This window comes from Ruegeria sp. HKCCD7628, assembly GCF_057221005.1.
Genome location: NZ_JBWVBA010000002.1, coordinates 1 through 436,340, shown reverse-complemented (window position 1 = coordinate 436,340; position 436,340 = coordinate 1). Strand labels below are relative to the sequence as shown.

Below are 436,340 nucleotides of genomic sequence, written 5' to 3'. Positions count from 1 at the left end.
GTGGTGCCCGGGGGCGGCAGTTCTGCTCCCATTACAGGCATCGTGACTTATGATTGTCTCAGTAAAAGAAGGGGTATCATTGAGGACGAATCCCGGTCAACAGGCACGTTCTGTCCTACGGTTTGTCCTACGCCTCAGGACACCCTCAATATGGCCACCCATGACACGTTGAGCTCCATCCTCTCGCCCGAAATGCTGCACTAAGACCGCTACTGAATTCGCCCCCCCACGGGGGAGTATCAGAACTGGGGTGAGTGGTATTGGCTGCGTAGATCCCCAGCCATTTTTTTGAATGGACACTACCAGACACTGAAGTCCACTTATGACCGGGCCAGGCGGACGCCCCTGTTTTTTGTTTGTCCCTAAGGGCCTCTTCGGCCCCTAGGATGTTCTTAGAGCACTATGAGCTATTGGCGCAGTCAAAAGCCAAGACCTATAACTGTTAATAGGTTTAGGCTGCTAAACTAGACGGCCTTTCGGTCCTGACAAAGCGGGCCTTAGTTCCTCCGCGACCTTTGGTGCCGTGCACAAAGGACCAACCAAGCATTGTCCAAGCTGCATTGCTCTTTGCCAGCCTAGTTCCCCTGGTCTTCAGATTTGAATCGCCAATAAGCTCCCCCAGCTGCTCTACCTCAATTTCGTGCGTGGTAAGCGGAAGGGACTTAAGGCCATTCAAGACCTTCGTTTTGAAAGTCTCCTGACCTTTTCGAACCCCACGCCGACTGTTGTAGGCCGAGGGATCAATGTCGATGTTCGCACCCGGAAAGAGACTTTGGATCTCGTCTGGTAACACCCTGTCCTGATAAACCCATAGGCGCATTGGACCGCAACTTCCGTCCTTATTTGCGACTCGAACGCGACCACGGGCACCAAGCTGCTTGATCTGGGCCTTGTATTCGCCAGCCCTGACTTCTGCAAAGATGTCTTGGAGCGACCCCATCTGCTGATCTAGCAAAGGTTGTGTCACACGGACCGGTCAAATCGGGCCAACCATTGTAGCACCGGGCGAATCCGCCCAACACGCAAAAAGCGCCTCTTGTGGCGCTAAGTGTTTGATATCATTTTGAGAGTTTTGGTTGCGGGAGTAGGATTTGGCTTTTGCCGAACATCCGAAAAATTGACGTCCTAACGATACTACTTTGCGCAGTTCTTAATTTCATGATGATAAGTTGAAAAGTTTGGTTCAATAAAAGTAGACGGACGAGTTGACCTGTAAAGGGCCACCCAAACCTCAACCAGCGCGTAGGTTTGCACTTTTGGGATGTTAAAACAACGTGCAAAATCAATAGGCGTGACAAATACTTCGATCTGATGTTGTGCACATGTTTTGACCTAGCCAAAGGTGCGACAGTATGAGAGGAGCGAAGTGTCGTACGGCATTCAGCATCAGATTCCCTAACCTTAAAGCACTTCGGCGTCGTCACCCGAAGCAAACTAAACCCTGAGTAGCCTGTAAAACAGAGCGCTCAAGTTCCATTTGCTAACGCTACTAAAGTTTCGAACTACTCTGTTATAGCACCTCGGCTCAACTGTGACAGTGATGACAGTCAAAGCTACCCGATAAACACCGGCACAGCGCACAATAGAACCAAAAACCAACGGTGAAGTTCTTAGCACCTGCATCAAAGTCAGGTCGACGGCTTCCAACATTCATTCGATATGAACGGTCACCCGAAAAAGCATCTGAGCAATTAATTAAGGAGAGGAAACACATGAGGTTGCGTAACTTGGCTGTAGCGCAAGGTGTAATATTTGCGAGCTTGCTGTCTTTGGGTGCAACGCCATCTATGTCGCAGGATGGCTGGGACCGCTCGGTTTTGCCGATCCCTTTAACTAAATTCAACGGCCATATCGGCCTAAGAACTGGCGATTCCAGTCTGGACTTTCCGAGGCAAGTCGTCGCCCCAGAAGGTGCGCCCAACATTCTTCTAATTATGCCCGACGACGTTGGGTTCGGGGCACCCACAGCATTTGGCGGACCTGTCCCAACAGAAGCGTATGATCGACTAGCGAAAGACGGACTCCGTTTCATCCAGATGCATACAACCGCACTATGCTCGCCAACCCGGGCTGCGTTGATATCGGGGCGCAATCACCATTCGAACGCGACCGGTGTGATAATGGAAATCGGCACCGGCTTCCCTGGCTACAACTCCCTCATGCCCAAGGAAAACGGAACTATTGCCGAAATTCTCAAGGGAAACGGCTACAATACCGCGTGGTACGGTAAGAACCACAATGTTCCTGATTGGCAGTCGAGCCAAGTCGGGCCGTTTGATTTGTGGCCAACCGGCTTGGGCTTTGAACAATTCTTCGGTTTCATCGGTGGCGATACTAGCCAATTCACCCCTGCTATTTTCGATGGAACCAAACCGATCGAACCGCCCAACACCCAAGACTATCACCTAGACGTAGACATGGCGGATCGGGCTATTAACTATATTCGCGAACAACATGCACTTGCGCCGGACAAACCGTTTTTCGTTTACTACGCGCCCGGCACCTCGCACGCCCCTCACCACGCGCCAAAGGAATGGATCGAAAAATTCAAAGGACAATTCGATCAAGGTTGGGACAAGGTCCGTGAAGAGTCGTTCGCCAGGCAGAAAGAACTAGGAATAATCCCTAAAGATACCCTTCTAACTCCGAGACCTGAGCAACTGCGTGCTTGGGATTCACTGAACGACCAACAAAAAGAACTCTACGCACGAATGATGGAGGTCTACGCTGGCGCTCTTGCCCATATGGACCATCAAATCAACCGCATCATCGACGCCGTTGAGGAGACGGGTGAATTGGATAACACCCTCATTATCTACTTGATGGGCGACAACGGAGCGAGCGCCGAAGGCAGCCCGGATGGGCTCTTGAATGAAATGACTTTCTTCAACAACATCGCCGTACCCTTTGAAGATACATACGCGAGAATGGATGAGCTGGGCGGGCCAAATACCTTTGGTCACTTCCCTTCAGCTTGGGCGCACGCCATGAACACGCCATTCCAATGGACCAAACAAGTTGCCAGTCATTTCGGAGGCACACGTAACGGAATGATCATTCGCTGGCCAGCGGGGATAGAAGCCAGAGGTGAAGTGCGAAGTCAGTTCCACCATGTAATCGACATCATGCCAACAATTCTCGAAGCAGTAGGGATCCCGGCGCCGACATCAATAAACGGCGTCGCGCAATCTGAAATAGAAGGCACCAGTATGGTTTACGCTTTCGATAATGCCGATGCCTCTTCAACTCGTCGCACCCAGTACTTTGAGATGATGGGGAACCGAGCGATTTACAGCGACGGGTGGGTTGCGACGACTACGCCGCCGGAGGCACCCTGGATCAGCGTTACCCAGAAAAGCGACGTGATTAATGATTGGGCATGGGAACTTTATTATGTCCAAGAGGACTTTTCGCAGGCCAACAACTTGGCTGACGAAAACCCCGAGAAATTGGCCGAGTTGCAGATCTTATTCTATGGTGAAGCCGCCAAATACAATGTCCTTCCAATCGACAACGACAAGGTCGACAGGCTGGACGTAGCGCTCCGACCAAGCCTGACACAAGGTCGTTCTAAGTTCACATACTTCGACAACATGCGACGTATCCCCGAAGGCACAGCACCCGACTTCAAGAACAAGTCACATACGATCACTGCGCATGTCGAAATTGGCGAGGGTGAGACTGACGGAATGCTTGTCACCCAAGGTGGGCGATTTGGAGGATGGGCGCTCTATGTTTTGGAAGGAAAGCCAATCTACACCTACAATGTCGCCAACCTTGAGCGGTACAATATCGTGGGAGATGTCCTTACACCAGGCGAGCATACAATTCGCTACGAGTTCGAATACGACGGTGGAGGTGTCGGCCTTGGCGGAACAGGAAAACTCTTCGTAGATGACACACTTGTCGGAGAGGGCCGGGTCGAACGGACAATGGGCTACCGGATATCCCTCGACGAGACCTTCGATATTGGCTCCGACGCAGGAGAACCAGTGAGCGAAGACTACCATGTGCCATTCGACTTCCCAGGTGTTCTGAAGAAAGTCGAAGTTGAATTGGACCCGTAAGAAGAAAGCATAACTTGCGAGCGGTCAGCGTCCCTAAGGCCCTTACGAAACCTTCGCTCGAAAACGTGGAAATGGAGGCCCTAAATGAAGCTCAATTTTGCCACCGCAGTTTCAGTCACAACGCTGGTCGCAGCGACGGCTACGGCCCATGCGCAGGACCTCTTGCCACCCGCCGATTTAGTCGACGAGCCAAAGGCCGAATACTCTCCTTATGTCGACGACCATTTCCCAAACCGTGTTCTTTTCGGTGATACGCACTTGCACTCCTCGTGGTCTGCAGACTCAGGTATGGCAGGCGGGGTGCTGGATCAGGATGCTGGGTATCGCGTGTCACGTGGCGAAGAGGTGACAAGCGCGCTCGGTTGGCGGGTAAAACTGATCCGCCCTCTCGACTTTGTAGTAATGGCCGATCATGCTGAGAATCTCGGCCTTGCAGATTTTATCCGTCGCTCGGACCCGCTAATTTTGGCCAATGAGACCGGTAAACGCTGGCATGATATGGTTAAATCTGGGAACGGATATGAAGCGTTTCTTGAGTGGCTGCGCGCTAATGATACCGACTTGATCAACGAGCCAAAACTGCTCGCAACGGCATGGGATAGTGCAACAACCAACGCTGACGAATACTATCAGCCTGGAACTTTCACCACATTTCATGGCTTCGAATGGACGTCTCACCCCGGCGGCAACAACATGCATCGCGTTGTGATCTTCCGTGATGGCAAAGATCGCACTTCCCAAGTGTTCCCATTTTCGCAATACGACTCCACCGATCCCGAAGATTTATGGGACTACATGGCGGCTTATGAAGAGAAAACCGGTGGTCAGGTCCTTGCGATCCCGCACAACGGTAATTTGTCGAATGGGCTTATGTTCGCATTAGAGACCATTGACGGGTCCAACCTCTCAGGAGAACCGATCGACGCGAACTACGCGGCCAAGCGCATACGTTGGGAACCTTTGGCAGAAGTTACTCAACAAAAGGGTGATGGTGAGGCCCACCCGCTTTTGTCCCCTGACGATGCATTCGCCGACTTTGAGACAATCGACGCTGGCAATCTAAACGGTCAGGGTGCAAAAACGCCTGAGATGCTCCCCGCAGAATACGCCCGTGAGGCATTGAAGACCGGCCTGTTGGCAGAGGCAAGTCTTGGTGTTAACCCTTTCAAATTCGGCATGATCGGTTCGACAGACAATCATACTGCCCTGCCCACTTCACGAGAAGAGAACAACTTTTCAAAGGCTTCATTCGTAGAACCCGCTCCTGACCGCGCTTTCCACCCGCTTGTTGCTGCCGACGACCCCGCACTGTCTATCATGGAAGGCGACGTAGGTGCTTCTGGTCTTGCAGCTGTTTGGGCACGAGAAAATACCCGCGAGTCAATCTGGGACGCTATGGCTCGGAAGGAAACCTACGCAACTTCCGGTACGCGCCTGACCGTTCGAGTTTTCGCGGGTTGGGATTTCAAAGCTGAAGAGGTTTCGCGTCCAGACTTTGCCCGTACCGGCTATGCCCGCGGGGTACCAATGGGCGGCGACTTGACCGACGCACCAGATGGGGGCGCTCCAACATTGATGATCCGCGCTCTGCGTGATCCTGACGGTGCCAATCTCGATCGCATTCAAATCGTGAAAGGCTGGTTGAACGCCGACGGCACAACCTCAGAGAAGATCTTTGACGTGGCCTGTGGCGATCGGACTATCGTCGATCACGCCTGTGATGGAGATGTTGGCAACACTGTCAATGTAGCGGATGCCTCCTACACCAATACGATAGGCGAGCCGTTTTTAGCTGGTCACTGGATTGACCCGGAATTTGATGCGGAAAAGAGCGCATTTTACTACGTTCGCGTGATAGAAATTCCGACGCCTCGGTGGACCGCTTACGACGCAAAGTTCTTCGATGTTCAAATGCCGGAAGGCACTCGGATGCAATTGCAGGACCGAGCTTACACTTCACCTATTTGGTATACGCCAAATTAGTTGTTTAGCTGAAACTCACAAAGCAACGCGGCTCACGCACGTTTATCCTGTGGTTTATTTCGCACGGGATAGCGGCAGATAGTCGAACAAAACTGTTTTGGCATCACAAAAGCTCGCTGCAATTAGCGCGGTGACACCAAAATCTTTCCAACGATATAGTACGCAGGACTAACCGCGTCTCAATGACTGGACCAAAAATTTGAACGAAATGTCTATGCAGCATAATTCTTACTTGTTGTTAGCCTCGTTGCTACTCATGATCGTGATGTCTCCACTGCTGGAGAGTTTTGTCCTTGGGCAAAGAGTTCTGGACGTGATTTTTTGTCTGGTGCTAGTGAGCGCGGTTCTTTCTTTGACGGTTCGTCCCACTGTGCAACTGGCAGCAATAGCGGCAGCTTTAGCAATTCTACTAGTCCGCTTAACCGGCGCGTTAGATTTCGGCGACGTTTGGTATTTAGCAGGTTACGTTTTGTCTCTATTCTTGTTGGTACTTGCGTTCATCAGTTTGATGAAGGCCATTATTGTAGCCCATTATATCGACCTGAAAATCATTACCGATGCTGTGTCCTGCTATCTATTGATCGGAATTGCTTGGGCACTGATTTTTTCAATAATACATACGGTTTTGCCACATGCTCTTGACTTTGGCAAACCTGGAGAATCCGAAAAGTGGAGTAGTTACATATATTTAAGCTTTATGACACTCACTACCCTCGGTTATGGTGATATAACTTCCAGCAAAGCGGTGGTTCAAATCTGGTCAATCTTAGAAGCAATTGTAGGAGTTCTTTTCCAAGCAATCCTAATTGCAAGGCTTGTCAGCCTTTATGGGACCCGCACTAAGTAACCCACATAATAGTCAAAGCAGCATAATTAGTGTTCCAAGCGCCGTTAAAAGTACATTGGCAAGCGCGTAAGTTCCTGCATAGCCAAGGGAAGGAACGGAACTCTTCGCCGCTTGTTGAACAATCCCGAGAGCTGGCGTGCTAGTCATTGCACCAGTAAGAGCCCCTAAAAGTAAGGCCGGATTCATGTTTAGAACGATCCGCCCAAACGCATAGCCAGCCAATAGAGGAAGGCAAGTCACGACAACACCACAAAGAAACAGTTTCGGCCCGACCGCACCAAGAGCTTCGACTATGCCACCGCCGGCATTTAGGCCAACGCCAACCATAAAAAATAACAACCCTAACTCCATAAGAATAAAACGCGCGGCAGCTGGCATACGACCAAATGTTGGGCGGTTGGCCCTAAGAAAGCCAACGGCTATCCCAGAAACAAGTAGACCACCGGCGTTACCTATTCCAACGTCAATTCCACCAATTCTTACTGTAATCTGACCAATAAACAGCCCTACGACTATTCCCGCTGCAAATGTCAACAAGTCGGTTTCCACTGCGGCTCGCTCTTCTACTCCCAATATCGAAACTAACTGCTGCAAAGCAGCACGCTCGCCGGTCAAGTACATCACGTCGCCACGTTGGACCCTTGTCGAAGGTGACAGCGGCATTTCTATTTGCGAACGTGTCAATCGCGTCAGGCGGCACCCATGCTCTTGTTGGATTGCAAGCTGCCCAATCGTTTGGCCGACTGCAAAGCTGGAATTGACAACCACTTCAGCAACGTCGACCACAGCGTCTACCAAGTCATCGTCTAATACTTCGCGGCCAAGTTTCATTTCCTCCCGAATTTTCTCATGTAGTTTCGGCGAGCAAAAAAATGCGAGCTTGTCGCCAGGCTCAAGAGTTGTGTCTGGCGACACGTCGATTATGTCGTTGCCGCGCTTTAACTTATAGATCGCGCCATAGTCTTGATATTGAGACAAAAAATCGGATGATGCTTGAGCTACGGTTTTCTTTTCGTAATCGACAGATGGAACTTCGTAAGCCCGTAAAATTGGGCGCTCGGCCTCCTTTGCTGAATCCTCAGCAACAAAGCCGCGTTCCTTCGCAAAGTCTTGCGCCTTTTCAACCAGATCAATTTTAAGAAGGCTTGGTAATAGCTTAACAAGCAGCAAAAGACCCACGGTACCAAAGATATATGTAATCGCGTATCCAACACTGATGCTTTCGATTATCGCCTCAGAAGTTGAACCGGCCGGTATTGGAACCAATCCGGCTTCTACAGCATTCTGCGCACCTACAAGCGTAGGAGTACTCGTCAATGCCCCTGCCATCAAACCAGCCGCAAGCGCGTTTTCCAAGTCGACCACAAGAGCCAGTCCAACCACCAACGCAAAAGAGCCCAGAGCCATAAATAGTGCGATGGTCAAATAGCTGAGGCCATCTTGGCGTAACACGTTGATAATTTGAGGACCCGCTTGCCATCCAACTGAGTAGATGAACAAAGTAAATCCGATTGATTGGACGATCGGGTCAATTTGAAAACCAAAGTGGCCGAAAACCAGAGCGCACAACAATACGCCGCCGGTGATCCCTATCTCGAATTGGCCAATTTTGACGTTGCCTATCACGTAACCGATGGCAATGATCGTAAAAACGACCAACACCGAGTTGGCTGAGAAAAGCTGAAAGAAATCGATAGTCATCTTCTGCCCCGCTGTAGAGGGTATTGTTGTTCTCGCCTTTGGTCGCTTTACCGGCTGAAAAGATAACCCCAATTAGTTACGTTGCTGGCTCCTTCACACGATAGTAAATCGAGTAGAAGACCGGAATCATTATCATCGTGAACACCGTCCCAAAGGCCAGCCCGACGGCCATCGTCGTTGCCATGGCGACCCAGAAGATATCCTGCATCAATGGAAGAACACCAAGAATCGTTGTACCTGCGCCAAGCAAAACGGGACTTAGTCGAGAAACAGCAGCATTCATTACCGAGTCATACTGTTTCATACCCTGCGATTGATTCAGATTGATTTCGTCCAATAACACAATCGCATTTTTTATCATCAACCCGATGAGGCTCATGGCCCCAAGCAACGCCATGAAAGAAAAGGGTTGCAGGAATGTTAGCAAACCAACGGTAATACCGATTATCGCCAGCGGGACGACCGAGAAGATCACAAAAACTGGTCGAATAGCGTTGAAGAGCACCACAATCAAAAACACGATAATTATGATAGCGGGCGCCGCACCGGGCTGAAGCGAAGTTTGACTGTCCACTGTCCCGAAGTATTCTCCTCGCCATTCCAACTGATAACCGGGAGGCATGGGTATAGCCTCGAACTCCTCACGGACACTTTCGAACAACGTTGGAAATGTAACTTCGTCAGGGCTGGCCTGAATAGTTACAGCGCGCTTGCGATTCCAGCGCACAATAATTGGGTCTTCCAGCTCAACTTTGATGTCTTCTGTTACCGCAGAGAGAGGCAAGTTCTTTACAGACAGGGCTGGAACGACCTGCAAAAGCTCAAAGTCTTCGGCAGTTCGTTGCCTTTCATCGTCGACACGTCGAACAATAATTGGCAAGAGATCTTCGTTTTGGCGATAGAGTCCGACGGGCAAACCGTCAAATGCCGCGCGAGACGCATTCGCGATATCAGCGCGAGAAGTTGCGGTCCAAACACCCGTAACCTGATCAAACTCAGGAACAATCTTTGGAACTCGATTGCGCATGTCGGTCCGGATGTCCTTTGCGTAGGGCGACTTTTGAAGTATCTCCACCCCCTGCCGCGCAAGATCCCTCAACACTTCCGGGTCTGCATTTGCCGGGCCCGAGAACCTTGCCTCGAACGGCCAGGTAAAACCGGGACCTGCTGTGAACTTTCGAACTCGGACCATTGCCTCAGGCAGGTTATCCACAACCCAAGGCTCTAGTTCTTCGACAAGGCTATAAACACTGTCTAGATCGGTCGTGTTAATAATGACTTGTGCGTAGCTTTCGTAAGGAAATTCTGGATCAACGGGAAGATAGAATCTGGGGCCTCCGGAACCTACAAACGTGGAAACTCCGGAAACACGCTCATCTCCTTCCAGGTGATCTTCCACCCTTTTTGCCAGAGCCGAAGTCTGTTGAATGCGCGTACCTTCGGGTGCCCAGATATCGACCATAAACTGCTGCCGTGTCGCATCAGTGAAGAAAAGTCGATCTACGAACTGGAACCCGTAAAGCGCGGATCCGAACACTGCCAGCATAACAAGTACGGTAAGCCAGCGCACTCTGATGCACGTAGACAAGACCGCGCGGAACGTCGTGAAAACAACGCCCGCATATGGATCTCGTGATGAGTCTCGGTCGGCTTCCGAGATCTTGATAAGATCAACGCACATCAATGGCGTGATTGTCATGGCAATAAGCCAACTTAGCAGCAGCGAAACCCCTACCACCACAAATAGTGAACCGGCATACTCGCCTGCATCTGCGGTTGCTGCGAAGATTGGGTAGAAAGCCATCATTGCGATAACTGTCGCTCCCAGAAGAGCCCAACTCGGTTGGGCAGCGGCTTCAATGGCAGCCGCCTTGCGATCCATTCCTTTCTTCAAACGGACAGCCATACCATCTGCGACTACAATGGCGTTATCGACCATCATTCCCAGAGCAATAACCAGCGCACCTAGAGAAACCCTTTGAAGATCAATTTGCAGTATAGACATTACAATGAAGGTGCCGAGGATCGTCAGGATAAGCGCACCGCCTATTACCAGCCCCATACGCCAACCCATGGCCAGAGCAACAACGACCAGGACGATAAGAACCGCTTCTCCCAAGTTTATCATGAAGGCGTTTATGGCTTCCGTCACGAGATCGCTCTGCCAAGCGATTTTGTGCATTTCAATTCCCAAGGGAAGGTTGGCTTCGACAACGGCCAAAGCCGCATCCAAATTTTGTCCCGTGTCTACAATATTGCCGCCAGTCACATTGGCTATTGATATCCCAATTGCGGGTTGGCCATTGAAACGCATGACATTGATGGGTGGTTCCAGGTAACCTTGTCTGACATCTACAACGTCCTTGATTGCGATTGTTTCAGCACTGCGGTCTCTGGGGCGAGTTGCGTCATCAGCAAAATCCGCGGGAATATCCAGAGCTTTGTCCAGCAAGCTTGTACGGACTCGTAAATTCCCGATATCTTCCGGGCTTTCAAATTCTCCAGTCGGCGCAATTCGAAGGCGCATATCGCCAAGCTCTAGTTGCCCCGCATTAACGACCTGGTTCTGCAGTGCCAGCGTTGCAACAAAGTCTTCCGTCGTTACCCCGAGACCCAGAAGCTTTTGTTCCGAAGCATCAAGGTAAATAACCTTTGGCTGCACTCCCCAAGTTTCGACACGTGCAACTCCTTGAACAAGCGCCAGCTCTTTGCGGATCGCCTTTACGTATTCTTCCAATTGAGCGTAGGTGAAACCGTCGCCCGTTATCGCAAGAACGAACCCATACACAAAACTGAAGTCGTCGATAACGTTTGGGGTCATGGCTCCTGGCGGAAGCTGACCATGGACATCCCGGACCTTGCTACGCATCTTGTCCCAAACTTGGGGCAAGCGGTCCGCCCAATACTCCTGTTTGATTTCGACCTTTACAATTGAAAGTCCAGCTTTTGAGTAAGACGTAAGAAAACGAAGTTCCGGGAGTTCTTGAATTGCAGATTCTATAAGGTCAGTAACCTCTAGCTCTACTTCTTCAGGGCTTGCACCCGGGTATTGAGTAATCACGATCGCGGTTTTGACTGTAAAGTCAGGATCTTCGAGTTGGCCAAGACGGAAATAACTAAAGGTTCCGATAACCAAGATAAGGAACAGCGTAAAATACGTTACAACTCGGTTCTCAATAGATATCTGCGGAAGTGACATGGCTGCCTCCTGAATTTAAGGCGCTTCGACCCGGACCTTTTGGCCCTCGGTTATGACGTTGACACCTGCAGTGACAATACGATCCCCCGCATCAAGCCCTTGAACAACTAATCCCCTCCCCCCGATAGAAATTACTTCAACAGATTTTGGAGAAACTGTGTTTGACGCTTCATCAATAAGCCAAACGAAAGTGTTTCCCGCGTTTTCCCCGTCAGGCGAAAACACAGCTGCGCTGGGAATCTCAACACCGGTCTTCGCCCAGTTCTCGGGCAGTCGAACACGAGCAGTCGCTTTACCGGCCATCCCGGGTTGGATTTTGGCTTCGTCAGGTTGATCCATTACAATTGTAACTGGATATGTACGAGTGCTGAGCGACGCCTCAGAACCTATCCTGGAAATTTCCGCAGGAACTTCTAAATTCGGTATGCTTGAAAAAGTAACGCTGATTTCTTCCACGAAAGGAGCCAGCCCTATAAGAGCTTCTGGAACGCCGATTTCCATTTCGATCTGGGAAGTATCCAGGATGCGCATTACCGGTTGTTTCGCGACAACGTTCTGAAAGTTGTCCGCAAAAACTTCCGACACGATCCCATCGAAAGGTGCTTTCAGTTCCGTATAGTTTAGGTTGAGACGAGCAGCGTCCAGCAAACCTTCAGTCGCTTCAATTTTTGCCTTGGCTGCATCGACAACCATAATTTGGTCGTCGACGTTGGCCTGAGAAACAAAATCATTTTCGAGCAGTTTTTCTCTGCGCTCCAATTCTGTGGTTGCGTTGGACAATGCCGCTTGAAGAGAAGCTTGTTCCCCTTCAATTGTGCGAATCCGAGCTATATAAGGCTCCGGGTCCAAAGAACCGAGAATTTCCCCTGATCCGACAGTCGATCCAACATCGACTGGTCTGGTAATCATTCGCCCCGATACTTCGAAAGACAGGTTCACTTCCCGTACAGCTTCGGCTCGACCAGGATAGCTGTCAGTCCGAAGTCTTTCTGTGTCACCCACGATCATCGACAAAACCGGTCGTGCTGGTTTTTCTGTTGCTTCGGCACTCTCTTCTTCAAAGCACCCTGCAAGTGCACCTACTAAACAAATCGTTATCCAAAACTTGGCGTGATGTTTGAAGCAAGTTTTTTCCATTTGTTTTACTCTCACTGAAATGAACAGGTTGGATAACTGCGCAGTCTAGCTTTCCGTTCTTTACTCTGACTTCATCGTAAGCGCCTCACTTTACAAAACAAAACACCTATTCAAACCCTTGAATAAATAGGGTGTTTTGCTATCGCTCGACCGAATCGGTCGGCGAGCGGGCAGTTGCAAGGCTGGAGTCGGCAATTTCATCTTTAATTCGGCGCGGAAGAACATTCCTGGACGCGCGACGGAACAGGGCGGCGGATTACAAGGTTTTTCAATTGGGTCCTCTCTTTTTTGCGTTGTAGTAAGTCCTTTTTTCAGACGCTCGTTTCAATCATTGAAACTGCATATTTAGTGCAAAAAACACTTGTCGTTTTGGTTGTCCCGGCCCGCTATCGGCAACTGACCATTGAGGTTCAACGAACACGTTGAATACAGTTTTTCCGTTTACCCAGACCTTTCCGACGCGGAGGCCCAACGGTACAGAATAATCACCGTTTTCCAGATTTGCTGTCCAAATTGGAGCCCCGCCTGTGTACCAACCGTCGCCGAGTTGTCGGAAAAGAATAGGTTGCAATGCGGCGGTGTTTACGCGATCCCGGTCGTTCGTGCTACCCACGCCGCTTCGCCAAATTAGCAAGTACCCATACTGCCAAAGTGTCGATTTCGCGTTGAAGTAGACATTCGCCAAACCTAACTGCCATTGGTCGCTGCCCAAGCGGTCATCGGAGGCGGTTGGAGCCACAATAGAAGGGCCAATTGCAAAGCTTACTCCCGGTTTTTGTAAGTCGATCTGATAGGCGGCGAAGATGTCAAAATCCCCCACCCCATCCACCGTTGACCCACCATCGCCGACAGGAAAGCTGTTAAACGGCAAAGACGCGCGGATCAGCCAGTTTGTTTCCCCTAGCTGAACCGGTTGGGCGTAGCGGAGAATGAACGAATTTGCATCATTGTCGCCAGGGCCAGTCAACTCATCGACATAATAGTTCTGCAGGTTGAAAGCCGTGAAATTTGCCAGAGGGTTATTGGCCTGCGCCGCAGCGTCTGCGCTGTCTTGTGCATAAACTTGGCTACTGAAAAGAGTAACCTTAGCCGCCAATATTGCTAAGACACTGAGCACACGCCGTAACCTTCCCTCGCCAATTTGCATTCGGTCCGCCTACCAAGCCCCGTGTTTAGGAAAACATGCTTGCATTGAAAGGCGATCATTGGGGGGAATTTCGACATCCCAAAAGTGCAAAATACGTGTCACAGACCAAAGAATTTACCTCAATAACTGACTGTTACGTGTCAAAGAAATATGCTATGTTAGATTTTTTGAATGTGATAATCGGAATAGATGGGGGACAAAGAACTATACAAAAACTTGTCGGTTGAACGGACATTCACAACCACGTCTGACGTCGGGCAGTTGCAGGACGCCTCCGTCGGTTGGGATCAAGAGTACTACCAAATGACTGCTGGTCCTTTGGAGAGCAGTCTTGACTTACTTCAAGTTGGTCAAAAACAGATTGCTCGGGAGAAATGGAATCGAAAAATAGTGTACCGCGGCACAGGTATGCCCGATTGTTTTTCGGCGGCGCTCGTTTTGAAACAAGCTGAACCCGCAGTTCTTTTTGGTGAAAAAATCAAAACAGGTTCGATTGTTGTTCAACCTTCCAGTCGAGAAGCCGAGCTAATTGGCAGTACAAACTGGGATGGGGTAAATCTGGCCGTTCCCTTTTCGGAAGCGCGGTCTCTGGCGCTTAATCTCACTGGGGATGAGCTCGACTTTAATGACATACCTCCAGTCAGTAGTCTAACTCAGCAGGCGAGTAAAAGACTGGGACTCGCGGCTCAAGATTTGTTGCACCGTTCGAAGCAAGCAAATGAATTTGAGACCAAACACCTGCTTGACCAATTTACAAAGTTATTCTTGTGGGAATTGATTAGCTCGCGGGCTTCGAAATTTGCTTCCCCACAATCGTGCCGCTCCGCAGCAATCGTTAGTCGCGCGTGCGATATCGCCTATTCGGACGATGTCGGCTCTGTGGGTCTGGTCGAGTTATGCAGCGAAATCGGAGTAAGCCTTCGGACTTTACACTACGCGTTTCGAGATTGCATCGGTATATCCCCCGCAACCTGGTTGCGACGCATACGCCTTAACAAAGTCCACAAAACACTTAGCGCTTCCAGTGTTGGGGAAGTCCAAATCAAAGGTGTTGCGATTGAAAACGGTTTTTTTCATCAAGGTCATTTTGCTCAACAATACAAACGGGTGTTCGGATGTTTGCCAGAAGAAACTCTTGGCCGACACTAGCATTTTTCGTGGCATAAGTTCGCAGCCCAAGATTAGAGATCGATGGCTCTAGCCGGCCGAAAGCGCGTCGTGTTCCCAATGTCAGTTGGATATCGCCTCGTCCACGACAGCAATGGTACCACTGGCCGTAATAACCACTGCTTCGGCACGACCTGAAACCTTAGCGCCTTTATCGCCTGCTAGTATTCTGTCCCCAATCAGCCGCACAACCTCGGGAGCGTCAGCAAACTTTGAATGGTGAACAGTGGTCGTGTCTTGTACTTGGGACAGGTCGATCACGTTTAAACCAAGCTCGGAAATCAGTGTAGCATCTAGCTGTCCCACTCGTGGGTTTCTTGCAATCAAGCTTGAAACCGCAAGAGCTTGGTCATTTTCAGATGTCAGCACATAGAACCTCCGTTTGTCCTTGGGGATCGCTGATAGCTGAGCAATGAACAGGTCTATGTCGATGTCGGGCGACGCAAGAATTACACTTCTGAGTTTACCGCTGACATTGAAAAGCCCGCGATTTGCGATACCGCGAGCGGCTTCCATAGCGACAAGATTTCCCATCGAGTGGGCTACGATATCTATTGTTTCAACCGGACTGTCTTTGAGTATCCCAGGAACCTCCTCAAGCTGGTCCCTTGCGATAAGCGCACTGTTGATGTCGTAGACGTAGGCACCCAATCGAGCCTGAGAAGCCCATGAATATAGAATGGGCACCCCGCTATACCCAGTGTCTTCCAGAAACTGAGCGAACCGCAATACTGCATCAGTCAGATTTGTGTTATAACCATGTATCCATAGCAGAGATGAACGTTCTCCCTTTGGCAAAGCTAAAACACTGTTCTCTACCGTGCCTACAAACGCGCTATCGTTGTCAAATATCTGCGGGTTCGTAATAACGAAATGCTTATCGGGATCTGGCGAGCTGCCTCTCGGCCTTTCGATCTTGCCCGTTATGTGGTTTGGCGGGATTACAACATCTACAGCCGCAAAGCTGAGACGATTAGCGCGACGACCCGAAAAAAACTCAGTCGCCACCGTTGAGGGTTCCCGAACAGTTGCGATAAAGATTCTATGACCTCTTTCATCGATTTCTGCTTTGGATAAAGCTCTTGTTGGTTCAAGGCCGACTAAGTTCCTTTTAGAACTGCACCCAGTCACGACTAAAGCGCTCCCTGATAATACAAAGTGCCGTCGCGACTGATCTATGGTCTTTTTGAAGCTCAACTTCACAAACCCTTTTTCCACGAAAATCGCCGTCAAGGGCATCGTAGCCAGAGCACATTACTACATAAGTGGAATATAAATATCGGACAAATAGGCGGGCCGCAATTTTCGTTATATCTCAGGGCTTCCACCGCAAAAGCCAAAAAGTCATTTCTGCTCTAGCAGCACCATCCACTCACTATCACTAAGATAAAATGACTTCTCCAAGACAAAGAGCTAAGGAACCGGAACATCTTTGCGGATTGCTGCCGAGTAACCCTCGTCCAGTCCGTTTGCTAGTGCGTTAGCTGTTATATCTCCAAGACTATACAACTGCTGAATATCAATCTCCGTATTGGTCAGTCCTTGCTCATACAGGTAGTTAGGAAAATAGCCATTAATTACAACGCGGTAATCGACAGGAATCTTAATACCAACGTACCGTGCGATTAAAATTGCTGATCGGGAACAATTGGTAAAAACTGAGTTAAACCAGCGGGGTCGCACGGCGATTTCATTTGCAGCTTCTACATAGGCGCTGATCAGTTTGATACGCTCTTCCAGTTCACCACGCAGCCTGAACAGATGTACTTTCTCTTTTCGAACATTAGAGCGAAGCCCGACGACATCACGCTCCTCCGCCGCTATCATTACAATCGGATGTGCCTTGAAAAAGTCGGCCACGGGAGAAAAAGACTCTCCGATCTGTCGACGTACTTCGATCGACCACGTCAAATACCTGCCATCAGAAAAGCCGAAGCTTAGCATAAGGTGCGCCATTTCTGGTCCGCCCCAATACGACATGAAGAGGTCCACACTTTCAATTTGAGACAAATTGTATTCTCTAGTAACCCAGTTCTCTTCGAAACTATCAGCCGACTGCCATTCAAATGCACGAACGTCTTTCAGTGTTAGTGTGTTGCCGCTTATTTCACCTGTGACTGTCCGCACAACATCTGGCGACCAATTTCCGTCCGAAGGTGGGGTTAGTGAGTTCCACCATATTAGTATCGCTGCGAAATATAAGGCGAATCCAGAAAACCATCTCCATCTACTTCTTCGAAAAATTGAAACTAGCGTTCCGAGGCCGACGACGACAAAGGAAACGATCGCAGTTAATCGGATCAATTCCGGGCCTGGGAATTTGAACCATAGGGCCAAAGTGCCCCATACTGTTGAGTAAGCGACGACTAGCAACAATAAAAGAAAGCAAAGAGTATTCAGCACTGTGCGCATGGTTGGCCCGATTTGACTGGTCAGGATTGATTGTTAGTGCACGACTGGTCTCTGGTCCATCGGGACAATGGTTTTTGGTGACGGCGGGCGATAACCCAATGCGCTGTGTGACTCAAGGCTCCCGGACGTGAAGCCGATTAAAGGGACGTTATAGAGAACAGAACCGGATAAGACTTAACTGTTTTCTAGCCAACCTGTTCCCCACATCGCGCATTCATTGTCTCTGCACATGCAATGCACTTCCCCCACAATTGTCCAACCGGCCAGTAAGGCAAACTGCCTTCCCGGGGACCCATCCGAGGTAAGATTCTTCGTGATCAATTCTGAACGTCCAATCCCGTCACTAGATTCCTTTTCTCCAGTAGTTCGGGCGACAGTAAAGCAATTTGGCGAACTTCTTGAGGAAGTTGTAGACTTTTCAAACCCAGACGATCGTGGCAATTGGTTCTTCGCCAGTGATACCGGCACTGGGAAGACAACTGCCATGATGTGGCACTTGTCTAGATGCGCCACGATCAGAGTAGTTGTCGCAGTCCCAACAAGATTGGCCGCTGAACAAGTCTTTGCTCGGCTAAGCAGTTGGACAGCAGACGTGGCGGTTTGGACTGGAGCACACGACAAATACAAACGAGACATGGTCGACTTTGAACCGAGCGATTACTTCGAGCGTAGCGAACTAAAGAACTTCAGAATCGTTATCGCTACCCACCAGTTTGTATTGAGTGGACGTTCAGAGATTAAAGAATGGCTGGGACCAAGGGATCTGCTGATTATCGACGAAGTGCCGCTTGTCTTCGAAGGAGCATCACAACTTGGCCTGACAGATATTTGCACGGCTTGGGAGGAGGCAAACGCGATAGACTCGAAACTCAGCGAACCTCTGCGTCGTTTACGCGACTGGGCAGAGGATGTGGCAGAAAGGGCCGAGTTCGGAAAGCAGCACCTTTCAGTGGAACTTGCTGAAGCAAAGGTGGACTGGGCGAAAATGCTGCAAAAGATAGAAGTGATGGAAATTTCGTCAGAGGCAAAACACATAATCCGCGAGGTGGTCGGCTTCGTTCTTGCTTCTTTCGAAGGCCGCGCTTTCGTGCAGCTGAGAGATGGGGCTGGGCAAGTGAGGACGGTCTTCTGCACGACGGAAATGAAACTTTCGTATGTGCCTCGCACTATCCACTTGTCAGCTACCGTCCACCTCGAAGGATGGCAGGTGTCTCCGTATAAGGAAAACTTGCGCATGTATCGAGGGAACACGCTTGACTATTGCAATCTTGAGATCTTCGTCGCTGGTTGGCCAAAAACTCTGCCGACCAACTACAATGATCTAACACGTTCTCCAGAGTCCATTAGCCGCTACAAAAGTTTTGTCGCGGAAGCTCTGGATAAAACACCGCGAGATGCAAGTGTCCTAATCGTAGTACCTAAGGCACTGATCGGCCATACTAAGTCCGCTCTTAGGGCCTTCGAAATTACCCACTTGTGATCAATCGAAAACGTGAGAGTTACACACTTCAAGGTTGACGTTGGCTCAAATGAGTATGCGGACTGTTCTGATGTTATTCTAGTTGGCCTTCACCATGCTCCAAAGACCGCATACATGCAGAAAGCGTTTCAGTTCAGTCAGATCCGTGTGACACAACCTTTGCTAGATCAGCAGATGGGGTCGCTCCAAGACATCTTTGCAGAAGTCAGGGCTGGCGAATACAAGGCCCAGATCAAGCAGCTTGGTGCCCGTGGTCGCGTTCGAGTCGCAAATAAGGACGGAAGTTGCGGTCCAATGCGCCTATGGGTTTATCAGGACAGGGTGTTACCAGACGAGATCCAAAGTCTCTTTCCGGGTGCGAACATCGACATTGATCCCTCGGCCTACAACAGTCGGCGTGGGGTTCGAAAAGGTCAGGAGACTTTCAAAACGAAGGTCTTGAATGGCCTTAAGTCCCTTCCGCTTACCACGCACGAAATTGAGGTAGAGCAGCTGGGGGAGCTTATTGGCGATTCAAATCTGAAGACCAGGGGAACTAGGCTGGCAAAGAGCAATGCAGCTTGGACAATGCTTGGTTGGTCCTTTGTGCACGGCACCAAAGGTCGCGGAGGAACTAAGGCCCGCTTTGTCAGGACCGAAAGGCCGTCTAGTTTAGCAGCCTAAACCTATTAACAGTTATAGGTCTTGGCTTTTGACTGCGCCAATAGCTCATAGTGCTCTAAGAACATCCTAGGGGCCGAAGAGGCCCTTAGGGACAAACAAAAAACAGGGGCGTCCGCCTGGCCCGGTCATAAGTGGACTTCAGTGTCTGGTAGTGTCCATTCAAAAAAATGGCTGGGGATCTACGCAGCCAATACCACTCACCCCAGTTCTGATACTCCCCCGTGGGGGGGCGAATTCAGTAGCGGTCTTAGTGCAGCATTTCGGGCGAGAGGATGGAGCTCAACGTGTCATGGGTGGCCATATTGAGGGTGTCCTGAGGCGTAGGACAAACCGTAGGACAGAACGTGCCTGTTGACCGGGATTCGTCCTCAATGATACCCCTTCTTTTACTGAGACAATCATAAGTCACGATGCCTGTAATGGGAGCAGAACTGCCGCCCCCGGGCACCACGTTCTCATACGAACCTATTGATTACCCTCAGTTTCTTGTGGAAGCAGGGCGAGTGTAGGACATGGCGTCACAGGGATGACGCTACCTTCACTTGCTGGAATCGGCGTGGGAATTGAGATGGTGCAAACTTGGCGGTCTGAAGAGGCTGAGAACGAAAGCTGTTCGAAATGTGGTGCAGTATACAGGGTTACTCTAAAGCGGCTTCCTACACGCGACACTGACTACTTTGATTGCGATGTTTGTGGCCATCGAATGAGTACATGGAACAGTACATTTTCGCGAAGTTATCAGCGCATTTCTGACGACTAGGATATCCCCGACTCCCGGGGAAAAATATTCTACGTGCACCGCAGTAGCCACTTCTGCAGAACATGCAGCGGGTATCCATGCCCATATCCATGACCTATCCCATCCGTTTGCCACCCGCCAATTTGATCCACGATGTCCGAGGGGCATTCCACCGCTCTCAACCTGTCGCGCATCGAATGTCGAAAGCTGTGCATGGTACATTCTCTGGAAACGTGATTTTTGAGCCACTTGTTTAGTGTGGCACTGGCTGAGTTGGCGTTGGTTTGAGGCCCAGAATTGTATCTCGGAAATAGAAATGTACTGGATCGCACCTCCGCAGCGATGGTCTCCGCGGCCCACAGAGCGGCACCAACGAGAGGAACGGTTCGAGTGCTTCCCGCTGTCTTGAGACGGCGCCAAGGGTGATCACGGATTTCAACGTGCGGAACATCATCTTCCAGCTTCAAGTCCTCAATGTGCAGCCCAGCCGCCTCAGCCAAACGCATTCCGGTATCAGAGACTAGCGCGACCAACCAGCGCAGGTCGTCATTGGTTTTCCTGCACTCTCTTTGGACCACTCTAATTTCATCAATTGAAAGTGGTTGGCGATCTTTCACGCCCAAGGATCTATCGTAGTAGACACCCGAAAATGGGTTTGGCATCGTTAGCCCTAGCTCACTTGATGTGAAGTTAAATACAGCTCTGACCGTTCCGAAAACCCGTGTAATACTACTCCCAGCCATTCCACGATTAATGAGCATGTCCCGGAATGCGTTTGCGTCGGTTCTGGTGTATTCGGAGAGGTGCTTGTCGCCGCAAGTGTCGATAACATAACCACATGATCGCTCTGCAGCACGGTGAAATGTAATCGGCCGCCCACTTCCTTTCAGCCTAAGATAAACTTCGACAGCTTCGGAGAGTGTCACGTCTGGTACATTCGTGTCCGGTGAGACAGACGCTGGTGCGCCTTGCCGGATACGGAGTCGGTGTTTTCCAGGTAATTCTGAATTCAAGATTCGTAGATGGTACCAATACTGGTCTAATTGCTCTGCGGCCTGTCTCGCCCTTGATGCCGCCACTGCAGCAGACTTGGTTCTCAATGAATAAGATATTTTCGAAGTGTCATAATGTTTCTTTAGGTCCCGCGGCACTCTTCTTTCGAAGTAGTAGATTCCGCGCTTGATAAATGAATAGGGTACCGAATTGTCATACGCCATGTCCTACACTCGCCCTGCTTCCACAAGAAACTGAGGGTAATCAATAGGTTCGTATGAGAACGTGGTGCCCGGGGGCGGAATCGAACCACCGACACGAGGATTTTCAATCCACTGCTCTACCCCTGAGCTACCCGGGCATCGGAACGATGTTCATCGTTGGGTGGAGGCGTTCTATGACTTGCCACTGGCAGTGTCCAGAGCCTTTTTCAACATTTTTTCAATGCGGACGAGAATGATCAGTTTCTTCCGTCTCGACATCGGCCTCAACGTCCTCCTCCCTCTGAGAAGGGACCGAATATGAACCGTTCAACCACTTGGCAAGGTCCAGATCAGCACAACGTTTTGAGCAAAACGGGCGGTACGCCTGAACAGTGTCTTCAGCACAAATCGGACAGGTCATTTAAGCACCTCAAGCAAGGGCAGCCGCGCTCGCTTACGCTGCAACTCGAAATGTCCCAATGGCGTCCACCCAGCCAGGGTGGTTTCGATCGGGTCAGACTTGAAGGCGGCGCGCAGAGCGGACTCGAACCCTCGACGGTCCTTCTTGGGCATTGGCGCCAGGTCGAGCGTGATTTGCCCGCCCAACCCGCGTACCCGCAAGGCGCGGGCCAGCGTTTTGACACAGGCGAAATTGGCTTTGGTGCCAGCGGCCAAGGACGTGTCAACACCGGTATTGATGTCAACGGCGACCAGCGCGCGGGTGGGCTGGATGAACAGGTGCCCTCCGCCGGGTAAAGGCTCAGAAATGCCGCGGGCCGTGTCCAATGCCTCCAGCACGCCATGGGTGTCAAAACTGCCTGCGCGGGTTTCGACCTCGGCCGGGTCGGTCCAGTCGCGCCAGGCCAGAACATGAGGCCCGTCGCCTTCAAGCAGCAGTTCCGGCTCGGTTCCGGGGTCATTCACTACAGCGTCCGCGTGGGCCAGCATGGTGCTGATATCTTCAGCAACCTCACCCGCATCCTCACCCGCGCAGCACGAGCGCAGGATCAGGCCGTAATCACTGCCTTCCATCACCTCGTGCGCGATCTCAAGCAGGCGGTCACGCTCATCCTCATCGCGGATCGAGCGCGAGATGTTCAGGCCCGGCGCGTCGGGGGTGACAATCGCATAGCGGCTTTTGAACAGGACACGATCGGTCACGGGCAGGGCTTTGCCCGGCTCGGCATAGCCAGTCACCTGCACCAGCAGCAGCGCACCGGGGGCAAGCCCCTTGACCTGCCGCAGAAACGCGGGGCCGTCGGGCGTGGACAGGAACATGCCGCCCTGCCCTTTTACGGGCCGATCTGCGCGAGCACGGTAGATTGTGCCCGGTGCAGGCGCATCGGCGGCGATCAGGAAATCATCCAACTTGCCGTCGACCATCAACGCGGCCGCCTCGCGATCGTTGATGTGATCCAGAACGATAGTGCGACCCTTCATGAGACCTCACGATATAGGGGATAGCCGATGCCTTGCAAAAGGGCGGCGGTTTCAGACAGGGGCAGACCCACGATACCGGTGAACGAGCCCGAAATCCACGGGATGAACGCGCCAGCGGGGCCTTGGATAGCGTATGCGCCCGCCTTTCCTTGCCAGTCTCCTGTCGCCAGATAGGCGTTGATCTCAACATCCGACAGGCGCTTGACCTTAACCTGTGAGACCACGTCGCGTTGCAGCACCCGATCCCCGCGCCGCACCGCGACCGAGGTGATTACCCGGTGGCGACGCCCGGACAGGGCGTGCAGAAACTCGGCCGCTTGGCCTGCATTTTCGGGCTTGCCCAGAATGCGGCGACCCAGCGCCACGGTGGTATCCGCGCACAGGGTAACGTCATCGCTATCCGCCTGCACCGCCTGCACTTTTTCGCGCGTGATGCGGCTGCAATAGGGAACCGGAAGTTCGCCCTTCAGGGGCGTTTCGTCGATGTCAGGGGGGCGGATCGCATCGGGCTGCACGCCAAGCTGAGCCAACAGGTCCAGCCGCCTTGGGCTGCCCGATCCGAGGATAAACGCCATGAGAAAAAGCGTTACTTGAAACGGTAGTTGATCCGACCCTTGGTCAGATCATAGGGGGTCATCTCGACCTGAACTTTGTCGCCAGCCAGAACACGGATGCGGTTCTTGCGCATCTTGCCTGCCGTATGTGCGATGATCTCATGGCCGTTTTCCAGCTCGACCCGAAACGTCGCATTAGGCAGGAGTTCCTTCACGACACCGGGAAATTCGAGCGTATCTTCCTTGGCCATGTTGTCTCCACATTTACGTTGCACTCGCAGAATCTGCGAGGATGTGCGCTTAAATGAGCCTATTTCGGGCTTATTTCAAGGCCGGAATCACGAAAGAGCAGAGATTGTGACCGATTCGACTCGGGGCGTTTGCTCATCCCAATGGGTTCGGTTCAGCACATGGCCATCGGCGCGGACCTCTGCAATGGCCGACAGATCGATATCGGCGTAAGTCCAGCCGGGCTGGTTCAACTGTCCTTCAGCCAATACGCCGGTGCCGGGGAACCCTTTGTCCGGCGGGCCGAAGATGCCACCGGTGCCTGTGTTCATATCCACGGCCTCGGACCACTCATTCTTACCAACCAGCGACGCCATGACCGTCACACACTGGTTTTCCAGCGCACGTGCCATCGCACCGATCCGCACCCGCCAATAGCCCGAGAGTGCCTCGGTGCATGAAGGTACAAGGATCAGATCCGCGTCATTGAGCGCGTGACCCAGTAGGGGAAATTCGCTGTCATAGCAGATAAGAACGCCGATCTTGCCCAGCTTGGTGTCGAACAGTTTCAACGGGCCGCCGGGGGCGATATCCCAAGCCTCACGCTCGAACCGGGTCATGATTTGCTTGTCTTGGTGATCCTGCTGGCCATCAGGCGCATAAAGCGCCGCTCGGTTCACCGGGCGGCCCGGCCCATCCACAACCGGCGCAGACGCACCCAGAATATAGGTGCCATATTCGCGCGCCAGCCGTTGATGCAGGGCCTGCGCATCTGCCATCCGGTCCGACACCGCGCGGATCGAACGTTCCAGATCACCTGCCACATCGGCCCCGTCCAATGTCGACAGCTCCATCGCGCCATATTCCGGAAAGACCAGCAACTCGGCCCCCTGCCCGGCGGCCTCGCTGACCCAGCGGTTCAGCTTGTCCTCATACTGCGCCCAACTGTCGAGCCAGTCGAGGTCATAGGCGGCGGTTGCGACTTTCATGGGCTGCGTCCTTCAGCATTGGATTGGAGCGACCCTAGGACAGGATCGCGCGATATGTATAGACCCGGCCGAGATCCGACGGGAAAGTGAATTGGCTTACCGATCCATACTTGGTTCAATAGGGTCAGGAGGATCACCATGCAAAACCCCGAAAGCTTCGAAAAGTTCTATTTCGCCAAGGTCGGTATGGGCGAGGCCTGCGGCTGCGCCGAGCGTGTCATTGACGTGTTCGAATTCAATCGCAAAGGCGGGGCACAGACAAAATCCGAGGTTAGACTGGAAAAACCCAAACGCCGGTCCTTTCGCGGATGGGCGGTGAAGTACGGCCTTCTCAGCCGCAAACAGACACACTGACACCGAAAGGCGCAGCTACGCGTTCAGATCCCTGATCCAGAACTGCAACGGTTTCTGCGTCTCACCGTCTTCTCCGATATCCTTCCACGAAAACTGCGCCACGACACCGGGTAAGGGTTCATACCCGCGTGCCCGCCAGAACGCATCCAAAGGCCTATAGCTTTCTGGTCGCATCGGATGGTCGACAGGGCGCTGCACACTGCAAAAGGCGCATTTCGTAAAGCCCAAAGCGCGCGCATGGGCTTCGCGTTGATCGAAGAATTTATGACCAACACCCTGCCCCCGGTAGTCCGGCAGCAGAACAGATTCGGCGCAATAGAAAACATCCGACAAACCCACACCTGACCCGTCAAAGGCCGCAGCAAAATCTTCGGCATGATCGGCCAGCGGCGCGCCGGTCGAGGCCCCGATCAGACGGTCGCCGTCAAAGGCCCCTACCACGATGGATCGGGCACTGTCGCGGTAGGCTTGCAGGTATTTCCGCTCATAGCCCAGATCCCCATCATAGAGATAGGGCCAAGCGTGAAACACCTTGATGCGCAACCGGGCCACATCGTCCAGCGCGGCCTCAAGCGCCGCTCCGGTCAGGGGGTGGACCGCTGAGACCTTAGCCATTCGAGACCTGCTTGGTCCAGTCAGCCAGATTGTAGAAGGTAGTGACCCGGGTGATTTTCCCGTCCTTCAGGTCAAAGAACGACCCGGCGGGCAGACGGTAGGTTTGACCATGCGCCTCGGGCAGGCCTTCGTCTGTTTCAAGATAGGTGCCGTTCACGATGAACTCGGCCGCAGCACGGGTTCCACCTTCGGCGTCGAACACCACGATATCGGTCAGGTTCTCGCGGTAGCAGCGGTTCATATGGGCGCAGAAGGCGGAAAATTTCTCTTTGCCCACACGAATCTGCCCTTCATTCACGTGATGGGCAATGTCATCGGACAGGCAGGCCAACATGCCATCGACATCGCCTGCATTGAAGGCATCGAAATAGGTTTTCACGGTCTGGTTCATGGTCACTCCGTCGGTTCGCCCCAGCGGTCCTTCAGATGTTTGATGATCTGATCGCGGGTCTGTCGGTAGTGAGTTAGCTTGTCTTCGCGACTTTCGCCCAGCCCAGTAGGGTCCATTATTGGCCAATAATCGACATCCAGATGAAAAATACGGGTCAAATCCAACGCTCGCCTTTGGCTGGCGGGTGACAACGCGACGATCAGGTCGAACGAGCTGAGGTCATCGCCCCATTCCTGCATCTCGTCGAAGGAACGCGACCTGTGTCGCGAAAGCTCAACGCCGATTTCCTGGCAGACGGCGACGCAGAAACCGTCGATCTCCAGATCGTTATGGACACCGGCAGATTGCACATAGGTACCGGTGCCGTAGAACTTTTTCATGATGCCTTCGGCCATCGGGGACCGAACCGAGTTGTGGTCGCAACAGAACAGAATGGACTGCGGCAGAGACGTCACCCGTCAGCCCCCAAAGTGCAATACGCAAATCAGCGTGAACAGGCGGCGGGCTGTATCGGTGTCCACTTCGGCCTTGCCATCAAGCCTTTCCTGCAGGACCCGGCTGCCTTCGTTATGTATGCCGCGCCGCGCCATGTCGATGGTTTCGATCTGACTGGGCGGCAACGACTTCACCGCATCAAAATAGCTTTCGCAAATCTGGAAATAGTCTTTGACCACTTGCTTGAAGGGCCCCAGCGAAAGGTGAAACTCGGCCGCCTTTTCTTCGGCCTCAGTGGCAACGTCAAAAACCAACCGTTTGTCGCGGATCGACAACTGCAGGTGGTAGGGGCCATCAGGCACGACACGGTCACCGCGTTTGGGCAGCGCGAAGCTGTTGTCCTCAAGCAGATCATAGATCGCGACCTTGCGCTCCTGTTCGATCTCAGGCGTCGGCGGAGGCAGGTTTCGGTCGTCCAGTTCGATATGCGAAATACGGGTCATGGGTGTCTGGTCCATAAGGGTTGAGACAGCCATATCGTAAGAAAAGTGAATGGGCAACGCGCAGAAAATCGGTCTATGCCAATTCGTCACAAAGGATGTTTGGCGGGGTCAATCCCGTGCTTTGACAGGAGGGTATCGACCAAAGACCCCCGGTTGATCTCCATTTCACGAAACATCTTTCGGAACCACGAACCAAAGAAATGGATCGACATTTTGTTTTGCCACTCCAAAAAATCGAGCTTTGACATATCCGGTTCATTCCACAACCTGCGATGCCTTAAAGGCACGGCGTACAGCTCGGTTCGGGCCGAATTCATCTCGTGTTCTGGCGAGCCATAAAGGCAATGGAAAAAAAGTGGTGGTCCCAGAGTCGACAATGGGAGGCTCCAATATGAGGAACGGCCGTAGAGTTCGCGATACACCCTCTGATGATCCTCCGACCACCAGAATGGAACAAGATCGCTTTCAAAGGCAAACCGACACATCTTTTGCAGCGCAGAACTGTCGCGTGGCAACGCGACAACGCCGTTCATCATGCGCTGCCGCGCCAAATTCGCTTTTGGAAAAAGATATCCTGCGTTGGTTTCGAATGGCCGAAGGGCATAGGCATCCGCATCGACCCAGATATAGTCGGTCTGTTGCATGAGCTTTAGACGAAAAAGATCGGCATGAACGGCAACTGATCGCGTGATCGGGTCACGGTAGATTTCAGAAACATCAAAGATTTCCCGCGCATCACGCGCTTCGACGTAGTCCGGAATGTCTTCAAGCTCGCCATAGTGGTAAACAATGGGCGTCTGGTCGACATCCGCAAAGGATTTCAGGCAAAGGTGCTCCAGATAGCTGAACCGCCTGCCTATCCACAATGTTGCTACACGTTCCAAACTTACTTCTTCCGACGTTGTCACGTCAGCAAGACGCCTCCGTTCCGTGAGTAAGATCAAGACATATTGTTTAATGAATGAGAATGGCGCAGGGCGTTGTGACCCTCAAACCATAGCCAATTAGTCGTTCAAGCGTTTCAATCTTGCAGCGACCGACAAGCCATGTGCCTCAAGGCTTTCCGACTTAGCTAACTGTTCGGCCGCAGGGCCGATGGCCCGTAGCGCAGCAGGTGTCATCTGGCTGAGTGTCGTGCGTTTGAGAAAGTCCATCACGCTCAGCCCCGAGGAAAACCGCGCCGAGCGCGCCGTGGGCAGAACATGGTTAGGACCACCCACATAATCGCCGATGGCCTCAGGAGTATATTGACCCAGAAAAATTGCGCCCGCGTGAACAGTTTTCTTGCTGAGCGCCACAGGGTCGCCCACGCAAAGCTCAAGATGTTCCGGGGCGATCCGGTTGGACAGGCCTGCTGCCTCGTCCAGATCACACACAGTGATAACCGCACCAAAATCACGCCAGCTGGGGCCAGCTATTGCGCGGCGTTGTAATGTCTCAAGCCGCTTGTCCACGGCCTCGGCCACCGCCTGCCCGAACGCCACATCATCGGTGATCAGGATCGACTGTGCACTTTCGTCATGTTCGGCTTGGCTTAGCAAATCCAGCGCGATCCAGTCTGGGTCGTTGTCCTTGTCGGCGATGACCAGAATCTCGGACGGGCCCGCAATCATGTCGATTCCCACCTTGCCGAACACACGACGTTTTGCAGCAGCGACAAAGGCGTTGCCGGGGCCGGTAATCTTGTCCACCGGCGCGACGGAATCAGTACCGTAAGCCAGCGCTGCAATCGCCTGAGCACCACCGATACGATAGATCGTATCCACACCTGAAAGCTGCGCCGCCAGCAGGACAAGCGGGTTCACCACCCCGTCGGGCGTCGGCACCGTGATGGCTAGGCTTTCGACCCCTGCCACCTTGGCCGGAATCGCATTCATCAAAACCGAGGACGGGTAAGACGCCAGCCCGCCGGGCACATAAAGCCCCGCAACAGACACCGCCGACCAGCGCCAGCCCAAAGTCGCCCCGGCTTCATCCGTCCATTCGTGATCCTCGGGCAACTGCTTTTCGTGATAGGCGCGGATACGCGCGGCGGCCAGCTCCAGCGCGGCGCGATCCTCATCCGAGACCTTCGCCACCGCAGCTGCGACTTCTTCGGCAGAAAAGGCCAGAGTGTCAGGCGTCAACTCAAGCCGGTCGAATTTCGCGGTCAGCTCGATCACCGCAGCATCACCCCGATTGCGAACATCTTCGATGATCTCAGCCACAATCACGTCTACATCCGGGCTGTCCTCGCGTTTTGCTGACAACAACGCCTGAAAGGCGAGCTCGAACTCGGGCGAGGTCGTATCAAGGAAAACGGGCATGAGCAGGCACTCCGAACGGGATTTTACCGGGACATATCGCCCGCAGCAGATGGTCTCAACCCTTCGTCGGGTGGGTGCAACGATTTGCGCATAGGATAATGTCGCATTCCGCACCAATGTTCGGGCGCAGCCGCATCCTGCCAACCATATCGGCGATAGAATGCACGCGCTGTTGCGGTGGCGTTCAGATGCGCAATTGTGCAGCCTTGCTGCGCAAGCTCGTGCTCCATTCGAACCAGCAGGGCCAACCCGACACCGCGCCGAACATAGGCCGGATCGACATACAACGACGCGATTTCCGACCCGAAGCGCAGAGCCCCGACGCCCGAGACTTGGCCGTCCATTTCGGCCAACCAAAGTTCGGTTCCCGATTGCAACCAGCGTCGGATCGTCTGGGGGTCTTTGTTTGCACTCCACGCCGCCAGCAGATCGGGATCTTTCCGATGATCTGCTGCACCAAGGTACGTAATCGACCGGATCAAAACCTGACTGATCTGAAAAACGTCGAACACGGTCGCCGGACGCAAAACCAGACTCGTTGAGGGTCCGGCAAAGGCTTGTGCTATGCCCCGTTTATTCCGGATGATGTGGAGCCTGACCAGAAGGCGCCTGATAGGGCCGGGTCACATCCTTGAGGGTGACGTCCAGAGCCTCGACCGTCAAACGGATCGCTCCGTCCCCGGCCAGCGTCAAAACAATATGACCGGCGCCATCTTCGCCGGGCTCGAAATCAACCGACAGCAGGGACATAACCGTGTCCTTGTCGCTGCGGTCCACCCCCTGGCTGGCAACCGACAGGACGGAATCGAAAACAAGCAGCGCTTGGACCCGTTCAAACGGACGGTCGCGTTGGCTTGCAGCATCTTTGTCTTCCCAGCGGAACCGGTTCAGCAAAAGACCAAATCGACGCTCCGACGGACGCCATGTCATCTCGGTGATGGGGAACACCGCGTCCTGCGTCAGGGTCGAAATCACCTGAAGGTCGTCCGCATCCTCTGCCCCCAGGTTCAGCGGGGCCTCACGACCGTCGTGGAAACTTGCATCTGTCATTACTGGCCCTTGATCCGTTCAATCTTTGCACCCACGCCTTCCAGCTTGCGCACCACATGTTCATATCCCCGGTCCAAATGATAGACCCGGCTTACAGTCGTCTCACCTTCGGCCGCCAAACCGGCCAGAATCAACGAGACCGAGGCGCGAAGATCCGTCGCCATCACCGGTGCACCTTTCAGACGCTCGACGCCCGTAACCGTAGCGGTACCGCCATGGACCTCGATATTGGCCCCCATACGTACCAGTTCAGGAGCGTGCATAAACCGATTCTCGAAAATCCGCTCTTCAAGAACGGACACGCCTTCGGCAGTGCACATCAGCGCCATCATCTGCGCCTGCAAATCGGTCGGAAATCCGGGGAAGGGTTCGGTGACAACATCGACAGACCGTACGCGTCCGTTCTTGCGCGTAACTTTCAGCCCGTTTGCGGTTTCCGTGACCTCAATGCCTGCGGCATTCAGCTTAGCGGCGAAAGAGTCGACAAGAGACATCCGTCCGCCTAGTAGTTCAACCTCGCCGCCACAGATCGCCGGTGCCAACATATAAGTGCCCAGTTCGATCCGATCCGTTACAACCTGATGGGTCGCACCGTGCAACCGGTCGACGCCTTGAATTTCGATTGTCGAAGTCCCTTCGCCCGAGATCTGCGCACCCATCTTCCGCAGACACTCTACCAGATCGACGATTTCGGGCTCACGCGCGGCGTTTTTCAGCACGGTGGCGCCTTTGGCCAGCGTGGCAGCCATGACGATGTTCTCGGTCGCGCCGACAGAGGCAAACCGCATCTCATGCACGGCCCCTTTCAACCCACCCGACGTTTTGGCGTGCAGATACCCGTCTTTCAACTCGATCTCAGCGCCCAGCGCCTCAAGTCCCTCGACATGCAGATCCATAGGTCGCGCACCAATCGCGCAGCCGCCGGGCAACGAGACCACGGCCTCACCAAAGCGCGCCAGTAGCGGACCAAGCACCAGATTCGAGGCGCGCATCTTGCGCACTATCTCGTAATCAGCGGTATGGCTGGTCAGGTTGTGGCTGGACATGGCCAGCACTTGTCCGTCCTGCAAGGCCGACACTTCGGCCCCCAGCGATTGCAGCAAGGCAGTCATCGTCTTGATGTCGCTCAGCCGGGGTGCGTTTGTCAGCGTCAGCGGCTCTTCGCTTAGCAGCGTCGCTGGCATAAGCGTCAGACATGCGTTCTTGGCCCCCGCAATCGGTATCTGACCGTTCAACGGACCATTGCCCGTAACCAGAATCGAATCCATGTGCTCTTATCCCTCGTCCTTGTCGGTCTTCTCTCCGGATATCGCCCGCGCCTTGGCTTGCGCCTTACGTCGCGCCATATTCGCTTTAAGCGCAGCCTTCAGTCGCTCCTCGCGCGGATCGCCGGATTTGCCGTGTTTTTTTGGTGTATCTTTGTCTGCCATGATCTTTCTCTACAGGAGGCGAAAAAAACCGTCCAGACACCCTTGCGCCGCGTTTCGTTTGAGTCTAATCACCCGCCCACAGCGCTGCTGTAGCTCAGAGGTAGAGCACTCCCTTGGTAAGGGAGAGGTCGAGAGTTCAATTCTCTCCAGCAGCACCATAAAATCCTCAAAACCATAGAGAAAAACCTTTTTAAAACAAGGGTTTTGTAATTTTCCCTGACCCCGGTTTTCCCCAAGATTCGCGTTCACCGTATTTTGTGAAGTGCGGCAAAGTGCGGTGAAACGCGGGAAACTTGGCCGCAGAAAGTGTGCAAAATGCGTGCAGATTTAGTTGATTGAATCCGCAATGGAATCAATTTCGTGCGGCCATCAACTCTGAACAGGCGACAGTTAGTTTTGCTAATAAAAGTTCTTGTGAGTGAGTTTTGTGCAATTAGCCAAAGGCCAATTTTTGCCTAGAGCTTGCGACTTCGAGCTCAGGAATCCGGCTGGGGATAGTACGCTGAACACACTCCCAGAAAGTGGTATTCATAGGAATTTCGAAGCTTATACACTCGGGCTCTGCACCCGGTGTTGCTACGTGGTTTTGGTGTTATTCTACGTTCAAGCCAATTAGTTGGAGAAGATCGAGCAGACCCGGAGTGACACCCGCCGCCCTCCGCACGTCATCTATTCTTATACGACCAGCCAAATCAGCGGCGGCCATATTTTTTCTATAGCCGGGCCAAACTACTTGAATTGCAGCCAAAGACCTGCCTCGAGGAGGATCGTTGTGTTCTCGGCCGGGGAAGTGTCGTAACAACAAACCTTCATGATCAGGTCTCTGCCATATTGTTATGAATTGTTCTCTTTGCAACAATTCCAGTGCCTGCCGACCTCTTTCTGCTGGTTCGGTGAGTCGATCTGTATCCAACAAGATAGCTTTTCCAATGAATGGCGCTTTTCGATTATCCTTGTCGAACTGCCGAATGGCTTTTTCGGCTAGAGCGAGCGGATCACCGGCCGGTTGAAGGTTTTTGATCACAAGGTGAACACTTAGCCCCGCGTCTTCCGCAAGCTTACTTAAAAGCGCCCCATAGCCCTGTTCACTTTCACCCTCGCATCCAAGAAAGATACGCTTTCTTCGTTGTATCTTGCGCCTAGTCATTAACCGATACTCGGAATCCCGCCATAAACACCGCCTAAGTAGTTTTGTAAGAAATTCTCTCCGCGTCGGATGCCTTTTATATCGCCAAGGCCGTAAACCTGTGTTGCTCCGCTATTATCTTTTTCGCAGATAAGCACTTCCTCCTTCAAAAGATCGTCAAGCAATGAGACTGCATGACAACTCATCCAGAGCTGCGCTCCATATCGATTGCGCTCAGGATCTGAGAACCAACGCATGATCTCAGGAAGAACGGCTGGATGTATCGCAACATCAAGCTCATCTATTACCGCAATTCCACCTATTTCTAGCGCTCGATATAGCTTTGGGTAAATCCTTACAAATTGCTGGGTACCGTGACTTTCAAAAAGCATCTTGATTGGCCGGTCCAAACCATTGTGAGCGAAACTTGCAACTGGCGCGCCGTTTTCAGCTATTATCTCTACTTGGTCGATACCAAGATCTATGCGACGGATGTCGCGATTAAGAGCATCCAGCATTTTGTCGTTAGACGCATACACTCTTAACAAGTCCTGCTCATTATGTTCGAATCTCGTCAGTAGAATATTTGTGTCAATTGAACTTGCAGCAGTGATGAAGTTCAGTGCTAGCTTGTTGTTCAGTTGCCCCAAAGTCGAGATGACACTTGAGTCAGGACGAAGAATAGTTTGCAATACTGAATGCTGGTGGCTGAGACCGACCCATTTTGCCACTTTTACTTCGCCGACCTCATTCCTTTCAAAGATCCGAACCATCCGCGATGCATCTGTGGGCCTGTAGTACAAACTTTCACTGATAACCCGGTCTTCTAAATCACCGCGAGACGAGAGTTCGAGAGTGTAAACGTATGGGCATGTTTTGGAACTGTCAGCCACCAATGGCTCCTCCTTACCAGAGAACGTCAATGACAATCTGGTCGGAGCATCGTAGGACGCATCAGTGAGAAACTTTTGGTACGGCAGCAAAGACCTTACTTGATGCTGAAAGCTGTATTGGACGAACCAAGACAGGAAAGCGATGGCGCGAAGGACATTAGACTTCCCTGAAGCGTTTGCACCATATATCGCAACGATTCTTGGAGCGCGGTCCTCAGAACCATCAAAAATTTGAACCAAACGCCCCGGTTCATCGGGAACTTTCTTGCCTACGGTCAGATCGACGACCTGCCGCTCACGCACAGAATAGAAATTCTCAATTTCCAACCGGTAAATCATCATCAAGCCTCCAGCCAACAGATTTATGGCATTGTAAGTGCTGAATCAACAAAATTTGGTCAATAATGCGGCCAAGATACAGTAAAAACAGATGTAGTTCTGCTGAATCGTATCCAATCGGAGATTGAAAATTCAAACTCAACTGTCGCTCGCTAGTGTTCAATGCTTAGTTGCTAGCCAATCAACTCATCGTACTGAAGTCACGACCGTCTGCCTCGGAGGTTTCAACCTGTGAGCGAATTCCGTCGGGGTTAAAAAATAGGTTTCCCGCGGAGCGTTTGGTTCCGGAAAGCGCTAGGTGAAATTCACCAGATATTTATCCATTTAACCTCAATGGGTTAGAGAAATGTGTGCAAAAATGGTGCAGACTCCCAGTAAGTCCGCTTCAACCAATTGATATAAATAAATAAATCCTGATCTGAAACTTCCATTGGTAAGGGAGAGGTCGAGAGTTCAATTCTCTCCAGCAGCACCACCTTACAGTACAATATGTAGATGTGCGGATACTAAGCCTAATGTCCCTGCGCCGACAATGCGTTATTGCGCAGCATCACCGCCATTTGCCGCGCAATTGAACACCTCAGAGCTATGTATTAGTTCAGACGGCGGGACGCAGCCAACGCTCCTGCCAGAGCATTTTCAATCTCGCCCGGAAAGCTCCGGCCTTTTTCGTGCAGCCCAGCGGCGACCCATCCCACAGTATGTCCGCGCGCACCGATGTCGTTGGCCCTGACCACCATCGGAGAAGTCTTTTCAACCCGAACCAGCGCCATCGACTCTTCCACATCGCTTTCGGACAGGATCATTTTGACCGCGCTGCATATATCCATAGATACCTGCAGGGTCTGATGCTCAAGCCGATGGACGGATTCGGACAACAACCGGGTGCAGAAGGCAGACAAGAAATACCACCGAAAGATTTTGAAAACCCGCTTCTGGAAATCACCACTCGCTTCCATGTTGCAGGATGCGCTTTGGGAAATCTGTTCGAATGCCGTTTGGGCCGAGTGTGCCGCTTCACAAATCTGCGCCTCGCGCTGTTCGACAGGCAAGCCGTGCAAACCCGAGAAAATTGCAGTTTCTTGAGTTTCTAAATTCATTTCGGTCCTCCAGCTTTAACTCCTGAGAAGGACATGGGAAACTTCAAGGCCATTCGAATGTGATTTTCTGCCATAAATTAACATGTCAGTCTGATTTCTGACTTTACAAAAGTGCCACAAACTCGTGCTTAAGGCAAACATGCCTAAGATTAACTTATCTTTAAGGGCCAAACTGTGGCCCAGAAGAGGCATTTGAAATGAGGCAGGATGATCGTTTCCGCGCCAAAAAACAGCGCGGAGTTGACATGTTCTGGCAATAGTTACGCCCATATTACGGTTTAAACACAGTCAATCTCGCGGAATTGTTGACCAGTTGGATTTTAACGAGGGGGTACAAGCGGGAACACGGGGGTGAGCGCATGTCCAGCCCACCTCGCCAATTGACAGAGCGGCTCCCCCCGTCACCACAAATCAATCGATCTTGCTTTTCTGCGCATGAGGCGTGACCCCGAAACTTGAGCGATACACCCGCGAAAAATGACCGGGGCTTTCGAAACCACATGCCATGGCAACTTCTGTGACCGAGGCTTCGGTCTGCAGCAACAGCCTTTGCGCCTTTTCCAGCCGCAGTTCCATGAAATACTTCTTAGGTGAGGTGTTTAGGTATTTGCCGAACAAACGCTCCAACTGTCGGGTTGAAATGCCAAGCCCATCGGCGATCTGCGATGGAGAAATCGGAGACTCGATACAATCGCGCATTATGTGGATCGCCTTGGCCAGATGGGCATTGCGCATCCCGTTGCGCGATTGCAGCGATACGCGTTGTTTAGCGGTCGCATTTCGCACGGCGTTGTAAACCATCTGGTCGGCCACAGCGACAGCCAGCTCTTCGCCGTGATCCCGCTCAATCAGGTGCAGCATCAGGTCCGCAGTCGCTGTGCCACCGGATGCGGTTATGTGCTTTTCATCCGCCACAAAGACACTGCGAACAAGATTCACCTCGGGGAATGCTTCCATGAAGGCGTCATGGTACTCCCAATGGATCGCGGCCTGCATTCCGTCTAGAAACCCCGCCTCGGCCAGCAGCCACGCGCCGGAACACAAGGCACCAATGGCGGTTCCCCTCGCCCGTTCCCGGCGAAGAGTAGCCAAAAGCGAACGGGTGACGTGGTTGCGCATATGAATGCCGGACAAAACGAACAACTGATCCGTCTTTGGCAGATCGCCCAAACCACCATGCACCAGCGTCACAAGTTCGTTCGAGCAAACAGCCCTCTCTCCATCTTCTGAAATTAACGTCCAATCATAAAGCGTCTGCTCACTCACCAGGTTGGCGATCCGCAAGGGTTCGACCGCGCAGGAGAATGCGAGGTGCGAGAATTCCTCGATCAAGATGAAGGTGATGTGCCGCGTTTTGCGCATGAACAGATCCGGTTTCTATGGGGCGCTATGCTGCACGATTCTTTTCTGTATACAACTTGTATTTTTATAGAATACAGAATGAAAGACCAGACACGAATCGATCAAGAATGGGGCGGACCAGGTGAAAGACGACAGCAAATCCCGCAAAGCGGACCTGACCGAACATCTGAAGGTCGGTATTTTGACCCTGCGCCTGCAGCCTGGAACCGATTTGGATGAGGCACATCTGTCTGATGCGTTCGGCCTGTCCCGCACGCCCCTGCGCGAGGTGTTCCGGCAACTGGCCGGTGAGGGTTATCTGGACCTGCGCACCAACCGATCCGCGCGCGTGTCCGAGATGTCATATACCACCCTACGCGATTTCTTTCTGGCCGCACCGATGGTTTACGGCGCCATCCTGCGGCTGGCTGCGCAGAACGCCACAGGAACGCAGATCGACGCCCTGAAGGATGCGCAGCAGGCGTTCAAGGCGGCTTTGCGTGCTGGGTCCGCCGAAGATCGCGCGCTGGCCAACAACCGGTTCCATGACGTGACCGGCGAGATGTCGGGCAATGTCTACTTGTTGCCCTCGTTCAATCGGCTTTTGATTGACCACGCCCGTATCGGGATGACGTTTTACCGGCCTCAAACCGCCAAAATGACCGAGAACCTGTCCCAGGCCAGCAACCAGCACGACGCCATCATCGCCGCCATCGAGGCGGGCGATGAGGCGGCTGCTGCGCAGCTGGCCGAGGACCACTGGAACCTGTCACGCGATCAGATTGAGCTGTTCGTGATGCCTGACGCGCTGGATGTGCCCATGGGCGCGCCCCTGTCGAAACCTGCATGAGGACGCAATGAACCCGATTTTCAAGTTTGAGGGGATCTATACCCCCGTAGTCACGCCCTACCACGCCGATGGGTCCGTGAATTGGGATGCTCTGGCGCAGGTGATCGAGTTTCTGATCAACCATGGCGTGCATGGGCTGATCTCGGGCGGATCAACGGGTGAGAACTATGCCCAAACGGTCGAAGAACGGCTGGAACTGGCACGTTTCACGCATCAGCAGTTGAAGGGCCGTCTGCCCTTGGTGGTCGGCACCGGTGCGATGTTGACGGCGGATTCGATTGCGTTGGCCTCGGGCGCGCGAGAGATCGGCGCGGACGCGATCCTGCTGGCCAGCCCGCCCTATGCGGTGCCCACCGACCGGGAAAACGCGCTGAACGCGCTGGCCATAGACAAAGCCGCCGACCTGCCCGTCATGCTGTATAACTATCCACACCGCACCGGTACGATGATGGGAGAGGAGTTCCTTGACCGCGTGGGCCGTAGCCGCAATTTCTGCGGCATCAAGGAAAGCTCGGGCGATATCAACCGGGTTCATCTGCTGGCGCGCGACTACCCTCATATCCAGCTGGGCTGCGGCATGGATGACCAGGCACTGGAATTCTTCGCCTGGGGTGCGCCCTTCTGGGTCTGCGGCGGATCGAATTTTCTGCCTGCCGAGCATGTGGCTCTGTATCAAGCCTGCGTGGTCGAAGGCGATTTCGCCAAAGGTCGCCGGATAATGTCAGCGATGATGCCCCTGATGCGGGTGCTGGAACAGGGCGGCAAGTTCATCCAGACAATCAAGCACGGCGTCACAATGAACGGGATTGATGCGGGGGGGATGCGGCCTCCGCTGAAAGGTTTGAACAAGGATGACAAGCGCGCGCTGGAACAGGTGACGCGCGTTTTGAAAAAGACAATCGCTGACATCGTGGCGGAGGAATAAAGCATGGAACTGCTGACACAGGACGAATACACATCCATCGCCGCAGGGCTGGACCTGCCCACCGGGGCGTTCATCGACGGTGGTTATCGCCCCGCGATCTCGGGCCAGACGTTTTCGACGGTGAACCCCGCAACAGGCGCGAAACTGACAGATATCGCCGCCTGTGGTGCGGCCGATGTGGATTTTGCCGTCGAAAAGGCGCGCGAGGCGTTTGATGATGGCCGTTGGTCGAAACTCCACCCGTCCGAACGCAAGGACGTGCTGATCCGTCTTTGCAAGCTCATGACGCGAAATGCCCGCGAGCTGGCGGTGATGGAGAGCATCGACAGCGGCAAGACCATCTATGACTGCGAAACCGTGGACGTGCCCGAGACCATTCACTGCCTGAAATGGCACGCCGAGGCGATCGACAAAATTTACGATCAGGTCTCGCCCGCCAGCGACGATCACATCGCCATGGTGGTGCGTGAGCCGATTGGCGTCGTGGGTCTGGTGCTGCCCTGGAACTTCCCTTTGCTGATGCTGGCGTGGAAGATCGGGCCTGCTCTGGCGGCAGGCTGTTCGGTAGTGGTAAAACCAGCGGCCGAGACGACGCTGACCGCCCTGCGGCTGGCCGAACTGGCGATGGAAGCCGGGGTGCCGCGCGGTGTGCTGAACATCGTGCCCGGTGGCGGGACCGAGGTGGGCGAGCCCATCGGCCGGCACATGGATATCGACATGGTGTCCTTCACCGGCTCCACCGTCACCGGCAAGCGGTTCCTGACCTATTCGGCGGAAAGCAACGCAAAAGAGGTGGTGCTTGAGATGGGTGGCAAGAACCCCGCCATCGTGATGGAGGATGCCGAGAATCTCGACCGTGTAGCCGCGCATATCGTCAATGGCGCGTTCTGGAATATGGGCGAGAACTGCTCGGCCGCGTCCCGCCTGATCGTGCATAAGGACGTGAAGGCTGAACTGCTGGAACGCATCGCCCATCACGCGAAACAGTGGAATATCGGCGACCCTCTGAACCCGGAAACCCGTATGGGCGCGCTGGTGAGCGCGGGGCATTTCGCCAAGGTCTGCGGCTATCTTGAACAGGCCGAGAATGTCGTAATCGGTGGCACCGCGAAGGATGGGTTTGTCGAGGCCACGGTGGTCGAAGTGCCCGGAAACGATGCGGTGTTGGCGCAAGAGGAGATCTTTGGCCCGGTGCTGTCGGTTATCGAGGTCTCAGGCTTTGATAAAGCCATCAGGATCGCCAATGACACCGAGTATGGCCTGTGCGCCTCGATCTTCACGGCCAATGTCAAACGCGCCATTCGCGGTGCGCGGGCGATCTGGGCGGGCACGGTCACGGTGAACAGCTTTGGTGAGGGCGACATCACCACGCCCTTCGGCGGCTACAAGCAATCGGGCTTTGGCGGGCGCGACAATTCCGTTCACGCGCATGATCAATACACCCAGCTGAAGACCATCTGGATTGATCTGGCCGATGACGAAGATGAGGCGGTGGATTGAGAAGCTACACCGCTCGCTCCCTGCCCCTCCACCGCGGGCCAGCGGCGTGGAGCGTCCTTCTGGGCGATCCTCCGCCAGCGCTGGAACTCAGCGACAACATCACCGCCGATTTCACCATCATCGGTGCCGGGTTTGCCGGGTTGTCTGCGGCGCGGCGACTGACCCAATTGCAGCCCGACGCCAAGATCGTGGTGCTAGAGGCCGGACGTGTCGCCGAGGGGGCTGCGGGGCGGAACTCGGGCTTTATGATCGATCTGCCGCATGATCTGGCCTCGGATGATTATGCGGGCGCGGGCGATGACCGGGCGATGATCGCGCTGAACCGGCAGGCCATCGGTTTTGCGCGTGAGGCCGTCGCGCAATATCAGATCGACCCGAACTATTTCGACCCGGCGGGCAAGGTAAACGGCGCAGCCAGCGCAGCCGGTCACGCTCACAACGAAAGCTACGCGCAGCATCTGGCCAGTCTCGGCGAGACCAGTGAAATGCTGGACCCACAGCAGATGCATGAGTTGACCGGGTCTCGCCACTATCGCTCGGGGCTTTACACGCCGGGGACGGTGATGCTGCAACCGGCGGGCTATGTGCGCGGCTTGGCAGAGGGGCTGGTCGAACATGGGGTCGCGGTGTTTGAAAACTCGTCGGTCACGGGGTTTCAGAAACAAGACAACGCGTGGCAAGTTCAAACGGCGCACGGGTCGGTCAGCACGGGCACGGTGATCCTAACGGTGAACGGGCATCTGGAAAGCTTCGGGATCGAGACCGACCGGCTGATGCAACTGTTCCTGTTTGCCGCCATGACAACCGAGTTGGACGCCGAGCAGATGGCCCATATCGGCGGGCAGTCACGCTGGGGTGTAACACCGTCCGACCCGATGGGAACGACGATGCGTAGGATTGATAGCGGTCAGGGCGGCAACCGGATCGTTACCCGCACCTGCGCCGCGCTGCGCCCCGGTATGGCGGTGAAAGCGCGCGATCTGAACCGGGCCGCCCGCGTCATGCAACGCAAGTTCGATCAGCGCTTTCCGCAGTTGGCGGGTCTGCAAATGCAATACCAATGGGCGGGCCATCTGTGCTTGAGCCTGAACGGCGTCTCGGTCGCGCGGCAGATCGAACCCGGTGTCTTCTCGGGCTGCGTTCAGAACGGGCTGGGCACCGCGCGCGGCACGTTGACGGGTATCGCTGCGGCGGAACGTGCTTGCGGACATCAATCCGACATCACCCGCCATTTTGAGGAGGAACAACCGCCAAAACGCCTGCCTCCACAGCCTTTTCGCGAGCTTGGAGCGAATGTGGTACTGCGCTGGAAGGAGTGGCGGGCGCGGGATGAATAATCAGGGCAAGCTGAGCTTGGCCATACGCCCGCCGTCAACCGTATAGACCTGCCCGGTGATGAAACTGGCCTCGTCCGACGCCAGAAACGCGACCAAAGCCGCCACCTCGGCGGGTTGGCCGTTACGGGCGACGGGATGGATGCGTTTGATATCCTCGGAAAACCCCTCGGGGTCCGGCATCGAGGCGATGAATTCCACGTTCAGTTCTGTGTCGATCCAACCGGGTGCAACTGCATTACAGCGAATGCCCTCGGCCCCGTGATCCACGGCAACGGCGCGGGTCAAACCATGCAGCCCGGCCTTAGAGGCGCCATAGGCGGCGTGGCCAGGATTGCTGCCCAAACCCTCGATCGAGCCGATATTGACGATGCTGCCCCCTTCCTTTCGCAAATGCGGCAGCGCGGCTTTGATCAGCAGAAACGGCGCGGTCAGATTGACGGTCAGAGTGCGCTGCCAATCCTCAAGGCTCATTTCGTCAACGCGGGCCTCCTGCATCATGCCTGCATTGTTGATCAGGATATCCAGCCGCCCCGCCCTGTCGACGACCTGATTGACCACGGCTTTCGGGCCGTTGGGATCGCTGAAATCGACCTCGATCCCATTGGCATCCGCACCGCGCTGCGCGGTGAACACCTGCGCGCCCTCATCCCGCAAACGCTGAGCAATGGCACGCCCGATCCCGCTGCGCCCGCCTGTCACCAAGGCGGTTTTTCCTTCAAATCGGGTCATGCGACGGGTTTGCCTCCGTTCACTTCCAACAAGGCCCCGCAGATATACCGCGCCGCGTCCGAGACCAGAAACATCACCACATCCGCAATGTCCTCGGGTTCGGCAATTCGACCGAGCGGGACGGTCTGGCCCAACTCGGCAACTGCGCTGTCGGGATCGAATCCGCGTTTTTCAAAGCCCGAGCGCAACATAGGCGTGTTCACCTCATTCGGACAAACTGCGTTGATACGTATACCCTGATGGGCGTGATCCATCCCCATACATTGCGTCAGCGAGGCAATGGCGGCCTTGGTCATGCAATAAACGGCATGTTTCGGGCCGGGGCGCAGGCCCCAGCAAGACGCAGTGTTTACGATGGCCCCGCCCCCCGCTGCAGCCATGATCGGAATGGCAGCACGGCAGATGCGGAACGGGGCCTCGACATTCACGCCCAGCGACAGCACCCAGTCCGGGTCCGTCGTCTCGGTCACGGCCCCGCGCGTGATGACACCTGCGTTATTGATCACGATGTCCAACCCGCCCAGCGCATCCGAGGCGGCGTGCGGCAGCGAGTCGGCATAAGATGCGTCAAGCAGGTCTCCGGGCAAGTGGGCGTCGGCAGCGATCCCGGCCACGTCGCGGTCAGTCACGGCAACCTTTGCCCCGGCGGCGCGCAAGCGTTGCACGATGGCGGCTCCGATCCCACCTGCGGCGCCGGTCACAAGGGAGGTTTTTCCTGTCAGGTCCATAGTACCTCTGGTTTGAAAAAGCCCACCCGAGGGGACGGGCGGGCAAGTTTCGGGGGAGATGATTTCAGTAGCTTTGATTCAACTCGTCGGCGGCCGGGATTTCGCGCTCGCGCCGGGCGATATAGTCCAACAGGGCCTCATCCTTCGCCTCGTCCAGTTTCGGTTCCTGATATTCGTCCAGCAGTGTTTTGGCGCGATTCAGGGCGCGTTCCGTAATCTCGATGCTGCCTTCGGCCTGCCACTGCTCGATCGAGTTGTTGTCGAACAGTTCGGGCATGAAAAAGGCGCTTTGGAAATTGTCCTGCGTGTGCGGATGGCCGAGGTAGTGCCCGCCGGGGCCAACATCCGGCACAGCCGCCAAAGCCTGATCGAAATCACCCCACTTCGGCCCCTCGGCCATACGATAGGCCATGGCGCATTGTTCGGCATCGACGATGAATTTGGCCACGGAACAGTGCATCCCGGCCTCATTCCAGCCCGCCGAATGCCAGATATAGTTGGCTCCCGCATGGATCACCGCCTGCAAGGTAGTGGCGGATTCGTATCCGGCCTGCGCGTCAAAGGTCTTGGCCCCGCCCAATGTGTTCGAGGTCCGCCACGGCACCCCGTAATGCCGCGCCATCTGGCCGATCATGAAATTCATCAGGCTGATCTCGGGTGTGCCCGCCATCGGCGCGCCGGATTTCATCGAAACGGTTGACAGGTAATGCCCGTAGATCGCGGGTGCGCCCTTGCGAATGACCTGCGTATAGGCCAGCGCGCTCAGCGCCTCGGCGTTCAGCTGCGCCACGGTGGCCGGAACCGAGGCCGGCGTATTTGCCCCACCCAACACGAAAGGAGAGCACAGCACCGGCTGATTGCGACGGCAGAATGCCCGCATCGCGCCCAACATCGTCTCATCCCAGACCAGTGGCGAGTTGCCGTTGCAATTACCGGTCGTGACGGGGTGATCCTCAAGGTAGTCTTCGCCGAACAGAATGGCGCACATCTCCATCACGTCCTCGGCGTTTTTGGGGCTAGTGGTCATGCCCATGAAAGTCTTGTCGGAATGTTTCATCGACGAATAGGTGATCCGCAGATGGCGCTGGCTGATCGGGTGGTCATAGGGTTCGACGATGTGGTGCGCGCTGGAATGCAACGCAGGCAGCATATGCGACAACTTGTGAAACATCGCCAGATCATCCAGCGTCGGATTGCGGCGCACATCATCGAGATCGCGCAAAAACGGCGCCCCGGTCATTGGCACAAAGATCGAATGCGGTCCGCCCAAGCGCACATTCTTTTGCGGATCGCGCGCGTGATAGGTGAAATCGCTTGGGATCGAGGAAATCAGCTGACGCACCAACCCGCGGTCCAGATAGACCAGCTCCCCTTCGACCTTGGCCCCAACCCGTTTCCAATCCTCTAACGCGATAGGGTCTCGAAACTGAACACCCACATTTTCCAGAATGTCCATCGAGGCCGCATCGATACGGTCTACTTGCGCACCATCCATAACTTCGCACAAAGGAATGCCTCGGGTCAGGCCAGGCAGCATGTCAAAGTTCGGCGCGGTGCGCAGGGCGCGGCGGGCCTGACGGCCTCCGGCGCGGGTTGCGGTGCGAATGTTCATTGGGCAGTCCTCCGATCTTGTGGTCCAGATTGAGGGATTCGGAGGCGTCCTACGTCACTGATTGCGAAACCTGTTTGCAGGAAACGACACAGATGCCTGCTTTGAATACCGTCACCCCGGGCGTCCGTGCGGGGCCGCAAGCCGGTTGATCGTTTTGTCCAATCGCTTTCAAAAAACCTGAGAACACTGGTTTTCTTGCACTGATGTCTTGATATTGACATGAACCAAACTCATGCGAATGCATCACCCAAGGTCCCTGCGATTATGTCCAGACGTCACTACAACCTACCCCCGCTGACAACGCTTGCCGCATTCGAAGCCGCCGCGCGGCATCTGAGTTTCAAGAATGCGGCCGAAGAGTTATCGGTGACGCCCGGTGCTGTCAGTCACCAGATCAAGGCGTTGGAAAGCGATTTGGAAACGGCCCTTTTCCAACGCAAGCATCGCGGGGTTGAACTGACAGAAGACGGAAAAGCCTTGTTCGAGGCACTGTCATCTTCATTTTCCAACATCTCAAAGACTCTGGCCACAATTCGTGGTCGCGTGTCGGTGGGTAAGGTCACTGTCGGATCCACGACCGCCGTAGCAGCCCTGTGGCTGTCGCCGGCTGTGATCCGATTCTGGCGCGAGATGCCCGAGGTCAACGTAGATCAAATTGCGCAGGACAGACCATTCCGTGACCGGCCGGATATCGACTTTTTTATACGCTATGGTCGCGATAGTGACCCTAGCCTATCGCATACACCACTGTTTCGCGACCACTTGACCCCTGTGGCAAGCCCGGAACTGGCCCGGCAACTGACCGGCGCCGATCTGGAACAGCTTGCCGCACAGCGCCTGATTCATCTTGAATCAGATGACCGCAGTTGGACCACGTGGCCCGAATGGTTCCAGCAGCTTGGCTACCCCGGTAAAATCCCGATCATATCCCGCGTGAACAGCTATTCGGTCGCGTTGCAGCTGGCGCGCAAAGGGGCAGGCCTGGTGCTTGGTTGGCAGCGCCTTATTCAACCCATGCTGCAATCGGGAAAACTGGTGACCCTTGGGCCGCATCACCTGACCGCGCCTAACCAATTCTACCTTGTAGGGCGGCCGGATGACGAACTGTCTGAAAGCGCACGCGCGTTGAAAAACTGGATTCTTCAAGAGGTACGGGATGGTTCGGTTTAGGTGAAGTCACCCACTGATGAGGTTTTCTGGTATTGAGAAAAGGCAGGCCCTTCCGCCAAAACGGATGAAACGCATCCAGCAATACCCTCAGGAGAGCCCGATGAACAAATATAGCCCGCTGTCCTCGGTTCTGGCCGATGTGAATGTGGCCAACGGTCTGCCGAACGAGCATTACATCGACCCGGTCGTCTTTGCCGAGGAACGCAAGTCCGTCTTATATGCGAACTGGTCAGGGATCGGGTTCGGCAAGGACGTTCCCGAGGAAGGCGATGCCAAACCGGTCGATTTTCTGGGCATGCCCCTGTTGATCGTGCGCGACCGGGATGGTGAAATCGGTGTATTCCAGAACACATGCCGCCACAGGGGCATGATACTGGTCGACACCCCCCGCAAGATCGGCGGCGCGATCCGCTGCCCCTACCACAGCTGGTGCTACAGCCTGAAAGGCGAGCTACGCGCGACCCCTCATGTGGGCGGCCCCGGCCACAACACACACAAGGATGTCGACCGCAAGGATCTGGGTCTTGTCCGAGTCCGTTCGTATGTTTGGCGTGACGTGATTTTTGTTAACGTGGACGGCAACGCCCCCGCATTCGAGGACGCCAACGCCGCGCTAATGGACCGTTGGAAAGAGTTCGACAAACCGGTGCATCACGGTGGCGAGACCTCTTCGTTCAAGCTTGAGGTCAAGACCAACTGGAAGCTGGCAGTCGAAAACTATTGCGAAAGCTATCACCTGCCTTGGGTCCACCCCGGCCTGAACAGCTATTCCCGGTTGGAAGACCATTACAATATCGAAGAGCGCGGGCATTACTCGGGCCAGGGTACATTGGTCTATCGACAGCTGACCGATCAAGACGGCGCTACCTTTGATGATTTTGACGGCCTGAGCGACAAATGGAATGAGGGCGCGGAATATGTGGCGCTGTACCCGAATGTCCTGCTGGGCGTGCAGCGAGACCACGCCTTCGCAATTGTGCTGGAGCCGGTTGACCACGAAAACACGGTCGAACACATCGAGCTTTACTATGCGAAAAGCATCGACGAGACACCGCAGCACGACGGCTTGCGCGCCTCGAATGCGCAGCTGTGGAAGACCGTATTCGAAGAAGACGTCTTTGTAGTCGAAGGGATGCAGAAAGGCCGCCACGGAGTGTTGTTCGACGGAGGTCGTTTTTCGCCCGCGATGGACGGTCCGACCCATAACTTCCACCATTGGGTTGCCTCGCAGATCGAAAATGGTCGCGCAGAGTAAGATAGCGGGCTGGTCGGCTTTTTGCTGATCGGCCCTGACGGAGACCCGATGGACAAGACCGATCTGGATCGCCTGCTGCTTGAGGCCCATGATCACAACGATCATGGCGCCCTCATTCGCTATTACACGATGGCCGCAGACGAACGCGAAGCGGTGCAGGATATCGACGCGGCCTGTTTCTATCTGACCCATGCCTTTGTGTTCGCTCTGGAATCCGGCGCGCCTGAGGCAGAGCCCCTGAACGCACGACTGGCCGCCTACGGGCGCGCTCATCGGTTGGAATTCTGAGATTAGCGTCAGGTTAAACTCGCTCAACTCAACTTGAAATTTATGTCCGTTGTCCGCGCAACACCCTTGGTGACACAAAGCGCGAAGAACCCAACTTGGATATGGCAGGCTCATGAAAACGAATGCACAGGCGGTGGTAATTGGCGGCGGGGTGATCGGGTGTTCTATCCTGTATCATCTGACCAAATTGGGGTGGTCAGATGTGGTGCTGCTGGAACGGGACGAGTTGACCTCGGGCTCAACCTGGCACGCGGCGGCGAATATCCACGGGCTGCATGACAGCACCAATATCAGCCGCATTCAGCACTATACCATGACCCTGTACAAAGAGCTTGAGGCCGAAACAGGCCAGAGCTGCGGCGTGTTCCAGCCCGGCTCGCTCTATCTGGCGCAGACCCAAGAGCGCGAGCATCAGCTTCGCCTGCAGGCGGCCAAGGCCAAGCTCTATGGCATGAATTTCTATGAGATAAGCATTGAAGAGGCCCAACGCCTGAACCCTCTGGTCAACTATGACGGCATCCGCTGCGTGATGTTCGAACCCGATGGCGGCAATGTGGACCCGTCGGGCGTGACCAATGCCTATGCGGTGGGCGCGCGCCAGCGCGGGGCCGAGATTCATCGTTTCACTCCGGTTACGGCAACCGATCAGCAAGAGGATGGCAGCTGGATCGTGCGCACCCCCAAGGGTGACATCAAAACGCCCTGGGTGGTGAATGCCGCCGGTCTGTGGGGCCGCGAAGTGGCGCGGCTGGCGGGAATCGAGCTGCCTCTGCAGCCCACCGAACACCAGTATTTTGTGACCGAGGCAATGGCAGATGTGCAGGCGCATGGCACCCGCCTGCCCTCGGTCAGTGATCGGGACGGAGAATATTATCTGCGGCAAGAGGGCAACGGCCTGTTGGTCGGGGCCTATGAGAAAGACATGAAATTCTGGGCCGAGGACGGCACGCCGCTGGACTTCGCCCATGACCTGTTCCCCGACGATCTGGAGCGGATCGAAGAGAACATGATGAACGCTATCGAACGCCTTCCTGCTGTAGGTGAGGCCGGAATCAAGCGTGTCATCAACGGCCCGATGATCTGGTCTCCGGATTCGAATGTCTTAATGGGGCCGGTACCCGAGGTTGATGGCTATTTCTGCTGCAACGGCATCATCCCCGGATTTTCGCAATCCGGTGGCATGGGCCTTATGGCCGCGCAGTGGATCATCGAAGGCGAAACCCAATACGACATGTTCGCCTGGGATATGGCCCGCTTTGACACCTGGGCCACAAAGGAATTCACCAAAGCCAAGGTGCAGGACCAATACGCCCACCGCTTTGCAATCCACTTCCCGAATGAGGAGCGCAGCGCAGGCCGCCCTACCCGCGTGCGCCCGATCTACGAAACCCAAAAAGCCATGGGTGCGGTATTCGGCCTGAATGTCGGCTGGGAACATTCGCTATGGTTCGCGGATGAGCCGTGCACGGTGGATACCAACGGCTTTACCCGCCAGAACTGGTGGGCCCCTGTGGGCGAAGAATGCAAGATGTTGCGCGACCGAGCAGGCATCATCGACATCTCGAACTTTGCCAAATACGTCTGCAAAGGGCCGGGTGCCGAGGACTGGTTGAATGCAGTCTTCGCCAACACCATGCCCAAGGCGGTTGGCCGGTCTTGCTTGACGCCGCTGATCTCGAAACGCGGCGGCATTGCCGGGGACTTTACTGTCACCCGCGTGGCCGAGGATGAATTCTGGATCATCGGCTCGGGTATGGCCGAGCGATATCACAAACGCTTCTTCAAGCAGGTTCCGCTGCCCAAAGGCACCACATTCGACAGCCACACCGAAGCCATGTGCGGCTTCAACGTCGCCGGTCCGAAATCGCGCCAGATCCTGCAACGCCTGACCAACACGTCGCTGGCAACCGAGGACTTCCCGTTCATGCGGTCCGCGATGATCGAGCTTGCAGGCGTCGAAGTTCTGGCCCTCCGCGTGTCCTTCACCGGCGATCTGGGGTGGGAGTTGCATTGCAAGACCGAAGATCAGGCGCAGCTATATGAGGCACTGCTGGAAGCTGGCAAAGAATTCGGTGCAGGCCCCGTGGGCAGTCGCGCACTGATGTCGCTGCGGGTCGAAAAAGGCTATGGGTCATGGAGCCGCGAATACAGCCCCGAATACTGGCCGCACGAAGTTGGGCTGGATCGTTTGTGCAAGTTCGACAAAGACTTCCTGAACAAGGAGGCCGCGCAAAAGGTTCTTGAAAACCCTGCCCGAGAGCAGCTGGTCCTGCTGCATCTGGATGAGGCCGACGTGACGGCATCCAATGCCGACGCAACCGGTGGTGAGCCGATCTTCAAGGACGGAAAAGGGATCGGCCGTGTGACCTCGGGCACTTATGGCTACACGGTCGGTATGTCCCTGGCGCTGGGTTATGTCAAAAACGCTCAACCCGGGGATGAGGTCGAAGTGATGGTGCTGGGCCGCCCGCACAAGGCCACCATCCTGCAAGAGCCTCCGTTCGATGCAAAAGGTGAAAAACTGCGCGCCTAATCGAACCGTGATCTACCCCTGACCCTACGAGACCCTATCCACGCGCCCTGCCCTGCCTATATCCTTCACATACCATCTGGATCGTTTTGGGAGGGGCGGGGCGCGTGGAACACAAGACCGACATGCTGATTATTGGTGCCGGGTTCTCGGGGCTGATCATGGCGATTGAGGCCCGTAAGCGCGGGATTACCGATATCGCGATCCTTGAAAAAGCGGGCGATATCGGCGGCACATGGCGTGAAAACACCTATCCCGGCGTTGCCTGCGATGTGCCTTCGCATCTTTATTCAATGGCCACTCATCTGAACCCTGACTGGAGCCGCGCATACGCAGGCGGGGCGGAAATACAGGCTTATCTGCGTAAAGTCGCACAAGACGAAAGCTTGTACGATCTGTGCCATTTTCATCAACAGCTTAAGTCCGCGCGGTGGGACGGAGCCCGATGGCAGGTTGAAACCGAAGACGGGCAGCATTGGTCGTCGCGGATACTGGTTTCCGCCATAGGCGCACTGCACGTGCCCAGCATTCCAGACATCCCCGGCGCGGACAGTTTTACCGGGCCAAGTTTCCACTCTGCCCAGTGGAATCACGACGTCTCTTTGTCGGGTAAACGTATCGCGGTGATCGGCACCGGAGCCTCCGCAGTCCAATTCGTCCCCGAGATCGCGAAAATGGCGGGGCATGTCACAATCTACCAACGCAGCGCCCCATATGTTCTGCCGCGCCCGGATGGCCCAATCGCGCCGTGGGTCCGCAGGCTGTACCAGCGTGTTCCCATGTTACCGAAATTGCGCCGAAAGCTGATCTACATGGTATTCGAATACCGCCACCGGGTTTTTCGCGGAGAAAAAGGCGCTGTGAATTTTGCCATGAAGATGTGGCGCTCTGCCATGGAAAAGGCGATCAGTGACCCGGACGAGCGCGCCAAGCTTACGCCCAACTACCAAATTGGCTGCAAGCGTATCCTCAGCTCGAACGACTGGTATCCAACTCTTGCGCGTTCCAACGTGTCTGTTGTGCCGCAGGGCGTGACCTCAATCGAGGGCGATCAGATCACAGCTGCGGATGGGTCCCAATCACAGGCCGATATACTGATCTGGGGCACCGGATTTCACGTCACCGATATGATCGAGTACCTGAATATCTCGGGCGACGACGGTGTAAGCCTACGCGACGCATGGGCTGACGGAATGAAAGCCAATCTGGGTACTGCGATTGCAGGCTTCCCGAACTTCTTCATTCTGCTTGGGCCCCATACGGGATTGGGGCACAATTCTGTGGTGCTGATGATAGAAGCGCAGGTTCGCCATATCGGCCGTGTTTCGGACGAAATGCAGCGCGACGGTCTGCAGGTTGTAACGCCCGACCCCAAAAAACAGGCGGCCTTCACCCAAGAAATGCATGACCGGCACACGGACAGCGTTTGGCAGGCTGGCGGATGTACGTCATGGTATCAGGACGCCCAAGGCCGCAACACCACGCTATGGCCCGGCACTGTATCCGAATTTGAAAAGCGTATGGCGCGCTCGGGGTTAGAACATTACCAACCCCTTCCTTCCCAACACGCGGAGAATTGAGATGAACGTAATTCTGATCCTTGTCCTTCTGATCGCCGTATTTTTCGTGGTCATGAATGTCTGGACCCGAAAACTGACCCGCGACGGGCTTGTCCGTGTTCCTCAACTGGGTCAGATCACGCCTGTGCGTGGGGGCAATATCCACTATGTCGAAAAAGGCGACCCCTCCAAACAGACGCTTGTGCTGATTCATGGCCTCGGTGGGCAGCTGCAACACTATACCTATGCGATGGTCGACCTGCTGGCCGATGATTACCACGTCCTCGCTGTGGACCGCCCCGGCTGCGGCTACTCGACCCGCGATACTGCTGAACTGGGCCGGCTACCAGAACAGGGCCGCATGATACAGGAGTTTCTGGACACCAAAGGCGTGTCTGATGCAATCCTTGTCGGGCATTCGCTCGGGGGGGCGGTCTCATTGGCCATGGCATTGGACTATCCTGAAAAAACAAAAGCATTGGCCCTGCTGGCCCCGCTGACACAGGTGATGCCCGGGCCGCCCGCCGTGTTTAAACCGCTAGAGATCCGCACCCAATGGCTGCGCACCTTTATCGGCAACACCATTGCCGTTCCAATTGCCGCAAAAACTGCCCCACATACACTTAGCGCGGTGTTTGATCCCGAACCGGCGCCCAGTGATTTTCTCGACCGCGCTGGTGGGGCTTTGGGCCTGCGCGCTTCGGCATTCATAACCGCCTCGCAGGACATTGTCGGCATTGACGTAAGCCTTGAGGGACAAGTGGCCCGCTACGGTGACCTTAAAACCCCCGGAGGCATCCTGTATGGCGCACAGGACGCGATCCTTTCACCCGAGGCACATGGCGCTCCGATGGCTCAATTCGGCCTGGCCGAAGAGCGGCTTGAGGGGCTGGGTCACATGATCCCGATAACCGCACCCGACGCCTGCGCCGACTTCATACGTCGCATCGCCAAAAGCACAGTAGAGGTGAATAACTCCGATACCGGAACGACGTGAGACTGGGTCAAAAAAGAATCTGGCACCGGGGCCATTTCCCTCTTGACCCTCTTGGGCCCCTCGCTTAAATCGCCTCTCACCCATGGCGGAGTAGCTCAGTTGGTTAGAGCAGCGGAATCATAATCCGCGTGTCGGGGGTTCAAGTCCCTCCTCCGCTACCACCAAACCCCCCAGCTTTTTGGAACGATTTGATACCAAGGCGCTAAGGCGGCCCTTCACCTCGACTGGCACGCCGTCTTTCTCGGTTGGAGACACAACGATCTCCGAAATCAAGCCGCGCACCGCGTCACGCGCTTTTGGGTTCGGATTGCCGTCATGTGCCTGCATGGAAGAGATCATTTCATCCAGTGCAGTCACATACCTGGATGCTGTCGCTGGATTGAATTCGAGCGCCTTCTCCTTCTCGTCAAAGCTGGCCAATACGTCCGTGACAACCGAAACGCGTTGTTTGGCCTCAGTCAACTTTGCCTCTCCTTCAACTCCTTCAAGAATTCCCATCTCGAAAAGTTCAATACGGCGCGATAGCAGCTTGTTAGCTTCTGCTACCGCGCGTTCGAGCTTCTTCCTGTCCGGTTTGTCCGCTGCGTTGAGTTTGCGACGTTCTTCATTGTAGGTGCGGATGAACTCATCGATGTAGGTTGGCTCAGACAACTCCTTTCGCAGTTCGGTCAGCAGAGCGCTCTCGATCTTGTCGAGGCGAACCTTCCCGCTATTGTTGCAGGAGCCACTCTCTTTGGCCGTTGAGCAACGGATGCGGATGGTATTGCCGTTTCTGTCATGAATCGACATGCCGCCACCGCAGCACCCGCATTTGATCAGCCCCGAGAACGGGCGCACAGGGTTTCGGGTCGATTTTCCCGATCGCTTGGCCGCAGACTGCGTGGCCAAACGCCGCTGAACTGCGTCCCAAAGTTCCTCTTCGACAATACGAAGGTGCGGAACTTCCGCAATTTTCCAGTCTTTGACCGGCTTTTCACGGCTGACCCTTTTGCCTGTTGTCGGGTTTCGTACCATTTTGACGCGATCCCAAACGAGTATGCCAGCATAAAGGGAATTTCTGAGAATACCGTAGCCGCGCTTGCCGTTTCCACTCAGCGTTGACGCGTTCCACTTCGTCCCACGAGGCGGCAACTCACCGCGAGCGTTGAGATCATGAGCAATATCTCGCGGGGAAGCTCCTTCTGCGTAGGCCTTATAGATTTGGCAAATAACTTCCGCTTCGTGTGCCTTGACCTGGAGCTCCCCGGGTTTTCCCGCAATAGGTGAGTAACCATAAGCCTTACCGCCGGCACTCAAACCTTTGGCTATGTTGCCTGACATTCCGCGATGCACTTTTTCACGCAGATCTTTGAGGAAAACCGTACCGACGAAGCCGCGAAGGCCAATCTGGAGTTCTGACTGTACCCCCTCGCTGGCTGAAATGATTTCGACGCCAGCGTAGCTAAGCAGTTTATGCACCGTATGAAGATCACCTGCGTCCCGGCTGATCCGATCAACACACTCCACGACCAGTGCATCAATTTCCCCCGCACTCGCCGCTTCGAGAAGATTAGCAAAACCAACTCGCCCAATCAGAGTCTCAGAGGTTTTGGCCCTGTCTTCGAATGTCCGGACCTCCCTATAGCCTTCACTTGTCAGGTAGCGTCGGCAGAGCTCCACCTGATCTTCAATGGAGCGCTCCGACTGGAGCGTGGTCGAATAGCGGGCGTAGATCGCAGCGCGGCGTTGCATTCTCTCGAGTTCCTCGCGTCTTGTTGTGCTGCCGCCCGGGCCAATTCCCGGACGAGCTCAAGCAAACCAACATCTGGCGTCGGGTTTTGCTTTGCTGCTGGGGACTTGGTGATCTCTTCACAAATCGAAAAATCGGTTTGGATCGGTTTTTGAACTGTCATGGTGCTCGCTTTATGTTTCAACGAGCGTGAGATCGGTCTCCTCTGGAAAATTTAGAAACGCAGTTTAATCCGAACGGTTCGGAGAGCGAGAAACGCTCTCCGAAGGCTGCAGGCTAAGTCTGCGTTTCAGCGATCACTCGACGTGTTATTCGGTCGGCTCGACGCAGGTTCTGGATGAGTTGAAGACATCTTTGAAGCGCCACCAAAGGTTCAACGGTCCGGTTCAATTCGGCTGCTCGATTTGTCAGCCGCTTGTTGATCCAAGCACCGCCCGGGCAATGCTCGTCTGCAATCACCTCGCTCACCCATCCGGCTTCTATCTCAGCCAAGACAGGTTGGAGCAGGGATTCGAGATCATTGAGATCGCGATCACCGAACATTTCACCCGCACGGAGGCGTGAGCCAAAACGATAAGCAATGCGCGCGCCAGTGGGCTCCAGATTGTCGATTAGCGTGTCGAGTGCCTTCGACGCTGAGGGCACCATGTTGAGCGCATCGAGGATCGCTGCCTCGATGGGCAATAGCTGCTGTGCGATGCTATCATACATAGCGCACCTCCCGCGTATCCGGCCGTCCCTTGCGCCGCGTTTCAACCGTGACGGCGCGTATCTTTCGACCCGAGCCTCTGCTGCCGAACCTACGGGAGCGCCGGATATCGCGTTCTGCATGTATTCGTGCGCGAACGCGATGAAGTCGATCCAGCGCTGCGTCGGCGAGTTCACCCAATACGGGCGTTCCATCGGAGTTTCTGTCGAAGCCGCTGTTGTTGACAGATACGGAAACACGTCGAGCCGCATTGAAGCGTGTTGGCGCCCTCAAAGAAGCCTGTTCCCGCTCCTCTCCCGAACGCACATCGACGCAATAGGCCTGCTTGCGTGGACAGGGGTTCGTTGTGCCGTAAGCCAGAACCGCAAAGCGCTCACCGGCCATTTCCTCGACATCAATAACCAGCGACGGCCGAACTTTGGGATCATCCTCTCCCATCGTTTCATGGGGGAAGCGAAACGCGACGACATCGCCAACTTTCAAACGGGATTTCCAGTTCTCGGAGGGCAGCGCGATTTCAGTTTGAAGTGTCATGAGACATCCTTCATCGAAGTTGAAAAGAGCCGCGTCTTCCACCGTGTTTGGGCTGGTTCCCACTTTCGGCTGCGCGACATCCGGACTGCGCAGTCGAAGGTGGGCGACCTGCCTTTTCCGCTGTTTCGGTTCTCGTCCGTGCGCTGTTGTCTGGTCTGTTGCAGCTTTCCGATCTTCCGCCAGAGTGTTCGAAGTGTTTCCAATGGGTCGGTTGACGGGTGTTTCCGAATGCTGTGCCTCTGTTGGAGGGCCACAGAGTTCTCTGTGTCCAGTATGGTTCCCCTGTAGTGGACATGGACCTGTCCGGTCCGGAGCGACGGGCAGTTCTGGGAGTGTTCCTGCCTTCTTGCGCGCGTAATACTGGGACCTACCAAGACCATAGTTCAGCCAGGGCTTGTTTCTCGATGCGCTGTTTTCGAGCAGGTATTGATCTCGCGAGGTACTCCCCTGAACAGCACGCCGTGCTCGTTCCCGTTCAGCTTTTCTGCGGTGGCGCTCTTCCGCTGGCATCACCTGACGCATGCTCAACTGACGCGCCATATCCGCTGATACGTCGAGACGCTCCGCAACAGTCGAGCCGCGGTAACAAAATCTCTCGCTCTCGCGTGCATTGTCGCAAGCTTGCAGCTTTGACTTCGCAAGAGCCTGCTTGATAATGGCGTTCGTTTCGTTCTGGCATAGCCCGGGCGTTGCCATGTCTGCCGCTCGTTGAATGTGACCTTCGATACTCTGGGTGTCCGACTGATGGGTCAGGCAGGTGGCATAAAAATGCAGCCATGTGTTTCGGTACCCCACCGGGATCACCCCACCGTGGTAAATCCGGTAAGCCTCGAGATCTTTCAGGATCTGTTCAAATCGCTCAGCTTGGGTCAATCCCCGCGGCATTGTCTGACTACCCGGCTCCCGATCCTGACGCTGCTTGCGGCGCTCTGCGAGTTCGGAACGGGTGGGCCGCCCGACGGCGGCAAAAATCTGATCGGCAAGGACATCAAAATCCTGGCGTTGGCAATTCCCACCAGACACCTGAACGACCCGGCCCGATTTCTCGTTTCGAGTGCCGGGAATGCGAAAGACGCGAGCTGGGTCATTGCAAGAACGATCCGAACCAAAGTGAGCAAGCAGATCCATCAATGCCCGGATTGCCGCCTGCCAGCGGGATAGTGCAGCAGGTGGCATCGAATGGATCAACCAGATTGCGGCCAGTCCTCGTCCCGTTCGCAAATAGAATGATGGCTCAGAGACACCGCGCATCAGAAGATGGCCCGCGACGGCTGCCTGAACGTCTTCTTCACCCTCAGCGCGCCAGCCGGGATCATTGTGATAGTCCAGATCGACATAAAGCGAATTCAGGCTGACCAATCCTGAATTGCAGCGTGTGCCCTTAAACCGGTTCAGCGAGATAAACGATGTCCGATCCAGCAGCGCATGAAGACACGCTACAATCCCATCCGGACAACGTGTAAATTGTTGGCTTGGCTTCTCGGAATTCTTGATCAGAACGGCAGGATTCCCAATCACTCCTTGCGGATGGAGGAGTTGAACGTATTCCTCTGGCGAAACGGTGTGGATATCATCTGAATGCGGGGCAAAGTCGCGCGGATCGGTGTGCTTCATCCGCGGGAATTGGCTCTGCGGTTGTTGGCACAGAAAAATCCAAGCAAAGAAAGGCAAGGCCCGGGTGACGCCCCATGCCCGTCAACCGATCAACGGCTCGAGTCCAAACATTGTAGATCGCATCAAGTGTTGCGCCCTGCAAAAACTGGCATCGGTGTCATCGCGTACGCTGACGCGGCTTGCGTGTTCTTACACGCGGTATGTTGGAAACCCGATCATTCCGCTGGAGCTGAGGTGGGTGATACGCCTCAAGGTCGACATCAGAGGAGAATTCCTCATCGAGGATATCTGATGGATCGGCGTCTATGCCTTCTGTCGCCCATCGCACCGCTTGCTGGTATGTTGTCTCAGTTATGAGACATTCTATTTGCGACGAAGCTTCCAGCGCTGCTTTCACTTCGCGCTCGGATCTCGCCTCCAGCATTCGACGTTTCTCATCGCTGGCCGTTTTCTTGCGGGCAGCCTCTCTCACCCGCGCGATACGCTCCGCTTCGAGGTCGTCTCTCTGACGCTCCAGGGCGCGCAGCTGCAACCACGAGTGCCAGAGTGTTGAATTGTGTTCTTGGACAGCCTGGCGCCGCACTCCGGCAACTGTGTCGTCGTTTCCGCTTTCTTGCAGTCTGCGGCGCGACCTGGCGGATCTGCGTGGCCCGACATGATCTTGTCTTGCCAGGCCTTGCGGTGCATCGCCTGTCTCGACCATCTCGGCATACGAACGAAGATCAACCCGCGCGTGGGAGCCAATCTTGCGCAGGGCCGCGTTGGTCCGCTTTTCCCATTCTCCGCGGATACGCTTGATTTCTCCGGGGCCTGAGGTTCTGTCGTCAAGAACACGCGTTTTCTCACCAAAATCGCCAGTGATCCTATCAACCTTCCGCGTCGTCATCAGGATGTGGGCGTGGAAATTCAGGTTGGTCTTCGATGGATTGAAGAGCCTCTGCACGTAGTCTTCTCGCGTCAGTTCGAGTTTGCCCGCGCTGTGCCGTTTCTCTTCCACAGGGCACAAGAAACGCGGCGCGTGAATGTCGGCTTGAACGGCAACGCCGTATTTATCGCGAAGCCAGAGGCAGAGGCTGCGGACAAGCCGGACCTGCTCGGGAAGCGGTAGCTCGCGCGGCAGGGATGGGCGCAGTTCGCGGATGACTCTTGCATTCGTTCGGCGTTCCGAACGCTCGGCAGCGTTCCAGAGCTCCTCGGCGTTTCCTGTCCAGTTGATCAATTCATGAGACAGGAGGCCACCCTTTCTGCCCGGCGAAAACCGTCGTCCAACCCGCGCATCCCGGAAGGTGGTGCGCGCGGTGTAAGCGGCGGATTTGACGGCGGAGCGACCGTCGGCGCGAGAATGCAGGATGACTTCGAGTCTGCTGGCGGGGTGTATCATGTAAAGGACATCGGGCCCCAACCCGATCTCCGCACAAAAAAGCCCGCGGCAGGCGCGCAGGCAAACCCCGAGTTTGCGTAACTGCGCGCATTGCCCAGCGGGCATGCGGACGGCCGCTCACGAGGAGGCCTGGCGAAGCCACATTTTCCCGCCCGGGTAGCGAAGCCGGGATCCAGGCCGCATTTCCTGTTCGACCACCTCAATCAAGGGAGAACGAAATGGCGGACCTGGATCAACAAATCGAGCAGGCGCGCGTGAGGCTCAGAGACCTTCAGGCCCGGGCGAGCAAACAACGGCGTCGCGATGAAACGCGCAAAAAGATTATCTATGGCGCTGCTGTTTTGAAGCTTCTCGAGGAAATTGAGAGAGACAAAGCTGATCGGTTGCTCAAGCTTCTGCACGAACGTATCTCACGCGACTCAGATCGAGAGCTGTTAAGGCTGTAAACCCAGTTAGATCTTCTTGAGGCACTGCACGCTCTCAGAAGGTTTGGCTGACTTGGGCCTATTGAAAGAAAAAAACTGGCGCGGCTTACCGCGCTCAGTATCGTCAGGTCGCGACGTGAGAAACATCCTTGTCCGGCGAATAAATGTCCAGGATGTTCCAATGACCGGTCGTTGGTGTCGGGTTGTTGATCATTGGCACATCCAGCACGGTTGGTTTGCCGCTGGCGATTGCCGCTTCCAATGCAGGCAACAACTCGTCAGCAGCGCTGAGTCTGTGCCCTTCCGCGCCGTAGGCTCGCGCTATGTCGGCATAGCCCGGTCCGTTTGCGGGTGCGGCGGCTGATCCGGGGAACGTCGTTCCATAGGTCAGACCGTAGTGCGCTTTTTGAAGGCCGGCGATAGTTCCGAAGGCGTTGTTGTTCATAACCAGCCAGATGATGCCCAGATCGAGTTCGACGGCAGTCGCGAGCATCGACGGGTTTTGACCGAAGCCACCATCGCCCACCAGACTGAGGACAATGCGATCAGGTGCCGCCAGTTTCGCGCCGATCGCGCCCGGAGGACCGAAACCCATCGTCGCGAACCCGCCGGGGGTCAGGATTGAACCCGGCGTCAAAATGTCGAACTGTTGCCCGACACCGTTCTTGTTCCACCCAACGTCCGTTGTGATGATGGCATCCTCGGGCAGTGCCTTGCGGGTATCTGCCAGAATACGCTCGGGCATCATTGGAAAGGCCGATGAAGTCGCCATTTCCTCGTTGCGCGCTTTGAAGTCCGTCCGGAAGCCAGCGATTTTCTGCTCCAGCGTGGGGCGCTTGAAGCCGTCCGGATACATCTCGCGGGCGACCCGGTTGAGGACGCACAAAGCGGCCTTGGCGTCAGCAAAGACTCCGATCTCGGTGGGATAGTTCCGACCGATCTCCTGCGGCTCAATGTCGATATGAATGACCTTCGATCCGGGAATGTTGAACGTGTAGCCAGGGTACCAACTTGAACAATCAGCCTCTTTGAACCGAGTGCCCACGGCAAAGATGTAGTCCGCATTCAAGCAGGACTGGTTGACCAATTCGGTGCCCCAAAACCCGGTCATTCCCAGCACAAGCGGATGGTCGTCTCGCAACGCGCCTTTACCCATCAGGGAATGCGCGACTGGAAGGCCCATATGTTCAACAAATTCTCGCAACTCCTCGCTGGCCTGTGCCAGAAGAATACCACCTCCGACATAAGCTACTGGGTTTTCGGCCTTAGCAAGTGCCTCGACAATCTCACGCGCGGTTTTGTCGTCGATCGATGGTTTCTTGAGCGCGTTCGTGTTACCGAGAATACGATCAAAGCTGTCCGACGGGATGACTTCCGAGAAGATGTCCATCGGCACATTGACCAACACGGGGCCAGGCTGACCGCTTTCCGCGAGGTGAAACGCCTTCTCCAGAATCTCGGCCATCAGGTCGGCGCGATCCACGCGCCACGCGCGCTTCACGAAGGGTCGGTAAATCTCCCATTGGGCTGCGTCTGCATGCAGGTTCACTTCCTGATGCGGATGTTTACCGTAGTAATGCGTGGGAATGTCACCCGCGATCACGACCATCGGGATACAGTCCAGTGCGGCGTTGGCGACCCCGGTGGCGCAATTGGTCAGCCCCGGGGAGAGATGGGACAGCACCACCGAGGCCTTGCCCGTCACGCGGGCATATGCATCCGCCGCGTGGCTGGCGATTTGTTCGTGTCTTACTGTGACGAAATCGATGGGACTTTCCGCCAGCGCAGCCAGAACCGCAATGTTCGTGTGCCCGCACAGGCCGAAAACGTGCTTGACCTCACGGCGTTCGAGAAAGTCAACGATATGTTCGGCAACGGTTTTGCCGTCCAGTTTCGCTCCGTCCATCACGCGACCTCCTGTCCGTAGAACTCACCGAACAGGTCCGGCTCCGAGGGGCGATCCTCAGGGATCGGACGACTGACCCAGGTGTAGTTCATCATGTGTTTCATGGTGACGTTTTCGTTGGTGATGTTGCCGCCCCAGATGCCGCAGCCCAGGCTGCTGGTCATAGGCATGCCATTTGTCCAGGCACCCGCATTGGCCTTGGATTGAGGCTGTCGCACCATCATACGGCTGACCGGAGCCAGACGCGCCAACCGGTCGATGTGATCGTCATTGTGGCTGTAGATGCCGCAGGAATGGCCCTTGCCCCCGGTGTTGTAGATCTGGCTGACCGTTTCCAGCGCATCATCGAACGTTTCGAAGTGATAAAGCGCCATCAGCGTGGTCAGTTTTTCCTTGGAGAACTTGTGCTGCGGCCCGATTTGCCCCTGATTTTCAACCATCAGAAACTTGCGATCTTCGGGGATGCTAAAACCGGCGACCTTGGCCGTTTGCTGCGGCGGACAGGCAATGGTCGGAAACGTACGGTTTCCCTTTTCATCCCACATGGCCGCTTCGAGCATGGCCTTCTCTTCATCCGAACACAGGTAGCCTCCCTCGGCTTGAAGCGCCTTGACCATATCGTCGTAAACTGAGCGCTGGATGATGATGTTGCCGTCGGCCGAGCAGCCCGACCCAAAGTCGGAGGTCTTTGAAATACGGGTATTCTGCGCGGCGATATCCAGATCGGCAGTCTCATCAATGACAATGGATGAATTGCCTGCGCCGACACCATAGGCTGGACGCCCTGAACTGTACGCCGCTTTGACCATGGGTTTGCCGCCCGTCGCCAAAGTCAAGTCGCAGATCTCCATCAGATGTTGCGTCAATGGGATCGAGGGTTTGCGAATGGATTGAAACAAGTCCTCGGGGGCACCGGCAGCACGACAAGCTGCACGCATAACCTCGACCATTTCGAAGGTCGTATGAGCGGTTCGCGGGTGCGGGCTGAAAATGACGGCATTCCGGGCGTTGGCGGCGGAAACGCCGGTCACCGGTGGTGTCATCGCTGGGTTAGTCATTGGGATCAGGGATGCGATGACGCCAGCAGGTTTGGCATATTTCACCAGACCTTTTTCCTCATCAACCTCGACGATGCCGGTCGAGGGTGTGCGCAAGACATCTCGCAGCACCATGTGAATCTTGAAGCGCTTCGCTGGGCGGCCTTCGCGATCTCCGATACCGCTCTCATCCACGCCTTGTTGAGCCAGACGCGTGAAGGTTTTCTCATTACCTGCATACCACGCGATGGCCTGAGACAGGCGGTCCAGCCTGTCCTGATCCCAATCCTCGATCTCGGCCATGGCAGCGCGGGCGCGTGCCAGCATATCTGCCGCCATGTCGCGGTCGTTTTCAGTGAGCTCTTTGCCCATGATGATCCTCTTGGTGTTTTGGAATTGTAGCATCGGGCATACGACGCTGTGACCGCGCCTCGCCAAATGTTCGCTTGGCGTGGCTGAGACAGCGACGCGCGTGTTCTTCATATCCCAACTCGGCAACGCGGCTTTGGTTGGGCAGTTCGATGGAATAGTCGACGGGCGGCATCCGTTCGATGATGCCGGTGAAATCGATCCATCCCTCACCGGGATATAGCCGCGCATCGCGGGCCAGTTGGATCATGCCCTCACGCGTATCGGCGATGCCGGGTAGGCAATCAGAGATATGCAGGAAGTGAAACAGGTCCGAGGGGACGTGTAGCAACTCTCCCAAATCCACGCGGCTGAGATGCAGATAAAGCGTATCAACCAGAATACCGCCATTCGGCTGATCGGAGGCGCGGACAATGTCAAGCGTCTCATCCAGAGTACGAAGGCGGGAAAAGCTTGGGAACTCCAGGTCCACTGTTAGCCCGTAGGGTGCCGCCAGTTCGCAGGTTTCCGAATAGACGTCGATCAGGAAGTCACGATCATCGCGGGTATTGGTCCACGCGCTCATGATCATGCGCTTGGCACCCAATTCCCCACCGATCTCAAGAGAAGGCTCAAAACTGCGCGGATCGACATCTTCTGTGATGCGCGCAAGTTCGACATCGAGGACTTTCAAGCCAGTGGTAGAGAGAGCAGTTTTGGTGGCATGCACCTGTGCCTTGTCGATTGGAGATTGAGTGAATTCACCGGGCACATGCATCGGAATGAAGCGGGGGCTGACGGCATCGTAACCGGCCCGCGCTGCGATATAGACCAACTCGGGCGGCGTACAGCCAATCAGCGTCAGGTGCGCCAAGGAATAGAGAGAGGGGCTTGCGCCAGCCTCTTCGGGTTTCACCATGAACGGCAGCTCCACGTGTCTGCGAATCTCAAATTCATCACACGTAGTAAAAAATATCTGATATTTTTTAAAATATCAACTTTTAATACTGAGCAGGAAATGAAAGCGCCCGGGCAACTGCCCGGGCGTGTTTTTCATTCTTGTTGGCAGCGCCTTAGAGAGTAACCCAGTCGCCTCCGGACTGGTGAGAGCGCACAGTGGCATCTATGAATCGGACGCCGTCTGCGCCTTGATTGACGCTGGGATATGTCAGCCAATCGGTCGGAACGGAAACGCCATCCCGGCGCGCGGCTACGGCCATGGCAAATTCCGTATAGAGGTTGGCCCAAGCTTCGATAATCCCTTCGGGGAAGCCGCGCGCGGTACGGATCAGACGTTCTGCGCCGGGGCCGATACCATGCCCGTGACCTCGGCTGATGATACGATCCGGCTCGCCGAACCGATTGAACTTCAGCTGCTCCGAATTCTCCAAATCCCACTCGAGGCCTCCTTCGCTCCCGAATATGCGCAACCGCAACCCACCCCGATTTCCGGGGGCAAGGCGTGTTGCCATCAAGGTTCCTGGGACTTCATTTTGGTAACGGGTGAACATGAACACCGTGTCTTCCAAAGGCTTTGGCGCGCCGCAGACATGAAACTCGGCCCGTAGGTCGGTTAAGGGCAGGCCCGAGACAAAACTGGCCAGATGCGCGGCATGGGTGCCGATATCGCCGACGCAACTGGTCGGGCCAGAAATCTTTGGGTCCAGCCGCCATTTGACATGGGGCGCATCAGCCACATCATCGGGCGTCATCCAGTCTTGCATGAACTCGACGTGGATTTGGTTGATTTTACCGATGCCGCCTTCCGCTACGATTTGTTTGGCCTGACGGATGACCGGAAAGCACGACATCGCATATCCGACGGCAAAGACCTGTCCCGTGCGCGTGGCGATCCCCTTAAGCCCCTCGGCCTCGGCAACTTCGTTGGTCAGGGGCTTGTCGCACAGCACGTCAATGCCCGCCTCAAGAAAGGCTTTGGCCGCTTCGAAATGAACGTGGTTCGGGGTCGTGATCATGACGGCATCTACGCCATCCGGGTGCGCCGCCTCGGCCTGCGCCATCTCATTGAATGACGCATAGCACCGGTCGGCCGGCAGGAACCACTCGGCCCCGCGCGCCTTGCTTCGCATGGCGTCAGAACTGAGCGCTCCTGCGACGACCTCCCACCGGTCGGTCATCCGCGCGGCCGTTGCCTGCGTGACAGAGATACGTCCGCCGCCAACAACACCCAGCCGCAAACGGCGAGACAATCGGGGGAAAGGTCCGTCAAAGTTCAGGTCTTCGGAAAACAGTCTCTCAGCCATTCTGAATCTCCATTTCCGGGACCCGTACGCCTTCCGGCAGCATTTCCACCGCCATGAAAATGCTGGGGGTAATCGTCTCGTACTGATGCCAGGGATAGTTGCCTTCGGCGTCATACATCGGTTTGTGCGTCGTGCCGGGGGCCATGAATTCTTCGAGGTAAAGGGATTCAACATCCCGCTCACGGCATTGCTGCATTTTCCCAAGGCCTACGATTTGTGTATGCACTTCGCGAAACCCCGGCACCGGGCAGAACGGATGATCCTTGTGCAATCCGACATTCAGCGGCACCGAGCCGGAATGGTACATGGTCAGCCCAACGTTACCCACAAAGACCTTTGGCGACATGTAGTGGCTGACACCGCGTAAACGCTCCTCTTGGCGAACATCAAAAGCAGATGGCCATGTATCTTTCACCCATGCGAACAACTCGTTGTCATCGGCATGGGCGTCGAAATCGTGGACAATGACTGCACGTTCCACGCCGCCAAGCGTGCTGTCTTGCACGATCACAGAGGAAAGCGGTGCAATGGTCTGATCCTCGACAGAGAGATTTCGCCCCCCAAGGTTAAGGACGATGGCGCGACCCTCGATAGAAATTCTGCGCTCGTCAGTTATGTGCTGGACGCGAAAGAATGGCTGAGCAAAGTCGAGTGTCTCAATCGGCATGAACCAATTCCTTCCTCTCATCGTTAAGGAAATCGACCGGCAAAGGCTCCGGAGCCGCGCAACGGCTTTCTATCGTCTGATAGGCGCCAAATTTTGGTGCCCGTTCGATCGCGTCCATGACCTCGAAAACGTGGTAGGCGAGCGCTCCACTTGCACGGGGTTGGCGTCCTTCTTGCGCCGCCAGAGCCAGATCCAAAAGGCCGAGACCACGGCTGTCCTCATTGAACCCGTGTTTGTTGACGACCACCTGCCAGCCTTCGCGACCGGATGGGCGCGGCTGATGAGACCAGCGCGAGGTCTCCCGCGTTTTCAGCCAGACATCCCCCTGAAAGATGTTGGCACCATGTACCGGGTCAGGGTCTGGGATGCTGATGGTGCCTTTTTCACCGTAGATCTCGAACCGCGGCGTTTCGCTATCCCAGACGTCAAAGCTCATGGTCATCGACCCTATAGCCCCGGAAGAGAACTGCAGTAGGCTTAGGGAATGCGTGTCGACCTCGACATCCATCCATTCACCGTTGCGAGGGCCGTTTTCGATCATCCTTTTGTCGAACGTGCGCCGAGCCATTCCGGCGACCCGGTCAACCGGACCAAGGCAGCAAACCATGGCGGTCAGGTAATATGGCCCAAGGTCCATCAAGGGCCCGCCACCGGCCTGGTAGTAGAAATCCGGGTTGGGATGGTGGCGTTCCGTCCCGTGGGTACCGACATGGGCAAAAACCCCTGTCGGTTTGCCAATGGCACCCTCATCGATCAAGCGCCGAACGGTTTGCCAACGACCGCCCAGAAATGTGTCGGGTGCGCAACCGACCAGTAGCCCCTTTTCAGAGGCCATGTGCAGAATCGTCTTACCATCCGTTCGATCCATAACCAGCGGCTTCTCGGAATAGACGTGCTTGCCCGCCTCCAACGCACGCAGGCTGATTTCGGCATGCGCCGCCGGAATTGTCAGATTCAGAACGCAGTCAATCGTCGGATCGTCAAACACCCCAACTGGCGCACAGGCCTTGGCGATACCGTATTGATCTGCCTTGGTGCGGCTTTCCGAGGGGTCAAGGCTTGCGCAAGCCACGACCTCAACGTTTGAGAATTTGGATAGTGTTTTTAGATAAATATCGCTGATACGACCACAGCCGATAAGGCCGACCCGGAAGGATTTCGATGTCTCACGTTTCATCATTCCTGTCTTCGTAGAGGGGTAAGTAATTAGGGGGAATCGGCCCTTTGTTGCGGCCACCCTGGTTCATCTGTTCCCAAGCGTGGGCGAGTATTCCGACCGAGCGGGACAGGCAGAACAGCCCTCGCGACAAGGGCGCAGGAAAGCCAAGTTCGCAGAAGATCACAGCTGTCGCGCCGTCAATATTCATGGCAATTGGCCGACCGCCTCGTTGACGACCGAGTTCGGCTTGAACCTCTTCTCCGATATCGGCAAACCGGCCAGGAACTGTGCCTTCTGCCGCCGCATCTCGAACAAGTTGCATCAATCGGGGTGCGCGTGGATCGACAGGTTTGTGAAACCTGTGACCAAAGCCCGAGACGATCTTGCCATAGGTCTCGCGCCAGCTGTCCAGACCGTCCTTCACTGCGTCATTCAACGATGCTCCGCAATCCATGCGAGCTGCGATATCATAGTACAGCTCTGCACACTGCTCTCCTGCCCCGCCGTGCACGTCGCCCAGCATGTTCACCGCAGTCGCCATCGCGTTATTGAGACCTACCCCGCAGGTGGCGGCCATACGCGCAGCCGCGATTGAGGGAGCCTGTGGGCCGTGATCCACGCCTGCGACCAAAGCGGCTTCGAACAGGCGCGCTTGCGCGTCGCTGGGTAGATCGCCCCGCACCATAAGCCAGATCATCTGCGGGAAAGATACGTTTCCGATCAGGTCCTCTATGGCGTTGCCACGAAAAGAGATCTGTCCAGGTTTCATGTCGATGATGGAGGTACGCCACCATTGGCGAACGGCGCGCTCATCGTCTGTCGTCTGCGCGGTCATTGCGTCTGCACCTCTTTCACCGGCTGGGTTTTGCTTTGCGCGGCAAGGCGAATGGGTGCATTGCGCGCGCCATAACCGGCATAGCCCATACGGCGTTCAACAATTTCGAAGAAGAAGCCGTTAAAGATGGGGCGGCTGTATATCTGAAAATACTCAGCTCCCGCCGCCCGATCGTAGAGAATACTCCCCCTGCGCAATTGGGCGACCAAATCGTCATCCAATCCGAATGTCGCTTGCAGATCAGCGTAGTAGTTCTCCGGGATGGACAGGCTGGGAAAGCCAGACTTGAGCAACTGGGCTGAAGTTTCAAAAATATCATCCGACTGGAAGGCAATGTGCTGAACACCAGCCCCAAAGCCATCTTCAAGGAATGACGCCGCCAGTGTTCGACGCCCAACTGCCCCATTCAGGTTTAAGCGCACTTCGCCTTCGGGACTTTCGATAGCCTGGCTTTGCACGACACCAGACGGGTCGGCGACGTTCACGATAGGGGATTTTGCCATCTCGAAAGTCGAAATGTAGTAGAGTAGCCAGCTTTGCATCTCATCGTGACGCATCGTCTGGGCCAGATGGTCGATACGACGCAGACCGGCAGGTTGGGTGGCTTTGGTTTTCGCAACCGGCTCGAACTCAATGTCCCATACCCGATGGAGATCGGATTTCTCATCGATGAAATGAACGACGTTGCCACCAACGCCCCGAATGGCCGGGATATCCAGTTCCCCTGTTCCCACCGGTTGTGAGAAATTCGGCGCGCCCAACGCGGTCGCCCGCTGAACCGTCTGATCCGCATCTTTGACACGCAACCCCATGTCACAAACGGAGGGGCCGTGACCCAGGAACGCCGAATGGGCAAATCCTTCCTTTTCGGTATTCACAACGATGTTTATCGCGCCCTGCCGCCACAGCTCGACGGACTTGGATACGTGTTTTCGCTCCATTCGAAAACACATTGCTGACAACATATCTGCCAGCTGCGCGCCGCTTGTTTCGTCGGCTGTAAATTCGACAAATTCGAAGCCTGACGCATAGACGCGTTCCGGCAGGTCCGGGATGCCGAAATCGGTTCCCGGCTCGGTCCGGGATACCTCATCCAGGAGGTTCACCAGCGACCTGTAGCTGTCTCGGGCCAGTGTTCGGCCACCGGGTTGAGGAGCTGCTTCGTTGACGCGTGCAACCGACCAAGGCCCTTTGTATCCGGCGCGAGACAACACGCGAACGAAGCCCGCAAGGTTCAGCGACCCAAGCCCCGGCAGAAGCCCAAAGTGCCGCTTGAGCCGACGTATATCCATCTCAAGCCGGGGTGCATCGGACAGTTGCACATGGAACAGCCGCTCTCCGGGAATGTCCCGAAGGCGGGCTGGTTTGGATCCGTCGGCAAGCGAGAAGAAGGAATTCAAAGCCAACCCCAGATTAGGGCTGTCGACAGCATCAACGACGCCTAACGCCTGTTCATCCGAGTGAATAAGATCCGACCATGGCAAGCCCATATAGGCCAGACGCATCCCCATTTCTTTAGCGATTTGGGCCGCCTCGCCAAGATCTGCGATTACCTGTTCTTCGGTCGCAGCGACATCGACCTCGAAGGCAGACCCGATAAGCAGCAATTCCGTTCCCAGCTCGCTCATCAGGTCGAGTTTGCGCTTCAGTCGATCAAAGGCGCGCTCACGTCCGGCTTCGGGCTGGCCTTCAAGATTATGGAAGGGTTGTAACAGGCATATCTTCAGGCCGAGGTCCGATGCAATCTTGCGGACTTGCGATGGCGGTCCGTCAAAAGCGGTCAAATCCGGTTCGTGTAATTCGACACCCCCGAATCCCGCGTCAGCGATAGCACTCAGCTTTTCAGCCAGATCACCGGGGATCGACGTTGTCGAAACCGACAGGCACATTATCCCTGATATCCAAACATACGCGGCAACCACAGGACCAGATCCGGCATCAGCATCATTATCACCAAGGCGAAGATGAGAACCGCGAGGAAGGCCCAGATTTCGGAGATGATTTCGCGCAGCGGAATGTCCGTCACGGCGTTGATCACAAAGAGTAGAATGCCATAGGGCGGCGTGATCAAACCGATCATTGAGTTCACGACGACCAGCACTCCGAAATGCACCAGATCAATCCCGAGCGCTTCGCAGGTTGGAATGAACAGGGGCACGATCACCAGGATGATCGTTGTTGCGTCTAACACGCATCCCAGCGCGAGGATCAGCAGGTTTACGAGGATCAGGAATACAATCGGGCTAACATCCGAACCCTCCAGCAGTGCCGAGATCGACTGTGGAATCTGTTCCTGAATGACGATGAAGTTCAGAATGAACGCGCCACCAATGACCACCCCGACGGCGGCGGAGGAGCGCGCGCTGTCGACGAACACTTGATAAAGGCCACGGAAGGTCAGCGCGCGGTAGAACAACGCTGCCAGTAGCAGAGCGTAGAATGCAGCAACTGCGGCGGCTTCGGTCGGAGTGGTGACGCCGCCATATATACCGTACAGCAGGATTGCGGGCATCAGCAGTGCCGGAAACGCGTTGGCGGTTTTAGCCGGCAATTCGCGCAGAGGAACAGGTTCTTCCAATGCAAAGTTCCGCTTTCCGGCCAGGTAATAGTTCATTGCCATGAGGACGACGCCCATGATCAGGCCCGGCAGAATACCGGCTAAGAACAGAGATCCGATGGAGGCCTTGGAAACGAGCGCGTACAAAACCATTGGGATCGAGGGCGGAATGATCGGGCCAATCGTCGCCGACGCCGCGGTAATAGCAGCAGCATAACCTCGGCTGTAGCGGCCATCCTTGGTCATCATCTCAATGATGATCTTGCCGATCCCCGCGGCATCCGCGACAGCCGAGCCGGACATACCGGAAAAGATCAGGGACGCTACCACGTTGACGTGCCCGAGGCCGCCCTTGAAACGACCGACAGCGGCTACGCAGAAGTTCAGCAAGCGGTCGGTGATCGACCCCGCGTTCATGATATTGGCGGCGACGATGAACAAAGGCACGGCAAGCAGGATCGTGCTTTTGTAGAAGCCTTGCAGGATTTTCTCGCCCGCGAGTGCGACGTCCAATCCGGCCGTGCCCAGATAAACCAATGAGGCCAAAAGGATGGAATAGCCGATAGGTGTCCCGATGCCTGCCAGAAGAAAGAGCGCGAGCAGGCAGGAAAGAAGTTCAAAGCTCATTTGCCTGCTTCCTCGTCGTCTTCACCGTCGACACGGGGATGATCGTCAACCACGTTGTACCCAACGACCAGTTCCAGCTCGGTTTTTGGTGGGCCATTTCGCAGGATGTCAAAGAACAACCACCCATACCGCGCAGCTACGACCAGCATGAACACCGCATAGATTGAGAACACGGTGCGCAGTGGTATCTTCTCACCCGAGAACGGATTGCGCACAGTCGAGGTTTTGCGGATTTTCATCCAGTCGATGTAGTCCCACGTCGGCAGGAAACTGTAGAGCATCCCGACTACAATCGCCGCGGCCGCCAGCATCGCAAAGACCTGACGAACGCGCATCGGCACCGAAAGGTAGATGATGTCGAACTTCACGTGATCTCTCTCGCGCACGATGAACGCGCAGCTAAAAAAGATCACCCAGACCCAGAGGATGCCGATCAGTTCAAGCGTCCAACCGGCGGGGGTAAAGAAATACCGCAAGAGAATTTGCAGAAGGAAGATTAGGAAGATTGCCGCCAGCATCCCGCCGGCAATCGCTTCGGTCAGTCGGGAGAACCCCCTTGTGAAGCCTTTCATTGTGGTTCTCCCTCCCTTGTGTAGATGGGCTTAGTTGCCCAGAGCGTTGATCTGCTCGAGAACACCGTCCGGCCATGATCCGGCGAATTCGCTTTCGAGATACATCGACTGCACCTGATCACGGAACGCCGCGAGGTCGGGCTCGTAGACCTCCATGCCCTGCTCCTTGAGGAAGCTGACAAGGTCCTCTTCTTTCTGAAGCTGCTTCTGGCGACCGGATTCAGCCGCTGCATCCGCAGCTTCCTGAACCTTGGCTTGCTGTTCCGGTGTCAGCCCGTCCCAAACCTCTTTGCCGATGGCGATATAGTTCAGGTCGACCAGATGCGATGTCAGGATGATCTGATTGGTCACTTCGTAGAATTTGGCATCAACCACAGTCGGCAATGGGTTATCCTGACCGTCAACGGCACCGGTCGACAGCGCGGTATAGACTTCGGAGAAGGCCATTGGTGTCGGGGCGGCACCCAGCGCTTTGCCAAGGAACTGCCACGCATCCGTGCCCGGCATCCGCAGGTTCACACCTTCCAAATCTGCTGGCGTCGTGACCGTCAATTCATCCTTGGGCTGGCGCAGGTTCACCTGGCGACGGCCCAGATACATGACCGACAGCAGTTTGACGCCCAGCTCCTCTTCGGCCTTTTGTTTGAACGCGTCCATCAAGGGATCGTTGAAGACGGCAACCTGATGCGCGGCGTCCTGATGGACATAGCCGGCGGTAAAGATCGAAAACTCGGGGAAGAACTGTGCCAGTTCCTGCGCCGAGGTGATCGACATTTCCAGGTTGCCCCGGCTGATGGCGTCCAGCTCGGTGCCTTGGGCGAAGATCGTGCCATTATAGCTGGGCTCATAGCTTGCGAAATCAGCGACCATAGGCGCGAAAACCTCGGCCATAGCGACCGAGCGCTGGTCGGTCTCCGATCCTGATGTTGCGAGGCGAAGTTGCACTTTGTCTTCCGCCAGCACACCACTTGTTGCGCTAAACAGAACACCAGTTGCAACCAGGGCTGATACAGCAGCCCGGCGGGTAAGTTTGGTAATCACTTTGCTCCTCCCTGAGACATCATGATGCTTCTTTTTTGCGATTCAGAGTTTTGACCTATTTTTGTCGTTTTGCAAGATTTTTTATAAAATATCTGATATTTTTATGCAGCCGTCATATCTACCTTTGGTGTTTTTTGTAGGTTTTTGATCCTGACCGTCTCACCTGTTCTGCAGGAATTCTGAATAGCTTCAATAACTTGAAGCGTTCTGAAACCTTCCCATCCAGACACAATCGGCTCTGCTTTGTGCAAAGCTACTTCAACAAAATGCCTAAGCTGATTGACCAGAGGATCAGACGCACCCTTCTTCAGCGCGGTTGATGAGATAGGCGTCCACCAGTCCCTTTGCTCACTCTGGTAACTCCACAATCGAAGATCAGGAACGGACAACGAACCATGAGATCCACCTATCATGTAGCTACTCTCAGTGGTTGAAGGATAGATTGGATATTCCTGAGACGTCATCTCCCAGCTCCATGGAGCTACGATGCTGTCGGACACACTTATCGTCCCTATCGCCCCGCTTTCGAACGTCAACAGAGCACCGGCAACATCTTCGTTGTCGTATCCCCGCTGCGATGCAGCCGACTGAGCCTGTACGGTCATGACTTCTCCGGCCAGGTACCGCAGCAGATCCACATCGTGGACAAGATTGACCGAGATGGGCCCTGCACCGGGTTTCTTTCTCCAGGGCGCAGCATCAAAATACTCGTCAGGCTTATAGAACCAGCAATTCGCATGGACAGCGCGCACATCTCCAATCTTCCCATCGACAATGGCTTCCTTAGCCGACCGGATCAGAGGATTGTGCCGACGATGATGTCCGACCATCAGAGGCACATTGGCCTTCTCCGCTGCTTGAACAAGCTCAAGTGCAGCGGTGGCTTCTACGGCGATCGGTTTTTCGACAAGAACGGGACAGCCATGTCGAACACAGGTTAGGCCTTGATCAACATGAAGCGTAGTGGGCGTCGCAAGCACAGCTCCGTCCGGCGTCTGGTTTGCAAACATTTCCTCCAACGTCTCGTAACACGCGACCCCGTGCTCAACGGCGTAGGCACGACCTCCGTCACTGGGGTCGACCACCGCTACAAGATCAACATGGCGCAACGCTCGGATAGCGTCCGCATGGCGGCGCCCAACAAGACCAATGCCGACAATGGCAATGCGAAAGTTCTTAGACACTTTGCTTCCTTCCGGAGGGTCCGGAAAATCCCGAAACCGATGATAGCGATCGAGCTGCTTTGCCCAACTTGGCCACGACCGTATTGGGGTTTTCGCGATTCCGCAATAATGTATGATATTTTTATTTTTACCATATATCAGTTTGGATTGTTGATGTCTCCGAAAAATGCTAAGTGAACGAGGAAACTGATAATATCGGGTGAAACGCATGGCGAAACAGCCGTCTACGATAGGTGCAAGCACCTATCAGCGCATCAAGCGGGATATCATCTTCGGGGAGCTGCAACCCGGCTCCAAACTGAAGCTGGACGCCTTGAAGGAACGCTACTCGGCAAGCCTTTCGACACTTCGTGAAACGCTGAACAGGCTCGCCAGCGACGGATTTGTCGAAGCTCCCGAGCAACGGGGTTTCCTGGTCACACCAGTTTCACGAGAAGACCTGACCGAGATTTCAGAGCTACGGGTCCTGTTGGAATGCCACGCGTTGGAATTGTCCATTGCGAATGGCGACACGGATTGGGAAGGCAACCTCGTTGCCGCACACCACAAACTGCACCTGATGGAACAGCAGCTTCTCAAGGGCGACGAGTCGGAGAAAGAAACCTGGAAACGATATGATTGGGAGTTTCACCAAGCGATGATCGCGGCCTGCAACTCCAAAAACCTTCTGTCTCTGCACTCCATCATCTACGACAAGTACTTGCGGTATCAGATGCTTGTACTGACTTATCGCGGCGAAGAGGCGGTCAAGGAGCACAAGGGCATGTTCGATGCCGCGCTGGCCAGAGACGCCGACACGGCGAAGAGGCTGTTGGAAGATCACATTCGAAATGGCCTCCAGCATACCTTGGAGGCTATGTAAGACGTTCCTCTTGCCGCAATAGCGACAGCCTTCAACGCTGAGCACCCCGGTGAAGGCCAATTTCTTTTGATCGCATTCGCCAGTCAGGGCACCGCTACGACAATTGACCTTTCGGCTTACCCCTTGAAGGTCACGGCACCCATATTTTACAGAGTGTTAATGTGTGGGGTTTGTGTCCAAGACGGACCTCCGCTACCATTTCTTCCCACACGTTTCAGTGTGTCCCGCGCGGAACGAAGAAGGGGTCAATCAACACTGTCTCACTTTCTTTTGCCGGGTCGGCGAGACGTCGCTCTAGCAGCCAGATGACCTGCTCGACAGCCTCGTCAATTGGATTGTTTACTGTGCTGAGGTTAAACATAGGCCAGCCCGCCATTTCAATGTCATCGAAGCCTACAATCGATAAAGATCCCGGGACATCCAAGCCAAGTTCTCGCGCCGCTGTCAGGGCACCGATGGCGCTTGCGTCATTGGCACAAATCAACGTGTCCAGCTGGTGGGCTTCAAGCATCCTCATCGCTGCACGGTATCCTGCTTCAACTGTGAACTCTCCGACCTCTTCTGCCACCAAAGAAAGACCGGCATCCCTCAGCGCTTGCGTCACGCCAGCTTTGCGGTCAGCGGAGGACCCAAACCCTGTTGCGCCCGCGATATAGCCAAATCGTTGACGACCGCGATCAACCAAAACCCGAGTCGCTATCTGCATACCTCGCGCGTTTCTGCAGCATACATTGTCTACGCCCAATGCATCTACGATGCGCCCTGATGAGATCATTGGGACGCCGAATTTACTGCATTGCGTCACTACCGACTCAGGCATACTGCCGCCGCGCAGAATCAAAGCGTCCAGCGGGTAGCGGAGCACCTGGTCGATGGCGGAGCCGGCCCGATCATCTTCGCCATCAATCAGGACCGGCCACTTGTTCAAAGCATTCAATCGACCGACCAAGCGATGCACGAATTCCGAGTCATACGCGCTGCGCATATTGCCAATAAACACCGCCACAAGATGCGAGCGTCCGCCCTTCAACCCTGCGGCCAACGCATTTGGTTGATACCCCATATGTGTCGCAATGTCTTGAATTTTCCGGCGCTTACCCGCATCAAGATACGCGCCCGGAGTAAACGCGCGCGACACGGCAGACCGCGAAACCCCGGCGGCGTCAGCGACGGTTTGCGCCGTTACACGGCGGGGCCTTTCGGCAGGTTTACTGTTGTCGTCAGCCACCCCCAAGCTGTCCTCCGTTTCCATATAATTTGTCAATATTGCAATAAATCTTTCACCGAACTGTCACAGGAACTGCGTATGTGACCACGTGTGCACACACTGTGCATTCGCAAGCGGACCGTGTCCGTTTGCTCTGCTTTTTTATGCTGCAAGGGGCACCAGCCCCGCGAACTGGTGTGTTGGCCGCAAGCGCGGGAACCACCAAACCGGAGAGAGACATGACCAACCTGACATTCTGCGCAACCGCTGCGGCTGTCGCGTTTTCCGCGACCGCGGCCTTTGCCGAAACTGAGATCACATGGTGGCACGCCATGGGCGGCCAGCTGGGCGAAACCGTCAATAAACTGGCCGAGGATTTCAACGCCTCGCAAGACGAATACAAGATCACTCCGGTCTATAAAGGCAGCTACGAAGAAACCCTGACTGCAGGTATCGCCGCCTTCCGCGCGGGCGAACAGCCCAACGTCATGCAGGTGTTCGACGCCGGTGCCGCGACCGTAATCGGAGCCAAGGGCGCAACCATCCCGGTTCAGGACCTTCTGGCCAATAATGGCGTCGACTTCGACATCAACGACTATATCGCCGGTGTGCGTTATTTCTATGCCGACAGCGACGGCAAGATGATCGGGATGCCCTTCAACTCTTCCACGCCGATCCTGTACTACAACGTGGACGCGCTGGAAGCGGCGGGCGTTACCCCGCCGAAAACCTGGGAAGAGTTCCAGGCGACAACCGCCCCCGCGCTGAAAGACGCAGGCTACATCGCGCTGAGCCAGTCGCACCTGCCCTGGATCTTCACCGAAAACTTCATGTCGCGCCACAACCTGCCGTTTGCCACCAACAACAACGGCTATGACGGCACCGACACGCAGATCCTGGTGAACAACGACGCCATCAAAGCGCATTTCACCGCTGTGTCCGAGTGGAAAGACGACGGTCTGTTCGAATGGTACGGCACCGGCTGGGGCGACAACGCCAAGCCGTTCGAGGAAGGCAAAGTTGCCATGTGGCTGGGTTCTTCGGGCTCGTTCGGCGGCCTGCTGCAGAAAGATCTGCCGTTCGAATTCAGCGCGACCGAGTTGCCCTATTGGGAAGCAGTGACCGCCGAGCCCACACAGACCTTCATCGGTGGTGCCGCTCTGTTTGCCATGTCCGGCCAATCGGACGAGGAGAACAAAGCCACGGCCGAATTCTTCCGCTTCCTGACCGCGCCTGAAACCCAGTATTTCTGGCATCAGGAAACCGGCTATGTGCCGATCACCGAGGCCGCTTATGAAGTTGCCAAGAAAGACGGCCACTATGACCGTTACCCGGCTGCCGAAGTTGGCGTCAACCAGCTGCAAGACAAGGCTGGCGACAACACCAAGGGTTACCGCATGGGCTTTTACGTTCAGATCCGCGACATCATGAACCGCGAATATGGCCGTATCCTGACAGGTGAGACTAACGTGGAAACCGCGTTCAAAACCATCGAAGAGGAAGCCAACGAACTGCTGGCCCGCTGCGCCAAGACCCAGGGCTAAGCACCCGTATCACCCCCAGGGATGGTCGCGCTGTCACGGCGCGGCCATCGCTCTTTTTCTTACTGGACCACTCAATGAAACGTGCGGGCTTCGACAATATCTGGCTGCCTGTGGCGCTACTGCTGCCACAGCTGATGATCATCGCCATCTTTTTTTACTGGCCTGCGGGCTGGGCACTGCAATCCTCATTCTATCTGCAGGACCCTTTCGGGTTTGGCTCGACCTTTGTGGGTGGCGAGAACTACACGTCGCTTGTGGGCAACGACCAGTACAAGCGTGTCGCCGGATTTACGATCATCTACTCGGTTCTGGTGACGTTCTTCTCTCTGGCCATCGCGCTGTTGCTGGCCGTGAAGGCAGACAAGGTAATCCGAGGCGCCAAAACATATCGCACGCTGCTGATGTGGGTTTATGCCATCGCGCCGCCGGTCGCCGGCTTCATGGGTATCCTGTTCTTTGATCAAAGCACCGGACCGCTGACCAAGTTCTTTCAGATGTTCGGGTGGGATTTCAAACTGGGCGTGGACTACAACGCAACTGCAACCGCCATGGTCATCGTGGCCGTATGGAAGCAGATCCCGGTGAACTTCATCTTCTTCCTCTCGGGCCTGCAATCCATCCCCCGATCGGTGCGCGAGGCCGCGATGATCGACAACCGATCCGCCACCGGACGGTTCTGGCAGGTGACCTTCCCGCTGCTGGCCCCCACCGCATTTTTCTTGCTGATCATCAACATCACCTACGCCCTGTTCGACACGTTCGGCATCATCGATGCATTGATGAAGGGCGAGCCGGGCAACAACCCGATGACGCTGGTCTACAAGGTTTATCTGGACGGCTTTCGAGGCAACGACCTGGGCGGATCATCGGCGCAATCGGTCATCCTGATGGTGCTGGTTCTTTTGCTGACCGTGTTTCAGTTCCGGCTGGTGGAACGCCGGATTCACTATACGTAAGGGCTTTGGACATGGCTGAGACAACACTCGAAACTCCCGTTGAAACCCATCGTCCCCGCCGCATCAAATGGGGCGCGATCGGCGATCACATCGTCCTGATCCTAGGCGCTTTGCTGATGATGATACCACCGCTGCTGGCGCTGACCACAGCCAGCCATGATGCGGTGACGATCCACCGCGAGGGGTTGCAGCTGACGCTGGGCGACGATCTGGGCAAGAACTTCCATGCCGCCATGTTCGAAAAGGGTGGGTTCACCCAGACGGTGGATGGCACGCTGATGCTGATGAACTCGTTCATCCTTGGCATCGGCTTTGCGGTGGGCAAAATCGTGATTTCGATGATGGCGGCCTATGCCATCGTCTATTTCCGTCTGCGGTTCGCGACGCTGGCTTTCTGGGTCATCTTCACCACGCTTCTGCTGCCGCTTGAAGTCCGCATCTTGCCCTCATACGAGGCGATCCAGAAACTGGGCCTGACAAACACCTATACCGGTCTGATCGTACCGCTGATCGCATCCGCAACCGGCACGTTCTTTTTCCGTCAGTTCTTCATGTCCGTCCCTGAGGAGTTGGCCGAGGCCGCCCGGATTGACGGCGCAGGCCCATGGAAGTTCTTTGTCGATATCCTTGTACCGCTTAGCCGGACCATGATCGCTGCGATCTTCATCATCATGTTTGTCTTTGGCTGGAACCAATATCTGTGGCCGACACTGATCACGACGGATGAGAGCTTTTTCACCCTGGTCCGGGGCATCAAACAGATCGTGCTGTCCTACACTGATAGTCAGATCCCAGAACACGGGCAGGCATTGGCACTAGCCATTGTCGCGATGATCCCACCCGTGGCGATCGTCGTCTTTTTCCAAAACTGGTTCGTTAAGGGCCTCACAGAATCCGACAAATAAGGAATACGCGCATGGCTCAGGTTTCATTAGAGGGCATCCGCAAGGTCTATCCCAACGGCTTTCAGGCGGTTCAGACCACAAGCTTCACCATTCAGGACGGCGAGTTTGTCGTGCTGGTCGGCCCCTCGGGTTGTGGCAAATCCACCCTGCTGCGGATGATTGCGGGGTTGGAGGAGATCACCGAAAGTGAACTGAAGATCGGCGACCGGGTGGTCAATGACGTGGATCCGGCGGACCGGGACATCGCGATGGTGTTCCAGAACTATGCGCTATATCCGCATATGACGGTGCGCAAGAATATCGGCTATGGCCTCAAGAATCGCGGCACCCCGGCCTCCGAGATCGCGGCCAAGGTCGAAGACGCAGCCCGGATGCTGAACCTGACCGAGTATCTGGACCGCAAACCAGCGCAGCTGTCGGGCGGTCAGCGTCAGCGCGTCGCCATGGGCCGTGCCGTAGTGCGTGACCCGGCGCTGTTCTTATTTGATGAACCGTTGTCGAACCTCGACGCTAAGCTGCGCAACCAGATGCGGATCGAGATTAAGGCCCTGCAACGCCGCCTTGGCACCACAGCCGTCTACGTGACCCACGATCAGGTCGAGGCGATGACGATGGCCGACCGGATCATCGTCCTGAACGCGGGCCGGATCGAACAGATCGGTACGCCGTCGGAAATCTACCACAACCCCGCCTCGACCTTCGTGGCCTCGTTCATGGGGGCACCACCGATGAACCTGATCCGGGCGGAAATCGATCAGAAACAGGTCAAAATAAATGGGTATGACGCGTTAATGGTCGCCCCTGAGGCGCTTAGCGGCCCGATCACAATGGGCATACGCCCCGAAGATGTAGAGCTAGACGCCCAAGGCCAGGTGAAGTTTCACATTGATATCCTTGAGGAATTGGGCGCTCATCGCCTGCTGCATGGGCGGATCGATGACCAGCCGTTCTCGGTCATGATTGGTAAAGAAGATACAGCCCATACAGGTGAAACACGGATCAAGTTGAAGCCCGAAGCACTGCGCCTGTTCGACAAGGATACGGGGCTGCGACTGTGATTACTCAAACCCTTGCGACGCTACCTGCGGTTTCACCGAACCAGCGGGCCGCAATCCTGTCGGCAGATCGCACGGCGCAAACACACCGTCATTTGCTTGGTGATCTTCCGGCATTGAATGCTGTCCAGGTGGGTGGAACACCTAAGGCAGACCAGTTGCCGTCAGAATTCACGGCCGCCGCCTGGAACGTTGAGCGCTGTTTGTTTCCGGAAGAGACGGCCGCGCATCTGCAAAGTGTCTCTCCTGATGTCGTTCTGTTGTCCGAAGTAGACCACGGCATGGCCCGCACGGCGCAACGGCACACGACCGAGGCAATGGCGAGCGCACTTGGCATGACCTATGCTTTCGGGGTCGAGTTTCACGAGCTTGGTTTGGGCGGAGCAACCGAACGCGCCTATTGCACGGACGCTACCAATTCTCTCGGTTGGCATGGCAACGCGATCTTGTCCTCGGTTCCGTTCGAACGTACGGCGCTTATCCGGCTGGACGATCACGGACATTGGTTCTGCACCGATTCCGGTGCCGCTGACCCAGAGCAGCCAAGAATCGGAGGTCGCATGGCGATCGCTGCGGTGGTTCCATACGGCCGCGGGCTTGTATGCCTGGTGTCCACACATCTGGAAAGCAATGCTGATGCTGCGCATCGTTTCGGTCAATTCCAGAAGCTGTTGCGAGCTATAGACGAATTCGCGCCCGGTCTGCCCGTTCTGATCGGAGGAGACCTGAACACCGGCAATCATATACCCCCCGCCTTTGATTGGAGGGACGAAACCCTGTTCGGATTGGCCGAATCTCAGGGCTATGATTGGGGTTTCACCGCGCCGGGTTTCACCACACGCCCCAGCCTTATCACGCCGCATCCCGAACGTCAGATGAAACTGGACTGGCTGGCTGGTCGGAAACTGACCCCGTTAGAGACAGGTATCGTGACGTCCATATCAAAAGATGGAAAGCCACTCTCGGATCATGACTGCGTCTGGAGTCGCATTACCTTTAAAGACTGAGCCGGGCGAAGTAATTCCTGACGCCCAGCTTGGCCCCGCACTTCAGGAGCTTTGCAAGGATAGACCCGCATCTGCCATATGGATGCTGAAACCTTTAGCGTTGGCAAAAGGGGTAAGAGTTTCCCCAAGGCGCTTCAACACAGCTGCATCCTGACACGCAACTTCATATTTCGCTTCGAACTTCAAATCCAAAACATCACCGGCCACCAAGGTCCCGCGACCTAGCCCGTGACCCGAAAGAACCACACGCGCAGACGTTACTGAACACTCGGCCTCGACCGGAAGGCCCAAAAATCCATGAGGGTCTGACAAATCCGAGATCGCCCGAGCGATCAGCGCGTTGTCGTCTGCAACCCCACTGGCGGAGACGTCCCCTAGCACATCAAAAGTGGCGACTGTCATGGATATCAGAAGGCGGGAACCAGAGTGAACTGCTTCACCACTCGGCTCTCTATCGCGCCACGCTGTTGCCGGACCAGCCTGGCTGAAAAATAAAAACGACAGTGCCGCTAAAACAGTCGAAAAACAAATCCTACGCACAAAAAAACCAATCAACTAACTTTAACTTAAACTGGTAGTACCTCCTACAGGTGCGGCCTTGAAGATGGAAGCCCACTATATTTGGGGAAGTCTCCACACCCAAATACCTGACAGTAAAACTCAGGTTGACATAGTCGACTAATTCACTCAGTTATCAGGCAGCCGACGCTTTCGTGGCGCCGGACCTGAATTTCTGAGATGAAAGACCTGCCCCCAATGACCAGATTGATTGCAACCACAAGCGCCCTGACACTTTGCGCCGTTTCTGCGGTCGCTGCCCCGGCGAAAACTGATGTTCTGACCACTTACGCCAATATTGCCGAAGCCAAGTATCAAGACAGCCTGATTGCAGCCCAGACGTTGCAATCTGCAGTGAACGCGCTGATTGCCAACCCGTCAGATGCAACCCTGAACACTGCCCGCGCGGTATGGATCGCCGCCCGTGTTCCCTATCAACAGACCGAGGTCTACCGCTTTGGCAACGCGATTGTTGATGACTGGGAAGGCAAGGTGAACGCGTGGCCTCTGGACGAAGGTCTGATCGACTATGTCGATGCCGCCCACGGCGGGCCGTCGGATGAAAACGAGCTTGCAGCACTGAACGTCATCGCCAATCCAAGCTTTACGCTGTCGGGCGAAACAATCGACGCATCGGAAATCACACCTGAATTGCTGGCAGAAACCCTGCACGAAGCAGACGGGATCGAGGCAAACGTGGCCACTGGCTACCACGCGATCGAGTTTCTTTTGTGGGGTCAGGACCTGAACGGCCATGATGCTGGCGCAGGTGACCGTCCGTGGACCGATTATGCCCAAGGTGACGACTGCACCGGCGGACATTGCGACCGACGCGGTCAATACCTAAGCGCAGCCACCGACCTGTTGGTCAGCGATCTGGAGTGGATGGCAACCCAGTGGGCCGAAGGTGGTGATGCGCGCGTTGCTTTGACCGAAAACGAAGCTGCAGGTGTCAGCGCAATTCTAACTGGTATGGGTTCGCTGTCTTATGGCGAACAGGCGGGCGAGCGGATGCGTCTTGGCCTGATGCTGAATGACCCGGAAGAAGAGCATGATTGTTTTTCTGACAACACCCATAACAGCCACTATTACGACGGCTTGGGCATCCAGAACGTTTATCTGGGCAGCTACACCCGGATCGATGGAACTCCGATTTCAGGGGCATCACTGTCCGATCTGGTCACCGCGACCGACCCGGCGCTGGACGCTGAGATGAAGGTTAAGCTGGCCAACACCATGCAGGCATTGGGCCTGATCAAATCGACTGCTGAAGCCGGTTTTGCATATGACCAGATGCTGGAACGCGGCAACGAAGGTGGCGAAGCCTTGATCATGGGCGGCGTGAACGGTCTGGTCGACCAGACCAAAACGATCGAACGGATCGTTACGACGCTGGAGCTGGATCAGATCAGCATCGAAGGTTCGGACAGTCTGGATAACCCGAACGCAGTATTTCAGTGACCTTGGCCGAGAGGCGGCTCACCGCCGCCTCTCGGGCTTTTGAGAGCTGAATGACAGTATGACGCAGGACTTCCGTCAATTAACCTACTATTATAGTCAGATTAGCAGCCTAAGGCATCTTGCCATGATCGTTTGCCATTGCACGAACATCTCGGACACCGAAATCCATGCCGCGATCGACTGGATGCGCGCGTCGGACCCCCATGCAGTGATCACCCCGGGCAAAATCTATCATGCCCTTGGAAAATCAGCGGATTTTGGCGGATGCATGCCACTTTTCCTAGACACGATGCGTTCCAGCGATAAGCTGGAAGTCCCCATGCAACTTCGCGCGTTGCGCAGCGAAGTATCACAGGAGAGTGCAGATGAAAGGCGACCCCAAAGTAATCGAATACCTCAACAAATCCCTGCGGCATGAGCTGACAGCGGTCAGCCAGTATTGGTTGCACTACCGTTTGCAGGAAGATTGGGGTCTTGGCCATATGGCCAAGAAAAGCCGCGAGGAAAGCATCGAAGAGATGGGCCACGCAGACAAGCTGATCGAACGGATCATCTTTCTGGAAGGCCACCCCAACCTACAAAAGCTGGACCCTCTCCGGATCGGACAAACGCCCAAAGAAACGCTGGAATGCGATCTGGCCGCCGAACACGACGCGCGCGCTTTGTATGTTGAGGCCCGCGAATACTGCCGCGAAGCCGGGGACTACGTAACCATGTCCCTGTTTGAAGAATTGATCAGCGACGAAGAGGGTCATATCGACTTCCTCGAAACGCAGCTTGATCTGTATGAAAGGATTGGCGAAGCCAATTATGCGCATCTCAACGCATCGAAAATGGACGAAGGCGAGTAAACTTTCGATCTTGGCGGTGGCGGCTTTGGCGGCCACCCCCTCACTGTCCGGCGAATTGCAGGACCTTCACCTCAACTTTCTGCCGAGAACCGAAGACGAGGCCGCGCGGATCGCCAAAGTGACCGCCCCGCCTGAAGATTTCAGCGCACCGCAACAGTTCGAAGAGTTGCCCGCAGGGGCGGCGACTGTTCGTTTGCGCACGGATGCGGACGCGTTTTCGCAACCGTCAGGCAATCTGGAATTCGAACAGGAGCTGGACTTCAAGGTCGGCAATGGGCTTTTTAAAAAGCTCTGGGTCTCCTCTCCGTCATCGACATTGGCGTCAGATGGGCTGGGCCCGCTCTATAATGCGCGGTCGTGCCAGCGATGCCACATCAAAGACGGGCGCGGTCATACGCCAAATGGGCTGAATGACAGTGCCGTGTCGATGTTCCTGCGCATATCGATCCCCGGCGGGGCCAACCCTACCGAGATCGAAGATTACATCGCCACGCAACCTGAACCAAACTATGGCGGGCAGATGCAGGATCTGGCACTGCCCGGCCATCCGGCAGAATACCGGCTGGACATCACATATGAGGACGTCCTCGTTACGCTTGCAGATGGCGAAACTGTCACGCTGCGCAAGCCGACATATGTCGCCGTAGATCTGGGTTACGGGCCGTTACACCCTCAGGCCATGCTTAGCCCGCGGGTCGCGCCACAAATGATCGGCTTGGGATTGCTGGAAGCGATTCCGGTCGAAGACCTACTGGCCAAGGCCGATCCCGACGACGCAGACGGAGACGGCATTTCCGGGCGACCCAATATCGTTTGGGCCACAGAATATGCGCAGCCCATGATGGGCCGCTTTGGCCATAAGGCCGGAATGCCCACGATCATGGAGCAATCGGCAGCGGCCTTTGCCGGAGATATCGGAATTTCAAGCCCGCTTTATCCTGCTGGCCACGGCGATTGCACTGAATTGCAGGTGAATTGCGTGAAGGCGTCGCATGGCGATGGCGACGACCGCACTTTCGAGATCGACCAGCAAGGCATGGACCTGATCACCTTTTACAGCAGGAATCTGGGGGTGCCCGAGCGTCACAACTTGGACGATCCACAAGTTCTCCGTGGAAAACAGGTGTTCCACGAAACGGGATGCACGTCGTGCCACACCCCGTCATATGTGACTCACCGCTTGGAAGACCGCCCCGAGCACAGTTTCCAATTGATCTGGCCCTACACCGATCTGTTGCTGCACGATATGGGCGAAGGTTTGGCCGACAACCGCCCCGAAGCGCGGGCCACAGGCCGGGAATGGCGCACTGCTCCTCTGTGGGGAGTGGGCCTGACACAACAGGTTTCGGGTCATACCCAGTTTCTGCATGACGGGCGCGCACGCTCGCTGCTCGAAGCGATCTTGTGGCACGGAGGGGAAGCACAGACCGCTCGTGACACAGTTGTTGCCATGCCAAAACCCAATCGCGACGCCCTGATCCGCTTTCTAGAGAGTCTATGATGCGTAAATTCGCTTTGGCCCTATCAATATGTCTGCCTGCAGTGGTGTCGGCACAGGATCGTGGGCAAGTTCTTGCGGATGTGACTGAAGAACACATACTGCCCAGATTTTCTGAATTGTCAGAGGGGACCTTTGTGCTGTCCGCAACAGCGCAGGCCGATTGTACATCTGAATCGTCTGAACTGCGCGCCGCTTATCACGCTGCTTTCGACAAATGGATTTCCGCCAGCCACCTTAGGTTTGGTCCATCCGAAGTGGACGATCGTGCGTTTGCTTTGGCTTTCTGGCCCGACACCAAGGGGTTCACAGCCAAAGCGTTGTCCGGGCTGATTGCTTCGGAGGACACTGCTGTCGAAACCCCTGAACTCTTCGCTGAAACCTCGATCGCCGGTCGCGGATTTTTTGCTTTGGAACAGATGATTTTCGAACCTCAGTTTTCGGACCAGGGTACCGAGGTTTATCGTTGCGCGCTCATTCGTGCCATCACGATTGACATCAACAGCAATGCCAACGCCATGTCGGAAGAATGGAAAGTTTACGCGCCATCATTGTCCCAGCCAGGTGCCGACAGCCCTTACCGCTCGGATGACGAAGCCCTGCAAGAGTTATTTAAATCGCTGGTCACAGGGCTGGAATTCACCGCCCAAACACGTTTGGGGCGTCCGATGGGGACTTTCGATCGACCCCGTCCCAAGCGCGCCGAGGCACGTCGCTCTGGCCGCTCGCTGAGGCACGTAGAGCTATCTTTGATCGCACTGAAAGACCTGGCGAAACATCTATCCGCAAACCACCCCGAAATTTCGGCCGATCTCAATCGTGCATTCGAAAAAGCAATCCTCCGCGCACAATCCTTGGATGATCCGACACTTGACAGAGTGTCGTCACCGCAAGGACGGCTTCGTATCGAGGCTCTGCAGCAGTCAATCGAAGATTCCCGTCAGATTGCCGCAACTCGGCTAGGCCCGACTTTGGGTATCAGCGCCGGGTTCAACTCATTGGACGGGGATTGACAGATGACCAACCGACGTCATTTTCTGGCCGGCCTGGTGGCTACAGGTCTCGTCCCGATGCGCGGTTGGGCAGCTGTCGGCGCGCCTGATTTTCTAGCCGCTGCGCTCTTTCCAGACGACTCCTACCGGCTTGTCGGGCTAGCAGTAGACGGTGACATTCAGTTTTCCCTTCCGCTGCCAGCTCGTGGCCATGCTGCAGCTGCCCACCCATCCCGCGCGCAGGCCGTCGCGTTTGCCCGACGACCAGGTACTTTCGCTGTGGTCATCGACTGCGCGGCAGGTGCTGAGATGGCTCGGCTGAAAGCACCCGAAGGTCGCCATTTCTATGGCCACGGCGTGTTTTCAGCGGATGGCTCGCAACTCTTCACTACCGAAAACGACTATGAGGCGGGCACGGGTCTGATCGGCGTCTGGGACACGGCGACATATTCCCGACAAGGCGAGTTTCCCTCGGGCGGGGTTGGTCCGCACGACGTGCGCCTGATGCCTGATGGCAAGACGCTGGTCGTGGCAAATGGCGGGATAGAAACCCACCCCGAGACGGGGCGCACCAAGCTGAACCTACCCGTGATGCAGCCAAGCCTGGCCTATCTGGACTTGGCGGGCACGGTGCTAGAGCAGGTCACGCTGCCAAGAGCGCTGCACAAGAATTCGATCCGCCATGTGGCGGTGCGGTCTGATGGGGTGGTGGCGTTTGCGATGCAATGGCAGGGGGACAGGACGCAGCATCCTCCGCTACTGGGTCTACACCAGCGCGGCGAGGACCCCCTCTTGTTGGCCGCCTCAGCAGCCGACCAGAACACGCTTCAGGGCTACGCCGGCAGCATCGCCTTTACTAGAGACGGCCAAAGCGTCGCCATCACATGCCCGCGCGGCGATGCGTTGCATCAATTCGACGTCACTACCGGCGCGCTGACCGCCGCTCTCACTCTTGAGGATGTCTGCGGCATCGGCCCCGGCCCCACGGGATTTGTCTTTACCACCGGAACCGGGCAGATCGGAGCCTTCACCTCCTCAGTCCGCATCTCAGCCCACCCAGACTGCCATTGGGACAATCACTTGATCCCGGTCGGCACTTGCGCGTAACTTCGTTACTTCCCGTCACATAGATTACACTTGGACGAATCAAACTGCTGCCGTATGGGCAGGCGCAAAACCGCACCCCCACGGATCAAAGGACTGACTTGATTGAAACAGACGCCCGACGCACCGCATTCCATCTATGGAGTTGAGAAATGGGGCAAGGGCCTTGTCGAGGTTACAGAGCAGGGCGAGATCGGCCTGCGAAACCCACTGGTCCCCGACGCGGCTGCGATCAGCCTGCCGGGTATTCTGGCCGATCTGGATGACCGGGGGATCAAGGCGCCGATGGTGCTGCGGGTCAGTTCCTATCTGGAACATGAGATCGCGCATCTGAACGAAAGTTTTGCCGACGCCATCGCACGCGTGGGCTACAAAGGCCCCTATCGCGGCGTGTTTCCGATCAAGGTCAACCAGCAGGCACAGGTGGTCGACCGCATCGTCGAGTTCGGCAAGAAATACAACTATGGGCTTGAAGCCGGATCGAAGCCCGAACTGGTCGTGGCGCTAGCCCATCGTTTGGCCCCCGAGGCGCTGATCGTCTGCAACGGCGTCAAGGATGCCGAATTCATCCAACTGGCCATCCTCTCCCGCAAGATCGGTTTCAACACCGTCATCGTTCTGGAAAGCCCGAAAGAGGCGGACACGGTGATCGAGGTCTATAACGAGCTGGGCATCGAACCCCTGATCGGCGTGCGGGTGAAACTGACCAACCAGATCAGCGGCAAATGGGAAGAAAGCTCCGGCGATCGCTCGGCCTTTGGCATGAACACCGACCAACTGGTCGCCACCGTGGACAAGCTGAAGGCGGCAGGGCTGCTGCACTGCCTGAAGCTACAGCACTCGCATCTGGGATCGCAGGTGCAGGACGTCAACGACGTGCGCCGCGCCGTGGGCGAGGCGTGCCGGTATTACACCGAACTCACGCGCGAGGGCGTACCGCTGACCCACCTGGACCTCGGCGGTGGTATGGGCGTGGACTATACCGGTGAGAAAAAGGCCGCCGAAAATTCGATCAACTACACGGTTGAGGAATACTGCGCCAACGTGGTCGAAACCGTTGCCTATGCCATGGATGAGGCCGAAATTGCGCACCCTACGCTGGTCACCGAAAGCGGGCGCGCCGTGGTGGCGACCTCGTCTATGCTGGTCTTCAACGTGCTTGAGAGCACCCTCTACGATGCACCGACCGGCCCCGAAGTTGAACCCGACGATCACCATTTGGTCGCCGACCTTGCCGCCGTTCACGGATATCTCAGTAGCGATCGCCTGCAGGAATGCTGGAACGACGCCACTTTCTACCGAAACGAGCTGCGCGCCCTGTTCCGCCGCGGCTATGTCGACCTGCGCCAGATGGCCCGCGCCGAGCGTATCTACCTGTCGCTGATGGCCCGCCTCAAGGCGCTGGCGGCCAGTGAGGAACTGGACACGGATGTGGACGACCAGCTTGAGAAAGTGGCTGATATCTACCACTGCAACTTCTCGCTGTTCCAATCCCTGCCCGATGTCTGGGCCATCGACCAGCTTCACCCAATCGTCCCGCTGCAAGGGCTGAACGAAACGCCGGACCGCCGCGCGGCGCTGAGCGACATCACCTGCGACAGTGACGGCAAGATCGACCGGTTCATTCTGGCCGACGGCGTCTCGCCCAGCCTGCCGGTGCATTCCTTGCCCGAGGACGGTGAGTACTTCATGGGCGTCTTCTTCGTCGGTGCCTATCAGGAAACGCTGGGCGATCTGCACAACCTGTTTGGCGACACCAACGTCGTCACAATCGACTTGCGCGCCGATGGTGGCTTCGACCTGCTGCATGAACAAGAGGGCGATACGATCAGTCAGGTCCTGTCCTATGTCGAGTTCGACCCCCAAGACTGTGTCGCCGCCTTCCGCAAAATGGTGGACGAGGCGATCTCGACCGGTACTCTGATGGCCAAAGACCGCAAAACCCTGATGAGCGCGTATCGCGACTCCATCAACGGCTACACCTATTACGAATAACCCCCTGAGAGGAGACGACCCCCATGGGAACTTTGAGTGGCAAAACACTGGTTGTCGGCGCAGGCGGCGTATCCCACGCCGCCGTGCACAAGATGGCGATGAACTCGGACATCTTCACCGAGATCACTCTCGCCAGCCGCACGAAATCGAAATGCGATGCCATCGCCGCAGCCGTGAAAGAACGCGTTGGGGTCGAGATCAAGACCGCCGAACTGGACGCCTACAAGGTCGAAGACACGGTCAAACTGATCAAGGAAACCGGGGCCGAGATCCTCGTAAACCTCGCCCTGCCCTATCAGGATCTGGTGCTGATGGATGCCTGCCTTGAGGCCGGTAGCCACTACATCGACACCGCGAACTATGAGCCCGAGGACGAGGCCAAGTTCGAATACCACTGGCAATGGGCCTATCAGGAGCGCTTCAAAGCGGCCGGCCTGACCGCCATTCTCGGGTCTGGCTTCGATCCGGGTGTGACCAGCGTATTCGCCAAATGGCTGAAGAAACACAAGCTCGACACGATCCGCCAGATCGACGTTCTGGACGCCAATGGCGGCAGCAACGATCAGGAATTCGCCACCAACTTCAACCCGGAAATCAACCTGCGCGAAGTGCTGGCCGAAGTCCGCCACTGGGAAGGTGGTGAGTGGAAACACTCCCCCGCCATGACCCATAAGGTCGAGTTCGACTTCCCCGCCATCGGCCCAAAGAACATGTACCTGATGTATCACGAGGAACTGGAGAGCCTCAGCACCCACTTCCCCGAGATCGAGCGCGCCCGATTCTGGATGACGTTCGGCGACGCCTACATCATGCACGCCAAAGTGCTGGAAAACGTCGGCATGACTCGCATCGATCCGGTGATGCATGACGGCAAGGAAATCATCCCGATCCAGTTCCTGAAAACCTTGCTGCCCGATCCCGGCGATCTGGGCGCGGAAACCAAGGGCAAAGCCTGCATCGGCGACATCGCCACAGGTCAGGCCAAGGATGGCTCAGGCGAAAAGACCTTCTACATCTACAACATCTGCGACCACGAGGAGTGCTACGCCGAGGTCGGCAGCCAGGCCGTTAGCTACACCACCGGCGTTCCAGCAATGATCGGCGCGGCCCAGGTGCTGAAAGGCAACTGGACCGAGCCCGGCGTCTGGAACATGGAACAGCTCGATCCTGATGACTTCATGGACATGCTGAACACCCACGGCTTGCCGTGGCAGGTCCACGAACTCGACGGCCCGGTCACCTTCTGATCCGCGCGGGCGGCCCCCACGGCCGCCCTGCTTCATCTGGCTAAAAATACCTCGGGGGGGACCGGGGGGCTGGCCCCCCGGCCTCTCCACAATCGGAGACGCCTGACATGTCCGACATGATGACCACCCAAGCCGGCGACGCCGGTGCCTTTCGCAATTTCGACCTCAGCCGCCTCCCCACTCCCTGCTTCGTGGTCGACGAAAAGGCGATCGAGCGAAACCTGCGCATCCTCTCCGATATCGGCACACAATCTGGCGCGCATGTCCTGAGCGCGCTCAAGGCCTTCTCCATGTTCTCGCTCGCCCCGCTGGTGCGCCAGCACCTCGGCGGCACCTGCGCCAGTGGCATCTACGAGGCCCGCCTCGGCCGCGAGGAATATGGCGGTGAAGTCGCTACCTTCTGCGCTGGTTACAAAGACGCAGATATAGAAGAAATCCTGTCGCTGTCGGACCACATCATCTTCAATTCGCCCGCGCAAAAGGACCGGTTTCTCACGAAAGCCCAAGCCGCAAACGTTCAGGTCGGACTGCGCATCAACCCGGAGCATTCCGAAGGCGAGATCCCCAAATACGACCCCTGCGCGCCCTGCTCGCGCCTAGGAACGCCCGTCAGCCAGCTGACCGAAGATACGTTGACCGGTGTAGACGGGCTGCACATGCACACGCTCTGCGAACAGGGATTCGAGCCGCTTCAACGCACATGGAAAGCCGTAGAACCGAAACTCAAACCCTTCCTCGGCCAACTCAAATGGCTAAATTTCGGCGGCGGACATCACATCACCCGCGATGACTACGACCGCCAAGGGCTGATCGCATTCATCAAGACCATCCGCGAAACGTACAACGTCGATATCTACCTCGAACCCGGCGAAGCCGTCGCTTTGGACGCGGGCATTCTGATCGGTGAAATCCTCGACCTGCCCATCAATGGCATGAATCTCGCCATCACCGATATCTCGGCCACCTGCCACATGCCCGACGTGATCGAGGCCCCCTATCGCCCTGCCCTGATGGACGAGGCAGATGCAGGCCATACCTACCGCCTCGGCGGCCCCTCCTGTCTGGCAGGCGACGTTATCGGCGACTACACATGGGACAAACCGCTGGAGATAGGTCAGCGCTTTGCCTTCCTAGATCAGGCGCATTATTCGATGGTCAAGACCAACACGTTCAATGGGGTGCCCCTGCCGACCATCGCCCTGTGGAACAGCGAAACGGACACGCTTAAGATCATCAAAGAGTTCGGCTATGACGACTTTAAGGACCGCCTCTCATGAGCATTTTCCTCGACAGTGAACTGACCACGTCCGAGCGCACCGAAGACGCGCGGTTCCGCGTGATCCCGGTGCCGCTGGAGCGCACCGTATCCTACGGTTCGGGCACCGCCAAAGGCCCCGAAGCCATCATCGAAGCCAGCAACGAACTGGAGCGTATCACCGGCCATACCGAGCCCTGCGTCGAGGGCATTTTCACCGAAAACCCGCTGGATTGCGAAGGCGCCCTCCCTGAAGTCATGGAACGCCTTGCCCAACGCACCGAGGCTGCCATTCGTGCAGGCAAAGTGCCAGTAACGCTGGGCGGAGAGCATTCCCTCAGCTACGGCGCAGTGATGGGCGTGGCACGTGCGCTGAACCAACCCGTCGGCATCGTCCAGATCGACGCCCATGCGGATCTGCGCAATGCCTATCAGGGCGAGAAGCATTCGCACGCGTCAGTTATGCATCTGCTGGCTGAAGAAGGCATCAAACTGGCCCAATTCGGCGTCCGCGCGTTTTCCACCGAAGAGGCGCAAAGCCGTCTGAAAAACCACGTCTTCCATGTGGATGCCGAGGAGCTGGTCACAGGCAATATCCACGCCGTCGACCTGCCCGAGGATTTCCCCGAGCTGGTCTATGTCAGCTTTGACGTGGACGGTCTGGACCCTTCGTTGATGCCTGCCACCGGCACCCCGGTTCCGGGCGGGCTCGGTTACTACCAAGCCCTGCGGTTGGTCGAACATGCCCTTAAAGGCCGCAAATGCGTGGGGTTCGACGTGGTCGAATTGGCCCCCGATGGCAACGCGGCGTGGGATTTCACCGTCGCGCAGATCGTCTATCGGCTGATGGCGTCCTCTTAACCTTCGGAAGTCTCGTTCAATTCCATATGCCCCTCGCCCTTGTTCAATACGCGACGCAGCATGGGCTCGAAAAACTCCAGCGGCTTGGTCGGGTAGTTCGGGTCGAACGCCTTCTGATCGTATTCATGGCAGAAATAGCGGCAGTCTTCCCAGTACGGGCTGTCGCGGTACTTGTCGCGGGCGTTTCGATCGCCGCCAAGGTGGTGGTTGTAGTAGTAACCCTGAAACACGCAGTGATGTTTCAATATCCAATAGGCCTTCTCGCTGACATAGGGCTTCATCATCGCCGCTGACAGCTCACCGTGATTGTATGGTGACAGGATATCGCCGGTGTCATGGATCAGGGCAGCGACCACCAGCTCCTCATCAGCCCCATCCTCATAGGCGCGGGTCGCGGCCTGCAAACTATGCTGATAGCGGTTGACAGGGTATGGCGTCCACTCCTCGTCCAGCGACCGGATCGCGTCCAGAATACGGTCGGGCAAAGCGGCATTGTACGCCTCTTCATACTCCATGACCGCATCCCAATCGGCTTTCGTCGCCTCTTCGAAACTAGTCCAGGTGGGTTTGTGGCTTTTGTCCAGCATGACACGGTCCTTATGCACATCGTTCACCACAGAGTAGCGCGGAACCATGACTCCAAAAAAATAATTTGATTTTATCAATTTGATGAAAAAATACTTTCAACATGCAAATCACAGCGCTCGAGACTTTCCTATGCGTGGCCGAAACCGGAGGGTTCCACGCCGCCGCCCGCAAGCTGAACGTGACACAGACCGCAGTCAGTGCCCGTATCCGGTCGATCGAGGAAGCGACCGGAAAATCACTGTTTAACCGCGGTGCAGGTGGCACCACCCTGACTGATTTTGGTCGACAATTCCGCCCCTATGCCGAGCAGATGCTGTCTCTGTGGTCTTTTGCTTCGCGGGACTTGCCTGCTCAATCGACAAACCGGATAGCTCTGCGTCTTGGAGCGCAACTCAGCATCTGGGATCCATTGCTTGTCGATCTTGCTGTTCGATTTGAGCAGAAACTGGGCCAGTTGCTACTGACCCTTAACTACGACCACGATCTGGACATGATCGACGCGGTCGCCACACATGTATTGGACGCGGCCCTTACCTACGAAAAACCGTCAGACACACGGATCATTTCTGACGAACTAGCCCCAGAGCGCTTGCGGCTCGTCAAATCCGCAGGCTCGGGCGGCGACCCGGTGTTCGTCAACCTGGAACTAGGTGAGGTCTATCAGGACCATGTTCGCTCAACCGCGCGCAGTGCATCGGGACAAACAGTGTTTCTGGGCAATTGCATGATGGCGCTTCGCTATATCCTGCGGCGGGGCGGGATCGGCTATTTTCCAGACTACGTTATCGCCGACCATCTGGCATCTGGCGAATTGACGGCTGTGCCCGACGCGCGCGATCTGATGTTGCCACTCTATCTGGTCACGCGCCGTTCCAGCCCCGCGTTTGACAACATTCGGGATTGCCTGACTGATCTGAGAAAACCTGTCTAAGCCGCAGACGCCTGCCGCAGTCTGGACCGTCCTCTTACCAACGGCCTCCCTGCGATTAGCAGGAACAGACATGATATCAGGATACCGATAATTGCTGGCAAATACAGCACGATCCACAACCCCGGATCGGCAACGACAATGGGCGAAACAAAACCGCGCACACCCTCTAAAAGCACCAAAATCGTAAAGGCACCGAAAATCTGCGGCCATAGGCCAAATCGCGAAAAACTACCCAGCATCAGGGTTGCGTATCCGGCCATTGAAACGGCGACGCAAATGGCAATCCACGAGAACCTCTGATGCAGCTCCTCGATCAATTCACCCTCAGTGAACCCTTCCGCCGCTGCTATTTCCGCCCGGTTTTGAAAAAGCTCATTGGTCGGGATCGCCTCGAGGCTTCGTTCTGTCATCCGATTGGTGTTCGTTAACCCTGAGATGTCGTACGAGGCGTCCTCGAACAGTGTCGAAGAAAGCGTTTTGCCCTCTTGATCCAGGCGCAAAGCAACACCGTCCACCATAACCAGATGGATACCCGAACCGCCATTGACCAGATAGGCCGTTTTACTGGAGTAGCTCACGGGAGTTGCCTCATCCCTGCGGTCGGACACAAAGACCTCGTGCAAAGTCCCATCCAGGTCAATCCGACCGATATATACCGTGACGCCAGTGGTCGGGTGCAGAAACTCACCTTCGTTCAACAGTTGAGCGGTCACGTCGCCTGCGACTTCGGCCTGACGCAGTTCCAGCTGTTCGACCGAGGCAGGGCGCAGGAAAATACTGATCGACGCCATCATGGCGCCAGACACAAGACCAAACAGGAAAACCGCGCGCGCAAGGCGCCACGGGCTGGACCCGGTCGCCAGCATTACGGTCAATTCACTTTCACGACTCAGCCGGTTGGTTGCGTAGACGGCCGCAGCAAATACAGCCATTGGCATCACGGTTCGGATTAGCGTAGGCAGAGTCAGAGCGGTAAATTCCAGAAACACAAGCGCCGACTGCCCGCCACTGATTACCCGGTCAAACAGGCTGACCGAGCGAGTGATCCAGAAGACCCCCACCAGAATTAGAGTGAAAAAGCCGAACAGAATCAGCAATTGTCGCAGGAAATATCCATCGAAACGCGACATGTATCCTCATCCGGCCCTTGGGTGTTTCACCGGACAATATGCCAATCGCTGGGCCGAGGAAACCAGAATGCGAAGGAATAGCCCAAATTGACCGTCCGTCGTCAGGGATTTTGGAGCAAATTACATTATCTTCGCGTACGGTCAGGCCGTCGGTCGCCCTGGTGCGTCACCCAATGCAAGCAACAACAGGATCGCCAATAAGGGTGATGCGACAAGACCTATCAGAAACCAGATGAGACCGGATCGGTTGCGGCGCCCCGCCATCGTGATTGGCAGAATGTAGAGCCAGATCACGAAAATCAATAACAAGAGCAAAAGAACAAGTTGGATAATAGGTGCGTCCATATCTGAGCCTCGTAATTTTATTACGAACCTGCCCGTTCTACGCGCAGTGTCAACACCGGCCGTTAGTTGTGTATTGACACAAAAAGCCCCGGATCCCGTGATCCGATCTCTCGACATACTGATACAAAGTGTAATTTGGCAGGGGCAGCAGGGTTCGAACCCGCGACCTACGGTTTTGGAGACCGTCGCTCTACCAACTGAGCTATACCCCTAAGGTGCGCATCAGATATGCCAGCCGCGCGGCGGACTCAAGAGGCTTTTTCAGATTCTGTTGCTCTAAACCTATGCGACAAACAAGTTGCGCATGGCGTTGAGTTCTATAAGACACAATTTGCTTGGCAGAAGGACCCCGCCCGTGAGTATCCGCAAGAAGATCGCTGATAGTGAAGCCCTGTTGAACTGGGCCGCGCGGCGCATTGCGTGGTATATCCGGCTGGTCCATCGCAACACCGAATGGCAGCGTATTGGCTATGAGGAACTGGACCAGTTGGCCGAACAGGGCGAACCGGTCATCGTTGTGCTGTGGCACCAAAGGCTGGCGCAATCGCCCTATTTCTATCCGCTGGACAAGGGGCCCATCTGCTCCATCACCTCGTCTGCGCGCGCGGGCAGCATGGTTGGTCGAGTGCAGAAATTGTTCGGCATGGACACGATCGCCATGACCAGCAAGAAATCGAACAACATTGCTGTGTCGCGCGAAGTGATCGGCAAAATGAAGCAAGGCATTTCCATCGGCATCGCCGCCGACGGTCCACGTGGGCCGGAAAGGGTGTTGTCCACGGTGCCTTTAGTCTGGGCAAGGACCTCGGGCAAGCGGGTGTTCGGGATTACTTTTTCCGCGGAACATGGTCGCAAGGCAGGCACATGGGACCGGTTGCTGATGCCGCGCCCCTGGCGCAACAAGGGCGTGTTTATTTGCCGGGAATGGACGGAAACCGTGCCGCGCAAAGCCTCGGACGAGCAGATCGAGGGCCTGCGCCTCAGCCTTGAACAACATATGAATGACATCACGGCCGAGGCCGACCGCATGGTCGGGCGCGAGCCTTGGTCGCCGTCCTAACCGCCGCGCAAACGCTGCATTAGGTAAACTTCACTGCCTTCCGGGATCGGTTCGGTCAGACCGGTTGCGATGACGCGTCCGTCGATGGCGATGGACACGCCCGCCTCAATTGGGCCTTCCAGTTGCGGATGCGTCCTGACCAGTTCCCGTAGCAGATCGCCGGTGGTTTTGGCCTCGACCTCCACCACCTGCTGACCCCCGGTCAAAGACCGGAGGCCGGACCAGAGGTGGACCTCAACCATTGTCCTTGAGCGCCGCCAGAATGCGCGGCGGGGACATTGGCAGTTGCTTCATCCGCACGCCAGCTGCGTTGGACACAGCATTGGCGATGGCGGCCAAGGGCGGCACGATGCCCGTCTCACCCACACCGCGCACACCGAACGGATGGCCGGGGTTGGGCACTTCGACGATCACCGTGTCGATCATGGGCAGGTCGCTGGCAACGGGGATGCGATAGTCAAGGAAGATCGAGTTCTGCAACCGACCATCCTCGCCATAGATATATTCCTCGTTCAACGCCCAGCCGATACCTTGCGCGGCACCGCCCTGGAACTGGCCCTCGACATAGGTCGGGTGGATCGCCTTACCGGCGTCCTGAATGACCGTATAGCGGGTGATCGTGGTCTTGCCGGTTTCCGGATCGACCTCGGCGTCAACAATGTGGGTGCCAAAGGACACGCCTGCGCCTTCGGGCGTCGCCTCGAAATGGCCCGAGATCGGACCTCCGGTGCGTCCCATTTTGGCAGTGATATCTGCCAGCGGCATCGGGTCAAAGTCGCCCGCGTTCGGGCCCGAAGGCACGGCGCAACCGTTTTCCCACTTCACGGCTTCAACCGGGATATCCCATTTGGCCGCTGCACGTTCGCACAGTTTTTCGACAGCATGGCGCGCCGCCTTGATCGTCGCCAGACCCGAAGCATAGGTCACCCGGCTACCGTGGCTGACGTCGTTATACCCCAGCGTTGCGGTGTCTGCGACGGTGACACGGATGTTCTCATATGGAATGCCCAACACCTCGGCCGCCATCAGCGCCATCGACGCGCGCGAGCCGCCGATGTCGGGCGTGCCCACCATCAACTGGGCTGAACCGTCTTCGGACAATGCCAGGGTTACCGAGGTTTCGCCCCCGTGGTTGAACCAGAAGCCGCAGGAGACGCCGCGTCCCTGCCCCGGTTTCAACGGCGCCGAATAATGCGGATGCGCCTTGGCGGCCTCGAGCGTTTCCACCAGACCGATGCGTTCATAGCGCGGGCCATAGCTGGCCTTGGTACCCTCATGCGCGGCGTTCTTCAGACGCACCTCGATCGGGTCGAGACCCAGCTTGTTGCACATCTCATCAATGACCGACTCGACCGCAAAAGCCCCCATCGGCGCGCCGGGCGCGCGATAAGCGGCTTGCTTGGGACGGTTGGCCATCACGTCATAACCGATCTGTTTGACGTTGGTCAGGTTATACGCCGCGAATGCACACATGGCGGTCATGTCACCCGGCGCACCAGGGAACGCACCGCCCTGCAGACGGAATTCTCCACGAGCCGCAGTAATAGTGCCGTCCTTCTTCATGCCGATCTTGATATCCATCGAGGCCGAGGCGGTTGGCCCTGTCGCCCGGAACACTTCGGATCGGGTCATGACCAGCTTGACCGGGCGGTTCGCCTTGCGGCTCAGCGCAAGCGCGACCGGTTCGATGAACACAGTCGTTTTGCCGCCAAAGCCGCCGCCAATCTCGGACGCAGTTACGCGCAGCTGCGAGGTCTCAATTCCCAGCAACGCCGCGCAGGTCTTTTGCGCGATCCAGTGGCCTTGCGTGGTGCACCACAGCTCACCTTTGCCGTCATTGCCCAGCAGGCCAAGACAGGCGTGCGGCTCGATATAGCCCTGATGGGTCGCCTCGGTGACAAAGCTATCTTCAAGGACCAGATCTGCCTCGGCAAAGCCAGCGTCGACATCGCCATGACCGCTTTCGTGATACCGCACAACGTTGGGGTGCATCCCTTCGGGCACGGAATAATCCGCCGCACCTTCGCGGATGACCGGTGCATCCGGGGCCATCGCTTTGTCTACGTCGGTCACATGAGGCAGCACCTCATACTCGACCTCGATCAGCTTCAGCGCATCCCGCGCGGCCAGCGCCGAAGTCGCCGCCACCGCAGCCACCGCATGACCATCATAGAGAGCTTTCTCGCCCGCCATGACGTTTTCCAGCACGTTCCAGAATTCGCCCGCCAAACCGGGTTTGAACGGCACGTCGGCGAAATCAGCGCGTGTGACCACGGCTTTGACGTCTTTCAGCGCCTCGGCCTTCGATGTGTCGATTTTCACGATCCGCGCATGGGCGTGGGGTGAGCGCAGGATCGCGCCATGCAGCATGCCGGGCGCAGACATATCCGCGCCGAACTTGGCGCGGCCCGTCACCTTGTCCAACCCGTCAGGGCGGTTCGGACGGGTGCCGACAAAAGTGAAATCCGTTTTACGATCGTCCAGAGCCATTACGAAGCCTCCCGCAATTCTTCTGCCGTTTCCATGACGGCGCGAATGATCTTGTCATAGCCGGTGCAGCGGCACAGGTTACCCGCCAGCCAGTACCGGGTTTCTTCCTCGGTCGGGTTGGGGTTTTTCTCCAGCAGCGATTTGGCCGCCACCAGAATGCCCGGCGTGCAGATGCCACATTGCAGGGCGGCATGTTCGATGAACTTCTGTTGCAGCGGGTGCAGCACGTCACCATCCGCGATACCTTCGACGGTTTCGATGGTCTTACCCTCGGCCTCAGCGCCCAGCATCAGGCAGGAACAGACCAGACGGCCATCAACCGTGACCGAGCACGCGCCGCAATCGCCAGTACCGCAACCCTCTTTCGCGCCGGTCAGGTTCAGCTTGTCGCGCAGACAATCCAGCAGGGTTTCGCGCGGGTCGCACAGAAAATCGACCTCATCGCCATTCACGGTGGTCGTTACGTGGAGCTTGCTCATGCTTTCTCTCCCTTCGCGCGGGCATAGGCGATTTTCGCGGCGCGCTTGGCCAGAACGCCAGCGACCTCGGTGCGGAATGCGATCGTGCCGCGTTTGTCGTCGATTGGGTTACAGGCAGCCGAAGCGGCAGTGGCCAGTGCCTCCAGCGCTGCGTCGTCCAGCGTGCTGCCGATGATGGCCTTGGCACAGTCTTCAACCAGCAGGACGGTCGGCGCGACCGCGCCCAGCGAGACGCGGGCCTCGGTCACGGTATCACCGTCCAGACGCAGGCTGACACCCACGCCAACAACGGCGATGTCCATCTCGGTGCGCGGGATGAACCGCAGATACGCGTCACCCGCATTGTCCCCGCGCGCAGGGATGTTTACGGCCGAGATCACCTCACCCTTGGACAGCGAGGTCTTACCGGGTCCGGTTGGGATATCCTCGACAGCAACCTCACGGGTTCCATCTGGGCCGGTGACAGACACGGTCACACCAGCGGCAACCATCGCAGGCACCGAATCCGCCGCCGGAGAGCCATTACACAGGTTTCCGGTCAGCGTTGCCCGCCCCTGCACCTGCGTCGAACCGATCAGGTCCATCGCCTCAACCACGCCGGGCCAGTCGCGGCTCAGTTCAGCATGTTCGCTCATCTCGGCACCGGTTGCGGCAACGCCAAGGGTCCAACTGCCGTCTGCATTACGGGTGATGTCGCTGACACCGTCGATCTTCTTGATGTCGATCAGCGTATCGGGCGTGACCAGTTCCGAGCGCAACTGCACCAGAACATCCGTTCCACCCGCCAGAAAGCGGGTGACGCCCGTTGCGTTTGCAGCCAGAGCCGACGCCTCGGCAAAACTGGCGGGGCTGTGATAATCCATGAAAATACCTCGCACCTGTTAATCAGGGTTCACTAGGGTTCGGCAGGGACGTTAGTGCAGCGGCGCCCCAACGTCCATGGTTGGAGCGACCAATTTTTGAGATAAAAAAGTCGTTTCCTGACCTTGGCTCAGAGGTCAATCTCGATCACACCATCCGGCTGTGTCGCCCGGCTTTGGCACAGGATGATAGCGCTCTCACGTTGTTTCTTGGACAAAACGAAATCGCGGTGTTCGACCTCACCCGAAATCACGCCACATTTGCAGACCCCACAGATGCCATCGGCGCATTTCACATCCACGTGAATGCCTGCCTCGTTCAGCACCTGCGCTGCATCTTTGTCGGCGGGTACAGTCAGATCTCGACCCGATTTTGCCAGCCGCAAAGTGAAGGCGTGATTCTCATAGTCCGGCTGCTCGGGGACCGAGAAATACTCCAGATGCCGCGCTTCTTCGGGAAAGCCCTGACGCTCAGCCGCTTGCATAACTCCGTCCATGAAGCGATCGGGGCCGCAGGTATAGACGTGCCAACCGTCTTGATAACCCGACAGGACGGCTTCCAGATCGGCCCGCGTGCCTTCGTCCGAGAAATGATAGTGCACGCGATCCGCCCAAGGCATCGCTGCCAGATCCTTCAGATACCCCGCCCCGGCACGGGTACTGGCCGAATAGTGCAGCTGGAACGGTTTGCCCATGGCATACAGACGGTGAGCAAAGGCGATCATCGGAGTGATGCCGATCCCGCCGCCCATCAGGAAGGTCTTGGTTGCGCCCTCGTCCAGTTCGAAATGGTTGATGGGTTTCGAGATGAAGACCTTGCGCCCCTCGTTGAAAATGCGGTGCAGCAGAGCTGAGCCACCGCGTCCCTCATCCTCACGCAGCACGCCGATCTGATAGGTGGCGCGGTCTGCTGGATCGCCGGACATAGAGTACTGCCGCAGGAATTCCGGCGCGACCAGCACGTCCAGATGCGCGCCCGCCGTCCATTCGGGCAGTGGTGAGCCGTCCAGCGTCGAGAATTCATACTTGGTCACATCAGCAGTCATCTTGTCGACCTTGGTCAGCGCCACCCGCATCACCGGCGCGTCGCCCGCGATGGTATAGCGGTGGATCACCGACAGATCGCCCGCCGCCTTGCGCGCTTTGTATTCCTCGGCCGTGACCATGGCCTCATAGGCTGCGATCCCAGCCTCGCGGTCCATGGCGAACGGATAGGGCCAGGGGTGCGGTGCCAGATAGGCAGGGTAAACGGCCAGAGTCTGATCCTCGTATTTCAGGTCCAGGTCGGTTTGCAGATCGCGCCGGTTCAGCGGGTGCTCGGTCGGGCGATAGGCACCGTCCGGTTGCAGCTCCAGATCCCACCACCATTTCTTGACATCGTTCAGCCCGCCATTGCCCACCACATCATCCAACCGCGCCAGCGCGGGCGCGGCTTTGGGAATATTCATCGCGGCCCAGCGGAAGGGACGTTCCTTGAAGATGCCCTCAAGGTTCCAAGGGCAGGTCTTCATACACCGCCCGCACATCGCGCCGCCCGGCGTGGTCACGCGATAGGTGGCGCATTTCTGGCTGTCGGATTTCCAGATTTCATAGCCGTTGAACATCAGCTTCGGACCAGCAGTGATCGCACCCGAGGGGCATTCGCGGGCGCATTTGTTGCAGCTTTCGCAGAAGGTCTGCAGACCGAAATCGATCGGCTTGTCATGCGCCATCGGCATATCCGTCGTCACCGCGCCTGATTTCAGGCGGGGCCCCAAATAGGGGTTCAGGATCACCTCTCCGATCCGGCTAACCTCGCCCAGCCCAGACAACAACAGCAGTGGCGGCTGTAACACCTCGCCATCCATTACGGTATGCGCGCGGGCCTTATAGCCCAGATTGCGGATCTGTTGCGCGATCACTCCACCCAGTAACGAAAACCGCAGATAAGCGCGCATCGACTGCGCGACACTGATCCAGTCATCGCCGCTGGCGCCCTCCATAGTCTCATAACCCTGGTCGATGATCATGCTGATGGCCTGGTCATGGGGCGGCGTGATCTCCTCGCCCGTTGCATCATGCGAGTACCACGCCCAGTCCGGGCACCGGCTGAGGCCCACCGCATCGACCCCCAGAAAATAGGTAGCCGCCTTGATATTCGCGGCATTGCGCGCGGCGTCGGTTGGTGGCGCGGTATCGGCGCTTTCCCCATCCTGCAGCAACACGAACGCGCCCAGCGCGCGGCGTTGCGCGGTACTGGGCGCGGCCTTGCGCACGTAATACCCGCCCTTGGCCCCGTCTTGCAGATGCTTGCCCATATCCCCGAACTGCGCGCGAGCGAACATGTCGGCGCGCTTGGGGACGCGGGCGACGTTTTCCTCGTCGACATAAGTTGTAGGTTTTTTCACCCGCTTGAGGGTCTCAAACGGATGCGCCCCGTCCACATAGCGCCGTTTGGCATAAGGGTCGCGGTTCAGCGCGTTCTTGGCAAAGCCCGCGCCCAGCCACCACGCCGGGCCTTGGGTTCGAAACCACGGCTGTTGCGCCATGGGGAGCAGGGGCTGATCGTGGGCGATCTCCATCTCGGTCGTGACCGCAGCCAGTCCGAACCGTTTACCCAGCCACGGCGCGACCAGCTCTCCGTCTTCGACCGAACACAGCCCCGCCGCGACGGCCAGCTTACCCAGATCAACCTCGGAAGACATGACCGTATGCGCCCGGGCGTCAAAGCCCAGAATGCGGATGTAGTTGGCGATGACCACGGCGTTTTCGGTCGCCAGAAGACAAGCGCGGTGGTCTTGCGCATCCATGATCCAATCTGCGCCGGGCTCGTTGGGATCCGGGTCGCGGTTGTGTTCGTACAGAAAGACAATCGCATGGCGATGGGTGTCCATGGGGCGCGGTTTGGCCTCCATGCTTTCTTTCAGATCGGCCATGATCAAGTCGATCCCCGAAGCCAATGTCTTGGTCTGCCGTGTCTTCAGCGCATGGGCCAGACGGTCGATATCGGGGTTGCGGCGGGGTTCGGTCAGCAATGCCTCGGGCGGCAGAGGACCACACCCCATCATTGAGGCATCATTGAAATAGCCGAACGCTTTTAGATGGTTGGCACGACCGGTCAGATCGGCAGACACCTCGGACTCCACCGGATTCACGAACTCATCCCGGATCGTATCCAGCATAGCTTGAAACTCACCCATCGCATTGACAATGCTCTCAGGGCGCTCAGGGCGATGAAAGCTAAGCGTTGGCATGGGCATCACCTCGGAAAGATCAGGCAAATCCGACTGCCGTGCCAACCGTTCTAGCGGGTATTGCCCCATATGAACCGGGCGGTTCTTGTCCGAGAAAAAGCGGATTCCCATCGCGCACCTCCTGATGATGACAGTCACCTATTGCGCACTGGACTGCAAATCCATTCATGAATAATCATACACGTCATGAGGAAAACTGATTTTACTGATCTGGACGGTAAGGTCTTGCGCGTGTTTCTGACCATTCTCGAAGAAAGTTCGGTATCGAAAGCGGCCGACCGGTTGGGCGTGACGCAATCAGCGATCAGCCATACGCTGGCCAAATTGCGACAGGTTCTAGGCGATCCGCTGTTTGTCCGCTCGGGTCAGGGGCTGACCCCGACCGAACGAGCTTTGTCGCTGAAAGACCCAGCGCAAAACGTGCTGGATGCAATGCGGGCGCTGACCGAAGACCGCCCGTTTGATCCGATGCTCGAGGAAATGCAATTTCAGATCGCCACCAACGACATGCCGCGCGAACTGATCTTTCCCGAACTGCTGCGTGCCACACGGGCCGAAGGCGTCCGGTTGCGGCTCGGGTTCATACCCTCGGGCGTTCCCGATCCGGACTTGTTGCGCAGCGACCGGTGCCAGCTGATGCTGACGCCCCTGCCGCCTGATGGGCCGGACATCTTTCAGAAACGTATTCTCAGCAGCCCATTGATGATCTTTTACGATGCAGAACGACGCTGTCCGCCGGACAGTTGGCACGCCTACTGTGCGACTGAACATGTTGACGTTCGGTTTCCCGATGGCCGCAGTTCGCGAGCCGTGATGCGGGGCGTAGACCAAAGCCAGATCAGACCACCCACCGTCACCTTGCCTCATTTCAACGCCATCCCGTCCTTTGTGAAAGGCAGCGACCTGATCTCGACCGACACCGCGTTGATGAAACGCGGGCCACTGGCTGCGCTGGACTGCGCGCCCTTGCCGTTTAAATGCGAGCCGGTCTCAATCTACATGGTCTGGCATCAAAGGTCGGCAAATGATCCCGCTCATCGCTGGGTACGTAACAGGATCGAGTCCACCGCGCGCGCCCTTCAGACCTGAGATAAAAGCCATTTTTGCACCACCTTGACCAGTTCCGGTTGTCGGGGGCGTTTTGGCACGACGATGTGAAAACCGAGATCCTCGACCAATACGTCAGGCAGAGGTTGAACAAGGCGTCCTGACGCCAGTTCGGCCGCGACCAATGTCGCATTAGCAAGCGCTATCCCTTGCCCGGACACAGCCGCGTCAATGGCAAGGCTCGTCTGGCTAAAGTTCATCATTCGTGGCTTGCCGACGACTCCGGCCCGATCAAGGAACAGAGGCCAAAGACCGTGGGTGTCGTTCAAAAGGATTGCGCCTGACAGGTCCTGCGGCGCTTTGACTTTGTTGGCCATCGAAGGGCTACAGACCACAATGAATTCAGTGGAAAACAGAGGCACCGATGATAAGTCGCTGCCAAATGGGGCTCGACCCTGTCGCACGGCGATATCGACCCCGTCGCTTTTGAAATCTGCCAACCGCTCGCGCGCGTCGATCTGAACGGCGATATCCGGATAACGCGAGGAAAAGTCCTTTAGCCGTGGCACCAACCATTTCGACGCGAAACTGGGTGTGACCGAAATCGTAACATGTCTGTCGCCGGACAGATCAGTGACCGCCTCTTCGATCAAACGAAAAGCGCGGCGCAGAGGGGCATGAAACCTGCGTCCGGCTTCGGTCAGCGCAAGGCCACGCGGCAGGCGATCAAACAGCTTCTCGGCCAATCGCGCTTCTAGTCCGCGCACCTGTTGGGCAACCGCCCCTTGCGTCACGCCCAGCTCTTCTGCTGCCAGTCGAAAGTTGAGATGTCGCGCCGAGGCTTCAAACGCGCGCAGGGCATTGAGCGGGGGTAATGCGGTCATATAACTATCCTGTAGATTTTCTACAGCATAGAAACAGAAGAACTGATTAGTCAAATGCGCCGACGAGGCGCATTTTCGGGTCATCAACAAACGGAGAGATCAAATGACCAAAGTGGCGCTTATCACAGCCGGTGGCAGCGGAATGGGTGCGGATTCCGCCCGGCGGCTGGCTGCAGACGGTTTCAAGGTCGGTATCCTGTCCTCTTCGGGGAAAGGCGAGGCACTGGCGCATGAATTGGGCGGTGTTGGCGTGACCGGTTCAAACCAATCTACAGAGGATCTGCAAAAGCTGGTCGACGCCGCGATGTTCCATTGGGGGCGTGTCGACGTTCTGGTCAACTCGGCCGGGCATGGACCCCGCGCGTCGGTACTGGAGCTGACGGACGAGGATTGGCACACAGGCATGGACGTCTATTTCATGAACGCCGTTCGCCCCACCCGTCTGGTTACACCGATCATGCAAGCGCAAGGGGGCGGGTCGATCATCAACATCTCGACTTTCGCCGCCTTCGAACCGGACCCGGTCTTCCCAACGTCTGGTGTATTCCGAGCCGGACTGGCAGCCTTTACCAAGCTGTACTCGGACCAATACGCCGCCGACAATATCCGCATGAACAATGTCCTGCCCGGCTTTATCGACAGCCTGCCCGAGAAAGAAGAGTTCCGCGCCCGTATCCCGCTGGGCCGCTATGGGCGCAGCTATGATGAGATCGCCTCGGTCGTGGCAATGCTGGCATCCGAAGGCGGAGGCTACATCACGGGGCAAAACATACGCGTAGACGGTGGCATCACGCGATCCGTCTAGGATTAGAACCGCGCCTTAATCAGATGCGTAAGCGCCGCGCCTGTCTCGAAATAGGCGCGCCGCAGGCCGGTCCAACTTTCCGAGTACTCAGCAACTGCCGGGACAGGCAGCAGACCCGGATCGTTGCGCAACAGGCTTTTGGCCATTTGACGGCCAAAAACGGTACCCGGGCCGATACCACGGCCCGAGAACCCATGCGCTGCCAAGGCATTCGGGCCAATCTGCGTGATTTTGGGAATATGGTCCGACGTCATCGCAATGCGACCATGCCAACCTTGGGTCAGGGGCTGGTCGGACAGCTGCGGATAAAGCTCGGCCATCTTGCGTCTGATCCACGCCCTGTGGGCCCCGCTACCTGCATGCCCCAGATCGCCCATCGCCCCGATGATAAAGCGTCCCTCGTGATCCAACCGGAACGAGGTCATGATCAGGCCAGTATCCCAGGCACCCTCGCCTTGGTGCAGAATACTGGCGCGCAGGTTGTCCGAAAGCGGGGCTGTCGCGAACTGAAAATAGTAAACCGGTACATATGCAGGCGCCGTTCCGGGCAAACCCCGGTGATAAGCGTTTGTCGCCTGGATCAATGCTTTGGCCCGAACAGTACCTTCTGCTGTGGTCAACACCCACACATCGCCGTCACGCGACAGCGATTGAACCGGGCTTTGCGTAAAGACCTGCGCCCCCGCCTCAACTGCCGCACGCGCAAGCCCGCGGACATAGTCCAACGGCTGGATCGTCCCCGCACGCGGATCAAAAACCGCACCGTGAAAAGCCGCGCTACCGGTGCGCTGGCGGGTTTCGTCGGCTGACAAAAGCTCAATCGGGGCACCGGTCGCGCTGAGTTGTGCATGACGGTTTTTCAGGTCCTTAAGCCCGGCAGGCGAATGCGCACAATGCAGGGTACCGTTGCGCACGGGCGCGCAGTCGATCCCATGTTGCTGGATCAGGTCAAACACATCGCCCGGCGCAGCCCCCAAAAGGTCGATAAGGCGGTCGCCTGCCGCCTCTCCCAAAAACGCACGAATTTCGTCCGGTGGCAGCCACAGACCTGCATTGGCAAAGCCGACATTTCGGCCCGATCCACCATGCCCGATTTCCTGCGCCTCAAGCAGAGCAACCGATGCGCCGGACTGCGCCGCGGTCAAAGCCGCTGAGCAGCCAGTGTACCCACCACCGATCACAGCCAGATCAACCGTCAGATCACTGGTCAAAAGGCTACTGGCAACGTGCTCCTTACTGGTATTCAGCCAGAGGGACTGGTCATGGTCGCTCACGTCGGGCTCCTTGCGAATAAGCAGATCATCAAGACTGTGTCAGCCGGTTGCAAGTGCGCGCTGATCATCGCGGCCCATGGCAATCAGGAAGGGTTGCGCGTCCTGCCGCGCCTGAAACGCGGGTTTGTCCGCCAAGCCGCGCCAATCCGCCAATACCAGAGACTGTGCCACTGCGCCCCCAAGGGTTGCCCCAGGTCCAGCAACGATAAACAGGTCCGGTGCAAATTCGCGCGCTGCGGTTTGGATGGCGCGGGTGAAGTCATAAGGTTCGGTGACTTGGTGACCTAAAGTGTAGTTCCACAACGCTTGCGTATCCGTCGCTGCAGGCCACCAGATTTTGCCGCGTCCGTCGATCAGAGGGCGCTCGGGCTGGCCAAACAGGTCGGCCCCCAACCGCGCGCGGCCCTCGGCGGCGACCGGGGCTTGCAGCGCCGTGTGAAACGCTGCGTGATTGGCCAGACGCATCGGGAACCGGTCCTGCAGGGCGGGCTGAGACGCCTCGAACGCAGTCAGCCCCGCCTCATCCCCGGCCAGAACCAGCATCCCGCCCAGATCAATCGACAGGCCAACCGTGTGGCCGTCCTGCGCATTGATCCGCGCGACCTTGGCCAGCAACTCCTCCTTCCGAGCAGGGTCGTTTACCCAGTCGTCACCGATGAACGGATAGACCAACTGCCCGCCGATCAGGTGATCCTGCATAAGCGTACCCATGGTGTTCACCACCCGAAACCCGTCCTGCGGCGACAACGCCCCGCCCGCAGCAAGCGCGCTGTACCAGCCCATCGAGTTCCCCGTGACCGCAACAACCTCGATATCATCAGCCACGGCCTGCGCATCCGCCAAAGACGCCGCATAGATCAGAGCCGAAGCCACATCCCCGCGCGAATAGGTACTGACCGTGAACCGGTCGGCCCCATCTAACGCAGTCACAGCCTGCTGCCCCGCCTCGGCACGCAGGGCGTCGAAGCTGTGAAACAGGTCCATCCGCTGCGCGTGGTGACGGTGCAGATAGCCCAGCTCGGGCTTGTTATAAGTGCCTCGACCGGGGCAGATCAGAACAGCGGTACGGGTCATGCGCGGCCTCCGGTTAGGTTTAATGCGGCGGCCACAATCCCGTCTTTTGACGGCAAAGGGGCTGCATAGGCGGGGCCGGTTGCTATGAAACTATCCTCGGCGACAACACGGGCGATTGGGGTGGCGGGACTTTCTTCGACGAAGAAAGTCATCAACGCCTCAGACTGGCTGCCGGTGCGACGACATTCATCGACGACCAAAACATGCGCGCATGTTTTGGTGGCCGCGCGCAGGGCATCCATCGGCAACGGGGCCAGCCAGCGCAGGTCGATGATCCGCACGTTCAACCCCGCCGCTTCCAACTCAGGCAGCGCCTGTTTCGACAGGTAATGCCCGTTGCCATAGGTCACGATGGCCAGATCAGTGCCGTCGCCATGCACCCCCACCTCACCCAGCGCGATCCGTCGATCCGGCGCGGGATAAGTCGTCATCCAGCCCCCATCCTGCGCCTCATGCAGATCACGCATGGGATAAAGCGCAATGGGTTCCAAAAACACAACCACCCGTTGTTCCTCGCGCGCCAATCGCACGCATTCGCGCAGCATCTGCGCCGCATCCTCTCCTGTCGAGGGGCAGGCTATGATCACCCCCGGAATATCGCGCAGCACGGCCAGCGAGTTGTCATTGTGGAAATGCCCGCCAAACCCTTTCTGATAGCCCAAGCCAGCAATCCGAACGACCATAGGGTTGGTGAATTGGCCGTTGGAAAAAAACGGCAGCGTCGCGGCCTCACCCCTGATTTGGTCCTCGGCATTGTGCAGATAAGCGAGGAACTGGATTTCGGGGATCGGCACAAACCCGTTATGACCCATGCCAATCGCCAACCCTAAAATCGACTGCTCGTCCAGCAGCGTGTCGATTACCCGGTCCGGCCCGAACCTCTGTTGCAGCTTTTGCGTGACGCCGTAGACGCCCCCCTTGCGGCCCACATCCTCGCCCACGCAGACGATTTCGCCATGTTCCAGCATCAGATCAGTCAGCGCCCAATTGATCAGGCGACTCATGGGCTGAGGGTCATTCATTGCTCGCATATCCCCGCCAAACGCATCTGCGCGCGCCTCGGCGCCGGGTCCGTTGGTGGGTTTGCAATCGCGTTTGGGCGGGATCAGGCTGGCCATCACCTCGGCAGCGCCGCCCAGATGAGGGCGCGTGGCAGCCTCGGCAGCGATGCGATCGGTACGGGCGCAAGTGTCCTGGTATATCTTCAGCGCCTGATCAGGTGACAGTGCCCCGGCCTGATCCAGCAGGCGCACGGAATGCAGCAAGGGATCGTTGGCCTCATCTGCCTCGACCTCGGATTTGGGCATATAGGTGGTGGGCACGTCAGCCCCCGCATGACCGTAAAGGCGCACGGTTTTCAGATGCAGGAAGGCAGGTTTCCGGCGGGCACGCACATAATCGGCGGCCTCTTGCGCGACGGCATAGGTCTCGTAGATATCCAGCCCGTTAGCCTGAAAATACGTGATGCCCGGGCGATGCTCCATCGAAGCCTGTATCCAGCCTTTGGGTGTTTTGACCGAGATGCCAATCCCGTTATCCTCACACACAAACAACAAAGGCAGGGGCGTTGATTGCACGCTGGTCCAGCCCGCCGTATTGATCGCCCCCTGCGCGGTCGAGTGGTTGACCGAGGCATCTCCGAAAGAACACATCGCAATGCCATCCTCGGGCAGTTCACGATGCTCGGGGTCATGCCGCCGCGCCGCGCCTAGGGAATAGGCCGCGCCGACCGCCTTGGGCAGATGGCTGGCAATGGTCGAGGTCTGCGGCGGGATCATCAACGCCTTGGACCCCAGCACCTTGTGCCGCCCACCCGAGGTTGGATCTTCGCTGGAACACGCGAAGCTCAGCAACATATCCCAAGCGATCTGCTGGCCCGGCACCTGCTCCGCGCGGGCGATCTGAAAGGCGGCGTCGCGATAGTGCAGAAACGCAATATCCGTTGGGCGCAGCGCGTGGGCCACAGCCGCCATCCCCTCATGCCCGGATGAGCCGATGGTATAGAACCCCTGCCCCGCCTTCTGCATTGCGCGGCTGGTGCGATCCAGCGCCCGGCTTAGCACCTGCGAGCGAAACAGAGATACCGCTTCGGGCGCAGTCAGTCCCGACTGAGGAGACGTACCATGGGGGAAATCGCGTTGCGCAACACGGGTCAGGAAATTCTCATGAACGATCTGAGCGCGATCCATTTGCGGGTCCTTTTGGTTCAACCTGGCGGCAACATCAGAAATACAGCGCCCCCTTCTTGCAGGCATTCAGCAGCTTAAGCAAAGGAAATGCCTGTGATGTGTATCGGACTGGCGCAGCGCAAATGCCAGTGATATTCCGTCCCAAAGGTATGAGGATTTGTCATATGATCGCGCCCCGTCGTTTCCTACCCTCAATCCCGTCGCTTCTGGCTTTGGAAGCGGTAGACCGGCTAGGCAGCGCCTCGGCTGCAGCCGAAGAGCTGTCGTTGACCCAAAGCGCGATCAGTCGACAACTCAAGGCAATGGAAGAGCAACTGGGCGTCGATCTGATTCAACGCAACCAGATGCGACTGAACCTGACGCCCGCGGCAAAAGAATATGTTCAGGTCGCCCGGTCCAGCCTGAGTCAGCTTGCTCAGGCGTCTCTGAAGCTGAAGGCCAACCCGACCGGCGGCTCACTCAATCTGTCGATTCTGCCAGCGTTCGGGATGCACTGGCTGGCCCCCCGCCTTCAGGATTTCGCCCGCAAACACCCCGAAGTCACCGTAAACCTGAACACGCGTCTTAGACCGTTTGAGTTTGAAAACGAACACTTCGACGCCGCGATTCACTTTGGCGGACGGACATGGGCCGGTGTGAACTACTTGCCGATCATGCGGGAAGATGTTCTGCCGGTCTGCGCGCCAGATCTGCTTCCGACACAGAACGATGACCCCGACTGGCTTTTGAGTGCACCCTTGTTGCACTTGGAAACACGGCCAGATGCTTGGGAAAGGTGGTTCGCTGTACAAGGTCGATCCGTTAGCGGTATTTCTGGCATGCTATTTGACCAGTTTTCGACGATGGGTCAGGCGACAATCCACGGGCTGGGGGTCGCGTTGCTGCCGACTTATTTGATTGAACACGACTTAAAAACGGGCAAACTGGTGCTTGCATGGAACGGCCCGAGTGTCAGCCTTGGCGACTTTTTTCTTGTCTGGCCCCAATCCCGAGCGGAATCTGAACCGCTCCGATCGTTTCGAACATGGCTACAGGATCAAATCTCTTTAGCCTGAACCAATACACAAGACTTACCGAGCAAAACCGCGCGGCCTTAGGCCTTGCGTCCTGCGGACAGCAGGGGCCGGGCAGGCGCGGGCTGCGCCCGCGCCTGCCCGGCCCAACGAAAGGAGATGTTTCTTCAGAAACGTCGACGACGGGCGGGAGTATCCCGTCGGGCTTTATGTGTCCAAGGAACGTGCGATGAGTTCCTTCATGATCTCATTGGTGCCACCATAGATCATTTGAACGCGCGCATCGGCGTAGAGGCGCGCGATAGGGTACTCCATCATAAACCCATAGCCTCCGAACAACTGCAGGCATTCATGCATGACTTCGTTCTGCACCTCGGAACCCCAATACTTGGCCATCGATGCCGTCGCTGCGTCCAGCGTTCCAGCTTCAAGCCGAGCGATACAGTCATTCACAAAGCTACGCAGAACCTCGGCTTTGGTTTTGCACTCGGCCAGTTTGAATCGTGTGTTCTGGAAATCCATAACCCGCTGACCGAAGGCTTTGCGCTCTTGCGTGTAACGCACCGTCTCGGCAATCGCGAAGTCGATCGCGCCAAGTGCGATGATCGCAATCGTCATACGCTCCCACGGCAACTGCTTCATCATTTGATAAAAGCCCTGCCCTTCTTCCGGGCCGATCAGGTTGGTCATCGGCACCTTTACGTCCTCGAAGAACAGTTCGGCCGTGTCGTTGCCCTTCATCCCCAACTTCTTGAGGTTGCGCCCCTTCCGGAACCCGTCCGCGCCTCCGGTCTCGACCGCCACCAACGAAACACCTTTCGAGCCCAGCGATTTGTCCGTTTTTGCTGCGACAAGGATAAGATCAGCCGACTGACCGTTAGTAATAAAGATTTTCGAGCCGTTTATGCGGTATGAATTGCCATCTTTATCGGCAGTTGTCCGAATACCTTGAACATCGGAACCAGTGCCGGGCTCAGTCATCGCCAACGCGCCGACCATTTCACCCGAAGCCAGCTTGGGAAGCCATTTTTGCTTTTGCTCTTCGCTGCCATAAGCGGTGATGTAATGGGTCACAATCGATTGGATCGGGTAACCCCATCCACAATCTCCGTGCGACGCCTGCGCGTACATCGTAACCGCGTCGAAACCAGGACCGCCCCCGACACCGCCATGTTCCTCGGAAATCGACCCGGCCATAAGACCCATTTCCCCAGCCTTGTGCCAGAACGCTCGATCAACTTGCCCCTGATCGCTCCAGCGTTCGGCGTTGGGGACCAATTCATCCTGCATGAAACGGTCCGCCATCTCTGCGAACATCCGATGCTCTTCGGTTACCCAATTGGCGGCATTCGTAAACAAAGACATTTCGTGTCCCCTCAAGTCAGTTTCCTTGAAGGTAACCCCCGCGATCCGGCAATCCAATGCGCCAGGAGCTTTGCTACGCAACGTCTTTTAAACGTAACGCCTCAGACCGGCAGCGCATTCGCCAATAACACCCGCGCTGCTTCCTTGGCGTCGCGCGCAGGATCACAGCTTTTCAGCAGAACAGCAGTGACAATCGCGCCTTCTTTCAACAGCAGAATCTGACATCCCAGCTTTTCAGGCTCGCGGGCGCCTGCGTCGCGGGCCAAATCAGTGAAATATTCGAGCAGCAGACGTTTGTGCTCGGCTGCTTCCAGATGGATGGGGTGGTCTTTGTCCTGATATTCGGCTCCGGCTTTGATGAACATGCAACCGCGATAGCCGTCCTCTTCAAACCACTCTCCCAAGGCATCGAAACTGGCCAGCAGTTTTTGCGCGGGCGTTTCGGCAAGCGCATCGATCCTGCCATAGAACCAGTTGCGGAAATTCTCATCCCGCAAGCGCAAGGCGGCAACGATCAATTCCTCTTTGGTTCGGAAATGCTTGTACATCGAGGTCTTCGACACACCCGTCTCTGCCACCAGTTTGTCCATACCGGTGGCGTGAAAGCCATCCCGGTAAAAAACCTGCAGAGCATTGCGGACCAGCTCGTCGCGTTTGTTCGGGCGCATGATTCGGCTCCTGAGTGTACTGATCAGTACATAACCATGGTTTCATTTCGCGACAAGATTGCCGGGAACTCAACCCCTGAAGCCTTTAAATTATAGCTCTTTAAAGGTCATTCAAAAATTTTCTCAAATTGAGACTTGCAAAAGTTTACCGATCAGTACACATTGACTTCAAGATGTACCGATCAGTAAACCTTGGAGCTAGACGATGAAACGCCGCAACAGCCCATTTTCCCCTCAGTATGTCCCCTTCCTGTTGACCCTTGCGCTGCTTGCCGCCGCACTGACCTGAAAGACCAAGATATGAGCCGACCCCCTCTGCCACCCTTCACCCTTGAGACCGCCACACAAAAAGTCCGTATGGCGGAAAACGGCTGGAACAGCCGCGACCCCGATCTTGTGACACCCGCCTATACCGAGGACAGCCAATGGCGGAACCGCGCCGAATTCTTGTCGGGCCACGAAGACATCCACGCCTTCCTGACCCGCAAATGGAACAAAGAGCTCGACTACCGGCTGATAAAGGAACTGTGGGCATTTACGGAAAACCGAATTGCCGTACGCTATGCCTATGAATGGCATGACGATAGCGGTCAGTGGTTCCGGTCCTATGGCAACGAGAACTGGGAATTTGCCGAAGATGGCCGGATGGCCAAACGCCACGCCTCGCTGAATGACCTGCCGATTGACGAAGAAGATCGTCTGTTTCACTGGCCCCAAGGCCCCAGACCCGAAGACCACCCCGGCCTGTCTGATCTGGGTCTCTAGAAAGGATCACCCATGCCCCGCGCCTTTTCTGAACTGACCTTTACTCCCGCCGTCCGCGCCCATCAGGAAAGAATGGGATCGGCCAAGACCTATGCCAAATTCATAGAAAGCGGGCCACAACAGGGGCATCAGATCGGCCCTGCGGAAAAAGCGTTTATCGAGGCGCGGGACGGGTTTTACCAATCTACTGTGTCCGAGACCGGTTGGCCCTATGTGCAATATCGCGGCGGGCCAATCGGGTTTCTAAGGGTGCTTGGGCCGACAACCATCGGATACGCCGATTTCTCGGGCAACAAACAGTATATCTCTCGCGGGAATTTGGACGGAAACGACCGGATTGCCATGATCCTGATGGATTACGCCAACCAACGGCGGTTGAAAATACTGGGTCGGGTCGATTTTACCGAAGGCGAAGCCGCCGCCAGCCTCTATCCCAACGGAGCGGAAACGCCCGCGGAACGCGCCGCGATCATCCGGGTCGAGGGGCTGGACTGGAACTGCCCCCGCCATATCACACCTCGCTTTACCGAGGCCGAACTGCGCCCCCATCTGAACACGCTTGGTCAGCAATTGGCGCAACTTCAGGCCGAGAACGAAAAATTAAAACAGGAACTGGCAAAACGGGGCTGAACCGAATTGCGATCCGCCCTCACATTGGAAACAGGGATTACCATCATGCTGCGTTCGACACTGAACCTCGCCAGTTTCTGCCTTTTTGGCATGTTTATGTGTGTGGCCATTCTGATGCTGGGGTTTTTCGCGTCTCCAGAAGCTGTCCGCAGCGCGCCGCCCGCCCAATACAACTCGCTTTTGCTCGAGGTTTTTTCAGATCGCTGACCCCAAACGCATGGCAGCTATGCGTTGAAAACCCACGCAACCCCTTGACCTTCCCGTGACTGGAACCCCCATTTAAAGGAACGAAGATCTACACGGGATGAGTCGGATGACAGCCGTACACGAAACCAGGCTGAACATAACCGGAATGGGATGCGCATCATGCGTGGGACGTGTCGAAACGGCCCTGCGCGCCGTGGATAGCGTGACCGATGCTTCGGTGAATTTCGCAACCAAAGTGGCGCAGGTTACCCACGACGGCCCGATCACCCGGCTAACCGATGCGCTGGACGCCGCCGGATATCCCGCCGCAACAGCCACAGCATCGCTGAAGATCGAGGGGATGAGCTGCGCCTCGTGCGTGGACCGGATCGAGCGTGTCTTGCAGGCCGACCCGGCCGTGATCAGCGCCCAAGTCAACCTCGCTACCGAAGGCGCAACAATTCAGTACGTTGAGGGGGCCAGCGATCCCTTAGCCTTGGCCAGGCTATGCACTGACGCGGGTTATCCAGCGCATGTCGCGCCGGTGGATGAGGGAGCGACGGATAAGGCGCAAGAAGCCACAGCACTGACGCGCACGACCCTCATAGCTGCGGTACTCGCTCTGCCCGTCTTTGTCCTTGAAATGGGTGGGCACATGGTCCCGGCCTTTCATCACTGGGTGCATCAGACCATAGGGATGCAGACCAGCTATTTGATTCAGTTCGCGCTGACCACGGCTTTGCTGGCTGGGCCGGGAAGAGTGTTTTACGCAAAGGGTGTTCCATCCCTGTTACGCCGCGCACCGGATATGAATGCGCTGGTCGCGATGGGCACGGGTGCGGCTTACTTGTATTCGATTGTCGCCACATTCGCACCGGGTCTCCTGCCGCAAGGCAGCGCGAATGTGTATTTTGAGGCCGCCTCGGTCATCGTTGTCCTTATTCTTCTGGGGCGCGCGATGGAGGCGCGGGCCAAGGGCCGCACCGGCGCTGCGATCCGCAAATTGGTGGGCCTGCAACCAAAGACGGCTCGGGTTGAACAAGGTGGTGCCACTGTAGATCGTCCCATTGCCCAGATCGTGGTGGGTGACATTCTGCAAATCCGCCCCGGTGAACGCGTCCCAGTGGATGCCGTGGTGCTGGAGGGTACGTCATACATTGACGAAAGCATGATCAGTGGCGAACCCATTCCGGTCGGCAAAGCACCAGACGACCCGGTTGTGGGTGGCACGGTGAATGGCACCGGCGCGTTGCGCGTCCGTGCAACGCGGGTTGGGGCCGACACGGTCCTGGCGCAAGTCATTCGCTTGGTCGAACAGGCGCAGGGGGCTAAGCTGCCAATTCAAGGGTTGGTCGATAAGATCACTGCTTGGTTCGTTCCAACCGTGCTGGTCATTGCGCTGCTGACCATTGCGGTCTGGCTGATCTTTGCGCCCGCGCCGGCGCTGCCAATGGCGCTGGTCACCGGTGTTTCGGTCCTTATCATTGCATGCCCTTGCGCGATGGGTCTGGCGACGCCGACCTCGATCATGGTTGGCACCGGGCGCGCGGCTGAGTTGGGTGTTTTGTTCCGCAAGGGCGACGCGCTGCAACAGTTGCAGCAGGCAAAGGTGGTCGCGTTGGACAAGACTGGCACTCTGACACTGGGTCGGCCCGAATTGGAAAGCATCACCACCGTCAACGGATTCGACCGCGATGATGTTCTGCGTCTGGCCGCTTCGATTGAGGCGCGGTCCGAGCACCCGATTGCCACCGCGATCACGCGCGCCGGACCTGCGGATCTGCTGCAGCCAGTCGAGTTTGAGTCTCTGACCGGATTGGGCGTGCGGGCCGTGGTCGAAGGGCGCGAGGTGTTGATCGGGTCGCCTCGGTTTATGGATCAGGGTAGCGTGAACCTGTCTGAGCTGACGCCCGAGGCAGATCAACGCGCCGCCGCAGGGGCCACGCCTTTGTTCGTTGCCGTGGACGGTCGGGCTGCTGCTTTGCTGACGGTTTCCGATCCGATCAAGCCGGGGACGGCCGAGGCTTTAGACCGGTTGCACGCGATGGGCCTGACTCTGGCCATGGTCACAGGAGACAACGCACGTACAGCGCAAGCCTTGGCCGACAAGCTGGGTATAGATCATGTCACCGCCGAGGTTCTGCCCGACGGCAAACTAAAGGCGATCAACGCACTGCGCGACCGGTTCGGTGCGCTGGCCTTTGTGGGTGACGGTATCAATGATGCGCCTGCGCTTGCCTCTGCTGATACTGGAATTGCCATCGGCACGGGCACGGATGTGGCGATCGAAACGGCCGATGTTGTGCTGATGTCCGGAGATCTGCGCGGCGTCGCCAATGCGGTCGAGATCAGCCGCCGGACAATGCGCAACATCCGCCAGAATCTGGGTTGGGCATTCGGGTATAACGCAGTGTTGATTCCCGTCGCGGCGGGTGTTTTGTTCCCCTTCGGCGGACCGTTGCTGTCCCCGGCCTTGGCGGCAGGGGCGATGGCCTTGTCCAGCGTCTTTGTCGTGACCAACGCCCTGCGCCTGCGACGGGTGCGGGCCACGCTGCCCGAGCGGCAGACAGAACACCAACCTCAGACGGTGACCTCATGAATATCGGAGATGTTTCGGCCCGGACGGGCCTGCCCGCCAAGACGATCCGCTACTACGAAGACATCGGGCTGGTCAAACCACTGAGGGATAACAACGGATACCGTGTGTTTCGCAGCCAGGACGTGCACAAGCTGAACTTTCTGGGCCGCGCCCGCGCCTTGGGATTCACCATCGAAGATTGCCGGACCCTGATGGCTTTGTACGAAGACGAGACCCGCGCCAGCGCTGATGTGAAAAAAGTCGCGCGCGCGCATCTGGCGCAGATCGAGGCCAAAATCGCCGACTTGAATGCGATGCGGGATACGCTTGGTCATCTGGTGGACGCCTGCGCAGGCGATGACCGTCCAGACTGTCCAATCCTTCAAGATTTGGGTGGGAACCCTTAGCACAGGGTTGCCCTTTCCTCGCAGCTTTGATTTGTCTCTGCTGAACATTCCGGACTGCTGCGCTACGTGGTTGTCGGACAGCAGAGAGGATCTCCACATGGCAAAAGTCGCGTTTCTGGGTTTGGGTGTAATGGGCTATCCGATGGCCGGTCACCTACAGGCTGCAGGCCACGATGTCACCGTCTACAACCGCACCACAGCCAAGGCCGAGGCTTGGGTGGCCCAACATGGTGGATCAATGGGGACGACGCCGCGCGAAGCCGCTGAGGGCGCGGAATTTGTCATGGCTTGCGTGGGCAATGACGATGACCTGCGCATGGTCTGCACCGGAGCGAACGGCGCGTTTCACGGCATGTCCGAGGGGGCGATTTTTGTCGATCACACAACCGTATCCGCCAAGGTGACGCGTGAGCTCTACGACGCAGGCAAAGCCGCAGGTATCGCGTTTGTGGACGCTCCGATCTCGGGCGGTCAGGCTGGGGCCGAGAATGGGGTCTTGTCGATCATGTGTGGTGCGGATCAAGCGGCCTATGATGCAGCAGAACCGGTGATGCAGGTCTATTCCAAAATCTGTCGCCGCATCGGCGAAAGTGGCGCAGGGCAGATGACCAAGATGTGCAACCAAATCGCCATCGCCGGTTTGGTGCAGGGTTTGAGCGAAGCGCTGCATTTCGCTGAAAAGGCAGGACTGGACGGTCGCTCGGTCGTTGAAGTGATAAGCCAGGGGGCGGCCGGCAGCTGGCAGATGGCCAATCGTTACGAGACCATGCTGGACGACCATTTCGACCATGGTTTTGCTGTCGACTGGATGCGCAAGGATCTGGGGATTTGTCTGGATACGGCGGATGAGACCGGGGCATCTCTGCCTGTGACGGCTTTGGTCGATCAGTTCTACAAGGATGTGCAGAAGCTGGGCGGGGGGCGCTGGGATACGTCCTCGCTGATCAAGCGGCTGCGCGCTTTGGGGTAACGGGTCAGGGGGGCTGTCTGCCCCCCATCGCGCCGGGGCGCGATTCCCCCCGAAGGTATTTTTAGCCAGATGAAGAGGATCCCGTTTGCAAACGGGGCAGGTTTGGGAATGGAAAACATGACGGAGTTCTGGGCCGGTGCCTTGCGCCAGCATTGGGGTCTGGAGGCCAAGCTGACGCGGCTGGATGGCGAGTATGACCTGAATTTCATGGTCCATGCCACCAATGGTCAGGATTACGTTCTAAAGGTCATGCGCGCGGGCTGCGAGGCCGACTTCGTCGACTTGCAGGTCAAGGCGCTGGAGCATATCGCGGCTGAGGCGCCGGGTCTGCCGTTTCCCAAGGTTTTCCCTGATCTGAAAGGCCGTCTGCTGCCCGAGATTGCGGATCAGGACGGACAGCCCCGGTTGGTCTGGTTGCTGGAGCGTCTACCTGGCGAGTGCTACGCCAAGGCCGCGCCGAAGTCCGAGGCATTGATCCTGAAGCTGGGCCGTGCGTTGGGGGCGACTGACCGTGCGCTGGAAGGGTTTACCCATGACGGCTTGCAGCGCGCGGATTTCAAGTGGGACATGATGCAGGCGGGTTGGATCGCGGATCAGCTTGAGGCGATCTCTGATCCCGCGCGGCGCGCTTTGCTGGCCGGGATTTGTGCCGGGTTTGACGCGATATCGCCGGTTCTGTCCCGGCTTCCCAAACAAGCCATCCACAATGACGCCAATGACTATAACATTCTGGTCGAGGGTGAGATGGGCCAGCGGCAGAGCGTCTCGGGCCTGATTGATCTGGGGGATATGTGCGCGGCACCCCGCATCTGCGACCTGGCGATTGCCGGGGCATATATCGTGTTGGATCATCCTAAGCCCGAACGCGTGCTGACCGCTTTGGTGCAGGGCTATCACGCCGCGAACCGCTTGCGCACGGATGAGGTTGATCTGATCTGGCCGCTGTTGCGGATGCGGCTGGCGGTGTCGGTGGTGAACTCGACCCTAATGGCCATCGACAATCCCGATGATCCGTATGTGACCATCAGCCAGGCCCCCGCCTGGCGGTTTCTGGAGAACGCTTCGGTCAATGGCGGGTTGATGGCGGCGCGGCTGCGCGTGGCCTGCGGGCTGCCTGTGACGGATGGGGCCGAGCGCGTCCACGCCTATCTGACCGCTCATCGCGGTCAGTTCGCACCGATGTTTGGACAAGATCTGGTTGATCTTCCGATGGGGTCGCTGTCGGTGGAAAACTGCGTCTGGCCGCAGAACCCGTTTCATATGCCACTGGCCGAGGCCGCCCGCGTGGGCGAGGAATATGGCGAGGGCTTGTGGCTGGGATATTACAATGAGCCGCGCCTGATCTATGCCGAGCCGGGGTTCCGTAAGGGGCCGTGGAAAGCCTCGGACCGTCGCACGGTGCACTTGGCGGTGGATGTGTTCGCCCAGGCGGGCACCGTGTTGCACGCGCCGATGAGTGGACGGGTTGAGGCGGTGGAAAACCGCGACGCCCATCTGGACTATGGCGGCGTGGTGATCCTGCATCACGAAACGCCTGAGGGGGACGCGTTCTATACGCTCTATGGTCATCTGGACCCTGAGGTGTGCGATCGGCTGAAACCCGGTGATCCGGTGGCGCAGGGCGCTGCGTTCGCGCGATTGGGGGACGCCACACAGAACGGCGGCTGGGCCCCGCATGTGCATTTCCAGCTGGCGATGACCACGGACGGGATGCAGAACGACTGGCCCGGTGTTGGTGACCCCGATGAGATGGAGCTGTGGCACGCGGTTTGCCCCAACCCGGCGGCCTTGCTGAACCTGCCTGATGACAAGGTGTTCTATCAACCGACCGACAAGCAGGCGATCCTGCAGGGGCGGCACGACCATTTTGGCGGCAATCTCAGCCTGACCTATGACGATCCGGTCATGCTGGTACGCGGGTGGAAACACCACCTATTCGACGAATGGGGCCGCCCGTATCTGGACGCCTATAACAACGTCCCCCATGTGGGCCACGCCCATCCGCGTATTCAGGCCGTGGCGGCGGATCAGCTGAAACGCATGAACTCGAACACGCGCTATCTGCACCCGGCGCAGACCGCTTTTGCCGATAAGGTGCTGTCGAAACTGCCTGACCACCTTGAGGTCTGTTTTTTCGTCAATTCCGGCACCGAGGCGAACGAGCTGGCCCTGCGGCTGGCCCGCGCCCATGCCGGGGCCAAGGGGATCGTGACGCCCGATCACGGCTATCACGGCAATACGAATGCGGCGGTCGCGATCTCGGCCTATAAGTTCAATAAACCCGGCGGCGTGGGTCAGGCGGATTGGGTCGAACTGGTTGAAGTGGCTGACGACTATCGCGGATCATTCAAGCGCGACGATCCCGACCGCGCCACAAAATTCGCGGATCTTGTGGACCCTGCGATTGCCGCTTTGCAGGACAAGGGCCACGGTATCGCCGGTTTCATCGCCGAGACCTTCCCCTCGGTCGGGGGCCAGATCATCCCGCCCAAAGGCTATCTGCCCGCAGTATACGAAAAAATCCGCGCCGCCGGAGGGGTGTGTATCGCCGATGAGGTGCAGACCGGGCTGGGGCGTCTGGGTGAGTATTACTTTGGCTTTGAACACCAGGACGCGCTGCCCGATATCGTGGTGATGGGCAAACCGATCGGCAACGGACACCCCTTGGGCGTGTTGGTCACGACCAGGGAAATCGCCCAAAACTTTGACAACGGGATCGAGTTCTTCTCGACCTTTGGTGGATCAACCTTGTCCTGCCGGATCGGGAAAGAGGTGCTGGACATCGTCGATGACGAGGAGCTGCAGGACAATGCCCGCGTAATGGGCGCGCAGCTGATGGACGGGTTGCGCGGGATCGAGGCCGACTTCGGCTGTGTTGGCGACGTTCGGGGCATGGGTCTGTTTCTGGGGGTCGAGTTGATCGACCCGGGCGGCTCTGAGGGCACCGAGATTTGCAAATACGTCAAGAACCGGATGCGCGATCATCGCATTCTGATCGGCAGCGAAGGGCCAAAGGACAACATCCTGAAAATCCGCCCGCCCCTGACGATCGAGGCGGATGATGTCGACATGATCCTGTGGGCGCTGCGCGATGTGCTGACCGAGGTCGGTGACTATGCCCCTGCCCCCGCCTGCGATCACCACCATGCCGGTTGCGGGTGTTGCTGAATGAACAAACCCCCGGCCTAACTGGAACGGGGGTCTGAGCCTGACCAAGCTGTTAATGCAACACGGCAGAGGGGGTTACGTGGCCGGTCGAAGGAAGCGGGGCCGCGACTGACATGCGACGCAATGCCAGCGCCAATTCCTCGGACAAGGCAGCAAGGGCGGGCGCGAAATCCGGACGGACGATAAGCGCCGCCAACATCATTGTGTCTTCCCGCGCACCTTCCGAGGCTGCGGCGATCATCTGCGCGAAACAGTTCTCATCCGCGCCCAGACAGGAACACCCCAGTCCGTGGCGGATCAACGGTCGTCTGCCATGATGAGCACAGAGTGAACACAAGCGATCCATAACACTCATCGCAACGCTGTCCTGATCGGATTCTTGCGCCAAACCATCTGCGCGCGCCAACGCTGCATCGCTCCACTGCCGCAAGTACAGAACCGCGCTGGCTTCAATAGGGCTAAGGTCTGTCAGTCGACCAACGGTAGCCCCGCCGCGGGCAAAACGCGCGCTCATTTCGTCAGGATCAGTTTACCAGCGCGGGTGATGCGCAGGGTGTAAAGCTGATCACCCAGCTCAATATGAGCCAGATTTCCGCCTTTCGTCAGTTCTTCGGCTTTATGTGCCGGCAGCATGGATACGGGGTAGGATTGCGTGGGGTTCGGGTTCTGCACATTCATCAGGTCAACTCCAGAGGGTCACGGGCGAAAGGCCGATTTCTGTTCGCGTTTTCAGTGGCTGGCTGACCCGAGTCCGGGTTGGCTTGGTGTCTTGATCCTTAATCTGATAATTTTACTCAGGTATGTCAAGCGTCAAAATCATACCTCATTCATCCGCGTGGAATTGCGCTGCTTTGGCGATCGGGCTAAGTCTGATGCGACAATTCAAACGCCCGAGGTTTTCCATGACTGCAACGCTCATGTTCGATCTGGACGGAACGCTGATCGACAGTTTGCCTGATATCGCGGCCGCCGCGAACCGCATGCTGCAGGACGAGGGGCGCCCCTATCTTCCACAAGATACAATCCAGCAATTCGTTGGGAATGGCCTTCCCAAATTGGTCGAACGTGTCATCAGGCATTGCGACATGCCACTTGATCGCCATGCAGAACTGACTGAGCGTACACTTGCACATTATTCCGCCGCATCCAGTGCGCTGACCGTGCCCTATCCCGGTGTTTCCGAGGCGCTACAGCAGCTGCGCGATATGGGATGCGTATTAGGCATTTGCACCAACAAGCCCGAGGCCCCCGCCCGCGATATTCTGCGGGATTTGGGCCTCGCCCATCATTTCGAAACCGTCTTTGGCGGTGATACTCTGAACACACGCAAGCCCGACCCCGCGCATCTTCACGCCAGTTTCGACGCAGTCACCCCGACCGGTCCGCGTCTGTTTATTGGCGACAGCGAAGTCGACGCCGAAACCGCGCGACGTGCGCAGGTTCCGTTTCTGCTGTTCACCGAAGGGTATCGGAAGTCACCCGTATCCGAAATCCCGCATGCACTTAACTACGACCACAACGAAAAGCTGCCCTCGTTGGTCCAGCAAGCGATATCGAAGCTGGAAGAAACGGCCTGATCCAAGGAACTGAGGGGCCGGCCGAGGGGGTAAGAAGCCAGCCCCTCAAAGGGGGAAATGTCCTTGGTAAAACCTTGGATGCTTTACAGTTAAGGTATTTCGTATTTGCAAGATATTGGGGGTTTCCCGTAGAGGCCGGAAAACCTCCAACCGTCGTTCGAATTCAATCGCTCTTTTTGCAGTCCTGAAACAACTAAGGCGAAGTGGTTCCCCACCCCGCCTTAACGCTTTGCAACGGATTGTCTGGATCAGATCGCCAAATATTCCTCACGCAGTTGCGTATTCTCCAGCACTTCGCTGGCAGTGCCGTCAAACACGATACTACCTGTATCCAGGATGATTGCGCGGTCGGCTAGTTCCAATGCACGCACGGCGTTTTGTTCAACGATGATCGTGGTCATGCCCTGTTGCTTTACGTGGATCAGAGTCTTTTCGATCTCATCCACGATCACCGGGGCCAATCCTTCGTAGGGCTCGTCCAACAGCAAAACCTTGATGTCGCGTGCCAATGCACGCGCTATGGCCAGCATTTGCTGCTCACCACCTGACAGGGTCACACCCTCTTGCTTGCGTCGCTCGCCAAGACGGGGGAACAACTCGTAGATACGTTCAAGCGACCAGCCAATTGGTGGCGCAATCTGAGCAAGTTGCAGGTTTTCCTCGACCGTCAAGCCAGGGATGATCCGGCGATCCTCGGGGACAAGACCAAGACCTGCCGCTGCGGCCTCGTAGCTTGTTTTGTTGTGCAGAGGCTGGTGGTCAAGCCAGATCTCGCCATGGCGCACTTCGGGGTCACCAAGACGCGCGATCGAGCGTAGGGTCGAGGTCTTACCAGCCCCGTTCCGGCCGAGCAGAGCCAGAATCTCGCCCTCGTGCACGTTGAAGCTGACACCTTGAACGATGTAGCTTTCGCCGTAGTACGAATGCATATCCCACACCGAAAGAAAGGCGGGCGCAGTTGTGGCCATATTGGCGTTTTTCGAAAAGTCCGGTTTCTGATTCATAGCTTTTCCTTACGCTGCCTCGCCCAGATAGGCTTCGCGAACCTTGGGGTTACCGCGAATGTTCTCTGGCACGTCTTCCACTAAGGGTGTGCCCTGTGCCAGCACGGTAATCCGTTCGGCAAGGCTGAAGACCACATGCATATCGTGCTCAATGATCGCGATGGTGATGTCGCGTTCATCCTTGATTTGTTTCAGCAGGTCGATCGTGTTGTTGGTATCGGCCCGCGCCATTCCGGCTGTCGGTTCATCCAGCAGCAACAGACGCGGGTTCTGGCTAAGGCACATGCCGATCTCAAGCCGACGCTTGTCACCACGCGACAAGGAAGCGGCGTGCATTTCGCGCTTGTCGGCCATGTTCATCTCGACCAGCATCGCTTCGGCCTGTTCGACGATGTCCTTTTCATTGGCAATCGTCTCATAGGCGTGCATCCGAAACGCCCCGTCTCGCATGGCGAAAATCGGGATCAGCATGTTCTCCATCACAGTCAGCTCACCGAATATCTCGGGGGTCTGGAACACACGGCTGATGCCCATCTGGTTGATCTGAAACGGCTCGAGCCCTAGCACCGAATTGTTGTCAAACAGGACCGACCCGGTATCCGGCATCAGTTTACCCACAAGACAGTTCAGCAGGGTCGACTTGCCGGCGCCATTGGGGCCGATGATGGCATGAACCGAATTTTCCTCGACGTTCAGGTTCACGTCCGTCAGCGCCTTTAGGCCACCGAAGCGTTTACTGACGTCTTTTACACGTAGAATTGCCATAGTCGCCTCCTTTATTCCGCTGGCTCGGTTTTGCCCGAAGGCGCATCATCCGCACCGGATTTCCGACGTTTGAACCAGTTCGATACCCGCTGTCCGCCTTCGACAAGGCCGCCAGGCAGATAAATCACCACCAACATGAACAGGATACCCAATGTCAGGTGCCAGCCTTTGCCGATGAACGGGTGGATGATGAACACCACCGCGTCCTCCAACCCGTCGGGCAGGAAGGCAAACCAGCTGTGCAGGACGTTATCGTTGATTTTCGAGAATATGTTCTCGAAATACTTGATGAAGCCCGCGCCCAGAACCGGACCGATCAGCGTTCCGGTACCGCCAAGGATGGTCATCAGAACCACCTCGCCCGAGGCCGTCCACTGCATCCGCTCGGCCCCGGCCAGCGGATCCATCGCGGCCATCAGGCCACCAGCCAGACCGGCATACATGCCAGAGATCACAAAGGCCGCCAGCGTATAGGGTTTCGAGTTCAGCCCGGTGTAGTTCATCCGCTGCTGGTTCGACTTCACCGCCCGCAGCATCATCCCGAAAGGCGACCGGAAAATACGGATCGCCAGATAAAACACGACCATCATAACCACCGCACACAGGTAGTAGCCTGCGTTGAAGTCAAAGCTCCACGCGCCTATGTCCAGCGTATAAGTCGCGCGCATGGGTAATCCGAACAGGTGCGGCAGGTCGGGCGCATTGGCCCCCTGCAGGATCTGCGGGTCATCTGCATAGACCTGAAGGCCAGTCTCCCCGTTGGTCAGGTTGAATTTGGGGTTCGACAGCACCGAATAGGCCAGCGCAAAGCTCATCTGTGCGAAGGCCAGCGTCAGGATCGAGAAATAAATCCCTGACCGCCGCAGGCTGACATAACCGATCAGCAAAGAGAACAACCCAGCGATCACCACGCTCAGCGCGATGGCGGGGATGACGTTATAGCTGAGCAGCTTGAACATCCAAACGGCCGAATACGATCCCACGCCCAGAAAGGCCGCATGGCCGAAGGACAGGTATCCGGTCAGGCCAAACAGGATGTTGAACCCGATGGCGAAGATGCCAAAGATCACGAACCGCTGCATCAGGTCGGGGTAGCCCGCGTTGAACTGCGCCATGGCGCTGTCCGCCGGGAACGGGTTCAGGATGAAGGGGGCCAGCAGCGTCAGAATCCCAACGATGATCAGCAGCCCGGTGTCTTTCTTGTTCAGTCCAAACATGGATTAGTCCTCCATCACGCCTTTGCGCCCCATCAGCCCGCGTGGCCGCAGCAGCAGCACGATGATGGCGACAAGGTAGATGATGATCTGGTTGATGCCCGGAATCGTGGTCGTGGCCCAAGTGGTCGAGGCAAAGCTCTCGAGGACCCCCAGCAAGAACCCCGCCAACACGGCACCAGGCAGCGATCCCATGCCACCTACAACAACCACAACAAAGCTAAGTACCAAGAAGTCCATCCCCATGTGGTAGTTCGGCGGATTGAGCGGCCCGTACATCACCCCGGCCAGTCCTGCCACCGCAGCAGCGATCCCGAACATGATGGTAAATCGGCGGTCGATGTTAATGCCCAACAAACCTACGGTTTCCCGGTCGGCCATACCTGCGCGAACAACCATGCCGAAGGTGGTGAATTGCAGGAACGAGAAGACTGCACCGATAATGGCAACCGCAAAGCCGAAATAGACCAGACGCCAGATCGGATAAATGATTGCGTTCGGATCGAACCCGATCATGGTGCCCAAATCGATAGAGCCATTGAGCGCTTCGGGCGGCGGGGTCTGGATCGGGTTGGCCCCGAAGAAATACTTGACGACCTCTTGCAGTACGATAGCCAGACCAAATGTCACAAGGATCTGATCCGCATGGGGGCGTTTGTAGAAATGCTTGATCAGCCCGCGCTCCATCACGTAGCCGACCAACAGCATGATCGGGATCGCGAACAAGATCGCCAGAGGCACCGACCAGTCGATGATTGACGCACCGACCTCAGGGCCGAACCATGCCTCGACATAAGGTGTCTCGACCTTCAGCGGATTACCCAGAAAGTCCGTCTGGGTTTCGTCGATGGTCTGAAAGCTGAGGCTAAACAGCTTTTGAAGGGTAACAGCACAAAAAGCGCCGATCATGAACAGCGCCCCGTGGGCAAAGTTCACAACACCCAGCGTGCCAAAGATCAATGTCAGCCCTAGCGCGATAAGCGCATATGCCGATCCCTTATCGAGCCCGTTTAGGATTTGAAGAAGTATGGCGTCCATTGTCCCCCCCCTTTTATTGCCTTCAAGGCAGGCTCCCCTGCGTCAGCAGGAGAGCCCAGTTTCAGGTACAAGAATTTTCGTCGAAAATTCTGAGGCGCGGATTATGCGCCCGAGTTACAAGAACCCAGGTCACCGCCGGCGAACATCGGATGATCAGGTGCATAGGTCACCTGTTCGACCGGGGTCACTTCGACGATTTCCAGCGTGTCATAGGCGTTTGTCGGGTTTTCGTTGCCACGCACGACCAGCACATCTTTGAAGCACTGGTGATCTTCGGCGCGGTACAGTGTCTTACCGTTGCCCAGACCGTCGAACTCGAACCCTTCCAGCGCTTCAACAACGCCACAGGGGTTGAACGTACCCGCACGCTCGACCGCATCGGCATATAGCAGAACCTGCGCATAGCAGGTCTGGGCCGAGTTGGATGGCGGCTTGCCGTACTTTTCACCGAAGGATTTCACGAAGGCCTTGGTGCCCTCATCCTGCAGCTGCCAGTTCCAGTTCATCGAACCCAGCACGCCCTTGATGTTCTCGCCCGCACCAGCGGCCATCAGTTCGGAATACAGCGGCACGACAATCTTGAAGTCCTTGCCGTTGGCCACCTTGTCCAGCAAGCCGAACTGAATCGCGTTGGTCAGCGAGTTCACCATGTTGCCGCCATAGTGGTTTAGAACCAGAACATCCGCGCCCGAGTTCAGAACCGGAGCGATGTAGGACGAAAAGTCCGTTGACGCGAGTGGTGTTTTGACTGTGTTGACCGTTTCCCATCCCAAGGCTTCGGTCGAAGCAACAATCGACTCTTCCTGGGTCCAGCCCCAGTTGTAGTCAGCTGTCAGGTGATAAGCGCGGCGTTCCTTGCCCATCTCAGCCGCCAGAACCGGCGCCAGCGCGGCACCCGACATATAGGCGTTGAAGAAGTGGCGGAAACCGTTGGCTTTCTTGTCTTTACCGGTGGTGTCATTGGCATGGGTAAGACCCGCCATAAAGATCACGCCCGCCTCTTGGCACAGACCCTGAACCGCAACGGCCACGCCCGAGGACGATCCGCCGTTGATCATCACGGCCCCGTCTTTTTCGATCATCGACTTGGCCGAAGCGCGGGCTGCATCCGATTTGGTTTGTGTATCACCGGTTACGAACTCGACCTTTTTGCCAAGGATACCGTTCCCCTTGAGCGCCTTGGACGTAAAGGTGTTCAGGCAACCGCCATCGCCTTCGCCATTCAGATGCTCGACCGCCAGCTGTTGCGCCAGAAGTTCATCATTTCCTTCTTCGGCATATGGCCCGGTCTGCGGGACGTTGAAACCAAGGGTAACCGAAGACCCTGTGGGCTCGTTAGTGTAGGCTGCTGCTGACGAAGCGGTGAAGATCGTAGGCAGGGCCAGACCGGTTCCCGCAACGGCACCGGACTTCAGCACGCCGCGGCGTGTGACAGATTTGTTAGTCATTCATTCCTCCCATTTCCCAATTTTCACTCTCTGGCTCCTCTTCCAGCGAGTGAAGGCGCATTTCTGCGTTCTATGAGTATGGAGGCCCATCCGAAAATTTCTCAACAACCTATTAAACTTGCACCGATGTTAGGTAAACAAATACACAAGAGATGAGAAAATCAGTTAATGTTTAGTCATTTTGGAATTTTTTACTTTTTAATTACAGATGTTTAATTGTGAATCCATTATTCTTGTCAAAAACCTAAAACCGTCGCCAAGCTCGCTGATTCAAGATGCACCCTTAGGGCCAAATGCGAAGAGTTCTCACAATGACACTTATCCGCGCCGCATTCAAACACCTGAGAGCACATTCTGAAGAGCTTAAACTTGCTGATCTTTGATGAACTTTTTTATCGTCATAAATCACATTATGAACACTCATAATGACCCAAGCCAAAGCGCTTAACACGCCATGAAAGAAACAGTCTAATGGAGCTCGCTCGTTTGTCCCCAGAAAGGAGGCCATAAAGTCACAACTTTCGTTCGTTGCTCTAAATTTATGTTCCATTAATTTTCAGTTAATTTTTTAGGTGGTACGTTAGACTTTCAAAAGAATCGTTAAAGAATCGAGTGGGCATTTGTCCGCTTTTGGCGTAAGCCGCATTTTTGTTGTAATTAGTATGGAATGGTGACGTATGAATGGGGGGAAGGCTCAAACTGGAGCGTGGCTGCCAAATGCGCTTCATGCACGAGCAATCATAAATTTCATTCATTGGAGTCAGGGCGGTCTTGTTCTGGACGCAGCTCTCAATGGTATCGTGGAAGCCTTCGGCGCAGACTGCGCCGTCATAAGCCGTTTGTGGCTGAACAAAGGTGCCCACAGGGTGGCCGCGCGTTCGGACACGCGCGATCCATCAATCAGCCGCCCTCTGTTCTTGTCCTATGCCAATGACGCGCTTGGACCTTTTCGCAACGTGCCGAAAAGGGCATCTGTTTTCAGTTTGCGTGAAGATGGCGAGGACCCTGCGAAACTGTCACCGGTCCTGACGGATTGGATTGCGCATCGCAAAATCTCGGACATCCTGTTCCTGTGTCTGGACCATCAGGCTGGCGAAATAGACTTTCTTGAGCTGCACTTTGGTCAAAATCCCGAACCCGGCTATAAGGAGGCAATCGAACAGATTGCTCCACAGTTATCCGAGACGTTTCAGAGCCGGCGCGCTGGCCTTGTGACCGAGGCATTGTCCCGGCAGACCGTCGCAACCATCCGCAAGACAAGTATTGAAGTGCCTATCCTGAGCACCGAAAACCCTGCGGGGCTTACCCGTGCCGAATGGCGTGTGTGCGTATTGGTGTCTCGTGGCATATCATCCCAAGGTATCGGCGCTGAGTTGGGAATTGGACCTGCAACTGTCAGGACACACCTCAAACATATCTATTCGAAAACCGGTCTGGATAATTTCCATATGCTGGCACGCAGACTAGTGTCGGTCGAAGAGCGCGAGGCGCTGTACGGGAAACTGCATCAAGCAAGGGCTTAATGCCTGAATTAGACTGGCAAAATTGGATTGCCCTATGGCTGTTCGCGCCGCTGTTTGCGGCTACAGCGTGGACTGATTTCACTCAGTTGCGAATTCCTAACACCTATTGCATCATCGGCCTGGTCATTTTCGTGGCCACCGCCCCGTTTCTGGAATGGCACGAGTTGTTCATGCGCCTCATGATTGGCGGAGCGTGCTTTCTGCTCTGCTTTGGCCTGTTCGCAGTCAGATGGCTGGGCGGCGGGGACGCCAAGATGCTTCCTGTCGTGTTTCTCATTGTTCCAAGCCCAGCAGTTCCCGACTATTTACTGCTCTTGGCCGCAGGTATGGGTCTAGGGCTTGTTGGGATGGCCTTGGTACGACGTTATGCCAAAACCCTGTCTCCGCGCTTCAAATCAACTGCCCAATCGCGAGAGTTTCCAATGGGGATCGCGATCGGGTCTTCGGGACTGGTTTTGACCCTGCATTCTGTCTTTCAGTATGCGTAGTCAGCCTTAGCTTCCAAAGGTCTCCATGTACCGAATCACGATAGGAGCCAGGATCAAACCAGCAATAGCTGGCAACATCAGGCTGGCCATGACTGCCGACATCTGGACGGGCAGTTTGTTGGCCTTTTCCTGCGCGCGTACTTCACGCAGTTCCCGCATCTCTTCCGCATAAGTGTTCAAGGCAGAAGCAAGTGGAACACCAAACCGGGTCGACTGAAGAACAACACTTACAAAAGCACTCATTTCCTCGATCCCGGTTCGACGCGCCATACGCATAAGAGCCGTGTCACGATCCCGGCCTGCCTGAATCTCGCTTAGCGCGATCAGTATTTCTTCGGACAGTTCTGGAGCAACCAATTGCATTTCGACGGCCACTTTCAGCAGAGCCTGATCGAATCCCATACCAGCTTCGATCCCAATCTGCAGAAGATCCAGCATGTTCGGGAAGGCGCTCTCCATCTGCCATTTGCGCTCTTTGATGCGGGCTTTCATCCACAGATGAGGAACGTAGAACCCGATCGCACCCAAAATGACCACGTTTCTTAGGGTCGCCAGCAAGTCCAGGCCGCCCATATATTCTGCAATCCGCGCGCCAAAGTTGTTCGGCGGCTGCCAGTTGAGCAAAAAGATAAAGGTCATCGGCAAAAAGGTCGCCAGGCCCAACCGGATAAAGTAGTAACCCGCAATCGCGTTCTTCCCGCGAAAGCCAGACTTGGCCAGCACCTGCCCGACTTCGAGACGCTCGCTTGCATCGGCAGGGATAAGCGCTGCGCTCAGGCCAGTCGGCGTTTCGCCTTCCAGTTTATCCGGCGTTCCCCGAGCCAGATTTTGGCGCGGCCGACTTGGCGCCATGCGATCAGCAGCGGTTGAGCGTTCTTTGAAAGTGGACGAAATTCCGAAAAAGGCGAGCACTGCGCCAAGGATCACAATTGCAAGTAAAAGGATTTGTGACCCAATTTCGTCAGCAAGAATAGAATTGATATATTCCATCGGAGAAACTCCTTATATCCGGAAATTCACCAGCTTGAACAATATGATGGCATTCAAAACCACCGCTACTGCGATCACCCCCATTACCGGCCAGAACGACGGAGCATCCGCAACATCGCCGTAATAGGTCGGTGTCATGATCGTCATAAAGACAGCAATTAGGACGGGAATACTGGATAGGATAAATGCGGTCATTCGACCTTCAGCCGAGATCGCCTTGACTTTACGGCGCAGCGACATTCGCGCGCGAATAACCCGCGCGAGGGTTCTGAGGATTCCGGCAAGATCACCCCCCGTACCATGCTGCATCATCAACGCAACAGCCAGGTACTGAATGTCTTCTTCGTCAATACGCTCAGCAAGGGTCTTCAAGGCATCCGGCAGTTCTTCGCCGTAGGCAACCTGGTCGACAATCAGCCCGAACTCGGTGCCGATAGGATCAGGCATCTCTTCGGCAACGCTCTGCAACGTCGTGTTCAGCGGATGCCCAACTTTCAATCCCCGGGCCATAAGGTCCAGCGCATCAGGCAGTTGCTTGATCAGCATGGCCTTACGCTTTCTCAACGTGCTTCCGAGGACAACAAGCGGGCCAAACAAGAAAACCACGGCCGAGATTGGCACAACCTGCACCGGGTTGGACACGAGCGAACCGCCAATTGCGCAGACAAGAAAAGCCGCAGCACAAGCTATCAGGAACACCTCGGGGGCCATGTTCAACCCGGACGCTTTCAACGCTGCCGGAAGATCCCCCACGAACGGGAAATTCCGGATCAGAGGTTTGGCTTCCTGCGGTTTAAGCAGGTTCAGAACATCTTCGCCGCTCTTACCTTCGTTTAGCAACTGAACGCGACGATTGATCGCTTCTTCGCGGTTTTCACCCCGCTTCAGGAATTGCCGCAGCCCTTCCCATGCGATCAGAGCCCCCAGGAAAACAGCCAACGCGAGAACAAAGCGCGCATCAAAACCGAAGATTTCCATCTCGGGCCCAACAATGCCGTTGATATCGAGATTGGAAAAGAATGATCGAATTTGCTCGAACATGACCCGCCTCCTTAGGTGAACTGGACGGTGGACAGGTCTACCCCAGCAGCAGCCAATGCCTCGCTCGACTTCGGCCGGATACCGGTTGCCTTGAACCGTCCCAAAACTTTGCCGTTCTCATCTTTACCTTCGCGCTTGAAGACAAAGATGTCTTGCATGGTCACAATGTCCCCTTCCATGCCGGTCACTTCAGCGATGGAAGTCACGCGGCGGGTACCGTCTGACATACGGTTCAACTGCAGAACAAAGTGCACTGCCGAGGCAATGGTGGCGCGAATGGCCGAATGCGGCAGTTCCATTCCACCCATCTGGACCATCTGTTCGACACGCGACAGGGCATCTCTTGGGCTGTTCGCGTGGACCGTAGTCATCGATCCGTCATGGCCTGTGTTCATGGCCTGCAACATGTCAAAGGCTTCCGAGCCGCGTACCTCGCCTACGACGATACGGTCCGGGCGCATCCGCAGCGCGTTTCGAACAAGGTCACGCTGCGCCACAGCTCCTGTTCCGTCTAGACCAGCCGGACGCGTCTCCATGCGCAGCACATGTTCCTGCTGCAGCTGGAGTTCCGCGGCATCTTCGATGGTCACGATCCGTTCGTTCTCGCCAATGTAAGAAGAAAGCGCGTTCAGCATCGTTGTCTTACCAGAGCCTGTACCGCCCGAGATCAGAACATTCATCTTGGCGTCAACCAGCCCTCTCAGCAGGTTTGCGGCACTGTCGTTCAGGGCGCCGTTGTTCACCAAACGCTGCATCGTCAAAGGAACGCGTGCAAATTTACGGATCGACAGGGCAGGACCATCCAAAGCGCAAGGCCGAATAATAGCGTTCACACGGCTACCATCCTCTAGACGCGCGTCCACCCAAGGCTGACGTTCATCAATACGGCGACCAACCCGGCTAACGATTTTGTCGATGATACGCAGCAGGTGGCGTTCATCACGGAACCGGGCTTCAGTTTTTTCAAGGATACCAGCGCGTTCGACAAAGATCTGCTCATGTCCGTTGACCAGGATATCGTTGATCGTCGGGTCGGCCAGCAACGGCTCGAGCGGGCCAAGGCCCAGGACTTCATGCATCAGCTCTTCGACAAGGTCTTTGATCTCTTCGCTGCGCATCGCACGGCCTTCATGGCGCAACAGATCCGTAGCGTGCTTGCCAATCTCGCCCCGCAGAGTGTCCTCTTCAACCTTGTCGATGACAGCGAGGTTCAGCTTGTCCAGCAGCGAGTTGTGCATCCGCGCCTTCAGGTCAATACGATCCTGCTGCCTTTCGCGATCAACGACCTTTTTCTCGGCTTCAAAGGCTGCGATGTCTGATACGTTAGAGTCCAGCTTCTTGGTATCCAAGGGAACGACCTTGGGTGCGCTGGGTGCTGTACGGCTCGTTCTGTCAAATTCACGAAACATTCTTTCAACCTTTTACTTTATCTTACATCACGGCTTGGGGAACGGGCGTCAGCTGTTCACGCGCGGCGGCAGAGAAGCCCGCGTGTCATCCGCCAGCTTCTTGATCGCCCGTGTCGCTGGTGCCCGGTTGGACACGTCCTGCAAGGGAACGCCTCGATCAACGGACTCGCGCACTGTACGCTCGTCCTTTGGCACCCAATACGAGAAGTCTTTTTCAAGTAGCTTGGTCGCCGCGCGGTGATGGGCCGCGGGGAACAAGGGCTTTTTCTCAAGGCTTGCAATCAGTTGAATGTCCAAAGCTGGGTTTTCGCTGTGATAAAAATCAATCAGCTTGCGGGCAGAGCGCACCGACGGCACGGCCACATCCGTAACCAGATACAGCCTGTCCGCCTGGGCGAGAACCGGAGTGATCCACTCGACCAAAGCACGCGGCAGATCAACCACGACGTAGTCGTGAGACCGGCGCAAACTGTCCAGAATAGCGTCAATCTGTTCGTCTTTGATGGCAGATAGCGGGCCATAACGTGATGGAGCTGCCAGAACATCTACACCGCATGGTGCTTTGGTCATCGCCTGATCCAGAAACGCAGTGTCAGGAATGCTTTCTTCCATTGCCATGCGCCACATGGCATCGCTTTCTTCCACGTCCATCAGGGCCGCGATGGAACCAAACTGGAAGTCCAGATCAACCACTGCAACCTCGTTGGCCGCTTTCTTCTTGAAGAAACCTTCTTTCTGCTGCAACTCGTTGGCCATATTTGCGGCCACAAGTGAAGAACCAACACCACCACGAGATTTTGCCACGGCAATCACTTTGCCCAGCGTTGCATGACCGCCCCAAACCGCAGGCAACTGAGCTTGGCGGCGAGTCCGGATCGCATCAACCTGCGGCACGATCTCCTCGTTGATCGCGGTCCGGGGTAAAACGTCATCGACGCCCAATTTCTTAAGCTGTCGAGCTTTTTCAAGCGGCAGATCTTCCGGGGCCAGCGCAATGATAATTGCGTTGGGCATCCGCGCATCGCAGATGCTCTGTGCTGTTTCCAGCATTTTGTCACTGTCTTCCTCGACGTCGAACAGAACCACATCATTCAGCGCCGTAAGCGAGATGGCCGAACCGTTCACACCCGAGACCGTGTCTTTTCGGCCAGTGAACTGACAGTTCTCCTGTTCAGCAAGAGACCCTTCAATCGCCGAGTAGATCTCTTCGTCGGGCGAAATCAACAATACTGAAATCTGTTTTCCACTCATTATCTTTCTCCTTACTCTGCTGCCCCGATGCCCAAGTCTTCGGCAGGAACCGAAGTGCTCATCGCGGGAAGGGAAATACTATTTGGGGTGTTTGAAGTTACCGCCGGGCTATTGGAAGCCAGCGCTGCCAGTCCGGCCAGCGGCATTACGAAATCGAAGTCCACATCAATCAATTCGGCCGTAACAACTGGCGTATAAGGGCCACCCAGAAAACCCAAGCGTGGATCGTGAGTATAGGCGAACTGCACATTCGTCGGGGTTGTACCCGGTGGCAGAAGCGGCTGGATTTCATCCCAGATACGCTCACCGTAGGCAGTGCTTGTGTCCAGGCGGCACGGGGCAGGCAAGTTCGGCACTTCACAGATGCCACCTACGCGGCACAAGGTTCCGAACCGAGGAGTGCCTGTTGGATTGTTTACCAACTCATGTGACGCAGGCAACGCTCCGCACTGCGCAGGACCGACAGTTGCCAGCCGTGCTGCTTTTTGCATCGCCTTCTGAGCCGTTGTTGTCGACCAGTACAGGCGACCATAATCCACGATGCCAAACATCAGTAGAAGGAAAAGCGGAACGACCAGCGCCATTTCAACAAGGGCTGCACCGCGTTCTTGCGTACGGAAATTGCGAAAGATGTTAACCAGACGTGTCATATGCCAAACACCCTGCTTTGATCCGAGATTTCCATGTTCAACGGGCCCAGAGCGCCACCGAACAAGCTGAAAACGTTGCCAAACAAGAACTCGACGCGAACCTGAGCGGTCACTTCCACCACCGAGGCCGGGTTGACCCTATAGGCGCCATCGCGACGCAGGCAGGTGGGGATCACGTCCACGACGGATGTGCCAATCGGCATGATCGATGTGCCGCCAAGCTGGTTTGTGACGATTGTCGTCGCTGTCGTTTCGTAGTCACCGCCCAATGTGACCGGCCCCGTGGCCGTCGCGCACAAGTCAATCGGAGCCGTCCTTGCGATCATCCGGGAGGCGTCGCGGACACCGGCAGCAGCCGCCTGATGCGCCCAGGTGATCCGGCTACCTTCGATAATCACTGCAATGAACAGCAGCAGCAGCGGAAGAACCATCGCGAATTCGACCATCGGTGCGCCAGATTCACAGCGCTTGAGGCGTTGGATATGCGAGATCAAACGTTTCACCGGTACAACCTCACGACATCGCGGAAAATACCGTCATCTTCACTGCCGCCCAGACCGGCGCCACCGACTTGCTCAACCACTTCAAGGTAAATGTCGAAATCGGTACCCGACGAATTCGCCAGAGGCTGGATCATGAAGCCTTTGACATATTCCTCAACCGGGACATCCACGGCCCGGCCTTGAACGTTGTTCGCGGCGCAGTCGATCGCAGCCAGAATAAAGGTGCGGCGGTCGGGATCAGTTGACGCAGGCGTGGAGCACTGCGCGCGCCCAGTTTCCGAGCGATTAGACAGGATCGGACCGCCTGAGAATTGATTGATCTCTTCAAGATACATTTGGTAGCGCGTTGTTCCGCCTGCAGATGGCAGTCCAGTCGGCATGTTGCGGATCACATTGGCTCCGTCGGAATTGTTTACCGGCAGCGGATTGTTCAAAGGATCAAGGCCCGCGCCATAGTTCACATCAAGATAATCCTGACGACCATTGGACCAATCGCCATTTCCAAACCGACCACCGCTGTTGGGGACTAGCGAACCGCAAGTATCAGTTGCAAAACAGTCATCCGGCGGGAAAGGCATGGTATCTGTGGACAGCGTGGGCTGACCGCTGATGCAGCTGTTGCCATTTCCATTGCCATTTCCATTGCTAGTGGGTTGAACCCATCCTGAAATAACCTGCGGCCCCGGCGCGTAATCGGGATCATTTCTTTCGTTGGTCAAGGTCGACGTAAAATAGTCAAAGCGCGAGTTATAGATTGCTCCGCCGATGCCCTGGCGCTGACCGGGTTCGGTATCAACACCCCGCTGCACGACGCAACGACCTTTGTTACCTTGGGCAGCGATCAGGCAAATGTATAGGTTCGAGCCGTTCAGCCCCGCACATGGCCCCTCCGGATTGATGCCAAAATCAATCGGATCAAGAAACCCAAAGTTACCCGGACCCCATTCAGCATTGGCCTGACCAGTACGCAGTTTGATCGTGGATCCGATATTCGCGTTCGCAGTCCAACCCGGAGGGATGCAGAACATAAGCGGAGTCACGTCACACGCGTAGGCTGTGAAACCTGCAATCGCCTGTGCGCTGACCTCGGCATCTTGCGGGGTCGCACCAAGCAAAGTTGCCAAAGCGCGCGAGAATGGAAGGAAAACTGTCCGAGGCGTTGCAGTAACCTCAGCCATGACGGCCAAAGTCGGGTCGGTTGTCACAAAACTGGCGACAGAGGCTTCGTCGCGCGCGTCATTTGGCAAACCGGTCAAAAACCGAATATCGAAGTCTGCGGCCGAGGCCAATGCACGATCGCCTTCGGCAAAAAACTGTTCGTCCGCAATCATCGCAGCGGCAGCGGCCTCAGCCCGGTCAATCGCATCTCCGGAGCCGTCCAGTTCACCGGCGGCAGCCAGCGCAACGTGATCAGCGTAGGATTGGAGGTCGGTTTGGGTGGAAACGACACGGCCAAGGTCAAAAGTCAGCGCGACAAAGCCGAAGATGAAAACCAGGCTCATTCCAACAAATACCAGAATTGCGCCGTCTTCTTCTTTTTTGAACTCTTTAACCGAAAACATTGTCAAACCCTCCCAAACACTCCGTGATTTAGTTCACTGTCCCGGACGTGTCCGTGACGGGGACGTCCTGTTCGGCAGAGGCCGCAGTGGGATTTTCCACCCTGAACTCCTCGACCTCGGAGATACCGCGACGTACTTTGACAATCGGCTGCGGCTCACCATCTTCTGCTGGTGACTTTTCCAGAAGAATATCGCTCAGGCGCACTGCTTCGAGCGGCTCATCGTCTTCTGTGTTCAGCGAACGCAGTGAGAGGCTCAACTGGCCTGCCTTTTGCGCCAAGGCCAAACGCTGACCTTGCTGCGGGGTGACTTCAACCGTCACGGTCCGTGCGATACCGGGTTGATCCAGTTCCTCGTCCGCAGTTTGGTCGACGCCGATAATGCGAATGTTTTGAAGAATGGTAATGGCGCGCAGCTCATCGTTGGACCCGCGGGTCAACACGATATCTACAAAATCGCCAGGTGTTACGAAACCGCCAACACCGGTTTGCGCATCAACACTGATGGCAACCGCACGGTTGTTTTCCCCGATCGTCTGTACAATCGTGACTTTCTCACCAAAGTCCGAGACCTTTGAGGCCAACAAAATCTCACCCTGTGCCAATGCGCGCTTTGCGCGGCGCGGGTCTGCTCCGGGTTCAGGTAGAACATCATCAAAGTTGGTAAACACGCCAGCCGGGACCGACTCTGCCGGCCATTCGATCGTGGTCAACTTGTACCTTTCGATCGGCGTTCCAAATGGAATGTCTTCAGCAACTGCAACAACGCGGACGATCGATGCGTCTGCAGCGGCTTCCTGATTTCGTTGAATTTGGTCCTGGGCAATAAGAACGGCACCGCCTGCCAAACCGACACCCAAGAATGTCATCAAAAAAGACTTAACGCGCATAGTGCCCTCCAATTTCCGAAGTCGGTTCAGGCCGTCAGATTGGGGCGATTTGCTGTCTTCGTTTACAAGCCGACTGATGAACTGACGAAAAACCGTTGAATTCTGATGTGACACCCCGACTTTTAGCCGGGGAATCAACGTTTTAACCTATCATCGAAGATTGATTAGCGGGTCGCCGCACCAACCGCGTCTGAGAAGTTCGAGCTAGTCGCGTTAGCCAAACCGGTCAGAACCACGCCGCCAACAACAATCGCAACAAACAGGGCAATGCCATATTCAACCAATGTTGCTCCGCGCTCATCTTCACGCAGTCTCAAGAATACCTTGCGGATAGAATTTTTCATAAGGTCATACTCCATAGTGTTTAACCGAGTACGAGATTTAAGCGCAAACCCGTGGTAGGTGCTTCTACTTAAACTGATACCTCAATGAGGTTTTTCTTCACCAACGTATGAGGTATCAACTGTTCAATCTCGTGTCGTAGCACAGGATTGGTTAGCGGGTCGCCGCACCAACCGCGTCCGAGAAGTTCGAGCTGGTGGCGTTGGACAGCTGAGTGAGCACTGTACCGCCAACAACGATCGCAACAAACAGGGCAATACCATATTCAACCAGGGTCGCGCCGCGCTCGTCTTCACGCAGTTTCAGGAAAATCTTGCGAATTGAATTCTTCATAATTTGTACTCCAGACTGTTTTACCAAGTGCGAAATGACCGCACACACACGAGGTTCACATCCCCGTTAACAAAATTGATACCAAGCGAGTCGCGATGGAACCTCCCCCCAAACGAAAAGGTTTTCCCGCATAACGGGAATTTTTTTTCAACTTGGGCGGATTTGTGGCCAGAGTTAGACTGAACATGACCGCCAAACACAAAAATTCACAGATTCGCCACCCACACGAATCGTGCTTTGACAGCTCGCGTAAGCCCAAAAGCCCGACAAAACACCGAAAACTAGTGCACTTTTCCGAAGTTGACCGGAAAACCTAAGCCACAAAATGCAAAACGACCCCTCGCTCGCTCGGGGGTCGTACAGCGTATTTCGTCTTAAGTTACTAGATGTTAGACCGTCACGCCCTGTAAAACCTGCTCTCGCGACAAGTCCTGCCTTGCCCCTTCCATCAGGATGGAACCACGTCTGAGCACGACAAAACGGTCGGCAAGATCGTAGGCAAAGTCGAAATACTGTTCGACAAGAACGATGGCCATCTCACCCTTGCTTCTGAGATGCCGAATGACATCGCCAATCTGTTGGATGATATTGGGCTGGATACCCTCGGTCGGCTCGTCCAGCAAAAGCAGTTTGGGTTTGGTGATCAAGGCACGCGCAATTGCCAGTTGTTGCTGTTGGCCGCCTGACAGGTCGCCTCCCCGGCGATTTTGCATTTGCTTCAGGACGGGAAACAGATCGAAAATCTCGTCCGGGACGAAATGCTTGTCCTTCGGCAAGCACGCAAACCCGGATTCAAGGTTTTCGCGAACAGTCATCAATGGGAAGATTTCGCGACCCTGCGGAACATACGCCACTCCTTTCCATGCCATCTTATGTGCGGGCAACGGCGGCAACACTTCGCCATTCAGCTCCAACCCACCGCCCGAACGCGGGTGGGTGCCGGAAATCGCCTTGATCAGGCTGGTCTTGCCGACACCATTGGTGCCCATTACGCAGGTCACCTCGCCCAGCGCGGCCTGCATAGAGATGCCGTTCAGGATTTGCGAATGCCCGTAGTGCAGAGTCAAGTCAGTCAGTGTCAGCATCGTCTAACGCCCCAGATAGACGTCAATGACGTCCTGATTTGAAGTCACATGGTCCAGAGACCCCTCGGCCAGAACCGAGCCCTCGTGCAACACCGTAACCTTGCAGTTCAGGCGGCGGACGAATTCCATATCGTGTTCCACGACTACCACGGCGCGGGTCTTGGCGGCCTGCACCAGCAGGTCGGTGGTGTGTTCGCGTTCCTGCGGGGTCATCCCGGCAGCGGGTTCGTCTACCAAAAGCAAGCGCGGCTCCTGTGCCAGAAGCATCCCAATCTCAAGCCATTGCTTCTGCCCGTGGCTGAGTTCGCCCGATTTGCGGGTCAACTCGTCCTTCAAGCCGATCTCGGCGGCCAGTTCCTCGACTTTCTCCAGATCACCCTTTGAAGGGCGATAGAACAGCACGCCCAGCCATCCGCGTTTGTTCTTCAGCGCCATCAGCAGGTTCTCCTGCACGCTCTGGTCTTCGAACACGGTAGGTTTCTGGAACTTCCGCCCGATCCCGGCCTGCGCGATCTTGGCCTCACTCATGCGCAGCAGGGATACGGATTTCTCGCCCCATATAACGCGGCCTTCGTCGGGTCGGGTTTTGCCGGTGACAATATCCATGAAAGTGGTCTTGCCCGCGCCGTTCGGCCCGATCACTGCGCGCAGTTCCGCGTTGCCGATCTGAAACGACAGGTTGTTGATGGCTCGGAACCCATCGAAGGTGACCGAAACGCCGCTGACTTCTAGCAGAGTACTCATTCCGTGGCCTCCTTCTCACGCAGTGCGCTTTCATCAGGCCCGAGGGCCGCGCCGTGGCGCTGCGGCGTGCGGCGGTTGGTCCAGAGGTCGAACAGCCCCCCGATCCCCTGCGGGGCGAACAGTGTGACCAACACGAAGGATACGCCCAGCAGCACCTGCCACCAGTCAACCCATTTGATCGTGTAGAACCCCAGCGGAATGTCCGGGGCCTGCCCGCCCGTAAACCACGTGCTGAGTAGGCTGACGAACGCCGCACCAATGACGGCACCGTACAGGCGACCGCGCCCGCCGATGGCGACCCAGACAGCCAGATAGATCGAAGCGATGGGGGCCATCTCTTCGGGGTTGATGATGCCCGCCTGCGGGTAATAAAGCGCGCCCGCGATGGCCGCGATGCAGGCGGTCAGAGTGAAGACGGCCAGCTTGTAGACCTCGACTGAATAGCCAAGGAACCGCACCCGCGCCTCGTTATCGCGGATGCCGCGAATGACCGAGCCGAACTTGCCCGACACCACCCATGCCGCCAGCATGTATCCCAGCCCAAGGGCCAGCGCCGAGGCCCAGAGGAACCAGATCGACACTACGTCCTGCGAGGCTGTGACACCCGGCAGGTTTTGCAAGCCCGACAGGCCATTGTTGCCGCGCAAGCCGCTGTCGTTCTGGAACAGATACAGCGCCAAAGCCAAGGTCATGGCTTGGGTCAGGATCGACAGGTAGACACCCGTGACACGGCTGCGGAAAGCGAGCCAACCGAAGATCAGCGCCAGAAGGCCCGGCACCAGCACCACCAGCGCCAGTTGCAGGAACAGGCTGTCCGAAAAGGCCCAGATCAACGGGAATTCCGACGAACCAACCACGCCGAAGATTTGCGTACCAATGGCGTCCACGACCTCGGATGACGTCGGAGGGATTTCGGCTTGCGACAGCGACTCTACCACGATCAGCCGCGTGCGTTCATACATCAGCCACATGCCGATCATGTAACCGCCCAGCCCGAAAAAGGCGAAATGGCCAAGGGACAGGATGCCGGTGAAACCCCAGACCAGATCCATCGCCACGGCAATCAGGCACAGGCACAGGGTTTTGCCCAGCGTCTTGACGAAACTGGTCGAGATCACGCCGATCCCGAACCCTTCGGACAGGACGGTGACGCCCAAGGTGAACAAGGACAGGATGGCCAGAAAGACCAGCACCGATGGGTTTTTGGCGACAAAGCTGCGTTCCATGGCTCAATCCCCCGCCGCGCGGCCTTTGAGAGCGATGATGCCCCTTGGCCGGAACTGAATGAAGATGATGATGAAGATGATCATGTAGGTCTGCGCCGCGAGGGTGTTCGAGGGGTTCATCCACTCGATCCCCTTTTGGAGGAAGCCGATCATGCCCGCGCCTGCCAGCGCGCCCCAGATGTTGCCGACACCGCCGACAACCACGGTCATGAAGCTTTGTACGATATAGTCGCTGCCCAGATCAGAAGTCACCTTAGCGAACAACCCAATCGCGACGCCCGCGATCCCGGCGATGCCCGAGCCCAGCCCGAAGGTCAGCATGTTCACCCGCCCCGGATTGATACCCATCGACCCGGCCATGCGCGGGTTTTGCGTCACGGCGCGCATCTCTAGCCCCAGTCGGGTACGCTTCATAATGTAGAGGAACAGCCCCAGAAAGATCATTGCCAGCACGAAGATCGCAATGCGGATATAGCTGATCGAGACAACATCGTTCAGCACCCAGGCCCCGTCCAGCCAGCCGGGCGCAGTCAGCGGCCGGGCCTGCGTGCCAAAGATGTTCTTGGCCAGCTGTTGCAGCGCAATAGAGATACCAAAGGTCGCCAGCAGCGTTTCCAGCGGACGCGAATACAGCCAACGGATAACCAGCCGCTCCATCGCGACGCCCATGGCGAAGGTAACGGCAAAGGCCATCGGGATTGCGACAATGATCGACAGCGTATGATCGGGGATGAACTGCTGCACCACGTATCCGGTGTAAGCGCCCATCATGATGAACTCGCCATGGGCCATGTTGATGACGCCCATCACACCAAAGGTGATGGCCAAACCGATGGCCGCAAGGAAATAGATCGAGGCCAGAGAAATCGCGTCCAGCGTCAGGTCGAGGGTCTGGTTCAGGCCGACCTTCAGTTCGATTTGGTCCAGCGCCTTTTCGGCGGCGGCTGTGACTTCGCCCGACGGCTCTGCATAGGTTTCAAAGAACACATGCGCGCCCAGCGCTGCATCGATGTCAGTCTGCGTTATCAACGCGGGAACAGTTCCGGCTTCGGCCAGCGCCGCATAAGCCTGCGCGCGGGCGGCGTCGGAACTCAGTTGCGCGGCCGGAACACCGCCCACGCGGCCTCCGTCGATATTGGCAGCCAACGCCGCACGGATGTCATCCGCCGAAACACGCGGCGCAGCCAAATCGCTGGCAACCAACAGGTCATAGGCCGCATCACGCGACAGGTCATCCGAGCCGGGTTGCAGAACACCAGCGATATTCACATCAGAAGGTAAATCTGTCGCCGTCTGCAGCTTGGTCACGACCAGAGGGTTCAAAGCCGCGCGCACGTCCACACCCAGATCGTCGGACATCTCCTCGATCGCGGCCACACGGGCTGCAGTATCTTCGTCGTAGCCGATGGTCAGCAACCGCTCGAGGCGTTGCTTCTGCGCTTTCAGATCGGCGTCGGGTTCTTCATCAATCGACGCGCGCAGCGGCTCAAGCAGAGCGCCCTCGGGATCGCGTTGGATAGACGTCAAAGCGGCCAGTCGTTTTGCACGATCCGGGTCGGTCAGCTGGAATTGCACCAGCGCCGTGCCGATCATCGCGCGGATGCCACTATTGGGTTTCAACTGTTTCAGGTCGGATTTCTCAAACGTCCCGACGACCTCGCCAGTGTCGAAATCGGTCAGCTCATACGACCGCCCCTCACCCTTTTTGCCGGCAAAGAACAGGCCATCGGACTTGCGCATCCACACGTTTTTGGCGGCCCACGTCTCAAGCATGACCTGCGCTTGCGGCAACCCGCTGCTGGCAATCGCTTCAATCGCCGGTCCGATCGTTTTGCGCGAGCTTTTGGCGATGATCTCCTGATGCTCTTGCAGGATCGGTTGCAAACCGCCCTCTTGCGCGTTGGCAGTCAGGCAGGCGCACAGGATTGCGAGGCCCGCAAGGAATAGTCGTAACATGTGGTGAAACCCGAGGTGTCTTAGGGGCAAGGCGGGCGATCACACCCGCCTTGCGTGTCGTTTAGTAGTTCGACAGCGTCTGAACGCAGGTCTTGGTCTCGGTGTTGTACATACCGCAGCCCAGCTCTTTCCAATCCGAGATCAGAACCGCCGATTCCGGCAGGAAGTCGGTCCAGGCATCGCCGGGCACAACATCGGTCTCGCTGATGATGTCGAACTGACCGTCTTCCTGAATCTCACCGATCAGAACCGGTTTTGCCAGGTGGTGGTTCGGCAGCATGACCGCCGTACCGCCGGTCAGGTTCGGGAATTCCTGGCCATACATCGCAGCGCGTACATCGTCGACTTCGGTCGAGCCGGCTTCAGTCGCGGCGTTCACCCACATGTTGAAGCCGATATAGTGTGCTTCCATCGGGTCATTGGTCACGCGCTCGTCGCCCATGGTGGCTTTCCATGTTTCGACAAATTCGGCGTTCGCGTCGGTGTCCGCCGACTGGAAATAGTTCCACGCGGCCAGATGGCCCACAAGGTTGGTGGTGTCCAGGCCGGACAGTTCTTCCTCACCGACCGAGAAGGCCACGACCGGAATGTCATCGGCTGAGACGCCTGCAGCGGCCAGTTCTTTATAGAAGCCGATGTTTGCGTCACCGTTGATGGTCGAGATCACTCCAACTTTTTTGCCATCCGCGCCCAGCGCGACAACGTCCGCCACGATCTTGGACCAGTCGGAGTGACCGAACGGTGTGTAGTTGACGAAGATATCCTCGTCCGCGATGCCTTTACCCTTCAGGTAGCTTTCCAGAATGTTGTTCGTGGTCCGCGGGTACACATAGTCAGTGCCCAGCAGCGCGAATTTCTCGACACCCAGCTCGTCCAGGAAGTAGTCAGTCGCAGGGATCGCCTGCTGGTTCGGCGCGGCGCCGGTGTAGAAGACGTTTTTCGACGATTCTTCGCCCTCGTACTGAACCGGATAGAACAGCAGGCCGTTCAGCTCTTCGATCACGGGCAGAACCGATTTCCGGCTGACCGAAGTCCAGTTGCCAAAGATCACATCCACCTCATGCACAGTCAGCAGCTCGCGTGCTTTTTCAGCGAACAGCGGCCAGTCCGATGCGGGGTCGACGACAACCGCCTCAAGCTGCTTGCCCAGCAGGCCACCCTTGGCGTTTTGCTGGTCGATCAGCATCAGCATAGTGTCTTTCAGCGTGGTTTCCGAGATCGCCATTGTGCCCGACAGCGAGTGCAGCACGCCCACCTTGATGGTGTCTTCTTCGGCCAGCGCGGCGGTTGCCATGGCAGCAAAGACAAGCGAACCGGCAAGTGTGGATTTGAGAGATGTCATAAAGATCCTCCTGGCAGGGCGCAGGTGAGGGCTTGCGCAGCAGCGCGCCTTTCTTCTACCTGATCCCCGCAACTGTTGTTGCGTTCCGTGTGGCGGTTGTGTCCGAGGTCCAATTCGCGCAGCCGTCACACACCCCCAGGGATCGTCCCCGTGGCGGGCACCCATACGGTTTCTGCATCGCAGAGAATTTAGCAAATGGTTGACAGATCATTTCCCTCGATCCGTCGTGTTTGTTTAATTTTAAGGCAGTCTTTAACGTGATCGCCTAAAAATTAATCCGCCACACCGAAACACCACCCAAATCCGACACGGAAGAATAGAGTTCCGACGCCCAAACGGTGAAACAGGCGGCAGAACAACGTGATCCGCAGGTGCCCCATTACACATCATGCCTCGATATTGCCCACGCAGGCCGCGCAACCGCCGCGCGCACAGGGTGCGATTCGGCTGAGTGCCAAACGATTGGGCAAAACCTCGGTTCTGGATGGGTTCCGGCAGTCAGGCTCTTTCAAATGCCTGTTCCCGCGCACCGATGGTGACGCGCTGGACGCGGTGCTGCTGAACACCGCTGGCGGGATCACCGGAGGCGACACGTTCCGCTTTACCGGCCACGCGGGCAAAGACACGACCCTGACGCTAACCACTCAAGCCTGCGAACGCGCGTACAAAGCCAAACCCGGCCCCTCGGGTCAGATCGTGAACCACCTGAACGTCGCTTCGGGCGCGCGGCTGAATTGGCTGCCTCAGGAAACCATCCTGTTCGACGGCAGCGCGCTGGATCGTCGGCTGCAGATAGACCTCGCCCCGGATGCCACTGCACTGATGGTAGAACCGCTGGTCTTTGGCCGCGTGGCCATGGGTGAGACCCTGACTGATATCCGCCTGCGCGACCGGATCGAGATCCTGCGCAATGGCACCCCCCTGTTTCTCGACGCGATGCAATTCACAGGTGATCTGCACGCCCATCTCGCCAAACCGCATATCGCAGGCGGTGCCGGTGCGATGGCACTGGTCGCTTTTGTATCACGCACCGCCGAGGGCCAACTGGGCCCCATCCGCGACATGCTGCCCGACACCGCCGGAGCCTCGCTGATCCAGGACGATCTGCTGGTGATCCGGGTGCTGGCCGAGAACAGCTTTGCCCTCCGCCGCACGCTGATGCCGATGCTACGGCGGCTGAACAATGACACGCTTCCCCGATGCTGGATGATCTGACATGAACCTGACCCCCCGAGAAAAAGACAAACTGCTGGTCGCCATGGCCGCCGAGGTCGCCCGCAAACGGCTGGCCCGCGGCGTCAAGCTGAACCACCCCGAGGCGATCGCCCTGATCACCGACGCGGTGGTCGAAGGTGCGCGTGACGGCCGATCGGTGGCTGACATGATGCAAGCCGGGGCCGAAGTGATCACCCGCGCGCAATGCATGGAAGGCGTACCCGAGATGATCCACGAAGTTCAGGTCGAAGCCACCTTCCCTGATGGCACCAAACTGGTGACCGTCCACAACCCTATTCGCTAACAAAGGAAAACTGATATGACCCGTATGCTCTTCCCCGCCCTGATCCTTGCTGGCCCCGCTGCGGCCCACAACGGCACACATGTCCACGCGCATGGAACAGACTATGCCACTTTGGGCGTCGGTCTGGCGGTTGTCGCGCTGGCCGCCGTCGCATTGATGGTAAAGCTAAACAAATGATCCCCGGAGAGCTGTTCCCAGCCGAGGGTGAGATCACCCTGAACGCGAATGCCGAGGCGATCACCCTCATGGTCGCCAATACCGGCGACCGCCCGGTTCAGGTCGGCTCGCACTATCATTTCGCCGAAACCAACCCGTCACTGGATTTCGACCGCGCCGCCGCACATGGCCTGCGTCTGGACATCGCGCCGGGCACCGCCGTTCGGTTCGAACCCGGTCAGGCGCGCGAGGTCTCGCTGATCCCCATCGGAGGGGCACGCAAGGTTTACGGGTTCAACCAGAAGGTCATGGGGTCACTCTGATGCCAGCAACAATCAAACGCTCTGACTACGCCGCAATGTTCGGCCCGACCACCGGCGACAAGCTGCGGCTGGCCGATACCGATCTGGTGATCGAGGTGGAACGCGACCTGACCGCAGAACGTGCGGGCGCGGCTGCAACCGGGGGGACCGGAGACAACGCGTTGCTTTACGGCGAAGAGGTCAAATTCGGCGGCGGCAAGGTGATCCGCGACGGGATGGGGCAATCTCAGGCCACGCGGGCCGAGGGGGCCGTGGACACGGTCATCACCAACGCGCTGATCGTGGATCACTCGGGCATCTACAAGGCGGATGTGGGTCTGAAAGACGGACGCATCGCCAAGATCGGCAAGGCCGGCAATCCCGACACGCAGCCCGGTGTTGACATCATCATCGGTCCCGGCACCGAGGCCATCGCGGGAGAAGGGCGTATCCTGACCGCCGGCGGGTTCGACAGCCATATCCATTTCATATGCCCGCAACAGATCGAAGATGCGCTGCATTCCGGCCTGACCACCATGCTGGGCGGCGGCACTGGCCCGGCCCATGGGACGTTGGCCACCACCTGCACACCTGGCCCCTGGCATATCGGGCGGATGCTGCAGGCCGCCGACGCGTTTCCGATGAATCTGGCTTTTGCGGGTAAGGGCAACGCCTCGCTGCCCGCCGCGCTGGAAGAACAAGTCAACGCGGGGGCCTGTGCTCTGAAACTGCACGAGGATTGGGGCACAACCCCTGCCGCCATCGACTGCTGCCTGACGGTGGCCGATGCGATGGACGTGCAGGTGATGATCCACACTGACACGCTGAACGAATCCGGCTTTGTCGAGAACACCGTGGGCGCCATGAAGGGCCGTACGATCCATGCCTTCCACACCGAGGGCGCAGGCGGCGGCCATGCCCCGGACATCATCAAGATCTGTGGCGAGAACCACGTTCTGCCGTCCTCGACCAACCCGACGCGCCCCTTCACCGTGAACACGGTTGAGGAGCATCTGGATATGCTGATGGTGTGCCACCACCTCGACAAATCCATCCCTGAGGACGTGGCCTTTGCCGAAAGCCGCATCCGGCGTGAGACGATTGCCGCCGAGGATATCCTGCACGATATGGGTGCCTTCAGCATCATCGCGTCCGACAGTCAGGCCATGGGTCGGGTCGGAGAGGTTCTGATCCGCACATGGCAAACCGCCGATAAGATGAAGAAACAGCGCGGTCGCCTGCCCGAGGAGAACGGCGAGAACGACAATATGCGCGTGCGCCGCTATATCGCCAAATACACGATCAACCCGGCAATTGCCCACGGGCTGAGCCATCAGATTGGCAGTATCGAAGAAGGCAAACGCGCCGATCTGGTGCTGTGGAACCCCGCCTTTTTTGGGGTCAAACCCGAGATGGTTCTGCTGGGCGGCACCATTGCCTGCGCGCAGATGGGTGACCCGAATGCCTCGATCCCGACACCGCAGCCGGTCTATAGTCGGCCTATGTTCGGGGCCTATGGGCGCTCGGTCGAGCATTCGGCGATCACATTCGTCTCGGGCGCGGCGCAGGCTGCGGGGATTGGTGATACACTGGGACTGGCCAAGCAAACCGTTGCCGTCGAAAACACCCGCAACATCGGCAAGCGCGACCTACTGCTGAACAACGCAACGCCGCAGGTGGAGGTTAACCCCGAAACCTATGAGGTCCGCGCCGATGGCGAATTGCTGACCTGCCAACCGGCCGAAGTTCTGCCGATGGCCCAGCGTTACTTTATGTTTTGACCAAAAATTGTGCTGCGTTGCTGCATTTGCAACGCGGCCATGACCAAAAACCCACTACTCAATGAGGCTGACATGACACATTTTCAAGCTCATGGGAGGACCAACGGAAACGAGGGTCCAAATGGCACATTCAGCAACTCATACCCCGACGCGGTTCTCGCTATTCGGGCTGATCGCAAACTTCGCAACACGCGTCAATTCCATGCTGTTCCGCATGGCCGAAGCTCAGACACGGGTTCGGCAAGTCGAGTTCCTACAATCGCTCAGCGACGAGGAACTGCACAAACGCGGCCTGACCCGCGACCGGATCGTTCACAGGGTGTTTGCGGACTCGATCTGGCTCTGACCGCACGCGCTGCAGAGGGGGCCAAACTATGACCGCCCTGCTCTGCACTGCTCGTCGATACAGTGACCATACGCACGGTGATCCCGCGGATCACCTGTCGCTTACCTACGAGGACCGTTTTCTGCGTCGTAAAGTTCTGACCTGCGACAGCGGCGAACAAATCCTTATTGATTTGTCCCAGACCACATCACTGGACCATGGCGGCGCATTGGTTCTGGAAGACGGGCGCGAGGTTCTCATTCAGGCAGCGCCTGAAGCGCTGCTTGAGGTCACATCCGACGATCTCACCCGCATCGCGTGGCATATCGGCAACCGCCACACACCGTGTCAGGTCGAGCCGGATCGCATTCTGATACAGGTCGATCACGTCATCCGCGACATGCTGTTGAAACTGGGGGCAACTGTGCGCGAAATCCGCGAGCCTTTCACCCCCGAAGGTGGCGCCTATGGCCACGGCAGGACCCATGGCCACGCCCACTGACGCCGATATCCTGACGCTGACGCAATGGCTGTCGCCCGCATACCCTGTGGGCGGCTTCGCCTATTCCCACGGTCTGGAATGGGCCATTGAAAGTAGCAGCGTTTCCTCGGCCGCCGAAACAGGGGAGTGGATAGCCGATGTGATCCAGCACGGCTCAGGGCGCGCCGATTGCATCTTTCTGGCCGCTGCCCACGCTGGGTCGGCGGATGCGACTGCTGAAATCAACAGGATGGCGCGCGCTTTTTGCCCCTCGTCCGAGCGTTTGATGGAAACGCGCCTTTTGGGGGAAGCGTTCAGCACTGTCACGGCAGAAGTATGGTCAGTTGACCTGCGATCCCTGACCTATCCCGTGGCTCTGGGCTATGCCGCAAAACTGAACGGCCTGCCTCTGCCGCTGACGGCACAGATGTATCTGCAAGCCTTCATGTCCAATCTGGTCGCATGCGCAATGCGTCTGGTGCCCTTGGGCCAAACCGAAGGCCAACGCCTGATCCGAGATCTGACCCCGTTATGTCAGCACGTGGCAACGGACGCTCTGGATGCGACACTGGACGATCTGACGTCCACAGCTTTCCTGTCGGACATTGCGTCGATGAAACATGAAACCCAATATTCAAGGATGTTCCGAACATGACCAACATGAACGGCCCTCTGCGCGTGGGCATTGGCGGCCCTGTCGGCGCTGGCAAAACCACGCTGACCGCAGCACTGTCTGAGGCACTGCGCGACCGTCTTTCGATCGGTGTAATTACCAACGATATCTACACCCGTGAAGACGCCGAGGCCCTGATGCGGATGCAGATTCTGCCCCAAGACAGGATCATCGGTGTCGAAACCGGTGGCTGCCCGCATACGGCGATCCGCGAGGACGCCTCGATCAACCTTGCGGCCGTGGCTGAAATGCAGGCCCGGCACCCCGATGTCGACGTTGTTCTGATCGAAAGCGGCGGCGACAACCTATCTGCCACCTTCAGTCCGGAATTGGCGGATGTGACGCTCTATGTGATTGACGTGGCTGCTGGCGAAGAAATCCCCAGAAAGGGTGGCCCCGCGATCACCAAATCCGACATCCTGATCATCAACAAAACCGACCTTGCGCCCCATGTCGGTGCATCGCTGGACGTCATGGACCGCGACGCGACGAGGATGCGCAACGGGCGGCCGTTTGTCTTTGCATCTCTGAAACATAGACAGAGCGTCGACAGGATTGTGGACCTGCTGGCGCAGATAGGTGGATTGAACCTGTCATCAAGCTCAGATGCCCAACAACCCGTGGTTCAGAATGCGTAACCTCTGATACTGCAAAACGCACGACAGGTGCGCGGTTTCAAAACCTATTGTTCTACCAGTCTTGCGGCGTCTGCCCCAAAAACGTCGGGCCGAAACGAATTCAGCCCGACGTTGGAGCATCAGCTGCCCTGATTGCGAAAGCTCTCTTCGAACTCTTGCGTTTGATTTTCTGCGCTGCCGCCGCTTGGACCTTCGCAGGCGGCCACAAAGAGTATGCTGGCAGTGATGAGGACGGCTCGGATCATTTTGGTGGCCTTTGCGTTGAGGACGTGGACATAAAAAGTGTGAGTGCTTTTGCCTAACACAGCGCGGTACGACAGCGGGTCAAACCTGTGTGACCGCTCTGTGAGCACACACGATCCGGCAGAGCCTGCGGAGCTTAAGCTTTGAGTACTAATCCGCAAAGATGTGTGTGCACGGCTCATCAGCTAAGAAAAAACAAAAGTGTTCTGGGAAACAGAGGCCAATATAAAAGTGAACAGGCTTTCGCCATCACGGCTTTGTTGACGCTTATTAGCAAAATCGTGATTGCTGCTGGAACAAAGACTCGGAACTCCCAATCTAGGTTGCATCATTATTCTTCGACTTAGAAGTCCGCTTGATCCTTGCGAATTTTGGTCGATCACAACAGACGAGCCAAGCCATGTCGCAATTATCAACGTCCCTCTTCAGCGTTTTGGAAATCCTGTCCTTGGTTTTTGTCTTTGCTGTCGGACTTGCGATTTTATGGGTTGTCGTCGCCTACTTTCGGGACAAGACACAAACGGAAAGTACACTGCGAAGGAACTATCCGGTTGTGGCCCGGTTCAGGTATTTCTTTGAACATATGGGGGAATTCTTCCGTCAGTATTTCTTTGCCCAGGACCGCGAGGAAATGCCATTCAACCGGGCGGAACGATCCTGGGTTTACCGGGCTGCGAAGAACGTGGATTCTACCGTCGCATTTGGCTCGACACGGGATCTACGCCCCACGGGTACCGTATATTTCGCCAACTGCCCCTTCCCGACACTGGAACAGGATGCGCAAGGACCATCGGATGTTACAGTTGGCCCCTTTGCACGCCACCCCTATACGACGGATTCAATGTTCAACATTTCCGGCATGAGCTATGGCGCGATCTCGATCCCAGCCGTGCGGGCGCTGTCCCAAGGGGCGAAGAAAGCGGGCATGTGGATCAATACCGGCGAGGGCGGTCTATCGCCTTATCATCTGGAAAGCGGTGCGGATGTCGTGTTCCAGATCGGCACGGGCAAGTTCGGGGTGCGCAAACCCGAAGGCGGGTTTGACGAGGACAAGTTGCGCACTGTCGCGGCCCATGATGCGGTGAAGATGTTTGAAATCAAGCTGAGCCAAGGCGCCAAACCCGGCAAAGGTGGCATCCTTCCCGGCGCCAAAGTGACCGAGGACATCGCCGAAATCCGAGGACTGAAAGTTGGTGAAGACGCCATCAGCCCCAACCGTCACCCCGAGATCGACAGCGTCGGCGATTTGCTCGATATGATCGCCTATGTGCGTGATATCACCGGCAAGCCGGTCGGCTTCAAAGCGGTGATCGGTTCATATGGGTTCTTTGACGATCTGTGCGCAGAGATTTTGAAACGTGGGCCAGAAAGCGCGCCGGATTTTGTGACCATCGACAGCTCGGATGGCGGTACCGGTGCGGCCCCGATGAGCCTGATTGACAACATGGGGATGCCACTGCGCGAAAGCCTGCCTCTGACTGTAGATATGCTAAAGAAATACGGGCTTCGCGACAGGGTCAAGGTTTGCGCAAGCGGCAAGATGATCAACCCGTCCGAGGTGGCGTGGGCCTTTTGCGCGGGTGCGGATTTTGTGAATTCAGCGCGTGGGTTCATGTTTGCACTGGGCTGCATTCAAGCGTTGCAGTGCAACAAGAATACCTGCCCGACCGGAATCACCACGCATAATACCAAGCTGCAGTTCGGCCTTGATCCAATCAGTAAATCGGAACGTGTGGCAAGCTATGCCCGGAACATGAAGAAAGAGGTTGGCATAATCGCCCACAGCTGCGGTGTGGCCGAACCGCGCCAGCTGAAGCGTCACCACGCGCGTATCGTGTTGGACAATGGCCGATCCGTTTCGATGCACGAGCTGTATCCCGAACCTGCGCAATTGCAAGCAGCGGAATAACATCGCACCATTCATCTCAGTTCAATTGTGACCTTTGCCACCGCCGGATTCGTGCGCGGATCCGGTGCGCTATCAGGAGACATCATGTCCGATCATTCGCAAAACGCACCGTCTGTCACAAAAGCCTCTGATCTGCTCGTCGCAGCGCTTGAGGCCGAAGGGGTCGAGTATATCTTTGCCGTACCGGGTGAGGAAAACCTGGATGTGCTGGAATCCTTGCGGACCTCAAGGATCGAGCTGGTCCTGACCCGCCATGAACAGGGCGCGGCATTCATGGCGGCGACCTACGGGCGCTTGACCGGCAAGGCGGGAGTTTGCATGGCAACACTGGGGCCAGGGGCCACCAACTTTGCGACTCCTGCCGCTTATGCGCATCTGGGCGGCATGCCTCTGATCATGATCACAGGCCAAAAGCCCATCAAGAAGTCGAAACAGGGCCAATTTCAGATCATTGATGTGGTCGGTCTGTTCGACCCGATCTGCAAGATGTCCAAGCAGATCGTTCACGGCAACACCATCCCGTCCCTGATCCGCGAGGCGTTCCGCGTCGCACAAGAGGAACGCCCTGGCGCGGTCCTGCTTGAATTGCCGGAAGATATCGCTGCTGAAGACACAACGGAACATGTGCTCGAGCCGCATCCGCGCCACTACGCTGTCGCGGGCGACACGGTCCTGAACGAAGCCGCTGAAATGATCCGGTCGGCGAAAATGCCTCTGTTGTTGCTGGGCGCCGGAGCCAACCGCAAGCACGCTCGCAGCGCGCTAAGCAAATTTGTCGAAGACACGCAGATCCCCTTCTTCAACACGCAGATGGGCAAGGGCGTGGTGGATGAACGATCCGACCTGTTTCTTGGGACGGCTGCGCTGTCAGATGGCGATTACCTGCATTGCGCCATCGAACGGGCCGATCTGATCATCAATGTAGGCCATGACGTGGTCGAAAAACCGCCCTTCTTCATGGAGGAAGGCGGCACCAAGGTGATCCATGTGAATTACAAGGCCGCGCAGGTCGATCAGGTCTATTTCCCGCAGGTCGAAGTCGTCGGTGATTTGGCACAATCCATCGCACGGCTGGGTGATAAACTGGGCGGCCCGCTAGATTTCGACCGAAGCTATTTCCAGCGCGTCAAGCAAGAGACCGACCAGCATACATCTGAAGGTGCCGATGACCCACGTTTCCCCGTAATCCCACAGCGTTTTGTAGCCGATACCCGCAAAGTGATGGACGATTGCGATATCATTGCGCTGGACAACGGCATCTATAAAATCTGGTACGCGCGAAACTATCTTGCCTATCAGCCCAATACCGTCCTGCTGGATAATGCTCTGGCCACCATGGGGGCCGGGTTGCCTTCGGCCATGATGGCGGCCAAGCTTCACCCCGACCGCAGGGTCATGGCGATCTGTGGCGATGGCGGGTTCATGATGAACAGTCAAGAAATTGAGACCGCGGTTCGACTTGGCCTCAATCTGGTTGTGACCGTTTTAAATGACAGCTCATACGGGATGATCCGGTGGAAGCAGTCACATGCGGGGTTCGACGACTGGGGGCTGGAATTCAACAACCCCGATTTCGTGCAATACGCGAACAGTTACGGCGCGACCGGCCATCGAGTCGCACGTACCGAGGATCTGGTCCCAACCTTCGAAAAGGCGTTCCAGGCGGGCGGCGTTCACCTGATTGACCTGCCGGTGGACTACAGCGAAAACCAGCGTGTGCTGATTGATGAACTGGCTGCAAAGGTGTGCCTGATATGAGCGACACTCTGGACGTTCTCAACCCTTTTGATCTTGAGAAGATCGGTAGTGTTGCGATTAACACGTGGGATGATGTGGATTCCATGTTGGACGTGGCCCATGGTTTGCACCGGTCGCGCGACGCGTGGTTGCCAGCCTTTCAGCGGATCGAGATCCTGAAAAACACAGCCCGTATCATGTCCGAAAGGGCCGACGAACTGGCGATGCTGATCGCCAGTGAAGGTGGCAAGCCTTTGGTCGACGCGCGCATTGAAGTGACCCGCGCAATCGACGGGGTCGAGCTGTGCGTCCACGAGATTGGCCATATGGCTGGCAAAGAAATCCCGATGGACCTGACAGCGGCGGGCTCGGGTCGGGTCGCCTTTACACAGCGCGAACCGACAGGCGTGGTTGTCGCGGCCAGCGCGTTCAACCATCCGCTCAACCTGATCGTTCACCAAGTCGCCCCCGCAGTGGCTACAGGTTGCCCGGTGATCGTCAAACCCGCTTTGGATACGCCACTGTCCTGCAAGGCATTTGTCGAAATTCTGCATGAGGCCGGTTTACCTGAGAATTGGTGCCACCTCGCGATTTGCCACAACGACGTGGCCGAGCAGATGATCACCGATACGCGCGTTGGGTTCTTTTCTTTCATCGGCTCGGCCAAGGTGGGTTGGATGCTGAGGTCCAAGCTGGCCCCCGGAGTGCGATGTGCGCTGGAACATGGCGGGGCCGCACCCGTGATCGTGGATGAAAGCGCCGATATTGAGGGAATGATCCCACTCGTGACCAAAGGCGGGTTCTATCATTCCGGGCAGGTCTGCGTCTCGGTCCAGCGCGTTTTCGCGCCCACGGGCATCGCAAAGGACATTGCACAAAAGCTGGCCAAGGCGGCGTCCGCACTTAAGGTTGGCGATGCGCGTCAGGAAGATACCGAATGCGGTCCCCTGATCCGCCCAGGTGAAGTTGATCGCGTTGCCGAATGGGTGGACGAGGCCGTTGAGGGTGGCGCAACCTTGCTGACTGGCGGACGAAAGCTGGGCCCGACTACATATGCGCCCACCGTCCTGCTGAACCCACCCGCCGACGCTCGGGTTTCAACATCCGAAGTCTTTGGACCCGTGGTCTGCGTCTATAGCTACGACAGGGTCGAGGATGCGTTCTCCGCCGCCAACAGCCTGCCTTTCGCGTTTCAGGCGGCTGTCTTCACCAAAGCTCTGGACTCGGCCATGCAAGCCATCAGACATCTGGATGCAACCGCCGTTATGGTGAACGATCACTCGGCATTCCGGGTCGATTGGATGCCCTTCGCGGGACGGAGGCAATCGGGATACAACACAGGCGGCATCGGCTATACGATGCATGACATGACTCAGGACAAGATGGCTGTAATCAAGCTTTGAGGACATTGACTAGCGTGAGCAGCTGCCCGTTGTTTTGCCTGATGCGTCAGGAAAGATCAGGCCGCAACTTTTCTGTCTGATGCAGCCGAAAGTGCCTTTTGTGTCGATGATACCTGTTTCTGCTAACCTTGGGGTCGACCAAGTTTTCGCATACAGACCCAGTTTTCTTTGCTCTTGCCGCAACGATGCCGTTGCAACCGATTGCAACCACGGTGCAATTTTGCGTAGTATTTCCTTATGACCGCACCAATTTCTTCCCTAAAACCGATTAGGCCCACATCATGAGTGTCACACTGAAAGATGTCGCGGCGCTGGCCGGAGTTTCGCGGTCTGCTGTGTCGCGCACCTTTACCGAAGGCGCCTCGGTTTCAGCCAAAACCCGCAGCAAAGTCGAAAAGGCCGCTGCCGAACTAGGCTACAGCCCAAATGCTTTGGCGTCGTCACTGACAACGGGGCGAACCAAACTGATCGGCCTGATCTCGAACAACTTTCACAACCCCATATTCCTTGAGGTGTTTGATCTGTTCACCCGCACCCTTCAGGAACGCGGCCTGCGGCCCCTGATCGTCAACCTGACGGACGAAGTTCAGCCCGCAAACTCTATCAGGATGTTGCGGCAATACTCGGTCGATGCGGCCATCGTGGCTTCTTCGACGTTGCCGCCAAGTTTTGCCAAGGCGTTCCACGATGCAGGCGTTCCCGTGGTGCATACATTCGGGCGTTCTGCCACGTCGCCCGAGGTTCACGTGGTGGGGATCGACAACGTGGAATGCGGGCGCATGGCTGCACGAGAATTGCTTGCAAGAGGGTACAGACGCATCGGTTATCTGGGCGGTCCCAAAGATGCGACCTCTGCCATGGACCGCTATCGCGGCTTCATGGAAGAGGTCGAAAAACACCCCGGCCTGAACGTTTCGCATTCCTTCGCGGGGGCCTATTCGTTCGAGGCAGGTCGCGCCGAAATGCTGCGTCTGTTGGCGGATACCCCTGCCGAAGGGTATTTTTGTGGCGACGATATTTTGTCAATCGGCGCATTGTCAGCCTTGAGCGATCACGGGATAAAGCCGGGTCATGATATCGGAATCATCGGCCTGAACGACATGGAGATGTCGCGTTGGGAAAGCGTTGACCTCACGACAATTCACCAGCCGATCAAGCAGATCATCACGGCGTCGGTCGATCTTGTGGAAGAGATGTTGAAAGACCCCGACCGCTACCCCGAGGCCCGCATCTTTCCCTGTCGGGTGATTGAGCGGGGCACATTGCGCCCCTACCCCTAATCAGCGAAACATCGGTGGGCGCGCGTCGGTCCAGGCACCATCTTTTTTGGATGACGCCACCGCTGCGTGAACGGCTGCGATGGATCGGACGCCGTCGGCAGGGGTCGGCAGACCATCTCGAACCTCTCCCTGAATGGCATCGGCCAGATCGCAATAGATATTCGCCACGGCCAGAGGGAAGCCTTCGGGGTGGGCAATCGCCACGCGTGACAGGCGCTGCGCGTCGTCGTGCAAACCACCTTCCCCTTTTTCGATGATCTGAGTGCGCCCTCCCACCGGGGTATAGACAAGCTGGTTGGGCTGCTCGGATGCCCAGCGCAAACCACCGGTTTCGCCAAAGACCTGAATGTCGAATCCGTGCTGCCGACCAATCGCCACCGAGGATGTCCATAACCGCCCCACTGCGCCACCTTCGGTACGGAAGTTGATCATGGCGTCATCCTCAAGCTCGCGACTGGGGATGGTCGAGGCCATATCCGCCGACAGGGTCTTGACCTCGTCATCGCTGATGAAGCTCGCCATATGCAGCGCATGGATACCGCAATCGGCGAATTGACCAGAGACGCCCGCCATTGCTGGGTCATAGCGCCAACGCACGCGGGGATTGTCGGCGTCAGTTGCATCGCCGTGGTGGCCGTGGCTGAAATTCGTCACCACCAGACGCACCTTGCCGATATCGCCCGCCCGCACCATCGCACGGGCCTGCCGCACCATCGGATAGGCGGAATAGCAATAGTTCACCGCGCAGATCTTGCCCGATGCTTCGGCCACACGCACGATCTCTTCGCCCTCTTCCACGGTCATGGTCATCGGCTTCTCGCATAGCACGTGGAAACCGGCCTCGAGAAAGGCTTTGGCGATCTCGAAATGGGTCGCGTTCGGGGTGGCAATCGTCACTAGATCAATGCGGTCGGGGCGGTCTTTTTCACCAGCCAACATTTCTTGCCAGTCGCCATAGGCACGGTCCTGCGCCACGCCCAGACGCTGCGCATATTCTCGCCCGACTTCTGGGCGATGGTCCAACGCGCCCGCGGTGAATTCAAACATCCCATCGGCCAGCGCGCCCAACCGGTGCGCGGGCCCGATCTGACTGCCCTCACCCCCACCAATCATGCCCCATTTCAGCTTTGCCATGATCTTAGTCTCTCTGTTGTCTTGTCGTTTGTTCGATCAGAAATCACTGACGTCCTGCCATTGCCGCTGGTCCGAGGACGCAAGCACCGCCGCCAGAACGCGGTTCACCTCATGCCCGTCGCGGAAGGTCGGCCAGATGTTTTGGCCTGTATGGATGGCCTGCAGGAAATCCTTCACTTCGATGATGATTTGGTCCTGATACCCGGTGCCATGGCCCGGTCCCTGACAGAAGGGCTCATAGTCCGGGTGCGCCGGACCGGTCAGGATCTTGGTGAAGCCCCGCGACGCCTCAGGCCCTTCTCGGCGGTACAGCCACAGGGCATTCTGATCCTCCTGATCAAAGCGGATCGCGCCTTTGGTGCCAGAGATCTCATAGGCGTACCCCATCTTCCGTCCCGTCGCGACGCGGCTGAAATAGAGGTTCCCCATGACGCCATTTTCGAACCGGCACATCATCTGGGCGTGGTCGTCATTCGTGACCTCTCCGCCCGGTCGATGGCGGTGGACGGTCTCCACATCTGCCATCACCTGGGTGATAGGCCCGATCAGTGCCATCGCACCATTGACCATGTGTGGGGCCAGATCACCGATAGTGCCGTTTGCCATGCCCGTCGTGCGCCAGGTCGCTGGGGCCTGAGGGTCGGCATAGAAATCCTCGGTATGTTCCCCTCGAAACCAGGTGACGTCGCCAATCTCGCCGCTGGCAATCAACTGTCGTGCGTATTGACTGGCGGGGGTTCGAATATAGTTGAACCCAACCATATTAATTGCGCCGGCCGCTTCAGCGGCTGCCACCATGGCGCGGCTGTCCTCCAGTGAAGCGCCCAGAGGCTTTTCGCATAACACCGGCTTGCCCAGCGCAATGGCAGCCTCGGCTATTTGGCGATGCGTAGACTGCGGAGAGGCGATCACGATTGCCTCGACCTTTGGGTCGGCGACCAAGGCGCGCCAGTCGCTGGTCGCCCGCGCGAACCCATACGCTGCGCGATACCGCTCTGCGCTCTGCGACGTCGACGCGCAGATCACCTCAAGTCGGGGTCGCAATGCTGTGTTGAACACCGCCCCCACCGCGGCCATTGCAACCGAATGAGCCTTGCCCATATAGCCGCCGCCGACGATTCCAATTCCGATTTCTGGCACTTGCAACCGCTCCGAACATTGTATTTGCAACCGGTTGCAAAATGAGTATCGTGTGAATCGATTCAACGCAAGGACCAACCATCCCTGCCCGCCCTATTTCGCCGGAGGACACGACGTGAGCACCCTGATGGATGGGATCAAAGGAAACCGATTTGCTGTTTTCGGGCGCGCGGGCATTGACCTGTTTGCAGATCCTGTCGGTGTCAAAAGCGAAGATGCCGGCGCCTTTGGAGCCGACTTGGGGGGATCTTCAGCCAATATCTGCGCCGGGCTGGTAAAACTTGGCAGTCAGGCATCTTTGGTCACGTCGATTTCGGATGACGCGGTAGGGCGGTTCTGCATGAACAGGCTGGCCCATTACGGAGTGGACACATCTTACGTCCGCGTTCTGGGGGGTGAATATCGCACCTCTCTGGCGCTGTATGAAAGCCGGACCGAGGATTTCCAGAACGTCATTTACCGGAACGGAGCGGTCGACTTTCAGGTCACCGAAGAAGACGTCGACCGAGTAGACTACACTTCATTCACAGCCGTACTGTCCGCCGGAACTGTCTTTGCGGCTGAACCCTCGCGCAGCGCCACATTCCGCGCCCTTCAAAACGCCCGCTCGGCCGGATTGCTGGTGATTTTCGACATCGACTACCGTCCTTACAGCTGGCCGTCTGCGGAAGTGGCGGCAGATGTTTTGTCGCGCGCGGGCGCGGCCAGCGATCTGATTGTCGGAAACGATGAAGAATTCGGCTTCATGGCTGGCGGTATAGAAAAGGGCTTTGCCAAAGCGCAAGAACTGGCTGGGAAACCGGGGCGCGTCGTAATCTATAAAATGGGTGAAAAAGGCGCAGTAACACTGGCCAACGGACAAGAAATCGAAACCGGCATCTACCCTGTCGACGCGATCAAGCCTGTGGGCGCTGGCGACAGCTTTATGGCAGGTCTGCTGGCCTCGATCGCGGCAGGGTATCCGCTGAAAGACGCGGTGATGCGCGGGTCGGCCTGTGCGTCCATTGTCGTGTCTAAACCCGGATGCTCTCCAGCCATGCCAACGACGTCTGAGCTGGATGCGTTTTTGGCGTCCCATCCCGGTCCAACGACCTAGGAGGTCTCATGCATATTGCCCCATTCGACAACCAGAACAAACCCATTGTGGATACTGGTGACCCGACAGTGCCGTTGAACTATTTCAACATCGTCAAATTGAAAAAGGGCGAGGCGTTCGAATATCAGGTACCCGGATATGAAACCTGCATTGTTCCGGCAACCGGCAGCGTCGATGTCGACGTGGAAGGCGTCCCCTTCCCCGCTTTGGGAAACCGGGGCGAAGACGTCTGGGATGGCGAACCCGAAGGGGCCTATGTTCCCGTGGGTGCCAAAGCGCAAATGGTCTGCGTATCTGAATCCGCCGAGGTCTTTGTAGCTGGTGCGAAATACGACAAGGTGCTGGATCCATTCCACGTGCGTGAACATGACCTTGTGCAATATGGCAGCGATGACACCAAGACCCATCGCAAGATCAAACATATTCTAGGTCAAAAGCAGCACGACAAAGTGGGCCGGCTGCTGGTGAGTGAGTTGTTCACCGTTGGTCAAGGTGGCTGGTCAGGGTTCCCCAGCCACAAGCACGACACCAACCGCCTACCCGATGAGACGCGGCATGATGAGACCTATAATTTCCGCTTCAAACCCAACTGGGGCTCGGGTCTGCAGATGTTACAGCGCGAAGATAACGCCCCTGGCGATGCTTATCACATCGTCGATGGCTCGACTGTTTGTATAGACACCGGGTATCACCCCTGCTGCGTCTTGCCAGGGTACGAGATGTATTACTTCACCATCCTCGGTGGCCTGACCCAACGGTCTCTGGTGCAGTACTTCCAACCCACCCATGCCTATCAGATCGAAACGATTCCGGGCATCAAAGACATGATCGCCAAGTTCAAATGACCCTTGTTACGCTGAAAGATGTGCTGCAACCAGCCTACGCGCAGGGCTATGCTGTTGGCGGGCTGGTAGCGCTGGGCTGGGAGGACATGCGCGCCTATGTGGCCGCAGCCGAAGCCGAAAATGCGCCCGTCATCCTGCAAGCCGGACCAAGCTGTCGCGAGCACACGCCCTTACCCATTCTGGGAAAAATGTTCCGGCACCTGGCTGAAAACGCCTCGGTCCCTGTCGTGGCGCATCTGGATCACGGCTATACGTATGAGGAGTGCAAGATCGCGCTGGACAGCGGCTTTACCTCGTTGATGTTCGACGGGTCGCGCAAGCCTCTGCAGCAGAATATTGACGAGACCGCCGCCATCGCCGAAATGGCCCATAAGGCAGGAATTTCCTGCGAGGGTGAGATCGGGTTTGTCGGCTATTCCGGCGGGGAAGGATCGAACGGCACAGAACCCGCCGAGGCGGCGCAATTTGCCCGGCAAAGCGGTGTCGATGCGATGGCGATCTCGGTCGGCAATGTACATTTGCAACAAGACAAAGAAGGCGGATTGGACGAGGCCCGCATTGCCGAGATCGACGCATTGACCGAGGTCCCCTTGGTGATCCATGGCGGCTCGGGCGTGCCGGTGGAACAGCGCGCGCGGCTGTCGCGCGACACGTCGATCTGCAAGTTCAACATCGGCACCGAACTGCGGATGGCCTTTGGGAATGCCCTACGCGCAGCAGTCAACAGCGACCCAAACCGATTTGATCGCGTGACTATCCTGAAAGAAACGCAAGACCCGGTCGAGGCCGCCGCCCGCGCCGTGATCCGCGCTTTTGGGGCACCACCGCAGAAGTAAGACACACTCGGTCAACCGGTCGCGGCCCCGACAAGCCTGATGCCGCGAAAGAGCAGGGTCAGATCGAGCCACCCTCGACCATGAAATTCCCCGCGCTGCACATGGCGGCGTCGTCTGAGGCCAGAAAAACCGCCATCCGCGCCACATAGACCGGGTCAATCGGGTCCGGCAAACACTGGCGGTCGACCTGTTTGGCCAGCGCCTCGGGCGTGACCCACAGGTCCTTTTGGCGCTCGGTCATGATCCAGCCGGGAACGACGGTATTGACGCGTATGCGGTGATCGCCCAATTCGCGCGCCATTGTGCGGGTCAGGCCATGCACGGCGGATTTCGCCGTGGCATAGGCCGGGAACCCTGCGCCACATTCCCACCAGGAATTCGAACCCAGATTGATGATCGAGCCGCCGCCCGCCGCAATCATACCGGGCGCAACAGCCTGAATGGCAAAGAACATGTGGCGGATATTCGTCGCCATACGTTCATCCCAATAGTCCGGTGTGACTTCGCGCCAGTCGTGGCGATCATCATGGGCCGCATTGTTGACCAGAACATGCGCCGGGCCCAGTTCCTCGGACAGTTGCTCCAGTGCGTCGCGCAGCGCGTCGATGTCGCGCAGATCGCACTGCGCGAATGCGTGCTCGCCTTCCAGCTCGGCCAGCAGTGCGTGCCCGGCATCAGCGTTGATATCCAGAAACCCGACTTTCGCGCCTTGCTGGGCAAACGCTCGGACGGTCCGCGCTCCGATACCACCGGCGCCGCCGGTAATTACGGCGGTTTTGCCTTTCAAACTGGGGTAATTCGCAAAATCTTGGGTCAACTATCTCGCTCCATGATCCATTCGACCTCGGGGGCCGGGACAAACCGCCATTTGCGCAAGGGGCCTGCCATGACGTTCAGATAGTACATCTCAAACCCACAGGGCGCGCCGCAAGGGTGATGGCCCCGCGGCACGGTCACAACATCGCCATCGGATACGGCCATCGTCTCGTCCAACTGACCGTCATCGGTATAGACGCGCTGAATGCCAAACCCGTTGGCGGGGTTCAGGCGGTGATAATAGGTCTCTTCCAAATAGGTGATCCGGGGATAATCATCCTCGTCATGGCGATGGCTTGGATAGGATGACCAGTTGCCGTCGGGCGTAAAGACCTCGGTCACCAGAAGGCTGTCGGCGTAGTCTTCGCCCTCCATCGCGATGTTGTTGATGTAGCGTGTGTTGGTCCCCTTGCCCCGTTCGGTCAAAGTAATGCCGTCCGGCCCGATACGACGCGCTTGATGTCCGCCTTTGCCAGGGGCCGTGCATACCGCGATGATGCAGTCAGTTTCCGCAACCGCCTGCCAGTCGGTCCCGTTGGGCAAATAGAGGCAATGCGGAGCGGTCTTTTCAAACACATCCATCCGGTCGCCCAGCACGCCCCAGTCCTGTCCGGCTCCGGTGATCTGCGCCTTGCCTTCTACCATGACCAAAATAACCTCGCGGTCGCCAGTCACCTCGGCAGCTGTGTCGCCCGCGCGCAGATGGTACAGGCCAAACCCGACATAGCGCCAACTGGCATCGGCCGGGGTGATATCGTGCACCTTGCCACGCGTACCGAAGGGTTTTTTCAGAAGGTCTGCCATCTCGTGTTCTCCGTGTTGGGCGGGCATGTTCGCCCGCCCGATATTGCCTTATGCTGCCTGTCGGGTTTCCAGCGCTGCAAGCGTCTGTGCCAGCTGTTCTTCTGTCCACCCTTCGGATACCGCGCTGCGCAGGATATCGGCTTGACTGGCGGGGGCGTTCCCGCCAACCGGTGGGTCTGTATCCAGATTGGTTGGAAACGGATACCCCTCGGCAGTGGCCGCGATGGCCGCGTCCAGCTCTGGCCCCGACAGATCGCCACGCTGCTTCAGCGCCACCAGCGCCGGGAACGCCCTCAGCGACATGGCGCGCCGGTCGATGGCCTCCATCGCGCGCCCGAAGGCTGATGAGACCTGAAGCAGGTTTGCCATCCTGTTGATATCCGCGCTGCGGTTCTCGCCCGCCGCATGAAACAGCGCCGGGTTGAAGAAAACGGCATCGCCCTTGTCCAGCGACAGCTGGATGTAGTTTGCTTCGAAATGGTCGCGGTGGGCCGTGTCGTGAAACGCCAGATAGCCCGGCGCATAGAGCTGCGAAAACGGCAACAGCTTGGTCGGTCCGCTTTCGACCGGCATATCGCAATGAGCGACCGCGCCCTGCAAGGTCAGAGTCGCCGTCACCAAATGCGCATGGGCCGGATACCGCGCGGCGCTTTCGGCGCTTTGAAACCCCAGATGATAGTCCCGATGCGCTTGCTGTGCCTTGCCGCCGGGGCGGACCTGATTGACCTGTGCAGTCATCTGATAGTTCGGACCCAGCCAGGCCTCACACGCGGCCGCAATCGAGGTGTTGCCGAAGTAAAGCGCAAAACCTTCGGGATCCTTCATGCATTGCTTTTGCAGCGCATTCCACACCCGGTCATTGGCACCCGAGGCCGCAAAGTGATCGCCTTCGCCTGCCCCATCTTCGCGCTCTTCGTCGATGATCTGTTGAAACACCTCCGTCGCCCGGTCGATCACGGTGGTATCCGCATAAGCGCCTTTCAGCGCGATCACTCCGGCCGAGCTGTTCAACACCTGCCCCCATTCCGCAAGCAGAGCTTGACGCTGTGCGCCTTCCTCTAGCGCAGGCCGCAGGGCATTCATGTCATAAACGGGTACGTTCTTTTCAATGTCCGCCGCATGGGGCACCGCTGACGCCTGTAGGGCCTGAGAGGTCAACACCTTGAATTCATCCAGATCACAGGATTCCCGGTCAAAATATCCGACATATCCAAGTTCTTGGCTTACCATGATTTTCTCCTTTCTCATGGCTTCGGTGTTGCCCATCGGGCGGTGAGTTATGCAGTGATCGTCAGCCCAGCCTCCCCACAGACTTCGACAATGTGCTCGTAACCCTTCTTCGAATATTCGTAAGGTGGCGCTTTGGCTGGATCCTGTTCGGCCTCAACCACGATCCAGCCGCTGTAATCCATCGTCTTCAGCGCGTTTGCGACGGCTTGGAAGTCGATGCAGCCATCTCCCGGCACGGTGAAGGCGCCAGCAATGACGGCATCCAGAAAGCTGCGATTGTTCTCGCGCGTATCCTGAACGACCTGCGGGCGGACATCCTTGAAATGCACGTGATGCACCCGGTCACCCCAGCGGTTCAGAGTGGCCATCACATCGCCGCCCCCAAACAACAGGTGGCCCGTGTCAAAGCACAGCTTAACCTCGGGGCCCGACCCCTCCATCAGCCAGTTCACGTCGTCTTCGCTTTCGATGATCGTGCCCATGTGATGATGGTAGGCCATGGGCATGCCCTGATCGGCCATCCACTTGGCCAATTCGGTGATCTTGGCGGCGTAGGCCAGAACTTCATCCTTCGACAGTTTCGGGCGGCCGTTCACCGGCGTTCCGATCTGGCCCTGAACGGTGTTCGAGCATTCGGCGTAGACGATACAGGGACTGTTCAGCGCCACGAATTGTTCGACCTGTTCGCGCACAGCCTCGCGCTCGGTGGCAAAATCATTCACCAGCGACGCGCCCGAACACCAACCACCGCAAAGCGCAGTGTCATTCGCCTCAAGATAGGCGCGCAAACCTTCTGTATCGCCGGGCATCCGCTGGCCGCGCTCAACGCCTGTATAGCCGATCTCACGCGACTCCTTCAGCGCCTGCTCCATGGTGTAGGCAGCGGTCAGATCCGGCAGATCATCATTCTGCCACGCGATCGGAGAGATTCCGATTTTCACGCTCATTTGGTATTTCTTTCCTTGATCGCCAGCTCGTAAGCCGCGCGTTTTTCGTTCACCTCGGGGCGGATGCTGACCTCGGGCACGGCGACTTCCCACCACGTGCCACCATATTCGGTCGAGGGGTAGGGATCGGTGTCGATGACAACCACATACGGCCCTTTGATATCGGCGCGCTTGGCAAGCGCGTCCTCGAGCTCGGCAATCGAGCCGACCTTGACCGAGGTCGCCCCCATCGCCGCCGCATGAGCGGCAAAGTCGATATTGGACGGGTTTTCATGCACCGCATGGTCCAACAGGTTGTTAAACTCGGCCCCGCCGGTGCCCATCTGCAGGCGGTTGATGCAACCAAAGCCCCGGTTGTCGGTGATCACCACGGTGAACGAGACGCCCATCATCGCGGCCGAGGCCATCTCGGAATTGGCCATCATATAGGTGCCGTCGCCGGTAAAGCAGATCACGTCGCGCTCGGGCTCGGCCATCTTGATGCCCATGGCGCCCGCGATCTCGTACCCCATGCAGCTGAAGCCGTATTCCATGTGATATGCACCAGGGCGCGGGGCTTTCCACAGTTTGTGCAGTTCACCCGGCATGGTCCCAGCCGCACACATCACCACCGTATCGTTATGCGAAGCGCGCTGGACTGCGCCCACCACCTGCATATCCGTCGGCAGCGCGTTTCCGTCGCCGGGCGCATCCGTCAGCTTATCGACCTTTCCATACCAATCCGCCTTGAGCGTGTCCGAGACCGGATCGGCGCGATAGCCTTGCAGAGCCGCGCCCAACTCCTCCAAACCCACGCGCGCGTCCGATTGCAGCGGCATCGCGCCGTGTTTTTCAGCGTCATAAGCGTTGGTGTTCAGGCACACCATCTCGCGATCCGGGTTCGAGAACAGGCCCCATGACCCAGTTGTGAAATCCTGCAACCGCGTCCCTACTGACAAAACCAGATCAGCTTCGGCGCAGACATCATTGGCCGGTTCACCCCCGGTCACGCCAACGGGGCCCAGGTTCAACGGATGGTCCCAGGCCAACGCGGACTTGCCCGCCTGCGTTTCGGTGACGGGAATGTTGTGCATTTCAGCAAAGCTTTGCAACGCTTCCGTCGCATCCGAATAGTGCACGCCGCCCCCCGCGATGATCACCGGACGTTTGGCCGCCTTGAGCGCTGCCACTGCGCGGGCCAGCTCACCTTCATCCGGGCGGATGCGGCGCTGATACCAGACGCGGGGCTCAAAGAAGCTTTCGGGATAGTCATAAGCTTCGGCCTGCACGTCCTGACAGAAGGACAACGTGACCGGCCCGCAATCGGCGGGGTCCGTCATGGTGCGGAACGCCCGCGGCAGAGCGGTCAGCAGGTGTTCAGGCCGAGTGATCCGGTCGAAATAACGGCTGACCGGGCGGAAGCAGTCATTGGCGCTGACCGTACCGTCGCTGAAATTCTCGGGCTGTTGCAGAACCGGATCAGGCCCGCGTGTCGCAAACACGTCGCCGGGCAACAGCAAGACCGGTAGGCGGTTCACATAGGCCAGCGCGGCCGCCGTCACCATATTTGTGGCTCCCGGCCCAATCGAGGACGTCACCGCCATCGTCTGCGTCCGCCGCTTTTGCTTGGCATAGGCAATCGCGCAATGGGCCATGGTCTGCTCGTTATGGCCGCGATAGGTGGGCAAGCTGTCCTTCACTGCATGCAGCGCCTCGCCCAGCCCAGCCACATTCCCATGGCCAAAGATGGCCCAGACGCCAGCGATAAACGGCTCTCCAGCCTCGTTCAATTGCGCGCCCAGATAGCGCACCAAAGCTTGCGCTGTGGTCAGTCGGACTGTTTTGCCCATTGTGATCCCTTTCAACACAAGGCCAATTTGGCCATTCCAGAATTTTCGTTAAATGCTGGACGCTTGAGCCCAGGGTTGGGGGAACGGCGTTAAACCGTTCCGCCAAGTGAGCCTTCCAGCTGAGCCAGTTCCTGACCACCTGCCATCAGGTCCTGTAATTCTTCTGGCGTGATCTCACCACGTTTTGCAGTGCCCAGAGTCTGACCCCGATTGAGAACGGTAAAGCGGTCCCCCACGGCCAGAGCATGACGCACGTTGTGGCTGATGAAGACAACGCCCACACCTTGACTGCGCACCTTGTCGATGGTCGCCAGAACATTCGAGGTCTGACGCACGCCAAGGGCCGAGGTCGGTTCGTCCAGGATCAGAATCTTCGCGCCGAAATGCACAGCCCGCGCAATTGCCACCGTCTGACGCTCACCCCCAGACAATGTGCCAACGGCCTGATCCGGACCACGCAGGTTGATGCCCATTTTGCGCATCTCTTCCATGGTGATCTCATCGGCCAGCTTCTTATCGAAGAAGTTGATCCCGGCCACTTTGCGCGTCGGCTCGTTGCCCATGAAGAAATTGCGGCTGACGCTCATCAGCGGAATCATGGCCAGATGCTGGTGCACCGTTGCGATCCCAGCGGAGATCGCATCGCGCGGGTCTTCGAAGTGCATAGGCTTGTCTTCGAAGAATATCTCGCCTGCGGTTGGCTTGTGCACACCGGACATGGTCTTGATGAAGGTCGACTTGCCCGCACCGTTGTCGCCCAGAAGGCAGTGACACTCCCCTGGTTTTAGGTCAAAGCTGACTCCAGCCAGCGCAATGACCGAGCCGAAGTGTTTCTGGATGTCGACCATCCGAATGATCGGCTTTTGATCCTGCGCGTCGCCATGATGGAACTTGGTATCTTCGGTCATCTCAGCGTTCTCCTGTGATGATGCGACGGATATAGGTGTTCAGGATCACCGCACCCAGCAGGATCACGCCCAGGAACACCCGGAACAGAGAGCTTTCCACGCCGGCAAAGAACAGTCCCTGTTGAACCACACCAAAGATCAGCGCGCCGAGCGCCGCGCCAAGGACCGAGCCATAGCCGCCGGTCAGCAATGCGCCACCGATAACCACAGCAATGATCGCTTCGAACTCCTTCAGCAGACCACGATCCGCACCGGCTGATCCGAACTCCATCACCTGACAGGTGGCGAAAACCGTGGCGCAGAAGGCCGTGAACATAAACATCAGGATTTTGACTTTGTTGACTGGAACACCCGAGTTCCGGGCTGCCTCGGCATCGCCACCAGCTGCGAAAATCCAGTTGCCGAATTTGGTCTTGGTCAAAAGCACATGGCCAAAGATGATGATTACGATAGCCCAGATGATCAGCATTGGAATGCCGTCCACCACCGGCTGACCCTGACGCGTACCCCGTTCGAAAACCTCGATAATACCGTTGTCACCCAGCCAAACGAACAGGCCCTGCCCGACCTTACCGCCAAAGATAGATGCCAGCCAATCGCCTTCGGCTGCGTCCTTGATCCCGCCGATGATGGTTTTACGTTCAATCGTCTGTGGCAGGTAAATCGTGAATCCGCGCAGAATGAACAAAAACGCCAGCGTAACAATAAAACTGGGCAGGCCTGTTCGGACAACGATGTAGCCGTTTAGCGCTCCGATGGCGACGCATAGGACAAACGTGATTATGATAGCCATCCAGACCGGCCAGCTCATCGTGACCGAGAAAATAGCAATCATCATGCCCGCAAACCCGATCATCGACCCAACGGACAGGTCAAATTCACCGGCGATCATCAGCAGGCAGGCCCCAACAGCGATGATCATGAACTGAGCCGAAACGACCGACCAGTTCATGACCCCCTGAGCGGTGAACATGCCGCTGTCAAAGGCGAACAGCAGGAAAAAGGTGAATACGGCGACAGTGCCGACCATCCCACCCAATTCGGGGCGGATCAGAGCGCGGCGCAGTGGTGAGATCTCTTTGATCCGTTCGTCGCCGCCTGCCGTGGATTGAACTGACTCAGACATCGTGGTCCTCCCTCGCGCGGGGTTCTGAGTTTTGGGGGTACAGCGGGCACGCCCAATTGGTGCCCGCTGTGATTGAGAAGATCAGCGGTATTCGCCCGCGAACTCTTCGATCTTGGTCAGACCGTCTGCTGTTACGAAACCGGGGCCCGAGTTGATGTTGTTGCCCGGCAGAACGCCATAACGGTGGTAGTTGGTCATAACTACAACCGGCAGATAGGCTTGCAGGAAGGGCTGTTGGTCGATGCCCCACTGGATGGTGCCGTCCTTGATACCTTTGACGATTTCACCGCCCAGATCGAATGTGCCGAAGTAGATGTCACCGGCCATGCCGTTTTCCTGTAGCGCCAGAATGGTCGGATCAGCCGAGGTCGGGCCAAGTGTCAGAACAGCGTCGGTGTCCGGGTTAGCCGACAGATAGGCCAGCACCCGGTTCTTGATTTCGGCTGGGTCCTGCCCCGCGTCGATCATCTGCTCGCCCAGTTCGACGCCCAGACCATCGGCGAAGCCCTGACAACGCTCCTGGCTGGATGGCTGTACGATGTAGTGGTTCACGCAGAGGAACGACCCGATGCCGTCAGCCTTGGCGCGCTGACCGGCAGCGAGGCCCGCGTCATATTCTGGCTGGCCAACATACATCAGAGCGCCCACTTCGCGCGCTTTCTCAGGCGTGCCGGTGTTCATGATGATAACGTCGATACCGGAATCCACCGCAGCTCGGATTGGACCTTCCAGGATGTCTGGATCGGCCAGCGTGGTGATGATCCCGTTCGGGCCAGAGGCAGCCGCCTGATCAATGATCCGCGCCATGTCCGCCAGATCGCCGGTCGGAGGGTTACGGTATTCCACCTCGACCCCCATCTGCTCGCCCGCCAAGGCGATGCCGTTTTTGATCGTATTCCACCAGCTGTCGCTGTCAGGGGCGTGGCTGACCAGAATGTACTTCTCGCCCTCCGCAGCCGCGCCGGTCACGGTCGCCAGCGCCATCGCACTGGCCGCCAGAGCGCTTTTTACGAACTTATTCATTTGGTTTCCTCCCATAAGAACAGTTTGTCTTTTTTGCCGGGGTCTCAGCCCCAATCATTCGGACGGACCGAATCTCCTCCACTCCGGAAGCTGACGGAGCTGTTCCCAGTTTCCGTATATCGACTCATTTTGCAACCGGTTTCAAAACATCAGATAGGTTAACTGCCCGGCCAGATCGCAGCGAAAGGGTCGCGGCCTCGGCCATGGCTAGGGCGGCCACTCCGTCTGCAAGAGTGACCGGTATAGGTGATGAGTGTTGCGCTGCCCTCACAAACGCATCCCATTCGGCGCGGTACGCTGGCATATAACGCTCAAGGAAAAAATACGTTGGCTTGGCACCTGTGACGCCTTGAGCCGTGGATTTCACCACAGCGTTTTCCAATATGTTGTTGGCTTGCAGCAATCCGCCGGACCCCAACAACTCGATCCGCTGATCATAACCGTAGACCGCACGCCGTGAATTCTTGATGACGGCGATCTGACCGCTGCTGTAAGTCATTGTTACAACAGCCGTATCCACGTCACCTGCTTGTCCGATTTCGGGATCGACGATCGCGCTGCCAATGGCAGAAATCTGTTCCGGCAACTGACCCATCAAATAGTTCGCCATATCAAAATCGTGTATCATCATGTCGCGGAACAGGCCGCCAGACACTTTGACATAGCTGATCGGAGGAGGCGCCGGATCGAAGCTAGTGATAGATAGCATCTCGGGCTTTCCGATCTCCCCCTGATCAGCCGCAGCTTTAAGGGCCGAAAAGCTAGGATCGAACCGACGATTAAACCCGATCATCACAGGTTGAGCTGTCTCAGCAACCGCCATTTGACAGGCTTGAGCACGCTCCAGATCCAAATCCACTGGCTTTTCGCACAGAACAGCCTTTCCCGCGCTGGTTGCGGCTTGGATCAAATCGGAATGCGTGTCGGTTGGCGTAGCAATGAGGACCGCATCTATCGAAGAATCAGCGATAATTTCTTCAGAACTGGCCGCCTTGGCGCCGTATTGGGCCGCCAGTGTATCCGCCGCCTCGGTCACTGCGTCAGAAATTGCCACCAACTCGGACTGGGGATGCCCGGCGATTGCATCTGCATGCACGCGTCCGATACGTCCTGCTCCCAGTAATCCAATCTTTAGCATGGGGGCCTCCCGAATCCTCTTCTCAGCGCAACAATGTTCATTTTTGCAACCGGTTGCAATGCTTTTTCTCGCGGTCGAGGCATCCGTATTGCAAGTCACAAGCGCTACTCAGACTCGATTGCAGATCGAAGATCGAATGATACCTTCACGATTTCAAACGTTTCGAAGTCAGAAACCTTTCTGAAACCTGGGTGATTCTGGTGGCGCGCCTTCACGCTCCCAAAAAACATGGGCGGTGTAAGTCCTTAATTTTCAGATACTTACGTGTCACTCACCTGAGACGAAGAATTTTTGCAAAATTTATGTCATAATGACCCATTGTTTTGTGGGGTGCTGTCAAAATGTTTGATTATGGAATTACATCGAAATTCAGTTTGGGCGGGTTCAATTTCGGAGAATTCGGCGTATCAACCTGGATCGGTCAAATCGTCGGGAACCCGGTTTTCCTGATCATCACAGTGGTTGGATTGTATTTTCTGGCTCGGCTGGTTCTCGCCAAATAGGCAAAACCATAGCGACAATGTTGCTAACTCCCCTTGGCTAGTCCCAAGGGTTCGGTCTTTTTTTAATCAAAACTCAGCCGTCAGATAAAATGGCGCCCACGGGAGGACTCGAACCCCCAACAGCCCGATTAGAAGTCGGATATTCTATCCAGTTGAATTACGTGGGCGCAAGTTCGCTTTTATTGGACAACGCCAACCCATAAGTCAACGCGGTAATTGCGACCCTGACGCGCAGCCGAGTTTCAAGCCTTTGGGTTAAGGTCCAATCGCATGAACGCGCTATTTGGGTCTGCCTCATATCCGTAAATCGGTCCGCAATATGCGTAGCCCAGAGCTTCATAGAGCTTACGCGCGGCGTCATATTCCCCAAGATGCGCCGCTCCGGTTTCAAGAACCAATGCCGAAACGCCCTCGGCCCGCGCCAAATTTGCCAGGTGGTTCATTATCTCGCGCGCCAGTCCTTTCCCCCGTTCAGATGAAAGAACATGTACGGACTTCACCTCGGCGGTGCCGTCCGGCAATGTTTTCAGCGCGCCACAACCGACAGGCCTGCTTTCGTTGTACACAGCCCAAAACCGCATGTCCGGCCCGGCCAGTCCCTGCGCATCCATAGTATGATTGCTTTCAGCTGGTCCTGCCGTTTCACTATGTGCAAAGTGAGCCTGCACCAGTTGCCGCACACCATCCGAGGTGGGATCAGCCAGGCGAATGTGGACCATTCAGTGCGTCCAGGGCGCGCGCCGGTCGGTAGCGAAGTTCTCGCCATACCCACGTGCACGCAGATTTGGTTTGCGCTTATGCGGCTCGCTGACAATGGCTTCGATACCGTTGTCTTTGGCGTAGTCCAGCGCCTCTTCCTTGGTATCGAATTTCAGGCGCACCTGTGTCTGAGTATCGGACGACGACGTCCAACCCATGAGCGGATCAACCTCGCGCGAAGACGCAGGGGCATATTCCAGAACCCACTTGCGGGTCTTGGCCATTCCCGAAGTCATGGCATTCCTTGCAGGTTGGTAAATCCGTGCGCGCATGTCGCCTCTCCGTACTCGCTTGGCTAGGGGTGTTTATGCGTCAGACGCGCCGCCCGGACAAGCCCGCAATTGTCGCAATTGAAGCGATTGGAAATGCCCCCTTGAACAAGAACAAAAACAGACCAAAATCAGGCCCGAAAGGAATCCCCCCTTATGGCCTATGCACATTCCGACAAGACGCAACTGATCTCTGAAGATGTCCGCGCCCGCCTGAAGCTGGAAGGCGGCAAGGCATTTGTCATGCACACTGATTTTGCGCCCGCAGGGGATCAGCCAACGGCCATCAAGGAACTGGCGGGCGGCGTTCAGGACGGTGAACGTGATCAGGTTTTGCTGGGCGCGACCGGCACGGGCAAGACCTTCACTATGGCCAAGGTAATCGAGGAAACCCAGCGCCCCGCCATCATCCTTGCGCCCAACAAGACGTTGGCCGCGCAGCTATATGGCGAGTTCAAAGGCTTCTTCCCCGAAAACTCGGTCGAGTATTTCGTGTCCTACTACGACTATTACCAGCCCGAGGCCTATGTGCCGCGCAGCGACACCTACATAGAAAAAGAATCTCAGATCAACGAACAGATCGACCGGATGCGCCACTCGGCCACGCGGGCTCTGCTGGAACGCGATGACGTGATCATCGTGGCCTCGGTGTCGTGCATCTACGGTATTGGCTCGGTCGAGACCTACGGGGCGATGACGCAGGATCTGAAGGTGGGCAGCGAATATGATCAGCGGCAGGTGATGGCTGATCTGGTCGCCCAGCAATACCGCCGCAACGATCAGGCGTTTCAGCGCGGGTCGTTCCGTGTGCGGGGTGACAGCCTCGAAATCTGGCCCGCCCACCTTGAGGACCGTGCATGGAAGCTGTCCTTCTTCGGCGAAGAACTGGAACAGATCACCGAATTCGACCCGCTGACCGGCGAGCGCACCGCGACGATGGAGCAGGTGCGAGTCTATGCGAACTCCCACTACGTGACACCGAAACCAACGATGCAGCAGGCAATCATCGGGATCAAAAAGGAACTGCGCATTCGGCTGGATCAACTTGTTGGCGAAGGCAAATTGCTGGAAGCGCAACGTCTGGAACAGCGCACCAATTTCGATCTGGAAATGCTCGAGGCCACTGGCGTCTGCAACGGGATCGAGAACTACTCGCGCTATCTGACGGGCCGCGCGCCGGGCGAGCCGCCCCCGACCCTGTTCGAGTTCATCCCGGACAACGCCATTGTCTTCGCGGACGAATCCCACGTCAGCGTCCCGCAGATCGGCGGCATGTACCGGGGCGACTATCGGCGCAAATTCACGCTGGCCGAACATGGGTTCCGCCTCCCGTCCTGCATGGACAACCGCCCGCTGAAGTTCGAGGAATGGGACGCCATGCGCCCGCAATCCGTCTTCGTCTCGGCCACCCCTGCCAAGTGGGAGATCGAACAGACCGGCGGTGTCTTCACCGAACAGGTGATCCGCCCCACCGGCCTGCTGGACCCCGAGGTCGAAATCCGCCCCGTCAGCATGCAGGTCGATGATTTGCTGGACGAGGTACGCAAAGTCACCGCCAACGGGTTCCGTACGCTGGTCACGACGCTGACCAAACGCATGGCCGAGGACCTGACCGAATACATGCACGAACAGGGCATCAAGGTGCGCTACATGCACTCGGATATCGACACGATCGAGCGGATCGAAATCCTGCGCGACCTGCGCTTAGGGGCCTTCGACGTCCTGATCGGCATCAACCTGCTGCGCGAAGGTTTGGACATCCCCGAATGCGGACTGGTCGCCATTCTGGACGCCGACAAAGAAGGCTTCCTGCGGTCCGAGACCTCTCTGGTACAGACCATCGGCCGCGCCGCGCGGAACGCCGATGGCCGGGTGATCATGTATGCCGACAAGATCACCGGTTCTATGGAACGCGCGCTGAATGAGACCAACCGCCGCCGCGCCAAACAGATCGCCTATAACGAGGAACACGGCATCACGCCCGAGACGGTGAAGAAGAATGTCGAGGACGTTCTGGCCGGGCTTTATGAGGGCGACGTCGACATGAACCGCGTCACCGCCACCATCGACAAACCGATGCACGGCGCGAACCTTGAGGCGCATCTGGACGGCCTGCGCGAACAAATGCGCAAAGCTGCCGAGAATCTGGAATTTGAAGAGGCCGCCAACATCCGGGATGAGATCAAACGTCTGGAAGCAGTCGATCTGGCCGTCGCCGACGACCCCATGGCGCGGCAATGGGCGGTCGAGAAGGCCTCGGAAGACGCAGTGAAAGCGCGCGGACGGTCAACGGCTGGCAGGCCGGGTCAGCGGGGTGGGAATGTGAAGCGGAGGAAACGGTAGACCGTTAAAGACGTAATTCAAAGATGCCGCGCATGGCGAAATTTGATTCTGCCACCTTGCCCAGCTGCGTTCTGTAGCTAGGTTCAGGTTATGCGAGCCGTTTTGTTATTAATGATCCTCAGCACCCCTGCCTACGCGTGGGATGTAACCGTTGATGAAATTTGCACCCTGTCGCACGAGACCGACGCGGCGAAAATATTCCTTACCTACGAGCCGTCCAAGCCGCTTTATACAATCACCGTGACCCAAGCGAATTCTGATTGGACACAGACTCCGTGGTTCGCAATGCGCTTCGAAGGATCGTCCCCGATCGAAATTGCCACATCCCGCCATGTTCTTTCCGACGACGCAAAGTCATTGACGGTTACAAATACGGGTTTCGGAAACGTGCTTGATGGGTTGGAGTACAACCAAATAGCATACGCATTCACACAGGATCACGTGGCCACATTCTCGCTGGACGGCGCTGCTGACCCGGTGCGGATTTTCCGCGAATGTGCTGGGGCTCAACTGTCCTAACCCATCCGGAATATGACCATTCCTGATTTTTGCCTCAGCGCGTTTCCACGGTATTTAGTTTGATTGCATAAGTCTCGAACGCCTATACCCCGCGCGAGTGCTTCTCGCGCGGGCCCGTGCTCACCCCTTATCCCAATGGGCAATCACATCATACCCAACTGGTGAGGGAGGGCCTTCCATAAATTCAGCAAAATGCCCCCAGAGCTCGGCCACTTTCGAGGCGTTCGCGTTCGATGTTTCCTCACTCTCGACCACCGAGATCACATAGCCTGAACCGTCTTCATTCATGACATTGGTAAAGCTGTGCATGCCGGGCATGCCCATAATTTCGGATTTCAGTGCATTCATCTTCTCAGTTGCGGCGTCACGGGTGCCGGGCTTCATTTTAAATTGAGTAATTCGCGCAAACATCATTTTCCTCCCTCATGGGACGAGATTGCGCTGTGCTGGGTTTATGCAACCTCGCCAAGAACATATTAACACGCCGCCAAATAATCTCATATTGAGAGTTAGTTTTTCGAGGTAATTTCAACTTTAAGCCTCAGCAGTTTGCGACGGCTGACACTTCACAGTTGCAGCCCAGCGCTCTCTGCTTCACGTTTGAAATCACAAATTGTGATTCCAAAAGGTTGCCATGACGAACACCTTGCCCAGCACGCATGAGGTCCAAAGCGCCATTCACCGCGTGCGTGGCACCCGCGTGGTGCTGGCCGAGGATCTGGCACAGTTCTATGGAAAATCCGTCAGCGCCTTCAATCAGGCCGTGTCGCGCAACAAGGACCTGTTCGAGGGCTACCGCTTTCAACTGACCGATGCCGAAGTCGCCGATTTGCAATCACAAAATGTGATCTCAAAACCCAAGGGCCGCGGCGGGCGGCGGGTCAACCCTTGGGTCTATACCGACTACGGCGTGGCCATCGCCTCGGCCCTGTTCAAGGACCCGCGTGCGATCAGGATCACGCGGATGATTACCGAGGCCTTTGTCGACGGAGCGAATGCTTTGGCCGAAACCCCGCGCAGCGCGCCGGAAATCCTGCCGCCCGAGGATGCACCCGCCCCGCTGCTGCCCAATGGTGAGCAGTTGCGCGATCTGGCCGAAAACATCCTCGATTCCGGGCAGCAGAGCCTTGTGGATTACATCGCCAACCCAACCACCAAGCGCCAGCAGGCCGTGGCGGCGATCATGAAAACCCTGGCTGAGACCGCAGGTGAAGAGGTCCGCACCCAACAGGAACGCCTGCGCCTGCGCATTGCCGAGCGTCTGGCTACCGGTAACTATGCCGATGATGATGACCGCAAACAGTTGCTGGAATTGCTGCAGGCGATGAAGGGTTAAACCCCCAGCTCTGCCCGCAACTTTTTGGTCAGCTTCGCAACGACCAGATCATAAGAGGTCACGATATGTTCGCGCAGCGACGCGTCACTCATCCCGCGTTCCTCGTGTACCTGCAGCCATTTCATCCCGCGCGAAGCCAGATAGGGCGCTGGGCGGATACCGGGCTCGTCGCTTAGAACCTCAAAGGCGAGATCGGTGGCTTTGAAGGTGAAAGCATCCTGGCCATTGTTCCAGCCGCAGATCGCAAACACCTTGCCGCCCACTTTCCAAACATCCGTATCACCCCATTGCACCACATGGGTGGTCGCTTTGAGAGTGTCGCAGAAACTGTTGAACTCGTCGCGGGTCATGCAGGGATCAGGGGCGCAGGAATTTGGCGTTACCGACCTGTTTCTCCGCTTGCAAAGGCGTCTCTACCGCGCTTTGTCGGCCAGAGTCGCATGCGATTCCATCTGCATCCGGGTCATTGCGCAAATGATAACCAGGCTGCCCTTCGTAATACGGACCGGGCAGGATTTTTTGCGCCGCGTGGCACCCTCCAACAAGCGCCGCAAGGTGAAACACGGCCTCTTCCCGCTCAAAATCCGATGTGCGTATGAACACGCTCAGCGCAATCGCCGCAGTTGTGACCGGAAGCATCAGAATCATCAACATAATCCGAACCGGCGACAGCGCCCTTTTACGGGTCACTTCCGCACGCCGCTGGCGTTCTGGGCAGGTCGGATCGGTGAAGACCGGACGCAGGGAGGATTCTCGGGTCGTCATACGGCCTGAGTATACACGGTTTGTGGCAATTCCGAGCCCCCTGAGTCCGAACACGAGTGATTAAGTTTTGGTGATCGGAACTGTCGCGAACCGAGACATCAAAGGTTAAAGTAATTTGGACCAGAGCAGGCGGGGCACAGAATGACAGAAACGAACCCTTTTCGAGCCGTAGATGATCACGCCCGAAAACTGGCCTACGACCTTATTGCGTCGGCGACCTTCGGGGCGTTGGCGGTAAACCGCCCGGATACAGGGTTGCCATCTGTCTCTCGGATCGCGCTGGCCATGGCACCAGATGGATTGCCCATGACGCTGATCTCTGCGTTAGCCGATCATACGCGCGCCCTGACCGCATATCCAAACTGCGCCATTTTAGTTGGTGAACCCGGCGACACCGGCGATCCGCTGACCCATCCGCGGCTGACCCTGCATGCTCAAGCCGGATTTGTCGTGCCCGGTACACCTGAACACTTTGACCTACGTAACAGCTACCTAAGCCAACGCCCAAAAGCCAAGCTGTATGTCGATTTTTCGGATTTCAGATTTGTCCGCTTTGCAGTCACTGACGCGCTGTTGAATGGCGGTTTTGGCAAGGCATGGCGCCTTGCCCCTGAAGATATTCGAGCCGATCAACGCACAACATGAACCGCACACGCCGCGTGCCGCACAACGTGGTTCGCCGTAGAGCCCAACAGCAAGTCCTGCATACCTGGGCGGTGCGATGCCATAATGATCAAGTCAGGTTTATGCTCACTGGCCCAATCCAGGATAGTACGGCCTGAATGCCCCTCGATCACGATACCCTTTGCATTGGGCAATTTGGCGGCAAGGCTGTCCAACTCGGCCTGAAGCGCTTTACGCGCCTCGGTCAGATACTCGGGTGGCATGTACGAGATGGCATAGTTGGGGATATGTTCAACCACGTGAAGTAGAGTGACCTGAGCATCTGGCGTTGCCAAAACCTCTGCCAGTTTCAAAGGGCCGGAAATATCCCGTTCTGCATCAAAGGAAATCGGGACCAAAATATTGTGATACATGACGCGTACCTCCGTTTCATTCATCGGAAATTTGCACCAATACCAAGGGGTCGGCTTTGATTTAGGTCACTAAGTACCAAATGTTTCGGCAACGTCATACATCACCGGCTCGAAGCTTTTGCACATTTCGTTTATTCTACGATTGCGGTCGCGCATTTCCGGCGTGCGTAGCATGGCCAGGAAATCCTCGCGCCGTTCCCATTGCGAATAGTTGGCAATCCGAGTTTGTGCATCATTGACATGTAAACCTGCGGCGATGAACCCCGGCTGCTTAGAAATGAACTCGGCATAGGCATCGGTCAGCGCTTCAAGCAGGTCATGACATGTGCCCGGCGTCATCTCGAATGTGGTGATTACGGTCTGGACGCTGGCATTTTTCGCGATGTGCGGCATCTGGAATCTCCCTTGTTCTGGTCGAGCCTAACACAAGTTCTAAAAAGGTCCCGGGGTTTCCTGAACGGTGCGCCACAAACCGGTATTTGCGAAAAAGTAAGAATAACTAACGTTCCGTTAACTATGCTGCCCGATGCTTTGCGCATGTTCCGGCTTGGCTGTCTTTTTGCTCTGTTGTTTATGGCGTCCCCCGCGTGGCCAGGCGCCTGGCTGCGCGCCAAGGACTCGGCATTTACTGCCGCGTCGGTCACAGTTTTCACAGATGACTACGGGTACGACTATAAGTCAGCTCTGTATGCGGAATGGGGGTACCGCGAGAACCTGACACTGGGTTTCGACTTTGAAGAAAACCGTGACATTTATGGGCACGCCAACGTTTTCGCCCGCGTTCCGGTTGCCGATCTGAACAATATAGGGCGCTTCGCAGCAGAGCTCGGCGTCGGAGTGCATCATCGACACCGTGACGCATGGGCCCTTTACAAGGCGACACTGTCCTATGGCAAAGGTTTCCAGACCGGCTGGGGCAGCGGGTGGGTCGCAATTGACACAACGCTGGAATACCGAACTCACGATGCGCTTTTCAGAAAGCTGGATATTACGACCGGTCTGTCCGCACCCAGATTGCTCAACCCGCTGTTGCAGATAGAAACATCCTATCGCTCCGGGGACCCGTTGTATTGGCGTGTGCGCCCTTCAGTCATGATCCGCAAGCAGGACAGACCGACAACATGGGTTCTGGGGTTGGAACGAAAAGATGCCCGCAATGATACGGGCATCAAGGTCGCAATATGGGCGGATTTCTGAAACCCGCAGATCAGACCTCCATTCGGATCATGGTAGACACCGTTCCGCGAAGTGACTGCGACCAGCGAAGGTTGATCACGTCATTGCCTGCACCTTGCTCAAGTTGGACATAAGGCGTGTCATGCACGATTTGCCCAAAACTATTCCTCAGCGGCCCCAGGACTGTGACCGCATCACACCCACGTGCTTTTCCCCCAAATGGTAAACGCCCTTGAGCCCAAACTCCCCACACTTGCGAGTTTGAGTTCTGCGAAAACCGCAAACGCAAAGGATTTTCGACCTTGGCCGTAACACCGTGAAACGTGTTGTCCCTGACACTTACGTTCAGATGCCTAAAGTGGTTCAGTCCCGCAAAAGTCGTGTCCACGCGTTCAGCACGATCAATAGTCCCGTTGACCGACCGGAATTTGTTCCCAGCAATGACAACCCCATTCAGAAAGTGGCCAGGACCATGCGGGCGGATCACGATATTGCTGAACCACGGCGCAACCTCGTTGCAGTAAAAGATATTGTCAGTGATGGTCATGGCACTGAACGAAAACCCGGCCGTGTAAGTCGGGTTCGCATCCCTCTCGTTCGTCCATTGCACAAAACAGTTGTCGACGTAGTTCTCGGAAATGGTCGAGCTGTTATATGTGCCAATCATGACAAGCCCTGCGCTGCGCACGCCTTGGGCAATACTGTCCCCTTGGAAGAAATGGTTACCAAGCACCAGGTTGTTCGTCCCCGCCAGAACAGCGAAACTTTGGAACCTGACAGCTCGGTTGTGCTGCAATTTGACGTCATTGGCCGTCGCATTCAAGGCAATGGACCTGCGGTCCGGCACATTGAACGACTCCTCGCTCGACAGGAACTGACAATTATCAATCAGCATTCCCTGACATCCCGTTCCAATCGAGGTGATGCCCCGGTCCTTCGGACGGCTTATGAAACAGTTGGCCACCGCAAAGGTACTCCCGGACGGAGCAAGCCGGATCGCGCTACAGCGACCGTTGCACTGAAACTCAATCTCCTCCATGCCGAACTTGCGCAGAGTGCCAAAGCCGATGAAATCCAAAAGATACTTGAACGAATAAAACGTGAAATTTTGGGTGCCAGCGGCGTCAAAAATGGGGGCGTTCAACCTAATTTCACCCGCGCCCACGTTTTTGGACCGGACATATATTTCGCGACCAACGCCGTTTCCCTGACCCAACGCACCAACTGGTATATTGGCCACATTGGCGACATTGGTCAGGCGAGTCGGGTCCGAAGGGTTATAGGTGGCGACCGAAGTGAAAGTTTCGGTATCCCAAGCCGAATTGCTTTTCACATCAAACTGGCCGTTTCGGATGACGCGGCGCGTGGAAAAACCACTCTGTCGGTTTGGAACCGCCGCAGCCATATCTATCGGACCGTTGACCGAAATTTTGCGCCCACCCATGTCTAGCGATTCATGATCCGAATTGTTCAGCAACGCCTGAAACGCTTTTTTAAAGGCCAGCTCTTCGTCCCCAAAAGCCGTGATGTAGGCGGGCAGATCAAAGTTTTTCGTCAGTAGCAACATCTTGTCGTCAGGCATTGTGACAGTGCCTTCAAACTCGATTTCAGAAGCGATGGTCGTGTTTTGCGTCAGCGCATATGTCCCTTCTGACACGAAAACACGACGCCCGGCCGCCGCCTGATCAGCAGCCACAAATGCAGCCGTATCATCTGCGACGCCATCACCAATCGCACCGAAGTCACGCACATCCACAAGGCTGATCATATCGCGTAGGAAAACACTTGTGACATCGGTGATCTCGATATCATCAACGCGAACAACGGCACCGTTTGACCCGACCAAGTCCAATCCGAAGTGGCCGTACAGCGCTGCGACGCCCCACGGCATATCAACACCGTTGCGCTGACCCGTGCCAACAATCGCGGTGATTTCCTGAACCCTGCCATATCCCGAAAGCTGGGTTGCGGGGCCTTGTTCGATCACTCCTGTCACATGCGAGTCACCTGCACCCCCTGCCCATGCGGCGATCCGAACTTCGGGCAAGGGACCGCTGATCGCTTTCACCCTCACTTTGATCTGAAGATAACACCCCGGCTGCAAAGGTGTCTGACCCATGTACCGCAGCTTTTGCGTGGCGCTGACCTTCAGGATTTCGAGACAGCCGCCAAAATCCGCATCCGCAGGAACGAACGCGCCAGTGCCCGATCCGTCATAAGTGGGCGACCCCGGCGTGCCGTCTCCGCTGGACCAGACGTTCAAACCATTTGCGAAAGCAGGCGGCATGAACACGATGCCGTCGGTGATTGCCTTGTTCATAGAAATCCCTTTCCCAATCGCGCCACAGCCAAAAGCTACGCGCATTAACCCAGTGACCCGGGGAATGCCCCGAACGCATAAGTCTGAGTAAGGAAAAGGAATTAACCGACGCTCATGCCAGCGCACGTTGGTGTTGCATCAGGCCGACGGATCGCCGTTACCCAGAAGCTGCACGCCATTGATCTTCCAGCCGTTTTCACGCTGCACCATCTGATAGTCCAGAATATGCACCCGGCCGTCGACGTCGGTGATCATCACCTTCTGCCACAGCAGCCCTGAGATTTCGCGCAGTTCCAGGAACCGCACATCCGACGGACGCCAAACCATCGGATAGCCGCGCTTGACCATCACGCCGAAATTCTCGGGTGTTTGAAACAGACGTTGGATGTTGGGGCTGGCAAAGGTGAAAGCGGTAGCGAAATCATCCGCCTGAAACGCCTGTATCTGGGCGGCGATATTGGCCTCGATCTCGGCATTCTGGGCAAACGCACCCGTAGCCAGACCGGCACTCAGGGACAAAGCAAGCAATAGTCGACGCATGGGGCTACCTCCTAAACCAAGGGTAGCCCCACACGGCATCAGGTCAAATCAGACCAGTTCTCCGGCCAGAGCCTTGTCGATCAGAGCGATGGTTTCAGGCACACCATAAAGCGCGATGAACCCGCCAAAGCGCGGGCCTTGCGACGCACCCAGCAGCACTTCGTAGAGCGCCGTGAACCAGCCGCGCATCGGGTCAAACCGCTCGCGCCCGATGGAATAGACCACCGATTGCAGCGCCTCATCCTCAATCGGGCCGTCATAAGCCTCAAGCGCAGCTTTCAACGCCTCCAGCGCCTCGCGTTCCTGATCCGTCGGCGCGCGATGCTGTCTGGTGGGTTTGACAAAATCGTTGAAGTAGCGCACCGCAAAACCCGCCGCCTGATCCAGATCGGGATGCGTTTCTGCGGTCGCCTCGGGCGCGTAGCGGCGGATAAAGCCCCACAGTGCTTCTTTGTCCTCGGCACCAGATACCGAGGCTAGGTTCAGCAACATCGCAAACGGCACCATAAGCGTCGACTCAGGCACGTCACCGCCATGGATATGCCAGACCGGGTTGTTCAGCTGCGCCTTCAATTCTTGCCCCGGATAGGCACGCAATTGCTGGTGATACTCATCCACCGCCTTGGGAATGACGTCGAAATACAGACGCTTGGCCGTCTTGGGCTTTTGGTACATGAAATACGACAGGCTTTCGGGTGCAGCATAGGTCAGCCACTCTTCCATCGACAAGCCGTTGCCCTTGGATTTCGAGATCTTCTGCCCCTGCTCATCATTGAACAGCTCATAGCTGAGCGACTCAGGCGGCTGTTTGCCCAGCGCCCGGCAGATTTTCGACGACTGCGTGACCGAGTCGATAAGGTCTTTGCCGGACATCTCATAGTCAACGCCCAGCGCGGCCCAACGCATGGCCCAGTCGGGCTTCCACTGCATCTTGACGTTGCCGCCCGTGACCGGGATTTCGACCTTTTCGCCATCGGGCTCCTGATAAACAATCGTGCCCTTGGCCACGTTACGCTCCAGCGTCGGCACTTGCAGCACGTGGCCGGTTTTTGGGCTGATCGGTAAGAAACATGAATAGGTCTCGCGCCGCTCGGGCCCGAGGGTCGGAAGCATGATTTCTTGTATCTTGTCGAACCGCTCCAAAGCGGTCAGCAGAGCCTCATCAAACTTGCCGCTGGTGTAATAATCAGCGGCCGAGGCAAATTCATACTCGAACCCAAAACTATCCAGAAAATCGCACAGCATCGCGTTGTTGTGCTGCGCGAACCCTTCATGCGTGCCAAACGGGTCGCGCACTTTGGTGAGCGGCAGATGCAGGTCTTCTTTCAGTTCGTCCTGCATCGGCACATTGGTCGGAACCTTGCGAAAGCCGTCCATATCATCTGAGAAACAGATCAGCTTGGTCGGGATATCGCTGATCTGTTCAAACGCATGCCGAACCATCGAGGTCCGCGCGACCTCGCCAAAGGTACCGATATGCGGCAGGCCCGACGGGCCATAGCCGGTCTGGAACAGCACATACCCCTTTTCAGGCGCACCCTTCTGATAGCGTTTGAGGACCCGGCGCGCCTCTTCGAAAGGCCAAGCCTTGGACGACATCGCGGTTTCACGCAGTTCAGACATTTTTTAGGTGCTCCATCGGGAAATACAGCGCCGGACGCCCCATGCAACCCGACCGGCCCCTCCTATTGTGCCGGTGCAGCATGAGTCAATAAAGCGCGCTGTTTTTCTGAACGGAAACCCTGACTGCGGCTTACTCGGCTGCCGTTACTTTCGGTGGAAACTTATTGGGCAACAGACCCAAACGCTGTGCCTTATGCACATCAGCCAGTAGATCCCGATCAGCGGCGGCAAACAGCTCTTCGGGGTGGCCCAGTACAAAATACCCCATCTGGTGCATGTCGATCCGATAAGGCGTGCGCAAGATTGTCAGGATATCGAACGGGTCCCGGTCAGGAATGTCGCTTTCCACAGCATAGACCAGTTCCGTGGGCGAGGACGCCAACCCCGAGCCCAGCGCCTTGATCTGCCCGTCCTGTCGGCGCAATCCGAATTCAATCGAAAACCAATAGAGACGTATCAGCCACGCATAGTCCTTGTCCCCCGCCTGCACCCCGGCCTTGCCGATCGCATGGCTGAAAGCCGCAAAACGCGGGTCGCTCAGTAGGGGCGTGTGGCCGAAGATTTCGTGAAAGATGTCGGGTTCTTCAATATAGTCAAAATCCTCGCGCGACCGGATGAACGAGGCTGCAGGAAAAACTCGATCCGCCAGCATACCAAAGAAGGTCTTGAAACCGATCAGCGCAGGTACCGGCTGCACCCGCCACCGGGTCAGGTCCAGAAGGCGCTCGGATATATCCGCACAGGACGGAACGCGGGTCTTGGGCATCTCCAACCGCTTCAACCCGTCCAGATATTCACGCGCCATGTAGCGCTGCACGTTTTCCTGCTGCGCTGCATAAAGGTCCGCCCAAACCGCATCCTCTTCGGTGGTATAAGCAATATGGCCGCGCGCGTTGGCCTGTTTGGCCACGTATTTGGTGGATTTGGGCATGGAACGTCCTCCTTGATAGAATTTTAGCCCATACTCGTGGTAAAATTGACCTCATGGCGTGAGTAATTGCTAGATTTTTGACCGAAACATTTCGATAATTCTTAAATTATGACTCAAATCCTTCAGCCTGCCGACATCGCCATTCTACAAGAGCTTCAGTCAGACGGACGTCTGTCCATGCAGGATCTCGCCGACCGGACTGGGCTGTCGGCCTCGCAATGTTGGCGGCGCGTGAGGGACCTTGAGGCCACAGGCGTCCTCGCAGGATATGCCGCGCGCGTGCCCGCAAAATCGGTGGGGCTGAATGCGATCGCTTACGTTCACATCGCCCTGAAAGACCACCAAGAAGACAGCATCGCGTCCTTCCTGCGCCTAGTCGAGACAGAAGCCCAGATCGTCGAATGCGCATCGATTACCGGAGATCACGACTTCATCCTGAAAGTCTATGCGCGTACTCCCGAAGACCTTGAACACTTCATTATGCAGCGCTTACTGAAGTCCGGTCTCGTCCGAGATACCCGCAGCAATTTCGTGTTACGTCAGACGAAAACGCGCGGACCTCTGCCCATCCTGTGACGCTTTGGCCGCCGAAATGCGTTGAACCCGATCCCGGTCCCTCCTATCGTGCGCCCTCAGAACAGCTCTATCAGGACCCCGCCATGACCGATCAAGTGCCTCACCCGATGTCACCGCAGGATTGCCTTGTTGCGATCATGGTGGCGATTTCAGCGTCGGACGAAACCATTCGCACGGCTGAACTGGTCAAAATCGAAGGCGCGGTGAACATGTTGCCGGTTTTTGCAGAATACGATGCCGACCGCACCCGTCGTGTATCGCAAATCGTGTTCGACCTGTTCGAGCAAGAGGACGGGTTAGACGCATTGTTCGGCCTGATCCGCGAAAACCTGCCCGCGCGGTTGAACGAAACAGCCTATGCACTGGCCTGCGACGTGGCAGCCGCTGATGGGTCGCTTGCGGAAACCGAGCTGCGTTTGTTGGAAGAAATCCGGTACGAGTTGAATATCGACCGCTTGCATGCTGCAGCGATAGAGCGTGGCGCGCGTGCGCGCCACACGACTTAACTGCCGCTTAGGGTTCCCCATCTTGCAATGAGGGCGCGCTGCAATCTGCGCGACCGGCTATTCCAACTTCGTGCGCCTGACGGGCGTTCGCGTTGAGAGCGTGGTATTTTTGCGCGATGATCAACATCGGCGGTAAAGATGGCGAAAGCCAGCTCAGACCCGTCGGGCGTCGTAATAAATCCACCCAGGCCGGACACGAAATTCAACGTCCCGGTTTTGGCGTCCACCTTGATTGGGTGGTTCTTGACTGGCCGGCCCTGACTGTCAGTTAGATTAAACCGTTTCAGCAATGGACGCAGCGCGCCAGATTTTTGCGCCGCGACCAGCATCTTGACCAGAGCGCTCGGGGCAATGCGCGACGCATCCCCCAATCCCGAGTGATCCACCATTGCGACGCCATCAACCCCATAAGTCTCGGCGGCCCAAAGGTTCATCTCATCCGCCGAATCCGTCAGACTCTGCAATTCCGCGCCACGCGCTCTTGATGCCGTCATACCCACCATTTCGGCAGTGATATTGGTCGAGTATTTGAGCATTCCGCGCAAAATGCTGTCCAGCTGATCGCTGTTATGCACAACCAAAGCAAGACCGACTGGCGCTTGGCGCGTCACTTGCACCCGATCCAAGACAATCCCGTTGGACCGGGCAAGCGTCCGAAACACATCTCCCGCATAAAGGGCGGGTTTGCGCACCGGTAGCCATCGCGCTCCGCCGTTGCCAAGGGCAGCGCGCGCAACAGTCCAGCGATCCTGCCGGGCACTGGCTTCATAGGTGTAGATCGGGGCCTTGCGGGCTTCGACCCACATCGTCGCCATGTCCACCGCGGGCTTATACCGCGCGCTGCGCGCATCCATGGTCACATCGTAGTTGGTTCCGGCCCGTTTCCATTCAAAATGAACACGGTTGAAGTTTAGAGATATCCCGCTGATGGCAGGGCTGTAACCCAAATGGTCAGGTTGCCCCGGATCAATGCTGAACACGTAAGGCAACGCCCCATCATACACTTTGAATGCACCCCGAACTTCGGTGATCCCAACCTCGCGCAGATTGGCTGCCATAGTTGCCAACGCATCTGTATCCAACAATGGGTCGCCGCCACCCACAAGGATCAGGTCGCCATTCAAAACGCCATTTTCAATGGTGCCATCCGCAACCAGCTTTGTCTCAAAGCGGAATTCCGGGCCCAGAACATCCAACGCGTAAAGCGCGGTCAGTGCTTTTGCCACGCTCGCTGGCGGCAAGCCGAGATCTCCTCCGACCGCTTCCAACTCGACCCCGGTCTGCGCATCGGCAACGGCAAAAGCAACCTCACCGCGCAAACCCGCAGCTTGTATCAGACGTTCCGCCCCTAGCGGTTGCGCGCCCCGGAGTTGCGGCCTAAGGGAAACCAGCGGTGCATTCGCCAGGGCAACACCCGGAGCCATCGCTGCCCCAAGGCCAGCCAAAACAAAACGACGTGTGAAACGATCAGCCATAGCCAATTAAAATCCTACAGATCGCGGGCGAACAACCGGTCAAAAGGATTATGCTCCGGTGGGGGCTATTCCGGCAACACCCCATTCGCCGTGATGCCGCGATTGCGAAGTTCAGTTGAACTCACATCAAGCATTGGGACATTGACAAAACACCACGCCGGGGCCTGCGCCCGCCCCAGAAGATGCCGCGCCTGCCCGTCTATGCGATACGTCGCATAGACCTTGGCCGCCGGAGACATTCGCGCTGAAATACGATCACCTGGGCGGGCGACAACACCGACAGGCACGTTATCCATGATGGTTCGCCAATCTTTCCAGAGGTGGAACTGGGCAAGATTGTCAGCCCCCATGATCCATACGAACCGTACCTGCGGATAAAATCGCTGCAATGCCGCCAAAGTATCTGCGGTCGCCCGGGTCCCCGTCACCGCTTCGATATCCGTGACCTCGACACGCGGATGTTGCATCACGTTCTGCGCGGCCCGGACACGCTCCGCCAATGGCCCTGGCCCGCGTGCTTTCAGGGGATTTCCTGGGGATACCAGCCACCATACCCGATCCAACCCAAATGCCTTCATAGCCTCTCGCGTGACATGAACATGTCCCTGATGCGGTGGATCAAAAGACCCCCCGAACAGACCGATTACCTGACCGGGCCTCGCGTATGGTATGGCAAAACGTTCCATCCTTTGCTGTTGTTCAGAACTGGGACGGCTTGTCAATCAACGGGCTGCACGACATCGCCCAGCTTGACCCGGCCGGGTTTGACGACTTCAGCACACCAGCCCCCATGGCCGCGCACGGCAGAATAGCCGCCTTTACCGAAAGCCTCCTCCATCCGGCTGCAGGGCGCGCAGATCACGGTAAAGCGCAAAATCGCTTCACCGACTTGCACCTCACGCCCCTTGAGAGCGGCCAGATTGATCCCTGAGACAACCAGATTGCGCCGCAAGATTTCAGGCGCAACCGGCCCCCGACCCAGATACGATCCAATCGCGACCAGATGCTCCTGCTGGATCAGGGTCACGGCACGCTTGCCCGCACGAGCGCGGTCGCCTTCAAAACCATCGGCGGAGATCAAAACAGTATCGACCGGTTGAACCTCGGCCCTGCGATCAGGTCGCAGAACAATCCATTCCAGCCGACCCGGCTTGGCCCATCCTGCAATCAGTGCCGCCAAATCCGCCATGCTTCCCCCTTTGCTACAATCGGACAACTACCGCCGCACATCCGAATGCAAAATTCACAAAACCACCAGCTTGCCCCGCCCGCCCCGCTTGGATATCAAGCGGATCAACCCAATTTCCCCGACCCAGAGGACGCGACATGGCCGCCTATCAATATGTCTACCACATGCAGGGTGTCTCAAAGACCTATCCCGGTGGCAAGAAGTGCTTTGAAAACATCCACCTCAGCTTTCTGCCCGGCGTGAAAATCGGTGTTGTCGGCGTCAACGGCGCGGGTAAATCGACCCTGATGAAGATCATGGCCGGTCTCGACAAGGATTTCACCGGCGAGGCATGGGCCGCCGAAGGTGCCAAGGTCGGCTACCTGCCTCAGGAACCGCAGCTGGATGAATCGCTGACCGTCCGCGAAAACGTTATGCTGGGCGTGGCCGAGAAGAAAGCGATCCTCGACCGTTACAACGATCTCGCCATGAACTACTCGGACGAAACAGCCGATGAGATGGCCAAGCTGCAGGACGAGATCGACAGCCAGAACCTCTGGGATCTCGACAGCCAGATCGACGTCTCGATGGAGGCGCTGCGCTGCCCGCCGGACGATGCCAACATCGCCAACCTCTCGGGCGGTGAGAAACGCCGCGTGGCGCTCTGCAAACTTCTGCTGGAAGCGCCCGACATGTTGCTGCTTGATGAGCCGACCAACCACCTGGACGCCGAGACCATCGCCTGGCTGCAACAGCACCTGATCGACTACAAGGGCACCATCCTGATCGTCACGCACGACCGGTATTTCCTGGATGACATCACCGGCTGGATTCTGGAACTCGACCGTGGCCGCGGCATTCCTTACGAGGGCAACTATTCTGCATGGCTGGAACAAAAAGCCAAACGGCTGGAGCAGGAAGCCCGCGAGGACAAGTCCAAACAGAAGACCCTGCAGCGCGAATTGGAATGGATGCGTCAGGGTCAAAAGGCCCGTCAGGCCAAGTCCAAAGCCCGGATCAACGCCTATAACGAGCTGGCCGAGCAGTCCGAACGCGAAAAGCTGACCCGTGCCCAGATCGTCATCCCCAATGGCCAGCGCCTTGGCGGCAAGGTGATCGAGGTTGAGGGTCTATCGAAACACATGGGCGACAAGCAACTGATCGAAGGGCTGGACTTTGCCCTGCCTCCCGGCGGCATCGTCGGCGTCATCGGTCCCAACGGCGCGGGTAAATCGACCCTATTCAAAATGCTCACCGGTCAGGAGCAGCCCGACAGCGGCACCATCACGCTGGGTGACACGGTCGAGCTGTCTTATGTCGACCAGTCCCGCGACGACCTTGCCGACAACGACACCGTGTGGGAGGCGATCACCGGCGGTGCCGAGATCATCCAGTTGGGCGACGCGCAGGTCAATTCCCGCGCCTATTGCTCGTCGTTTAACTTCAAGGGCGGTGACCAGCAGAAGAAGGTCTCATTGCTGTCAGGTGGTGAGCGCAACCGCGTCCACATGGCCCGCCTGCTGAAAGAGGGCGGCAACGTCTTGCTGCTCGACGAACCAACCAACGACCTTGACGTCGAAACCCTTCGCGCGCTGGAAGACGCGCTGGTCGATTTCGCCGGCTGCGCCGTTGTGATTTCGCACGACCGCTTTTTCCTCGACCGTATCTGCACGCATATTCTGGCGTTTGAGGGTGATGCCCATGTGGAGTGGTTCGAGGGCAACTTCGAGGACTACGAAGAGGATAAAAAGCGCCGTCTGGGACCGGACGCGCTAGAGCCCAAGCGGTTGAAGCATAAGAAGTTTGCCCGGTGAGAACCCGAATTTCCAAACGTATGTTCCAATCGCTGTTCTTGGCGATTGGACGCATTGCAAGGTTTGGAAAGACATCGGACCGTGACCATTGCGTCATAGTCGCAAGCAACGGTCGATCCGGAAGTACCGTGACTTATCTTGCCCTTAGCAAGGCACTTAGAAAAAGAAACCCTTCAGCTGTAGAACGCTCGGCCTTCGTTGCTCGTCTCAAGGACGCCGAATTCAAAGCGCCGTTCATCTACAAGACCCATGATTTTCCGCAGGCGTTGTTAGAGTGGCCGGCCAATACCAGAGTAGTCTTTTGCTTCGGTTCCACCAAAGATTCGGCCTTTTCCGTCTATTCGGCAAAAGAGCGGTATGGTGAAGATTGGATCCGACAGCATTTTTATCACCTTCATGCGACTGGCGAATATTGCGATCTGTTTCAGCGGGATATTCTGCAACAAGCCAAGCAGATAAAAGAATGGGCCGTATTTGAGGGCGTCCCCGTTTTATGCGTTCACTATGATGCGATATGGGATCATCAAAACGACATATCGGAATTTACCGGCCTGAAAATGAAGCTCCCGAAACGTGAACAGCGCGCGCCCAAAGAGATTCCGACTGAACTCAGGTCGGCGGCAAGCCAAGTCTACGATTCGATTGATGAAATTGTCGAAGAACTGCCAAGGTGTTTCATAGCATCACCCAAATACGCTGATATTGTCGCCAAGCTTCCGGTTTAGGTGCAAAGCGGAAGGCCAGCGCAAACCCGCTAACTCGGGCGATCGATGACGCCTTATGAACCGATTACGGTACACAAAGACGATCACCCTTGCCACATCCCTACACCAATGCCATATCCAAAGGGCTAACGTTTTTCTATTTCGACCTACTGTCTCCTTTTCCGGCGCTCAGTCATTCGATCCAGACTACGACGCCAGGCTGCCGCATCCCCGTGGGCAGCACCAAACAGGAGAATACGGATATGCCCGCAGGCACCGTTAAATGGTTCAACACCACCAAAGGCTACGGCTTTATCGCACCCGAAGATGGCGGCAAAGACATCTTCGTTCACATCTCGGCTGTCGAGCGTTCGGGCCTGACCGGTCTGGCCGACAACCAGAAAGTCACGTACGAGCTGCGCTCGGGTCGTGACGGCCGCGAAAGCGCCGACGACATTCAACTGGCATAAGCCATTGAAAGGGCAGCGGCTTTCCTCTGCCCTTTTTCTCAACGGGCCCGAATAGTGTGGCCCGTTGACGACATCACATTTCAGTTACTCTTCACCGCAGATTGACCGGATCGGATATCATTCCGACACTCTGTTCAAGATTTTGTTTTTCGAGTGAAGAGATACGATATGTTCACACGCCGAAGCTTCATGACAAGCGCCACCGCCCTAAGCCTTGTTCCGGGCGTTGCATCAGCAAAAACGAAGACTGCTGAATACGACCCGACGCCCCAGTACGTTCGGATCAAGAAAGAATTCCTGCCCGGCCAGCTTCTGGTCGTACCGAGGTCTTTCTACCTGTATTTCGTGACCGAACCGCGCAAGGCGATTCGCTATGGCTGCGGAGTCGGCAAAGCAGGGCTCGAGTTTACGGGAACAGCGACCATCGACGTCAAGAAAGAGTGGCCCACATGGCGCCCCACCAACGAGATGATCGAGCGCGAGCCGGTAACCTATGCCCGTTTCAAGGATAACGACTACGTCCAACCCGGCGGAGGGGACAACCCGCTTGGCGCGCGGGCGTTGTACCTGTTTCAGAACGGGGTCGACACGTATTTTCGCATTCACGGCACCACGCAGCCACAGACGATTGGCACCGCCGCATCAAACGGATGCATCCGGATGCTGAATTCTCATGTTGTCGATCTTTACGAACGTGTGCCGATCGGAACCGTGGTTACAGTCATTTGATCCATTCTATGGCTTACTCGGCAAGATCCAGAACGTAGGGCCCAAGGTCCTGAACGATTAACGCAACGCCTTCGGCATTGGGGTGGATGCCGTCAGGTTGCATTAATCGGCGCGCTGCATTCGGGTCTGCGTCAGATGTGAGACCCGTGAAGAAGCTAGGGGCATAGGCGGTGTCAAATTGCTGCGCAAGATCAGGGTACATCTGATCGAAGGCCGCCTTGTATTCAGCCCCGTAGTTGCCCGGGGCCTGCATGCCGACCAGCAAGACCTCAACACCCGCCTCCTGCGCGGTTTTCAGGATGGCTGTAAGATTGGCACGCGAAACGGCCGGATCGATTCCCCTCAATAGGTCATTTCCACCGAGTGCGACGATCAACCCGTCAACTTCGGGGGTCAGGGTCCAACCCACCCTTGCAGCACCGCCAGCGGTTGTGTCGCCTGAAACACCGGCGTTGATCAAGCGGATGTTAGCATTCTGACCATCAAGCCAACGGCCAAGTTGCGGTACAAACCCATCACGTTCTGGCAGGCCGTATCCTTGCGTCAGGGAATCTCCTAATGCCGCAATCACGACGGTTTCCGCTGTTGCCATGACGCCCCAGCAGGCAAAAAGCATCGTGATCAAAGCCTTGCGCAACATCATAACCGCTCCATATCAATCATCAACGCCCCCGCTTTGGATCGCCCTATGACTCTACCAGTTCTGTCCCTTGAACATGCCGCTTTATCGCTGGATGGCAATGCCGGTCGGGTGGATATCCTGCATGACATCACTCTTTCGGTTGCTCAGAATGAAACTCTGGGGCTGGTTGGGCCGTCCGGGTCTGGCAAGTCTTCGCTGCTGATGCTGATGGGTGGGTTGGAACGGGCAACCAGCGGCAAGATCAACGCACTCGGCCAGGATTTGGGTCGTATGGACGAAGATGCTCTGGCTCGGTTCCGTCGTAACACGATGGGCGTGGTGTTCCAGAACTTTCACCTGATCCCAACTATGACAGCATTGGAAAATGTAGCAACGCCGCTGGAGCTTGCCGGCCAGAAAGATGCATTCTCCCGTGCGCAAGCGGAATTGGATGCGGTCGGCCTTTCCCACCGGCACGAACATTACCCTGCACAGCTGTCGGGTGGCGAACAACAGCGCGTCGCACTTGCGCGCGCGGCTGCTCCTCGACCGAAAATATTGCTGGCGGATGAGCCAACTGGAAACCTTGATGAAACCAACAGCGCGGCAATCGTCGATCTTCTGTTTGACCTGAGGGACCGCCACGGCGCGACATTGGTCCTTGTAACCCACAGCCATAGCCTGGCCCGTAGGTGCGACCGTGTGATCCGCTTGCGTGATGGCAGGATTACCGAAGACACACGGCAAGAGGCCGCCGAATGAGCCTGCGCCTTGCGGGGCGGCTAGCGCGGCGCGAGTTGCGCGGCGGCTTGCGTGGTTTCCGCGTTTTCCTTGCCTGTCTGGCGCTTGGGGTGGCTGCCATCGCAGCTGTTGGCTCGGTCAGATACGCAATTCAGAACGGCCTGTCACAGGAAGGGGCCGCGTTGTTGGGCGGAGACGCACAGTTAGAGTTCACCTATCGCTTCGCGTCCGACGATGAGCGTGCTTGGATGGCACAGGCGGCCGAGGCAACCTCCGAAGTCGTCGATTTCCGGTCGATGGCCGTAACCGGGCAGGCAGAGACCGCGCAGCGCGCGCTGACGCAAGTAAAATCCGTGGACGATGCCTATCCTTTGGTGGGCGAAACCGTATTAGAGCCCACCATGACTCTGTCCCAAGCTCTTGAGGGCGATCAGGGTTTGCCCGGTGCGGTCATGGACCCGTCTTTAATGGACCGATTGAACCTGTCGGTGGGCCAAACTTTTGCTCTTGGCTCGCAAGACTTTGTGCTGACAGCTGCGCTTATCCACGAACCCGACGGAGCGGCAGACGGGTTCGGGCTGGGCCCACGCACACTGGTTCGCACCGAGGATTTGGGCAGTTCGGGGTTGTTGGCACCCGGAACACTGTTTTCAACCAAGTACCGGTTGGACTTGCCACGCGACACTGACCTTGCCCAGCTGGCCACGACCGCAGAAAAGACGTTCGACGGCACCGGAATGCGATGGACCGACGCCCGAAACGGGGCACCCGGCATCGCCGAGTTCGTAGATCGGCTCAGCGCGTTTCTGGTGCTGGTTGGCCTGTCCGGACTGGCGGTCGGAGGCATCGGCGTATCAGCCGCCGTACGGGCCTATTTGTCACAAAAAACGGAAACGATTGCGACGCTGCGCACACTGGGTGCGGATCGAGCAACAATTTTCCAAACCTATATGATCCAGATCGGGATCCTGTCTGGTATCGGGATCCTGCTGGGCCTTGTGCTGGGTGGTCTGACACCCGTGCTTCTTGCCCCATTGATCGAGGCGCGCCTGCCCGTACCCGCAGTGTTTTCTTTCTACCCCAAACCGCTGGCCGAGGCGGCACTTTATGGAGTGCTAACTGCGTTTTTGTTTACCCTTTGGCCATTGGCCCGCACTGAACAGGTCCGCGCGGCAACACTCTTCCGCGATGCCCTTTCATCGGCACACGTTTTTCCGCGCCCTGTATTCCTCATGGCGACGGTCATCGGGCTGGGATTGCTTGTTGCCTCTGCAGCTTGGTTCAGTGGATCGACCCGCCTGACGCTCTGGACTGCCGGAGGGTTGGTCGGCGCGCTGGCGCTGTTGGCCCTATCGGCATTTGCCATCCGCAAGCTGGCTCGTGTCAGCGCCCCCTGGGCACGCGGTAAACCCGCAATGCGATGGGCGCTGTCTGCCATTTCCGATCCAAGGGAAGGGGCAGCGTCGGTTGTTCTTTCGCTTGGTTTGGGGTTGTCTGTTTTGGCGGCAGTTGGCCAGATCGACGGCACACTTCGCAATGCGATCTCGGGAAATCTGCCGGATGTGGCACCGTCGTATTTTTTCGTAGACATCCAAAAAGACCAAATGCCCGGCTTTCTCGAACGTCTGGAAACCGACCCGGCTGTCAACCGCATCGAGAGTGCTCCGATGCTGCGCGGCATCATCACTCAGATCAACGGCAGCCCTGCGCGTGATGTGGCGGGTGATCACTGGGTTCTGGACGGCGACCGAGGCGTTACGTATTCAGCAACGCCACCAAGCAACGCGCGTGTCACCAAAGGGGACTGGTGGGACGAGGACTATGCAGGCCCCCCTCAGGTCAGTTTCGCCGCAGAAGAAGCCGAAGAGATGGGGCTTAACCTTGGCGACATGCTGACAGTCAACATCCTCGGGCGCGACATCACGGCAGAGCTGACATCCCTGCGCGAAGTCGACTTTTCCAATGCTGGCATGGGATTCATCATGTCGATAAACCCGTCCGCCTTGGCCGGAGCACCGCACAGTTTCATCGCGACAGTCTACGCCGAAGAACAGGCCGAAGGTCCGATACTGCGTGACCTTGCCGGGCAGTTTCCCAATATCACTGCCATTCGGGTGCGCGACGCAATTGACCGGGTGTCAGACCTACTGGCCGGTCTGGCCGCTGCGACGTCTTACGGTGCAGGCGTATCGCTGTTGACCGGGTTTCTGGTTTTGATCGGCGCCGCTGCAGCGGGCGAACCGGCCCGACGATATGAAGCCGCGATCCTGAAAACGCTGGGCGCTGACCGGCGTCGCATCCTGCTCAGCTTCACCATGCGCGCAGCTCTCTTGGGGGCAGCTGCCGGAAGCGTGGCACTGTTGACGGGTATTCTGGGCGGATGGGCCGTCGCCACCTATATTTTTGACACTCGTTTTGCGGTCATCTGGCCCTCGGCCATTGGCATTGTTCTGGCCGGGGTTCTGGTCACGCTGGGCGCAGGTCTGATCTTCGCTTTGCGCCCTCTCACAGTGAGACCGGCCCGCATTCTGCGCGCCAGTGACTGATCCTATCGCACGCAGGCCACGGGTTGCAGTATCTGCAACAGTTGGTCGTTGTCGCATACCAGCGCGTCCAGCGTGATGTCATCTAACGACGCATAAAACACTTCGGCAGCATCTTGCAGCGCCAACCGCAAACGGCACGCATCGGTCAATGGGCACGTGTTGTCTGCATCGGCAAAACACTCGGCCAGCGGCAGGTTCCCTTCGACATGGCGAAAGACCGACCCGATACGAATCTGGTCAGCGGGTCTGGCAAGCGTCATGCCCCCGTTTCGACCCCTTTGCGTGCTGAGATAGTCAAGCTGGCTCAGTTGATTAATCACCTGCGCCAAATGGTTTTCCGAGATGTTGCACACTTCGGCAATCTCGGATTTGGTTACAAGCCTGTCCTGATGCGCGGCACAATACATCAGCAGGCGCACCGCAATATTCGTCCGTTTGGTAATGCGCATGGTCGCCTCCCAAATTTCAAGATGCGACCTTATTGCATGTCCGGCAAAAAAGCGGTTTGACATACATCAATCGGCGCAAAGGACACAGCGGCACATGGCAGACCCTTACTTCTTTGGCTACGGAAGCCTGGTCAACCTTGCGACCCACGATTTTCCGGATGCCCGCCCTGCCCGCCTGAAGGGCTGGCGCCGCGCTTGGAGGCATACGGACCTTCGCCCGGTGGCATTTCTAACGGCCATCCCTGATCCGAATAGCGAAATCGAAGGCATGATCGCACATGTGCCTCGAAACGATTGGGCCGCTCTGGATGAACGAGAATGGGCCTATGACCGAGTACCCGCAACCCAAGCCGTGACACATCCCTTGACTCATGATGTGGAAATCGCTGTCTATGCAGTGCCTCATGGCCGTCACGCCAAACCGACCAATCGCCATCCCTTGCTGCTCAGCTATATCGACGTGGTTGTACAAGGCTATCTGCGGGCCTTTGGCGAAGCCGGGGCGGACCGCTTTTTTGCCACCACTGATGGATGGGATGCTCCGATCCTAAACGACCGCGCCGAACCTCGCTATCCGCGCCACCAGCAGTTGAAACCGAACGAGACCGAATTTGTGAATACCCGCCTGCAGCATCTTTCTGCAAAACTGGTCCACTCTTTGTAAAAAAGGCCGGGGACGCTTGCCCGGCCATTCTTTGGTAGAAAATACGTGCGCCGCAGAGCGCGTTTATCACCCGCGCGCGCGGATCACTTGCAGCAAGGGCAGCAAAGTCGCCATTTCCGGTCCGCGCTCCATCCCTGTCAGCGCTTTGCGCAACGGCATGAAAAGCCCCTTACCTTTGCGGCCCGTGGCCTCTTTGACGGCCTTGGTCCAGGCACCCCAGGTTTCACCGTCAAACGGGCCTTCTGGCAGCAGCGCAACAGCTTCGGCGATGAATGCACGATCCTCGTCAGCGATCAAAGGTTCGGCCCCGTCGCGGCACAGATCCCACCAGCCCTTCAGATCAGCCAGAGTCGTGATGTTCTCGCGCGCCATGGCCCAGAACGACTCGGCCAGCTCAGCCGGGACACCCGCATCGGCGACCGCATCGGCCACATCGGCCAGTGGCAACGATTGCAGGTGTTTTGCGGTCAGCGGAAACAGGTCCTGCACGTCGAATTTGGTCGGCGCCGCGCCAAAACGGCCAATGTCAAACCCGTCAATCAGCTCGGCCATGTCCGAACGCAATTCGACCGGATCAGAGGACCCTAGACGCGCCATCAAGCTCAGCAGAGCCATCGGCTGCACGCCCTGTTCGCGCAGATCGCGCAAGGCCAGCGTACCCAGACGTTTCGACAGCGCCTCACCCTGCGGGCCAGTCAGCAGCGAGTGGTGCGCAAAGCGCGGGCAGTCTCCGCCCAGCGCCTGAATGATCTGAATCTGCGTCGCGGTATTGGTCACATGGTCCGAACCGCGCACCACATCGGTCACGCCCATCTCGGTATCGTCGACCACAGACGCGATGGTATACAGAACCTGACCATCCCCTCGGATCAGCACCGGATCAGACACTGACGCCGCATCAATCGAGATGTCGCCGAGAATACCATCAGTCCACTCGATCCGCGCATGATCCAGCTTGAAACGCCACACACCATTGCCGCGTTCCGCGCGCAGGGCCTCTTTCTCGGCCGCCGACAGGTTCAGCGCGGCGCGGTCGTAGACCGGCGGCTTGCCCATGTTCAGCTGCTTCTTGCGTTTCAGGTCCAGCTCGGTCGGTGTCTCGAACGCCTCATAGAAACGACCCATCTCGCGCAGCTTGTCGGCTGCTTCGGCGTAGCGATCCAGACGGTCGGACTGACGCTCGACCCGGTCCCAATGCAAACCCAGCCACTCCAGATCCTGCTTGATCGCGTCGACATATTCTTCCTTCGACCGCTCGGGATCGGTGTCGTCGATGCGCAGGATGAACGTGCCGCCTGCCTTGCGAGCGATCAAATAGTTCATCAGCGCGGTGCGCAGGTTGCCCACATGGATGTAACCGGTGGGCGACGGGGCGAAACGGGTGGTTGTCATAGGTGTCTCCTGTTGGCGCGGCTCTTGTCACAGGATTGGCATTTTGTCCAGCACATGCAGGAAAACGGGGCGGCAGGAAACAAATCTGTCTTCAGATCCGGCGCGGATCGCAACATGAGCAAAAATTAACATGCTATGTTCGCTCACGCAGCCCATTTCACTGATGTGTGAACTGGCAAGTGGCCTTCACCGATCTAGGATTAGAACTGGTGCTCTGACAGGGAGAATGAGACATGACCATCAAACTGACACGCCGCGCAGCGCTCGGATCAGCCGCAGCATTGCCTTTTGCCGCCGCTGCAACCCCAGTGCTGGCAGCAACGAACGAAACCAAAGCGAACTCGACAATCGCCAAATCGTTTCAACTGGGCGATTTCACTGTCACCTCGCTTTTGGATGGCAGTTTGCCGCGTGACGGCGCCAAAGAGATTTTTGGCGGCGGTGCCTCGGACGAGGAATTTGCCAAGGTCTCGGCCGACAACTTCATCCCTGCCGACCAAGCACAATTCTTCTTTACCCCGACGCTGGTCAACACCCGATCCGAGCTGGTTCTGTTCGACACCGGCCTGGGTCAGGGGGGTATTCAGGCCGCTCTTGCAGATGCGGGGGTTACCGCTGATCAGATCGACGTCGTCGTACTTACCCATATGCATCCCGACCACATCGGTGGCATGACAACCAATGATGCCCCCACCTTTACCAACGCGCGTTTTGTGACCGCTTCGCCCGAATATGATTTCTGGGCAGCTCAGGATGCAGGGAACCGCGTCGGCGATCTCGTTGCCGCCAAGGTCACTCCGCAAGCTGAAAAGATGACATTCCTTGGCGATGGCGGAGAAGTCGCATCAGGCATCACAGCCGTCGCGGCGTATGGCCATACACCGGGCCACACTGTCTATCACCTTGAAAGCAACGGGCAGCGTCTGGTGCTGACTGCTGACCTCGCAAACCACTATGTCTGGTCTTTCGCGCATCCCGAATGGGAGGTTCGCTTTGACATGGACAAAGCTGCAGCCACAGCATCACGCCGTAAGGTTTTGGGTATGCTGGCCGCAGATAAAGTCCCGATGATCGGATTCCATATGCCGTTCCCTGCAGCAGGTTTTGTTGAAACACGCGGGGATGGTTTCCGCTTTGTCCCCGTCAGCTATCAGATGATGGGCTAACCCTTAATACCCTGGGTCCGGCCGCACGCGTGAGCCATCGGTAAAACGTGACAGACGAAACGCGGCCGGATCAACACATGGTGTTGTGTCCGCGACCAGATCCGCCATAAGGCGGCCCGCGCCGGGCGCTATGCCAAAGCCGTGGCCGGAGAAGCCCGTGGCGATGAACATACCCGGCATCGTATCCACACCCGAAATGACAGGTATGGCATCGGGTGTAACGTCGATCATCCCCGCCCAACTCTGAACCAGTTCACTTGCCTGTAAGGCCGGAATTGCTTTCTGCGCACTCGCCCAAGCGCGGCGAAGAACCTTGCCCGAAGGATCGGGGTCCAGAACGCGGGTATGCTCGAACGGCGTGACATCGGTAGGCAGCCACGATCTGTCCTCTTGTGCTTCGACCGCCCAACGTTTGGACCATCGGAACCGGAGTGATCGCCATTCCTGCCGAAATGCGGGCAGAAAACGCCGGGCCAATCGAAAGCTGTCAGGGACGATATCCACCGTATTCTCATGGCCAGATGCTATTGTGTACCCTCCGTCCGCACGTTTACGAATTGCGAAGTCGTCCGACCATAAAGCTGTCTCGGGACCTGCAACCGGAGAAGCCCGTAACACCGTGTTCAGCACTTTGAGCTGTGGCAAATCTATACCCGCGTTGCCTGCGAAAAGGCGGGACCAGGCACCTCCTGCCAATACCGCGGAATCACAGGCGACACGGCCGCGTTCAGTGAAAACCCCGGCAATGCGCCCATCCTGCACATCCACGCTGCGCACTGCACAGTTGGTCATGAGCACCGCACCCCTGTCGCGGGCTGCCTCGGCGATCGCAGGGGCTGCCCACTGCGGCTCGGCCCGCCCATCGCGAGGCATGTAAAGCGCGTAGTTCAATCCAGTTTTGTGGTCCGGCAACACAGCGTCCAGTTCAGTGCCAGACAGCAATTCTGCGCCTGTCTGCAATCCCTCAACATGCTGCGCCCACCGTTCGAGGTTTTGGGCCCCGCGGCGACCCGAAGCACCAAACAGAATTCCTGACCGGGTAAATCCGGTTTTGCGCCCGACACGGTCATCAAGCCCATCCCAGAGTTTCTGGGCCTCCAGCATCAAAGGAATTTCGCGAGGATCCCGCAAACCCAATCGCACCCAACCCCAATTGCGCGAGCTCTGCTCACCAGCTATGTGGCCTTTTTCGCAAAGTAGAACCCGTGCGCCCCGCTCGGACAGCTCCAAAGCGGTTACGGCACCAATAATTCCTCCTCCGATCACCACGACATCCACGGATTTCGGAAGGTTCAAATCTGGTTCCACGTGGGTGGGTTTCGGGCCGGGCATCTACCGCTCTTTTATCATTGCTCGGACCGCAATGAATGCCCGTCGCACAACCAGTGGCAATACGACCGAAGTCGTGGTTGTTACTATTTTCGTGATCTGTGGCTATCGCGCACAGTTTCCAAAAAACGTAAAAGCTCAGGCTGCCCCGACCAGTTCAGCCCATTTTTGCCGTAGAGAGGCAGAAAACCCGATGACAGTGTCAGGCGCAGCTTCTTGCGGCTTGTCCTCGGATGCCGGAATCGTTGGCGGTGTTGGCTCTGGTTCCGACTTGACCGAATGCTCTTGGTTCATCAGGTCGGCAATCGCCAGGTCCAGCTTGGTTTCATCCAGGACCTGACCTTCCGATTCCATGGACTTCCACGGTAACGGAGAATGCAGTGGTTTATCGTATTCCTCACGCATGGCGATACCAAATCGTTAACACAGACATCTGAGGCGACGCGCAAACTTACCTGGTCGAGTCAACCGTCCGGTTTGTCCAACCCAATTGCGTCACACCCGCCCGACATTGGGCGATAATACAGCTAAAATGTGGCGAAAAAGCGGCCTGTCGACAAGGAAAACTGCCAAACAAGGGCTACCACCCCACTCAAAGGGGATTGAGTGGAAACACTTTATCACAGTTAGGGAAATTGGATCGGGATTACCGACAATCTATCTCAGGAGCGGTCGCGCCACCGGTTCGCTATCGGATAGCGGCGATCCAGCCAGAAGGCACGACTTGTCAGACGTGTTCCGGGCGCAGACTGAAACCGCTTGTACTCTGAGATATAGATTAGATGCTCGACCCTGCGGGCATCCGCTTCGTCAAAACCAGCAGCAACGCAATCAGCGATCGAGCCGTCCTGATCGACTAGAATATCCAAAAGCGCGTCCAACACCGGATAATCCGGCAAGCTGTCACTGTCTTTCTGATCCGCGCGCAGCTCGGCGCTGGGGGGTTTGTCGATAACCGACGGCCGAATAACTTCGCCATTGGGGCCCTTCATCCAGTCGCGATGATTGGCATTCCGCCAACGGCATGTTTCGAAAACCCGTGTCTTGTACAGATCTTTGATCGGGTTATAGCCGCCATTCATATCGCCGTAGATCGTGGCGTAGCCCACGGCGACCTCGGATTTATTACCGGTGGTCAGCAACATCTCGCCGAACTTGTTTGATATCGCCATCAGCAGCAGCCCGCGCAGACGGGATTGAATGTTTTCCTCGGTCAGATCCTCGTCCCGCCCGGCAAAGAGCTGGGACAGAGTCCCAGTAACGGCCGCCCGGCTATCCGAAATCGGAACATAGTCGTAATGCACGCCCAGCGCCTTGGCGACGGCCTCGGCGTCGTCCAGCGAAGCCTGGCTGGTATATTCCGACGGCAGCATGACACAGCGCACGTTCTCGGCCCCAAGCGCATCCACGGCAATCGCGGCAACGAGCGCTGAATCCACCCCCCCGGACAGTCCAAGCACGCACTTTTTGAACCCCGTTTTACCCATGTAATCACGCAGAGACTGGACCATGGCGCGGTAGTCCTGCTCCCATGCATCGGGCTGCGGCACGATATCTGCCGGAACGATACGCCACCCGTCGTCCCCACGCTCCAGATCAACATGAGCCAGGGCCGCGTCAAAAACGGGCATTCGGAAAGCAAGTTCTCCGCCCGGGTTCAGGCCAAAAGTCGCGCCATCAAATACCTGGTCGTCCTGTCCACCGACCATATTCAGATAGATCAGGGGCAACCCTGTCTCGATCACACGTGCAACCATATGATTCAGGCGGATGTCGTATTTGTCGCGAAAATAGGGCGAACCATTCGGGATCAGCAGGAACTCGGCCCCGGTCTCTTCCAGCGTCTCGGCCACATCCGGATGCCAACTGTCCTCACAGATCGGGCTGCCGATGCGCGTATTGCCAACTGAGTAAGGCCCCCCCAAAGGGCCTGAATCATAAAGGCGCACTTCGTCGAAAACGGTTTCATTGGGAAGATGATGTTTCAACACCTTGCTACTGACCTTGCCGCCCTTCAGAATCAGGTAAGCGTTGTATAGGTGGCCGTCTTCCACCCAAGGCCCGCCGATCGCCAGAGCAGGCCCATCTGCACATTTCGCGGCCAAAGCCTCGACAGCGGCCATGGCCGTGCGATGGAAAGCAGGCTTCATGACCAGGTCCTGCGTATTGTACCCGGTTATGAACATTTCCGGCAAAGCCACCATGTCGGCCCCAGCGGTGCGCGCTTGTTCCCATGCGTCAAGCGCCTGCGCCGCATTGCCTTCGATATCCCCCACAGTCGGGTTGAGTTGCGCCAGAGTGATGCGGAAACGGTCGGCCATGCTGCCCTCTTGCCCTCGTCAGTCTTATGCCATTTAGCAGATCGCGGCGCGAGTGAAAGGCAAATGCGGCAAAAGCCGTTGCCCTGCCCCCTGCGGTATCTTAGTTTTGCGCAAAAGGATGATAACCGGGCAGGTTGGAACGATCATGAATGCATTCCGCACCTCAATTGCTGTAACGGCCCTGGCCTTGATGGCCGGAACCGTTAGCGCGCAGGAAGGACAAGTGATCACGGCCGATGATGAGGTCGGCGGCGTCTACGAAGGTACGTTTCTGAACGGCCTGCGCCACGGAACCGGCACGTATCGCCTACCGGACGGGTTCGAATACACTGGCCAGTGGTCCGAAGGCGAAATTCAAGGTAGCGGCATTGCCCGATACGCGAATGGGTCGATCTACCAAGGTATGTTTGCAAAGGGTCAGCCCGAGGGGCGTGGCAAGATCACCTATACTGACGGTGGCAGCTATGAGGGCGACTGGGCTAACGGCACGATCAACGGCACCGGCATTGCGACATATGCGAACGGCCAACGGTACGAAGGTGGGTTCAAAGATGCCAAGCGTCACGGCAAAGGCATTCTGACCAATCCGAACGGCTACACCTATGACGGTGATTGGGTCGAGGGCGTCAAGCAGGGCAAGGCCAAAATCACCTGGGCAAACGGTAACGTTTATGAAGGCGACGTCCTAAATGGGCAGCGCCATGGTGAAGGCACTCTGACCGTTCCCGACGGCATGACCTATAGCGGTGCGTGGCTTGAAGGTCGGATGACCGGAAAGGGCCGGCAGGTTCTGGCGAACGGAGACGTCTACGAAGGCGACATGCTGGACGGGCGCCGTCAGGGCATCGGCAAGGCGACCTATGTGAACGGCACGACATACGAAGGCGCGTATGTCGATGACCGTCGAGAAGGCAAGGGCCGCTTTGTTGGCGCAGACGGGTTTGAATATAACGGCGAATGGTCCGGAGGCCAGATCGACGGGTTCGGCGAGATGACCTATCCTGACGGCTCGGTCTATGTGGGGGATTTCAGCGTCGACCTGCCCCACGGCAAAGGCGTACACACTTACCCGGATGGCACTGTATACGACGGTGACTGGATCGCTGGCATTTACGAAGGCCGCGGAACCGTCACCTATCCCAACGGCGTGGTCTATTCGGGCCAGTTCAGGAACGGCCTGAGCCATGGCTCAGGTGTTCTGAAATTGGCCAATGGTTATGTATACGAGGGCGAATGGGTTGACGGAAACCGCCAAGGCACTGGCAAAGCCAGCTTTCCGGATGGCACAGTCTATGAAGGCGAATTCCTGAACGGCAAGCGGCACGGCCAAGGTACCGTCACCACGGCACGCAATTTCACATATACCGGTGGGTGGGTTGACGGAAAAATCAGCGGTAGCGGGATCGCGACCTATGCCACAGGCGACGTCTACGAGGGCAATTTCCGCGACAATAAACGCCACGGTGACGGCACCATGCGTTATGCCAATGGAGAGGTCGAGACTGGCACCTGGGAAAACGACGTCTTGCCCAGCAGCGGCGAGGCTGAGACGACAGCGCCAGAGGAAACCCCGCCCGCGGCCCAACCGACCGAGACGCCCTCGGACGGGTAGCTCAGGCTACCACGGAACGGTCTGACCCGCCCAATCGAAGAAGCCGCCGGTATCAGCATGGGTCAGTGATTGAGCCACAGCCAGCAGGTTCTGAGCCGCCTTGTCCGGTTTAACTGCCGGATGACGACCTACGTATTTCTCGGTGAACGCGGTTTGAACCGTGCCAGGATGCAAGGCTACGCACACACTTTGTTTATGCGTCCGCGCCAACTCGATCGCGGTTGTATGCACAATCTGGTTCACGGCGGCCTTGGCCGCGCGGTAACTGACCCATCCACCCAACCGGTTGTCGCCGATGGACCCTACGCGGGCCGAAAGCACGGCAATCAAGCAGCGCCTGTCACGGGGCATCAGTCTGGCTGCGTGCCCCAGCACCAAAGCGGGGCCTACCGCGTTCAACGCAAACTGATCCATCATGGCTTGCGCAGACACTACCTTTATCGACTTTTCCGGCGTGGCCCCGTCGATCTCAAGCGCGCCGGACGCGACGAAGATCATGTCATAAGGGCCAGTTAGCGTGCCGAGAATCGCGTTGGATTTGTCCGGATCCATCAAATCGAACCCGTCCATAGACCGCGACAGGGTCGTGACTGAAACAGAGTGCCCAAGTAGCCGCGCGTGAAGGGCTGAACCGATCCCCCCGGACGCGCCGATGATAAGTGCCGTTTGCATGCTTCTTCACCTAGCAGCCTGCCCTCACCAATCAATATTTCCCGAAAAACAAACACGACCGGTAACAAGCTGCAAATTCCGTCTTTTCATTCGCGGCGCTGTCTGTATAACCTCAACCCCATGATCAACCGCGCAGACATCCTTGTTGCCGACACCGCCCTTGGCGGTGCGTCGCTGCGTGGCCTACTGATCCTAATCCGCCTCTGAGCGTGCCATCCGGCGCGCCCGCTCAGAGGAGGACGCCCGCGCGCCATAGGCTTTAGGACAGAAGAAGAAAGAGATTCCCATGACCAACGTGACCGACCAAGACCGCGTCTTGATCTTTGACACCACCTTGCGCGACGGCGAACAAAGCCCCGGCGCAACCATGACCCATAACGAAAAGCTCGAAATTGCCGAGCTGCTGGACGAAATGGGCGTCGACATCATCGAGGCCGGTTTCCCAATCGCCTCCGAGGGTGATTTCAAAGCTGTCAGCGAGATTGCCGAGCGCTCGAAAAACAGCCGCATCTGCGGTCTGGCCCGCGCCAATTTCGCAGACATTGATCGCTGCTGGGAGGCGGTGAAACACGCACGCCTGAACCGCATTCATACCTTCATCGGCACCTCTCCGCTGCATCGCGCCATTCCGAACCTGACCCAGGACGAGATGGCCGAGAAGATCCACGAAACGGTCAGCCATGCACGCAATCTGTGCGACAACGTGCAGTGGTCGCCGATGGATGCCACCCGGACCGAGTGGGATTACCTGTGCCGCGTGATCGAGATCGCGATCAAGGCGGGTGCGACGACGATCAACATCCCCGACACGGTGGGTTATACCGCTCCGGTCGAAAGCGCCGACCTGATCAAACGCCTGATCGAGACCGTAACGGGTGCAGATGAGGTGGTTTTCGCCACCCACTGTCACAACGATCTCGGCATGGCGACGGCGAACTCTCTGGCCGCTGTGGCGGGCGGAGCGCGACAGATCGAGTGTACCATCAATGGTCTTGGCGAACGCGCCGGCAACACCGCGTTAGAAGAGGTCGTGATGGCACTGCGCACGCGCAATGACATCATGCCGTGGCACACAGGTATCGACACCACCAAGATCATGCATATCTCGCGTCGTGTGGCGACGGTGTCCGGGTTCAATGTGCAATTCAACAAAGCTATCGTCGGCAAGAACGCCTTTGCGCATGAAAGCGGCATCCACCAGGACGGGATGCTGAAGAACCGCGAAAACTTTGAGATCATGCGCCCCGAGGATATCGGCTTGTCCGGCACGTCTTTGCCGTTGGGCAAACACTCGGGCCGCGCGGCCCTGCGCGACAAGCTCGAGACCTTGGGCTTTGATTTGGGCGACAATCAGCTCAAGGACACCTTTGTACGGTTCAAGGATCTGGCCGACCGCAAGAAAGAGGTCTTTGACGACGACCTCATTGCCTTGATGACCATGGATCAGCACGACGACTATTTGCAGCTCGTGTCGATGAAGGTGACCTGCGGCACAGGCGGCCAAGCCGAGTCTACGGTCGAACTTGAGATGGATGGCAAGGATATCATCGCCACCGAACATGGCGACGGTCCAGTGGACGCGACTTTCAAGGCAATCCGTGCGATCTATCCCAACAAAGCGCATCTGCAACTCTATCAGGTCCACGCAGTGACCGAAGGAACCGATGCCCAAGCCACGGTGTCTGTTCGGTTGGAAGAGGACGGCATGATCGCTACCGGTCAGTCGGCGAACACCGATACCGTCGTCGCCTCGGCCAAAGCTTACATCCACGCGCTGAACCGCCTGATTGTAAGACGTGAAAAAGCGGGTCCGGGCGCTGATGCGCGCGAGATCAGCTACAAAGATTTGACCTGACCGAACGGCGGCCCGTCTTTGCGGGCCGCTTTTTCGTCGCAAAGGTCAGGACAACCCGGCCTTTTGCATCCCATCCACAAAATGCCGAAAATCTTCATCGCTGGCGTAGTGCAGCATGCCTTCAATATCAGCGATCTTGAACTTTGGCTGGGCCTCGTAAATTGCGTCAACGTACGCTCGCGCTTCGTCCTGGTTTCCCAGCCACGCATGGCAGGCAGCGACATATGCGTTCTGAAGCGAGTCGAGGGCAGGCAACCGGGCGAAATCCTCTAATGCCTGATCATACTTCTTAGCACCGAAGCGCGCCTTTCCAAGATGGCTCCAGAACCGTGCAGGGTGGTGAGGGTTCAGACGCATCGCCCTTTGTATCCACTCGGCACCTTCATCGGCACGACCCGACCATGTCAGCAATTCGCCCATCTGAACCACAACCAGATCGTAATTCGGGTTCAGCGACAGCGCGCGTTCCTGATGATACCGCGCCCGGCCAAGGTTGTTTCGCAAAATCTCTACCGCAGCCATCAAACGATGAACATCTGCGTCGTTGTCATCCAGAGAAGCGGCCTTGAGGATCGCCTTTTCACACTCACCCAGCATGGCTTCACGATCATCGCACCAACCATATCCCCAAGCTTGACCGCGGATACAACCGCTCCAGGCATGGGCGTGCGCGTAATCCGGATCCAGTTCGATAGCGCGATCGATCAACTTTGTCGCCTCGGCATTATCCTCGCGCGTGCTGCGGTGATGCAGGACTTTCGCGGCCAAAACGCATTCATAGGCTGCAAAACTCGAAGGTTTCTTGCGCGTCAGCCCCTCTTGCTGCGAGGCTTCGATACGACCGGGAAGTGTGGCAACCACGGCCGAGATAACCTCGTCCTGTATTGTGAAAATGTCATCCAGGTCACGATCATACTTCTCAGCCCAGACATGGCCATCACTGTAACTATCAATCAGCTGAACGGTGACACGTACCCTGTTGCCAGCCTTTCGGACACTACCTTCGACGATGTATTGCGCACCCAGCTTAGCACCCACTTCGCGTACATTCACAGCCTGTCCCTTGTAGACAAAACTGGAATTGCGCGAGATCACGAACAGCTCATGCCGGCGGCTCAACTCGGTTAGCAAATCTTCGGTAAGACCGTCGGCAAAAAACTCCTGTTCGGTATCTCCACTCATGTTTGCGAAGGGCAAAACCGCGATAGAGGGTTTGACCACTTTGGTATCGCCATCACCTGCTGGCGCATCGTCTGCAACCGTGCCATCCAAAGCGACCCGATAGGCATGAACAGGTTGAGACAGGTTCTTAAGTGTCAGATCGCCTAGATCATCATATTGCAACTCCAATCGGTCCGAGACTTGTTCATGCACCGCGCCCGAGATCAGAACCTCACCAGCATTTGCAGATTGCTCAAGTCGCGCGGCGATATTGACACCGCTGCCGAAGATATCGCCATCCTCAAAAATGATCTCATCCAGATTTATCCCGATGCGGAAATGAATGCGCTGGTCCTTCGGAACATCTGCATTGCGACGCAACATCCGGTTCTGCACCGCGACCGCGCAGGTCACTGCTTCGCTGGCGCTGGGGAATTCAACCAACATCCCGTCGCCCGTTGTTTTGATGATTTTTCCGCGGTTCTTGTCGATTGCCGGGTCGATCAGCTCGATACGGTGCGTACGCAGACGGGCAAGCGTGCCTTGTTCATCCGCTTCCATCAGCCGACTATAGCCCACCATGTCAGCGGCCAGAACCGTAGCTAGTCGGCGATCCATCGCGCACCTCCCTGACCAAAGTCTAGGACCGAACACCCCATTTCCAAAACAGATTTTGTAAAAACACCCAAGGCGTGTATCACGAAGACGCGAATGCCCTGATCAAGTGTATTCAGGCATCTTCAGAGCTTGGCAAACAACGCATCCAAACGGCGCATCTCATCCGCAATTCCGAATGGCGCATTTACAACGAACATCCCTGATCCGATCATGCGATGCCCTTCGCGCGCGGCGGGAAAGCGGACTTCGTGACACTCGACCTTTGGTAAGTCTTGCCCTTGCAGCGCCGCGACCATCGACTTGTGCCGCCCATCCGCAAGGATTGGATACCACAAGGCAAAAACGCCTACGTTCCATTTCCGATGCACTTTAGAGATAAAACCCGGCAGCCGGTCATACTCTGACTTCACCTCGTAGCTCGGATCAATCAACAGAACCCCTCGCCGCGGCGTTGGCGGCAGCAGCGAATGCGCCAACTCATATCCGTCCTGCTTGTAGGTTTTTGCTCCGAACCGCGACACGGCCAGCGACAAGGCGTCGAATTCTTGTGGATGCAGTTCGGCCAAATGCATGCTGTCCTGATCGCGAAGCAAATTACCCGCAATCAGGGGTGAACCCGCATAGGCGTGCCGTCCGTGTGTCGCCTGAACCTGCGTCAGTGCACGTGACAGCGGATGATCCGCTTTGAACCAACCTTCGCGCTGCACCCGCTTTATCCCGGCCAAAGCCTCGCCTGTTCGTACTGCTTCATCCGCGTCCAAGTGATACAAACCACGACCTGAATGTGTTTCGAGATAGGTCAATGGTTTGTCTTTTTGGGTCAAATATTCCAGCACCCATGCCAACAAAGCGTGCTTTTGCACATCAGCCAGATTTCCAGCATGGTAAATATGTTGATATGAGAGCATGTTGCCTTCTAAAGTCCCTATCATTAAGGCGGAAAGGTGCTGATTGACGCGGAATCAGCCCTTTTACCGGGCGAGATGGCACCCTATAAGACATCCGTCCCGGAACCGTCGAGTCGCGGGCAGTGGAAATTTTGACGAACGGGATCATTGAAAACATGGGAATCTTTGGCAATCTGGGCGGCCTGTTCACAGCGGACATGGCGATTGACCTTGGGACGGCGAACACGCTGGTTTATGTCAAAGGACGCGGTGTTATCCTGTCAGAACCCTCAGTCGTGGCCTATCACGTCAAGGACGGCGTCAAAAAGGTTCTGGCCGTCGGCGAGGACGCCAAGCTGATGCTGGGCCGGACGCCCGGCTCGATCGAGGCGATCCGTCCGATGCGCGAAGGCGTGATTGCCGATTTCGACACTGCCGAAGAAATGATCAAGCACTTTATCCGCAAGGTGCATAAACGGTCGACCTTCTCGAAGCCCAAGATCATCGTCTGCGTACCCCATGGCGCGACGCCAGTTGAAAAGCGCGCGATCCGTCAGTCGGTTCTGTCGGCAGGTGCGCGCCGCGCGGGCCTGATTGCCGAACCGATTGCAGCCGCCATTGGTGCTGGCATGCCGATCACTGATCCGACTGGCAACATGGTTGTCGATATCGGCGGCGGCACCACCGAAGTGGCCGTTCTGTCGCTGGGCGACATCGTCTATGCGCGCTCGGTCCGCGTCGGCGGAGACCGTATGGACGAGGCGATCATCTCTTACCTGCGGCGTCAGCAAAACCTGCTGGTGGGCGAATCTACTGCAGAACGTATCAAAACCACCATCGGCACCGCCCGGATGCCAGACGATGGTCGGGGCCAGTCAATGCATATCCGGGGCCGCGACCTGCTGAACGGCGTGCCCAAAGAAATCGAGATCAGCCAAGCCCAAGTGGCCGAGGCCCTTTCAGAACCTGTCCAGCAGATTTGCGAAGCGGTGATGACTGCATTGGAAACCACACCGCCCGATCTGGCCGCCGACATCGTGGACCGGGGCGTGATGCTGACCGGCGGCGGCGCGCTGCTGGGCGATCTGGACCTTGCCCTGCGCGAACAGACCGGTCTGGCTGTGTCGATTGCCGATGAAAGCCTGAATTGTGTGGCTTTGGGCACCGGCAAAGCGCTGGAATACGAAAAACAACTGCGCCACGCGATTGACTACGAAAGCTAAGGCGCGCACCCTTTCGGGGTAAGAACTCGGGCAAGAGCAGCACGGGAAGGTAACCTGTGGCAAACGACCGATCACAGCGCGATGAATACACGGCACCTCTGCGCCGCTTGTTGCTGGGGATTGTTGTGCTTTGCCTGTTGGGCATCTTTCTCGTCTGGCGCATCGACAGCCCTCGGGTTGAACGGTTTCGCGCGCAAGTGGTCGACAAGGTTGTGCCCTCGATGGAATGGGCGATGGTGCCAGTCACAGGAATCGTCAATCTGGCCCGTGACTTCCAAAGCTATCAGCGGCTGAGCGAACAGAACCAGGAACTGCGCAGCGAGTTGCGCCTGATGCGCGCCTGGAAAGAGGCCGCCCTGCAGTTGGAACAGGAAAACGCGCGCCTTCTGGACCTCAACAACGTACGGCTTGACCCGCGCCTGACCTATATCACTGGTGTCGTTATGGCCGACAGCGGCTCACCCTTTCGGCAATCGGTTTTGCTGAATGTTGGTGAACGCGACGGCATAATGGATGGCTGGGCAACGATGGACGGTATTGGCGTGGTAGGTCGCATCTCGGGCGTTGGCCCCGACACGGCCCGGGTCATCCTATTGACCGATGCCTCAAGCGCTATTCCCGCGACGATTCAGCCTTCGGGCCAGACTGCACTAATTGCAGGCGATAACACATCCGCACCCGCCGTCGAGTTTCTGGAAAATCGCGAACTTGTACGACCGGGCGACCGTGTTGTCACGTCAGGTGATGGCGGAGTGTTTCCCGGCGGCCTGCTGATCGGCCAGATCACGGCCGATCCGGGCGGGCGTCTGCGCGTACGCTTGTCTGCGGATTTCGAACGGCTGGAATTCTTGCGTGTTCTTAGGTTCCACTCGGCTCCTGCCATCGAAGACTCGGGGGATATCGTCGGACCACGACGTCCCGAAGCCGCCCTGACACCAGCAGAGGTCGGAGATGGATAGGAATGCGTCTCAGCTTTGGACCAAGCGTGCATTGTATCTGTTTCTGGCAATGCTGATCTTGTTCATGCACCTTCTTCCGCTGGATACAAAACCGGACCGCTGGCCCTTTCCCGATCTGTTGATCGCGTTGACGTTCGCGTGGGTCATGCGGCGGCCCGAATTTGTGCCGATTCCGCTGATAGCGGTTGTGATGCTGACTGCCGACCTGTTGCTTCAGCGTCCGCCGGGCCTGATGGCGGCATTGGTGGCAATGGGCGCGGCCTATCTGCGAACAGCATCGCTGGGCATGAGGGATGCCGGTTTTCCAAGTGAGTGGATGACATCAGCGGTGGTGATCACAGCAGTTTTTGTGCTCAACCGCGTTATTCTTGCTATTGTGTCCGTGCAACAGGCGGCATTGGGGCCAGTCGTGATTCAAGTGGTTCTGACAATAGCTATTTACCCCTTGATCGTTCTGCTGACACAGAGCGCATTCGGCGTTCAACGCATATCCGCCGCCGAAACCGGCACGATGGGGGCACGCTGATGAAGCAACAGAAGCCCAAGTCGCAAGGATTGGCCTATAAACGCTTACCCCGTCGGGCCTTGATTCTTGGCGGGTTGCAAGCTGCCTTTATCGGGGGTTTGGCCGCCCGCATGCGTTATATGCAGGTCGATCAGGCCGATGAATACCGCCTGCTGGCCGAAGAAAACCGCATCAACATTCGCCTGATCCCTCCGACGCGCGGACGTATATATGACCGAAACGGTCAGATCATCGGGCAAAACTCTCCTTCCTACCGTATCGTGATGGTCCGCGAGGACGCAGGCGATGTGGACGAAGTGCTGACGCGGCTGTCGTCCCTGATTCCGCTGACCGAAGACGAAATGGAACGCGCCAAGACCGAGATGCGCCGTTCGGCCCCGTTTCTTCCGGTCACGTTGGCTGATCAGGTCACGTGGGAGGATATCTCGAAAGTCGCCGTCAATGCGCCTGCCCTGCCGGGGGTGACACCCGAAGTCGGCATGACGCGGCAATATCCGCGCTACGAGGACTTTGCCCATGTGGTCGGATATGTCGGCCCAGTCAGTGATTATGACCTAAGCCAGATCGACGACCCCGAGCCGGTTTTGCGCATCCCCCGCTTTCAAATCGGCAAGGTTGGACTTGAGGCCAAGCAGGAAAGCACCCTGCGTGGCAAGGCCGGGGCCAAGCGGGTCGAAGTCAACGCCACCGGTCGCGTCATGCGCGAATTGGACCGGCAAGAAGGCGAGGCCGGCGCCGATCTGCAACTTTCCGTCGATGCCGATCTGCAGCAATACGCGCAAGCCCGTTTGGCGGGTGAAAGCGCCGCGGCGGTGGTAATCGACTGTGAGACCGGCGATATCCGCGCGATCAGTTCAGCACCCAGTTTCGACCCGAACCTGTTTGTGCGCGGTATCTCGGTTGGGGATTACCGAACCCTCACACAAGACAATTACCGCCCGCTTGCGAATAAGACAGTCCAAGGCACTTACCCTCCGGGATCAACCTTCAAGATGATCACCGCCATGGCCGCGCTTGAGGCCGGAGTGATCGGCCCCGGCAATACTGTTTATTGCCCCGGCCATCTAAAGGTGGGCAGCCGCCGTTTCCACTGCTGGAAGCGCGGCGGGCATGGGACTGTCGATCTGAACCTTTCGCTCAAGCGCAGCTGTGATGTCTATTATTACGATGTGGCGCTGCGGACCGGTATCGACAAGATTTCCGACATGGCGCGTGTTTTCGGGCTGGGCGTCAAACATGACATTCCGATGTCGGCAGTTGCGGCCGGGCTGGCCCCGAACCAGGCATGGAAAGAGCGGGTACACGGTGAAAGCTGGCTTGTGGGCGACACAGCAAATGCGTCGATTGGTCAGGGTTTCATGCTGGCCTCACCTCTGCAGCTTGCGGTCATGACTGCACGGATCGCCACCGGACGTGAAGTGAAGCCAAGACTTGTTCGTTCGATCAATGGGGTCGAAGAACCCTCGGGCCTGGGTGAACCTTTGGCGGTGAACCCGAACAATCTTGAACAGGTGCGCAAGGCCATGTTCTCGGTCTCGAATGACCGGGGTGGTACCGCCTATCGCAGCCGCATCATTGCTGACGATCTGCGCATGGCTGGCAAGACCGGCACCAGTCAGGTGCGCAACATCACCAAGGCCGAACGTGCCGCAGGCGTGATCCGAAATGAAGACCTGCCATGGGAACGCCGCGACCACGCGCTGTTCGTCAGCTTCGCCCCCTATGACAAACCGAAATACGCAATCGCTGTTGTTGTGGAACACGGCGGAGGCGGCTCTAAGGCCGCCGCACCTGTTGCGCGGGACATTATGCTACAGGCGCTTTACAACGGCACGCCCCCACTCGAAGCCTATCCTGTCGCAGACCGGGAACGCATAAAGGAACAACAGAAACAGCTTGAAGGCGACCGCCGCCCCAAAGCGCGTCCAACCACAAAGGACCGCGCATGAGCTATCTTGAATACGCCGTCAAATCCACGCCATCGGGGTTCCGCAAGTTCCTGTACATGAACTGGCCCCTGACGCTTTTGCTGATCAGCACAGCCAGCGCCGGGTTCCTGATGCTGTTTTCCGTGGCCGGAGGGTCCTGGACCCCGTGGGCCGAGCCACAGATGGAACGTTTTGGTCTGGGCCTCACAGTGATGTTCATCATCGCGCTGGTTCCGATTTGGTTCTGGCGAAACATGTCTGTATTGGCCTATCTGGGCTCGATCGGGCTGCTGATCATGGTTGAGCTTTTCGGAACAATCGGTATGGGCGCGCAGCGCTGGATTGATCTGGGCTTCATGCGGCTGCAACCCTCCGAGGTGATGAAAGTGGCGTTGGTGATGGTATTGGCCGCTTACTACGACTGGCTCCCTTCGCATAAAACCTCACGCCCGATATGGGTTCTGATCCCGGTTGCGCTGATCCTGATCCCGACGGCGCTGGTCCTGAAACAGCCTGACCTAGGCACGTCGATCCTGCTGCTTGCGGCGGGCGGAGGTCTGATGTTCCTGGCCGGTGTCCACTGGGCCTACTTTGCCGCCGTCATCGCGGCGGTGGTCGGCCTGATCGCCACTGTGTTCAACAGCCGCGGGACCGAGTGGCAATTGCTCAAAGACTACCAGTTCCGTCGCATTGATACGTTTCTGGACCCATCGACCGATCCCCTGGGCGCAGGGTATCACATCACACAGTCCAAGATCGCGCTGGGATCAGGAGGGTGGAATGGGCGCGGCTTCATGCAAGGCACTCAATCGCGCCTGAACTTCCTGCCGGAAAAACACACCGATTTCATCTTTACCACCTTGGCCGAAGAGTTCGGCTTTGTCGGCGGCATCACCCTGCTGACGCTATACGGGCTGATCCTTGTGTTCTGCCTAGTCACGGCACTGTCGACCAAGGACAGGTTCTCGTCGCTGGTGACGCTGGGCATCGCGTTGAACTTCTTCCTGTTCTTCGCGGTCAACATGTCGATGGTGATGGGGCTGGCCCCGGTGGTGGGTGTACCCCTGCCGATGGTCAGCTACGGTGGCTCGGCGATGCTTGTTCTGATGGCGGCCTTCGGCATTGTGCAAAGCGCCCATATCCACCGTCCCCGCTGATTTGAAAGGCCCCCGATGCCCGTAAACGTTCTGTTTTCCGCGCGCCCTGAATTGTGGCCCGTGTATGAACCACTGCTGACCAAAGGGTTGGAACAAGCAGGCGTGGATGCCCATCTTGCCACCGACTTGCCGGCCGATCAGGTCGACTATGTGGTCTATGCCCCGAATGGAGGGCTGCTGGATTTCACCCCCTATACGCACCTCAAGGCCGTGCTTAGCCTCTGGGCCGGGGTCGAAAAGATCGCGGGCAACGACTCTCTGACCGTCCCGCTGGCGCGGATGGTCGATCACGGGCTGACGCAAGGCATGACCGAATGGGTGGTCGGCCATGTGCTGCGTTATCATCTGGGGATGGACCGCCATATCACCCTGCAAGACGGCACATGGACACCCGAGGCCCCACCGCTGGCCCCTGAACGCACCGTTTGCATTCTGGGCCTTGGCATGTTGGGCGAGGCATCCGCGCGGGCACTGGCGGCGTTGGGTTTCAACGTCACGGGCTGGAGCCGCTCGCCCAAGGACATCCCCGGCGTCACCTGCCTGCACGGCGATGAAGGGCTGCGCAACGCGCTGGCCAGCGCCGAAATCGCCGTTCTACTTCTGCCCGACACACCGGCGACCGAGAACCTGCTGAACGCGGAAACCCTCGCCCTACTGCCCAAGGGCGCATGTCTGATCAATCCGGGCCGAGGCCCTCTGATCGACGACGACGCCCTGATGGATGCGCTGAGCGCCGGACACATCGGCCACGCCACGCTGGACGTGTTCCGGGTTGAACCCTTGCCAATCGACCACCACTATTGGGCGCATCCGAACGTGACGGTCACGCCGCATATCGCCTCGGAAACGCGGCCAGTGACAGCCGCGCAGGTGATCGTTGAGAACATTCGACGTGGCGAGGCGGGCGAACCCTACCTGCACCTCGTCGACCGCGCTTTAGGCTACTAGCCCGCGCCCTTTCAGCAACGCCTCGACCCCCGGCAAGCGGCCCCGGAAGGCCAGATACAACTCTTCGGCCTCACGCGAGCCTCCGGTGGACAGGATATTCTCCTCCAGCGCCTTGGCGCGGGCGGGGTCGAAGGCACCCCCGGCCTCTTCAAAGGCCGCGAAGGCGTCGGCATCCATGACCTCGGACCACATATAGCTGTAATAGCCCGAGCTATAGCCGTCGCCCGCAAACACATGGGCGAAATGCGGGGTGGCGTGGCGCATTCCGATGGCCGGGGGCATTCCCAGACCCTCCAGCACCTTTGCCTGTTTCGCCATAGGATCGGCGGGGGCCGCACCGTCGTGGAATTCCAGATCAACCAGCGCCGAGGCGACATATTCGACCGTCTGAAACCCCTGATCGAAATTGGCGGCCTTCAGCACCTTGTCCAGCATGTCTTGCGGCATCGGCGCGCCAGTATCGGCATGGGTGGCGAACTCGGCCAGAACTTCGGGCACCTCCAACCAGTGTTCGTAAAGCTGGCTGGGCAGTTCCACGAAATCGCGCGCCACTGATGTGCCCGAGATGCTTTCATAAGTCACATCTGACAGCATCTGATGCAGCGCATGGCCGAATTCATGAAACAGTGTCCGCGCATCATCATAAGACAGCAGTGCCGGATCGCCCTTGGCGAAGTTGCAGACATTGATCACGACCGGAGCTTGCACCGTAGGAAACTTGGCCTGCGACCGCATCGCGCTGCACCACGCGCCGGATCGCTTGGAACCCCGCGCGAAGTAATCCCCGATGAACACCGCGATATGCTGACCGGTGCGCGTGACCTCCCACGCGCGGCAATCGGGGTGGTAGAGCGGTACGTCCAGCGGCGCGAACTCCAACCCGAACAGGCGGTTGGCGCAGGCAAAGGCGGCCTCGATCATCCGGTCCAGTTGCAAGTAGGGTTTCAGCGCGGCCTCATCCAGATCATGCTCGGCCTTGCGGCGTTTCTCGGCATAATAGCGCCAGTCCCACGCGGCCAGTGGGCCATTGACCCCATCCGCCTGCATCATCTGCGTCAGGGTCTCGGCATCCGCATCCGCGCGGGCCTTGGCGGGCTCCCACACTTGCATCAGCAAGTCGCGCACCTTGTCCGGCGTGCGGGCCATCTCGGTTTCCAGCTTGTAGGTGGCGAAATTGTCATAGCCTAGCAGCTTGGCCCGTTCTTCTCGCAGGGCGAGGATTTCGGCGGCGATCTCGCGGTTGTCTGTCTCGCCACCGTTGGCGCCACGCGCGGTCCAGGCCTTATACGCCACCTCGCGCAGATCGCGACGGGGCGAGAATTGCAAGAACGGCACGATGATCGACCGCGACAAGGTCACAACCGGGCCGTCCGCACCCTTTTCCTGCCCGGCAGCGCGGGCCGCATCGACTACGAAATCGGGCAGACCGTCCAGATCATCCTCGGACAGGGGCATGAACCACTCACGCTCATCCGCCAGCAGGTTCTGGGTAAACGATGTACCCAGCGAGGCCAGTCGCGCCTTGATCGCCTGCATCCGCGCATCCGCATCCCCGGTCAGGGCCGCGCCCGCGCGCACGAAGCCCCGATGGGTCAGCATCAGAACCCGCGCCTGTTCGTCGGTCAGGTTCAGATCATCCTTTCGGTCCCACAGGTCGGCCACCCGCCGAAACAGTGCCTTGTTCGACGAAATCCCCGAGAAATGCGCCGCCAGCTTGGGCGAGAAGTCACGCTGCAGTTCTTCACGTGCCGGGTTGCTGTCAGCCCCGGCCACGGTGAAGAAGACGGACAGAACCTTGTCCAATTGCTCACCCGCAGCCTCAAGCGCCTCGACCGTATTGGCAAAGCTGGGCGCGTCGGGAGTGTCCGCGATGGCATCGATCTGCGCGTTGTGCGCCTCTAGGGCCGCCTCCAGCGCAGGGGCAAAATCGGTATCGGCAATCGTGTTGAAGGGCGCGATTTCAAACGGTGTGGTCCAGTCGGACAGGATCGGGTTGGTCATGAAACTCTCCTTTGAGCACAACCTAGGAGCGCGGGGCGGGATGATCCAGTGCGCGCGGTCACTTACCACAAATCGGGCAATCGGCGCGGCGTGACAGTGTGATCTTGCGGCTTTCACCATAAAGCGCGTCATAGATCAGCATTTCACCGCGCAGGGCCTGCCCCGCCCCGGTGATCACCTTGATCGCCTCAACCGCCATCATCGAGCCCACAACGCCGGGCAGAGGGCCGATCACCCCCGCCTCGGAACACGACGGGGCCAATCCGGGGGCCGGGGCCTCGGGGAAGATGCACTGATAGCAGGGGGCGTTATGAGCGGGGTCAAAGACGCTCAGTTGCCCTTCCCATTGCGACAGCGCACCCGAGATCAGCGGCTTGCCCAGCGCAACCGCCGTGCGGTTGGCCAGATAGCGAGTGTCGAAATTGTCAGTCCCATCGAGGATCAGATCGAAATCGGCAAACAAATCCTGCGCGATCTCTTCGGTCAAACGACGGTGATAGGGCAGAACGATCACATTAGGATTTTGCGCCTGCATGGCCTGCTGCGCCGAGAACACCTTGGGCATCCCGATATCCGCGTCGCGGTGGATCACCTGACGTTGCAGGTTCGCGTTCTCGACCTCGTCATCGTCGATCACACCGACGGTTCCAACCCCGGCTGCGGCCAGATATTGCAGGGCGGGCGCGCCCAGACCACCAGCGCCAATGACCAGCACACGGGCCTGTTTCATCTTTTTCTGACCCGGTCCGCCCAATTCCCGCAATACGATATGACGAGCATAACGTTCCAGTTCGGTCTCAGAGAAATGGTCGGATGGCATGGCGGGCTCCTTCGTGGCGGGCGTTGCACGGTTTCGCAACGCTTTCAGCACCCTTCCATAAACCAGAACCAGAACCGCGAAACCACCCAAGATCAGCCACATCGCTGCAGAGCCGCCAGTCGCCTGACGCAAGGGGTGGCCATCCGGCAGAACCAGTTGCGCCGTGATCACGCCCAACAGCAGCACCCCGACGGATGTCATGCGTGCGGTGCGCGACACGCCCGCCAGATAGCCCACGCCCCACAGCCCGGCAGCCAGAATGAAAACCAGCAGCATCAGCCGCGCCCGGTCGAGCCGAACCCACCCGCGCCGCGTTCGGTGTCGCTGAGCGTATCGGCGGTTTCGAACGTGGCCTGAACGACCGGAGCCACGACAAGCTGCGCAATGCGTTCGCCGTGGGTGATCTCGAACACCTCCTGCCCGGCATTCAGTACGATCACGCCAAGCGGTCCGCGATAGTCGCTGTCGATTGTACCCGGGGCGTTAGGCAACGTGATCCCATGTTTCAACGCCAGCCCGGACCTTGGGCGCACCTGCACCTCATAGCCATTCGGGACTTCGATCCGCAGACCGGTGGGAACCAAGGCGCGCTGGCCAGGTTCCAACGTCATCGACGCGCCACCCGGCAGGTTGGCCCGCACATCCGCCCCCGCCGCGCCGGTGGTTTCGTAGGACGGCAACGGTACTGAGGGGTCAGAGCCGTCCTCGCGGATCACGCGAATTGCAACCATCTTGTTTCCTTTCCCTCACGCGGTCAGCGCGTCGGCGATCTTGCGCGCAAACCGCTCGGCCACAGCGTCCTTGCTCATACGTGGCCATTCTTCGGCCCCTGCGTCCGAAATCAGCGTGACCGCATTCTCGGACCCGCCCATGATGCCGGTGGCGGGACTGACATCATTGGCCACAATCCAGTCGCACCCCTTACGCGCGCGCTTCGCGGTGGCGTGTTCGATCACACTATCGGTCTCGGCGGCGAAGCCCACGACCAGCGCGGGGCGACCCGTTTCCAGATGCGAGACGCGTTTCAGAATGTCGGGGTTTTCCGCAAATTCCAGCGCGGGCAGGCCGTCGCGGGTTTTCTTCAGCTTCCGGTCCGAGGCGCTGGCCACCCGCCAATCCGCCACAGCCGCCGCAAACACGCCCGCATCCACGGGCAAGGCGGCGTCCACCGCATCCGACATCTGTTGCGCGGTCTCGACCGCAACCACCTGTACGCCTTGGGGCGGAGCCACATCCGCCGGGCCGGTGACAAACACCACCTCGGCCCCCAGCGCGGCCAGCGCCCGCGCCACCGCCGTTCCTTGCGCGCCCGAGGACCGGTTGGCGATATAGCGCACCGGGTCGATGGGTTCATGGGTAGGGCCCGACGTGACCAGAATACGCTTGCCCTGCAACGGGCCGCCGCCCAACTGGCCCTCAACCGCTGCGACGATCTCAAGCGGTTCGGACATGCGGCCGGGGCCGTATTCGCCGCAGGCCATATCGCCCTCGTTCGGGCCGACAAAGCGGATGCCATCGGCCTGCAGCTGCGCCAGATTGCGCTGTGTCGCCGGGTGATCCCACATCCGTACATTCATCGCAGGCGCACACAGAACCGGCGTGTCGGTCGCCATCAGCAGGGTCGAGGCCATGTCGTTGGCCAGCCCGCTGGACATCTTTCCCATCAGATCGGCAGTGGCCGGGGCAACCACTACAAGATCGGCAGAGCGGGACAGTTGGATATGGCCCATCTCGGCCTCATCGGTCAGATCGAAGAGATCGCGATAGACCTTCTCTCCGGCCAAGGCAGACACGGACAAAGGCGTCACGAATTCTTCAGCTGCGCGGGTCAGAACCGGGGTCACGGCCGCGCCGCGTTCGCGCAGGCGGCGGATGAGATCCAGCGATTTATAGGCTGCGATGCCTCCGCCGATGATCAGCAGAATTCGTTTCGATGCCAGCATGTTCAGCCCTTCCCGTCCCGGTCGGCCCTGACATTAGGCAAGCAGGCCAGACAGTTCCAGCGGTTAATTCTGCGTCTGGAATGCCAGACAGGGGTCTTCGCGTTCGACCGAAGGGCTGTCGATCACCGCGTCAAACTCGCCTGAGATCGCGCCATCCTCGGACTGCCCCAACACAAAGACTTTCAAACCAGGGCGCACCCGAGACGTGAATGTCGGAATCCCGCGATCCTTGCGGGCATGCCCATTGCCGGTGATCACAGCAATCGGCCCGCCTGTTTCGTCATCGGCACGCAAGATCGAACGCGTCAGAACCGCGTCGCGCAAACGTTGGATGGCCACCATCTGAGGCAGCGCCTCTTGCGGGAGCGCATCGCAATGCGCCGTCAGTTGATCTGCCTCGCGTTCAGCCTGATCCGCAGCCGAAAGAGGCACGGTCAGCCCATAGCGCGCCGCATCCGCGCCCAGCGCCGTGGCAGCACCCCGTTCCATTGCAGCGCGCGCCGCCGCACGGGGAACCATCGCCCCATAGACCGGCGCATCGGTAGCCTGAAAGACCGGGTAATACATGCTGAGGGACGGCCATCCCATCTCGGCCCATTTCAGAATACGGTCCAATTCCTCGGGATTTGTCGCAGCTTTCTGAGCCAGCCGTTGCGCGCCCTCTTCGGTGACCATTTCCCAGACCACGGCCGAGGGGTTGACGATCTCTAATGCTTCTTTTTGTACGATGTGATGCTGCGGGTTGTCGTGGATTTCACCCAGGATCACCACGTCAGCCGCACGCATCGCATCGGCGACGTCATCCGGAATCAAACCGTCAGCCCGGCCTATACCGGCTGTAACCACAAACGCGCACAGCAGAATCGCAAACTGTCTCATGCGATGAAGTGTTGCACCTCGCGCGATTGCGCTTCAAGGTTCTTGCGCATTTTTACGAATGCCGCCGCTTCAAGCTGACGCACCCGTTCTTTTGAAAGACCCAATTCCTGCCCCAGGCTTTCCAAGGTACGCGAAGGCTCACGTAGTTTCCGTTCGCGGACGATAAACCGCTCGCGCTCGTTGAGCGATTGCATCGCGGCGACCAGCCAATGGCGCAGCTGTTCCATATCATGGCTGTTTTCGACCATTTCGGCAGCCTGTTCGCGCTCATCTTCCAGCGCGTCAATCCACTCTCGACCATCCTCATCCGCAGATTGCACCGCATTCAGCGAGAAATCGGATCCCGAAAGGCGGCCCTCCATCATCTCGACATCGCGCAGAGGCACACCAATTTCTGCGGCAATCATTTGATGCAACTGATGGCGGTCCAAATCCATTCCATCCGTCGCGGCCTCACGCTCCAGCCGGGCCTGCACACGACGCATATTGAAAAACAGTGATTTCTGGGATGAGGTCGAGCCGGTGCGCACCATCGACCAGTTGCGCATCACGTAATCCTGAATGCTGGCCTTGATCCACCAGACTGCATAGGTCGAGAACCGCACGCCCCGGTCCGGGTCGAACTTGTCGGCGGCTTTCATCAGGCCCAAACCGGCCTCTTGAATCAGGTCATTCATCGGCGCGCCGTACCGTTTGAATTTGGCCGCCATGGAAATCGCCAGCCGCATGTAGGCGGTAATCAAGCGATGCAAGGCTTGCTCGTCGCGATGATCTCGCCACGCATACGCCAGTTTAAGCTCGGTTTCTGCATCCAGCAGTTCCGCTTTCATCGCCTGTCGCGACATCGAAAAATCGTTTGTATTATCCAGAGCCATGGAAGCCTCCCATTTTCGCAGGCCTAGCCAGCCTTGCCTTGTCGACTTATGGTCGATACGCAGGACAAAACCGGGTGGATCACATGGAAGGTAACACCAGTGGGTTCGGATTTGACCTTTGTTATGGGCGGAGCAGCCTCGGGAAAGTCAGCATTTGCCGAACAACTCACTGTTTCAACAGGGAAAAACCGCGTCTACCTCGCGACTTCACAAGTGTTTGATGATGAAATGCACAAAAAGGTGAAGTCGCACGTGAAGCAACGAGGGGAGGGTTGGACGACGATCGAGGCTCCGTTCGACCTGCGCCCTGCTCTGGCCGCTCTGACGCAGGATCAGGTCTGTCTGATTGACTGTGCGACGATGTGGCTGACCAATCATATGTTGGCGGAAAACGATCTGGAACAAGAACAAGCCCTGCTTTTGGATGCGCTGAATACCTGCAAAGCCCAGATTGTAATCGTATCGAACGAAGTCGGCCACGGCATTGTCCCCGACAACGCCCTGTCCCGCCGCTTTCGAGAGGCACAGGGACGTCTGAATATCGCATTGGCCGCGCAGGCCGATCTGGCGGTGCAAGTCACAGCCGGGCTGCCTCTGGTACTGAAAGGACAGCTGCCGTGACTCGCCTGCATCTTGTCCGCCACGGCCCGACCCATGCCAAAACCATGGTCGGCTGGTCCGACCTGCGCGCTGATCTCAGCGACACAGTGGCGATCCAGCGCTTGCATGACCATCTGCCGTCTGATGCGGTTGTTATCTCATCCGACCTGTCCCGCGCCGCGGATACGGCCTCGGCCATTCAGGGAACACGCACCCGCCTGCCCCATCACCCCGACCTGCGCGAGATCAATTTCGGCACGTGGGAGCTGCGCGGCTTCAAAGATATCGAGGCCGAAGACCCCGACCTCGCCTTTGCCTATTGGGACAATCCCGGTGACGTGCGCCCCCCAAATGGCGAAAGCTGGAACGAGGTGCGCGCGCGGGTAGATCCCGTCATCGACCGGCTGATTGCCGATCATAGCGGGCGCGATCTGGTCGTCGTGGTGCATTTCGGCGTGATCCTGACGCAGGTACAGCGCGCGCTGGACGTGACCGCACAAGAGGCGTTCAGCCACAAGATCGACAACCTCTCGGTCACGGAACTGACCCATCACGGGGATCGCTGGTCGGTCGGTCGGATCAATCACCTCGCGTGATGCACCTGCGCACAAATCACTGATTTACCGACGCGATTGTCCGCGCCATCCTGCACCTATGACCTATGATCTGTTTATCGGGGACCGACTGTTTTCCAGCTGGTCCATGCGCGGCTGGCTGATGCTGGAAAAGTTCAGCCTGCCTTACAAAACCCAAATGATCGGCCTCTATTCCGGCACCATGACTGAGGATATGAAGCCACTCGCCCCCGCCCGTCTGGTGCCCGCCTTGCGCATGCCCGACGGGACGGTGGTAGGCGAAAGCCTCGCCATGGCCGAAACTCTGGCCGAACGACATCCCGACGCCGGGCTGTGGCCTGCAGATCCAGCCGCCCGCGCCACCGCGCGCTGGTTATGCGCCGAGATGGTGGCCGGGTTCACCGCCTTGCGCGGCGAATGCCCGATGCAGTTGCACCATTGCTGGACCGGGTTTGAACCCTCAGCAGATACCTTGCGCGACCTTGACCGGATCGAGACCCTTTGGGCCCATGCTCGCAGCGTGTCCGGGGCCACCTCCGGTCCGCTGTTTGGCGACTATTCCCTGTCGGATGTCTTCTATACGCCGGTGGCCGCGCGGATTATCGGCTATGGTCTGCCAGTCTCGGACGCAAACCGGGTCTATTGCCTTGACCTGCTGTCAGACCTGTCCGTCCGCCAATGGCGCGCGATGGGATTGACTGTGTCCTATGACCCCTTCCCCTACGCACTGGGATTGGCAACACAACCCTGGCCAGTCGGCTCGCCCGTAGCCCGCGTTGTGGACGCAGGCCCCTCGGTCAACGCCATCTGCCCCTATTCCGGCGACACTGTGACGGATTTCCTTGAATTGGATGGCCGCATTTGGGGCTTCTGCAACCCGTTCTGCCGTGACAAAACCGCCGCAGATCCGGGCGCGTGGCCGAAATTCTCTGCCATGGTCGCAGGCGTTAACGATTCCTAAACCGCCTGCGTGCCAGCAACGACCTGTTAACCAAAAAGGTCGTTCATGGTCGCCCGCTCTCACACCGTCGCTTTCCAAGGAGTCGAGGCCCGCCCGGTCGAGGTGCAATGCGCCGTCTCGCCGGGCCTGCCCGCTTTTTCCATCGTCGGCCTGCCCGACAAGGCCGTGTCCGAGGCCCGCGACCGCGTGCGCAGCGCGCTCAGTTCCATGGCCATCGCGCTGCCGTCGAAACGCATCACCATCAACCTTTCGCCCGCCGATCTGCCAAAAGAAGGCAGCCATTTCGACCTGCCCATCGCCGTCGCGCTGCTGTCCGCGCTGGAGATCATTCCCTCCGACGCCGCCGAAGGTGCGGTGTCCTTGGGTGAGCTGTCACTGGACGGATCGCTTGTACCCGTGGTCGGCGCTCTGCCCGCTGCCATGACCGCCGCCGCCGAAGATCGCGCGCTGCTGTGCCCCAAAGCCTCCAGCGCCGAGGCGGCTTGGGTCGATGCCACGCAGGTTATCGGGGCCACGTCATTGGGCGATGTTGTGCGGCACTTCTCGGGCCAAGCCCCTTTATCCGCCGCCCAACCCGGCGAGGTCAGCCTTGCGCCCAGCGTCCGCGACCTGCGCGATGTGAAAGGGCAAGAGCGGGCCAAACGCGCGTTGGAAATTGCCGCCGCCGGGCGGCACCACTTGATCATGATCGGCACTCCGGGGTCGGGCAAATCCATGCTGGCCGCGCGCCTGCCGGGCATCCTGCCGCCTCTGACCCCATCAGAGGCGCTGGAAACCTCTATGATCCAATCACTCTGCGGGTTGCTGGACGAAGGCGGGATCAGCCGCACCCGTCCGTTTCGCGAGCCGCACCATACCGCCTCAATGGCTGCAATTGTCGGAGGCGGCCGGGGTGCCAAACCCGGTGAGATTTCCTTGGCTCATAACGGAGTTCTGTTCATGGACGAATTCCCCGAATTTCCGCGCACCGTTCTGGAAACCCTGCGCCAACCGATTGAAACGGGCGAGGTCATGGTCGCCCGCGCCAATGCCCATGTGAAATACCCTTGTCGCTTCATGCTGGTGGCCGCCGCCAACCCCTGCAAATGCGGATATCTAACGGACCCCGCCCGCGCCTGTTCCCGCGCGCCAGTCTGTGGTGAGGATTATCTGGGCCGTATCTCTGGCCCGCTTTTGGATCGGTTCGACTTGCGGATTGAGGTGCCTCCGGTCGGGTTCACCGATTTGGACCTGCCGCCTTCCGGAGACAGCTCTGCCACCGTTGCCGCAAGGGTCGAAGCCACCCGTACTGTGCAGGCGGAGCGGTTTGAGGGCATGGAGCCCCGCCAGAACGCGGATATGGAGGGTAAGTTGTTGGAGGAAATCGCCACCCCCGACGCCGAAGGCAAAGAGCTGTTGCTGAAAGCCGCCGAACGGTTCGGCCTGTCGGCGCGCGCCTATCACCGCATCCTGCGGGTCGCGCGCACCATTGCTGATCTTGAAGGCGCGCCAGATATCCGCCGACCCCACGTGGCCGAGGCGCTGAGCTTTCGCATCAGCGCCCGGGCGGCGTCTTAAACCTTGGCCTCAATCGCCTGCCAGATTTTTTCGGCGATGTTCACACCGTCGAACCGCTCCAACTCCTGAATACCGGTGGGCGAGGTCACGTTGATCTCAGTCAGATAATCTCCGATCACGTCGATACCGACGAAGATCTGGCCTTTTTCCTTCAGCAACGGACCGATGGCGGCGCAAATCTCCAAATCCCGGTCGGACAGGCCGATCTTTTCCGGGCGGCCACCCACATGCATGTTCGACCGCGTCTCGCCCTTGGCCGGCACACGGTTGATTGCGCCGACTGCCTCACCATCAACCAGAATCACCCGTTTGTCGCCATTGCTGACGTCGGGCAGGAACTTCTGCACGATCAGCGGCTCACGCGAGAACCCGGTGAACAGTTCATGCAATGAGGTCAGATTTCGGTCATTGGCATCCAGCCGGAACACGCCCGCACCGCCGTTGCCATAAAGCGGCTTGAGAATGATATCGCCATGCTTTTCCTTGAACGCTTTGATCGTCTGTAAATCACGCGCGATGGTCGTCGGCGGCGTTAGATCGGGGAAATCCAGCACTAGCAGCTTTTCGGGGTAATTGCGCACCCAGAACGGATCGTTCACGACCAGCGCCTTGCCCTTCAGGCGATCCAGCAAATGCGTCGAGGTGATATAGTGCATATCGAACGGAGGATCCTGACGCAGCCAGATCACATCGAAATCAGCCAGATCAACCTCACGCTCGGGGCCCAGCTCTGCCGGATTGCCCGCCACGCGCTGAACGGTCATGTCGTGGCCGCGCGCCGTTACCCGCCCTTCCTGATACGCCAACTGATCCGGCCCGTAGAAAAACAGTGAGTGCCCACGCGCCTGCGCCTCTTCGGCCAGTCGGAATGAGCTGTCTGCATTAATATCCACGGCCCCGATCGGGTCCATCTGAAAGGCGATTTTCATGGCGTGTCCCTCAGTTTCACGCCAGATACATGGCCCAGCAGGGCCACGGGATCAATGGGGGTCAGGCCTCGCCAAAGGCGTTTTCGATGATTTGAACAGCGCCCGAGGCGTCCACAAGCGCGGCGTCAAAGCGCACATTTGTCAGCTGCCCATCCGGTTCATGTTCTAGAAACTGCGCCGCCGAGGCACAAATCCGGTTCATCTGCCGCCGGTTGATCCGCGACGCCGCCTGATCAAAACTGCTGCTTTTCTTAACCTCGATGAACACTAAACCGTCAGCGTCACGCGCGATCAGGTCGATTTCCCCACCGGCCCCGCGCCAACGGCGGTGGTCGATGGAAAAGCCACGACGTTCATAATCAGTTGCAACCCGCATCTCGGCGGATTGACCAGCCTGGTAAGACATAGAGCTTCGAACGGATCGCGCAGACATGTCATCCCTTTCCCAGTTTCAGCGCCTTTTGATAAATCGGACGGCGCGGAAGTTTGTACATTTCCGAAACCAGATCCGCCGCATCCCGAACCGAATGGGTTTCCAAGGCCCTTTTCAGAGCTTCTTCTACGTCAGATTCGTTAACAGTTTCCGAATGGCTGCGATCCACCAGAAGAACAATTTCGCCTTTGATGGTCTGATCCTGCAGCCCTTGGGCAAGGTCTTTCAGGGTGCCGCGGCGAACCTCTTCGAATTTCTTGGTTAATTCGCGACACAGGGCGGCATGACGCGACTCTCCCAATACATCTGCCAGATCGGACAGGCAGGCCGCGACACGCTTTGGCGATTCGTAGAAAACAAGCGTGCCGGGTATGTCGCGCAACGCCTCGATCCGTGCCCGGCGCGCGCCCGATGCATTGGGCAAGAATCCGGCAAAAAAGAACGCATCCGTTGGCAATCCGGCCAGTGTCAGGGCCATTAAAGCCGCCGATGGCCCGGGCGCACAGGTCACCATGTGACCGGCCTCAGCCGCCTGACGCCCCAGATCATAACCCGGATCAGCAATCAGTGGCATCCCAGCCTCAGAGGCATAGGCAACCGATTTCCCTTCGGCCAACGCGTCCAGGATCTTGCCCCGCGCGCCTGCACCGCTGTGATCGTGATAGGCCAGAATGCGCCGTCCCTCCAACGGCACACCGTGAATCTCCATCAGGCGCCGAAGGCTGCGGGTATCCTCGGCAGCGACCACATCAGCCGAGGCCAGCACATCCAGCGCCCTGAGCGTGATATCGCGCGCCGTTCCGATCGGAGTGGCGACAAAATACAGGCCCGCGCCCAATCTGACTTTTTGGTGATTCAAAGCTGGACCCTCGCAGCGTGACGTTTATTATCGCGACCTAATAAAATGGCGTCTTTCAAGTCGCCGGGACAGGGAGTTTTCATTCAGATGTTTACCGTTTGCAAGCCCGTTCGCAAACTGGCAAAAACCGCCGCCGTTTTAGCCACCGCCGCTTTTCTGACCGCCTGTGAGACAACAGGACTGGGCGGAGGGCCATCGATTAACACCTCTAAGCCGGTGCCTGTGGCGCTGCTGGTTCCGGCGGGATCGGCCAATTCGGGCGATGCGGCCTTGGCCCGAAGCCTTGAGAATGCAGCACGTATGGCCATGGCAGATTTGCAAAATGTGCAGATCGACCTTCGGGTTTATGACACGCGCGGCAGCTCGAACACAGCGGCGGAGGTGGCCCAACGGGCCGTGGCGGATGGTGCAAAGGTTATCCTGGGTCCGGTTTACGCGCAGGCAGCAAACTCGGCAGGGTTAGCCGTTTTAAACAACAACGTGAATGTCCTGTCGTTCTCGAACAACACCAGCATCGCGGGCGGGAACGTCTTTGTCCTGGGCCCCACCTTCGACAACACGGCTAACCGACTCGTTAATTTTGCCGGTTCGCGGGGCAAAAACAACATGGTCATCGTGCACAGCAACGATGCGGCAGGCCAGTTGGGACAATCTGCCATCGCCAACGCGCTAAGTAACAGTCGCGTCAACAACGCTGGAACAGTCGGCTATGACCGGTCCCAGCAGGGCGTGATCAACTCGGTTCCGACAATCAAGGCCACGGTGGATGCATCTGCGGCTGACTCGGTGTTCCTTACGGCAACCACGGCTGGTGCGTTGCCACTCTATTCGCAGTTGCTGCCAGAGGCGGGTGTCTCGCCAGCAACGACGCAATATATCGGTCTGACACGCTGGGATATTCCGGCTCAGACGCTTGAATTGCCGGGCGTGCAGGGGGGATGGTTCGCGCTACCCGACCCGGCCAAGGCACAGTCCTATCGTCAGCGGTACAACAATACCTATGGTGAGGCACCGCACCCTATCAGCGGGCTGGCATACGACGGCATCGCAGCAATCGGAGCCTTGGTCAGCCAGGGTAAATCGGATGCGCTTACGGCTTCGGCCCTGACACAAAATGCCGGTTTCCAGGGCGTGGGCGGCATCTTTCGCTTGCGCTCGAACGGTACCAACGAACGCGGTCTGGCAGTTGCCACGATCCAGAACAAACAGGTAGTAGTGATTGACCCTGCCCCACAAAGCTTCTCAGGCGCCGGTTTCTGATCGACCGGCACTGACGCTCACCCCAAAAGGTGAGCTGATCTGCCCGGCCCAAGACATATTCGACAGCACCACCGTTCTGGCGCAACTGTCGGAAGCCTTTGAAAACGTATCAAACAACACCGCGCGCCGGGCCGAATGCGTGCGCATTCTGCGGGATGCCCAAAAGGCAGGGCGGCAAGCCATCGCTGATGCGTTTTCCCAACGCCCGTTCGACGCCCGGCCGCTGACCCATTCTTACACCTATCTGACCGATGGACTGGTCTGCACCGCCATGCAGGTCGCAAGCCACGATCTTCACCCTCTGGCCACGCCGACGCAGGGCGAAAAGATCGCGGTTCTGGCTGTGGGCGGCTACGGGCGGGGCGAGATGGCCCCCGCGTCAGATGTCGATCTGCTGTTTTTGACGCCCTACAAAATCACTGCCTGGGCCGAAAGCGTGATCGAGTCCATGCTGTATATCCTGTGGGATTTGCGTCTGAAGGTCGGGCATTCTTCGCGCACCATCAAGGATTGTCTGCGGCTTGGGGGCGAGGATTTCACCATCCGCACCGCTATGCTGGAGCAGCGTTATCTGGCGGGCGACACGGCCTTGGGCGATGAACTCAAAACCCGCCTGCGGGACGAGTTGTTCAAAGGCACCGAACGTCAATTTATCGAAGCCAAACTGCAAGAGCGTGACGAGCGTCACAAAAAGCAGGGCCAGCGTTATATGGTCGAACCTAATGTCAAAGAAGGCAAAGGCGGGCTGCGCGACCTGCAGTCGCTGTATTGGATCGCGAAATACATCTACGACGTTCAGGACGTGTCTGAATTTGTACCGCTGGGGCTGATAACAGAAGACGAGTACAAAGCCTTCGACGAGGCCGAGGAGTTCCTGTGGGCCGTACGCTCGCATCTGCATCTGGTAACTGGCCGCGCCACTGAGCACCTGACCTTCGATATGCAGGTCGAGGTGGCCGATCGCATGGGCTATGAGGATCGCGCCGGTCGCCGTGCCGTCGAGGTTTTCATGCAGCGGTATTTCCGCGAGGCGACGATGGTGGGCGAATTGACCCGCATCTTCTTGACCAAGCTGGAAGCCGCGCACATGAAGGGCGCACCGCTGCTGGAACGGATTTTCCGCCGTCGCCCACGGGTCAAGGCAGGGTATCAAGTCGTTCATGGTCGTTTGGACGTCGCTGACCCGGACCAGTTCCTGTCAGACAAGCTGAACCTGCTGCGTCTGTTCGAGGAAGGGTTGCGCACGGGCATGCTGATCCATCCGGATGCGATGCGTCTTGTGACAGCGAATCTGAACCTGATCGATGAGGACATGCGCGAAGACAAGGAAGCACAACGTATCTTCCTTGATCTTATGCTGAAACATGGCAACCCCGAACGCGCCCTGCGCCGGATGAACGAGCTGGGGGTCCTGTCAGCCTTTATCCCCGAATTTGAGCACATCGTCGCGATGATGCAGTTCAACATGTATCACAGCTATACGGTGGACGAACACACCATCCAGTGCATTGTCAACCTCAACCAGATCGAACGCGGAAAACTGGTGGAATCCCTCCCGTTGGCTTCGTCGATCCTGAAAGAGGGCGTGAACCGCAAGGTTTTGTATGTCGCCCTGCTGATCCATGATATTGCCAAGGGGCGGCCCGAAGATCACTCGATCCTCGGCGCGCAGATGGCACGCAAAATCGCGCCGAGGCTTGGGTTGAACAAGGCCGATTGCGAAACGGTCGAATGGCTGGTGCGATATCACCTGCTGATGTCTGACATGGCGCAGAAGCGCGATATTTCCGATCCGCGCACGGTACGTGATTTCGCGAAGGCCGTGAAAACAGTCAAACGGTTGGACCTGCTGACAGTTCTAACGGTCTGTGACATTCGCGGCGTAGGGCCGGATACGTGGAACAACTGGAAGGCCACTCTGCTGCGGGCGCTGCACGCGGAAACCAAACGTGCCCTTGAAACCGGGATGGAAGACCTCAACCGTGCCAATCGCGGAGCCGAGGCCAAAAAGACCCTGCGCGCCGAATTGGCCGATTGGTCCAAGGCTGACCTGAAAACCGAGACCGGTCGGCATTACGACCCCTATTGGCAGGGCCTTAACCTGTCGACGCATGTTGAGTTTGCCGAGATGTTGCAAGCGCTTGATCACAGTGGCGAAGCGGGCGCGATGGAAATTCGCCTGCAACCGGACGAGGATCGCGACGCCACTCGCGCCTGTTTCGCCATGGGCGATCATCCGGGTATTTTCGCGCGGATCGCTGGCGCGCTGGCGCTGGTTGGGGCGAACGTGGTCGATGCGCGCAGCTATACGACCAAAGATGGTTATGTCACGGATGCATTCTGGATACAGGACGCAGATGGCCGCCCATTCGAAGCCAGCCGCCTGCCACGCCTGACGCAGATGATACACAAAACGTTAAAGGGCGAAGTTGTGGCGCGTGACGCGCTGAAATCGCGCGACAAGATCAAGAAACGCGAACGCGCCTTCAACGTGCCGACGCATATCATCTTCGACAATGACGGGTCCGAGATCTACACGATAATCGAGGTCGATACCCGTGACCGTCCCGGTTTGCTCTATGATCTGGCGCGCACGCTGGCCGCAGCCAATGTCTATGTCGCCAACGCGGTGATCGCGACCTATGGCGAACAGGTGGTGGACACGTTCTATGTCAAAGACATGTTCGGGCTGAAATACCACTCGGACAGCAAGCAGCGCGGGCTTGAAGCCAAGCTGCGCAAAGCCATCACCGAGGGCGCTGAGCGCGCGGAATCATGAAGCAGATCCGGCTGTTCTCGGGCCTGTTCACGGTTGGGTTCTGGACCCTGGCCAGCCGGATATTGGGGTTTCTTCGGGAAATTCTTCTGACGGCCTTTATCGGGCCGGGCCCGGTGATGGACGCCTTTGTGGCCGCCTTCCGCCTGCCCAACATGTTCCGCCGCTTCTTTGCCGAAGGTGCGTTCAACGCGGCCTTCGTGCCGATGTTTTCCAAACGGCTGGAAGGGGACGAGAACGCCGAAGGATTCGCACAGGATGCCTTCAACCTGCTGGCCGTGGCGGTTCTGGCGCTGGTTGGGCTGGCGATGGTGTTCATGCCCGCATTGGTCTGGATAACAGCCGAAGGGTTCTATGGCGACGCACGTTTCGATTTGGCCGTGGATTACGGCTATGTGGTGTTCCCCTACATCCTGTTCATGTCACTGGCAGCACTGTTTTCGGGCGTTCTGAACGCCACGGGCCGCTTTGCGGCCGCTGCCGCGGCGCCCGTTTTGCTGAACATTTTCGCCTGCACCGCCATGATCGTCGGAGCCCTGTCGGGCGGCGAGGTCATACGCTGGCTGATCGCCGTCATCCCCGTGGCCGGAGTTGCGCAGCTTGCACTGGTCTGGGTCGCGACAGAACGCGCGGGCATCCGCATCCGTCCCGGTCGGCCGAAACTCAGCCCGGAAATGCGCCGTATGGTCCGTATCGCCGTGCCCGCGGCACTGGCGATGGGGGTCACACAGGTCAATCTGGTCGTGGGGCAGCTTGTGGCCTCAAAAACCGAAAACGCGGTCAGTTGGTTGTTTGCCGCGGACCGGCTGTATCAACTGCCTTTGGGTGTGGTGGGCATCGCCGTTGGAATCGTGTTGCTGCCTGACCTGTCTCGCCGCCTGCGTGCGGGTGACAAAGACGGCGCCCGCAACGCCTTTTCCCGCGCCGGAGAGTTCACGCTGCTGCTGACCCTTCCGTCAACCGTGGCTTTTGTGATCATGCCGATCCCTCTGGTCTCGGTCCTGTTCGAACGTGGACAGTTCACCGCCGAGGATACCGCCGCCACCGCGCTGGCTGTGGCGATCTATGGCATCGGCCTGCCGGCTTTCATGCTGCAAAAGCTGCTGCAACCGCTGTTCTTCGCGCGCGAGGACACAAAATCTCCGTTCCGCTATGCGGTGGTGGCGATGGTGGTGAATGCGGGGCTGGCCTTTGGGCTTTATCCACTGCTGGGCTGGATTGCGCCTGCGATTGCGGCCTCGGTCGCCGGGTGGGCCATGGTCGGACTGCTCGCGCTAGGAGCGCGACGCATGGGCGAGGAGGCGCGCTTTGATAAGCGGTTCAAACACCGGGCATGGCGGATCGTGGCCGCATCGCTTGGGATGGGCGTTGGCCTATTTGCCGCGCTTTCCCTGTTCGGGTGGGCATTTCACCTGCCAGGCTGGCGCTATGTAGCACTGTTGGCCCTCATCATCGGTGCGGCAGTGCTGTATTTTGTGCTGGGCCACCTGCTGCGCGCCTTCCAGATCAACGAGTTCAAAAAGGCCCTGCGGCGGTCTTGATCAGTCGCGGCGGATACCACCAATGATCCGGGCCCACCCGCCGGGACCAACCACAAATGACAGAACAAAGCCCGTGGCGAACCCGCCCAGATCGGCCACCCAGTCCAGCGTGCCGCCGAAGATCAGACCGAACAACAACTGGATCCCCATCAAAACAGCGATCAGGCTGAAGGCCCGTGACTGGTTTTCGCCCACCAAAGATAACCTACGCCACAAAATCCACGTGAACGCTCCGATCAGGCCGTAGACGGGTGGGAACCCTCCGACCAGCGGATATTGCGGGTCCAGCAGCAGCGCATAGGCCAGCGCCCCGCCGATGCCCGACAGCATAAAGATCACCAGCATCTGCACGCTGCCAAAAACCTCGGCCACCATTTTGCCCATGGCCAGAACAAAGACGCAGACAAAGATGGCCTGAGTGAAATTGGCCGACACGAACGGATATGTCACTAAGCGGATCAGATGTTCAAACGGCCAGCGCCCGTTTTCCATCATCCAGTCGAAAATGTCCGGCGAAAAGGAATAGTGCTGCAACGCATCCAGCCGCCAGCCCACGGCCGATGGCCCGCCGACCAACCCGCGCGAGCCCAGCGTCAGGGCCAGTTCGATCCCGAAAATGAACAAGACCAGCGCCACCACCACGGGCGGCAAAGGGTTCACGGCGGGTGTATAATGCTCACTGCTCATTGGGCTGGACTTTCGCGGCTGTTGACGTCCCTTTGCCTCATGGGTAAGCGACGGGGGCTAATTTTTCCAGACGGGAGTTCCCTTCGATGACCGAGACCCAGTTCACACCGCGTGTGTTTTCCGGCATCCAGCCGTCGGGGAACCTGCACCTTGGCAACTACCTGGGTGCGCTCAAGCGGTTCGTGGATATGCAGGGCGACGATTTTGAGACCATCTATTGCATGGTCGATCTGCACGCGATCACCGTCTGGCAGGACCCCGCCCGCCTGCGCGAAAAGACCCGCGAGGTCTGCGCCGGTTTCATCGCCGCTGGTCTGGACCCGGAAAAATCCATCCTGTTCAATCAAAGCCAAGTGCCCGAGCACACGCAACTGGCCTGGATTTTCAATTGTATCGCCCGGATGGGCTGGATGCAGCGGATGACGCAGTTCAAGGATAAGGCCGGCAAGAATGCTCAGAATGCCTCACTGGGTCTGTTTGCCTATCCGGCGCTGATGGCGGCGGACATCCTGACCTACCACGCGACGCATGTGCCGGTGGGTGAGGATCAGAAACAGCATCTGGAACTGACCCGCGACATCGCCATCAAGTTCAACCATGACTATGGCGTCGAGTTCTTCCCGGTGACCGAACCCGTCATCGGCGGCCCCGCGCCGCGCGTGATGAACCTGCGGGACGGGTCGCGCAAGATGTCGTCCTCGGACCCGTCGGATATGACGCGGATCAACATGACCGATGACGCCGACACGATTGCCAAGAAAATCCGCAAGGCCAAGACCGACCCCGATGCTCTGCCTTCGGATGTGGATGGCCTGTCCGAACGCCCCGAGGCGCGCAATCTGGTCAATATCTACGCGGCGCTCAGCGATCAGACCGCCGAGCAGGTTCTGACCGAGGTTGGCGGCAAGCAGTTTGGCGAGTTCAAACCGATGCTGGCCGAGCTGGCCGTGTCGAAACTGGCCCCGATATCGGGCGAGATGGCCCGCCTGATGGGCGAAGAGGACGAAATCGACCGGATTCTGGCCAATGGGGCAGAAAAGGCGCGCGCTGTTGCCGCCCCGATCCTGCAACAAACTTACGAAATCGTGGGCATGGTTGGCGCAAAACAGGGCTGATTGCTCTGGACGTTACCGCGGCGTCTTCCTAGGTTTGCCGCAAAGCTTGGGAGGGCGTGATGGCAGTCGGCAAGAATATTCGCACCTATTTCGAAGGTCAGTGGCATGACGGGGATGCGCCCATCATGCGGGCAGCCGATCACGGCGCTTGGCTGGGGTCGTCCGTCTTCGATGGAGCCCGCTATTTCGACGGTCTGGTCCCCGATCTTGAGGCGCACTGCGCCCGCGTGAACCGCTCGGCCGAGGCTTTGATGCTGACGCCGTTTGTGACCACCGAGCAGATGGTCGAGATCATCCGCGAAGGGCTGGAAAGTTATGCGCCGGACGCGGCGGTGTATATCCGCCCGATGTATTGGGGCATCGACGGCGACCGAACGGCAATCGTACCGCTGGAGAACAGTACGGGCTTCGCGATTTGCCTGGAAGAGATTCCAATGGCGCCCGAATCTGCGTCGGTGACACTGGGCTACACGCACTTCCGTCGCCCGGTTCTGGAATCGGCGGTTGTGAACGCCAAGGCGGGCTGTCTTTACCCCAACAATGCGCGGATGTTGCAAGAAGTTCGGTCCAACGGCTTCTCAAACGCCCTGGTCGCGGATGCGCTGGGACATGTGGCCGAAACCGCGACTGCGAACATTTTTATGGTCAGGGATGGCGAGGTGTTCACCCCCACCCCCAATGGTACGTTTCTGGCCGGAATCACCCGCGCACGCCACATCGAAAACCTGCGTGCAGACGGTGTGACCGTGCACGAAGCGATCCTGAGTTTCGAGGATTTCCACAAAGCTGATGAGGTCTTCATGACCGGCAACATGAGCAAGATCACTCCGGTCACGGCGTTGCAGGACACGCAATATCAGGTAGGCCCCGTCGCCCGGCGCGCGCGCGAGTTGTATTGGGACTGGGCTGCCAGCACGCGATAGGCTTCGGTTGCCAGCGCGCATTTGGTCGGGCATGATCGCCCGAAATGAATGAGGACACCCATGCGTAAGTTCCTGGTGGTATTGGATGACAGCCGCGAATGCCTGAACGCAATGCGTTTTGCAGCCATGCGCGCGGCCCATACGGGCGGCGGCGTGACGATCCTGTCGGTCATTCCCCCCGATGAGTTCAACCACTGGATCGGAGTGGCCGAGGTGATGCGCGAGGAATCGCGTGAACGCATCCACGCCCATTACGAAGTGTTCGCCAAATGGATGCGTGACAAGCAGGGCGTTGATCCGGAACTGGCCATCCGCGAGGGCGAGCCAGTGGCGCAAATCATCGAACACGTGCAATCCGATCCCGAGATCGGCGTGCTGGTACTGGGCGCGGGAGTCGAAAAGAAGGGCCCCGGTCCTCTGGTGACGCAACTGACCAAAAACTCCGGCAGTTTACCGATCCCGATCACCATCGTTCCCGGTGATCTGAGCAAGGAAAAACTGGAAGAAATCACCTAGATGCCCCGCAGCATTCAGTTCTGGTTCGAGTTCGCCTCGACCTATTCCTACCTCAGCGCGATGCGGATCGAAGAGGCCGCCGCCCGGCATGGCGTGAGTGTCGATTGGCAGCCCTTCCTGCTGGGCCCGATCTTTTTTGCACAGGGCTGGACGGATTCGCCCTTCAACCTCTATCCAGCCAAAGGGCAGTATATGTGGCGCGATATGGAGCGTCTGACCGCCCACCGCGGCCTGCCGTTCCAGCGCCCCGATCCATTTCCGCAAAACGGCTTGAAGGCGGCCCGCCTGACGCTGGCCATCGAAGACCCGGCCCAAAAAGCCGCCTTTGTCCGCGCCGTCTATTCCGCTGAGTTTGCCCATGGCCAGAACATCGCTGATGACGCGGTTCTGGTTACTTGTCTGACCGCCGCCGGATTGCCCGAAGAGACGCTGAGCCGGACGCAAAACCCTCAGATCAAAGCTGCGTTGAAAAAACAATCCGAGATCGCGCAGGCCAAAGGACTGTTCGGTGCCCCCAGTTTTCTGGTCGGGGATGAACTGTTCTGGGGCGATGACCGGCTAGATGAGACGATAAAGCTGGCGGCTGAAATTTAGAATCGTTCCAAATCTTGACTTCCCGCGCGCGGACCCGCATATCAGAGGCAACTGAAACGGAGCCGCGCTATGTTCATCCAGACCGAATCCACGCCGAACCCTGCAACCCTGAAATTCCTGCCCGGTCAAACTGTGCTGGAGGCGGGCACCGCAGATTTTCCATCGGCAGAAGCGGCTGAGAAGTCACCTTTGGCCAACCGGATTTTCACCGTCAACGGCGTAACCGGCGTCTTTTTTGGCAATGATTTTGTGACTGTCACCAAATCTGACGATGTTCAGTGGGACCACATCAAGCCCGCGATCCTTGGCGCAGTTATGGAGCATTACCAGTCGGGCCAGCCGGTCATGGCTGCTGACGCCACAACCGCATCTGGCCATGCCGAACACACCGGCGAAGACGCGGAAGTCGTTAATCAGATCAAGGACCTTCTGGATAGCCGCGTGCGGCCTGCTGTGGCCCAAGATGGTGGCGATATCACCTTCCATGGTTTTGACCGCGGCGTTGTGTATCTGCACATGCAAGGGGCTTGCGCGAACTGTCCGTCCTCGACCTTGACACTGAAAATGGGGATCGAGAACCTGCTGCGTCACTACATCCCTGAAGTGACCGAGGTTCGCCCCGTTGCCGTCTGACCCGCTGATTCTGGCGTTTGACACATCGGCCGCGCATTGCGCGGCCGCTTTGTTGCGCGGAGATCAGATCATTGCGGTTCAAGTCGACGCCGTGACACGCGGTCAGGCAGAACACTTGATGCCCATGCTGGAAGATTTGCTGACCCAGGCCGGATACACGTGGAAAGACCTTTCAGCCATCGGTGTTGGTATCGGGCCGGGCAATTTCACCGGCATCCGAATTTCGGTGTCCGCTGCGCGTGGGCTGGCGTTGGGCCTTGGCGTTCCGGCCGTCGGCGTTTCGGGTTTTGAGGCGCTGGCGCAAGAAACTCAAGGCGCTTTACCGGCCATTCGCGCACCACGGGATCAAGTGTATATCTCACCCGAGGGTCAAGACCCGGCCTTGATCCCGCTTGAACAGGCAGAATCACTAGGTCCACTGGCTTTCAACGATGACCCCGAAGTGCAGGTTCGCGGGATCGCAAATGTGACTTCTCAGAAGTGGCAAACCACAAACAGCGCGCCAGCGCCGCTTTACATCCGCGCGGCAGATGCGGCCCCGTCCAAAGACTCGCCACCGGTTTTGTTGGACGGATGACTCCGCAAGCCCTTTCCAAAACCCATTCTGCGGCTTTTACACAATCCCGCCCGTGGTCCGAGGCAGAATTCGCGGATTTACTGCAGAATCGTTTTACTCACGTAGTCGGAATCGCGACGTCCTTTGCTTTGTTTCAGGTAATCGCCGACGAAGCGGAACTGCTGACAATAGCGACGCATCCTGACCTGCAGCGTCAGGGGCTCGCAAGAATCCGTATGGCCGAGTGGCATGCAAAGGCCCAAAGATTGGGCGCGACGCGCGCCTTTCTGGATGTGGCGCAGGACAATCTTCCGGCGCTGTCCTTGTACCATAGCTGCGGCTACCGCCCCTGTGGATTACGCAAATCGTACTATGTGCGCGAAAACAATCAGAAAATTGACGCTCTCGTGATGGAATGTGACTTGACCTGAATAGTCGTCGAATTTTTTCTCGACCAAATGGTCAAAAATCAGTTGACCCCGGCTGTTGCAAACGGCCTTAATTCCCGCCATCACAACAGATATGCTCGCTCTTAGTGGGTGAACGGGGCTATCTTGGCTCCGACCGACAATAACAACGGGAGTAACAAATGACCCTGATGAAATCCTTGATGGGCGCCGCCGCAGCCGTCGCACTGACCGCAGGTGCGGCCTTGGCTGAACCGGCCCTGATCTTTGACCTGGGTGGTAAGTTTGACAAGTCATTCAACGAGGCCGCCCATAATGGCGCGCAGCGTTGGGCCGATGAAACCGGTGGCAGCTATCGCGAAATCGAACTGCAATCCGAAGCCCAGCGCGAGCAGGCTTTGCGTCGCTTTGCCGAGGCTGGTCTGAACCCGATCATCACCATGGGTTTCGCCATGGCCGATCCGCTGTCGGCAGTTGCGGGCGACTACCCCGACACCAAATTTGTCGCGGTTGACGTGAACTGGCTGGACGCTCCGAACATCCGTCAGATCGGCTTTGCCGAGCATGAAGGTTCGTATCTGGTTGGTATGATGGCGGCAATGGCGTCTGAATCTGGCACCGTTGGCTTCATTGGCGGCATGGACATCCCGCTGATCCGTCACTTTGGCTGTGGTTATGCCCAGGGCGCAAAAGCTGTGAACCCCGATATCGAAGTTGTTGCCAACATGACCGGCACCACTCCGGCTGCATGGAACGACCCGGTGAAAGGGTCCGAGCTGACCAAAGCGCAGATCAGCCAAGGTGCTGACGTGATCTATGCAGCCGCAGGCGGCACCGGCGTGGGTGTTCTGCAAACCGCTGCCGACGAAGGCATCCTGTCGATCGGCGTAGACAGCAACCAGAACCACCTGCATCCGGGCAAAGTTCTGACTTCGATGCTGAAACGCGTGGACGTTGCCGTTTATGACGCGATGAAAGCGGGTGAGAACCTTGAAACCGGCGTCTTCGCCATGGGTCTGGCCGAAGAAGGCGTGGGCGTTGCCATGGACGACAACAACGCGTCGCTGGTCTCGGACGAGATGAAAGGCGCGGTCGACAAGGCGCGTCAGGACATCATTGACGGCAATGTCACGGTGACCAGCTACTACGAGAACGACAGCTGCCCCGCACTGCAGTTCTGATATCGCGCGGGCGGGGGTTTTAGCCTCCGCCCGGCCTCCACTCTGCCGCGCGCCATGCGGCCCTTTCGGCAATCTGAGGACAAGACATGACCGTCCCCGCCATTGAGCTCAAAGGGATTTCCAAAGCCTTTGGGCCGGTTCAGGCCAACAAAGACATTTCCATCAGCGTCGCCCCCGGATCGATCCATGGGATCATCGGTGAAAACGGTGCGGGCAAATCCACGCTGATGAGTATCCTCTACGGCTTTTACAAGGCCGATAAGGGCGAGATTTGGATCAACGGTGACAAGACCGAAATTCCCGACAGTCAGGCTGCGATTGCGGCAGGTATTGGGATGGTGTTCCAGCATTTCAAGCTGGTGGAAAACTTTACCGTTCTGGAAAACATCGTTCTGGGTGCCGAGGACGGAGGGCTGCTTGCCCCCTCGCTGTCCAAAGCGCGTAAAGAACTGAAAGCGCTGGAAGAAGAATACGAGCTGTTCGTCGACCCTGACAAACGTATCGACGAAATAGGCGTGGGCATGCAGCAGCGTGTCGAAATCCTCAAAGCCCTGTATCGCAAGGCCGAGATCCTGATTCTGGACGAACCCACCGGGGTTCTGACCCCGGCCGAGGCCGATCAGCTGTTCCGCATCCTCGACCGGCTGCGGTCCGAGGGCAAGACGATCATCGTGATCACCCACAAGCTGCGTGAGATCATGGAAAACACCGACACCGTCTCGGTCATGCGGCGTGGTGAGATGACGGCCACAGTCAAAACCGCCGATACCAACCCGCAGGAACTGGCCGAGCTTATGGTTGGGCGCAAAGTGCTGTTGCAGGTGGATAAACTGCCCGCAAACCCCGGCCAGCCCGTGCTTGAGATTGAAAATCTGAGTGTCACCGATGGTGCGGGTGTCGAGCGGGTCAAAGGCATCGACCTGACCGTCCGCGCGGGCGAAATCGTGGGCATCGCTGGCGTCGCCGGTAATGGCCAGTCTGAACTGCTTGAGGTTCTGGGCGGGATGCGTCCGGGTCAAGGCACGATCCGCCTGAACGGCGCGCCCTTGGTGCTAAGCGGGGCGGGCTCGGATGGTCAAACCCGCCGTGCGCAAGGGATTGCGCATGTACCCGAGGACCGCCAGCGCGAAGGTCTGATCATGGACTTTCACGCGTGGGAGAACGTGGCCTTCGGCTATCACCGCGACCCGGCCTACAAGCGGGGGCTGTTCATGGACAACGCTGCCCTACGCGCTGATACAGAGGCCAAGATGGAAAAGTTCGACGTCCGCCCGCCCGATGGCTGGCTGGCGGCCAAGAACTTCTCGGGCGGAAACCAACAAAAAATTGTCGTCGCGCGCGAGATTGAGCGGAACCCCGATCTGTTGCTGGTTGGTCAGCCAACACGCGGCGTGGATATTGGTGCGATCGAGTTCATTCACAAACAGATCGTTGCTCTGCGCGATCAGGGCAAGGCGATCTTGCTGGTTTCGGTCGAGCTGGAAGAGATCTTCTCGCTGTCCGACCGGATTGCGGTGATGTTTGACGGACATATCATGGGCGAACGCCTGCCCCATGAGACGGATGAAAAAGAGCTGGGCCTGCTGATGGCCGGTGTTGCGGGAAAGGCCGCGTGAAGCATGGATAAAATGCCCAAATGGGCCGATGTCGTTCTGATTCCGCTGATCAGTCTGGTATTGGCCGCAATCCTCTCGGCGCTGGTGATCCTCGCCATAGGTGAAAACCCCATCGAGGCCGTGAACCTGATGGTCACCGGCGCGCTGGGGTCGACCTACGGCTGGGGCTATACGCTGTATTACGCGACCAACTTCATGTTCACAGGTCTGGCCGTAGCCGTGGCATTTCACGCGCGTCTGTTTAACATCGGCGGCGAAGGTCAGGCCATGCTGGGCGGTCTGGGCGTTGCCATGGTGTGCCTCTATATCGACTGGCCACACTGGAGCATTGCCCTGCTGGCCGCCTGTGTCGGATCGGCCCTGTTCGGTGCCATGTGGGCGGCAATCCCCGCCTACCTGCAAGCCAAGCGCGGCAGCCACATCGTAATCACCACGATCATGTTCAACTTCATCGCGGCAGCCTTCCTGAACTATATGCTGGTCAACGTGATGCGCCCGCAGGGCTCGCAAGACCCGGCAACCGCGCGTTTCCCCGAAACGGTGCATTTGCCAACCTTCCAATCCATGTTCTCAACCGCCGAGAATGCTCTGTTCCGGGGCGCGCCCGCGAATATCTCGTTCTTCGTGGCCTTGCTGGCCTGTGTCGCGGTCTGGGCGCTGATCTGGCGGACGCGGCTGGGTTATGAAATCCGCGCCTATGGCCATTCGGAAACCGGGGCCGTCTATGCCGGGATTTCCCCGGTGCGCATTACCATCATCGCCATGCTGATCTCGGGCGGATTGGCCGGAATGATGGCCATCAACAACGTCATGGGCGAGGCGGAACGTCTGGTCCTGAACTCGACCGAGGGCGCGGGCTTTATCGGCATCGCCGTGGCGCTGATGGGGCGGTCGCACCCGTTCGGGGTGTTCCTTGCAGCGATCCTGTTCGGGTTCCTCTATCAGGGCGGTGCAGAACTTGCGCTGTGGACCTCGATCCCGCGTGAGCTGATCGTGGTCATTCAGGCGCTTGTGATCCTGTTCACCGGAGCGTTGGACAACATGGTACGGATGCCGCTTGAAAAGCTGTTCCTGAGCCTGCGGAAAGGAGCGCAGTGATGGAAGCTTTCGTAACCCTCGTCCAAGTCCTCGACTCGACCATCCGACTTGCAACACCACTGCTGCTGGCCTGTCTGGCGGGGCTCTATTCCGAACGCGCTGGTATCTTTGATATCGGGCTTGAGGGCAAGATGCTTATGTCCGCCTTCTTCTCGGCCGCCGTGGCCGCTGTGACCGGCTCGGTCTGGCTGGGCCTTCTGGCAGGAATCGGGGCTTCACTGATCCTGTCGGCCCTTCATGGCGTTGCGTCGATCACGTTCCGGGGCAATCAGCTGATCTCGGGCGTCGCGATCAACTTCCTGGCCTCGGGGATGACCGTTCTGGTCGCACAAAGCTGGTTCCAGCAGGGCGGGCGAACTCCGTCCCTGTTCGGCGGCGGCCGGTTCGAGCCGATCAACTTCCCCTTTGCCGACGCCATAAGCGGCGTACCCATCGTTGGACCGATCTACTCCGGGCTTCTGTCGGGGCATTCCATCCTCGTCTATGTCGCCTTCCTGATGATACCGCTGACGTGGTGGATTCTTTACCGCACCCGCTTTGGCTTGCGCCTGCGGGCAGTGGGCGAAAACCCGGCTGCTGTAGATACCGCAGGTGTCTCGGTCGTGGGGCTGCGCTTTGCCGCCGTGGCGATTTGCGGCGTGCTGTGCGGGATCGCGGGTGCCTATCTGGCGACCGCCCTGCAAGCCGGGTTCGTCAAGGAAATGACCGCCGGACGGGGTTTCATCGCACTGGCCGCGCTGATCTTTGCCAAATGGCGGCCTTGGCATGCGATGGGTGCGTGTCTGCTGTTCGGTTTGCTTCAGGCTGTTGCGCTGCGATTCCAGAATATTGATCTGGGCGGTGTTGTCATCCCGGTACAGGTCATGGATGCCCTGCCCTATATCCTGACCGTGGTGATTCTCGCCGGGTTCGTTGGCAAAGCTGTTCCACCCCGCGCGGGTGGCGAGCCCTATGTGAAAGAGCGGTGATAAGTCCAGTTTCGGACAGATTTCAGTCCTGTTCGCTGCAGAGCGGCATGCACAGTTGATTTTGCATGCCGCAGACGCTCTAAAGAGGTATGCGAGTGTTTCCTGTGCCAGCCAATTCCGGACACATACCCACCCGGGTAAATTGCCCAATGGGTTCAAAGCCACGCCTCACGCAGAATTCAAAGCTCTTTCCGGAAACGGACCGCATATCATCACCTAACACACCTGTTAACAAGACCTAGTGCCCCATGCAGATCTACCTTCCTATCGCCGAAGTCTCTGTTAACGCTTTTCTGCTGCTGGGTTTGGGCGGTATGGTCGGTATCCTCTCCGGCATGTTTGGCGTCGGCGGCGGGTTCCTGATGACGCCGCTTCTGTTCTTTATCGGCATCCCTCCGGCCGTTGCTGTGGCAACCGAGGCGAACCAAATCGTCGCGTCTTCGTTTTCCGGTGTTCTGGCCCATTTCAGGCGTAAGACCGTCGACCTCAAGATGGGCACTGTCTTACTGACGGGAGGTCTAATGGGCGCGGCCCTTGGGGTGGTGGTATTCAACTACCTCAAAAGTCTTGGTCAGGTCGATCTGCTGGTTACCCTGTGCTATGTCGTCTTCCTCGGCGTGGTCGGCAGCCTGATGTTCATCGAAAGCCTAAATGCGCTGCGAAAGTCCAAAAAAGGTGGCGCTGCGCCTGCGAAACGACGACAGCGTGGCTGGGTGCATGCCATGCCCTTCAAAATGCGTTTCCGCACCTCGGGCCTTTATATCTCGGTCATCCCGCCGATTGTGGTCGGGCTGTGCGTTGGGGTTCTTTCAGCGATCATGGGGGTCGGAGGCGGCTTTATCATGGTGCCTGCTATGATCTATCTGCTGGGAATGCCCACCAAAGTTGTCGTCGGCACCTCGCTTTTTCAGATCATTTTCGTAACAGCGTTCACCACGATGCTGCACGCGACAACGAACTATACGGTCGATATCGTTCTGGCTGTTCTGCTGCTGGTCGGAGGCGTCATAGGCGCGCAGATCGGCACGGTGATCGGCGCGCGTATGCCGGCCGAGCAGCTGCGCGTTCTGCTGGCTGCGTTGGTTTTGGTCGTTTGCGGAAAGCTGGCGCTTGATTTGCTTTTAGAACCGTCCGAGCTGTATTCGCTGGGCGTGGAAGGGGGGCACTGATCATGCTGAAGCGCCTGATCCTTTTGCTTGCCCTGTGCGTGACGCCCGCGTTGGCCGAAGAAGAATCCGTTGTTCTTGGCCTTAGCCAGGATCGCGTGGCGATCACAGCCACGTTTGACGGGTCCGAGATTCTGATTTTCGGGGCCGTCAAACGCGAAACACCCATTCCGTCCGGTCCCCCGCTTGAGGTCATCGTCGCCGTTGCGGGGCCATCCAGCCCGGTGACCGTTCGCAGAAAAGAACGCAAGCTTGGCATTTGGGTCAATACCGACAGCGTTCTGGTCGACCTTGCGCCCAGTTTCTACGCCGTCGCAACAAGCGCGCCGCTGGATGACATTCTATCGGATACCGAAGACCTACGCTATCGTGTCTCGATTGAACGTGCGATCCGGTCTGTCGGTGCAGCGATGCACATTCGCGGGGCACAGGACTTCGCTGATGCCGTCGTGCGTATCCGCGAAGACGAAGGGCTGTATTCCATCCGCGAGGACACGGTTGCAGTGGACGAACAAACCTTATTTCGGACCTCAATCGACATGCCAGCGGACCTGACCGAAGGTGAGTACGCGGCGCGCATTTTCCTCACCCGTGGCGGCGCAGTCGTGTCGCAGTTTGAAACCATCATCGACGTGCGCAAAGTGGGGCTGGAACGGTTCCTTTATACAATGTCCCGCGAACAACCCGTCTGGTATGGGCTGATGTCTCTGGTCATCGCGATTGCCGCTGGCTGGGGCGCTTCTACCGCCTTCCGGCTACTACGCGAAACCTGAGTTACCCACGCCCAATGTAAGGCATCGTGGTCGCCATAACCGTCATGAACTGAACATTCGCATCAGGCGGCAAACTGGCCATGTGAAGCACCGAACGGGCAGCGTCACCAACGTCCATCGTGGGGTCCGGCAGCTGCCCCGCTGCGACGGCATTGTCTACCAAATCCTGCACCATCTGCGTCCGCGCGTTGCCGATATCGATCTGACCGCAGGCAACGCCAAATGCCCGCCCGTCCAAAGACAGGCTACGCGTCAACCCAGTGATCGCGTGTTTCGTTGCCGAGTAATGCACCGAATTTGGTCGCGGCACGTGGGCTGCAATCGATCCGTTATTGATGATCCGGCCGCCCTGAGGCGACTGGTGTCGCATGATCCGAAAGGCTTCGCGCGCGCATAGGAACATTCCGTTCAAGTTGACGTTTACACTTTGGTACCAGTCTTCCAACGCGATCTCATCAATGGTGCCGCCGGGGGCAAAGATACCCGCATTGTTGAACAGGACATCCAGCCTGTCCGCCCTATTGGAAAACGTCCGAAAGGCCCGAGATACCGCAACCGGATCCGTCACGTCGGCAGCCAGAACTATCGCCTTGGGGTGCTGTTGCGCAATTTCGTCCAGCTTATCGGCACTGCGGGCCAACAAACCTACGGTCCAACCCTCATTCAGAAACAGCTCGGCTGTGGCGCGCCCTATGCCAGAGCTTGCGCCGGTTACGACGATCGTCTTCATGTCTCTTCCGCCTCCAATGTCAGCGAGGCCGCCGGAACCGCCCTCAGATCATCCACGCGCAGAGGATAAGTCGGCTTGGCCAAACGGTTTCGCACCACCCAAATCAACCGTTCCTGCGCACGCGTGATGGCCACATAGGCCAGACGTTTCCAAAGGGGCTGCCCCGCTTCGGTTCGGCCCATCCGAGCAGCCGCGTAGATATCGGGTGCAAAGACCTGCACCGTGTCCCATTGCGAGCCCTGCGCCTTGTGGATGGTCACGGCCGCCCCATGCAGAAAGGTCGCGCCCATGCGGGCGGCATAGGGGATGAACGGCTCTTCCTCATCTGGCATTTCGATTTTCACGATCGAGGCCGCGCTGACCTGCGGGTCCTCGGCCCCCATGACGTGCAGGCGCGAAAAACCCGGCTTGCGACCCGGCCCCAGATAAACAACCTGCGCCCCTTTGATCAGCCCGCGCGCCTCAAGGTCCAGACGCTTCTTGCGATGCTTCAAGGGCAGTTCGATCCCATCACAGATCAGCGGCTCGCCTTCCAGCAATTCGGTGTCCGGGGCACCATGCACCTGCCGAAACGCCTGAATCAAACGGATACGTGTCGCATTGCGCCACACCAGAACCGGGCTGCGGGCCATCAGATCAACCTCGACCCGCTGCCCCCACACGACGCGGTCATCCTGCCGGGCCGTTTGTTCAACCAGACGCTCGAAATCTTCAAACCCCATGGCAGGGTCCGCCAGCGCATGGGCCAAATCCAGAATGGGGTTGTCTGCAGTCTGGCGGTGCACCCGGTGCAGGATCTGCTTACGCGGCTCGGGCAGACCATCAAAAACCATGCTACCCGATTGATTGACCGGAGCAAGCTGCGCCGGATCGCCAAACAGCAACAGCGTTGGGAAAATCTCCTGCAGGTCCTCGAACTGCCGGTCATCCAACATCGAAGCTTCGTCCACGAACCCTATATCCAAGGGTTCTTCCCGACGCTTCCAGCCAGTAATGAAATCCGAACCACGTAGCCCCGCCGCGGCCAATGCACCCGGAATGGACTTGTTGTTTTCATAAAACGCGGCGGCACGGTCCAGTGCCTCGTCCGTCAGCCCCTCGATCTCGGGGCGTTCGTCGTTTCCGGCCAGCCACTCGGCAATCCGCTCATATTCTGGGTCATAGACCGGGGTATAGAGGATGCGGTGGATCGTGGTCGCAGGAACCCCGCGCAACCGCAATACGCTGGCGGCCTTGTTGGTGGGGGCCAGAATTGCAAGGCTGCGTTTGTCCCGCGCCTTGCGGCTTTCAAAATCGCCCGAGACGATCTGAACGCCAGTTTCAGCCAGCGCCTTATAAAGCTCGGCCAACAGCAGCGTCTTGCCCGACCCAGCCTTGCCGATCACCGCCATCACACCGGATTTTCCGTTGCCCGGCAGTTTCAGCAAGGCATCGTCATCCAGATCAACGCCTGCCGACCTCAACATCTCTGCGATGTTGTCATAGGCGGCGGCCTGATCGTCCGAGAAGGTCACGAGGGGCGTAGACATGGCGCGACCCTACAAGGCCGCGCCAGCTATCACCAGATGCGGTTTCCGCTTTTCCGCAAGTTATGCCGACAGAGCAAACCGATGCTGCCGCGCGGTTCCGAAAGCGGTCTTGAACCAAAGACGCGACAGTTCACGCGGGATGCCGGCCCGTTCGGCCACACGGTTGCAATCGTCAGAAGAATAAGGCCCAGCCCTACCGAAATCTGATCACGCCCCGTTCCTTGCGACCCCAACACCACCGGAGACGACCCGATCAGCCGGTAAATCCTGATCATTCGTGCATCAAACACGCCGGCGATGTGGGTCAGGCCGAACCCTTCCATGATTTCGCCCCCGCTCAGCATGATAGCACCGGCGGTATGCGGGCTAGCGGTGCGCGACAGGCAAAACCGCGTTACCTCCCAGATCAGTGGGCTGTGGATCGGCTCACCTCCGGTCAAATGTCCGAAGACTTCGTTTACCATAACGCGCCCGGTTGTCGGCAACACACGCATCGAGCCGCCATGACTGCCGTCTTCTTCTTCCCAGATAACATAGAGCGGGTTCAGATCATCATACTGATCCCGCTCTTCCCCCCTTTCATTGACATATACGTCCCAACCCAGTCGGGTTTTGAACTGATCGGCTCGGTCGCGGAACATTCCGCCGGCGAGCTCCGGAAACTTGTTAAGTTCGTCGGCAAACAAATAGCGCAACATGACATTTCCCCTTGTCGTCCTGTGCAGGAACGAAGGGGGTACGAAGTCGTGGTTAATTTACCGTTCGAGGTGCGCGCGGCCGTTAAACGACTATTAATCCTCGGCTTAGCGCTGTTGCGATCGCATGGGTCGTGTTTTGTGCCCCAAGTTTGGCTCGGGCACTTTCGATATAGACCCTTAAGGTGTGTTCCGAGATCGACAACGAGTGCGCAACCTGTGCGCGGCTATAGCCCAACGCCAACAGGGTCATTGCATCCACCTAGCGAGGTGAAAGACTGCGCGGTACGTCCGGTTGACGAGCGCTTTCAAATTCCAGCGCTTTGCGATTGAAATAATGAGCAATCAAAATCAGCTCGCGCCCATGCGCATCAATAAATCTTTTCCAGCTGTTATCGTCGCAGGAATGGTTAACGGTGAACAAGGCAAACTGACCATTAGGACCTCGAATCGGGATAGAATAGCCCTGATTGCCCACCCCGTGTTCGAGCGCATCCTGAAGAAAACTCTTCGCCACCTTGCCCGACCAGTCCAAGGACTTCCAATCCACCGGGTGAAAGCGTTGGAAACAGCCCAGAATTACCGGATCAATACGGTGGTAATTCCGCTCGCGGTATCGTTCTGCCCAGGCGTCGGGATAGGTGGTATAACCGTACTGGTCACCTGCCCCGTCAACCCAATGATATATAGGATGTTCAACCTGTAGCCGGTCGCGCAACCTGACGGCAACATCGCTTAGTTCACCAAGCGTGCTGGTGTTTTCCAAGTCCTCCAGGACCTGAGCCATATCCGGTGTTGTTCCCATTCGCGGGCGTCCGAGCCTCATCCTTCAAGGACGCAATCTCGGCCGCTGCGATCAGCTTGGTGTCATCCAACTGCTCGGCAAGCGCGGTCAAACCGTTCTCAACGGCGAATGCGTTGAGATCCGACAAAACGTCCAGTATCCACTCATTTTTCGCCATCTAGAGTCGCTCCGAAACGGTTAACGAAGGGTTAACACAACCATAACATGTGCAGTGTTTTTGCGGCTATTCACTGGTTTCTACTCCCCAAAAATAGCGGGGTCGGGTTTTGCAAGTCGTTGAAAACGATCACCCGCGCCCAAAACGCAACGCACCCGCGAACCGAATTAACGATTCGCGGGCGCAATTTCTAGAGAAGCAGGCCTGTTACCCGCGTGCGTCCAGAACCTCTTCGAGGGTGCGCATTCCGGTGCGCGGTGCCTGAACCAGAACCGACATGTTGCCGGGCTTATGCTCGTTGCGCATCATTTTCATGTGGGCTTCGGGCAGCTCGTTCCACGCAAAGACTTCAGACATGCAGGGGTCCAGACGACGCTCGACCATCAGCTGGTTTGCCGCCGATGCCTGCTTCAGATGCGCAAAGTGCGAACCCTGAAGACGCTTCTGGTGCATCCACATATAACGCACGTCGAAGGTCAGGTTGTATCCGGTGGTGCCAGCACAGATCACGACCATGCCGCCCTTTTTCACCACGAAGGTCGAGACAGGGAAGGTGCTTTCGCCGGGGTGTTCGAACACCATGTCGACATTCACACCCTTGCCGGTGATGTCCCAGATGGCCTTGCCGAATTTGCGGGCCTCTTTGAACCACTCGGCATATTCCGGCGTGTTTACGGTAGGCAGCTGACCCCAGCAGTTGAAATCTTTGCGGTTCAGAACGCCCTTTGCGCCCAGACCCATCACGAAATCACGCTTGCTTTCATCCGAGATCACACCGATCGCATTTGCGCCCGCCGTATTGATCAACTGGATCGCATAAGACCCCAGACCACCCGAAGCGCCCCAAACCAAAACGTTCTGACCGGGTTTCAGGTCATGCGGCTCGTGACCGAAAAGCATCCGGTAGGCGGTGGCCAGTGTCAGCGTATAGCAGGCGCTTTCTTCCCAGGTCAGGTGCTTGGGGCGCGGCATCAACTGCTGCGCTTGGACATTGGTGAACTGGGCAAAAGACCCGTCCGGTGTCTCATAGCCCCAGATACGCTGGCTGTCGGAGTACATCGGATCGCCGCCATTGCAGGCTTCGTCGTCGCCGTCATCCTGATTGCAATGGATCACGACCTCATCACCCACTTTCCAGCGGCGCACTTTGTCGCCCACGGCCCAGACGATGCCCGAAGCATCCGAACCCGCGATATGGAACGGTTGACCGTGACCGTCAAACGGGCTGATCGGTTTGCCCAGCGACGCCCAAACGCCGTTATAATTCACACCAGCCGCCATCACCAGAACCAGCACCTCGTGGCTGTCCAGCTTGGGCACATCGACCACTTCCAGCTGCATGGCCGTGTCCGGCTCGCCATGGCGTTCCTTACGGATCGCCCACGCATACATTTTCTTAGGCACAAATCCCATCGGAGGGATTTCGCCCATCTCATAGAGGTCTTTTTCCGGCGCGTCGTAGGACGCGATACCGCTTTCGGTGTCCAGAGCCATGTTGGCCTCCTTTTATCTAACCCTTCGCCGCGATGCAGAATCGCCTGCGTTACCAGATGAGATATTTGGACCTGAGCAATATTGCAATAGAATTTGCATCTATTTTGTAATTTTATGACCCAGCGGGTGCAGAAATTTCTTTTGCTGGCGCAGCATCTCCAAACTCGATATCTTCTCGTGCAGAGGCCGCGTAGTAGTTCAACAGGTCAACCCGTTGACCAGATTGGGATATTTTTCCATCCACCTGCTTCAGGATCCGCCTCTGCACGAGTTGGTCCAGAGCCTGGGTAATCACAGTGTCATCTGGATCTGCCGAAGTTCCGTCGCGTCGCATGGAATCCGAAACAATACGTCGGACGTCATCTTCCAACAATTCACCACGTTCCTGGATCAGCTTGCAGATCGCCGGCAGAGGGACAAGCGGGATAGCATCTTTGATACGGCCCATCAGGGCACGCGCCAGATCCGTCATGACGTCCCGCTCATGCTCGGTACGAAACTCCTGCAAAGAGATCGGTTTCCCATACCGCACCGACGCTAGTCCGAACCGAGTGTATCGCCCGATCAGACGGCGACCGATCTGCTTGAGAATCCAACCCGTAATCACCCCAATACGGGCGCGAAAACGCCTTTCATTCCCCAGCGCAGCCTTTGTCAGGATCGTATCTTCAAGAACCCGGTCGTAATTCAGCGCGACAGGCACAAAGACCACATCTCGTCCATCCGGTTTGGTTCCATCCAGAATATACTTCAACAGACCCAGCTTAGGACGCCCCAGAGCACCACTTAGGCTTAATCCCCCTTCAGGGAACATAGCCTGCGTTACCCCTGCTTCGGTCGCGTGACGCACATAACAGGCTAGGACCTGTCGGTAGAGCTCGCTGCCCGATCTGCGACGGATAAAGTAAGCGCCCATGGCCCGGATCAAGCGGCTGAGCGGCCAGACACGTGCCCACTCGCCCACCGCATAGGACAATGCCGAGTGCTGCGCGGCCAGATACGTGACCAAAACGTAATCCATGTTGCTGCGATGGTTCATCACAAACACAACGGTTGCGTCGTGGTCGATGTTTTTTATCGCCTCCTCATCCTGATAGCTGAGGCGCACATCGTAGAACGCATTGCTCAGCATGCGGGCGACCCGAATTGCAAAACTGAAATACGCCACCGCCGAGAAAGATGGCACGATCTCACGCGCGTAACGGCGGGCGGTTTCGAAAGCCACCGCTTCGGGGACGCCGGTTTCATGTGCATGATCCTGAACCGCTTGTCCCACTTGGGGGTCGTAAATCAGGCGCTGGATCATGTCGTGCCGCTCGGCCAGCTTGAAAGGCTGAATCGGGCGCTGCAGCCGCGTATTCAGGCGCTTCACCGCACGTTCAAGGCGACGACGAAAGAACCATCGCACGGACGGAAACAGAAAATGCGAAGCAAATGTGACCGCGGCAAACACCAGGATCAGCAAAAACAGCCAAAGCGGAAGCTCCACGGTCTCAGTCATGCGCGCACCCTGACAGCAAACGTTGCGTCCTACAATCACAAGAACTGCATATGCCGCATCGCAGCGAATTGACATATCCCAAAAATTGCGCTTTAGAAGCCTTCAAAGTAATTTTATTGCCCACCAAGGACACGAGGCCCGCTATGACGCAGACGCAGAAAGATCGCCCCTGGCTCATCCGAACCTACGCCGGTCATTCCACCGCAAAGGCGTCGAACACATTGTATCGCGGCAATCTGGCAAAGGGTCAGACCGGGCTGTCAGTGGCCTTCGATTTGCCCACTCAAACTGGCTATGACAGCGACCATACGTTGGCACGGGGCGAGGTTGGGAAAGTCGGTGTTCCTATCAGTCACTTGGGCGACATGCGGGTTCTGTTCGACCAGATTCCCCTGGAGCAGATGAATACCTCGATGACCATCAACGCAACGGCACCATGGTTGCTGGCGCTGTATATCGCCGTGGCCGAGGAGCAGGGTGCTGATGTATCCAAGCTGCAAGGGACGGTTCAGAACGACCTGATCAAGGAATATCTGAGCCGCGGTACTTACGTGTGCCCGCCGAAACCGTCGCTGAAGATGATCGCGGATGTGGCCGAGTACTGCTATACCAACGTGCCAAAATGGAACCCGATGAACGTGTGTTCCTATCACTTACAAGAAGCTGGCGCGACACCCGAACAAGAACTGGCCTATGCATTGGCAACGGCCATTGCCGTTCTGGACGAGCTGCGCCCGCGCGTACCGGCCGAAGATTTCCCCGCGCTCTGCGGTCGGATTTCGTTTTTTGTGAACGCGGGCATCCGTTTTGTCACCGAGATGTGCAAGATGCGCGCCTTCGTGGATCTTTGGGACGAGATTCTGAAAGACCGTTACGGGGTCGAAGATCCCAAGTTCCGCCGCTTCCGCTACGGCGTGCAGGTGAACTCGCTCGGCTTGACCGAGCAACAACCAGAAAACAACGTCTATCGCATCCTGATCGAGATGTTGGCCGTGACTCTGTCGAAAAAGGCCCGCGCCCGCGCGGTTCAGTTGCCTGCCTGGAACGAGGCGCTGGGTCTGCCCCGCCCATGGGATCAGCAATGGTCGATGCGGATGCAGCAGATTCTGGCCTATGAGACCGATCTTCTGGAATACGGCGATCTGTTCGACGGCAACCCCGCTGTCGACGCTAAGGTCGAAGAACTGAAAGCAGGCGCGCGCGCCGAGTTGGCAAATCTGGATTCGATGGGTGGTGCTGTCGCTTCGATCGAATACATGAAGTCCCGTCTGGTGGACTCGAACGCCGAGCGCCTGAATCGCATCGAACGTAATGAAACCGTTGTCGTCGGCGTGAACAAGTGGACCGAAGGTGAACCCTCACCGCTGCAGACCGAGGACGGCGGCATCATGGTTGTCGATCCAGCGGTCGAGCAAGAGCAGATCAGCCGTCTCAACGAATGGCGCTCCGAGCGCGATGACGCGGCCGTTACCGCGGCGTTGGCGTCATTGCGCGAAGCGGCGCAGACAGGTGCGAACGTCATGGAGCCTTCGATCGGAGCTGCCAAGGCCGGTGTCACCACTGGCGAATGGGCCGAAGAAATGCGCAAGGTTTATGGCACCTATCGTGGGCCGACCGGTGTGTCCGGGTCGGTATCGAACAAAACCGAAGGTTTGGAAGACCTGCGCGCCGCTGTGGATGCGGTCAGCGACAAGCTTGGTCGTCGTCTGAAGTTTCTGGTCGGCAAGCCAGGGTTGGACGGCCATTCAAACGGCGCGGAACAGATCGCTTTCCGCGCCCGCGATTGCGGTATGGACATCAGCTATGAAGGCATCCGTCTGACACCCGAAGAAATTGTGACCGCGGCGATGGAAGATCAGGCTCATGTGATTGGCCTTTCAATCTTGTCGGGCAGCCATATTCCTCTGGTGCAGGATGTCATGGCGCGCCTGAATACCGCCGGCTTAGACGTTCCGGTAATTGTCGGCGGGATCATCCCCGAAGATGATGCGGAAAAGCTGAGGGCAATGGGCGTCGCGCAGATCTATACCCCCAAGAACTTTGAGCTGAACGCAATAATGGGGGATATTGTTACGCTGGTTGACCCTCAAAACATTGCCGCTCAATAACAGTCGCATTACCTGTTCTTTTTCAATATCTATTCCATGGTAAATTGGGATAGATATCGCCCGTTGTTGGATTTACGGCATTGCTTTGAAAACGCCGTAATAAAACTTGGGCTGGGAGAACACGAATGGCGATTAACCTTGAAAAAATGTCGCGCAAAGAGCTGATTGACCTGCGCGGGCAGTTAGATAAGGCATTAATAAAAGCAGAAAAACGCGAACGGCAAGAGGCTTTGAAAGCTGCAGAAAAAGCTGCGGCTGAATTCGGCTTTTCCTTGTCTGAATTGTCGGATGGCGGCATCGGATCGGGCAGTAAACCAAAAGCAAATGCCAAATATCGCAACCCATCTGAGCCAACTCAAACGTGGTCTGGACGCGGACGCAAACCGCAATGGGTTCATGACGCGCTCAATTCCGGAGCGGATATAGCCGATTTGGAAATCTGATAGGAATTAACTTTGACATGACAATTCATATTGGTGCCGAAAAAGGCGAAATTGCAGAAACGGTTCTTTTGCCCGGCGACCCATACCGGGCAAAATGGGCGGCCGAAACGTTTCTGGACGACGTAAAACAAGTCAACAATGTGCGCGGCATGTTGGGGTTCACCGGGACGTGGAAGGGCAACCGCGTAACCATTCAGGGCAGCGGGATGGGTATGCCATCGCTCTCGATCTACGTGAACGAGCTGATCCGCGATTATGGAGCCAAGACCCTGATCCGCATCGGTTCATGCGGCGGCATGCAGGATAAGGTCAATATCCGCGACGTGATCCTTGCCATGACATCGACCACGCTTAGCACGCCGTCCCGCGGGATCATGAAAGAGCTGAATTTTGCCCCGTGTGCGGATTGGGACCTGTTGCAAGCCGCCGCGACGGCTGCAGCCGCGAAGGGTACGCCGACCCATGTAGGGGGCATTTACTCGTCCGACGTTTTTTATGATGAGCGCCCCGACTTGAATGAACAGATGGTGCGTCATGGTATCTTGGGCGTCGAAATGGAAGCTGCCGAGTTGTATATTCTGGCCGCCCGCCATCAATGCAGGGCACTGGCCGTTCTCACCGTCTCGGACCACTTGCTGACCGGAGAGGCTCTGCCCTCTTCCGAGCGTGAAAGCAGCTTTGGCGATATGGTCGAGATCGCTCTGCACGCAGCCTTTCCCGCAGCATAGATTCAAGCAGGGCGAAACTGCCCTGCTTGTTTAGCGCTCTCTAAGACATATGTTCGGCCCGTCTTTACCCTCATGCTGGGCGCCGCAAAACGCGCAGACCCAGATGCCTTCCTTTCGATGTTGACGCCACCGGCAATCGCGGGACAGTGACGTCGTTCTGGACCGCCAATAAAGGTAGGCGAAAACACCGGCGGCAAGTAAAAGCAACAGAACAGGCATGGCTATCCATTGCCCATTCCGCCCATCGCATCAAGCCGCGTTCGCGTATTCAAAAAGCTCAGGTTCGCGCAGCTCTGCAGTTTCGGTGGGTTCAGGCATGTAGTAAGCCCACGCCTGTTCCAAAAGCGCCAGCGCCTCAGCTGCGTTCGATTTGTTTTCAGATTCCTGCACTTGCATCGGAGCGATCCCATTCCGGTTCCATCACTCCTCCCTGTGCGGAAAATAGGCTGTCAAGCTGCGGGGGTCACCTCATCTTTTTGCAGTCTCGCCATTCCTCATTTGCATGCAAGGCTGGCATATGGTTTTGCCAACCTTGCAGGTCATCTGATTTACGCGGTGACACAGGCATTCGCTTGGGCGGCCTGCGCTTCGCTAACCCCGTTGCCCGGAACAAACACCTCGGTGTGTTTGCCATCTTTACGGACAATCTGAGTGGTGAATTGGCCTTCAATCCCGGCTTGATTTGCGCAATCCACCTGTTTGAAAACAAGGTCCGCCCGGCTGCCACTTGACCCGCTGCAGGCGGACACAACCGCAAGCGCAACGAGGGGAAAAACCTTTGTCAGCATTCTAGTCATTGAGATACTCCGATATTTCAATACCCGCATGACACGAAAAACCCCGGGAGATTTCCATCCCAGGGTTTGTCATTTTTTGAAACTGTGATCAAACTGCCCGTTCGACCATCATCTTTTTGATTTCGGCAATCGCCTTGGCCGGGTTCAGGCCCTTGGGGCAAGTCTTGGCGCAGTTCATGATCGTGTGGCAACGATACAGTTTGAAGGGATCTTCTAACTCGTCCAGACGTTCACCCGTGGCTTCATCACGGCTGTCGATGATCCAGCGATAGGCGTGCAACAAAGCTGCGGGCCCAAGGTAGCGATCGCCATTCCACCAATAGCTGGGGCACGAGGTCGAGCAGCTTGCGCACATCACGCACTCATACAGACCATCCAGCTTTTTGCGATCTTCGATGGACTGCTTCCACTCTTTCGCGGGGCGGTTGGTCTTGGTTTCCAGCCATGGCATGATCGAGGCATGCTGAGCATAGAAATGCGTCAGGTCCGGTATCAGGTCCTTGACGACCGGCATATGCGGCAGCGGGTAAATCTTAACATCGCCCTTGATCTCATCCATACCATAGATACAGGCCAACGTGTTGATCCCGTCGATGTTCATCGCGCAGGATCCGCAAATGCCTTCGCGGCAGGACCGGCGGAAAGTCAGGGTTGGGTCAATCTCGTTCTTGATCTTGATCAGCGCGTCCAAAACCATTGGACCACAGTTGTCCATATCAACGAAATAGGTATCAACCCTAGGATTCTGACCATCATCCGGGTTCCAGCGATAGATCTGAAACTTGCGCACGTTGGTTGCGCCATCCGGCTTGGGCCAGGTTTTTCCGGTTGTGATCCGGGAATTCTTTGGCAGGGTGAGCTGTACCATTTCCGACCTCGCTAAATTCCTGCGTATTGATACACTCAGAACCGCTGAAAGCCAACCATTTAGCCTTGAAAACACCCAATAAAAATAGGCAAATTCGCCTATGCACCGGGATTTAGCAATCAGGCAAGACCCCGCAAATGATGAGCAGCATCCGGGACCCTAAATGCAAACCAAAGTCGCCAATTTCCCATACGGCACGAAGAACCCTTATCAGGATATGATGTATTCGGCTTGCAGCCCCGAATTCACTTTGTCCGCCCCACGCGAGGTTTCGTTTGCGCAATTCGCAAACCCCGATTTCAGAGCAGCACACAGGATTATTCATCTTCATTGGGATGACCGCCTGTTCCGTATCGTCGAATCCGATGACACAAGTCCGCTTTTTCAAGAAGTCAAACAAGGGCTAGAGCGCTACCGGGAAAACGGCGGGCGTCTGATTTGGACCATCCACAACCAGGCAGCGCATTCGCAGGCCGAGCTTACCGACAATTTTCGGCAGATTCGCCAGCAACTGACTCAGATGTCTGACCTGATTCATGTGCATACACTCCACGCGGCGCGTCACATGATCTCGGAATATGGTGCAGATTCAGAGAAGATTCGATTGATTCCCCATCCAAGTTACCTTGGCGTCTATGAGCCGACGGAGGTCACGCTTAACCGGTCAGCGCCCGCAAACCAACCGATCCGATTCCTGGCTTTTGGTGCAATGCGTGGAAATCGTGACCTGGACAAGCTGCATGAAGCCGCCCGCAAATTGACCAATCGCGGACATTCGTTCGAGCTATCGGTGGTCGGGAAAGTCTTTCGCTCGGGACGCAGGCTAATGCGTCAGAAAGTCCGCGCCTTCGGTGCGATTTTCTTGAGGCTGATTCCGCCTTCGGCTTCGGTCGTCAGCGGGTCCGCAATCACAGGACGATAGCTGAGCTCAACCTTATTACCCTCGACCCGGCTGACGGTGTGAACACGCCAGTTCTCATCATCGCGCTCGGCAAAATCCTCATGGGCATGGGCACCACGAGATTCCTTACGCGCTTCGGCTCCGACGATCGTTGCCAATGCGCTCGGCATCAGGTTGCCCAGTTCCAGCGTCTCCATCAGGTCGCTATTCCACACCAACGAGCGGTCGGTGACTTTCAGATCATCCATCTTAGCCGCAATGGCCGTCATCTTTTCGACGCCTTCGGCCATGGTCTTAGCGGTACGGAATACTGCCGCGTCAGCCTGCATGGTTTTCTGCATCTCAAGCCGCAGGTCGGCGGTCGGAATCGAACCATTGGCGTTGCGTGCCGTATCGAACCGGTCAAAAGCCTTATCGACCGACGCCTGATTCAGCACCGGATTCGCAGCCTCGGCATCTACAACCTTACCGGCCCGGATCGCGGCCGCGCGGCCAAAGACCACAAGGTCGATCAAAGAGTTCGAGCCCAAGCGGTTTGCCCCATGAACTGAGGCACAACCGGCCTCGCCCACAGCCATCAGGCCGGGAACCACGGCGGTTGGATTATCGGCGGTGGGGTTCAGAACCTCGCCCCAATAGTTTGTGGGGATACCGCCCATGTTGTAGTGAACCGTCGGCAGAACCGGGATCGGTTCCTTGGTGACATCCACGCCCGCAAAGACGCGCGCAGATTCTGAAATGCCCGGCAAACGCTCGGCCAGCGCCTCGGCAGGCAGGTGGCTGAGGTTCAGGTGGATATGGTCGCCATTGTCACCGTGGCCACGGCCTTCGCGGATTTCCATCGTCATCGAACGGCTTACATAGTCACGGGGCGCCAGGTCTTTGTACTGGGGCGCATAGCGCTCCATAAACCGCTCGCCTTCCGAGTTGGTCAGGTATCCGCCCTCTCCTCGCGCGCCTTCGGTGATCAAGCAGCCCGAACCGTAGATGCCGGTGGGGTGGAACTGCACGAACTCCATATCCTGCAAGGCCAGGCCTGCACGGGCCACCATGCCGCCGCCGTCGCCGGTGCAGGTATGGGCCGAGGTTGCGCTGAAATAGGCGCGACCGTAACCGCCGGTCGCCAGCACAACCATCTTGGCATTGAAAACATGCATCGTGCCGTCGTCCAGCTTCCAGCAGACGACGCCCTGACACTGCCCATCGTCGGACATGATCAGGTCGATGGCGAAGTATTCGATGTAGAACTCGGCGTTGTTCTTCAGCGATTGCCCGTACAGAGTATGCAGGATCGCGTGGCCGGTCCGGTCAGCAGCCGCACAGGTGCGCTGCACTGCAGGGCCTTCGCCAAATTCGGTGGTGTGGCCACCGAACGGGCGCTGATAGATCTTACCTTCCTCGGTCCGGCTGAAAGGCACACCGTAGTGCTCCAGCTCGTACACGGCCTTGGGCGCCTCACGCGCGAGGTATTCCATTGCGTCAGTATCGCCCAGCCAGTCCGAGCCTTTGACGGTGTCGTACATGTGCCACTGCCAGTGGTCCGGACCCATATTCGACAGTGACGCGGCAATGCCGCCCTGCGCCGCCACTGTATGCGAGCGGGTCGGAAAAACCTTGGTTACACAGGCGGTGCGCAACCCTTGTTCGGCCATGCCCAGGGTGGCCCGCAGACCCGCCCCACCGGCGCCGACAACGACCACGTCATATTCGTGCGTTTCGTATTCGTATGCAGCCATTTCTTTCAGCTCCGGGAATTAGAGGGCAATGCGGGCGATGGCGAATAGGCCCGCCGCAGCCGCGCCGTAGGACAAGCAGGTGGTCAGGATGATCAGGACCTTCTCGGTCGTGCCGTGGGTATAATCCTCAAGCATCACCTGCGCCCCTTCGGCGAAGTGTTTCATGCCGATCACAAGCGTCAGTGCCGCAACAATTGCCGGGAACGGGCGCGAATAGTAGTCCAGCACCACATCATAAGGCTGCCCCAGCATGGGACCAAAGGTGAAGATGAACAGCGGAACAAGGATCAGCAATGCCACCGAGCTGACCTTCATCCGCCAGAAATGAGCTGTGCCTGCCTTGGCCGATCCAAGGCCACTGGCGCGTTTGCGGTCTGTCAGATAACGCATGTCTGGCCTCCTTTACGCAACGATGATCAGGGTCAGCAGGGTCAGGACAACCGACCCGATGACAACCGCCCAACCCAGCTTCTCCGCGACCGGCAACTCCAGCCCCTTCGCGTTGTCCCAGATCAGGTGCCGAACACCTGCCAGCGTGTGGTACCACAACCCCCACAGGGACAGAGCCATCACAAGATCACCCAAAACCGATGTCAGCCACCAATTCGCACGCTCGTATGCTTCGGGCGAGGATGCGGCGGCCAGAAACCACCATACGATCAGCAAGGCCGCCACGATCATCGCGTTCCCGGTGATACGGGTCAGAATAGAGGTGACCGAGGTCAACTGCGGGCGATAGATCGACAGATGCGGCGATAACGGGCGATTGCCCCGGTTAACATCGGCCATGGCGGCTCCTTTTCGGTTGGCTACCGAACGTTTTACTGTTTTTTGCGACTCTGTCACGTGCTGCAGATGCAAAAAAGCCTAATATTGGAGCAAAATGACGCATATTTGAGAATTGTGATCACACAAAATAATGACGTGATCACAAATGAATTCAAGTCCATCGAGTGTTAGCGCCGCGACTTCCGAATCTGCATTCACTCAGTCCAGACCTGCGGTTTGCTGCGTCACTTCCCGCAACAATTTCTTGCGAATACGTTCGGGGTAATCTTCAAACCCCGCAGCCGAGACCACAAAGGCCCCTTCGCCCACGATCACGTTTTCAAAGAAGTAGGCGGTCAGCTCTGGTTCGCTTTCTTCGATCGCAATCGCGTTCACTGTTACACCTTGGCTACGCAAAACTTCATGTATCTCGCTAGGCTCAACCCCTTCGTTAGAGGTTCCATCGCCCGAGATATCGATAAGATGCCTTTTGCAGGTGGCGACTTCGTCAAAACTCGACAGCGTCATTTCCAGGGCCTCGCCTATTGCGGTCGAGAAATTACGCCAGACGCGCGGGTCAGCAGCCACCTGATCTGCAAACAGATCCAGCGTTTCGAAACTGTCGATATTGGTCCAGGGGATTGTGATCTTCTGCCGCGAGGCGCCTGTCCATTGCACAAGCATCAAGCGGGCCTGACCACGCACCAGTGCTTCAGACACGATGGGATCGCGCAAACCTGCAGCCAACCCGTCCATCTGAATACGGTATTCCGAGGAATCAACCGATCCAGAGACATCCACTGCCAACGCCAGCGCAAGATCGCAGGCCATGGCGGGTGAAGCCAGGCAAAAACTCAAAGCTATGGATCGGAACGCGCGCATGACCGCAGCCTAGCACGAATGACGCGGGCTGCGATCACATGAATGTGGGTAGGTATCAAACAGGCATCAATGCCCAGTAGTCCAGATCAAGCAACACGTTGGGCATATAGCGCCCGTCTTCGTTTTTCAGCAGGAAGGGTTCGCCGCACTTTGTTGCGACCAAGCGTAGACGGATCGCCCCCACGCCGGGCACGCCGGTTTCGGCCTTGTCCAGAACCTCGGACCACGACTTGATCGTATCACCCGCAAAACACGGGTTGGCGTGCGCGCCGCCATTCAGGCCCACCACCATCTGCGCATTGGCCAGACCATTGAAAGACAATGCCCGCGCCATCGAGATCACGTGACCGCCATAAATCAGGCGTCCCTCCGGGCGGAAGGTCAGGTCGAAATGCACTTTGGCGGTGTTCTGCCAAAGGCGGGTGGCCAGCATATGCTCGGCCTCTTCTATTGTGACACCGTCCACGTGGTCGATCTTTTCGCCGATCTCATAATCGCCCCAGCGATGCGCCTCACCGGCTTGGGCAAAATCGTAGTTCGAGAAATTCAAACCCTGCGGAATGACCAGATCGCTTGGCTCCAACGCCTTTTTCAACTCGGGCACCACTGCGTCGGGTGCGGGGGCGGACAGGTCTGATTTGCGGACCATCACCCAGCGGACATATTCCATGACCGCCTCATCGCGCTGATTCAGGCCACGGGTGCGCACATAAACCACCCCGGTTTTGCCGTTCGAGTTCTGCTTGACCCCAATCACCTCGGATTCTGACCGCAGCGTGTCACCAGCATAGACCGGTTTCAGCCAGCGCCCCTCGGCATAGCCCAGATTGGCAACTGCATTCAGAGAGACATCCGGCACTGTCTTGCCGAACACCACATGAAACGCCGCCAGATCGTCCAACGGGCTTTGTGGCAAGCCGGATGCCCGGGCGAACTCGTCCGAGGAATAGAGCGCATGACGCGCAGGATAGAGCGCGTGATACAGCGCCCGCTCACCATCGGTAACGGTGCGCGGCACCGCGTGTTGCAGCACCTGCCCGACGGAATAGTCCTCGAAAAAGCGGCCCGGATTGGTCTTTGCCATTATTGCTGTCCCAGTTTCATATCGGGTGAATAGTCGGCCGCGACCTCTTTGGTCACAGCCTGCGCACAGCGCATCACGTTATTGGCGGCGTCAAAGGCATAAGACGGGTCGCCATACAGCTCCCACCCTTTGGCCAGAGCGTCGGACACTTTGTGGCAAAAGGCCGAGGTGTCCTCTTCCGTCAGCAGACGATAGAGTTTTGCCATTTTATTCCCCTCACGATCCGAACGGAGACGGGCCGACCAGCCCGTGAATATAGCCGATGACACCCAGCAGAACGATCGAGGCCACAAAGAACATCGCGTCTTTGCCGTAGGTTCCGGGTTCACCGGGTGTCCAGTCAGGCTCGGACTTGTTGATCACGATCACTTCGACCACGGCCCAGGCCAGCAATCCGCCGAACAGGATGATCGAGGCCAGATCGCCATTCACCAGCAGATGCGCAAAGGCCCACAGCTTGAACCCGCCCAGCATCGGATGGCGCAGCTTGTTCAGCAGGCGGCCTTTCTTGGGTGCGGGGCTCATCAGGAAGATGGCGATCAGCACCAGCAGGTTGTTGACGTGGATCAGGAATGTGGGCGGCGCCCAGACATAGATGAAATCGGTCATGCGATAACCGAAGACCATCAGCAAAATCGCCGCCACCAGCGCCAGTGCCATCGCACCTTTGCCGCCATCGCCCATGCCCGCCCGCCGTGCGGGCGCGACGCGTTTGAACAGATGTGCGGCCCACCAAAGCGCCACACCAAGGATCAGAAGAACAAAGCCCATGCTGGCTTACCCCGCTTGCAAAGCTGAAATCGCCTCTGCTTTTGCCAGAATTTCGCGGGCGGTTGCAACGTGCAGGTTCTCAACAATTTTGCCATCCACGACAGCGACGCCCTGCCCCTGCGCTTCGACCTCTTCAAAGGCCGTGATCTGACGTTGGGCCAGATCTATTTCCGCATCCGAGGGCGCATAGGCCGCGTTGGTGATTTCGACCTGAGCCGGGTGTATCAGCGTCTTGCCGTCAAAGCCCATATCGCGGCCCTGCGTACATTCTGCGGCTAGCCCCTCGTCATCCTTGAAGGCGTTATAAACGCCGTCCACGATGATCAGGCCCTCGGCCTTGGCGGCCAGCAGACACAGGCCCAGCGAGGTCATCAGCGGCAGGCGATCGGGACGGAAACGGGTCTGCAATTCCTTGGCCAGGTCATTGGTGCCCATCACAAAGCCTGCCATCAGCGGATGCGCCGCGATTTCGGCGGCGTTCAACATTCCGCGCGGTGTCTCCATCATCGCCCAGGTCGGCATATCTCCTGTGATCGCCGCCAGAGCGTCTACATCAGCGGCCGAGTTCACCTTAGGCAACAGAACCACATCGGCATCCATGTCCGGCACGGCCTCGGCATCAGCACGGCCCCATTCGGTGTCCAGCCCGTTGATGCGCACGATCTTGACCCGCGCACCGTATCCGCCAGCAGCCAGAGCGGCCTTGAGCGTTTCACGCGCGTTCTCTTTTTCATCCGCTGCGACGGCATCTTCCAGATCAAAGATGATCGCGTCGACCGGCAAGGTGCGCGCCTTGTCCAGCGCCCGATCTTTCGAGCCGGGGATATACAGAACAGAACGATAGGGGCGCTGACGGGGGTCCATTGGCCTCTCCCTTAAGAAATAAAGTTGCGCGGAATGGGGCATTTTTTGCCGGAAAGTTCAAGAGCAAAATCGCCGCATTGCAGCATAAGCGACGCAACGTGCGTTGGCTTAACCGGATTTCGGTGCCTCGCCTGCACCCTTTGGGGCAGATGGAGTCGAAAGGGTGCACGGATGAAAAAGACGCTGTTCAAGATGACGATGGGGCTGGGCATCATGGTGCTGGCCGCCCAGCAGGTACAGGCCCGGAACTGCGCCCCGCGCGAAGACGTGGTCAAGCGGTTGACCGAAACCTATGGCGAGACCCGTCAGGGCATCGGCATCGCGCGCCGAGGCGCGGTGATGGAGGTCTATGCCTCGGACACAAGCGGTAGTTGGACGATCACGGTGACGATGCCAGACGGAATGACCTGTCTGATCGCGTCCGGTCAGTCTTATGAGGACATGGCCGAGGCGCTGCCGCCCAACGTCTAGGTCAGCGCATCCCAGATCAGTTTGCTGCCGGTCAGGGTCAGCAGGACATAAGCGATGCCAAAGAACAGGCGCTCTGACAGCATGAAATGCGCCCGGACGCCCAACCACGCGCCAAGAATGGCGAAAGGGGTCAGTAGTAGATCCGCCAGCGCCGTGTGCCATGTGAACAGGCCCAAATAGGCGAAGGGCACGAATTTCGCTGCGTTGATGACCCAGAAAACCAGCACGGTGCTGGCCTGAAACTCGGTCTTCGTCAGGCGTTGCGACAGCAGGTATACGGCTGCGGGCGGGCCGCCGGCGTGGCTGACAAAGCTGGTGAACCCGGCCACCAGCCCCGCAAACAGCCCGGCCGAGGGTGGCAGCCGGTTGGCAAAGCCGCGAATCCAGCCCTTGCTTTGCGCCACATGCCAGACCACGAACCCGACCGAGATCCCCCCGATCAGCAGACGCAGCAAATCGTCATCTGTCACGCGATACAGCCACGCGCCCAGAGCGATACCAGGCACAGCGCCAAGGATCAGCAGGCGCGAATCCGGCCAGCTCCAGCGTTTCCAATAGGGTTTCAGCGTGGCGACGTCGATCACCATCAGGATCGGCAGCATCAGCGCCAGCGCCTGTCCCGGCGTCAGGATCAGCGCCAGAATCGACGAAGACGCGAAGGCCACGCCCGACCCGAACCCGCCCTTGGAAATGCCGGCGAAGATCACGGCCGGGATCGCCACGGCAAAAAACATCAGGTCCAGTTCGAACATTTAGTCTTCCGAATACTTCAGGAATCGCGCCCCTCGGACGGCACAAATACGGTATGCGGTTGTATGCCACGCAGCACAACCCTTGCACAAATCCGTTTTACCGACTAGCACGACCGCGATTTCTAACCGCATCGGAGATTTTCCACATGGCCAGACCCAAGATCGCGCTGATCGGCGCAGGTCAGATCGGCGGCACGCTCGCCCACCTCGCTGCAATGAAAGAACTGGGTGACGTCGTCCTGTTCGACATCGCCGAAGGCACCCCCGAAGGCAAGGCGCTGGACATCGCAGAATCCGGCCCCTCCGAAGGGTTCGACGCCAAGCTGAAGGGCACCCAGTCCTACGAAGACATCGCAGGCGCGGACGTCTGCATCGTCACCGCCGGTGTGCCCCGCAAACCGGGCATGAGCCGCGACGACCTGCTGGGCATCAACCTGAAGGTCATGAAATCCGTGGGTGAAGGCATCGCTGCCAATGCTCCGGATGCGTTCGTCATCTGCATCACCAACCCGCTGGACGCAATGGTCTGGGCGCTGCGCGAATTCTCGGGCCTGCCCCATAACAAGGTATGCGGCATGGCCGGCGTTCTGGACTCGGGCCGTTTTGCCCATTTCCTGTCGGAAGAGTTCAACGTCTCGATGCGCGACGTCACCGCGTTCGTTCTGGGTGGCCACGGCGACACCATGGTGCCGTCGGTGCGTTACTCGACCGTTGCCGGTATCCCGCTGCCCGATCTGGTTGAAATGGGCTGGACCACACAGGAGAAACTGGACGCCATCGTTCAGCGCACCCGTGACGGCGGTGCCGAAATCGTTGGACTGCTGAAAACCGGCTCGGCCTTCTATGCTCCGGCCACCTCGGCGATCGAAATGGCCGAAGCCTATCTGAAAGACCAGAAGCGCGTTCTGCCCTGTGCCGCCTATTGCAATGGCGAGCTGGGCGTAGATGGCATGTATGTCGGCGTCCCCACCGTGATCGGCGCAGGCGGCATCGAGCGTGTTGTCGACATCAAGCTCAACGAAGAAGAGCAAGCCGGTTTCGACAACTCGGTCAACGCCGTGAAGGGCCTGATCGAAGCGTGCAAGGGTATCGACAGCTCTCTGGCCTGATCCTTCCACAGCACAAAATTCAAAAAAACCGGTCCTCTTTGGGCCGGTTTTCTTTTGCAATCAAGGCTGATGTTAGACGTGTCGCCAATGTTGGCGCAAACGTCGCAAATCCTTTATTTGTTGGCACCAATGGCCATGCGCATCCAGATATCGAATCAACATACACCGCCCACAAAATTTGTGATCACACCAGAAAATACTGTGATCACAAATGCTGAAAATCTTTGCTAAAAACTGCGTCGGCGGCAAAAAAACCTTTAAACTTGTCCCCTAGACACCCCTATAACGATCTAATCGTAGTCAGACGGGACAATTTCGATGAATATTCACGAATACCAAGCCAAGGCTCTTCTTCGCAGCTATGGCGCTCCGGTCTCCGAAGGTCGCGCGGTTCTGCGCGCCGAGGAAGCCAAAACCGCAGCCGGTGAACTGGATGGCCCCCTTTGGGTTGTCAAAGCCCAAATCCACGCAGGTGGCCGCGGCAAGGGCTCGTTCAAAGAGGCCGACGCCGGTGAAAAGGGCGGTGTCCGTCTGACCAAATCGGTCGAAGAGGCCGCCGAAGAAGCCAAAAAGATGCTGGGCCGCACGCTGGTTACACATCAGACCGGCCCCGCGGGCAAGCAGGTCAACCGCATTTATATCGAGGCCGGGTCCGGCATCGAGCGTGAGTTGTATCTGGCGCTGCTGGTGGATCGCCAGACCAGCCGCATTTCCTTTGTCTGCTCGACCGAAGGCGGCATGGACATCGAAGAAGTCGCCGAGTCCACGCCCGAGAAAATCCTGTCCTTCTCGGTGGACCCTGTGTCCGGCTATCAGGCCTATCACGGTCGTCGCATCGCCTTCTCGCTGGGTTTGCAAGGCGCGCAGGTCAAGCAATGCGTCAAGCTGATGGGTCAGCTGTACCAGGCCTTCGTCGAGAAGGACATGGAGATGCTGGAGATCAACCCGCTGATCGTGGCCGAAGGCGGCGACCTCAAGGTGCTGGACGCCAAGCTGGGCTTTGACGGCAACGCAGTTTACCGCCACCCCGACATCGCTGAACTGCGCGACGAGACCGAGGAAGACCCCAAAGAACTCGAAGCCTCGAAATACGACCTGAACTACATCGCGCTGGATGGTGAGATTGGGTGCATGGTGAACGGTGCCGGTCTGGCGATGGCGACCATGGACATCATAAAACTGTATGGTGCCGAGCCTGCCAACTTCCTCGATGTAGGTGGCGGAGCCACCAAAGAGAAAGTGACCGAGGCGTTCAAGATCATCACCTCGGACCCGAACGTCAAAGGCATTCTGGTCAACATCTTCGGCGGCATCATGCGCTGTGATGTGATTGCCGAAGGCGTAGTCGCCGCGGTGAAAGAGGTCGGCCTCAAGGTCCCCCTGGTCGTGCGTCTGGAAGGCACGAACGTTGAGAAGGGCAAAGAGATCATCAACACCTCTGGCCTGGACGTAATCGCAGCGGACAACCTGAAAGACGGTGCCGAGAAGATCGTGAAGGCCGTCAAAGGCTGATGTCATCCCGTTGGATGGGCTTCGGCCCATCTTTCCCAAGATTTCGGTGGGCTGAGGCCCGCCCTACAAAGGAGAACGCCAGATGGCAGTCCTCATCGACGAAAATACCAAAGTGATCTGTCAGGGCTTTACCGGCTCGCAGGGCACATTCCACTCTGAACAGGCCATTGCTTATGGCACCAAGATGGTCGGCGGCGTGACCCCCGGCAAAGGCGGGATGACCCATCTTGACCTGCCCGTGTTCAACTCGGTCCACGAGGCCAAGCATGAGACCGAAGCCAATGCCTCGGTGATCTATGTGCCACCGCCCTTCGCAGCTGACTCGATCCTCGAAGCGATTGACGCCGAGATGGAAGTGATCGTCTGCATCACCGAAGGCATCCCGGTTCTGGACATGATGAAGGTAAAGCGCGCGCTGGAAGGCTCCAAATCGCGCCTGATCGGCCCGAACTGCCCCGGTGTCATCACGCCGGATGCCTGCAAGATCGGCATCATGCCCGGCCACATCCACAAGCGCGGCTCGGTCGGCGTTGTGTCTCGTTCCGGTACCCTCACTTATGAGGCTGTCAAACAGACCACTGACGTGGGTCTGGGCCAGTCAACCTGCGTCGGCATCGGCGGCGACCCGATCAAAGGCACCGAACATATCGACGTGCTGGAATGGTTCCTGGCCGATGACGAGACCCACTCGATCATCATGATCGGTGAGATCGGTGGTTCAGCCGAAGAGGAAGCCGCACAGTTCCTGGCGGATGAAGCCAAGAAGGGCCGCAAAAAGCCGGTTGCTGGCTTCATTGCAGGCCGCACAGCCCCTCCGGGCCGCCGCATGGGCCACGCAGGCGCGATCGTCGCCGGTGGCAAAGGCGGTGCCGAGGATAAGATCGAAGCCATGCGCTCGGCCGGTATCGTCGTGGCAGAAAGCCCGGCAACGCTGGGTGAGGCCGTGCTGGAAGCGATTGGGTAAAATGGAACAGGCGCTGATCTCAGAACTGAGGGCAGCGCCCGCCCAAGGGGTGGGCAAGAAGCACCCGCCCTTTGGGGCGGGTTGGGCGATGCCCGGCGGTGCCCACCGTGCGGGTCTCTTAATTTTGCTCTCCTTTCTAGGAACATCTGTTGCATCCCAAAACTCTGGTATTGTTCCAATGGATCAATTCGTTGTTCGAGCTATTACAGGCCTCGATGGTGCCGAAACAGATTTACTAGAGAACGACAAGATCGCTTTCACCTATCTGAACATTCGAGTTGACGACGCCGAAATGCGTGCAGCGGCCGAATTATGGTGTTCACAGTTTGACGGAAAAGCGCGTTTGGTTTCAGACGTGCAAGTGGGACGTTACTACTGGTTGCTCGAACGTCGTCAAACTACGTTTGATTGCACCGGTGTAAACTAAAGAGGAGGAAGAGTTTAAATCGCCATGACCTTCTCCGATGCCATCCGCACCTGTTTCTCCAAGTTCTTCACGTTCTCTGGTCGCGCCTCGCGGCCTGAATACTGGTTCTTTTTCCTGTTCATCGTGATCTGGAGCCTCATCGCAGGTTTCATCGACCTTCAGTTTTTCACGCAAGTCGCCACGACCGAGACCGAAACGACGAAATCCGTCGCTGCCACATCGAGTCAACCGGTGCAGAGCATTGTCAGCCTAATCGTCTTCTTCCCGCATCTCGCGGTCGCATGGCGGCGAATGCATGATACCGGACGCAGCGGGCTTTATGCTCTGTTTCCGCTGCTCCTGATGGCCGGGGCCGTTGCGGTGCTGGTGTTCGGTATCGGCATGGCGTCCAGCTTCCAGCATGGCGGCAACCTGGATGTCCTGTTCACCCGCGCGACTTTACTGATTGTTATACCCACCCTTCTAATCCTGATGATCTCGCCGCTTCTGGTGCTGTGGTGGCTGACCCGCCCCAGCCAGCCAGGCACCAACAAATACGGTCCCAACCCATATGAGGTAACCCAATGACCGAGCACTCGCCCAACTCCGCCTTTCATGCCTCAAGCTTCATGCAGGGGCACAACGCCGAATACCTGGAGCAGCTTTACGCTCAATACACGCGCGACCCGAACGCGGTTGATGCGGCCTGGGCCGAGTTCTTTCGCGCCATGGGCGATGCCTCGCCGGATGTGCAGCGCGAGGCCGAGGGGCCATCCTGGGCGCGCACCGACTGGCCGCCGATGCCGGCGGATGACCTGACCGGGGCGCTCACGGGCGAGTGGGCCGAGATTGACGCCAAGGCGGCGGGCAACAAGATCAAAGATAAGGCGGCGGCCAAGGGCGTTGAGGTCAGCGAAGACCAGATCAAGCGCGCGGTGCTGGACAGCCTGCGGGCCTTGATGCTGATCCGGGCCTATCGGATTCGGGGCCATCTGGCCGCCGATCTCGACCCGCTGGGGATGCGCGCCGCAACAAACCACCCCGAGCTGGATCCAAAGACCTATGGCTTTACCGAGGCCGACATGGACCGGCCGATCTTTATCGACAACGTGCTGGGCCTGCAGATGGCCTCGATGCGGCAGATCGTTGATATCGTGAAACGCACATATTGCGGCACCTTTGCGCTGCAATACATGCATATCTCAGATCCAGAACAGGCTGCTTGGCTGAAGGAACGGATCGAAGGCTACGGCAAGGAAATTGCTTTCACCAAGGAAGGACGCAAAGCCATCCTGAACAAGATGGTCGAAGCTGAGGGCTTCGAGAAATTCCTTCACGTCAAATACATGGGCACCAAGCGGTTCGGCCTGGACGGCGGTGAGGCTCTGATCCCCGCGATGGAACAGATCATCAAGCGCGGCGGCGCGCTGGGTGTGCGTGACATTGTTATCGGGATGCCGCACCGAGGCCGTCTTAACATTCTGGCCAACGTGATGCGCAAACCCTATCGCGCGATCTTCAACGAATTCCAGGGCGGCAGCTTCAAGCCCGAGGATGTGGATGGCTCAGGCGATGTAAAATACCACCTCGGCGCCTCGAGCGACCGCGAGTTTGATGGCAACAGCGTTCACCTGTCGCTGACGGCCAACCCCTCGCACCTTGAGGCGGTGAACCCCGTCGTTCTGGGCAAGGTCCGCGCCAAACAGGATCAGTTGAAAGACAACGAGCGTACCGCTGTGATGGGCATCCTGCTGCATGGCGACGCGGCCTTTGCTGGTCAGGGTGTCGTGGCCGAAGGGTTTGGCCTGTCGGGTCTGCGCGGTCACAAAACCGGCGGCACCATGCATATCGTAGTGAACAACCAGATCGGGTTCACCACTGCGCCGCATTTCAGCCGCTCCAGCCCCTACCCCACCGATATCGCGCTGATGGTTGAGGCACCGATCTTCCACGTGAACGGTGACGACCCTGAGGCCGTGGTTCATGCCGCCAAGGTCGCGACCGAGTTCCGCCAGAAGTTCCACAAGGATGTGGTCATCGACATCTTCTGCTACCGCCGGTTTGGTCACAACGAGGGCGACGAGCCCATGTTCACCAACCCGATCATGTACAAGAAGATCAAGACACATAAGACGACCCTGTCGCTGTATACCGAGCGTCTGGTCAAAGACGGCCTGATCCCCGAAGGCGAGATCGAGGATATGAAAGCCGCCTTCCAGGCGCAGCTGAATGACGAGTTCGAAGCCGGGAAAGACTATAAGCCCAACAAGGCCGACTGGTTGGATGGGCGCTGGTCACATCTGGACAAGAATAAAGACGAATATGTCAGGGGCGATACCGCGATCACGCCAGAAACTATGGCCGAGGTCGGCACAGCCCTGACCCATGTTCCTGCGGATATTGCTTTGCACAAAACAGTGGGCCGTCTTTTGGACCACAAAAAGCAGATGTTCGACAATGGCAAAGGCTTTGACTGGGCTACGGGTGAGGCGCTGGCCTTTGGGTCGCTTTTGACCGAAGGCTATCCGGTGCGTCTGTCTGGCCAAGACGCGACACGCGGGACGTTCAGCCAACGCCATTCTGGCTTTGTCCATCAGGAAACAGAAGAGCGGTACTATCCGCTGAACAACATCCGGGCTGGTCAATCACAGTACGAGGTGATCGACTCGATGCTGTCGGAATACGCGGTGCTTGGGTTCGAATATGGCTATTCGCTGGCCGAACCCAACGCGCTGACCCTGTGGGAAGCGCAGTTTGGCGACTTTGCCAACGGCGCGCAGATCATGTTCGACCAGTTCATCAGCTCGGGCGAAAGCAAATGGCTGCGCATGTCTGGTCTGGTCACGCTGCTGCCGCACGGGTTCGAAGGGCAAGGCCCCGAACACTCGTCAGCGCGTCTGGAACGGTTCCTGCAGATGTGCGGTCAGGACAACTGGATCGTGGCAAACTGTACGACGCCTGCGAACTATTTCCACATCTTGCGCCGTCAGCTGCACCGGACCTTCCGCAAACCGCTGATCCTGGTGACGCCGAAATCGCTGTTGCGGCACAAGCTGGCCGTCAGCACGGCTGCGGATTTCACCACCGGCTCCAGCTTCCATCGGGTGCTGTGGGATGACGCGCAGCATGGCAATTCTGACACCAAGCTGGTCAAGGATGACAAGATCAAGCGAGTCGTTCTGTGTTCGGGCAAGGTCTACTATGACTTGCTGGAAGAACGGGACGCGCGCGGCATCGACGACGTCTATCTAATGCGGATCGAGCAATATTATCCTTTCCCGGCGCACTCGCTGATCAACGAGCTTGAGCGTTTCAAGGGCGCCGAGATCGTCTGGTGTCAGGAAGAGCCCAAGAACCAAGGTGCCTGGACCTTTATCGAACCCAACATCGAATGGGTTTTGACCCGGATTAAAGCCAAACATACACGGCCCCGCTATGTCGGTCGCGCCACTTCGGCCTCGCCCGCGACGGGTTTGGCCAGCCAACACAAAGCCCAACAAGAAGCGCTGGTGAACGAAGCGCTGAGCATTGAAGGAAAGTAATGATGTCCATTGAAGTTCGTGTTCCCACGCTGGGCGAGTCGGTCACTGAAGCCACGGTTGCCACATGGTTCAAAAAGCCCGGAGATGCGGTGGCAGTTGACGAAATGCTCTGCGAGCTAGAGACCGACAAGGTCACCGTCGAGGTCCCCGCCCCCGCTGCAGGTGTAATGGGTGAAATCGTCGCCGCCGAAGGTGAAACCGTTGGCGTTGACGCGCTGCTGGCCACGATCGCGGCAGGCGAAGGCGCTGCCCCCGCCCCAGCGGCGGCGGCAGCCCCTGCGGCAGACGCTCCGGCAGCATCAGGCGACAGTGTCGACGTGATGGTTCCCACGCTGGGCGAATCCGTAACCGAGGCAACCGTGTCCACATGGTTCAAACAGGTGGGCGACGCCGTCGCGCAGGACGAAATGCTGTGTGAGCTGGAAACCGACAAGGTTTCGGTCGAAGTTCCGGCCCCGGCGGCGGGCGTTCTGGCCGAAATCACCGCCCCCGAAGGCACCACGGTGGATGCCTCGGCCAAGCTGGCCGTGATCTCGGGCGCGGGTGCTGTTGCGGCTCCGGCGGCTGCTCCGGCAGCGGCGGCCCCTGCGGCTGCGGCCACCGGCAAGGATGTGTCCAACGCGCCTTCGGCTGAGAAAGCGATGGCCGAGGCCGGTCTGTCCGCAGGTCAAGTCGCAGGCACAGGCCGCGACGGTCGCATCATGAAAGAGGACGTGGCCCGCGCCGTGGCAACGGCTGCAGCACCTGCACCTGCTGCTGCTCCGGCTTCGGCCCCTGCGCCGCGTGCCCCTGTGGCCGCTGACGATGCCGCGCGCGAGGAACGGGTCAAGATGACCCGCCTGCGTCAGACCATCGCCAAACGCCTGAAAGACAGCCAAAACACCGCCGCCATGCTGACCACCTATAACGAGGTGGACATGACCGAGGTGATGGCTCTGCGCAACCAGTACAAAGACCAGTTCGAGAAGAAGCACGGTGTGCGTCTGGGCTTTATGTCCTTCTTCACCAAGGCTTGCTGCCACGCGCTGAAAGAAGTGCCCGAGGTGAATGCCGAGATCGACGGCACCGACATTGTCTACAAAAACTTCGTCCATATGGGCGTGGCCGCCGGTACGCCGACCGGTCTGGTGGTTCCGGTCATCCGCGATGCTGACAGCATGTCCTTCGCGGCGATCGAAAAAGCCATCGCCGAGAAAGGCAAACGCGCCCGTGACGGCAAGTTGTCGATGGCGGAAATGCAGGGCGGCACCTTCACCATCTCGAACGGTGGTGTTTACGGCTCTCTGATGTCCTCGCCGATCCTGAACCCCCCGCAATCGGGTATTCTGGGCATGCATAAGATTCAGGACCGCCCGATGGCGATCAATGGTCAGGTTGTGATCCGTCCGATGATGTATCTGGCGCTGTCCTATGACCACCGGATCGTCGACGGCAAAGGCGCGGTGACCTTCCTGGTGCGCGTGAAAGAGGCGTTGGAAGATCCGCGCCGCCTGCTGATGGATCTGTAATCATGGCAACACATGTTCTGTGGCAGGCCGATGTGGCCGATTTTGACGCCTGGCTGACCGTGTTCCGCGAAGATCAGCCTATGCGCAAGGCGGCAGGCATCTACGACCTGCACGTTTGGCGCGACCCCGATCAGCGCGACCACGCCATCGCGATGTTTGAGGTGCGCGATCTGGACAAGGCCCGTGCTTTTCTGGATTCGCAGGAATTGGCGATGCACCACGAACGCGGCGGCGTTGCCCATATCCAGGTGAAACTGCTGCAGCCTGTCTGACTCTGAAACAGCCCGTGTGCGGAACGATCTCGCACACGGGCACGCACATACCTGTGAACCCAGCCTGCCTTCACCCACGGCGGATGGTAATCGCAAGACCGGACTGAGATTTACAAAAGGATAAACATCATGTCTTCCGAGCTTTCGATACTTGCCCTCTATGGCCTTGTGGTCATCGTTGTGGTGCTGCTGAATGTCCTGACTGCAATGTCTCAGGTCGGGCTGATGACGCTGGGTGGCGCGCGCGATGACATGCCGCCTTTGACCGGAGTTGCCGGACGAGTGGAACGCGCACTAGCAAATTCCGTCGTGGCCATGGCCCTGTTCGCCCCTGCAGTTTTGATCCTGTCTGCCAAAAACGCCTTTACCGGTGGTACGTTGTTTGCAGCACAGATCTTTCTGCTCGCGCGGATCGCCTTTGTGCCGATCTACGCCTTTGCCATCCCCGTTCCGTTCCTGCGCACCACTGTCTGGCTGGCAGGGTTCCTGGCAACGGCTTACCTTTACCTTCAAGCGCTTTAAGGCGCGACTCGCCGCGCCCTGCACAATGGCGCGGCTCTAACACAGTTTGCCGCGATCAGGCTCTGCAACGAATACCGGATGGTAGACATGACCCCCGAAACCACAGTTCTTACCCTGGCCGCCCTGCTTTGGGCCGTTCAGTTCATCGCATATCTGGCCGTCGGCCACGGCAAGATCGACCTGAACAAAGCCATTGGCCCCCGCGACACAGAGGTTGATCGCCCCGGAGCGTCGGGCCGGATGCACCGCGCGCTCAGCAACATGACCGAGGGGCTGACCCTGTTCGCCATTGCCGCCCTTGTCATTACCGTGACAGGACAATCGACCTCATTCACCGCCACTGCCGCCTGGATTTTTCTGATCGCGCGCGTTCTTTATGTTCCGGCCTATGCGCTGGGCTGGACGCCGTGGCGCACAATCATCTGGATGGCCGGCTTTTTAGCAACTGTCGCAATGCTGCTTGCGGCGCTGTTTTAACCGTGTTTCTCAGGTTAGAATAAAACGCCTAGGGATCAGGGCGCACGCCCACACCATAGAACAACAAAGGACCATTTGAATGGCAAACTATGACGTCATCGTAATCGGAGCCGGCCCCGGCGGCTATGTCTGTGCCATCCGCTGCGCCCAGCTGGGCCTGAAAACTGCCGTTGTCGAAGGGCGTGACACGCTGGGCGGCACCTGCCTGAACGTGGGCTGCATCCCGTCCAAGGCGCTGCTGCACGCGAGCCATCAGCTGCACGAGGCCGAGCATAACTTTGCCAAGATGGGTCTCAAGGGCAAAAGCCCCTCGGTCGACTGGAAGCAGATGCAGTCCTACAAGGATGAAGTGATCGACGGCAACACCAAGGGCATCGAGTTCCTGTTCAAGAAGAACAAGATCGACTGGCTGAAAGGCTGGGGTTCGATCCCCGCTGCCGGGCAGGTCAAAGTGGGGAACGAGGTTCACACCGCCAAGAACATCATCATCGCATCCGGGTCCGAGCCGTCCTCGCTGCCCGGAGTTGAGGTGGATGAAAAAGTCGTCGTGACCTCGACCGGCGCGCTGTCGCTGGGCAAGATCCCGAAAAAGATGGTCGTGATCGGCGCGGGCGTAATCGGGCTGGAACTGGGCTCGGTCTATCAGCGTCTGGGGACCGAGGTGACGGTGATCGAATTCCTCGACGTGATTACGCCGGGCATGGACCCCGAGGTTCAAAAGACCTTCCAGCGTATCCTCAAGAAGCAGGGCCTGAAATTTGTCATGGGCGCCGCCGTGCAAAAGACCGAGGCCACCAAGACGAAGGCCAAGGTCACCTACAAGCTGCGCAAAGATGACAGCGAGCATGTGATTGAGGCTGACACCGTGCTGGTCGCCACCGGGCGCAAGCCATTCTCGGACGGTCTGAGACTGGAGGCTTTGGGCGTCGAGATGACCCAGCGCGGTCAGATCAAAGTCGGGACTGACTGGCAGACCAACGTGCCCGGCATCTATGCCATCGGCGATGTAACCGAGGGCCCGATGCTGGCCCACAAGGCCGAGGATGAGGGCATGGCCGCCGCCGAACAGGTCGCGGGCAAGCATGGCCATGTGAATTATGGAGTCATTCCGGGCGTCATCTACACCTGGCCCGAGGTCGCCAATGTCGGTGAGACCGAGGAAACCCTGAAAGCTGCAGGTCGCGCCTATAAGGTCGGCAAGTTCATGTTCATGGGCAATGGACGTGCCAAGGCGAACTTCGCCGCTGATGGGTTCGTCAAGATTCTGGCCGACAAAGAGACCGACCGCATTCTGGGCGCCCACATCATCGGCCCCGCAGCAGGTGATCTGATCCACGAGGTCTGCGTTGCAATGGAATTCGGGGCCTCAGCCGAGGATCTGGCCCTGACCTGCCACGCGCACCCGACCTATTCCGAGGCGGTACGCGAAGCGGCTCTGGCCTGCGGCGACGGTCCGATCCACAGTTAAGTTATGTGACCCCGGCAACTACTTTGCCGGGGTCAACCACGCTATCAAGTATCCCTCTAATCGGTCTGTAAACGTGCTGGCCGAGTGTAGCGCGCAGAATTTCAGCGACATCGCTTGCAAGGCAAAGGCCTGAACCCCTTCGGCCTGCAGGTCCGCCGAAATATCCTGACGCAATTGGGCGGATTTCAACCAATCGGAAACCAGACGGAAATACCTTTCGAAACACTGCGCAATCGGGCCTATTTCAGCGATCGCCGCCGCCCCTGAATAACGCAGTATCAGATCGAACACATAGCGTTCGGACATCATAAAACTGTGTATCGGCTCCAACGCTACCACAATTTGGTGCACGTTTTGCGGGGACGATCCAGCTTCGACAGAATCAAAACACGCGCTTAGCTTTTCGCCAATCAGGATTTCCATCAAGGCGTCCTTGTCCTTGAAATGCGCAAAGAACGTGCCCTTTGCGACGCCGGCAATCTGCACCACTTCCTCAACGCGCAGAGCTTCAAACCCGCCGCTCTCAACAACTTCTGCCGCAGCAGCCAACAGGCGCGCTCGAGTTTTCAAAGTACGTTTTTGCATAAGGTTCTTTCGCACAGTTTTTGACCGTGGTCAAATTTTTTATTGACCGCGGTCATTTTTGATTCTAAATAAATGACCGTGGTCACTATTAGGAGAAATCAAATGAAACTCAAAAAGATCCTCATCCTTGATGGGCACCCGGCTGAAAACAGCCTGTCCCGGACTTTCGCACAGACCTACGCAGACGCTGCACGCGCCAAAGGACATGAAATACGGATGGTTCATCTGAGCGAACTGCAGTTCGATCACGACTTTGGCCAGGGCAATTACCAGAATTTCAAACCGTTGGAGCCGGTGTTGGAGCAGGTTTTGCAAGACGTCGAATGGAGTGATCATCTGGTTTTGACGACACCGATGTGGTGGGGTGGTCTTCCCGCCAAGCTGAAGGGATTGATAGACCGGATGTTCATCCCCGGCCGAACCTTTGACACCAGAAACACCACCCTGGCAGGCTTGCCCGCACCCTTACTTTCCGGCCGCACAGCGCGCGTGATCCTGACGTCAGACACACCTGGCTGGTTTATGCGGCTTGTCTACCGGCAGGCTCTGGTAAGACAGATCAAAGGTCAGATTCTTGGATTTGTCGGCTTTAAACCGACCCGATTCACTTATTTCGCCGGGGCGAGCCAACCCAAAGAAGGCCTCGTGGAACAATGGATCTCACATATCGCTAAGATCGGAGCAGCCGCAATTTGACATTCTGCTTACCACATCGTTTGTGCGGCGCGTGCGCCCCACTCCCGGTCATAGCGCAAGCCGCCCTCGTCTCCATCTGACGCTTCGGCCAGAAGTTCACCAACTGTGGGCAGATCGGCCGTCTCGTCCCCGTTGTTCCAGGTTCGAGCGCGCATCAAGGCGCGGGCGCATTGCGAATAGATTTCGGCGATCTGAACGACAATCACGGTGGTCGGTCGTTTACCCTGTTTTTCGAACCGAGCTACCAGATTCTCGTCAGCAGTCACTTTGGCGGTTCCGTTCACGCGCACGACGTTGTTGGAACCGGGCACCACGAACATCAGTGATACGCGAGGATCGCGGACTATGTTGCGCAGGCTATCGAGGCGATTATTTCCGCGCCAGTCCGGCATGGCAATTGTGTGCGGATCCAATTCAAGAACCACCGGGCCGTCATCCCCGCGTGGACTGCCATCTACGCCTTCGGGGCCCACAGTGCTGAGAACGCATAGGCGTGAGGCCATTATCCACTTGCGATACAATGGCGTCATCCTGTGCACCACCTTGCGCAGCGAGGGTGCCGCCGGCGTACCATACAAACCCGTTAGGGTTTCGATATCCTCAACGAAATTCATCAGGATCAAACCCCACTTCTTTCATCAACGTGTTCGAGCGATCCTCTATCACATCTTCTAGGCGTTCCAAAAATGAACCCCGTTCAACACCCGGTTCGATCCGATCAAGAAAGTCGACAATCGCCAGGCCGGGTTTACGCATGATGCCCGAGCGTGGCCAGAACACACCCGCATTTGTGGCGACAGGTACACAGGGAAAACCCAGCCCCTCGTACAGGACCGCAGTGCCCACCTTATAAGGTTTCTGCACCCCAGGCGCGACGCGCGTTCCCTGGGGATAGATGACCAATTGACCGGGTTCCGAGAATTCTTTCGCGACGTCCTTGACCATCTTTGCCACCGCCGCACCTTTTTTACCGCGGTCCACCGGAATGCACCCCAAACGACGCGCATAAACTCCGATGATCGGGGTCCACATAAGCTCTCGTTTCATGATGAACTTGGCCTGCGGCATCGCGTTGAAGATCATGATGATATCTAAGAAAGACTGGTGCTTCGCGCCTACGACAACCTCATCTACTGGCGCGGTTCCACGCACTTCGCATCGAATACCAACCATCCAACGCGCCAGCCACATAGTAGACCGCGCATAGGACTTGCACGCCTTCCGAGCCCCCTGCTTTGCAAAGATGGCGTAGGGCGCGAAGACGATACCAAGGATCAGCATCCAAACATAGATGACGATCATGAAAACCAAAGAGCGAAACCACTGAACCGCTGTTGCCATCAAGAAAGCTCCTTCAGTTTTCGGCTGGCGGCGCTCCATGTCGCCAGAAACGCGACAGTGGCCCCCAGTATCGGAATCAGGGTTGGCAGTAGCCAGCCGACCCCTTTGAAACCAAGCCCAGTCAAAAAACCACCTTCATCCGAAGCCTCGGGCAACAGCAGAACACCGGTCATACCAAGAAACATTCCAACCATCGCCCCAAAGAACGCACGATACGTGAACCGTCTGACAAACGCATTGGCGATAAACCGGTCCTGCGCCCCAACAAGACGCAGAACCTCGATGATCTGGGCATTTGCGGCAAGCGACGCATTGGCCGCCAGCGTGATCATCGCCGCTGTGGCGCCCCCGATCAGCAGGATCGAGACCCACCCCAGCCTGCGTAAGGACATCGCCGCATCGACCAGAGGCTCGCGCCATCGGGTATGATCATCCAACACCGCTCCGGGCACCTCGGCCCCCAGGCGCAGACGCAAACCTGCGGCATCCATACCGGGCTCGCCTTCGATCACTTCGATCAATTGCGGGACGGGCAGCGTGTCCAGTGGCAGATCAGAACCGAACCAAGGAGATAGCAGGGCGATTTGTTCCTCGGCCGTCAAAGCACGGGCTGACGCCACGCCAGGTGTTTGCGACAGAACGGCCAGCGCAGCCTCGGTTTGGGCCGCAAGCTGATCTGCGGGCGCGTTGATGCGCAGGGTCGCCGCCCCGGCCAGCTCGGTGGCCCAACGATCCGCCAACCGTCCCGAAGCTAGTGACAAAGCCAAGGCAAAAACGGCCAGGAACGCCATAGCGCCTGACACGAACACGGTCAGTTGCGCAGTATAGCCGGTGGGCGGGACAACACGATCAGCGCTGGTGTCCCGCTTCAACAGGTTGCGGATGGCACCGTTGCTCATAGATCCGCCCCCGCCAGTTGCACTTGTCGCTGAGAAATACGCAACACCCGTGCCTGAACCTGACTTTTGGCCGCCCGTATTAGGCTAAGGTCATGCGTAGCGATCAGCACCGTCTTACCCATCTTGTTCAACTCGACCAACAGGCGCAGCAGTCGTTGGGACATTTCCCAATCAACGTTGCCGGTGGGTTCATCTGCCAAAACGACGTCAGGAGACAGGATCACCGCACGCGCCAGTGCCGCGCGTTGGCGCTCACCCCCGGACAGTTCCGGCGGAAGCGCGTCCTTGCGGTCTCCCAAACCAACCCAGTTCAGCAGCTCCGAAAGGTCCTCTTGTTGCGCAGCTTCACCGCGCCCTGACACCATCAGCGGCAGCGCTACGTTTTCGGCAAGGGACATGTGATCCAGAAATCGGCAATCCTGATGCACTACACCAATCCGGCGGCGCAGCAGCGCCATCTGATCCCGGTCCAGCCCGGCAATGTCTTGTTCAAATGCGGACAACCGACCCGACGTCGGCAACAAAGCGCCATAGCAGAGTTTGAGCAGCGTCGTTTTCCCTGCCCCCGAGGGACCGGTCAAAAAGTGGAATGATCCGGACTGCAACCGTAAGGATACATCGCTCAGCAGGGCGCCACCACCATAAGTATAGCTGACATTTTCCAGCTCGATCACGAAAGCCCCCAGTTTGCTTACCGCTCTTCTTGCCCGAGCGTCGTTGTTGTTTCAATGCCTGCACCGGGTCGAATTGGTGACACTTAGTTGGCGAAACCGAAAACACCCTTTGCTGTCAGGTCTTAACGGAATATCATCCCTGAAAAAACTATTATCAGGCCAGTTCCCCGGCCCGGAGGCAGCATGCGTCTTACATGTCCGAATTGCAGTGCCCAGTACGAGGTTCCAGATGAGGTCATTCCCGCCGAGGGTCGGGATGTGCAGTGTTCGAACTGTGAAAAGACCTGGTTTCAAAGCAAACACCCCGTAGCCGATACGGCAGAGGTTGAGTCAAAGGTTGAGCCCGAGACCGTTCCGGTTGCTCCGCCGGTCGACGAACCGGCTCTGGCCCCTGCGCCACAAAAACCCGACGTGGCGGCTGAACAACCGGCCAAATCGGAAGACACACAGAAATCTGTCCATGTCGATCCTGACGTTGCCAGTATTCTTAAGGAAGAGGCCGCACGCGAGGCTGATCTACGCGCAAAGGAAGCCGAAAACCTTGAGACCCAGCCCGATCTGGGCCTGGATCCTCCGCAAGCGCCCGATCCCGAGGAACGTATCAAGGAACTGACCCGCACCGAGGCAGCAAAGGATGCAGCCGAAGTCGAACCGCTACCGGATGTTGAGGCTATAAACTCGAGCCTGCGCAGCGATGAACCTGTAGCGAAGAAAAATGAGGTTCAGCCTCTGCCACGCAGCTCGGGCAGCGGCTTCAAGCGCGGCTTTGTGATCGCCATCGTCATCGGTGTTGTTTTGCTGTTGCTCTATGCCAACGCGCAGCAGATTTCCGAAGCCGTACCGCAAGCCGATCCGGTTCTGGGCAGCTATGTTTCGCTGGTCGACCAAGCCCGTTTGTGGCTCGAGGCACAGACGGGATCAGGAAGCTAATCCTGTAATCAGAACCGTTCGAGAAGCCGCTTGAGGTATTCCAATTCGATATCGGGGCGATCCGACTCACCCGTGCGGCGGCGGATTTCGTCCAGCAACTCGCGCGCGCGGCGATAGACATCTTCGCCCTGCAACAGGCTGTCATCAGTCGAAATCGTGCCTGAAGAACCGGGGCTGCGGCCAAGCGGGTCACGATTGTTGGCTTGCATGTCGCCTTCCTGCGCGCCCTGACCCGGTTGGTTCTGTTGGTTCTGAGCAAGCGCTTCACCAAGCGAACGCATTCCCTCGCGAAGAGCTTCCATAGCTTCGGACTGGTTGTCGATTGCATCGGCCAATTCATCATTGCGCAACGCTTGCTCGGCCTCATCCATGGCGCGTCCAGCGCGTCCCAGCGCATCCCGCGCGGCGTCACCCTCGGGCGTTCCTGCACCGGGCAGGTTTTGCTGTTGCCGTCCCAGCTCGTCTCTCAGGGCCTGCTGGCGATCGGCCAGCGACCCTTGGCCCTGCTGGCCCTCACCAGCCTGATCCGAACCTTGACCCTGACCCCCTTGGCCTTCGTGGCTTTCACCGCGGCCCTGACCACCATTGCGGCCCTCGTTGCCCTGGTTTTCACCGGCCTGCGCGCCGGGGTTGAACTGTTCCTGCAAATCCCGGAAAGCCTGGTCGCTGAGGCCCTGCTGCTCGCGCAGAGTCTCGGCCAGACCTTCCATGGCCTGTTGGCCTTCGGATTGCTGCCCCTGACCCTGGCCTTGGGTGACTCGCATATTTTCCATCATCTGCTGGAACTCTTCCAACGCTTGCTGCGCCTCGGCCATGCGGCCCTGTTCCATCAGCTCTTGAATGCGATCCATCATCCGTTGCAGATCGTCCTGCGTCATTTGCATGGTCTCGCCGTTCTGACCTTGCTGGTTTTCAACACCTTCGCCATTTTCCTGCGCCAGGCGCTGCAGCTGGCGCATATAGTCCTGCGTCGCCTCGCGCAGTTCTTGCATCAGCTCGGCAATTTCTTCGTCCGACGCGCCGTTCTGCATCGCTTCGGTCAGACGTTCCTGCGCGCGGCGCATACGCTCCAGCGCATCAGCCAGCGTCCCATCTTCGATCAGAACCGCCAATTCCCACAGCGATTGCGCGATCTCTTCCTGCTGTTTCGGCTTCAGATCATATTCGGTAAATGTTTCGAGCCTGCGCAAGGTCACCCGCAGGCGCAGATATGCGGTATCCGAACGAAAGAACCCCTCGGGAAGATGCGAAATGGCCCGCAACAGCTGGGCCACTCTGGGCGCGTTCTCACGCGACCACAACAGATCTCGCCGCTGCTCTATTATCGCCGCGGCCAACGGATCAAAGAACCGACGAGCTGGCAGAGCGGTCATGTAGGGTTCTGATTGCCCCTCTTGATTCGCAGCGTCACGCGCTGTCAGAGAGATTTTGACCGGAAGATGTGCCCATGGATGCTGTGAAAAATCCTCAATCAGGTCTTCGACAAAATCCGCACGATCACCGGTGATCGGCATGGGGAGCTCGACCTGAATGGATTCGCGCGACTCGGGGTCTGTTGTCAGGCCGTAACGACGATCAACCGAGGCCAGATCCAACTCAATCACGGCCGCACCGGACAAGACGCCATAATCATCGCTGGCTGCGAAGGGCAGCTTCATCTGCCCCCCGGCCTCGGCCTCGGCACTGTCGGCAACGCTGATCAGCGGCGGGGAATCGGCAATGACGTTCAACGCCCAGTCCTTGCCCGCAGGGCCTTCGATCTTCAGTTCGCCCGACCGGTCCACAACAAATTCCTGTTCGGGTTCGGTTGCAGCTTCGGTGCCAAGCGCAGTGGTCGTCTCGGTCAGGCTGTGCGCGCCGACTTCACCATAAAACCGCAGGGTGATGCGGCTGCCTTGTGGAACAGACAGTGTCGCATCGGATTGGTCCGCCAAATAAAGCGTCGGCAATCCGGTATAGCGCGGAGGTTCCACCCAGCCTTCCCAAGTCGGACCCTGCCCAGCGACGGCCGCACCGGGCGCCATCTCGGCCACCGACCCAATTCGCCAGAACGACCCGAACAAGGCAGCGACAACCAAAGCCAGCAAAGCAGAATAGCGCAACGCATAGGGGTCGCGATCTGCCAGACGCAGGTTGGGTTTGACCGGATCAGCCTGCGCCGCCCGTTGCGCCATTCGCTGCTGATGCGCATGCCACAACGCCACCGAATCCGAATCCATTGCCCCAATGGCCTGATCGTCCATCAGCGCCTGAATGGGGCGACCAGGCAGAGTCTCGTCCAAACGCGCAAGCGCCTCGGCCCGAGTCGGCAGGTGGAATCGCTGCACCCCAAACGCCAAGGCCGCCATAAGGCCAAGCACGGCCAGAGAACCGATAATCCATACTGTCTCAACTGACACCAGATCTTGCAGGCCCAGCATCAAAGCGGCCAAAACGGCCATAATACCCGAGAAAAGAGGCCAAAATGCACGCCAAACCCGTTCGGCCAGCATACCCCCATGCGTCAGCCACAGGGACAGTCTTGGGATCGGCAAGGTCTGTTTGGCCATAAAGGCGAGCCTCCGTCAGCAGGCCCGCGCGCCAATCGCGTCAAAGCCACTCGGGTATGGTATCGCGGTTTATGATTTCGTCAAAGCTTGGCCGTTCACGAATAACTGCAAATTGATCCCCATGCACCAGAACTTCGGGGATCAGAGGGCGCGTGTTGTATTCGCTGGACATCACCGCTCCGTAAGCTCCGGCACTGCGGAAAGCGACCAGATCACCAGCGGCCAGAGGCGGCATGTTGCGCTGTTTTGCGAATGTATCGCCCGTTTCACACACAGGGCCCACGATGTCATAGGGTTGCTGTTCTACTCCCGGCGCGGGTTCGTTCACGGCGACGATGTCGTGATGCGCCTCATACATCGCGGGACGGATCAGGTCGTTCATCGCACCATCAAGGATCAGGAAATCGCGGCCCTCGCCCGATTTCACATAGATCACCTTACTGACCATCAAACCCGCATTGCCCGCGATCAGACGGCCCGGTTCGATCTCAATCTCGCACCCAAGATGGCCCAGTGTTTTCTGAATCAGCGCGCCGTACTCAACCGGCAGCGGCGGCGCATCATTGGCGCGGGTGTAGGGGATGCCCAGCCCGCCTCCGAGATCAAGACGGCGGATATTGTGGCCTTCGGCGCGCAGCTGTTCGGTCAGTTCGGCGACCTTGGTATAGGCCAGCTCGAACGGTTCAAGCTCGGTCAGTTGCGAGCCGATATGGACGTCGATGCCAATCACTTCCAGCCCCGGCAGGGTGGCGGCATGGGCATAGACCTCGGAGGCACGTGCGATCGGGATGCCGAACTTGTTTTCCGACTTGCCGGTGGCGATCTTCGCGTGGGTCTTGGCGTCCACATCCGGGTTCACCCGCACGGTGATCGGCGCGATCACGCCCAATTCCAAGGCGATGGCGTTGATCACTTCCATCTCGGGCTCGGATTCCACGTTGAACTGGCGAATGCCGCCGGTCAGCGCGGTGCGAATCTCATCCGCTGTTTTGCCAACGCCCGAGAATACGATCTTGTCGCCCGGCACGCCTGCGGCCTTGGCCCGCAGATATTCCCCGCCCGAGACCACATCCATTCCCGCGCCCGCCTGCGCCAACGTCTTCAGGATCGCCTGATTGCTGGCCGCCTTCATCGCATAGCAGACAAGGTGGTCCATACCGTCCAGCGCATCATCGAACAGCTTGAAATGCCGCAGCAACGTCGCTGTCGAATAGACATAGAACGGGGTTCCGACCGCAGCTGCGATCTCGGAAATCGGGACATCCTCGGCGAAAAGCGCGCCGTCGCGGTAGAGAAAGTGATCCATACCTGCGCGCTTAGACCAAAAGAGGTCTGCGGATCAATGGATTCCGCGCGACTTGCAACGTTGCCTTAGTTGGATGTCGACACACCCACCCGACCATAACCGGAAATCGAAATGCCAGAACCGCTGGGTTGGGGTTCTGGTTCTGGGCGTGGTGCATAATTCGGGTCACATGCCGTAAGCACGACAAGGGTCAGGATAAGGCCGGTCAGTTTCATTCTGCTCTCATTTGAAAAACGTTGTGCGTCAAGCAAGGCCGTCGCAGTTACAGCCCCAAAAAGACACCAAGGCCGCCTTTGCGCAGCCCAACGCCTACGCCACCATATGTACCGCTGCTTCCGACACCGATATTCGCGCTCATTGTGGGTTGGATTGGCTCGCCATCCGCTCCGCAGGCCGCAAGGCCGAAACCGGCAGCAATCAAAACCAGAACTTGCACAATCCGCATTACAGCCGCGCCTTCCATCGCTTGATCTGGGTACGAACCTGATCGGGGGCCGTACCGCCGTAGGATTGTCGCGAGTTTACCGAATTTTCGACCGTAAGGACAGAATAGACATCATCGGTAATATCGCCGTGGACCGATTGCATGTCGTCCAACGTCAGATCCGGTAGATCGCAGCCCTTGGTTTCGGCCATGGCCACAAGCGACCCGGTGACATGGTGCGCGTCGCGAAATGGCAGGCCCAGAACGCGCACCAGCCAGTCGGCCAGATCAGTTGCGGTCGAGAAGCCCGAGCCTGCTGCAGCCGCCAGACTGTCGCGATTGGCGGTCATGTCCTTAACCATCCCCTCCATCGCGGCCAGTGCCAGCATCCAGTTGTCAGCGGCGTCAAAGACCTGCTCCTTGTCTTCCTGCATGTCCTTGGAATAGGCCAGCGGTAGGCCCTTCATCACCATCATCAGCGCGGTGTTCGCGCCGTAGATCCGGCCGACCTTGGCGCGGATCAGTTCGGCCGCGTCGGGGTTTTTCTTCTGCGGCATAATTGAAGAGCCGGTCGAGAACCGATCCGACAGCGTCACAAACCGGAACTGGGCCGACGACCAGATCACCAGCTCTTCTGCAAAGCGCGACAAGTGGACCGCGCAGATCGAGGCTGTCGACAGGAATTCCAGCGCAAAATCTCGGTCGCTGACTGCATCCAACGAGTTTGCGGCGGGACGGTCAAAGCCCAATGCCTCAGCCGTCATCCGGCGGTCGATCGGGAAAGATGTACCTGCCAACGCCGCCGCACCCAGTGGGGATTCGTTCATCCGGGCACGCGCGTCGCGGACGCGGGACAGATCGCGGCCAAACATCTCGACATAGGCCATCATGTGATGGCCCCATGTGACGGGCTGCGCCGTTTGCAAGTGCGTGAATCCGGGCATGACCCAATCGGCCCCAGCCTCGGCCTGTGTCAACAGCGCTCGGATCAGGGCCAGAAGGCCGGTTTCCGCAGCGTCGAACTGATCACGCACCCAAAGTTTGAAATCGGTCGCGACTTGGTCATTGCGGCTGCGGCCTGTGTGCAAACGGCCCGCGGGTTCTCCGATGACTTCTTTCAGGCGCGCCTCGACATTCATGTGAATATCTTCCAGCGCGGTCGAAAACTGAAACGAACCCGACTGGATTTCTGACAAGACTGTGAGCAGCCCTTCCCGAATAGCCTGCGCATCACTATCACTTATGACGCCTGTGGCCGCTAACATGGCGGCATGGGCGCGCGAGCCTGCGATGTCCTGGGCTGCCATCCGCTGATCGAACCCGATCGAGGCATTGATTGCCTCCATGATCGCGTCTGGACCGGCGGCAAAGCGGCCGCCCCACATCTGGTTCGAGGATTGATCGGTCATGTAAGAAAACCCGGAGTTGATATGCGCCTATTTCGTCTGATCCCCCTTTATATGGCCCTTGCGTTAGGTGCAAATGCCGCTTTGGCCGCAGATGCCGAAACTCTGGCGCCGCTGCGCGACGGCACTCTAAAACGCCTGATCTTGCACAAGGAACCCAAGCCCAAGGCCCCCATTGAGTTCCAGTTGGAAGATGACGGCGGCACCGCAACGTTGGCTGATTACAAGGGCAAATACGTTCTGGTGAATTTCTGGGCCACGTGGTGCGCACCCTGCCGCAAGGAAATGCCACAGATTGCTGAGCTGCAGGAAGAGTTCGGCGGCGACAAGTTCGAGGTCGTGACGCTGGCCACCGGCCGCAATTCGCCCGCCGGGATCAAGAAGTTCTTCGAGGAAAACGGCATCGACAACCTGCCCCGCCATCAAGACGCGGGCTCGGCTGTGGCGCGAGAATTTGGCGTGATTGCCTTGCCGATCACTGTGATCCTTGATCCCAACGGGGATGAAATAGCCCGCCTGATCGGCGATGCCGAATGGAACTCCGACAGTGCCAAAGCAATTGTCGGCGCATTGGTGGGCGGCGAAAGCTAATCGCAGTCGACTTTGAAAATGCGGTAACCGGTCCGTACCTCGCGGGCCGGTCTTTTTCTGCGAGAGGCTTACGCAACGCCACCTTTGACACTGCCGCAAGCGACTTGCACTCTGCCCTGCGGGAGGATGGCCATGCCGCTTGGAATATTGCTGGTTCTGGTGCTCGGGGGGATCGCGGGGATCACCTTGATGATGCATCTTGCGGGCAAGTCTCGTATAACGCAGCTAACCCCGGACAGCGCAAAAGCCGCTTGGTTGCGACACGTACCCGGCGACGATGTTGTTGATGTAACAATCACCAATGACGGCCATACGGCGTTGATCCGAACACCTGCGGGCAACGGCCTTGTCTGGTCGTTCGGCGCCGACACCGTGGCGCGTCACCTTCTGGATTTTGACAGGCTTGACCGCGCCGAAGGGTTTGAAATCCGGTTTCACGATTTCGCCACACCCAAAGTTCTTATCCGTCTTGACGATTTCGAGCGCCAGCACTGGCAAAACCTGATGGAGCCCGTATGACCGACCAAGTAACCTTCCCCGACGCTGTTCAGTGGGCCGTTCCATTCTTTATCGCCGCCATTCTGGCCGAGTTCCTTTGGATCGCCGTCAAAGACAGAGGTGGCCGGTACGAGACGCGTGACGCGGTGACCTCGTTGATCATGGGTGCGGGGAATATCGCCTCGGGCCTGTTATTGGGCTTTATCGCCTATGCGTTCTTCATGTGGCTGTGGCAGGTGACGCCCTTGAACCTGGGCACCTCGATTCCGGTCATCATTCTGTGTTTTGTACTGGACGATTTCAGGTACTATTGGGTTCATCGGTTCGGTCATCGCATCCGCTGGGTCTGGGCCAGCCACGTCAATCATCACAGCTCACAGCACTACAACCTGACGACTGCGCTGCGGCAAACTTGGACTTATACTTTCACCTTCATGATGGTGGTGCGCGCGCCTCTGATCCTGTTGGGGTTCCACCCGGCTATGGTGCTGTTCGTGGGCGGACTGAACCTGATCTATCAGTTCTGGATCCACACCGAAGCGATTGGCAAAATGCCGCGCTGGTTCGAGGCGGTGATGAACACACCCAGCCACCACCGCGCCCATCATGGCCGAAATGCGCGCTATCTGGATTGCAACTATGCTGGTGTCTTCATCATCTGGGACAAGATGTTTGGTACATTTGTACCCGAGCAAGCGGATGATCGCGTCGATTTCGGGCTGGTCCATAATATCGGTACGTTTAACCCGCTTCGCGTGGCCTTCCATGAATGGGTCGGGATCTGGCGCGACGCAACGCAACCCGGCCTGAGCCTTCGTCAACGAATGGCCTATTGCTTTGCCCCGCCCGGCTACAGTCATGACGGCAGCCGTGACAACTCGGATCAGATCAAAGCCAAGCACATCGCATTGCATCCCGAAGATCGCGGAACGCCCGGATTCGAGCGTTTCCAGCCCGAAGCGCCTAATTCTGAGGCAAAACAGGCTTGAACCCGCCGACCGACCTGGGGTCGTTCCTTGAAAACCGGTCACCGTCGCCCATATCACTTTGATATGTAGCCGTCCGACAGGAGACCCGAAATGACCCGTTTAGTGACCATATCCACAGTGTTGGGTTTGACGGGTCTTATGATCGCCATGATGACCGCTTTGAGCGGCGCAGCGTCTCCGATCGTGGCACTCGGTTTTGCCATGATGGCCCTCGGCTTTGCCGGAGCGGTGATCGGGGCGGCCATTTCGGTCGGACGGATGTCGCCGATCGCGCGCTAACGTAATCGAGCGGCATTAACCGCAAATTCACAAGTTTGTCCTGAAATCCACCCATGACCGATGACGGTAAAAGGTGGACCACGCATGACGGACAAGAAACTCGCGGATTTGCCAGAAGGGTCCGACAGCCCGTTAAATGCGGCCGTGATCTCTCGAGATGCGTCAACCGTTCAAATGGCAACCGACGCTGTGAAGCACAAACAATGTAAACTGGCTTTTCAACCCGTGATGCAGGCGAACCCTCCGCATGGTGTCGCGTTTTACGAGGGGTTCATTCGGGTTCTGGATGAAACCGGCCGGGTGATACCGGCGCGAGACTTTATGCCTCAACTGGAAAACACGCCAATTGGCCGCGAGTTGGACTGTATCGCGCTGGAAATGGGGCTGCGCGCTTTGGCCCGGAATCCGGAGATACGCATGTCCGTCAACATGTCGGCACGATCAATTGGATACAGCAGATGGTCGCGCGTCCTCGAAAGATTCCTGAAGAAAGACACCAGTATCGGAGAGCGGCTGATCCTGGAAATCTCGGAAAACTCTGCCATGACAGTTCCAGAACTGGTCATGGACTTCATGGACCGTATGCAGCCGCGCGGCGTCGCCTTTGCACTGGACGACTTTGGCGCCAGCAATTTCAGCTTTCGGCATTTCCGCGAGTTTTTGTTTGATGCAGCCAAGATTGACGGCCAGTTCATACGTGGGATCAGCGTGAATCCGGACAATCAAGCCCTGGTTCGCGCGCTTATTGCCGTCGCGCGCGAGTTCGAAATTCTGGTTATAGCCGAATCGGTCGAAACCAAAGAAGATGCAGAATTTCTGGTCGCTAACGGCGTCGATTGCCTTCAAGGTTTCTTGTTCGGCGCCCCCACGGTGTCCGCCCCTTGGAAGACAAAAAACGAAATAAAAACAGCGGGGTGAACTCCATTACCTAGCGGCACCCTACCTGAGACAAGCTGACCGTTGCTGCAGCAGCAGCATTGCGTTATTCCAATATCAGTTGGAGCGGGGGATCATGAGGCGCTCTGAACCGATAGGGACCTTTCCCTGTTGCCTGCGCCGTCACGTTTCCCACAGAACCTTGACGGTAAAGGATTGTCTTAATGACCAACGTAGTAATCGCATCCGCAGCACGCACTGGTGTCGGCAGTTTTGGCGGCTCGTTCGCAAACACACCCGCGCATGACTTGGGTACCGCCGTTCTCGAAGCCGTTGTCGAACGTGCAGGGATCGAAAAGGGCGAGGTCAGCGAGACCATTATGGGTCAGGTTCTGACAGCAGCACAGGGCCAGAACCCTGCGCGTCAGGCGCACATCAACGCGGGTCTGCCCAAAGAAAGCGCCGCATGGGTCATCAACCAGGTTTGTGGTTCGGGCCTACGGGCGGTTGCCCTGGGCGCACAGCACATCCAACTGGGAGATGCCGATATTGTCGCCGCCGGCGGTCAGGAAAACATGACCCTGTCGCCCCACGCCGCAGCACTGCGTGCCGGTCACAAGATGGGCGACATGAAATATATCGACACCATGATCCGCGACGGTCTGTGGGACGCATTTAACGGCTATCACATGGGTCAGACCGCTGAAAACGTAGCCGAGCAATGGCAAATCAGCCGCGACATGCAGGACGAATTTGCCGTCGCCAGCCAGAACAAGGCCGAAGCTGCGCAAAAGGCTGGTAAGTTCGCGGATGAGATCACGCCCTTCACCATCAAGACCCGCAAGGGCGACATCGTGATGGACAGCGACGAATATATTCGCCACGGCGCAACCATGGAGGCCATGGGCAAGCTGCGCCCTGCCTTCACCAAAGAGGGTTCGGTTACGGCGGCGAACGCATCCGGTTTGAATGACGGTGCGGCGGCGACACTTCTGATGTCGGCCGAGAATGCGGAAAAGCGCGGGATTGAGCCTCTGGCCCGCATCGCGTCCTTCGCCACTGTTGGTCTGGACCCGTCGATCATGGGCGTCGGCCCGATCTATGCCTCGCGCAAAGCGCTGGAGAAAGCGGGTTGGTCAGTTGACGATCTGGATCTGGTTGAGGCAAACGAAGCCTTCGCCGCACAGGCTTGTGCTGTGAACAAGGACATGGGTTGGGATCCGTCGATCGTGAACGTGAATGGTGGCGCCATCGCCATCGGCCACCCAATCGGTGCCTCGGGCTGCCGGGTTCTGAACACGCTGCTGTTCGAAATGAAGCGCCGTGATGCGAAAAAGGGTTTGGCGACCCTTTGCATCGGCGGCGGCATGGGCGTCGCCCTGTGCGTGGAGCGCGACTAAGCTTTTATGCACTGAACATCTAAAGGGCGCCCCGCAGGCGCCCTTTTTTGTTACAGTGGGGCTGACTCAAAGATGCGACGATATTGCCCTATGGGTTTCGACGATTCTCAACGAAACAATATTGCGCAAGATTACCTATCAAAGTAACAGCATTACCAAGACGACTTAAATTGGAGGAAGCCTAAATGGCACGTACAGCACTCGTCACCGGCGGTTCCCGCGGCATCGGCGCAGCAATTTCCAAGGCGCTGAAAGCCGAAGGATACAATGTTGCAGCCACCTATGCCGGCAACGATGAAGCGGCCGCAAAATTCACCGAGGAAACCGGCATCGCCACATACAAGTGGAACGTGGCTGATTATGACGAATCCAAAGCGGGTATCGAAAAAGTAGAGGCCGAGGTTGGCCCCATTGACATCGTGGTCGCCAACGCGGGCATCACCCGCGACGCCCCGTTCCACAAGATGACCCCGGAACAGTGGCATCAGGTGATCGACACCAACCTGACCGGCGTGTTCAACACCGTTCACCCCGTCTGGCCCGGCATGCGCGAGCGCAAATTCGGTCGCATCATCGTCATCAGCTCGATTAACGGTCAGAAGGGTCAGTTCGCACAGGTGAACTATGCGGCGACCAAGGCCGGTGATCTGGGCATCGTGAAATCACTCGCGCAGGAAGGCGCGCGAGCTGGTATCACCGCAAACGCCATCTGCCCCGGCTACATCGCGACCGAGATGGTCATGGCTGTGCCTGAGAAGGTACGCGAGTCGATCATCGGCCAAATCCCCGCAGGACGTTTGGGCGAACCCGAGGAAATCGCACGCTGCGTGGCTTTCCTGGCATCGGACGATTCGCAGTTCATCAATGGATCGACCATTTCGGCCAACGGTGCGCAGTTCTTCGTTTAATCCCTGTGCAAAACGAAAACGGGCCGGTCTTTTAAGACCGGCCCTTTTTTATCCCGTAAGAACGCGCGCGCTGCGCTCAGCGGGAACCGAATAGCCATTTCACCAAGTCACCGATCGCGCGGGACCGTTCGAAATGGGCACGCCGAAAGGCGCGGGCGACAGAGGGGCTGGAGGTTGCCTCGATCATGGAATATCTCCTTTCAGTTCAGCGTTGTTTGACTTGAGATCAATATGAGGCTTATTTTTAAGGTCGACAAACGAGCTTTCTTCTGATCTCAGTTAAGATATTCTTACCCTATGAGCGACTACCTACCGCCACTTACCGCCCTACGGGCCTTTGATGCCGCCGCGCGCCACATGTCTTTTTCCAAGGCTGCAGAAGAACTGCATGTCACGCCCGCAGCCCTGTCCTTTCAGATCAAATCGCTGGAGGAGCATCTGGGACGCCCCCTGTTTCGTCGCCTCAACCGGGCGGTGGAATTGACGGAAGCCGGGCGCGCCTTGGCCCCCGGTGCGGCAGACGGATTCGCCACGCTACAAGCCGCGTGGCAGGCGGCCCGGCGGCTGGGCAATGACACCAGCCTGACCGTTACGGCGGGCCCGGCGTTGACGGCCAAGTGGTTGGCTCCGCGGCTCTATGACTTTGCCCGCGCGCATCCAGAGATCGACCTGAAGTTCTCGGCCACACTACGTAACATGGACCTCGAGAGGGATGATGTAGATGTGGCGATCCGCTTTGGCTATGGCGGGGACGAAGGGCTGTATTCCGTCCCCGTTCGCAAGGAGTGGCTGACCCCGGTGATGACCCCGGATATGGCCGAACAATTTCCAACGCCTGAAAGCCTGCGGGAGGCCCCCTTGATCTTTGACGACTCGATTGCGTTTCTGCGGCCCCCATCTGACTGGCCCACTTGGTTTCGGGCCGTCGGGGTAGACTTCAACCCACAGCACGGCGCGCATTTTTCCAACGCGGATCATGCGATTGACGCAGCAGTTGCCGGAGTGGGCGTCGTGCTCGGCCGAAGGGCTATGATTATCAAGGATCTGGCGGAAGGCCGTTTGGTAGCCCCCTTCAAGGTCGCAATCGAGACCATGGGCCGCTTCCGGTTTCTGTGTCTTAAAGGGGCCGAAAACAGACCTCAGATTGCGGCGTTCCGCGATTGGTTCATGTCCGAGATTGAAAAGACTGCGCATTTGTCGGATGAGTTCGAAATCATTCCGGTGGAAGAGGTGCCCGCACCGTGACAAGAACGCGCGCAACAGGAATCGGCTTTGTCGCCGTCCTGCTTTGGGCCCTGCTGGCCCTCTTTACGGTTGGGTCCGCGCCCACGCCGCCTTTGCTGCTGAACGCGTTGTGCTTTTCCATCGGTGGAGCGCTGGGATTGGGTTGGACATGGGCCACAGGCGGATTGAGTCAGCTTCGAGAAATCCCGTGGACGACCTATCTGTTCGGTACAATCGGTCTTTTTGGCTATCATGCGCTGTATTTCTCGGCTTTGCGAATGGCCCCTGCCGCAGAGGCCGGGCTTATCGCCTATCTGTGGCCTCTGCTGATCGTCCTGCTCTCGGGGCTATTGCCCGGAGAACATTTGCGCATCGGCCACCTGATCGGGGCCTGCCTGGGTTTCGCCGGGGCCGCCGTGATCATCGCGGGTGGCGGTAGCAGCGGTTTCCAGGTCGAACACTTGCCCGGCTATGCACTGGCACTGCTGTGCGCTCTGACATGGTCGGGATATTCGGTGCTGTCGCGCCGCCTTGGCGACACGCCAACCAGTTCGGTGGCTGTGTTCTGTGTGGCCACGGCCATCGCCTCGGGCCTTTTGCACATCGCCGTTGAGGAGACAGTCTGGCCAGAAACCATTCTGGGTTGGGGATCGGTCATAGCTCTTGGGCTGGGGCCCGTTGGCTTGGCGTTTTATGTATGGGATATCGGGGTCAAGCAGGGAGACATTCAAATTTTGGGCACGTCATCTTACGCGGCCCCGCTTCTGTCTACGCTTGTTCTGGTGGTTGCCGGGATCGCCGCCCCAAGCTGGGGTCTGGCGATCGCGGCCGTTTTAATCACTGGCGGCGCTTTGATCGCCGCCCGGGCCAGTATGCGTCGTTAACTCGACAATCGCTCAATCTCTTCCTTGAGCTTTAGTTTCTGTTTTTTGAGCTGAGCAATGTGAAGGTCGTCGATACCAGGCGAGCGTTGTGCTTGTTCAACTTCAAGACCGAGGTTTTCGTGCTTTTTCTTAAGTTCGGTCAGGTGTGCGCTCACGCTCATGGCGGTACTCCTCTGTTGATGTCTGAGTTTCACGTAAGAAGTTGAGCACATCGTTTCCACCCTGTCACGCTGCGGGTGCACAGAAAATATAACAAATCCGACAAAATCGGCTGGTTAATGCCTGTCACTCCGAAAATCCGGGCAACGCCACCCCATTTCGCAACACGGCGGACACCTGAGGTGTATAGCTTTCGCCATCTGCCAGATGGCGGTCCCCTGCATGCAAGATCAACGGTGCGTGCAGGCGAAACGCGGCCTTTCCAGCTTTTCGAGCCCGCAGGATCACCAGTTCAGCCTGTCGGCCCTGCCGTGCCGCCAATGGCAAGACCTCAACAGACCCCAACCGACCTTCGCAGGCGGTCAGCATGTCGGGCAGCCGGTCGGCCTTTTGGATCATGTGCAAATAGCCTTTGGGGGCAAGGCGTTTGGCCGCACAATCGATCCAGTGTTCCAGCGCGGTGTCTTCACCCAGCGCCACGCTGCGCCCCTTATCCGCCGCCGGGCTATGCGCCCCAGTACGATAATAGGGCGGGTTCGCGATAACGTGATCGAATTGACGCTGTTTCAATTCAGGCGGCAGAGCGGTCAGATCGGCCTCAAACACCTCAAGCGCGGTGCCGTTGTCAGCGGCATTCCGACGCGCCAGATCGGCATAAGCGCGTTGCAATTCGACCCCCACAGCCTGCAGGTCAGGCACCCGCGCCAGCAGGCATAAAACGGCGGCCCCAGCGCCACAGCCCAGTTCCAGAACTGTCTGACCGGGTATTGCCGGTACAGATGCGGCCAATAAAACAGGGTCTACGCCTGCGCGATAGCCCATTATGGGTTGCCACAGGCGCACACGCCCGCCCAGAAAATCGTTTCGCGTCAGGTCGGCGTCAGCAAACAGTGTCATCGACCCAAAGGGATATCATTGTCGTGCATGACACGTTCGGCGCGGGTCAGGTCATCCGCGCGCACCATCAAGCGGCGAGGGAAGATTCCAATGCCACCTTCGAGGATGCTCATATTTACGTCCATCTGAAAGCAGTCTATATCCTCGCCCTCAAGAAGGGCGGATGCAAAGGCCAGAATCGTCGGATCAGTGCTGCGCAAAAGTTCTTTCATGGGGATGGATGTAAGGGCAAGGCGGTCGCGATGTCGAGCCTTGTATCAAGGGTGTGATGAATATCGACACGGTCACAAAACCGCATGAGCGTTTGGCGGAAATCCTGACGGGCGAAATGGGCGCGGTCAACGAGTTGATCCGCACGCGCATGGCGTCAGAACACGCGCCGCGCATTCCCGAAGTCACCGCGCATCTGGTCGAGGCAGGCGGCAAACGCCTTCGCCCGATGCTGACCTTGGCGGCGGCGCGGCTGTTTGGCTATGCCGGAGATCACCACGTACGTCTGGCCGCGACGGTCGAGTTTATTCACACCGCAACCCTGCTGCATGATGATGTGGTCGACGAAAGTGCCCAGCGGCGCGGGCGGCCTACTGCGAACCTTCTGTGGGACAACAAATCCAGCGTTCTGGTCGGTGATTACCTGTTCTCCCGCAGCTTTCAGTTGATGGTTGAGACAGGATCGCTGCGGGTTCTGGATATCCTCGCCAATGCCTCGGCCACGATTGCCGAAGGCGAAGTGCTGCAAATGACTGCCGCAACCGATCTGGGCACGACCGAGGCGATTTACTTACAGGTTGTGCGCGGCAAGACGGCGGCGCTGTTCTCGGCCGCGACCGAGGTGGGCGGCGTGATCGCAGGCGCGACCGAGGAACAGGTCAAGGCGCTTTATGACTACGGCGACGCGCTGGGGATTGCGTTCCAGATTGCGGATGATCTGCTGGACTATCAAGGCGACAGCGCAGCCACCGGCAAGAATGTGGGCGACGATTTCCGCGAGCGTAAGCTAACCTTGCCAGTGATCAAAGCTGTGGCGCAGGCCACCCCCGACGAACACGCCTTCTGGGAACGCACCATCGGACGCGGTCGTCAGGAAGAGGGTGATCTGGACCACGCGCTTGGGCTGATGGCCAAGTACAGCACGCTTGAAGCAACGCGGGCGGATGCATTCGGCTGGGCGAACAAGGCTAAAGCATCGCTGGAGGCTCTGCCTGATCACGAGATCCGCACGCTGTTGTGTGATCTTGCCGACTACGTGGTCTCGCGTCTCAATTAAGCTGAGTCGCGCGGCACCACCAATCGGGATGGGCCGCACCAATCTCATAGGCGGCGAAATGCGCGTCTTTCATCGTGGGATAAAGCGCGAAACAGGTCGAACCCGACCCTGACATGCGGGCCATGAGGGCCGCTTTCGTGCCTACCAGTTCATCCAGAACGCGGGCGACCTCAGGGGCCAAGCCCGTTGTTGGCGGTTCAAGGTCGTTGCGTTGATCCTGCAACCAATCGGCGCAGGTTTCGACAGTCTCCAACTCGGGGATCTCTGCAGGCATTGGCAGATTGTCGCGGCTTTTCAATGCCGCGAACACACGCCCGGTGCGTACTTCGACGCCAGGGTTAACCAACAGGGCTGGCAGAGAGGGCAGCGAAGCGGGCGTCAGATCGTCTCCAATGCCCCGCATCCGCATGGCCCGAGCCGCGACGCAGACCGGGATATCAGCCCCCAGTGACAGGGCCACGTCGGGCGAGACTGTCCTGCCCTGCTCTGCCGCCATCCGTAGTGTCGCCGCCGCGTCTGAGGACCCGCCCCCAATGCCGCCGCCATGCGGTAGCACTTTGTTCAGGTCGATTTGTCCGGTCCAACCCGCCGCCTGTGCGGCTTTCCAAACCAGATTTCGGCTATCTGCTGGTACGCCATCGGCGTGTTCACCCGTCACTGCAATCGTCAGGGCATCGCCAGGAGTGAACTGCAGCGTGTCACCCACATCAGCAAAGACCACCAGAGAATCCAGCAGGTGATAACCATCCGCGCGGCGGCCAGTCACATGCAGGGTCAGATTGATCTTGGCGGGGGCAAACGCCTCAGCCTTCATTGGCCACTTTCAGGGGCTCGGCCCCTTCTTCGACAAGAACCGCGTCCAGCCCAATTTCCAGCTTGCGGCGAATACGGTCCGGATCGGCCTCGCCATCCGTGTCTTCGGGGTCGATGAAAGACAGAGCACGTTTCCACTGGAACTCGGCCTCGCGCGCGCGACCCACGGCCCAATAGACATCGCCCAGATGATCATTGACGACCGGATCGACAGGCATCAGCTCGACCGCATGCTCCATATGCTCGACCGCCTCGTTGTAGCGGCCTAAACGGAACAGAACCCAGCCAAGACTGTCAACAATATAGCCGCTGTCAGGGCGAGCAGCCACTGCGCGTTCGATCATATCCAGCGCCTCATCCAGCTTTTCCTGACGCTCGACCAGCGAATAACCCAGATAGTTTAACACCTGCGGCTGATCTGGATTCAGCTCAAGCGCGCGGCGGAAATCGGCTTCGGCCTGATCCCACTGCTTGAGGCGTTCGTGCGAGATGCCTCGGGCGTAGTGCAGGAACCAGTTGCCCCCCACACCCGAATCGATCAGTTCTATCGCAGTGTTGTAGGTTTCCACTGCAGCCGCGTAGTTTTCCTCGCGGCGCTGCAGATCGGCAAGCGCCACATGCACACTGGGCAGGTCAGGGCTTTTGGCGGCTAGGTTTTGCAGAACTTCGGCCGCGGCATCTGTCTTGCCCGCGCGGCCCAAAACCTCGGCGCGGCCCAGTTCAGCCGCATGGTAATCGCTGCTGGTCGCTGGCACTTTACGATAGGCTTCGACCGCAAGATCATATTGCTCAAGCCCATCCAGCAATTCAGCACTCAGCAGGATCGCGTCGACATGATCCGAGCGTAGAAAGGCCGCGAGCTGAGCATAAAGCAGGACATAGTTCTGTGCGGCTTCGCGACTGAGAGCTGCCCCGACAGAAAAGAACACTTCGGCCATGCCGTCTTGCGGAGAACCGATATGGGTAAAGGGCAAAGTCTCGCCAGCTTTCAGACGCGCCTCGTACCCTTCGATGGACGGGTCGCTTCCTGCGACAAAGACTTCATCCAAAAAAACCAACGCATCTTCGTTGCTGTCCAGCTGCGACAGCACTTCGGTACGGGCCAGTGCGGCACGTCGGGTAAAGCGCGCAATCGCGCCGTCATTGGCCGCAAAGATCGCCTCGGCCCCTTCGAAATCTCCGATCGAGGCCAGGGCCAGCGCCTTGTGGTAAAGCGCAAATTCGTTAAGCCCTTCTTGCGTGGCAACGGTATCAAACTGCTCCATCGCGTTGGTCATCGCACCTTGGCCGACATAGGCCCAACCCAACAGCAATCCGTCGACGAGCGGCCCTATGCCTTGCGTTTCCGGGTCACGGGACAGGAATTCATCCAGCTCACCCTGGGCCAGCAGGTTAACCGCAATGGCCATACGGGCCGCTTGGCTGGGTATACCGAGCTCTTCAATCGCTTGGGCGACCGGCAACGCGCGTTTTATCTGGCCCAGCGACAGCCGCGCGACCACAACGCTTTCCAGCAGCTTACCGTTCTCGGGGTCGGCACGCAGAGCTTGCGCATAGTATCGTTCGGCCGCGGAGTAATCGTTCTGGAAAATTGCCTGACGTCCGGCCAGATAGGCTCCGGATCCAGTATCCGCAAAACCCGGAAGCGAAAAGGCCGATGAAAGAAGCGCGGCAACTGCCGCGCGACGTAAGAAGGATACCACCAAAATCCTGCCCTGCCATTGTTGACTGCTATCTAAGCTAGGGCTTCGGCCGGAAAGAGGCAATGGCAGAGCCTTCACGACCCTGCCATTGCCCGTTTTTCGCTTACATGTTGGGATAATTCGGTCCGTCGCCACCCTGCGGCGTTGTCCAGGTGATGTTCTGGCTGGGATCCTTGATATCGCAGGTCTTGCAGTGAACACAGTTCTGGAAGTTGATGACGAATCGCGGACCGTTTTCATCCTCGACCATTTCGTAGACACCCGCCGGGCAATAGCGTTGCGCAGGTTCGTCGAACTTGGGCATGTTGACACTGACCGGGATTGCCGGGTCGGCCAGTTTCAAATGACAGGGCTGGCTTTCCTCGTGATTGGTGGCCGCGAAGGATACGTTGGTCAGGCGGTCGAAAGACAGCACGCCATCGGGTTTTGGATAGTCGATGGGCTTGTGCTTGCTGGCTTCCTCGGTCGCCTCGGCATCGTTCTTGCCGTGGCCAACTGTCCCGAACAACGAAAAGCCCAGCGTGTTGGTCCACATGTCCATTCCGCCTAGCATCAGCGATGCGGTCAGGCCCCATTTCGACCAGATCGGCTTGACGTTTCGCACCTTTTTCAGGTCGGAGCCGATGGCACCTTCGCGCACGTCGGTCTCGTATGCGGTCAGTTCGTCGCCCGAACGGTCGGCTTTGATGGCGTCAAAGGCGGCCTCGGCTGCGGCTTTGCCCGACAGCATCGCGTTATGGTTGCCCTTGATGCGCGGCACGTTGACCATACCCGCCGAACAGCCCAGCAGCGCCACACCCGGCGCAACCAGTTTCGGCATCGACTGATAGCCCCCTTCGGTGATCGCACGAGCGCCATAGGTCACGCGCTTGCCGCCTTTCAGCAGTTCAGCCACCATCGGATGGTGCTTGAAGCGCTGGAATTCCATGTAGGGATACAAGTGCGGGTTTTTATAGTTCAGGTGAACCACGAAACCGACATAGACCTGATTGTTTTCCAGGTGATAGATGAACGATCCGCCACCCGCGTTGCTGCCCAGAGGCCAGCCCATCGTGTGTGTGACTGAGCCTTCTTTGTGCTTGGCCGGGTCGATCTCCCAGATTTCTTTCATGCCAACGCCGTATTTCTGCGGCTCTTTGCCCGCTGACAGGTCGTATTTGGCGATAACCTCTTTGGACAGCGATCCACGCACACCTTCCGACAGGAAGACGTATTTGCCGTGCAGCTCCATCCCCGGCTCGGTGTTCGGACCATATGAGCCATCGGCTTCTAAACCAAAGACACCGGCCACCACACCTTTGACTTCGCCATTTTCACCGTAAACCAGATCGGAACAGGCCATACCGGGGAAGATTTCTACGCCCAGTTCTTCGGCCTGTTCGGCCATCCAGCGGCAAACATTGCCCATCGACACGATGTAGTTACCGTGGTTGTTCATCAGCGGCGGCATCGGCCAGTTGGGGATGCGGATCTGACCGGCCTCACCCAGCATATAGAAATTGTCTTCATGCACCTCTGTGTTCAGCGGCGCGCCCTTCTCTTTCCAGTCCGGGATCAAAGCATCCAGGCCGCAGGGATCAAGCACCGCACCAGACAGAATGTGCGCCCCGACTTCCGAGCCCTTTTCCAGAACGACAACGTTCAGATCGGCATCCAGCTGTTTCAAACGGATGGCTGCAGACAGACCGGCCGGGCCTGCGCCCACGATCACCACATCGTATTCCATCGCTTCGCGTTCAATATCGGCCATCGCGGGCTCCTTAGCTAACTTTCCGAATTGGCGCTTTGTGCACGTGCTCGGCGCAATTTTCTTTCCCTGCTGACTACATGTTCACCAAGTCCTTGGTCAATCAGAACACGGCGTAACAATGCCGCAATGCGGCAGATCACGCGTCCGGGCTGTCCCCCAGCAGGTACCTGGGGCCACTTCCCTTTGACTTGGCCCGGTCATCCGGGTTGTAAAGCGCACATTTGGGCAAGCTCAGACAGCCGCAGCCAATGCATCCATCCAGATTGTCACGCAACCGCGTCAGCGTCTCGATTCGCTGATCCAGATGCGCGCGCAGCCCGACGCTGATCTTTTGCCAGTCTTTTGGTGTTGGCGTCCGATTGCCCGGCAGGCCCGACAACACCTGCCGAATTTCCGGCAGAGACAAACCGAACTGCTGGGCGATCATGACAAAGCTCAGCCGCCGGATATCAGCGCGCTGATACCGCCGCTGCCCGCCCGCATTGCGCCACGGGGTGATCAACCCTTGCGCCTCATAGTAGCGAATGGCCGAAACCGCCAATCCCGTGCGCCGGGCCAAAGCGCCAATGGCCAGCCCCTCGGATAACGCCAACTTTTCCTCCAACAAATACCTTGACCTAAAGTTAGGTTTAGAAATTACAGTGAGTCGCGACACGCCTCAAGATGAAAAAAGGAGATCCCATGATGGCGACGCTTGAACACACCAACTTTACCGTCCGCGACCCTCAGGCCTCGGCCAAATGGATGCACGAAGTCTTTGGTTGGAAAACCCGCTGGGAAGGACCGGCCATCGCGGGCGGATATACGGTCCATGTGGGCAGCGCACACACATATTTGGCGCTTTACGCGCCCAGCGATCCCAAACCATCACAAGAAAGCAGCTATGACATCGTTGGTGGGCTTAATCATGTTGGTGTTCTGGTCGAAGATATCGACGAAACCGAAGCCCGCGTTATCAAAGCAGGATTCACGCCAACGTCGCATGCTGATTACGAACCGGGCAAAAGGTTCTATTTTGATGACGACAACGGGATCGAATTCGAGGTGATTAGCTACACGTAGGCTGTAATCCGCGTTGGCGTGATTTAGCCCCCTTGCATTTCACGCGCCATTTGGGTCAGGTACTTGACGACCCAATCATTCGCCCCGGCGCCAATCTCGTGCGGCGGGGCGACTCAATTTATGCGTGGACGACGAGAATATGGAAAAGATTCCCATGACGCCTGCGGGCAATGCCGCGCTCGAGGCGGAGCTGAAAAACCTCAAATCCGTCGAGCGCCCGGCGATCATCGAAGCCATCGCCTCGGCCCGAGAGCTGGGCGACCTGAAGGAAAACGCCGAGTATCACTCGGCGCGTGAAAAGCAGGGCTTTATCGAAGGCCGCATCAAAGAACTGGAAGGTATCTTGTCGCTGGCCGACGTGATCGACCCAGCAAAGCTGTCCGGTGCTGTGAAATTCGGCGCCAAGGTCACTTTGGTCGATGAGGACACTGACGAGGAAAAGACCTGGCAGATTGTGGGTGAATATGAGGCCAGTATCGAAAGTGGCCTGCTGAATATCAAATCTCCTATCGCCCGCGCCTTGATCGGCAAGGAAGAAGGTGACAGTGTCGAAGTCCGCACCCCTGGTGGTGTACGTTCCTATGAAATCCTGAGTATCGAGTACGCCTAAGCCAAGCGCCGACAATGTCCGAGTCCACGCCAGAGCACGAAACCGAACGGCCCACACCGATTGGTATGTATGACCGGCCAGCGGAACCCGCGTTGACCGAAATCGAAATCGCGGCCATCGTTCTCAGCCTTATCTGGCTGGTCGTGTCGGTCGTATTCCTAGTGTTGCCCGGCAAAATAGAAGGCGGCGGTTTCGTGGTAACGCTGCTGGCGGTTTTCATGCCGATTGCCATGATCTGGGTGGCAGCCACGGCACTGCGCGCCAGCCGTATCATGCGTGAAGAAAGCGCGCGGCTACAAAGTTCGATCGACGCGATTCGCAATGCATTGATCGCTCAGCAGCAGCGCGCCTCCAGCGTCTATGAGCCCAATGTGTCCAAGAAACTGGACGAAATTGTCGAGACAGCCAAAAAGACAGAAAGTACCCTGGCCACGTTTTCCACGCATCGGACTCAGCCTGTTCGGGGCAGGACCCCGAATGCAAACGGCGACCAGACCACGCTGGAACTTGGAACACAGGCCGAAGACATCGCGCCTCCGCTTGGGACGGATGTGTTCATCCGCGCCCTGAACTTCCCTGAAACGCAGGAAGACACCGAAGGGTTCAATGCCCTGAGGCTGGCGCTGAAAGACCGCAAGACCGCGCAGCTGGTGCAGGCGTCGCAGGACGTGCTGACCCTGCTCAGTCAGGAAGGCATCTACATGGATGACCTGCGCCCCGACATGGCGCGTCCGGAAATCTGGCGGCAATTTGCGCAAGGATCACGCGGGCGAGCCGTGGCTGCTTTGGGCGGCATAAGGGACCGTTCGTCACTGGCGCTGACGTCAGCCCGGATGAAGCAAGATCCCATCTTCCGCGATGCCGCGCACCACTTTCTGCGCCGGTTCGACCACATGATCATCGAGTTCGAGCCCGAGGCCAGCGATGCCGACTTGACCGCGCTTGGCGACACGCGCACCGCGCGGGCGTTCATGTTGTTGGGTCGAGTGGCTGGAACCTTCGATTAAAGATCAAAGCTGCCATAGGGGATGAACCGGACCATGTCGCCCGGTTTGATATGGCACGCGCCATCCCCAATCTCGACCAGCCCTTCAGCCCAGCTTAGCCCACTGATCCGACCTGAGCCCTCGGAGGCGAACACCTCAGCCCGGCCATCACGGATGCGGGCGCGCAGATACTCGCGGCGGCCCGGTTTCTTACGCTTTTCAAACGCGGCGGGCAGGTCAAAGCCTTGAGGGGTCGACCAACCCTCGCCCGCCATCAGGCCCAAGGCCGGGCGCGCAAAGATCAGCGTGCAAACCAAAGCGGCCACCGGGTTTCCGGGTAGGCCGAACACAGGCGTTCCGTCCCACATCCCAAGCGCCAGAGGGCGACCGGGTTTCAACGCAATCCGCCATTCCTGCATCCCCCCTGCCTGCCGCAACAGGGCCGAGACATGGTCCTCATCCCCGGCAGACGCGCCGCCACTGGTCAGGATCACATCCGCGCGTTCAGAGGCTTGGTTCAGACAAGTCCGCAACGCCTCGCGGTCGTCGGGCACCCGGCCCATATCGACCGCCTCAAACCCCATGCGTTCCAACAAGGACAACAGCATCGGACGGTTGGCATCGTAAATCTGGCCCGGACCGGCGGATTCACCGGGTTCGACCAGTTCATCCCCAGTGGACAGAACCGCCACGCGCAGCACTTTGCGCACCGGAACCTCGGCCAGACCGGTGGCCGACAACAGCGCCAGATCGGCCGGGGTCAGGCGACGTCCGGCGGGCAGAACCGCGTCGCCCTCGGCCACATCCTCGCCTGCCTTGCGGGTATTTGCGCCGCGTTTCAGCGGCCCGTGAAAAGCGATGTGGCCGTCCTGAACGGTCACGTCCTCCTCCAGAATGACTGTATCCACGCCCGCAGGCAGTGCCGCCCCGGTCAACACACGCAACGCATGGCCCTCGGGCACCGTGCCATCAAACGGTATCCCAGCCGCCGCGCGCCCCGGATGCAGCGGCATGACCTGCGGGCCGTCAAGCGCGGCCCCGGCAAAGCCATAGCCATCCACCGCCGTATTGGGTTGCGGCGGGTTCGAGCGTTGGGCGATAACCTCCTGCGCCAGAATACGCCCGGTGGCCTGCGCCAAAGGCACGGTTGCCACGCCTGCAACCACGGTCAGCCGGTCGCGCAACAGGGCCAGCGCATCGTCGACCGGGGTCCAGTTCACCCCGGCGGGCAAGGCAAAACAATCGTTGCGCAGGGGTGGGGGCGCAATGTCGGGTTTGGTCATAGCCCCACCTCTCGCAAGATGAAATCGGCAATCGCCGCTGTGTCGTTCAGGTCAAAAACCGGCTGATCCACCTGCAGCGGCGTGTCGCTGGCCACGGCGCGGATCGTCGGGTTTTCGGGGGCCATCAGCGCGTTTCCGGCCTCGGCCCGGAACGCCTCGATCTTTGGATGGCCTTCTCGCTTGAACCCTTCGATCAGCACCAGATCGACCGGGGTCAGGCGAGCCAAAAGGTCGTCCATCAAAGGCTCGGGCGCGCCGCGCAGTTCTTGCATGATGGCGACACGCTGACCCGAGACCAACAGCACCTCGGACGCGCCTGCCGTGCGGTGGCGATAGCTGTCAGTACCGGGCTGATCCACATCAACGCTGTGATGCGCATGCTTAAGGGTCGAGACAGTAAACCCCCGCCCGGTGATTTCGGCCACCAGACGCTCCATCAGCCCGGTCTTGCCGGCGTTTTTCCAGCCGGTGACGCCGTAAACCCTCATGCCTGCTCCAGCAGCTGTTCGGCCCGCGCGAGATCGTCGGGCGTGTTGACGTTAAAGAACGGATCAAACGGCTCGGCGGTGAACAGCGCCTCGCGCCCGTCGTGCTGGTCGGTCCAGATCACCACCTTGCGCAAACCGTCCTGCAGCGCCGCCCGAAGATCATCGCGCAGCGCCACCGGCCAGAGGCCAAAGGTCGGGTGCCGGTTGATGCGTTTGCCCCCGCCGGATTTCAGCATTTCGTCCCCCCTGCGCGGCGTGGTGGCCAGCACGAGCGGGTGGGTCTGGCCCTGCGCAGCCTCGGTCAATCGCGTCACCAGATCACGGGGGAAAAACGGCGTGTCGGCAGCGGCGGTGATGATAGAGTCCGCGCCTTGTGTCGCCGCCCAGTCCAAGCCCGCCAGCACCCCGGCCAGAGGGCCCGCGAAGCCGTCAATCGTATCCGGCAGGATCGGCAGGTTCAGATCGGCAAACCGCTCAGGATCACCATTTGCGTTCAAGGCCAGCCCGCCCACCTGAGGCGCAAGCCGGTCGATCACATGCGCCATCAGGCTCTGCCCGCCGATGCGCAGCAGCCCTTTGTCGCCGCCACCCATCCGGGTCGCCAGTCCTCCGGCGAGGATAACTCCGAGGGGTTTGGTCATGTCGTCAGTCCTTTCACAGCGGGCCAGTTCGGCGTCCGAATAAAGATGCCGACAGCGAACAGAACCAGAAGACCAACCAACCAGTAAGACCAAACACTAGCGATCAGTAAGACCGAGAGGCATATGGCCGCGGTGTTTAGCCGGTATCGCCGCACCGCGGTTAGTGTCGGCCTGTCGAGCCCATTCAAACCAGGAAGTCCCCAAAACAACACACGCAAACGCGTCGACTTTCGCCGTTTCGGATTATCAGACGCACGAGAGGTTCCGACCAAGTCGGTCAGAGCGCCCCACTCAAGCTGATCCAGTATATCGTTGGGATAGGCCGCAAGCGCCATGTTCATCGCCAGCTCATCCGCATATTGGAATTTTATGGAATAGAGCGTTGTGACAATAAGAATCGGGAGGATCAGAAATTCTTCAAGCCCTGCGAGCATTTCAATCATCCCGCACTCTTCCTGCGATGTTTCTTATCCTCAACCGCCACGCTGGCCGGGTCGATGTCGCGCAGCAGACGGTCCTCACCCGACAGGCACACGAACCGCTGCCCGCGCATGCGACCGATCAGGGTCAGGCCGACCTCGCGCGCGATCTCGACGCCCCACGCCGTAAAACCGGACCGAGACGCCAATACCGGGATGCCCACCATCGCCGTTTTGATCACCATCTCGGACGTCAGACGGCCCGTCGTATAGAGGATCTTGTTCTCGGCCACCGCGCCTTCGGACAGCATCCAGCCCGCGATTTTGTCGACTGCGTTGTGACGACCCACGTCTTCCATATAGACCAGCGGACGATTTTCTTGGCACAGCACCGTGCCGTGGATCGCCCCGGCTTCAAGGTACAATGACGGCGTGCGGTTGATCTTGGCGGCCAAATCATACAGCCACGAGGTCCGAACCTGAACCTGTGGCAGGCGCACACCCTCGAGCCCCTCCATCATATCGCCAAAGACCGTGCCCACGGCGCAACCACTGGTGCGGGTCTTCTTCTTGAGCTTGTCTTCATACGAGGTTTCACGCGCCGTGCGCACGACCACGGTTTCCAGATCATCGTCATAGTCGACGCGGGTGATTTCGTCATCCGCCAGCAGCATCCCCTGATTGCGCAGGAACCCCAGCGCCAGATATTCGGGATAGTCGCCAATGGTCATCGCCGTCACGATTTCCTGCGAGTTGAGGAAAATGGTCAGCGGCCGCTCCTCAACCACCGAGATATGGCTGACCTCACCATTCTGGTCCACGCCCTCAACCGCGCGGGTCAGGCGGACCGCGCCGGGATCGGGGGCGATGATGTAGTCCGAAAGATCGAGTTCCGTGGCCAATTGCAACCCCTTCGTAAGACAGATACTGCTGCGGGCATCACCATAGGATTTAGCCATGGCAGACACCACATCCAAGTCTTACTTCTGGAAGGGTTTTCGCGACGGGACGCCGTTCATATTTGTGGCGATCCCCTTCGGCACCCTGTTCGGCGTCTTCGCGACCGAAGCCGGGCTGAACCTGTTGCAAACCATGACGCTGACCGCGACCGTCTTTGCCGGGGCGGCGCAGTTTGCCGCGCTGCAACTGCTGCAGGACCAGACGCCGACGGCAATCATCCTGATCTCGGCTTTGGCGGTGAACCTGCGGATGGCGATGTATTCCGCCTCGCTGACGCCCTATCTGGGGGCCGCGCCGATGTGGCAGAGGGCATTCGCGGCCTATCTGACCGTGGATCAATCCTATGCCAGCTCGATCATCCAGTTCGAAAAACAGCCCGACATGAGCGTGCCGCAGCGAATGGCCTATTTCGTGGGCTCAGTTACGCCGATCACGCCGTTGTGGATCTTGGCGACCTATCTGGGGGCAGTGCTGGGCACGCGTATTCCTGAAAGCTGGGCGCTGGATTTTGCCTTGCCGATCACCTTTCTGGCCATGATCGGGCCGATGATGCGGACCTTACCGCACGTGGTCGCGGCCCTTGTTGCCATCGTCGTGTCGCTGTTCACCGTCGGCGTCCCCTATAACCTTGGCCTGCTGATCGCCGGATGCGCGGGCATGATCGCAGGCGCTCAGGCCGAACTCATCGCTGAGCGCAGAAAGGCCCGGACATGACCCCGCCAGATCCCGTTACCGTCTGGACCATTATCATCGGACTGGCGATCGGCAGCTATGGGCTGCGCTTTGTCTTTATAGGATTGGTCGGAGACCGACCGATGCCCCCCTGGCTGCTGCGCCATCTACGCTATACAGCCGTGGCGATCATCCCTGCGCTGATTGCGCCGCTGGTGGTCTGGCCAACCGCGACCGAAGGCCAGCCGGACATACCGCGCATGTCGGCTGCGGCGGTCTCTGTGGCCGTGGGGCTTTGGACCAAGAACGTTATCGCAGCGATTTTCAGCGGGACCGGAACCCTTTACGGATTGCTGTATCTACTGGGCTAGGGCCGTGTCCTGCTGGTTCAGCAGGGCATTGTTCGCTGCCAACCCAGCTTGCAAGTCAGCCGAGTCATTCTCGCGGTATTCCGTCGTCACCACTCCCGGTATCTGGCCGAACTGATCGGACAGTTTCACGGGGTAAAAGGTGGTGCTGATCTGCTCGAACCCCGGCACCTGCTGCAGCAGTTGCGCGGTTGAATTGGTACAAAACGCCCCCGCCACCGGGCCGGATTGTTTGGCCAGTTGCAGCGCGATTTCGGCCTGTTGCGGGGTCACTTCGATTGTCTGGACGCGGGCATAGTGCGTCTCGCGCGCGTGGCTGCTGCGATAGGCGCGCTCCACGTTGGGAGTGATGCCATACAGCACATCATCCTTGATCGGCACCACATCGGCGCGGAAAGATCCTGCGGGGTCAAAAATCACCCGCTCGCTGCCGCTGATCATCAACGAGGTATGCGCCCCCGAACCGGTGCGCGTGCTGATCATCGTATAGAGCGTCAGGGTCGACGGGCCGGGATCACTATAGGACCGGGCCGCAATCTCTGAGAAATCGGCCTGCGGACGTTGAGAGCCCACGCAGCCAGCCACCGTTGCTGCCAGAAGGCAGGCAATCACTATCCTGATCACGATGGACCCCGATTTTAAGGTTTAAGAAGCGAAAACCGCCAGGAACAGGCACAGGAAGGCAATGGCTACGACGCACCACGTGGTCGCCCTGATAAAGCCGTCAAATGTTTTTTCCTGAACTTTGATGTCCATTTCGCCGTGCTTGTATTCAGCCATGTGAAATATTCCCAATTCGCGTGTTTGAGACGTTGGTAATCGAAAACGCGAGGGCTGTCACCACGTCATTCGCGCGCAGGGGCCGCAGATTGGAACACCGAACAGCCCGGATACCCGAAGCCCCAGCGCCACGGCAGGCCAGAACAGGGTGCGCCGCCGAATCGAACAGCCGCAAACATCGCTTCGGCTGTCACGGAATGGGCGGTGCGAATCTGGTCGGGTGTCATGTCATATCGGACGGAATACTCTTCGGCGTGCTCAGTGCCGTGCTGTTTCACGCAGGCGCGCAGCGTGTCATCCGCTGACAGGCGCGCGTCATAACTGTCTTCGGCGCGCAGGGCTGCACCCGCGTTGTGATAGGCCCGATCATGGGCCACGCAGCAGTATTCCCAGGGTGGGTGCGCTTCATACAAAGCGCGGAACTTCGGGAATGTCTCGGCCACGAACCGCCAGCTGGTCGACAACCCGCCCGAGCATCCATCAGTCTCGAATACTGTTAAATCTGCTCCCTCGCTTTGCGCGATCAGCGCGCGATGGGCGGGCAGTTCGAGGCTGCGCATGAAATCTTGCGCCGCGAGCGGGCTGGCCAGAACCGACAGGATCAGCGCCAGTTTACGGGCTTGCATCGCGCATCGCCTGTTTGTCCACGGACATGCCAAAAGTAGTTGCAAGCCACAGCAAAAGGCGCTCAGCCGGGCCCATCTCGGCCCGGATGCGCAACACCTCGTTGGCCAGCGCCGGGTCATCGGTGATCAACCCGTCTACCCCCATCGAAGCCATGGCCGACATCTGCAGCGGGTCATTCACCGTCCAGACATAGATATCCTTGCCCGCCGCCTGCACGCTGCGGACCAGCCCCGGCGTCGCCATGCCCGCATTGACGGCCACAAACTCACCTTCAAGCCCTGAAAGGTCTCCGACCGCCGTGGCGGCCAGAACACCGGCGCGCCAGTCAGGGCGCAGTTTTTCCATTTTCTGCACGGCGGGGTATTTCAGCGACATGGTGGCGATGTCGTCCTGCATCTCGAACTCTTCCACCAGCGCGGCGACGCGATTTTCCAGATCGACGTCGTGACCGTAATATTTCAACTCAATGATGACCTTGGCCTTGCCCTTTGCTGCCTCCAGAACTTGTCGCAGAGTCGGGGTGCGTTCGTCGGCGTATTCAGGATCGAACCAACTGCCGATGTCGATCTCGGCCACGTCTTCCATCGTGGCATCCCAGACCTTGGTGGGCACGCCCGCCAGTTTCATGAAATCACTGTCATGAGCCACAATCACCACGTCATCTGCCGTTTCCTGCACGTCGATCTCGACCCAATCGGCACCGTCCTCGATGGCTTTCAGAACTGCGGCCATGGTGTTTTCCGGCCGCAACGCTGCAGCCCCCCGGTGGCCGATCACCTCGGCCCGGTCGGGGGCATCGACACGGTCCAGCACCTCCTGCCCGACCCATAGCCCCGCAACCAAGGCCACCGCCGCGCCGCCAAGAGCGGCGAGAAGCGGCACGCGCAGATTGCCCGGTTCGGGATGCGGGGGCTCCGAGGTCTTGATCTCGAAAAACCCATCCAGCAGCACCGCCAGCGCGCCCAGCGCCGTTGCGGCCAGAACCAGCCCGGCCAGAGACCACAGCCCGGCTACGATCAAACTGTAGATCAGCGCCAGCTTCAGATGAGACGCCCCCTGCAGCGGCACCAGATCGAACAACAACCCAGCCACCGTCGCAATCAACGCGGCAATGACAATGCGCAGGCACAGCCAGATCGCCAGCTCAAGCTTGAGCCGCCCGCGCTTACCCTCCATCCGGGTGGCGCTGACGTTGAAGGCGCTGGCGGGGGCAACGGATTCGAACAACACCAGATGCAGGCCCAGCGCCCAGGCCGAGAGCCTGCGGATCAACACCCAAGCCATGACCAGCACCACCGCGCCGATCAGGCCCACGGCCACAAGGAAGGATGGCGGGCGGAACGTCAGGTAATAGTTGATGTCATATTCGGTCAGGGTCCACCACGCGATCACCGCCGCGACAGCGGCAAATGGCACAACCAACAGCAACACCCGCAACACGAACCGCACCGCGAAACCGAATAGAGCGGGCAGGCGCGATAGGATCAGGCCAATGGCGGAACTGCCCGCGCGCCACGGGTCACGTTCACCCATTCGCAACGAGGCTGCCATGACCGAAAAGACCAGCACCTCAGCCAATAGAAACAGGCTAAGCACCACCACAGCCGCCACGAACCCGACCGGAGACAGGATGAATGCGGCGATGGCCTGATCCGTCAGCGCGGTCTGGTTTGAGAGCGACACCGCCAGATTGACTGTAATCGCCACCCCCGGCGCGATCAGCGCAACCAGCAGCAGGCGCACGGCCAGATAGATCGGCACAAAGACACGTCGTCGCGCCCAGGCGCCGCGATAGGATGTTGTAACGGCTGAAAAAAGGCTCACCAGCGTTCCCCTTGAATGACCAACGTATTCAAGGCCGCGCAGAGGTGAATTGCAAGATGTACGCTCAGCTTTCTTCCAGATCGGCCGCCAGGCGGAACCCAATACGGTTGGCTGGCTTGTCCTCGACCGATTTGGGCAGGGCGCGCAGCATCACGTTCAGCTGGCTGACATGCTGCACCAATTGCGTCCGCGCGCCGGGCCCGTCCGAGCCATAAAAGGTGATCATATCAGGGTCGAAATAGCCCATCCCTTCGATCCGCATCACGCCTGCATCGCCACCAGTGAAACCCATGGCGACCTCGTGATCGGCATCCAGCGTTTTCTCGAAATTCTGGATATAAAGGATCAGCCGCTCATAGGCCCATTGCGCCGGGCTTTTGCTTTCAACCGGTTTTTGCAGTGTGTCGGGCAGATTTTGTGTGCCGGATTGGGCGTCAGGGTTGGCATGGACTTCGTAACAGCGGGGCAAGGCCGCCGCTTCTGCTGCCTCGGCCGAGGTTTCGATTTTGTCCATGGCATTACCCTTTGCGTTGAAACTCCCACGCCCCGTCTGCGCGCCGCGTCCGGGTCACCGCTCCAATGTGGTAAAGATGGTTCAGATGTGCAACCGACTCGACCAGAGCCAGCCCATATTCGCCATCGCCGATCTGGCGTTTGAACAGGGGCGGAAAGCACTCGGCGGCGGTTTTGGGCGTGTCCAGATAGTTTTGCAGACGCTCCAACGCACCATGGTGATTGTCGATCAGTTGCTTCATCCGCAGCGGAAGGCCAGTGAAGGGCAGCTTGTGCCCGCCCAACGCCAGGTGATCGGGGCGCGCCAACCCTTGCAGCCGCTCACAGGCCTCAAGCCATTCGGCCACCGGATCGGCCAGCGGCTCGGTCACATAAACCCCCAGATTGGGGCTGATCGAGCTTAGGATCTGATCGCCGGTGATCACCAGATTGTCGTCACGGCTCCAGAAGGTCGCGTGTTCGGGGGCGTGGCCATTGCCCATATGCACGTCCCAATCGCGCCCGCCCATTCGGATCACGCTGCCCTGCTTGATCCGGGTAAAGCCCAGCGGCATCGGATAGACCGTATCGCAGAAATTGAACGGCCGTTCGGTCATGCGTTTGGCCAAGAAATCCGCATCCATCCCGGCGCTGCGGTAATAATCCAGCGTCTCGGTCGGCCAGGTTTCCTGCACGTCCAACTGCAGCATCCGCGAAAACAGCCATGCGGTGCGGGTTGTCACCAGCTCGGCTCCGTGTTCGGACTGGAACCAACCGGCATTGCCGACATGGTCAGGATGGTGGTGTGTCACCACCACCCGTTTGACCGGCTTGCCGCCCAGCGGGCCCGCCATCAAATCAGCCCATATGCGGCGCGTCTTGTTCGAGGACAGACCGGTGTCGATCACCGTCCAACCGTTGCCATCATCCAGCGCATAGATGTTGACGTGATCCAGCGCCATGGGCAGCGGCAAGCGCATCCAAAGCACGCCTTCAGCGACCTCGGTCGCCTCGCCCGGGGCCGGAGCCTCGGGCCAGGGATAACGGATCGTCAAAGGGCTCTCGCCGTCCATCAGGCGGCCAGTTCTTCTGCGCTGAGACCGTAGACATCCTCGGCCCCGTTTTGCGCCTGCGCCAGCAGACCTGAGTATTCAGGCAGCAATGCGTTGATGTAGAAGCGCGCCAGCTTGAAGCGCGGACCTTCGGGCTCGGCCAGCGCCGCCTTCAGGTGGTAATGCGCGCCCAAAATGCGGGCGAAGGCATGCAAATAGGGCACGGCACCGGCAAAACGGTTGTTCATGTCGGCCTGCGACACCAACCACTCGGTGGCCTCGCGCAGGCTTTCGGTGGCTTCCCAGACCGGACCGGCTAGTTCCGGCATGGTTGCACGGGCCGTTTCAGCGTGATCCTCGATCTCGTCCAGAAGACGGCTGGCCGCTTCGCCGCCATCCATCATCTTGCGGGCCACAAGGTCCAGCGCCTGAATGCCGTTGGTTCCCTCATAGATCGCTGTCACGCGGACATCGCGATAGAACTGCGCCGCGCCGGTTTCCTCAATGAAGCCCATTCCACCGTGGACCTGCACGCCCTCTTCCGAGACGCGCATGCCTGTTTCGGTTCCAAACGCCTTGCTGATCGGGGTCAGCAGCGCAGCGCGCGACACCCATTCAGGATCATTGGTGGCCGTCGCCATGTCGATCGCCGCCGCATTGGCCAGCATGATCGCCCGCGCCGCAAATGTGTCGGCACGCATGCTCATCAGCATCCGGCGCACATCGGCGTGGTCGATGATGGTGCCAGAAGGCGTCTTGCCCTGCTTGCGTTCCAACGCATAGGCCAATGCGTGCTGATAGGCACCTTCAGCAACGCCAACGCCCTGACCACCCACGCCCAGACGCGCGTTGTTCATCATGGTAAACATCGCGGCCATACCGCCGTGTTCCTTGCCCACAAGCCAGCCTTTGGCACCGTCATACTGCATCACGCAGGTCGGCGAGCCGTGAAGGCCCATCTTGTGTTCCAGCGAAACCACTTTCAGGTCATTCGCCAATCCGGGATTGCCGTTTTCGTCCGGTAGGTATTTGGGAACCAGGAACAGCGAAATCCCCTTGGTTCCAGGCACGCCATCGGGCAGACGCGCCAGAACAAGGTGGCAGACGTTTTCCGCAAAGTCGTTGTCCCCCCAAGAGATGTAGATTTTTTGGCCCGACACCGCATAGGTACCATCGCCATTGGGTTCCGCTTTTGATGTCAGCGCACCCACATCCGAACCGGCCTGCGGTTCGGTCAGGTTCATGGTGCCTGACCACTCGCCTGCGATCATCTTGGGCAGGTACAGCTCTTTCAGCGCATCACTGGCGTGGTGTTCCAACGCTTCGATCTGGCCCTGCGTCATCAGCGGGGCCAATTGCAGTGACAGACAGGCCGCTGACATCATCTCGTTTACGGCGGTTGTCAGAGTCATCGGCAGGCCCATGCCACCATATTCGGGATCCGCGCTCATGCCGATCCAGCCGCCTTCGGCAATCGCTTTCCAGCCGTCGCCATAACCCGGTGAGGTGCGCAGAACACCGTTCTCCAGCCGCGCCGGCTCCAGATCGCCGGGGCGTTGCAGCGGGGCCATGACCTCTTCGCACATCTTTCCAGCTTCGGTCAGAATCGCGCTGACCACGTCTTCGCTGGCTTCCGAAAACTTGTCAGTGGCGGCGATCTGTCCGAAATCGACCGCATGGCGGAACAGGAATTCGTAGTCAGAGACTGGTGCGCGATATGGCATGGCTTCACCTCGGGGCTGTATAAAGGTCTGCAACGGCGGGGTTGGAAAACCCAGCGCCCACCGTTATTCATCTGGATTTGGACGATTACGTACCTGTCCCCATGATACAAGCAATCAAAACGCGGCGTCACCACCCATGATCCCCAACGGAACACTCGAACTGTTCGCCGACCCGGCCGGAATTGAGCAGGCAGCGGACCTGCTGCGGCAAGGACAGCTTGTCGCTTTCCCGACCGAAACAGTCTACGGGCTGGGCGGCGATGCCCGCAACGGAGAGGCCGTGGCCCGCATTTATGCAGCCAAAGGCCGCCCCAGTTTCAACCCATTGATCGCGCATGTCGCATCGGTCGACGCCGCAAAACGATTTGTGACATGGTCAGATCAGGCACAGGTTCTGGCAGATGCTTTTTGGCCCGGCCCGCTGACTTTGGTTTTGCCATTGCGCGCTTACCATCAAGTGTCGTCTCTGGTGACCGCTGGCCTCGATACGCTGGCCGTTCGCGTTCCGGCCCATCCTACGGCACACGCTATTCTTGAAGCCTTTGACGGGCCCGTTGCGGCGCCGTCAGCGAACCCGTCAGGGCAAATCAGCCCGACAACCGCTGATCACGTGCGGACCGGGTTGGACGGACGCATTGCCGCTATCATGAACGACGGTCCGTGCGGGGTCGGTCTGGAATCGACGATCGTTGGACTGGCCGGTGAGCCAACCTTGCTACGCCCCGGCGGCGTCGCGCTGGAAGAGATCGAGAGCACCCTGAACACCCGCCTCCATCTACATCAAACCGGAGATCTGCTGACAGCACCCGGCCAGTTACTATCCCACTACGCGCCCGATGCCCCGGTTCGCTTGAATGCTGACGCCACTCAGGGGGACGAGGTGCTGTTGGGTTTTGGGTCTGTTCCTTGCGACCTCAACCTGTCGGCTAAAGGCAATTTGGTCGAAGCCGCCGCTAACCTGTTTGCAGCGCTGCACCAGTTGAATACCACCGGTCGACCGATTGCGGTTTCGCCAATCCCGGATCACGGCCTTGGGGCAGCAATCAATGACCGCCTGCGCCGCGCCGCTGCACCGCGCGATCGCTGATCAGGCACGCCCGGCGCTGGCCGACAAAGTCAACGGATCAACACCCAAAGTGGCAAGCGCGGCCTCCCATTTCTCGTCATCGGGGACGTCGAACACCAGTTTCGAGGACGCATCCGTGGTCAGCCAGCCATTCATGGCAATCTCATCCTCAAGCTGGCCCGGACCCCAGCCGGAATAGCCCAGCGCCAATGTCGAATTGAGTGGACCACGACCCGAGGCCAGATCTTCAAGGACGTCCAATGTCGCGGTCATGCTGAAATCATCCGAAATTTTCATCGAATGAAGATTCGCATCATAGTCTGAACTGTGCAGAACAAAGCCGCGCGACATCTCGACCGGCCCACCAAAATGTACGAGGCGTTCGCCCACGACAGGGATTCGGCAGGCGATGTTGAGCTGCCCAAGCAAAGTCTTGATCCGCAGGTCTGACGGCTTGTTGATGATCAGACCCATCGCCCCATCATCTCCGTGGCTGCACATATATACCACCGAATGATCGAAGCGCGGATCGCCCATACCCGGCATCGCAATCAACAGTTTTCCGGTCAGGTCCATAAGATGGCATCTCTTGCTTGGTGCCCTTCAACAATGGCCCCGAGCGGCGGCGATTGGCAAGAGATCAGCGCAGATTTCCGCAGATTTCATTCGAGTGACCTGAACGTGACTTGGAATCTGCGTCGGGACCGCGCATTTATAGGTTATGAACGTACATATGACAGTCTCAGCGGTCGCATTGACCTTCGCCCTTGGATTTGTTGCCCCGGCATTCGCTCAGGTGACTGGTACCGTGGCAGAATTGGATATTCTCGACGGTGGTCGCACCACGCAGGGAACCTATATGACAGCCGTGCGGGTGACGTTGGATGATGGGTGGAAAACCTATTGGCGCGCGCCCGGTGATGCAGGCATTCCACCGCATTTCGACTGGAACAGTTCGGACAATGTTGGGAACGTGTCGATTACCTGGCCGACCCCTGAAGTCTTTGTCCAGAATGGACTGCAATCCATCGGGTACGAAGACCAGCTTGTTCTGCCGGTTGAGATTACACCGAAGAATCCCAGCCAACCTGTGCACCTTAAAGGTACGATGGATCTTGGCGTGTGCAAGGAAGTCTGCATCCCGGCACAACTGGACTTCGATCACAAGCTGAACGCCGATGCCGGGCGCAACCCGGCAATTGCCGCAGCGCTCGCGCAGCGCCCCTATTCCGCAAAAGAGGCAAGGGTCGCTCAGGCCAGCTGCCGCCTGACACCGACATCGGACGGGATGCAGATCGAAGCTCGGGTGACGATGCCCTCGGCTGGCGGTCAGGAACTGGCAGTGATTGAGCCCGGCAATCCCACTCTTTGGGCATCACAACCCGACACTGAGCGCCAGGGTGACACGCTTGTTGCCACGTCCGAAGTGATCAGCGCATCCGGGGCGCCCTTTGCGTTGGAGCGGTCCGAGATCAGGATCACCGTTCTGGGCGCAAATCACGCGGTTGACATCAAAGGGTGCAGCGCAGGCTGATCCCGATGGTTCAAACGCCAAAAATCGGGGCACTGGCCGTCGTCATACACGACGCGCAGGTTCTGCTTGTGCAACGCAGCAAACAGCCAGACGCCGGATTGTGGGGCTTTCCCGGGGGTCATGTGGAATGGGGCGAAACGGTTCTGCAAGCCGCACAACGCGAATTGCATGAGGAAACCTCGGTCACGGCGAAGCCTCTGCATTATCTGGACAATCTGGATCTGTTGCGACGGGACTCGCACGGTGCTGTAGTGTCGCATTATCTTTTGGTTGGTGTGGTGTGCGCATACCAGTCCGGGCAGCCTGTTGCAGGCGACGATGCGTTGGATGCGCGTTGGTTTCCCTTGGAACAGATACGGCGCGGTGACCTGCCCATGAGCAATCGGGTCAATGATCTATTGGCGACGGCGCTGCGCCGAAACTAGGCCGAGCGGGCCTTGAGACGTGCGAAAAACAGGCCAGACGCGGCGATGCTGAGCACAAGAATGACAACCGCTCCCGCAACAAATGCGCCCAGCCCCATTTGCAGAGCTACGAGGCCGTCCGCAGACCCATAAAGCCCAGATAATATACCCAAAGGCGCACCCGTAATGACCGGGAGCACCATGGTTATGCCGAACCAGACCAGCAACGCTGTACCGGTGGTGGCAAGAGCGCCCTGCACCACCCGGTGAGGCGCGCGCACCGCGCGCCGCATAGCCGTGATCGGACGCGACAGGTCGTTCAGAATGCCCAACAGCGCCGGCACCAGAACCAGTACCAAAATCATCCCGAAGGCCAGGCCATAGACCAGAGTAATCACCGTCGGCTTGAGGAATTGCGCTTGTTGCGACCCCTCATACAGCAACGGGGTCAGGCCAAGAACAGTCGTCAGCGTTGTCAGCATAACCGGACGCAATCGGTCTGCGGTTCCTTCGATGATAGACGGCACCAGCCCTCGATCCTGCTGATAAGCATCAATCGTCGTCACCAAAACGATCGAGTCGTTGATGATAATCCCGGTCATCCCCAGCAGCCCTACAACGGTGAACATGCTCAGTGGCACCTCCCAGATGTAGTGGCCCCAGATCGTTCCAACCAACCCAAACGGAATAATCGCCATAACGACCAGAGGTCGCGTCCAACTGGCAAAGACCCAAGCCAGAACAAGATAGATGCCGGTCAGACACAGGATCAGACCGGTGCGGGCCTCGGACAAAAACTCATCCTCCTGCTCGCTCAAACCCGCCATGGTCCATTCGACCTGACGTTTGGCGGCGATGTCGGGTAGAATTTCCTCGCTCATCGCGCGGTTTATCTCTTCGGCGCGGGTGGGGTCGTCTTCCGCGATGTCGCCATTGACCGAGATGACCCGCAGGCCGTTTTCACGGCGGACAGTAGAAAACCCTGACTTGCGCTGAACTGATACGATATCGGCCAGCGGCACATACACGCCATCCGGAGTCCGCATCAGTGTGCGTTCCAGGAAATCGGCAGTCAGCTCGTCTTCGGGCAATTCGACCCGGATTTCAGCGCTTCGGGGACCGTCGGGGAAGGTCGCGGCCTCAATCCCGTTCAAACGATCGCGCAACACAAGGCCAAGTGTTTCAATCCGGAAGCCCAGTGCTTGTCCCTGCGCCGTCAGATCCAGAATGAACTCTTCCTTGTCATAGGCAAGATTATCCTCCAGCGCCGAGACTTCGGGGTATTTCGAAAGCTCGGCCTGCAGGTCTTCGGATGCGGCCTTAAGCGTGTCTACGTCTGCCCCATAAAACTGCACGTCAATCGCATCACCGCCCGGCCCCGAACGCCAGCCACGGAAACTGAGCAATTCGACCTTGGGATGACGCGGGACGAAATCCTGCAATTCGCCAACGAATTCAAAACTGGAATAAGGGCGCAGATCGGCATCGATCAACTCGATCGAGATGCCGCCGAGAAGATCTTCGTCCTTGCCATCCGCCGCAGACAGTCCGCGGCCTGCCGATCCGCCAATCTCGGACAAGACATAGTCAATAGGATTGCGCCCATGGCGTTCTTCGTAAATTTGCCCCAATTCGTCCACGGCAGTCTGCAGCTGGCGCATCATGGCCAGCGTGTCCTGACGCGTCGCGCCTTCTGCCATGATGAAATTGCCGGTGACCGAACCACGCTCGGGCGCATTGAAGAATCGCCAGTTCACATCACCTTTGATGAACAGCGCCGCCTGACTTGCCAGGATCAGGATCATCAGTGCCACAACGACATAACGCGCCCAGATGACCCATGCGATGAATGGGCGGAACAACTGATCGCGCACCCAGCGGAACCCGCGATTGACGACCCGGTTAGGCCAATCATACCAGTGTTCTTTCGCGGAATGTGCAATGGCGTGGGCCATATGATTCGGCAGGATCAAAAAACACTCGATCAACGAGGCGATCAGAACCGCAATCACAGTGAAAGGTATGTCCCGGATCAACTCACCGAACCGACCGCCAATCGCAGTCAAACCGAAAAAGGCAATGACCGTTGTCAGGGTCGCGGCAAAAACCGGCATCGCCATGCGCCGCGCCGCGCTTTCAGCTGCCACCATCGGGGCCTCGCCCAAGCGACGAGCACGGAAATCGGCATGTTCACCGACAACAATTGCGTCGTCCACAACGATACCCAGCGTGATGATCAGACCAAACAGCGACACCATGTTGATCGACAACCCGCCAATATACATGAAAGCAATCGCCGCAGACATCGCCACCGGGATCCCCGCCGCCACCCAGAAAGCGATACGCGCATTCAGGAACAGAAACAGCAGACACACAACCAGCCCCAGGCCCATGAGGCCATTGTCAATCAGGATGTCCAGCCTGTCGGTGATCGCCTGCGCGCGGGTTCGGATCAGCTCGACCGACACGCCTGCAGGCAGGCTGGCCTGCATCTCGGCTACGACCTCCTCGACAGTGCCCTGAATCTCGATCGCGTCCCCTAGGTTCGAGCGATCCACCCGCACTGACATCGCTGGATCTTCACCTACGAAATAGCTGCGAATTCGGTCAACGCCCTCAAGGCGGATCTGCGCCACGTCGCCGATCAGCAACTTGGACCCGTCAGGGAAATTGCGCAGCGGGATGCCTTCGATTTCCTCAGGTGTTCGCTTCTCGGTGCCGGTGCGAATGCGGGCATTGGCGCCCGTAACATCCCCGGCGGGGTTAGCCGTGGCTTCGGCCGCAACGGCGGTCGCGATCTCGGACAGTGTGATATCGTTGGCAATCAACTGCGCGGTCGGAACCTCGACCACCACGCGCGGTGCAGCCAGCCCCCGGATGGTCGTCCGTGTAACACCCACGGCAAACAGGCGGTTGATCAGTTCATCGGTGAATTTGGCAAGCTGATCCGGGGCAACAGGCCCGGTTACCACCACATCCGTTACACGGTCCCGCCACGCACCGCGTCGGATCGTAGGCTCTTCGGCATCTTCTGGCAGGTTGGTCACGCCATCAACAGCTGTTCTGACTTCTTCTACTGCGCGGGACATGTCCCAATTCGGCTCGAATTCCAGCCGAATACTGGTCCGCCCCTCGCGCGAGGTCGCCTCGGTACTGGAAACGCCCTCAACCGCCAGCAGCGCAGGCTCAAGCGCCTGAACGATGCCATTGTCCACATCCTCGGGGCCCGCTCCTTCCCACACGACGTCGACGTCAACACGTTCAAGGATGACGTCTGGAAAGAACTGCGCCCGCATGTTGGGCAAAGCCGCCACACCCAGCACCAGCAAAACCAGCAGCAACAGGTTCGCCACTGTGCGATGCCGGGTGAAATAGCTGAGTATACCGCTTGCCGCGCCGGGGATCTCGCGCATCATAGCGGTTAACCTCCGGCCCGGTTTTCAATGCGACGCACCAGAGATGCCGGAACTTTCGCCTCGCTGAGCTGCCCCAGGACGCGGTCTTTCATATCCTTCGGCATCTTGTCGCTGGCCTCAACCTGCGCGACAAGCTGCGCGCGCTGCTCGTCCGACAGCTCGACCAAATCGGGTTCAGCCCCGGCATTGGCTTCGATCCGCAAGGGGCGGACACGAACACCAGCACCCAGCAACGGCGTGCGCCCGATGACAACCTCGCGGCCGTCCAGACCTTTACCCCGCAACAAAACCTCGTCTCCCTGACGACGGATCAGTTCGACCGGCAAAGCTTCGAGCCGGTCATCCGTGCCGAGCACCAGAACCGTGCCAACCGCATCCAGAACCGAAGATGGCAGCCGCACTACATTGTCCAATGGCTGTTCCTGCACGGTCACTGTCACGAAGTCACCGGGTTTGAAACCCGACGTGTTGTCCATCCGCGCATAAAGCAAGCGCCCCGTTTGCCCCTCGCCGGCTGATCCACTATCGCGGCTTATTCGACCAGTAGCGGACAGATCAGTGCCCGTGACCTCAAGCGAGACCGTGACAGGTGCGTTGATCAGATCGCCCTCGGCATCCAGCAAACGCACGAATTGCGCGGTCGAAACGCGGAACGCGACTTCAAGCGCATTCGGATCGACCAGTTCTGCCAGTTTTTCATTGGCGGATACCAAACGGCCTTCGACCAGCGTTACATCCGTCAATGTCCCGCCAAAACGGGCGCGGACGGTCATGTCCTCCAAATCACGTTCGGCGGCCTCAAGCGCGATACGGGCGCGTGACAATAAAGTTGTGGCTTGATCCACCCGCGACTCGGCCTGCGCCAAGGCGATCCGGCGGGCCAGAACGGCCTGCTGCGCTGCAGCTTCGGCCAATTCGGCTTCTTCTACCGATGCCGCGGCGCCAACACCCCGGCTTTGCAGGTCTTTTTGCCGTTGCATGGCACGCCCACGCAGCTCTGCCTGTGCCTCGGCCGAGTTCAACTCATCCTGAGCAAGCAACAAAGACCGCTCGGCGTCGCGTTCTTCGAATTGGGCATCCAGCAGATCTGACTTGGCCCGATCCAGCGCCGATTGCGCATCGGCGGGGTCCAGTTCGACCAAAACCTCGTCGGCACTAACGGAACCGCCATCCTCGAAGTCATCCGACAGAGACACTACGCGCCCGCCTAGTGCCGCGCGCAGTTCCAAGCGTCTGCGGCTTTGTACTTCACCAAATGCCTCGAGATAGGGTGTCACGGTTTCCAATTCGGCTGGACGAACCGTAACAGCAAAAATACGTTCACGCGCCTGCGGGGCCGCGTCTTCACGCGTCAACAAATCCTGAACCGCGCCCGCAATAATCTGGGCGGCCGCAAACAAGAGAGCCAGCGTCAAAGACGCTAGAAACACCCCGACAAGGCTTTGCCTCAGAAAACGCATATTGCACTTACCCCGGTTGCATCAGGCTACCTGCCGCAAAAGGTAGCTGTGCGGTCAAAAATGCCAAGCCACAAAGCGGTTATGAACAGTTGAACGTGCGACCAGTCTACTTCCGTCGCAGATGTTCGTCCAATCTTGGCATTATTTCCACGAAATTGCAGGGACGGTGGCGGTAGTCGAACTGCTTTTCAAGAATCGCGTCCCAAGCATCCTTGCAGGCGCCAGGGCTGCCGGGCAACGCGAACAGATAGGTGCCGCCGGCCACGCCCCCCGTGGCGCGGGATTGAACGGCCGAAGTGCCGATCTTCTCCATCGACACGATCGTGAACACTGTTCCGAAGGCTTCGATCTCTTTCTCATAGACGTCCCGATGCGCCTCGACCGATACATCGCGCCCGGTCAGACCAGTGCCACCGGTCGAGATCACAACGTCGATATCAGGATTGGCGACCCAATCGCGCAACTGATCAGCAATCTGAGCGCGCTCATCGCGGATGATCTTGCGGTCCGCCACCAAATGACCTGCCTTTTCGATTCGCTCCACCAGTGTCTGCCCCGAGCGGTCCTCGTCCAGCGAGCGGGTGTCCGAGACGGTCAGAACCGCGATCCGTACCGGAATGAAGTCTTTGGTTTCGTCGATGCGTGACATCTTGCGTCAAGCCCTTTCCATAATGGCAAGCCGGATGGCGAGGGCGGTGAAAATCCCTCCTGTCACCCAGCCCATGATACGCGAGGCGCGCGGGTTCGAGATCAGAACCTTGCCCGCGCCACCGGCAAACACCCCGACCAGCCCATTCACCACGAACCCACCCAGCGCGATCACCACGCCAAAGATCAGGAATTGCGGTAGGATCGGGCCAAGGGCCGGATTTACGAATTGCGGGATAAAGGCCAGCACGAACAGAATGACCTTGGGATTGGTCAGGTTCACCACCATGCCATCCCTGAAAGCGTGATGTGCGGGTCTGGCGGGTGTGTCTGCAGATATAGCCCCGTTTCGGATCGCGCCCCAGGCCAGATACAGCAGATAGGCCACGCCCATCCAGCGGATCACGTCAAACAGCCACGGCAGCGCCGCCACCGCAGCCCCCAGCCCCAGCCCGGCCAGAAGAACATGCACCATCAGCCCGACCGAGACGCCAGCGCTGGCCACCAAGGCCGGTTTAGACCCCGATTTCAGACCCTGCCCGAAACAGAACATCATATCCGCGCCCGGCGTGAAGTTCAGCGCCAAAGCCGCCGGTATGAAAGCCAGTAAGGTGACAGTTTCAATCATGCCGCACCCTCAAACCAATTCACGCGCGGCCCTAGATTGGCGATCTGAGTGCGACCCAGCGTACCGCGATATCCCCAACTGTCGTGGATATGCCCGTGCAACGACAACTGTGGCTGTAGCCGCTCAATAGCGTCACGCACGGCGGTAGATCCTACCGCATCACCGGTCGACGTCACATCTCCATAGCCTTTGGGCGGAGAATGCGCGATCAGGATGTCAGTCCCATCGCAGCGGTCCAGCAGCTCGGTCGCCTCGGCCTCGGTCAGGTCGCAGGACCAGTCTCCGAACGGTGTGAGCGGCACGCCGTAACCCAGACCGAACAGGCGCAGGCCGTCTATCGTCATGCCCGAGCCGTGCAGGACATGGACACCCTGCGGCGCGGCTTGTGTTAACTCCTCGGCGCTTTCGGCATTGCCGGGTACCAAAACCAAAGGCGAGGCGATGCTGGACAGCATCTCCATCGCTTCGTCCAAACCTTGCCGCATCTTGCAGAAATCCCCGGCGCCAATCACAAAATCAGCTTCTGCGCTAGCTGTAACCAGTTGGTTGGCGTGGTTGCGGGACATATGCAGGTCAGAAAAGGCCAGAATGCGCATTACTTGCCCTCCAACCGGGCTTTCAGCTCCAGCAAATCGGCCCAGGCTTGCCGTTTGGCCTGTGGCTGGCGCAGCAGATAGGCGGGGTGGAACATAGGGATCACCGGTAGGTTCATCGCCTGATCCCAGTGACCGCGCAGTCGGGTTATACCGCGTTTGCCCAGCACCGCCTGACAGCTGATATTGCCCATGACCACCAGAACCTCGGGCTTGGCCAAGGCCACGTGCCGTTCCAAAAACGGCTTCATCATCCCGATCTCTTCGGGCTTGGGATCCCGGTTTTGCGGAGGCCGCCATGGCAGCACATTGGTAATGTAGACGTTCTTTTGACGATCCAGATCAATCGCGGCTAACATCCGGTCCAATAACTGACCCGCGCGGCCGACAAAGGGTTTACCTTCGCGATCTTCCTCGCGACCCGGAGCCTCGCCGATGATCATCACTCGCGCCCCCGGCGTGCCATCGGCAAACACCAACTGCCGCGCACCGCGTTTCAGCTCGCAATGGTCAAACGCCTCCATGGTCGCGCGCAATTGATCCAGCGATCCCGCGCCTTGAGCCGCAGCCTTGGCCACCGCAGCCGGATCGACCTGTTTGGGTTTGTCCGGCGCCGCCTGTGCCACGGGTTTCTTGGCCTTGGGTCCAGTGTCGGGCAACGCGTAGCGGTCTATCGGCGCATCCCCGATAGACTCGGTCGCGCCCAGTTCGATCTGCCAGTCCAAAAGGGCCCGCGCCGTGTGATAATCCAAAGCCGATTCCATGCCTCACAATCTAACCAGCTTTTGACCGAGGGAAAGCGAATAGCACTTGATCGACCCGGCAACCGGGCAGACCATGGCACTATTCATGCCGAGCCTTATTCGATTCTTTCTGGTCATCTTGCTGCTGATCCCCGTCAGTACCTCTGGCTTTGCGCAGGTGAACGACCGTTTCGGCGTTCAGAACCGAGGCATCCAAGATCGCAACGGCTTCCAACAGCGCAACCGTATCCAGAACCAATGCCGCGCGGGGCAACTCAGATGTGGACGGAATTGCTGCCCCGTTGGACAGCGCTGCAGTTTTGACGGAAACTGCATCCCGCCCGGTGGCACCTATTGCGGCGGCGGCTTTTCCTGCGGTCCATTTGAACGCTGCGTCGGCAATCGCAGATGTGCCCCAAAGGGCGAAAACAAGTGCCGGTCCAGTCTGGACTGCCCCAGCGGCACCGCCTGCAACGGGCGTGGCGAATGCGAAGCGATCCAGCTGGAATTCACTCTGCCCCGGCCAAAATGCGACGATGGCCGCACCTGCGCCAGCGGCACAAGCTGCCTGCCCGGCGGTGGATGCACCCGCCCCGGCTGGTTCCTGTGCGAAGAGACCGGATCACAATGTCGGCAGGGTTTCAAATGCTCGACCAATCAGGGCTGCGTCCCGGTCAAAGCGGTCGATTGCGGCAATGCCAAATGGTGCAGACCCGGCGAGCGATGCCTGCCCGAAGGCGGATGTGAGAAACTGCCCGAAGGCTCTGAACCATAGGTTGCTTTAGCCCCCACAGGTTTCTATAAGCGGCTCGATTGTCAGACAGGAGCCCGCCCATGCGTTTCGCCCATCGTCACCTTCTTGGCATCGAGCATCTGTCGCAGTCCGATATCACCGCCATTCTGGATCTGGCCGAAAAGTATGTCGACCTGAACCGCCAATCGACCAAGCATTCCGACGTGCTGTCGGGGCTGACGCAGATCAACATGTTCTTTGAGAACTCGACCCGCACACAGGCCAGCTTTGAGCTGGCAGGCAAACGGCTTGGCGCGGATGTGATGAACATGGCGATGCAGGCCAGCTCGATCAAAAAGGGAGAAACCCTGATCGACACGGCGATGACGCTGAATGCGATGCACCCCGATCTGCTGGTGGTGCGGCACCCGCATTCCGGCGCGGTGGACCTGCTGGCGCAAAAGGTGAATTGCGCCGTGCTGAATGCGGGCGACGGCAAGCACGAACACCCCACGCAGGCGCTGCTGGACGCGTTGACCATCCGCCGCGCCAAGGGTCGTTTGCACCGTCTGAACATCGCGATTTGCGGGGACGTAGCGCATTCGCGTGTGGCACGGTCGAACCTGATCCTGCTGGGTAAGATGGAAAACCGTATCCGCCTGATCGGCCCGCCGACGTTGGTGCCCTCGACCTTTGCCGAGTTCGGGGCCGAGATCTACGACGACATGAACGAGGGCCTTCAAGACGTCGACGTCGTCATGATGCTGCGCCTTCAGAAAGAGCGGATGGATGGCGGGTTCATCCCCTCGGAGCGCGAATATTACCACCGCTACGGGTTGGATGCGGCGAAACTGGCGCTGGCCAAGCCCGACGCGATCGTCATGCATCCCGGCCCGATGAACCGCGGCGTGGAAATCGACGGCACGCTGGCCGATGACATCAACCGATCCGTCATTCAGGAACAGGTGGAGATGGGCGTCGCCGTCCGCATGGCCGCGATGGAACTACTAGCCCGCAACCTGCGCGAGGCCGCATGAGCGACCTGACCGTTGCCCCCCATGAACGCGGTGTGATCCGCCTGTTCACGCTGGACATGCGCCCCGAAGAGGCCAAGTTCCTGCGCGAACCCGGTGCCGCCGATCAGGTTCTTGGGGTCGATGGTCTGGATATCGGGCAGATCGATATCTTTCCGGTCTCGGACCTCGAAGACCTCGGGCTCTATGGATATTTGCATGAAGGCGGCGGTGTGTCCGAGGATCAGCTAAACCGCACAATGCTGGATGCTATCGAAGGCTGGGTTATGGCCGTCCGCAGCGCAGCTTTTCGCGGCCAAGCCGCGACACTGAACCCCGACCCACGGGTACGCCTGTTGGGCCTTTTCACCGAGGAAGCAACAAACTGGACCGGCGGCGTGCTCGAGACCGAAAGCGCCAAGCCCTTCTCGGCGCCCCAGAACCCCGTAGAAAACAACGCACCGCGCCGCATCGGGTCCGCGATCCTGGCGGTGATCGCACTGCTTATTGTCGGAGGCACCCTTTGGCTGATCCTATAGTCTTCACGCCGCATCGAAATGCCTATATCCAGACCAACCTGACCCTTGCTGCCATCGCGATGGCCGGGGCGATGATCGTGTTGTGGCTGGTCGGAAACCCTTATGTCTGGACCGGCGCGCCTGCGGGTCTGGCCGCCATCGGGTTTCGCGCGTGGTATCTGGCCTCGGAAGAGCTGACAAACACGTGGGAGATGTCGGACACCACCCTCACCGGCCCCGGCCCACGCACTATTGCCCTGGACCAGATCGAGGCCGTCAACACGATGGGCAGCTTCGTGCAGGTCGTCACCAAAAGCGGCGACAAGCACCTGATCAAGTACCAAGCCGACCCCGCCGCCACCAAAGCAGCCATCGAAAGGGCCATGGGATGAGCGACGACTGGTGGCGCAAGAAAATACCCGACACTGAACAGGTGCTTTGGCATGGGCGGCCTTACCAGGGGTACTTTCCTCCGCGCCTGAGATGGGCATATGGCATTCTAATTGCCTGCCTTGCGCTCGGTTGGATTGCCAGCCCTTGGCTCGCGGAGACTTTGCGCGACTATTGGAAGCTTATTGGATGCACGCTGCTGCTGGCGTTTTTCATGTGGTGGGAACGGTTAATCCGCATGCGGCGCGTCTATGTTGTGACCAATCGCAACGCCTGGTGGATCAGCGAGATATTTAGAGCAAAATCCTTGTCCATTAATCCCGACCTGAAATTCTATCGCAACGGACACAACATCGTGTTTTCGCAACTGCGTTTCCTGGTATTCGAATACCTCCCCGCCCCTGACACCGCCATGGAAGCCCTGACCAAAGCCCGAGAGGCCCAGACATGACCGCCCAGATTTTCACCAATGCCCGACTGATCGACCCCGAGGCGGGAACGGACGCCCTCGGTTGGCTTCTGATTGCAGACGGCAAGATAAAAGACCACGGCAAAGGCGCAGCCCCTACAACGGACGCGCAGATGATCGATTGCGGCAGACAGTGCCTCGCCCCCGGCATCGTGGATATCGGCGTCAAGGTCTGCGAGCCAGGCGAACGGCATAAAGAAAGCTATAAATCTGCAGGTCTGGCCGCCGCTGCCGGAGGTGTGACCACCATCGTCACCCGACCTGACACCAGCCCAGCGATCGACACGCCGGAAACACTTGAATTCGTTACCCGCCGCGCACAAGCAGATGCGCCGGTGAATGTTCTGCCAATGGCAGCGCTGACCAAAGGGCGCGAGGGTCGCGAGATGACCGAGATCGGCTTTCTGCAAGACGCAGGCGCCGTGGCCTTCACCGATTGCGACCACATGATCGCCAACACCAAGGTATTTTCCCGTGCTCTGACCTATGCGAAATCCTGCGGGGCACTGGTGATTGCGCATCCGCAGGAGCCCGGCCTCAGCGCCGGAGCGGCCGCTACCAGCGGCAAGTTCGCCTCGCTGCGTGGTTTACCTGCCGTTTCGCCCATGGCTGAGCGCATGGGTTTGGACCGTGATATCGCCCTGCTGGAAACGACCCGGGCCAAATACCATGCCGATCAGATCACTACCGCCCGCGCCCTGCCCGCGCTGGAACGCGCCAAACGCAACGGGTTGGACATCACCGCAGGCACATCGATCCACCACCTGACGCTGAACGAGTTGGACGTGGCCGACTATCGCACCTTCTTCAAGGTGAAACCGCCTCTGCGGTCCGAGGATGACCGGCAGGCGGTAATCGAGGCGGTGCGGACCGGACTGATTGATACAATCAGTTCCATGCACACGCCGCAGGACGAAGAAAGTAAACGTCTGCCTTTTGAAGAAGCGGCCTCGGGGGCGGTTGCACTGGAAACGCTGTTGCCTGCCGCACTGCGCCTTTACCATGCCGAACAGCTTGATCTTCCGACCCTGTTCCGGGCGATGGCTTTGAACCCGGCAAAACGGCTGGGGTTGGACAGTGGGCGTCTGGCCCCGGGCGCACCCGCCGATTTGGTCCTGTTCGACCCGGATGTGCCTTTTGTGCTGGATCGTTTCAGCCTGAAATCGAAATCGCAGAACACACCGTTTGACGGCCAGCGCATGCAGGGTAAGGTCACCGCAACCTACGTCGCAGGTCAAGAAATCTACCGGAGACCCTGATGCCCCCGTTCGACAGTTCCATGGCCCAACTTATCCTCTGGGCTGCAGTGGGTTACCTGATGGGGTCTATCCCTTTTGGCATGATTGTCGCCAAAGTCATGGGGCTCGGCAACCTGCGCAATATCGGATCGGGCAATATTGGCGCCACAAACGTGCTGCGCACCGGGAACAAGCGCGCCGCCGCGCTGACGCTGATATTTGACGCCGCAAAAGGCGCAATGGCCGTCCTGCTGGCCCGGATCGTGGCTGGCGAAGACGCTGCACAAATCGCTGCGCTGGCCGCCTTTTTGGGTCACTGCTTTCCAGTGTGGCTTGGCTTCAAGGGCGGCAAAGGTGTTGCAACCTTCCTTGGGCTATGGCTGATGCTGGACTGGCGGGTCGGCGTTGCCTGTTGCCTGACATGGCTGTTTGCCGCAGCAGTCTGGCGAATCTCGTCTTTGGCAGCGCTGAGCGCTGCCGCGATGTCGACGATATGGGTGATGTTTCTGACCAATGGCACGGCGTTTGGATTGGGTGTGGCCCTGACCTTGCTGGTCTACTGGCGCCACGGGGCAAATATCGCCCGCATCCGGGCCGGAACGGAACCCAAAATCGGAAAGTCTTGACCGCGCTGGCGCCGTTCCTGGCGGCGATTTTTCGCATCCCGCTTGGAACGTCAACTGGGCGCAGCCACGGGCGTCGCTATGTCGTGAGCCGAACCGCGCTGGCAGGCGGCAAGTCCATAAAGCTGGTAGCACACGAGCTTGGCGGGACCGATTACATCAGCCTGAACCTGTACATGACGGCAAATAGTGGTGCATTGCTGCGCTCGTGTGAGATGCCGGCTGATAAAGTGATTGAATTCGTTGTTGGTTTTGCGTCCGATTCCTAAGCTCTACTCTGCATAATTGCACAAAACCTATTCTATTACGCACAATCACAATTGATTGTTTTGAACGTGATCACAGCATTACCCACTTCGGTGTCGTGACGGCCAATTACCGACCGCACGGAACAAAATCGAAAGGGCCACTCAGGCACAATTCAGGGTGTCGTCCGGTGGCTCAATTCACGAAAGGTGAAAACCATGAACAAGATCAAATCCCTCATCGGCGGCGTTGCGCTGTCTGTTGCAGTTGCAAGCACGGCGATGGCCGCAGGCGTTGACCTGAACGCAAGCTCGACCGGTCTGGCGCTGCAGGGTTATGACCCAGTTGCCTATTTCACCGTTGGCGAAGCCACCAAGGGCGACTACCGCATCACCACGCTGCACAATGACGCTCTGTACCGCTTTGCAAACGAAGAAAACAAAGTCGCGTTTGAAGAAAACCCCGAAGCGTACCTGCCCGCATATGGCGGCTACTGCGCATTCGGCACCGCGATGGGTTTCAAGTTTGACGGCGACCCGAACTACTGGAAAATTGTTGACAACAAGCTGTACCTGAACCTGTCGGCCGACATTCAGGAACGCTGGGAAGGCGACATCCCGGGCTTTAACGAGCGTGCGGACGCCAACTGGAAAGACATTGCCGACAAAACTCCGGCAGAACTGCAGGCGCAATAATCCGCCTACGCACTCCAACACAACGGCGGCAGAGCATTCTGCCGCCGTTTTTCTTTTGTTTTCAATTCACTCGCACACTTTCCCTAACCGCCTCTGCTTCGGATTGTCCGGAATGCCCGTGCTGCGGATGCCCGCGTCGACCTCGCGCTTTAACTCGTGAATGATCCAGCCTCTCGCCCAAACGTATTCAAGTATGTGAGCGCACGATCATCCGTGGGTCGGCACAAAAAACCAATTTGAGGGAAAGGAACACAATATGAATAAACGTCTTTTAGCAGCAACAGGCATTGCATTTCTGGCCGCAGGATCCGCTGTTGCGCAGTCTTCTGGCAACTGGACGGGCTTCTACGGCGGTCTGCAGGTTGGTTATGCCGATATCGACACCAACGTCTCTGGCATCGACGGAGACGGCGCGATCGGCGGCATCATTCTGGGTTATGATTACGATCTGGGGGATTGGGTCGTAGGTGGCGGCTTCGACTATGACTGGACCGATGTTGATCTGGGTGGCGCGGCCACGGTCGAGGATGTCTGGCGCATCAAGGCCCGTGCGGGCTACAAGGTCACGTCAGTGGGTTTGCTTTATGGCATCGGCGGATATGCCGAGGCTGGTACCGACAATCTGAGCAGCGATAATGGTTGGTTTATCGGTGCTGGTTACGAACAAATCGTGGCACCCAACGTCAGCATTGGCGGTGAAATCCTGTATCACGAGTTCAACGATTTCAATTCATCCGGCGTTGATGTTGACGCCACGACCTTTCAGGCCCGTGCGGCCTATCGGTTTTGATTTAACGCCTCCAAAAACGGTCCCGGCACAGGTCGGGACCTTGCCAGACTACAGCTCCAAGACCGTACTTCCTGTCGTCTGACGGGCTTCAAGCGCGCGGTGGGCGTCGGCGACCTGTTCAAGCGGAAAGCGCTGGTCGATGTGGATTTTCACCTCATTCCCCTGCACCTTGTTGAACAGGCGCCGCGCCATGGCCTGACAGACGGCGTGATCAGCGGTGTGAGTAAACAAAGTCGGTCGCGTGATCTTGAGCGAGCCTTTCTTGGCCAGAATGGCTATATCCATCAACGGTACCGGCCCCGAAGCATTGCCAAAGGAAATCATCATACCCAGTGGTTTCAGGCATTCCAAAGACCCGGCAAATGTCTGCGCACCAATCGAATCCATCACCGCATCGACGCCCTTGCCACCTGTGATCTCGGCGACCCGCTCGGCAAAATTCTCGGTCCGGTAATTGATGCAATGTGTCGCCCCGTTGAACTGAGCCAGACTGCATTTTTCATCCGTTCCAGCCGTACCGATCAGCTTGATCCCCTCGGATTTGGCCCATTGGCACGCAATCAGCCCGACACCACCGGCGGCGGCGTGGAACAGAACGGTGTCACCTCGTTTCAGCGGGGTCGTGCGGTGAAACAAATACTCGACAGTCATCCCTTTAAGCATCATGGCCGCAGCCGCATCAAACGAGATATCATCAGGCAAAGGGCAAACCTGTGCGGCCGGCATCACGCGCGCCTCGCAATAAGCACCAGAGGGGTTAGCCGCGTAGGCTGCGCGTTGGCCCGGTTGCAGATGGGTGACGCCTTCGCCCACCGCTTCGATCACCCCAGACGCCTCCATTCCCAATGCGTGCGGCAAGTCCATCGGATAGAGGCCCGTCCGCTGATAGACATCAATGAAGTTCAACCCACAGGCTTGATGACGAATGCGAACTTCGCCCGGTCCAGGATCGCCTATCGGACGGTCTTCGATCTTCAGAACCTCGGGGCCGCCGTGTTCGTGAATGACGACGGTACGTGCCGTTTGCTGCATACTCACCTCCTGTAACCTGGGGCCAAGCTAACACGCCTGCGATCCAGAGCAATCGGCACAAGCAGGTCCAAGGCGACCCAAACGCAAAAAATTATGCTATACTGGTGCTTGAGCGTTGCCGGCTGGTCCGGCCAAAGGCAACTCGTACCGGATCATCTCTGCGGCGCTGATAGGCAAATGCGAGGGGATGACGATGGTCAGGACGATAGGAAATCCGATCAGCTGGGCGGCCCAAACGCTGGGAGCCACCAGTGATCATGTTGCAGAGAGCGTCACCGGAATTGGTGGCGCTGGGACACCCAAAATGCCCAAGGTTCAGACGCTGAGTTTTAGTGACCTCTGGGCGTGTCTGCGAGCGGGCTCGGAAGACTTTATGGAAACCCGCGCAGATGCGGTCTTCGTTGTATTGATCTACCCTCTGGCGGGCTTGCTGATGTTCGGGTTCGGCCTGAACCGAAATATGATACCTTTACTGGCCCCCCTGATCGCAGGTTTCGCATTGATCGGGCCTGTGGCGGCCGTCGGTCTTTATGAAATCAGCCGAAAACGCGAGCAAGGGGCCGAAGCCCATTGGCTGGATGCACTTGGTGTATTCCGGTCACCCTCGTTCGGGGCCATTTTGACACTGGGCTTCTATCTGGTGGCGCTTTTGCTGATCTGGTTGATGGTCGCGCAGAGCATTTATGTTCAGACATTGGGTCCTGATCTGCCGACCTCGTTCAGCACCTTCTTAACCCAGGTTTTCACAACAAAGGCAGGCTGGGTCATGATCCTGTCTGGCATCTTGGTCGGGTTCTTCTTCGCCCTTGTCGCATTGGCCACAAGCGTGATCAGCTTCCCCCTGCTTCTTGACCGCAAAGTCGGGGTGCCGCTCGCCGTAGTGACATCGGTTCGCGTTCTGCGGCACAACCCATCGGTCATCCTGACCTGGGGTCTGGTTGTGTCCAGTGCGTTGATACTGGGCGCGATCCCGATGTTACTGGGGTTGATTGTTGTCATTCCGGTTCTGGGCCACGCCACATGGCACCTGTATCGCTGCGCCGTGACCTGAACCGGAAGACGGTGCCTAGCCGCCGATCTTAAGAACGATCTTGCCGATATGACCCGAGCTTTCCATCCGCGCGTGGGCCGCTGAGGCCTCGGCCATGTCAAACTCGCTGTCCATCACCGGGGCAATCTTGCCCGAATCCAGTAGCGGCCAGACCGCCTCGCGCAGGTCTTGGGCGATTTTGGCCTTGGCCAGATCGGATTGCGGACGCAAGGTGCTACCGGTCAGGGTCAAGCGTTTCACCATCATCATGGCAAAGTTCAGCTCGACCTTGGGGCCCTGCAGGAAGGCGATTTGAACCAGCCGCCCATCCTCGGCCAGAGCTTTGACGTTGCGCGGGATATAGTCACCGCCCACCATATCGAGGATCAGGTTCGCCCCGCCCTCGGCCCGCATGGTGGATACGAAATCCTCATCCCGGTAATTAATCGCCTTCTCGGCCCCCAGTTTCTCGCAAGCGGCGCATTTCTCGGCCGATCCGGCAGTGGCAAAGACCCGTGCGCCGAACGCATTTGCAAGCTGGATCGCCGTTGTTCCGATCCCGCTGGAGCCGCCGTGAACCAAAAATCGCTCGCCCGCTTTCAGACCGCCGCGTGTGAAGACATTGGACCAGACGGTAAAGAAGGTCTCGGGCAGACACGCGGCCTCTTTCAGGCCCATCCCCTCTGGCACCGGCAAGCAATGGGCAGAGGGCGTGGCAACGTATTCGGCATAGCCGCCGCCGGGCAACAAGGCGCAAACCTGGTCACCAACTGAAAGCCCTCGAACGCCGGAACCTAGGGCCACGACCTCACCCGATGCCTCAAGCCCCGGCAGATCGCTGGCACCCGGAGGAGGATCATACGCACCCGCCCGCTGCAGCGCATCCGGACGGTTTACCCCGGCATAGGCCACCTTTAGCACCACCTGACCCGCAGCAGGTTCAGGCACGGATCGGTCCGTTATCTGCAGAACCTCGGGCCCGCCGGGTTTGGTGATTTCTACAGCGCGCATTGTCTGGGTCATGGGCAATTCTCCTTTGCCCAATGCCTAACAGGCGAAAACGGAAAGGCCCAGACGCTTACTTGCGCGGGTTCAGCATTCCCGGCAGATCAGCCCGCATCTTCATCGGAGCTTTAACCTGACCTGCCAACCAATTCGGCACCGCAAGAAAGGGCTTGAACAGTGGGTTGCCATTGACCTGCGCCTTGAGCTTTTCGAACTGCATGACGTTGTCGATGCGGCGGTCCAGAAACTCCCACGTTCTCTGTTGGTCAGGCGAATCATCCCCCAGCCAGAACAGCACGGTCGAGGAATAGACCCCCGACAACGTCGCCCGCTTGGTGTACCAGTTCACATCGTCCGATGTATCGCCAAGCGTGTCCCAGATCAGATCGCAGGTCTGCCACATCGCCTTGGCCCCATCAGCCGCGTGCATCGGCAAAGAAAACAACGTCATCCCACGACGCACAAGTTCCTTGTCCTCTACCGCCTGAAGACGGAACCGGACAGCAGCAGCAATCCGGTCACGGAATTTCAGATCGCTCAGATCTTCGGTTTTCAGACGCTCTGCCATCGCCGCGTCCCCGCGGGCATGAAAAGCCAGGGCCATATCAACCGCACCACGAGGACAGATCGACCGTGCCAACGTTTCATCAATACCGCAGTCACTGATGGCCATGCGAAAGCTGGTTTCCGACCAGCCATCAAACGGCACATGGGCCAGCATAGCGTCCAAAAGCTGGGTTTTGGCGTCTTCGTAGGATATGGTCATGGCGGTTCTCCGGGTTCTGGCACCAGTACTAGACAAGTTAGAGCGGCTTTGCTATACGGCCACCTCCTGCAATTTCCTTGCAACTCTATCTAGAAAGGTGGTGACAACCACATGCAGGTTAGTGTTCGCGACAATAACGTCGATCAGGCGCTTCGTGCCCTGAAGAAAAAGCTGCAGCGCGAAGGCGTGTTCCGTGAAATGAAGCTCAAGCAACATTTCGAGAAACCGTCCGAGAAAAAAGCGCGCGAGAAAGCTGAAGCGATCCGCCGTGCCCGTAAACTGGCACGTAAGAAAGCACAGCGCGAAGGTTTGCTCTAAGCACCTGATGCTCGTCCAGCTTTGGATGACACTATTTGACGACCCCCGAGGCCCCGCCCGGGGGTTTGTCGTTTTTTAAGAGGGATTTCGCCAGTCCCGCCTCTTAGCGATCGCAACAACTCGCCGAGACATTGATCTGCCATTTTCTCGGCGTTATCCAGCGCGGCGAATCTCTGTTTCGGAGCGCCCTCCCGCCGAAATGCGCCGATCTTTCCGACCTCACTGTTCATGTCTTTTGCCGGCTCTCTAAGTGGGTCCGTCCATTCGGACACAACAACTTAAGGAGGCAAAAATGTCTGCAGCAAGTCAAGTAGAACGGGAAATGCTGGCGTTGATCAACCAAGAGCGTACGTCCCATGGCTTGGACCCATTACAGCTTGAAACGCAGCTCAACGATTCGTCGGAAGATCACAGCAGCTGGATGCTCGATACGGACACGTTCAGCCACACCGGGTCAGGCGGATCAAGCGCCACCCAGCGGATGCAGGCGGTCGGGTTCGATCTTGAAGGCAGTTGGCGAACTGGCGAGAATATAGCCTGGCAATCGGAACGCGGCGCGCCAGGGATCAGCGACGACGTGGCGCAACTGCACCAAGGCCTGATGAACAGCCCCGGTCATCGCGCGAATATTCTGAACCCCGATTTCAAATACATCGGCATCGGTATCGAGACCGGCGATATGCAGGGATCTGACGCCGTGATCGTCACGCAGAACTTTGCCACAACTGATGCGGCAGTCATGCTGGACAGCGGCGGCACAGCCATGGCGCCTACCCCACCTGCAGAACCAGACCCCGCACAACCCGATACTGATGTGACCGAGACCGAAGACCCGGTCACCGAACAGCCGGACACTGACGTCACAGAAACTGACAATCCTTCTCCGGAGCAGCCGGATACTGACCTTACCGAAACCGACGACTCAGCCTCGGAGCAGCCGGGTACTGACGTCACCGACAACGGCGATCCGGCCCCTGAACAGCCGGACACCGAAGACGCTGATGCAGATTGCTTCGATGTTGCGGCTTTTCTTGCTGAACTAGACGCATTCATTCAGCAGCTAAAAGAAGATTTCGATCAATTCGCGTGGAATGATGACGACATGACCCCGCCTGAGACCCAGGGCGACATGGATTTCGTCATAGTAGATGAGTCAGCCCCGGTTGCAGACGAACCAATCTGTCCCGAGATGACGTCTGGCGGAGCCGAAGACTTCTTTTCGCTCACCTTCGTCAACGTCGATTGCATGATGGACGCGGCCTGACGCGCCAACCTGATGCGAAGCAGATCGCTGCTTCGCATCCTTTCGGACCGATCAGTATATTTTTGGCACGTGCAATTCGTCTGGCAGAACACGGCGTTCGTATTCCGGGTTGTACTTGCGATCCGGCAGGTTGACCTTTTCCTGCGGTACATCCGTGTAGGGGATCTTGGTCAACAGGTGTTCGATACAGTTCAGACGCTCGCGCTTTTTGTCATTGCCTTCGACGATATACCATGGCGCTTCCGGAATGTTGGTGCGGAACAGCATGTCTTCTTTGGCCTTAGTGTAGGCCTCCCACCGGATACGAGATTCCAGATCCATCGGCGACAGCTTCCACTGCTTCATCGGATCGTGGATGCGCATGAGGAACCGCAACTGCTGCTCTTCATCGGTGATCGAGAACCAGTATTTCAGCAAAATGATGCCCGAACGTACCAGCATCCGTTCAAATTCGGGAACGTCCTGAAAGAACTGTTCAACCTGATCTTCGGTCGCAAAGCCCATGACCCGTTCGACACCCGCGCGATTGTACCATGACCGGTCGAACAGCACGATTTCGCCCGCTGCAGGCAGGTGCGGAACGTATCGCTGGAAATACCACTGGCTTTGTTCCCGACGGCTTGGCGCGGGCAGAGCAACGACACGCGCAACCCGTGGGTTCAGGCGCTGCGTGATCCGCTTGATCACGCCCCCCTTGCCCGCGCTGTCGCGACCTTCGAACAGGATACAAACCTTGGCCCCGGTATGCTGCACCCAATCCTGCACTTTGATCAACTCGGCCTGAAGACGCAGCAGGTTCCGGAAATAGACCTTGCGGTCCAGCATCTCGGGGTGCTGATCCTTGTAGATCTTGCGGATTTCCATCGACAACATGGGCTCGCTGAACTCGATCTCGAAATCTTCGTCCAGCGTGTCTTCCAGCTCGGCCTCAAGCCAGTCTTTCGAGGCGTCGTTATATTCGTCAGCCAAGGTCTGCTCCTTACAAATTCCCGGGTTCGGACCGTATCGGGCGCATGTTACCGCCTGATGTCATCGGATGAATTGATGAAGGTCTTTTCCTAAGCGTAACAGCTTACGGCGACAAGATCACTGTGACGCAAATCCGCAGCCCGTTCACTGTTGAACTGTCTTGCCAGAACGCGCCCAACCACGGCATCAAGGCGCAAACAGAACTGCAAAGGCGCGACTTTGACCTATTTTTTCGCATTGCTGCCCACGATCTGGCCGTGGCTTTTGCTGATCACCGCCATGGTCAGCACCGTGTCAGGCAAACAGGTTTTGGGTATAGGACTATTGGGGGTTTTCGGAGCGGTCTCGCTGACATTGGGGCTGGTTACGCCGATCGCCGCAGGGGTGGTCACTGTCGGTTTTGCAGGCGCGTTGATGCTGCGCAACCTGTCCGGGATGTGGGCCGCGCTTGGCCATGTTACACTCGTCATATGGTGCATCGCGCTCGGGGCGCATCTGGTCCCGGGATTTCACAACCCTCTGGTCCTTGATCAGGTTCAATCTGGCCCTTTAAGTCGCGATTTCACGATGTACTTGAACCTGGACAAGCCCATGGTGCTGTTCACCGTGGCTTTGGCGTGGCCCAGCATGATTGGTGGGGCTGTGGCACTGCGCAAATTCCCGTTGGCAGTTGGTTTCGCCTTGCTGCCTGCGCTGTTGGCAGTGGGTTCTGCCGTCAATGCCATCCGTCTCGAGATCAGCCTGCCCCATTGGTGGGTGATCTTCGTGCTGTCCAATCTCTTCCTGACCTGCCTGACGGAAGAGGTGTTTTTTCGCGGTTATTTGCAATCGTTGATATCTTCCCGTTTTGGCGCGGGTCTGGGGATAGCTGCTGCAAGCCTTCTGTTTGGTTTGGTTCACGTCGGCGGAGGACCGGCATTGGCAGGTTTCGCAGCTATTCTGGGCGCGGCTTGCGGGCTGGGTTATTATGCAACTGGGCGTCTGTGGGTTCCTGTCCTCATGCATTTCGGCTTCAACGCCGCGCACCTGGTACTGTTCACCTATCCCGGACCGGCCTGATCAAACCGGTAAGGCCGTGGTTTTGAACACGGTTCGGAGCGCAAACGAACTTTGCATCTGCGCCACTCCGGGTAGTCGCGACAAGTATTGCCGATGGATGCGGGCAAAGTCCTCGGTGTTTTCGGCGACGACTTTTAGGATGTAGTCCGCCGTTCCCGCCATAAGGTGACACTCCAAAACATCCGGAATTCGGGCAACGGCCTTTTCGAAGGCATCCAGAACCTCTTCGGCCTGTCCTTGCAATGTGATCTCGACAAAGACGGTCGTCGGCACGTTCATCTTGCGTGCATCCAACAGAGCAACGTAGTTGCGAATAAAGCCCTCGGATTCCAGCCGTTGCACCCGTCTGTGGCAGGCCGAAGGCGACAAATTGGCCTGTTCGGACAGTTCTGCATTCGACATCCGGCCGTTTCGTTGCAATGCCGCCAGAATCTTTCGATCCGTCGTATCAATGGCCATCTGCGCAATCCTTTTGCAAGTTTGGGTCAAAATACCGAAAATTTTTCGGAATTAAAGCGTTCACACGGGCAGAGTTTCACAGAAATTGCGCGCAAAGTTGCCCATTATTTAAGCAGTTTACAAACGGAGAGACCAAATGAAGATCGGTTGCCCCAAAGAAATCAAACCGCAGGAGTTCCGCGTCGGAATGACCCCGAACGCTGCGCAAGAAGCGGTCGCGCGCGGCCACGAGGTGATCATTGAAACCGGAGCCGGTCAGGGCTCGGGTTTTGACAATGCCGACTACGTCGCAGCCGGAGCGCGCATTGTCGACACCGCAGCCGAAGTTTTCGCCACTGCCGACATGATCGTCAAAGTCAAAGAACCGCAGGCAGGCGAACGCAAGATGCTGCGCGAGGGACAGCTGCTGTTTACCTATCTGCACCTTGCCCCGGACCCAGACCAGACCCATGACCTGCTTGCTTCGGGTTGTACGGCTATCGCGTACGAGACTGTAACGGACGCCAATGGGGGGCTGCCTTTGCTTGCACCCATGTCCGAGGTTGCAGGTCGCCTCGCCCCGCAGGTCGGGTCGTGGACCCTGCAGAAGGCCAATGGCGGGCGCGGTGTTCTGATGGGCGGCGTTCCCGGAGTTGGTCCGGCGAAAGTTGTTGTCATTGGCGGTGGTGTCGTGGGAACACATGCAGCCAAGATCGCCGCGGGGATGGGGGCAGACGTGACGGTTCTTGACCGGTCGCTGCCGCGCCTGCGCTATCTGGATGACGTGTTTGGCGGGACGTTCAAGAACCAATACTCGACAGCCGGCGCAACGGCCGAGCTGATCCAATCCGCCGACATGGTGATCGGCGCGGTGCTGATCCCCGGTGCGGCTGCGCCAAAGCTGGTGACCCGCGCGCAACTTTCTACCATGAAACCCGGAGCAGTCCTTGTCGACGTTGCGATCGATCAGGGTGGGTGTTTTGAGACGTCGAAAGCGACGACCCATGCCGAACCGATCTATGATGTTGATGGCATCATGCACTATTGCGTCGCCAACATGCCCGGAGCTGTCGCCCGTACATCGACCATCGCGCTTGGCAACGCCACCATGCCCTTCATGCTGGCGTTGGCCGACAAAGGCTGGAAACAGGCCTGTCAGGACGACCCTCATCTGATGGCCGGACTGAACGTACATGCGGGTAAGCTGACCTACTACGCCGTCGGCAAAGCTCTTGGGATCGACGTGGTGTCCCCCAACGTCGTCATCAAGGCCTAAGATACTCCCGCCCCTGAAAGCGCACTCTGACGAGTGCGTTTACAGCGTTGGGCGCAGCGCCGCGCTGATCGCGCGGCGCGGTCGAACCTCTGACCAACGTTGCAACAAACGAAAAGGCGCCGCGCGATCAGCGCGGCGCTGGGCCCAACCGGAAAAAGGCATTTCAATGCCCGTATGACGGGCGGGAGCGTTACGCCTGTTTTTGGATCTCGACCGAATGCGGATAGGGAATCGAGACACCCTTGGCATCGAACGCTTCTTTAACGGCTTTCGTGATTTCAAACCTCACGTCCCAATAATCTGCAGTGGCGCACCACAGCCGCGCCGTCAGATCAACCGAGCTGTCGCCCAGATTGGTCACGCGCACCCAAGGCTCGGGATCGTTGTGAATACGCTCATCGGCCTTGGCCACATCCAGAATGATCTGCATCGCCTGATCTGCGCTGTCGCCGTAATCAATCCCGAAAACCAGGTCCACGCGTCGCGTGTCATGTGCCGAGTAGTTGGTGATAACCGTTCCCCATGCCTGACCGTTTGGCACGATGATCTGCACATTATCCGGCGTTACCAATTCGGTCGTGAACAGGTTCAGGTCTTGCACTGTCCCTGCAGTACCGCCGATATCCACATACTGACCCAGCTTGTAAGGCCGGAACACCACCAGCATCACGCCCGCCGCCAGATCGCTGAGCGTCCCTTGCAGCGCCAGACCGATGGCCAGTGATGCCGCACCCAAAATGGCAACAATACTTGTGGCCTCAATCCCGAAAATCCCTAGAACGGCAACCAGAACCATCGCCAGGATAGCCCATTTCACTAGGCTGGCCATAAAGTTGCCTAGGGTCGGGTCAATCTGCGGGGTGGCGTTAATGCGCCGGCGCACCATACCGCCTATCGCACCGGCCACGATCCAGCCCAAAATCAGAACAATCAGTGCCTTGACTGCATTCATGATAAGCGGAGCAAACGCCCCTACCTGAGTTACGACCTCGTCCACGCGCTTCTCCTTCTGCTAGCTATGCAAAACCCGCGACACGCGCGCGGGATGCACAAGATTGTGAGCGAGAATACCGCTCTGGTCTAGGTGCGGAATGAACCGGTTTTCCCCTCTGTTGTGAAATGCACAAGAACTGACCAGGAATGCACAGGTGCTCTACTGGTAACACATTTGGCCAGTGCTTACTTCAATTCGGAACCGCATTCAGGAGCGCACCATGCTTGACACCTCAACTCATCCAATTACCTGCCGCTGGCCTGCCCAGACACCCGACAGGTTGCAGCTTTATTCCTATCCAACGCCAAACGGTGTCAAAGTTTCGATCATGCTGGAAGAGATCGGCATTCCCTATGAAGCGCATCTGGTCACGCTGGCGGATTCAGATGTTAAAAGCCCGGAGTTCCTGTCCCTGAATCCAAACAACAAAATTCCTGCGATTATTGACCCCAACGGCCCGGATGGCGAGGCTGTATCCCTGTTCGAGAGCGGCGCAATCCTGCTATATCTGGCAGAGAAAAGCGATCAGTTGATGGGCGCGACCGCAGCGGACAAAGCCCGCGTGACACAATGGCTGATGTTCCAGATGGGTGGTCTTGGCCCGATGTTCGGACAGCTTGGCTATTTCCACAAATTCGCCGGTAGCGAGATCGAAGACCCTCGCCCCCGCGAACGATACATCAACGAAGCTAAGCGCTTGCTTAATGTGCTAAACACACAGCTTGAAGGGCAGGAATGGATCGCGGGCAGCTATTCAATTGCCGATATCGCCATTGTACCGTGGCTGCGAGGCTTGGACTATTACGGTGTGAAAGAGCTGCTTGGATGGTCTGATTTCGCCAACCTTCAGCCATACGTGGACCGCTTTCTGGACCGCCCAGCGGTCCAGCGCGGATTGGTTATTCCTGCGACTAGCTAAGGCAGATCCGGGGCGAGGCATTGCCCCGCCCCATCTACCGCTATCCGGGCAGTTGCCCGGTCAGAACATAGCGCAGAACCTCGACTACCTGCGCCGGGTGCTCGGCCACGGCCAGAGCTGCGGCGTCGACCTCTTTCAGCGCGTGCTGATGGTCGGGGCCGTGCAGCACGATCAGGGACTTGCCCAGAGCGGCAGCGTACCCTGCGTCGAAGGCCGCATTCCACTGCTTGTATTTCTCGCCAAAGCGGACCACGACCACATCCGCATCCGCGATCCCCTTACGGGTGCGGATCGCGTTGATCATCGCGCCCTTGTGATCGTGCCAGTATTTGTTCGGCTCAGCCCCCAGAATGGCCACACCGCAATCGTCACTGGCCGCGTGGTCGGTCACCGGGCTGTTAAAGGTGATTTCCAGCCCCTGCGCGCCTTCGATGATCTGGTCGCGCCAATCGGTGTGAATCTCGCCCGAGAGGTAAACGTTCAGCATGTCTTGTTCCTCCTGAAATGAAAAAGGGGCGCGTCCGGCCCCTTTGCCTTGTTAGCTTGTCGCGCCAATCAGCCGCGCAGAACGCCGCCCGTGGCCTTGGACACTTTGGCGATGATCTTCTGACCAACCGCCTCGATATCCTCTTCCTTGAGGGTCTTGTCCGTCGGTTGCAGACGCACGGTGATGGCCAGCGATTTCTTGCCCTCACCCAGGCTGCCACCGATGAATTCATCGAACACGCGTACATCGTCGATCAGCGCCTTATCCGCGCCTGCTGCCGCGTTCACCAAGGTCAGAGCTTCGACATCCGCATCAACCACAAAGGCAAAGTCACGTTCCACCGCCTGCAGATCGCGCAGTTCAAGCGCCGCGCGGGTGGCCCCGGATTTGCGCGGCAGGGGCACTTCGTCCGGCCAGATGGTAAAGGCCATCGCCGGACCCTTGATATCCAGCGCTTGCAGGATGCGCGGGTGCAGTTCACCAAACACGCCCAGCACCTTTTTCGGACCCAGACAGATTTTGCCATGACGGCCCGGATGCCACCACGCATCACCATCGCGCAGGACCTGCACCTTCGCGGGCGCTCCGATCGCGGCCAGTACGGCCTCGGCATCGGCTTTGACGTCAAACACATCTACCGCGCGCGCGGCCCCGTGCACATCTTTGGGACCATCGCGGCCCACCAGCAGACCAGTGATCTGGGTTTTCTGGTTGCCGGGCTCACCGCCGTGGAAAACAGGGCCAACCTCGAACAGGGCAACATCGGCAAAGCCGCGCGCCTGATTGCGGGCGGCCGCCTGCAGCAGGCCGGGCAGCAGATCGGGGCGCATATGGCTCATTTCCGAGGAAATCGGGTTTTCCAGTTGCGTCGCGGCATCGCCGCCCCCGAACAGGGCCGCCGAGGCCTTATCAATGAAGGTATAGGACACACATTCATTGTAGCCCAGCGCCGCACAAGTCCGGCGGGCCATCGACTGACGGCGCTGCGTCGGTGTCATCACCGCCTTGGGGATGCCATCGGTCACTCGCGGCAGCGGTTTGCCCTGCAGCTTGGTCAGCGAGGCAATCCGCGCGACCTCTTCCACCAGATCGGCCTCGCCCATGACATCGGGGCGCCAGCTGGGCACATGGGCCATCTCTCCTTCAAGGCGGAAACCCAGACGGGTCAGGGTCTGGCGCTGTTCGCTTTCGGGTATGTCCATCCCGACCAGCGACTGCACCCGCGCCGCATCCAGCTTGTAGGCGCGCGCGTGGTTCGGAGCCTTACCGGCCTCGACAACCGAGGATACCTCGCCGCCGCAGATATCCAGAATCATCTGCGTCGCCTGCTCCAGCCCTTCGCGGGTGAATTGCGGGTCAACACCGCGTTCAAAGCGGTAACGCGCGTCCGAGTTAATCTTCAGAGCGCGGCCCGTCAGGGCGATCTGCACGTGATCCCAGAAGGCGCTTTCAAGGAAGACATTGATCGTCTCATCGGTACAGCCGGTTTCCTCGCCGCCCATGATACCCGCGATGGATTCCGCGCCCTTGTCGTCCGAGATCACCATCATACCGCGCTGCAGGGTGTATTCCTTCTCATCCAGCGCCACCAGCGTTTCACCACCCTTGGCGCGGTGAACCCGCAGGTTGCCCTGCACCTTATCCGCATCAAACACGTGCAGCGGGCGGTTCTGGTCAAAGGTCATGTAGTTGGTGATATCCACCAACGCCGAAATGGGACGCAGACCGATGGCTTTCAACTGATCCTGCAGCCATTGCGGGCTGGGGCCGTTCTTGACGCCCCGGATTACACGACCGGTGAAATGCGGCGCGCCGTCCAGGGTGTCGTCGTCAATCGTCACCTTGATCGGGCATTCGAAATCCCCCGGCACTGGCGCGTGGATATGCTCTTTCAACGTACCCACACCGCGCGCTGCCAGATCACGTGCGATGCCAGCCACACCCAACGCATCGGGGCGGTTCGGCGTGATCGCAATCTCGATCATCGGATCGACCTTGGACGGGTCATTCTCGGCCAACCAGTCGACGAAGCGATCACCGACCTCGCCCGAGGGCAGTTCGATAATGCCATCATGCTCGTCCGACAGCTCCAGCTCGCGCTCTGAGGCCATCATGCCAAAGCTTTCGACGCCCCGGATCTTGCCGACGCTGATGGTGATATCCAGACCGGGGATATACATGCCCGGTTTGCAAACCACGACAGTGATGCCTTCGCGCGCGTTGGGCGCGCCGCAAATGATCTGCAGATCGCCCTCGTCGGTTTCCACTGTGCAGACCCGCAGTTTGTCGGCGTCGGGATGCTTTTCCGCGTGTTTCACATGGCCCAGCGTAAAGCCTGCCAGCCGGTCCGCCGGGTTCACGATCTCTTCGACCTCTAGCCCGAGGTCGGTCAGCGCCTCGGCGATCTCATCAACCGACGCGTCCGTGTCGAGGTGGTCTTTCAGCCAGGACAGAGTGAATTTCATTGCTCGGGGCCTTTTTTGGCAAACATCCAGTCGGCACAGGCAATGACAAAGAATGCGCCAAGGTGCAAGCGCTGCGCGTCACGGATAGGTGGGGGTGCGGCCCAAAAGCTCATCCAATTGCCGCCCGATCCAGCCATGGGGGATAAAATGCCCGCCCGGATGGGTGTCCAGCGTCACTTGCCCGCGCGCGCAATCGGTCCACTCCACTCGGCTGAGGGTCAGGATCGGCACCACGCTCCAATCGCCGCGCGGGGTGGCATCGTGGCACTCATACGCCGCCCGCCACAGCGCCACCGGGTAGGTCGTGTCCCCATTGAAGCCATAAGGGAAATCCATCACCGTATCGCTGAGGCCGTGTACATGGCGCGCCTCACGCGGGGCTTCGGGGCAGTCTTCGGTCTGGCGGATGCTGCCTGCAACAGCGAGCAGCGCGGCAATGTCATTGCCCGACTGGCACACATAGCGCCACGCCATCGCGCCGCCAAAGGAATACCCCGAGACGTAGATACGTTCAGGATCAACCGGATAGCGATTGGCCACATCCTCCAGCACCGCATCTGCAAAGGGAACGTCACGCGTGTCCGATGTCCAGAAGTCCCAGCTTTTGCCCAAGCCGTTGGGGGCCACCAGCAACACGCCGCGCAGTTTTGTGGCCCCGGCGATGCGCTGATGGTTCACCGCCACAGTACCCTGCCGCGCCCAGCCGTGGAAATGCAGCAACACGGGCAGAGGCGTTTCGCCGTCCCACCCCTCAGGCTCAAGCACATGATACGAGCGGTCGCCGAGCTCGCAGGCGGTGTCGCCATGGCAATCGGTTTTCCACGGACCCATGGCGAGTGCAGGGGTGGCGGTCATCAGCAGGAAAAGCAGTCGGTAAATCATAGGCCGGAGCCTAGCCGCCTGACGCGGACTGTCACGTCACAACCGTGTGGGAAACTGTAACACGCGCAGATTTCGGCCCTCCGGACAGAACGCAAGCTGCGCTATCGCCAGACCGCGGGATGGCGGTCTGGCGATAGCGCGGCGGCCTATCGGCCTTTGCTCCGCGCACATTCTCACTGCAACTCTTGGTACCTAACAAATGCAGTCAGCTTAGCTTTCAACGTTTCGACCGCTTCAAGTTGCCTAATCCCAAGTGGGTCATACTTTTCAGAGTAACTTCCCCACATATCGCCTCTAAGCCTTCGATACATCTTCCGCGTATCGTCATCTTCTTCACCGCTCACATTTGGCCGATCGTGGAGCATTTCAATCGCTACGATCGTTTTATGTCTAACGTCGAATAGTACATCGACCGCTTTATCAACCTCGTCGACACCCAATAATGCGTGCGCTCGAATACTCAGCCGCCTGAGTTCGTTGAAGCTATCTGCATACTCGTGGAAGCGTTCCAGCCTTCTTTGATAAACGTAGCTTCGGTTGTGCAGTTCTGTCTCTGGAATGCTATCAAACGGGCTGCGTAACCCACGTAAAACATCCGAAATTTCCAATGCCACTGCCAGCAAGCTTTCCGCAACGCCTGACTTTTTCGTAACTAAGTCTTGTTCGCGCCAAGCATGGAGCTGATTGTAGGCAACCCATACACCGCCCGCGACAGCAAACATCATTCCGAGTTGGGAGACTGCAGCAATTCCCTCGAAAATGCTAGTTGAGCTCACCGCGACAAGCCACCATGCAGGTTCGGCATATCCAGCGCCGCGAACCCATAGTGGCGCAACCAACGCAGGTCGCTATCAAAGAACGCCCGCAAATCCGGAATGCCGTATTTCAGCATCGCCAGACGGTCGATGCCGATCCCGAACGCGAAACCCTGATACACCTCGGGGTCGATGCCACCGGCGGCGATCACCTTCGGGTGGACCATGCCGGAACCCAGAATCTCCATCCAGTCGTCGCCCTCGCCGATCTTCAGCTGGCCGTTATCCCAAGAACAGCGGATATCGACCTCGGCCGAGGGCTCGGTGAAGGGGAAGTGCGAGGCGCGGAAGCGCAGCTCGACGTCGTCGACCTCGAAGAAGGCTTTCACGAACTCTTCCAGAACCCATTTCAGGTTCGCCATCGAGATGTCCTTGTCGATGGCCAGTCCTTCGACCTGATGGAACATCGGCGTGTGGGTCTGGTCATAGTCGGCGCGATACACACCGCCCGGACAGATCACGCGGATCGGCGCGCCCTGTTTCTCCATCGAGCGGATCTGTACCGGAGACGTATGGGTACGCAGCACATGCGGCGGACGGTCGTCACCTTCGGCGCGGTGCATGTAGAACGTGTCCATCTCGGCCCGCGCGGGGTGGTGGCCGGGGATGTTCAGGGCGTCGAAATTATACCAGTCGTCCTCGATCCGGGGCCCTTCAGCCACCGAGAAGCCCAGTTCGGCGAAGATCGCGGTCAGTTCCTCGGTCGCCTGGCTGATCGGGTGGATCGAGCCCTGACGGCGCGAACGGGTCGGCAAGGTAACGTCCAGCCATTCGGTGCGCAGACGTTCATCCAGCGCGGCATCGGCTAGCGCGGATTTTTTGGCGGCCAGCGCCGAGTTAATCTCATCCTTCAGAGCGTTCAGCGCGGGGCCTGCAACCTGGCGTTCCTCGGGGGTCATTTTGCCCAGCTCGCGCATCTTCAGCGCGACCTCGCCTTTTTTGCCCACGGCGGCGACGCGGATCGCCTCAAGCGCGCTCTCGTCGCCCGCTTCGGCGATTTGGCCCAGATATTTTGCCTTAAGATCGTCCATGACGCCCTCTGAATTTGGTCGCCAACCTGCTATCGGCCCCGCCCCGCGAATGCAAGCGGGACGGTGCTGATCAATAGCTGTATTCGGGATAAATCCGGGTCAGATCGCCATTCCAGTCGCCATTGTAGTGATCCAGCAACTCATCGGCGGGGACTTTCCCTGTGTCGATGCTTTCTTTTAGCGCGTTCAGGAAATGCGTCTCGTCCGGCACCAGACCGCCCGCACCGGGGAATGCGCGGGATTTCAGACCAGCCTCAGAGATCGCCACGACTTCGCGCGCCAAATCGTGCATGTTGATGCCGCCAACCTGCGCCTGAAGACCCTGAAAGGCAGCCTGAACGCGCAGTTCCTCGCGGGTGTCCGCGTCCCAGCCTTTGACCAGATCCCACGCCGCATCGAGCGCGCCCTGATCATAGGTAAGGCCCACCCAAAAGGCAGGCAGCGCGCACAGGCGGCGCCACGGGCCGCCATCGGCGCCGCGCATCTCCATATATTTCTTGATGCGGGCCTCGGGGAAAGCGGTGGTCAGGTGGTCGGCCCAATCAGACAGCGTCGGGGTTTCACCGGGCAGCGCGGGCAGTTTGCCCTGCAGGAAGTCGCGGAAGGACATGCCCAGCGCGTTGATATACTGCCCGTCGCGATAGACGAAATACATCGGCACATCGAGCGCGTATTGGACATAGCGTTCGAACCCAAAGCCCTCTTCGAACACAAACGGCAACATGCCCGTCCGCGCATCATCCAGATGCCGCCAGATATGGCTGCGCCAGCTTTTCTGGCCGTTGGGCTTGCCTTCGAAGAACGGCGAATTGGCAAACAGCGCCGTCGCCACCGGCTGCAGGGCCAGCGCGACACGTAGTTTCTGGACCATGTCGGCCTCGGACCCAAAGTCGATATTGACCTGAACAGTACAGGTGCGCCGCATCATGGCGCGGCCCATGGTGCCGACCTTTTCCATGTAGTCGTTCATCAGCCGATAGCGACCCTTGGGCATCAACGGCATCTCGTCATGGGTCCAGATCGGAGCCGCACCCAGACCGATGAAGCCCACGCCGATCTCATCGGCGATATCCTTCACCTCGCGCAGGTGGGTGTTCACCTCATCGCAGGTCTCGTGGATCGTCTCCAGCGGAGCACCCGATAGTTCCAGGGCACCGCCGGGTTCCAGGCTGACATTCGCGCCGTCCTTTTCCAGACCGATCAGGTTGTCGCCCTCGCGCACTTCGGCCCAGCCATGGCGGTCGCGCAGACCCTCAAGCACCGCAACAATGGAACGCTTGCCCTCGAACGGCAGCGGTTTCAGCGTGTCCTTGCAATAGCCGAACTTTTCATGCTCGGTCCCGATGCGCCAATCGGCTTTGGGCTTGCAGCCCGATTCCAGATATTCCGCTAGCTGTTCGTGGCGTTCGATCGGCCCGCCGCCGGACTGGGGGATGGACATGAACCGCTCTCCGATCCTGATGTGTCTGTCTTTGGGTCAGTCGTGGGGGGAAATGCCGCCAGTGTCAATGCAGCCGCAGATGCGCCGGGCGCATCGGGCGCTTTTCCCAGATCACCACGGGATGCACTGCACCGCCGTTCAGTTCGGCCAGCATTTGCTCGGTTTTCAGCCCCGGCAGGTTCGAGAACACATCAAACAGCGCCTCTGCACCTTCGGCATTCACGGGAATGTGAAGCGTTGGCTGACCCGGCTGAGACAGCACCCAATGCGCCGGGTTCGAGGTCGGGTCTAGCGCCAGCCGTTCGATCTCGCGTGCGGCGACCATGCCGCCGTCCAGCGGGCCCAGATAGGTAATCTGCCCTTCGTCGATGGTGACAACTCCGGGACCACCCGCGCCAGTGCGAAACCGCGCGCGTTGTACACCGATCACAGTCAAAGCCATAGAGACAACGACCAATACCCAGCCCATCCAGCCCAGCAATCCGCCGGGGCCGCTGATCCAGCTAAGGCCAACTAGCAGGACGGCCACGGCAGCCAACACTTCGCGCCAGCGCCACAGGGCCAGTTTGGCTTCGGGTCGGATAAAGCTCATGCCGGGTCCTTTGGGTTTTTGAACAGGATCAGTGAAAACTGCCCTGCCGGTTTGAATCCAATAGCCATATAGGCACGCGCTGCGGAATCAGAAGCCGCAAACAGAACGGCACGGGACACACCACTGGCGTTTGCCTCAAGCAGATGCAACCCAACCGCCAAGCGGGCATACCCCCGCCCACGCAGTTCGGGCGGGGTATAGACCCCTCCGATCTGGACAACGTCAGGCAAGCGTGCGTTGAACCCGGTCATGGCCACGGGCTGCCCGTCGATCAGCAATATTCGATGTGAGTTACGCTGGGTATAAGCGACAAAGTCCTTACGCGCCTGTTTGCGTGCGCGGGCGGGATCGAAATCCATCGCCTCGATCAAATAGTCGGTCCGCCAGCCTTCGGCAATGTCCCCGTAAAACCCGCTTAAGGGTTCCAGCATAGCGCCCGTCGTGTCCGGCACGACAAGCTGTGTCAGGTCCAGCGTAAAGCCCGGTTCATCACTGTTGAGCGTCGCGGGTCTGCCGGCCCATCCCGCCATCTGCATGATACGCCGCGCCTGAGCCGCCTCGGCGGCGATGCCGAACAAGGGGCGCCCCCGGATCAGGTCAATCGCGGCCATAAGCTCGTCATCAGAACAGTCCGGGCACTGGGTCAGGACCATGCCCTCATTCGTGATCGCGAAGACCGCGCGCGGGCCGTCACCCAAAGTCCAGACGTTCAAAGCACGAGGGTCCGTGCCCCTCAAACCAAAATCCCGCAGATTGGCCAGAGGAAACATCGAGGTCTGAATGTGGTCGGACAAAAACCGGGTGATGCGCGGCACGTCCTCTTGTTGGGCCTGTTGCCAGCTCATGACCAATCCCCCAGTGCCAGCTGCCACATGGTCAGTGCCGCCACCGCTGCTGTATCCGCGCGCAGAATACGTGGCCCAAGGCTGACCACGTGTGCGTAGGGAAGACCAGACAAGCGGGCCCGTTCGCGATCCGAAAACCCACCCTCGGGCCCGATGAGAATGGCCCAGGGCTGGCCCGTTTCATTGGCTGCCAATCGCAGGGCCGACCCAACTTCTGCCTCGTCGCAGAACATCAGTTGTCGGTCTTCTGGCCACGCATCCAGCACGCGATCAAGCCGCTGCAGATCGGAAACCTCGGGCACGTAAGTTCCGCCGCATTGCTCAGCCGCCTCAACGGCATGCGCCTGAAGGCGGTCTTGGCGGATACGCTCGGAATTAGTGAATTCAGTCTGCACGGGCAGGATACGCGTAGCCCCCATCTCGGCTGCTTTTTCGACAATGAAATCGGTGCGCGCCTTTTTGATCGGCGCAAACAGGAACCACAGATCGGGCGGCATTTGCAATGGTTTGGTCTGGCGGGCGCAGGACAGCACGCCGCCACGCTTGCCCGCCTCGGCCACGTCGGCAAGCCACTCGCCATCCTGGCCGTTAAACAGAGCCACCTGCCCGCCCACGGCCAGCCGCATGACGCCAAACAGGTAGTGGGCCTGATCACGCGTCAAAGGAACCGATTGCCCCGGACCCAAAGGGTGCTCTACATACAGTCTGATCTTTGCACTCATGAGACCTTAATATGCAAGGCAATGCCCCAACACCAGACGGTCAGGTCGCTGATGCCGTAAGCGGCAACTGGGTCGACACCCATGCGCCCGCCTTCACCCGCCCCTATCTACGCCTAAGCCGCGCAGACCGGCCCATCGGTACATGGCTGTTGCTGATTCCCTGCTGGTGGGGTCTTGCGCTTGCCATCCTCAGCGATGGCACCCCGCGATGGGAAGACCTTTGGATCGCCGTTGGCTGCGCAATCGGCGCTTTTCTGATGCGCGGCGCGGGCTGCACGTGGAACGACATCACTGATCGCGAGTTCGATGCTAAGGTCGAGCGTACTCGGTCGCGTCCGATCCCATCAGGTCAGGTCACGGTACGACAAGCGGTTGTCTGGATGGGGCTGCAATGCCTGTTGGCGTTGGGTATTCTGCTGACCTTCAATCAAGCTGCGATCGCGATGGGCGTCCTCTCGCTGTTGCCGGTGACAATATATCCGTTCGCAAAACGCTTTACATGGTGGCCCCAGGTGTTTTTGGGACTGGCGTTCAACTGGGGCATTCTGCTGGCCTGGGCAGCGCATACCGGAACGGTCGGGGTGCCCGCGATCACGCTCTATCTGGCCGGAATCGCCTGGACGCTGTTCTACGACACGATCTATGCCCATCAGGACGCCGAAGATGACGAGTTGATCGGCATCAAATCCACTGCACGCCTGTTTGGTTCGGATACAGCCAGATGGCTGAAATACTTCCTCGTTGCGACCGTGTCGTTGATGGGGCTGGCGATCATCGACGCGGCAACGACTCAGGCCTCGATCATGGCGCTTTTTGTTGCGCTGGCCGGGCCTTGGGCGATGGGGTGGCACATGGCGTGGCAATTGCGCGGACTGGACACCGAGGACAACGCCAAACTGCTGCAGTTGTTCCGCGCAAATCGCGACACCGGCCTTATTCCGCTGATCTTCCTTTGCGTGGCCTTGCTGGTCTGATTGCACCTCGGGCCGGGCCTCTGTAAGAGTCCGGCTCAATCACCCGAGGAGTCTTCTGTCTGCACATGCGCCTGCCTTATCTCCTAGCTGTTGCCTTTATCTTCCTGGTTTCTGCCGGGCTGTCTCTGCTGGCCGCCAGTTACTCGGTCACCAAGGTCGAAGAGGCATCGGAATTCGCGGTGCGCCGCGCGCTTGATCTGAAAGGCCATGACTGGGCCGAGGTCGAATCTGACGGCTTGCGCGTCATACTGACTGGCACCGCTGCTGACGAAGCCGCGCGTTTCAGCGCCCTGACCGCTGCCGGCACCGAAGTCGACACCTCGCGCGTTATTGACGAGATGGAAGTCGCTCCAACAACCCAACTGGCACCACCCAAGTTTTCAGCCGAAATTCTGCGCAATGACAGCGGTATTTCGGTAATAGGTCTGGTCCCGCTCAGCCAGGACCGCGAGGCATTGATGGAGCGTTTGCATCGGCTGGACGGGGACAATGTATCGGACCTTCTTGAGACCGCCGACTATCCTAAGCCCAAAGGCTGGGATGAGGCACTAACCTACGCGATCGAAGCCCTTGTTCGGCTTCCACGCGCCAAGATTTCGGCCAGTCCGGGGTTGGTGAGGATTACCGCTATCGCCGACAGCCAGCAGGAAAAGGAACGGCTTGAACAGGATTTGACGCGTGCTGCGCCACCCAGCCTTAGGATCGGATTGTCGATCACGGCCCCGCGGCCGGTGATCACGCCGTTTACGCTGCGCTACATTGTCGATGCCGAAGGCGGTCATTTCGACGCGTGTTCGGCGCCTGATCAGGATTCCCGAAACGCCATCATTGCCACCGCCGAAGCGGCAGGGCTGACCGGACCCTACACCTGTACGATCGGGTTGGGCGTTCCATCACCCCGCTGGTCCGAGGCCGCAACGCTCAGCATCAAAGCGTTGGCTCAGATCGGTTTGGGATCTGTGACCATGTCTGACGCCGACATCACGCTGGTCGCCGAGATGGGTACGAACGCCGCCACGTTCGACCGCGTGGTCGGCGAGCTTGAGAATGCGTTGCCCGAGGTCTTCGCCCTTCACGCCGTCCTGCCCGAGCCTGAAACCGACGAACCCACAGGCCCGTCCGAGTTTTCCGCCACGCGCAGCCCCGAAGGGCTGGTCCAAATGCGCGGACGCTTGGGTGATGAAACCCTTAGGGACATGGTCGACAGCTATGCCCGCGCGGCGTTTGGCTCGGAACAGGTTTATACCGCAACTCGCGTTGTGCCTGACCTGCCCACCGACTGGGCCGTGCGCGTCCTGGCCGGGCTTGAGGCGCTGTCATTACTGCACAATGGTGCTTTGACTGTGACGCCGGACGATGTCATGCTGATCGGCGTCAGCCATGAACCCGACACCAGAGCGCGCATCGCTGGCCTTTTGTCCGACAAGCTAGGCGAAGCGCAGGAATACACACTTTCGATCACCTACCAGAAACCTCCGGAACCCGAAGACGCACTGCCAGACCCCGAGCAATGCGAAGACCGCATTGCCGAAGTTCAGACGTCCAGCAAGATCGCCTTCGAACCTGGCTCGGCCACGGTGGCGGCGGATTCGCGTGATACTGTGAACCAGATCGCCGACATTCTGCGCGAATGCGGCCCAATCCGGATGGAGATCCAGGGCCACACCGACAGTCAGGGCCGGGAAGAGATGAATCAGCAGCTTAGCCAGTCACGGGCACAGTCCATCCTAAACGAGCTGCGCGGACGGCGCGTTCCCACCGCAAGCTACACTGCAGTGGGATACGGCGAAACGCAACCTATCGCCGACAATGGCTCCGAGGAAGGTCGCGAGGAAAACCGTCGGATTGAATTTCGCCTGATCCGCCCTGAACCCGTCGCCAATTCCGAGACGGGTCTGGAAGCGCTGGAACAGGACACACAGCCGTCAGAAGACGCACAAACAGACGCCGAAGAAACCGGCGCAGGGGACCAGTAAGTTGAACAGACTAGAATTCATCATCGCCACCGCCGTCATTTTGTTTGCAGCGTTTTGTATGGGGTGGTTCGCCAACTGGCTGGCCCATCGCCTGTCCCGCGTGCGCCAAAGCGACGTAGCCGATCTGGACCGCATGAGCCAGGAGTTGCATGAGGCCGAGGAAACCCGCGATCAGGCCATCACCTATCTGCAGCAGCGCGAGGCCGAACTTACCAACCAGCTGACGCAAACCGAGGCCGAGCTGTCCGCCGCAATGGATGGGTTGCGCGCCGCACGGCAAGAGGCCGAAGAGCTGCGCGGGCGCATCAACAACGCGGATTAAGTCACCAGCGCGTGAGCGCGTCCTCGTCCTCGTCCTTGGCGGCGACCCAGTCGGCGCCTGCTTTGGTGATCTCTTTCTTCCAGAATGGCGCGCGGGATTTCAGGTAATCCATCAGGTATTCTGCCGCCTCGAACGCATCTTTGCGGTGGCGCGAGGCTGTGGCCACCATCATAATCCGATCCCCCGGAGCCAGCCGCCCGTGGCGGTGAATCACCAGCACATCGCCCAGCGACCATCGCGACTGTGCTTCTTCGGCGATCTTGGTCAGGGCGCGCTCGGTCATGCCGGGATAGTGCTCGATCTCCATCACGTCCAGATCGCTTGTGGCCAAATCGCGCACAACACCAGTGAAGGTTACGATGGCCCCATTTGCGGCCTCATCCCCGGCAGCAAAGGCGTTGGCCTCGGCGCCCATGTCGAAAGGGGCTTCTTGTACGACGATCCGCATCTTAGCCACCTGTCATGGGCGGAAAGAACGCAACTTCGCGCACGCCCGACAGGGGGGCGTCAAAGTCCGACAGTTCCTGATCCAGCGCCACGCGCAGCGCCGACAGGTCGGCAAAAGCGGCGGCATAGCGATCTTCGCGCGCGGTCAGTTCCGCGACCAGCTCGGATACGGTTGCGGCTTGTGTTTCGACCTTTTCCTTGGGAAGACCGATGCGTTCACGCACCCATGCGAAATACAGCACATCCATCGCTTAGCTCTCCTTCAGATGGGGCATGGCTTTACGTAGGTAGTCATAGCCGGTGATCAACGTCAGCGTCGCCGCGATCCACAGCAGCCACAGACCGACCCGGCCCGACCAGAACATACCTTCCAGATGCCAGCGGACGTGGTTTACGTCCTCAAGCTGTCCAATGAGAACCTGATCAATGGTCGCAGGGTCCATGCCAAACGTGGCCATGACAAAGTAGTGTTCAAAAATTCCCTGTGAAAACAAAACCGCAATGGCAAACATCTGTGCTGTGGTCTTCCATTTGGCCAGCTTGGTCACTTTCAAAGTTCCCGCCACATCGCCCAGATATTCCCGCAACCCCGAAACAAACACCTCGCGGAACAGAATCACGGTGGCGGGCAGCACCAGCCAAGGCGTCCAATGCTCGGTCGAATAGCCCACAAGGATCATCAACGCGATCACCACCATCGCCTTGTCGGCAATAGGGTCCAGCATCGCTCCGATCTTGGTTTCCTGTTTCCAAGCACGGGCCAGATACCCGTCGAACCAGTCGGTGATCGCCGCTGACATGAACAGGATCAGGGCAAACCAGTCGGCATAGGGCCGGGTGAAATACAAAAACATCACGGCCAGACCGGGGGCGGCCAGAAGGCGCAGCACGGTCAGGATATTGGGCAAGTTCCACTTCATGAAGAAAACTCTACATCGCCGGTTCAGGACATAAAAGATGGGCCATTGAAAATCTGACCCGATCACAGGCAGTTGTGGCCTTCGGGGTCAAAGGGTCGCAACCCCGATCACACGGCTTGGCGCGCGCGGGCTTTGCGGTCAGATTGGCGGCTGGCCCAGACAGAGCGATACATGACCCGTCACATTCAAACCGACCCCCGATCGAACCTGATCGGCAGCGCATGGATGATCGCCGCAATGGCACTGTTCGCGCTTGAGGATGCGCTGATCAAAGCGGCCTCGGCGGCGATTCCGATCTGGCAGGTGCTGGTTCTGTTCGGCGCAGGCGGCGCGGTGATCTATGCCGTGGTGGCCCTGCTGCGCGGCACACGGCTGTTTCAAGCCGATGTACTGTCGCGCCCGATGAAGGTGCGTGCGGTATTCGAAATCCTGGGGCGGTTGTTCTATGTGCTGGCCATCGCGCTTACTCCGCTGTCATCGGCCACGGTGATCCTGCAGGCTACGCCCTTGGTCGTCGTCGCCGGGGCCGCACTGGTTTTTGGCGAAACCGTCGGCTGGCGCCGGTGGAGCGCCATTCTGATCGGCCTTGTCGGCGTCGTGATCATCATCCAACCGACCGGGGACAGCTTCTCGGCCCTGTCCATCCTTGCGGTTCTGGGGATGCTGGGCTTTGCCGGGCGCGATCTGGCCAGCCGCGCCGCGCCCGCGTCACTGGGGACCGAGGTGCTGGGGTTCTACGGGTTCCTTTGCATCATAATCGCCGGTCTGGCCTATCGGTTCTGGGAGGGCACACCGATGCAGCCCTTAAGCCCGCAAGTCAGCCTGCATATGACCGGCGCAGTCATCATGGGCGTCATGGCCTATGCCGCGCTGATGAAGGCGATGCGCACGGGTGAGGTCTCATCCGTCACGCCTTTCCGCTATTCCCGGCTGCTGTTCGGGATCGGGTTGGGCGTGGTCATGTTTGGTGAGCGGCTGGACCAGACCATGTGGATCGGGTCGGCGCTGATCGTGGCCTCGGGGCTGTATATCCTGTGGCGCGGGCGGCGAGCCTAGCCCTTGTCGTGGAAGAAATCATAGACCTTCTGCGCCAACCCGGCTGAAATCCCGTCCACCGCCCTGAGATCCGCCAGATTGGCCCGGCTAACCGCTTTGGCGCTGCCGAAATGGGTCAACAGGGCGCGTTTGCGCGCCGACCCTACGCCGGGGATTTCGTCCAGAGGTGTCGCCCCCACCGCCTTGGCCCGTTTGGCGCGATGGGTGCCGATGGCGAAGCGGTGCGCCTCATCCCGCAGGCGTTGAATGAAATACAGCACCGGATCGTTACGTTTCAGCGCAAAGGCGCGTTGGCCGATGCGGTGGAATTCCTCTTTGCCGTGGTCGCGATCCACACCTTTGGCGACGCCGACCATCGGGATGTCTTCGACACCGTGTTCGACCATGATCTCATGCACCGCGCTGACCTGCCCAGCGCCGCCGTCGATCAAAAGCAGGTCGGGCCAATGGCCCTTGTCCCGGTCTGGGTCTTCTTTCAACAGACGAGTGAAACGGCGGGTCAGGACCTCTTTCATCATGCCAAAGTCGTCGCCCGGCGTCAGGTCATCGCCCCGGATGTTGAACTTGCGATAGGCGTTTTTCATGAACCCCTCGGGGCCCGCTACGATCATCCCACCCACCGCGTTGGTGCCTTGGATATGGCTGTTATCGTAAACCTCAATCCGCTCGGGTGGCGTGTCCAGATCAAACGCCTCGGCCACGCCACGCAACAGCTTGGCTTGCGTGGCGCTTTCCGACATGCGACGGGCCAGCGACTCACGCGCGTTGCGCAGGGCCCCGGCGACCAGTTCTTGTTTCTCACCGCGCTGCGGCACAAGGATTTCGACCTTGCGACCGGCCTTTTCCGACAGCGCGTCCTGCATCAGATCAGCGTTCTCGACCCCGTCCGACAGGATCAACTGACGCGGCGGCTCCTTGTTGTCGTAGAACTGACCAAGGAAAGCCTCCATCACCTCGGCCGGCGACACATCCGCCCCGACCCGAGGGTAAAAGTCCTTGTTGCCCCAGTTCTGGTTGGCCCGGATAAAGAACACCTGCACACAGGCTTGCCCACTATCCATATAGAGGCCGATCACATCCGCCTCGGCCACGCCGCGCGGGTTGATGCCCTGGCTTGTCTGCACCTGCGTCAGCGCCCGGATTCGGTCGCGCAGGCTGGCGGCGCGTTCGAACTCCATCGCCTCGGACGCGGCCATCATCTGTTCGGCCAGTTCTTCCTGCACCTTGGTCGACCGGCCCGACAGGAAACGTTCTGCATCCTTGACGCTTTCGCCGTAGTCGCTTTCCGAGATCAACCCAACACACGGCCCAGAACAGCGCTTGATCTGATACAGCAGACAGGGCCGCGTGCGGCTGTCGAACATAGAATCCGAGCAGTTGCGCAGCAGGAACGCCTTTTGAAGCTGGTTCAGCGTGCGGTTCACGGCCCCCGCACTGGCGAAGGGGCCAAAATAGGCGCCCTTTTCTTTCTTCGCCCCACGATGTTTCTTGATCTGCGGAAACCCATGATCCTTTGACACCAGAATGTTCGGAAAACTCTTATCGTCGCGCAGCAGCACATTGTACTTAGGCTTGAGCTGCTTGATCAGGTTCTGCTCCAGCAGCAGCGCCTCGGTCTCGGTCCGCGTGGTCAGAAACATCATCGAAGCCGTCGCGGCGATCATCTTCTCGATCCGCCCCGAATGTCCAGGCCGCGTATAGTTCGACACCCGCGCCTTCAGGTTTCGCGCCTTGCCGACATAAAGAACCCGACTGTCGGCATCCAACATCCGGTAAACGCCCGGAGAGCTGTCCAGCGTTTTCACATATCGCTGTATACATTCGTATCCAACGCTTTGGGTTTCGGAGTTCGATTCGTTCTGGACGGTCATGTGTCTGAAATATGATTCCCTGACCATGGCTGCAATCTTGAGCGCCTCAGATCAAGAGAAAACAAATCCACGGTTTCTGTGGATAAGTATGAAGATAAGTTTCCGGGTATCGCGATTTTCCCTTAATTCATTAAGGATTCCTTGGTTTGCACAAAAATTAGGCAATAACCTAACCAACTGTTTTTCAACGTTATTTTTTCTCAAACGAGACAAGTGCATGAAAAACAATACATTTTTGTAACGTGTTGGTAACGGAAATGAGAGCGGTGCAAAACTTATCTGAGAATTACCTATTCAACGCCCAAAACATCCGGAGTTTGCCAGCCAAGATGCTGCCCGCCATCCACACATAAAAGCTGCCCTGTGACCGCCTGTGCATCCAGAAAATACCCCAGCGCGGCAGTGATGTCTGAAGGGTTCGCGCCGCGCTCCAATACCGTGCTCCGCCGTTGCGCATTGAAGTGATCGACGCTTTGGCGGTGCCCCTGCATCGTGGGACCGGGACCGATTGCGTTGACGCGGATCGCCGGGGTCAACGCTTGCGCAGCAGTGCGGGTCAGCGCCCACAGGCCCATCTTGGCGATTGTGTAGGACATGAACTCGGGGGTCAGCTTGCGTACCCGCATGTCGACCATATTGACGATAAGACCGGTTGCGACCGGTTCGCCTGCCGCATCGGTGTCGGGCTGCAACTCTTGTTCAGCCATCGCCTGAGTCAGCACAAAAGGCGCGCGCAGGTTACTTTCGAGATGCCGGTCCCAGCTTTGCCGCGTGGCCGTTTGGATATTGTCGTATTCAAAGATCGAGGCGTTGTTGACCAGACAGGTGATCGACCCACCCAGTGCCTCGGCTGCGCGGGGCAACAGGGCGTTCACCTGCGCCTCGTCCAGCAGGTCGGTTTGTAGGGCAACAGCATTGCGACCCATTGATCGTATCTCGGCCACGACATCCGACGCCGGTTGTTCGGACGAAGCATAGTGGACAGCTACATCATATCCACGCTGCGCCAGATACAGGGCCATGGCCCGGCCAAGGCGAATACCTGCTCCGGTTACAAGGGCTCGGGTCATCGGGGACTCTCCGTCACATTACGCCAGCAATGTGACGATGTAGACCGCATAGAGCAGGGTCAACAGCAAGCCCCACACTCGCGTGATATCTTTCTTGAAAAACACGAACGGGATCAGCAGCAATGATGCGCCCAGCATGACCCACAGATCGAATTGCAGGAACTCGGGATCAACCGGAATTCGTCCGACCAATGTCGCGATACCGACAATGGCCAACAGGTTGAACATGTTTGACCCGATCACGTTACCTAGCGCAACGTCTGCCTGACGCCGCAACGCCGCCATAACAGTCGTGGCCAATTCGGGCAGAGACGTACCGACCGCCACCAAAGTCAGACCGATAATCGTTTCACTGATCCCATAGGTGCGCGCGATCACGGTTGCGTTTTCGACCAGCAGATGCGCGCCCATCGGCAATCCGATCAGACCCAGCAGCAGATAGATCGCGACCTTCCAGTACGGCATATCCGGGTCGGCCTCTTCGAGACCATCCAGTTCTTCGCCATCGTTGCAAGCCTCACCACAGGCTTTCCGATGGGCATGGGCCTCGCGGAAGGCATTCCAAAGGACCAGAGCCAGTGCAGCCAGCAGGATACCTCCGCTGACCAGATTGAATTCGCCCAAGAAAGCCAACCCAATAAACAACACTGTGGCCATGATCATGAAGACATAGTTCTTGCGGCTGTCGCATTCGCTTGTGTGCAAAGTGGCAAGCAACGCTGGAAGGCCCAGTACCAGCAGGATGTTGGCCGTGTTCGACCCGACCACGTTCCCGAGCGCAATACCCGGCGCGTTTTCCTTGATCGCACTGATAGCGATCAACAATTCAGGCGCCGAAGTGCCAAAGGCCACAATCGTCAGACTGACGATCAACGCAGGTACGCCCAGACGCAGGCTCAGGTTTACCGCACCACGCACAAGCGCATCCCCTGCCAGCAACAGGATCAGCAATCCGAGGCCGGATAACAGCCATGCCGTCATGTACGGCCTCCTTTTTTGCAGGCGCAGGGGCCTTTACCGATCCTGAACCGCCCGCAGCGCGGACACCGTGCCGATTGCAACCTTTTCTGTCCGGGAAAACGCAGCTTACCAAACATGGCCAACACGCCCATGGCGATCAGGAAGAGGGTGACAATCTTGATAATCACGTCACAACCCAAAACGCGCATAGGCCGCGCGTTCCTCAAGCCCTGCAATCGCATCTTGTGCCAAAGAAGCACCGAACCGGGACCACAAAGGTTTCCGCAACCCATAGCGCCGGAATTTTACCTTGTCGCCGAACCGCTCTTGCATCTTGGGTTTCAGATGAGCAATCCCGTCGATCAATCCCAATTCCTGCGCGCGACGCGCCAGCCAAATCTCGCCGGTGAAGAGGTCCTGACTCTCATCCAGTTTTCCATCACGTCGGGTTTTGACATGGGCGATGAAATTTTCGTGAATATCACCCAAAAGGCGCTCTAGCCGGGCAACGTCCTCTTTCTTTTCGGGCGAGAACGGGTCGAGCATTGATTTCGACTCTCCGGCCGTATGCACGCGCCGCTCGATCCCCTGACGTTTCAAAAGTACATGCGCACCAAAGCCGGATGAGATCACTCCGATGGACCCCAGAACCGAACTGTCGTCGGCATAAATCTCATCAGCTGCAGCTGCCAGCCAATACCCGCCCGAGGCGGCGACGTCTTCGACAAATGCTATGACAGGAACGTTTAATTCCTCAGATAACCGCCGAATACGCGCACCGATCAAAGAACTTTGCACCGGTGAGCCACCGGGCGAGTTGACCTCGAGCGCGACGGCGGCGGGTTTGCCTTTGCGAAAGGCTTTCTCAAGAACCGGGGCCAGCGACGTGTCGGACATCGACCCTCGGCCGGCCATTCCGATGGCTCCGGACAGACGCACAATGGCCACGCATGGCTGCTTTTTGACAAAGGGCAGGCTGAGTTTCATGGGAGCCGATGTAGAGTGCGCCATTGTGCTAAACAAGGGACCGTTTGAACGTTAGATGCAGCCGGATCACATTTCCCGGAGTTGATGGGCAAAAATGCAACGCCAAACGTACCCTAGCTGCGAATGCGCCAGCCGGTTTTGAAAATCCACCAGATGATGCCAAGGCAAATGCCTGTAAAGACCACGATTGCCAGCAGGCTGAAGCCTATCGGCACATCAGCCAGCCCATAAAACGACCATCTGAAACCTGAAATCAGATAGACTACCGGATTGAACAATGTGATCGTTTGCCAAACCGGCGGCAGCATCGAGATCGAATAGAATGTGCCCCCCAAAAAGATCAACGGAGTTACCACCAGTTGCGGCACCAGCGACATCTGCTCGAAGTTGCCTGCCCAGATGCCAATTATGAATCCAAGCAGTGAGAAACTGAGGCAAGTCAGCACCAGAAACGCCACCATTGCCAGCGGATGTTCGATCCGTAAATCCACAAAAAACGTCGCCGTGATCAGGATCACCACCCCTACAAAAAGCGCCTTGGTCGCCGCCGCCCCCACATAGCCGACCACGATCTCGATAAAGTTCACAGGGGCCGAGAGCAGCTCGTAGATCGTGCCAAGGAATTTGGGGAAATAAATCCCGAAAGACGCGTTCGATATCGACAACGTCACCACCGACAGCATGATCAAACCCGGCACGATGAACGCGCCATAGGATACGCCCTCAACTTCTTGGATACGACTGCCGATCGCAGTACCGAAGACGACGAAATACAAAGAGGTCGACAGAACCGGAGACAAAAAGCTCTGTGCCAGCGTCCGGAAGAACCGGGCCATTTCGAACCGGTAAATAGCAGCGATTGCGGACCAGTTCATGCGGGCTCTCCCGACACCAGATTGACAAATATTTCTTCCAGGCTCGACTGGCGGGTCTGCACGTCGCGCAGAATGAGCCCGGCTTGCGCCACATCGTTCAGCAACGTGGTGATGCCGGTGCGGTCGGCATGGGTATCGTAGGTATAGATCAGGGCATCGCCATTGCCATTCAGCGTCAGGTTATGCGCTGCAAGACTGTCGGGGATCGACGCGATGGGATCGGTCAACATGACTTCGATCTGCTTCTTGCCCATTTGCGCCATCAGAGTGTTCTTGTCCTGAACCAGCAGCAATTCGCCTTTGTCGATGACACCAACGCGGTCGGCAATTGCTTCGGCCTCTTCGATGTAATGAGTGGTCAGAATGATCGTGACGCCGGCCTGTTTCAGTTCGGCCACGATCTCCCACATATCCTTGCGCAATTCGACATCAACACCGGCGGTGGGTTCATCCAGAAACAGCACGCGCGGCTCATGCGCCAACGCTTTTGCGATCAGCACCCTGCGCTTCATCCCGCCCGACAGCTCTTTGATGGCGTTGCGGCGCTTGTCCCACAGGGACAGCTTGCGCAGGATCTCTTCGATCCGCGCGTCATCTCGGCCCAAGCCAAACAGCCCACGCGACAAACGTACCGTGTTCCAGACTTTTTCGAATGGCTCCAGCGCGATCTCCTGCGGGACAAGGCCGATCATCCGGCGCGCAGCGCGAAAGTCGGACTGGATGTCATGCCCTCCGACCGTAACTGTACCCGAGCTCGGCGTGGTAATTCCGCAGATGGTTGAAATCAGAGTTGTTTTGCCCGCGCCATTCGGACCCAGCAAGGCCAGAATCTCACCCTGCCGAATGTCCAAAGTCACGCCCTTAAGCGCTTCAAACCCGTCAGCATAGGATTTTCGCAAATCCCTGATCGAAAGAATGGTGGTCATGCTGTTTCCCTGTCCTGACGGCGACCCTACCCCGGTGGGCGAGCGCAGAACAGACCCATTCCGCACCGGCCGTTACGCGGATTTTGCCGAACCCAGCTCGGGCTTGCAATTCACCGGCATTCCCGAAAACCTGCGGCGATACTTATAGGAGCGGCAAAATGCTGAACGGTTTTCGGATCATCGAATTCGAAGGGCTGGGCCCCGCGCCCTTCGCCGCCATGTTGCTGGCAGATATGGGCGCAGATGTGATCACCATCCACCGCAAGGGAGGGGCAGGAACACCTGGAATGCCCGAGCAATCGGTGCTGGATCGCGGCAAACGGTCGATTGCGTTGGATCTGAAAGACTCAGACGATCTGGACATCACCCAACGCCTGATCGCTTCTGGAGATGCACTTATCGAAGGATTCCGCCCAGGTGTCATGGAAAAGCTGGGCCTCGGCCCGGCTCCTTGCCACGCCCTGAACCCCAAACTGGTCTATGGCCGCATGACTGGTTGGGGCCAGAACAGCCCGCTGGCCAACACCGCGGGGCATGACCTGAACTACATCGCGCTGTCCGGCGCGCTCTGGTACGCGTCGCAAGCAGGTCAGCCGCCACAAACTCCCGCGACTCTGGTGGGCGACATCGGCGGTGGTGCCATGTATCTGGTGGCGGGCCTCCTGGCCGGCCTGCTACATGCTCAAAAGACAGGGGAAGGCACCGTCGTCGATGCCGCCATCTACGACGGCTCGGCCCATATGATGAACCTGCTGATGAGCCTGCGGCAAACCGAAAATCTTGATGAAATCAGAGGTCAAAGCCTTCTCGACGGCCCCCATTGGAGCCGCACCTACAGCTGCGCCGACGGCGGCTTCATCACGGTGCAATGCCTGGAACCCAAATTCTACGCCACATTCCTGCAGCTACTCGGCCTGTCAGAAGACCCGGACTTTGAACAGCAGTATGACATCACGCGCTGGCCCACGCTCACCAAACGCCTTAAAGCGATTTTCGCCCAACAACCGCGCGACCACTGGGCACACCTGTTCCACGGCTCAGACGCCTGCGTCGCGCCGGTCCTCAGCCCCGAACAGGCACTTGACCACCCAATGAACCAAAGCCGCCAAATTTGGACAACTCAGAACGGCACCCTGCAAGCCCACGCCGCCCCACGATTCTCTACCCATGACTGGCAACCAAAACCCAGCCCAAATCGCGATGAACACCGGGCCGAGATTCTCGCCGACCTCGACACCAAAGACTGATCCGCCCTTCATCTGGCCAAAAACATCTCGGGGGATGAATTGGCCGCAGGCCAAGAAGGGGGCTGGCCCCCTTCCACCCAACTTAACGCGCGCGCACCGTGTCAATCATCAGCTGCACATTCTCAGGATCCGCATCCGGCGTGATCCCATGACCCAGATTGAAAATGTGCGGCCCCTTGGAAAATGCCTCAACGATCTTCCGCGTCTCATCCACCAAAGCCTGACCGCCCGTCACCATATGGGACGAGGCCAAATTGCCCTGCACACAACCATCCACCTGCACATTGGCCGCCGCCCAATCCGGCGCGACCGAATTGTCCAGCGCCACACAATCCACACCAGTCGCCTTGGCAAACCCAACATAGCCCTCTCCGGCCTCGCGCGGGAAACCGATGACCGGAATTCCGGGATGACGTTCTTTGATGGCCTGAGTGATCACACGGCACGGCTCGACCGCATATTTCTGGAATGCCTCGCCCTTCAGGGACCCGGCCCAGCTGTCAAAGATCTTGACCACCTCGGCTCCGGCCTCGATCTGGGCCGACAGATATTCGATCGTCGCCAGCGTAATCCGATCCAGCAGGGCCTCGAACAACGCCACATTGCCCTCGCGCAGCGCATGGGCCGGGCCCTGATCCGGCGTGCCGCGCCCGGCGATCATATAGGTGGCCACCGTCCAGGGCGCGCCCGCGAAACCGATCAGAGTCGTCTCGGACGGCAATTCCCGCGATAGGATTCGCACGGTTTCATAGACCGGCGATAAAGTCTCGTGAATCGCATCCACGGGCTTCAACGCGTCAAACTCGGCCTGTTGGGTTATGGTCGACAGGCGCGGGCCTTCACCGGTGACAAACCACAAATCCGCACCCAGCGCCTGCGGCACCAACAAGATATCGGCAAACAGGATCGCCGCGTCGAACCCATAGCGACGGATCGGCTGCAATGTGACTTCGGCCGCCAGCTCGGGGTTATAGCACAACGACAGGAAATCCCCCGCCTGCGCCCGCGTCGCGCGATATTCGGGCAGATACCGCCCGGCCTGGCGCATCATCCAGATCGGCGGCACATCCTGCACTTCACCTGCCAATGCGCGCAGTATCTTCTTTGTCTCGGCCATCTTTGCCCCCAATCATCTGGTTTGCGCCACGGGTCGGCCCTCAGTGGCAATTTGTCAAGCTCTGCCCCCATTGTCAGGGCAATGTGACGCGATTAAAGCTGAGGCCATGACATTGACCCTGCCCTCCCCCGCCCAACCTTTAAAGATCGGCTCCCGAGGATCGCCTCTGGCGCTGGCGCAAGCCTATGAAACCCGGCAGCGGCTGGCAGCGGCGTTCGATCTGCCCGAAGAGGCGTTCGAGATCGTGGTCATCAAGACCACCGGCGACAACCGCGCCATGATCGACGCAGACCGCCCTCTGAAAGAAATCGGCAACAAGGGCCTGTTCACCAAGGAGATCGAAGAGGCGATGCTGCGCGGCGATATAGACATCGCGGTGCATTCCACCAAAGATATGCCGGTGGAGCAGCCCGCAGGTCTGGTGCTGGACACCTTCCTGCCGCGTGAAGATGTGCGCGACGCGTTCATCTCGCCCAGCCTGAAATCAATTCACGACCTGCCGCGGGGTGCCACCGTCGGCACCTCATCCCTGCGCCGCCGGGCGCAGCTGTTGAATCGTCGGCCTGACCTGAACGTAGTGGAATTCCGAGGCAACGTGCAGACGCGGCTGAAGAAACTGGCGGACGGCGTGGCCGATTGTACCTTTCTGGCCATGGCCGGCATCCGCCGCCTGAACATGGAAGACGTCCCCGCCACCGCCATTGCACCCGAGGACATGCTGCCCGCCATCGCACAGGGCACCATTGGCATCGAACGCCGTAGCGACGATTCCCGTGCTGCGGGTATGCTGGAAGCGATTCACCACATTGAAACAGGGCAGCGTTTGGCCGCCGAACGCGCATTGCTGGCCGCGTTGGACGGCTCCTGCGAAACGCCAATCGCGGGTCTGGCTGAGATCAATGGGGGTCAGCTTCACCTGAAGGGCGAGGTATTGCGCCCGGATGGGTCTGAGGCGATCACCGAAGACGTTGTAGGATCGATTGAAGACGGCGTCGACATGGGCCGCACAGTTGCTAAAACCCTGCTTACACAGGCGGGCGTCGGATTCTTCGATTGGCGAAACTAAAAAAATTCACGCAATGTGAACTACTTCACTGCCGTCGCCTGATGAGTCAGGCATAACGCTTGCATACCGGTTGTGAAGTCGGCTCGGTCTCAAATAAGTCGAAAGTTTTGTAAGTCTGTACCGTTTTAAGTGGTGTTCGAGGGGGTGAGACCCGATCCTGAGATCCGATCAGTTAGGGCCGTTGTCATTGATTTGACAGCGGCCCGTCCCTTTTTTGCGCAGCGTGCGGTCATCTATTGGCAATCAACTCGACCGCCGTATTGACCGCTTCCCTTGTCATTTCAATATCCGTGTCAGTTACCGCAAGGGAAGGGTAGAGCTTTCCGGGCGATTTAAAGATGCCACTCGCCCGTAAGCTGTTGTTGTAATCCACGTTGCGTCGGGGGTCATCGTGCCGAGAGCTGCGATAATCGCGACACTGGGCATCGGTGAAATAGATATCAAACAGAGTTTCATCGCCACAAACCTGATGCGGGATACCGGCCGCTGTCAGCGCATCAACCTGCATCTGTTGCAACGCGGACCCTGTGGCCCTCAGACGCTCATAGGTACCTTCACGGCGTAGGATTTCCATCGTTTTCAACCCTGCGGCAGAGGCAACCGGATTGCCCGACAATGTGCCCAGTTGCATCAGCCAGCCGTCTTCGCCGACCTGCGCCTTGTCGAAATGCTTCATGATCTCGGTGCTTGCGCCCAGCGCGGCCAGAGGGAAGCCACCACCGGTAATCTTGCCCAGCGTGCAGATATCGGGCGTCACGCCGTATTTCTCTTGCGCGCCGCCATAAGCGAGGCGGAAACCGGTCACGATCTCGTCAAAGATCAGCAGGACATTGTGTTTGTCGCACAGGTCGCGCAGCCCTTGCAGATATCCGGGCATTGGCGGAATGATCCGTTGCAGCGGCTCGACCATAATCGCGGCGATATCGTCATGTTCGTCCAACAGCGCCGCAACGGCCTCAAGGTCATTGTACGGTGCGATCAGCATCTGCTCGGCCACGCCCGCCGGGATGCCGGCGCTGTCGGGCACCGCCTGTGGGAAGTTCACATGGCGGCTGGGGGCGAGGCTCATCTGCGCCTCGGCGCTCATGCCGTGATAGCCGCCCTCGAACTTCAGGATCTTGTCGCGCCCGGTATAGGCGCGGGCCAAGCGGATGGCGTACATGTCGGCCTCGCCACCCGAGGCGACAAAGCGCACCTGTTCGCAACACGGCACGGCGTCGATGATTGCCTCGGCCAGTTCGATGCCTTTGGCGTTGTTGGCGAAAAAAGTCATGCCCTTGGGCAGTTGTTCCAGCACCGCCTCCATCACCTCGGGGTGGCCGTGGCCCAACAACATCGGTCCGGAGCCGATCAGATAGTCTATATATTCCGTGCCGTCCTCATCCCAGACGCGACTGCCTTCGCCACGGGCGATGATGATGCCGGGGTCGAAATTGCCAAATCCCCCGGCGGGCAAGGCGGCGTTGGCGCGGGTGATCCATTCGGATTGGGTGTTGATCTTGAGCATCTCAGGCGATCTCCAATATCGGGGAACCAAGGGTTTCCAGGGCAGGCGTCACGCCCAGACCGGGGCCTTCGGGCGGGGCGATGCGACCGTCTTTGCGGCTGGGGGCATCCGGGCAGAGACGCGGGCCCACGTATGAGGACAGATCGCAGGTGTTCATCAACGAGCCATGCGGGGTCGAAGCCGCGAAATGCAACGCGGCGGCGGTGACGATATCGGATCCCCATGTGCATTCGGCGCAGATCTCGGCCCCCAGATGCACTGTCAGATCGCGCGCGCGGCGCATAGCCGACAGACCGCCGAACTTGGACAATTTCAACGCAACCGCATCCATGCAGCCCAATTCATGCGCGCGCAGCAGCGAGGCGAGATCATGTGCGTTTTCGTCGATCTTCATCGGCAGGCCGGTGGCTTGCCGCACGGCGGCGCAATCCTCCAGCGTTTTGCAGGGCTGTTCCAGCATCACATCCAAATGCGCCACGGCGCGGCCCGTGCGTGTGGCCTGCAGGCGCGATGCGCCGCAGTTCCAGTCTCCGTAAACGATGGGGCCTGGACCCACAGCTTCGCGCACTTTGGTCAAGCGTTCGGCATCGGCCTGCCAGTCGGCTTCGACCCCCAGCTTGACCTGAAACTGGCGAATACCGGTCTGATAGGCGGCCTGCGCGATGCGGGCCATCTCATCGGGGTCTATGCAGGTGATCGAGTGATAGAGCGGCATGTCCTTGCGCGTGCGCCCACCCAACAGCGCATAGACCGGCTGGCCTGTGGCCTGGCCGAACAGGTCCCATAGGGCAAGATCGACGGCCGATTTTGCGTAGCGGTGGCCCTGTAGAAACCCGTCGAGCTTGCGCATCGGGGCATCGGCCCCGAAGGGCGACATTCCGAGGATTTCCGGGGCCATTTCGGTGATCGCCGCTGGGACGCCATCGGCATAGGCGGGCAGATAGTGGGGAATCGGGCAGATCTCGCCCCATCCTTTAAGGCCAGTATCGGTTTCAAGGCAAAGCACATGGGTTTTGACGGTGGCGCAGGTTTTGCCCTCGGCCATGTGGTAGGTTTCGTGGCTGGTGAGGTCGACGGACCAGAGGGTGATGGCGGTGATTTTCATTCAGGCCGTCCTTGGGGTGTTGATGTTGTGCAGTCAGAGGGGCCAGCCCCTCTCTTGGCCTTCGGCCAATTCACACCCCGAGATATTTCTAGCCAGATGAAGGGGCGGATCATCGCGGGGCCTCGTAGGTTGCGATTGGGGGACCGAGGGTATCTTCGTCGGGGTGGACGCCAAGGCCCGGGGTTTCCGGCAGGTGGAGGTGTCCGTTATTGTTACGGGGACCGCGACCGTTGGCGATGTCGACGGTGATCATATCCTGGCAGGCCCAGACGGCATGGCAGTTCTGATCGGGGATGGTGGCGGCCAGATGCAGGGCTTCGGTATCGGCAAGAACGGTGCCTCCGGTGGCCATGACGAACATGTCGATCCCGTGGGCCAGCGCGATATCACGCATTCGGGCTGCCTTAGTAAGGCCGCCGACACGGTTTAGCTTGATGCCAAAGACCTCGGCCAGACCATGGCGCGCGATGCGGGTGGCGTCTTGCAGGGTGACGAGGCTTTCGTCCACTGAGACGGGTGAGGCGTGGCGACCCGAGATGGCGGCGATGTCGTCGAGGGATTCGCAGGGTTGTTCGAAGATCACCTGCAAAGGCTCGCAGGCTTTCATCACGCGCAGCGCCTGTTGGCGAGTCCAGCCCCGGTTCACGTCATAAAGAACAATCTCGCCGGGGCGGCGGAAGCTTTCAACATCTTGAACGCGGGCTATGTCGCGTTCGACGTCTCCGCCGATTTTGACCGAATGGGCGATGTAACCACGGTCGCGGTAGCGGGTCATCACCTCGCGCGTTTCTTCAGCGGTTTTGGCACCGACGGACGAGGCAATCGGGCGTGGGGTGCGGGAACCGCCGCCCATCAGATCAGCAATTGGCAGGCCCGCTGCTTGCCCGGCGATGTCCCAACAGGCCATGTCGATCGGACTTTTGGCATAGAGGTGGCCGGGCAGCGCCGTATCCATGGCGCGTTCCACATCAAGCACGCGGCGCGGATCCAGGCCCAGAATAAACATGGCCATGGTCTCGATTCCCGAACGGATACCCGGACCGTGGGCCGGCACATAGGTATGGCCCCAGGGCGTGCCCTCGCCCCAGCCGATCAAGCCAGTATCGGTTTCGATCTTAACCAGCGTTGCGTCCAGCGTTTCGAATTTCAGACGCCCGCCAGACAGCCAATAGGGATGTTCGAGCGGCAGGTCGATTTGGTAGACGGTGATGGTTTTGATCTTCATAGCGCGTACTCTGCCACGGGCGCGCCGAGGCTTTTGAAATCAGGGGTGACACCTAAACCTGGCGCATCTGGCGCGTAGAGCTTGCCGTTTCGCGACACAGCCCCGCCGCATCCGGTCGAGCGGGTGTTGTAGTTCATCAGGTCTGTGGTGTTTTGCAGGTATTCCTCGGGCGTAGAGGCGGCAAAATGGGCGACGGTGGCAGTGGTGATTTCACCGCCCCATGTATCCTCGGCCACCACTGGAATACGGTTTTCAATCAGAAAATCGCGCACCCGCCGAGCCTTGCTGAGCCCGCCGAGATTGGAAAGCTTCAGGCAGCAGATCTCGGCCCCCCGGTCCGCGACGATCCGCTGCGCCATGTGCATTCCGGTCAGGCATTCATCCAGCTTCATCGGCTGTTCGGCCACGCGGCGGACCTGTTGGCATTCCTCGTACGTTCTGCAGGGTTGTTCGAGGATAAAGTCCAGGTCGCGCGTCGCCCGAGCCACTCGGATCGCGTTATCCACGCGCCAGCCCTGATTGGCGTCGGCCATGGCGATCTCACCCGGTTGCAGCAAAGGGACCGTGGCCCTGATGCGGTCGATATCCGTGGTCCAATCTACGCCCACCTTGATCTGGAACTGACGGTATCCCTGATCACGATAGGTGTTCATCTCGTCCACGGTTTCATCGACCGGTTTCTGCGGTGCCACCCGATACATCGGGGCACCGTCCGTCAGCTTGCCGCCCAGCAACATCCAGACGGGCTGCGCGCAGGCCTGCCCCAGAATATCCCAGCACGCCGCGTCGAACGGAGCCTTGGCATAGCCGTGCCACTGCACCAGATGGTCCATCATCTGTTCGATCCGCCCAACCTGCCGTGGATCCTCGCCCAGCAGAGATGGGGCGACCAGACCGGCCAAAGCAGGAACGCCCTGAGAATGCGCAACCATGTAATTCTCGCCGCAGGGCGTGAATTCTCCACAGCCCTGCAGCCCGGCATCGGTGTCGATCACTACAACCGAGGCGATGGCCGTCTGAATCGCGTTGCCCGCACCCCAAACATAGGCCCCGCCGACATAGGGCAGCCCGGTCTGATAGATACGGATTCGAGTGATTTTCATGCGGCGTCCATCCGGGGCAAGGCGTCCAGCCCTTCGCCGCGCCACAACACGTAGGTCAGGATGGGGCTGTCGGTGGTCGTCATGGCGTGGCTTTGCCAACTGGTGTGCAGACGAGTTTGGTTGGGTGTTAGTTCGGCGTCATTGCCAGCGACGTGAAACCTCGCACGGCCGGCGGCGATGAGGTACAGTTCTTCGGCCTGATGGCTGTGCCAATTATAGGCCAACCCCTCACCCCAAAAGGCCACGTAACCGCGCAGCTTTGTCGAGTGGAAATGGCCCGTGGGACCGAACAGTTCATAATAGCCAAAACGGTTCAGGAAGTCGGCACCGACTTCGTCTTCGGTGTAAGTCAGCTTCCAATCGGCGAGATGCGCGGTTGCGCAGATCGCCTTCGTAAGGGCTTGGGTCGGCCCCACATCGGACTGGATCGCCTGCACGAGAGGAACCGCCGGGATCGCGTTTGGCGACACGTCAACGGCGCACAGATCATCTGGCCAATCACCGAACGCAGCCAGATCAGGATGCGTTTGGTGCAGCTGTCGCGCGGCGTTCAGCACATCATCCAAAGTCATGGGATCACCACGATATTGCCGGTGTGCTGCTTGGCGATGAAAGCCGCCTGCGCCTCGCGCAACTCCTCAAGCGGGTATGTGGCTGCAAGAGCCGGTTTGATCTCACCCGCCTCGATATATTTCACGAGGTTCTGCATGACTTGCGGATCAATCACGGTAGAGCCGGTGAAGGTCAGGTCGCGCAGATAGAAGGTGCGCAAGTCGAACTCAACCATCGGGCCCGCGATGGCTCCGGAGCAGGTATAGCGTCCGCCGCGTTCGAGGATGTCGACCAGGGTCGGCCAGTAGGGGCCGCCGACCACATCTGCGACCACCGTGATCTTTTCACCGCCCAACGCGGCACGCAGGTTTTCCGGTGCGCGCGGCAGGATCATGTCAGGACCAAGCTGGGCGACGTCGGCATGTTTCGCCTCGGACGCCATTGCGATAACGCGCGCGCCACGCCGTTTGGCCAATTGCACCAATGCGCCGCCGACACCACCCGAGGCTCCGGGCACCAGAACCGTGTCTTTCTCGGCGACATTGGCGCGGGTCAGCATCCCTTCGGCGGTTGAGTAGGAGCAAGAAAACGTCGCCAACTCCGCATCCGACAAATCAGAGGTAATCGGCACTGCATTCACGGCCAGAGTGGTGGCATATTCGGCAAACCCTCCGTCCCGTTCCGAGCCGTAGTAGCCGGTTTTGTCCTTGTTTCCGGGATCATCCGGGTTGCGCAACCAGCCGTCGGTGATTACGCGCTGACCGATACGGGCGGGGTCGACACCTGCACCCACGGCTACGATATAGCCACAGATATCCGCCCCCTGGATGCGCGGGAAGGTGATCGGGTTGCCGCCCCAGGTGGGGTCTTCCTCACCCACCTCATCAAACGCGCCGCCGGTGGTCGCGTCGGTGACTGTCTTGGAATACCAGCCCGACCGCGTATTGACGTCCGTGTTGTTCAGACCGCAGGCGGCGACCTTGATCAATACTTCATGAGCCCCAGGTTCGGGGCGAGGCCAGTCTGGGTGAAGCACCATCTGCTCTAGACCGCCATGGCCCATCGTGACCATAGCTTTCATTCTATCAGGCAAGATCATTGCGCGGCCTCCAGTACAGCGTCGGTTCGTGGCAGCAGGCTTTGCGGATCATAGGCCGGTTCGCCCAGCACTCGCGCTGCACGGGATTGACCGTGGATCACGACCTGCAATGCGGTGCCGGGCGTGGCGGCCTCGGGCTTGATGTAGGCAAAGGCGAGGATCTTGCCGACGGTATCCCCATAGACCACTGAAGCGGTCGAGCCGACCACGCGACCATTCAGCATCACTGCCTCACCGCCATGGCCGTCGATCTCACCATCCGGTTCGATTTCCAGATAGGCGCAAATCCACGGAAGGTCGGTGTTCAGGGTCATGTCCTTGCCCAGATACTCCTTGTCGGTGCGCGCAAAGCGCAGCACGTCCGCCTCGGCCAATGTGACTTCATTGGTTAGTTCACCCGCGCCTTTGAAGCCTTTCTCCATCCGCATCACGTTCATGGCAAAGCTGCCGTAGTCGGCGATGCCATGCGGCTCACCCGCACCCCAAAGTGCGTTGTAAACGTCGAGGCAAGCGGCGTTGGACATGTGCAACTCCCAGCCCAGTTCCCCGGCATAGGACATGCGGAACGCCCAGACCTTGTGGCCTGCGATTGTGATTTCCTGCGCGGACAACCAGCGGAACCCGACATTGGTCAAATCGGCATCGGTGCAGCGCGCCAGTACGTCCCGCGATCGGGGACCGTTCAGCGACAAGGCTGACCAATCGGACGAGAGGGCGGTAATCTGAACATCCTCATCCGCCCGCTGTTGCGTCAGGTGATCCAGCAAGCGCTGTTCGAAGAACGCGGCGCATACCAGATAGAAGCGATCTTCAGCCATGCGGACAATCGTGGTCTCCAACTCGATCCGGCCCCGGCGGTTCAGCATATGGGTCAGCGTGATCGAGCCCACTTTTTGCGGCATCCGGTTGGCCGTCAGCCGATCCAGTAGGGCGTAGGCATCCGGCCCCGAAACCTCGACCTTGGTAAAGGCCGTCACATCCATGATGCCCACGCGTTCGCGCACCGCCTTGACCTCGGCGGCCACCATGTCGTCGGCTGGGGTACGGCGGAAGGAATAGTGGTCGCGCTGTTCCACCCCATCGCGGGTGAACCAGCGGGGGCGCTCGAACCCATAGACTTCCTCATGCACCGCGCCCTTGGATTTCAGCAGCTCATAGAGCGGCGATGGCTTGATCGGACGCCCTTCGAGACGGTTGAAATGCGGAAAGGGGATTTCGTGGCGCAGGCAGTAATCTTCCACGGCCTTGATCACCTGCCAGTCCTTCGTGGCATAGCTGCCGAACCGGCGCGGGTCGAATTCGCGCATCGAGATATCGGCCGCCCCATGCACCATCCAGCGTGCCAGTTCGCGGGTCAGACCCGGCCCCCAGCCAATGCCGATCTGCGTACCGCAGCAGCACCAGTAGTTCTGCACACCCGGCGCAGGCCCGATCAACGGGTTGCCGTCCGGCGGGTGCGAGATCGCGCCGTGCACGTCACGCTGAATGCCCAGTTCGGCAAAGATCGGCATACGGTTCAGGCTTTCCTCAAGCCACGGCATCACACGGTCGTAATCCGCGTCGAACAGCCAGTTTTCGTATTCCCACGGGCAGTGATCATGCCAGACCGAGTTCGGGTTCTCTTTCTCGTAAATCCCGATCAGCCCGCGCTGTTGCTCCATCCGGATATAACCCGAGACCTTGCGGTCGTCGCGGATCACCGGCAATTCCGTGTCCAGATTCTGGAACTCGGGCACCGGCTCGGTCACGAAATAATGGTGGGTCATCGAGGTCATCGGCAGTTGTAGACCGGACCATTCGCCCATCTGGCGGGCATAGGTGCCGCCTGCGTTCACCACATGCTCGCAGGTGATGGTACCCATCTCAGTTTCAACCACCCACTCGCCATTCTCGGCCTGCGTGATGTTCGTCGCGCGGCAGTTGCGGAAGATTTGCACGCCCTTTTGGCGCGCGCCCGTCGCCATCGCCATGGTCACATTTGTCGGGTCCACATGCCCGTCATCCGGCGTGTGCAGCGCACCCAACACACCGTCGAGATTGTAGAACGGATGCAGTTCGGCCACCTTCTCAGGACCGACCAGTTCGATGTTGAACCCCAGCGAGCGGCCCACCGACAAGGTGTGGCGCAGCCAGTCCATCTCATCCTCGGTATAAGCCAAGCGGAACGAGCCGCAGCCGTGCCATGTGACCGGCTGGCCGGTTTCAGCCTCCAACGCGCCGGAATAGAGACCGATATTGTAGTCCACGCATTTGCCCAGACCAAAGCTTGAGGTCGAATGCGTGATCTGGCCCGCCGCGTGCCACGTGCTGCCGCTGGTCAGCTCGGCCTTTTCTAGCAGGACGGTATCTTCGCCCCAACCTTCATGCGCCAGATGATAGGCCAGACCGACCCCCATGACGCCGCCTCCGACGATGACTACGCGAGCGTGGGTGGGCAATTTCTTCTCGGACATGACATTTCCTCTTCCCGAGTCGCTTTTCTGCTCGACAGGCTAATTCCACATTTGTACCATCGTCAATCATGAATGACACAAATGTATCATCAATCGTTCTCGACCGCCTTACGGAGGAATGGGAGGCGCTGACGCCCGAGGCGCAAAAGGCTGCACGCTATGTGCTGGAAAACCCCACGGATGTTGGGGTTTCGACCGTGCGCGAAATCGCCGAAGCCGCCAAGGTGAAGCCCAACACTTTTGTCCGCATGGCGCGGCAAGTGGGGTTCGAAGGGTACGAGGATTTCCGCGCCCCGTTTCGCGACGCGATTCGGCGCGGCACCGCGTCGTTTCCGGACCGCGCGCGCTGGTTGCAGGACATTGGCAAGTTCGGAGAATTGGGCGGGCTCTATGCTGACATGATTGGCGCCGCGATCCGAAATATCGAAGACACCTTCGCCGGGATCGACGCCGAGCGCCTGCAAGCGGCGGCTGAAGATATCTGGAATTGCCGCCAGATTTTCACGCTGGGCGTGGGCGTCAACAACTCGAACGCGCGCAATTTCACCTATCTGGCCTCGACGGGGATGAAGCAATTCCACGCCATCCCCCGTCCCGGATCAACTCCGGTCGACGATCTGGCCTGGGCCGATGAACAGGACGTGCTGATCGCCATCACCTGCCACCCCTACCGGATCGAGGTGATCGATGCGATCAAGCTGGCCCGGCAACAGGGCCTGACCGTCGTGGGTATATCGGACAGCCCGGCCAGCCCGGTCATTCTGAACGCGCAGCACGGCTTTGTCGTGGCAGCTGATACACCGCAATTCTTCCCCTCCTCCGTCTCGACCATCGCCTTGCTGGAAACGCTGCTGTCCTTTGTGGTGGCCGTCTCCAGCGACGAAATCGTCGAGCGGGTGGAGCGGTTTCATCAACGCAGACACCAACTTGGCCTCTACGCGGAGGAGCCCGAATGAACGCCCCCCTGACCCACTCACTGGACGCGCGATACTATACAGACCCCGCGATTTTCGCGCAGGAAATGCAGGGGCTTCTGGCCCGAACATGGCAATTTGCCGGTCACGTGGCGCAGGTGCGCGAACCGGGAGATTACTTCGCGTTTGAAATCGCAGGCCAGAACTTGTTCTGCATTCGGGGTCGCGACGGGGAAATCCGCACATTTTACAATGTGTGCCAACACCGCGCGCATGAGATGGTCAGTGGCGCGGGCAATACCCGCGTGGTCGTCTGCCCGTATCACTCATGGACCTATGAGCTGACAGGTCATTTGCGGGCCGGCCCGAATATCAAATCCGTTCCCGGTTTCGACCGCAGCGCGATCTGCCTGACCTCGGTCCGGACCGAAGTGTTCAACGGTTTCATCTTCGTCAACCTCGACGATGATGCAGCCCCCATGGACGATTGGTATCCCGGCGTGCGCGAGGAAATCCGTGCGTTTGTGCCGCATATCGACGACCTGGAACCGCTGGAATGGGTGGAAATCCCGGAAAACTGCAACTGGAAGGTCAGTATCGAGAATTACTCGGAATGCTATCACTGCCCGACCAACCACCCGACTTTTGCCGAAGGCGTCGTCAAGCCCGAGACCTATGACATTCAGGCCGACGCCAGCGGCGGCTATGTCCTACGTCATACGACCGAGTGTCAGAGCCTCGACAAGATGACCTACCCCATCGACATGTCCGTGCCTCATGCGGGCGACTACCAGTCGTGGTTCCTGTGGCCAATGTTCTCGTTCCAGTGCTATCCGGGTAACGTATTGAACACCTATCACTGGCGCGCGAATGACGCCGATCACTGCAACGTCTGGCGCGGATGGTATACCGAGGGCGGATCGGAAAGCGCCGTCATCCGCCAACTGGCCGTGCAAGACCGCGAGACAACGGTCGAAGAGGATATCCGTCTGGTCGAATCCGTCCACCGCGGCCTGAAATCCCGCGGCTATCGCCCCGGACCGCTGGTGCTGGATCCCGGCTGTGGGGTTATGTCCGAACATTCAATCGCACGGTTGCAACAATGGATGCGCGACGCCATTGATGGCTGACCTGCCTAAAGGCTAGGAAAATAGGTCGAATTTTCTTGGCCCGACGCTTAGCGTACAAACAAAACTTCAGAGGTGAAAATGTCAGACCTGTTCAACGAAGACCTGTTTCTGAAAGGCCTGGAACAACGCAAAAACACTCTTGGCGCAGAATATGTCGAAAAGAACCTCGCGGCGGCTGACGACTTCACCCGCCCATTCCAAGAAGCAATGACAGCATGGTGCTGGGGCTTTGGGTGGGGTGATGATGTCATCGACGCCAAAACACGGTCGATGATGAACTTGTCGATGATCGGCGCCCTGGGCAAAATGCATGAGTGGGAAATTCACTGCAAAGGCGCGATCAACAACGGTGTTTCACCAGAAGAGATCCGCGCCATCATCCATGTCATCGGTATCTATTGCGGCGTTCCACAGGCTCTGGAATGCTTCCGCGTTGCCCGTAAAGTTTTGGGCTATTCCTGAACGACCCCATCCAACGCCTGACACTTCGAAATTCAGCACCGTTCGCACGTACTGGATGTGCCGAATTTTGGTTTGCCTTGCGCCAGCGTTGAGCGCGCAGTGATTTGGGACTTCGACAGATCCTCAACCGCCACACTGCTGGGCTAAAGCAAAAAAATCGCCCGGCCCTTTCGGAACCGAGCGGTAGAGGGAAAACGAAAAGGAGCACACCACGTGTGCTCCTTTTGCATGGTTACTGAATCAGCCGCAGCTTCTGGATGGAACCGGCAATCGACACGAACGAGTCGATGATCTCTTCGCCGGTAACCTCGTAATAGTGCGAAGGCGACGAGGCGCATGCCTTGACCTCGGCCGCCGCCTGATCTGAAGTTTCAAACGCAACCGCATAGATGATCACGTTGTTCGCCTTGGCCAGCTCACACTGCTGTTTGAACAGCTGCAAGTTGGTAACCTGTGACGATGTAATGGTCGTGTCTTCTGACGGGCGCGAGACCAGCTCGGTCAGACCGTTTTCTTCTTCCATTTCATCAGCTGGGCGAACCTGCGGGCTGGTCCGGCCATCGGTCATGATGACGATGTATTTCGACGTGTCCTCATGATCCCAGTTTAGGGGACGGTTCGCGAATTCAGCCGGAACCTCACCCATTGTGCTGAGATAGGCAAAGGCATCGCGCGAGGACGGGTCCAGCAGAGCCAGCGCATATTTCAGGCTGTAATTGGTGCCAGTGCCGTCGAACAGACGCAGGTTGTCAATAAAGCTGTGCAGAGTGACCTCGTCGTTCTGAGCGTATTTGATGCTCATCTCGTCATCCGGGCACCAACCCCAGTTCTGCGTGGTCTCGTCATAGTCCCAATTCACGAAGTACGGCACCTGCTCGGTCGAACCGGATGGCAATTGCGACGTCATGAAATCGGAATATGAAAGTTCCAGACAGGACGATTCATTGTTCGGGATGGTCTGGTAGTATGAGTGGAAATCATTGAACTGCAATTCAGCATCGACATTGTTGAATTTAGTTTCGCTGACTTCCATGTCACCCGTGACGCTGTAGTATTCGGTTGCTTGCTTACCACCCTTGATCGAAGCACCAACCAGTTCTGCGTCTTCGGTCAGGACAGAGTTCTCGATGGCGAAATCCTTGACGTAGTAATAGTAGGTATCGACGTCGTCTTTGTCGAAACCATCCACGTCGTTGTCCGGAAAGCTGTCAATCTTTACAGAGTAATCCGGTGAACCGTCGCCGCTGGTGTCAAACCAGAAGACAACGTTGGAAATATCCTGCTTCCAGGTCGGGAAATACCCCTCTTCTGTGGTCGTGCCAAACCGTTCACCACCCAGGTATTCGAACATCGTCGACCCCGGGTTTGTTTGACCAGCAAAGGGGATGACATTGATCGAAGTCTGCTTGTCCGCCTTGGTCCCCGTTGTGGAGTCTTCATTTCGGCTGAGGCTTTTGGTGATGAACGCCTTGGCGGCAGCTTGCATCAAGTCGACACGGTTGTTGCTGCCCATACTGCCCGAAATATCCAGCACCAATGAGATCTCGGTATGGGGCGCAGCTTCATTGGCCGCGGCTCCGATACCCAAAGGAATAGAGTCGATACCACTCAGGCGCATGAATTTTGTATCGTATTCTGCCCCGATCGCTGCGGCGACCGTCCGGTCCTGAAACGCCTCTTGAACAGCTACTGAGCTTTGGTACTCCGACAGCCCCTGCGCCGCCAGATGCGCATTAACCACTTCCTCTGGTGGCAGTGTCTGCTCGAGGTTGGCGGCGGCAAGCACCGCATTGTCAAGAACCCACTGTAGCTTAACGCGGTCGCGCTCATAGTTGGCGACATCAACTGCGATTCCCGTCGCGGCCAACAACATGAGAAAGACGAAAAGCGCAAAAATCGTCAAAGCGCCTTCTTCGCCAGTGGCGAAACGTCCCTTTTTAGAAGGACCACTTAAAATTGAGTTCAGTTGTCTTCGAGTCCGAATTCTGGGCATTTGAATCTCCGGGGCAACGTAAATTTTTTTCACCATTGCCTGAGATTTTGTCCCCAATTTGCCACAAATCGGGTGTTTAGATTACAATAAATGAATGTGAAATGAACTGAAAATTAACGAAGATTTTCTACAGAAAAAGGCTCTAAATAGTCATTCAATAACAAGAAGTTAAATAAATTCAAACTGCGTTGAGAATCCCCCTGATCGGTTCATTTTCAATTAATACTCTGAAAAAATAGCTCGAAAATTGCGATTTTTGGGGCGGACTGGAACAATTGGAAAACTCCCGAAAACCAAAGCCTATTTGCCTACGCTGGGAACGGCTACGTCGATTCGGCGAATTAAAGTGGCGTTGTTCTCATTTTCGCAACAACTTTAACGGAAGTTGAATAATGTATTCGCACTTCATTCAATCAAGATTTGGCACAATTCGTATTAATTGAATCTGAACACCTTAATCGTCCCGAGATTCTGCAAAGGGAATAACATGACAAAGTCTGCCATATTGATTGCAACACCGTGGTCTTCGGTGGAGCGATACACATTTAAGTCGGTCAGGTGCAGCAGCAGCCCTGCGGTGGGAATGCGGGGTCGTGAACGTTTTCCTCCGATCAACATTACGCTTGCGGGCATCGTCAGAGAAATGCGGTTTCAGGAAGAAAATAAACCCGCCGCGCCCAAGTGATTTCGGACCAACATTCTGGCGCTACTCGCCCCCAAAAAAGGGAAAAGCCCGCTCATAATAAGAGCGGGCTTTAATTCGCGCCTAGAGTGAGTACGGGTGCGCGATCCTTTTCGTCTTCAGTTCACATCCATTAGTCGATTACCGGGCCAGCCAATGTTTTGTAGGTGGATGATAAAGGCTGGCCCGGCTCTCGTTGCCTCCGTGAGATTCAGGGCAATCAGATCATGTCTTATTCGAGCCCGAGCATGGCTCGCACCGTCGCCTCCACTTCGTCGGTTACAGGTTTGTTCGCCGCATCTTCAAGCGCTTCACGCTCCAGGTCTGGCTGCTGTTCAACTTGCTCAGTTAGATCTTCAACTTCTGCAACCGCATCGTTGTAGTCGACAGCATCCTGCAGCTCATCCGCAATTTCCTGCTCCTCCTTTACGGCTTCCGCAAGCTCTGCTTCTGCAATGCCCAACGCCTCTTCGATTGCTTCATCCTCACCACCGGCATCCGCCAGGTCTTGTTCCAGACCGTCGACAACCTCTTGTTTCTCGTCGACATTTTGCTGCGCTTCATCAAGCGCATCTTCGATCTCATCGGTTGTACGATCGGGCTGTTCCAGGCCCGCAAGCGTTTCGATCGCTTCTTCCAGATCCTCTTCGAGGGCAAAACCTGCCAGCACGGTATCACGATAGATTGCGATCCGGCCGACACGGGAATTCGGAGAGGCATTCAACAACGCTGTCGGGCTGGCATTGGCCGCATTCAAGGCACCAAGTTCAGAAGGATGGGCCTGAAGAAGCTCGGACGCTTTGACCTTTTTGCTCCGGCCCTGTGGCCGAACAGATGTTGTCACTTCGGTCACGGCATCTTTCTGCTGAGAGCCAGAGGATACGGAACGGCTGGACTTGGACGATTTCTTGGACGACTTATTGCCTTGGAAAAAATCCTTCAAAGAGAAGCCTTTTCCCCCAAGCGACTTACTTCCCGACCCCGCGGTTTTCTTACCGCTACGGTTGAGTCCCCCTTTACCCTTTGCGCCATCATTTTTGCCTGCGCCTTGGCCGCCATTCCCTTTGCCGCTGTTACCTTTTTCTCCACCGTTACCGCCGCCATTGCCTTTACCGCCACCGTTGCCCCCGCCATTGCCTTGCCCCCCTTTGGCAAAGGCGGGTTCAGGCACCGCGACCGTCATAACAACAGCAGCAGAGCCAACTAAGGCCACGGCAACAGCAGAAGCTTTCAGGAGGTTTGTCGTCTTGATCTTGATGTTCATTTACTTTGGCCCTCGCGGATCGAAATATTCCGAACGACAGCCCCCACTTAGTCGCCAGAGGCAGAATCACCCCTTTGATTGCATTTGACATGATGCACACTGAACACACGAAAAACTGTTTGTTCATCACTAGTTCACATAGAATTAATTAATCTTTAGGGTGATCTACGCAAAGACAGTGACCGTGATGTTAAAGCTTGTAGCAGTAACGCTTTTTGCCACCCTTCTCATGACTGGTGAGGGGTTTGCTGACGCGCGCGAACTTAAGCAATCCGAGTTACGCCAGGCGACAAAGACTGGCAGTGCAATTCGGTTGAAAAGAGTTATTCGTGGCGTTGAAAAAGTGTTTGGCGGCACTCCTGTGGACGCACGCGCGTTTCAGACGGACAGGGTCTACTACCGGATTCTGGTCAAAAAACCCAACGGCAGCATTATAAGTGTTATTGTTGATGCCCAGACCGGCGTTGTCGTATCGAATCGATCTAGTGTTGGTCGGCAAATACGCGAAGCGGCTCAGGCGAATAACGGCAAATCGGCCAATTCCAAAAGCCAAGCTGGAAACCGGGCCAACAGCGGAAACAACAATGCCGGTGGAAACGGCAAAGGCAACTCCGGTGGCAATGGTAATGGCAATTCCGGCGGCAACGGCAACTCCGGCGGTGGCAATTCCGGTGGTGGCAACTCCGGTGGTAATGGCAATTCCGGCGGTAACGGTAATGGCAATTCCGGCGGCGGTAACTCCGGTGGTGGCAACAGCGGTGGTGGCAACAGCGGTGGCGGCAACTCTGGCGGTGGCAACAGCGGTGGTGGTAACTCCGGCAGTGGCAACAGCGGTGGTGGTAACTCCGGCGGCAACGGTAACGGAAATGGCGGACGCGGAAGATAACCGATGAACATTTCGCCGAAGCATTGTAGTTTTCACCTATGAGAGTATTGCTTGCAGAGGATGAGCCGCATCTTTGCGCTCAGATCAAAAAACTTCTGAACGCCGAAGGCCGGGTTGTGGACGTCGCGCACAATGGGCTTGAGGCGCTTCATCTTGGATCAACTGAACCGTACGACGTGATCGTTTTGGACGTCGGTCTGCCGGAACGGGACGGTATCTCGGTTTTGCGGGAATGGCGCGCGAACGGCGTCAAGACCCCAGTGCTGATCCTTACTGCACGGGATGGCTGGAGCGAACGGGTCGACGGTCTGGATGCTGGCGCCGACGACTACATGACCAAACCCTTCCATATGCCCGAGCTGGCAGCCAGAGTGCGTGCGATCCTACGTCGACAAAGCGGACAGCTTAATCCCCTGATCGAGATGGGGGGTGTGTCACTGGATACCAAAAACGGACGAGTAACAGCGAAAGACGTTCCGGTTGATCTGACTGCACAGGAAATTGCTGTGCTGACCTATCTGGCGCATAACCGGGGCCGTCTGATCTCGCGCACCGAGCTTTCCGAGCATATTTACGAATATGATGGTGATCGGGATTCGAACACGATCGCTGTCTTCATCACACGTCTTCGAAAAAAGCTGGGTCCCGAACTGATCAAAACCGTACGCGGGCGCGGCTATATGATCGACAGCGCCTGATGCTGTCACTACGGGAACGAGCCCTGCTGGGCGGCGTTGCCACGGGTGCCATCTCGGTTGCGGTGGGCACTTTGGCAGTTCTATCCTACATCAACTCAAGGGTCTCGGATCAATTTGACTCCAATCTGCGTGACCGCCACACGCAGCTCGTTGTCGGGCTAAGTGTCACGACAGACAACCCGGATGCATTGCAGGATCTGATGTTCGATCCGGCCTATGGCACACCTTATTCAGGGCGGTATTGGCAGGTGACCAACGGAAGGGATGAGGTTTTCACCTCGGCTTCTCTGTTCGATGAAACCATCGCGGAACCTGTCGTTGCCACGGCGTCCGCAACCTTCTGGAACACAACCGGCCCTGAAGGTGAGGCCCTGCGCAGTATCTATCAGGAAATCTCGTACGAGGACGGAACCGTATGGGGCGTCAGTGTAGCCGAGAGTCGCGACGAGCTCATTGCCGAGCGCCGGGCCGCGCAGCGCAGCCTGCTGCCGGTGTTTACTCTGGTGGGCCTGATTGGGGTCGCCGGATCTTTGCTTTTGATGTCTGCGATCATGGGTCCTCTTCGCAAACTTCGCACAGATGTTGCACATCGCTGGGACACGGATGAGGGGCTCAAGCCTGACGACTATCCTGATGAGGTGTCGCCATTGGTCGACGACCTCAACAAACTTTCAAGGCGTAATCGGGATATTGTATCAGGGTCGCGTCGACAAACTGCCGACCTTGCGCATGCGCTCAAGACGCCGACAGCGATCCTTCGCAATGAATTGAGCAGCCTTGCTGAACATGGCGCCACGATCGACACCGCGCAGGAAGCACTGGACAGGATAGACGCTCAACTCGGTCGTTCATTGGCACGAATGAGGGCTATGAACACAGCCGAACTTAGCCATTCGCGCGCAGATCTGTCCAATTCGGTGGACCGGTTGTCGCGCCTGTTTTCTCGCATGGCCGAACGTGACGGCAAAGAGCTCGAAGTCATCCGACAAAAAAACCTTTGGGTACGGATGGATCCCCAGGACATCGAGGAAGTCCTGGGTAATTTGATGGACAACGCTGTCAAATGGTGTCGTCAAACTGTGCGTGTTTCGGCGATGGCCAAAAGGAACAGTATTGAAATTCATATCGAGGACGACGGACCGGGTATCCCCGAGGATGACCGGCGCGAAGCTCTTCGATCAGGCGGGCGACTAGACACCTCTGTCGCTGGAACGGGACTAGGTTTGGCGATTGCGGTCGATTTGCTCAACGCATACGGAGCCAAGCTGGATCTGGGCAGATCAAAGGTGCTGGGCGGGTTGGAATGTCGTGTTGTGATCAACTCGATCCACAAGAAACCATCAAAATAGGCGGAAGAGCACACAAATTCTGTGTTGATGGCGGAGACGAAGGCAGTATAACTAATTCGTTAAAGCACTATTAAATATAAACAATATTTAATACTCTTTTGGAACCACCACCAAATGTACCACACCGATCCTAATGTCAGGCGGAGCTTAAACCGAGGCTCAAGCAAAGCAGATGATCCGCTTGCTGTCTCATAGAAGCCACTCATGCAGAGCTCAACGTATGCCGCCGATGAGCTCAAAACGGCTATCGCCGCGATAGCCAAGTGCAGTAGATTCTAGAAAAGCAGATTGCGCATAGTCCACTTACGAGACGAAGCAGATTAGAAAGCTTGCGTTGAACCACGACCACATCGAAGCATTACAACCCGCCTATAGAAGGCGACTCAATCCTCACTCTGCCACAAGTGCAACAATATCATTGCAGGGCTCAGAATGGTCGTGATTGGCCGAATTTATTTTGTTGAATGTTCCTCGATACACCAAAGCGAAAACGGGTGGAGTGAAGTAAAACGATACAACGGTTGACAACAGAACGCCTCCGGCGATTGCCACGGCGAATGGTGGCCAAAATGCACCTCCGCCCAATATCAGAGGCAGGAAGCCGCCAAATGTTGTGACCGTGGTCGAGACAATGTGACGGCTGGAACCAATAACGACGCGAGCCATGGCCGCCTGATCGCCCTGGCTGGCCTGCCGGTCTTGTTGCAACCCGGTCAAGATAATGATTGCAGCGTTGATCGAAACCCCGATTGAACCAATGACCCCAATTATCGCGTTTATTCCAAATGGGAATTGCATAACTGCCAGCGACAACATTGAAAGGCCTGCGGACAGAACGCAAACGACCAAGGTCACAAGTGTCAGGCGAAACGAGTTAAAGGTTAGCACGATGGTCGCGATGGAAAGTGTTACGATCAAACCCACGGACGCGAGCAGATTACCCACGGTATTGGATCGAGCATCACTGTCTCCGCCTAAAGTCATCTTGTAGCCTTGCGGCAGATCAAACTCCGACGCGTCAAGCGCCGTTAATACGTCCTGCAATGCTTCTTCAGGCAAAACACCGGGCACTATAAACGCCTGTATAGTGTTCTCGCGCGTGCCATCCGTTCGGGTTATGACGCTTTCGGCCGGTTCGATCACTGGCCGGGCTAGTTCTGACAACGGTACGCCGGGAAAAACTCCGATCGCAGATATTTCAGCAGCGTTCGGCAAAAGGATCGGCATACTGACAATTGCGCTAAGATCTGATCGTACCTCGTCGCCTAAGCGAACGCGTACTGGCAGTTGTTCTGTCCCTTCGATCAGTGATCCGCCGGTAATGCCCACAAGCGCCGAGTCCATCTGGCCAGCTATATCCGCTACGTCCAGCCCCAACAGACGGGCTTTGACCTCGTCAATCTCGAACCGAATTTGGGGATTGCCTCCGTTCACACTCGCACGCGCCTGGGTCACCAAATCGAGATTTGCCATGACCGAACGCACTTCGTCGCCAAGATCGCGCAAAACCGTGATGTCCTGCCCCTGAATTTTGACTTCAACCGGTGCAGCGACTGGGGGGCCCTGTACAAGATTGCGAACGATGATCTGAGCGTCAGGAAAGTCGACATCTAGACGGTTCTGCAACGCTCCAACAAGGCGGGCAGCGTCGTCGGCCGTGTCGGTCGTGATCATGGCTTGTGCAAACCCAGGCTCGCGTGAACGGTTACCAACGATGTTGTAGTAGAATGCCGGGCCAGACTCACCCACAGTCCAGTAAACACTCTTGACGCCGTCATCGGCCAGTAGGATTTCGTCAATCTGTCGCGCGGTTGCTTCGGTGGTGGCGATTGAAGTTCCACCTGGCATGTCGACCTCGATATAGAACTGGTTTCGGTCGACGCCCGGAAAGAACTGCGCAGTCAGGGTTGGAAAGGCCGCAAAGCCAAGCACGGGCAAGACCAATGCCAACGCGATGGATCGCACCGAATTAGCAACGGACAATCGAATTGACGCCTCAAACAAGCGGGCAAGCGGGGGGATACTGATACCACGGCTCAGCATTCCTGCGTCAGGGCGATCGGATAGTAACCAGCCGGCAACGGCTGGAGTCACTGTCAACGCCACAACCAAGGACCAAACAAGCATAAGCACGACGGCTATAGCGATAGCACCGACAAAGTCGCCAGCGGGCCCCGGAAGCAAGATCATCGGCGTGAAGGCAAGCGCCGTTGTCACAGTCGACGCCAGCAACGGTGTAGCCAACCGGCGAACAGCATCTCGCACGGCCGCAAGCCGTTCCTTCCCATCCTGCAGACGGCGCCGAATTTCATCGGTCATTACGATCGCTGCGTCGACCAGCAGACCGAGTGCAACAATCAGACCCGTTACGGACATCTGATGAATTGGCAATCCAATCATGTTCATTGTTGCCAACGTTGCCAATGAGACAACCGGCAACACCAAAGCGACAATCGCTGCTGCCCGCACCCCCAAGGTAATGAACAAAACAGCCACGACCAGAGCCACGCCAATAGCCATGTTGATCGCAACCTCTGACAAACGATCCGTCGTGTACTGGCTTTGATCAAACAGCAGTATTTCCTTCATGCCCAAAGGTACCGATGCGGTCCCGGCCTCAAGCTCATCCCGAAGAAAACCGGTCCAGCGGTCGATCTGTACGCCATCCTGCGCCAGTACCCCGACTAGAACGGACGGATTGCCGTTGGCAAACGCGATTGAAGACTGCGGTTCGCGCGCGCCACGGTCCACGCTGGCAATATCTCCGAGCTGCACAACGGCACCTTCCGCGTTTTCACGCAGGACGATGCTCCTAATACGGTCCAGAGTTTCAATTTCACCGCTGATGCCTATGGTCAGGTCGACATCGGACTGCAACCGCCCAGACTGAACCTTTCCATCTGCTTCGGCGATTCTCTGCGAAATTTCTGCGGCGCCAAGCCCAAGCGCAGCGGCCTTGTCCATATCGACACTTACGAGCACCTCTTCTTCCGGCTGACCGAAATAGTCCACTGCCCGCGTAGCAGGTATCGCGCGCAATCTGTCACCCAACGCTTCGGCATGACGCGAAAGCAAAGTTATCGGAAAGTCAGGCTCTTCGGCCGCGACCGCGATAACAGCAGAATAGGCAGAAATACCCTCGGCATCGAATTCCGGCTGCCCGACTCCACTCGGAAAGTTTTGTCGAGCGTCTTCAACCGCATCCCGAGCCTCGGCCCAAACCTGCTCAATCGTGGCCTCGTCCAGCGTCTCGAGCAATTCCACCGAAACAACCGAAACGCCCGAGCGGGATACAGAACTGATTTCATTCACCTCGGCAATTTTCCGAAGCTCTTCTTCGATTTCTGCAGTAACCAACGCTTCGACCCGTTCAGGGTCTGCACCCGGGAACTGCGTCGTAACAGTAGCGAAGAGGTTGGTAATCGTTGGGTCTTCCTGCCGCCCCAGTGATAGGAACGAAGACAGGCCTGCAGATACAAGCACCAAAATTATGAGGGCGACGAGCCGGGGATGGCGAAAGGTAAGGGTTTCCATCATGTCGCTCCGTCACTCGCCAATGCTGAAGTCGACGCGCTGACCGACGGTAACGCGCTGCGGCCCTTGATCAATCAGGACGGTGCCTTCAGGAAAAACGCCTCGCACAAATACACGGTCATCTTCGGCATGAAGCACTTCGACCGTTGCCAGTCGCACAGTCTTCTGCGCGTCGGCAACCAGCAACGTCCATTGCCCGCGCTTCCCCTCTTTAAGTGAAGTCGTGGGCACCCAGGTTCCTGCGTTCTGGACGGGATCAAGTACATGCACCCGGGCAGTTTGTCCGAAGGCAACGTCCGGTCTGTTCCTAAGATCGAAAAGCGCAGTTCGTGTTCGGGTTACCGGATCAATATCGGGTCGCAAAGTTGCAAGGTCAGCCCTATAGCTTTGATCTTCTATTTCAATTTCAACGTCGGATAGCAACGCAGGGTCAACGTCGAGCGGGATACCGATCCGAACCTGCGGCGACACGACCTCGACTATTCCCAAAACCAACTGCCCCGAACGCAAAGTCTCTCCGCCGTCCACGTGCCGAGCGGTTATTTGACCCGCAAAAGGTGCCTCGATGCTGGATTTCGCGATCCGAACGGTGACGTCGCGCAATCCCGCATCCAGTTCACCAATTCTGGAAAGCAATTCATCTTGCTGGGAAACTGCCTCATCGAGGCGGGCCTGACTGGTAAAGCCTTGCTCGATAAGTTTAGCGTTTCGCTCGACGGTTTTCTTTGCGAATGCAAGTTGGGCTGCAATGGCATCGCGTGATGCTGACAGTCTTTCGCGTTCGACCTCCAACAAAGCTACATCCAGTGTTGCGAGAAGCTGGCCCTTAGCGACCTCGTCACCCTCATCCACCAGGATGTGGTCCAGCGTACCATTCAATTCGAAAGAGATATCCGCTGAACGCTGAGGTTCGACTTGTCCGATGAACACACGGTCGACCGTGTAAGCGCTCTCCGACGTGATGAGCGTTGCTGAAACAGGGGTCACTGCGGCCGCTTCCGGTGAAGGAACAGCATCTGCCCTACGATTAAGCTCTGAAGCGCCAAGGTAAACTGCAGCAGCTGCGACGGCTATAAAACAGATAGTTACCAAGAGACGCACAATACCGCGCAGCATACGCGAAAATAGGTTCGGCTTGGTCGTTTCAGTTGGTAAATCCGCAGGACTCGACATTTGGGGACCTCATCAAGTTAGCATCTCTAACATATGTTAGAAGTTCTCACTTTGACAAGGAATACGTGATCTGGCACATGTTGGATCATGAGCAGCACAGATAAATATCACGCAACAACCAGCCATTCAGTAAGCAAGAAAGCCTACCATCACGGCGATCTCCGCGCTGCGCTGATCGAGGCAACGCGGCAGTTGGTTGAAGAGAAAGGACCAGACAGGTTCTCCGTTTCCGAGGCCTGCAGACGGGCGGGCGTATCGACTGCGGCACCGTACAAACACTTTAAAGATAAGACAGAAATGCTGGTCGCGACAGTTCTGGAAGGGATGGACCGTCACCGAAGCAAAATGCTAGCAGCGCTTGACGGCATTTCTGAAGGATCTCCCGAGCGCATTACTGCAATCGGTATGGAGTATATTGCTTTCGCCTTAAGTGAGCCCGGGATATTCAGATTAAAATTTGGCGGCTTTACAGACCGCATCGCGGATCCCCGACTGGAAGAAGGCGGTCAGCAAAACTTTTCGATTCTGCTAACTGAGGTTGCAAAATGCCTTGGGGAACCGGGAATCACAGAAGAAGTCCGTCGTCGTGGTTTTTTGTTGTGGAGCTTCGTGCACGGGCTGTCTTTCATTCTGCACGATAGGAGACTTGCGGAAAAAGGCGAAGAGTTTGATCTGCACGCTATTCTTGAGGACGTTTCGGAAAGAATGCTGAATTAATCGTTCTTTACCCAAAAAACGTGACTGGCCGCTGATAGGATACAATCTAGAGCATTATCACGCAGACTTCGACGCGACTGCCTAGGTCCACAAAAATAGGCATTTACAATGCGCAGCGATTGTCCGTTCTACAGCCAATGTACTTTTGCGCCAAAGTTAAGTACTAAGATCCGCTGTTCAAACAAAAAACGCTACTGACAGGAACGTTGGCGCAGCGGTCACTGATGAACTACGCACGGAACGTCTCCTTCGGGCCGCTAGTTACCGGTGCAGCGCGGTCAACCGACGGCGACTACGCACGGAAAGCTGACTTCGCAAAGCCTCGCGCTCGGCCCGCAGATCGGGAACACCACCTGGCAAATTCCTGCCGGGGAATAAACTAGGCTCTTTTCACAGGCCGAAAGATCGCCTTAAAACTCTAAAACCACTCATACCGGCAATGTAGTTTCTTGCAAAACAGCGACAGCAAAACGAATGCCAAATGGCAGCGCCTACCCGGCGCTGCGCGTACTGCGTTTGCGATGGGGTTTTTTGTTCTTGTATCTGCCTGTGCTCAGAGTTCAAACGACGCGGACCTCGACCCAGAACGTCAGTCCATGGCGTTGCTCGAGGTCTCACAAAAACAAGCTCGAGGACAAAGGGTGTGGTGCGTACCCTACGCACGCAACCTCAGTGGCATCGAAATTCGCGGAAACGCCAAGGACTGGTGGGGCAAAGCGCGCAATAATTTTGAGCGAGGCAGTGAACCGGTTGTCGGAGCGGTCATGTCCTTTAGAGCAACCCGAGGGATGCCCCTTGGTCACGTGGCTGTCGTATCCGATGTTATCACCGACAGGGAAGTCATCGTGAACCATGCCAACTGGCACCGCAACAAGGTATCATTGAAAATGGGCGTCAAGGATGTATCCAAAAACAATGATTGGACGTTGGTCCGGGTTGAAAGCCATCCGGGGAGATATGGCAGTTTTTACCCGGTGAACGGTTTCATTTATCCCAAATTCGGCGGTTAGCCTTCATCAATTATACGTCGCATCGCGCGCAAATCCGACGGATGCGTCACAAGCGGCCGGCGGGCGCAAGCGGGTCAAGGACAGAAAAGACGGTTTACCCTTCCAGCATTGTTTTTTGGTGTTGGCTGTATCCACCTACCGCTAGACTTCGATCATCCCACGAAGCGAGAGCCAGATCGGACCTGAGGGCTACAGAATGGACTATGAACGCTGGCGACGCGCGTTCCCCGATGGAGAGGTGAAGGTCACAAACGTAGTAGTAGATGGCGACAGAGCAGTGGTTGAGTTTATTAATCGCGGAACCCATACCGGCCTTCTTGAGTCTTCGCTTGGATCGTTCGAACCAACTGGTAGGTGGCAAGAGACGCGCTATTGCAGTGTTATGCGGGTCAAGGATGGCAAAGTAGTAGAAGGTCGGGATTACTACGATGCTGCTTCTATCGCTCAGCAGCTGGGTCTCGTGTCATGACGAAACATCTCAAGGCATACTGGCCATCTCGCTAGCTAACGTTGAACGTCGGCTTGGTCCGCACAGCGGTCACTGATGCACTGCGCAGCGAACGACTGCCTTGAGCCCAAACCGGAAGCGGTCCTGCGCTAAAGTTCGCAAGTGCAGCAACGCGAACGCCAAAATGGTTAGCCGTGCCGCAGTGAGAAAAGCAGACGTTCAGCCCAAACGCAGCGAAAATGACTATGCGGATGTCCGAGTTGCGGACTTTTCTGCCGATGCTGAACGCCTTGCGAAGGACACTCAAGCGCGGCAAAGCAGTCTTTGGTTCAACGCTATTGGTCTATTTGGTCAGTGCCAAGCTTGGTTCGCCCGGACGAGACAGATGAAGATCGCCTCCGTTGGCTCGGGGCGTCGAGGGCACCTCCGCTCGCCGGGCCGCGCAGCGGCTGAAGCAGCATTCGGTCGAGCCAGAGGTCTCGGCGTGTGCGAAACTGCTCGATGCCGATTTCCATGCCTTTATGCCCCTTCTCGGGTTGCGCAATGTAAGTACCTAGAAGGCGGTCCCACCACGGTAGGTTAAAGCCAAAGTTCGAGTTGGTCTCGCTTGGATCGACGGAGTGGTGGACTCGGTGCATGTCTGGAGTGACAACGAGCCATCTGAGAATTCGATCCACCGGACGCGGCAAATCGATGTTTGCGTGATTGAAAAGCGCGGTAGCGTTCAGGATCACCTCGAACAGGAGTACGGCGACAGCGGGCGGCCCTAAGGCTGCTACAACCGACAGCTTGATCCCCATCGAGATCAGGATTTCTACCGGATGGAAACGCAAGCCAGTGGTCGCGTCAAAATCGAGGTCGGCGTGATGCATCCTGTGTAGACGCCAAAGCCCAGGTACAGCGTGGAACATCACATGCTGAAGGTAGATTGCGAGATCGAGAAGCAGCATGGAGACCAAGATGGCAACCCAAACCGGCGCCTCGATGTTGTTGAAGAGCCCCCATCCGCGATCCTCGGCCATGGCTGCGAGACCGACTGCGAGGATTGGAAAGGTCAGCCGCAGAATGGCGGTGTCGAGCACCACGAGCGCAAGGTTGTTTGTCCATCGGATAACGCGCGGAATATCCCGTCTTCGCCGGGGTGCGGCCACTTCCCAAAGTGCCATCGCGGCCAGGACGGAAAGGAAGGCAATAAGGCGGATAGTTGGTTCAGCAACAAGGATTGTGTCGGACATGGACTTCCACCATTCGGGTTTCCGTCGCGATAGAATTGCAAGCTGTTCTAGGCGACGACCGCTCCAATGTAACGCAGACATGCAAGCGATACCATCTGAGAGCGGCTTGGTCCGCACAGCGGTCACTGATGCACTGCGCAGCGAACGACTGCTCTGAGCCCCAAAGCAGTCACAAAAAGGTGGGGCCGTTTGTCAAAATTTGAGATAGGCCATTCGGTTCAATATCGGAAGCGAAGGCCTACACCGAGACATTCGTCGAAAGACCGGTTGCCACCAATTCCCAGAAGCGCTTCGCCGTAGACTGCGATGCCTTCGTTGATGTTGTATCCGATCTGAACTTCTGCAGAGCCTGACCATGCATCCTCTTCCCAATCATATGGGACTTTCAAATCTAACTTTGCCCAGTAGTCGGTTGCGAAGGGTTGTAGCGCAATTAGCCTCAGAGCCGTCTGGCTGATATCGGTATCGCCATTGTAGTCAAAAAAATGCTGGACCAAGGGGATAAGTGAGAGACCAGTATCTTGGTTTCCAAAGGCGACCCCGACGAACGGTCCGAGCTGATCTGAACCTGTCCCAATGCCTTGGTCATCATTGCCAAAGGAGAACACAGGCTGTATCGTAGCGGAGGCTCTAGTTCGGTTTCTGTTGAAGTTTAGGTGGCAGCGGCTTGGCTCTGCAACTGCCGTTATCGGATTGTCTGCGTCTTGATCTCCTCTCTTACCTTCAGGATTTTCGCACCGCGGCCATGATAGACGTCCACTGGTGTCAGAATCACGAGGCTCTCGTGGTAGCGATGGTTGCTGAGTGAGCGACGAAGGCACCGATCTGTCATTCGGGGCCGCCGGGTTTGTAATAGTTTTCCAATAGCACTGGGTTTTCATGGTCTTGTATACGACTGAATTGGGGTCGGTGCGGTCGTTCGCTGCGATCTGTCTGAGTGACCGCTATGGGGACAGAGCAGACATCGAGCGACGAGTAAATTTCATAGGACATGACGCCTGTATACAGCACCACCGCAAGGCGAATGACATTGGAGCTGGTCTTGAGGTGCTTGATTGGCGATTTTAATTCATAGAGTAAATGCTGCGAAAGCCCCTGCCCGCCGCAACTCTAGTTCTTCTGGAAAGACCCCACCTTACGTCATTTACAAATTAATATATTCAATTTATTGATTGTTAATGGATCGAAATGAGTTTTCACGACGCAGATTCTTGTATGGCGCCACGTGTATCGCAGCGCTTGGAGTTCAATCCAAGATCGGGTGGGCAGAGTTACAACTCGGTGCTTCGGCTCGGATTACAACCATGTCAGATGGGTACCTGTCATTGCCTTCGGAAATGGTCTTTGGCGCCATGCCGAAGGAAGAGCTCAGGCAGCTTTTGGATAACTACAAGGTGGACGCGACCAAGTACGAGCCAGAGTGCAACGTGGCACTTTATCAAGACGATCAAAACTCCGTGCTGTTCGATGTGGGATCTGGGCCAGATTTCATGCCCACTTCTGGTAAGCTTCTGGAGGCTCTTGAAACAACCGACCTGTCGCCCGAAGACATCTCGCACGTGATCTTCACCCATGCGCACCCGGATCACATTTGGGGTGTTTTGGATGATTTCGACGACCTTCTGTTCCCCAACGCCACGCATCACTTTGGCCGTAATGAGTGGGATTATTGGTGGAACCCCTCAACGGTGGATACCATTGGAGAAGATCGCGCTGCGTTCGCAGTAGGCGCAAAACGGCGTATGGAAGCAATTGAGGATCAGACCGGGTTCTTTGACGACGGGCAAGAGATCCTTCCCGGTATTGCCGCACGCGCGAGCTTTGGACACACTCCCGGTCACATGGCGTTTGAAATTCGCAGCGGGGGTGAATCCGTGATGATTGTCGGCGACGCGCTGGGAAATCCACACGTAGCTTTTGAACGCCCCGACTGGCACAGCGGCACGGATCAGGATCCGCAGGCGGCGGCAGCAACTCGGAATTCACTGCTGGATCAGATTTCACACGAGCAAATGAAAATAATTGGTTTCCACCTGCCGAATGGTGGAATCGGCCGGATCGAGAAGACTGGGTCTGCTTATAAGTTCATTGGAGAACAATAATGATGCGATCGCTGGCGATTTTCTTGGCCCTAGCCACACCAGCTTGGGCAAGCGAGGATATTGCAGACCAATACCCGCAAAGTGTGCTGTATTCCAAACCGGTCGAGTACATCCCCGGGGTCTATTCCGCCATTGGCGCAACCGCCCCGCCGACCTTCGAGAACTCTGGTCACAACAACAACCTCAGCTTCATAGTTACCGGAGATGGCGTGATCGTCATAAACGGCGGCGCGGCTTATGTGCTTGCCGAAGCGCTTCACCGGGAAATTCAGGCAATCACGGATCAGCCGGTTAAGCTTGTCTTCAACGAGAATGGTCAGGGGCACGCGATGCTTGGCAACGCCTACTGGTCAGAGCTCGGTATTCCGATCATCGCCCATTCGGATGCTGCGGCTGAATTCGAGGAATACGGCCCACAGATCCTTGAGGGAATGCAGCGGTACAACCAGGGCAAGGCTGAAAGAACCTTCCTGGCAGGCCCAACCGAGACATTCGAGGATGAATACGTGATTGAAATGGGTGATTTCCGGATTGAGGCCAAATATCTCGGGCCGGCCCATAGTCCCGGCGATATCTCGATTTGGCTGCCGAACCAAAGCCTTGTTATCGCGGGTGATATGGCGTTTCACGAGCGAATGCTGCCGATCTTTCAAGAGACCTATACAGCGGATTGGCTTGAAACATGGGACAAAGAGTTCGAAGCTTTGGGAGCCAAATATGTCATCCCCGGACATGGTCATCCGACGAACATGGATCAGGTGCGCCTTTATACACGCGACTACCTGGTCTATCTGCGCGGCAAAATCCAAGAGCACATGGATGCCGGCGGCGATCTGGCAGAGGCTTACTATGTCGATCAGTCACCGTATGCCCATTTGGACACGTTTGAGGAACTGGCGACAAAAAATGCCGGGCGGGTATTTGAGCAGATGGAATTCGAATAACTCAGGACGTTTGAGGAACAGGAATTCGGCGCATTAACCTATGCGTGCTGATCGCTCCAACCCACATGAAGAAAATGGCAAGCCATGCCGTCAATGACAGGGCGGTCCCTCCTGAAAGCCCTGCACCCACGGCGCAACCTCCGGCCAGCATGGCTCCAAACCCCATGAGGACAGCTCCAACAAGGTAGCGCTCCATCGGAGCATCCGGACCAAAACGTTCGATCTTCCACTCCCCTGCAGTTAGGGCCGAGCCTGCGGCACTAATTGCTACGCCTGGAACAAGGCCGATACCGAAGGACAACACGACGTTTCGCTCGGCAACCAACGCCATCAGTGTATCCGTAGCCGGTCCGGTGAACGTGACTGACGAAACAGGCACGACTTCAAATGATGCTTGCGCGATGGCATATGTCATTAACCAGCCAAGCGCCACCGCCACGCCAACTCCGGCGGCTGTTACGATCCTGATTGGCGCGACTCTCCGGTGGAATGCGAATGCAATTGCCGACACCAATCCCAATACTGCAACGGCTGTATAAGCCACTGGCGAAAATCCAAGTATTTCTGAAAGATCTCTCGAGGCGCCCCCTGAGACAGTCCAGATCCCGGAAAGCCATTCGCGGGCGGGACTAAGAACGCCCGTGTAAGCAGCCTGAGCCACTAAGGTTAAAACCAATCCTGTAATCAGGGCGCGCAGATTTCCGCAGGAGGCCAATACCAACAGGCGAGATGCACACCCACGCGCCAGAACCATACCAACGCCAAACATCGCTCCGCCAAGTATTGCGCCGCTGAGGCTGCCCGTCGACGCAATCGCGCGTGTCTCGGAAAGGTCTAACCACTCAAACGCGACAAACGCCTGCACTAAGGTGAGCGCTGCGGTGAAAGCGATCAGCCAGACAGCCAGGCGAGGACCAAGCTCGCCTTCGGCGACTTCGATGGTCGACGCTCTCAAACAAAAGTGAGACTTCTGGGCCGTTACGCCGAACAAGATACCGACAAACGCACCGGCAAATGCCAAAGCGCCAGGGTCTCCCAACAAATCGATGAGCCTTTCCATCAACAGAGACTCTCACTTGGTTGCTTGCGCGTCCTTGTCTTCGGTCAAGTTGTTATTGAGCGGCCATTGGTCTGCGCGCCAATTGGCATTGTGTCCATAGCTCACCCAAGGCAGACACCAGTCGATCCACGTCGTCGGTGGAATGCACTGGGGAAGGTGTAATCCGTAGACGTTCCGTTCCCTTGGGGACGGTTGGATAATTGATCGGCTGGATATAAATTCCATAGTCACGCATCAGCACGTCAGAGATGAAGCGACACTTGACCGGATCGCCGACCATGACCGGAATTATGTGACTTGGGTTCGGTGTATGCGGAATGCCCAGATCGTCCAGCCTGTCTCGCACCTCGCGCACGCGCTGCTGGTGTAGATGTCGTTCCGAATTGCTTTGCTTCAGGTGCCGAACCGAAGCAGCAGCTCCTGCGGCCACGGCGGGAGGCAATGCAGTGGTAAAGATAAACCCGCTGGCGAAGGATCGCACAAAGTCGACAAGTTCTTTCGACGCCGCGATGTATCCACCAACTACGCCGAATGCTTTGCCCAATGTCCCCTCAATGACGGTTAGCCGATCCATCAGGCCCTCGCGTTCGGCAATGCCTCCGCCGCGTGGTCCATAAAGCCCCACCGCGTGAACCTCATCCAAATAGGTCATCGCGCCATAGCGATCCGCCAGATCACAGATCTCGGCAATTGGTGCAATATCGCCATCCATGGAATAGACGCTCTCGAACGCAATAAGCTTAGGAGCATCGGCAGGCAGTTCAGCAAGGTGCCTTTCAAGGTCCGCCACGTCGTTGTGTTTCCAGATACGCTTCTGGCACCGACTGTGGCGAATGCCCTCGATCATCGAGGCATGGTTCAACTCGTCAGACAAGACTGTGATGCCAGGAATGCGAAACGCCAGAGTTCCCAGCGCGGCCCAGTTCGAAACGTAACCGGACGTAAACAGCAACGCAGCGTCCTTGCCATGCAAGTCAGCAAGCTCTTGCTCCAGCAAAACATGCTGGTGGGTCGTTCCAGAGATATTCCGCGTTCCTCCCGCTCCGGCACCAACCTCATCGATCACCTTGTGCATTGCTGCAATAACATTGGGGTGCTGACCCATCCCCAGATAATCATTTGAGCACCAAACAGTGACTTTCTCGGGGCCATTTTCCGCGTAGCTACGCGCTGTCGGGAACGCGCCTCGCTGCCTTTCGAGATCCGCAAAGACCCGGTAGTTCCCTTCCTCCTTAAGCTGGTCGAGTTGACCACGAAAAAACTGCTGATAGTTCATTTCAGTTCCCAACGGCTTCTTCTACGATCCCGGACAACAGGGCCTGAACTTTTTGCATTGGTCCATCAGGATAGCTTCGATATCCAACCATCACGCCATCGTCGCCTTCGGCAACAAAAATCCCATAGGGGCAGAAGCCAATATTCATCGGGTCTGCTTCCATCACTTCACGCGAGATTTTTGCCGAGCAGAAGATGAAGATGTCTGCAGCTGCAAATATCTGTTTGTCGCTGCCGACGTCAGCGCCTGTTCGATTCAACATATCGCCGACGTGGCTTACATAGTCGATGACTAGTCCCTGTCCCACAATAGCGGACTCGACGGCGAACGTTGCATCATCAAAACTGCCGTCGAAGGGGATAGTGATGATCTCTTCTGCAAGCCCTTGGCTCGCCAGAACAGTGGAAAACGCGGCTGCGGCGATAAAGTGTTTCATGTTTTTAGTCCTCCTCCTGAACCGCATTTTCTCAGATTGATCATCGGGGTCTTTGACACCGGTCAAAGCCCCCGATTGCCTCAACCAAACATGTCCGACGTGATACCGGCGTACCAACCCAGTGACTCTTCGTAAGTCGCTTTTCTCAAATCGGCATCTTCACCGGTTTGACTGATAAAGCCATCGACTTTCGCGATCTTTTCTGGCGTCGCCTCATAGGTTGCGCCAACCTTAACGCCATCATCGGTATCGATCAGCGACCAGCATGTGTTCGAGAACTTGGCCGGGAATACTTTAGACCCGGTCAACGCACCTCGTACCGCATTCGCACAGACCTTTGCCTGGCTGTTTGCCGAAAAACCGGATTTCGGCATGTCACCCTGCTGGCTGGCATCACCAAGAACGTAGATATCCGGATCGGCCTTGGAGGACATGTCCGCAGCGTTTACTGGTGCCCAGTTGCCGTCGGTTACTCCCGCCATTTCCGCAATTCGACCTGCTTTCATCGCTGGGATCACATTGCAGACATCAACCTTCGTCTCTTCGCCGTCGATAGTCACCGTCATTGCATCCGGATTCACGGATACAATGCCACCGCCGAAATCTTCGCCGATCCAGTCGACCATTCCTTCGTAGTTGTTTCCCCAGCCCTCTTGGAACAAAGCCATTTTCGAGAATTTCGGCTTCGGATCGGCGACAATGATCTTTGCTGTTGGGTTGTTTGCCTTCAGCACGTGCGCCACCATCGAAACCCGTTCATACGGCCCGGGCGGGCAACGGTACGGGTTAGGAGGAGCGACCATCGCGAAGGTACCGCCTTCGGGCATCGCCATGATCTGCGCTTTCAAAAGCTCAGTCTGAGAACCAGCCTTGTACGCATGTGGCATCTTGTTTTGGGCCGATAGGTCCCAGCCCTCGACCGCGCCATCAACAAAGTCGATACCCGGGCTGAGGATCAGTTTGTCATAAGGAACTGACCCACCACCTGCCAAGGACACCGTCTTTGCGTCGCGGTCGACCCCAGTGGCCCAATCATGCACGACGTTGATACCGTAGTTCGCGGCAAGCGTGCCGTAGCTGTGGGCGATGTCCGATAGCTCCTGAAAACCTCCCAAATAAAGGTTTGAGAAGAAACAGGTATAGTAAGTCCGAGACGGCTCAATCAGCGTCACGTCAATCTCACCTTTGCTGTCCTTTGCAATGTACCGCGCGGCAGTTGCACCGCCTGCACCGCCACCAACAACCACTACACGGGGCTTGCCTTGAGCCAGCACCATCGGAGCGGATAGCCCGGCGGCCACTACCCCTGCGGCTCCAAGAAATACTCGTCTATTGAGTGTCATCGCGTTTCCTCCCCTTAGGCACTTTCATTCTGGATTATTGAAGTAGGCGGCCAATGCCGCGATCTCGTCATTGCTCAGCCGTCCAGCGATCATTTGCATGACCGGATGTGGCCGCTGTTTGTCCTTGTAAGCGTGCATGGCGACCACGAAGTCTTCGTCAGGCCAGTACACAATCGAAGGAATGCCCTCATCGCCTCCCTCAATCTGGTGGCATGTTGTACATTCGCTGCTGAGATATGCGCCGTACTCAGGATCTCCTTGTATCGCCAGGATCGCAGGATCGATCGAATGATCCGTGCCTTTCGCGGTTGGATCCGCTTCCGGGATATCTCGGGGATTGTCTGAAAAACCCCGCAAATACGCGATCACGTTGGCTCGGTCTTCCGGGTCGTTCAAACCGCGAAAACTCATCCTCGTGCCTGACGCAAATGAGCGTGGGTTTTCGATGTAGGCGGACAGAGTGTCAGCGTGCCATTCCAGACCCGAGCTACCTGCACGCACAAGGCTCTTGGAGTAATTAAACCCATCGAGGCCTGCGGCTTTCCGACCAAAAACACCGTTCAGATGCGGCCCGATTTTATTTTCGGCTCCTTCTCCAACCTGATGACAACCTTTGCATTTGGCAAACACCACTTTGCCAGCTTCAGCATCACCAAGGTCATCTGCCGCGTGGGTCGATGGCGCGATCGCAACCAAAAGTGTTGCGCAGGTTAGAATGCACGACCACCGCACGATCAGCTTCCGAAAGACTTGAGGTAGACGATCACGGCTTCAATATCGTCCGGTTTCTTTAGACCCGCAAATGACATGCGCGTGCCTTTCATGTAGTCCTTGGGTTTTGTAAGGAAGGCCGCCATTTCTTCTTCGGTCCAAACAAGACCAGACTCGGCAGCCGTTTTCATAGCTTTGGAGTATTTGAACCCTTCAACCGACCCTGCGTTGGCCCCGATAACTCCGTTCAGCGCGGGACCCGTGCTGTCCTTAGCACCGTCACCAACCTGATGGCAGGACTTACACTTCTTGAAGACCTTCTCACCGGCTGCGAACAGTTCCGTAATCTGGTCAGCCTCGTCGATTTCCTGAACAGCCGGTGTAGCGGCAGCTTCTTCCTCAGGCCTTGGCGCTGCGGCTGGAATGAACGAGGGCCCTTCCGCCGTAAACGTCGGTAACTCGTCCGCACTGGCTTCATTCATGACCGAATTCGAACCGCCTTCTGGTGGTGTCTCAACCAGAAAGACAGAACGCATAGTAACCGCGGCCTCTGTTTTGCAGTTCTCCATGCAGGGCTCTTCTCGCCATTCTGCGTACTCAGTCTCAGGTCGCGTGTCGACGACAAATCCATCCTTGTTGTACATCCTGAATTCGGCGAAATTTTCATTGCTGAGAACGAAATCGTCATCCACCAGATCGTTGGAATAAAGGATATAGGCGACGATTGCGTAGGTCTCATCCGCCGTAAGCGTACCTGCTTCACCAAATGGCATTGAGCGGGAAATATAGTCCCAAGCGGTCGACAAATGAGGCCAATAAGACCCGATGGTTTTTACAGGATCCTCGTCGGCAAGCGTGTCGAATCCACCGGCCAGAACAGGCCAATTGTCGGCGCCCTCGGCAAACTCTCCGTGGCAGGACGCACACCGGTCGACAAACACTTCTTCTCCGGTCCAGGCATCGCCTGATCCAACCGGCAAGCCACGCCCGTCGGGCAAGATGTCAACGTCCCAGGCAGCGATCTCTTCCTCCAATGCAGGACGTCCAAGCCCAATAGTACCGTCGCGAATGGGCGCCGGTGCAGTTAGGTTCGCACCATTTGCAACCCGTTCCGCGGCGGCCGCTTGGATTTCTTCGACTATAGTCTCGAGTTCAGCCGCTCGATTGGCCTCCGCTTGCGCGTTTTCTAGAGCTGATGCTGCATGCGCTTCAACCTGACCTATCCGGGTTTCCAAAGTGTCTATCTTCGACTGGCCGTAGTTCCGATTGGCAAATACCAACGCTGCCGCAAGCACCAAGGCTGTGCCACCAAATACGGGTAGGAAAACATGACTAAGAGACTTCGACATTCTCAGCGATCCCTTCTGCGCTCACGTACCAAGTTTGGATACAGTTGTTGTGGTAGACCGCGTTTTCTCCGCGCTTTTCGCGTAGCTGGTCTTTGGTTGGCTGCACATAGCCAGTCTCGTCTATCGCCCGGGCCTGTAACAACATTGGTGCTCCGTCCCAATTCGTATCGAGATAGAAACGCGTCAAAGCCTTGCTGTCGCCCTGCTTGCCAAGACGCGCCGTCTCCCAGGTGATCCCACCGTCCTTGGACACATCGACCCGCGTAATTTGCCCGTGGCCTGACCAAGCAAGCCCGGAAATGACCAAAGGTCCCGGTCCGTGTTTGATCGGCATTTGCGGGCTGGGTGAGGTGATGACGGATTTTGCATCCATCACCCACGTCCATTTCTGGGCTGTGCCATCAGCGTAGACATCAGTGTATTTTGATGTTTCTTCGCGGCTTTCGACCGCCATATCGACGACCTCAATGCGGCGCAGCCACTTGACCCACATGTTGCCTTCCCAGCCAGGAACAACCAGTCGCACCGGATATCCATGCTCCATGCGCAGCGCTTCACCATTTGCCTTGAAAGCCACCAACACGTCATCCAGCGCTTTTTCCATCGGGATGGAGCGGCCATTTGATGACGCGTCTGCGCCTTCAACATAGACCCATTTGTCTGGCGAGAAATCGGCGCCTGCTTCCTGCAACAGCGTGCGCAGAGGAACGCCGGTGTATTCCATGTTATGAATCATGCCGTGCGTAAATTGGACGCCATTGAGTTGAGCACCAGCCCACTCCATACCGGTGTTCGCCGCGCATTCGCAGAAATACACATGGTTTTCGCGCGGGAAACGCTCAATGTCTTCATAAGTAAACACAAGCGGGCGATCGACCAGCCCGTTGATCATCAGGCGATAATCCTCTTTGCGCAGCTCAATCGCGCCCGAATGATGACGCTCAAAAGCGCATCCTTGCGGAGTGATCGTACCATCAAGGGCGTGGATCGGTGTGAAGTTGATCGACGAAATCGGAGAGGCGGTCAGCCATTCCACGTTGCGCCGAACGACATGAGATTCGAAACTGATCGGCAGGCCATAAGGTGACTCATCGACACCGGCACCCGTATAAGACGCCCAATCCTGAAGCTGTGTTATCAGTGGATCGGGCGTGTCTGCCGCTGCCGCACCCGCGACTGATCCTGCGGCGACCGCAGCACTGCCTTTCAGGAAGGCCCGGCGGGACGGTTTGAACGCGTCATCCATATCTCTTAGGTCTCCATCTGTTTCTTAAGCGCCGACAACATCGACACTGATGTTCTCTTCCACCGTTACGGTGCCAAGGTTGCGAATGTGGTTTTCGACGACATCCCAGATCGGCGGACCCTCAGTGCCTTCGTTGACGCTGGCCCAACCAGCCACGACGTAGGTTTTCGACGGATCAATCGCTTCACCCGTTTTGAGCAGGGTCATTTCGCTGATCCGCTGCCCTTGTGGTTTGGTCACATCGATGCGGTAGCCAAGCCCACCGACGCGGACCATATCGCCGCCCTGCTGGTAGTAGGGGTCGGGATTGAACAGGTTGTCACCGACATCCTCGAGGATCACATGGATGAATTCGCCTGTCATTTCTGTGCGATAGGCATTGGGATACGACATCGATGTGACGTTCCAAATGTCCTCGCGCGTGATATCCTGCCCAGGCAGTATTGACGGCCCCCAACGGACGCCGGGCGACATCGCGATGTCTGCCTCACGCTCATTGATCAGAGCATCGCAAATCAGGTCATCCCAGGTGCCGTTAAAGTTGCCACGGCGGTAGAGCAACGAATCCGTTTTGCCAATCACCTCACTCAGCGCAGCCTCGTACGGCGCGCGCTGATCATTTATCAGAGCAGTGATCGCAGGATCAGGAGCGATGACGTCAGAGAAGATCGGGATCAGCTTGTGCTTCAGCCCCATCATCTGCCCGTCCCTCACGTCGAGATCGACGCGGCTAACGAATTTTCCGTTCGAGCCAGACGCAATGATATGCGTTTTACCGACCAGAACCGGCTCGGGTAGCGCGTCATGCGTGTGACCGCTTAGGATCACGTCGATCCCTTGCACCTGACCTGCCATCTTCTTATCCACGTCAAAGCCATTATGGCTGAGGACGACGACGACATCGGCACCGGCATCGCGAACCTTGTCCACCATTACCTGCATGTTTTCATCCCGGATACCGAATGAATATTCTGGGAACATCCAGCCTGGGTTCGCGATGGGCATGTAAGGAAACGCTTGCCCGATAACAGCAACCTTTGCACCGCCCCGATCAAAAAACTTGTAGGGTTGGAACAATTCTGCAGGTTCGTCCCACTCGGCATCAAAGATGTTTTGACCCAAGGCCGCAAAAGGCAAGCTTTCGACGATTTCGTTAACCCTGTCGCTGCCCAACGTGAACTCCCAATGGAAGGTCATAGCATCGGGTTTCAGCGCGTTCATGACATTGACCATGTCCTGACCGGCCGTCTGATAGCAGGTGTATGAACCGTGCCAGGTATCGCCCCCATCCAATAAAAGGGCATCAGGACGGTCAGCACGAATGGCGTTGATGACAGTTGAGACCCGGTCCAATCCACCAACCCGACCGTAGGTCTTGGCCAGCGCAGAGAAATCATTGTAGGTCAGCGCATAGGCCGACGGGCTTCCATCTTCGATCCCGTACGCCTTGCGGAAAACCGCCCCCGTGACATGCGGCATCTGCCCTCGCGCATCGCCAATACCAAGGTTTATCTCGGGTTCACGGAAATAGATCGGCTTGAGTTGCGCGTGGATGTCGGTGACATGGATCAGGCTGATATTGCCGAAGGTCTCGAACTCCAGCAATTGATCCTGCGTTAGGCTTTGCTGCGCGGCAAGCTTGGCCCATTTGCCAAACCCGGACGCCCCGTACAGAGCCGAAGCTGCCATTGAAACCTGCAAGAAGTCACGTCGAGAAATCATCTATCAGCTTTCCTATAACACATATAAATGTGTGAATGTTATATGCATGAAAAACCCGCGCAGGACAACGCCCGCGCGGCTCGTTCGTTATTGACGTACAGCAGGAGTTTCGACTGAAAGCCCGTTGCCACGCGAGGCCACATAGAGCTCAAGCGCGCGAAACTCGTCCGATCCTTCGGCAAAAGTTTCCGCCCGCGTATCGCGAATACAGCCGCGGAAACGATTGTGGCGCGAGATCAGCTTGGCCTGTTTCAGACGATACGTCGGGAACCCGTTGATCATACCTTGGCTCAGGTGGTCGGCGCGGATCATGTTGCCCCAGTTGTCTTCATGACAATTGGCACAGCTCAACTCCAGCTGACCATAGCGGGTATAATACATCTCCTTGCCCTGCTCCCAAAATGGGGCGGCATCGCCATCAATCGCTACGTTCATAGGCAACCCGCGTGATTGCAGACCGATCAAAGCGACCATGCCCTGCATGTCACCCCCGGACCATTTCCAGGCATCGGCTTCCATGCGGTTCGTGCGGCACTTGTTGATCAGATCTTCCATGACGACCAACTTACCAGTTTCGGCATCCACCTTCGGCATGGACGCCTGCAATCCCTTGAAGCTTTCCACCCCATCGTGGCAAGAGGCACAGCTCTCGCCAGCGGCACCATCAACGGTCCCGAAGAGATCGGCGGCCTGATCGACGAAGATCATTGCGGGGTTGTCGAAGTCATCAAGTTGAAGCGCTTGTGTTTCATCCGTGCGAAAATGCCAACCCGAGTAGATCGTGTCCAAATTTTCCAGATGTGCCGGAGCTTCAGTGACCGAGGTCATGTCCAACTCATCATTGATAACCAAATTGTCTTCGTCCGGTCCAGCCATCGCTGCAGCCGGGAAAACCAGAATTGCCGCGATCGCCGTAAGTGCCTTGGTATTCATTGCGTTCCTCCCTTGGTGGATCAGCGCCAACTCCTCCTACCAGCGCTGATCTGCCTTAGTGTTCGAGCCGTCAGGCGATCTCGATCGTTTTTTTCTCATCGTAAACAGAGCCGTCATCATCGTACCAAGTGAAGACAAACTCACCGGCGTCGGGCACAGTCGCTTCGAACTGGAAGTACGGGTTGGTCGAAATCGCCGGCTCCATCGTCACATCCACCACCATTTCTCCATTAAACTCGCAGGTGAAACGGTTGATGATCGAACGCGGGATGACGTTGCCTTCTTTGTCCTTACGCTGGCCGCTTTCCATCTTGTGGCTGATCAGTGTCTTGATCGTTATGGTTTCACCAGCTGCGGCTGTCTTTGGAACCTTGACGCGGGGTTTTACACCGGATGCCATTGGTTAATCTCCTGTTCTTCAGGGCGCGTGGCGATCAGCCGCCGCAGCCGCCGATTGTCACTTTTACGGTCGCGGACGCTTTGGCAAAGCTGCCATCTGCCATCTTCGCCACGGCAATGACGTCCTGCGTTCCGGCAAGACGGATGCGGGTTGATGCGGCTTGTTCAGCCGCCAATGGGCCGAAATTGAATGTCGCGACGCCCGGTTCGGGGTTGCCTGCAGCCACGATCAGAATTGCAGCGGCACCCGGGGCACTCACTTCGATAGGTACAGTATTTCCGTTTTCTGCGATTTCCGGTGCAGTCAACGTAACACCGCCATCAGCCACATCTGCCCCGCCTGTAAATGCCGCAATGGCATCTTCAGCAGCTGCATTTGCCCGAAGCGGCATAATTGTCAGGAACGCGGCGCCCAGCCCAAGGGCCAGTGTCTCGCGGCGAGAGAGTTCCATTTTCAATCTCCTTTGATTCTTCGAAAATCTGCGCCTGAAAGCGCAGCTATTCTTCTTTCAGGGTCGCAAGAAACGCGACCACGTCCTCAATTTCTTGCGCTGTCAGGATCGACGTCAAAGGCGCGGTTGGGGCTTTTCCGGTATAGGCGTCGCCCGGGCGGATATAACCGTCATCCTTGTAGAACGCAGGCATCACCGTGCCTTCGAACGTCATCTTGGCATTTGCGACCAATCCGCGAAGTTCTGCTTCGGTCCAACGATCACCGGCGCCATCCAGCATCGGACCAACTTCGCCATGGAACGGGATGTCAGCCAAAGCCGAAACCGCGTGGCACGCAACGCAGTTGCCTTTTGACTTGTCCCCAACGATAAGCGCGCCATTCGCCGCGTCGCCAGCAGCACCGGTCAACGAAGCCTCAATGGCACCATAGTCGTCATAGGTTACGTCTTGCGGGTCTGTTTCTGCCGCAATTGCGGCAACGCCTGTCATTGCGCAGACCAATGTTAAGAGTCTCAGCTTCATGATCCCTCCCATTTGCTAACGCGCCGACGGCGCCTTGCGACCCAAAGCCTTGTGTACCGTAGTCGACGAGTACCGCTTGTCGCAACATTAAATTCATAATAATGAATTTTTTTATTTATAATGGCAGCGTTCAATCCTGAGAAACATTGTTTCGCTCTTGAATGCGCCGCGCATGATAGCGTTGGAAATCTTCACCATTTTCAAGCTCATATCGTTTTTCCTCGACCCAGGTGAAAAGGTCTAAGGTTGTTCCTTTTGAGAACGCTCCGGGCATAACAGCGACCGCAGCATCGATGGCTGTAGCGTCCTCTGGCACCTCTTCCGGCAGGAATACGAGTGTCGGGGTGAACAGAATCCCCCATTTTCGCATCAGCGCTCTTTGCTCATTCTCTTCACCGTCAAAGTCGATGGCCGTGGTGCTGCCATGCAAATCTAGTTGGACGACAAAGAAATTCTCTTCGATGAACGCTGCAAGGTCAGGCTGGGGGAACACTTCTTCATGCATTTTCTTGCAATAGATGCAGCCTTGTTGCTCAATAAATAAAACCAACCGCTTGTCTTCGCTTGACGCCTCTTCAAGATCCTCACGAAGGTCTTTGAAGGTGTCGCGCATCCACGGAGTTTTATGCAAACCGTCGTCGCCCAGTTCAGCGGCGGAAACTGCCCCGCCGATCAGACAAGCGATCAATAATGACAAAACTCGATTCATGTCTTCCTCCCGAGTTATCCAATGGCTGCAAGCCAAGGCATATGGTCGAGCATCCATTGTGCGATGTGATTGATGGAGTTGGTTGCGATGAGGATGCCGAAGAGCACCAGAAAGCCACCCATTGCCATTTCGATGAGGGGCAAGTGCTTTCTGAACCGTGCCATCCACTGCATGAAGGGGCGGACCAGGAAGGCCGCCAGAACAAACGGTGCGGTCATTCCAACACCGTAGACGAATAGAAGCACCGCTCCACGCCAGGCCGTTTCGGTTCCGGCCGCTGTGAACAGGATTGCAGCGAGTACCGGCCCAACACAGGGGGTCCAGCCAAAAGCAAACGCCAATCCAAGAACATATGCTCCAACAAGGCTCACATTTGATGTATCACCAACATCCGCACGAAATTGGCGATACAGGAACCCGATGCGGATAATCCCCAAGAAATGCATGCCCATCACAATGATGATGGCCGCAGCGATCCAACGCAGGATGTCGAAATACTCTCGTACCAGCTGCCCGAATATCGAAGCCGTCGCACCTAGCGCCATGAAGATCGTTATGATCCCGGCTGCAAATGCTATCGCAGAAAGCGTTGCCTTGCGACGAACGCCGCCGGGAATTGTAGAACCCGCAGATATCTGATCAATCCCGACACCGGCCAGATAGCTGAGATAAAACGGTACTATAGGTAGGATGCAGGGCGACAGGAACGACAATAGCCCTGCAATTAAAGCTCCCGCAAATGTAATGTCGAGCATGGTCAAACCTGTCCTGGCACGCTATCATTCACACATTCAAAATAATAAAGATATGTCGCTGCGGTCAATCGGAGCTTGAGATGCGCCACCTAATTCTACTTTTGATTGCAATTACGTTGTTTGTTTCTCCCGTGGTTTCACGGGCAGAAATGACTCTTCTGATGGCCGAAGAAGATGGGTGTATGTGGTGCGCACGTTGGGACACCGACATCTCGGAGATCTACCCCAAGACACCGGAAGGACATGCCGCTCCACTTCAACGCATCGATATCCACGCGGCCGTGCCTGAAGGCATCGCATTGGAGCGGCCTCTCTACTACACGCCAACCTTTGTTCTGCTGGACGATGGCCAAGAGGTCGGCCGGATCGAAGGCTATCCCGGCGAAGATTTTTTCTGGGGGTTGCTGGGCGTTTTGCTGCGTGACGCGGGGGTACCGATTGAGAGCTCTGGATAAACTGCGGCGCATTACATAAACTGTTATGAATGCGTGAAGCTATGAAAGCGAGGCGATCTTGTTGGACAAATCTTCGAAACTGCCTGTGTTCTCCCCGGACATGTGCGCCGAAGACATGGACAGAATGATGGAAAATGCTCAGACGGCGTCAAGTTTCCTCAAGGCAATCAGCCATGAAGGGCGCTTGATGATCTTGTGCTATCTGTCCTCCGGTGAAAAATCTGTCGCGCAGATGGAAGAAATGCTCTCGGCGCGCCAGGCCGCCGTTTCTCAGCAACTATCTCGCCTACGCTTTGAGGGCTTGGTCAAAACGCGACGCGAGGGGAAAACGATCTACTACAGACTGGCGGATGATAGATCGACACAGATTCTGGAAGTCGTCTACGATCTATTCTGCAGGGAGAAGTAGAAGTCACCAAAAGTAGCCGCCAGCTTTGGGAGGAGACTGGCAATGTTCGAAGCATTGGGAGACGCGAACACCGTTGCCCTGATCGGTTTGATCGGTGGCATTGTTTTAGGCTTGGCCGCACGCATTGGTCGTTTCTGCACGTTGGGTGCAATCGAAGACTACCTTTACGCAGATGATGACCGGCGGCTGCGCATGTGGGCAATTGCGATCGGCGTAGCAATTGTAGGCAGCCACTCAGCTATGGCTTTAGGGTGGCTGGACCCTGTTGGAACAAGGTATCTTGCACAGACCTGGAACCCACTTGGATCGATCGTGGGTGGTCTCATGTTCGGTTACGGAATGGCCATCAGCGGAAACTGTGGCTATGGCGCGCTGGCAAGGCTTGGGGGCGGCGACCTTCGATCATTCGTCATCGTTTTGATTATGGGTCTGTCTGCTTACGTTGTCATGTCCGGGCCCCTTGCATATTTGCGCGTATGGGTCTTCCCCGAGGAAATGGATCTTGAAGGCCCTCAGAGCATTAGCTTCCTTGCCGAACAACTGACCTCTATCCCAGCTTGGCTCATTGGCGCGGTCATCGGCATTGCGTTGGTGATTTTCGCCTTGGCAAACCGGCGCTTCCGCCGCGCTCCCGCACAGGTATTTTGGGGATCTGTAGTTGGGCTGGCGATCGTATCAGGGTGGCTCGGCACGAATTGGGTTGCGACGCACGGTTTCGATGGTGAACCGGTTCAAACCCATACCTTCGCCGCACCACTTGGCGACACGTTATTCTACCTCATGACAGCGTCCGGAAACACTTTGTCCTTTGCGGTCGGATCAGTCTCCGGCGTTCTCATTGGTGCATTTTTGGGGTCCTGGTCCAAAGGTCATTTCCGATGGGAAGCATGCGAGGATCCACGCGAACTCAAGCGTCAAATGCTCGGCGCGGCGATTATGGGGCCAGGTGCGATCATCGCAGTCGGTTGCAGCGTCGGACAAGGTATTTCTGCCTTCTCACTTTTGGCCTACAGCGCGCCTGTAACATTCGCTGCCATCTTCGCCGGTGCGGCGCTTGGCTTGAAACAACTCGTGTATGGGCTGTCTTTCATAACTGAGCGTTGAGGTCACAGTTCAAACAAGAATTCACGTATGAAGGACGGTTTCGGCGGTTCTCTTTTTTTAGAAAACGATTGCCTTTGATGGCACATATCGGCACGAGGTGTTCATTAATCAGATACGCTCATGCGTTCGCTATGCGAACCAAAGCGCTCATTCTGATCACGTTCACAAACCAAGCTGATCTTAGTCACTCGCTCGCTTCTGCAATGATCGTTGTCCACGCATCGTGCTGGGACAAGAAAACCCTGCCGTTCAGACCGTCGACAATATGAGACCGTTTGAGTCTGTCCATAACAGGACCCTTGACTTCGGACAGGTGTAGGCCAACGCCAAGCTCCCTAAGGCGGTGATTGATCGCCTCGAGAGTTTCCAGCGCTGAGTAGTCCACTTCGTTAACGGCGGAGAACATCAAAACAACATGTTTGACCTTCGTCCGGTCGGCAAGGCGACTGAAGATCAGTTCTTCCAGAAAGCCGGCGTTTACAAAGTAAAGACTCTCGTCGATGCGCAGCGTTAGCACCATAGGTGCGGTTTCGACATCGTGGCGCTGGACATTTCGAAAGTGCTCTGTCCCGGGCACGCGGCCCACTTCCGCAACATGCGGTCGAGACGTCTTGTACAAATGCAAAAGTATTGAAATCGCCACTCCAGACGCGACGCCGACTTCGACACCCAGACCGAGCGTCAGCAAAACCGTTGCTGATACCGCGATGAAGTCTGCACGGGAGTAGTCCCATGTTCTGCGAAATATTGAAAAATCCACGAGGCTCAGAACCGCCACAATGATTGTAGCGGCCAATGTGGCGTTTGGCAGGAAATACACCAATGGTGTCAACGCCAAGGCGGCGATTGCGAGGCCAAGCGCAGTATAGGCGCCAGCAGCTGGAGTTTCAGCGCCAGCATCGAAATTGACGACTGATCGCGCAAATCCCCCCGTGACAGGGTAGCCTCCGGTGAACGCTGCGCCTATGTTGGCTGCGCCCAGTCCAATGAGTTCCTGGTCCGGATCAATCCGTTGACGTTTCTTGGCTGCCAAAGTTTGCGCGACTGAGACGGATTCGACAAAGCCAATCACTGAAATCAGGACCGCCGGAACCAACAGCGCTGCAAGCAAGTTGGGCGCAAATACTGGCAATGTAAGCGGCGGCAGGCTTTGCGGGACTTCCCCAACGATTTTCACACCCATTTCGACAAGATCTAGTGCCCAAACAGTAACCGTAGTGGCAACTACGGCGGCAACAGGTCCCGCCTTCGTTAGAATATCGGCAAGCGCCGCCGGAGCACCCAACCTCAATAACCCGGGTTTTAACCATTGGCGGGCCCAAAAAAGGAAGGCTGTCGCACTGAGGCCGATGACAAGCGTAACCCAATTCACCTCGTGCAAGTGCGCTGCAATCGATGCGACAATCTCGAGCAATGTATGTCCGTGCGCATTCACACCCAAAATGTGCTTGAGTTGGCTGGCAGCGATCAAGATCCCAGATGCTGTGATAAACCCGGCGATCACCGGGTGGCTCAAAAAATTAGCCAGGAAGCCCAGCCGCAAGAGCCCCAAAAGCAACAGGAAACTGCCAGAAAGAAATGCGAGGGTCAGTGCCGCAACCGCGTAACCTGCCGTGCCTTGTTCAGCAACCTGACTGACAGCCGACGCTGTTAATAGTGAGACAACGGCAACCGGGCCAACCGCTAAGGCGCGACTGGTTCCAAATATTGCGTAAAGAAGAATTGGCGCGATGGATGCATACAGCCCTGCTTCTGGAGGCAATCCAGCCAAGAGCGCGTAGGCCAAGGATTGGGGTATCAGCATGATGGTGACGATCACCGCCGCCATCAGATCGTTAGAAAGCTCTGCCCGTCCATAGCTGCGAGCCCAACTCAGAACCGGCAGATATTGCGCCGTCCGCATCCTTACCTCCCGCTACGCCGCAGTGTCTCGTCGTGCGTGCCACAGCGTTGCAGCGCGCTGACCGCTTCGGCAGTAGCCAAGGACAGGCTCGGACAGCTGTGCCAACGCCTCAGAAAATGCAATGTGGTTCGCTTCTGTCGCGCCGGAGGGTTTAACCGGCACATAGCGAGCTTGCAGACCTTGCGCCTTGGCGCATTCTTGGATCTGGCTAAAAGTAGGCTGCTCCTTATGTTCGCCGTCAGGACGCACACAGATTAGCGAGCGAAATCCAAGCGTTTTGACTTCCGCCAAGTCATCGGTCTCCAATTGACCGCAAGTACTGAAGTCGTGGGAAATTTGGGTGATTTCCATCGCTCTCATCCTTTCAAAATCAGAGTTTGTTGACCGGAACCTTGAGCATGGGGTTGCCGTCCACGTCCGTTGGCACTTCACCCGCGCGCATATTTACTTGAAGAGATGGGATGATCAGCTTCGGCATTTCCAGCAGAGCATCTCGTTCAACTCGGAACTTGACGAACTCTTCTTTTGATTTGCCACCACCAACGTGGATATTGTGGGCTTTCTCATTGCCGACAGTTGTTTCCCAGGCGATGTCGCGCCCGTTTGGTCCGTAGTCATGGCACATGAAAAGTCGTGTCTCGTCCGGCAAGCTCAGGACTCTTTGAATGCTATCGTAAAGCGTTGCTGCATCGCCGCCGGGAAAATCTGCGCGCGCTGATCCCCCATCTGGCATGAACAAAGTATCGCCCACAAAAGCCGCATCTCCTGCGACATGTACCATGCAAGCCGGCGTATGGCCGGGGGTGTACATTGTGAACACCTGCATATTGCCAACCGTGTACGTATCGCCGTCTTCGAAAAGCTGATCGAACTGGCTGCCATCACGCTGGAACTCGGTACCTTCATTGAAGACCTTCCCAAACGTGTCCTGCACGATCATGATTTTTGAACCAATGCCGATTTTTCCCCCAAGCTTTTCTTGGATATACGGCGCGGCACTCAAATGATCGGCGTGAACATGGGTCTCAATGATCCATTCCAAATTCAGATCTTGGCTTACGATCTGGTGGACGAGCTCGTCTGCGTGATCGTGAGTGATGCGCCCCGCCGCGTAGTCAATGTCCATTACGCTATCGACAATGGCACATGAATTCGAGGTGGGATCCTTCACAATATAGCTGATGGTGTTCGTTGCCTCATCGAAAAAGGCCTGAACGTCCGGCTTGATGTTCATGTTCACGGGATACGTCATCTGATTGTACTCCAGGGAGGTTCAGGGAAATCGGTGACTAAGCCGCCGACTGAACAGGACGCGCGAAAAGGAGCCTGCGCAGTACAAACCCGGCAAGAACGGCAACCAGAAAGAGAACAACTTCCCAACGCCCGGTACCAAGTGCCGGTATCGCAGCGCCGGGGCAGAAGCCTGCAATTCCCCAACCGATGCCGAAGAGAGCCGAACCACCAACCAATCGCTTGTCTACGGCCGTCGCGTTTGGGATTTGAAAACGCCCAACAAAGAGCGGCGTTGTTTGCCGCCAGGCAAGTCTGTAGCCGAAGAACGTGACCAGGAGCGCACCACCCATAACAAAGGCGAGGCTAGGATCCCACGTCCCGGCAATATCGAAGAAATTCAAAACTTTGGCCGGATCCATCATGCCCGAAACAGCGATACCAACGCCAAAGATCAGGCCGGCAAACAAAGCAAACACAAGTTTCATTGCTTTATACTCCAAAGACGTGACGGATCAGGAAGACTGTGATTGCAGCTGTGACCATGAAGGTCGGCACTGCCACCAAAGAGCGAACAGACAGCCGAGATAGTCCGCAAACACCATGCCCTGACGTGCAGCCAGATCCGAGACTGGCGCCCAGACCGACGATCACACCGCCGATCACGATCATAATCGGGCTGACAGGTACTGTAAGTTCAGGCATTGCACCGGTCGCAGCGTAGATCAGGCCCGGTGCGAGCATCATTCCCAAAACCAAGGCTGTTCGCCAGGCGAATTCCTCGCGGTTTTCTGGGAATGCCAAGCCAGACAATATGCCCGTTGCACCCATGATCCGTCCCAGTCCGAGCATCAAAAGCACGGATCCAAGTCCAATTGCGAGCCCCCCTCCAAATGAGGCGATCGGCGTAAACACGGTTTCCATCAGGCGTCTCCGGTTGTTCATGTTGCAACCTGATTACCGGTCGGCACCTCACTCTTCAGTGACAATGTCACTTAACGCAAAGAATTCATGCGCTGTTCGCCAAACGCTCCAATTGAGGTTTGTTCCGGAGGGTGATCCGCCCCCTCGTCTGAAGGATAAGTCCTCGCTTTTGAAAATCATTCAGTATGCGTGAAACGACCTCACGCGCTGTCCCTAACTCGTTTGCTAAAGCCTGATGCGTCGCCTGGATTTCGGAATGGCCTTCTCCTAGCGCCAAAAGGCGCTCTGCCAGTCGAACATCCATTCTGCCAAAGGCGACATCGTCTACTACGCGCAAAAGATCAATCAACCGACGAGAATAAGCCGAGAAAACGAAACCGCGAAAACTGTCTTCTTCAGCAGCCAGCCTATCAAATGAAGTTTTAGGTAATGTGATAGCAGTGACGTCGGTCTCGGCAATTCCCTCAGCATTATAAACTTCCTCGGACAGCATGCAGGCGGTGGTCAGCACGCAGCTCTCTCCAGCTTCAACGCGATACAGCACGATTTCTCGCCCGGCATCAGAACTTTGAGAGACGCGTATGCGGCCGGCATGCAAAAACATCAGACTGTCCGGGATGTTGTCGGGTCCAAAAACTTGCTGACCCTGCTTGTATGAAACCACGCGTGCTTCATGTAGAAGCTTATCCCTGACCCGCCGAGGTAGATTTCTGGTGCCAAGAAAGCTTTCGGTCCAATCTCCCTTCAATTTATGTCCTATGCTTTGTGCGTTCGGTTCACTGGTTCCCTACAAAGATGCGGTGGCACGCGATCTGGATCAATGGCTCTCTTCGTTTTTGTAACCAGCTAGATCCGAGCATCGCCCAACATTGACCCGCCCGACTTGCCATTAACGCACGGCTCAGCGCTTTGGCCGCTTCGGGCTCGAAGCGGACTTGCGGCACCGCAGCGGTTCGAACTGTGGACTGCTCCCGAAAGCAGGCATTGCAATCGTCGAGATGACCGGGCGTTTTCAGCGTCTTCGCCCAATGCGCTGACATTCAGATTTCGGAAGCTGTCGTTGGGACAATCCTGGCTCGCCAACCGCTCAGAGCCCTAAGCAGCCTCTTTTTGAGACCGTCTCGAATGGTGCTTATGGATCGCCATACGTGAATCTGATGATGCACAAAAAGCCTATTCAGCTACGACTGGTGCGATTTCATCCCGTTCATCGACTCGTCTTCGAACCATCTCAGCAATCAAAATGCCAGCCGGCGCCGATCCCCAAATGCAAATCTGGATCGCGAGGGCTTCGATGTCGCGAAACAGCGGATCGATGACAAAAAGTAGAACACGAAACAACCAGAATGATCCCCACATCGAACCAACAAAGCGCCACATCCAGATACGGTGCTGGGCTGTATCCTGTCGTCTTATTGCCAGTATTCCCATAACAGCGGTGGCATAGACGAAGATAGACATTGAGAAAAAGCCCCATGTCGACAGGGCCCCGCCGTACTCTCCAACAGGACCGTGTTGGGCCGCGAGTATCGCAGCGCAACCAACACCAACTGTCAGTATCCCAAAGCTGATGCGCCCAAGGATCGCGTGGTTCGCCCCCCGACCACCGGGAAAGAACATTTGTACGTGCATCAGCACAAAAACAATGGAATTGCAGACGACATGCCCAAGCAGCAGAGCCGATCTTAGCTCTGGTCCATTCGCAAAACGATCATAAAAGGCAACGCCCCACGCAGGATGGTTTGTGAATGTGTTGCCCCAGACGGAGCAGGAATTGTCTGGGCACGTGGAGACGGCAGCGGCACTCAACGGATCGCTCAGTCCCAAATTGATCAACACGTCATAGATACCGACAAAGTTAGCTATGGAGGCCGCGGGGCCGTAAATGACGTATCCGGCGTTCAAGTACAGCATCAGCAGAATGCCAAAGAGAAGTACGGGCACGAACTTTCTCTTCATGACCGCATGAACAGCCAGACCCGCCCATATTGCCAGACCGACGAAGACCGATATCACACCCAACGGAACCGCCATTTTGCCCTCCCCGAACAATACGATCGTTTAAAAGGCTCGCACAATGGGCGTTCGCGGCGCAATAAATTTTGCGATCGGAAACTCGCGTAGCGAGGACGAGCGCGTTTTACGATCCTCCCAAAATGCGCGTCTCGAACAGGAAATCCTTGAGCTTTTGCTCAACAAGAGGTCCGGACGTCGTGTTTGCATCATTCAGTTTCACCGTCACGCAAAGCCCGCGTGGCCCTCCAGCCTCCACCTGCACATCGGCATTAGACACCTGAAGTTCGTCACGAAGCAGATTTTTCACGACCAGCTTTGCAGCATCGCATCGCAGGCTGGGTTTGAAAATCTTGCCCACGGACGTCAGGGGGATCTCATCAACAATTTCAATGATTTTGGGCCATGCCGGTCTTTCGTCGATGGTCTGCCGAGCATGTTCCATGAGTTCCTCGACCGTAACATCATCCGGTGTGTGGACCTGAACAAAGCACATGGGCAGTTCTCCGGCATAAGGATCAGGCATCCCGACCGCAGCGGCCAACGCGACAGCGGGATGGGTGCTCATCGCGTTTTCGATCATGGCCGGATCTATATTATGACCGCTTCTAATAATGAGGTCTTTCGAACGGCCAGCAACGTACAGGCAGCCATCAGCGTCTTTGTATCCCAAGTCGCCCGAGTTTAGGACACCCTCGTCGAATACCCCAGTGTTGAAGCTCGGCTCGCTGTATCCTGGAGACACGTGGGAGCCTGTAATTGCAATTACACCAATTTCGCCGACCTCGCATTCCTCTCCCAGACGGCCATCGCTTTCCAGCTTCAGAACGTCGACACTTGTGTATGGCAACGCCCAACCCACTGAGCCCGCAGTACCAGAACCACCCAGTGGGTCGATACTGATCAGTCCGGACGCTTCTGTCATGCCAAGAATTTCGAACAAAGTGCAGCCCGTGACCTCCTTGAAGCGTTGCCCGACGGCGGGTGGAAGCAGTGATGCGCCGGTTGCACCCGCCCGCACGCCCGAGACGTCATTATCACCAATCGGTGTCTGCAGGATCGCCCCAATCGCGGTTGGAACACCTCCGACAATCGTGACTTTGTGATCTGCGACAAGCCGCCAGAAGCTTTCGACCACCGATGGATTACGCAAACCCGCGGGCGTCATCACAAGCAGCTCTACGCCTACCATGAAACAGCTGAGCCCGCCCACAATCGTGCCGGCGACGTGGAAAAGCGGGAACGTGGCCGTAAAAACATCATCCGAACGAAAACCACACATAGCTGCGCCCCCGAAAGCTGCAACCAATTGACTGCGATGCGTGTGTGCAACAAGCTTTGGAACGCCCGTTGTACCCCCGGTGTGAAAATAGGCCGCCAGATCAGAACCGCTCCGGGCCTTCCCAAATGCCAGGTGATCCTGTGGTTGGTCAGACAATGCCTCGGTGAGGTCAATCACCCCGGCTTCAGCAGGCGTACCCGGGGGAGAAACGCGTACCAGCACGAGGTCCGGGATTTGCTCCCTCAATGCCAAAGCTTTCTGCCAGATGTCGAGTTGTGGGTGTGGGCCAAGAGTAACGAGGATTTTCGCCCCCGACGCTTTGATAAGCTCTGCTATGCTCTCAGGCTGCAAAAGAAAGTTTATGGGCACAGCGTAACCAGCCGTTTCTGCGCCCCAAAGCGTGACGTGTGTTTCAACCAAAGCGGGCAACATATACGCCACGCCCGGTGCCTCCCCTCCAATCTCGGCAAAAAGATTTGCTGCGCGCCGGATCTGCCCAAGTAGCTGGCCGTAGGTGACACGACGAGGCTGCTCATCTGGTGCTCCGGTCATCAACATCGTCAGTGCAACAGCATCGGGATCACGCTCAGCACTGTTTTCAAAGACCTCCAAGATGCTTTGCTCGGGCAACCGTTCGTCGAGCGTCATCTCGGCTTCGAACTCGGCTATGTCGTCGCGCGTCCTGATCGGACGTGTGCCCAGATTAGCCATGGGGTCTCCTTCAACTCTACTAAGGTTGTTTCCGAGCTTTGGCCGAAGAACAGGATTTTGCAACTCCGATGTACGTGCTGAGATCCACATGCTGATCGAGTAGGCTACGGAATCCAGCTATTTACGAATTTCCGGTGTGTCCGCATGTGAGACATAGAACTGGAGCGTAGCTAATGTCCGGATTGGATTTCGGTCGATTTGCGTGATTTGGACGTCCGCTTTTGGGAAATCGCGCTGCATTGCCGCGAGTATTTTTGCGATCTGGTTGGTGAGGGCGCGCGATGTTTGCTGCATCAGCATCCGGCAGCTAAGTCCGCACACCGGTCATTCACTGAATTTTTCTGAGCGACCGCACTGAGCCCAAAGTTGTCGCTTAAAAAGGGAGCCAGGAGATTTGAGAGCCCATTGGGTAAACCGCTATTTCTAATCGCGCAGAAGCACTTCTGAGAGTAGTGTCATCCTCCCGACATGCCAGCTACGTTTACATAAAGGGCGTACACAGAATGGCTTGCTGCCATGAAAAGTCGGCTGTTCGCACGGCCTCCAAAGCAGAGATTGGCACATCGTTCAGGCAAAGCGATGCGACCTATAGGAGTTCCATCAGGGGCAAAGACCATCACTCCGTCCAGTTCGGCATCACCCATGCCCCAACCGCACCAGAGATTACCGTCCACATCCACGCGGAACCCGTCAGGCGTGCCAGAACCTGCATCGATTAGCACACGCTTGTTCTGGATCGAGGCACCATCCGTGTTCACGTCATAAGCCAGTATCTTTCGAGACGGTTCACCACGCGATTCAACAATGTAAAGCACGGTCTCATCGGGGCTGAAGGCCAAGCCGTTTGGCCCTAGAATGTCATCGGCTACGACTTTCAGTTTTTCGGTGTCGGGGTCCACTCGGTATACGTTCTGGCCTAACTCTGGTTCGGCGCGATGACCCTCATAGTTGCCCGAGATGCCAAACGGTGGATCGGTGAACCAGACACTGCCGTCGGATTTGACGATCACATCGTTGGGCGAGTTGAGTCGCTTTCCGTCAAAGCTCTCGGCTAGCACAGTGATTGAGCCATCATATTCTGTACGCGTAACCCGTCGTCCACCGTGCTCGCACGTTATCAGACGACCTTGCCTGTCCCGGGTCTGACCATTGGCGAAATTCGACGGCTGGCGAAACGCCGATGACTGTCCGGTAACCTCGTCCCAGCGCATGATCCGGTTATTCGGAATATCACTCCATAGCAGATAGCGCCCGTCACCGAACCACACTGGCCCTTCACACCAGCGACAACCAGTTGCCAATCGTTCGACGCCGGCCAACGGCAGCTTGTATTTATCAAACCGAGGATCGAGTGTCACAACGGAGGGATCTGGATACCGTTGGGATGGTTGCCAGCTATTTTCGAAGTCATTTTTGTCCGTCATAGATCATCCTCAGTGTGGCGCCTGCTCAAGCTATGTGACTGGTCTTGAATTGAACAGGGCAGGCTATGCACTCGGTCCAAAGATCGACCAGCCTGTCGCACGAACTAACTCCTGAAATGCGATAGTCGCCAAATGGGAGTTGCCTTTTTGATCTAGCCCGGGGCTCCAGGCGACTACAGATGCGATACCAGGTACAATGCACAAGATTCCGCCACCAACACCGCTTTTCGCTGGAAGGCCAACACGGAAGGCGAACTCACCCGAGGCATCATAAGAACCACACATCATCATCAGTGCGGTTACTCTTCTGGCTCGCTGTGCCGATAATACTGTGGCACCGGTGGCCGGATTTTGACCCGCTGCGGCGAGAAAGCGGCCCGCCAATGCTAGCTGTTCACATGACATTGCGATGCTACATTGGCGAAAGTACAGAGACAAAACATCCTCTACCGGCGCGTTTAGATTTCCTTCCGCCTGCATAAAATGCGCAAGAGCGCGGTTTCTGGACCCAGTTCGCATCTCAGACTCTGCAACTGACGCATCGACCTCGATCGAGTTGTCCTCCGAAAGCTCTTGGCACAATCCCAAAAGGTCGTTGACTGCTTCATCAGAAGAACGGTCTTCGAGCAGAACATCTGCCACTATGATCGCACCCGGGTTGATAAACGGGTTCCTTGGGATTCCGCGTTCGTGTTCAAGCTGAACGATTGAATTGAATGGATCGCCGGAAGGTTCCCGACCGACTCTTTGCCACAAAGTGGCACCAACCTGTTGAAGCGCCAATGTGAGCGAGAACACTTTTGAAATGCTCTGAATCGAGAATAGCGTGCTCGCGTCTCCAGCGGAAATTAGCGGGCCGTTGATTGGTGCAATGGCAATACCGAATTGGTTCAGATCAACTGTGGCGAGTTCTGGAATGTATTGCGCCACTTTCCCCCTTTCGGACATGCCGGCAATGCGATCTGCGATATCGTCCAAGACTTCCTGAAGCCGTTCGCTATCGGTGGTTTTGAGTATCGGCATGGATCTCCTCCGTCCAGACAGTGTGATCTACGCCCTTACTAAACTCGGGAAATTTGCTTGCGACAAAGCGAGGTTCGAGGTTCTGTCGGCGTTGCGAAAAATAGTCCACCGTTAATTTGTATACGGTGCCAGACAGGAGCACTATTGCCACCAAATTGATGGTTGCCATTATTCCCATGGCGGCATCCGCGAAATTGAACACTGTGGCAACAGCTTGCACAGCGCCCCAAACAACCATTGCAAGGCAGCCCAAACGCAAGGTGTAAATCGGCAGCTTCCCTTCCAATTTTAAGAACGTCATCGCGTTTTCGGCATATGAGTAGTTGCCAAGTATGGATGTGAAGCCAAAAAAGACGATAGCAATCGCGATAAAGTGGCGACCGATTTCGCCGAGATGGACCGCCGCCGCGTCTTGAGTCAGTCGCATACCCGTAGGACCATCAATTTCGATTGCGCCCGACAAAAGAATTAGCAATGCAGTTGCCGTCGCGACCAAAATTGTATCCACAAAACACCCGAATGCCTGAACGAAACCTTGGCTGGAAGGGTGGTGGGGCTCAGGTGTGGCAACCGCTGCAATGTTCGGTGCTGAGCCCATGCCCGCTTCGTTGGAGAAAAGTCCCCGTTTTATGCCGTTAAGGGCAGCAGCCATGACGCCGCCTGTCACGCCTCCGGCAGCTTCTTGAAGGCCAAATGCCCCTGCAACAATCGACCACAACATAGCGGGTACTTCGGAAATGTTCAGGACTACCACAACACAGGCAAGCAAGAGGTAGAGACCTGCCATGAGCGGCACGACAATCTCAGCGAACTTTGCGATGGTCCTTATTCCACCGAATATGACCACGGCTGCGGCTGCGGCCAGCGCTATGCCAACGATCAATTTGTTCAACCCGAACGCGCCCTCGAAAGCTTCGGCGATCGAGTTGGATTGGACGGCGACAAAAACCAAACCAAAGCTAACAATCAGGCAGATCGAAAAAATGACTCCGGCCCAAGGAGCATTCAAGGCGTTGGCCATGTAGAACGCTGGGCCTCCTCTGAATCTGCCGTTGGACGATGTGACTTTATAGAGTTGGGCCAAAGTACTTTCAGAATAAGCCGTGGCCATTCCAACCAATGCTACGATCCACATCCAAAAGATGGCGCCCGGACCTCCTAAGGTCAGGGCCACAGCTACGCCAGCCAGGTTTCCAGTGCCGACGCGTGAAGCCAAGCTTACCGTCAGCGCTTGAAACGGAGTAATACCTCTTTTGTCCGTGCTCTTCGAAGACGTGAGTACGCGCACCATTTCCCCAAAATGAAGAAACTGAAGTGCGCCAAGACGAATTGTAAAAAAGATACCGGTTCCAAGAAGTCCGTAAATTAATGCGTAGTTCCAAAGAACCGTGTTTATGCCATTAACCAATACTTCCATAGCACGCCTCTTAATAATTCAAACACTTCCCGGAAGACAAAAAACAGTCTGCCTAGTTTTTCATCATGCACAAAGATGCGAAAATTGTCAGGAATAAGCTGCGCGGTATCAATAAAAGGTTGACGTGGATAGCACTGAAATTGAGGCACAGGCATATAGCTACGTATCCATTTGGCAATTCGCTCAGCAGTAGTTCACGCCAAGTGCTGCGAACGACAGCGTCGAACCCAAAGAGGCAAATGCTGCGCTTTATGCGACTGTCCCATTTGATTGGATTCTTCGGAAAGCGGCAAAGCGTTCGTACAATCCCAGTGCAGCCGACGGCTGCTACTAGCACAAAGCAGAAATGCTTGAAGGGCAGCGTGCTCTTAAGTTGTCCCGCGCTTTTTCAACTATTTGCAGATAGGCAATTCTAGTGGCCGTTGTTTAGGCAAGGAAGCTCTCCAACTATTTATGATCGGTTGGAGGCTACTTTTGGGCCAGAACTTTGGTGCGCCTATTGCTTGCAAGCAAGCAGCGTTCCAATAAACTCCTGCCCGCGATAGTGATTTCCCCTTTTTCACAGCCTTAGCGACAGCATTGATATCCTTGGATTCCGGGTAGATATACAGGGTCGTCGGATTCCCTTCCACAAGCGCCAATATCTCTTTTGAGGCCGACTGTGACCAGGTTGTGCAGCCATTGCTACGGCCGCCAGTGTAGTTCACAAGTTTTCCGTAGGGGACATAGCCGTCGTTGTCTGCATGAGTGCTTCGAGGACTTTTGAACCTACATTGCCACTTAAGGAAAACAGCGGGATGGCCTCCAATGGCGCGCTCGCGAGCATTGCTCGTTTCTCCTTCCCCATCAAACAAAAGAAAGGTGCGGTAGAACGGCTGCGTTTTGCCGGAATGACTGTAATAACCTTTGAAGGACGTGCGGGTTTCAGCCGTCACATAGGCACCTCCGGCGGTAAGTTTAGATCCTTCTGCATTGCTGAAGTTCTTCGCGCATTGCCGACCATTCGAAAAATTGGCGGCCCTTAGTTTTCGGCCATTTCCATAGCCGGACGAAACCGCTCGGAAAGAATTTTGTGACTCGCAGATGACGTAAAACCGCTTCGCGGGATTGCCGTTTCTTGCAGTGCTGGGGCGGGTTGCATCCTTGGCAAAGTAGCAGGGGTTCCTTACTTCGCCTCGTCGTACTTTCTCTATGTAAAGCGCTCGCGCCCTGTTCAAAACGATCGGCGCGATTTGGCCGTCACCCGTACCCACGTGTTTTTGTAACCACACTGGGACATCTTGCGATATCGCCTCGACGCGGTCTGGGAGGACGCCCGCCGAGATGGCAATTGTAGTGGCAGTGAGTGCGAGACGGAGTGAATTCGGTAGCAACTGGAGATCTCCTGCTAGAATGTCCTCCTGGCCAGTCTAACACAGTTCTTATACTTCACGACGCCAGCCAGGTGTACCAACGAAGCTTCGTGTTGCCACAAATCCCACACTACGTTTATTTGGGGGGCTAACACTTTGCGCAATTAGGCTGCCATGTAGCGTAGAATTCTGGACATTCAGAGTTTTGCTTCCAAATAAATGCTATGACCACACGTCGAAAGTTCCTGTTCTTAACCGTAACCGCAATGGCTGCTCCATACATAGCGCGGGGACAAACGGTAGCGCTGAATAATGTGATAAGCGGTCTGCCGCAGTTGCATTCACTTCAAATTCAACGCGGAGATGAAGCTTCCACTAGCGCCGTCGTAACGGCGTCGATCATTTTGGTGTGAGGCGACGCCGTCATACTTGCCAAGCCAACAATGCGTTCTGGTCCATTCTGTTCAAGGGGGATCCTTTTGAGCCGCAGATGGTCATATGCAGCTAAACGGCTGTCTGGTATGATTGATACGCCAAGTTCAGCGGCCACCATACTTGAGATTGCTTCAAGACTCTCAAGCTCCATAGCGTCTTTGACTTCAATGCCTTTCCTTTGCAGCCAAGTCTCGATTTGCCTTCCCACAACCGCATCACGCGTAAAACGAATAAACGGTGACGCACAAAGCAGTTCTCTTGAAGATAAATCTGGGGTGTTTTCCGAGACAAGTAGGACCAATTTTTCGGATACAATTTCAGAGAATTCCAACGTGTTTGGCAGAATATCCGGTCGGGAGATGATCGCCGCTTGGATCTGCCCGCGGTCTAATTGTAGCAAAAGCTGATTGGTCAAACCTGGAACAATCCGTACAAGGATATCCGGATGCACGGACTTTAGCGTCGCTAGCGCAGTCGGCACTAATCCAGTCAGGGTCGTTGGAACGGCACCCAAAGTTATTTCACCAGAGAGTTCGTTGTTCGACTTCACCCTTTCCGCCAAACCGTCATATGCGGCCACCACCGCAGCAGCCTCACCGACGAACGTTAGCCCGGTATGAGTAAGTTTGGGCGACTTGGATGATCGGTCAAATAAATCGAGCCCCAACGCGACTTCCAGATTCCGCATCTGGTGACTGACCGCCGACGGAGTTAGATGCTCCGCCTCCGACGCGGCACGGAAGCTACCATGTCGATGAACCGCGATTAGAGTTCGCAGTGCCCGAATGCTCATTCCGATAACCTCGCCACCGCTTAAATCGTGATCCATACGTGAAAGCATTTCACGAATTTGTCAAAGATTTTTCGTTTTTGTTCATTTTTGTTGATGTGTACCATGCACACAGCACGCCTTATGAAACCAAACCCAGAGGTGCTTATGGTTGCTCCCAAATCCAACGCCTATACTTCCATCGTCGCCAAACCCTTCGCTCCAAACCTCGGGGCTGAGATCTACGGAGTCGACTTAAGCCGGCCTGTGCCTGACGACCAGTTTGCAGAGATCTGCGACGCTTTTCACACCTACCAGGTGCTGTTCTTCAAAGAGCAGAAGGAAATACCACCAGCGCAGCACATTGAATTTGGGAAACGCTTTGGGCCGCTTCACGCACACCCCGCAGCCCCAACGATGGACGGGTATCCGGAGATTTTCGAAATACATGCAACTAAGAATTCCAAGGTAGCAAACGGTGAGTTCTGGCACTCTGACGTCTCTTGCGATGAGACACCCCCCCTTGGAACTATGCTGCAAATCCATATCGCCCCTCCTTGTGGCGGGGACACTATGTTCAGTGATATGTATGCGGCCTACGACGATCTTTCTGAACCGATAAAAGATATGATCGGCGGGTTATCTGCACTTCATAGTTCCGAGCATATATACAAAGGCCGCTATAGCGACAGGGGGCAAAAAGACAGCGAAATTGACTGTCCCGAAGCAGTTCATCCGATCGTTAGGACTCATCCGGAAACGGGCCGGAAATCGCTGTTTGTGAATCGAACATTTACAACAAAGATTTTGGGCTTGTCGGAAAAGGAAAGCGACGCGATCCTCAACATGCTTTTCGAGCATGCGGAACAGATCAACTATCAAATCCGGTTCAGGTGGTCGCTTAACGACATGGCCTTTTGGGACAATCGGTGTTGTATGCATCGTGCGATCTGGGACTATTGGCCCGCAGAGCGAAAAGGGCGACGCGTGACCGTGAAAGGCGATAGACCTGTTTAAACTCGACCGAACCGAATTGCTCGATCAAAGAAACCAGATCTTTAGGAGCGCCAAGTGCGAGCTGCAGTCGTAAGAGAGTTTTGTGAAGACCTTTCGATTGAGACGGTCCCGGACCCAACCTGCCCAGACAATGGAGTGGTCCTGGAGGTCGCGGCCTGTGGCGTATGCCGCTCGGATTACCATGGATGGTCTGGCGCGCATCCCAAAGTTCAAAATGGCTCGATCTTAGGGCACGAATATTGTGGAACTGTGGTAGAGGCAGGGCCTCAAGCGCAGCACAGTGTTGGTGACCGCCTCATAGCGCCATTCATCTTGGGGTGCGGCAGCTGCAGCGCTTGTCAAACAGGCGTATCAAACACGTGTGCCAACCAAATCGTTCCAGGATTTGGAACGCCAGGTGCCTACGCTGAATATGTTGCAGTGCCGTTTGACCATAACTTAGTTCACTTGCCAGAAACGCTCTCTCCTTCCTTGGCGGCAGGGCTCGGGTGTCGTGTAACCACTGCTTGGCATGCTTTGACAGACCGTGCAGATGTCGCAGCTGGTGAATGGGTGGCTGTCCACGGAACAGGAGGTATTGGCTTGTCCGTTCTTCTATTGGCAAAAATGCTTGGATGCAGAGTTGTCGTAGTGGATGTGGTTGAAGAGAAACTTGCGCATGCAAAGCTCAACGGTGCAGACGCTACAGTAAATGCCAGCAAAGAAGACGCCGCAGCAGCGATCCTAGATATCACGGATGGAGGAGCACAGGTTTCCATAGAAGCGCTGGGGATCGAAAAAACGACGAACGCATCCTTAGAGTGTCTCGCTATCCTTGGTCGACACGTACAAATTGGTATGCCGTCGGGCGACGGCCAGATGCACGTGAACATGCGGGCAATCTATTCCAAACAACTCTCGTTTTTCGGCACTCGTGGTATGCCTTCATGGAAATACCCTCGTCTTCTAGGAATGATCGAACGTGGCGAAGTGGATATCCAGCCAATGGTCGCCAGGGAGGTCCGATTGGAAGAGGCGAGCAATGAACTTCGAGCAATGAATGGACCAACTTCCCCAGGAACCGCTATTATCACGAAGTTTCAGCCGTGATCAGTCCAAACGCCTGATTGGTTTTATTAAACAGTCATTCTCTTTATCATTGTGCGCTCCTATGCAAATTCAGTTTTTCGCGTAAACTAGCTGTTCCGGGTAACGCAATGAACGCCTGCTTTGGGCTCCTTACGGACTTCAGAGGCCGCGCAGCAATCTCTTGATATGGTGCCTCGTCAACGTCGGGTTGTCATTTCGGGAGGGCATGGCCGATCGGAGGATCAGTCATGGAAACACCAAACCTACCAGCCATTCGCGCACTTCGCCCGCATGGAACAAAGGCCGCATCGTGGGTCAGAAACGACCGCTGAAGCCTAAGCATGTCTGGGCGATCC

General features: G+C 57.4%; 429 protein-coding genes, 5 tRNA genes and 5 pseudogenes. 189 read left to right on the top strand and 250 right to left on the bottom strand.

The window, feature by feature from the left end; translation table 11 throughout:
* Positions 1-1,712 precede the first annotated feature (1,712 nt).
* From AC2TAD_RS08560 to AC2TAD_RS08550, 3 genes are all read left to right on the top strand, one after another.
* Positions 1,713-4,067, top strand: coding sequence for an arylsulfatase (locus AC2TAD_RS08560; RefSeq protein WP_480867140.1), 2,355 nt, complete (start codon positions 1,713-1,715; stop codon positions 4,065-4,067).
* Positions 4,068-4,151: 84 nt separating this feature from the next.
* On the top strand, positions 4,152-6,050 hold the full coding sequence (locus AC2TAD_RS08555; protein WP_480867138.1) for a DUF3604 domain-containing protein: 1,899 nt from the start codon (positions 4,152-4,154) through the stop codon (positions 6,048-6,050).
* Between the two features lie 214 nt (positions 6,051-6,264).
* Positions 6,265-6,897 (top strand): ion channel, encoded by a 633-nt coding sequence (locus AC2TAD_RS08550; RefSeq protein ID WP_480867136.1) that lies wholly within the window; start codon positions 6,265-6,267, stop codon positions 6,895-6,897.
* A gap of 12 nt (positions 6,898-6,909) precedes the next feature.
* Here the strand turns inward: AC2TAD_RS08550 and AC2TAD_RS08545 are convergent, their stop codons facing one another.
* The 4 genes from AC2TAD_RS08545 to AC2TAD_RS08530 all read right to left on the bottom strand — a co-directional run bounded on the left by AC2TAD_RS08545 (position 6,910) and on the right by AC2TAD_RS08530 (position 14,081).
* Positions 6,910-8,598 (bottom strand): aspartate:alanine exchanger family transporter, encoded by a 1,689-nt coding sequence (locus AC2TAD_RS08545; RefSeq protein WP_480867135.1) that lies wholly within the window; start codon positions 8,596-8,598, stop codon positions 6,910-6,912.
* A gap of 76 nt (positions 8,599-8,674) precedes the next feature.
* The gene (locus AC2TAD_RS08540; RefSeq protein ID WP_480867133.1) at positions 8,675-11,797 is read right to left on the bottom strand and encodes an efflux RND transporter permease subunit; all 3,123 of its coding nucleotides are present in this window, start codon (positions 11,795-11,797) and stop codon (positions 8,675-8,677) included.
* A gap of 15 nt (positions 11,798-11,812) precedes the next feature.
* A complete protein-coding gene (locus AC2TAD_RS08535) occupies positions 11,813-12,934 on the bottom strand; it encodes an efflux RND transporter periplasmic adaptor subunit (protein ID WP_480867131.1) in 1,122 nt (373 codons plus the stop codon).
* 328 nt (positions 12,935-13,262) lie between these two features.
* On the bottom strand, positions 13,263-14,081 hold the full coding sequence (locus tag AC2TAD_RS08530; protein ID WP_480867129.1) for a hypothetical protein: 819 nt from the start codon (positions 14,079-14,081) through the stop codon (positions 13,263-13,265).
* Positions 14,082-14,270: 189 nt separating this feature from the next.
* Here AC2TAD_RS08530 and AC2TAD_RS08525 point away from each other — a divergent pair, with 189 nt between their 5' ends.
* Complete coding sequence (locus tag AC2TAD_RS08525) at positions 14,271-15,230, top strand: AraC family transcriptional regulator (RefSeq protein ID WP_480867127.1); 960 nt, start codon at positions 14,271-14,273, stop codon at positions 15,228-15,230.
* Positions 15,231-15,311: 81 nt separating this feature from the next.
* On the opposite strand, the gene AC2TAD_RS08520 is transcribed toward AC2TAD_RS08525, so the two are convergent.
* Positions 15,312-16,466 carry an alpha/beta hydrolase gene (locus AC2TAD_RS08520; RefSeq protein ID WP_480867126.1) on the bottom strand — a complete coding sequence of 385 codons (1,155 nt, stop codon included), beginning with the start codon at positions 16,464-16,466 and terminating at the stop codon, positions 15,312-15,314.
* A 195-nt stretch (positions 16,467-16,661) separates the two neighbouring features.
* Positions 16,662-17,660, bottom strand: coding sequence for an Lnb N-terminal periplasmic domain-containing protein (locus tag AC2TAD_RS08515; RefSeq protein WP_480867125.1), 999 nt, complete (start codon positions 17,658-17,660; stop codon positions 16,662-16,664).
* Between the two features lie 313 nt (positions 17,661-17,973).
* Between AC2TAD_RS08515 and AC2TAD_RS08510 the strand changes: the two genes are divergently transcribed.
* Positions 17,974-19,140: a DEAD/DEAH box helicase family protein gene (locus AC2TAD_RS08510; protein ID WP_480867124.1), complete on the top strand. Its 1,167-nt coding sequence runs from the start codon at positions 17,974-17,976 to the stop codon at positions 19,138-19,140.
* 114 nt (positions 19,141-19,254) lie between these two features.
* Positions 19,255-19,803: a hypothetical protein gene (locus AC2TAD_RS08505; protein WP_480867122.1), complete on the top strand. Its 549-nt coding sequence runs from the start codon at positions 19,255-19,257 to the stop codon at positions 19,801-19,803.
* 789 nt (positions 19,804-20,592) lie between these two features.
* Here the strand turns inward: AC2TAD_RS08505 and AC2TAD_RS08500 are convergent.
* From AC2TAD_RS08500 to AC2TAD_RS08470, 7 genes are all read right to left on the bottom strand, one after another.
* Positions 20,593-21,759, bottom strand: a complete 1,167-nt coding sequence (locus tag AC2TAD_RS08500; RefSeq protein ID WP_480867121.1) for a DUF6538 domain-containing protein — start codon at positions 21,757-21,759, stop codon at positions 20,593-20,595.
* Positions 21,760-21,821: 62 nt separating this feature from the next.
* Positions 21,822-21,896 (bottom strand) — tRNA-Phe (locus AC2TAD_RS08495).
* Positions 21,897-21,976: 80 nt separating this feature from the next.
* The gene (locus tag AC2TAD_RS08490; protein ID WP_480867119.1) at positions 21,977-22,159 is read right to left on the bottom strand and encodes a DNA gyrase inhibitor YacG; all 183 of its coding nucleotides are present in this window, start codon (positions 22,157-22,159) and stop codon (positions 21,977-21,979) included.
* Positions 22,156-23,178, bottom strand: coding sequence for a ribonuclease E/G (locus tag AC2TAD_RS08485; protein WP_480867118.1), 1,023 nt, complete (start codon positions 23,176-23,178; stop codon positions 22,156-22,158). Before AC2TAD_RS08485 ends, AC2TAD_RS08490 begins: the two co-directional genes overlap by 4 nt.
* Complete coding sequence (locus AC2TAD_RS08480) at positions 23,175-23,753, bottom strand: Maf family protein (protein WP_480867117.1); 579 nt, start codon at positions 23,751-23,753, stop codon at positions 23,175-23,177. Before AC2TAD_RS08480 ends, AC2TAD_RS08485 begins: the two co-directional genes overlap by 4 nt.
* An 11-nt stretch (positions 23,754-23,764) precedes the next feature.
* Positions 23,765-23,983 (bottom strand): translation initiation factor IF-1, encoded by a 219-nt coding sequence (gene infA / locus AC2TAD_RS08475; protein WP_005978431.1) that lies wholly within the window; start codon positions 23,981-23,983, stop codon positions 23,765-23,767.
* An 87-nt stretch (positions 23,984-24,070) separates the two neighbouring features.
* Entirely contained in the window at positions 24,071-24,949 is an 879-nt protein-coding gene (locus AC2TAD_RS08470) for a carbon-nitrogen hydrolase family protein (protein ID WP_480552058.1), read from the bottom strand.
* 138 nt (positions 24,950-25,087) lie between these two features.
* Here AC2TAD_RS08470 and AC2TAD_RS08465 point away from each other — a divergent pair, with 138 nt between their 5' ends.
* Positions 25,088-25,303: a hypothetical protein gene (locus AC2TAD_RS08465; RefSeq protein ID WP_170353270.1), complete on the top strand. Its 216-nt coding sequence runs from the start codon at positions 25,088-25,090 to the stop codon at positions 25,301-25,303.
* A gap of 15 nt (positions 25,304-25,318) precedes the next feature.
* Here AC2TAD_RS08465 and AC2TAD_RS08460 read toward each other — a convergent pair whose 3' ends face one another.
* From AC2TAD_RS08460 to AC2TAD_RS08415, 10 genes are all read right to left on the bottom strand, one after another.
* Entirely contained in the window at positions 25,319-25,918 is a 600-nt protein-coding gene (locus tag AC2TAD_RS08460; RefSeq protein WP_170751467.1) for a GNAT family N-acetyltransferase, read from the bottom strand.
* On the bottom strand, positions 25,911-26,309 hold the full coding sequence (locus AC2TAD_RS08455; protein WP_170751469.1) for a ketosteroid isomerase-related protein: 399 nt from the start codon (positions 26,307-26,309) through the stop codon (positions 25,911-25,913). Before AC2TAD_RS08455 ends, AC2TAD_RS08460 begins: the two co-directional genes overlap by 8 nt.
* 2 nt (positions 26,310-26,311) lie before the next feature.
* A complete protein-coding gene (locus AC2TAD_RS08450) occupies positions 26,312-26,764 on the bottom strand; it encodes an arsenate-mycothiol transferase ArsC (protein WP_170353273.1) in 453 nt (150 codons plus the stop codon).
* A 3-nt stretch (positions 26,765-26,767) separates the two neighbouring features.
* Positions 26,768-27,247: a UPF0262 family protein gene (locus AC2TAD_RS08445; RefSeq protein ID WP_480867115.1), complete on the bottom strand. Its 480-nt coding sequence runs from the start codon at positions 27,245-27,247 to the stop codon at positions 26,768-26,770.
* A gap of 86 nt (positions 27,248-27,333) precedes the next feature.
* Positions 27,334-28,131 carry a hypothetical protein gene (locus tag AC2TAD_RS08440; RefSeq protein WP_480867113.1) on the bottom strand — a complete coding sequence of 266 codons (798 nt, stop codon included), beginning with the start codon at positions 28,129-28,131 and terminating at the stop codon, positions 27,334-27,336.
* 120 nt (positions 28,132-28,251) lie between these two features.
* Positions 28,252-29,553, bottom strand: a complete 1,302-nt coding sequence (hisD, locus tag AC2TAD_RS08435) for a histidinol dehydrogenase (RefSeq protein ID WP_480867111.1) — start codon at positions 29,551-29,553, stop codon at positions 28,252-28,254.
* 23 nt (positions 29,554-29,576) lie between these two features.
* Positions 29,577-30,080 carry a GNAT family N-acetyltransferase gene (locus tag AC2TAD_RS08430; protein ID WP_234899362.1) on the bottom strand — a complete coding sequence of 168 codons (504 nt, stop codon included), beginning with the start codon at positions 30,078-30,080 and terminating at the stop codon, positions 29,577-29,579.
* Between the two features lie 46 nt (positions 30,081-30,126).
* Entirely contained in the window at positions 30,127-30,603 is a 477-nt protein-coding gene (locus AC2TAD_RS08425; RefSeq protein ID WP_480867110.1) for a DUF2948 family protein, read from the bottom strand.
* Complete coding sequence (gene murA / locus AC2TAD_RS08420) at positions 30,603-31,871, bottom strand: UDP-N-acetylglucosamine 1-carboxyvinyltransferase (protein WP_480867108.1); 1,269 nt, start codon at positions 31,869-31,871, stop codon at positions 30,603-30,605. Before murA ends, AC2TAD_RS08425 begins: the two co-directional genes overlap by 1 nt.
* A gap of 6 nt (positions 31,872-31,877) precedes the next feature.
* Positions 31,878-32,033, bottom strand: coding sequence for a hypothetical protein (locus tag AC2TAD_RS08415; protein ID WP_170751479.1), 156 nt, complete (start codon positions 32,031-32,033; stop codon positions 31,878-31,880).
* Positions 32,034-32,116: 83 nt separating this feature from the next.
* Between AC2TAD_RS08415 and AC2TAD_RS08410 the strand changes: the two genes are divergently transcribed.
* Positions 32,117-32,191, top strand: a tRNA-Thr gene (locus tag AC2TAD_RS08410).
* 434 nt (positions 32,192-32,625) lie between these two features.
* On the opposite strand, the gene AC2TAD_RS08405 is transcribed toward AC2TAD_RS08410, so the two are convergent.
* The 4 genes from AC2TAD_RS08405 to AC2TAD_RS08390 form a co-directional block, all read right to left on the bottom strand.
* Positions 32,626-33,180 (bottom strand): hypothetical protein, encoded by a 555-nt coding sequence (locus AC2TAD_RS08405; protein WP_480867106.1) that lies wholly within the window; start codon positions 33,178-33,180, stop codon positions 32,626-32,628.
* Positions 33,180-34,394: an AAA family ATPase gene (locus AC2TAD_RS08400; RefSeq protein WP_480867104.1), complete on the bottom strand. Its 1,215-nt coding sequence runs from the start codon at positions 34,392-34,394 to the stop codon at positions 33,180-33,182. The genes AC2TAD_RS08405 and AC2TAD_RS08400 overlap by 1 nt, the downstream gene beginning before the upstream one ends.
* Before the next feature lie 590 nt (positions 34,395-34,984).
* A complete protein-coding gene (locus AC2TAD_RS08395) occupies positions 34,985-35,491 on the bottom strand; it encodes a hypothetical protein (RefSeq protein ID WP_480867102.1) in 507 nt (168 codons plus the stop codon).
* A gap of 411 nt (positions 35,492-35,902) precedes the next feature.
* A complete protein-coding gene (locus AC2TAD_RS08390; protein WP_480867100.1) occupies positions 35,903-36,853 on the bottom strand; it encodes a GlxA family transcriptional regulator in 951 nt (316 codons plus the stop codon).
* A 121-nt stretch (positions 36,854-36,974) separates the two neighbouring features.
* Here AC2TAD_RS08390 and AC2TAD_RS08385 point away from each other — a divergent pair, with 121 nt between their 5' ends.
* From AC2TAD_RS08385 to AC2TAD_RS08370, 4 genes are read left to right on the top strand one after another with little or no spacing between them, the layout of a single operon-like run.
* Positions 36,975-37,682 (top strand): GntR family transcriptional regulator, encoded by a 708-nt coding sequence (locus AC2TAD_RS08385; protein ID WP_170751485.1) that lies wholly within the window; start codon positions 36,975-36,977, stop codon positions 37,680-37,682.
* Positions 37,683-37,689: 7 nt separating this feature from the next.
* Positions 37,690-38,607 carry a dihydrodipicolinate synthase family protein gene (locus AC2TAD_RS08380; protein ID WP_480867098.1) on the top strand — a complete coding sequence of 306 codons (918 nt, stop codon included), beginning with the start codon at positions 37,690-37,692 and terminating at the stop codon, positions 38,605-38,607.
* 3 nt (positions 38,608-38,610) lie between these two features.
* Complete coding sequence (locus tag AC2TAD_RS08375; RefSeq protein ID WP_480867096.1) at positions 38,611-40,107, top strand: aldehyde dehydrogenase; 1,497 nt, start codon at positions 38,611-38,613, stop codon at positions 40,105-40,107.
* On the top strand, positions 40,104-41,444 hold the full coding sequence (locus tag AC2TAD_RS08370) for an NAD(P)/FAD-dependent oxidoreductase (RefSeq protein ID WP_480867095.1): 1,341 nt from the start codon (positions 40,104-40,106) through the stop codon (positions 41,442-41,444). Before AC2TAD_RS08375 ends, AC2TAD_RS08370 begins: the two co-directional genes overlap by 4 nt.
* Here AC2TAD_RS08370 and AC2TAD_RS08365 read toward each other — a convergent pair whose 3' ends face one another.
* From AC2TAD_RS08365 to AC2TAD_RS08355, 3 genes are all read right to left on the bottom strand, one after another.
* Complete coding sequence (locus AC2TAD_RS08365; protein WP_480867094.1) at positions 41,445-42,173, bottom strand: SDR family NAD(P)-dependent oxidoreductase; 729 nt, start codon at positions 42,171-42,173, stop codon at positions 41,445-41,447.
* Complete coding sequence (locus AC2TAD_RS08360) at positions 42,170-42,901, bottom strand: SDR family NAD(P)-dependent oxidoreductase (RefSeq protein WP_480867092.1); 732 nt, start codon at positions 42,899-42,901, stop codon at positions 42,170-42,172. The genes AC2TAD_RS08365 and AC2TAD_RS08360 overlap by 4 nt, the downstream gene beginning before the upstream one ends.
* Before the next feature lie 64 nt (positions 42,902-42,965).
* Entirely contained in the window at positions 42,966-44,513 is a 1,548-nt protein-coding gene (locus AC2TAD_RS08355) for a trimethylamine methyltransferase family protein (RefSeq protein ID WP_480867090.1), read from the bottom strand.
* 264 nt (positions 44,514-44,777) lie between these two features.
* Between AC2TAD_RS08355 and AC2TAD_RS08350 the strand changes: the two genes are divergently transcribed.
* The 7 genes from AC2TAD_RS08350 to AC2TAD_RS08320 all read left to right on the top strand — a co-directional run bounded on the left by AC2TAD_RS08350 (position 44,778) and on the right by AC2TAD_RS08320 (position 52,473).
* Entirely contained in the window at positions 44,778-45,683 is a 906-nt protein-coding gene (locus AC2TAD_RS08350; RefSeq protein WP_480867156.1) for a LysR substrate-binding domain-containing protein, read from the top strand.
* Positions 45,684-45,783: 100 nt separating this feature from the next.
* Complete coding sequence (locus AC2TAD_RS08345) at positions 45,784-46,938, top strand: aromatic ring-hydroxylating oxygenase subunit alpha (RefSeq protein ID WP_480867088.1); 1,155 nt, start codon at positions 45,784-45,786, stop codon at positions 46,936-46,938.
* 48 nt (positions 46,939-46,986) lie between these two features.
* Positions 46,987-47,226: a hypothetical protein gene (locus AC2TAD_RS08340; protein WP_170751500.1), complete on the top strand. Its 240-nt coding sequence runs from the start codon at positions 46,987-46,989 to the stop codon at positions 47,224-47,226.
* Positions 47,227-47,338: 112 nt separating this feature from the next.
* Complete coding sequence (locus tag AC2TAD_RS08335; protein ID WP_480867086.1) at positions 47,339-49,759, top strand: GcvT family protein; 2,421 nt, start codon at positions 47,339-47,341, stop codon at positions 49,757-49,759.
* 104 nt (positions 49,760-49,863) lie between these two features.
* Positions 49,864-51,336 (top strand): flavin-containing monooxygenase, encoded by a 1,473-nt coding sequence (locus tag AC2TAD_RS08330; protein WP_480867084.1) that lies wholly within the window; start codon positions 49,864-49,866, stop codon positions 51,334-51,336.
* Between the two features lies 1 nt (position 51,337).
* Positions 51,338-52,312 (top strand): alpha/beta fold hydrolase, encoded by a 975-nt coding sequence (locus tag AC2TAD_RS08325; protein ID WP_480867083.1) that lies wholly within the window; start codon positions 51,338-51,340, stop codon positions 52,310-52,312.
* Between the two features lie 84 nt (positions 52,313-52,396).
* Positions 52,397-52,473 (top strand) — tRNA-Met (locus tag AC2TAD_RS08320).
* Here the strand turns inward: AC2TAD_RS08320 and AC2TAD_RS08315 are convergent.
* The 4 genes from AC2TAD_RS08315 to AC2TAD_RS08300 form a co-directional block, all read right to left on the bottom strand.
* Positions 52,430-54,043 carry a recombinase family protein gene (locus AC2TAD_RS08315; protein WP_480867154.1) on the bottom strand — a complete coding sequence of 538 codons (1,614 nt, stop codon included), beginning with the start codon at positions 54,041-54,043 and terminating at the stop codon, positions 52,430-52,432. The two genes, AC2TAD_RS08320 and AC2TAD_RS08315, sit on opposite strands and share 44 nt — an antisense overlap.
* A 274-nt stretch (positions 54,044-54,317) precedes the next feature.
* Entirely contained in the window at positions 54,318-54,752 is a 435-nt protein-coding gene (locus tag AC2TAD_RS08310; protein WP_170773917.1) for a hypothetical protein, read from the bottom strand.
* Positions 54,745-56,898 (bottom strand): hypothetical protein, encoded by a 2,154-nt coding sequence (locus tag AC2TAD_RS08305; RefSeq protein WP_480867081.1) that lies wholly within the window; start codon positions 56,896-56,898, stop codon positions 54,745-54,747. The genes AC2TAD_RS08310 and AC2TAD_RS08305 overlap by 8 nt, the downstream gene beginning before the upstream one ends.
* A 157-nt stretch (positions 56,899-57,055) precedes the next feature.
* Positions 57,056-58,279, bottom strand: a complete 1,224-nt coding sequence (locus AC2TAD_RS08300) for a MobA/MobL family protein (protein ID WP_480867079.1) — start codon at positions 58,277-58,279, stop codon at positions 57,056-57,058.
* Positions 58,280-58,497: 218 nt separating this feature from the next.
* Between AC2TAD_RS08300 and AC2TAD_RS08295 the strand changes: the two genes are divergently transcribed.
* Positions 58,498-58,725, top strand: a complete 228-nt coding sequence (locus AC2TAD_RS08295) for a hypothetical protein (protein WP_170773913.1) — start codon at positions 58,498-58,500, stop codon at positions 58,723-58,725.
* 103 nt (positions 58,726-58,828) lie between these two features.
* Here the strand turns inward: AC2TAD_RS08295 and AC2TAD_RS08290 are convergent, their stop codons facing one another.
* From AC2TAD_RS08290 to AC2TAD_RS08235, 12 genes are all read right to left on the bottom strand, one after another.
* The gene (locus AC2TAD_RS08290; RefSeq protein ID WP_170353331.1) at positions 58,829-60,610 is read right to left on the bottom strand and encodes a thiamine pyrophosphate-binding protein; all 1,782 of its coding nucleotides are present in this window, start codon (positions 60,608-60,610) and stop codon (positions 58,829-58,831) included.
* On the bottom strand, positions 60,610-62,019 hold the full coding sequence (locus tag AC2TAD_RS08285; RefSeq protein WP_480867077.1) for an aldehyde dehydrogenase family protein: 1,410 nt from the start codon (positions 62,017-62,019) through the stop codon (positions 60,610-60,612). The genes AC2TAD_RS08290 and AC2TAD_RS08285 overlap by 1 nt, the downstream gene beginning before the upstream one ends.
* The gene (locus tag AC2TAD_RS08280; RefSeq protein ID WP_480563122.1) at positions 62,000-62,914 is read right to left on the bottom strand and encodes a sugar phosphate isomerase/epimerase family protein; all 915 of its coding nucleotides are present in this window, start codon (positions 62,912-62,914) and stop codon (positions 62,000-62,002) included. The genes AC2TAD_RS08285 and AC2TAD_RS08280 overlap by 20 nt, the downstream gene beginning before the upstream one ends.
* Positions 62,915-63,068: 154 nt before the next feature.
* Positions 63,069-64,259 (bottom strand): Gfo/Idh/MocA family protein, encoded by a 1,191-nt coding sequence (locus AC2TAD_RS08275; RefSeq protein WP_170773905.1) that lies wholly within the window; start codon positions 64,257-64,259, stop codon positions 63,069-63,071.
* Positions 64,252-64,926: a hypothetical protein gene (locus tag AC2TAD_RS08270; protein WP_480563119.1), complete on the bottom strand. Its 675-nt coding sequence runs from the start codon at positions 64,924-64,926 to the stop codon at positions 64,252-64,254. The genes AC2TAD_RS08275 and AC2TAD_RS08270 overlap by 8 nt, the downstream gene beginning before the upstream one ends.
* Complete coding sequence (locus tag AC2TAD_RS08265; RefSeq protein WP_480867074.1) at positions 64,916-66,106, bottom strand: Gfo/Idh/MocA family protein; 1,191 nt, start codon at positions 66,104-66,106, stop codon at positions 64,916-64,918. Before AC2TAD_RS08265 ends, AC2TAD_RS08270 begins: the two co-directional genes overlap by 11 nt.
* Positions 66,093-66,920, bottom strand: coding sequence for a citryl-CoA lyase (locus tag AC2TAD_RS08260; protein WP_480867072.1), 828 nt, complete (start codon positions 66,918-66,920; stop codon positions 66,093-66,095). The genes AC2TAD_RS08265 and AC2TAD_RS08260 overlap by 14 nt, the downstream gene beginning before the upstream one ends.
* Positions 66,917-68,809: a bifunctional sugar phosphate isomerase/epimerase/4-hydroxyphenylpyruvate dioxygenase family protein gene (locus AC2TAD_RS08255; RefSeq protein ID WP_170773897.1), complete on the bottom strand. Its 1,893-nt coding sequence runs from the start codon at positions 68,807-68,809 to the stop codon at positions 66,917-66,919. Before AC2TAD_RS08255 ends, AC2TAD_RS08260 begins: the two co-directional genes overlap by 4 nt.
* A complete protein-coding gene (locus tag AC2TAD_RS08250) occupies positions 68,809-70,104 on the bottom strand; it encodes a TRAP transporter large permease (RefSeq protein ID WP_170328647.1) in 1,296 nt (431 codons plus the stop codon). The genes AC2TAD_RS08255 and AC2TAD_RS08250 overlap by 1 nt, the downstream gene beginning before the upstream one ends.
* Positions 70,101-70,676: a TRAP transporter small permease gene (locus tag AC2TAD_RS08245; protein WP_480867070.1), complete on the bottom strand. Its 576-nt coding sequence runs from the start codon at positions 70,674-70,676 to the stop codon at positions 70,101-70,103. The genes AC2TAD_RS08250 and AC2TAD_RS08245 overlap by 4 nt, the downstream gene beginning before the upstream one ends.
* A gap of 30 nt (positions 70,677-70,706) precedes the next feature.
* On the bottom strand, positions 70,707-71,717 hold the full coding sequence (gene dctP / locus AC2TAD_RS08240; RefSeq protein WP_170773895.1) for a TRAP transporter substrate-binding protein DctP: 1,011 nt from the start codon (positions 71,715-71,717) through the stop codon (positions 70,707-70,709).
* 101 nt (positions 71,718-71,818) lie between these two features.
* Complete coding sequence (locus AC2TAD_RS08235; protein ID WP_480563115.1) at positions 71,819-72,901, bottom strand: Gfo/Idh/MocA family protein; 1,083 nt, start codon at positions 72,899-72,901, stop codon at positions 71,819-71,821.
* Positions 72,902-73,109: 208 nt separating this feature from the next.
* On the opposite strand from AC2TAD_RS08235, the gene AC2TAD_RS08230 reads away from it, so the two are divergent.
* The gene (locus AC2TAD_RS08230) at positions 73,110-73,763 is read left to right on the top strand and encodes a GntR family transcriptional regulator (protein WP_170353340.1); all 654 of its coding nucleotides are present in this window, start codon (positions 73,110-73,112) and stop codon (positions 73,761-73,763) included.
* A 214-nt stretch (positions 73,764-73,977) separates the two neighbouring features.
* Here AC2TAD_RS08230 and AC2TAD_RS08225 read toward each other — a convergent pair whose 3' ends face one another.
* A complete protein-coding gene (locus AC2TAD_RS08225; RefSeq protein WP_480867068.1) occupies positions 73,978-74,991 on the bottom strand; it encodes a LacI family DNA-binding transcriptional regulator in 1,014 nt (337 codons plus the stop codon).
* 218 nt (positions 74,992-75,209) lie between these two features.
* Here AC2TAD_RS08225 and AC2TAD_RS08220 point away from each other — a divergent pair, with 218 nt between their 5' ends.
* From AC2TAD_RS08220 to AC2TAD_RS08200, 5 genes are all read left to right on the top strand, one after another.
* Positions 75,210-76,514, top strand: a complete 1,305-nt coding sequence (locus tag AC2TAD_RS08220; protein ID WP_480867067.1) for an extracellular solute-binding protein — start codon at positions 75,210-75,212, stop codon at positions 76,512-76,514.
* A 74-nt stretch (positions 76,515-76,588) separates the two neighbouring features.
* Positions 76,589-77,470 (top strand): ABC transporter permease subunit, encoded by an 882-nt coding sequence (locus AC2TAD_RS08215; protein WP_170353343.1) that lies wholly within the window; start codon positions 76,589-76,591, stop codon positions 77,468-77,470.
* Between the two features lie 11 nt (positions 77,471-77,481).
* Positions 77,482-78,375 (top strand): ABC transporter permease subunit, encoded by an 894-nt coding sequence (locus AC2TAD_RS08210; protein WP_480867066.1) that lies wholly within the window; start codon positions 77,482-77,484, stop codon positions 78,373-78,375.
* 11 nt (positions 78,376-78,386) lie between these two features.
* Positions 78,387-79,433 (top strand): sn-glycerol-3-phosphate ABC transporter ATP-binding protein UgpC, encoded by a 1,047-nt coding sequence (gene ugpC, locus AC2TAD_RS08205; RefSeq protein ID WP_480867064.1) that lies wholly within the window; start codon positions 78,387-78,389, stop codon positions 79,431-79,433.
* Positions 79,430-80,437 (top strand): endonuclease/exonuclease/phosphatase family protein, encoded by a 1,008-nt coding sequence (locus tag AC2TAD_RS08200; protein WP_480867062.1) that lies wholly within the window; start codon positions 79,430-79,432, stop codon positions 80,435-80,437. Before ugpC ends, AC2TAD_RS08200 begins: the two co-directional genes overlap by 4 nt.
* 42 nt (positions 80,438-80,479) lie before the next feature.
* On the opposite strand, the gene AC2TAD_RS08195 is transcribed toward AC2TAD_RS08200, so the two are convergent.
* Positions 80,480-80,839, bottom strand: coding sequence for a hypothetical protein (locus tag AC2TAD_RS08195; RefSeq protein ID WP_170751518.1), 360 nt, complete (start codon positions 80,837-80,839; stop codon positions 80,480-80,482).
* Positions 80,840-81,193: 354 nt separating this feature from the next.
* On the opposite strand from AC2TAD_RS08195, the gene AC2TAD_RS08190 reads away from it, so the two are divergent.
* The 10 genes from AC2TAD_RS08190 to speB all read left to right on the top strand — a co-directional run bounded on the left by AC2TAD_RS08190 (position 81,194) and on the right by speB (position 92,259).
* Positions 81,194-82,456 (top strand): imelysin family protein, encoded by a 1,263-nt coding sequence (locus AC2TAD_RS08190; protein WP_480867061.1) that lies wholly within the window; start codon positions 81,194-81,196, stop codon positions 82,454-82,456.
* Positions 82,457-82,580: 124 nt separating this feature from the next.
* Positions 82,581-82,874 carry a (2Fe-2S)-binding protein gene (locus tag AC2TAD_RS08185; protein WP_480867152.1) on the top strand — a complete coding sequence of 98 codons (294 nt, stop codon included), beginning with the start codon at positions 82,581-82,583 and terminating at the stop codon, positions 82,872-82,874.
* Complete coding sequence (bfr, locus tag AC2TAD_RS08180) at positions 82,822-83,307, top strand: bacterioferritin (RefSeq protein WP_170751522.1); 486 nt, start codon at positions 82,822-82,824, stop codon at positions 83,305-83,307. The genes AC2TAD_RS08185 and bfr overlap by 53 nt, the downstream gene beginning before the upstream one ends.
* The gene (locus AC2TAD_RS08175) at positions 83,267-84,808 is read left to right on the top strand and encodes a di-heme oxidoreductase family protein (RefSeq protein ID WP_480867059.1); all 1,542 of its coding nucleotides are present in this window, start codon (positions 83,267-83,269) and stop codon (positions 84,806-84,808) included. The genes bfr and AC2TAD_RS08175 overlap by 41 nt, the downstream gene beginning before the upstream one ends.
* Positions 84,805-85,818, top strand: a complete 1,014-nt coding sequence (locus tag AC2TAD_RS08170) for an imelysin family protein (RefSeq protein WP_480845532.1) — start codon at positions 84,805-84,807, stop codon at positions 85,816-85,818. Before AC2TAD_RS08175 ends, AC2TAD_RS08170 begins: the two co-directional genes overlap by 4 nt.
* A gap of 3 nt (positions 85,819-85,821) precedes the next feature.
* Positions 85,822-86,904, top strand: a complete 1,083-nt coding sequence (locus AC2TAD_RS08165; protein WP_480867058.1) for a DUF1513 domain-containing protein — start codon at positions 85,822-85,824, stop codon at positions 86,902-86,904.
* 102 nt (positions 86,905-87,006) lie between these two features.
* Entirely contained in the window at positions 87,007-88,896 is a 1,890-nt protein-coding gene (speA, locus tag AC2TAD_RS08160) for a biosynthetic arginine decarboxylase (protein WP_480867056.1), read from the top strand.
* Positions 88,897-88,919: 23 nt separating this feature from the next.
* Positions 88,920-90,143 carry a saccharopine dehydrogenase family protein gene (locus AC2TAD_RS08155; RefSeq protein ID WP_480867055.1) on the top strand — a complete coding sequence of 408 codons (1,224 nt, stop codon included), beginning with the start codon at positions 88,920-88,922 and terminating at the stop codon, positions 90,141-90,143.
* Positions 90,144-90,250: 107 nt separating this feature from the next.
* On the top strand, positions 90,251-91,420 hold the full coding sequence (gene nspC, locus AC2TAD_RS08150; RefSeq protein WP_480867053.1) for a carboxynorspermidine decarboxylase: 1,170 nt from the start codon (positions 90,251-90,253) through the stop codon (positions 91,418-91,420).
* Positions 91,417-92,259 carry an agmatinase gene (gene speB / locus AC2TAD_RS08145; protein ID WP_480867051.1) on the top strand — a complete coding sequence of 281 codons (843 nt, stop codon included), beginning with the start codon at positions 91,417-91,419 and terminating at the stop codon, positions 92,257-92,259. The genes nspC and speB overlap by 4 nt, the downstream gene beginning before the upstream one ends.
* Here speB and AC2TAD_RS08140 read toward each other — a convergent pair.
* On the bottom strand, positions 92,256-92,846 hold the full coding sequence (locus AC2TAD_RS08140) for an HD domain-containing protein (protein ID WP_480867049.1): 591 nt from the start codon (positions 92,844-92,846) through the stop codon (positions 92,256-92,258). The two genes, speB and AC2TAD_RS08140, sit on opposite strands and share 4 nt — an antisense overlap.
* Before the next feature lie 101 nt (positions 92,847-92,947).
* On the opposite strand from AC2TAD_RS08140, the gene AC2TAD_RS08135 reads away from it, so the two are divergent.
* Entirely contained in the window at positions 92,948-93,778 is an 831-nt protein-coding gene (locus AC2TAD_RS08135) for a LysR family transcriptional regulator (protein ID WP_480867048.1), read from the top strand.
* Here the strand turns inward: AC2TAD_RS08135 and lptF are convergent.
* The 3 genes from lptF to AC2TAD_RS08120 all read right to left on the bottom strand — a co-directional run bounded on the left by lptF (position 93,775) and on the right by AC2TAD_RS08120 (position 95,465).
* Complete coding sequence (gene lptF, locus AC2TAD_RS08130) at positions 93,775-94,908, bottom strand: LPS export ABC transporter permease LptF (protein WP_170527246.1); 1,134 nt, start codon at positions 94,906-94,908, stop codon at positions 93,775-93,777. The genes AC2TAD_RS08135 and lptF overlap by 4 nt on opposite strands.
* Before the next feature lie 141 nt (positions 94,909-95,049).
* Entirely contained in the window at positions 95,050-95,253 is a 204-nt protein-coding gene (locus tag AC2TAD_RS08125) for a hypothetical protein (protein WP_170353358.1), read from the bottom strand.
* Between the two features lie 136 nt (positions 95,254-95,389).
* Positions 95,390-95,465, bottom strand: a tRNA-Trp gene (locus AC2TAD_RS08120).
* Between the two features lie 143 nt (positions 95,466-95,608).
* On the opposite strand from AC2TAD_RS08120, the gene AC2TAD_RS08115 reads away from it, so the two are divergent.
* Entirely contained in the window at positions 95,609-96,313 is a 705-nt protein-coding gene (locus AC2TAD_RS08115) for a lysophospholipid acyltransferase family protein (RefSeq protein WP_480867046.1), read from the top strand.
* Here the strand turns inward: AC2TAD_RS08115 and AC2TAD_RS08110 are convergent.
* The 5 genes from AC2TAD_RS08110 to AC2TAD_RS08090 form a co-directional block, all read right to left on the bottom strand.
* Entirely contained in the window at positions 96,310-96,555 is a 246-nt protein-coding gene (locus AC2TAD_RS08110; RefSeq protein WP_170353360.1) for a MoaD/ThiS family protein, read from the bottom strand. The genes AC2TAD_RS08115 and AC2TAD_RS08110 overlap by 4 nt on opposite strands.
* Positions 96,548-98,803 (bottom strand): xanthine dehydrogenase family protein molybdopterin-binding subunit, encoded by a 2,256-nt coding sequence (locus AC2TAD_RS08105; RefSeq protein ID WP_170751548.1) that lies wholly within the window; start codon positions 98,801-98,803, stop codon positions 96,548-96,550. The genes AC2TAD_RS08110 and AC2TAD_RS08105 overlap by 8 nt, the downstream gene beginning before the upstream one ends.
* Positions 98,803-99,282 (bottom strand): (2Fe-2S)-binding protein, encoded by a 480-nt coding sequence (locus AC2TAD_RS08100; RefSeq protein ID WP_170353362.1) that lies wholly within the window; start codon positions 99,280-99,282, stop codon positions 98,803-98,805. Before AC2TAD_RS08100 ends, AC2TAD_RS08105 begins: the two co-directional genes overlap by 1 nt.
* Complete coding sequence (locus AC2TAD_RS08095; protein WP_480867043.1) at positions 99,279-100,145, bottom strand: FAD binding domain-containing protein; 867 nt, start codon at positions 100,143-100,145, stop codon at positions 99,279-99,281. Before AC2TAD_RS08095 ends, AC2TAD_RS08100 begins: the two co-directional genes overlap by 4 nt.
* 128 nt (positions 100,146-100,273) lie before the next feature.
* Entirely contained in the window at positions 100,274-103,486 is a 3,213-nt protein-coding gene (locus AC2TAD_RS08090) for a reductive dehalogenase (RefSeq protein WP_480867042.1), read from the bottom strand.
* 75 nt (positions 103,487-103,561) lie between these two features.
* Here AC2TAD_RS08090 and AC2TAD_RS08085 point away from each other — a divergent pair, with 75 nt between their 5' ends.
* Entirely contained in the window at positions 103,562-104,464 is a 903-nt protein-coding gene (locus AC2TAD_RS08085; protein WP_480867040.1) for a LysR family transcriptional regulator, read from the top strand.
* On the opposite strand, the gene AC2TAD_RS08080 is transcribed toward AC2TAD_RS08085, so the two are convergent.
* Complete coding sequence (locus AC2TAD_RS08080) at positions 104,455-105,306, bottom strand: LysR substrate-binding domain-containing protein (RefSeq protein ID WP_480867038.1); 852 nt, start codon at positions 105,304-105,306, stop codon at positions 104,455-104,457. The two genes, AC2TAD_RS08085 and AC2TAD_RS08080, sit on opposite strands and share 10 nt — an antisense overlap.
* A gap of 103 nt (positions 105,307-105,409) precedes the next feature.
* Between AC2TAD_RS08080 and AC2TAD_RS08075 the strand changes: the two genes are divergently transcribed.
* The gene (locus AC2TAD_RS08075; RefSeq protein WP_480867037.1) at positions 105,410-106,111 is read left to right on the top strand and encodes an SDR family oxidoreductase; all 702 of its coding nucleotides are present in this window, start codon (positions 105,410-105,412) and stop codon (positions 106,109-106,111) included.
* Positions 106,112-106,113: 2 nt separating this feature from the next.
* Here the strand turns inward: AC2TAD_RS08075 and AC2TAD_RS08070 are convergent, their stop codons facing one another.
* Genes AC2TAD_RS08070 through AC2TAD_RS08060 form a run of 3 tightly spaced genes read right to left on the bottom strand, consistent with a single transcriptional unit; the run spans position 106,114 to position 110,648 of the window.
* Positions 106,114-107,385, bottom strand: coding sequence for an NAD(P)/FAD-dependent oxidoreductase (locus AC2TAD_RS08070; RefSeq protein ID WP_480867035.1), 1,272 nt, complete (start codon positions 107,383-107,385; stop codon positions 106,114-106,116).
* Between the two features lie 39 nt (positions 107,386-107,424).
* Positions 107,425-108,459 (bottom strand): ACP S-malonyltransferase, encoded by a 1,035-nt coding sequence (locus AC2TAD_RS08065; RefSeq protein ID WP_480867034.1) that lies wholly within the window; start codon positions 108,457-108,459, stop codon positions 107,425-107,427.
* Positions 108,456-110,648 carry a dehydrogenase E1 component subunit alpha/beta gene (locus tag AC2TAD_RS08060; RefSeq protein ID WP_480867032.1) on the bottom strand — a complete coding sequence of 731 codons (2,193 nt, stop codon included), beginning with the start codon at positions 110,646-110,648 and terminating at the stop codon, positions 108,456-108,458. Before AC2TAD_RS08060 ends, AC2TAD_RS08065 begins: the two co-directional genes overlap by 4 nt.
* Positions 110,649-110,812: 164 nt before the next feature.
* Here AC2TAD_RS08060 and AC2TAD_RS08055 point away from each other — a divergent pair, with 164 nt between their 5' ends.
* A complete protein-coding gene (locus AC2TAD_RS08055; RefSeq protein ID WP_480867030.1) occupies positions 110,813-111,703 on the top strand; it encodes a LysR substrate-binding domain-containing protein in 891 nt (296 codons plus the stop codon).
* Positions 111,704-111,868: 165 nt separating this feature from the next.
* Here the strand turns inward: AC2TAD_RS08055 and AC2TAD_RS08050 are convergent, their stop codons facing one another.
* Both AC2TAD_RS08050 and AC2TAD_RS08045 read right to left on the bottom strand, forming a co-directional pair.
* On the bottom strand, positions 111,869-113,026 hold the full coding sequence (locus tag AC2TAD_RS08050) for an acyl-CoA dehydrogenase family protein (protein ID WP_480867029.1): 1,158 nt from the start codon (positions 113,024-113,026) through the stop codon (positions 111,869-111,871).
* Between the two features lie 101 nt (positions 113,027-113,127).
* Positions 113,128-113,694, bottom strand: a complete 567-nt coding sequence (locus tag AC2TAD_RS08045; protein WP_170751566.1) for a TetR/AcrR family transcriptional regulator — start codon at positions 113,692-113,694, stop codon at positions 113,128-113,130.
* A 300-nt stretch (positions 113,695-113,994) separates the two neighbouring features.
* On the opposite strand from AC2TAD_RS08045, the gene AC2TAD_RS08040 reads away from it, so the two are divergent.
* The 7 genes from AC2TAD_RS08040 to AC2TAD_RS08010 all read left to right on the top strand — a co-directional run bounded on the left by AC2TAD_RS08040 (position 113,995) and on the right by AC2TAD_RS08010 (position 122,398).
* Positions 113,995-114,459, top strand: a complete 465-nt coding sequence (locus AC2TAD_RS08040; protein WP_170751567.1) for a nuclear transport factor 2 family protein — start codon at positions 113,995-113,997, stop codon at positions 114,457-114,459.
* Positions 114,460-114,471: 12 nt separating this feature from the next.
* Entirely contained in the window at positions 114,472-115,089 is a 618-nt protein-coding gene (locus AC2TAD_RS08035; protein WP_480867027.1) for a pyridoxamine 5'-phosphate oxidase family protein, read from the top strand.
* 45 nt (positions 115,090-115,134) lie between these two features.
* Positions 115,135-115,296 (top strand): hypothetical protein, encoded by a 162-nt coding sequence (locus AC2TAD_RS08030; protein WP_480483368.1) that lies wholly within the window; start codon positions 115,135-115,137, stop codon positions 115,294-115,296.
* A 106-nt stretch (positions 115,297-115,402) separates the two neighbouring features.
* The gene (locus AC2TAD_RS08025; RefSeq protein ID WP_480867024.1) at positions 115,403-117,874 is read left to right on the top strand and encodes a heavy metal translocating P-type ATPase; all 2,472 of its coding nucleotides are present in this window, start codon (positions 115,403-115,405) and stop codon (positions 117,872-117,874) included.
* Positions 117,871-118,260 carry a Cu(I)-responsive transcriptional regulator gene (gene cueR, locus AC2TAD_RS08020; protein ID WP_170353378.1) on the top strand — a complete coding sequence of 130 codons (390 nt, stop codon included), beginning with the start codon at positions 117,871-117,873 and terminating at the stop codon, positions 118,258-118,260. The genes AC2TAD_RS08025 and cueR overlap by 4 nt, the downstream gene beginning before the upstream one ends.
* Before the next feature lie 97 nt (positions 118,261-118,357).
* The gene (locus AC2TAD_RS08015) at positions 118,358-119,230 is read left to right on the top strand and encodes an NAD(P)-dependent oxidoreductase (RefSeq protein ID WP_480867022.1); all 873 of its coding nucleotides are present in this window, start codon (positions 118,358-118,360) and stop codon (positions 119,228-119,230) included.
* Between the two features lie 108 nt (positions 119,231-119,338).
* On the top strand, positions 119,339-122,398 hold the full coding sequence (locus tag AC2TAD_RS08010) for an aminotransferase class III-fold pyridoxal phosphate-dependent enzyme (RefSeq protein WP_480867021.1): 3,060 nt from the start codon (positions 119,339-119,341) through the stop codon (positions 122,396-122,398).
* Between the two features lie 52 nt (positions 122,399-122,450).
* Here AC2TAD_RS08010 and AC2TAD_RS08005 read toward each other — a convergent pair whose 3' ends face one another.
* Complete coding sequence (locus AC2TAD_RS08005; protein WP_480867020.1) at positions 122,451-122,912, bottom strand: hypothetical protein; 462 nt, start codon at positions 122,910-122,912, stop codon at positions 122,451-122,453.
* Positions 122,909-123,076, bottom strand: a complete 168-nt coding sequence (gene hemP, locus AC2TAD_RS08000) for a hemin uptake protein HemP (protein ID WP_170751582.1) — start codon at positions 123,074-123,076, stop codon at positions 122,909-122,911. The genes AC2TAD_RS08005 and hemP overlap by 4 nt, the downstream gene beginning before the upstream one ends.
* A 224-nt stretch (positions 123,077-123,300) precedes the next feature.
* Here hemP and gph point away from each other — a divergent pair, with 224 nt between their 5' ends.
* Positions 123,301-123,975 (top strand): phosphoglycolate phosphatase, encoded by a 675-nt coding sequence (gene gph, locus AC2TAD_RS07995; protein ID WP_480867018.1) that lies wholly within the window; start codon positions 123,301-123,303, stop codon positions 123,973-123,975.
* A 248-nt stretch (positions 123,976-124,223) separates the two neighbouring features.
* Here gph and AC2TAD_RS07990 read toward each other — a convergent pair whose 3' ends face one another.
* The 5 genes from AC2TAD_RS07990 to AC2TAD_RS07970 all read right to left on the bottom strand — a co-directional run bounded on the left by AC2TAD_RS07990 (position 124,224) and on the right by AC2TAD_RS07970 (position 129,444).
* Positions 124,224-124,979 (bottom strand): ABC transporter ATP-binding protein, encoded by a 756-nt coding sequence (locus tag AC2TAD_RS07990; RefSeq protein WP_170353383.1) that lies wholly within the window; start codon positions 124,977-124,979, stop codon positions 124,224-124,226.
* Positions 124,980-124,988: 9 nt separating this feature from the next.
* Entirely contained in the window at positions 124,989-125,744 is a 756-nt protein-coding gene (locus tag AC2TAD_RS07985) for an ABC transporter ATP-binding protein (RefSeq protein WP_170353384.1), read from the bottom strand.
* 11 nt (positions 125,745-125,755) lie between these two features.
* The gene (locus AC2TAD_RS07980) at positions 125,756-126,961 is read right to left on the bottom strand and encodes a branched-chain amino acid ABC transporter permease (RefSeq protein ID WP_170353385.1); all 1,206 of its coding nucleotides are present in this window, start codon (positions 126,959-126,961) and stop codon (positions 125,756-125,758) included.
* A 3-nt stretch (positions 126,962-126,964) separates the two neighbouring features.
* The gene (locus AC2TAD_RS07975; protein ID WP_170353386.1) at positions 126,965-127,996 is read right to left on the bottom strand and encodes a branched-chain amino acid ABC transporter permease; all 1,032 of its coding nucleotides are present in this window, start codon (positions 127,994-127,996) and stop codon (positions 126,965-126,967) included.
* A 101-nt stretch (positions 127,997-128,097) separates the two neighbouring features.
* A complete protein-coding gene (locus AC2TAD_RS07970; protein WP_170353387.1) occupies positions 128,098-129,444 on the bottom strand; it encodes a substrate-binding protein in 1,347 nt (448 codons plus the stop codon).
* A 677-nt stretch (positions 129,445-130,121) separates the two neighbouring features.
* Here AC2TAD_RS07970 and AC2TAD_RS07965 point away from each other — a divergent pair.
* Together AC2TAD_RS07965 and AC2TAD_RS07960 are read left to right on the top strand one after the other, a co-directional pair.
* Positions 130,122-130,967 (top strand): helix-turn-helix transcriptional regulator, encoded by an 846-nt coding sequence (locus AC2TAD_RS07965; protein ID WP_480867015.1) that lies wholly within the window; start codon positions 130,122-130,124, stop codon positions 130,965-130,967.
* Complete coding sequence (locus AC2TAD_RS07960) at positions 130,967-131,455, top strand: A24 family peptidase (protein ID WP_480867013.1); 489 nt, start codon at positions 130,967-130,969, stop codon at positions 131,453-131,455. The genes AC2TAD_RS07965 and AC2TAD_RS07960 overlap by 1 nt, the downstream gene beginning before the upstream one ends.
* A 6-nt stretch (positions 131,456-131,461) precedes the next feature.
* On the opposite strand, the gene AC2TAD_RS07955 is transcribed toward AC2TAD_RS07960, so the two are convergent.
* The 15 genes from AC2TAD_RS07955 to urtA all read right to left on the bottom strand — a co-directional run bounded on the left by AC2TAD_RS07955 (position 131,462) and on the right by urtA (position 146,778).
* Complete coding sequence (locus AC2TAD_RS07955; RefSeq protein WP_480483346.1) at positions 131,462-132,445, bottom strand: type II secretion system F family protein; 984 nt, start codon at positions 132,443-132,445, stop codon at positions 131,462-131,464.
* Between the two features lie 12 nt (positions 132,446-132,457).
* The gene (locus AC2TAD_RS07950; RefSeq protein ID WP_480867011.1) at positions 132,458-133,486 is read right to left on the bottom strand and encodes a type II secretion system F family protein; all 1,029 of its coding nucleotides are present in this window, start codon (positions 133,484-133,486) and stop codon (positions 132,458-132,460) included.
* Positions 133,487-133,497: 11 nt separating this feature from the next.
* Positions 133,498-134,895 carry a TadA family conjugal transfer-associated ATPase gene (locus AC2TAD_RS07945; protein ID WP_480867009.1) on the bottom strand — a complete coding sequence of 466 codons (1,398 nt, stop codon included), beginning with the start codon at positions 134,893-134,895 and terminating at the stop codon, positions 133,498-133,500.
* A 48-nt stretch (positions 134,896-134,943) separates the two neighbouring features.
* A complete protein-coding gene (locus AC2TAD_RS07940) occupies positions 134,944-136,146 on the bottom strand; it encodes a CpaE/TadZ family protein (protein WP_480867007.1) in 1,203 nt (400 codons plus the stop codon).
* A gap of 11 nt (positions 136,147-136,157) precedes the next feature.
* Positions 136,158-136,796 (bottom strand): TadE/TadG family type IV pilus assembly protein, encoded by a 639-nt coding sequence (locus AC2TAD_RS07935; protein WP_480867005.1) that lies wholly within the window; start codon positions 136,794-136,796, stop codon positions 136,158-136,160.
* Complete coding sequence (locus AC2TAD_RS07930; protein ID WP_480867003.1) at positions 136,793-137,299, bottom strand: TadE/TadG family type IV pilus assembly protein; 507 nt, start codon at positions 137,297-137,299, stop codon at positions 136,793-136,795. Before AC2TAD_RS07930 ends, AC2TAD_RS07935 begins: the two co-directional genes overlap by 4 nt.
* Positions 137,296-138,861, bottom strand: coding sequence for a pilus assembly protein TadG-related protein (locus tag AC2TAD_RS07925; protein ID WP_480867001.1), 1,566 nt, complete (start codon positions 138,859-138,861; stop codon positions 137,296-137,298). The genes AC2TAD_RS07930 and AC2TAD_RS07925 overlap by 4 nt, the downstream gene beginning before the upstream one ends.
* A 28-nt stretch (positions 138,862-138,889) precedes the next feature.
* The gene (cpaB, locus tag AC2TAD_RS07920; protein WP_170353397.1) at positions 138,890-139,750 is read right to left on the bottom strand and encodes a Flp pilus assembly protein CpaB; all 861 of its coding nucleotides are present in this window, start codon (positions 139,748-139,750) and stop codon (positions 138,890-138,892) included.
* 164 nt (positions 139,751-139,914) lie between these two features.
* Complete coding sequence (locus AC2TAD_RS07915) at positions 139,915-140,094, bottom strand: Flp family type IVb pilin (protein ID WP_209195222.1); 180 nt, start codon at positions 140,092-140,094, stop codon at positions 139,915-139,917.
* Positions 140,095-140,245: 151 nt separating this feature from the next.
* The gene (locus AC2TAD_RS07910) at positions 140,246-140,425 is read right to left on the bottom strand and encodes a Flp family type IVb pilin (RefSeq protein WP_480483330.1); all 180 of its coding nucleotides are present in this window, start codon (positions 140,423-140,425) and stop codon (positions 140,246-140,248) included.
* A 389-nt stretch (positions 140,426-140,814) separates the two neighbouring features.
* The gene (urtE, locus tag AC2TAD_RS07905; protein ID WP_480866999.1) at positions 140,815-141,510 is read right to left on the bottom strand and encodes an urea ABC transporter ATP-binding subunit UrtE; all 696 of its coding nucleotides are present in this window, start codon (positions 141,508-141,510) and stop codon (positions 140,815-140,817) included.
* Positions 141,511-141,513: 3 nt separating this feature from the next.
* On the bottom strand, positions 141,514-142,254 hold the full coding sequence (gene urtD, locus AC2TAD_RS07900; RefSeq protein WP_170773791.1) for an urea ABC transporter ATP-binding protein UrtD: 741 nt from the start codon (positions 142,252-142,254) through the stop codon (positions 141,514-141,516).
* Positions 142,251-143,480: an urea ABC transporter permease subunit UrtC gene (urtC, locus tag AC2TAD_RS07895; RefSeq protein ID WP_480866997.1), complete on the bottom strand. Its 1,230-nt coding sequence runs from the start codon at positions 143,478-143,480 to the stop codon at positions 142,251-142,253. The genes urtD and urtC overlap by 4 nt, the downstream gene beginning before the upstream one ends.
* 3 nt (positions 143,481-143,483) lie before the next feature.
* Complete coding sequence (gene urtB / locus AC2TAD_RS07890; protein WP_480866995.1) at positions 143,484-145,436, bottom strand: urea ABC transporter permease subunit UrtB; 1,953 nt, start codon at positions 145,434-145,436, stop codon at positions 143,484-143,486.
* Positions 145,437-145,497: 61 nt separating this feature from the next.
* Positions 145,498-146,778 (bottom strand): urea ABC transporter substrate-binding protein, encoded by a 1,281-nt coding sequence (gene urtA, locus AC2TAD_RS07885; protein WP_170353403.1) that lies wholly within the window; start codon positions 146,776-146,778, stop codon positions 145,498-145,500.
* A 360-nt stretch (positions 146,779-147,138) separates the two neighbouring features.
* Between urtA and AC2TAD_RS07880 the strand changes: the two genes are divergently transcribed.
* The 9 genes from AC2TAD_RS07880 (at position 147,139) to ureG (ending at position 152,653) form a co-directional block, all read left to right on the top strand.
* On the top strand, positions 147,139-147,993 hold the full coding sequence (locus AC2TAD_RS07880) for an urease accessory protein UreD (protein ID WP_480866992.1): 855 nt from the start codon (positions 147,139-147,141) through the stop codon (positions 147,991-147,993).
* A gap of 1 nt (position 147,994) precedes the next feature.
* Complete coding sequence (locus tag AC2TAD_RS07875; protein WP_152460019.1) at positions 147,995-148,297, top strand: urease subunit gamma; 303 nt, start codon at positions 147,995-147,997, stop codon at positions 148,295-148,297.
* A 15-nt stretch (positions 148,298-148,312) separates the two neighbouring features.
* Positions 148,313-148,474, top strand: coding sequence for a peptidase M23 (locus AC2TAD_RS07870; protein WP_170353404.1), 162 nt, complete (start codon positions 148,313-148,315; stop codon positions 148,472-148,474).
* Positions 148,471-148,776, top strand: coding sequence for an urease subunit beta (locus AC2TAD_RS07865; RefSeq protein WP_170751621.1), 306 nt, complete (start codon positions 148,471-148,473; stop codon positions 148,774-148,776). Before AC2TAD_RS07870 ends, AC2TAD_RS07865 begins: the two co-directional genes overlap by 4 nt.
* Positions 148,776-150,536, top strand: coding sequence for an urease subunit alpha (gene ureC, locus AC2TAD_RS07860; RefSeq protein WP_480866990.1), 1,761 nt, complete (start codon positions 148,776-148,778; stop codon positions 150,534-150,536). The genes AC2TAD_RS07865 and ureC overlap by 1 nt, the downstream gene beginning before the upstream one ends.
* A gap of 121 nt (positions 150,537-150,657) precedes the next feature.
* Positions 150,658-150,882, top strand: a complete 225-nt coding sequence (locus AC2TAD_RS07855; RefSeq protein ID WP_170751626.1) for a DUF1127 domain-containing protein — start codon at positions 150,658-150,660, stop codon at positions 150,880-150,882.
* Between the two features lie 28 nt (positions 150,883-150,910).
* Positions 150,911-151,363, top strand: coding sequence for an urease accessory protein UreE (locus tag AC2TAD_RS07850; RefSeq protein ID WP_480866988.1), 453 nt, complete (start codon positions 150,911-150,913; stop codon positions 151,361-151,363).
* Positions 151,329-151,997, top strand: a complete 669-nt coding sequence (locus AC2TAD_RS07845) for an urease accessory protein UreF (RefSeq protein ID WP_480866987.1) — start codon at positions 151,329-151,331, stop codon at positions 151,995-151,997. Before AC2TAD_RS07850 ends, AC2TAD_RS07845 begins: the two co-directional genes overlap by 35 nt.
* Positions 151,994-152,653 carry an urease accessory protein UreG gene (gene ureG / locus AC2TAD_RS07840; protein WP_480866986.1) on the top strand — a complete coding sequence of 220 codons (660 nt, stop codon included), beginning with the start codon at positions 151,994-151,996 and terminating at the stop codon, positions 152,651-152,653. The genes AC2TAD_RS07845 and ureG overlap by 4 nt, the downstream gene beginning before the upstream one ends.
* Positions 152,654-152,772: 119 nt before the next feature.
* Here ureG and AC2TAD_RS07835 read toward each other — a convergent pair whose 3' ends face one another.
* On the bottom strand, positions 152,773-152,898 hold the full coding sequence (locus AC2TAD_RS07835; protein ID WP_480866984.1) for a hypothetical protein: 126 nt from the start codon (positions 152,896-152,898) through the stop codon (positions 152,773-152,775).
* Positions 152,899-153,296: 398 nt separating this feature from the next.
* On the opposite strand from AC2TAD_RS07835, the gene AC2TAD_RS07830 reads away from it, so the two are divergent.
* The 4 genes from AC2TAD_RS07830 (at position 153,297) to AC2TAD_RS07815 (ending at position 159,225) form a co-directional block, all read left to right on the top strand.
* Positions 153,297-154,805, top strand: coding sequence for an FMN-binding glutamate synthase family protein (locus AC2TAD_RS07830; RefSeq protein ID WP_480866983.1), 1,509 nt, complete (start codon positions 153,297-153,299; stop codon positions 154,803-154,805).
* Positions 154,806-154,889: 84 nt separating this feature from the next.
* Positions 154,890-156,563 (top strand): acetolactate synthase large subunit, encoded by a 1,674-nt coding sequence (locus AC2TAD_RS07825; protein WP_480866981.1) that lies wholly within the window; start codon positions 154,890-154,892, stop codon positions 156,561-156,563.
* The gene (locus AC2TAD_RS07820; protein WP_480866979.1) at positions 156,560-157,945 is read left to right on the top strand and encodes an aldehyde dehydrogenase family protein; all 1,386 of its coding nucleotides are present in this window, start codon (positions 156,560-156,562) and stop codon (positions 157,943-157,945) included. Before AC2TAD_RS07825 ends, AC2TAD_RS07820 begins: the two co-directional genes overlap by 4 nt.
* 281 nt (positions 157,946-158,226) lie before the next feature.
* Positions 158,227-159,225, top strand: coding sequence for a LacI family DNA-binding transcriptional regulator (locus AC2TAD_RS07815; RefSeq protein ID WP_480866977.1), 999 nt, complete (start codon positions 158,227-158,229; stop codon positions 159,223-159,225).
* On the opposite strand, the gene AC2TAD_RS07810 is transcribed toward AC2TAD_RS07815, so the two are convergent.
* Both AC2TAD_RS07810 and AC2TAD_RS07805 read right to left on the bottom strand, forming a co-directional pair.
* Positions 159,226-160,359, bottom strand: coding sequence for a Gfo/Idh/MocA family protein (locus tag AC2TAD_RS07810; RefSeq protein ID WP_480866975.1), 1,134 nt, complete (start codon positions 160,357-160,359; stop codon positions 159,226-159,228).
* Positions 160,360-160,395: 36 nt separating this feature from the next.
* Positions 160,396-161,499, bottom strand: coding sequence for a Gfo/Idh/MocA family protein (locus AC2TAD_RS07805; protein WP_480866973.1), 1,104 nt, complete (start codon positions 161,497-161,499; stop codon positions 160,396-160,398).
* Positions 161,500-161,626: 127 nt separating this feature from the next.
* Between AC2TAD_RS07805 and iolC the strand changes: the two genes are divergently transcribed.
* From iolC to AC2TAD_RS07790, 3 genes are read left to right on the top strand one after another with little or no spacing between them, the layout of a single operon-like run.
* A complete protein-coding gene (gene iolC / locus AC2TAD_RS07800; RefSeq protein ID WP_480867150.1) occupies positions 161,627-162,595 on the top strand; it encodes a 5-dehydro-2-deoxygluconokinase in 969 nt (322 codons plus the stop codon).
* A gap of 8 nt (positions 162,596-162,603) precedes the next feature.
* Entirely contained in the window at positions 162,604-163,440 is an 837-nt protein-coding gene (locus tag AC2TAD_RS07795) for a 5-deoxy-glucuronate isomerase (protein WP_480866971.1), read from the top strand.
* Positions 163,437-164,276, top strand: coding sequence for a class II fructose-bisphosphate aldolase (locus AC2TAD_RS07790; protein ID WP_480866969.1), 840 nt, complete (start codon positions 163,437-163,439; stop codon positions 164,274-164,276). Before AC2TAD_RS07795 ends, AC2TAD_RS07790 begins: the two co-directional genes overlap by 4 nt.
* Positions 164,277-164,334: 58 nt before the next feature.
* Here the strand turns inward: AC2TAD_RS07790 and AC2TAD_RS07785 are convergent, their stop codons facing one another.
* The 9 genes from AC2TAD_RS07785 to iolG all read right to left on the bottom strand — a co-directional run bounded on the left by AC2TAD_RS07785 (position 164,335) and on the right by iolG (position 174,097).
* A complete protein-coding gene (locus AC2TAD_RS07785) occupies positions 164,335-165,093 on the bottom strand; it encodes an SDR family NAD(P)-dependent oxidoreductase (protein ID WP_480866967.1) in 759 nt (252 codons plus the stop codon).
* Positions 165,090-165,896: a 5-deoxy-glucuronate isomerase gene (gene iolB / locus AC2TAD_RS07780; RefSeq protein ID WP_480866965.1), complete on the bottom strand. Its 807-nt coding sequence runs from the start codon at positions 165,894-165,896 to the stop codon at positions 165,090-165,092. The genes AC2TAD_RS07785 and iolB overlap by 4 nt, the downstream gene beginning before the upstream one ends.
* A gap of 48 nt (positions 165,897-165,944) precedes the next feature.
* Positions 165,945-167,126, bottom strand: coding sequence for a phytanoyl-CoA dioxygenase family protein (locus AC2TAD_RS07775; protein WP_480866963.1), 1,182 nt, complete (start codon positions 167,124-167,126; stop codon positions 165,945-165,947).
* A gap of 47 nt (positions 167,127-167,173) precedes the next feature.
* Positions 167,174-168,073, bottom strand: a complete 900-nt coding sequence (gene iolE, locus AC2TAD_RS07770) for a myo-inosose-2 dehydratase (protein WP_480866962.1) — start codon at positions 168,071-168,073, stop codon at positions 167,174-167,176.
* Positions 168,070-169,902, bottom strand: a complete 1,833-nt coding sequence (gene iolD, locus AC2TAD_RS07765; RefSeq protein WP_480866960.1) for a 3D-(3,5/4)-trihydroxycyclohexane-1,2-dione acylhydrolase (decyclizing) — start codon at positions 169,900-169,902, stop codon at positions 168,070-168,072. Before iolD ends, iolE begins: the two co-directional genes overlap by 4 nt.
* 89 nt (positions 169,903-169,991) lie before the next feature.
* On the bottom strand, positions 169,992-170,810 hold the full coding sequence (locus AC2TAD_RS07760; protein WP_170353423.1) for an ATP-binding cassette domain-containing protein: 819 nt from the start codon (positions 170,808-170,810) through the stop codon (positions 169,992-169,994).
* A gap of 1 nt (position 170,811) precedes the next feature.
* Positions 170,812-171,936, bottom strand: a complete 1,125-nt coding sequence (locus tag AC2TAD_RS07755; RefSeq protein ID WP_170353424.1) for an ABC transporter permease — start codon at positions 171,934-171,936, stop codon at positions 170,812-170,814.
* Between the two features lie 81 nt (positions 171,937-172,017).
* On the bottom strand, positions 172,018-172,920 hold the full coding sequence (locus AC2TAD_RS07750) for a sugar ABC transporter substrate-binding protein (RefSeq protein WP_234899385.1): 903 nt from the start codon (positions 172,918-172,920) through the stop codon (positions 172,018-172,020).
* A gap of 163 nt (positions 172,921-173,083) precedes the next feature.
* Positions 173,084-174,097, bottom strand: coding sequence for an inositol 2-dehydrogenase (gene iolG / locus AC2TAD_RS07745; RefSeq protein ID WP_480866959.1), 1,014 nt, complete (start codon positions 174,095-174,097; stop codon positions 173,084-173,086).
* Positions 174,098-174,438: 341 nt separating this feature from the next.
* Between iolG and AC2TAD_RS07740 the strand changes: the two genes are divergently transcribed.
* Positions 174,439-174,600 (top strand): hypothetical protein, encoded by a 162-nt coding sequence (locus AC2TAD_RS07740; protein ID WP_353391306.1) that lies wholly within the window; start codon positions 174,439-174,441, stop codon positions 174,598-174,600.
* Between the two features lie 90 nt (positions 174,601-174,690).
* Here the strand turns inward: AC2TAD_RS07740 and AC2TAD_RS07735 are convergent.
* The 3 genes from AC2TAD_RS07735 to AC2TAD_RS07725 all read right to left on the bottom strand — a co-directional run bounded on the left by AC2TAD_RS07735 (position 174,691) and on the right by AC2TAD_RS07725 (position 175,631).
* Positions 174,691-174,767: transfer RNA gene (locus AC2TAD_RS07735), tRNA-Arg, on the bottom strand.
* 75 nt (positions 174,768-174,842) lie between these two features.
* On the bottom strand, positions 174,843-175,319 hold the full coding sequence (locus tag AC2TAD_RS07730) for a GNAT family N-acetyltransferase (RefSeq protein ID WP_480866957.1): 477 nt from the start codon (positions 175,317-175,319) through the stop codon (positions 174,843-174,845).
* Positions 175,320-175,631 (bottom strand): ETC complex I subunit, encoded by a 312-nt coding sequence (locus AC2TAD_RS07725; RefSeq protein WP_170353429.1) that lies wholly within the window; start codon positions 175,629-175,631, stop codon positions 175,320-175,322.
* 153 nt (positions 175,632-175,784) lie between these two features.
* Between AC2TAD_RS07725 and uvrB the strand changes: the two genes are divergently transcribed.
* A complete protein-coding gene (gene uvrB, locus AC2TAD_RS07720) occupies positions 175,785-177,971 on the top strand; it encodes an excinuclease ABC subunit UvrB (RefSeq protein ID WP_480866955.1) in 2,187 nt (728 codons plus the stop codon).
* Between the two features lie 90 nt (positions 177,972-178,061).
* Complete coding sequence (locus AC2TAD_RS07715; RefSeq protein ID WP_209195255.1) at positions 178,062-178,490, top strand: hypothetical protein; 429 nt, start codon at positions 178,062-178,064, stop codon at positions 178,488-178,490.
* 120 nt (positions 178,491-178,610) lie between these two features.
* Here AC2TAD_RS07715 and AC2TAD_RS07710 read toward each other — a convergent pair whose 3' ends face one another.
* Positions 178,611-178,904, bottom strand: a complete 294-nt coding sequence (locus tag AC2TAD_RS07710; RefSeq protein WP_234899364.1) for an antibiotic biosynthesis monooxygenase family protein — start codon at positions 178,902-178,904, stop codon at positions 178,611-178,613.
* A 220-nt stretch (positions 178,905-179,124) separates the two neighbouring features.
* Here AC2TAD_RS07710 and AC2TAD_RS07705 point away from each other — a divergent pair, with 220 nt between their 5' ends.
* A complete protein-coding gene (locus tag AC2TAD_RS07705; RefSeq protein WP_480866953.1) occupies positions 179,125-179,826 on the top strand; it encodes an ORF6N domain-containing protein in 702 nt (233 codons plus the stop codon).
* Here AC2TAD_RS07705 and AC2TAD_RS07700 read toward each other — a convergent pair.
* Together AC2TAD_RS07700 and AC2TAD_RS07695 are read right to left on the bottom strand one after the other, a co-directional pair.
* The gene (locus AC2TAD_RS07700) at positions 179,823-180,176 is read right to left on the bottom strand and encodes an MmcQ/YjbR family DNA-binding protein (RefSeq protein WP_480866951.1); all 354 of its coding nucleotides are present in this window, start codon (positions 180,174-180,176) and stop codon (positions 179,823-179,825) included. The genes AC2TAD_RS07705 and AC2TAD_RS07700 overlap by 4 nt on opposite strands.
* Before the next feature lie 7 nt (positions 180,177-180,183).
* The gene (locus AC2TAD_RS07695; protein ID WP_353391296.1) at positions 180,184-180,474 is read right to left on the bottom strand and encodes an excalibur calcium-binding domain-containing protein; all 291 of its coding nucleotides are present in this window, start codon (positions 180,472-180,474) and stop codon (positions 180,184-180,186) included.
* A 258-nt stretch (positions 180,475-180,732) separates the two neighbouring features.
* On the opposite strand from AC2TAD_RS07695, the gene AC2TAD_RS07690 reads away from it, so the two are divergent.
* A complete protein-coding gene (locus tag AC2TAD_RS07690; protein ID WP_170751675.1) occupies positions 180,733-181,236 on the top strand; it encodes a HugZ family pyridoxamine 5'-phosphate oxidase in 504 nt (167 codons plus the stop codon).
* Here AC2TAD_RS07690 and AC2TAD_RS07685 read toward each other — a convergent pair.
* Positions 181,221-181,628, bottom strand: coding sequence for a universal stress protein (locus AC2TAD_RS07685; RefSeq protein ID WP_170751677.1), 408 nt, complete (start codon positions 181,626-181,628; stop codon positions 181,221-181,223). The two genes, AC2TAD_RS07690 and AC2TAD_RS07685, sit on opposite strands and share 16 nt — an antisense overlap.
* A gap of 69 nt (positions 181,629-181,697) precedes the next feature.
* Entirely contained in the window at positions 181,698-182,021 is a 324-nt protein-coding gene (locus AC2TAD_RS07680) for an antibiotic biosynthesis monooxygenase family protein (protein WP_170353438.1), read from the bottom strand.
* A 123-nt stretch (positions 182,022-182,144) separates the two neighbouring features.
* Here AC2TAD_RS07680 and AC2TAD_RS07675 point away from each other — a divergent pair, with 123 nt between their 5' ends.
* Positions 182,145-182,825 (top strand): hypothetical protein, encoded by a 681-nt coding sequence (locus tag AC2TAD_RS07675; protein ID WP_480866949.1) that lies wholly within the window; start codon positions 182,145-182,147, stop codon positions 182,823-182,825.
* Between the two features lie 10 nt (positions 182,826-182,835).
* On the opposite strand, the gene AC2TAD_RS07670 is transcribed toward AC2TAD_RS07675, so the two are convergent.
* From AC2TAD_RS07670 to phhA, 4 genes and pseudogenes are all read right to left on the bottom strand, one after another.
* Positions 182,836-185,124, bottom strand: a complete 2,289-nt coding sequence (locus tag AC2TAD_RS07670; protein ID WP_480866947.1) for a glycosyl hydrolase family 28-related protein — start codon at positions 185,122-185,124, stop codon at positions 182,836-182,838.
* Between the two features lie 138 nt (positions 185,125-185,262).
* A complete protein-coding gene (locus AC2TAD_RS07665; RefSeq protein ID WP_170751680.1) occupies positions 185,263-185,664 on the bottom strand; it encodes a DUF4864 domain-containing protein in 402 nt (133 codons plus the stop codon).
* 48 nt (positions 185,665-185,712) lie between these two features.
* Positions 185,713-187,287 carry a lysine--tRNA ligase gene (locus AC2TAD_RS07660; protein WP_480866945.1) on the bottom strand — a complete coding sequence of 525 codons (1,575 nt, stop codon included), beginning with the start codon at positions 187,285-187,287 and terminating at the stop codon, positions 185,713-185,715.
* Positions 187,288-187,417: 130 nt separating this feature from the next.
* Positions 187,418-188,224, bottom strand: a pseudogene (phhA, locus tag AC2TAD_RS07655) (phenylalanine 4-monooxygenase); the annotation flags it as partial.
* A 102-nt stretch (positions 188,225-188,326) separates the two neighbouring features.
* On the opposite strand from phhA, the gene AC2TAD_RS07650 reads away from it, so the two are divergent.
* Positions 188,327-188,794, top strand: a complete 468-nt coding sequence (locus AC2TAD_RS07650) for an Lrp/AsnC family transcriptional regulator (protein WP_480866943.1) — start codon at positions 188,327-188,329, stop codon at positions 188,792-188,794.
* An 83-nt stretch (positions 188,795-188,877) separates the two neighbouring features.
* Positions 188,878-189,300 (top strand): tellurite resistance TerB family protein, encoded by a 423-nt coding sequence (locus AC2TAD_RS07645; RefSeq protein ID WP_170353444.1) that lies wholly within the window; start codon positions 188,878-188,880, stop codon positions 189,298-189,300.
* Here the strand turns inward: AC2TAD_RS07645 and dacB are convergent.
* From dacB to AC2TAD_RS07630, 3 genes are all read right to left on the bottom strand, one after another.
* Positions 189,297-190,775, bottom strand: coding sequence for a D-alanyl-D-alanine carboxypeptidase/D-alanyl-D-alanine endopeptidase (gene dacB / locus AC2TAD_RS07640; protein ID WP_170751688.1), 1,479 nt, complete (start codon positions 190,773-190,775; stop codon positions 189,297-189,299). The genes AC2TAD_RS07645 and dacB overlap by 4 nt on opposite strands.
* A 65-nt stretch (positions 190,776-190,840) precedes the next feature.
* Complete coding sequence (locus AC2TAD_RS07635; RefSeq protein WP_480866940.1) at positions 190,841-191,461, bottom strand: nicotinate-nucleotide adenylyltransferase; 621 nt, start codon at positions 191,459-191,461, stop codon at positions 190,841-190,843.
* 32 nt (positions 191,462-191,493) lie between these two features.
* A complete protein-coding gene (locus AC2TAD_RS07630; protein ID WP_480866938.1) occupies positions 191,494-191,964 on the bottom strand; it encodes an MOSC domain-containing protein in 471 nt (156 codons plus the stop codon).
* Between the two features lie 137 nt (positions 191,965-192,101).
* Here AC2TAD_RS07630 and ettA point away from each other — a divergent pair, with 137 nt between their 5' ends.
* The 4 genes from ettA (at position 192,102) to AC2TAD_RS07610 (ending at position 195,660) form a co-directional block, all read left to right on the top strand.
* Entirely contained in the window at positions 192,102-193,757 is a 1,656-nt protein-coding gene (gene ettA / locus AC2TAD_RS07625) for an energy-dependent translational throttle protein EttA (RefSeq protein ID WP_209195269.1), read from the top strand.
* 128 nt (positions 193,758-193,885) lie between these two features.
* A complete protein-coding gene (locus tag AC2TAD_RS07620) occupies positions 193,886-194,482 on the top strand; it encodes a hypothetical protein (RefSeq protein ID WP_480866936.1) in 597 nt (198 codons plus the stop codon).
* A 242-nt stretch (positions 194,483-194,724) separates the two neighbouring features.
* Positions 194,725-194,931 carry a cold-shock protein gene (locus AC2TAD_RS07615; protein ID WP_170350547.1) on the top strand — a complete coding sequence of 69 codons (207 nt, stop codon included), beginning with the start codon at positions 194,725-194,727 and terminating at the stop codon, positions 194,929-194,931.
* 168 nt (positions 194,932-195,099) lie between these two features.
* Positions 195,100-195,660, top strand: coding sequence for a L,D-transpeptidase (locus AC2TAD_RS07610; protein ID WP_170353450.1), 561 nt, complete (start codon positions 195,100-195,102; stop codon positions 195,658-195,660).
* 13 nt (positions 195,661-195,673) lie between these two features.
* Here the strand turns inward: AC2TAD_RS07610 and AC2TAD_RS07605 are convergent, their stop codons facing one another.
* Positions 195,674-196,300, bottom strand: a complete 627-nt coding sequence (locus tag AC2TAD_RS07605; protein ID WP_480867149.1) for an arylesterase — start codon at positions 196,298-196,300, stop codon at positions 195,674-195,676.
* 48 nt (positions 196,301-196,348) lie between these two features.
* Here AC2TAD_RS07605 and AC2TAD_RS07600 point away from each other — a divergent pair, with 48 nt between their 5' ends.
* Positions 196,349-197,044, top strand: a complete 696-nt coding sequence (locus AC2TAD_RS07600) for an ABC transporter ATP-binding protein (protein ID WP_480866934.1) — start codon at positions 196,349-196,351, stop codon at positions 197,042-197,044.
* Positions 197,041-199,569, top strand: coding sequence for an ABC transporter permease (locus AC2TAD_RS07595; RefSeq protein WP_480866932.1), 2,529 nt, complete (start codon positions 197,041-197,043; stop codon positions 199,567-199,569). Before AC2TAD_RS07600 ends, AC2TAD_RS07595 begins: the two co-directional genes overlap by 4 nt.
* A gap of 2 nt (positions 199,570-199,571) precedes the next feature.
* Here AC2TAD_RS07595 and AC2TAD_RS07590 read toward each other — a convergent pair whose 3' ends face one another.
* A complete protein-coding gene (locus tag AC2TAD_RS07590) occupies positions 199,572-200,018 on the bottom strand; it encodes an RrF2 family transcriptional regulator (protein WP_209195274.1) in 447 nt (148 codons plus the stop codon).
* A 94-nt stretch (positions 200,019-200,112) separates the two neighbouring features.
* Between AC2TAD_RS07590 and AC2TAD_RS07585 the strand changes: the two genes are divergently transcribed.
* Complete coding sequence (locus AC2TAD_RS07585; RefSeq protein WP_480866930.1) at positions 200,113-200,682, top strand: gamma-glutamylcyclotransferase family protein; 570 nt, start codon at positions 200,113-200,115, stop codon at positions 200,680-200,682.
* 66 nt (positions 200,683-200,748) lie between these two features.
* Here the strand turns inward: AC2TAD_RS07585 and gltX are convergent, their stop codons facing one another.
* Complete coding sequence (gene gltX, locus AC2TAD_RS07580; RefSeq protein WP_480866928.1) at positions 200,749-202,074, bottom strand: glutamate--tRNA ligase; 1,326 nt, start codon at positions 202,072-202,074, stop codon at positions 200,749-200,751.
* Between the two features lie 233 nt (positions 202,075-202,307).
* Between gltX and AC2TAD_RS07575 the strand changes: the two genes are divergently transcribed.
* Positions 202,308-203,240: an MBL fold metallo-hydrolase gene (locus AC2TAD_RS07575; RefSeq protein ID WP_480866926.1), complete on the top strand. Its 933-nt coding sequence runs from the start codon at positions 202,308-202,310 to the stop codon at positions 203,238-203,240.
* Positions 203,241-203,243: 3 nt separating this feature from the next.
* Here AC2TAD_RS07575 and AC2TAD_RS07570 read toward each other — a convergent pair whose 3' ends face one another.
* The 3 genes from AC2TAD_RS07570 to AC2TAD_RS07560 all read right to left on the bottom strand — a co-directional run bounded on the left by AC2TAD_RS07570 (position 203,244) and on the right by AC2TAD_RS07560 (position 206,890).
* Positions 203,244-204,572: an NAD(P)/FAD-dependent oxidoreductase gene (locus AC2TAD_RS07570; protein ID WP_480866925.1), complete on the bottom strand. Its 1,329-nt coding sequence runs from the start codon at positions 204,570-204,572 to the stop codon at positions 203,244-203,246.
* Positions 204,573-204,707: 135 nt separating this feature from the next.
* The gene (locus AC2TAD_RS07565) at positions 204,708-204,974 is read right to left on the bottom strand and encodes a hypothetical protein (protein WP_353391266.1); all 267 of its coding nucleotides are present in this window, start codon (positions 204,972-204,974) and stop codon (positions 204,708-204,710) included.
* Between the two features lie 257 nt (positions 204,975-205,231).
* A complete protein-coding gene (locus tag AC2TAD_RS07560) occupies positions 205,232-206,890 on the bottom strand; it encodes an NAD+ synthase (protein ID WP_170751705.1) in 1,659 nt (552 codons plus the stop codon).
* A 145-nt stretch (positions 206,891-207,035) separates the two neighbouring features.
* On the opposite strand from AC2TAD_RS07560, the gene AC2TAD_RS07555 reads away from it, so the two are divergent.
* A complete protein-coding gene (locus AC2TAD_RS07555) occupies positions 207,036-208,502 on the top strand; it encodes an MORN repeat-containing protein (RefSeq protein ID WP_480866922.1) in 1,467 nt (488 codons plus the stop codon).
* 6 nt (positions 208,503-208,508) lie between these two features.
* Here the strand turns inward: AC2TAD_RS07555 and AC2TAD_RS07550 are convergent, their stop codons facing one another.
* The gene (locus AC2TAD_RS07550) at positions 208,509-209,174 is read right to left on the bottom strand and encodes an SDR family NAD(P)-dependent oxidoreductase (protein WP_480866921.1); all 666 of its coding nucleotides are present in this window, start codon (positions 209,172-209,174) and stop codon (positions 208,509-208,511) included.
* A 286-nt stretch (positions 209,175-209,460) separates the two neighbouring features.
* Here AC2TAD_RS07550 and AC2TAD_RS07545 point away from each other — a divergent pair, with 286 nt between their 5' ends.
* A complete protein-coding gene (locus tag AC2TAD_RS07545) occupies positions 209,461-211,029 on the top strand; it encodes a 2-isopropylmalate synthase (RefSeq protein ID WP_480866919.1) in 1,569 nt (522 codons plus the stop codon).
* A gap of 45 nt (positions 211,030-211,074) precedes the next feature.
* Here AC2TAD_RS07545 and AC2TAD_RS07540 read toward each other — a convergent pair whose 3' ends face one another.
* A complete protein-coding gene (locus tag AC2TAD_RS07540; protein ID WP_480866917.1) occupies positions 211,075-212,808 on the bottom strand; it encodes an adenylate/guanylate cyclase domain-containing protein in 1,734 nt (577 codons plus the stop codon).
* Positions 212,809-212,930: 122 nt separating this feature from the next.
* Positions 212,931-213,716, bottom strand: a complete 786-nt coding sequence (locus AC2TAD_RS07535) for a 23S rRNA (adenine(2030)-N(6))-methyltransferase RlmJ (RefSeq protein ID WP_480866915.1) — start codon at positions 213,714-213,716, stop codon at positions 212,931-212,933.
* A gap of 155 nt (positions 213,717-213,871) precedes the next feature.
* Between AC2TAD_RS07535 and AC2TAD_RS07530 the strand changes: the two genes are divergently transcribed.
* Genes AC2TAD_RS07530 through AC2TAD_RS07505 form a run of 6 tightly spaced genes read left to right on the top strand, consistent with a single transcriptional unit; the run spans position 213,872 to position 220,436 of the window.
* The gene (locus AC2TAD_RS07530; RefSeq protein ID WP_039523195.1) at positions 213,872-214,918 is read left to right on the top strand and encodes a rod shape-determining protein; all 1,047 of its coding nucleotides are present in this window, start codon (positions 213,872-213,874) and stop codon (positions 214,916-214,918) included.
* 56 nt (positions 214,919-214,974) lie between these two features.
* Positions 214,975-215,877: a rod shape-determining protein MreC gene (gene mreC / locus AC2TAD_RS07525; RefSeq protein ID WP_170353465.1), complete on the top strand. Its 903-nt coding sequence runs from the start codon at positions 214,975-214,977 to the stop codon at positions 215,875-215,877.
* On the top strand, positions 215,870-216,403 hold the full coding sequence (locus AC2TAD_RS07520; protein WP_480866913.1) for a rod shape-determining protein MreD: 534 nt from the start codon (positions 215,870-215,872) through the stop codon (positions 216,401-216,403). Before mreC ends, AC2TAD_RS07520 begins: the two co-directional genes overlap by 8 nt.
* Positions 216,403-218,352: a penicillin-binding protein 2 gene (mrdA, locus tag AC2TAD_RS07515; RefSeq protein WP_480483209.1), complete on the top strand. Its 1,950-nt coding sequence runs from the start codon at positions 216,403-216,405 to the stop codon at positions 218,350-218,352. Before AC2TAD_RS07520 ends, mrdA begins: the two co-directional genes overlap by 1 nt.
* Positions 218,349-219,488: a rod shape-determining protein RodA gene (gene rodA / locus AC2TAD_RS07510; RefSeq protein WP_170353468.1), complete on the top strand. Its 1,140-nt coding sequence runs from the start codon at positions 218,349-218,351 to the stop codon at positions 219,486-219,488. The genes mrdA and rodA overlap by 4 nt, the downstream gene beginning before the upstream one ends.
* A 15-nt stretch (positions 219,489-219,503) precedes the next feature.
* Entirely contained in the window at positions 219,504-220,436 is a 933-nt protein-coding gene (locus AC2TAD_RS07505) for a 2-hydroxyacid dehydrogenase (protein ID WP_480866912.1), read from the top strand.
* Here AC2TAD_RS07505 and AC2TAD_RS07500 read toward each other — a convergent pair.
* The 6 genes from AC2TAD_RS07500 to AC2TAD_RS07475 all read right to left on the bottom strand — a co-directional run bounded on the left by AC2TAD_RS07500 (position 220,425) and on the right by AC2TAD_RS07475 (position 226,954).
* Positions 220,425-222,437, bottom strand: a complete 2,013-nt coding sequence (locus AC2TAD_RS07500) for a M3 family metallopeptidase (protein WP_480866910.1) — start codon at positions 222,435-222,437, stop codon at positions 220,425-220,427. The genes AC2TAD_RS07505 and AC2TAD_RS07500 overlap by 12 nt on opposite strands.
* 58 nt (positions 222,438-222,495) lie before the next feature.
* Positions 222,496-223,533, bottom strand: coding sequence for a HesA/MoeB/ThiF family protein (locus AC2TAD_RS07495; RefSeq protein ID WP_480866908.1), 1,038 nt, complete (start codon positions 223,531-223,533; stop codon positions 222,496-222,498).
* Entirely contained in the window at positions 223,533-223,988 is a 456-nt protein-coding gene (gene dut / locus AC2TAD_RS07490; protein ID WP_480866905.1) for a dUTP diphosphatase, read from the bottom strand. Before dut ends, AC2TAD_RS07495 begins: the two co-directional genes overlap by 1 nt.
* 15 nt (positions 223,989-224,003) lie before the next feature.
* Positions 224,004-225,200 (bottom strand): bifunctional phosphopantothenoylcysteine decarboxylase/phosphopantothenate--cysteine ligase CoaBC, encoded by a 1,197-nt coding sequence (coaBC, locus tag AC2TAD_RS07485; protein ID WP_480866903.1) that lies wholly within the window; start codon positions 225,198-225,200, stop codon positions 224,004-224,006.
* A 63-nt stretch (positions 225,201-225,263) separates the two neighbouring features.
* Positions 225,264-226,079 carry a ChaN family lipoprotein gene (locus tag AC2TAD_RS07480; protein ID WP_480866902.1) on the bottom strand — a complete coding sequence of 272 codons (816 nt, stop codon included), beginning with the start codon at positions 226,077-226,079 and terminating at the stop codon, positions 225,264-225,266.
* The gene (locus tag AC2TAD_RS07475; RefSeq protein WP_170353475.1) at positions 226,076-226,954 is read right to left on the bottom strand and encodes an RNA polymerase factor sigma-32; all 879 of its coding nucleotides are present in this window, start codon (positions 226,952-226,954) and stop codon (positions 226,076-226,078) included. The genes AC2TAD_RS07480 and AC2TAD_RS07475 overlap by 4 nt, the downstream gene beginning before the upstream one ends.
* 99 nt (positions 226,955-227,053) lie before the next feature.
* Between AC2TAD_RS07475 and cobU the strand changes: the two genes are divergently transcribed.
* From cobU to AC2TAD_RS07455, 4 genes are read left to right on the top strand one after another with little or no spacing between them, the layout of a single operon-like run.
* Positions 227,054-227,575: a bifunctional adenosylcobinamide kinase/adenosylcobinamide-phosphate guanylyltransferase gene (gene cobU / locus AC2TAD_RS07470; RefSeq protein ID WP_480866900.1), complete on the top strand. Its 522-nt coding sequence runs from the start codon at positions 227,054-227,056 to the stop codon at positions 227,573-227,575.
* A complete protein-coding gene (locus tag AC2TAD_RS07465) occupies positions 227,572-228,150 on the top strand; it encodes a histidine phosphatase family protein (RefSeq protein WP_480866898.1) in 579 nt (192 codons plus the stop codon). Before cobU ends, AC2TAD_RS07465 begins: the two co-directional genes overlap by 4 nt.
* 58 nt (positions 228,151-228,208) lie before the next feature.
* Entirely contained in the window at positions 228,209-229,090 is an 882-nt protein-coding gene (locus tag AC2TAD_RS07460; RefSeq protein ID WP_480866896.1) for a glutathione S-transferase N-terminal domain-containing protein, read from the top strand.
* 45 nt (positions 229,091-229,135) lie between these two features.
* The gene (locus AC2TAD_RS07455) at positions 229,136-230,647 is read left to right on the top strand and encodes a YifB family Mg chelatase-like AAA ATPase (protein WP_480866895.1); all 1,512 of its coding nucleotides are present in this window, start codon (positions 229,136-229,138) and stop codon (positions 230,645-230,647) included.
* Here AC2TAD_RS07455 and gshB read toward each other — a convergent pair.
* The 3 genes from gshB to rsmI form a co-directional block, all read right to left on the bottom strand.
* Positions 230,644-231,576, bottom strand: a complete 933-nt coding sequence (gene gshB, locus AC2TAD_RS07450; RefSeq protein WP_480866893.1) for a glutathione synthase — start codon at positions 231,574-231,576, stop codon at positions 230,644-230,646. The genes AC2TAD_RS07455 and gshB overlap by 4 nt on opposite strands.
* Positions 231,577-231,637: 61 nt before the next feature.
* Positions 231,638-232,009 carry a YraN family protein gene (locus tag AC2TAD_RS07445; protein ID WP_480866892.1) on the bottom strand — a complete coding sequence of 124 codons (372 nt, stop codon included), beginning with the start codon at positions 232,007-232,009 and terminating at the stop codon, positions 231,638-231,640.
* A 1-nt stretch (position 232,010) separates the two neighbouring features.
* Positions 232,011-232,868, bottom strand: coding sequence for a 16S rRNA (cytidine(1402)-2'-O)-methyltransferase (gene rsmI, locus AC2TAD_RS07440; RefSeq protein WP_480866891.1), 858 nt, complete (start codon positions 232,866-232,868; stop codon positions 232,011-232,013).
* 87 nt (positions 232,869-232,955) lie between these two features.
* Here rsmI and AC2TAD_RS07435 point away from each other — a divergent pair, with 87 nt between their 5' ends.
* The 3 genes from AC2TAD_RS07435 to murJ are packed head-to-tail and all read left to right on the top strand — an operon-like array spanning position 232,956 to position 238,445.
* Positions 232,956-234,128, top strand: coding sequence for a penicillin-binding protein activator (locus AC2TAD_RS07435; protein ID WP_170724091.1), 1,173 nt, complete (start codon positions 232,956-232,958; stop codon positions 234,126-234,128).
* A complete protein-coding gene (locus tag AC2TAD_RS07430) occupies positions 234,088-236,907 on the top strand; it encodes a [protein-PII] uridylyltransferase (RefSeq protein ID WP_480866890.1) in 2,820 nt (939 codons plus the stop codon). Before AC2TAD_RS07435 ends, AC2TAD_RS07430 begins: the two co-directional genes overlap by 41 nt.
* Positions 236,904-238,445: a murein biosynthesis integral membrane protein MurJ gene (murJ, locus tag AC2TAD_RS07425; protein WP_480866889.1), complete on the top strand. Its 1,542-nt coding sequence runs from the start codon at positions 236,904-236,906 to the stop codon at positions 238,443-238,445. Before AC2TAD_RS07430 ends, murJ begins: the two co-directional genes overlap by 4 nt.
* On the opposite strand, the gene AC2TAD_RS07420 is transcribed toward murJ, so the two are convergent.
* Positions 238,446-239,132: a rhomboid family intramembrane serine protease gene (locus tag AC2TAD_RS07420; protein ID WP_480866888.1), complete on the bottom strand. Its 687-nt coding sequence runs from the start codon at positions 239,130-239,132 to the stop codon at positions 238,446-238,448.
* 86 nt (positions 239,133-239,218) lie between these two features.
* Here AC2TAD_RS07420 and trpS point away from each other — a divergent pair, with 86 nt between their 5' ends.
* From trpS to AC2TAD_RS07355, 13 genes are all read left to right on the top strand, one after another.
* Positions 239,219-240,247, top strand: a complete 1,029-nt coding sequence (trpS, locus tag AC2TAD_RS07415; protein ID WP_480866887.1) for a tryptophan--tRNA ligase — start codon at positions 239,219-239,221, stop codon at positions 240,245-240,247.
* 59 nt (positions 240,248-240,306) lie between these two features.
* Complete coding sequence (locus AC2TAD_RS07410) at positions 240,307-241,170, top strand: branched-chain amino acid aminotransferase (protein ID WP_480866886.1); 864 nt, start codon at positions 240,307-240,309, stop codon at positions 241,168-241,170.
* A 60-nt stretch (positions 241,171-241,230) separates the two neighbouring features.
* Complete coding sequence (locus AC2TAD_RS07405; RefSeq protein ID WP_170353488.1) at positions 241,231-241,686, top strand: universal stress protein; 456 nt, start codon at positions 241,231-241,233, stop codon at positions 241,684-241,686.
* Positions 241,687-242,280 carry a DsbA family protein gene (locus AC2TAD_RS07400; protein ID WP_480866885.1) on the top strand — a complete coding sequence of 198 codons (594 nt, stop codon included), beginning with the start codon at positions 241,687-241,689 and terminating at the stop codon, positions 242,278-242,280.
* A 69-nt stretch (positions 242,281-242,349) separates the two neighbouring features.
* Positions 242,350-242,913 (top strand): NifU family protein, encoded by a 564-nt coding sequence (locus tag AC2TAD_RS07395; protein ID WP_170751753.1) that lies wholly within the window; start codon positions 242,350-242,352, stop codon positions 242,911-242,913.
* Positions 242,903-243,490, top strand: a complete 588-nt coding sequence (tsaB, locus tag AC2TAD_RS07390; protein ID WP_480866884.1) for a tRNA (adenosine(37)-N6)-threonylcarbamoyltransferase complex dimerization subunit type 1 TsaB — start codon at positions 242,903-242,905, stop codon at positions 243,488-243,490. The genes AC2TAD_RS07395 and tsaB overlap by 11 nt, the downstream gene beginning before the upstream one ends.
* Entirely contained in the window at positions 243,487-243,900 is a 414-nt protein-coding gene (locus tag AC2TAD_RS07385; protein ID WP_480866883.1) for a GNAT family N-acetyltransferase, read from the top strand. The genes tsaB and AC2TAD_RS07385 overlap by 4 nt, the downstream gene beginning before the upstream one ends.
* Positions 243,901-244,058: 158 nt before the next feature.
* Positions 244,059-245,057: a BMP family lipoprotein gene (locus AC2TAD_RS07380; RefSeq protein ID WP_170353493.1), complete on the top strand. Its 999-nt coding sequence runs from the start codon at positions 244,059-244,061 to the stop codon at positions 245,055-245,057.
* Positions 245,058-245,143: 86 nt separating this feature from the next.
* The gene (locus AC2TAD_RS07375; protein WP_480866881.1) at positions 245,144-246,673 is read left to right on the top strand and encodes an ABC transporter ATP-binding protein; all 1,530 of its coding nucleotides are present in this window, start codon (positions 245,144-245,146) and stop codon (positions 246,671-246,673) included.
* A 3-nt stretch (positions 246,674-246,676) separates the two neighbouring features.
* Positions 246,677-247,771 carry an ABC transporter permease gene (locus AC2TAD_RS07370; protein WP_170751759.1) on the top strand — a complete coding sequence of 365 codons (1,095 nt, stop codon included), beginning with the start codon at positions 246,677-246,679 and terminating at the stop codon, positions 247,769-247,771.
* The gene (locus AC2TAD_RS07365; RefSeq protein ID WP_480866880.1) at positions 247,771-248,739 is read left to right on the top strand and encodes an ABC transporter permease; all 969 of its coding nucleotides are present in this window, start codon (positions 247,771-247,773) and stop codon (positions 248,737-248,739) included. The genes AC2TAD_RS07370 and AC2TAD_RS07365 overlap by 1 nt, the downstream gene beginning before the upstream one ends.
* 248 nt (positions 248,740-248,987) lie before the next feature.
* A complete protein-coding gene (locus tag AC2TAD_RS07360; protein ID WP_170353497.1) occupies positions 248,988-249,908 on the top strand; it encodes a sulfite exporter TauE/SafE family protein in 921 nt (306 codons plus the stop codon).
* A gap of 2 nt (positions 249,909-249,910) precedes the next feature.
* Complete coding sequence (locus tag AC2TAD_RS07355) at positions 249,911-250,678, top strand: TIGR02186 family protein (RefSeq protein ID WP_170353498.1); 768 nt, start codon at positions 249,911-249,913, stop codon at positions 250,676-250,678.
* Between the two features lies 1 nt (position 250,679).
* On the opposite strand, the gene AC2TAD_RS07350 is transcribed toward AC2TAD_RS07355, so the two are convergent.
* The 7 genes and pseudogenes from AC2TAD_RS07350 to AC2TAD_RS07320 form a co-directional block, all read right to left on the bottom strand.
* Positions 250,680-251,408 carry an SDR family oxidoreductase gene (locus tag AC2TAD_RS07350; RefSeq protein WP_480866877.1) on the bottom strand — a complete coding sequence of 243 codons (729 nt, stop codon included), beginning with the start codon at positions 251,406-251,408 and terminating at the stop codon, positions 250,680-250,682.
* Entirely contained in the window at positions 251,405-252,937 is a 1,533-nt protein-coding gene (locus AC2TAD_RS07345) for an ATP-dependent DNA helicase (RefSeq protein ID WP_170353500.1), read from the bottom strand. Before AC2TAD_RS07345 ends, AC2TAD_RS07350 begins: the two co-directional genes overlap by 4 nt.
* Before the next feature lie 60 nt (positions 252,938-252,997).
* A pseudogene (locus AC2TAD_RS07340) lies at positions 252,998-253,635 on the bottom strand (acyl-homoserine-lactone synthase).
* 82 nt (positions 253,636-253,717) lie between these two features.
* Positions 253,718-254,437, bottom strand: a pseudogene (locus AC2TAD_RS07335) (helix-turn-helix transcriptional regulator).
* Positions 254,373-254,594 (bottom strand): hypothetical protein, encoded by a 222-nt coding sequence (locus AC2TAD_RS07330; protein WP_480866875.1) that lies wholly within the window; start codon positions 254,592-254,594, stop codon positions 254,373-254,375. Before AC2TAD_RS07330 ends, AC2TAD_RS07335 begins: the two are co-directional and overlap by 65 nt.
* Positions 254,595-254,801: 207 nt before the next feature.
* Positions 254,802-256,088: a crotonyl-CoA carboxylase/reductase gene (gene ccrA / locus AC2TAD_RS07325; RefSeq protein WP_170751771.1), complete on the bottom strand. Its 1,287-nt coding sequence runs from the start codon at positions 256,086-256,088 to the stop codon at positions 254,802-254,804.
* 112 nt (positions 256,089-256,200) lie between these two features.
* Positions 256,201-257,589: a 1-acyl-sn-glycerol-3-phosphate acyltransferase gene (locus AC2TAD_RS07320; RefSeq protein ID WP_480866873.1), complete on the bottom strand. Its 1,389-nt coding sequence runs from the start codon at positions 257,587-257,589 to the stop codon at positions 256,201-256,203.
* 143 nt (positions 257,590-257,732) lie between these two features.
* Here AC2TAD_RS07320 and AC2TAD_RS07315 point away from each other — a divergent pair, with 143 nt between their 5' ends.
* The 3 genes from AC2TAD_RS07315 (at position 257,733) to deoD (ending at position 260,868) form a co-directional block, all read left to right on the top strand.
* Positions 257,733-259,697: a methylmalonyl-CoA mutase family protein gene (locus tag AC2TAD_RS07315; RefSeq protein ID WP_480866871.1), complete on the top strand. Its 1,965-nt coding sequence runs from the start codon at positions 257,733-257,735 to the stop codon at positions 259,695-259,697.
* A gap of 125 nt (positions 259,698-259,822) precedes the next feature.
* Complete coding sequence (locus tag AC2TAD_RS07310; protein WP_170353506.1) at positions 259,823-260,140, top strand: H-NS histone family protein; 318 nt, start codon at positions 259,823-259,825, stop codon at positions 260,138-260,140.
* A 17-nt stretch (positions 260,141-260,157) separates the two neighbouring features.
* Positions 260,158-260,868 carry a purine-nucleoside phosphorylase gene (gene deoD / locus AC2TAD_RS07305; RefSeq protein ID WP_480866869.1) on the top strand — a complete coding sequence of 237 codons (711 nt, stop codon included), beginning with the start codon at positions 260,158-260,160 and terminating at the stop codon, positions 260,866-260,868.
* Between the two features lie 249 nt (positions 260,869-261,117).
* Here the strand turns inward: deoD and AC2TAD_RS07300 are convergent, their stop codons facing one another.
* The 3 genes from AC2TAD_RS07300 to AC2TAD_RS07290 all read right to left on the bottom strand — a co-directional run bounded on the left by AC2TAD_RS07300 (position 261,118) and on the right by AC2TAD_RS07290 (position 262,533).
* Complete coding sequence (locus AC2TAD_RS07300; RefSeq protein ID WP_170751779.1) at positions 261,118-261,264, bottom strand: hypothetical protein; 147 nt, start codon at positions 261,262-261,264, stop codon at positions 261,118-261,120.
* Between the two features lie 152 nt (positions 261,265-261,416).
* Complete coding sequence (locus AC2TAD_RS07295) at positions 261,417-261,665, bottom strand: hypothetical protein (protein WP_353391217.1); 249 nt, start codon at positions 261,663-261,665, stop codon at positions 261,417-261,419.
* Between the two features lie 88 nt (positions 261,666-261,753).
* Positions 261,754-262,533, bottom strand: coding sequence for a succinate dehydrogenase iron-sulfur subunit (locus AC2TAD_RS07290; protein ID WP_170751781.1), 780 nt, complete (start codon positions 262,531-262,533; stop codon positions 261,754-261,756).
* A 163-nt stretch (positions 262,534-262,696) separates the two neighbouring features.
* Here AC2TAD_RS07290 and AC2TAD_RS07285 point away from each other — a divergent pair, with 163 nt between their 5' ends.
* Entirely contained in the window at positions 262,697-263,455 is a 759-nt protein-coding gene (locus AC2TAD_RS07285) for a glycosyltransferase family protein (protein WP_480866867.1), read from the top strand.
* Here the strand turns inward: AC2TAD_RS07285 and sdhA are convergent.
* The 8 genes from sdhA to AC2TAD_RS07245 form a co-directional block, all read right to left on the bottom strand.
* Positions 263,365-265,170: a succinate dehydrogenase flavoprotein subunit gene (sdhA, locus tag AC2TAD_RS07280; protein WP_353391215.1), complete on the bottom strand. Its 1,806-nt coding sequence runs from the start codon at positions 265,168-265,170 to the stop codon at positions 263,365-263,367. The genes AC2TAD_RS07285 and sdhA overlap by 91 nt on opposite strands.
* 18 nt (positions 265,171-265,188) lie before the next feature.
* Positions 265,189-265,560 (bottom strand): succinate dehydrogenase, hydrophobic membrane anchor protein, encoded by a 372-nt coding sequence (gene sdhD / locus AC2TAD_RS07275; protein ID WP_170353513.1) that lies wholly within the window; start codon positions 265,558-265,560, stop codon positions 265,189-265,191.
* 12 nt (positions 265,561-265,572) lie between these two features.
* Positions 265,573-265,959 (bottom strand): succinate dehydrogenase, cytochrome b556 subunit, encoded by a 387-nt coding sequence (gene sdhC / locus AC2TAD_RS07270; RefSeq protein WP_170353514.1) that lies wholly within the window; start codon positions 265,957-265,959, stop codon positions 265,573-265,575.
* 198 nt (positions 265,960-266,157) lie between these two features.
* Entirely contained in the window at positions 266,158-266,820 is a 663-nt protein-coding gene (locus AC2TAD_RS07265; protein WP_480866865.1) for a DUF1194 domain-containing protein, read from the bottom strand.
* Between the two features lie 55 nt (positions 266,821-266,875).
* Positions 266,876-267,904, bottom strand: a complete 1,029-nt coding sequence (locus AC2TAD_RS07260; protein WP_480866863.1) for a MaoC family dehydratase — start codon at positions 267,902-267,904, stop codon at positions 266,876-266,878.
* Complete coding sequence (locus AC2TAD_RS07255; protein ID WP_170751789.1) at positions 267,904-268,110, bottom strand: DUF1737 domain-containing protein; 207 nt, start codon at positions 268,108-268,110, stop codon at positions 267,904-267,906. The genes AC2TAD_RS07260 and AC2TAD_RS07255 overlap by 1 nt, the downstream gene beginning before the upstream one ends.
* Before the next feature lie 10 nt (positions 268,111-268,120).
* Positions 268,121-268,675, bottom strand: a complete 555-nt coding sequence (locus tag AC2TAD_RS07250; protein ID WP_480866861.1) for an NnrU family protein — start codon at positions 268,673-268,675, stop codon at positions 268,121-268,123.
* Between the two features lie 6 nt (positions 268,676-268,681).
* On the bottom strand, positions 268,682-269,539 hold the full coding sequence (locus AC2TAD_RS07245) for an HpcH/HpaI aldolase/citrate lyase family protein (RefSeq protein WP_480866859.1): 858 nt from the start codon (positions 269,537-269,539) through the stop codon (positions 268,682-268,684).
* Between the two features lie 171 nt (positions 269,540-269,710).
* On the opposite strand from AC2TAD_RS07245, the gene AC2TAD_RS07240 reads away from it, so the two are divergent.
* Positions 269,711-270,010, top strand: coding sequence for a hypothetical protein (locus AC2TAD_RS07240; RefSeq protein WP_170353520.1), 300 nt, complete (start codon positions 269,711-269,713; stop codon positions 270,008-270,010).
* On the opposite strand, the gene AC2TAD_RS07235 is transcribed toward AC2TAD_RS07240, so the two are convergent.
* Positions 270,007-270,762 (bottom strand): sulfite exporter TauE/SafE family protein, encoded by a 756-nt coding sequence (locus tag AC2TAD_RS07235; RefSeq protein WP_170751795.1) that lies wholly within the window; start codon positions 270,760-270,762, stop codon positions 270,007-270,009. The genes AC2TAD_RS07240 and AC2TAD_RS07235 overlap by 4 nt on opposite strands.
* 146 nt (positions 270,763-270,908) lie before the next feature.
* On the opposite strand from AC2TAD_RS07235, the gene mdh reads away from it, so the two are divergent.
* The 11 genes from mdh (at position 270,909) to lpdA (ending at position 282,542) form a co-directional block, all read left to right on the top strand.
* Complete coding sequence (gene mdh / locus AC2TAD_RS07230; RefSeq protein ID WP_170353522.1) at positions 270,909-271,871, top strand: malate dehydrogenase; 963 nt, start codon at positions 270,909-270,911, stop codon at positions 271,869-271,871.
* Positions 271,872-272,189: 318 nt separating this feature from the next.
* Positions 272,190-273,383 carry an ADP-forming succinate--CoA ligase subunit beta gene (sucC, locus tag AC2TAD_RS07225; protein ID WP_480866857.1) on the top strand — a complete coding sequence of 398 codons (1,194 nt, stop codon included), beginning with the start codon at positions 272,190-272,192 and terminating at the stop codon, positions 273,381-273,383.
* Between the two features lie 82 nt (positions 273,384-273,465).
* Complete coding sequence (gene sucD, locus AC2TAD_RS07220) at positions 273,466-274,347, top strand: succinate--CoA ligase subunit alpha (RefSeq protein WP_480866855.1); 882 nt, start codon at positions 273,466-273,468, stop codon at positions 274,345-274,347.
* 1 nt (position 274,348) lies between these two features.
* On the top strand, positions 274,349-274,774 hold the full coding sequence (locus AC2TAD_RS07215; RefSeq protein WP_480866853.1) for a hypothetical protein: 426 nt from the start codon (positions 274,349-274,351) through the stop codon (positions 274,772-274,774).
* 24 nt (positions 274,775-274,798) lie between these two features.
* Positions 274,799-275,341 carry a DUF805 domain-containing protein gene (locus tag AC2TAD_RS07210; protein ID WP_170751803.1) on the top strand — a complete coding sequence of 181 codons (543 nt, stop codon included), beginning with the start codon at positions 274,799-274,801 and terminating at the stop codon, positions 275,339-275,341.
* Positions 275,338-278,295: a 2-oxoglutarate dehydrogenase E1 component gene (locus tag AC2TAD_RS07205; protein WP_480866851.1), complete on the top strand. Its 2,958-nt coding sequence runs from the start codon at positions 275,338-275,340 to the stop codon at positions 278,293-278,295. Before AC2TAD_RS07210 ends, AC2TAD_RS07205 begins: the two co-directional genes overlap by 4 nt.
* A gap of 2 nt (positions 278,296-278,297) precedes the next feature.
* On the top strand, positions 278,298-279,803 hold the full coding sequence (gene odhB / locus AC2TAD_RS07200; protein ID WP_480866850.1) for a 2-oxoglutarate dehydrogenase complex dihydrolipoyllysine-residue succinyltransferase: 1,506 nt from the start codon (positions 278,298-278,300) through the stop codon (positions 279,801-279,803).
* 2 nt (positions 279,804-279,805) lie between these two features.
* Positions 279,806-280,075 (top strand): hypothetical protein, encoded by a 270-nt coding sequence (locus tag AC2TAD_RS07195; RefSeq protein ID WP_170751809.1) that lies wholly within the window; start codon positions 279,806-279,808, stop codon positions 280,073-280,075.
* Positions 280,076-280,204: 129 nt separating this feature from the next.
* Positions 280,205-280,597, top strand: a complete 393-nt coding sequence (locus AC2TAD_RS07190) for an MAPEG family protein (protein WP_480866848.1) — start codon at positions 280,205-280,207, stop codon at positions 280,595-280,597.
* An 87-nt stretch (positions 280,598-280,684) separates the two neighbouring features.
* Positions 280,685-281,074, top strand: a complete 390-nt coding sequence (locus tag AC2TAD_RS07185) for an MAPEG family protein (protein ID WP_170353531.1) — start codon at positions 280,685-280,687, stop codon at positions 281,072-281,074.
* Positions 281,075-281,153: 79 nt separating this feature from the next.
* On the top strand, positions 281,154-282,542 hold the full coding sequence (gene lpdA / locus AC2TAD_RS07180) for a dihydrolipoyl dehydrogenase (RefSeq protein ID WP_480866846.1): 1,389 nt from the start codon (positions 281,154-281,156) through the stop codon (positions 282,540-282,542).
* 18 nt (positions 282,543-282,560) lie between these two features.
* Here the strand turns inward: lpdA and AC2TAD_RS07175 are convergent, their stop codons facing one another.
* Complete coding sequence (locus AC2TAD_RS07175; protein ID WP_480866845.1) at positions 282,561-283,127, bottom strand: TetR/AcrR family transcriptional regulator; 567 nt, start codon at positions 283,125-283,127, stop codon at positions 282,561-282,563.
* Between the two features lie 102 nt (positions 283,128-283,229).
* Here AC2TAD_RS07175 and AC2TAD_RS07170 point away from each other — a divergent pair, with 102 nt between their 5' ends.
* Positions 283,230-283,823, top strand: a complete 594-nt coding sequence (locus AC2TAD_RS07170) for an NAD(P)H-dependent oxidoreductase (RefSeq protein WP_170353534.1) — start codon at positions 283,230-283,232, stop codon at positions 283,821-283,823.
* Between the two features lie 8 nt (positions 283,824-283,831).
* Here the strand turns inward: AC2TAD_RS07170 and AC2TAD_RS07165 are convergent, their stop codons facing one another.
* The 4 genes from AC2TAD_RS07165 to AC2TAD_RS07150 are packed head-to-tail and all read right to left on the bottom strand — an operon-like array spanning position 283,832 to position 286,737.
* Positions 283,832-284,437 (bottom strand): pyridoxamine 5'-phosphate oxidase family protein, encoded by a 606-nt coding sequence (locus AC2TAD_RS07165; RefSeq protein ID WP_480866843.1) that lies wholly within the window; start codon positions 284,435-284,437, stop codon positions 283,832-283,834.
* On the bottom strand, positions 284,424-285,164 hold the full coding sequence (locus tag AC2TAD_RS07160; protein WP_170751819.1) for a lysophospholipid acyltransferase family protein: 741 nt from the start codon (positions 285,162-285,164) through the stop codon (positions 284,424-284,426). Before AC2TAD_RS07160 ends, AC2TAD_RS07165 begins: the two co-directional genes overlap by 14 nt.
* Positions 285,164-286,063, bottom strand: a complete 900-nt coding sequence (locus tag AC2TAD_RS07155) for a cell division protein FtsX (protein ID WP_480866841.1) — start codon at positions 286,061-286,063, stop codon at positions 285,164-285,166. The genes AC2TAD_RS07160 and AC2TAD_RS07155 overlap by 1 nt, the downstream gene beginning before the upstream one ends.
* The gene (locus tag AC2TAD_RS07150; protein ID WP_170724088.1) at positions 286,060-286,737 is read right to left on the bottom strand and encodes a cell division ATP-binding protein FtsE; all 678 of its coding nucleotides are present in this window, start codon (positions 286,735-286,737) and stop codon (positions 286,060-286,062) included. Before AC2TAD_RS07150 ends, AC2TAD_RS07155 begins: the two co-directional genes overlap by 4 nt.
* Before the next feature lie 183 nt (positions 286,738-286,920).
* On the opposite strand from AC2TAD_RS07150, the gene AC2TAD_RS07145 reads away from it, so the two are divergent.
* Positions 286,921-287,667: a zinc-ribbon domain-containing protein gene (locus AC2TAD_RS07145; RefSeq protein ID WP_353391194.1), complete on the top strand. Its 747-nt coding sequence runs from the start codon at positions 286,921-286,923 to the stop codon at positions 287,665-287,667.
* Positions 287,668-287,675: 8 nt separating this feature from the next.
* On the opposite strand, the gene AC2TAD_RS07140 is transcribed toward AC2TAD_RS07145, so the two are convergent.
* The 5 genes from AC2TAD_RS07140 to argH form a co-directional block, all read right to left on the bottom strand.
* Positions 287,676-290,216, bottom strand: a complete 2,541-nt coding sequence (locus AC2TAD_RS07140) for a TIGR02302 family protein (protein WP_480866840.1) — start codon at positions 290,214-290,216, stop codon at positions 287,676-287,678.
* A 40-nt stretch (positions 290,217-290,256) separates the two neighbouring features.
* Positions 290,257-291,522, bottom strand: coding sequence for a diaminopimelate decarboxylase (gene lysA / locus AC2TAD_RS07135; protein WP_480866838.1), 1,266 nt, complete (start codon positions 291,520-291,522; stop codon positions 290,257-290,259).
* Positions 291,523-291,587: 65 nt separating this feature from the next.
* Entirely contained in the window at positions 291,588-291,737 is a 150-nt protein-coding gene (locus tag AC2TAD_RS07130) for a hypothetical protein (protein ID WP_480866837.1), read from the bottom strand.
* A 47-nt stretch (positions 291,738-291,784) separates the two neighbouring features.
* Positions 291,785-291,967, bottom strand: a complete 183-nt coding sequence (locus AC2TAD_RS07125; RefSeq protein ID WP_480866835.1) for an argininosuccinate lyase — start codon at positions 291,965-291,967, stop codon at positions 291,785-291,787.
* Complete coding sequence (gene argH, locus AC2TAD_RS07120; RefSeq protein ID WP_170751831.1) at positions 291,967-293,355, bottom strand: argininosuccinate lyase; 1,389 nt, start codon at positions 293,353-293,355, stop codon at positions 291,967-291,969. Before argH ends, AC2TAD_RS07125 begins: the two co-directional genes overlap by 1 nt.
* Positions 293,356-293,376: 21 nt before the next feature.
* On the opposite strand from argH, the gene AC2TAD_RS07115 reads away from it, so the two are divergent.
* From AC2TAD_RS07115 to yddG, 9 genes are all read left to right on the top strand, one after another.
* On the top strand, positions 293,377-293,943 hold the full coding sequence (locus AC2TAD_RS07115; RefSeq protein WP_209195353.1) for a TlpA disulfide reductase family protein: 567 nt from the start codon (positions 293,377-293,379) through the stop codon (positions 293,941-293,943).
* 132 nt (positions 293,944-294,075) lie between these two features.
* Entirely contained in the window at positions 294,076-294,462 is a 387-nt protein-coding gene (locus AC2TAD_RS07110) for a hypothetical protein (protein ID WP_480866834.1), read from the top strand.
* Positions 294,459-295,430, top strand: coding sequence for a sterol desaturase family protein (locus tag AC2TAD_RS07105; RefSeq protein WP_480866833.1), 972 nt, complete (start codon positions 294,459-294,461; stop codon positions 295,428-295,430). Before AC2TAD_RS07110 ends, AC2TAD_RS07105 begins: the two co-directional genes overlap by 4 nt.
* Before the next feature lie 90 nt (positions 295,431-295,520).
* Positions 295,521-295,709 (top strand): hypothetical protein, encoded by a 189-nt coding sequence (locus tag AC2TAD_RS07100; RefSeq protein WP_480866831.1) that lies wholly within the window; start codon positions 295,521-295,523, stop codon positions 295,707-295,709.
* 84 nt (positions 295,710-295,793) lie between these two features.
* Entirely contained in the window at positions 295,794-296,627 is an 834-nt protein-coding gene (locus tag AC2TAD_RS07095; RefSeq protein WP_480866829.1) for an EAL domain-containing protein, read from the top strand.
* A 182-nt stretch (positions 296,628-296,809) separates the two neighbouring features.
* Positions 296,810-297,985 (top strand): acetyl-CoA C-acetyltransferase, encoded by a 1,176-nt coding sequence (locus tag AC2TAD_RS07090; RefSeq protein WP_170751844.1) that lies wholly within the window; start codon positions 296,810-296,812, stop codon positions 297,983-297,985.
* A gap of 185 nt (positions 297,986-298,170) precedes the next feature.
* Entirely contained in the window at positions 298,171-298,893 is a 723-nt protein-coding gene (phbB, locus tag AC2TAD_RS07085) for an acetoacetyl-CoA reductase (RefSeq protein WP_170353550.1), read from the top strand.
* 297 nt (positions 298,894-299,190) lie between these two features.
* Positions 299,191-300,138 (top strand): transcriptional regulator GcvA, encoded by a 948-nt coding sequence (locus AC2TAD_RS07080; protein WP_170751846.1) that lies wholly within the window; start codon positions 299,191-299,193, stop codon positions 300,136-300,138.
* Positions 300,135-301,001, top strand: a complete 867-nt coding sequence (gene yddG / locus AC2TAD_RS07075) for an aromatic amino acid exporter YddG (protein ID WP_480866827.1) — start codon at positions 300,135-300,137, stop codon at positions 300,999-301,001. Before AC2TAD_RS07080 ends, yddG begins: the two co-directional genes overlap by 4 nt.
* Here the strand turns inward: yddG and AC2TAD_RS07070 are convergent.
* From AC2TAD_RS07070 to AC2TAD_RS07060, 3 genes are all read right to left on the bottom strand, one after another.
* Entirely contained in the window at positions 300,998-301,162 is a 165-nt protein-coding gene (locus AC2TAD_RS07070) for a YdcH family protein (protein ID WP_170772595.1), read from the bottom strand. The two genes, yddG and AC2TAD_RS07070, sit on opposite strands and share 4 nt — an antisense overlap.
* Positions 301,163-301,286: 124 nt before the next feature.
* Complete coding sequence (locus AC2TAD_RS07065; RefSeq protein ID WP_480866826.1) at positions 301,287-302,057, bottom strand: tRNA1(Val) (adenine(37)-N6)-methyltransferase; 771 nt, start codon at positions 302,055-302,057, stop codon at positions 301,287-301,289.
* On the bottom strand, positions 302,054-302,269 hold the full coding sequence (locus tag AC2TAD_RS07060; protein ID WP_170353555.1) for a putative signal transducing protein: 216 nt from the start codon (positions 302,267-302,269) through the stop codon (positions 302,054-302,056). The genes AC2TAD_RS07065 and AC2TAD_RS07060 overlap by 4 nt, the downstream gene beginning before the upstream one ends.
* A gap of 56 nt (positions 302,270-302,325) precedes the next feature.
* Here AC2TAD_RS07060 and AC2TAD_RS07055 point away from each other — a divergent pair, with 56 nt between their 5' ends.
* Complete coding sequence (locus AC2TAD_RS07055; protein WP_353391181.1) at positions 302,326-303,324, top strand: polyprenyl synthetase family protein; 999 nt, start codon at positions 302,326-302,328, stop codon at positions 303,322-303,324.
* On the opposite strand, the gene AC2TAD_RS07050 is transcribed toward AC2TAD_RS07055, so the two are convergent.
* The 4 genes from AC2TAD_RS07050 to soxR all read right to left on the bottom strand — a co-directional run bounded on the left by AC2TAD_RS07050 (position 303,317) and on the right by soxR (position 308,182).
* On the bottom strand, positions 303,317-304,138 hold the full coding sequence (locus AC2TAD_RS07050) for a 4-(cytidine 5'-diphospho)-2-C-methyl-D-erythritol kinase (RefSeq protein ID WP_480866825.1): 822 nt from the start codon (positions 304,136-304,138) through the stop codon (positions 303,317-303,319). The two genes, AC2TAD_RS07055 and AC2TAD_RS07050, sit on opposite strands and share 8 nt — an antisense overlap.
* Positions 304,128-305,843 carry a tetratricopeptide repeat protein gene (locus tag AC2TAD_RS07045; RefSeq protein WP_480866823.1) on the bottom strand — a complete coding sequence of 572 codons (1,716 nt, stop codon included), beginning with the start codon at positions 305,841-305,843 and terminating at the stop codon, positions 304,128-304,130. The genes AC2TAD_RS07050 and AC2TAD_RS07045 overlap by 11 nt, the downstream gene beginning before the upstream one ends.
* Before the next feature lie 100 nt (positions 305,844-305,943).
* Entirely contained in the window at positions 305,944-307,590 is a 1,647-nt protein-coding gene (locus tag AC2TAD_RS07040) for an electron transfer flavoprotein-ubiquinone oxidoreductase (RefSeq protein ID WP_480866821.1), read from the bottom strand.
* Positions 307,591-307,726: 136 nt separating this feature from the next.
* On the bottom strand, positions 307,727-308,182 hold the full coding sequence (gene soxR, locus AC2TAD_RS07035; protein WP_170353559.1) for a redox-sensitive transcriptional activator SoxR: 456 nt from the start codon (positions 308,180-308,182) through the stop codon (positions 307,727-307,729).
* A gap of 89 nt (positions 308,183-308,271) precedes the next feature.
* Here soxR and AC2TAD_RS07030 point away from each other — a divergent pair, with 89 nt between their 5' ends.
* The 3 genes from AC2TAD_RS07030 (at position 308,272) to AC2TAD_RS07020 (ending at position 310,269) form a co-directional block, all read left to right on the top strand.
* Positions 308,272-308,652: a VOC family protein gene (locus AC2TAD_RS07030; RefSeq protein WP_170751858.1), complete on the top strand. Its 381-nt coding sequence runs from the start codon at positions 308,272-308,274 to the stop codon at positions 308,650-308,652.
* A gap of 139 nt (positions 308,653-308,791) precedes the next feature.
* Positions 308,792-309,262 carry a transcription elongation factor GreA gene (gene greA, locus AC2TAD_RS07025; RefSeq protein WP_170353560.1) on the top strand — a complete coding sequence of 157 codons (471 nt, stop codon included), beginning with the start codon at positions 308,792-308,794 and terminating at the stop codon, positions 309,260-309,262.
* Positions 309,263-309,276: 14 nt separating this feature from the next.
* Entirely contained in the window at positions 309,277-310,269 is a 993-nt protein-coding gene (locus AC2TAD_RS07020; RefSeq protein ID WP_480866820.1) for a hypothetical protein, read from the top strand.
* On the opposite strand, the gene AC2TAD_RS07015 is transcribed toward AC2TAD_RS07020, so the two are convergent.
* From AC2TAD_RS07015 to AC2TAD_RS06995, 5 genes are read right to left on the bottom strand one after another with little or no spacing between them, the layout of a single operon-like run.
* Complete coding sequence (locus AC2TAD_RS07015; RefSeq protein ID WP_480866818.1) at positions 310,266-311,531, bottom strand: molybdopterin-binding protein; 1,266 nt, start codon at positions 311,529-311,531, stop codon at positions 310,266-310,268. The genes AC2TAD_RS07020 and AC2TAD_RS07015 overlap by 4 nt on opposite strands.
* Positions 311,528-312,019: a molybdopterin-guanine dinucleotide biosynthesis protein B gene (gene mobB, locus AC2TAD_RS07010; protein WP_480866817.1), complete on the bottom strand. Its 492-nt coding sequence runs from the start codon at positions 312,017-312,019 to the stop codon at positions 311,528-311,530. The genes AC2TAD_RS07015 and mobB overlap by 4 nt, the downstream gene beginning before the upstream one ends.
* Positions 312,016-312,660 (bottom strand): molybdenum cofactor guanylyltransferase MobA, encoded by a 645-nt coding sequence (gene mobA / locus AC2TAD_RS07005; RefSeq protein WP_480866815.1) that lies wholly within the window; start codon positions 312,658-312,660, stop codon positions 312,016-312,018. Before mobA ends, mobB begins: the two co-directional genes overlap by 4 nt.
* Positions 312,657-313,103 (bottom strand): hypothetical protein, encoded by a 447-nt coding sequence (locus AC2TAD_RS07000; protein ID WP_480866814.1) that lies wholly within the window; start codon positions 313,101-313,103, stop codon positions 312,657-312,659. Before AC2TAD_RS07000 ends, mobA begins: the two co-directional genes overlap by 4 nt.
* Positions 313,100-314,038 carry a formate dehydrogenase accessory sulfurtransferase FdhD gene (locus AC2TAD_RS06995; RefSeq protein WP_480866812.1) on the bottom strand — a complete coding sequence of 313 codons (939 nt, stop codon included), beginning with the start codon at positions 314,036-314,038 and terminating at the stop codon, positions 313,100-313,102. Before AC2TAD_RS06995 ends, AC2TAD_RS07000 begins: the two co-directional genes overlap by 4 nt.
* Between AC2TAD_RS06995 and AC2TAD_RS06990 the strand changes: the two genes are divergently transcribed.
* Together AC2TAD_RS06990 and AC2TAD_RS06985 are read left to right on the top strand one after the other, a co-directional pair.
* Complete coding sequence (locus AC2TAD_RS06990) at positions 314,037-314,753, top strand: AzlC family ABC transporter permease (RefSeq protein ID WP_353391170.1); 717 nt, start codon at positions 314,037-314,039, stop codon at positions 314,751-314,753. The genes AC2TAD_RS06995 and AC2TAD_RS06990 overlap by 2 nt on opposite strands.
* The gene (locus AC2TAD_RS06985) at positions 314,750-315,082 is read left to right on the top strand and encodes an AzlD domain-containing protein (protein WP_480866811.1); all 333 of its coding nucleotides are present in this window, start codon (positions 314,750-314,752) and stop codon (positions 315,080-315,082) included. Before AC2TAD_RS06990 ends, AC2TAD_RS06985 begins: the two co-directional genes overlap by 4 nt.
* Here the strand turns inward: AC2TAD_RS06985 and AC2TAD_RS06980 are convergent.
* The 7 genes from AC2TAD_RS06980 to AC2TAD_RS06950 form a co-directional block, all read right to left on the bottom strand.
* Entirely contained in the window at positions 315,071-315,703 is a 633-nt protein-coding gene (locus tag AC2TAD_RS06980; RefSeq protein ID WP_170751874.1) for a hypothetical protein, read from the bottom strand. The genes AC2TAD_RS06985 and AC2TAD_RS06980 overlap by 12 nt on opposite strands.
* Positions 315,704-315,724: 21 nt before the next feature.
* Positions 315,725-315,859, bottom strand: coding sequence for an aa3-type cytochrome c oxidase subunit IV (locus tag AC2TAD_RS06975; RefSeq protein WP_480866809.1), 135 nt, complete (start codon positions 315,857-315,859; stop codon positions 315,725-315,727).
* Positions 315,860-315,924: 65 nt separating this feature from the next.
* Entirely contained in the window at positions 315,925-316,485 is a 561-nt protein-coding gene (locus AC2TAD_RS06970) for a hypothetical protein (protein WP_480866808.1), read from the bottom strand.
* The gene (locus AC2TAD_RS06965) at positions 316,472-318,310 is read right to left on the bottom strand and encodes a glycerophosphodiester phosphodiesterase family protein (protein WP_480866807.1); all 1,839 of its coding nucleotides are present in this window, start codon (positions 318,308-318,310) and stop codon (positions 316,472-316,474) included. Before AC2TAD_RS06965 ends, AC2TAD_RS06970 begins: the two co-directional genes overlap by 14 nt.
* 64 nt (positions 318,311-318,374) lie before the next feature.
* The gene (locus tag AC2TAD_RS06960; RefSeq protein WP_170353572.1) at positions 318,375-318,824 is read right to left on the bottom strand and encodes a DUF6173 family protein; all 450 of its coding nucleotides are present in this window, start codon (positions 318,822-318,824) and stop codon (positions 318,375-318,377) included.
* A 4-nt stretch (positions 318,825-318,828) separates the two neighbouring features.
* On the bottom strand, positions 318,829-319,875 hold the full coding sequence (locus tag AC2TAD_RS06955) for an MBL fold metallo-hydrolase (protein WP_480866805.1): 1,047 nt from the start codon (positions 319,873-319,875) through the stop codon (positions 318,829-318,831).
* A complete protein-coding gene (locus tag AC2TAD_RS06950) occupies positions 319,875-321,578 on the bottom strand; it encodes an acyl-CoA dehydrogenase family protein (RefSeq protein WP_480866804.1) in 1,704 nt (567 codons plus the stop codon). The genes AC2TAD_RS06955 and AC2TAD_RS06950 overlap by 1 nt, the downstream gene beginning before the upstream one ends.
* A 136-nt stretch (positions 321,579-321,714) precedes the next feature.
* Between AC2TAD_RS06950 and AC2TAD_RS06945 the strand changes: the two genes are divergently transcribed.
* Positions 321,715-322,665 carry an L-threonylcarbamoyladenylate synthase gene (locus AC2TAD_RS06945; RefSeq protein ID WP_480866802.1) on the top strand — a complete coding sequence of 317 codons (951 nt, stop codon included), beginning with the start codon at positions 321,715-321,717 and terminating at the stop codon, positions 322,663-322,665.
* On the opposite strand, the gene AC2TAD_RS06940 is transcribed toward AC2TAD_RS06945, so the two are convergent.
* Positions 322,666-323,220: a YqgE/AlgH family protein gene (locus AC2TAD_RS06940; protein WP_170353576.1), complete on the bottom strand. Its 555-nt coding sequence runs from the start codon at positions 323,218-323,220 to the stop codon at positions 322,666-322,668. It lies immediately after the preceding gene.
* 157 nt (positions 323,221-323,377) lie between these two features.
* On the opposite strand from AC2TAD_RS06940, the gene AC2TAD_RS06935 reads away from it, so the two are divergent.
* Together AC2TAD_RS06935 and AC2TAD_RS06930 are read left to right on the top strand one after the other, a co-directional pair.
* The gene (locus tag AC2TAD_RS06935; protein WP_480866799.1) at positions 323,378-324,178 is read left to right on the top strand and encodes a protein-disulfide reductase DsbD domain-containing protein; all 801 of its coding nucleotides are present in this window, start codon (positions 323,378-323,380) and stop codon (positions 324,176-324,178) included.
* Between the two features lie 5 nt (positions 324,179-324,183).
* The gene (locus AC2TAD_RS06930; RefSeq protein WP_480866797.1) at positions 324,184-324,603 is read left to right on the top strand and encodes an NUDIX hydrolase; all 420 of its coding nucleotides are present in this window, start codon (positions 324,184-324,186) and stop codon (positions 324,601-324,603) included.
* Here the strand turns inward: AC2TAD_RS06930 and AC2TAD_RS06925 are convergent.
* From AC2TAD_RS06925 to AC2TAD_RS06900, 6 genes are all read right to left on the bottom strand, one after another.
* Positions 324,600-327,998 carry an efflux RND transporter permease subunit gene (locus tag AC2TAD_RS06925; protein WP_480866796.1) on the bottom strand — a complete coding sequence of 1,133 codons (3,399 nt, stop codon included), beginning with the start codon at positions 327,996-327,998 and terminating at the stop codon, positions 324,600-324,602. The two genes, AC2TAD_RS06930 and AC2TAD_RS06925, sit on opposite strands and share 4 nt — an antisense overlap.
* Before the next feature lie 5 nt (positions 327,999-328,003).
* The gene (locus AC2TAD_RS06920; RefSeq protein WP_480866794.1) at positions 328,004-329,458 is read right to left on the bottom strand and encodes an efflux RND transporter periplasmic adaptor subunit; all 1,455 of its coding nucleotides are present in this window, start codon (positions 329,456-329,458) and stop codon (positions 328,004-328,006) included.
* A 106-nt stretch (positions 329,459-329,564) separates the two neighbouring features.
* Positions 329,565-330,107 carry a molybdenum cofactor biosynthesis protein B gene (moaB, locus tag AC2TAD_RS06915; RefSeq protein ID WP_170353581.1) on the bottom strand — a complete coding sequence of 181 codons (543 nt, stop codon included), beginning with the start codon at positions 330,105-330,107 and terminating at the stop codon, positions 329,565-329,567.
* 6 nt (positions 330,108-330,113) lie between these two features.
* Positions 330,114-330,734, bottom strand: coding sequence for a LysE family translocator (locus tag AC2TAD_RS06910; RefSeq protein ID WP_480866792.1), 621 nt, complete (start codon positions 330,732-330,734; stop codon positions 330,114-330,116).
* A complete protein-coding gene (locus tag AC2TAD_RS06905; RefSeq protein WP_480866790.1) occupies positions 330,731-331,330 on the bottom strand; it encodes a metallophosphoesterase family protein in 600 nt (199 codons plus the stop codon). Before AC2TAD_RS06905 ends, AC2TAD_RS06910 begins: the two co-directional genes overlap by 4 nt.
* Entirely contained in the window at positions 331,330-332,091 is a 762-nt protein-coding gene (locus AC2TAD_RS06900; protein WP_480866788.1) for a uracil-DNA glycosylase, read from the bottom strand. Before AC2TAD_RS06900 ends, AC2TAD_RS06905 begins: the two co-directional genes overlap by 1 nt.
* A gap of 73 nt (positions 332,092-332,164) precedes the next feature.
* Here AC2TAD_RS06900 and AC2TAD_RS06895 point away from each other — a divergent pair, with 73 nt between their 5' ends.
* The 10 genes from AC2TAD_RS06895 (at position 332,165) to AC2TAD_RS06850 (ending at position 338,785) form a co-directional block, all read left to right on the top strand.
* A complete protein-coding gene (locus AC2TAD_RS06895; protein WP_170751901.1) occupies positions 332,165-332,845 on the top strand; it encodes a scavenger receptor class F, member 2 in 681 nt (226 codons plus the stop codon).
* A gap of 59 nt (positions 332,846-332,904) precedes the next feature.
* The gene (locus AC2TAD_RS06890) at positions 332,905-333,840 is read left to right on the top strand and encodes an aspartate carbamoyltransferase catalytic subunit (RefSeq protein ID WP_170751903.1); all 936 of its coding nucleotides are present in this window, start codon (positions 332,905-332,907) and stop codon (positions 333,838-333,840) included.
* Complete coding sequence (locus tag AC2TAD_RS06885) at positions 333,837-334,355, top strand: hypothetical protein (RefSeq protein WP_480866786.1); 519 nt, start codon at positions 333,837-333,839, stop codon at positions 334,353-334,355. The genes AC2TAD_RS06890 and AC2TAD_RS06885 overlap by 4 nt, the downstream gene beginning before the upstream one ends.
* On the top strand, positions 334,340-334,726 hold the full coding sequence (locus AC2TAD_RS06880) for a hypothetical protein (RefSeq protein WP_480866785.1): 387 nt from the start codon (positions 334,340-334,342) through the stop codon (positions 334,724-334,726). The genes AC2TAD_RS06885 and AC2TAD_RS06880 overlap by 16 nt, the downstream gene beginning before the upstream one ends.
* Entirely contained in the window at positions 334,723-335,175 is a 453-nt protein-coding gene (locus tag AC2TAD_RS06875) for a hypothetical protein (protein ID WP_480866783.1), read from the top strand. Before AC2TAD_RS06880 ends, AC2TAD_RS06875 begins: the two co-directional genes overlap by 4 nt.
* The gene (pyrC, locus tag AC2TAD_RS06870; RefSeq protein WP_480866781.1) at positions 335,172-336,452 is read left to right on the top strand and encodes a dihydroorotase; all 1,281 of its coding nucleotides are present in this window, start codon (positions 335,172-335,174) and stop codon (positions 336,450-336,452) included. Before AC2TAD_RS06875 ends, pyrC begins: the two co-directional genes overlap by 4 nt.
* Positions 336,452-337,057, top strand: coding sequence for a glycerol-3-phosphate 1-O-acyltransferase PlsY (gene plsY / locus AC2TAD_RS06865; RefSeq protein WP_170353591.1), 606 nt, complete (start codon positions 336,452-336,454; stop codon positions 337,055-337,057). The genes pyrC and plsY overlap by 1 nt, the downstream gene beginning before the upstream one ends.
* Positions 337,054-337,323 (top strand): hypothetical protein, encoded by a 270-nt coding sequence (locus AC2TAD_RS06860; RefSeq protein ID WP_480866779.1) that lies wholly within the window; start codon positions 337,054-337,056, stop codon positions 337,321-337,323. Before plsY ends, AC2TAD_RS06860 begins: the two co-directional genes overlap by 4 nt.
* A gap of 195 nt (positions 337,324-337,518) precedes the next feature.
* Positions 337,519-337,995: a YHS domain-containing (seleno)protein gene (locus tag AC2TAD_RS06855; protein ID WP_480866778.1), complete on the top strand. Its 477-nt coding sequence runs from the start codon at positions 337,519-337,521 to the stop codon at positions 337,993-337,995.
* 256 nt (positions 337,996-338,251) lie between these two features.
* Positions 338,252-338,785, top strand: coding sequence for an outer membrane protein (locus tag AC2TAD_RS06850; protein WP_480866777.1), 534 nt, complete (start codon positions 338,252-338,254; stop codon positions 338,783-338,785).
* A gap of 48 nt (positions 338,786-338,833) precedes the next feature.
* Here the strand turns inward: AC2TAD_RS06850 and AC2TAD_RS06845 are convergent, their stop codons facing one another.
* A complete protein-coding gene (locus AC2TAD_RS06845; protein WP_170353595.1) occupies positions 338,834-339,817 on the bottom strand; it encodes a quinone oxidoreductase family protein in 984 nt (327 codons plus the stop codon).
* 193 nt (positions 339,818-340,010) lie between these two features.
* On the opposite strand from AC2TAD_RS06845, the gene AC2TAD_RS06840 reads away from it, so the two are divergent.
* Positions 340,011-340,868 carry a DUF2189 domain-containing protein gene (locus AC2TAD_RS06840; protein WP_480866775.1) on the top strand — a complete coding sequence of 286 codons (858 nt, stop codon included), beginning with the start codon at positions 340,011-340,013 and terminating at the stop codon, positions 340,866-340,868.
* A 15-nt stretch (positions 340,869-340,883) separates the two neighbouring features.
* On the opposite strand, the gene AC2TAD_RS06835 is transcribed toward AC2TAD_RS06840, so the two are convergent.
* Positions 340,884-341,870 carry an NAD(P)H-quinone oxidoreductase gene (locus AC2TAD_RS06835; protein WP_480866773.1) on the bottom strand — a complete coding sequence of 329 codons (987 nt, stop codon included), beginning with the start codon at positions 341,868-341,870 and terminating at the stop codon, positions 340,884-340,886.
* 55 nt (positions 341,871-341,925) lie between these two features.
* Entirely contained in the window at positions 341,926-342,618 is a 693-nt protein-coding gene (locus tag AC2TAD_RS06830; RefSeq protein WP_170751920.1) for a COQ9 family protein, read from the bottom strand.
* 111 nt (positions 342,619-342,729) lie between these two features.
* Here AC2TAD_RS06830 and rpsU point away from each other — a divergent pair, with 111 nt between their 5' ends.
* Positions 342,730-342,936 carry a 30S ribosomal protein S21 gene (gene rpsU, locus AC2TAD_RS06825; protein WP_005614280.1) on the top strand — a complete coding sequence of 69 codons (207 nt, stop codon included), beginning with the start codon at positions 342,730-342,732 and terminating at the stop codon, positions 342,934-342,936.
* Positions 342,937-343,228: 292 nt separating this feature from the next.
* On the top strand, positions 343,229-344,200 hold the full coding sequence (locus tag AC2TAD_RS06820) for a CAP domain-containing protein (protein WP_480866771.1): 972 nt from the start codon (positions 343,229-343,231) through the stop codon (positions 344,198-344,200).
* Between the two features lie 51 nt (positions 344,201-344,251).
* Here AC2TAD_RS06820 and ppk2 read toward each other — a convergent pair whose 3' ends face one another.
* Positions 344,252-345,169, bottom strand: a complete 918-nt coding sequence (gene ppk2 / locus AC2TAD_RS06815; protein ID WP_170353600.1) for a polyphosphate kinase 2 — start codon at positions 345,167-345,169, stop codon at positions 344,252-344,254.
* A 219-nt stretch (positions 345,170-345,388) separates the two neighbouring features.
* Between ppk2 and AC2TAD_RS06810 the strand changes: the two genes are divergently transcribed.
* Positions 345,389-346,228, top strand: a complete 840-nt coding sequence (locus tag AC2TAD_RS06810; RefSeq protein ID WP_480866770.1) for a CPBP family intramembrane glutamic endopeptidase — start codon at positions 345,389-345,391, stop codon at positions 346,226-346,228.
* On the opposite strand, the gene AC2TAD_RS06805 is transcribed toward AC2TAD_RS06810, so the two are convergent.
* On the bottom strand, positions 346,229-346,687 hold the full coding sequence (locus AC2TAD_RS06805) for an Lrp/AsnC family transcriptional regulator (protein ID WP_170353602.1): 459 nt from the start codon (positions 346,685-346,687) through the stop codon (positions 346,229-346,231).
* 136 nt (positions 346,688-346,823) lie between these two features.
* Here AC2TAD_RS06805 and ald point away from each other — a divergent pair, with 136 nt between their 5' ends.
* Positions 346,824-347,942 carry an alanine dehydrogenase gene (gene ald, locus AC2TAD_RS06800; RefSeq protein WP_209195400.1) on the top strand — a complete coding sequence of 373 codons (1,119 nt, stop codon included), beginning with the start codon at positions 346,824-346,826 and terminating at the stop codon, positions 347,940-347,942.
* A 190-nt stretch (positions 347,943-348,132) separates the two neighbouring features.
* On the opposite strand, the gene AC2TAD_RS06795 is transcribed toward ald, so the two are convergent.
* Complete coding sequence (locus AC2TAD_RS06795) at positions 348,133-348,894, bottom strand: mechanosensitive ion channel family protein (protein ID WP_174821823.1); 762 nt, start codon at positions 348,892-348,894, stop codon at positions 348,133-348,135.
* Between the two features lie 262 nt (positions 348,895-349,156).
* On the opposite strand from AC2TAD_RS06795, the gene AC2TAD_RS06790 reads away from it, so the two are divergent.
* Positions 349,157-349,855, top strand: a complete 699-nt coding sequence (locus AC2TAD_RS06790; RefSeq protein WP_480866768.1) for a glutathione S-transferase family protein — start codon at positions 349,157-349,159, stop codon at positions 349,853-349,855.
* A gap of 40 nt (positions 349,856-349,895) precedes the next feature.
* Here the strand turns inward: AC2TAD_RS06790 and AC2TAD_RS06785 are convergent, their stop codons facing one another.
* The 9 genes from AC2TAD_RS06785 to AC2TAD_RS06745 all read right to left on the bottom strand — a co-directional run bounded on the left by AC2TAD_RS06785 (position 349,896) and on the right by AC2TAD_RS06745 (position 359,135).
* Positions 349,896-350,342, bottom strand: coding sequence for a YtoQ family protein (locus AC2TAD_RS06785; RefSeq protein ID WP_480866766.1), 447 nt, complete (start codon positions 350,340-350,342; stop codon positions 349,896-349,898).
* Positions 350,343-350,410: 68 nt separating this feature from the next.
* Positions 350,411-352,807 carry a phenylalanine--tRNA ligase subunit beta gene (gene pheT, locus AC2TAD_RS06780; RefSeq protein ID WP_480866764.1) on the bottom strand — a complete coding sequence of 799 codons (2,397 nt, stop codon included), beginning with the start codon at positions 352,805-352,807 and terminating at the stop codon, positions 350,411-350,413.
* A gap of 78 nt (positions 352,808-352,885) precedes the next feature.
* The gene (locus tag AC2TAD_RS06775; protein WP_480866762.1) at positions 352,886-353,689 is read right to left on the bottom strand and encodes a CE1 family esterase; all 804 of its coding nucleotides are present in this window, start codon (positions 353,687-353,689) and stop codon (positions 352,886-352,888) included.
* A gap of 173 nt (positions 353,690-353,862) precedes the next feature.
* Positions 353,863-354,414 carry a hypothetical protein gene (locus AC2TAD_RS06770; RefSeq protein WP_480866760.1) on the bottom strand — a complete coding sequence of 184 codons (552 nt, stop codon included), beginning with the start codon at positions 354,412-354,414 and terminating at the stop codon, positions 353,863-353,865.
* 47 nt (positions 354,415-354,461) lie between these two features.
* Positions 354,462-355,535: a phenylalanine--tRNA ligase subunit alpha gene (gene pheS / locus AC2TAD_RS06765; protein WP_480866758.1), complete on the bottom strand. Its 1,074-nt coding sequence runs from the start codon at positions 355,533-355,535 to the stop codon at positions 354,462-354,464.
* Positions 355,536-355,605: 70 nt separating this feature from the next.
* Positions 355,606-356,976, bottom strand: a complete 1,371-nt coding sequence (locus AC2TAD_RS06760) for a glutamate--cysteine ligase (RefSeq protein ID WP_480866756.1) — start codon at positions 356,974-356,976, stop codon at positions 355,606-355,608.
* A gap of 64 nt (positions 356,977-357,040) precedes the next feature.
* Positions 357,041-357,568: a hypothetical protein gene (locus tag AC2TAD_RS06755; RefSeq protein WP_480866754.1), complete on the bottom strand. Its 528-nt coding sequence runs from the start codon at positions 357,566-357,568 to the stop codon at positions 357,041-357,043.
* A complete protein-coding gene (locus AC2TAD_RS06750) occupies positions 357,565-358,413 on the bottom strand; it encodes a GNAT family N-acetyltransferase (protein WP_480866753.1) in 849 nt (282 codons plus the stop codon). Before AC2TAD_RS06750 ends, AC2TAD_RS06755 begins: the two co-directional genes overlap by 4 nt.
* The gene (locus AC2TAD_RS06745) at positions 358,410-359,135 is read right to left on the bottom strand and encodes a 16S rRNA (uracil(1498)-N(3))-methyltransferase (protein WP_480866751.1); all 726 of its coding nucleotides are present in this window, start codon (positions 359,133-359,135) and stop codon (positions 358,410-358,412) included. Before AC2TAD_RS06745 ends, AC2TAD_RS06750 begins: the two co-directional genes overlap by 4 nt.
* Before the next feature lie 11 nt (positions 359,136-359,146).
* On the opposite strand from AC2TAD_RS06745, the gene ubiA reads away from it, so the two are divergent.
* The 3 genes from ubiA to AC2TAD_RS06730 all read left to right on the top strand — a co-directional run bounded on the left by ubiA (position 359,147) and on the right by AC2TAD_RS06730 (position 362,407).
* Positions 359,147-360,109 (top strand): 4-hydroxybenzoate octaprenyltransferase, encoded by a 963-nt coding sequence (gene ubiA / locus AC2TAD_RS06740; RefSeq protein ID WP_480866749.1) that lies wholly within the window; start codon positions 359,147-359,149, stop codon positions 360,107-360,109.
* Between the two features lie 65 nt (positions 360,110-360,174).
* Positions 360,175-362,085, top strand: a complete 1,911-nt coding sequence (locus tag AC2TAD_RS06735) for an OmpA family protein (RefSeq protein WP_480866747.1) — start codon at positions 360,175-360,177, stop codon at positions 362,083-362,085.
* Between the two features lies 1 nt (position 362,086).
* On the top strand, positions 362,087-362,407 hold the full coding sequence (locus AC2TAD_RS06730) for a hypothetical protein (RefSeq protein WP_170353618.1): 321 nt from the start codon (positions 362,087-362,089) through the stop codon (positions 362,405-362,407).
* 1 nt (position 362,408) lies between these two features.
* Here AC2TAD_RS06730 and AC2TAD_RS06725 read toward each other — a convergent pair whose 3' ends face one another.
* From AC2TAD_RS06725 to pgsA, 3 genes are read right to left on the bottom strand one after another with little or no spacing between them, the layout of a single operon-like run.
* Positions 362,409-362,855 carry a molybdenum cofactor biosynthesis protein MoaE gene (locus AC2TAD_RS06725; RefSeq protein WP_480866745.1) on the bottom strand — a complete coding sequence of 149 codons (447 nt, stop codon included), beginning with the start codon at positions 362,853-362,855 and terminating at the stop codon, positions 362,409-362,411.
* Between the two features lies 1 nt (position 362,856).
* A complete protein-coding gene (gene moaD / locus AC2TAD_RS06720; protein ID WP_170353620.1) occupies positions 362,857-363,102 on the bottom strand; it encodes a molybdopterin converting factor subunit 1 in 246 nt (81 codons plus the stop codon).
* A 3-nt stretch (positions 363,103-363,105) separates the two neighbouring features.
* Positions 363,106-363,774: a CDP-diacylglycerol--glycerol-3-phosphate 3-phosphatidyltransferase gene (gene pgsA / locus AC2TAD_RS06715; protein ID WP_480866744.1), complete on the bottom strand. Its 669-nt coding sequence runs from the start codon at positions 363,772-363,774 to the stop codon at positions 363,106-363,108.
* Positions 363,775-363,945: 171 nt separating this feature from the next.
* Here pgsA and AC2TAD_RS06710 point away from each other — a divergent pair, with 171 nt between their 5' ends.
* Positions 363,946-364,830, top strand: coding sequence for a DMT family transporter (locus tag AC2TAD_RS06710; RefSeq protein ID WP_170751948.1), 885 nt, complete (start codon positions 363,946-363,948; stop codon positions 364,828-364,830).
* On the opposite strand, the gene uvrC is transcribed toward AC2TAD_RS06710, so the two are convergent.
* The 6 genes from uvrC to AC2TAD_RS06680 all read right to left on the bottom strand — a co-directional run bounded on the left by uvrC (position 364,827) and on the right by AC2TAD_RS06680 (position 371,519).
* Entirely contained in the window at positions 364,827-366,701 is a 1,875-nt protein-coding gene (uvrC, locus tag AC2TAD_RS06705; RefSeq protein ID WP_480866742.1) for an excinuclease ABC subunit UvrC, read from the bottom strand. The two genes, AC2TAD_RS06710 and uvrC, sit on opposite strands and share 4 nt — an antisense overlap.
* A 290-nt stretch (positions 366,702-366,991) precedes the next feature.
* On the bottom strand, positions 366,992-367,771 hold the full coding sequence (locus tag AC2TAD_RS06700) for an SDR family oxidoreductase (protein WP_480866740.1): 780 nt from the start codon (positions 367,769-367,771) through the stop codon (positions 366,992-366,994).
* 18 nt (positions 367,772-367,789) lie between these two features.
* Positions 367,790-368,752, bottom strand: a complete 963-nt coding sequence (locus AC2TAD_RS06695; RefSeq protein ID WP_480866738.1) for a calcium/sodium antiporter — start codon at positions 368,750-368,752, stop codon at positions 367,790-367,792.
* A gap of 168 nt (positions 368,753-368,920) precedes the next feature.
* Positions 368,921-369,718 (bottom strand): S49 family peptidase, encoded by a 798-nt coding sequence (locus tag AC2TAD_RS06690; protein ID WP_170751957.1) that lies wholly within the window; start codon positions 369,716-369,718, stop codon positions 368,921-368,923.
* Positions 369,719-369,831: 113 nt separating this feature from the next.
* Positions 369,832-370,593: an ABC transporter permease gene (locus tag AC2TAD_RS06685; protein ID WP_480866737.1), complete on the bottom strand. Its 762-nt coding sequence runs from the start codon at positions 370,591-370,593 to the stop codon at positions 369,832-369,834.
* Positions 370,590-371,519 (bottom strand): ABC transporter ATP-binding protein, encoded by a 930-nt coding sequence (locus AC2TAD_RS06680; protein ID WP_170353628.1) that lies wholly within the window; start codon positions 371,517-371,519, stop codon positions 370,590-370,592. Before AC2TAD_RS06680 ends, AC2TAD_RS06685 begins: the two co-directional genes overlap by 4 nt.
* On the opposite strand from AC2TAD_RS06680, the gene AC2TAD_RS06675 reads away from it, so the two are divergent.
* Both AC2TAD_RS06675 and AC2TAD_RS06670 read left to right on the top strand, forming a co-directional pair.
* The gene (locus AC2TAD_RS06675) at positions 371,518-371,667 is read left to right on the top strand and encodes a hypothetical protein (RefSeq protein ID WP_480866735.1); all 150 of its coding nucleotides are present in this window, start codon (positions 371,518-371,520) and stop codon (positions 371,665-371,667) included. The genes AC2TAD_RS06680 and AC2TAD_RS06675 overlap by 2 nt on opposite strands.
* A 10-nt stretch (positions 371,668-371,677) precedes the next feature.
* Positions 371,678-372,766 (top strand): CaiB/BaiF CoA transferase family protein, encoded by a 1,089-nt coding sequence (locus AC2TAD_RS06670; RefSeq protein WP_480866733.1) that lies wholly within the window; start codon positions 371,678-371,680, stop codon positions 372,764-372,766.
* Between the two features lie 82 nt (positions 372,767-372,848).
* Here AC2TAD_RS06670 and hemE read toward each other — a convergent pair whose 3' ends face one another.
* Positions 372,849-373,883 (bottom strand): uroporphyrinogen decarboxylase, encoded by a 1,035-nt coding sequence (gene hemE / locus AC2TAD_RS06665; protein WP_480866731.1) that lies wholly within the window; start codon positions 373,881-373,883, stop codon positions 372,849-372,851.
* Between the two features lie 106 nt (positions 373,884-373,989).
* On the opposite strand from hemE, the gene hemC reads away from it, so the two are divergent.
* Complete coding sequence (gene hemC, locus AC2TAD_RS06660; protein WP_480866729.1) at positions 373,990-374,949, top strand: hydroxymethylbilane synthase; 960 nt, start codon at positions 373,990-373,992, stop codon at positions 374,947-374,949.
* Between the two features lie 229 nt (positions 374,950-375,178).
* On the opposite strand, the gene AC2TAD_RS06655 is transcribed toward hemC, so the two are convergent.
* The 7 genes from AC2TAD_RS06655 to AC2TAD_RS06625 form a co-directional block, all read right to left on the bottom strand.
* Positions 375,179-376,456 (bottom strand): aspartate aminotransferase family protein, encoded by a 1,278-nt coding sequence (locus tag AC2TAD_RS06655; RefSeq protein WP_480866727.1) that lies wholly within the window; start codon positions 376,454-376,456, stop codon positions 375,179-375,181.
* Position 376,457: 1 nt separating this feature from the next.
* Entirely contained in the window at positions 376,458-377,561 is a 1,104-nt protein-coding gene (locus AC2TAD_RS06650) for a mandelate racemase/muconate lactonizing enzyme family protein (RefSeq protein WP_480866726.1), read from the bottom strand.
* 109 nt (positions 377,562-377,670) lie between these two features.
* Complete coding sequence (locus AC2TAD_RS06645; RefSeq protein ID WP_480866724.1) at positions 377,671-378,786, bottom strand: mandelate racemase/muconate lactonizing enzyme family protein; 1,116 nt, start codon at positions 378,784-378,786, stop codon at positions 377,671-377,673.
* Positions 378,783-379,889, bottom strand: coding sequence for a mandelate racemase/muconate lactonizing enzyme family protein (locus AC2TAD_RS06640; protein ID WP_480866723.1), 1,107 nt, complete (start codon positions 379,887-379,889; stop codon positions 378,783-378,785). Before AC2TAD_RS06640 ends, AC2TAD_RS06645 begins: the two co-directional genes overlap by 4 nt.
* The gene (locus tag AC2TAD_RS06635; RefSeq protein WP_480866721.1) at positions 379,886-380,461 is read right to left on the bottom strand and encodes a dimethylsulfonioproprionate lyase family protein; all 576 of its coding nucleotides are present in this window, start codon (positions 380,459-380,461) and stop codon (positions 379,886-379,888) included. Before AC2TAD_RS06635 ends, AC2TAD_RS06640 begins: the two co-directional genes overlap by 4 nt.
* The gene (locus AC2TAD_RS06630; protein WP_480866719.1) at positions 380,458-381,540 is read right to left on the bottom strand and encodes an alcohol dehydrogenase family protein; all 1,083 of its coding nucleotides are present in this window, start codon (positions 381,538-381,540) and stop codon (positions 380,458-380,460) included. The genes AC2TAD_RS06635 and AC2TAD_RS06630 overlap by 4 nt, the downstream gene beginning before the upstream one ends.
* Positions 381,537-383,993 carry an FAD-dependent oxidoreductase gene (locus AC2TAD_RS06625; RefSeq protein WP_480866718.1) on the bottom strand — a complete coding sequence of 819 codons (2,457 nt, stop codon included), beginning with the start codon at positions 383,991-383,993 and terminating at the stop codon, positions 381,537-381,539. The genes AC2TAD_RS06630 and AC2TAD_RS06625 overlap by 4 nt, the downstream gene beginning before the upstream one ends.
* A gap of 68 nt (positions 383,994-384,061) precedes the next feature.
* Here AC2TAD_RS06625 and AC2TAD_RS06620 point away from each other — a divergent pair, with 68 nt between their 5' ends.
* From AC2TAD_RS06620 to AC2TAD_RS06610, 3 genes are all read left to right on the top strand, one after another.
* A complete protein-coding gene (locus AC2TAD_RS06620) occupies positions 384,062-384,949 on the top strand; it encodes a MurR/RpiR family transcriptional regulator (RefSeq protein ID WP_480866717.1) in 888 nt (295 codons plus the stop codon).
* On the top strand, positions 384,946-386,037 hold the full coding sequence (locus AC2TAD_RS06615) for an aromatic ring-hydroxylating oxygenase subunit alpha (RefSeq protein WP_480866715.1): 1,092 nt from the start codon (positions 384,946-384,948) through the stop codon (positions 386,035-386,037). The genes AC2TAD_RS06620 and AC2TAD_RS06615 overlap by 4 nt, the downstream gene beginning before the upstream one ends.
* 78 nt (positions 386,038-386,115) lie before the next feature.
* The gene (locus tag AC2TAD_RS06610; protein WP_170353640.1) at positions 386,116-386,499 is read left to right on the top strand and encodes a carboxymuconolactone decarboxylase family protein; all 384 of its coding nucleotides are present in this window, start codon (positions 386,116-386,118) and stop codon (positions 386,497-386,499) included.
* 232 nt (positions 386,500-386,731) lie between these two features.
* Here AC2TAD_RS06610 and AC2TAD_RS06605 read toward each other — a convergent pair whose 3' ends face one another.
* The gene (locus AC2TAD_RS06605; RefSeq protein WP_480866713.1) at positions 386,732-388,402 is read right to left on the bottom strand and encodes a pilus assembly protein TadG-related protein; all 1,671 of its coding nucleotides are present in this window, start codon (positions 388,400-388,402) and stop codon (positions 386,732-386,734) included.
* 1,004 nt (positions 388,403-389,406) lie between these two features.
* The gene (locus tag AC2TAD_RS06600) at positions 389,407-390,438 is read right to left on the bottom strand and encodes a hypothetical protein (RefSeq protein ID WP_480866712.1); all 1,032 of its coding nucleotides are present in this window, start codon (positions 390,436-390,438) and stop codon (positions 389,407-389,409) included.
* Between the two features lie 187 nt (positions 390,439-390,625).
* Here AC2TAD_RS06600 and AC2TAD_RS06595 point away from each other — a divergent pair, with 187 nt between their 5' ends.
* Genes AC2TAD_RS06595 through AC2TAD_RS06585 form a run of 3 tightly spaced genes read left to right on the top strand, consistent with a single transcriptional unit; the run spans position 390,626 to position 393,371 of the window.
* On the top strand, positions 390,626-391,324 hold the full coding sequence (locus AC2TAD_RS06595) for a PepSY domain-containing protein (protein ID WP_480866710.1): 699 nt from the start codon (positions 390,626-390,628) through the stop codon (positions 391,322-391,324).
* A gap of 38 nt (positions 391,325-391,362) precedes the next feature.
* Positions 391,363-392,022, top strand: coding sequence for a response regulator transcription factor (locus AC2TAD_RS06590; RefSeq protein WP_170353643.1), 660 nt, complete (start codon positions 391,363-391,365; stop codon positions 392,020-392,022).
* Positions 392,022-393,371, top strand: a complete 1,350-nt coding sequence (locus AC2TAD_RS06585) for an ATP-binding protein (RefSeq protein WP_480866708.1) — start codon at positions 392,022-392,024, stop codon at positions 393,369-393,371. The genes AC2TAD_RS06590 and AC2TAD_RS06585 overlap by 1 nt, the downstream gene beginning before the upstream one ends.
* Before the next feature lie 390 nt (positions 393,372-393,761).
* On the opposite strand, the gene AC2TAD_RS06580 is transcribed toward AC2TAD_RS06585, so the two are convergent.
* Together AC2TAD_RS06580 and AC2TAD_RS06575 are read right to left on the bottom strand one after the other, a co-directional pair.
* Positions 393,762-396,905, bottom strand: coding sequence for an efflux RND transporter permease subunit (locus AC2TAD_RS06580; RefSeq protein ID WP_480866706.1), 3,144 nt, complete (start codon positions 396,903-396,905; stop codon positions 393,762-393,764).
* Between the two features lie 12 nt (positions 396,906-396,917).
* Positions 396,918-397,892 carry an efflux RND transporter periplasmic adaptor subunit gene (locus AC2TAD_RS06575; protein ID WP_480866705.1) on the bottom strand — a complete coding sequence of 325 codons (975 nt, stop codon included), beginning with the start codon at positions 397,890-397,892 and terminating at the stop codon, positions 396,918-396,920.
* A 273-nt stretch (positions 397,893-398,165) separates the two neighbouring features.
* Between AC2TAD_RS06575 and AC2TAD_RS06570 the strand changes: the two genes are divergently transcribed.
* The 3 genes from AC2TAD_RS06570 to AC2TAD_RS06560 all read left to right on the top strand — a co-directional run bounded on the left by AC2TAD_RS06570 (position 398,166) and on the right by AC2TAD_RS06560 (position 400,274).
* A complete protein-coding gene (locus AC2TAD_RS06570) occupies positions 398,166-398,795 on the top strand; it encodes a TetR/AcrR family transcriptional regulator (RefSeq protein ID WP_480866703.1) in 630 nt (209 codons plus the stop codon).
* 596 nt (positions 398,796-399,391) lie between these two features.
* Positions 399,392-399,805: a CHAP domain-containing protein gene (locus AC2TAD_RS06565; protein ID WP_480866701.1), complete on the top strand. Its 414-nt coding sequence runs from the start codon at positions 399,392-399,394 to the stop codon at positions 399,803-399,805.
* A 151-nt stretch (positions 399,806-399,956) separates the two neighbouring features.
* Positions 399,957-400,274 (top strand): ester cyclase, encoded by a 318-nt coding sequence (locus tag AC2TAD_RS06560; protein ID WP_480867147.1) that lies wholly within the window; start codon positions 399,957-399,959, stop codon positions 400,272-400,274.
* Positions 400,275-400,588: 314 nt separating this feature from the next.
* On the opposite strand, the gene AC2TAD_RS06555 is transcribed toward AC2TAD_RS06560, so the two are convergent.
* Positions 400,589-401,488, bottom strand: a complete 900-nt coding sequence (locus AC2TAD_RS06555; protein WP_170464538.1) for a sterol desaturase family protein — start codon at positions 401,486-401,488, stop codon at positions 400,589-400,591.
* A gap of 218 nt (positions 401,489-401,706) precedes the next feature.
* Positions 401,707-402,096, bottom strand: a complete 390-nt coding sequence (locus AC2TAD_RS06550) for a hypothetical protein (RefSeq protein WP_480866699.1) — start codon at positions 402,094-402,096, stop codon at positions 401,707-401,709.
* A gap of 696 nt (positions 402,097-402,792) precedes the next feature.
* Between AC2TAD_RS06550 and AC2TAD_RS06545 the strand changes: the two genes are divergently transcribed.
* Positions 402,793-403,590 carry an MBL fold metallo-hydrolase gene (locus tag AC2TAD_RS06545; protein ID WP_480866698.1) on the top strand — a complete coding sequence of 266 codons (798 nt, stop codon included), beginning with the start codon at positions 402,793-402,795 and terminating at the stop codon, positions 403,588-403,590.
* Positions 403,591-403,592: 2 nt separating this feature from the next.
* The gene (locus AC2TAD_RS06540; RefSeq protein WP_480867145.1) at positions 403,593-404,534 is read left to right on the top strand and encodes an MBL fold metallo-hydrolase; all 942 of its coding nucleotides are present in this window, start codon (positions 403,593-403,595) and stop codon (positions 404,532-404,534) included.
* Position 404,535: 1 nt separating this feature from the next.
* On the opposite strand, the gene AC2TAD_RS06535 is transcribed toward AC2TAD_RS06540, so the two are convergent.
* The 14 genes from AC2TAD_RS06535 to AC2TAD_RS06470 form a co-directional block, all read right to left on the bottom strand.
* A complete protein-coding gene (locus tag AC2TAD_RS06535; protein ID WP_480866696.1) occupies positions 404,536-405,594 on the bottom strand; it encodes a YeeE/YedE family protein in 1,059 nt (352 codons plus the stop codon).
* Positions 405,595-405,646: 52 nt separating this feature from the next.
* Complete coding sequence (gene hemA / locus AC2TAD_RS06530) at positions 405,647-406,870, bottom strand: 5-aminolevulinate synthase (RefSeq protein ID WP_480866694.1); 1,224 nt, start codon at positions 406,868-406,870, stop codon at positions 405,647-405,649.
* A gap of 1 nt (position 406,871) precedes the next feature.
* Positions 406,872-407,306: a DUF302 domain-containing protein gene (locus tag AC2TAD_RS06525; RefSeq protein WP_058276423.1), complete on the bottom strand. Its 435-nt coding sequence runs from the start codon at positions 407,304-407,306 to the stop codon at positions 406,872-406,874.
* Between the two features lie 80 nt (positions 407,307-407,386).
* Positions 407,387-408,649, bottom strand: a complete 1,263-nt coding sequence (locus tag AC2TAD_RS06520; RefSeq protein WP_170754915.1) for an NAD(P)/FAD-dependent oxidoreductase — start codon at positions 408,647-408,649, stop codon at positions 407,387-407,389.
* Between the two features lie 24 nt (positions 408,650-408,673).
* The gene (locus tag AC2TAD_RS06515) at positions 408,674-409,381 is read right to left on the bottom strand and encodes a c-type cytochrome (RefSeq protein ID WP_414478919.1); all 708 of its coding nucleotides are present in this window, start codon (positions 409,379-409,381) and stop codon (positions 408,674-408,676) included.
* 2 nt (positions 409,382-409,383) lie between these two features.
* Entirely contained in the window at positions 409,384-410,709 is a 1,326-nt protein-coding gene (locus tag AC2TAD_RS06510; protein WP_480866693.1) for a c-type cytochrome, read from the bottom strand.
* Positions 410,693-411,955: a sulfite dehydrogenase gene (gene soxC, locus AC2TAD_RS06505; RefSeq protein ID WP_480866692.1), complete on the bottom strand. Its 1,263-nt coding sequence runs from the start codon at positions 411,953-411,955 to the stop codon at positions 410,693-410,695. The genes AC2TAD_RS06510 and soxC overlap by 17 nt, the downstream gene beginning before the upstream one ends.
* A gap of 24 nt (positions 411,956-411,979) precedes the next feature.
* Positions 411,980-413,677 carry a thiosulfohydrolase SoxB gene (gene soxB, locus AC2TAD_RS06500; protein WP_480866691.1) on the bottom strand — a complete coding sequence of 566 codons (1,698 nt, stop codon included), beginning with the start codon at positions 413,675-413,677 and terminating at the stop codon, positions 411,980-411,982.
* A gap of 87 nt (positions 413,678-413,764) precedes the next feature.
* A complete protein-coding gene (gene soxA, locus AC2TAD_RS06495; RefSeq protein ID WP_480866690.1) occupies positions 413,765-414,610 on the bottom strand; it encodes a sulfur oxidation c-type cytochrome SoxA in 846 nt (281 codons plus the stop codon).
* 70 nt (positions 414,611-414,680) lie between these two features.
* Entirely contained in the window at positions 414,681-415,010 is a 330-nt protein-coding gene (gene soxZ / locus AC2TAD_RS06490) for a thiosulfate oxidation carrier complex protein SoxZ (RefSeq protein WP_170542839.1), read from the bottom strand.
* Between the two features lie 34 nt (positions 415,011-415,044).
* Positions 415,045-415,461: a thiosulfate oxidation carrier protein SoxY gene (soxY, locus tag AC2TAD_RS06485; protein ID WP_058275041.1), complete on the bottom strand. Its 417-nt coding sequence runs from the start codon at positions 415,459-415,461 to the stop codon at positions 415,045-415,047.
* 46 nt (positions 415,462-415,507) lie between these two features.
* Positions 415,508-415,984: a sulfur oxidation c-type cytochrome SoxX gene (gene soxX / locus AC2TAD_RS06480; RefSeq protein ID WP_170353169.1), complete on the bottom strand. Its 477-nt coding sequence runs from the start codon at positions 415,982-415,984 to the stop codon at positions 415,508-415,510.
* Positions 415,985-416,114: 130 nt separating this feature from the next.
* The gene (locus tag AC2TAD_RS06475; RefSeq protein WP_170353170.1) at positions 416,115-416,693 is read right to left on the bottom strand and encodes a thioredoxin family protein; all 579 of its coding nucleotides are present in this window, start codon (positions 416,691-416,693) and stop codon (positions 416,115-416,117) included.
* Between the two features lie 14 nt (positions 416,694-416,707).
* Positions 416,708-417,448 (bottom strand): cytochrome c biogenesis CcdA family protein, encoded by a 741-nt coding sequence (locus tag AC2TAD_RS06470; protein ID WP_170624581.1) that lies wholly within the window; start codon positions 417,446-417,448, stop codon positions 416,708-416,710.
* Between the two features lie 149 nt (positions 417,449-417,597).
* On the opposite strand from AC2TAD_RS06470, the gene AC2TAD_RS06465 reads away from it, so the two are divergent.
* The 3 genes from AC2TAD_RS06465 to AC2TAD_RS06455 all read left to right on the top strand — a co-directional run bounded on the left by AC2TAD_RS06465 (position 417,598) and on the right by AC2TAD_RS06455 (position 419,416).
* Positions 417,598-417,903 carry a hypothetical protein gene (locus AC2TAD_RS06465; RefSeq protein WP_331251815.1) on the top strand — a complete coding sequence of 102 codons (306 nt, stop codon included), beginning with the start codon at positions 417,598-417,600 and terminating at the stop codon, positions 417,901-417,903.
* A 100-nt stretch (positions 417,904-418,003) separates the two neighbouring features.
* Complete coding sequence (locus AC2TAD_RS06460) at positions 418,004-418,312, top strand: ArsR/SmtB family transcription factor (protein WP_058276434.1); 309 nt, start codon at positions 418,004-418,006, stop codon at positions 418,310-418,312.
* A 42-nt stretch (positions 418,313-418,354) separates the two neighbouring features.
* Positions 418,355-419,416, top strand: a complete 1,062-nt coding sequence (locus AC2TAD_RS06455; protein WP_480866687.1) for a YeeE/YedE family protein — start codon at positions 418,355-418,357, stop codon at positions 419,414-419,416.
* A 184-nt stretch (positions 419,417-419,600) separates the two neighbouring features.
* On the opposite strand, the gene AC2TAD_RS06450 is transcribed toward AC2TAD_RS06455, so the two are convergent.
* The 11 genes from AC2TAD_RS06450 to AC2TAD_RS06400 all read right to left on the bottom strand — a co-directional run bounded on the left by AC2TAD_RS06450 (position 419,601) and on the right by AC2TAD_RS06400 (position 431,343).
* Positions 419,601-421,319 (bottom strand): SulP family inorganic anion transporter, encoded by a 1,719-nt coding sequence (locus AC2TAD_RS06450; RefSeq protein WP_480866685.1) that lies wholly within the window; start codon positions 421,317-421,319, stop codon positions 419,601-419,603.
* Between the two features lie 12 nt (positions 421,320-421,331).
* Positions 421,332-421,670 (bottom strand): protein tyrosine phosphatase family protein, encoded by a 339-nt coding sequence (locus tag AC2TAD_RS06445; protein ID WP_480866683.1) that lies wholly within the window; start codon positions 421,668-421,670, stop codon positions 421,332-421,334.
* A gap of 19 nt (positions 421,671-421,689) precedes the next feature.
* Positions 421,690-422,571, bottom strand: a complete 882-nt coding sequence (locus AC2TAD_RS06440; RefSeq protein WP_480866681.1) for an MBL fold metallo-hydrolase — start codon at positions 422,569-422,571, stop codon at positions 421,690-421,692.
* A 37-nt stretch (positions 422,572-422,608) separates the two neighbouring features.
* Positions 422,609-423,037, bottom strand: a complete 429-nt coding sequence (locus AC2TAD_RS06435; protein WP_480867143.1) for a DUF6691 family protein — start codon at positions 423,035-423,037, stop codon at positions 422,609-422,611.
* 4 nt (positions 423,038-423,041) lie between these two features.
* The gene (locus AC2TAD_RS06430) at positions 423,042-423,473 is read right to left on the bottom strand and encodes a YeeE/YedE family protein (RefSeq protein WP_480866680.1); all 432 of its coding nucleotides are present in this window, start codon (positions 423,471-423,473) and stop codon (positions 423,042-423,044) included.
* Between the two features lie 85 nt (positions 423,474-423,558).
* Entirely contained in the window at positions 423,559-424,221 is a 663-nt protein-coding gene (locus AC2TAD_RS06425) for a Crp/Fnr family transcriptional regulator (RefSeq protein ID WP_480866678.1), read from the bottom strand.
* A 425-nt stretch (positions 424,222-424,646) separates the two neighbouring features.
* Positions 424,647-425,507 carry a DUF2306 domain-containing protein gene (locus AC2TAD_RS06420; protein WP_480504963.1) on the bottom strand — a complete coding sequence of 287 codons (861 nt, stop codon included), beginning with the start codon at positions 425,505-425,507 and terminating at the stop codon, positions 424,647-424,649.
* A gap of 106 nt (positions 425,508-425,613) precedes the next feature.
* Entirely contained in the window at positions 425,614-427,479 is a 1,866-nt protein-coding gene (locus AC2TAD_RS06415; protein WP_480504961.1) for an AMP-binding protein, read from the bottom strand.
* Positions 427,480-427,934: 455 nt separating this feature from the next.
* Positions 427,935-428,903, bottom strand: coding sequence for an SMP-30/gluconolactonase/LRE family protein (locus tag AC2TAD_RS06410; protein ID WP_480866676.1), 969 nt, complete (start codon positions 428,901-428,903; stop codon positions 427,935-427,937).
* Positions 428,904-428,966: 63 nt separating this feature from the next.
* On the bottom strand, positions 428,967-429,926 hold the full coding sequence (locus tag AC2TAD_RS06405; RefSeq protein WP_480866674.1) for a glutaminase: 960 nt from the start codon (positions 429,924-429,926) through the stop codon (positions 428,967-428,969).
* A complete protein-coding gene (locus tag AC2TAD_RS06400; protein ID WP_480866673.1) occupies positions 429,901-431,343 on the bottom strand; it encodes an alanine/glycine:cation symporter family protein in 1,443 nt (480 codons plus the stop codon). Before AC2TAD_RS06400 ends, AC2TAD_RS06405 begins: the two co-directional genes overlap by 26 nt.
* 797 nt (positions 431,344-432,140) lie before the next feature.
* Here AC2TAD_RS06400 and AC2TAD_RS06395 point away from each other — a divergent pair.
* Complete coding sequence (locus AC2TAD_RS06395; protein ID WP_480866671.1) at positions 432,141-432,368, top strand: hypothetical protein; 228 nt, start codon at positions 432,141-432,143, stop codon at positions 432,366-432,368.
* Between the two features lie 679 nt (positions 432,369-433,047).
* Here the strand turns inward: AC2TAD_RS06395 and AC2TAD_RS06390 are convergent.
* Positions 433,048-433,923: a LysR family transcriptional regulator gene (locus AC2TAD_RS06390; protein WP_480866669.1), complete on the bottom strand. Its 876-nt coding sequence runs from the start codon at positions 433,921-433,923 to the stop codon at positions 433,048-433,050.
* Between the two features lie 144 nt (positions 433,924-434,067).
* On the opposite strand from AC2TAD_RS06390, the gene AC2TAD_RS06385 reads away from it, so the two are divergent.
* The 4 genes and pseudogenes from AC2TAD_RS06385 to AC2TAD_RS06370 all read left to right on the top strand — a co-directional run.
* Complete coding sequence (locus AC2TAD_RS06385) at positions 434,068-434,916, top strand: TauD/TfdA dioxygenase family protein (RefSeq protein ID WP_480866667.1); 849 nt, start codon at positions 434,068-434,070, stop codon at positions 434,914-434,916.
* 54 nt (positions 434,917-434,970) lie between these two features.
* Positions 434,971-435,360: pseudogene (locus AC2TAD_RS06380) on the top strand (alcohol dehydrogenase catalytic domain-containing protein); the annotation flags it as partial.
* Positions 435,361-435,498: 138 nt separating this feature from the next.
* A complete protein-coding gene (locus AC2TAD_RS06375; RefSeq protein WP_480867141.1) occupies positions 435,499-436,005 on the top strand; it encodes a zinc-binding dehydrogenase in 507 nt (168 codons plus the stop codon).
* 227 nt (positions 436,006-436,232) lie between these two features.
* Positions 436,233-436,340 (top strand): annotated as a pseudogene (locus AC2TAD_RS06370) (integrase); the annotation flags it as partial.

Coding starts and splice junctions, on each gene's coding strand:
- AC2TAD_RS07630 (WP_480866938.1), bottom strand. CDS start 191,964: ATGGCGGATTTGGCGGCACTGATTGCAGGATGGGCCAAGCCGGGTCGG.
- AC2TAD_RS07705 (WP_480866953.1), top strand. CDS start 179,125: ATGACGAACACCTTGCCCAGCACGCATGAGGTCCAAAGCGCCATTCAC.
- AC2TAD_RS06850 (WP_480866777.1), top strand. CDS start 338,252: ATGAATAAACGTCTTTTAGCAGCAACAGGCATTGCATTTCTGGCCGCA.
- AC2TAD_RS07690 (WP_170751675.1), top strand. CDS start 180,733: ATGACAGAAACGAACCCTTTTCGAGCCGTAGATGATCACGCCCGAAAA.
- AC2TAD_RS06985 (WP_480866811.1), top strand. CDS start 314,750: ATGACCCCGCCAGATCCCGTTACCGTCTGGACCATTATCATCGGACTG.
- AC2TAD_RS08350 (WP_480867156.1), top strand. CDS start 44,778: ATGTCCAGACGTCACTACAACCTACCCCCGCTGACAACGCTTGCCGCA.
- AC2TAD_RS06475 (WP_170353170.1), bottom strand. CDS start 416,693: ATGAATCGAGTTTTGTCATTATTGATCGCTTGTCTGATCGGCGGGGCA.
- AC2TAD_RS07700 (WP_480866951.1), bottom strand. CDS start 180,176: ATGACCCGCGACGAGTTCAACAGTTTCTGCGACACTCTCAAAGCGACC.
- AC2TAD_RS07105 (WP_480866833.1), top strand. CDS start 294,459: ATGACCGACCAAGTAACCTTCCCCGACGCTGTTCAGTGGGCCGTTCCA.
- AC2TAD_RS07650 (WP_480866943.1), top strand. CDS start 188,327: ATGACTCAAATCCTTCAGCCTGCCGACATCGCCATTCTACAAGAGCTT.
- AC2TAD_RS06910 (WP_480866792.1), bottom strand. CDS start 330,734: ATGATTGAAACTGTCACCTTACTGGCTTTCATACCGGCGGCTTTGGCG.
- AC2TAD_RS07265 (WP_480866865.1), bottom strand. CDS start 266,820: ATGCGCGCGTTCCGATCCATAGCTTTGAGTTTTTGCCTGGCTTCACCC.
- AC2TAD_RS06930 (WP_480866797.1), top strand. CDS start 324,184: ATGGTTCAAACGCCAAAAATCGGGGCACTGGCCGTCGTCATACACGAC.
- bfr (WP_170751522.1), top strand. CDS start 82,822: ATGAAAGGCGACCCCAAAGTAATCGAATACCTCAACAAATCCCTGCGG.
- AC2TAD_RS06905 (WP_480866790.1), bottom strand. CDS start 331,330: ATGCGCATTCTGGCCTTTTCTGACCTGCATATGTCCCGCAACCACGCC.
- pgsA (WP_480866744.1), bottom strand. CDS start 363,774: ATGAAGTGGAACTTGCCCAATATCCTGACCGTGCTGCGCCTTCTGGCC.
- sucD (WP_480866855.1), top strand. CDS start 273,466: ATGGCAGTCCTCATCGACGAAAATACCAAAGTGATCTGTCAGGGCTTT.
- AC2TAD_RS08135 (WP_480867048.1), top strand. CDS start 92,948: ATGCAAATCACAGCGCTCGAGACTTTCCTATGCGTGGCCGAAACCGGA.
- AC2TAD_RS07760 (WP_170353423.1), bottom strand. CDS start 170,810: ATGACCGAAGATACCAAGTTCCATCATGGCGACGCGCAGGATCAAAAG.
- AC2TAD_RS06535 (WP_480866696.1), bottom strand. CDS start 405,594: ATGGAAAGGCTCATCGATTTGTTGGGAGACCCTGGCGCTTTGGCATTT.
- AC2TAD_RS07680 (WP_170353438.1), bottom strand. CDS start 182,021: ATGCCGCACATCGCGAAAAATGCCAGCGTCCAGACCGTAATCACCACA.
- AC2TAD_RS07435 (WP_170724091.1), top strand. CDS start 232,956: ATGTTTACCGTTTGCAAGCCCGTTCGCAAACTGGCAAAAACCGCCGCC.
- AC2TAD_RS08060 (WP_480867032.1), bottom strand. CDS start 110,648: ATGGATCGCGCTCAGATCGTTCATGAGAATTTCCTGACCCGTGTTGCG.
- AC2TAD_RS06900 (WP_480866788.1), bottom strand. CDS start 332,091: ATGGAATCGGCTTTGGATTATCACACGGCGCGGGCCCTTTTGGACTGG.
- AC2TAD_RS08270 (WP_480563119.1), bottom strand. CDS start 64,926: ATGCCGATTGAGACACTCGACTTTGCTCAGCCATTCTTTCGCGTCCAG.
- AC2TAD_RS06855 (WP_480866778.1), top strand. CDS start 337,519: ATGAACAAGATCAAATCCCTCATCGGCGGCGTTGCGCTGTCTGTTGCA.
- greA (WP_170353560.1), top strand. CDS start 308,792: ATGGAAAAGATTCCCATGACGCCTGCGGGCAATGCCGCGCTCGAGGCG.
- AC2TAD_RS08275 (WP_170773905.1), bottom strand. CDS start 64,259: ATGGCTGAGAGACTGTTTTCCGAAGACCTGAACTTTGACGGACCTTTC.
- AC2TAD_RS07980 (WP_170353385.1), bottom strand. CDS start 126,961: ATGTTTGGACTGAACAAGAAAGACACCGGGCTGCTGATCATCGTTGGG.
- AC2TAD_RS08140 (WP_480867049.1), bottom strand. CDS start 92,846: ATGCTGGACAAAAGCCACAAACCCACCTGGACTAGTTTCGAAGAGGCG.
- AC2TAD_RS07170 (WP_170353534.1), top strand. CDS start 283,230: ATGAAACTCAAAAAGATCCTCATCCTTGATGGGCACCCGGCTGAAAAC.
- AC2TAD_RS08380 (WP_480867098.1), top strand. CDS start 37,690: ATGAACCCGATTTTCAAGTTTGAGGGGATCTATACCCCCGTAGTCACG.
- AC2TAD_RS07985 (WP_170353384.1), bottom strand. CDS start 125,744: ATGGCAATTCTACGTGTAAAAGACGTCAGTAAACGCTTCGGTGGCCTA.
- AC2TAD_RS07750 (WP_234899385.1), bottom strand. CDS start 172,920: ATGGCGCTGGCGACCGTGACCGGCGCGGCTGCGGAGGGCGAGAAGTAC.
- AC2TAD_RS07345 (WP_170353500.1), bottom strand. CDS start 252,937: ATGTCTACGCCCCTCGTGACCTTCTCGGACGATCAGGCCGCCGCCTAT.
- AC2TAD_RS07935 (WP_480867005.1), bottom strand. CDS start 136,796: ATGACACGTCTGGTTAACATCTTTCGCAATTTCCGTACGCAAGAACGC.
- AC2TAD_RS08050 (WP_480867029.1), bottom strand. CDS start 113,026: ATGTCTTTGTTTACGAATGCCGCCAATTGGGTAACCGAAGAGCATCGG.
- gltX (WP_480866928.1), bottom strand. CDS start 202,074: ATGACAACCACCCGTTTCGCCCCGTCGCCCACCGGTTACATCCATGTG.
- sucC (WP_480866857.1), top strand. CDS start 272,190: ATGAATATTCACGAATACCAAGCCAAGGCTCTTCTTCGCAGCTATGGC.
- soxX (WP_170353169.1), bottom strand. CDS start 415,984: ATGAAGCTGAGACTCTTAACATTGGTCTGCGCAATGACAGGCGTTGCC.
- AC2TAD_RS07235 (WP_170751795.1), bottom strand. CDS start 270,762: ATGTTCGAACTGGACCTGATGTTTTTTGCCGTGGCGATCCCGGCCGTG.
- AC2TAD_RS06540 (WP_480867145.1), top strand. CDS start 403,593: ATGCGATCGCTGGCGATTTTCTTGGCCCTAGCCACACCAGCTTGGGCA.
- mrdA (WP_480483209.1), top strand. CDS start 216,403: ATGAAGCAACAGAAGCCCAAGTCGCAAGGATTGGCCTATAAACGCTTA.
- AC2TAD_RS08190 (WP_480867061.1), top strand. CDS start 81,194: ATGACCAGATTGATTGCAACCACAAGCGCCCTGACACTTTGCGCCGTT.
- AC2TAD_RS07970 (WP_170353387.1), bottom strand. CDS start 129,444: ATGACTAACAAATCTGTCACACGCCGCGGCGTGCTGAAGTCCGGTGCC.
- pheS (WP_480866758.1), bottom strand. CDS start 355,535: ATGGACGATCTTAAGGCAAAATATCTGGGCCAAATCGCCGAAGCGGGC.
- AC2TAD_RS07855 (WP_170751626.1), top strand. CDS start 150,658: ATGGCACATTCAGCAACTCATACCCCGACGCGGTTCTCGCTATTCGGG.
- AC2TAD_RS07830 (WP_480866983.1), top strand. CDS start 153,297: ATGTCGCAATTATCAACGTCCCTCTTCAGCGTTTTGGAAATCCTGTCC.
- AC2TAD_RS07460 (WP_480866896.1), top strand. CDS start 228,209: ATGACCTATGATCTGTTTATCGGGGACCGACTGTTTTCCAGCTGGTCC.
- AC2TAD_RS07185 (WP_170353531.1), top strand. CDS start 280,685: ATGACCCCCGAAACCACAGTTCTTACCCTGGCCGCCCTGCTTTGGGCC.
- AC2TAD_RS06655 (WP_480866727.1), bottom strand. CDS start 376,456: ATGCTCAAGATCAACACCCAATCCGAATGGATCACCCGCGCCAACGCC.
- AC2TAD_RS08490 (WP_480867119.1), bottom strand. CDS start 22,159: ATGACCTGTCCGATTTGTGCTGAAGACACTGTTCAGGCGTACCGCCCG.
- AC2TAD_RS07545 (WP_480866919.1), top strand. CDS start 209,461: ATGACCAACGTGACCGACCAAGACCGCGTCTTGATCTTTGACACCACC.
- AC2TAD_RS08535 (WP_480867131.1), bottom strand. CDS start 12,934: ATGGAAAAAACTTGCTTCAAACATCACGCCAAGTTTTGGATAACGATT.
- mdh (WP_170353522.1), top strand. CDS start 270,909: ATGGCCAGACCCAAGATCGCGCTGATCGGCGCAGGTCAGATCGGCGGC.
- AC2TAD_RS06455 (WP_480866687.1), top strand. CDS start 418,355: ATGTTCGAAGCATTGGGAGACGCGAACACCGTTGCCCTGATCGGTTTG.
- argH (WP_170751831.1), bottom strand. CDS start 293,355: ATGACCGATCAATCCTCGAACCAGATGTGGGGCGGCCGCTTTGCCGCC.
- AC2TAD_RS08305 (WP_480867081.1), bottom strand. CDS start 56,898: ATGAAGCACACCGATCCGCGCGACTTTGCCCCGCATTCAGATGATATC.
- AC2TAD_RS06675 (WP_480866735.1), top strand. CDS start 371,518: ATGCTGTTTCCCTGTCCTGACGGCGACCCTACCCCGGTGGGCGAGCGC.
- AC2TAD_RS07960 (WP_480867013.1), top strand. CDS start 130,967: ATGCCTGAATTAGACTGGCAAAATTGGATTGCCCTATGGCTGTTCGCG.
- AC2TAD_RS06420 (WP_480504963.1), bottom strand. CDS start 425,507: ATGGCGGTTCCGTTGGGTGTGATATCGGTCTTCGTCGGTCTGGCAATA.
- AC2TAD_RS06545 (WP_480866698.1), top strand. CDS start 402,793: ATGTCAGATGGGTACCTGTCATTGCCTTCGGAAATGGTCTTTGGCGCC.
- AC2TAD_RS06975 (WP_480866809.1), bottom strand. CDS start 315,859: ATGGCTGAATACAAGCACGGCGAAATGGACATCAAAGTTCAGGAAAAA.
- AC2TAD_RS07375 (WP_480866881.1), top strand. CDS start 245,144: ATGACCGTCCCCGCCATTGAGCTCAAAGGGATTTCCAAAGCCTTTGGG.
- sdhC (WP_170353514.1), bottom strand. CDS start 265,959: ATGGCCGATGTTAACCGGGGCAATCGCCCGTTATCGCCGCATCTGTCG.
- AC2TAD_RS08525 (WP_480867127.1), top strand. CDS start 14,271: ATGGGGGACAAAGAACTATACAAAAACTTGTCGGTTGAACGGACATTC.
- AC2TAD_RS08295 (WP_170773913.1), top strand. CDS start 58,498: ATGGCGGACCTGGATCAACAAATCGAGCAGGCGCGCGTGAGGCTCAGA.
- AC2TAD_RS06835 (WP_480866773.1), bottom strand. CDS start 341,870: ATGACCCAGACAATGCGCGCTGTAGAAATCACCAAACCCGGCGGGCCC.
- AC2TAD_RS08335 (WP_480867086.1), top strand. CDS start 47,339: ATGAAAACGAATGCACAGGCGGTGGTAATTGGCGGCGGGGTGATCGGG.
- ugpC (WP_480867064.1), top strand. CDS start 78,387: ATGGCTCAGGTTTCATTAGAGGGCATCCGCAAGGTCTATCCCAACGGC.
- AC2TAD_RS07615 (WP_170350547.1), top strand. CDS start 194,725: ATGCCCGCAGGCACCGTTAAATGGTTCAACACCACCAAAGGCTACGGC.
- AC2TAD_RS07715 (WP_209195255.1), top strand. CDS start 178,062: ATGCGAGCCGTTTTGTTATTAATGATCCTCAGCACCCCTGCCTACGCG.
- AC2TAD_RS07535 (WP_480866915.1), bottom strand. CDS start 213,716: ATGCTCTCATATCAACATATTTACCATGCTGGAAATCTGGCTGATGTG.
- AC2TAD_RS06725 (WP_480866745.1), bottom strand. CDS start 362,855: ATGCGGATCGTCGTACAAGAAGCCCCTTTCGACATGGGCGCCGAGGCC.
- AC2TAD_RS07990 (WP_170353383.1), bottom strand. CDS start 124,979: ATGAATCAGAAACCGGACTTTTCGAAAAACGCCAATATGGCCACAACT.
- hemA (WP_480866694.1), bottom strand. CDS start 406,870: ATGAACTATCAGCAGTTTTTTCGTGGTCAACTCGACCAGCTTAAGGAG.
- AC2TAD_RS06770 (WP_480866760.1), bottom strand. CDS start 354,414: ATGATGTTTGCTGTCGCGGGCGGTGTATGGGTTGCCTACAATCAGCTC.
- AC2TAD_RS07115 (WP_209195353.1), top strand. CDS start 293,377: ATGCGCCTATTTCGTCTGATCCCCCTTTATATGGCCCTTGCGTTAGGT.
- AC2TAD_RS08045 (WP_170751566.1), bottom strand. CDS start 113,694: ATGCGCCCGAACAAACGCGACGAGCTGGTCCGCAATGCTCTGCAGGTT.
- AC2TAD_RS07600 (WP_480866934.1), top strand. CDS start 196,349: ATGACTCTACCAGTTCTGTCCCTTGAACATGCCGCTTTATCGCTGGAT.
- AC2TAD_RS06710 (WP_170751948.1), top strand. CDS start 363,946: ATGACCCGTCACATTCAAACCGACCCCCGATCGAACCTGATCGGCAGC.
- AC2TAD_RS08055 (WP_480867030.1), top strand. CDS start 110,813: ATGATCGCGCCCCGTCGTTTCCTACCCTCAATCCCGTCGCTTCTGGCT.
- AC2TAD_RS06895 (WP_170751901.1), top strand. CDS start 332,165: ATGGCACTATTCATGCCGAGCCTTATTCGATTCTTTCTGGTCATCTTG.
- AC2TAD_RS07040 (WP_480866821.1), bottom strand. CDS start 307,590: ATGGCCGATATTGAACGCGAAGCGATGGAATACGATGTGGTGATCGTG.
- AC2TAD_RS06395 (WP_480866671.1), top strand. CDS start 432,141: ATGGCCTCCAATGGCGCGCTCGCGAGCATTGCTCGTTTCTCCTTCCCC.
- AC2TAD_RS07255 (WP_170751789.1), bottom strand. CDS start 268,110: ATGGCAAAACTCTATCGTCTGCTGACGGAAGAGGACACCTCGGCCTTT.
- AC2TAD_RS06775 (WP_480866762.1), bottom strand. CDS start 353,689: ATGATTTACCGACTGCTTTTCCTGCTGATGACCGCCACCCCTGCACTC.
- AC2TAD_RS07685 (WP_170751677.1), bottom strand. CDS start 181,628: ATGTATCACAATATTTTGGTCCCGATTTCCTTTGATGCAGAACGGGAT.
- AC2TAD_RS08005 (WP_480867020.1), bottom strand. CDS start 122,912: ATGAGCGCGCGTTTTGCCCGCGGCGGGGCTACCGTTGGTCGACTGACA.
- AC2TAD_RS06440 (WP_480866681.1), bottom strand. CDS start 422,571: ATGACGTATCCCGTGAACATGAACATCAAGCCGGACGTTCAGGCCTTT.
- AC2TAD_RS06650 (WP_480866726.1), bottom strand. CDS start 377,561: ATGAAAATCACCGCCATCACCCTCTGGTCCGTCGACCTCACCAGCCAC.
- nspC (WP_480867053.1), top strand. CDS start 90,251: ATGTCCGACATGATGACCACCCAAGCCGGCGACGCCGGTGCCTTTCGC.
- AC2TAD_RS07420 (WP_480866888.1), bottom strand. CDS start 239,132: ATGAGCAGTGAGCATTATACACCCGCCGTGAACCCTTTGCCGCCCGTG.
- AC2TAD_RS07480 (WP_480866902.1), bottom strand. CDS start 226,079: ATGAGACAGTTTGCGATTCTGCTGTGCGCGTTTGTGGTTACAGCCGGT.
- urtE (WP_480866999.1), bottom strand. CDS start 141,510: ATGCTGACACTGACTGACTTGACTCTGCACTACGGGCATTCGCAAATC.
- murJ (WP_480866889.1), top strand. CDS start 236,904: ATGAAGCAGATCCGGCTGTTCTCGGGCCTGTTCACGGTTGGGTTCTGG.
- AC2TAD_RS06690 (WP_170751957.1), bottom strand. CDS start 369,718: ATGAAACTCAGCCTGCCCTTTGTCAAAAAGCAGCCATGCGTGGCCATT.
- AC2TAD_RS06585 (WP_480866708.1), top strand. CDS start 392,022: ATGCTGTCACTACGGGAACGAGCCCTGCTGGGCGGCGTTGCCACGGGT.
- AC2TAD_RS08465 (WP_170353270.1), top strand. CDS start 25,088: ATGCAAAACCCCGAAAGCTTCGAAAAGTTCTATTTCGCCAAGGTCGGT.
- AC2TAD_RS08365 (WP_480867094.1), bottom strand. CDS start 42,173: ATGACCCGATTTGAAGGAAAAACCGCCTTGGTGACAGGCGGGCGCAGC.
- AC2TAD_RS07665 (WP_170751680.1), bottom strand. CDS start 185,664: ATGCGTCGACTATTGCTTGCTTTGTCCCTGAGTGCCGGTCTGGCTACG.
- AC2TAD_RS08300 (WP_480867079.1), bottom strand. CDS start 58,279: ATGATACACCCCGCCAGCAGACTCGAAGTCATCCTGCATTCTCGCGCC.
- AC2TAD_RS07160 (WP_170751819.1), bottom strand. CDS start 285,164: ATGGCAACAGCGGTTCAGTGGTTTCGCTCTTTGGTTTTCATGATCGTC.
- AC2TAD_RS07295 (WP_353391217.1), bottom strand. CDS start 261,665: ATGACTAGAATGCTGACAAAGGTTTTTCCCCTCGTTGCGCTTGCGGTT.
- AC2TAD_RS06750 (WP_480866753.1), bottom strand. CDS start 358,413: ATGAGCTGGCAACAGGCCCAACAAGAGGACGTGCCGCGCATCACCCGG.
- AC2TAD_RS06920 (WP_480866794.1), bottom strand. CDS start 329,458: ATGCGTTTTCTGAGGCAAAGCCTTGTCGGGGTGTTTCTAGCGTCTTTG.
- pyrC (WP_480866781.1), top strand. CDS start 335,172: ATGACCGCCCAGATTTTCACCAATGCCCGACTGATCGACCCCGAGGCG.
- AC2TAD_RS07405 (WP_170353488.1), top strand. CDS start 241,231: ATGCGTAAGTTCCTGGTGGTATTGGATGACAGCCGCGAATGCCTGAAC.
- AC2TAD_RS07400 (WP_480866885.1), top strand. CDS start 241,687: ATGCCCCGCAGCATTCAGTTCTGGTTCGAGTTCGCCTCGACCTATTCC.
- AC2TAD_RS07660 (WP_480866945.1), bottom strand. CDS start 187,287: ATGTCTGAACTGCGTGAAACCGCGATGTCGTCCAAGGCTTGGCCTTTC.
- AC2TAD_RS06745 (WP_480866751.1), bottom strand. CDS start 359,135: ATGAGTGCAAAGATCAGACTGTATGTAGAGCACCCTTTGGGTCCGGGG.
- AC2TAD_RS07395 (WP_170751753.1), top strand. CDS start 242,350: ATGTTCATCCAGACCGAATCCACGCCGAACCCTGCAACCCTGAAATTC.
- AC2TAD_RS06830 (WP_170751920.1), bottom strand. CDS start 342,618: ATGACCATATCCTACGAAGACGCCAAAACCCAGCTTTTGGACGCTATG.
- AC2TAD_RS07505 (WP_480866912.1), top strand. CDS start 219,504: ATGCCCGTAAACGTTCTGTTTTCCGCGCGCCCTGAATTGTGGCCCGTG.
- AC2TAD_RS08390 (WP_480867100.1), bottom strand. CDS start 36,853: ATGCGCAAAACGCGGCACATCACCTTCATCTTGATCGAGGAATTCTCG.
- AC2TAD_RS07020 (WP_480866820.1), top strand. CDS start 309,277: ATGTCCGAGTCCACGCCAGAGCACGAAACCGAACGGCCCACACCGATT.
- AC2TAD_RS08500 (WP_480867121.1), bottom strand. CDS start 21,759: ATGGCGTATGACAATTCGGTACCCTATTCATTTATCAAGCGCGGAATC.
- ubiA (WP_480866749.1), top strand. CDS start 359,147: ATGCAAGGCAATGCCCCAACACCAGACGGTCAGGTCGCTGATGCCGTA.
- AC2TAD_RS07835 (WP_480866984.1), bottom strand. CDS start 152,898: ATGATCCGAGCCGTCCTCATCACTGCCAGCATACTCTTTGTGGCCGCC.
- AC2TAD_RS07910 (WP_480483330.1), bottom strand. CDS start 140,425: ATGAAGAATTCAATTCGCAAGATTTTCCTGAAACTGCGTGAAGACGAG.
- AC2TAD_RS08360 (WP_480867092.1), bottom strand. CDS start 42,901: ATGGACCTGACAGGAAAAACCTCCCTTGTGACCGGCGCCGCAGGTGGG.
- AC2TAD_RS07950 (WP_480867011.1), bottom strand. CDS start 133,486: ATGTTCGAGCAAATTCGATCATTCTTTTCCAATCTCGATATCAACGGC.
- AC2TAD_RS06925 (WP_480866796.1), bottom strand. CDS start 327,998: ATGATGCGCGAGATCCCCGGCGCGGCAAGCGGTATACTCAGCTATTTC.
- AC2TAD_RS07695 (WP_353391296.1), bottom strand. CDS start 180,474: ATGATTCTGATGCTTCCGGTCACAACTGCGGCGATTGCGCTGAGCGTG.
- AC2TAD_RS08250 (WP_170328647.1), bottom strand. CDS start 70,104: ATGAGCTTTGAACTTCTTTCCTGCCTGCTCGCGCTCTTTCTTCTGGCA.
- AC2TAD_RS06435 (WP_480867143.1), bottom strand. CDS start 423,037: ATGAAACTTGTGTTTGCTTTGTTTGCCGGCCTGATCTTTGGCGTTGGT.
- AC2TAD_RS06400 (WP_480866673.1), bottom strand. CDS start 431,343: ATGGAAGTATTGGTTAATGGCATAAACACGGTTCTTTGGAACTACGCA.
- dut (WP_480866905.1), bottom strand. CDS start 223,988: ATGGTTGCAATTCGCGTGATCCGCGAGGACGGCTCTGACCCCTCAGTA.
- AC2TAD_RS08025 (WP_480867024.1), top strand. CDS start 115,403: ATGACAGCCGTACACGAAACCAGGCTGAACATAACCGGAATGGGATGC.
- AC2TAD_RS07475 (WP_170353475.1), bottom strand. CDS start 226,954: ATGGCTCTGGATAATACAAACGATTTTTCGATGTCGCGACAGGCGATG.
- AC2TAD_RS06950 (WP_480866804.1), bottom strand. CDS start 321,578: ATGCCATATCGCGCACCAGTCTCTGACTACGAATTCCTGTTCCGCCAT.
- AC2TAD_RS07725 (WP_170353429.1), bottom strand. CDS start 175,631: ATGCGCGCACGGATTTACCAACCTGCAAGGAATGCCATGACTTCGGGA.
- AC2TAD_RS08195 (WP_170751518.1), bottom strand. CDS start 80,839: ATGACAGTCGCCACTTTTGATGTGCTAGGGGACGTCTCCGCCAGTGGG.
- AC2TAD_RS08455 (WP_170751469.1), bottom strand. CDS start 26,309: ATGAACCAGACCGTGAAAACCTATTTCGATGCCTTCAATGCAGGCGAT.
- moaB (WP_170353581.1), bottom strand. CDS start 330,107: ATGTCACGCATCGACGAAACCAAAGACTTCATTCCGGTACGGATCGCG.
- AC2TAD_RS07240 (WP_170353520.1), top strand. CDS start 269,711: ATGAAAAAGACGCTGTTCAAGATGACGATGGGGCTGGGCATCATGGTG.
- sdhA (WP_353391215.1), bottom strand. CDS start 265,170: ATGGCTGCATACGAATACGAAACGCACGAATATGACGTGGTCGTTGTC.
- hemC (WP_480866729.1), top strand. CDS start 373,990: ATGACATTGACCCTGCCCTCCCCCGCCCAACCTTTAAAGATCGGCTCC.
- AC2TAD_RS07015 (WP_480866818.1), bottom strand. CDS start 311,531: ATGACCAAACCCGACATTGCGCCCCCACCCCTGCGCAACGATTGTTTT.
- AC2TAD_RS08505 (WP_480867122.1), top strand. CDS start 19,255: ATGCAGAAAGCGTTTCAGTTCAGTCAGATCCGTGTGACACAACCTTTG.
- AC2TAD_RS07945 (WP_480867009.1), bottom strand. CDS start 134,895: ATGTTTCGTGAATTTGACAGAACGAGCCGTACAGCACCCAGCGCACCC.
- AC2TAD_RS08095 (WP_480867043.1), bottom strand. CDS start 100,145: ATGGATTATCACAGCCCCGCCAGTTTTGCCGAGGCGTCGGCTCTGGCT.
- AC2TAD_RS08170 (WP_480845532.1), top strand. CDS start 84,805: ATGATGCGTAAATTCGCTTTGGCCCTATCAATATGTCTGCCTGCAGTG.
- hemE (WP_480866731.1), bottom strand. CDS start 373,883: ATGGCCGAGACAAAGAAGATACTGCGCGCATTGGCAGGTGAAGTGCAG.
- coaBC (WP_480866903.1), bottom strand. CDS start 225,200: ATGCTGGCATCGAAACGAATTCTGCTGATCATCGGCGGAGGCATCGCA.
- AC2TAD_RS06685 (WP_480866737.1), bottom strand. CDS start 370,593: ATGAACTGGTCCGCAATCGCTGCTATTTACCGGTTCGAAATGGCCCGG.
- AC2TAD_RS07445 (WP_480866892.1), bottom strand. CDS start 232,009: ATGTCTGCGCGATCCGTTCGAAGCTCTATGTCTTACCAGGCTGGTCAA.
- hisD (WP_480867111.1), bottom strand. CDS start 29,553: ATGCCCGTTTTCCTTGATACGACCTCGCCCGAGTTCGAGCTCGCCTTT.
- AC2TAD_RS06680 (WP_170353628.1), bottom strand. CDS start 371,519: ATGACCACCATTCTTTCGATCAGGGATTTGCGAAAATCCTATGCTGAC.
- AC2TAD_RS07050 (WP_480866825.1), bottom strand. CDS start 304,138: ATGAAGGCTGAGGCGTTTGCCCCCGCCAAGATCAATCTGACCCTGCAT.
- AC2TAD_RS07000 (WP_480866814.1), bottom strand. CDS start 313,103: ATGATTGAAATGCTCGCAGGGCTTGAAGAATTTCTGATCCTCCCGATT.
- lysA (WP_480866838.1), bottom strand. CDS start 291,522: ATGGATCACTTTCTCTACCGCGACGGCGCGCTTTTCGCCGAGGATGTC.
- AC2TAD_RS08485 (WP_480867118.1), bottom strand. CDS start 23,178: ATGAAGGGTCGCACTATCGTTCTGGATCACATCAACGATCGCGAGGCG.
- AC2TAD_RS08285 (WP_480867077.1), bottom strand. CDS start 62,019: ATGGGCAAAGAGCTCACTGAAAACGACCGCGACATGGCGGCAGATATG.
- odhB (WP_480866850.1), top strand. CDS start 278,298: ATGTCCATTGAAGTTCGTGTTCCCACGCTGGGCGAGTCGGTCACTGAA.
- AC2TAD_RS07755 (WP_170353424.1), bottom strand. CDS start 171,936: ATGTCTGAGTCAGTTCAATCCACGGCAGGCGGCGACGAACGGATCAAA.
- AC2TAD_RS06785 (WP_480866766.1), bottom strand. CDS start 350,342: ATGCTGAACGTTTACCTCTCGGGCGAGATTCACACCGATTGGCGCGAC.
- mobB (WP_480866817.1), bottom strand. CDS start 312,019: ATGAGGGTTTACGGCGTCACCGGCTGGAAAAACGCCGGCAAGACCGGG.
- AC2TAD_RS07925 (WP_480867001.1), bottom strand. CDS start 138,861: ATGTTTTCGGTTAAAGAGTTCAAAAAAGAAGAAGACGGCGCAATTCTG.
- AC2TAD_RS07030 (WP_170751858.1), top strand. CDS start 308,272: ATGATGGCGACGCTTGAACACACCAACTTTACCGTCCGCGACCCTCAG.
- iolD (WP_480866960.1), bottom strand. CDS start 169,902: ATGGGCAAAACAGTCCGACTGACCACAGCGCAAGCTTTGGTGCGCTAT.
- AC2TAD_RS06600 (WP_480866712.1), bottom strand. CDS start 390,438: ATGAACATCAAGATCAAGACGACAAACCTCCTGAAAGCTTCTGCTGTT.
- AC2TAD_RS07130 (WP_480866837.1), bottom strand. CDS start 291,737: ATGAAACTGACCGGCCTTATCCTGACCCTTGTCGTGCTTACGGCATGT.
- AC2TAD_RS07495 (WP_480866908.1), bottom strand. CDS start 223,533: ATGCTGCTGGTTTTCATTCTGGCTGCCGGGCTGTGGGGCGTGGGCTAT.
- urtD (WP_170773791.1), bottom strand. CDS start 142,254: ATGAGTACTCTGCTAGAAGTCAGCGGCGTTTCGGTCACCTTCGATGGG.
- AC2TAD_RS07095 (WP_480866829.1), top strand. CDS start 295,794: ATGACGGACAAGAAACTCGCGGATTTGCCAGAAGGGTCCGACAGCCCG.
- AC2TAD_RS08110 (WP_170353360.1), bottom strand. CDS start 96,555: ATGGTTGAGGTCCACCTCTGGTCCGGCCTCCGGTCTTTGACCGGGGGT.
- soxY (WP_058275041.1), bottom strand. CDS start 415,461: ATGGAACTCTCTCGCCGCGAGACACTGGCCCTTGGGCTGGGCGCCGCG.
- cueR (WP_170353378.1), top strand. CDS start 117,871: ATGAATATCGGAGATGTTTCGGCCCGGACGGGCCTGCCCGCCAAGACG.
- AC2TAD_RS06790 (WP_480866768.1), top strand. CDS start 349,157: ATGCTTGACACCTCAACTCATCCAATTACCTGCCGCTGGCCTGCCCAG.
- AC2TAD_RS07315 (WP_480866871.1), top strand. CDS start 257,733: ATGACGCAGACGCAGAAAGATCGCCCCTGGCTCATCCGAACCTACGCC.
- AC2TAD_RS06640 (WP_480866723.1), bottom strand. CDS start 379,889: ATGAAAATCACTCGAATCCGTATCTATCAGACCGGGCTGCCCTATGTC.
- AC2TAD_RS08230 (WP_170353340.1), top strand. CDS start 73,110: ATGGCGAAACAGCCGTCTACGATAGGTGCAAGCACCTATCAGCGCATC.
- gph (WP_480867018.1), top strand. CDS start 123,301: ATGACTGCAACGCTCATGTTCGATCTGGACGGAACGCTGATCGACAGT.
- AC2TAD_RS08545 (WP_480867135.1), bottom strand. CDS start 8,598: ATGACTATCGATTTCTTTCAGCTTTTCTCAGCCAACTCGGTGTTGGTC.
- mobA (WP_480866815.1), bottom strand. CDS start 312,660: ATGACCAAACCCCTCGGAGTTATCCTCGCCGGAGGACTGGCGACCCGG.
- AC2TAD_RS08375 (WP_480867096.1), top strand. CDS start 38,611: ATGGAACTGCTGACACAGGACGAATACACATCCATCGCCGCAGGGCTG.
- AC2TAD_RS06465 (WP_331251815.1), top strand. CDS start 417,598: ATGACTCTTCTGATGGCCGAAGAAGATGGGTGTATGTGGTGCGCACGT.
- AC2TAD_RS08090 (WP_480867042.1), bottom strand. CDS start 103,486: ATGGGAATCCGCTTTTTCTCGGACAAGAACCGCCCGGTTCATATGGGG.
- AC2TAD_RS07820 (WP_480866979.1), top strand. CDS start 156,560: ATGAGCGACACTCTGGACGTTCTCAACCCTTTTGATCTTGAGAAGATC.
- urtC (WP_480866997.1), bottom strand. CDS start 143,480: ATGGAACGCAGCTTTGTCGCCAAAAACCCATCGGTGCTGGTCTTTCTG.
- AC2TAD_RS07775 (WP_480866963.1), bottom strand. CDS start 167,126: ATGGTAAGCCAAGAACTTGGATATGTCGGATATTTTGACCGGGAATCC.
- phbB (WP_170353550.1), top strand. CDS start 298,171: ATGGCACGTACAGCACTCGTCACCGGCGGTTCCCGCGGCATCGGCGCA.
- soxB (WP_480866691.1), bottom strand. CDS start 413,677: ATGATTTCTCGACGTGACTTCTTGCAGGTTTCAATGGCAGCTTCGGCT.
- AC2TAD_RS07955 (WP_480483346.1), bottom strand. CDS start 132,445: ATGGAATATATCAATTCTATTCTTGCTGACGAAATTGGGTCACAAATC.
- AC2TAD_RS08415 (WP_170751479.1), bottom strand. CDS start 32,033: ATGGCAGACAAAGATACACCAAAAAAACACGGCAAATCCGGCGATCCG.
- AC2TAD_RS07570 (WP_480866925.1), bottom strand. CDS start 204,572: ATGCCCGGCCCGAAACCCACCCACGTGGAACCAGATTTGAACCTTCCG.
- AC2TAD_RS07300 (WP_170751779.1), bottom strand. CDS start 261,264: ATGCAAGTGCAGGAATCTGAAAACAAATCGAACGCAGCTGAGGCGCTG.
- AC2TAD_RS08340 (WP_170751500.1), top strand. CDS start 46,987: ATGGACAAGACCGATCTGGATCGCCTGCTGCTTGAGGCCCATGATCAC.
- soxA (WP_480866690.1), bottom strand. CDS start 414,610: ATGAATACCAAGGCACTTACGGCGATCGCGGCAATTCTGGTTTTCCCG.
- AC2TAD_RS07590 (WP_209195274.1), bottom strand. CDS start 200,018: ATGCGCATTACCAAACGGACGAATATTGCGGTGCGCCTGCTGATGTAT.
- AC2TAD_RS08550 (WP_480867136.1), top strand. CDS start 6,265: ATGCAGCATAATTCTTACTTGTTGTTAGCCTCGTTGCTACTCATGATC.
- AC2TAD_RS06945 (WP_480866802.1), top strand. CDS start 321,715: ATGATCCCCAACGGAACACTCGAACTGTTCGCCGACCCGGCCGGAATT.
- AC2TAD_RS07410 (WP_480866886.1), top strand. CDS start 240,307: ATGGCAGTCGGCAAGAATATTCGCACCTATTTCGAAGGTCAGTGGCAT.
- AC2TAD_RS08290 (WP_170353331.1), bottom strand. CDS start 60,610: ATGGACGGAGCGAAACTGGACGGCAAAACCGTTGCCGAACATATCGTT.
- AC2TAD_RS08460 (WP_170751467.1), bottom strand. CDS start 25,918: ATGGCTAAGGTCTCAGCGGTCCACCCCCTGACCGGAGCGGCGCTTGAG.
- AC2TAD_RS06670 (WP_480866733.1), top strand. CDS start 371,678: ATGCTGAACGGTTTTCGGATCATCGAATTCGAAGGGCTGGGCCCCGCG.
- AC2TAD_RS07210 (WP_170751803.1), top strand. CDS start 274,799: ATGACCTTCTCCGATGCCATCCGCACCTGTTTCTCCAAGTTCTTCACG.
- AC2TAD_RS08215 (WP_170353343.1), top strand. CDS start 76,589: ATGAAACGTGCGGGCTTCGACAATATCTGGCTGCCTGTGGCGCTACTG.
- AC2TAD_RS07330 (WP_480866875.1), bottom strand. CDS start 254,594: ATGGCGAAAAATGAGTGGATACTGGACGTTTTGTCGGATCTCAACGCA.
- AC2TAD_RS07585 (WP_480866930.1), top strand. CDS start 200,113: ATGGCAGACCCTTACTTCTTTGGCTACGGAAGCCTGGTCAACCTTGCG.
- AC2TAD_RS07555 (WP_480866922.1), top strand. CDS start 207,036: ATGAATGCATTCCGCACCTCAATTGCTGTAACGGCCCTGGCCTTGATG.
- AC2TAD_RS06935 (WP_480866799.1), top strand. CDS start 323,378: ATGACAGTCTCAGCGGTCGCATTGACCTTCGCCCTTGGATTTGTTGCC.
- AC2TAD_RS07110 (WP_480866834.1), top strand. CDS start 294,076: ATGCCGCTTGGAATATTGCTGGTTCTGGTGCTCGGGGGGATCGCGGGG.
- AC2TAD_RS07610 (WP_170353450.1), top strand. CDS start 195,100: ATGTTCACACGCCGAAGCTTCATGACAAGCGCCACCGCCCTAAGCCTT.
- AC2TAD_RS08075 (WP_480867037.1), top strand. CDS start 105,410: ATGACCAAAGTGGCGCTTATCACAGCCGGTGGCAGCGGAATGGGTGCG.
- AC2TAD_RS07500 (WP_480866910.1), bottom strand. CDS start 222,437: ATGACCAACCCGATCCTGTCCGACTGGACCACACCGTTTGAAATCGCG.
- AC2TAD_RS07730 (WP_480866957.1), bottom strand. CDS start 175,319: ATGGTCCACATTCGCCTGGCTGATCCCACCTCGGATGGTGTGCGGCAA.
- gshB (WP_480866893.1), bottom strand. CDS start 231,576: ATGAAAATCGCCTTTCAGATGGACCCGATCGGGGCCGTGGATATTAAT.
- AC2TAD_RS07055 (WP_353391181.1), top strand. CDS start 302,326: ATGAATATCGACACGGTCACAAAACCGCATGAGCGTTTGGCGGAAATC.
- AC2TAD_RS07060 (WP_170353555.1), bottom strand. CDS start 302,269: ATGAAAGAACTTTTGCGCAGCACTGATCCGACGATTCTGGCCTTTGCA.
- AC2TAD_RS08540 (WP_480867133.1), bottom strand. CDS start 11,797: ATGTCACTTCCGCAGATATCTATTGAGAACCGAGTTGTAACGTATTTT.
- AC2TAD_RS06990 (WP_353391170.1), top strand. CDS start 314,037: ATGGCAGACACCACATCCAAGTCTTACTTCTGGAAGGGTTTTCGCGAC.
- AC2TAD_RS07320 (WP_480866873.1), bottom strand. CDS start 257,589: ATGACTGAGACCGTGGAGCTTCCGCTTTGGCTGTTTTTGCTGATCCTG.
- AC2TAD_RS07175 (WP_480866845.1), bottom strand. CDS start 283,127: ATGCAAAAACGTACTTTGAAAACTCGAGCGCGCCTGTTGGCTGCTGCG.
- AC2TAD_RS07560 (WP_170751705.1), bottom strand. CDS start 206,890: ATGGCCGACCGTTTCCGCATCACTCTGGCGCAACTCAACCCGACTGTG.
- AC2TAD_RS08010 (WP_480867021.1), top strand. CDS start 119,339: ATGGAAAACATGACGGAGTTCTGGGCCGGTGCCTTGCGCCAGCATTGG.
- AC2TAD_RS06890 (WP_170751903.1), top strand. CDS start 332,905: ATGCGTTTCGCCCATCGTCACCTTCTTGGCATCGAGCATCTGTCGCAG.
- AC2TAD_RS07145 (WP_353391194.1), top strand. CDS start 286,921: ATGCGTCTTACATGTCCGAATTGCAGTGCCCAGTACGAGGTTCCAGAT.
- AC2TAD_RS06590 (WP_170353643.1), top strand. CDS start 391,363: ATGAGAGTATTGCTTGCAGAGGATGAGCCGCATCTTTGCGCTCAGATC.
- AC2TAD_RS08555 (WP_480867138.1), top strand. CDS start 4,152: ATGAAGCTCAATTTTGCCACCGCAGTTTCAGTCACAACGCTGGTCGCA.
- AC2TAD_RS07380 (WP_170353493.1), top strand. CDS start 244,059: ATGACCCTGATGAAATCCTTGATGGGCGCCGCCGCAGCCGTCGCACTG.
- AC2TAD_RS08310 (WP_170773917.1), bottom strand. CDS start 54,752: ATGTATGATAGCATCGCACAGCAGCTATTGCCCATCGAGGCAGCGATC.
- AC2TAD_RS08125 (WP_170353358.1), bottom strand. CDS start 95,253: ATGGACGCACCTATTATCCAACTTGTTCTTTTGCTCTTGTTATTGATT.
- AC2TAD_RS08210 (WP_480867066.1), top strand. CDS start 77,482: ATGGCTGAGACAACACTCGAAACTCCCGTTGAAACCCATCGTCCCCGC.
- AC2TAD_RS07260 (WP_480866863.1), bottom strand. CDS start 267,904: ATGGCAAAGACCAATCCGGGCCGCTTTTTCGAGGACTATTCCGTCGGG.
- AC2TAD_RS08220 (WP_480867067.1), top strand. CDS start 75,210: ATGACCAACCTGACATTCTGCGCAACCGCTGCGGCTGTCGCGTTTTCC.
- AC2TAD_RS07670 (WP_480866947.1), bottom strand. CDS start 185,124: ATGAACAAGGCAATCACCGACGGCATCGTGTTCATGCCGCCTGCTTTC.
- AC2TAD_RS07125 (WP_480866835.1), bottom strand. CDS start 291,967: ATGCGGATTGTGCAAGTTCTGGTTTTGATTGCTGCCGGTTTCGGCCTT.
- AC2TAD_RS07355 (WP_170353498.1), top strand. CDS start 249,911: ATGCTGAAGCGCCTGATCCTTTTGCTTGCCCTGTGCGTGACGCCCGCG.
- AC2TAD_RS08040 (WP_170751567.1), top strand. CDS start 113,995: ATGAGCCGACCCCCTCTGCCACCCTTCACCCTTGAGACCGCCACACAA.
- AC2TAD_RS06510 (WP_480866693.1), bottom strand. CDS start 410,709: ATGTCGAAGTCTCTTAGTCATGTTTTCCTACCCGTATTTGGTGGCACA.
- AC2TAD_RS07565 (WP_353391266.1), bottom strand. CDS start 204,974: ATGCGTGAGGAATACGATAAACCACTGCATTCTCCGTTACCGTGGAAG.
- AC2TAD_RS06695 (WP_480866738.1), bottom strand. CDS start 368,752: ATGACGGCATGGCTGTTATCCGGCCTCGGATTGCTGATCCTGTTGCTG.
- AC2TAD_RS06795 (WP_174821823.1), bottom strand. CDS start 348,894: ATGAATGCAGTCAAGGCACTGATTGTTCTGATTTTGGGCTGGATCGTG.
- AC2TAD_RS07350 (WP_480866877.1), bottom strand. CDS start 251,408: ATGAAGACGATCGTCGTAACCGGCGCAAGCTCTGGCATAGGGCGCGCC.
- lptF (WP_170527246.1), bottom strand. CDS start 94,908: ATGTCGCGTTTCGATGGATATTTCCTGCGACAATTGCTGATTCTGTTC.
- AC2TAD_RS06635 (WP_480866721.1), bottom strand. CDS start 380,461: ATGACTTTGGATGATGTGCTGAACGCCGCGCGACAGCTGCACCAAACG.
- AC2TAD_RS07100 (WP_480866831.1), top strand. CDS start 295,521: ATGACCCGTTTAGTGACCATATCCACAGTGTTGGGTTTGACGGGTCTT.
- AC2TAD_RS07205 (WP_480866851.1), top strand. CDS start 275,338: ATGACCGAGCACTCGCCCAACTCCGCCTTTCATGCCTCAAGCTTCATG.
- AC2TAD_RS06565 (WP_480866701.1), top strand. CDS start 399,392: ATGGCGTTGCTCGAGGTCTCACAAAAACAAGCTCGAGGACAAAGGGTG.
- AC2TAD_RS06555 (WP_170464538.1), bottom strand. CDS start 401,488: ATGTCCGACACAATCCTTGTTGCTGAACCAACTATCCGCCTTATTGCC.
- infA (WP_005978431.1), bottom strand. CDS start 23,983: ATGGCCAAGGAAGATACGCTCGAATTTCCCGGTGTCGTGAAGGAACTC.
- AC2TAD_RS07215 (WP_480866853.1), top strand. CDS start 274,349: ATGGAACAGGCGCTGATCTCAGAACTGAGGGCAGCGCCCGCCCAAGGG.
- AC2TAD_RS08480 (WP_480867117.1), bottom strand. CDS start 23,753: ATGGCGTTTATCCTCGGATCGGGCAGCCCAAGGCGGCTGGACCTGTTG.
- AC2TAD_RS07385 (WP_480866883.1), top strand. CDS start 243,487: ATGACTCCGCAAGCCCTTTCCAAAACCCATTCTGCGGCTTTTACACAA.
- AC2TAD_RS07365 (WP_480866880.1), top strand. CDS start 247,771: ATGGAAGCTTTCGTAACCCTCGTCCAAGTCCTCGACTCGACCATCCGA.
- AC2TAD_RS06875 (WP_480866783.1), top strand. CDS start 334,723: ATGAGCGACGACTGGTGGCGCAAGAAAATACCCGACACTGAACAGGTG.
- AC2TAD_RS06580 (WP_480866706.1), bottom strand. CDS start 396,905: ATGGAAACCCTTACCTTTCGCCATCCCCGGCTCGTCGCCCTCATAATT.
- AC2TAD_RS06450 (WP_480866685.1), bottom strand. CDS start 421,319: ATGCGGACGGCGCAATATCTGCCGGTTCTGAGTTGGGCTCGCAGCTAT.
- moaD (WP_170353620.1), bottom strand. CDS start 363,102: ATGGATGTGCTGTATTTCGCATGGGTGCGTGAACGCATCGGTCTTCCC.
- AC2TAD_RS06995 (WP_480866812.1), bottom strand. CDS start 314,038: ATGGCTAAATCCTATGGTGATGCCCGCAGCAGTATCTGTCTTACGAAG.
- AC2TAD_RS08165 (WP_480867058.1), top strand. CDS start 85,822: ATGACCAACCGACGTCATTTTCTGGCCGGCCTGGTGGCTACAGGTCTC.
- uvrC (WP_480866742.1), bottom strand. CDS start 366,701: ATGACCGTCCAGAACGAATCGAACTCCGAAACCCAAAGCGTTGGATAC.
- AC2TAD_RS07370 (WP_170751759.1), top strand. CDS start 246,677: ATGGATAAAATGCCCAAATGGGCCGATGTCGTTCTGATTCCGCTGATC.
- AC2TAD_RS07915 (WP_209195222.1), bottom strand. CDS start 140,094: ATGAAAAATTCTATCCGCAAGGTATTCTTGAGACTGCGTGAAGATGAG.
- AC2TAD_RS07635 (WP_480866940.1), bottom strand. CDS start 191,461: ATGGAACGTTTTGCCATACCATACGCGAGGCCCGGTCAGGTAATCGGT.
- AC2TAD_RS06955 (WP_480866805.1), bottom strand. CDS start 319,875: ATGGACGGCGAGAGCCCTTTGACGATCCGTTATCCCTGGCCCGAGGCT.
- AC2TAD_RS06700 (WP_480866740.1), bottom strand. CDS start 367,771: ATGACCCGAGCCCTTGTAACCGGAGCAGGTATTCGCCTTGGCCGGGCC.
- AC2TAD_RS07790 (WP_480866969.1), top strand. CDS start 163,437: ATGACCCTTGTTACGCTGAAAGATGTGCTGCAACCAGCCTACGCGCAG.
- AC2TAD_RS07605 (WP_480867149.1), bottom strand. CDS start 196,300: ATGTTGCGCAAGGCTTTGATCACGATGCTTTTTGCCTGCTGGGGCGTC.
- AC2TAD_RS08175 (WP_480867059.1), top strand. CDS start 83,267: ATGCGCATCTCAACGCATCGAAAATGGACGAAGGCGAGTAAACTTTCG.
- AC2TAD_RS07520 (WP_480866913.1), top strand. CDS start 215,870: ATGGATAGGAATGCGTCTCAGCTTTGGACCAAGCGTGCATTGTATCTG.
- AC2TAD_RS06615 (WP_480866715.1), top strand. CDS start 384,946: ATGAACGCCCCCCTGACCCACTCACTGGACGCGCGATACTATACAGAC.
- AC2TAD_RS06520 (WP_170754915.1), bottom strand. CDS start 408,649: ATGACACTCAATAGACGAGTATTTCTTGGAGCCGCAGGGGTAGTGGCC.
- AC2TAD_RS08105 (WP_170751548.1), bottom strand. CDS start 98,803: ATGGCTCTGGACGATCGTAAAACGGATTTCACTTTTGTCGGCACCCGT.
- AC2TAD_RS06755 (WP_480866754.1), bottom strand. CDS start 357,568: ATGAGCTTTATCCGACCCGAAGCCAAACTGGCCCTGTGGCGCTGGCGC.
- lpdA (WP_480866846.1), top strand. CDS start 281,154: ATGGCAAACTATGACGTCATCGTAATCGGAGCCGGCCCCGGCGGCTAT.
- AC2TAD_RS06610 (WP_170353640.1), top strand. CDS start 386,116: ATGTCAGACCTGTTCAACGAAGACCTGTTTCTGAAAGGCCTGGAACAA.
- AC2TAD_RS08445 (WP_480867115.1), bottom strand. CDS start 27,247: ATGACCCGTATTTCGCATATCGAACTGGACGACCGAAACCTGCCTCCG.
- iolG (WP_480866959.1), bottom strand. CDS start 174,097: ATGCTAAAGATTGGATTACTGGGAGCAGGACGTATCGGACGCGTGCAT.
- iolE (WP_480866962.1), bottom strand. CDS start 168,073: ATGAGCGTGAAAATCGGAATCTCTCCGATCGCGTGGCAGAATGATGAT.
- AC2TAD_RS06760 (WP_480866756.1), bottom strand. CDS start 356,976: ATGTCCATCCCCCAGTCCGGCGGCGGGCCGATCGAACGCCACGAACAG.
- AC2TAD_RS08185 (WP_480867152.1), top strand. CDS start 82,581: ATGATCGTTTGCCATTGCACGAACATCTCGGACACCGAAATCCATGCC.
- AC2TAD_RS07975 (WP_170353386.1), bottom strand. CDS start 127,996: ATGGACGCCATACTTCTTCAAATCCTAAACGGGCTCGATAAGGGATCG.
- AC2TAD_RS07530 (WP_039523195.1), top strand. CDS start 213,872: ATGGGAATCTTTGGCAATCTGGGCGGCCTGTTCACAGCGGACATGGCG.
- AC2TAD_RS07080 (WP_170751846.1), top strand. CDS start 299,191: ATGAGCGACTACCTACCGCCACTTACCGCCCTACGGGCCTTTGATGCC.
- AC2TAD_RS07595 (WP_480866932.1), top strand. CDS start 197,041: ATGAGCCTGCGCCTTGCGGGGCGGCTAGCGCGGCGCGAGTTGCGCGGC.
- AC2TAD_RS07195 (WP_170751809.1), top strand. CDS start 279,806: ATGGCAACACATGTTCTGTGGCAGGCCGATGTGGCCGATTTTGACGCC.
- AC2TAD_RS06840 (WP_480866775.1), top strand. CDS start 340,011: ATGGTCAGGACGATAGGAAATCCGATCAGCTGGGCGGCCCAAACGCTG.
- AC2TAD_RS06960 (WP_170353572.1), bottom strand. CDS start 318,824: ATGGACAAAATCGAAACCTCGGCCGAGGCAGCAGAAGCGGCGGCCTTG.
- AC2TAD_RS07870 (WP_170353404.1), top strand. CDS start 148,313: ATGACCCGTATGCTCTTCCCCGCCCTGATCCTTGCTGGCCCCGCTGCG.
- AC2TAD_RS06625 (WP_480866718.1), bottom strand. CDS start 383,993: ATGTCCGAGAAGAAATTGCCCACCCACGCTCGCGTAGTCATCGTCGGA.
- AC2TAD_RS08405 (WP_480867106.1), bottom strand. CDS start 33,180: ATGACTAGGCGCAAGATACAACGAAGAAAGCGTATCTTTCTTGGATGC.
- rpsU (WP_005614280.1), top strand. CDS start 342,730: ATGCAGGTTAGTGTTCGCGACAATAACGTCGATCAGGCGCTTCGTGCC.
- AC2TAD_RS07825 (WP_480866981.1), top strand. CDS start 154,890: ATGTCCGATCATTCGCAAAACGCACCGTCTGTCACAAAAGCCTCTGAT.
- AC2TAD_RS06885 (WP_480866786.1), top strand. CDS start 333,837: ATGAGCGACCTGACCGTTGCCCCCCATGAACGCGGTGTGATCCGCCTG.
- AC2TAD_RS07290 (WP_170751781.1), bottom strand. CDS start 262,533: ATGGTACAGCTCACCCTGCCAAAGAATTCCCGGATCACAACCGGAAAA.
- urtB (WP_480866995.1), bottom strand. CDS start 145,436: ATGTTACGACTATTCCTTGCGGGCCTCGCAATCCTGTGCGCCTGCCTG.
- AC2TAD_RS08260 (WP_480867072.1), bottom strand. CDS start 66,920: ATGACCGCGCAGACGACAGACGATGAGCGCGCCGTTCGCCAATGGTGG.
- iolB (WP_480866965.1), bottom strand. CDS start 165,896: ATGGCAGACCTTCTGAAAAAACCCTTCGGTACGCGTGGCAAGGTGCAC.
- ald (WP_209195400.1), top strand. CDS start 346,824: ATGAAGATCGGTTGCCCCAAAGAAATCAAACCGCAGGAGTTCCGCGTC.
- AC2TAD_RS07165 (WP_480866843.1), bottom strand. CDS start 284,437: ATGAATTTCGTTGAGGATATCGAAACCCTAACGGGTTTGTATGGTACG.
- AC2TAD_RS07250 (WP_480866861.1), bottom strand. CDS start 268,675: ATGGGCTTTGTTCTTCTGATCCTTGGTGTGGCGCTTTGGTGGGCCGCA.
- AC2TAD_RS08255 (WP_170773897.1), bottom strand. CDS start 68,809: ATGTGCCTGTCGGTTTCGACAACGTCGATCCCCGGTGATCTGGCTGAA.
- AC2TAD_RS07710 (WP_234899364.1), bottom strand. CDS start 178,904: ATGATGTTTGCGCGAATTACTCAATTTAAAATGAAGCCCGGCACCCGT.
- AC2TAD_RS06845 (WP_170353595.1), bottom strand. CDS start 339,817: ATGCAGCAAACGGCACGTACCGTCGTCATTCACGAACACGGCGGCCCC.
- soxC (WP_480866692.1), bottom strand. CDS start 411,955: ATGGATGACGCGTTCAAACCGTCCCGCCGGGCCTTCCTGAAAGGCAGT.
- AC2TAD_RS08065 (WP_480867034.1), bottom strand. CDS start 108,459: ATGACCCGTACCGCTGTTCTGATCTGCCCCGGTCGAGGCACTTATAAC.
- AC2TAD_RS07645 (WP_170353444.1), top strand. CDS start 188,878: ATGACCGATCAAGTGCCTCACCCGATGTCACCGCAGGATTGCCTTGTT.
- AC2TAD_RS07965 (WP_480867015.1), top strand. CDS start 130,122: ATGAATGGGGGGAAGGCTCAAACTGGAGCGTGGCTGCCAAATGCGCTT.
- AC2TAD_RS08400 (WP_480867104.1), bottom strand. CDS start 34,394: ATGATGATTTACCGGTTGGAAATTGAGAATTTCTATTCTGTGCGTGAG.
- ureC (WP_480866990.1), top strand. CDS start 148,776: ATGCCAGCAACAATCAAACGCTCTGACTACGCCGCAATGTTCGGCCCG.
- AC2TAD_RS07310 (WP_170353506.1), top strand. CDS start 259,823: ATGGCGATTAACCTTGAAAAAATGTCGCGCAAAGAGCTGATTGACCTG.
- AC2TAD_RS06735 (WP_480866747.1), top strand. CDS start 360,175: ATGCGCCTGCCTTATCTCCTAGCTGTTGCCTTTATCTTCCTGGTTTCT.
- sdhD (WP_170353513.1), bottom strand. CDS start 265,560: ATGCGTTATCTGACAGACCGCAAACGCGCCAGTGGCCTTGGATCGGCC.
- AC2TAD_RS08245 (WP_480867070.1), bottom strand. CDS start 70,676: ATGAAAGGCTTCACAAGGGGGTTCTCCCGACTGACCGAAGCGATTGCC.
- AC2TAD_RS07865 (WP_170751621.1), top strand. CDS start 148,471: ATGATCCCCGGAGAGCTGTTCCCAGCCGAGGGTGAGATCACCCTGAAC.
- AC2TAD_RS08155 (WP_480867055.1), top strand. CDS start 88,920: ATGGGAACTTTGAGTGGCAAAACACTGGTTGTCGGCGCAGGCGGCGTA.
- AC2TAD_RS08345 (WP_480867088.1), top strand. CDS start 45,784: ATGAACAAATATAGCCCGCTGTCCTCGGTTCTGGCCGATGTGAATGTG.
- ettA (WP_209195269.1), top strand. CDS start 192,102: ATGGCCGCCTATCAATATGTCTACCACATGCAGGGTGTCTCAAAGACC.
- AC2TAD_RS06970 (WP_480866808.1), bottom strand. CDS start 316,485: ATGCAAGCCCGTAAACTGGCGCTGATCCTGTCGGTTCTGGCCAGCCCG.
- dacB (WP_170751688.1), bottom strand. CDS start 190,775: ATGGCTGATCGTTTCACACGTCGTTTTGTTTTGGCTGGCCTTGGGGCA.
- AC2TAD_RS07360 (WP_170353497.1), top strand. CDS start 248,988: ATGCAGATCTACCTTCCTATCGCCGAAGTCTCTGTTAACGCTTTTCTG.
- AC2TAD_RS08015 (WP_480867022.1), top strand. CDS start 118,358: ATGGCAAAAGTCGCGTTTCTGGGTTTGGGTGTAATGGGCTATCCGATG.
- cpaB (WP_170353397.1), bottom strand. CDS start 139,750: ATGCGCGTTAAGTCTTTTTTGATGACATTCTTGGGTGTCGGTTTGGCA.
- AC2TAD_RS08530 (WP_480867129.1), bottom strand. CDS start 14,081: ATGCAAATTGGCGAGGGAAGGTTACGGCGTGTGCTCAGTGTCTTAGCA.
- AC2TAD_RS07090 (WP_170751844.1), top strand. CDS start 296,810: ATGACCAACGTAGTAATCGCATCCGCAGCACGCACTGGTGTCGGCAGT.
- deoD (WP_480866869.1), top strand. CDS start 260,158: ATGACAATTCATATTGGTGCCGAAAAAGGCGAAATTGCAGAAACGGTT.
- AC2TAD_RS08515 (WP_480867125.1), bottom strand. CDS start 17,660: ATGCGCACAGTGCTGAATACTCTTTGCTTTCTTTTATTGTTGCTAGTC.
- AC2TAD_RS08425 (WP_480867110.1), bottom strand. CDS start 30,603: ATGACAGATGCAAGTTTCCACGACGGTCGTGAGGCCCCGCTGAACCTG.
- AC2TAD_RS06410 (WP_480866676.1), bottom strand. CDS start 428,903: ATGACGGACAAAAATGACTTCGAAAATAGCTGGCAACCATCCCAACGG.
- speB (WP_480867051.1), top strand. CDS start 91,417: ATGAGCATTTTCCTCGACAGTGAACTGACCACGTCCGAGCGCACCGAA.
- uvrB (WP_480866955.1), top strand. CDS start 175,785: ATGGCCTATGCACATTCCGACAAGACGCAACTGATCTCTGAAGATGTC.
- AC2TAD_RS06390 (WP_480866669.1), bottom strand. CDS start 433,923: ATGAGCATTCGGGCACTGCGAACTCTAATCGCGGTTCATCGACATGGT.
- murA (WP_480867108.1), bottom strand. CDS start 31,871: ATGGATTCGATTCTGGTTACGGGCAATGGTCCGTTGAACGGTCAGATA.
- AC2TAD_RS08355 (WP_480867090.1), bottom strand. CDS start 44,513: ATGAACATTCGCACCGCAACCCGCGCCGGAGGCCGTCAGGCCCGCCGC.
- AC2TAD_RS07795 (WP_480866971.1), top strand. CDS start 162,604: ATGCATATTGCCCCATTCGACAACCAGAACAAACCCATTGTGGATACT.
- AC2TAD_RS07190 (WP_480866848.1), top strand. CDS start 280,205: ATGTCTTCCGAGCTTTCGATACTTGCCCTCTATGGCCTTGTGGTCATC.
- AC2TAD_RS06525 (WP_058276423.1), bottom strand. CDS start 407,306: ATGAAACACTTTATCGCCGCAGCCGCGTTTTCCACTGTTCTGGCGAGC.
- trpS (WP_480866887.1), top strand. CDS start 239,219: ATGACCGAGACCCAGTTCACACCGCGTGTGTTTTCCGGCATCCAGCCG.
- AC2TAD_RS08085 (WP_480867040.1), top strand. CDS start 103,562: ATGAGGAAAACTGATTTTACTGATCTGGACGGTAAGGTCTTGCGCGTG.
- AC2TAD_RS08560 (WP_480867140.1), top strand. CDS start 1,713: ATGAGGTTGCGTAACTTGGCTGTAGCGCAAGGTGTAATATTTGCGAGC.
- AC2TAD_RS07845 (WP_480866987.1), top strand. CDS start 151,329: ATGGCCACGGCAGGACCCATGGCCACGCCCACTGACGCCGATATCCTG.
- AC2TAD_RS07940 (WP_480867007.1), bottom strand. CDS start 136,146: ATGAGTGGAAAACAGATTTCAGTATTGTTGATTTCGCCCGACGAAGAG.
- AC2TAD_RS07245 (WP_480866859.1), bottom strand. CDS start 269,539: ATGGACCCCCGTCAGCGCCCCTATCGTTCTGTTCTGTATATCCCCGGC.
- hemP (WP_170751582.1), bottom strand. CDS start 123,076: ATGAATGTGCAGAACCCGAACCCCACGCAATCCTACCCCGTATCCATG.
- plsY (WP_170353591.1), top strand. CDS start 336,452: ATGCCCCCGTTCGACAGTTCCATGGCCCAACTTATCCTCTGGGCTGCA.
- AC2TAD_RS08315 (WP_480867154.1), bottom strand. CDS start 54,043: ATGCAACGCCGCGCTGCGATCTACGCCCGCTATTCGACCACGCTCCAG.
- AC2TAD_RS07540 (WP_480866917.1), bottom strand. CDS start 212,808: ATGGATCGCCGACTAGCTACGGTTCTGGCCGCTGACATGGTGGGCTAT.
- AC2TAD_RS07285 (WP_480866867.1), top strand. CDS start 262,697: ATGCAAACCAAAGTCGCCAATTTCCCATACGGCACGAAGAACCCTTAT.
- AC2TAD_RS06595 (WP_480866710.1), top strand. CDS start 390,626: ATGTTAAAGCTTGTAGCAGTAACGCTTTTTGCCACCCTTCTCATGACT.
- AC2TAD_RS08080 (WP_480867038.1), bottom strand. CDS start 105,306: ATGACCGCATTACCCCCGCTCAATGCCCTGCGCGCGTTTGAAGCCTCG.
- AC2TAD_RS06405 (WP_480866674.1), bottom strand. CDS start 429,926: ATGCCGATACTCAAAACCACCGATAGCGAACGGCTTCAGGAAGTCTTG.
- AC2TAD_RS06430 (WP_480866680.1), bottom strand. CDS start 423,473: ATGGAAACCGTGTTTACGCCGATCGCCTCATTTGGAGGGGGGCTCGCA.
- AC2TAD_RS07155 (WP_480866841.1), bottom strand. CDS start 286,063: ATGAGCAACGGTGCCATCCGCAACCTGTTGAAGCGGGACACCAGCGCT.
- ccrA (WP_170751771.1), bottom strand. CDS start 256,088: ATGGCTCTGGACACCGAAAGCGGTATCGCGTCCTACGACGCGCCGGAA.
- AC2TAD_RS06570 (WP_480866703.1), top strand. CDS start 398,166: ATGAGCAGCACAGATAAATATCACGCAACAACCAGCCATTCAGTAAGC.
- AC2TAD_RS06620 (WP_480866717.1), top strand. CDS start 384,062: ATGAATGACACAAATGTATCATCAATCGTTCTCGACCGCCTTACGGAG.
- AC2TAD_RS07575 (WP_480866926.1), top strand. CDS start 202,308: ATGACCATCAAACTGACACGCCGCGCAGCGCTCGGATCAGCCGCAGCA.
- rodA (WP_170353468.1), top strand. CDS start 218,349: ATGAGCTATCTTGAATACGCCGTCAAATCCACGCCATCGGGGTTCCGC.
- AC2TAD_RS07875 (WP_152460019.1), top strand. CDS start 147,995: ATGAACCTGACCCCCCGAGAAAAAGACAAACTGCTGGTCGCCATGGCC.
- AC2TAD_RS07070 (WP_170772595.1), bottom strand. CDS start 301,162: ATGAGCGTGAGCGCACACCTGACCGAACTTAAGAAAAAGCACGAAAAC.
- iolC (WP_480867150.1), top strand. CDS start 161,627: ATGGATGGGATCAAAGGAAACCGATTTGCTGTTTTCGGGCGCGCGGGC.
- AC2TAD_RS06820 (WP_480866771.1), top strand. CDS start 343,229: ATGTCTGCAGCAAGTCAAGTAGAACGGGAAATGCTGGCGTTGATCAAC.
- urtA (WP_170353403.1), bottom strand. CDS start 146,778: ATGACATCTCTCAAATCCACACTTGCCGGTTCGCTTGTCTTTGCTGCC.
- AC2TAD_RS08035 (WP_480867027.1), top strand. CDS start 114,472: ATGCCCCGCGCCTTTTCTGAACTGACCTTTACTCCCGCCGTCCGCGCC.
- AC2TAD_RS08100 (WP_170353362.1), bottom strand. CDS start 99,282: ATGAGCAAGCTCCACGTAACGACCACCGTGAATGGCGATGAGGTCGAT.
- ureG (WP_480866986.1), top strand. CDS start 151,994: ATGACCAACATGAACGGCCCTCTGCGCGTGGGCATTGGCGGCCCTGTC.
- AC2TAD_RS07455 (WP_480866895.1), top strand. CDS start 229,136: ATGGTCGCCCGCTCTCACACCGTCGCTTTCCAAGGAGTCGAGGCCCGC.
- AC2TAD_RS07140 (WP_480866840.1), bottom strand. CDS start 290,216: ATGGCCAAACAGACCTTGCCGATCCCAAGACTGTCCCTGTGGCTGACG.
- AC2TAD_RS08325 (WP_480867083.1), top strand. CDS start 51,338: ATGAACGTAATTCTGATCCTTGTCCTTCTGATCGCCGTATTTTTCGTG.
- AC2TAD_RS06645 (WP_480866724.1), bottom strand. CDS start 378,786: ATGAAGATCAAAACCATCACCGTCTACCAAATCGACCTGCCGCTCGAA.
- AC2TAD_RS08280 (WP_480563122.1), bottom strand. CDS start 62,914: ATGGTGAAACCCGAAGAGGCTGGCGCAAGCCCCTCTCTCTATTCCTTG.
- AC2TAD_RS07810 (WP_480866975.1), bottom strand. CDS start 160,359: ATGGCAAAGCTGAAATGGGGCATGATTGGTGGGGGTGAGGGCAGTCAG.
- AC2TAD_RS06385 (WP_480866667.1), top strand. CDS start 434,068: ATGGTTGCTCCCAAATCCAACGCCTATACTTCCATCGTCGCCAAACCC.
- AC2TAD_RS06460 (WP_058276434.1), top strand. CDS start 418,004: ATGTGCGCCGAAGACATGGACAGAATGATGGAAAATGCTCAGACGGCG.
- AC2TAD_RS06445 (WP_480866683.1), bottom strand. CDS start 421,670: ATGGAAATCACCCAAATTTCCCACGACTTCAGTACTTGCGGTCAATTG.
- AC2TAD_RS07065 (WP_480866826.1), bottom strand. CDS start 302,057: ATGACACTGTTTGCTGACGCCGACCTGACGCGAAACGATTTTCTGGGC.
- AC2TAD_RS08470 (WP_480552058.1), bottom strand. CDS start 24,949: ATGAAAGTCGCAACCGCCGCCTATGACCTCGACTGGCTCGACAGTTGG.
- AC2TAD_RS07815 (WP_480866977.1), top strand. CDS start 158,227: ATGAGTGTCACACTGAAAGATGTCGCGGCGCTGGCCGGAGTTTCGCGG.
- AC2TAD_RS06630 (WP_480866719.1), bottom strand. CDS start 381,540: ATGATCTTGCCTGATAGAATGAAAGCTATGGTCACGATGGGCCATGGC.
- AC2TAD_RS06470 (WP_170624581.1), bottom strand. CDS start 417,448: ATGCTCGACATTACATTTGCGGGAGCTTTAATTGCAGGGCTATTGTCG.
- AC2TAD_RS08030 (WP_480483368.1), top strand. CDS start 115,135: ATGCTGCGTTCGACACTGAACCTCGCCAGTTTCTGCCTTTTTGGCATG.
- AC2TAD_RS08395 (WP_480867102.1), bottom strand. CDS start 35,491: ATGAATTTAGAAACTCAAGAAACTGCAATTTTCTCGGGTTTGCACGGC.
- AC2TAD_RS06805 (WP_170353602.1), bottom strand. CDS start 346,687: ATGGCCATTGATACGACGGATCGAAAGATTCTGGCGGCATTGCAACGA.
- AC2TAD_RS07850 (WP_480866988.1), top strand. CDS start 150,911: ATGACCGCCCTGCTCTGCACTGCTCGTCGATACAGTGACCATACGCAC.
- soxZ (WP_170542839.1), bottom strand. CDS start 415,010: ATGGCATCCGGTGTAAAACCCCGCGTCAAGGTTCCAAAGACAGCCGCA.
- AC2TAD_RS08265 (WP_480867074.1), bottom strand. CDS start 66,106: ATGATGAAACGTGAGACATCGAAATCCTTCCGGGTCGGCCTTATCGGC.
- pheT (WP_480866764.1), bottom strand. CDS start 352,807: ATGAAATTCACTCTGTCCTGGCTGAAAGACCACCTCGACACGGACGCG.
- AC2TAD_RS06415 (WP_480504961.1), bottom strand. CDS start 427,479: ATGGCTAATCTGGGCACACGTCCGATCAGGACGCGCGACGACATAGCC.
- AC2TAD_RS07675 (WP_480866949.1), top strand. CDS start 182,145: ATGCTGCCCGATGCTTTGCGCATGTTCCGGCTTGGCTGTCTTTTTGCT.
- AC2TAD_RS07740 (WP_353391306.1), top strand. CDS start 174,439: ATGTTTGATTATGGAATTACATCGAAATTCAGTTTGGGCGGGTTCAAT.
- AC2TAD_RS06940 (WP_170353576.1), bottom strand. CDS start 323,220: ATGGACCTGACCGGAAAACTGTTGATTGCGATGCCGGGTATGGGCGAT.
- AC2TAD_RS07550 (WP_480866921.1), bottom strand. CDS start 209,174: ATGCAAACGGCACTTATCATCGGCGCGTCCGGGGGGATCGGTTCAGCC.